The sequence below is a fragment of the Streptomyces sp. NPDC096048 genome (assembly GCF_044763415.1).
Lineage (GTDB): Bacteria > Actinomycetota > Actinomycetes > Streptomycetales > Streptomycetaceae > Streptomyces.
Map to the genome: position 1 here is coordinate 1 of NZ_JBIWGG010000004.1, position 444546 is coordinate 444546.

The 444546-nt window shown below is 72.3% G+C and carries 422 protein-coding genes and 8 pseudogenes (1 of these 430 only partly in view); 234 read left to right on the forward strand and 196 right to left on the reverse strand.

The window, feature by feature from the left end:
• The 5 genes from ACIQ6R_RS11035 to ACIQ6R_RS11055 all read left to right on the forward strand — a co-directional run.
• Positions 1–437: DUF3459 domain-containing protein (locus ACIQ6R_RS11035; protein ID WP_404220335.1), on the forward strand; the 437-nt coding region annotated here is incomplete at its 5' end.
• Entirely contained in the window at positions 434–2152 is a 1719-nt protein-coding gene (treS, locus tag ACIQ6R_RS11040) for a maltose alpha-D-glucosyltransferase (protein ID WP_404220337.1), read from the forward strand. The genes ACIQ6R_RS11035 and treS, both read left to right, overlap by 4 nt.
• Positions 2153–2180: 28 nt before the next feature.
• Positions 2181–3542, forward strand: coding sequence for a maltokinase (locus tag ACIQ6R_RS11045; RefSeq protein ID WP_404185846.1), 1362 nt, complete (start codon positions 2181–2183; stop codon positions 3540–3542).
• Between the two features lie 3 nt (positions 3543–3545).
• Positions 3546–5768, forward strand: a complete 2223-nt coding sequence (glgB, locus tag ACIQ6R_RS11050; RefSeq protein ID WP_404220339.1) for a 1,4-alpha-glucan branching protein GlgB — start codon at positions 3546–3548, stop codon at positions 5766–5768.
• A gap of 112 nt (positions 5769–5880) precedes the next feature.
• Positions 5881–6972, forward strand: coding sequence for a glutamate--cysteine ligase (locus ACIQ6R_RS11055; protein ID WP_404220341.1), 1092 nt, complete (start codon positions 5881–5883; stop codon positions 6970–6972).
• Between the two features lie 34 nt (positions 6973–7006).
• On the opposite strand, the gene ACIQ6R_RS11060 is transcribed toward ACIQ6R_RS11055, so the two are convergent.
• Positions 7007–7240, reverse strand: a complete 234-nt coding sequence (locus ACIQ6R_RS11060; RefSeq protein ID WP_404185840.1) for a DUF6480 family protein — start codon at positions 7238–7240, stop codon at positions 7007–7009.
• 154 nt (positions 7241–7394) lie between these two features.
• Between ACIQ6R_RS11060 and ACIQ6R_RS11065 the strand changes: the two genes are divergently transcribed.
• Entirely contained in the window at positions 7395–9302 is a 1908-nt protein-coding gene (locus ACIQ6R_RS11065) for an AMP-dependent synthetase/ligase (protein ID WP_404220343.1), read from the forward strand.
• Between the two features lie 94 nt (positions 9303–9396).
• Here the strand turns inward: ACIQ6R_RS11065 and ACIQ6R_RS11070 are convergent, their stop codons facing one another.
• Positions 9397–9684, reverse strand: a complete 288-nt coding sequence (locus ACIQ6R_RS11070) for a DUF4190 domain-containing protein (RefSeq protein WP_404185836.1) — start codon at positions 9682–9684, stop codon at positions 9397–9399.
• 257 nt (positions 9685–9941) lie between these two features.
• Here ACIQ6R_RS11070 and ACIQ6R_RS11075 point away from each other — a divergent pair, with 257 nt between their 5' ends.
• Positions 9942–10376, forward strand: coding sequence for an ATP-binding protein (locus ACIQ6R_RS11075; RefSeq protein WP_404185834.1), 435 nt, complete (start codon positions 9942–9944; stop codon positions 10374–10376).
• 9 nt (positions 10377–10385) lie between these two features.
• Here the strand turns inward: ACIQ6R_RS11075 and ACIQ6R_RS11080 are convergent, their stop codons facing one another.
• Together ACIQ6R_RS11080 and ACIQ6R_RS11085 are read right to left on the reverse strand one after the other, a co-directional pair.
• Positions 10386–10838 (reverse strand): ATP-binding protein, encoded by a 453-nt coding sequence (locus tag ACIQ6R_RS11080; protein WP_404220345.1) that lies wholly within the window; start codon positions 10836–10838, stop codon positions 10386–10388.
• A 54-nt stretch (positions 10839–10892) separates the two neighbouring features.
• The gene (locus ACIQ6R_RS11085; RefSeq protein WP_404185830.1) at positions 10893–11258 is read right to left on the reverse strand and encodes a PRC-barrel domain-containing protein; all 366 of its coding nucleotides are present in this window, start codon (positions 11256–11258) and stop codon (positions 10893–10895) included.
• A gap of 384 nt (positions 11259–11642) precedes the next feature.
• On the opposite strand from ACIQ6R_RS11085, the gene ACIQ6R_RS11090 reads away from it, so the two are divergent.
• The 10 genes from ACIQ6R_RS11090 to ACIQ6R_RS11135 all read left to right on the forward strand — a co-directional run bounded on the left by ACIQ6R_RS11090 (position 11643) and on the right by ACIQ6R_RS11135 (position 27604).
• The gene (locus ACIQ6R_RS11090; RefSeq protein ID WP_404220347.1) at positions 11643–15638 is read left to right on the forward strand and encodes a HAMP domain-containing protein; all 3996 of its coding nucleotides are present in this window, start codon (positions 11643–11645) and stop codon (positions 15636–15638) included.
• Positions 15639–15864: 226 nt separating this feature from the next.
• Positions 15865–18243, forward strand: coding sequence for a SpoIIE family protein phosphatase (locus ACIQ6R_RS11095; RefSeq protein WP_404221331.1), 2379 nt, complete (start codon positions 15865–15867; stop codon positions 18241–18243).
• Positions 18244–18360: 117 nt separating this feature from the next.
• A complete protein-coding gene (locus tag ACIQ6R_RS11100; RefSeq protein WP_404185826.1) occupies positions 18361–18753 on the forward strand; it encodes an STAS domain-containing protein in 393 nt (130 codons plus the stop codon).
• A 158-nt stretch (positions 18754–18911) separates the two neighbouring features.
• On the forward strand, positions 18912–19808 hold the full coding sequence (locus ACIQ6R_RS11105; protein ID WP_404185824.1) for an STAS domain-containing protein: 897 nt from the start codon (positions 18912–18914) through the stop codon (positions 19806–19808).
• Positions 19805–20236: an STAS domain-containing protein gene (locus tag ACIQ6R_RS11110; protein ID WP_375917132.1), complete on the forward strand. Its 432-nt coding sequence runs from the start codon at positions 19805–19807 to the stop codon at positions 20234–20236. Before ACIQ6R_RS11105 ends, ACIQ6R_RS11110 begins: the two co-directional genes overlap by 4 nt.
• Complete coding sequence (locus tag ACIQ6R_RS11115; RefSeq protein ID WP_404185822.1) at positions 20236–20676, forward strand: anti-sigma regulatory factor; 441 nt, start codon at positions 20236–20238, stop codon at positions 20674–20676. The genes ACIQ6R_RS11110 and ACIQ6R_RS11115 overlap by 1 nt, the downstream gene beginning before the upstream one ends.
• Positions 20676–21743, forward strand: a complete 1068-nt coding sequence (locus tag ACIQ6R_RS11120; RefSeq protein ID WP_404220349.1) for a SpoIIE family protein phosphatase — start codon at positions 20676–20678, stop codon at positions 21741–21743. Before ACIQ6R_RS11115 ends, ACIQ6R_RS11120 begins: the two co-directional genes overlap by 1 nt.
• A gap of 178 nt (positions 21744–21921) precedes the next feature.
• Positions 21922–23655, forward strand: coding sequence for a PP2C family protein-serine/threonine phosphatase (locus ACIQ6R_RS11125; RefSeq protein WP_404220351.1), 1734 nt, complete (start codon positions 21922–21924; stop codon positions 23653–23655).
• Between the two features lie 225 nt (positions 23656–23880).
• Entirely contained in the window at positions 23881–25257 is a 1377-nt protein-coding gene (locus tag ACIQ6R_RS11130) for an NAD(P)/FAD-dependent oxidoreductase (protein WP_404220353.1), read from the forward strand.
• A 100-nt stretch (positions 25258–25357) separates the two neighbouring features.
• Positions 25358–27604: an FUSC family protein gene (locus tag ACIQ6R_RS11135; protein ID WP_404185814.1), complete on the forward strand. Its 2247-nt coding sequence runs from the start codon at positions 25358–25360 to the stop codon at positions 27602–27604.
• A 3-nt stretch (positions 27605–27607) separates the two neighbouring features.
• On the opposite strand, the gene ACIQ6R_RS11140 is transcribed toward ACIQ6R_RS11135, so the two are convergent.
• From ACIQ6R_RS11140 to ACIQ6R_RS11160, 5 genes are all read right to left on the reverse strand, one after another.
• On the reverse strand, positions 27608–28042 hold the full coding sequence (locus tag ACIQ6R_RS11140; RefSeq protein ID WP_121750679.1) for a hypothetical protein: 435 nt from the start codon (positions 28040–28042) through the stop codon (positions 27608–27610).
• A 28-nt stretch (positions 28043–28070) separates the two neighbouring features.
• Positions 28071–28904: a DUF1206 domain-containing protein gene (locus tag ACIQ6R_RS11145; protein ID WP_404220355.1), complete on the reverse strand. Its 834-nt coding sequence runs from the start codon at positions 28902–28904 to the stop codon at positions 28071–28073.
• 168 nt (positions 28905–29072) lie between these two features.
• Complete coding sequence (locus tag ACIQ6R_RS11150) at positions 29073–29318, reverse strand: DUF5133 domain-containing protein (RefSeq protein ID WP_404220357.1); 246 nt, start codon at positions 29316–29318, stop codon at positions 29073–29075.
• 31 nt (positions 29319–29349) lie between these two features.
• On the reverse strand, positions 29350–30219 hold the full coding sequence (locus ACIQ6R_RS11155) for a SigB/SigF/SigG family RNA polymerase sigma factor (protein WP_404220359.1): 870 nt from the start codon (positions 30217–30219) through the stop codon (positions 29350–29352).
• Between the two features lie 179 nt (positions 30220–30398).
• Positions 30399–30845, reverse strand: a complete 447-nt coding sequence (locus ACIQ6R_RS11160; RefSeq protein ID WP_404185805.1) for an ATP-binding protein — start codon at positions 30843–30845, stop codon at positions 30399–30401.
• Between the two features lie 183 nt (positions 30846–31028).
• On the opposite strand from ACIQ6R_RS11160, the gene ACIQ6R_RS11165 reads away from it, so the two are divergent.
• The 3 genes from ACIQ6R_RS11165 to ACIQ6R_RS11175 all read left to right on the forward strand — a co-directional run bounded on the left by ACIQ6R_RS11165 (position 31029) and on the right by ACIQ6R_RS11175 (position 33556).
• Positions 31029–31244 carry a hypothetical protein gene (locus ACIQ6R_RS11165; protein ID WP_404185803.1) on the forward strand — a complete coding sequence of 72 codons (216 nt, stop codon included), beginning with the start codon at positions 31029–31031 and terminating at the stop codon, positions 31242–31244.
• A gap of 49 nt (positions 31245–31293) precedes the next feature.
• Positions 31294–32772, forward strand: coding sequence for an aminotransferase class I/II-fold pyridoxal phosphate-dependent enzyme (locus ACIQ6R_RS11170; RefSeq protein ID WP_404220362.1), 1479 nt, complete (start codon positions 31294–31296; stop codon positions 32770–32772).
• Positions 32773–33100: 328 nt separating this feature from the next.
• The gene (locus ACIQ6R_RS11175) at positions 33101–33556 is read left to right on the forward strand and encodes a cyclic nucleotide-binding domain-containing protein (protein ID WP_404185799.1); all 456 of its coding nucleotides are present in this window, start codon (positions 33101–33103) and stop codon (positions 33554–33556) included.
• Positions 33557–33563: 7 nt separating this feature from the next.
• Here ACIQ6R_RS11175 and ACIQ6R_RS11180 read toward each other — a convergent pair whose 3' ends face one another.
• Together ACIQ6R_RS11180 and ACIQ6R_RS11185 are read right to left on the reverse strand one after the other, a co-directional pair.
• A complete protein-coding gene (locus ACIQ6R_RS11180) occupies positions 33564–34898 on the reverse strand; it encodes an MFS transporter (protein ID WP_404220364.1) in 1335 nt (444 codons plus the stop codon).
• A gap of 101 nt (positions 34899–34999) precedes the next feature.
• Entirely contained in the window at positions 35000–35614 is a 615-nt protein-coding gene (locus ACIQ6R_RS11185) for a LysE/ArgO family amino acid transporter (protein WP_404220366.1), read from the reverse strand.
• 101 nt (positions 35615–35715) lie between these two features.
• On the opposite strand from ACIQ6R_RS11185, the gene ACIQ6R_RS11190 reads away from it, so the two are divergent.
• The 3 genes and pseudogenes from ACIQ6R_RS11190 to ACIQ6R_RS11200 all read left to right on the forward strand — a co-directional run bounded on the left by ACIQ6R_RS11190 (position 35716) and on the right by ACIQ6R_RS11200 (position 37411).
• Entirely contained in the window at positions 35716–36621 is a 906-nt protein-coding gene (locus ACIQ6R_RS11190; RefSeq protein WP_404220368.1) for a LysR family transcriptional regulator ArgP, read from the forward strand.
• 114 nt (positions 36622–36735) lie between these two features.
• Positions 36736–36987 (forward strand): WhiB family transcriptional regulator, encoded by a 252-nt coding sequence (locus ACIQ6R_RS11195; RefSeq protein ID WP_375917090.1) that lies wholly within the window; start codon positions 36736–36738, stop codon positions 36985–36987.
• 35 nt (positions 36988–37022) lie between these two features.
• Positions 37023–37411: pseudogene (locus ACIQ6R_RS11200) on the forward strand (DUF488 domain-containing protein).
• Positions 37412–37445: 34 nt separating this feature from the next.
• Here the strand turns inward: ACIQ6R_RS11200 and ACIQ6R_RS11205 are convergent.
• Both ACIQ6R_RS11205 and ACIQ6R_RS11210 read right to left on the reverse strand, forming a co-directional pair.
• Positions 37446–39119 carry an FAD-binding dehydrogenase gene (locus tag ACIQ6R_RS11205; RefSeq protein WP_404220370.1) on the reverse strand — a complete coding sequence of 558 codons (1674 nt, stop codon included), beginning with the start codon at positions 39117–39119 and terminating at the stop codon, positions 37446–37448.
• Between the two features lie 35 nt (positions 39120–39154).
• The gene (locus tag ACIQ6R_RS11210) at positions 39155–39778 is read right to left on the reverse strand and encodes a TetR/AcrR family transcriptional regulator (RefSeq protein WP_404220372.1); all 624 of its coding nucleotides are present in this window, start codon (positions 39776–39778) and stop codon (positions 39155–39157) included.
• 105 nt (positions 39779–39883) lie between these two features.
• Between ACIQ6R_RS11210 and ACIQ6R_RS11215 the strand changes: the two genes are divergently transcribed.
• The 3 genes from ACIQ6R_RS11215 (at position 39884) to ACIQ6R_RS11225 (ending at position 42578) form a co-directional block, all read left to right on the forward strand.
• The gene (locus tag ACIQ6R_RS11215; RefSeq protein ID WP_404220374.1) at positions 39884–40513 is read left to right on the forward strand and encodes an alpha-ketoglutarate-dependent dioxygenase AlkB; all 630 of its coding nucleotides are present in this window, start codon (positions 39884–39886) and stop codon (positions 40511–40513) included.
• A gap of 76 nt (positions 40514–40589) precedes the next feature.
• The gene (locus tag ACIQ6R_RS11220) at positions 40590–41336 is read left to right on the forward strand and encodes an MBL fold metallo-hydrolase (RefSeq protein WP_404220376.1); all 747 of its coding nucleotides are present in this window, start codon (positions 40590–40592) and stop codon (positions 41334–41336) included.
• A gap of 9 nt (positions 41337–41345) precedes the next feature.
• A complete protein-coding gene (locus tag ACIQ6R_RS11225) occupies positions 41346–42578 on the forward strand; it encodes a DUF4032 domain-containing protein (RefSeq protein WP_404220378.1) in 1233 nt (410 codons plus the stop codon).
• Between the two features lie 16 nt (positions 42579–42594).
• On the opposite strand, the gene ACIQ6R_RS11230 is transcribed toward ACIQ6R_RS11225, so the two are convergent.
• Positions 42595–43470 carry a universal stress protein gene (locus tag ACIQ6R_RS11230; protein ID WP_404220380.1) on the reverse strand — a complete coding sequence of 292 codons (876 nt, stop codon included), beginning with the start codon at positions 43468–43470 and terminating at the stop codon, positions 42595–42597.
• A gap of 331 nt (positions 43471–43801) precedes the next feature.
• Between ACIQ6R_RS11230 and ACIQ6R_RS11235 the strand changes: the two genes are divergently transcribed.
• From ACIQ6R_RS11235 to ACIQ6R_RS11275, 9 genes are all read left to right on the forward strand, one after another.
• Positions 43802–46789, forward strand: a complete 2988-nt coding sequence (locus ACIQ6R_RS11235; protein ID WP_404220382.1) for an AAA family ATPase — start codon at positions 43802–43804, stop codon at positions 46787–46789.
• 90 nt (positions 46790–46879) lie between these two features.
• Positions 46880–48262 carry a CAP domain-containing protein gene (locus ACIQ6R_RS11240; protein ID WP_404185777.1) on the forward strand — a complete coding sequence of 461 codons (1383 nt, stop codon included), beginning with the start codon at positions 46880–46882 and terminating at the stop codon, positions 48260–48262.
• A gap of 58 nt (positions 48263–48320) precedes the next feature.
• Positions 48321–48998, forward strand: coding sequence for an AIM24 family protein (locus ACIQ6R_RS11245; RefSeq protein ID WP_404220384.1), 678 nt, complete (start codon positions 48321–48323; stop codon positions 48996–48998).
• Positions 48999–49197: 199 nt separating this feature from the next.
• Complete coding sequence (locus ACIQ6R_RS11250) at positions 49198–50379, forward strand: tetratricopeptide repeat protein (RefSeq protein WP_404220386.1); 1182 nt, start codon at positions 49198–49200, stop codon at positions 50377–50379.
• Positions 50376–51422, forward strand: coding sequence for a polyprenyl synthetase family protein (locus tag ACIQ6R_RS11255; protein ID WP_404220388.1), 1047 nt, complete (start codon positions 50376–50378; stop codon positions 51420–51422). The genes ACIQ6R_RS11250 and ACIQ6R_RS11255 overlap by 4 nt, the downstream gene beginning before the upstream one ends.
• Before the next feature lie 118 nt (positions 51423–51540).
• Entirely contained in the window at positions 51541–52500 is a 960-nt protein-coding gene (locus tag ACIQ6R_RS11260) for a threonine/serine dehydratase (RefSeq protein ID WP_404220390.1), read from the forward strand.
• 299 nt (positions 52501–52799) lie between these two features.
• The gene (locus ACIQ6R_RS11265) at positions 52800–54380 is read left to right on the forward strand and encodes a serine/threonine-protein kinase (protein ID WP_404220392.1); all 1581 of its coding nucleotides are present in this window, start codon (positions 52800–52802) and stop codon (positions 54378–54380) included.
• Positions 54381–54436: 56 nt separating this feature from the next.
• On the forward strand, positions 54437–55414 hold the full coding sequence (locus ACIQ6R_RS11270) for an LLM class F420-dependent oxidoreductase (protein WP_404220394.1): 978 nt from the start codon (positions 54437–54439) through the stop codon (positions 55412–55414).
• 108 nt (positions 55415–55522) lie between these two features.
• Positions 55523–55948 (forward strand): SsgA family sporulation/cell division regulator, encoded by a 426-nt coding sequence (locus tag ACIQ6R_RS11275; RefSeq protein WP_404185756.1) that lies wholly within the window; start codon positions 55523–55525, stop codon positions 55946–55948.
• 6 nt (positions 55949–55954) lie between these two features.
• Here ACIQ6R_RS11275 and ACIQ6R_RS11280 read toward each other — a convergent pair whose 3' ends face one another.
• Entirely contained in the window at positions 55955–56380 is a 426-nt protein-coding gene (locus ACIQ6R_RS11280) for a DUF6328 family protein (protein ID WP_404185856.1), read from the reverse strand.
• Positions 56381–56609: 229 nt separating this feature from the next.
• On the opposite strand from ACIQ6R_RS11280, the gene ACIQ6R_RS11285 reads away from it, so the two are divergent.
• Positions 56610–56957 (forward strand): hypothetical protein, encoded by a 348-nt coding sequence (locus ACIQ6R_RS11285; protein ID WP_404220396.1) that lies wholly within the window; start codon positions 56610–56612, stop codon positions 56955–56957.
• A gap of 22 nt (positions 56958–56979) precedes the next feature.
• Here ACIQ6R_RS11285 and ACIQ6R_RS11290 read toward each other — a convergent pair whose 3' ends face one another.
• The 5 genes from ACIQ6R_RS11290 to ACIQ6R_RS11310 all read right to left on the reverse strand — a co-directional run bounded on the left by ACIQ6R_RS11290 (position 56980) and on the right by ACIQ6R_RS11310 (position 61463).
• A complete protein-coding gene (locus ACIQ6R_RS11290) occupies positions 56980–57963 on the reverse strand; it encodes an aldo/keto reductase (protein WP_404185749.1) in 984 nt (327 codons plus the stop codon).
• A gap of 12 nt (positions 57964–57975) precedes the next feature.
• Positions 57976–59241, reverse strand: a complete 1266-nt coding sequence (locus ACIQ6R_RS11295; protein ID WP_404220398.1) for an FAD-dependent monooxygenase — start codon at positions 59239–59241, stop codon at positions 57976–57978.
• A 90-nt stretch (positions 59242–59331) separates the two neighbouring features.
• A complete protein-coding gene (locus tag ACIQ6R_RS11300) occupies positions 59332–60033 on the reverse strand; it encodes a ribonuclease H (protein ID WP_404220400.1) in 702 nt (233 codons plus the stop codon).
• A gap of 30 nt (positions 60034–60063) precedes the next feature.
• Positions 60064–60861: a VOC family protein gene (locus ACIQ6R_RS11305; protein ID WP_404220402.1), complete on the reverse strand. Its 798-nt coding sequence runs from the start codon at positions 60859–60861 to the stop codon at positions 60064–60066.
• A gap of 119 nt (positions 60862–60980) precedes the next feature.
• Positions 60981–61463, reverse strand: coding sequence for a VOC family protein (locus ACIQ6R_RS11310; RefSeq protein WP_404220404.1), 483 nt, complete (start codon positions 61461–61463; stop codon positions 60981–60983).
• Between the two features lie 252 nt (positions 61464–61715).
• Here ACIQ6R_RS11310 and ACIQ6R_RS11315 point away from each other — a divergent pair, with 252 nt between their 5' ends.
• On the forward strand, positions 61716–62369 hold the full coding sequence (locus ACIQ6R_RS11315; protein WP_404185733.1) for an ATP-dependent Clp protease proteolytic subunit: 654 nt from the start codon (positions 61716–61718) through the stop codon (positions 62367–62369).
• 1 nt (position 62370) lies between these two features.
• Positions 62371–62973 (forward strand): ClpP family protease, encoded by a 603-nt coding sequence (locus tag ACIQ6R_RS11320; protein ID WP_404220406.1) that lies wholly within the window; start codon positions 62371–62373, stop codon positions 62971–62973.
• Positions 62974–63025: 52 nt separating this feature from the next.
• Here the strand turns inward: ACIQ6R_RS11320 and ACIQ6R_RS11325 are convergent, their stop codons facing one another.
• Entirely contained in the window at positions 63026–63526 is a 501-nt protein-coding gene (locus ACIQ6R_RS11325) for a helix-turn-helix domain-containing protein (RefSeq protein ID WP_404220408.1), read from the reverse strand.
• 256 nt (positions 63527–63782) lie between these two features.
• Between ACIQ6R_RS11325 and ACIQ6R_RS11330 the strand changes: the two genes are divergently transcribed.
• Positions 63783–64670 carry an RNA polymerase sigma factor SigF gene (locus tag ACIQ6R_RS11330; RefSeq protein WP_404185854.1) on the forward strand — a complete coding sequence of 296 codons (888 nt, stop codon included), beginning with the start codon at positions 63783–63785 and terminating at the stop codon, positions 64668–64670.
• Between the two features lie 60 nt (positions 64671–64730).
• Here the strand turns inward: ACIQ6R_RS11330 and ACIQ6R_RS11335 are convergent, their stop codons facing one another.
• Positions 64731–65186 (reverse strand): ATP-binding protein, encoded by a 456-nt coding sequence (locus tag ACIQ6R_RS11335; RefSeq protein ID WP_404185724.1) that lies wholly within the window; start codon positions 65184–65186, stop codon positions 64731–64733.
• A 145-nt stretch (positions 65187–65331) separates the two neighbouring features.
• Here ACIQ6R_RS11335 and ACIQ6R_RS11340 point away from each other — a divergent pair, with 145 nt between their 5' ends.
• The 3 genes from ACIQ6R_RS11340 (at position 65332) to ACIQ6R_RS11350 (ending at position 67964) form a co-directional block, all read left to right on the forward strand.
• Positions 65332–65916 carry a PRC-barrel domain-containing protein gene (locus tag ACIQ6R_RS11340; RefSeq protein ID WP_404220410.1) on the forward strand — a complete coding sequence of 195 codons (585 nt, stop codon included), beginning with the start codon at positions 65332–65334 and terminating at the stop codon, positions 65914–65916.
• Positions 65913–66329: a PRC-barrel domain-containing protein gene (locus ACIQ6R_RS11345; protein ID WP_404220412.1), complete on the forward strand. Its 417-nt coding sequence runs from the start codon at positions 65913–65915 to the stop codon at positions 66327–66329. The genes ACIQ6R_RS11340 and ACIQ6R_RS11345 overlap by 4 nt, the downstream gene beginning before the upstream one ends.
• Positions 66330–66677: 348 nt before the next feature.
• Positions 66678–67964: a streptophobe family protein gene (locus tag ACIQ6R_RS11350; protein ID WP_404220414.1), complete on the forward strand. Its 1287-nt coding sequence runs from the start codon at positions 66678–66680 to the stop codon at positions 67962–67964.
• Positions 67965–67989: 25 nt separating this feature from the next.
• On the opposite strand, the gene ACIQ6R_RS11355 is transcribed toward ACIQ6R_RS11350, so the two are convergent.
• Entirely contained in the window at positions 67990–68400 is a 411-nt protein-coding gene (locus ACIQ6R_RS11355; protein WP_100046430.1) for a hypothetical protein, read from the reverse strand.
• A gap of 384 nt (positions 68401–68784) precedes the next feature.
• Between ACIQ6R_RS11355 and ACIQ6R_RS11360 the strand changes: the two genes are divergently transcribed.
• A complete protein-coding gene (locus tag ACIQ6R_RS11360) occupies positions 68785–69165 on the forward strand; it encodes a nuclear transport factor 2 family protein (protein WP_404185711.1) in 381 nt (126 codons plus the stop codon).
• A gap of 83 nt (positions 69166–69248) precedes the next feature.
• The gene (locus tag ACIQ6R_RS11365) at positions 69249–69533 is read left to right on the forward strand and encodes a DUF1905 domain-containing protein (RefSeq protein WP_404220417.1); all 285 of its coding nucleotides are present in this window, start codon (positions 69249–69251) and stop codon (positions 69531–69533) included.
• A 15-nt stretch (positions 69534–69548) separates the two neighbouring features.
• On the opposite strand, the gene mgrA is transcribed toward ACIQ6R_RS11365, so the two are convergent.
• Positions 69549–70541: an L-glyceraldehyde 3-phosphate reductase gene (gene mgrA, locus ACIQ6R_RS11370; RefSeq protein ID WP_404220419.1), complete on the reverse strand. Its 993-nt coding sequence runs from the start codon at positions 70539–70541 to the stop codon at positions 69549–69551.
• A 129-nt stretch (positions 70542–70670) separates the two neighbouring features.
• Here mgrA and ACIQ6R_RS11375 point away from each other — a divergent pair, with 129 nt between their 5' ends.
• The gene (locus tag ACIQ6R_RS11375; RefSeq protein ID WP_404185702.1) at positions 70671–71555 is read left to right on the forward strand and encodes a LysR substrate-binding domain-containing protein; all 885 of its coding nucleotides are present in this window, start codon (positions 70671–70673) and stop codon (positions 71553–71555) included.
• A 25-nt stretch (positions 71556–71580) separates the two neighbouring features.
• Complete coding sequence (locus ACIQ6R_RS11380; protein ID WP_404185699.1) at positions 71581–72096, forward strand: DinB family protein; 516 nt, start codon at positions 71581–71583, stop codon at positions 72094–72096.
• Here the strand turns inward: ACIQ6R_RS11380 and ACIQ6R_RS11385 are convergent.
• Positions 72078–73157, reverse strand: coding sequence for an adenosine deaminase (locus ACIQ6R_RS11385; RefSeq protein WP_404220421.1), 1080 nt, complete (start codon positions 73155–73157; stop codon positions 72078–72080). The two genes, ACIQ6R_RS11380 and ACIQ6R_RS11385, sit on opposite strands and share 19 nt — an antisense overlap.
• Before the next feature lie 62 nt (positions 73158–73219).
• A complete protein-coding gene (locus tag ACIQ6R_RS11390; protein WP_404185694.1) occupies positions 73220–73615 on the reverse strand; it encodes a VOC family protein in 396 nt (131 codons plus the stop codon).
• A 124-nt stretch (positions 73616–73739) separates the two neighbouring features.
• Here ACIQ6R_RS11390 and ACIQ6R_RS11395 point away from each other — a divergent pair, with 124 nt between their 5' ends.
• Positions 73740–74195, forward strand: coding sequence for a pyridoxamine 5'-phosphate oxidase family protein (locus tag ACIQ6R_RS11395; protein WP_404220423.1), 456 nt, complete (start codon positions 73740–73742; stop codon positions 74193–74195).
• 168 nt (positions 74196–74363) lie between these two features.
• Here the strand turns inward: ACIQ6R_RS11395 and ACIQ6R_RS11400 are convergent, their stop codons facing one another.
• The 3 genes from ACIQ6R_RS11400 to ACIQ6R_RS11410 form a co-directional block, all read right to left on the reverse strand.
• Positions 74364–75263 (reverse strand): aldo/keto reductase, encoded by a 900-nt coding sequence (locus tag ACIQ6R_RS11400; RefSeq protein ID WP_404220425.1) that lies wholly within the window; start codon positions 75261–75263, stop codon positions 74364–74366.
• 30 nt (positions 75264–75293) lie between these two features.
• Positions 75294–76184: a glycoside hydrolase family 19 protein gene (locus ACIQ6R_RS11405; RefSeq protein ID WP_404185685.1), complete on the reverse strand. Its 891-nt coding sequence runs from the start codon at positions 76182–76184 to the stop codon at positions 75294–75296.
• A 353-nt stretch (positions 76185–76537) separates the two neighbouring features.
• Positions 76538–77860 carry an aldehyde dehydrogenase family protein gene (locus ACIQ6R_RS11410; protein ID WP_404220427.1) on the reverse strand — a complete coding sequence of 441 codons (1323 nt, stop codon included), beginning with the start codon at positions 77858–77860 and terminating at the stop codon, positions 76538–76540.
• 230 nt (positions 77861–78090) lie between these two features.
• Here ACIQ6R_RS11410 and ACIQ6R_RS11415 point away from each other — a divergent pair, with 230 nt between their 5' ends.
• Entirely contained in the window at positions 78091–79149 is a 1059-nt protein-coding gene (locus tag ACIQ6R_RS11415) for an acyl-CoA dehydrogenase family protein (RefSeq protein WP_404220429.1), read from the forward strand.
• Between the two features lie 156 nt (positions 79150–79305).
• Here the strand turns inward: ACIQ6R_RS11415 and ACIQ6R_RS11420 are convergent, their stop codons facing one another.
• Complete coding sequence (locus ACIQ6R_RS11420) at positions 79306–79473, reverse strand: hypothetical protein (protein WP_404220432.1); 168 nt, start codon at positions 79471–79473, stop codon at positions 79306–79308.
• Between the two features lie 192 nt (positions 79474–79665).
• Here ACIQ6R_RS11420 and ACIQ6R_RS11425 point away from each other — a divergent pair, with 192 nt between their 5' ends.
• Together ACIQ6R_RS11425 and ACIQ6R_RS11430 are read left to right on the forward strand one after the other, a co-directional pair.
• Positions 79666–80106: an SPW repeat protein gene (locus ACIQ6R_RS11425; RefSeq protein ID WP_404185673.1), complete on the forward strand. Its 441-nt coding sequence runs from the start codon at positions 79666–79668 to the stop codon at positions 80104–80106.
• A 137-nt stretch (positions 80107–80243) separates the two neighbouring features.
• Entirely contained in the window at positions 80244–80513 is a 270-nt protein-coding gene (locus tag ACIQ6R_RS11430) for a GlsB/YeaQ/YmgE family stress response membrane protein (RefSeq protein ID WP_404185670.1), read from the forward strand.
• Between the two features lie 13 nt (positions 80514–80526).
• Here the strand turns inward: ACIQ6R_RS11430 and ACIQ6R_RS11435 are convergent, their stop codons facing one another.
• Complete coding sequence (locus ACIQ6R_RS11435) at positions 80527–81486, reverse strand: NAD-dependent epimerase/dehydratase family protein (RefSeq protein WP_404220435.1); 960 nt, start codon at positions 81484–81486, stop codon at positions 80527–80529.
• Positions 81487–81643: 157 nt separating this feature from the next.
• Here ACIQ6R_RS11435 and ACIQ6R_RS11440 point away from each other — a divergent pair, with 157 nt between their 5' ends.
• Complete coding sequence (locus ACIQ6R_RS11440) at positions 81644–82135, forward strand: nucleoside deaminase (RefSeq protein WP_404185664.1); 492 nt, start codon at positions 81644–81646, stop codon at positions 82133–82135.
• A gap of 304 nt (positions 82136–82439) precedes the next feature.
• On the opposite strand, the gene ACIQ6R_RS11445 is transcribed toward ACIQ6R_RS11440, so the two are convergent.
• The gene (locus ACIQ6R_RS11445) at positions 82440–83141 is read right to left on the reverse strand and encodes a chaplin (RefSeq protein WP_404220437.1); all 702 of its coding nucleotides are present in this window, start codon (positions 83139–83141) and stop codon (positions 82440–82442) included.
• A 262-nt stretch (positions 83142–83403) separates the two neighbouring features.
• Between ACIQ6R_RS11445 and ACIQ6R_RS11450 the strand changes: the two genes are divergently transcribed.
• From ACIQ6R_RS11450 to ACIQ6R_RS11465, 4 genes are all read left to right on the forward strand, one after another.
• On the forward strand, positions 83404–85008 hold the full coding sequence (locus ACIQ6R_RS11450; protein WP_404220439.1) for an alpha/beta hydrolase: 1605 nt from the start codon (positions 83404–83406) through the stop codon (positions 85006–85008).
• Between the two features lie 71 nt (positions 85009–85079).
• Entirely contained in the window at positions 85080–86174 is a 1095-nt protein-coding gene (locus tag ACIQ6R_RS11455) for a chemotaxis protein (RefSeq protein WP_404185655.1), read from the forward strand.
• A 117-nt stretch (positions 86175–86291) separates the two neighbouring features.
• On the forward strand, positions 86292–87311 hold the full coding sequence (locus ACIQ6R_RS11460; protein ID WP_404185652.1) for a Gfo/Idh/MocA family protein: 1020 nt from the start codon (positions 86292–86294) through the stop codon (positions 87309–87311).
• 284 nt (positions 87312–87595) lie between these two features.
• On the forward strand, positions 87596–88918 hold the full coding sequence (locus ACIQ6R_RS11465; RefSeq protein ID WP_404220441.1) for a PP2C family protein-serine/threonine phosphatase: 1323 nt from the start codon (positions 87596–87598) through the stop codon (positions 88916–88918).
• A 15-nt stretch (positions 88919–88933) separates the two neighbouring features.
• Here ACIQ6R_RS11465 and ACIQ6R_RS11470 read toward each other — a convergent pair whose 3' ends face one another.
• Positions 88934–90448 carry a hypothetical protein gene (locus tag ACIQ6R_RS11470; RefSeq protein ID WP_404185646.1) on the reverse strand — a complete coding sequence of 505 codons (1515 nt, stop codon included), beginning with the start codon at positions 90446–90448 and terminating at the stop codon, positions 88934–88936.
• A 359-nt stretch (positions 90449–90807) separates the two neighbouring features.
• On the opposite strand from ACIQ6R_RS11470, the gene ACIQ6R_RS11475 reads away from it, so the two are divergent.
• The gene (locus ACIQ6R_RS11475; RefSeq protein ID WP_404185643.1) at positions 90808–91950 is read left to right on the forward strand and encodes an aminoglycoside phosphotransferase family protein; all 1143 of its coding nucleotides are present in this window, start codon (positions 90808–90810) and stop codon (positions 91948–91950) included.
• A 279-nt stretch (positions 91951–92229) separates the two neighbouring features.
• Complete coding sequence (locus tag ACIQ6R_RS11480) at positions 92230–94143, forward strand: N-acetylmuramoyl-L-alanine amidase (protein WP_404221334.1); 1914 nt, start codon at positions 92230–92232, stop codon at positions 94141–94143.
• Between the two features lie 8 nt (positions 94144–94151).
• Here the strand turns inward: ACIQ6R_RS11480 and ACIQ6R_RS11485 are convergent, their stop codons facing one another.
• The 6 genes from ACIQ6R_RS11485 to ACIQ6R_RS11510 all read right to left on the reverse strand — a co-directional run bounded on the left by ACIQ6R_RS11485 (position 94152) and on the right by ACIQ6R_RS11510 (position 99474).
• Complete coding sequence (locus tag ACIQ6R_RS11485; protein ID WP_386310957.1) at positions 94152–94649, reverse strand: hypothetical protein; 498 nt, start codon at positions 94647–94649, stop codon at positions 94152–94154.
• A 58-nt stretch (positions 94650–94707) separates the two neighbouring features.
• Complete coding sequence (locus ACIQ6R_RS11490) at positions 94708–95310, reverse strand: CGNR zinc finger domain-containing protein (RefSeq protein ID WP_404185640.1); 603 nt, start codon at positions 95308–95310, stop codon at positions 94708–94710.
• A gap of 311 nt (positions 95311–95621) precedes the next feature.
• Positions 95622–96527: a universal stress protein gene (locus ACIQ6R_RS11495; protein WP_404220444.1), complete on the reverse strand. Its 906-nt coding sequence runs from the start codon at positions 96525–96527 to the stop codon at positions 95622–95624.
• Positions 96528–96691: 164 nt separating this feature from the next.
• Positions 96692–96934: a DUF397 domain-containing protein gene (locus tag ACIQ6R_RS11500; RefSeq protein ID WP_404220446.1), complete on the reverse strand. Its 243-nt coding sequence runs from the start codon at positions 96932–96934 to the stop codon at positions 96692–96694.
• A gap of 142 nt (positions 96935–97076) precedes the next feature.
• Complete coding sequence (locus ACIQ6R_RS11505; protein WP_404220448.1) at positions 97077–97916, reverse strand: alpha/beta fold hydrolase; 840 nt, start codon at positions 97914–97916, stop codon at positions 97077–97079.
• Between the two features lie 52 nt (positions 97917–97968).
• Complete coding sequence (locus tag ACIQ6R_RS11510; protein WP_404220450.1) at positions 97969–99474, reverse strand: acyl-CoA synthetase; 1506 nt, start codon at positions 99472–99474, stop codon at positions 97969–97971.
• Positions 99475–99616: 142 nt separating this feature from the next.
• Between ACIQ6R_RS11510 and ACIQ6R_RS11515 the strand changes: the two genes are divergently transcribed.
• A complete protein-coding gene (locus tag ACIQ6R_RS11515) occupies positions 99617–102037 on the forward strand; it encodes a penicillin acylase family protein (RefSeq protein WP_404220452.1) in 2421 nt (806 codons plus the stop codon).
• A gap of 166 nt (positions 102038–102203) precedes the next feature.
• Positions 102204–103979: a serine hydrolase gene (locus tag ACIQ6R_RS11520; RefSeq protein WP_404220454.1), complete on the forward strand. Its 1776-nt coding sequence runs from the start codon at positions 102204–102206 to the stop codon at positions 103977–103979.
• Between the two features lie 24 nt (positions 103980–104003).
• Here ACIQ6R_RS11520 and ACIQ6R_RS11525 read toward each other — a convergent pair whose 3' ends face one another.
• From ACIQ6R_RS11525 to ACIQ6R_RS11545, 5 genes are all read right to left on the reverse strand, one after another.
• On the reverse strand, positions 104004–104195 hold the full coding sequence (locus ACIQ6R_RS11525; RefSeq protein ID WP_404185625.1) for a DUF2795 domain-containing protein: 192 nt from the start codon (positions 104193–104195) through the stop codon (positions 104004–104006).
• An 82-nt stretch (positions 104196–104277) separates the two neighbouring features.
• On the reverse strand, positions 104278–105855 hold the full coding sequence (locus ACIQ6R_RS11530) for a phytoene desaturase family protein (protein ID WP_404220456.1): 1578 nt from the start codon (positions 105853–105855) through the stop codon (positions 104278–104280).
• Between the two features lie 326 nt (positions 105856–106181).
• Positions 106182–108404: a tetratricopeptide repeat protein gene (locus ACIQ6R_RS11535; RefSeq protein ID WP_404220458.1), complete on the reverse strand. Its 2223-nt coding sequence runs from the start codon at positions 108402–108404 to the stop codon at positions 106182–106184.
• A 61-nt stretch (positions 108405–108465) separates the two neighbouring features.
• A complete protein-coding gene (locus tag ACIQ6R_RS11540; RefSeq protein ID WP_404220461.1) occupies positions 108466–109347 on the reverse strand; it encodes an oxygenase MpaB family protein in 882 nt (293 codons plus the stop codon).
• A 41-nt stretch (positions 109348–109388) separates the two neighbouring features.
• Positions 109389–109766, reverse strand: coding sequence for a four-helix bundle copper-binding protein (locus ACIQ6R_RS11545; RefSeq protein WP_404185616.1), 378 nt, complete (start codon positions 109764–109766; stop codon positions 109389–109391).
• A 153-nt stretch (positions 109767–109919) separates the two neighbouring features.
• Between ACIQ6R_RS11545 and ACIQ6R_RS11550 the strand changes: the two genes are divergently transcribed.
• From ACIQ6R_RS11550 to ACIQ6R_RS11565, 4 genes are read left to right on the forward strand one after another with little or no spacing between them, the layout of a single operon-like run.
• The gene (locus ACIQ6R_RS11550; RefSeq protein WP_404185613.1) at positions 109920–110324 is read left to right on the forward strand and encodes a ChaB family protein; all 405 of its coding nucleotides are present in this window, start codon (positions 109920–109922) and stop codon (positions 110322–110324) included.
• A 37-nt stretch (positions 110325–110361) separates the two neighbouring features.
• Positions 110362–110718, forward strand: coding sequence for a DUF6479 family protein (locus ACIQ6R_RS11555; RefSeq protein WP_404185610.1), 357 nt, complete (start codon positions 110362–110364; stop codon positions 110716–110718).
• 34 nt (positions 110719–110752) lie between these two features.
• Positions 110753–111103 carry a hypothetical protein gene (locus ACIQ6R_RS11560; RefSeq protein WP_404185607.1) on the forward strand — a complete coding sequence of 117 codons (351 nt, stop codon included), beginning with the start codon at positions 110753–110755 and terminating at the stop codon, positions 111101–111103.
• Between the two features lie 55 nt (positions 111104–111158).
• Positions 111159–112781 (forward strand): cytochrome bc complex cytochrome b subunit, encoded by a 1623-nt coding sequence (locus tag ACIQ6R_RS11565; RefSeq protein WP_404220463.1) that lies wholly within the window; start codon positions 111159–111161, stop codon positions 112779–112781.
• On the opposite strand, the gene ACIQ6R_RS11570 is transcribed toward ACIQ6R_RS11565, so the two are convergent.
• The 6 genes from ACIQ6R_RS11570 to ACIQ6R_RS11595 all read right to left on the reverse strand — a co-directional run bounded on the left by ACIQ6R_RS11570 (position 112700) and on the right by ACIQ6R_RS11595 (position 119236).
• Positions 112700–113167, reverse strand: coding sequence for a cytochrome c oxidase subunit 4 (locus tag ACIQ6R_RS11570; protein ID WP_404220465.1), 468 nt, complete (start codon positions 113165–113167; stop codon positions 112700–112702). The genes ACIQ6R_RS11565 and ACIQ6R_RS11570 overlap by 82 nt on opposite strands.
• Positions 113167–114921: a cytochrome c oxidase subunit I gene (gene ctaD / locus ACIQ6R_RS11575; protein ID WP_404220467.1), complete on the reverse strand. Its 1755-nt coding sequence runs from the start codon at positions 114919–114921 to the stop codon at positions 113167–113169. Before ctaD ends, ACIQ6R_RS11570 begins: the two co-directional genes overlap by 1 nt.
• Positions 114922–114934: 13 nt before the next feature.
• Entirely contained in the window at positions 114935–116158 is a 1224-nt protein-coding gene (locus tag ACIQ6R_RS11580; RefSeq protein ID WP_404221336.1) for a CaiB/BaiF CoA transferase family protein, read from the reverse strand.
• Between the two features lie 224 nt (positions 116159–116382).
• On the reverse strand, positions 116383–117042 hold the full coding sequence (locus ACIQ6R_RS11585) for a hypothetical protein (protein ID WP_404220469.1): 660 nt from the start codon (positions 117040–117042) through the stop codon (positions 116383–116385).
• Positions 117039–118550, reverse strand: a complete 1512-nt coding sequence (locus ACIQ6R_RS11590; RefSeq protein ID WP_404220471.1) for an ATP-binding protein — start codon at positions 118548–118550, stop codon at positions 117039–117041. Before ACIQ6R_RS11590 ends, ACIQ6R_RS11585 begins: the two co-directional genes overlap by 4 nt.
• Positions 118547–119236: a response regulator gene (locus ACIQ6R_RS11595; protein WP_404185588.1), complete on the reverse strand. Its 690-nt coding sequence runs from the start codon at positions 119234–119236 to the stop codon at positions 118547–118549. Before ACIQ6R_RS11595 ends, ACIQ6R_RS11590 begins: the two co-directional genes overlap by 4 nt.
• 113 nt (positions 119237–119349) lie before the next feature.
• Here ACIQ6R_RS11595 and ACIQ6R_RS11600 point away from each other — a divergent pair, with 113 nt between their 5' ends.
• A complete protein-coding gene (locus tag ACIQ6R_RS11600; RefSeq protein ID WP_404220473.1) occupies positions 119350–120267 on the forward strand; it encodes a DUF3152 domain-containing protein in 918 nt (305 codons plus the stop codon).
• Positions 120268–120610: 343 nt separating this feature from the next.
• Here the strand turns inward: ACIQ6R_RS11600 and ACIQ6R_RS11605 are convergent, their stop codons facing one another.
• The 5 genes from ACIQ6R_RS11605 to ACIQ6R_RS11625 form a co-directional block, all read right to left on the reverse strand.
• Positions 120611–120820 (reverse strand): hypothetical protein, encoded by a 210-nt coding sequence (locus ACIQ6R_RS11605; RefSeq protein ID WP_404185582.1) that lies wholly within the window; start codon positions 120818–120820, stop codon positions 120611–120613.
• A 97-nt stretch (positions 120821–120917) separates the two neighbouring features.
• A complete protein-coding gene (locus ACIQ6R_RS11610) occupies positions 120918–121940 on the reverse strand; it encodes a TerC family protein (RefSeq protein ID WP_404220475.1) in 1023 nt (340 codons plus the stop codon).
• Between the two features lie 73 nt (positions 121941–122013).
• A complete protein-coding gene (locus ACIQ6R_RS11615; protein ID WP_404220477.1) occupies positions 122014–123060 on the reverse strand; it encodes an SPFH domain-containing protein in 1047 nt (348 codons plus the stop codon).
• A 2-nt stretch (positions 123061–123062) separates the two neighbouring features.
• The gene (locus tag ACIQ6R_RS11620) at positions 123063–123494 is read right to left on the reverse strand and encodes an NfeD family protein (protein WP_404220479.1); all 432 of its coding nucleotides are present in this window, start codon (positions 123492–123494) and stop codon (positions 123063–123065) included.
• Positions 123495–123908: 414 nt separating this feature from the next.
• On the reverse strand, positions 123909–124913 hold the full coding sequence (locus tag ACIQ6R_RS11625; protein WP_404221338.1) for a LacI family DNA-binding transcriptional regulator: 1005 nt from the start codon (positions 124911–124913) through the stop codon (positions 123909–123911).
• Positions 124914–125426: 513 nt separating this feature from the next.
• Here ACIQ6R_RS11625 and ACIQ6R_RS11630 point away from each other — a divergent pair.
• A complete protein-coding gene (locus ACIQ6R_RS11630) occupies positions 125427–125555 on the forward strand; it encodes a hypothetical protein (protein WP_404220482.1) in 129 nt (42 codons plus the stop codon).
• A gap of 140 nt (positions 125556–125695) precedes the next feature.
• Here the strand turns inward: ACIQ6R_RS11630 and ACIQ6R_RS11635 are convergent, their stop codons facing one another.
• The 3 genes from ACIQ6R_RS11635 to ACIQ6R_RS11645 all read right to left on the reverse strand — a co-directional run bounded on the left by ACIQ6R_RS11635 (position 125696) and on the right by ACIQ6R_RS11645 (position 128476).
• Positions 125696–127504, reverse strand: coding sequence for a glycoside hydrolase family 35 protein (locus ACIQ6R_RS11635; RefSeq protein WP_404220484.1), 1809 nt, complete (start codon positions 127502–127504; stop codon positions 125696–125698).
• Positions 127505–127630: 126 nt separating this feature from the next.
• Positions 127631–128029: a fibronectin type III-like domain-contianing protein gene (locus tag ACIQ6R_RS11640; protein WP_404221340.1), complete on the reverse strand. Its 399-nt coding sequence runs from the start codon at positions 128027–128029 to the stop codon at positions 127631–127633.
• Positions 128030–128074: 45 nt separating this feature from the next.
• Positions 128075–128476: a hypothetical protein gene (locus ACIQ6R_RS11645; RefSeq protein WP_404185562.1), complete on the reverse strand. Its 402-nt coding sequence runs from the start codon at positions 128474–128476 to the stop codon at positions 128075–128077.
• A 239-nt stretch (positions 128477–128715) separates the two neighbouring features.
• Here ACIQ6R_RS11645 and dhaK point away from each other — a divergent pair, with 239 nt between their 5' ends.
• The 3 genes from dhaK to ACIQ6R_RS11660 are packed head-to-tail and all read left to right on the forward strand — an operon-like array spanning position 128716 to position 130760.
• Positions 128716–129708, forward strand: a complete 993-nt coding sequence (gene dhaK / locus ACIQ6R_RS11650) for a dihydroxyacetone kinase subunit DhaK (RefSeq protein ID WP_404220486.1) — start codon at positions 128716–128718, stop codon at positions 129706–129708.
• 49 nt (positions 129709–129757) lie between these two features.
• Positions 129758–130357: a dihydroxyacetone kinase subunit DhaL gene (gene dhaL / locus ACIQ6R_RS11655; RefSeq protein ID WP_404184262.1), complete on the forward strand. Its 600-nt coding sequence runs from the start codon at positions 129758–129760 to the stop codon at positions 130355–130357.
• The gene (locus ACIQ6R_RS11660) at positions 130350–130760 is read left to right on the forward strand and encodes a PTS-dependent dihydroxyacetone kinase phosphotransferase subunit DhaM (RefSeq protein WP_404184259.1); all 411 of its coding nucleotides are present in this window, start codon (positions 130350–130352) and stop codon (positions 130758–130760) included. The genes dhaL and ACIQ6R_RS11660 overlap by 8 nt, the downstream gene beginning before the upstream one ends.
• Before the next feature lie 110 nt (positions 130761–130870).
• Here ACIQ6R_RS11660 and ACIQ6R_RS11665 read toward each other — a convergent pair whose 3' ends face one another.
• Positions 130871–131515 (reverse strand): TetR/AcrR family transcriptional regulator, encoded by a 645-nt coding sequence (locus ACIQ6R_RS11665; RefSeq protein WP_404220488.1) that lies wholly within the window; start codon positions 131513–131515, stop codon positions 130871–130873.
• A 133-nt stretch (positions 131516–131648) separates the two neighbouring features.
• Between ACIQ6R_RS11665 and ACIQ6R_RS11670 the strand changes: the two genes are divergently transcribed.
• Positions 131649–132410, forward strand: a complete 762-nt coding sequence (locus ACIQ6R_RS11670; RefSeq protein WP_404184253.1) for an SDR family NAD(P)-dependent oxidoreductase — start codon at positions 131649–131651, stop codon at positions 132408–132410.
• Between the two features lie 27 nt (positions 132411–132437).
• Here ACIQ6R_RS11670 and ACIQ6R_RS11675 read toward each other — a convergent pair whose 3' ends face one another.
• Positions 132438–133298 carry a glycoside hydrolase family 75 protein gene (locus ACIQ6R_RS11675; RefSeq protein WP_404220490.1) on the reverse strand — a complete coding sequence of 287 codons (861 nt, stop codon included), beginning with the start codon at positions 133296–133298 and terminating at the stop codon, positions 132438–132440.
• A 453-nt stretch (positions 133299–133751) separates the two neighbouring features.
• Here ACIQ6R_RS11675 and ACIQ6R_RS11680 point away from each other — a divergent pair, with 453 nt between their 5' ends.
• On the forward strand, positions 133752–134759 hold the full coding sequence (locus tag ACIQ6R_RS11680; RefSeq protein WP_404220492.1) for a fibronectin type III domain-containing protein: 1008 nt from the start codon (positions 133752–133754) through the stop codon (positions 134757–134759).
• A 166-nt stretch (positions 134760–134925) separates the two neighbouring features.
• Complete coding sequence (locus ACIQ6R_RS11685) at positions 134926–135477, forward strand: hypothetical protein (RefSeq protein ID WP_404184244.1); 552 nt, start codon at positions 134926–134928, stop codon at positions 135475–135477.
• 13 nt (positions 135478–135490) lie between these two features.
• Here the strand turns inward: ACIQ6R_RS11685 and ACIQ6R_RS11690 are convergent, their stop codons facing one another.
• From ACIQ6R_RS11690 to ACIQ6R_RS11705, 4 genes are all read right to left on the reverse strand, one after another.
• Positions 135491–136042: a PadR family transcriptional regulator gene (locus tag ACIQ6R_RS11690; protein ID WP_404184241.1), complete on the reverse strand. Its 552-nt coding sequence runs from the start codon at positions 136040–136042 to the stop codon at positions 135491–135493.
• Between the two features lie 45 nt (positions 136043–136087).
• The gene (locus ACIQ6R_RS11695) at positions 136088–138103 is read right to left on the reverse strand and encodes an FAD-dependent oxidoreductase (protein WP_404220494.1); all 2016 of its coding nucleotides are present in this window, start codon (positions 138101–138103) and stop codon (positions 136088–136090) included.
• 113 nt (positions 138104–138216) lie between these two features.
• Positions 138217–138585, reverse strand: coding sequence for a hypothetical protein (locus ACIQ6R_RS11700; protein WP_404184235.1), 369 nt, complete (start codon positions 138583–138585; stop codon positions 138217–138219).
• A 103-nt stretch (positions 138586–138688) separates the two neighbouring features.
• The gene (locus ACIQ6R_RS11705) at positions 138689–139570 is read right to left on the reverse strand and encodes a hypothetical protein (RefSeq protein WP_404220496.1); all 882 of its coding nucleotides are present in this window, start codon (positions 139568–139570) and stop codon (positions 138689–138691) included.
• Positions 139571–139813: 243 nt separating this feature from the next.
• Here ACIQ6R_RS11705 and ACIQ6R_RS11710 point away from each other — a divergent pair, with 243 nt between their 5' ends.
• Positions 139814–141898, forward strand: coding sequence for a SpoIIE family protein phosphatase (locus tag ACIQ6R_RS11710; protein WP_404220498.1), 2085 nt, complete (start codon positions 139814–139816; stop codon positions 141896–141898).
• Between the two features lie 13 nt (positions 141899–141911).
• Here the strand turns inward: ACIQ6R_RS11710 and ACIQ6R_RS11715 are convergent, their stop codons facing one another.
• Entirely contained in the window at positions 141912–142745 is an 834-nt protein-coding gene (locus ACIQ6R_RS11715) for a putative protein N(5)-glutamine methyltransferase (RefSeq protein WP_404220501.1), read from the reverse strand.
• A gap of 172 nt (positions 142746–142917) precedes the next feature.
• Complete coding sequence (locus ACIQ6R_RS11720; RefSeq protein ID WP_404220503.1) at positions 142918–144021, reverse strand: hypothetical protein; 1104 nt, start codon at positions 144019–144021, stop codon at positions 142918–142920.
• Between the two features lie 151 nt (positions 144022–144172).
• Between ACIQ6R_RS11720 and ACIQ6R_RS11725 the strand changes: the two genes are divergently transcribed.
• The 7 genes and pseudogenes from ACIQ6R_RS11725 (at position 144173) to ACIQ6R_RS11755 (ending at position 149514) form a co-directional block, all read left to right on the forward strand.
• Complete coding sequence (locus ACIQ6R_RS11725) at positions 144173–144649, forward strand: MarR family winged helix-turn-helix transcriptional regulator (RefSeq protein WP_404221342.1); 477 nt, start codon at positions 144173–144175, stop codon at positions 144647–144649.
• A 94-nt stretch (positions 144650–144743) separates the two neighbouring features.
• On the forward strand, positions 144744–145349 hold the full coding sequence (locus ACIQ6R_RS11730; RefSeq protein WP_404184221.1) for a sulfite oxidase-like oxidoreductase: 606 nt from the start codon (positions 144744–144746) through the stop codon (positions 145347–145349).
• Positions 145342–146118, forward strand: a complete 777-nt coding sequence (locus ACIQ6R_RS11735; RefSeq protein WP_404220505.1) for a ferredoxin reductase — start codon at positions 145342–145344, stop codon at positions 146116–146118. Before ACIQ6R_RS11730 ends, ACIQ6R_RS11735 begins: the two co-directional genes overlap by 8 nt.
• 233 nt (positions 146119–146351) lie before the next feature.
• A complete protein-coding gene (locus ACIQ6R_RS11740; RefSeq protein WP_404220507.1) occupies positions 146352–146936 on the forward strand; it encodes a hypothetical protein in 585 nt (194 codons plus the stop codon).
• 193 nt (positions 146937–147129) lie between these two features.
• On the forward strand, positions 147130–148098 hold the full coding sequence (locus tag ACIQ6R_RS11745; RefSeq protein ID WP_404184212.1) for an acetylxylan esterase: 969 nt from the start codon (positions 147130–147132) through the stop codon (positions 148096–148098).
• A 174-nt stretch (positions 148099–148272) separates the two neighbouring features.
• Positions 148273–148628, forward strand: a pseudogene (locus ACIQ6R_RS11750) (serine hydrolase); the annotation flags it as partial.
• Positions 148629–148770: 142 nt separating this feature from the next.
• Positions 148771–149514: a GntR family transcriptional regulator gene (locus tag ACIQ6R_RS11755; protein ID WP_404184209.1), complete on the forward strand. Its 744-nt coding sequence runs from the start codon at positions 148771–148773 to the stop codon at positions 149512–149514.
• 18 nt (positions 149515–149532) lie between these two features.
• Here ACIQ6R_RS11755 and ACIQ6R_RS11760 read toward each other — a convergent pair whose 3' ends face one another.
• Positions 149533–150258 (reverse strand): class I SAM-dependent methyltransferase, encoded by a 726-nt coding sequence (locus tag ACIQ6R_RS11760; RefSeq protein WP_404220509.1) that lies wholly within the window; start codon positions 150256–150258, stop codon positions 149533–149535.
• A gap of 410 nt (positions 150259–150668) precedes the next feature.
• Here ACIQ6R_RS11760 and rho point away from each other — a divergent pair, with 410 nt between their 5' ends.
• Together rho and ACIQ6R_RS11770 are read left to right on the forward strand one after the other, a co-directional pair.
• Entirely contained in the window at positions 150669–151808 is a 1140-nt protein-coding gene (gene rho / locus ACIQ6R_RS11765; RefSeq protein ID WP_404220511.1) for a transcription termination factor Rho, read from the forward strand.
• A gap of 116 nt (positions 151809–151924) precedes the next feature.
• On the forward strand, positions 151925–153106 hold the full coding sequence (locus tag ACIQ6R_RS11770) for a D-alanyl-D-alanine carboxypeptidase family protein (protein WP_404184200.1): 1182 nt from the start codon (positions 151925–151927) through the stop codon (positions 153104–153106).
• Between the two features lie 18 nt (positions 153107–153124).
• Here ACIQ6R_RS11770 and ACIQ6R_RS11775 read toward each other — a convergent pair whose 3' ends face one another.
• The 3 genes from ACIQ6R_RS11775 to ACIQ6R_RS11785 all read right to left on the reverse strand — a co-directional run bounded on the left by ACIQ6R_RS11775 (position 153125) and on the right by ACIQ6R_RS11785 (position 155908).
• The gene (locus ACIQ6R_RS11775) at positions 153125–154048 is read right to left on the reverse strand and encodes a glutaminase (RefSeq protein ID WP_404184197.1); all 924 of its coding nucleotides are present in this window, start codon (positions 154046–154048) and stop codon (positions 153125–153127) included.
• A 112-nt stretch (positions 154049–154160) separates the two neighbouring features.
• Positions 154161–155177: an asparaginase gene (locus tag ACIQ6R_RS11780; RefSeq protein WP_404221345.1), complete on the reverse strand. Its 1017-nt coding sequence runs from the start codon at positions 155175–155177 to the stop codon at positions 154161–154163.
• 53 nt (positions 155178–155230) lie between these two features.
• Entirely contained in the window at positions 155231–155908 is a 678-nt protein-coding gene (locus tag ACIQ6R_RS11785) for a FadR/GntR family transcriptional regulator (protein WP_404184655.1), read from the reverse strand.
• Between the two features lie 200 nt (positions 155909–156108).
• On the opposite strand from ACIQ6R_RS11785, the gene ACIQ6R_RS11790 reads away from it, so the two are divergent.
• Complete coding sequence (locus ACIQ6R_RS11790; protein WP_404220513.1) at positions 156109–157167, forward strand: fatty acid desaturase family protein; 1059 nt, start codon at positions 156109–156111, stop codon at positions 157165–157167.
• 54 nt (positions 157168–157221) lie between these two features.
• Here the strand turns inward: ACIQ6R_RS11790 and ACIQ6R_RS11795 are convergent, their stop codons facing one another.
• The 5 genes from ACIQ6R_RS11795 to ACIQ6R_RS11815 all read right to left on the reverse strand — a co-directional run bounded on the left by ACIQ6R_RS11795 (position 157222) and on the right by ACIQ6R_RS11815 (position 159840).
• Entirely contained in the window at positions 157222–158058 is an 837-nt protein-coding gene (locus ACIQ6R_RS11795; RefSeq protein ID WP_404184191.1) for an undecaprenyl-diphosphate phosphatase, read from the reverse strand.
• 101 nt (positions 158059–158159) lie between these two features.
• Positions 158160–158534: a fluoride efflux transporter CrcB gene (crcB, locus tag ACIQ6R_RS11800; RefSeq protein ID WP_404220515.1), complete on the reverse strand. Its 375-nt coding sequence runs from the start codon at positions 158532–158534 to the stop codon at positions 158160–158162.
• Entirely contained in the window at positions 158531–158920 is a 390-nt protein-coding gene (locus ACIQ6R_RS11805; RefSeq protein ID WP_404184185.1) for a DUF190 domain-containing protein, read from the reverse strand. Before ACIQ6R_RS11805 ends, crcB begins: the two co-directional genes overlap by 4 nt.
• Complete coding sequence (locus tag ACIQ6R_RS11810) at positions 158917–159381, reverse strand: fluoride efflux transporter FluC (protein ID WP_404220517.1); 465 nt, start codon at positions 159379–159381, stop codon at positions 158917–158919. Before ACIQ6R_RS11810 ends, ACIQ6R_RS11805 begins: the two co-directional genes overlap by 4 nt.
• Before the next feature lie 171 nt (positions 159382–159552).
• Positions 159553–159840 carry an ArsR family transcriptional regulator gene (locus tag ACIQ6R_RS11815; protein ID WP_404220519.1) on the reverse strand — a complete coding sequence of 96 codons (288 nt, stop codon included), beginning with the start codon at positions 159838–159840 and terminating at the stop codon, positions 159553–159555.
• A gap of 206 nt (positions 159841–160046) precedes the next feature.
• On the opposite strand from ACIQ6R_RS11815, the gene ACIQ6R_RS11820 reads away from it, so the two are divergent.
• Positions 160047–160454, forward strand: a complete 408-nt coding sequence (locus ACIQ6R_RS11820) for a MarR family winged helix-turn-helix transcriptional regulator (protein WP_404184176.1) — start codon at positions 160047–160049, stop codon at positions 160452–160454.
• Here the strand turns inward: ACIQ6R_RS11820 and ACIQ6R_RS11825 are convergent.
• A complete protein-coding gene (locus ACIQ6R_RS11825) occupies positions 160451–160852 on the reverse strand; it encodes an SseB family protein (protein WP_404184173.1) in 402 nt (133 codons plus the stop codon). The genes ACIQ6R_RS11820 and ACIQ6R_RS11825 overlap by 4 nt on opposite strands.
• A 403-nt stretch (positions 160853–161255) precedes the next feature.
• Between ACIQ6R_RS11825 and ACIQ6R_RS11830 the strand changes: the two genes are divergently transcribed.
• From ACIQ6R_RS11830 to ACIQ6R_RS11850, 5 genes are all read left to right on the forward strand, one after another.
• On the forward strand, positions 161256–161861 hold the full coding sequence (locus ACIQ6R_RS11830; RefSeq protein ID WP_404220521.1) for a hypothetical protein: 606 nt from the start codon (positions 161256–161258) through the stop codon (positions 161859–161861).
• 139 nt (positions 161862–162000) lie between these two features.
• The gene (locus ACIQ6R_RS11835) at positions 162001–163446 is read left to right on the forward strand and encodes a glyceraldehyde-3-phosphate dehydrogenase (RefSeq protein WP_404220523.1); all 1446 of its coding nucleotides are present in this window, start codon (positions 162001–162003) and stop codon (positions 163444–163446) included.
• A gap of 62 nt (positions 163447–163508) precedes the next feature.
• On the forward strand, positions 163509–163772 hold the full coding sequence (locus tag ACIQ6R_RS11840; protein WP_404220525.1) for a hypothetical protein: 264 nt from the start codon (positions 163509–163511) through the stop codon (positions 163770–163772).
• A gap of 95 nt (positions 163773–163867) precedes the next feature.
• On the forward strand, positions 163868–166132 hold the full coding sequence (locus ACIQ6R_RS11845) for a hypothetical protein (protein WP_404220528.1): 2265 nt from the start codon (positions 163868–163870) through the stop codon (positions 166130–166132).
• Positions 166133–166161: 29 nt separating this feature from the next.
• On the forward strand, positions 166162–166812 hold the full coding sequence (locus tag ACIQ6R_RS11850; RefSeq protein ID WP_404220530.1) for a DUF6215 domain-containing protein: 651 nt from the start codon (positions 166162–166164) through the stop codon (positions 166810–166812).
• 2 nt (positions 166813–166814) lie between these two features.
• Here ACIQ6R_RS11850 and ACIQ6R_RS11855 read toward each other — a convergent pair whose 3' ends face one another.
• From ACIQ6R_RS11855 to ACIQ6R_RS11870, 4 genes are all read right to left on the reverse strand, one after another.
• Positions 166815–170189, reverse strand: a complete 3375-nt coding sequence (locus tag ACIQ6R_RS11855; RefSeq protein WP_404220533.1) for a CARDB domain-containing protein — start codon at positions 170187–170189, stop codon at positions 166815–166817.
• 370 nt (positions 170190–170559) lie between these two features.
• Entirely contained in the window at positions 170560–172005 is a 1446-nt protein-coding gene (argG, locus tag ACIQ6R_RS11860; RefSeq protein ID WP_386310755.1) for an argininosuccinate synthase, read from the reverse strand.
• A 46-nt stretch (positions 172006–172051) separates the two neighbouring features.
• Positions 172052–173491, reverse strand: a complete 1440-nt coding sequence (locus ACIQ6R_RS11865) for an NAD-dependent succinate-semialdehyde dehydrogenase (RefSeq protein ID WP_404220535.1) — start codon at positions 173489–173491, stop codon at positions 172052–172054.
• Positions 173492–173511: 20 nt separating this feature from the next.
• Positions 173512–174780 (reverse strand): aspartate aminotransferase family protein, encoded by a 1269-nt coding sequence (locus tag ACIQ6R_RS11870; protein WP_404220537.1) that lies wholly within the window; start codon positions 174778–174780, stop codon positions 173512–173514.
• A gap of 221 nt (positions 174781–175001) precedes the next feature.
• On the opposite strand from ACIQ6R_RS11870, the gene ACIQ6R_RS11875 reads away from it, so the two are divergent.
• Together ACIQ6R_RS11875 and ACIQ6R_RS11880 are read left to right on the forward strand one after the other, a co-directional pair.
• Positions 175002–176639 (forward strand): PucR family transcriptional regulator, encoded by a 1638-nt coding sequence (locus ACIQ6R_RS11875; RefSeq protein ID WP_404220539.1) that lies wholly within the window; start codon positions 175002–175004, stop codon positions 176637–176639.
• Positions 176640–176823: 184 nt separating this feature from the next.
• Positions 176824–177504, forward strand: coding sequence for a GPP34 family phosphoprotein (locus ACIQ6R_RS11880; RefSeq protein ID WP_404184143.1), 681 nt, complete (start codon positions 176824–176826; stop codon positions 177502–177504).
• On the opposite strand, the gene ACIQ6R_RS11885 is transcribed toward ACIQ6R_RS11880, so the two are convergent.
• Together ACIQ6R_RS11885 and ACIQ6R_RS11890 are read right to left on the reverse strand one after the other, a co-directional pair.
• The gene (locus tag ACIQ6R_RS11885) at positions 177491–178495 is read right to left on the reverse strand and encodes a hypothetical protein (protein ID WP_404220541.1); all 1005 of its coding nucleotides are present in this window, start codon (positions 178493–178495) and stop codon (positions 177491–177493) included. The two genes, ACIQ6R_RS11880 and ACIQ6R_RS11885, sit on opposite strands and share 14 nt — an antisense overlap.
• A gap of 28 nt (positions 178496–178523) precedes the next feature.
• On the reverse strand, positions 178524–179501 hold the full coding sequence (locus ACIQ6R_RS11890; RefSeq protein ID WP_404184136.1) for an LLM class flavin-dependent oxidoreductase: 978 nt from the start codon (positions 179499–179501) through the stop codon (positions 178524–178526).
• A gap of 64 nt (positions 179502–179565) precedes the next feature.
• Here ACIQ6R_RS11890 and ACIQ6R_RS11895 point away from each other — a divergent pair, with 64 nt between their 5' ends.
• On the forward strand, positions 179566–179838 hold the full coding sequence (locus ACIQ6R_RS11895; protein WP_030697777.1) for a helix-turn-helix transcriptional regulator: 273 nt from the start codon (positions 179566–179568) through the stop codon (positions 179836–179838).
• Positions 179835–180302: a hypothetical protein gene (locus ACIQ6R_RS11900; protein WP_404184133.1), complete on the forward strand. Its 468-nt coding sequence runs from the start codon at positions 179835–179837 to the stop codon at positions 180300–180302. Before ACIQ6R_RS11895 ends, ACIQ6R_RS11900 begins: the two co-directional genes overlap by 4 nt.
• A gap of 100 nt (positions 180303–180402) precedes the next feature.
• Here ACIQ6R_RS11900 and ACIQ6R_RS11905 read toward each other — a convergent pair whose 3' ends face one another.
• The gene (locus ACIQ6R_RS11905; protein WP_202977438.1) at positions 180403–180582 is read right to left on the reverse strand and encodes a hypothetical protein; all 180 of its coding nucleotides are present in this window, start codon (positions 180580–180582) and stop codon (positions 180403–180405) included.
• 197 nt (positions 180583–180779) lie between these two features.
• Between ACIQ6R_RS11905 and ACIQ6R_RS11910 the strand changes: the two genes are divergently transcribed.
• Positions 180780–182102, forward strand: a complete 1323-nt coding sequence (locus tag ACIQ6R_RS11910) for a M16 family metallopeptidase (protein WP_404220544.1) — start codon at positions 180780–180782, stop codon at positions 182100–182102.
• Positions 182099–183436, forward strand: a complete 1338-nt coding sequence (locus ACIQ6R_RS11915; RefSeq protein WP_404220546.1) for a M16 family metallopeptidase — start codon at positions 182099–182101, stop codon at positions 183434–183436. Before ACIQ6R_RS11910 ends, ACIQ6R_RS11915 begins: the two co-directional genes overlap by 4 nt.
• Before the next feature lie 346 nt (positions 183437–183782).
• On the opposite strand, the gene ACIQ6R_RS11920 is transcribed toward ACIQ6R_RS11915, so the two are convergent.
• From ACIQ6R_RS11920 to ACIQ6R_RS11970, 11 genes are all read right to left on the reverse strand, one after another.
• Positions 183783–185087, reverse strand: coding sequence for an ABC transporter permease (locus ACIQ6R_RS11920; protein ID WP_404220548.1), 1305 nt, complete (start codon positions 185085–185087; stop codon positions 183783–183785).
• On the reverse strand, positions 185084–186082 hold the full coding sequence (locus tag ACIQ6R_RS11925; RefSeq protein WP_404184120.1) for an ABC transporter ATP-binding protein: 999 nt from the start codon (positions 186080–186082) through the stop codon (positions 185084–185086). Before ACIQ6R_RS11925 ends, ACIQ6R_RS11920 begins: the two co-directional genes overlap by 4 nt.
• Before the next feature lie 71 nt (positions 186083–186153).
• The gene (locus ACIQ6R_RS11930; protein ID WP_404184117.1) at positions 186154–186945 is read right to left on the reverse strand and encodes a class I SAM-dependent methyltransferase; all 792 of its coding nucleotides are present in this window, start codon (positions 186943–186945) and stop codon (positions 186154–186156) included.
• 18 nt (positions 186946–186963) lie between these two features.
• Positions 186964–187605, reverse strand: a complete 642-nt coding sequence (locus ACIQ6R_RS11935; RefSeq protein WP_404220550.1) for a flavoprotein — start codon at positions 187603–187605, stop codon at positions 186964–186966.
• Positions 187602–189443 carry an ABC transporter ATP-binding protein gene (locus ACIQ6R_RS11940; RefSeq protein ID WP_404220552.1) on the reverse strand — a complete coding sequence of 614 codons (1842 nt, stop codon included), beginning with the start codon at positions 189441–189443 and terminating at the stop codon, positions 187602–187604. Before ACIQ6R_RS11940 ends, ACIQ6R_RS11935 begins: the two co-directional genes overlap by 4 nt.
• Positions 189444–189505: 62 nt before the next feature.
• A complete protein-coding gene (locus ACIQ6R_RS11945; RefSeq protein ID WP_404220554.1) occupies positions 189506–190603 on the reverse strand; it encodes a T3SS effector HopA1 family protein in 1098 nt (365 codons plus the stop codon).
• Positions 190600–191772, reverse strand: coding sequence for a class V lanthionine synthetase subunit LxmK (gene lxmK, locus ACIQ6R_RS11950; RefSeq protein WP_404184105.1), 1173 nt, complete (start codon positions 191770–191772; stop codon positions 190600–190602). The genes ACIQ6R_RS11945 and lxmK overlap by 4 nt, the downstream gene beginning before the upstream one ends.
• A 919-nt stretch (positions 191773–192691) precedes the next feature.
• Positions 192692–195073, reverse strand: a complete 2382-nt coding sequence (locus ACIQ6R_RS11955; RefSeq protein ID WP_404220556.1) for a beta-glucosidase — start codon at positions 195071–195073, stop codon at positions 192692–192694.
• Positions 195070–195888 carry a carbohydrate ABC transporter permease gene (locus ACIQ6R_RS11960; RefSeq protein WP_404180164.1) on the reverse strand — a complete coding sequence of 273 codons (819 nt, stop codon included), beginning with the start codon at positions 195886–195888 and terminating at the stop codon, positions 195070–195072. The genes ACIQ6R_RS11955 and ACIQ6R_RS11960 overlap by 4 nt, the downstream gene beginning before the upstream one ends.
• Positions 195885–196841, reverse strand: a complete 957-nt coding sequence (locus ACIQ6R_RS11965) for a carbohydrate ABC transporter permease (protein WP_404180167.1) — start codon at positions 196839–196841, stop codon at positions 195885–195887. The genes ACIQ6R_RS11960 and ACIQ6R_RS11965 overlap by 4 nt, the downstream gene beginning before the upstream one ends.
• Positions 196842–196851: 10 nt before the next feature.
• Positions 196852–198156 (reverse strand): ABC transporter substrate-binding protein, encoded by a 1305-nt coding sequence (locus ACIQ6R_RS11970; protein WP_404180170.1) that lies wholly within the window; start codon positions 198154–198156, stop codon positions 196852–196854.
• Between the two features lie 137 nt (positions 198157–198293).
• Here ACIQ6R_RS11970 and ACIQ6R_RS11975 point away from each other — a divergent pair, with 137 nt between their 5' ends.
• Entirely contained in the window at positions 198294–199349 is a 1056-nt protein-coding gene (locus ACIQ6R_RS11975) for a LacI family DNA-binding transcriptional regulator (RefSeq protein WP_404180173.1), read from the forward strand.
• A gap of 360 nt (positions 199350–199709) precedes the next feature.
• On the opposite strand, the gene ACIQ6R_RS11980 is transcribed toward ACIQ6R_RS11975, so the two are convergent.
• Entirely contained in the window at positions 199710–200714 is a 1005-nt protein-coding gene (locus tag ACIQ6R_RS11980; RefSeq protein ID WP_404220558.1) for a MerR family transcriptional regulator, read from the reverse strand.
• 6 nt (positions 200715–200720) lie between these two features.
• Positions 200721–201380, reverse strand: a complete 660-nt coding sequence (locus tag ACIQ6R_RS11985; protein WP_404181340.1) for a HEAT repeat domain-containing protein — start codon at positions 201378–201380, stop codon at positions 200721–200723.
• A 527-nt stretch (positions 201381–201907) separates the two neighbouring features.
• Here ACIQ6R_RS11985 and ACIQ6R_RS11990 point away from each other — a divergent pair.
• The 4 genes from ACIQ6R_RS11990 to ACIQ6R_RS12005 all read left to right on the forward strand — a co-directional run bounded on the left by ACIQ6R_RS11990 (position 201908) and on the right by ACIQ6R_RS12005 (position 210091).
• Positions 201908–204103 (forward strand): discoidin domain-containing protein, encoded by a 2196-nt coding sequence (locus ACIQ6R_RS11990; protein WP_404180176.1) that lies wholly within the window; start codon positions 201908–201910, stop codon positions 204101–204103.
• Positions 204104–204316: 213 nt separating this feature from the next.
• Positions 204317–206413, forward strand: coding sequence for a discoidin domain-containing protein (locus ACIQ6R_RS11995; protein ID WP_404221347.1), 2097 nt, complete (start codon positions 204317–204319; stop codon positions 206411–206413).
• A gap of 84 nt (positions 206414–206497) precedes the next feature.
• Positions 206498–207577, forward strand: coding sequence for a DUF1996 domain-containing protein (locus ACIQ6R_RS12000; RefSeq protein WP_404220560.1), 1080 nt, complete (start codon positions 206498–206500; stop codon positions 207575–207577).
• Positions 207578–207658: 81 nt separating this feature from the next.
• Complete coding sequence (locus ACIQ6R_RS12005) at positions 207659–210091, forward strand: glycoside hydrolase family 3 C-terminal domain-containing protein (RefSeq protein ID WP_404220562.1); 2433 nt, start codon at positions 207659–207661, stop codon at positions 210089–210091.
• Between the two features lie 214 nt (positions 210092–210305).
• Here the strand turns inward: ACIQ6R_RS12005 and ACIQ6R_RS12010 are convergent, their stop codons facing one another.
• Positions 210306–211628 carry an ROK family protein gene (locus ACIQ6R_RS12010; protein WP_404220564.1) on the reverse strand — a complete coding sequence of 441 codons (1323 nt, stop codon included), beginning with the start codon at positions 211626–211628 and terminating at the stop codon, positions 210306–210308.
• A 183-nt stretch (positions 211629–211811) separates the two neighbouring features.
• Between ACIQ6R_RS12010 and ACIQ6R_RS12015 the strand changes: the two genes are divergently transcribed.
• From ACIQ6R_RS12015 to ACIQ6R_RS12030, 4 genes are read left to right on the forward strand one after another with little or no spacing between them, the layout of a single operon-like run.
• Positions 211812–213128: an ABC transporter substrate-binding protein gene (locus ACIQ6R_RS12015; RefSeq protein ID WP_404220566.1), complete on the forward strand. Its 1317-nt coding sequence runs from the start codon at positions 211812–211814 to the stop codon at positions 213126–213128.
• 14 nt (positions 213129–213142) lie between these two features.
• The gene (locus tag ACIQ6R_RS12020; RefSeq protein WP_404220568.1) at positions 213143–214138 is read left to right on the forward strand and encodes a carbohydrate ABC transporter permease; all 996 of its coding nucleotides are present in this window, start codon (positions 213143–213145) and stop codon (positions 214136–214138) included.
• A 28-nt stretch (positions 214139–214166) separates the two neighbouring features.
• Positions 214167–215006, forward strand: a complete 840-nt coding sequence (locus ACIQ6R_RS12025) for a carbohydrate ABC transporter permease (RefSeq protein WP_404181345.1) — start codon at positions 214167–214169, stop codon at positions 215004–215006.
• A gap of 56 nt (positions 215007–215062) precedes the next feature.
• Positions 215063–216418 carry a GH1 family beta-glucosidase gene (locus ACIQ6R_RS12030; protein ID WP_404220571.1) on the forward strand — a complete coding sequence of 452 codons (1356 nt, stop codon included), beginning with the start codon at positions 215063–215065 and terminating at the stop codon, positions 216416–216418.
• Positions 216419–216514: 96 nt separating this feature from the next.
• On the opposite strand, the gene ACIQ6R_RS12035 is transcribed toward ACIQ6R_RS12030, so the two are convergent.
• Positions 216515–217534, reverse strand: coding sequence for a LacI family DNA-binding transcriptional regulator (locus ACIQ6R_RS12035; RefSeq protein WP_404220573.1), 1020 nt, complete (start codon positions 217532–217534; stop codon positions 216515–216517).
• 93 nt (positions 217535–217627) lie between these two features.
• On the opposite strand from ACIQ6R_RS12035, the pseudogene ACIQ6R_RS12040 reads away from it, so the two are divergent.
• Positions 217628–217788 (forward strand): annotated as a pseudogene (locus tag ACIQ6R_RS12040) (oxidoreductase); the annotation flags it as partial.
• Positions 217789–217981: 193 nt separating this feature from the next.
• Here the strand turns inward: ACIQ6R_RS12040 and ACIQ6R_RS12045 are convergent.
• The 11 genes from ACIQ6R_RS12045 to ACIQ6R_RS12095 all read right to left on the reverse strand — a co-directional run bounded on the left by ACIQ6R_RS12045 (position 217982) and on the right by ACIQ6R_RS12095 (position 228126).
• Positions 217982–218749 (reverse strand): potassium channel family protein, encoded by a 768-nt coding sequence (locus ACIQ6R_RS12045; protein ID WP_404220575.1) that lies wholly within the window; start codon positions 218747–218749, stop codon positions 217982–217984.
• Positions 218750–218865: 116 nt separating this feature from the next.
• Entirely contained in the window at positions 218866–219156 is a 291-nt protein-coding gene (locus ACIQ6R_RS12050) for a hypothetical protein (RefSeq protein ID WP_404220577.1), read from the reverse strand.
• Positions 219153–219572 carry a DUF1622 domain-containing protein gene (locus ACIQ6R_RS12055; protein ID WP_404181347.1) on the reverse strand — a complete coding sequence of 140 codons (420 nt, stop codon included), beginning with the start codon at positions 219570–219572 and terminating at the stop codon, positions 219153–219155. Before ACIQ6R_RS12055 ends, ACIQ6R_RS12050 begins: the two co-directional genes overlap by 4 nt.
• A gap of 278 nt (positions 219573–219850) precedes the next feature.
• A complete protein-coding gene (locus ACIQ6R_RS12060; protein WP_404220579.1) occupies positions 219851–221257 on the reverse strand; it encodes an NADH-quinone oxidoreductase subunit N in 1407 nt (468 codons plus the stop codon).
• 55 nt (positions 221258–221312) lie between these two features.
• Positions 221313–222797: a NuoM family protein gene (locus ACIQ6R_RS12065; protein ID WP_404220581.1), complete on the reverse strand. Its 1485-nt coding sequence runs from the start codon at positions 222795–222797 to the stop codon at positions 221313–221315.
• Positions 222798–222799: 2 nt separating this feature from the next.
• Positions 222800–224665 (reverse strand): proton-conducting transporter membrane subunit, encoded by a 1866-nt coding sequence (locus ACIQ6R_RS12070; protein ID WP_404220583.1) that lies wholly within the window; start codon positions 224663–224665, stop codon positions 222800–222802.
• Positions 224662–224967 carry an NADH-quinone oxidoreductase subunit NuoK gene (locus ACIQ6R_RS12075; protein WP_404180215.1) on the reverse strand — a complete coding sequence of 102 codons (306 nt, stop codon included), beginning with the start codon at positions 224965–224967 and terminating at the stop codon, positions 224662–224664. Before ACIQ6R_RS12075 ends, ACIQ6R_RS12070 begins: the two co-directional genes overlap by 4 nt.
• Positions 224964–225506: an NADH-quinone oxidoreductase subunit J gene (locus ACIQ6R_RS12080; RefSeq protein ID WP_404220585.1), complete on the reverse strand. Its 543-nt coding sequence runs from the start codon at positions 225504–225506 to the stop codon at positions 224964–224966. Before ACIQ6R_RS12080 ends, ACIQ6R_RS12075 begins: the two co-directional genes overlap by 4 nt.
• Positions 225507–225512: 6 nt before the next feature.
• Positions 225513–226466, reverse strand: a complete 954-nt coding sequence (locus ACIQ6R_RS12085) for an NADH-quinone oxidoreductase subunit H (RefSeq protein ID WP_404220587.1) — start codon at positions 226464–226466, stop codon at positions 225513–225515.
• Complete coding sequence (locus ACIQ6R_RS12090; protein WP_404220589.1) at positions 226463–227785, reverse strand: hypothetical protein; 1323 nt, start codon at positions 227783–227785, stop codon at positions 226463–226465. The genes ACIQ6R_RS12085 and ACIQ6R_RS12090 overlap by 4 nt, the downstream gene beginning before the upstream one ends.
• Positions 227776–228126, reverse strand: a complete 351-nt coding sequence (locus ACIQ6R_RS12095; RefSeq protein ID WP_404220591.1) for an NADH-quinone oxidoreductase subunit A — start codon at positions 228124–228126, stop codon at positions 227776–227778. Before ACIQ6R_RS12095 ends, ACIQ6R_RS12090 begins: the two co-directional genes overlap by 10 nt.
• 681 nt (positions 228127–228807) lie before the next feature.
• Here ACIQ6R_RS12095 and ACIQ6R_RS12100 point away from each other — a divergent pair.
• Together ACIQ6R_RS12100 and ACIQ6R_RS12105 are read left to right on the forward strand one after the other, a co-directional pair.
• Entirely contained in the window at positions 228808–229581 is a 774-nt protein-coding gene (locus ACIQ6R_RS12100) for a DoxX family protein (RefSeq protein ID WP_404220593.1), read from the forward strand.
• 351 nt (positions 229582–229932) lie between these two features.
• A complete protein-coding gene (locus tag ACIQ6R_RS12105; RefSeq protein ID WP_404220595.1) occupies positions 229933–231336 on the forward strand; it encodes an MFS transporter in 1404 nt (467 codons plus the stop codon).
• A gap of 43 nt (positions 231337–231379) precedes the next feature.
• Here the strand turns inward: ACIQ6R_RS12105 and ACIQ6R_RS12110 are convergent, their stop codons facing one another.
• The 6 genes from ACIQ6R_RS12110 to ACIQ6R_RS12135 all read right to left on the reverse strand — a co-directional run bounded on the left by ACIQ6R_RS12110 (position 231380) and on the right by ACIQ6R_RS12135 (position 238310).
• A complete protein-coding gene (locus ACIQ6R_RS12110) occupies positions 231380–233362 on the reverse strand; it encodes a helix-turn-helix domain-containing protein (protein ID WP_404220597.1) in 1983 nt (660 codons plus the stop codon).
• A gap of 100 nt (positions 233363–233462) precedes the next feature.
• The gene (locus tag ACIQ6R_RS12115) at positions 233463–234263 is read right to left on the reverse strand and encodes a 3-hydroxybutyrate dehydrogenase (protein ID WP_404220599.1); all 801 of its coding nucleotides are present in this window, start codon (positions 234261–234263) and stop codon (positions 233463–233465) included.
• Positions 234264–234318: 55 nt separating this feature from the next.
• A complete protein-coding gene (locus ACIQ6R_RS12120; protein WP_404220601.1) occupies positions 234319–234798 on the reverse strand; it encodes an NUDIX hydrolase in 480 nt (159 codons plus the stop codon).
• A gap of 68 nt (positions 234799–234866) precedes the next feature.
• A complete protein-coding gene (lnt, locus tag ACIQ6R_RS12125; RefSeq protein ID WP_404180240.1) occupies positions 234867–236480 on the reverse strand; it encodes an apolipoprotein N-acyltransferase in 1614 nt (537 codons plus the stop codon).
• A gap of 422 nt (positions 236481–236902) precedes the next feature.
• A complete protein-coding gene (locus ACIQ6R_RS12130; RefSeq protein ID WP_404180243.1) occupies positions 236903–237445 on the reverse strand; it encodes a hypothetical protein in 543 nt (180 codons plus the stop codon).
• A gap of 79 nt (positions 237446–237524) precedes the next feature.
• Positions 237525–238310, reverse strand: a complete 786-nt coding sequence (locus ACIQ6R_RS12135) for a glutamate racemase (RefSeq protein WP_404180246.1) — start codon at positions 238308–238310, stop codon at positions 237525–237527.
• A 39-nt stretch (positions 238311–238349) separates the two neighbouring features.
• On the opposite strand from ACIQ6R_RS12135, the gene ACIQ6R_RS12140 reads away from it, so the two are divergent.
• Positions 238350–239558: a glycosyltransferase gene (locus ACIQ6R_RS12140; protein ID WP_404220603.1), complete on the forward strand. Its 1209-nt coding sequence runs from the start codon at positions 238350–238352 to the stop codon at positions 239556–239558.
• Between the two features lie 17 nt (positions 239559–239575).
• Here ACIQ6R_RS12140 and ACIQ6R_RS12145 read toward each other — a convergent pair whose 3' ends face one another.
• Positions 239576–240907 (reverse strand): TerD family protein, encoded by a 1332-nt coding sequence (locus tag ACIQ6R_RS12145; protein WP_404221349.1) that lies wholly within the window; start codon positions 240905–240907, stop codon positions 239576–239578.
• Positions 240908–241203: 296 nt separating this feature from the next.
• Here ACIQ6R_RS12145 and ACIQ6R_RS12150 point away from each other — a divergent pair, with 296 nt between their 5' ends.
• The 4 genes from ACIQ6R_RS12150 (at position 241204) to ACIQ6R_RS12165 (ending at position 245888) form a co-directional block, all read left to right on the forward strand.
• Positions 241204–241644: a DUF6643 family protein gene (locus ACIQ6R_RS12150; RefSeq protein WP_404180252.1), complete on the forward strand. Its 441-nt coding sequence runs from the start codon at positions 241204–241206 to the stop codon at positions 241642–241644.
• Between the two features lie 42 nt (positions 241645–241686).
• Entirely contained in the window at positions 241687–242514 is an 828-nt protein-coding gene (locus tag ACIQ6R_RS12155; RefSeq protein ID WP_404220605.1) for an MOSC domain-containing protein, read from the forward strand.
• Positions 242515–242735: 221 nt separating this feature from the next.
• On the forward strand, positions 242736–243341 hold the full coding sequence (locus ACIQ6R_RS12160; protein ID WP_404221352.1) for a hypothetical protein: 606 nt from the start codon (positions 242736–242738) through the stop codon (positions 243339–243341).
• A gap of 108 nt (positions 243342–243449) precedes the next feature.
• Positions 243450–245888, forward strand: coding sequence for a right-handed parallel beta-helix repeat-containing protein (locus ACIQ6R_RS12165; RefSeq protein WP_404220607.1), 2439 nt, complete (start codon positions 243450–243452; stop codon positions 245886–245888).
• A 52-nt stretch (positions 245889–245940) separates the two neighbouring features.
• Here the strand turns inward: ACIQ6R_RS12165 and ACIQ6R_RS12170 are convergent, their stop codons facing one another.
• On the reverse strand, positions 245941–248190 hold the full coding sequence (locus tag ACIQ6R_RS12170; RefSeq protein ID WP_404221354.1) for a hypothetical protein: 2250 nt from the start codon (positions 248188–248190) through the stop codon (positions 245941–245943).
• A gap of 480 nt (positions 248191–248670) precedes the next feature.
• On the opposite strand from ACIQ6R_RS12170, the gene ACIQ6R_RS12175 reads away from it, so the two are divergent.
• Together ACIQ6R_RS12175 and ACIQ6R_RS12180 are read left to right on the forward strand one after the other, a co-directional pair.
• Positions 248671–249492: a DeoR/GlpR family DNA-binding transcription regulator gene (locus tag ACIQ6R_RS12175; RefSeq protein WP_404180261.1), complete on the forward strand. Its 822-nt coding sequence runs from the start codon at positions 248671–248673 to the stop codon at positions 249490–249492.
• Between the two features lie 118 nt (positions 249493–249610).
• Positions 249611–250084, forward strand: a complete 474-nt coding sequence (locus ACIQ6R_RS12180) for an SRPBCC family protein (protein WP_404220609.1) — start codon at positions 249611–249613, stop codon at positions 250082–250084.
• Between the two features lie 51 nt (positions 250085–250135).
• Here the strand turns inward: ACIQ6R_RS12180 and ACIQ6R_RS12185 are convergent, their stop codons facing one another.
• Positions 250136–251260: a PLP-dependent cysteine synthase family protein gene (locus ACIQ6R_RS12185; protein WP_404220611.1), complete on the reverse strand. Its 1125-nt coding sequence runs from the start codon at positions 251258–251260 to the stop codon at positions 250136–250138.
• Between the two features lie 370 nt (positions 251261–251630).
• Here ACIQ6R_RS12185 and ACIQ6R_RS12190 point away from each other — a divergent pair, with 370 nt between their 5' ends.
• Together ACIQ6R_RS12190 and ACIQ6R_RS12195 are read left to right on the forward strand one after the other, a co-directional pair.
• Complete coding sequence (locus ACIQ6R_RS12190) at positions 251631–251954, forward strand: hypothetical protein (protein ID WP_345627609.1); 324 nt, start codon at positions 251631–251633, stop codon at positions 251952–251954.
• Between the two features lie 184 nt (positions 251955–252138).
• Positions 252139–252687 (forward strand): ATP-binding protein, encoded by a 549-nt coding sequence (locus ACIQ6R_RS12195; RefSeq protein WP_404180271.1) that lies wholly within the window; start codon positions 252139–252141, stop codon positions 252685–252687.
• Positions 252688–252957: 270 nt separating this feature from the next.
• Here the strand turns inward: ACIQ6R_RS12195 and ACIQ6R_RS12200 are convergent, their stop codons facing one another.
• A complete protein-coding gene (locus tag ACIQ6R_RS12200; protein WP_404180274.1) occupies positions 252958–253233 on the reverse strand; it encodes an SHOCT domain-containing protein in 276 nt (91 codons plus the stop codon).
• Between the two features lie 275 nt (positions 253234–253508).
• Here ACIQ6R_RS12200 and ACIQ6R_RS12205 point away from each other — a divergent pair, with 275 nt between their 5' ends.
• The gene (locus ACIQ6R_RS12205) at positions 253509–253907 is read left to right on the forward strand and encodes a VOC family protein (RefSeq protein ID WP_404180277.1); all 399 of its coding nucleotides are present in this window, start codon (positions 253509–253511) and stop codon (positions 253905–253907) included.
• A gap of 23 nt (positions 253908–253930) precedes the next feature.
• Here ACIQ6R_RS12205 and ACIQ6R_RS12210 read toward each other — a convergent pair whose 3' ends face one another.
• On the reverse strand, positions 253931–255169 hold the full coding sequence (locus tag ACIQ6R_RS12210) for an ROK family protein (RefSeq protein ID WP_404220613.1): 1239 nt from the start codon (positions 255167–255169) through the stop codon (positions 253931–253933).
• A 40-nt stretch (positions 255170–255209) separates the two neighbouring features.
• A complete protein-coding gene (locus ACIQ6R_RS12215; RefSeq protein WP_404220615.1) occupies positions 255210–255860 on the reverse strand; it encodes an alpha-ketoglutarate-dependent dioxygenase AlkB family protein in 651 nt (216 codons plus the stop codon).
• 98 nt (positions 255861–255958) lie between these two features.
• On the opposite strand from ACIQ6R_RS12215, the gene ACIQ6R_RS12220 reads away from it, so the two are divergent.
• Positions 255959–257092 carry a methyltransferase gene (locus ACIQ6R_RS12220; protein ID WP_404221357.1) on the forward strand — a complete coding sequence of 378 codons (1134 nt, stop codon included), beginning with the start codon at positions 255959–255961 and terminating at the stop codon, positions 257090–257092.
• Positions 257093–257234: 142 nt separating this feature from the next.
• On the opposite strand, the gene ACIQ6R_RS12225 is transcribed toward ACIQ6R_RS12220, so the two are convergent.
• Together ACIQ6R_RS12225 and ACIQ6R_RS12230 are read right to left on the reverse strand one after the other, a co-directional pair.
• Positions 257235–258095 (reverse strand): ketose-bisphosphate aldolase, encoded by an 861-nt coding sequence (locus ACIQ6R_RS12225; protein ID WP_404220618.1) that lies wholly within the window; start codon positions 258093–258095, stop codon positions 257235–257237.
• A gap of 58 nt (positions 258096–258153) precedes the next feature.
• Positions 258154–259035 carry an SIS domain-containing protein gene (locus ACIQ6R_RS12230; protein ID WP_404220620.1) on the reverse strand — a complete coding sequence of 294 codons (882 nt, stop codon included), beginning with the start codon at positions 259033–259035 and terminating at the stop codon, positions 258154–258156.
• 160 nt (positions 259036–259195) lie between these two features.
• On the opposite strand from ACIQ6R_RS12230, the gene ACIQ6R_RS12235 reads away from it, so the two are divergent.
• A complete protein-coding gene (locus ACIQ6R_RS12235; RefSeq protein ID WP_404180289.1) occupies positions 259196–259975 on the forward strand; it encodes a DeoR/GlpR family DNA-binding transcription regulator in 780 nt (259 codons plus the stop codon).
• Positions 259976–260064: 89 nt separating this feature from the next.
• Here ACIQ6R_RS12235 and ACIQ6R_RS12240 read toward each other — a convergent pair whose 3' ends face one another.
• Entirely contained in the window at positions 260065–261042 is a 978-nt protein-coding gene (locus ACIQ6R_RS12240; RefSeq protein ID WP_404220623.1) for a hypothetical protein, read from the reverse strand.
• A gap of 228 nt (positions 261043–261270) precedes the next feature.
• Here ACIQ6R_RS12240 and ACIQ6R_RS12245 point away from each other — a divergent pair, with 228 nt between their 5' ends.
• The 3 genes from ACIQ6R_RS12245 to ACIQ6R_RS12255 all read left to right on the forward strand — a co-directional run bounded on the left by ACIQ6R_RS12245 (position 261271) and on the right by ACIQ6R_RS12255 (position 264895).
• Complete coding sequence (locus tag ACIQ6R_RS12245) at positions 261271–261516, forward strand: heavy-metal-associated domain-containing protein (protein WP_376672690.1); 246 nt, start codon at positions 261271–261273, stop codon at positions 261514–261516.
• A gap of 73 nt (positions 261517–261589) precedes the next feature.
• Entirely contained in the window at positions 261590–263854 is a 2265-nt protein-coding gene (locus tag ACIQ6R_RS12250; protein ID WP_404220625.1) for a heavy metal translocating P-type ATPase, read from the forward strand.
• A gap of 357 nt (positions 263855–264211) precedes the next feature.
• A complete protein-coding gene (locus ACIQ6R_RS12255) occupies positions 264212–264895 on the forward strand; it encodes a phosphatase PAP2 family protein (RefSeq protein WP_404220627.1) in 684 nt (227 codons plus the stop codon).
• 19 nt (positions 264896–264914) lie between these two features.
• Here ACIQ6R_RS12255 and ACIQ6R_RS12260 read toward each other — a convergent pair whose 3' ends face one another.
• The 4 genes from ACIQ6R_RS12260 to ACIQ6R_RS12275 all read right to left on the reverse strand — a co-directional run bounded on the left by ACIQ6R_RS12260 (position 264915) and on the right by ACIQ6R_RS12275 (position 268484).
• The gene (locus ACIQ6R_RS12260; RefSeq protein ID WP_404220629.1) at positions 264915–265367 is read right to left on the reverse strand and encodes a phospholipase; all 453 of its coding nucleotides are present in this window, start codon (positions 265365–265367) and stop codon (positions 264915–264917) included.
• Positions 265368–265687: 320 nt separating this feature from the next.
• Positions 265688–266449 (reverse strand): cupin, encoded by a 762-nt coding sequence (locus tag ACIQ6R_RS12265; protein ID WP_404220631.1) that lies wholly within the window; start codon positions 266447–266449, stop codon positions 265688–265690.
• On the reverse strand, positions 266443–267372 hold the full coding sequence (locus ACIQ6R_RS12270; RefSeq protein WP_404220633.1) for a PmoA family protein: 930 nt from the start codon (positions 267370–267372) through the stop codon (positions 266443–266445). The genes ACIQ6R_RS12265 and ACIQ6R_RS12270 overlap by 7 nt, the downstream gene beginning before the upstream one ends.
• A complete protein-coding gene (locus ACIQ6R_RS12275; RefSeq protein ID WP_404220635.1) occupies positions 267369–268484 on the reverse strand; it encodes a Gfo/Idh/MocA family protein in 1116 nt (371 codons plus the stop codon). The genes ACIQ6R_RS12270 and ACIQ6R_RS12275 overlap by 4 nt, the downstream gene beginning before the upstream one ends.
• 233 nt (positions 268485–268717) lie before the next feature.
• Here ACIQ6R_RS12275 and ACIQ6R_RS12280 point away from each other — a divergent pair, with 233 nt between their 5' ends.
• From ACIQ6R_RS12280 to ACIQ6R_RS12290, 3 genes are all read left to right on the forward strand, one after another.
• Entirely contained in the window at positions 268718–269287 is a 570-nt protein-coding gene (locus tag ACIQ6R_RS12280) for a Dps family protein (protein ID WP_404181359.1), read from the forward strand.
• Between the two features lie 114 nt (positions 269288–269401).
• The gene (locus tag ACIQ6R_RS12285) at positions 269402–270466 is read left to right on the forward strand and encodes an ABC transporter permease (RefSeq protein ID WP_404220637.1); all 1065 of its coding nucleotides are present in this window, start codon (positions 269402–269404) and stop codon (positions 270464–270466) included.
• 222 nt (positions 270467–270688) lie between these two features.
• Entirely contained in the window at positions 270689–271891 is a 1203-nt protein-coding gene (locus ACIQ6R_RS12290) for a cysteine desulfurase-like protein (protein WP_404220639.1), read from the forward strand.
• A 47-nt stretch (positions 271892–271938) separates the two neighbouring features.
• Here the strand turns inward: ACIQ6R_RS12290 and yicI are convergent, their stop codons facing one another.
• Positions 271939–274209, reverse strand: coding sequence for an alpha-xylosidase (gene yicI / locus ACIQ6R_RS12295; protein ID WP_404220641.1), 2271 nt, complete (start codon positions 274207–274209; stop codon positions 271939–271941).
• Between the two features lie 283 nt (positions 274210–274492).
• Here yicI and ACIQ6R_RS12300 point away from each other — a divergent pair, with 283 nt between their 5' ends.
• Genes ACIQ6R_RS12300 through ACIQ6R_RS12315 form a run of 4 tightly spaced genes read left to right on the forward strand, consistent with a single transcriptional unit; the run spans position 274493 to position 279010 of the window.
• On the forward strand, positions 274493–275779 hold the full coding sequence (locus ACIQ6R_RS12300) for an ABC transporter substrate-binding protein (protein ID WP_404220643.1): 1287 nt from the start codon (positions 274493–274495) through the stop codon (positions 275777–275779).
• 11 nt (positions 275780–275790) lie between these two features.
• The gene (locus ACIQ6R_RS12305; protein WP_404220645.1) at positions 275791–276744 is read left to right on the forward strand and encodes a carbohydrate ABC transporter permease; all 954 of its coding nucleotides are present in this window, start codon (positions 275791–275793) and stop codon (positions 276742–276744) included.
• Positions 276745–276750: 6 nt separating this feature from the next.
• On the forward strand, positions 276751–277578 hold the full coding sequence (locus tag ACIQ6R_RS12310; RefSeq protein ID WP_404180328.1) for a carbohydrate ABC transporter permease: 828 nt from the start codon (positions 276751–276753) through the stop codon (positions 277576–277578).
• Between the two features lie 52 nt (positions 277579–277630).
• A complete protein-coding gene (locus ACIQ6R_RS12315) occupies positions 277631–279010 on the forward strand; it encodes a GH1 family beta-glucosidase (protein WP_404180331.1) in 1380 nt (459 codons plus the stop codon).
• Positions 279011–279121: 111 nt separating this feature from the next.
• Here the strand turns inward: ACIQ6R_RS12315 and ACIQ6R_RS12320 are convergent, their stop codons facing one another.
• Positions 279122–280363 carry an ROK family protein gene (locus tag ACIQ6R_RS12320; RefSeq protein WP_404220647.1) on the reverse strand — a complete coding sequence of 414 codons (1242 nt, stop codon included), beginning with the start codon at positions 280361–280363 and terminating at the stop codon, positions 279122–279124.
• Between the two features lie 137 nt (positions 280364–280500).
• Here ACIQ6R_RS12320 and ACIQ6R_RS12325 point away from each other — a divergent pair, with 137 nt between their 5' ends.
• The 4 genes from ACIQ6R_RS12325 (at position 280501) to ACIQ6R_RS12340 (ending at position 283295) form a co-directional block, all read left to right on the forward strand.
• A complete protein-coding gene (locus ACIQ6R_RS12325) occupies positions 280501–281673 on the forward strand; it encodes an MFS transporter (RefSeq protein ID WP_404221359.1) in 1173 nt (390 codons plus the stop codon).
• A 54-nt stretch (positions 281674–281727) separates the two neighbouring features.
• Positions 281728–282153 carry a VOC family protein gene (locus tag ACIQ6R_RS12330; protein WP_404220649.1) on the forward strand — a complete coding sequence of 142 codons (426 nt, stop codon included), beginning with the start codon at positions 281728–281730 and terminating at the stop codon, positions 282151–282153.
• A 53-nt stretch (positions 282154–282206) separates the two neighbouring features.
• A complete protein-coding gene (locus ACIQ6R_RS12335; protein ID WP_404220651.1) occupies positions 282207–282947 on the forward strand; it encodes a maleylpyruvate isomerase family mycothiol-dependent enzyme in 741 nt (246 codons plus the stop codon).
• A 63-nt stretch (positions 282948–283010) separates the two neighbouring features.
• Entirely contained in the window at positions 283011–283295 is a 285-nt protein-coding gene (locus ACIQ6R_RS12340) for a DUF6332 family protein (protein ID WP_404220654.1), read from the forward strand.
• Here the strand turns inward: ACIQ6R_RS12340 and ACIQ6R_RS12345 are convergent.
• The 4 genes from ACIQ6R_RS12345 to ACIQ6R_RS12360 form a co-directional block, all read right to left on the reverse strand.
• A complete protein-coding gene (locus ACIQ6R_RS12345; RefSeq protein WP_404220657.1) occupies positions 283256–283921 on the reverse strand; it encodes a response regulator in 666 nt (221 codons plus the stop codon). The genes ACIQ6R_RS12340 and ACIQ6R_RS12345 overlap by 40 nt on opposite strands.
• Entirely contained in the window at positions 283918–285237 is a 1320-nt protein-coding gene (locus tag ACIQ6R_RS12350; protein ID WP_404220660.1) for a histidine kinase, read from the reverse strand. The genes ACIQ6R_RS12345 and ACIQ6R_RS12350 overlap by 4 nt, the downstream gene beginning before the upstream one ends.
• A 10-nt stretch (positions 285238–285247) precedes the next feature.
• Positions 285248–285583, reverse strand: a complete 336-nt coding sequence (locus ACIQ6R_RS12355; protein ID WP_404220662.1) for a hypothetical protein — start codon at positions 285581–285583, stop codon at positions 285248–285250.
• A 571-nt stretch (positions 285584–286154) separates the two neighbouring features.
• Entirely contained in the window at positions 286155–286877 is a 723-nt protein-coding gene (locus ACIQ6R_RS12360) for a TetR/AcrR family transcriptional regulator (RefSeq protein ID WP_404220664.1), read from the reverse strand.
• Positions 286878–287053: 176 nt separating this feature from the next.
• On the opposite strand from ACIQ6R_RS12360, the gene ACIQ6R_RS12365 reads away from it, so the two are divergent.
• A complete protein-coding gene (locus tag ACIQ6R_RS12365) occupies positions 287054–287503 on the forward strand; it encodes a nitroreductase family deazaflavin-dependent oxidoreductase (RefSeq protein WP_404180360.1) in 450 nt (149 codons plus the stop codon).
• On the opposite strand, the gene ACIQ6R_RS12370 is transcribed toward ACIQ6R_RS12365, so the two are convergent.
• Positions 287493–288770 carry a geranylgeranyl reductase family protein gene (locus tag ACIQ6R_RS12370; RefSeq protein WP_404180363.1) on the reverse strand — a complete coding sequence of 426 codons (1278 nt, stop codon included), beginning with the start codon at positions 288768–288770 and terminating at the stop codon, positions 287493–287495. The genes ACIQ6R_RS12365 and ACIQ6R_RS12370 overlap by 11 nt on opposite strands.
• A 170-nt stretch (positions 288771–288940) precedes the next feature.
• On the opposite strand from ACIQ6R_RS12370, the gene ACIQ6R_RS12375 reads away from it, so the two are divergent.
• Positions 288941–290296 (forward strand): dipeptidase, encoded by a 1356-nt coding sequence (locus ACIQ6R_RS12375; RefSeq protein ID WP_404220667.1) that lies wholly within the window; start codon positions 288941–288943, stop codon positions 290294–290296.
• Between the two features lie 73 nt (positions 290297–290369).
• A complete protein-coding gene (locus ACIQ6R_RS12380; protein ID WP_404220669.1) occupies positions 290370–291074 on the forward strand; it encodes an MBL fold metallo-hydrolase in 705 nt (234 codons plus the stop codon).
• Between the two features lie 2 nt (positions 291075–291076).
• Here ACIQ6R_RS12380 and ACIQ6R_RS12385 read toward each other — a convergent pair whose 3' ends face one another.
• From ACIQ6R_RS12385 to ACIQ6R_RS12395, 3 genes are all read right to left on the reverse strand, one after another.
• Entirely contained in the window at positions 291077–292120 is a 1044-nt protein-coding gene (locus ACIQ6R_RS12385) for an NUDIX domain-containing protein (RefSeq protein WP_404180371.1), read from the reverse strand.
• Positions 292121–292271: 151 nt separating this feature from the next.
• Positions 292272–292466, reverse strand: a complete 195-nt coding sequence (locus ACIQ6R_RS12390; protein ID WP_404180374.1) for a hypothetical protein — start codon at positions 292464–292466, stop codon at positions 292272–292274.
• A gap of 247 nt (positions 292467–292713) precedes the next feature.
• The gene (locus ACIQ6R_RS12395) at positions 292714–293667 is read right to left on the reverse strand and encodes an ROK family protein (protein ID WP_404220671.1); all 954 of its coding nucleotides are present in this window, start codon (positions 293665–293667) and stop codon (positions 292714–292716) included.
• A 219-nt stretch (positions 293668–293886) separates the two neighbouring features.
• On the opposite strand from ACIQ6R_RS12395, the gene ACIQ6R_RS12400 reads away from it, so the two are divergent.
• Positions 293887–294963, forward strand: a complete 1077-nt coding sequence (locus ACIQ6R_RS12400; RefSeq protein ID WP_404220673.1) for a LacI family DNA-binding transcriptional regulator — start codon at positions 293887–293889, stop codon at positions 294961–294963.
• A gap of 100 nt (positions 294964–295063) precedes the next feature.
• Positions 295064–295840, forward strand: a complete 777-nt coding sequence (locus tag ACIQ6R_RS12405) for a hypothetical protein (protein WP_404221361.1) — start codon at positions 295064–295066, stop codon at positions 295838–295840.
• A 99-nt stretch (positions 295841–295939) separates the two neighbouring features.
• Here the strand turns inward: ACIQ6R_RS12405 and ACIQ6R_RS12410 are convergent, their stop codons facing one another.
• The 5 genes from ACIQ6R_RS12410 to ACIQ6R_RS12430 all read right to left on the reverse strand — a co-directional run bounded on the left by ACIQ6R_RS12410 (position 295940) and on the right by ACIQ6R_RS12430 (position 300464).
• Positions 295940–297238, reverse strand: coding sequence for a DUF6986 family protein (locus ACIQ6R_RS12410; RefSeq protein ID WP_404220675.1), 1299 nt, complete (start codon positions 297236–297238; stop codon positions 295940–295942).
• 158 nt (positions 297239–297396) lie between these two features.
• Positions 297397–298359, reverse strand: coding sequence for an electron transfer flavoprotein subunit alpha/FixB family protein (locus ACIQ6R_RS12415; protein WP_404180385.1), 963 nt, complete (start codon positions 298357–298359; stop codon positions 297397–297399).
• 58 nt (positions 298360–298417) lie between these two features.
• Positions 298418–299206, reverse strand: a complete 789-nt coding sequence (locus ACIQ6R_RS12420) for an electron transfer flavoprotein subunit beta/FixA family protein (protein ID WP_404180388.1) — start codon at positions 299204–299206, stop codon at positions 298418–298420.
• 221 nt (positions 299207–299427) lie between these two features.
• Entirely contained in the window at positions 299428–299937 is a 510-nt protein-coding gene (locus tag ACIQ6R_RS12425) for a flavin reductase family protein (RefSeq protein ID WP_404220677.1), read from the reverse strand.
• Between the two features lie 146 nt (positions 299938–300083).
• Positions 300084–300464, reverse strand: a complete 381-nt coding sequence (locus ACIQ6R_RS12430) for a TlpA family protein disulfide reductase (RefSeq protein WP_404220679.1) — start codon at positions 300462–300464, stop codon at positions 300084–300086.
• A 265-nt stretch (positions 300465–300729) separates the two neighbouring features.
• Between ACIQ6R_RS12430 and ACIQ6R_RS12435 the strand changes: the two genes are divergently transcribed.
• Positions 300730–301458, forward strand: coding sequence for a lysophospholipid acyltransferase family protein (locus ACIQ6R_RS12435; protein WP_337305044.1), 729 nt, complete (start codon positions 300730–300732; stop codon positions 301456–301458).
• Between the two features lie 10 nt (positions 301459–301468).
• Here ACIQ6R_RS12435 and ACIQ6R_RS12440 read toward each other — a convergent pair whose 3' ends face one another.
• The 4 genes from ACIQ6R_RS12440 to ACIQ6R_RS12455 all read right to left on the reverse strand — a co-directional run bounded on the left by ACIQ6R_RS12440 (position 301469) and on the right by ACIQ6R_RS12455 (position 305405).
• Positions 301469–302041 (reverse strand): transglutaminase family protein, encoded by a 573-nt coding sequence (locus tag ACIQ6R_RS12440; RefSeq protein ID WP_404220681.1) that lies wholly within the window; start codon positions 302039–302041, stop codon positions 301469–301471.
• A gap of 84 nt (positions 302042–302125) precedes the next feature.
• Complete coding sequence (locus tag ACIQ6R_RS12445) at positions 302126–303196, reverse strand: threonine aldolase family protein (RefSeq protein ID WP_404180400.1); 1071 nt, start codon at positions 303194–303196, stop codon at positions 302126–302128.
• On the reverse strand, positions 303193–303939 hold the full coding sequence (locus ACIQ6R_RS12450) for an SDR family NAD(P)-dependent oxidoreductase (RefSeq protein ID WP_404180403.1): 747 nt from the start codon (positions 303937–303939) through the stop codon (positions 303193–303195). The genes ACIQ6R_RS12445 and ACIQ6R_RS12450 overlap by 4 nt, the downstream gene beginning before the upstream one ends.
• Positions 303940–304001: 62 nt before the next feature.
• Entirely contained in the window at positions 304002–305405 is a 1404-nt protein-coding gene (locus tag ACIQ6R_RS12455; RefSeq protein WP_404220684.1) for a DUF6421 family protein, read from the reverse strand.
• A 228-nt stretch (positions 305406–305633) separates the two neighbouring features.
• Between ACIQ6R_RS12455 and ACIQ6R_RS12460 the strand changes: the two genes are divergently transcribed.
• Positions 305634–306317, forward strand: coding sequence for a glycerophosphodiester phosphodiesterase (locus ACIQ6R_RS12460; protein ID WP_404180408.1), 684 nt, complete (start codon positions 305634–305636; stop codon positions 306315–306317).
• A 27-nt stretch (positions 306318–306344) separates the two neighbouring features.
• Here the strand turns inward: ACIQ6R_RS12460 and ACIQ6R_RS12465 are convergent, their stop codons facing one another.
• Positions 306345–306884, reverse strand: coding sequence for a GNAT family N-acetyltransferase (locus ACIQ6R_RS12465; protein WP_404180411.1), 540 nt, complete (start codon positions 306882–306884; stop codon positions 306345–306347).
• Between the two features lie 119 nt (positions 306885–307003).
• On the opposite strand from ACIQ6R_RS12465, the gene ACIQ6R_RS12470 reads away from it, so the two are divergent.
• Complete coding sequence (locus ACIQ6R_RS12470) at positions 307004–307396, forward strand: VOC family protein (RefSeq protein ID WP_404220686.1); 393 nt, start codon at positions 307004–307006, stop codon at positions 307394–307396.
• A gap of 100 nt (positions 307397–307496) precedes the next feature.
• Positions 307497–308261 (forward strand): VOC family protein, encoded by a 765-nt coding sequence (locus ACIQ6R_RS12475; RefSeq protein ID WP_404220688.1) that lies wholly within the window; start codon positions 307497–307499, stop codon positions 308259–308261.
• Positions 308262–308308: 47 nt separating this feature from the next.
• On the opposite strand, the gene ACIQ6R_RS12480 is transcribed toward ACIQ6R_RS12475, so the two are convergent.
• Together ACIQ6R_RS12480 and ACIQ6R_RS12485 are read right to left on the reverse strand one after the other, a co-directional pair.
• On the reverse strand, positions 308309–308881 hold the full coding sequence (locus tag ACIQ6R_RS12480) for a MarR family winged helix-turn-helix transcriptional regulator (RefSeq protein WP_404180420.1): 573 nt from the start codon (positions 308879–308881) through the stop codon (positions 308309–308311).
• Entirely contained in the window at positions 308878–310566 is a 1689-nt protein-coding gene (locus tag ACIQ6R_RS12485) for an FUSC family protein (protein WP_404220690.1), read from the reverse strand. Before ACIQ6R_RS12485 ends, ACIQ6R_RS12480 begins: the two co-directional genes overlap by 4 nt.
• A 189-nt stretch (positions 310567–310755) precedes the next feature.
• On the opposite strand from ACIQ6R_RS12485, the gene ACIQ6R_RS12490 reads away from it, so the two are divergent.
• The 5 genes from ACIQ6R_RS12490 to ACIQ6R_RS12510 all read left to right on the forward strand — a co-directional run bounded on the left by ACIQ6R_RS12490 (position 310756) and on the right by ACIQ6R_RS12510 (position 314993).
• Complete coding sequence (locus ACIQ6R_RS12490; protein ID WP_404220692.1) at positions 310756–311304, forward strand: DUF5134 domain-containing protein; 549 nt, start codon at positions 310756–310758, stop codon at positions 311302–311304.
• Between the two features lie 113 nt (positions 311305–311417).
• Positions 311418–312353, forward strand: a complete 936-nt coding sequence (locus ACIQ6R_RS12495) for a M56 family metallopeptidase (RefSeq protein WP_404180428.1) — start codon at positions 311418–311420, stop codon at positions 312351–312353.
• Between the two features lie 64 nt (positions 312354–312417).
• Entirely contained in the window at positions 312418–313089 is a 672-nt protein-coding gene (locus ACIQ6R_RS12500; RefSeq protein ID WP_404220694.1) for a phosphatase PAP2 family protein, read from the forward strand.
• Positions 313090–313378: 289 nt separating this feature from the next.
• On the forward strand, positions 313379–314110 hold the full coding sequence (locus ACIQ6R_RS12505) for an HAD family hydrolase (RefSeq protein WP_404220696.1): 732 nt from the start codon (positions 313379–313381) through the stop codon (positions 314108–314110).
• A 145-nt stretch (positions 314111–314255) separates the two neighbouring features.
• The gene (locus ACIQ6R_RS12510; protein WP_404220697.1) at positions 314256–314993 is read left to right on the forward strand and encodes a TetR/AcrR family transcriptional regulator; all 738 of its coding nucleotides are present in this window, start codon (positions 314256–314258) and stop codon (positions 314991–314993) included.
• On the opposite strand, the gene ACIQ6R_RS12515 is transcribed toward ACIQ6R_RS12510, so the two are convergent.
• Entirely contained in the window at positions 314981–316483 is a 1503-nt protein-coding gene (locus ACIQ6R_RS12515; protein WP_404220700.1) for an LVIVD repeat-containing protein, read from the reverse strand. The genes ACIQ6R_RS12510 and ACIQ6R_RS12515 overlap by 13 nt on opposite strands.
• A 191-nt stretch (positions 316484–316674) precedes the next feature.
• Here ACIQ6R_RS12515 and ACIQ6R_RS12520 point away from each other — a divergent pair, with 191 nt between their 5' ends.
• Positions 316675–317331: a DUF305 domain-containing protein gene (locus ACIQ6R_RS12520; protein ID WP_404220702.1), complete on the forward strand. Its 657-nt coding sequence runs from the start codon at positions 316675–316677 to the stop codon at positions 317329–317331.
• A gap of 18 nt (positions 317332–317349) precedes the next feature.
• Here the strand turns inward: ACIQ6R_RS12520 and ACIQ6R_RS12525 are convergent, their stop codons facing one another.
• On the reverse strand, positions 317350–317805 hold the full coding sequence (locus tag ACIQ6R_RS12525; RefSeq protein WP_404220704.1) for a DUF6214 family protein: 456 nt from the start codon (positions 317803–317805) through the stop codon (positions 317350–317352).
• Between the two features lie 236 nt (positions 317806–318041).
• Here ACIQ6R_RS12525 and ACIQ6R_RS12530 point away from each other — a divergent pair, with 236 nt between their 5' ends.
• Entirely contained in the window at positions 318042–319415 is a 1374-nt protein-coding gene (locus ACIQ6R_RS12530; protein WP_404220706.1) for an FAD-dependent oxidoreductase, read from the forward strand.
• A gap of 16 nt (positions 319416–319431) precedes the next feature.
• Here the strand turns inward: ACIQ6R_RS12530 and ACIQ6R_RS12535 are convergent, their stop codons facing one another.
• Positions 319432–319791: an ArsR/SmtB family transcription factor gene (locus tag ACIQ6R_RS12535; protein ID WP_404220708.1), complete on the reverse strand. Its 360-nt coding sequence runs from the start codon at positions 319789–319791 to the stop codon at positions 319432–319434.
• A gap of 143 nt (positions 319792–319934) precedes the next feature.
• Here ACIQ6R_RS12535 and ACIQ6R_RS12540 point away from each other — a divergent pair, with 143 nt between their 5' ends.
• Both ACIQ6R_RS12540 and ACIQ6R_RS12545 read left to right on the forward strand, forming a co-directional pair.
• Positions 319935–321014: an NADH:flavin oxidoreductase/NADH oxidase gene (locus tag ACIQ6R_RS12540; protein WP_404220710.1), complete on the forward strand. Its 1080-nt coding sequence runs from the start codon at positions 319935–319937 to the stop codon at positions 321012–321014.
• 202 nt (positions 321015–321216) lie between these two features.
• Entirely contained in the window at positions 321217–322020 is an 804-nt protein-coding gene (locus tag ACIQ6R_RS12545; RefSeq protein ID WP_404220712.1) for a pectate lyase, read from the forward strand.
• Here ACIQ6R_RS12545 and ACIQ6R_RS12550 read toward each other — a convergent pair.
• Entirely contained in the window at positions 322011–322814 is an 804-nt protein-coding gene (locus tag ACIQ6R_RS12550) for a PaaX family transcriptional regulator C-terminal domain-containing protein (RefSeq protein ID WP_404220714.1), read from the reverse strand. The two genes, ACIQ6R_RS12545 and ACIQ6R_RS12550, sit on opposite strands and share 10 nt — an antisense overlap.
• Positions 322815–322916: 102 nt before the next feature.
• Here ACIQ6R_RS12550 and ACIQ6R_RS12555 point away from each other — a divergent pair, with 102 nt between their 5' ends.
• From ACIQ6R_RS12555 to ACIQ6R_RS12575, 5 genes are all read left to right on the forward strand, one after another.
• Positions 322917–324599: an acyl-CoA dehydrogenase family protein gene (locus tag ACIQ6R_RS12555; RefSeq protein ID WP_404220716.1), complete on the forward strand. Its 1683-nt coding sequence runs from the start codon at positions 322917–322919 to the stop codon at positions 324597–324599.
• 81 nt (positions 324600–324680) lie between these two features.
• A complete protein-coding gene (locus ACIQ6R_RS12560) occupies positions 324681–325835 on the forward strand; it encodes a WD40/YVTN/BNR-like repeat-containing protein (RefSeq protein WP_404220718.1) in 1155 nt (384 codons plus the stop codon).
• Between the two features lie 69 nt (positions 325836–325904).
• Complete coding sequence (locus ACIQ6R_RS12565) at positions 325905–326582, forward strand: uracil-DNA glycosylase (RefSeq protein WP_404180467.1); 678 nt, start codon at positions 325905–325907, stop codon at positions 326580–326582.
• Positions 326579–327583 (forward strand): N-acetylglucosamine kinase, encoded by a 1005-nt coding sequence (locus tag ACIQ6R_RS12570; protein WP_404220720.1) that lies wholly within the window; start codon positions 326579–326581, stop codon positions 327581–327583. The genes ACIQ6R_RS12565 and ACIQ6R_RS12570 overlap by 4 nt, the downstream gene beginning before the upstream one ends.
• Before the next feature lie 120 nt (positions 327584–327703).
• Positions 327704–328627, forward strand: coding sequence for a sirohydrochlorin chelatase (locus ACIQ6R_RS12575; protein ID WP_404220722.1), 924 nt, complete (start codon positions 327704–327706; stop codon positions 328625–328627).
• Between the two features lie 266 nt (positions 328628–328893).
• Here ACIQ6R_RS12575 and ACIQ6R_RS12580 read toward each other — a convergent pair whose 3' ends face one another.
• Entirely contained in the window at positions 328894–329928 is a 1035-nt protein-coding gene (locus tag ACIQ6R_RS12580; RefSeq protein WP_404220725.1) for a lactonase family protein, read from the reverse strand.
• Between the two features lie 126 nt (positions 329929–330054).
• A complete protein-coding gene (locus ACIQ6R_RS12585) occupies positions 330055–331545 on the reverse strand; it encodes an FUSC family protein (RefSeq protein ID WP_404180479.1) in 1491 nt (496 codons plus the stop codon).
• 237 nt (positions 331546–331782) lie between these two features.
• On the opposite strand from ACIQ6R_RS12585, the gene ACIQ6R_RS12590 reads away from it, so the two are divergent.
• The 4 genes from ACIQ6R_RS12590 to ACIQ6R_RS12605 all read left to right on the forward strand — a co-directional run bounded on the left by ACIQ6R_RS12590 (position 331783) and on the right by ACIQ6R_RS12605 (position 336865).
• On the forward strand, positions 331783–332259 hold the full coding sequence (locus tag ACIQ6R_RS12590; RefSeq protein ID WP_055420586.1) for an Lrp/AsnC family transcriptional regulator: 477 nt from the start codon (positions 331783–331785) through the stop codon (positions 332257–332259).
• Between the two features lie 58 nt (positions 332260–332317).
• On the forward strand, positions 332318–333079 hold the full coding sequence (locus tag ACIQ6R_RS12595; RefSeq protein WP_404220727.1) for an HAD family hydrolase: 762 nt from the start codon (positions 332318–332320) through the stop codon (positions 333077–333079).
• Between the two features lie 82 nt (positions 333080–333161).
• The gene (locus tag ACIQ6R_RS12600; RefSeq protein WP_404220729.1) at positions 333162–336002 is read left to right on the forward strand and encodes a beta-L-arabinofuranosidase domain-containing protein; all 2841 of its coding nucleotides are present in this window, start codon (positions 333162–333164) and stop codon (positions 336000–336002) included.
• A gap of 122 nt (positions 336003–336124) precedes the next feature.
• Positions 336125–336865 carry a DUF4142 domain-containing protein gene (locus ACIQ6R_RS12605; RefSeq protein WP_404180489.1) on the forward strand — a complete coding sequence of 247 codons (741 nt, stop codon included), beginning with the start codon at positions 336125–336127 and terminating at the stop codon, positions 336863–336865.
• A gap of 21 nt (positions 336866–336886) precedes the next feature.
• Here ACIQ6R_RS12605 and ACIQ6R_RS12610 read toward each other — a convergent pair whose 3' ends face one another.
• Positions 336887–337714: a LysR family substrate-binding domain-containing protein gene (locus ACIQ6R_RS12610; RefSeq protein ID WP_404220731.1), complete on the reverse strand. Its 828-nt coding sequence runs from the start codon at positions 337712–337714 to the stop codon at positions 336887–336889.
• Between the two features lie 107 nt (positions 337715–337821).
• Here ACIQ6R_RS12610 and ACIQ6R_RS12615 point away from each other — a divergent pair, with 107 nt between their 5' ends.
• A complete protein-coding gene (locus ACIQ6R_RS12615; protein WP_404180495.1) occupies positions 337822–338229 on the forward strand; it encodes a DUF5997 family protein in 408 nt (135 codons plus the stop codon).
• Between the two features lie 67 nt (positions 338230–338296).
• Here ACIQ6R_RS12615 and ACIQ6R_RS12620 read toward each other — a convergent pair whose 3' ends face one another.
• The 3 genes from ACIQ6R_RS12620 to ACIQ6R_RS12630 all read right to left on the reverse strand — a co-directional run bounded on the left by ACIQ6R_RS12620 (position 338297) and on the right by ACIQ6R_RS12630 (position 340558).
• Entirely contained in the window at positions 338297–338848 is a 552-nt protein-coding gene (locus ACIQ6R_RS12620) for a DUF1360 domain-containing protein (RefSeq protein ID WP_404220733.1), read from the reverse strand.
• 98 nt (positions 338849–338946) lie between these two features.
• Positions 338947–339333 (reverse strand): DUF2267 domain-containing protein, encoded by a 387-nt coding sequence (locus ACIQ6R_RS12625; protein WP_404180500.1) that lies wholly within the window; start codon positions 339331–339333, stop codon positions 338947–338949.
• 109 nt (positions 339334–339442) lie between these two features.
• The gene (locus ACIQ6R_RS12630) at positions 339443–340558 is read right to left on the reverse strand and encodes a galactosyldiacylglycerol synthase (protein ID WP_404221363.1); all 1116 of its coding nucleotides are present in this window, start codon (positions 340556–340558) and stop codon (positions 339443–339445) included.
• Positions 340559–340810: 252 nt separating this feature from the next.
• Here ACIQ6R_RS12630 and ACIQ6R_RS12635 point away from each other — a divergent pair, with 252 nt between their 5' ends.
• The 4 genes from ACIQ6R_RS12635 to ACIQ6R_RS12650 all read left to right on the forward strand — a co-directional run bounded on the left by ACIQ6R_RS12635 (position 340811) and on the right by ACIQ6R_RS12650 (position 345523).
• Positions 340811–341665 (forward strand): SDR family NAD(P)-dependent oxidoreductase, encoded by an 855-nt coding sequence (locus tag ACIQ6R_RS12635; protein WP_404180506.1) that lies wholly within the window; start codon positions 340811–340813, stop codon positions 341663–341665.
• Between the two features lie 27 nt (positions 341666–341692).
• On the forward strand, positions 341693–342619 hold the full coding sequence (locus ACIQ6R_RS12640) for a DMT family transporter (RefSeq protein WP_404220736.1): 927 nt from the start codon (positions 341693–341695) through the stop codon (positions 342617–342619).
• 42 nt (positions 342620–342661) lie between these two features.
• A complete protein-coding gene (locus tag ACIQ6R_RS12645; protein WP_404220739.1) occupies positions 342662–343465 on the forward strand; it encodes a polysaccharide deacetylase family protein in 804 nt (267 codons plus the stop codon).
• 282 nt (positions 343466–343747) lie between these two features.
• The gene (locus tag ACIQ6R_RS12650) at positions 343748–345523 is read left to right on the forward strand and encodes a glycoside hydrolase family 15 protein (RefSeq protein WP_404220741.1); all 1776 of its coding nucleotides are present in this window, start codon (positions 343748–343750) and stop codon (positions 345521–345523) included.
• A gap of 258 nt (positions 345524–345781) precedes the next feature.
• On the opposite strand, the gene ACIQ6R_RS12655 is transcribed toward ACIQ6R_RS12650, so the two are convergent.
• The 4 genes from ACIQ6R_RS12655 to ACIQ6R_RS12670 are packed head-to-tail and all read right to left on the reverse strand — an operon-like array spanning position 345782 to position 350628.
• Positions 345782–346912 (reverse strand): XdhC family protein, encoded by a 1131-nt coding sequence (locus ACIQ6R_RS12655; RefSeq protein WP_404180518.1) that lies wholly within the window; start codon positions 346910–346912, stop codon positions 345782–345784.
• Positions 346905–349043 (reverse strand): xanthine dehydrogenase family protein molybdopterin-binding subunit, encoded by a 2139-nt coding sequence (locus ACIQ6R_RS12660; RefSeq protein WP_404220744.1) that lies wholly within the window; start codon positions 349041–349043, stop codon positions 346905–346907. Before ACIQ6R_RS12660 ends, ACIQ6R_RS12655 begins: the two co-directional genes overlap by 8 nt.
• The gene (locus ACIQ6R_RS12665) at positions 349040–350032 is read right to left on the reverse strand and encodes an FAD binding domain-containing protein (RefSeq protein WP_404180525.1); all 993 of its coding nucleotides are present in this window, start codon (positions 350030–350032) and stop codon (positions 349040–349042) included. Before ACIQ6R_RS12665 ends, ACIQ6R_RS12660 begins: the two co-directional genes overlap by 4 nt.
• On the reverse strand, positions 350029–350628 hold the full coding sequence (locus ACIQ6R_RS12670; RefSeq protein WP_404180528.1) for a 2Fe-2S iron-sulfur cluster-binding protein: 600 nt from the start codon (positions 350626–350628) through the stop codon (positions 350029–350031). Before ACIQ6R_RS12670 ends, ACIQ6R_RS12665 begins: the two co-directional genes overlap by 4 nt.
• A gap of 261 nt (positions 350629–350889) precedes the next feature.
• On the opposite strand from ACIQ6R_RS12670, the gene ACIQ6R_RS12675 reads away from it, so the two are divergent.
• On the forward strand, positions 350890–351480 hold the full coding sequence (locus ACIQ6R_RS12675) for a TetR/AcrR family transcriptional regulator (RefSeq protein ID WP_404180531.1): 591 nt from the start codon (positions 350890–350892) through the stop codon (positions 351478–351480).
• On the opposite strand, the gene ACIQ6R_RS12680 is transcribed toward ACIQ6R_RS12675, so the two are convergent.
• Positions 351443–352267, reverse strand: coding sequence for a response regulator (locus tag ACIQ6R_RS12680; protein ID WP_404220747.1), 825 nt, complete (start codon positions 352265–352267; stop codon positions 351443–351445). The genes ACIQ6R_RS12675 and ACIQ6R_RS12680 overlap by 38 nt on opposite strands.
• A complete protein-coding gene (locus tag ACIQ6R_RS12685) occupies positions 352264–353910 on the reverse strand; it encodes an ATP-binding protein (protein WP_404220750.1) in 1647 nt (548 codons plus the stop codon). Before ACIQ6R_RS12685 ends, ACIQ6R_RS12680 begins: the two co-directional genes overlap by 4 nt.
• Before the next feature lie 289 nt (positions 353911–354199).
• Here ACIQ6R_RS12685 and ACIQ6R_RS12690 point away from each other — a divergent pair, with 289 nt between their 5' ends.
• From ACIQ6R_RS12690 to ACIQ6R_RS12700, 3 genes are read left to right on the forward strand one after another with little or no spacing between them, the layout of a single operon-like run.
• On the forward strand, positions 354200–355186 hold the full coding sequence (locus ACIQ6R_RS12690; protein ID WP_404220753.1) for a Bug family tripartite tricarboxylate transporter substrate binding protein: 987 nt from the start codon (positions 354200–354202) through the stop codon (positions 355184–355186).
• A complete protein-coding gene (locus ACIQ6R_RS12695) occupies positions 355183–355737 on the forward strand; it encodes a tripartite tricarboxylate transporter TctB family protein (RefSeq protein ID WP_404220755.1) in 555 nt (184 codons plus the stop codon). Before ACIQ6R_RS12690 ends, ACIQ6R_RS12695 begins: the two co-directional genes overlap by 4 nt.
• A 1-nt stretch (position 355738) precedes the next feature.
• On the forward strand, positions 355739–357238 hold the full coding sequence (locus ACIQ6R_RS12700) for a tripartite tricarboxylate transporter permease (RefSeq protein WP_404180547.1): 1500 nt from the start codon (positions 355739–355741) through the stop codon (positions 357236–357238).
• Between the two features lie 3 nt (positions 357239–357241).
• Here the strand turns inward: ACIQ6R_RS12700 and ACIQ6R_RS12705 are convergent, their stop codons facing one another.
• Positions 357242–357664 carry a YjbQ family protein gene (locus ACIQ6R_RS12705; RefSeq protein ID WP_404180550.1) on the reverse strand — a complete coding sequence of 141 codons (423 nt, stop codon included), beginning with the start codon at positions 357662–357664 and terminating at the stop codon, positions 357242–357244.
• 118 nt (positions 357665–357782) lie between these two features.
• On the opposite strand from ACIQ6R_RS12705, the gene ACIQ6R_RS12710 reads away from it, so the two are divergent.
• Positions 357783–358862 (forward strand): NAD(P)-binding domain-containing protein, encoded by a 1080-nt coding sequence (locus ACIQ6R_RS12710; RefSeq protein ID WP_404220757.1) that lies wholly within the window; start codon positions 357783–357785, stop codon positions 358860–358862.
• 12 nt (positions 358863–358874) lie between these two features.
• Here ACIQ6R_RS12710 and mltG read toward each other — a convergent pair whose 3' ends face one another.
• Positions 358875–359741: an endolytic transglycosylase MltG gene (gene mltG, locus ACIQ6R_RS12715; protein WP_404220759.1), complete on the reverse strand. Its 867-nt coding sequence runs from the start codon at positions 359739–359741 to the stop codon at positions 358875–358877.
• A gap of 43 nt (positions 359742–359784) precedes the next feature.
• Entirely contained in the window at positions 359785–361587 is a 1803-nt protein-coding gene (locus tag ACIQ6R_RS12720; RefSeq protein ID WP_404220761.1) for an ABC transporter ATP-binding protein, read from the reverse strand.
• A 188-nt stretch (positions 361588–361775) separates the two neighbouring features.
• On the opposite strand from ACIQ6R_RS12720, the gene ACIQ6R_RS12725 reads away from it, so the two are divergent.
• On the forward strand, positions 361776–362237 hold the full coding sequence (locus ACIQ6R_RS12725; protein ID WP_404180562.1) for a MarR family winged helix-turn-helix transcriptional regulator: 462 nt from the start codon (positions 361776–361778) through the stop codon (positions 362235–362237).
• Between the two features lie 103 nt (positions 362238–362340).
• On the opposite strand, the gene ACIQ6R_RS12730 is transcribed toward ACIQ6R_RS12725, so the two are convergent.
• Positions 362341–363093, reverse strand: a complete 753-nt coding sequence (locus ACIQ6R_RS12730; protein ID WP_404220764.1) for a hypothetical protein — start codon at positions 363091–363093, stop codon at positions 362341–362343.
• A 183-nt stretch (positions 363094–363276) separates the two neighbouring features.
• Between ACIQ6R_RS12730 and ACIQ6R_RS12735 the strand changes: the two genes are divergently transcribed.
• From ACIQ6R_RS12735 to ACIQ6R_RS12750, 4 genes are all read left to right on the forward strand, one after another.
• Positions 363277–365172 (forward strand): ABC transporter ATP-binding protein, encoded by a 1896-nt coding sequence (locus ACIQ6R_RS12735; protein WP_404220767.1) that lies wholly within the window; start codon positions 363277–363279, stop codon positions 365170–365172.
• Complete coding sequence (locus ACIQ6R_RS12740) at positions 365169–366950, forward strand: ABC transporter ATP-binding protein (protein WP_404220769.1); 1782 nt, start codon at positions 365169–365171, stop codon at positions 366948–366950. The genes ACIQ6R_RS12735 and ACIQ6R_RS12740 overlap by 4 nt, the downstream gene beginning before the upstream one ends.
• Before the next feature lie 719 nt (positions 366951–367669).
• Positions 367670–368140, forward strand: a complete 471-nt coding sequence (locus tag ACIQ6R_RS12745; RefSeq protein WP_404220771.1) for a DUF5709 domain-containing protein — start codon at positions 367670–367672, stop codon at positions 368138–368140.
• A 63-nt stretch (positions 368141–368203) separates the two neighbouring features.
• Positions 368204–368476 carry a type B 50S ribosomal protein L31 gene (locus ACIQ6R_RS12750; protein WP_404220773.1) on the forward strand — a complete coding sequence of 91 codons (273 nt, stop codon included), beginning with the start codon at positions 368204–368206 and terminating at the stop codon, positions 368474–368476.
• Between the two features lie 35 nt (positions 368477–368511).
• Here ACIQ6R_RS12750 and ACIQ6R_RS12755 read toward each other — a convergent pair whose 3' ends face one another.
• Positions 368512–369306: a metal-dependent hydrolase gene (locus tag ACIQ6R_RS12755; RefSeq protein WP_404220776.1), complete on the reverse strand. Its 795-nt coding sequence runs from the start codon at positions 369304–369306 to the stop codon at positions 368512–368514.
• Positions 369307–369451: 145 nt separating this feature from the next.
• On the opposite strand from ACIQ6R_RS12755, the gene ACIQ6R_RS12760 reads away from it, so the two are divergent.
• Both ACIQ6R_RS12760 and ACIQ6R_RS12765 read left to right on the forward strand, forming a co-directional pair.
• A complete protein-coding gene (locus tag ACIQ6R_RS12760; RefSeq protein ID WP_404180583.1) occupies positions 369452–371965 on the forward strand; it encodes a DEAD/DEAH box helicase in 2514 nt (837 codons plus the stop codon).
• 19 nt (positions 371966–371984) lie between these two features.
• A complete protein-coding gene (locus ACIQ6R_RS12765) occupies positions 371985–372851 on the forward strand; it encodes an acyl-CoA thioesterase (protein WP_404180586.1) in 867 nt (288 codons plus the stop codon).
• Position 372852: 1 nt separating this feature from the next.
• Here the strand turns inward: ACIQ6R_RS12765 and ACIQ6R_RS12770 are convergent, their stop codons facing one another.
• A complete protein-coding gene (locus tag ACIQ6R_RS12770) occupies positions 372853–373800 on the reverse strand; it encodes a DUF6397 family protein (RefSeq protein ID WP_404220778.1) in 948 nt (315 codons plus the stop codon).
• Between the two features lie 137 nt (positions 373801–373937).
• On the reverse strand, positions 373938–374351 hold the full coding sequence (locus tag ACIQ6R_RS12775) for a roadblock/LC7 domain-containing protein (protein WP_055420617.1): 414 nt from the start codon (positions 374349–374351) through the stop codon (positions 373938–373940).
• A gap of 106 nt (positions 374352–374457) precedes the next feature.
• Between ACIQ6R_RS12775 and ACIQ6R_RS12780 the strand changes: the two genes are divergently transcribed.
• Entirely contained in the window at positions 374458–374886 is a 429-nt protein-coding gene (locus ACIQ6R_RS12780; protein WP_404220781.1) for a PPOX class F420-dependent oxidoreductase, read from the forward strand.
• Positions 374887–374962: 76 nt separating this feature from the next.
• On the opposite strand, the pseudogene ACIQ6R_RS12785 reads toward ACIQ6R_RS12780, so the two are convergent.
• Both ACIQ6R_RS12785 and ACIQ6R_RS12790 read right to left on the reverse strand, forming a co-directional pair.
• Positions 374963–375028 (reverse strand): annotated as a pseudogene (locus tag ACIQ6R_RS12785) (ATP-binding protein); the annotation flags it as partial.
• A pseudogene (locus ACIQ6R_RS12790) lies at positions 375028–375258 on the reverse strand (MHYT domain-containing protein); the annotation flags it as partial. The pseudogenes ACIQ6R_RS12785 and ACIQ6R_RS12790, both read right to left, overlap by 1 nt.
• 199 nt (positions 375259–375457) lie before the next feature.
• On the opposite strand from ACIQ6R_RS12790, the gene ACIQ6R_RS12795 reads away from it, so the two are divergent.
• Entirely contained in the window at positions 375458–376057 is a 600-nt protein-coding gene (locus tag ACIQ6R_RS12795; RefSeq protein WP_404220784.1) for a class I SAM-dependent methyltransferase, read from the forward strand.
• 89 nt (positions 376058–376146) lie between these two features.
• Positions 376147–376278: pseudogene (locus ACIQ6R_RS12800) on the forward strand (PadR family transcriptional regulator); the annotation flags it as partial.
• On the opposite strand, the gene ACIQ6R_RS12805 reads toward ACIQ6R_RS12800, so the two are convergent.
• Positions 376264–377160, reverse strand: a complete 897-nt coding sequence (locus ACIQ6R_RS12805) for an oxygenase MpaB family protein (RefSeq protein WP_404180602.1) — start codon at positions 377158–377160, stop codon at positions 376264–376266. The pseudogene ACIQ6R_RS12800 and the gene ACIQ6R_RS12805 overlap by 15 nt on opposite strands.
• Before the next feature lie 67 nt (positions 377161–377227).
• Here ACIQ6R_RS12805 and ACIQ6R_RS12810 point away from each other — a divergent pair, with 67 nt between their 5' ends.
• The 3 genes from ACIQ6R_RS12810 to ACIQ6R_RS12820 all read left to right on the forward strand — a co-directional run bounded on the left by ACIQ6R_RS12810 (position 377228) and on the right by ACIQ6R_RS12820 (position 380356).
• On the forward strand, positions 377228–377563 hold the full coding sequence (locus tag ACIQ6R_RS12810) for a hypothetical protein (protein ID WP_404220787.1): 336 nt from the start codon (positions 377228–377230) through the stop codon (positions 377561–377563).
• A gap of 139 nt (positions 377564–377702) precedes the next feature.
• On the forward strand, positions 377703–378656 hold the full coding sequence (locus ACIQ6R_RS12815; protein WP_404220789.1) for a hypothetical protein: 954 nt from the start codon (positions 377703–377705) through the stop codon (positions 378654–378656).
• 176 nt (positions 378657–378832) lie between these two features.
• Positions 378833–380356, forward strand: coding sequence for a tannase/feruloyl esterase family alpha/beta hydrolase (locus tag ACIQ6R_RS12820; protein ID WP_404220791.1), 1524 nt, complete (start codon positions 378833–378835; stop codon positions 380354–380356).
• On the opposite strand, the gene ACIQ6R_RS12825 is transcribed toward ACIQ6R_RS12820, so the two are convergent.
• Positions 380331–380513 (reverse strand): hypothetical protein, encoded by a 183-nt coding sequence (locus ACIQ6R_RS12825; RefSeq protein ID WP_404220793.1) that lies wholly within the window; start codon positions 380511–380513, stop codon positions 380331–380333. The two genes, ACIQ6R_RS12820 and ACIQ6R_RS12825, sit on opposite strands and share 26 nt — an antisense overlap.
• Positions 380514–380846: 333 nt before the next feature.
• Here ACIQ6R_RS12825 and ACIQ6R_RS12830 point away from each other — a divergent pair, with 333 nt between their 5' ends.
• A complete protein-coding gene (locus tag ACIQ6R_RS12830) occupies positions 380847–383642 on the forward strand; it encodes a DEAD/DEAH box helicase (RefSeq protein WP_404220795.1) in 2796 nt (931 codons plus the stop codon).
• The gene (locus tag ACIQ6R_RS12835) at positions 383639–384907 is read left to right on the forward strand and encodes an SWF or SNF family helicase (protein WP_404220797.1); all 1269 of its coding nucleotides are present in this window, start codon (positions 383639–383641) and stop codon (positions 384905–384907) included. The genes ACIQ6R_RS12830 and ACIQ6R_RS12835 overlap by 4 nt, the downstream gene beginning before the upstream one ends.
• A gap of 184 nt (positions 384908–385091) precedes the next feature.
• Here ACIQ6R_RS12835 and xylA read toward each other — a convergent pair whose 3' ends face one another.
• Complete coding sequence (gene xylA / locus ACIQ6R_RS12840) at positions 385092–386255, reverse strand: xylose isomerase (RefSeq protein WP_310874600.1); 1164 nt, start codon at positions 386253–386255, stop codon at positions 385092–385094.
• Between the two features lie 222 nt (positions 386256–386477).
• Between xylA and xylB the strand changes: the two genes are divergently transcribed.
• From xylB to ACIQ6R_RS12865, 5 genes are all read left to right on the forward strand, one after another.
• On the forward strand, positions 386478–387923 hold the full coding sequence (gene xylB, locus ACIQ6R_RS12845; RefSeq protein ID WP_404220800.1) for a xylulokinase: 1446 nt from the start codon (positions 386478–386480) through the stop codon (positions 387921–387923).
• A 328-nt stretch (positions 387924–388251) separates the two neighbouring features.
• Positions 388252–389463 carry an ROK family protein gene (locus ACIQ6R_RS12850; protein WP_404220803.1) on the forward strand — a complete coding sequence of 404 codons (1212 nt, stop codon included), beginning with the start codon at positions 388252–388254 and terminating at the stop codon, positions 389461–389463.
• Positions 389464–389828: 365 nt separating this feature from the next.
• Positions 389829–390434 carry an N-acetylmuramoyl-L-alanine amidase gene (locus tag ACIQ6R_RS12855; protein WP_404220805.1) on the forward strand — a complete coding sequence of 202 codons (606 nt, stop codon included), beginning with the start codon at positions 389829–389831 and terminating at the stop codon, positions 390432–390434.
• Between the two features lie 144 nt (positions 390435–390578).
• Positions 390579–391838 (forward strand): GAF domain-containing protein, encoded by a 1260-nt coding sequence (locus ACIQ6R_RS12860; protein WP_404220808.1) that lies wholly within the window; start codon positions 390579–390581, stop codon positions 391836–391838.
• 136 nt (positions 391839–391974) lie between these two features.
• Positions 391975–393498 (forward strand): aldehyde dehydrogenase family protein, encoded by a 1524-nt coding sequence (locus ACIQ6R_RS12865; protein ID WP_404220810.1) that lies wholly within the window; start codon positions 391975–391977, stop codon positions 393496–393498.
• A gap of 375 nt (positions 393499–393873) precedes the next feature.
• Here ACIQ6R_RS12865 and ACIQ6R_RS12870 read toward each other — a convergent pair whose 3' ends face one another.
• The 4 genes from ACIQ6R_RS12870 to ACIQ6R_RS12885 all read right to left on the reverse strand — a co-directional run bounded on the left by ACIQ6R_RS12870 (position 393874) and on the right by ACIQ6R_RS12885 (position 400193).
• Positions 393874–394779, reverse strand: coding sequence for a universal stress protein (locus ACIQ6R_RS12870; RefSeq protein WP_404220813.1), 906 nt, complete (start codon positions 394777–394779; stop codon positions 393874–393876).
• A gap of 440 nt (positions 394780–395219) precedes the next feature.
• On the reverse strand, positions 395220–397943 hold the full coding sequence (locus tag ACIQ6R_RS12875) for a cation-translocating P-type ATPase (protein ID WP_404220816.1): 2724 nt from the start codon (positions 397941–397943) through the stop codon (positions 395220–395222).
• Positions 397943–398788, reverse strand: coding sequence for a universal stress protein (locus tag ACIQ6R_RS12880; protein WP_404220819.1), 846 nt, complete (start codon positions 398786–398788; stop codon positions 397943–397945). The genes ACIQ6R_RS12875 and ACIQ6R_RS12880 overlap by 1 nt, the downstream gene beginning before the upstream one ends.
• A gap of 517 nt (positions 398789–399305) precedes the next feature.
• On the reverse strand, positions 399306–400193 hold the full coding sequence (locus ACIQ6R_RS12885; RefSeq protein WP_404220822.1) for a universal stress protein: 888 nt from the start codon (positions 400191–400193) through the stop codon (positions 399306–399308).
• A 952-nt stretch (positions 400194–401145) separates the two neighbouring features.
• Between ACIQ6R_RS12885 and ACIQ6R_RS12890 the strand changes: the two genes are divergently transcribed.
• The 3 genes and pseudogenes from ACIQ6R_RS12890 to ACIQ6R_RS12900 form a co-directional block, all read left to right on the forward strand.
• Positions 401146–401625: a cation:proton antiporter regulatory subunit gene (locus ACIQ6R_RS12890; protein ID WP_404220825.1), complete on the forward strand. Its 480-nt coding sequence runs from the start codon at positions 401146–401148 to the stop codon at positions 401623–401625.
• 4 nt (positions 401626–401629) lie between these two features.
• Entirely contained in the window at positions 401630–402805 is a 1176-nt protein-coding gene (locus ACIQ6R_RS12895) for a cation:proton antiporter (RefSeq protein WP_404220828.1), read from the forward strand.
• Positions 402806–402919: 114 nt separating this feature from the next.
• Positions 402920–403377, forward strand: a pseudogene (locus tag ACIQ6R_RS12900) (transposase); the annotation flags it as partial.
• A gap of 93 nt (positions 403378–403470) precedes the next feature.
• On the opposite strand, the gene ACIQ6R_RS12905 reads toward ACIQ6R_RS12900, so the two are convergent.
• The 4 genes from ACIQ6R_RS12905 to ACIQ6R_RS12920 form a co-directional block, all read right to left on the reverse strand.
• The gene (locus ACIQ6R_RS12905) at positions 403471–405075 is read right to left on the reverse strand and encodes a glycoside hydrolase family 13 protein (protein ID WP_404220831.1); all 1605 of its coding nucleotides are present in this window, start codon (positions 405073–405075) and stop codon (positions 403471–403473) included.
• Between the two features lie 139 nt (positions 405076–405214).
• Positions 405215–406186: a carbohydrate ABC transporter permease gene (locus ACIQ6R_RS12910; protein WP_404220834.1), complete on the reverse strand. Its 972-nt coding sequence runs from the start codon at positions 406184–406186 to the stop codon at positions 405215–405217.
• 22 nt (positions 406187–406208) lie between these two features.
• Positions 406209–407153: a carbohydrate ABC transporter permease gene (locus tag ACIQ6R_RS12915; protein WP_404180643.1), complete on the reverse strand. Its 945-nt coding sequence runs from the start codon at positions 407151–407153 to the stop codon at positions 406209–406211.
• Between the two features lie 87 nt (positions 407154–407240).
• Complete coding sequence (locus tag ACIQ6R_RS12920; protein ID WP_404220837.1) at positions 407241–408575, reverse strand: ABC transporter substrate-binding protein; 1335 nt, start codon at positions 408573–408575, stop codon at positions 407241–407243.
• Positions 408576–408829: 254 nt separating this feature from the next.
• Here ACIQ6R_RS12920 and ACIQ6R_RS12925 point away from each other — a divergent pair, with 254 nt between their 5' ends.
• On the forward strand, positions 408830–409084 hold the full coding sequence (locus ACIQ6R_RS12925) for a hypothetical protein (protein WP_404220840.1): 255 nt from the start codon (positions 408830–408832) through the stop codon (positions 409082–409084).
• Positions 409085–409494: 410 nt separating this feature from the next.
• Here the strand turns inward: ACIQ6R_RS12925 and ACIQ6R_RS12930 are convergent, their stop codons facing one another.
• The 4 genes from ACIQ6R_RS12930 to ACIQ6R_RS12945 all read right to left on the reverse strand — a co-directional run bounded on the left by ACIQ6R_RS12930 (position 409495) and on the right by ACIQ6R_RS12945 (position 414933).
• Complete coding sequence (locus ACIQ6R_RS12930) at positions 409495–411555, reverse strand: beta-galactosidase (protein ID WP_404220842.1); 2061 nt, start codon at positions 411553–411555, stop codon at positions 409495–409497.
• Positions 411556–411609: 54 nt separating this feature from the next.
• Positions 411610–412947 (reverse strand): ABC transporter substrate-binding protein, encoded by a 1338-nt coding sequence (locus ACIQ6R_RS12935; RefSeq protein ID WP_404220845.1) that lies wholly within the window; start codon positions 412945–412947, stop codon positions 411610–411612.
• A gap of 109 nt (positions 412948–413056) precedes the next feature.
• Entirely contained in the window at positions 413057–414001 is a 945-nt protein-coding gene (locus tag ACIQ6R_RS12940) for a carbohydrate ABC transporter permease (RefSeq protein WP_404220847.1), read from the reverse strand.
• 5 nt (positions 414002–414006) lie between these two features.
• On the reverse strand, positions 414007–414933 hold the full coding sequence (locus ACIQ6R_RS12945) for a carbohydrate ABC transporter permease (RefSeq protein WP_404180661.1): 927 nt from the start codon (positions 414931–414933) through the stop codon (positions 414007–414009).
• Between the two features lie 282 nt (positions 414934–415215).
• Here ACIQ6R_RS12945 and ACIQ6R_RS12950 point away from each other — a divergent pair, with 282 nt between their 5' ends.
• Positions 415216–416208 (forward strand): LacI family DNA-binding transcriptional regulator, encoded by a 993-nt coding sequence (locus ACIQ6R_RS12950; RefSeq protein ID WP_404220849.1) that lies wholly within the window; start codon positions 415216–415218, stop codon positions 416206–416208.
• 112 nt (positions 416209–416320) lie between these two features.
• On the opposite strand, the gene ACIQ6R_RS12955 is transcribed toward ACIQ6R_RS12950, so the two are convergent.
• Together ACIQ6R_RS12955 and ACIQ6R_RS12960 are read right to left on the reverse strand one after the other, a co-directional pair.
• Complete coding sequence (locus tag ACIQ6R_RS12955) at positions 416321–416758, reverse strand: SgcJ/EcaC family oxidoreductase (protein ID WP_404220852.1); 438 nt, start codon at positions 416756–416758, stop codon at positions 416321–416323.
• Entirely contained in the window at positions 416755–417546 is a 792-nt protein-coding gene (locus ACIQ6R_RS12960; protein WP_404220855.1) for a YqjF family protein, read from the reverse strand. Before ACIQ6R_RS12960 ends, ACIQ6R_RS12955 begins: the two co-directional genes overlap by 4 nt.
• Before the next feature lie 135 nt (positions 417547–417681).
• Here ACIQ6R_RS12960 and ACIQ6R_RS12965 point away from each other — a divergent pair, with 135 nt between their 5' ends.
• From ACIQ6R_RS12965 to ACIQ6R_RS12985, 5 genes are all read left to right on the forward strand, one after another.
• Positions 417682–418782: a MerR family transcriptional regulator gene (locus ACIQ6R_RS12965; protein WP_404220857.1), complete on the forward strand. Its 1101-nt coding sequence runs from the start codon at positions 417682–417684 to the stop codon at positions 418780–418782.
• A gap of 254 nt (positions 418783–419036) precedes the next feature.
• The gene (locus ACIQ6R_RS12970; RefSeq protein WP_404220859.1) at positions 419037–420074 is read left to right on the forward strand and encodes a LacI family DNA-binding transcriptional regulator; all 1038 of its coding nucleotides are present in this window, start codon (positions 419037–419039) and stop codon (positions 420072–420074) included.
• Between the two features lie 329 nt (positions 420075–420403).
• Positions 420404–421549 (forward strand): cellulose binding domain-containing protein, encoded by a 1146-nt coding sequence (locus ACIQ6R_RS12975; protein ID WP_404220862.1) that lies wholly within the window; start codon positions 420404–420406, stop codon positions 421547–421549.
• Positions 421550–421717: 168 nt separating this feature from the next.
• Entirely contained in the window at positions 421718–422815 is a 1098-nt protein-coding gene (locus tag ACIQ6R_RS12980; RefSeq protein WP_404220864.1) for a lytic polysaccharide monooxygenase, read from the forward strand.
• Positions 422816–422958: 143 nt separating this feature from the next.
• Entirely contained in the window at positions 422959–423351 is a 393-nt protein-coding gene (locus tag ACIQ6R_RS12985; protein WP_404220866.1) for a luciferase family protein, read from the forward strand.
• Between the two features lie 51 nt (positions 423352–423402).
• Here the strand turns inward: ACIQ6R_RS12985 and ACIQ6R_RS12990 are convergent, their stop codons facing one another.
• The gene (locus ACIQ6R_RS12990; protein ID WP_404220869.1) at positions 423403–425013 is read right to left on the reverse strand and encodes an MFS transporter; all 1611 of its coding nucleotides are present in this window, start codon (positions 425011–425013) and stop codon (positions 423403–423405) included.
• A 127-nt stretch (positions 425014–425140) separates the two neighbouring features.
• A complete protein-coding gene (locus tag ACIQ6R_RS12995) occupies positions 425141–425614 on the reverse strand; it encodes a MarR family winged helix-turn-helix transcriptional regulator (RefSeq protein WP_404220872.1) in 474 nt (157 codons plus the stop codon).
• A gap of 86 nt (positions 425615–425700) precedes the next feature.
• On the opposite strand from ACIQ6R_RS12995, the pseudogene ACIQ6R_RS13000 reads away from it, so the two are divergent.
• Positions 425701–425985, forward strand: a pseudogene (locus ACIQ6R_RS13000) (DUF779 domain-containing protein); the annotation flags it as partial.
• 41 nt (positions 425986–426026) lie between these two features.
• On the forward strand, positions 426027–427700 hold the full coding sequence (locus ACIQ6R_RS13005; protein WP_404220874.1) for a recombinase family protein: 1674 nt from the start codon (positions 426027–426029) through the stop codon (positions 427698–427700).
• Here ACIQ6R_RS13005 and ACIQ6R_RS13010 read toward each other — a convergent pair.
• Positions 427591–428142 carry a hypothetical protein gene (locus tag ACIQ6R_RS13010; protein WP_404220877.1) on the reverse strand — a complete coding sequence of 184 codons (552 nt, stop codon included), beginning with the start codon at positions 428140–428142 and terminating at the stop codon, positions 427591–427593. The genes ACIQ6R_RS13005 and ACIQ6R_RS13010 overlap by 110 nt on opposite strands.
• Positions 428143–428157: 15 nt before the next feature.
• Positions 428158–428688, reverse strand: a complete 531-nt coding sequence (locus ACIQ6R_RS13015; protein ID WP_404220879.1) for a helix-turn-helix domain-containing protein — start codon at positions 428686–428688, stop codon at positions 428158–428160.
• Between the two features lie 153 nt (positions 428689–428841).
• On the opposite strand from ACIQ6R_RS13015, the gene ACIQ6R_RS13020 reads away from it, so the two are divergent.
• The 33 genes from ACIQ6R_RS13020 to ACIQ6R_RS13180 all read left to right on the forward strand — a co-directional run.
• A complete protein-coding gene (locus ACIQ6R_RS13020) occupies positions 428842–429084 on the forward strand; it encodes a helix-turn-helix domain-containing protein (RefSeq protein ID WP_404220881.1) in 243 nt (80 codons plus the stop codon).
• Entirely contained in the window at positions 429081–429272 is a 192-nt protein-coding gene (locus ACIQ6R_RS13025; protein WP_404220883.1) for a hypothetical protein, read from the forward strand. The genes ACIQ6R_RS13020 and ACIQ6R_RS13025 overlap by 4 nt, the downstream gene beginning before the upstream one ends.
• A gap of 88 nt (positions 429273–429360) precedes the next feature.
• Positions 429361–429729 carry a hypothetical protein gene (locus tag ACIQ6R_RS13030; protein ID WP_404220885.1) on the forward strand — a complete coding sequence of 123 codons (369 nt, stop codon included), beginning with the start codon at positions 429361–429363 and terminating at the stop codon, positions 429727–429729.
• Entirely contained in the window at positions 429726–430091 is a 366-nt protein-coding gene (locus ACIQ6R_RS13035) for a hypothetical protein (RefSeq protein ID WP_404220887.1), read from the forward strand. Before ACIQ6R_RS13030 ends, ACIQ6R_RS13035 begins: the two co-directional genes overlap by 4 nt.
• Entirely contained in the window at positions 430088–431002 is a 915-nt protein-coding gene (locus ACIQ6R_RS13040) for a hypothetical protein (RefSeq protein WP_404220889.1), read from the forward strand. The genes ACIQ6R_RS13035 and ACIQ6R_RS13040 overlap by 4 nt, the downstream gene beginning before the upstream one ends.
• Complete coding sequence (locus ACIQ6R_RS13045; protein WP_404220892.1) at positions 430999–431121, forward strand: hypothetical protein; 123 nt, start codon at positions 430999–431001, stop codon at positions 431119–431121. Before ACIQ6R_RS13040 ends, ACIQ6R_RS13045 begins: the two co-directional genes overlap by 4 nt.
• Positions 431118–431498 carry a hypothetical protein gene (locus tag ACIQ6R_RS13050; RefSeq protein ID WP_404220894.1) on the forward strand — a complete coding sequence of 127 codons (381 nt, stop codon included), beginning with the start codon at positions 431118–431120 and terminating at the stop codon, positions 431496–431498. The genes ACIQ6R_RS13045 and ACIQ6R_RS13050 overlap by 4 nt, the downstream gene beginning before the upstream one ends.
• Complete coding sequence (locus tag ACIQ6R_RS13055; RefSeq protein WP_404220896.1) at positions 431495–431992, forward strand: hypothetical protein; 498 nt, start codon at positions 431495–431497, stop codon at positions 431990–431992. Before ACIQ6R_RS13050 ends, ACIQ6R_RS13055 begins: the two co-directional genes overlap by 4 nt.
• The gene (locus ACIQ6R_RS13060; RefSeq protein WP_404220898.1) at positions 431985–432227 is read left to right on the forward strand and encodes a hypothetical protein; all 243 of its coding nucleotides are present in this window, start codon (positions 431985–431987) and stop codon (positions 432225–432227) included. Before ACIQ6R_RS13055 ends, ACIQ6R_RS13060 begins: the two co-directional genes overlap by 8 nt.
• Positions 432224–433273, forward strand: coding sequence for a YqaJ viral recombinase family protein (locus tag ACIQ6R_RS13065; protein ID WP_404220900.1), 1050 nt, complete (start codon positions 432224–432226; stop codon positions 433271–433273). The genes ACIQ6R_RS13060 and ACIQ6R_RS13065 overlap by 4 nt, the downstream gene beginning before the upstream one ends.
• Positions 433270–434058 carry an ERF family protein gene (locus ACIQ6R_RS13070; RefSeq protein WP_404220902.1) on the forward strand — a complete coding sequence of 263 codons (789 nt, stop codon included), beginning with the start codon at positions 433270–433272 and terminating at the stop codon, positions 434056–434058. The genes ACIQ6R_RS13065 and ACIQ6R_RS13070 overlap by 4 nt, the downstream gene beginning before the upstream one ends.
• 23 nt (positions 434059–434081) lie before the next feature.
• On the forward strand, positions 434082–434894 hold the full coding sequence (locus tag ACIQ6R_RS13075; RefSeq protein ID WP_404220904.1) for an exonuclease domain-containing protein: 813 nt from the start codon (positions 434082–434084) through the stop codon (positions 434892–434894).
• Positions 434894–435292 (forward strand): hypothetical protein, encoded by a 399-nt coding sequence (locus tag ACIQ6R_RS13080; protein ID WP_404220906.1) that lies wholly within the window; start codon positions 434894–434896, stop codon positions 435290–435292. The genes ACIQ6R_RS13075 and ACIQ6R_RS13080 overlap by 1 nt, the downstream gene beginning before the upstream one ends.
• Positions 435289–435570, forward strand: coding sequence for a hypothetical protein (locus tag ACIQ6R_RS13085; RefSeq protein WP_404220908.1), 282 nt, complete (start codon positions 435289–435291; stop codon positions 435568–435570). Before ACIQ6R_RS13080 ends, ACIQ6R_RS13085 begins: the two co-directional genes overlap by 4 nt.
• Entirely contained in the window at positions 435567–436163 is a 597-nt protein-coding gene (locus ACIQ6R_RS13090) for a hypothetical protein (protein WP_404220910.1), read from the forward strand. The genes ACIQ6R_RS13085 and ACIQ6R_RS13090 overlap by 4 nt, the downstream gene beginning before the upstream one ends.
• Entirely contained in the window at positions 436160–436423 is a 264-nt protein-coding gene (locus tag ACIQ6R_RS13095; protein WP_404220912.1) for a WhiB family transcriptional regulator, read from the forward strand. The genes ACIQ6R_RS13090 and ACIQ6R_RS13095 overlap by 4 nt, the downstream gene beginning before the upstream one ends.
• Positions 436420–436722 (forward strand): hypothetical protein, encoded by a 303-nt coding sequence (locus ACIQ6R_RS13100; RefSeq protein WP_404220915.1) that lies wholly within the window; start codon positions 436420–436422, stop codon positions 436720–436722. Before ACIQ6R_RS13095 ends, ACIQ6R_RS13100 begins: the two co-directional genes overlap by 4 nt.
• The gene (locus tag ACIQ6R_RS13105) at positions 436719–437090 is read left to right on the forward strand and encodes a hypothetical protein (RefSeq protein WP_404220917.1); all 372 of its coding nucleotides are present in this window, start codon (positions 436719–436721) and stop codon (positions 437088–437090) included. The genes ACIQ6R_RS13100 and ACIQ6R_RS13105 overlap by 4 nt, the downstream gene beginning before the upstream one ends.
• 2 nt (positions 437091–437092) lie before the next feature.
• Entirely contained in the window at positions 437093–437905 is an 813-nt protein-coding gene (locus ACIQ6R_RS13110) for a DUF2303 family protein (RefSeq protein WP_404220919.1), read from the forward strand.
• Positions 437902–438216 (forward strand): hypothetical protein, encoded by a 315-nt coding sequence (locus ACIQ6R_RS13115; RefSeq protein WP_404220922.1) that lies wholly within the window; start codon positions 437902–437904, stop codon positions 438214–438216. The genes ACIQ6R_RS13110 and ACIQ6R_RS13115 overlap by 4 nt, the downstream gene beginning before the upstream one ends.
• Before the next feature lie 13 nt (positions 438217–438229).
• Positions 438230–439819, forward strand: a complete 1590-nt coding sequence (locus ACIQ6R_RS13120; RefSeq protein WP_404220924.1) for a DnaB-like helicase N-terminal domain-containing protein — start codon at positions 438230–438232, stop codon at positions 439817–439819.
• Positions 439820–440178: 359 nt separating this feature from the next.
• The gene (locus ACIQ6R_RS13125; protein ID WP_404220926.1) at positions 440179–440376 is read left to right on the forward strand and encodes a hypothetical protein; all 198 of its coding nucleotides are present in this window, start codon (positions 440179–440181) and stop codon (positions 440374–440376) included.
• Between the two features lie 76 nt (positions 440377–440452).
• Positions 440453–440941, forward strand: a complete 489-nt coding sequence (locus tag ACIQ6R_RS13130) for a hypothetical protein (RefSeq protein WP_404220928.1) — start codon at positions 440453–440455, stop codon at positions 440939–440941.
• A gap of 23 nt (positions 440942–440964) precedes the next feature.
• A complete protein-coding gene (locus ACIQ6R_RS13135; RefSeq protein ID WP_404220931.1) occupies positions 440965–441219 on the forward strand; it encodes a hypothetical protein in 255 nt (84 codons plus the stop codon).
• A gap of 77 nt (positions 441220–441296) precedes the next feature.
• Positions 441297–442088, forward strand: a complete 792-nt coding sequence (locus tag ACIQ6R_RS13140) for a hypothetical protein (protein ID WP_404220933.1) — start codon at positions 441297–441299, stop codon at positions 442086–442088.
• A complete protein-coding gene (locus ACIQ6R_RS13145) occupies positions 442085–442246 on the forward strand; it encodes a hypothetical protein (RefSeq protein ID WP_404220935.1) in 162 nt (53 codons plus the stop codon). The genes ACIQ6R_RS13140 and ACIQ6R_RS13145 overlap by 4 nt, the downstream gene beginning before the upstream one ends.
• A gap of 2 nt (positions 442247–442248) precedes the next feature.
• Complete coding sequence (locus tag ACIQ6R_RS13150) at positions 442249–442476, forward strand: hypothetical protein (RefSeq protein ID WP_404220937.1); 228 nt, start codon at positions 442249–442251, stop codon at positions 442474–442476.
• A 117-nt stretch (positions 442477–442593) separates the two neighbouring features.
• Positions 442594–443031, forward strand: coding sequence for a hypothetical protein (locus tag ACIQ6R_RS13155; RefSeq protein WP_404220940.1), 438 nt, complete (start codon positions 442594–442596; stop codon positions 443029–443031).
• Positions 443031–443243, forward strand: a complete 213-nt coding sequence (locus ACIQ6R_RS13160) for a hypothetical protein (RefSeq protein WP_404220943.1) — start codon at positions 443031–443033, stop codon at positions 443241–443243. Before ACIQ6R_RS13155 ends, ACIQ6R_RS13160 begins: the two co-directional genes overlap by 1 nt.
• Entirely contained in the window at positions 443240–443497 is a 258-nt protein-coding gene (locus ACIQ6R_RS13165; protein WP_404220945.1) for a hypothetical protein, read from the forward strand. The genes ACIQ6R_RS13160 and ACIQ6R_RS13165 overlap by 4 nt, the downstream gene beginning before the upstream one ends.
• Positions 443494–443664 carry a hypothetical protein gene (locus ACIQ6R_RS13170; protein ID WP_404220947.1) on the forward strand — a complete coding sequence of 57 codons (171 nt, stop codon included), beginning with the start codon at positions 443494–443496 and terminating at the stop codon, positions 443662–443664. The genes ACIQ6R_RS13165 and ACIQ6R_RS13170 overlap by 4 nt, the downstream gene beginning before the upstream one ends.
• Complete coding sequence (locus ACIQ6R_RS13175; protein WP_404220949.1) at positions 443661–444191, forward strand: hypothetical protein; 531 nt, start codon at positions 443661–443663, stop codon at positions 444189–444191. The genes ACIQ6R_RS13170 and ACIQ6R_RS13175 overlap by 4 nt, the downstream gene beginning before the upstream one ends.
• Before the next feature lie 2 nt (positions 444192–444193).
• A protein-coding gene (locus ACIQ6R_RS13180; RefSeq protein WP_404220951.1) for a hypothetical protein crosses the window boundary here: on the forward strand, positions 444194–444546 show its 5' portion. 88 nt of this gene lie beyond the right edge of the window; 353 of the gene's 441 nt are visible here — the first part of the coding sequence; it begins with the start codon at positions 444194–444196; its stop codon lies beyond the right edge, outside the window.

Here is a 444546-nt window from a genome sequence, read left to right on the forward strand (position 1 = left end):
AGAAATACCAGCTCAAACCCCGCGACTGGGCCACCGCCGCCCGCGAGGGCACCACCATCGCCCCCCTCATCACCCGGCTCAACACCATCCGGCGCCATCACCCCGCGCTGCACCGGCTCAGGAACCTGCGCTTCCACCGGACCGACAACGACGCGCTGATCGCGTACAGCAAGCGCGTGGGGTCCGACGTCGTGCTGGTGGTAGCCAACCTCGATCCTCACCGCACCCAGGAGGCCACGATCTCGCTCGACATGCCGCAGCTCGGCCTGGACTGGCACGAGTCGGTGCCGGTCCACGACGAACTCACGGACGAGACCTACCACTGGGGTCGGACGAACTACGTGCGGCTGGAGCCCGGCCGGGCGCCCGCGCACGTCTTCCACGTCCGGCGACCGTCGGCCGCCGCGCCCCAGAACGGAGGGTCAGGAGCCTCATGACCGTGAACGAGCCCGTGCCGGACACCTTCGAGGACACGCCGGCCAAGGACCGTGACCCGGACTGGTTCAAGCGAGCCGTCTTCTACGAGGTCCTCGTCCGCTCCTTCCAGGACAGCAACGGCGACGGCGTCGGCGACCTCAAGGGCCTCACCGCCAAGCTGGACTACCTGCAATGGCTGGGCGTGGACTGCCTGTGGCTCCCGCCCTTCTTCAAGTCACCGCTGCGCGACGGCGGTTACGACGTCTCCGACTACACCGCCGTACTGCCCGAGTTCGGCGACCTGGCCGACTTCGTCGAGTTCGTGGACGCCGCCCACCAGCGCGGCATGCGCGTGATCATCGACTTCGTCATGAACCACACCAGCGACCAGCACCCGTGGTTCCAGGAGTCGCGCAAGGACCCCGACGGCCCGTACGGCGACTACTACGTCTGGGCGGACGACGACACCCGGTACTCCGACGCCCGCATCATCTTCGTCGACACCGAGGCGTCCAACTGGACCTACGACCCGGTCCGCGGGCAGTACTACTGGCACCGCTTCTTCACCCACCAGCCCGACCTCAACTACGAGAACCCGGCCGTCCAGGAGGAGATGCTGGCGGCGCTGAAGTTCTGGCTGGACCTGGGCGTCGACGGCTACCGCCTCGACGCCGTGCCCTATCTGTACGCCGAAGAGGGCACCAACTGCGAGAACCTGCCCGCCAGCCACGCGTTCCTCAAGCGCGTCCGCAGCGAGATCGACGCGCACTATCCCGACACCGTGCTGCTGGCGGAGGCCAACCAGTGGCCGGAGGACGTGGTCGACTACTTCGGCGACTACGCCGCCGGCGGCGACGAGTGCCACATGGCGTTCCACTTCCCGGTCATGCCACGCATCTTCATGGCGGTCAGAAGGGAGTCCCGCTACCCGGTCTCCGAGATCCTCGCCAAGACCCCGGCCATCCCGTCCGGCTGCCAGTGGGGCATCTTCCTGCGCAACCACGACGAGCTGACCCTCGAAATGGTCACCGACGAAGAGCGCGACTACATGTACGCGGAGTACGCCAAGGACCCGCGCATGCGCGCCAACATCGGCATCCGCCGGCGGCTGGCCACCCTGCTGGACAACGACCGCGACCAGATCGAGCTGTTCACGGCGCTGCTGCTCGCCCTTCCGGGCTCGCCGATCCTGTACTACGGCGACGAGATCGGCATGGGCGACAACATCTGGCTCGGCGACCGCGACGCGGTACGGACCCCGATGCAGTGGACACCGGACCGCAACGCCGGCTTCTCGACCTGCGATCCGGGGCGGCTGTATCTGCCGACGATCATGGACCCGGTCTACGGCTACCAGGTGACGAACGTCGAGGCGTCCATGGCCTCGCCATCCTCGCTCCTGCACTGGACCCGCCGCATGATCGAGATCCGCAAGCAGAACCCCGCTTTCGGTCTGGGCACCTACACCGAGCTGCCCTCCTCCAACCCGGCGGTGCTGGCCTTCCTGCGCGAGTACGAGGACGACCTGGTGCTGTGCGTGAACAACTTCGCGCGGTTCGCGCAGCCCACCGAACTCGACCTGCGCGAGTTCGCCGGACGCCATCCGGTCGAACTATTCGGCGGAGTCCGCTTCCCCGCCATCGGCGAACTGCCGTACCTGCTGACCCTCGGGGGCCACGGCTTCTACTGGTTCCGGCTCACCCGAGTCGCATCCCGCATCGGCCGCCGCGTTTGAGCGTGGGCCGAGGAAAGGACGCGTCACCATGCCGAAGACCGCACCCCTGCGCCCGAGACGCGGGCATCTCGCCGAGACCATGGCCTCGCTCGGCGAGCTGCTGCGGGAGTGGCTGCCGCGCCAGCGTTGGTTCGCGGGCAAGGACCGGCTCGTGGCCGAGCTCGGTCTGCTGTCGATGACCGAGCTGTTCCCGGGCTGTCTGCACCTCCTGGTGCACACCGGGCAGGGCCCCGTGCCCGCCCCGGGCGGCGCTGCCCCGGCCGGCGACTGCTACCAGCTGCTGCTCGGCGTGCGCGAGCAGCCGTCGCCACGCCTGGGCCGGGCGATCATCGGGCAGGTGCAGGACGGCCCGCTGGCCGGCCGGACGGTCTACGACGCGCTGCACGACCCCCGGTCGGCCCAGCTGCTCCTGGAACGGCTCAGGCACCCCGGCAAGGCGGGTCCGCTGCGCTTCGAGTCCGACCCCTCGCGGCCGGTGCCCGGCGGGCTCGTGCCGCGGCTGCTGGACGCCGAGCAGTCCAACTCCTCGCTGATCTACGGCGACGAGTTCATCCTGAAGCTGTTCCGGCGCATCCAGCCCGGCGTCAACCCCGACCTGGAGGTGCCGGACGCACTGGCCAGGCAGGGCTGCGGCCGGGTCCCGGCGCCGGTCGCGTGGATGCGGACGACCCATCCCTACGAGGCGACGCTCGGTGTGCTCCAGCCGTTCCTGCACGACGCTTCCGACGGCTGGACCCTCTCCCTGAACGCGCTGGCCTCCGGGGACGACTTCACCGTGCAGGCCCGCGAACTGGGGCGGGCGATGGCCGACGTGCACCTCGCGCTGGCCTCGGCCTTCCCGGCCGGACCGCCCGGGGAGAACAGCCGGACGGCGGCGGCGATGACCGAGCGGCTGACCGCCGCCGCGCACCGCGTACCGGCACTGCAGCCCTTCGTCCCCGGGTTGCGGGCGGCCTTCGCGGCGCTGTCCACCTGTGACTCCGGACCGCCGGCCCAGCGCATCCACGGCGATCTCCATCTGGGGCAGGTGCTGCGGGCCGGACGGGACTGGTTCGTCATCGACTTCGAGGGCGAGCCGTCCCGCCCGCTGTCCGAACGGCGCAGTGCCCACTCCCCCGTGCGGGACATCGCGGGCATGCTGCGCTCCTTCGACTACGCCGCCCGGCAGCGCCGCCCGTGGCGCCCCGAGTGGGCGCGCCGTTGCCGGGAGGCGTTCTGCGCCGGCTACGCCGCTCGCGCCGGATGGGACCCCCGTAAGAAGCACGGCCTGCTGCGCGCCTACGAGACGGACCGCGCCGTGTATGAGGTGCTGTACGAGGCCCGGCACCGCCCCGACTGGCTTCCCGTACCCATGGCGGCGATCGAACGACTCGCCGTGAGAGGAGACTGACCCGTGGCCCTCCGCGACACCTCGCTCCCCGAGCCGTCCGGCCCCGTCCCGCCCGCATCCGGTGCGTGCGGAACCGCCCCGCCCCTCGACCCGACCGACAGAGGGCGCCTCCTGGCGGGCGCCCACCACGATCCGCACGCCCTGCTCGGCGCCCACCCGGTCCCGGGCGGTGTCGCGTTCCGGGCGCTGCGCCCGTTCGCCCGCGAGGTGAGCGTGGTCGTCGACGGCGAGCGCCACGGTCTCGTGTCGGAGGAGGACGGCCTCTTCTCCGGTGTGCTGCCCCTGGCGGAGATCCCCTCGTACACCCTCGTCGTGACGTACGAGGAGGGCGAGCAGCAGACGCACGACCCGTACCGCTTCCTGCCCGCCCTCGGCGAGCTCGACCTCCATCTGATCGGCGAGGGACGGCACGAGCAGCTGTGGCAGGCGCTCGGCGCGGAGCCGATGACCCACGAGGGCGTCACCGGCACCCGCTTCACGGTGTGGGCGCCGAACGCCCAGGGGGTGCGGGTCGCCACCGACTTCACCCACTGGGACGGCACGGCGTTCCCGATGCGCTCGCTCGGTTCGTCCGGGGTGTGGGAGCTGTTCCTGCCGGGCGTCGGTGAGGGCACCCGGTACAAGTTCGAGATCCACTCGCGGTACGGCCACCGGTTCCTCAAGGCCGACCCGATGGCCCGCGCGGCGGAGGAGCCGCCGAACACCGCGTCCGTGGTGACCGCCTCGGCGTACGAGTGGGGCGACGGCGAGTGGATGCGGACCCGGGCCGACACGCCCGTGCACGAGGCGCCGTTCTCCGTGTACGAGGTGCACCTGCCGTCCTGGCGGCCGGGGCTGACCTACCGCGAGCTGGCGGAGGTGCTGCCCGCGTACGTCACGGACCTGGGCTTCACCCACGTCGAGCTGATGCCGGTCGCCGAGCACCCGTACGGCCCGTCCTGGGGCTACCAGGTCACCGGGTTCTACGCGCCGACCGCGCGCCTCGGTACGCCCGACGACTTCCGGTACCTGGTCGACGCCCTGCACCGGGCCGGGATCGGCGTGATCATGGACTGGGTGCCGGCGCACTTCCCGAAGGACGACTGGGCACTGGGGCGCTTCGACGGGGACCCGCTGTATGAGCCCGGGGACTCCCGGCGCGCGGAGCACCCGGACTGGGGGACGTACACCTTCGACTTCGCGCGCACCGAGGTGCGCAACTTCCTCGTGGCGAACGCGGTGTACTGGTGCGAGGAGTTCCACATCGACGGGCTGCGCGTCGACGCGGTCGCCTCGATGCTCTACCTGGACTACTCGCGCGACTCGGGCCAGTGGGAGCCCAACCAGTACGGCGGCCGGGAGGATCTGGCGGCCATGGCGTTCCTCCAGGAGATGAACGCGACCGTCTACCGGCGCTGCCCCGGCGTGGTGACCATCGCCGAGGAGTCGACCGCGTGGGGCGGGGTGACCCGGCCGACCGACACCGGCGGGCTCGGTTTCGGCCTGAAGTGGAACATGGGCTGGATGCACGACTCGCTGGAGTACGTCGCGCACGAGCCGGTGCACCGCAAGTACCACCACCACGAGATGACGTTCTCGATGGTGTACGCCTACAGCGAGAACTACTGCCTCCCGATCTCGCACGACGAGGTGGTGCACGGCAAGCAGGCGCTGGTGTCGAAGATGCCGGGCGACTGGTGGCAGCGGCGGGCGAACGTCCGGGCCTACCTCGGCTTCATGTGGGCGCATCCGGGCAAGCAACTGCTCTTCATGGGCCAGGAGTTCGCCCAGGGCGCCGAGTGGTCGGAGAAGCAGGGCCCCGAGTGGTGGCTGCTCGACGAGGGATACCACTCGGCGAGCGACCACCGCGGGATCCAGGACCTGGTCCGCGAGCTCAACACCCGCTACGGGCGGACCCCGGCCCTCTGGCAGCGCGACACGGATCCGGCCGGTTTCCGGTGGGTCGCCGTGGACGCGGCCGAGGACAACGTCTTCGCGTTCCTGCGGTTCGACGCGGACGGCACTCCGCTGCTGGCGGTGTCGAACTTCTCCCCGGTCGTCCGGCACGAGTACGGACTCGCCGTCGGCGACGGGGTCACCGCCTGGCAGGAGGTGCTCAACACCGACGCCGAGGAGTACGGGGGCAGCGGCGTGGGCAATCCCGCCCCGGTCAAGCCCGAGGACGGGAGCCTCTGGATCACCCTCCCGCCACTGGCGACGGTGTGGCTGATGCCGTACGCCCTGTGAGCCGCGGCGGCGCGACCAGGTGTCCGACGGCCCTTCCCGGGGCAGTCGGTGGTCCAGCGACCGAGAAAACCTCGTCGTCGCCGCGGCCGGGCCCACAGAAAGGCGGCACCACGTGCGCACCGTCGGAGTGGAGGAGGAACTCCTCCTGGTCGACCCCGAGACCGGCGAGCCACGGGCACTGTCCGCCGCCGTGCTCGCCCGGGCCTCGCTGGACGATGCCGAGCAGGACGTGTTCGAGAAGGAACTGCACGAGCAGATGCTCGAGTTCGCCACCCATCCGCAGTCGGACATGGAGCGGTTGCACGGGGAGATCGTCCGCTGCCGTGAGGAGGCCGGGCGGCATGCCGGGGGGATAGGCTGCGCCGTCGCCGCGCTCGCCGCCTCGCCGCTGCCCGTCACCCCCTCCATCGGCATGAACCGCCGCTACGACTGGATGGCCGACCAGTACGGCGTCGTCGTCCACGAGCAGCTCGTCCTGGGCTGCCACGTGCACGTCTCGGTGGAGTCCGACGAGGAGGGCGTCGCGGTGATCGACCGGGTGCGGCCCTGGCTGCCGGTGCTGGCCGCGCTGAGCGCGAACTCGCCGTTCTGGCAGGGCAGGGACTCCTCGTACAGCAGCTATCGCAGCCGGGTCTGGCAGCGCTGGCCGTCGGCCGGTCCGACGGAGCTGTTCGGCTCGGCCGAGACCTATCACCGGCGGGTCGCGGACATGCTCGCCACCGGCACGATCCTCGACGACGGGATGATCTACTTCGACGTCCGGCTGTCCCAGCGCTACCCGACGGTCGAGTTCCGGGTCGCGGACGTCTGCCTGGACGCCGGGACGGCCGTCGTCGTCGCCGCGCTCGCCCGCGCGCTGGTCGACACGGCCGCGCGGGAGTGGCGGGAGGGCAGGGAACCGGCCCAGCACAGTGTGAGCCTGCTGCGCCTCGCGGCCTGGCGGGCGGCCCGGTCCGGGCTGACGGAGGAGCTGCTGCATCCCGCGACGATGCGGCGGATGCCGGCCGAGACGGTCGTACGGGCGCTGCTGGACCACGTCGGGGAGGCACTGACCGCCGACGGCGACCTCGACCGGGTGCGGGACGGCGTGGGCGAGCTGCTGCGGCACGGCAACGGGGCCCGGGTGCAGCGCGAACTGCTGGAGCGCACCGGCAGCCTGCGGGACGTCGTCACCGAGTGCGTACGCCGTACTCAGGCGGCTTGAGACGCCCCGCCGGGCCGTCGCTCCCCGGACCTCCTCAGAGGATCAGGACCAGGGCGTACCCCAGGAAGCCCGCCGCGACGAGCAGCACTAGGGCGAGAATCACGGTCAGGGGCGCCTTGGCCCAGCCCTTGGAGGGGTTGTCGCCCTCCCACGGGCCCGCCTCGGACATACTGCTCTCCCCCGGCGGGGTCTCGCCGGGCGGCACACCGCCTCCCTGTTCCAGTCCGGTGGTGCGTTCGGGTTCCGGGTCGGGGTTCGTATAGCTCATGCCGTCCGGGTCCCCCGATCCGGCCGAGATCACCAGGCGGGAACACTTCCGCCGTCCCGGCCCCCCGCCGCCTGCTGCTCCGCTAGATTCCGAGCACCGCCGATGACGGTGCTCGTCGGCGGCGTCACCGTCCGTACATGTCAGGAGCCAGCGCATGCGCGACCTCGCTCTCGCTCCCCCGGCCGTCTCGCCCCTGACCGGCGGGCTCGCCGACAGCCTCTTCGAGACGGCTGCGCTGAGTCCGACCTTGCCGATGCTCGCCCGCCGTACCGGGCCGGACTCGACGGTCTGGCACGAGGTGACGGCCGTGGAGTTCCGCGACGAGGTGGCCGACCTGGCCAAGGGACTGATCGCGTGCGGGATCTCGCCGGGCGACCGCGTGGCGATCCTCGCTCACACCCGGTACGAGTGGACGGTCTTCAGCTACGCGCTGTGGACGGTGGGTGCCGAGGTCGTGCCGATCTATCCGACCTCCTCACGCGACCAGGTCGAGTGGATCCTGCGGGACGCCGGCTGTGTGGCCGTGGTGGTCGAGGACGAGCAGAGCGTGATGACCGTCGGCTCGGTGTGCGCGTCGCTGCCGTCACTGCGCCATGTCTGGCAGCTGGACGCGGGCGCGATGGACACGCTCGTGGCACGCGGCGAGTTCCTCCCGTTCGCCACGGTCGACTCCATGCGCCGCATCGTGCTGCCGGACTCCACCGCGGTCGTCGCCTACACCTCGGGCACGTCCGGCCGCGCCATGGGCTGCGCGCTGAGCCACCGCAGCCTGGCCAGTCCGTGCGACACGCTGCTCGAGGGCTGGGGTCACACGGTCGCGCCACCCGGGGAGCAGGGCGCCGTCCTGGCCTTCCTGCCCTTCTCCCACGTGTACGGGCTGATGATCCAGAGCCTGTGCGTCCGGGGCGGGCTGCTCATGGCGCACGAGCCCGCCACGACCGAGGAGGCGCTGGCCTCGGCCCTGCGCTCCTTCCGCCCGACCTACTTCTACGCCGTCCCGTCCGTTCTGGAGAAGCTCTACAAGAACTTCCTGCGCACGGCCCAGACGGCGGGCCGGGGGGCGCTGTTCGAGCGGGCGGCCGAGACGGCGCGGGACTTCGCCGCCGCACTGGAGCGCCGGCGGCTGGGCAGGGGGCCGGGGCCCGGCTTCGACCTCCGCCTCCAGCACGCCCTGTACGAGCGGACGGTGTACCGCCGGCTGCGGAGCGCGCTCGGCGGTCGGGTGCGCCGCGCGACGTCCGGTGGTTCGCCGCTCAGCCGCGAGCTGTCCCTCTTCTTCGAGGGCATCGGCGTCTACGTCCACGACGGCTACGGCCTGACGGAGACCAGCGGCGGGCTGACGATGCAGCCGCTGGGCCGGGAGAAGTCCGGCACCGTCGGGCAGCCGCTGCCCGGGATGGAGATCCGGGTGGCCGACGACGGGGAGATCCTGGTGCGCGGGCCGTCGCTGTTCCAGGGGTACGTCGGTGACGAGGCCGCCACCCTGGAGGTGTTACGCGGCGGTTGGCTGGCCACCGGGGACCTCGGGCATCTGGACGACGAGAACTACCTGGCGATCACGGGCCGCAAGAAGGACATCATCATCACCAGCGGCGGCAAGAGCGTGGCCCCGGCCGCCCTCGAGCAGCGGCTGCGCATGCACCCGCTGGTCCACCAGGCGGTGGTCGTGGGCGACAACCGGCCCTGTGTCGGCGCCCTGATCACGCTCGACCCGGAGTTCCTGTCGCACTGGCGGGCGGGCCTGGCCCTGCAGGGCGACGCCCCGGCCCGTGAGGCGCGCGAGGAGAACGCGCTGCGGGAGGAGGTCGCGCGGGCCGTCGCCGCGGCCAACAGTGCCGTGTCGCCCTCGGAGTCCATCCGGGTCTTCCGCGTCCTGCCCGAACCGTTCGACGTGGCCAACGGGCTGCTCACCCCGTCGATGAAGCTCCGCCGGGACGAGATCGTACGGACCTACGCCTTCGAGATCGACGCGATGTACGAGGCGCGGTCGCACCGTCGGCCGCCGGTGCCGCCGCAGGAGCCGGCCGGGTGGGAGGACTCGGACAGCGTGTTCCTCCGGTGACCGCGGAAGCGCCCCGGTAAGGCGCGGACGTGCGCGGGCGCGCCGGTGGGGTACCGGCGCGCCCGCGCACTCGTGGCCTGGTGGGCCGGCCGGATCAGCCGCCCACGTACCAGCTGAAGCCGCCGCTCGACGCGCTCACCACCATCAGTACGGCGAAGAGCACGAGGGCCAGGATGCCGAGCACGACACCCGCCTTGGCCATGCCCGCGCCTCCCTTGGCCGGGGCCTGCCGCAGCCCGACGGCGCCCAGCACGATCGCCAGTGGTCCGAGGACGACGCTGAGGAAGAACAGGCCGACGATTCCGCAGCAAAGACTCGCGATGGCCAGACCGTTCGTGCGTGACCTGGACGACGCGGCAGAGGAACTGCCGTAACTGGTCATCAGAGATCTCCCGAGTGGGGTAGTCGGACAAAGGCGCCCCCTGGCGGAGCGCTCTGCTGTGTTCCGCCTTCCGGGTTCCCGCGCAATCCGCTCTGTATTCCGGCGAATTCGCCGGCGGTGACGGGGCGGTCACCCCAGGCCACCGCGCCCCGGCCCGTACAGCGAGGCGCGTAGGGTCGGCCGGCACGGGAACTAACAAACGAAGGGAAAGCGATGAAGGGACAACGCCCGGCCGATGCCGGGCCGGGGAAGGCGAAATGGCAGCCGAGTCGCGTTGGGACAGGACACTGGCTTCCGAGGAGATCACGAACCGCACCGCCAGCTTCACCGGGGAGCTGCACAATGTGACCGGTGCGCGCCTGGTCGCGGAGGAATTCCTCTACGACCTGGCCCGTGCGTCACCACCCTCGCAGGCCGAGCACTGGGACGACATCCTCCTCGTCGTCACGGAGCTGGCGGCGAACGCGGTGCAGTACGCCCCGGGGCCGTTCACGCTGCGGCTGCGCCGCACCTTCGACGGAGTGCACGTGGTGATGCACGACACGAGTACGACCGAACCCGCGCCGCGCCCCTTCCATCCGAGCAACGGCGGCGGCGGCATCGGCTGGCACCTGATCCACACCCTGTCCGACCAGGTGAGCGTCGTCACCGGCGAGCGGGGCAAGGACATCCACGTCTTCCTGCCCTGGTGACCGCTCCGCTCACGGGGCGCCCGCGTCCCGCAGGGGTACCAGCACGCTGATCGACTTGCCGCCCCCCGGGTGCCGGTCGACGGCGATGTCGCGGGCCAGGCGGGCGACGAGCGGCCAGCCGTAACCGCTCCCGTGGTGCCTGGTGGGGAACTCGTACGCGGCCCGGGGCACCACCGAGCTGTTGTCGTGAACGGCGATCCACATGCCCTCGCCCATCGGCCGGACCTCGAATCCGGCCAGCCCGTCGCCGTGCCGGATCGCGTTGGTGACCAGCTCCGAGACGACGAGCAGCAGGTCGACGACGTCCTCGTCCCGCACTCCTCGGCCCGACCCCCATTGCGCGCGGGCCACCGACTCCGCGTACGCGCGTGCCGTCGCCGCGCTGGTCACGGTGCCCGGTGCGGGTGCGCCGGACGGCGCGACGCCGGGTGAGGCCGTGGTGGTCCCGTCGGTTGGTTCCATGTCAGTGGTGTCCCTGTGTCCCTGGTCGTCGCCGTGCTGTCGTCCGGCGCCGGGTCAGTCCGCGGAGGTGTCCCGCGGCGGCAGCCGGTGGTAGTAGTCGCCGACGGATGCCAGGTACTCCCGGTCCATCGTCTCGCTGTCGGTCCGGAACCGGGGCGCGGCCTTGACCTGTGCCCTGGTGCAGGCCACCGTGACCGTACGGGCCTCGGAGTCGATGCCCCTGACCATGCCGACCGGCACCAGCACGCTCCGGCCGAAGACCCAGACGCCGGTGTCGACGACCAGGTGACGCATGCCGAAGTGGTCGGCCTGGCGGTCCACGTGACCGATGGTGCCGTCGCTCGCGACGACGGTGCAGCCCGTCAGGTCCTGTTCCTTCGCGTAGCCACTGCCCGCCGCGTACGACCAGATGCTCTCCATCGGCACGCTGTCCTTTCCCTCCCACTGGATGACGACTGCTGGGCCGGGCGGACGCCACGGGCCGGACCGGCTCCACAGCAGCGGATACCCGGCCCGGGCCGCCGCATTCGGGCGCCGTGGGCCGATCGGCGGCGTCGGAACCCGCCGGGGTACCCCCGGCCGGTTCCGCGTGCGCGGCCTGATCCGTCCGGGTCCGCGCTCCACCGGGTGACGTCCCGCTTTGTTCGGACCCGCGACCTGGGTTAGCCTCTGGCGTATTTTTCTCATCGGGCATTCCGTGAACTGCGGAAATGCGAGCACAGCAGACCGGACCGGGCAATCGGTCCGGAGGGGGTTGTCGAGTCCTCGCTCCGAGGGCTCCTGGGGAGCGGAACGAGGGTGCGCATGACCAGCGACAGCGCCGGGACCGTCGACACGGTTCCGGGCGATCAGGAGTTGAGCCGTCTCCTCGCGGGCCTGACGGCCGTGCGGGACGGCGACTTCGGCACCCGTCTTCCGGACGACGCCGATGGCCTGATGGGCGACATCGCCAAGGTCTTCAACGGCATGGTGGACCAGTTGTCCGTGTTCACCTCCGAGGTCACCCGGGTGTCCCGCGAGGTGGGCACGGAGGGGACCCTCGGCGGGCAGGCCAGGGTGCCGGGCGTCTCGGGCACGTGGGCCGACCTGACGGACTCGGTCAACGCCATGGCGGGGAACCTGACCACCCAGGTCCGTGACATCGCCCAGGTCGCCACGGCGGTGGCCAAGGGCGACCTGTCGCAGAAGATCGACGTGGACGCGCGCGGCGAGATCCTTGAGCTGAAGAACACCATCAACACGATGGTCGACCAGCTCTCCGCCTTCGCCGACGAGGTCACCCGCGTCGCCCGCGAGGTCGGCACCGACGGGCGGCTCGGCGGCCAGGCCGACGTCCAGGGCGTCAAGGGCACGTGGCGCGACCTCACCGACTCGGTGAACTTCATGGCGGGCAACCTGACCAACCAGGTCCGCAACGTCGCCCAGGTGGCGACCGCCGTGGCCAAGGGCGATCTCTCCCAGAAGATCACGGTGGACGCCCGCGGCGAGATCCTCGAACTGAAGAACACCATCAACACGATGGTCGACCAGCTCTCCGCCTTCGCCGACGAGGTCACCCGCGTCGCCCGCGAGGTCGGCACCGAGGGCAACCTGGGCGGCCGCGCCCAGGTACGCGGTGTGTCGGGTACCTGGAAGGACCTCACCGACAACGTCAACTCCATGGCCAACAACCTCACCGGCCAGGTCCGCTCCATCACGCAGGTCGCCACCGCCGTGGCGCGCGGCGACCTGTCGCAGCGGATCACCGTGGAGGCCAAGGGCGAGGTCGCGGCGCTGGCCGACGTCATCAACACGATGGTCGACACGCTGTCGGCGTTCGCCGACGAGGTCACCCGCGTCGCCCGCGAGGTCGGCACCGAGGGCCGGCTCGGCGGCCAGGCGCAGGTGCCGAACGTCGCGGGCACCTGGAAGGACCTCACCGACAACGTCAACTCCATGGCCAACAACCTCACCGGCCAGGTGCGCAACATCGCGCTGGTGACGACCGCGGTGGCCCGGGGAGACCTGTCGAAGAAGATCGACGTCGACGCGCGCGGCGAGATTCTGGAGCTCAAGACCACGATCAACACGATGGTCGACCAGCTCTCCGCCTTCGCCGACGAGGTCACCCGCGTCGCCCGCGAGGTCGGCACCGAGGGCCGGCTCGGCGGCCAGGCCGAGGTGGAGGGCGTCTCCGGTACCTGGAAGCGCCTCACGGAGAACGTCAACGAGCTGGCCGGCAACCTCACCCGCCAGGTCCGCGCGATCGCCGAGGTCACCTCCGCCGTCGCCGAGGGCGACCTGACCCGCTCCATCAACGTGGAGGCGTCGGGCGAGGTCGCCGAACTCAAGGACAACATCAACTCCATGGTGGAGTCCCTGCGCGAGACCACCCGGGCCAACCAGGAGCAGGACTGGCTCAAGACCAACCTGGCCCGGATCTCCGGGCTGATGCAGGGGCATCGGGACCTGCCCGTGGTCGCCGAGCTGATCATGGACGAGCTGGTTCCGCTGGTGTCGGCCCAGTACGGCGCGTTCTATCTGGCCGAGGACGGCGACGACGGGCCCGAGCTGCGGCTCGTCGGCTCCTACGGCTACCCCGAGGACGGGAGCAGGCCCACCCGCATCGCCTTCGGCCGCACCCTGGTCGGCCAGGCCGCGCGCAGCCGGCGCACCATCGTGGTGGACGAGCTGCCGGCCGGCTACGTGACGATCTCCTCCGGGCTCGGCGAGGTGGTGCCGACGGCCCTGGTGCTGGTGCCCATCGTGGTCGAGGGGCAGGTCCTCGGCGTGATCGAGCTGGCGTCGGTCGCCGCGTTCACGCAGATCAACCGGGACTTCCTGGAACTGCTGATGGAGACCATCGGTGTCAACGTCAACACGATCGTGGCCAACGCCCGTACCGACGAGCTCCTCTCCGAGTCGCAGCGCCTGACCGCCGAGCTGCAGGCCCGTTCCGCCGAGCTCCAGGTCCAGCAGGAGGAGCTGCAGCGCTCCAACGCCGAGCTGGAGGAGAAGGCGTCTCTGCTGGCGACGCAGAACCGGGACATCGAGGCGAAGAACCTGCAGATCGAGCAGGCCCGGCAGGAGCTGGAGGCCCGTGCCCAGCAGCTGTCGCTGGCCTCGAAGTACAAGTCGGAGTTCCTGGCCAACATGAGCCACGAGCTGCGCACCCCGCTCAACAGCCTGCTCATCCTCGCCCAGCTGCTCGCCCAGAACCCGTCGCGCAACCTCACCCCCAAGCAGGTCGAGTACGCGGGCATCATCCACTCCGCGGGCTCGGACCTGCTCCAGCTGATCAACGACATCCTGGACCTGTCGAAGGTCGAGGCGGGGAAGATGGACGTCACTCCCGAGCGGGTGACGCTGCGGCAGCTCATCGAGTACGTCGAGGCCACCTTCCGGCCCATGACGACGCAGAAGGGCCTGGAGTTCACGGTGTCGACGGCCGCCGGGGCACCGGCGGACCTGCTGACCGACGACTCCCGGCTGCGTCAGGTGCTGCGCAACCTGCTGTCCAACGCGGTGAAGTTCACCGAGCGGGGCGGGGTGGCGCTGGCCGTCGAACCGGCGTCGGACGGCGAGGTACCCGCCGGCGTGCTCCGTGGCGGTGCCGTGGTGGCCTTCCGGGTCAAGGACACCGGTATCGGCATCCCCGAGCAGAACCTGGAGTCGATCTTCGGCGCGTTCCAGCAGGCGGACGGCACGACCAGCCGCAAGTACGGCGGCACGGGACTCGGCCTGTCCATCACCCGGGAGATCGCCCAGCTGCTCGGCGGCGCCGTCACGGTCGACAGCACGCCCGACCGGGGCAGCACGTTCACCCTCTTCCTGCCCGTGGCCCGGCCCGACTTCGAGGAACTGCTCGACCGGGGCCCGGAGCACGCCACGGCCGAGTCACCCTCCGACGTGCTCTCCCGCCCGGCGACGGTGCCCGAGCTCACGGGCGGCCACCGGCAGCGCCCGCGGCGGCTGCTGGTCGTGGAGGAGCGTCCGCGCGGTCTGCTGACCCTCGTCGCGGAGAGCGTGATCGCCGACCTGACGCACGGACGGGACGACGCGGACGACCGGCCTCCGCTCGACGTCATCACGGCCGTGGGGGCGCAGGAGGCCGCCGGCGCGCTCGCGGCCGAGCCGTGCCACTGCGTCGTCCTGGAGCTGGGCATGCCGGACTCGGAGGCGTCCCGCTTCCTGGAGGCGCTGCGCGGCGACTCGGCGCTGGCGAGCGTGCCGGTGCTCGTGCACAGCGGTCACCGCGCGGACGCGGCACTGGAGGAGAGCCTGCGCTCCGGGGCCCGGGGCAGCGCGCTGGAGTTCCTGTCCAGCCTCGACGAGCTGCGGGAGCGCATCGCGCTGCACCTGGCCGCCGAGGAGCCCGGTGACGTCCTCCCCCTGGTCCGGCCCGAGGAGCCGCGGAACCCGGCCCCGGCCGCCGTGGACGACTCGTCGACCGGGCACACCGTCCTCGTCGTCGACGACGACGCGCGCAACCTCTTCGCGCTCAGCGGGATCCTGGAGCTCCACGGCTTCCGGGTCCTGCACGCGGAGAACGGGCGCCGGGGCATCGAGACGCTCGTGGACCACCCGGACGTCGCGCTGGTCCTGATGGACGTGATGATGCCGGAGATGGACGGCTACACGGCGACGGCCGAGATCCGCCGGATCCCCCGGTACGCCGAGCTGCCGATCATCGCGGTCACGGCGAAGGCGATGCCCGGCGACCGGGAGAAGAGCCTCGCCTCGGGCGCCAGCGACTACGTCACCAAGCCCGTCGACACCCAGGACCTCATCGCCTGCGTCCGACGGTGGCTGCCCGCATGAGCGCGCCGGCCCCCGTACCGTGCACCGGTGGGCCGGGCGGTGCGCGGCCCGTCCCGTCGCGCTCCGTGGCGGTCTCCAGCCGAGGAGCGTCCTCATCGTGAACATGTCCGAGCAGCCACGCGGACCGGCCGGCGGCACGCCGCGGGACGCGTCCGCCGCACCGTCCCCGGCGTCCGGGCCTCGGCGGTCCCGCGCGGTCGACGGGCCGGCCGCCGGCTTGCGCGCGATGGCCCCGCTGTCGCCCGTGGGCAGACTGGCGGCCACGGTGGACCGGCTCAGCCGCGAGGTGCGGGCCGCCCAGGCGGAGGCCGAGGGCCGGGCCCTGGTCGAGCTCGCCAAGGGCATCCTGGTCGCCCGGCTCGGGTGCGGACCGGCGCAGGCCGCACGACAGCTCGCCGAGCTGGCCGAGCAGTCCCAGGTGACTCCCCTGGAGTTCGCTGTCGACGTCATCAACCAGGCCGCCCGGGACCGGATGTCGGAGGTGACGGACGCGTTCCTGACGGCCACCGCCACCGTGCGGGCCTCGGACGCCGGGGAGGCCGGGGACGCCGGGGACGCCGGGGAGGCGGTGGCCGAGTCGGCCGCCGTGCGCCTGCGCGCGGCCGAGAGCGGCGCGCTCGCCGCGGACGACACCCAGTCCGTGGCCGACGCCCTGCTGGAGCAGGCGCTGCGCCCGCTCGGCGCGGTCGCCGTGGCCATCTGGGCGGCCGGGTACGACGGGTCGCTCACGTTGGCCGGCAGTGCGGGGTTCTCGACGGCCGAGGCCACCCGCTGGCGTTACGTGCCGCCGGACGTGGCGACGGTGGCCCGCCGCGGGCTGACCGAGCGCGAGGGCCAGTGGATCACCTCGCTGGCCGATACCGGGCTGCCCAGCGTGGGCCGGCACCAGTACCCGGACGGCGGCAGGGTCGCCGTGCCCGCCGGTACCGGGGGGCGCATCCACGGCGTGCTGGAGATCGCCTGGCCGGCGCCGCTCGCTCCGCAGCCGCCCCAGGTGGTCCGTCAGGTGGAGGCCCTGGCGGAGCTGTGCGCGCACACGCTGGAGTCGTACACGCCGCCGCACGGCGCCGGGCAGGAGCCGCGGGTCATGCCGGACGCGGTGGAGCTGATGGACCTGGCGGACGGGCTGTACGACCCCGCCCTGGTCCTGGTGCCGCACCTGGACGCCGCGGGGGAACTGGCGGACTTCCGCATCCAGCACGTGAACAAGAGCTTCCTGGATCCCGCCGGACGGCCGCGTGCCATGGTGGGCGGCGCGCTGCTCCTCGAGGCCTATCCGATGGCCGCCGGGGAGAGCGAGCTGTTCCGGTACGTGGAGCGGGTGTACGCCACGGGCGAGCCGTTCCGGGCCCGGCGTATGAACCTGACCGCACTGGTGGACCAGGTGCCGCTGTCGGCGCTCGCGGACATCAGCGTCAGCCGGCACGGCAACGCCGTCCTGCTCATCTGGCGCATCGAGGACGAGGCGGCGCGGCTGGCCAGCCTGCTCCAGCACGCCCAGCGCCTCGGCCGCATCGGCGGCTTCGAGGAGAACCTGCTGACCGGCGAGATCACCTGGAACGGGCAGCTCTTCGACCTGTACGGGCGTCCGCGGACGAGTACGCCGGTGCCGCTGGAGGAGCTGCCCGCCCACGCCCACCCGGACGACGCCGTCACCATCGGCCGGTTCCTGCGCACGCTCATGCACCACCGGCGGCCGACGTCGGCGGCGTTCCGGCTGCAGCGGCCCGACGGGGTGACCCGGCACGTCCGGGCGGTGGCCGAGCCGGTCCTGGACACCGACGACCGCCTTCTCGTCGTACGGGGCGCGTACCAGGACATCTCGGCGCAGCACTGGACCGAGGTGGCGCTCGCCGCGACGCGCGACCAGCTGGCACACAGTGAGCAGCAGGCCATCGAGCGCAACCGGCTGACCCTGCAGCTGCAGCACGCCATCATGCCGCCGGCCCAGACCCCGCTCAGGGTGCCGGACCTCCAGGTGGCCGTCCGGTACCGGCCCGCGGAGACGGAGCAGCTGGTGGGCGGCGACTGGTACGACGCCGCGATGCTGCCGAGCGGGCGGGTGCTGCTGTGCGTGGGGGACGTGGCCGGGCACGGCATAGAGGCCGCGACCAGCATGGTGGTCCTGCGCAACGCGCTGCGCGGCCTGGCGGTGACCGGTGCCGGGCCGGGCCAGCTGCTGTCGTGGCTCAACATCGTGGCGCACCATCTGACCGGCGGGGTCACCGCCACGGCGGTGTGCGGTCTGTACGACCCGGCCCGGCGCACGCTGCGCTGGGCCAGGGCGGGCCACCTGCCGCCGGTGCTGGTCCGGGGCACGGAGGCCAAGCCGCTGCCGCTGCTCAAGGGCATGCTGCTGGGAGCGGCGGCCGAGGCGGCGTACGAGGAGGACGAGGTGCAGCTGGCCGGCGCGGACACGCTGCTGATGTACACCGACGGCCTGATCGAACGCCGCGACCGCTCGGTGGAGGAGGCGCTGACCCAGCTGCTGAGCACCGTCCGTCCGACGCCGAACACCCTCGACCAGCACCTGGACCGGCTGCTCACCTACAGCAGGTCGGACACCGACGACGACACGTGCCTGGTGGGCATCCGCGTCGGGTGACGGAGAGCACAGGATCCCGGCCCCGACCGGACAGGTGTGACGAACGGATCCGGGGGTAACCGCCGGGCGCGGTGGGACATCACGTCCCACCGCTCGGCCGCATTGTTGGAGGTACACGTGCCCATAGCCCAGAACCCGCTGTCCGTCGAGGTGACGCTGCCCCGGGAGGAGGTCGCGCTGCTCAAGGTGGAGGGCTACCTGGACGTCGACACCGCGACCGAGTTCCAGCACCATCTGGCCAACCAACTGCACCACGGCCGACGGCACTTCCTGCTGGACCTCTCCGAGGTGCCGTTCATGGACTCGTCCGGCATGAACATCATCCTGCGGGTCTATCAGGAGGCGCGCGAGCTGCCGGGCAGTGTGCACATCATCTCGCCCACCCCGGCGGTGCGGCGCGTTCTGGATCTGACGGGGGTGAGCCTCACGGTGCCGGTCTCCGAGAGCCTCGACGAGGCGCTCGCCCGCGTCGACGCCCAGCCGGAGGGACCGAGGATACCGGAGGTCTGAGTTCCGCCTCCTCACTCTGCGCTCATCCGGACCGTTCACGCGGGAGCAGGTGTCGTACGAGGTCGGCGGGTGGTTACAGTTGTCGCCCGGCAGAGTCACGTCGCCGTCACGTCGCCTCCCGGGGCTGTGCGGCGCAACGCGGATGAGGAGTGGAACAGGTGCCGGAACAGGCCGAGGAAACAGCGGGATCGGCGACGAACGAGGTCAGGGACTTTCTGCGGCGCCGCCGTGAGCAGATCGCCCAGCGATGGGCGGACGAGCCGTTGTTCCGGGCCGTGTTCACCGTCTCGCGCGACGAGGCGGTCGAGGCGGGCAAGGCGGTGGTGGACGCGCTGGCCCAAGTCGCCGACGCGGCGCGGGTGGAGGACCCGGACGCCGCCGGATTCACGACGGTGCGCGAGCAGTTGGCGCGGATGGGCGCGGCCCGTTCCCGGGCCGGTCTGAGCACCGCCCAGGTGTCGAGCGAACTGTCCACCCTGCGACAGCCGGTCGAGAACCTGCTTCTGTCCGACCTCCCGGACGCCTCGGCCGAGCACGCCCGGGACTGCGTCACCACGCTGAGCGTGCTGATGGGCACCCTGCGGGTCGTGGTCATGCAGACGGCGCTCAGCGAGGGGCAGGCCCTCATCGACCGCCAGCGGTTGCAGTTGCTGGAGGTGGCCACTCCGGTCATCAAGCTGTGGGACGGCATCGTGGCCGTTCCGCTGATCGGGACACTCGACAGCGCCCGCAGCCAGGTCGTCATGGAGACGCTGCTGGAGTCCATCGTGGAACAGCAGGCGCGCTACGCGATCCTGGACATCACCGGGGTGCCGACCGTCGACTCGCTGGTGGCCCAGCACCTGATGAAGACGGTCGCGGCGGCCCGGCTGATGGGCGCCGAGTGCATCGTCTCGGGCATCCGGCCCGCGATCGCGCAGACCATGGTCCACCTCGGCCTGGACCTGGGCACCGTGGTCACCCGGGCGAGCCTCGCCGACGCGCTGGGCTACGTGCTGCACCAGCTCGGGGTCGGCATCGTGAACCCCGTCGTGAACGGTCCGGTCACGCGGTGAGCGAGGCGTTCCCGGGGCCCCACGCGGGTCCTGTGACAGGTCATGTTCCGGTCCTCCGGCTCGGCGAGGTGCTGCTGGTCACCCTTCAGGGAGACCTGCACGACAGCACGGCGCAGCAGCTCCAGCAGGACCTCGCCGAGACCATCTCCCGCAGCGGGGCCACCGGTGTGATCATCGACATCTCCGGTGTGGAGATCGTCGACTCCTTCCTCGGCAGGGTCCTCGCGGAGATCGCCGGGCAGACCGAGTTGCTGGCCGCGCGCACCGTGCTGGTCGGCATGCGGCCCGCGGTCGCGATCACCCTGGTGGAGCTGGGCCTGACGCTGCCGGGGGTGCACACCGCGCTCAGTACCGAGGTGGCTCTTGACCTGCTGACGCGGCACGCCCCGTCGTCCCGCTACGGCGGCCTGCGCCAGGAGAGTCCGTGATGCACACTGCCGCGGGCGCACAGGCCCGCCTGCCGATCCGTTCGGACATGGATCTGGTGTGGGTACGTCAGCACGTGCGGCAGGCGGCCGCCCAGCTGGGCTTCGGTCTGGTGGACCAGACGAAGCTGGTCACGGCGGCCAGCGAACTGGCCCGCAACACGCTCGTGTACGGCGGCGGTGGAACGATGGAGACCGAGCCTCTCGCCGAGGGTGGCGCCCGGGGCCTGCGGCTGACCTTCAGCGACGAGGGGCCGGGCATCGCGGACCTGGAGCAGGCCCTGAGCGACGGCTTCACCTCGGGGGGCGGGCTGGGCATGGGGCTGGGCGGCGCGCGGCGCCTGGTGCACGAGTTCGCGATCGAGAGCGACCCGGGGGCGGGCACCACCGTGCGGGTGACCTCCTGGGTGGGCCGGGCGCCTCGCCCGCGTGAGGAGTCCTGATGCCGCGCGTGTGGGACGTCCCGGTGCACGACTCGACCCGGGTGCGCGACGCCCGGGTGGCCGCGGAGCACGCCGCGGCCATGGCCGGGCTGGACGATCGGCGCACCGCCACCGCGTCGCTGGTGGCGACGGAGCTGGCCACGAACCTGCTCAAGCACGCCGGGGGCGGCCAGGTGCTCATCGACGTCGTCGCTCCCACCGTCCTCGGGGCCGACCGGGACGGTGAGACCCGGCTCGTGCAGGTCGCCACGGTCGACCACGGCCCCGGGATCGCCGACGTGTCCGCCGCCCTGCGCGACGGCTTCACCACCACGCACTCCCTCGGCGCCGGTCTCGGCACCTGCGCGCGCCTCGCCGACACCTTCGACCTGCACAGCGTCCCGGGCCGGGGCACGGTGGTGGTCGCCCGGGTCGGCGCCGTACCCGACGGCCGTGCCACCGAGCCCGGTCCGGCGGCGGGGGTACGGGCCGGCGCGGTGAACGTCCCCTTCGGCGGGGCCGACTACTCGGGCGACGCCTGGGCGTGGGTCCGGGCCGGGGACCGGGTCACGCTGATGCTGGCCGACGGGCTCGGCCACGGTCCGGAAGCCGCCCGCGCGTCGACCGCCGCCGTCGAGGCGCTGCGCGGTTCGGCCCACCTCGCGCCCGCCGAGGCGCTGCGGCGGCTCGACAGGGCGCTGGGCGGGACCCGCGGCGCGGCCGTCGCGGTGGCCCAGGTCGACACGCGTGCCGCGGTGCTCAGGTTCGTCGGCGTCGGCAACATCGGGGCGCGCCTGTGCGCGGGCGGCACCTGGCGGCACATGGTGTCCCAGCCCGGCATCGTCGGCACCCACCGGCCCACGACCCTGCGCGAGGAGGAGGCGGCCTGGGCGGACGACCGGGTGCTGGTCCTGCACAGCGACGGTCTGCCGAGCCGCTGGACCCCGACGCCCGACACCTGCCGCACGGCCGCCGACCCGGCGGTGACGGCCGCCGTGACGGTCCGCGACGCCAGCAGTTCCGCCCGCCCGGTGCGGGACGACACCGCCGTGGCCGTACTGGCCTCGATCCCACCGGACGCCCGATGACCCGCACCCCGCACACCACCGACGCGGCCCGCCCTCGCCCCACCGCCGCACCCGCGACCCCCGGCGCGCCGCCCCGTGAACACCGGCACCCCGCGGCACCGCCCCACGACAACCCCGCCCACCCCACGCGGAACGACACCGCCGCGACCGGTCCGGCACCGACCCCGGTGGACCACCCATGACCCGCATCTGGCACATCACCGACACCACCGACGCGGCCCAGGCGCGTATCACCACCGCGCGTCTGGCCGCGGCCTACGGTGTGCCGCCCCTTGAGCGGGCACGGCTGGCGGCCACGCTCGGGGCGCAGCTGCGGCTGTGTCTGGCCAAGGGCGGTACCTGGCGGCTCACCCTGGAGGCGGCCACGGCTTCCCGGGCCACGCCGGAGGCCGGAGCGGGCGTGCTGCACGCCGTGCTGACGCCGTCGCGCGACGCCGCGGCCGCCGGGGAGCCTCCGTGGCGGGTCACGGTGCCCTGCCCCGAGGCCGTGCCGGCCGCCGATGTCGACGCGCCGGCGGACGACCCGGCCACGCTGGCCGAGGCCCTGCTGGGGGCCGACGAGGACACGGCGCTGGTGCTGGACAGGCTCACCGAGCAGGAGGCTCTGGTCGACTTCCACCGGGAGGAGCTGCACCAGACGAACCAGGGCGTCGTGGCCCTGCACGCCGAGCTGGACGCCGCCGGGCGGGCCCAGCGGGAGGCGTTCGCCGCCGAGCGCAAGGCGCGTACGGAGGCGGAGAACGCCCGTCGCAGGCTGACGTTCCTGGCGGACGCGAGCGCGGTGCTGACGGCGTCGCTCGATCACCACGAGATCGTGCGCCGCCTGCCGGAGCTGCTGGTACCCGAGTACGCGGCGAGTGTCGACGTCTGGCTCTTCGACCAGGACGGCGACCGGCCCGGGCCCGCGCACGCGGCCGCCGCCGTGATCGCCGCCCGCACCGGCCGGCCGCAGTACGCCGCCCCGCGCCCCGGCTGTCTGCCCGGTGTCGACGACCAGCCGCCCTCGGCGCTGGACCCGGAGCGGGCTCTGCTGTGCATCCCGATGCCGACACGGCAGGCGCCCCTGGGCGTGGTGACCCTCTCCCCGCCCGGGGAGCGCTGGGACCCGGACGACGCCGTGATGCTGATCGAGCTGGCCCGGCGGGCCAGCACCGCGATCGACCACGCCCAGCGCTACCAGCACAACCGGGACATCGCGGAGACGCTCCAGCGGGCCCTGCTGACCGAACTGCCCGCCCCGCCGGGACTCGGCCTGGCCGCGCGCTATCTGCCGGCCACTCACGGGCTGAACATCGGCGGCGACTGGTACGACGCGTTCCGCCAGCCCGACGGCGGCGTCATCGTCGTGGTCGGCGACGTGACCGGGCACGGGCTGCGCGCGGCCGTGATGATGAGTCAGCTGCGCACCGCGCTGCGCGCCTACGCCGTCGACGGCGGCAGCCCCGGCCGGCTGCTCACCCGGCTGCACACGTTCCTCCACCACCTCCAGCCGGACCTCTTCGCCACCGCCGTCATCGCGCGCTTCCACCCCGACGACCCCACCATGACGTGGGCCGCCGCCGGCCATCCGCCGCCGGTGCTGCGGACCCCGGACGGGCGGGTCCAGACCCTCGACGCGAAACCGGGTGCGATGCTCGGCATCCCGCTCAAGCAGGAGATCGCCGACCACACGGTGCGGCTGGCGCCGGGCTCGACGCTCGCGCTGTACACGGACGGTCTGGTGGAGCGCCGCGCCCTCGGCATAGACCCGGGCATCACGCGGCTGGCGGAGGTGCTCGGGTCGTTCGGCTCGGCGGAGCTGGAGGCGGACCTGGAGGGTTCCGCGGACGGGATCCTGCGTCCCCTGCTCAGCGACTCCGAGCGGGACGACGACGTGTGCCTGCTGCTGTGCCACCTGCGCGTACCTCGCTGACCTGCGCCGACACCGTCCGCCCACGGAACAGTCCCAGGCGCTTCACTCCCGCCCGGTGCACCGCGGGCCCGGGCGGGGCATGGTGGTGATCAGGATGTGTCGCCTGGCTGCCGCGTCCGGCTGGCCGAACCGGCGTGGGCGCGGTGGGATCGACGAGGTGCGAAGCAGCGATCCAGGGGCAGGCGAATGGCGTTCGCGGCAGACCGCCTGGAGCCGCAGAAAGGGATGAACACCGTGACACGACCCAGGATCCTGGTGGTCGGCGCAGGTTTCGCCGGCGTGGAGTGCGTCCGTCGTCTGGAGCGGAAACTCTCCCCCAACGAGGCCGACGTCACCCTGGTGACGCCATTCTCCTATCAGCTCTACCTGCCGTTGCTGCCCCAGGTGGCCTCCGGGGTGCTGACGCCCCAGTCGATCGCGCTCTCCCTGCGCCGCAGCAGCAAGTACCGGACCCGGATCATCCCGGGCGGCGCCATCGGCGTGGACCTCAAGTCGAAGGTCTGCGTGGTGCGCACCATCACCGACCAGATCGTCAACGAACCGTACGACTACATCGTGCTGGCCCCCGGGAGCATCACCCGCACCTTCGACATCCCCGGGCTCACCGACAACGCGTTCGGCATGAAGACGCTGGCGGAGGCCGCGTACGTCCGCGACCACGTCATCTCCCAGCTGGACCTCGCCGACGCCAGCCAGGATCCGGTCGAGCGCGCCTCCCGGCTGCAGTTCGTGGTGGTCGGCGGCGGCTACGCGGGCACCGAGACCGCCGCCTGTCTGCAACGGCTGACGCACGCGGCCGTCAAGCGCTACAGCCGGCTCGACCCGAGTCTGATCAAGTGGCATCTGATCGACATCGCCCCGAAGCTGATGCCCGAGCTGGGCGAGAAGCTCGGACGCGACGCGCAGGAGGTCCTGACGCGACGCGGGATCGAGATCTCCCTGGGTGTGTCCATCGAGAAGGCCGGCCCCGAGGAGGTCACCTTCACGGACGGCCGGGTGGTGCCCACCCGCACGCTGATCTGGACCGCCGGAGTGGTGGCGAGCCCGCTCATGTCCACGCTCGGCGCGGAGACGGTCAGGGGCCGGCTCGCGGTCACCGCCGAGATGTGCCTGCCGAACCACGACGGGGTGTTCGCGCTCGGCGACTCCGCCGCCGTGCCCGACCTCGCCAAGGGCCAGGAGGGCGCCGTCTGCCCGCCCACCGCCCAGCACGCCATGCGTCAGGGCCGGCACGTCGCCGAGAACCTCATCGCCACCCTGCGCAACCAGCCGATGAGGCCGTACGTCCACAAGGACCTGGGCCTCGTCGTCGACCTCGGCGGCACCGACGCGGTCTCCAAGCCGCTCGGCGTCGAACTGAAGGGCCTGCCCGCCCAGGCCGTGGCCCGCGGCTACCACTGGTCGGCGCTGCGCACGGGCGTGGCCAAGGCCCGGGTGGCGACCAACTGGGCGCTCAACGCGGTGGCCGGCGACGATTTCGTACGCACCGGATTCCAGGCCCGCAAGGCGGCCAAGCTGAAGGACTTCGAGTACACCGACGCCTATCTGACGCCGGAACAGGTCCGCGAGCAGGTCGAGGGAGCGGGCCGGGCGCGGCAGTGACCCGGCGGCGGTGGTCCGTTCGCGGCATGACATGCTGAGAAGTGGATCTCGGCGTGAACCGGCCGGGAGTCGGGCGTGAATCGGGAGAGTGTACGGCGGCGTGAAGGCAGCGGGGCGCTCGGTGCGGACACGGCTGCGGGACCGCGTCGCCGCGTCCGACCCCGGGCTGCTGCGGTTGACGGCGGGCCTGCGGACGGTGGGCGCCATCGCGCTGGCGCTCGCGGTGCTCGCCGCGTTCGGCGCGGACGTCACCCATCTGGTGGCGGGCGCCATGGCGGCGATGGTCGCGACCTTCGCCATCCGGGAGAAGGAGCCCAAGGGCCAGGCCGTCACCCTGGCGCTGGGGCTGCCCGTCGCCCTGGCGTCGGTGTCGGTCAGCGCGCTGCTCGCCTCGCGGGTCGTCATCGGTGACGCCTTCTTCGTCGTACTGATCTTCTGTGCCGTCTTCGTCCGCCGGTTCGGCGACCGCGGCACCGCGCTCGGGCTGATCGGCTTCCAGGTCTACTTCGTGTCCCTGTTCGTCGGCGCGAACGTGTCGGTGCTGCCGGGGCTGTGGGGTGCCATCGCGGTGGCGTTCGGGTGCAGCGCGGTGGTGCGTTTCGCGGTGGTGCCGGAGACTCCGGCGGGCGTCCTCCAGCGGCTGCGGCAGGCGTTCCGCGCCCGGCTGGCGCAGCTGATCGCCACCCAGAGCGAGCTGCTGGACGCCGGTCCGGACGAGATCGACAAGACGCTCGCACACTTGCGCGACGGCACCGCGCGCCTGCACGAGACGGCCCTGATGATCCAGTCCCGGCTGGAGGAGGGCACCCCCGACGAGTCCACGGCGCGTCTGGTGCAGCGGCGCATCGCGGACGCCGAGATCGCCGCCGAGCGCCTCGGCCTGCTGCTGCTGACCGCGCGCAGCGCCGAGCGGGCGGACACCCTCACCCTGCATCTGCCGGGGGCGCCCGCGCCCTCGGTGGGCCGCTCACCGGCGCCCGGCGAGGCCACGGAGACCCTGCGCCGCGATCTCGGGGCGCTGCGCACGCTGGTGTTGCGGCCGCCCGCCGAGGCGCGCGGTACCGCGCTGTCCCATCTGCGCAACCGGCTCCTCGGCTACCGCGACGAGGAGAACCTGCCCGAGGCGATCGCGGCGGTCCAGGACGTGTTCCGCGGCATCGGTGAGACCGCGCGTGCGGTCATGGGCCTGAGGATCGCCCTCGACGGGCCGCAGGACGAGTCGGACGACACGCCCTCGACGACCCGTTCCCGGGAGGAGCTGGACGCCGAGGACGCCGCCATCGACGCCGGTGAGGAGGGAGCGCCGAAGGAGGAGCCGACCGGGCTGCGGCGGCCCACCACGCGCGCCGCGGTGCAGGTGTCGGTGGGGTCGTCGCTGGCCATCCTGGGCGGGGAGCTGCTGTCCTCCGAGCGCTGGTACTGGGCGGTGCTCGCGTGCTGGATCGTCTTCCTGAACACGGCCTCCACCGGCGAGATCCTCGTCAAGGGCTACCGCCGCGTGCTGGGCACGATGCTGGGGGTGGTGGCCGGCATCGTGCTGGCGGGCCTGGTGGGCGGCCACACCTGGATCGCCTTCGGGCTGGTGCTGCTGTTCATCTTCGCGATGTTCTACACGGCACCGCTGTCCTACACGCTGATGTCGTTCTTCGTCACGGCGATGCTGGGGCTGCTGTACACCCTGCTGCACACCTACAGCCTGTCGGTGCTGCTGCTGCGGGTGGAGGAGACGGCGCTCGGCGCGGCCTGCGGGATCGTGGCGGCGGCGCTGGTGCTGCCGATACGCACGGACCGGCGTACGAACGAACTGCTCGGCACGGTGCTGGAGCGGCTCACCGACGTCACCGAGGGGGCCGTCGACCAGCTCAGTGGCGGGCCGGCGGCCGATCTGCTGGACACGGCGCGGGAGCTGGACCAGGCGCTGGGCGATCTGCGGGCCGCCACGCAGCCGCTCACCCATCCGATCACTCCGCTGCGGGCCCGGCGCAACACCGCCCAGTACGTGGTCGCGCTGCTGGAGACCTGCGCCTATCACGCGCGGTCGCTGGCCGCGACGGCCGAGCTGCTGCCCGCCCACCCCTCGATCGCGGCCGACCCGCGGCTGCGCGGGGCGGTGCGGCGCACGGTGCGCAACATCGAGGCGATCGCCGCCCGCGTCGCCGACGAGGACGCGGAGACGCGGGTAGAGACCGGGCCGAGCATCGCCTCGCTGCTGACACCGGACGCCGCCGGGGTGCCGCGGTACGGCCGGATCACCGGCCGGGTGCTGCGGCACCTGGAGCGCCTGGACGAGGCGGTCATGGGTCTCGCCCGGCCGCTGGGCGTGCCCGTCGTGCCGCCGAAGCGGTGACGCTCAGAAGTCGCTGGGCAGACCGCTCGCCTCGGCGATGCCGCGCAGTTCCTCGTTCTGCACGTGGCGTTCCTTGAGGTAGTCGGCTATCTCCCCGAGGCGTTCGGGGTCGGAGGCGGTGGCCGCGTCGGTGACGACCCGGACCGGGCCGGTCTCGTCGGTGCTGATCTCGACGACCTCGTTGTCCAGTCGGCCCGTGACCGCAGTGGCGATGACCAGGGCGGCCTCGTCCCTGATCGCCTGGGGCAGCGCCTCGGCGTTGTCCCCGTCCAGGGAGAAGTCGATGGTGGGCATCTGGTGCTCGTCGATCGCCTGGAGGACGGGTTCCACCACGCTGAGCAGCAGCTGGTAGTCGTCGGTCTCCATGCGTATGCGCAGGAGGTCGAGGTAGACGTCCACGGGACGTCCGTCCGGCGGAGGAATCTCGTGTTCGTTCATTCGCCCCGTGTTCCCCGTGCGGCGCGGCTCAGACGCGGCGCCATCGGGCGAGAGCGAAGGAGAACCCGCCGAACAGCATCAGACCTGCGGCGACGCAGATCAGGAGCCAGGGTCCCAGCGGGGTTTCGGCGAAGGAGCGCAGGGTGTCGTCCAGTCCCTTCGCCTTGTCGGGTTCGTAGTCGACGGCGGCCCGCACGGCGAAGGCGCCCGCCGCGGCGAAGACCAGCCCGCGTGCCGCGCCGCCCCCGAGGCCGGTGACGTCGACCAGCCGCCGGGCCCGGGGGCCGAGCGCGCCGAGCTTCAGCTTCTTGTGGTAGCTGCGGCGCAGCGCCTGTACGCCGATCACCACTCCGGCGACGACGACCGCGGCGCCGGCCACGCCCACGAGCCATCGTCCGGCGGGCATCTCCATCACCTTGGCCGTGACGTCCCTGGACTGCCGGTCGCTGGAGCCGCTGCCGCCGGTCCCGGCCGCGAAGGCCAGTACGGAGTAGGCGACGAACGCGTAGAACACGCAGCGGGCGGCGGCCGGCAGCCGCTTCTTCGCCGTGTGACCGTCCTTGCCCGTGGCGCCGAACAACGCCTCGGACAGGCGCCACAGCGCCATGCCGACGAGCCCGATGCCGAGCGCCCACAGCAGTACGGCGCCGAAGGGCTTGTCCGACAGCTCGGCCAGGGCGCCTCCCCGGTCCGCCTGCCGGTTTCCGGTGCCGAAGCCGATCTGCAGGGCCAGGATGCCGACCAGCAGGTAGATCACGCCGCGAGCGGTGAGTCCCGCCCGGGCGGCCCCCTCGGCGGCCGAACCGTTCGCCGCCCGCCTGGCCCGACCGCGGCCGGTACGTGCCATGACACGTGCGTTCATGTGGACCTCCCCTCCCGGACTCCGCATGCCCCGGCATCCTCCGCGCACACCGGGCGGCTGGACGCCGACCCGGCGGAACCCGCGCCGCCCCGGTCACCGTGACGCGGGACTGCCCGTACGCCGCCTCACGGCATACGGGCAGTCACCCACCACACGTCCCCCCGTGGTTCACTCCGCCACGCCCGCGGGCTCGGCGCCGGGTACGGGCACCGGGGCCGGGCCGGCCGCGAGCCAGCGGCGGGCGGCCTCCAGGGCCGGCGCCACGTCACGCGTACCGGTCGACACGCACAGCGTGTACGCCAGGTCCCGGGTCCGGGGACCCGGCCCGCCCGTGTCGTCGGCGGGCTCGCACAGCGCGGCCGCCTCGTACTCGTCGACGAGCCCGCGCAGCACCACGGGGTCGGGCATCAGCATCCGTCTCGTCCCTCCTTCGTTCCTCTGTACGTCAGGTGCGCACCGGCCGGCCGGTCCCCCGGCGGCCCGGCCGCTGGCCCAGCGCCTCGTCGCGGACGCGGGCGCAGCTGCGGCTGATGAGGCGCGAGACGTGCATCTGGGAGATGCCCAGGCAGTCGGCTATACGGCTCTGCGTCATGTCCTCGAAGAAGCGCATGTAGAGGATGGCGCGCTCGCGTTCGGGCAGCCTGCGCAGCCCTTCCTTGGCGGACTCGCGGTCGATCACGGTGTCGTACGAGTTGTCCGCCGCGCCGAGGGTGTCCGCGAGGCTGTAGCCGTCGTCGCCGGCCGACAGTTCGGCGTCCAGCGAGAGGGTGCTGAAGCTCTCCAGGGCCTCCAGCCCGGCGCTGACCTCGTCCTCGGTCAGTCCGGTGTGGGCGGCGACGGCGGCCACCGAGGGTTCGGGGCTGCCCGGGCTCTGGGTGAGCTCACGCCGGGCCACTCGCACCTTGTTGCGCAGTTCCTGGACCCGGCGGGGCACCCGCAGGGCCCACATCCGGTCCCGGAAGTGGCGCTTGACCTCGCCGGTGATGGTGGGCACGGCGTAACTCTCGAAGGCCCCGCGTTCCGGGTCGAAGCGGTCGATGGCCTTCACCAGGCCGAGCGCCGCGACCTGGCGCAGGTCCTCGATGGACTCGCCGCGGTCCCGGAACCGCCCGGCGATCCGGTGGGCCATGGGCAGCCAGGCCGTGACGAGTTCGTCGCGCACGGCGTCGCGCTCGGGTCCGTCCTCCAGCCCCGCCAGCCGGCCGAAGAGGGCCATGGTGTCGGGGGCGTCGTCGTGCCGACGACGGGCGGGAGCGGCGGAGGTGGTGGTGGGCTCGGGGGACGCGGGACGGGTGGTGGGCGTTTCGATGAGCATGCGGACTCGCTCCTGAACGGTGGTCTCAGGGGAACTTTCCGCGGGAACGGCGCTGTCCGGGTCACTCACCCGGAGGGCCGAAGCAGCCATACCGCTCCCGCTGCTGCGCCTCCGGTCCGAAGCACGAACTTGCGACTGCCCCCACCCCGGTGGAACAAACTCCGCTTTTCGAAAAGTACTCAGGACAGCGGAACGACGACGGTGATGCACTTGCCTCCCGAGGGAAGGTCTGCCACGCGCACGTCGCGTGCCAGCCGGCAGACGATCGGCCAGCCCCGGCCGCCCACGCGGCGGCGCCCCTGGGGGTCGGTCTGCGGCACGGCCACCGGAAGGTCGTGGCTGCGGTCGCACACCGAGAGCCGGACGCCGGGTCCGACGACGTCGACCTGGAAGTCGGTGACGCCGCCGCCGTGCAGGATCGCGTTGGTGGTCAGTTCGGAGGCGACCAGCACGGCGTCCGACAGGGCGCCCGCGTCGCACGGCGTGCGGCCGTCGGTGCCGCAGCATTCGGTGACGACGCGTTCGACGGTCCGACGTGCCTCGGCGGGTTTGCACGGCCGGTACCGCCGGTGCCGGTCCGCGCCGTACGGTTCGACGACGGGTTCGGTCGTGTGCCTGTCACACATCCGTCAGCTCCCTGGTCGGTGGGATGGGCCGGATCCGGTCGGCCCCACGTCGTGTGTGCGCCGTGCGGCCTCGTTACTTTCGGCTGACCTCTGCCCGTACCCCCAAACCTCCGGCCCTCCTTACGGCCCAGCGGCCATCCAGGCGGCGTACATCCAGGCGGCCTATGGGGGTACGCGGAGTGCATGACGGATGTTGTGGACTCGGACGAACTGCTGCGCCGCATGCATCGCGCGAGGGCCTGCGCGGTGGAACAGGAGCGGACCTGGCGGGCGCGGCGGGAAGAGTTGCGGCCGACCGACCCGGAGGGCTCCCGGGAGGCCGCCGTACGGACGATCGCGTACGAGGCCGTCCTGCGGGTGCTGGACGAGGTGCTGACACCGGGCCGGAACGCGCGGTGAGGAGCCGTGGGGCGGATTGACGGTGGGGCGGTCGGGAAACCGGATCGGCATGACAGCCGACCACACCCGCGCGCCCGTTCTGGAAGCCCTCGTCGACTACCGCCGCGAGGGACGGCTGTCGTTCACCCCGCCGGGGCACAAGCAGGCGCGGGGGGCCGACCCCGCGGTGCGCGAGGTGCTGGGTGACGCCGTCTTCTACGGTGACGTACTGGCGACCGGCGGACTCGACGACCGGCTCACCCGGGGACGGGTGCTGCAGCGCGCCCAGGAGCTGATGGCCGATGCCGTGCACGCCGACCACACGTTCTTCTCGACGTGCGGGTCCTCCCTGTCGGTGAAGGCGGCGATGCTGGCGGTGGCGGGGCCGCACGAGAAGCTGCTGATCGGCCGGGACGCCCACAAGTCCGTCGTCTCGGGCCTGATCCTGTCCGGTATCGAGCCGGTCTGGGTCGAGCCGCGCTGGGACGCCGAACGGCACCTGGCCCATCCGCCGTCCGCCGAGGAGTTCGACAAGGCGTTCGCCGCCCATCCCGACGCCAAGGGCGCCCTCGTCACCAGCCCGACGCCGTACGGCGCGAGCGCCGACCTGCGGGCCGTCGCCGAGGTCTGCCACCGTCGCTCGGCGCCGCTGATCGTCGACGAGGCGTGGGGAGCCCATCTGCCCTTCCACCCCGATCTGCCGTCCTGGGCGATGGACGCGGGCGCCGACATCTGTGTGACCAGCATCCACAAGATGGGCAGCGGTCTGGAGCAGGGCTCCGTGTTCCATCTGCGCGGTGACCTGGTCCCGCCGAAGCTGCTCGGTATGCGGGCGGACCTGCTGGGCACCACCAGCCCCTCGGCGCTGATCTTCGCCGGACTGGACGGCTGGCGCCGCCAGATGGCGCTGCGCGGGCGCGAGCTGATGGGCGGCGCCCTGGAACTTGCGGCCGACGTCCGCGCCGCCGTCGAGGAGATCGACGGCATGCACGTCAACGACCGGGACGACTTCTGCGGCCCGCGACTGGCCCACGGCTTCGATCCACTGCCCGTCGTCATCGACCTCGACGGGCTCGGCGTCTCGGGCTTCCAGGCGGCGGACTGGCTGCGCGAGCACCGGAGCGTGATCGCGCACATCACCGACCATCGCCGCATCGGCACGCAGATCACCCACGGCGACGACCGGGGGACCGCCGGCGAGCTGCGCGCCGCGCTCAAGGATCTGGCGCACGCCGCCCCCGGCCTGGGCCCCGCCCCGCGCGTCGAGGTGCCGTCGCCGTCGGAGCTGCGGATGCCTCAGGTCGTTCTGCCGCGGGACGCGTTCTTCGGCCCCACGCGGGACGTGCCGCTCGACCGGGCGACGGGACGCGTCGCGGCGGAGATGATCACTCCGTACCCGCCCGGCATCCCGGCCGTCCTGCCCGGCGAGCGGCTGAGCGAGCCCGTCCTGCGGTATCTGCGCAGCGGCCTGGACGCCGGGATGTACCTCCCGGACCCGAGCGATCCGGAACTGGAGACGATCAGGGTCGTCGCGGAGGACGCCGGATGAGGCCCGGAGCGGGAGACGACGGCCGGGGTGAGTGAAACGGGTCACGTGCCCCGGTACCGGTTTCACGGAACGCCCAAGATGGTTTAGCGTTCACCCATACGTGGCGACGAAGTCGACCGAAGTGTCCTTCGTACGTCACCGCTTACGGCCCTGGCTGGCTTCCCCCGTCCAGCCAGGGCTTTTTCATACCCCGACGCGGACGTTCCCCGTTCCGGCACGCAATCCGTACGGGATCCGCCGTCCGCCGAGGTGCTCAGGGCACCGAAAGCGACTGAAATGGGCATAGGGAAAGCCCCGGAACCGAATCGCCGGCGAGGAGCCCCGTGCCATGACCAAAGCGATCAAACTCCTGACCGCACTCCCCCAGCCCCAGCGCGAGCGGCTGATGGCGCTCGCCCAGGAGGTCGCCTTCCCGGAGGACGCCCGGATCTTCGAGGCGGGAGACAGGGCCGACCGCTTCTGGGTCATCCGCTCCGGCGCGGTCTCCCTGACCCAGCAGGTGACGTCCCTGCAGCGGGTCACGGTCGCCAGCCTCGGCGCGGGCGACCTGCTCGGCTGGTCCTGGCTGTTCCCGCCCTACGAGTGGGACTTCGGCGCCGAGGCCTTCAGCCCGGTGCGGGCCTACGAGTTCGACGCGGCCTCGGTGCTCGCCCTGTGCGAGGAGGACCCGAAGCTGGGCATCGTGCTGGTGCGGTCGGTCGCCGAGATCCTCGCGCACCGGCTGGAGGCCACCAGGGGCCGGCTCATGGAGCACTACGCGTTGCACGGGCGCGGCTCCCTGTGAGGCGCCGTCAGACGCGATAGCGGCGCAGCGCGGGGACCGCGGCCGCCAGTCCCAGCATCACCACCACGACGAGCAGCCCGCCGCCGGCCACCGCCTCCCGCGCGCCGAAGGCGGAGCCCGCGCCGCCGTGCAGGACGTCGGCCAGGCGCGGGCCGCCCGCGACGACGACCGTGAAGACGCCCTGCATGCGCCCGCGCATGTCGTCGGTCGCGGCGGACAGCAGGATCGCGCCGCGGAACACCATGGAGACCATGTCGGCGACGCCGGCCACGGCGAGGAACGCCACCGCGAGCCACAGGCTTCCGCTCAGTCCGAAGCCGGTGATGGCGGCGCCCCAGACCACGACCGATCCGATCACCATCCAGCCGTGCCGGCGCGCCCGGGAGAAGGTGCCGGAGAACAGTCCGCCGGCCACCGCGCCGATGGGGATCGCCGCGAAGAGCAGGCCGAGGGCGAGTCCCTCGCCGTAGGGGGCGTAGGTCTCGGCGGCGAGTTGCGGGAACAGGGCGCGGGGCATGCCGAGGACCATGGCGACAATGTCGGCCAGGAAGGAGAGCAGCAGCACCTTGTGCCCGGCGATGTAGCGGAAGCCCGCCACGACCTCGCGCACGCCCGCGCGCCGTACCGCCGTGCCCGACAGCGGCGGCAGGGCGGGCAGTCTGTACACCGCCCACACCGTGACGCACAGGGCGAGGGCGTCGATCAGATACAGCTCGGGCAGGCCGACGACCGGGATGAGCACACCGGCGAGCAGCGGCCCGACCACCTGTCCGGTCTGCATCACGGTCGAGCCGAGCGCGTTCGCGGCGGGGAGTTCGTCCTCGGGGACCAGGCGGGCGATGGAGGCGCTGCGGGCCGGGGCGTTCAGGCCCCAGAAGGCCTGCTGCAGCGCGAGCAGCAGCATCAGGGCGGCCACCGACTCGACGCCGGTGACCGCCTGTACCCAGAAGAGCAGCGAGGTCACGGCGATGCCGGTGTTGGTGACCAGCAGCAGCTTGCGGCGGTCCACGGTGTCGGCGACCGCGCCGCCCCACAGCGCGAACACGATCAGCGGCAGCAGACCGGCGAGGCTCGCGGCGCCGACCCAGGCCGAGGAGCCGGTGATGTCGTAGATCTGCTTGGGCACGGCTACGGCGGTGAGCTGGCTGCCGACGGCCGTGACGATGGTCGAGGACCACAGCCTGCGGTAGGCCGGCCGGCGCAGGGGACGGGTGTCCATGGCCCACCGGCGCCACCCGCCCCGCCGGGTCCCGTCCGGGGCGGGGCCTTTCGCCCCGGCCCGGGCACCGCTCTCGCCGCTGCTCTCGCTCGTGTCCACGCGCTTCCTACGTGCTCGATACATCTTTCGACTGCGGGGATCACTATCGCAGCTGCGTTCGAGGACTGGGAGCGCGCGTCCGGGACCGGGCCGGACCGACCGGACTGGGCCGGCCCGGGCCCCGCTCAGGCTCCGGCGACGAGCGTGACGCCGAGGACGATCATCGTGGCGGCGACCAGTCCGTCGAGGACCCGCCAGGCCGCGGGCCGGGCCAGGAAGCGGCCCAGGTAGCGGGCGCCGAACCCGAGCGCGGCGAACCAGCACAGGCTGGCGGCCGCGGCACCCAGGCCGAACGTCCAGCGCAGCGGTCCCTGGTCGGCCGCGACCGAGCCCAGCAGGAACACCGTGTCGAGGTAGACGTGCGGGTTGAGCCAGGTCAGCGCCAGGCAGGTGAGGATCGCCCGCCGCCGCGAGCCCGCGGCGTCGCCTTCCGCCCGCAGCGCGCCGGTCGGCCGGAACACGCGCCGGGCGGCCAGGGCGCCGTAGCAGAGCAGGAAGGCGCCGCCGATCCAGCCGACCGCGGTCAGGGCGCCCGGCCAGGCCACCACCACCGCGCCCACCCCGCCGACGCCCAGGGTGATGAGCAGGGCGTCGGACAGGGCGCAGATGCCGACCACGGCGAGGACCGCGTCGCGGCGGATCCCCTGGCGCAGGACGAAGGCGTTCTGGGCACCGATGGCGACGATGAGCGAGAGGCCGGTGCCGAAGCCCGCGGCCGCGGCGGTGAGTGGGCTGGTCATGCCCTTGACGCTAAGCGGACGATCACGGGAGGTACAGCTAAAGATTCTTACGTATCCTTAGCGATTGTGATGACGGGCACGGGATGACAGGCACGAGAGACATGCTTACGGCCGCCTTCGGGGATCTTCCGCTCGACCAGGTACGGACCCTGCTGGCCGTGGTGGACGAGGGCACGTTCGACGCGGCCGCCGCGGCACTGCACGTGACGCCGTCCGCGGTCAGCCAGCGGGTGAAGGCGCTGGAGCAGCGCACCGGCCGGGTGCTGCTGCTGCGCACCAAGCCGGTGCGGCCGACCGATTCCGGCGCGGTGCTGGTCCGCCTGGCCCGCCAGGTGTCCCGGCTGGAACGGGACGCGTACGCCGAGTTGGGGCTGAGCGGGGCCGGGGAACCGACGCGGGTCTCGGTCGCCGTCAACGCCGACTCGCTCGCGACCTGGTTCCTGGGCGCCCTCACCCGGGTGCCCCGGGAGCCGCAACTCTGTTTCGAACTGCGCCGCGAGGACGAGGACCACACGGCGACCCTGCTGCGGGAGGGCGTGGTGATGGCGGCGGTGACCTCGTCGCCCGACCCCGTTCCCGGCTGCACCGTCCGCTATTTGGGCCGGATGCGGTATCTCCCCTGCGCCCACCCCGGTTTCGCCGAGCGGCATCTGGACGGGCCGCTGCGGGAGTCGCTCGTCGAGGCGCCGGTCGTGGTCTTCGACCGGCGGGACGACTTCCAGGACGGTTTCGCGCGGCGCCTCGGTCTCGACGGCGCGGGTGCCGCCCGGCACCACGTGCCGACGTCGGAGGGCTTCGCCGAGGCGGTCGCCGCCGGCCTGGGCTGGGGCATGGTGCCCGAACCGCAGGCGGAGCCGCTGCTGCGCGGCGGGCAGCTCGTCGAGTTCGCCCCGGATCTGGCGGTGGACGTCCCGCTGTACTGGCAGCAGTGGAAGCTCGACTCCCCGGCGCTGGCGACGGTGGCCGATGCGGTGGTGGCGGCGGCGCGGGAGGAGCTGCGGAGGTAGCACGACGGCACGACCGAAGGCGCGTCGCCGGTTTCACTCCGCTGTCGACAGGTCACCCGCAACGGAGTAAGGCATTCACGAGGGCGCGAACGATACCGATCGCAGGTGACTTTGATGGACAACTGGCGAGAGCACGCCGCGTGCCGCACGGAGGACCCCGACCTGTTCTTCCCGATCGGCACCACCGGCCCGGCCGCTTTGCAGACCGAGCAGGCGAAGACGGTCTGCCGGCGCTGCCCGGTTCAGGAGCAGTGTCTGCGATGGGCACTGGACACGGGGCAGACCATCGGCGTCTGGGGCGGCACCAGTGAACTGGAACGCCGGGCGCTCAAGCGGCGCGAGGCCGTGCGCAGGAGGTCCGGCTGAGCCCGGTGACGGCCCCGCCCCGGGAAGGACCGGCCATGAGCGTACGTGCGCGCCGCGTCCACGAGCCGCCCGAGCCGGACGACGGCGTGCGGGTCCTGGTGGACCGGCTGTGGCCGCGCGGCAGGGCGAAGGACGCCGCGCACGTGGACGAGTGGCCGAGGGGGCTCACCCCGTCGACCGAGCCGCGCCACCGGTACCACGCGGGCGACGGCTCCTACGAAAAGTTCGCCGAGCGGTACGCGGGCGACGGCTCCTACGATTCGCCGAGCGGTACGCGGCCGAGCCGGCCGCCGCGGAGGCGACCGAACTCCTCGACCATGTACGGGAACTGGCACGCGAGGGGGACGTGACCCTGCGCACGGCGTCCAAGTCGCCCGAGGAGAGCCACGCCGCCGTGCTCCTCCGCCTCCTCGACGGGGCGTGAGGAGACGGGGGAGACGGCGAGTCACGCCCTCCGCTCAGCCGGTCTGCCGCGCCGCGGCCCGGCCCGCCGCCCGCCCGGAGAACAGGCAACCGCCGAGGAAGGTGCCCTCCAGCGCGTTGTAGCCGTGCACTCCACCGCCGCCGAAACCCGCCACCTCACCGGCCGCGTACAGGCCCCCCACGGGTGTGCCGTCGGCGCCGAGGGCGCGGGAGTCGAGGTCGGTCTGGATCCCGCCGAGGGTCTTGCGGGTGAGGATGTGCAGCTTGACCCCGATCAGCGGGCCCGCCGCCGGGTCGAGGATGCGGTGCGGGGTGGCGACCCGGCCGAGTCGGTCGCCGATGTAGCGGCGGGCGTTGCGGATGCCCTGGACCTGGGCGTCCTTGGCGTAGGGGTTGGCCATCTGGAGGTCACGGGCCTCGATCTGGCGCCGGATCACGGCGGCGTCCAGGAGCGGCTTGTCGGTCAGCCCGTTCATCCTGTCGACCAGTTGCTCCAGGTTCGGCGCGGACACGAAGTCGGCGCCCTTGCGCAGGAAGGCGTCCACCGGGCCCGGCGCACCCTTGCCGAGGACGCGTTCGCGCAGGAATCCGGCGCGGTCCTTGGCGGTGATGTCGGGGTTCTGCTCGGAGCCGGAGAGCGCGAACTCCTTCTCGATGATCTTCTGGGTGAGGATGAACCAGGAGTGGTCGTGGCCCGCGAGGTCCTGAGCCGTGCGCAGGTGCCTGAGGGTGCCGAGGGTGTCGTAGCCGGGCAGGCAGGGCTCGGGCAGGCGGCGGCCGAGGGCGTCGAACCACATCGAGGACGGTCCGGGCAGGATGCGGATGCCGTGGCCGGGCCAGATCGGGTCCCAGTTGCGCACGCCCTCGGTGTAGTGCCACATCCGGTCCCGGTTGACCAGGCGTGCACCCGCCTCGGCGCTGATGCCGAGCATCCGTCCGTCGACGTAGGCGGGGACGCCGGTGACCATCTCGGCGGGTGCGGTGCCGAGGCGCTCGGGCCAATGGCGGCGGACGATGTCGTGGTCGGCGCCGATGCCTCCGGAGGTGACGATCACGGCCTGGGCGGTGAGTTCGAACTCGCCGGCCTTGTCGCGGTTGGAGGCGACTCCGCGGGGCGAGTGGTCCTCGGCGAGGACCGTGCCCCGCACCCCGCGCGCCGTGCCGTCCTCGACGACCAGGTGGTCGACCCGGTGACGGTGGTGGAAGGTGAGCAGCCCGTCGCGGGCCGCCTGCTTCGCGTACCGGACGAACGGCTCGACGACGCCGGTGCCGGTGCCCCAGGCGATGTGGAATCGCGGCACGGAGTTGCCGTGTCCACCCGCCCTCAGGTCGCCGCGCTCGGCCCAGCCGACGGTGGGCAGGAAGGTGATGCCGTGTCCGGCGAGCCAGGACCGCTTCTCCCCCGCCGCCCACTCGACGTACGCGCGGGCCCAGCGCACCGCCCAGGAGTCCTCGTCCTCGGTCCGGTCGAAGCCCGCGCTGCCCTGCCAGTCGTTCCAGGCCAGGTCGAAGGAGTCCTTGACGCCGAGGCGGCGCTGCTCGGGGGAGTCGACGAGGAAGAGGCCGCCGAAGGACCAGAAGGCCTGTCCGCCGAGGTTGGCCGCGTTCTCCTGGTCGACGAGGGCGACCCTCCTGCCCCGGCTGGTCAGCTCGTGGGCCGCGACCAGGCCCGCCAGGCCCGCTCCGACCACGATGACGTCGGCATCCATGGCGACCGTCCCTTCCTGTTCCGTGTCATGGGGGCTCACGGGGTGCTGCCGCCCCCGGTGAGCAGTGCGGTGAGCAGCTGTCCCAGCCAGGCACGGGCGTGCTCGACGTCCCGGTCCAGGAGCAGTTGGGTGGTGACCCCGTCGTACGCGGCGACCACGGCGTGCGCGGCACCGTCCGCGTCGCCCAGTACGGCGGGCAGAGTGGAGTGCCCGCGCGCGCCGGCGAGCCGGTCGGCGATCGCGCGTCTGAGCCGTGCCCGGTGCTCCAGCAGCGTCCGCGCCACGGCCGGGTCGCGGGCGGCGTGCACCAGGAAGTCCGTCTTCACCAGGAGCCAGTCCCGGTCGAGGAGCAGCACCTCGGTGACGCGGTCCACGGCGGCGGGGACGTCCAGGTCCGGACCGTCCAGCGCGAGGGCGCCGGACACCTGCTCCGCGATCAGGTCGGCCCGTTCGCGGTAGAGGGCGAAGAACAGCTCGTCGAGGCTGTCGAAGTTCGAGTAGAAGGCGCCCCGGCTGTACCCGGCGGCCTCGCAGACCTCCTCGATCGACACCCGGCCGAACCCCTTGGCGCCGAACACCGCGAAGGCCGCGTCCAGGAGGTTCGCGCGGGTGCGCGCTCGACGCCTGGTCACGCGCCCGGTCGTCGCCCTCACCACCATCTCCGGCACCTCCGTTCGGTACGCGAATGTATCGGATACACCGGCGTATCCGAAGGCCCGTGACACACATAGAACACACTTTCGAATGAGGAGTACGCTGGCGCCATGACCACGCACCTCCAGGGATCGCTCTTCGACCAGACGGACGAGGCCCGGCTCGGCTCGCTCGCCGGGCTGCACCGCACCCACCTGGGCTCCGGGGCCTGGATCGACCTGCTCCCCGGGTGGCTGAGCGGCGCCGACACGCTGTTCGGGCGGCTGGCCGCCGACGTCCCGTGGCGCGCGGAGCGGCGTGCCATGTACGACCAGGTGGTCGACGTACCCCGACTGCTCGCGTTCTACGGCGCGGGCGACACGCTGCCGCACCCCCTGCTGGCCGGGGCGCGCGACGCGCTGTCCGCGCACTACGCCCAGGAGCTGGGCGAGCCGTTCACCACCGCCGGCCTGTGCCACTACCGCGACGGGCGGGACAGCGTCGCCTGGCACGGCGACCGGATCGGGAGGGGCGCGCGCCAGGACACGATGGTCGCCATCCTCTCCGTCGGCGCACCCCGGGACCTGCTGCTGCGCCCGGCGGGCGGGGGCGGCGGCACGGTGCGCCGACCGCTGGGCCACGGCGACCTGATCGTGATGGGCGGCTCCTGCCAGCGCACCTGGGAGCACTGCGTCCCCAAGAGCACCCGCGCCGCGGGCCCGCGCATCAGCGTCCAGTTCCGTCCGCACGGCGTCCGCTGAGGGGCGGGCGGCCTTCCGCGTGCCGGGTCTGGTTGGCTGTCCTGTCGGGCAATCACCTGGAACGCGGGAGACCACCATGCGCGTGGACGTGCGGCAAGTCGCCGACGGCACCTATCTGGTGCACGGCGGCAACACCAACTGGGTCCTGCTCACCGACGGCGACGCGGTGACCCTGGTCGACACCGGCTACCCCGGCGACCGGCGGCTCCTGCTCGGCTCCCTGGCCGCCGTGGGGAGCTCCCCCGAGGCGGTCGAGGCCGTGCTGATCACCCACGCGCACAACGACCACCTGGGTTCGGCCGAGTACCTCCGCGCCGCGCACGGCACGCCGGTGCTCCTCCACGAGGCCGAAGTGGCCCACGCCCGGCGGGACTTCCTCCAGCAGGTGTCGGTCGGCACGGTCCTGCGCAACACCTGGCGGCCGGGCGTGCTGCCCTGGGCGGTGCACGTGCTCCGCTCCGGCGGCACCGAGCGGCACCCGGTGACCGCACCGGAGCCCTTCCCGACCGACGGCGCCCTGGACCTTCCCGGTCGGCCCGTGCCGGTGTACACCCCCGGACACACCGACGGGCACTGCGCCTACCACCTCCCCGGCACCGGGGTGGTGATCTCCGGCGACGCGCTGGTCAGCGGGCACGCCACCTCCCGGATCGCGGGACCGCAGCTGTTGCCCGGCATGTTCCACCACGACCCGGCGCGCGCCGCGGCCTCCCTCGACGTCCTGGCGGGGCTGGACGGCGACGTCCTGCTGCCCGGGCACGGCCCCGTCCACCGCGGCCCCGTGAAGGAAGCCGCGCGACAGGCGCGGGAACGGGCGTTCTAGAGTCGGGGCATGGCCTTGCAGATCAGTGCCACCAATCCGGAGCACCCCGCGCTCCTGCTCGAACTGCCGTGGCAGACGCCGCTGGAGGAGTGGCCCGAGGAGTACCTCGTGCCGCTGCCCCGCGGCATCTCCCGCCACGTCGTCCGCTACGCCCGGGCCGGGGACGAGGTGATCGCCGTCAAGGAGCTGGCCGAACGGCCCGCGCTGCGCGAGTACCAGCTGCTGCGCGACCTGGACCGGCTCGCCATCCCGGCGGTGGACGCGCTGGCCGTGGTCACCGGCCGCACCGGCACCGCCGGCGAGGCGCTGGAGCCGGTGCTGGTCACCCGGCACCTCGGCGGCTCGCTGCCGTACCGGTCGATGTTCGAGACGACGCTGCGCCCGGCGACCATGCACCGGCTGATGGACGCCCTGGCCGTGCTGCTGGTCCGGCTGCACCTGGCCGGGTTCGCCTGGGGCGACTGCTCGCTGTCCAACACCCTCTTCCGGCGCGACGCGGGCGCCTACGCCGCGTACCTGGTGGACGCCGAGACCGGGGAGCTGCATCCGCGGCTCAGCCCCGGGCAGCGCGACTACGACCTCGACCTCGCCCGGGTGAACATCAGCGGTGAGCTGCTGGACCTGGAGGCGTCGGGGGCGCTTCACCCCTCCGTCGACCCGATCGACTTCGGCATGGAGATCTGCGCCCGCTACCGGAGCCTGTGGGAGGAGCTGACCCGCACCTCCGTCTATCCGGCGGGCAAGTACCACTACATCGAACGCCGGATCCGGCGGCTCAACGACCTCGGCTTCGACGTGGCCGAGATGCAGATCGAGCACGCCTCCAACGGCGACACGGTCACCTTCGTGCCCAAGGTCGTCGACGCGGGCCACCACCAGCGCCAGCTGTTGCGCCTGACGGGCCTGGACGCCGAGGAGAACCAGGCGAGGCGGCTGCTCAACGACCTGGAGAGCTGGATGGCCACCCAGGACGACTACGCCCCGGGCGACCCCCTCGGTGCCCGCCCGGAGGTCCTCGCCCACCGCTGGGTGCGCGAGGTCTTCCGGCCCACCGTGCGGGCGGTACCGGTGGAGCTGCGGGGCGCGATGGACCCGGCCGAGATCTACCACGAGCTGCTGGAGCACCGCTGGTACCTGTCCGAGCGGGCCCAGCACGACATCGGCCTCGACACGGCCGTCGCCGACTACATCGAGAACATCCTGCCCAAGGCCCGGGAGACCTTGCAGCCCACGGCGGACTGATCGGCGTACCGGTCCGTCAGGTGTGGGGGATCACCGCCACCGGGCAGTCCGCGTGGTGCAGCACGCCGTGCGCCACCGAGCCGATCCGGGCGCCGACGGCCGTACGGCGGGCGCGGCGGCCGACGACCACCAGATGGGCGCCCGCGGCCACCGACAGCAGCACCTGCCCCGCGCTGCCCATCTCCACGTGCTCGATCACCGGAACGTCGGGGAAGCGCTCGCGCCACGGGGCGAGCGCCTCGCCGAGCGCCTTCCTCTCGTACTGCTCCAGACCCCCGGCCTCGTCGGCGAGCCGCATCGAGCCCGGACTGTAGGTGAACACCGTCGGCAGGGCCCAGGCCCGGACGGCACGCACGGTGGCACCGCGGGCGGCGGCCGCCTCGAAGGCGAAGCCGATCACGTCGGCGCTGTCCTCCGGCTCCCCCTGCTGCCCCACGACGACCTCGCGGCCGGCGGCCTCGGTCGCGGCCTCGTCCCCGGCCCGTACGAGGACGACGGGCCGGTTCGCCTCGGCGATCACCTGCTGGCCCACGGAGCCGAGCAGGAAACCGACGACCGCCCCGTGGCCGCGCGAGCCGAGCACCAGCGTCTCGGCGCCGGCCGCGGCGGCGAGCAGTACGGCGACGGCGTCGTCGGCCTCGCGGACCTCGGTGGACACCGTGAGGTCCGGGTGCCGCTCGGTGACCGTCCGGACCGACTCGGCGACCGAGTCCCGCGCCCACCGCTCCTGGGCGTCCCGGTCCCCCGTGCCGGCCGCGTCCAGCTGCTGGGACCGCCAGGCGTGCACGACGTGCAGCGGTGTTCCGCGGCGGTCGGCCTCCCTCGCGGCCCAGGCCAGTGCGGCCAGGCTCTCCTCCGAACCGTCGACCCCTGCCGTGATCGGGCGCGTCATGCGGGTCCCTCCCTGTGTCGCGGTCACGTCCATGGGACCAGTGTTCCCTACGCCGCCCTCATGATCTCGGGGTGGGCGTCTGCGTGCTGGGCCCCGGGGCGGCTTCCGGCTCTCTGGGCGGGGCCCGGCGATCGAACCCGCGGTGGACGGTGGGCCGCCGCGGTGACGGGTCCCTGTTCCGGCGCCTCGGTCGGGCGGACCAGGGACCTGGTCCGGCGGCCCGGTCGGGCGCGGCCGTCCGGTGGGCGGCACCGAGGCGCGATGATGGCGCGATCCGGTGGGGCCGCCCGGCTCCCTCGCCCTCCCGGGGCGGTCGGAGGCGCGTGCCAGGATGGGCATCGTGCAGCAGACCTCTTTCGCCAGCCCGCTCGTCGGCCGCGAGGACGAACTCGCGCGTCTCACCGGCGTACTGGAGCGCGCCCGCTCCGGTGAGGCCCGCGCGGTGCTGATCGCCGGGGACGCCGGGGTCGGCAAGACGCGAACCCTGGACGAGGTCGCCGCGCGGGCCGCCGCGGCCGGGACGATCGTCCTCACCGGGCACTGCGTCGACCTGGGCGACGTGGGCCTGCCGTATCTGCCGTTCACCGAGATCCTCGGTGTGCTGGCCGCCGACGAGCGGTTCACCGCCGTGCTGGCCGCGCATCCGGTCGCCGACCGGCTGCTCGGCGGCGGGCCGGACGACGGGGGCGACGGGGGCGACGGGGGCGCGACCACGCGGTCGCGGCTGCGGCTGTTCGAGGGCGTGGCCGCCCTGCTGACCGAGCTGGCGGACATTGCCCCGCTGCTGCTGGTCCTGGAGGACCTGCACTGGGCCGACCAGTCCTCCCGTGATCTGCTGCGGTTCCTGCTCAGCCGGGGGGTCCTGCAGCGGTCGGCGGGCGGGGCGCCGGGCGGGCGGCTCGCGGTGTTCGCCTCGTACCGGGCGGACGACCTGCACCGCCGCCACCCGCTGCGGCCCCTGCTGGCCGAGCTGGTCCGGCTGCCCGCCGTGGAGCGGCTGGAACTGCGGCCCCTGCCCGACGCCGACGTGGCGCGGCTGGTGCGCTCCCTGGGCGACCGGCCGCTGCCGGACACCACCGTGCACCGGATCGTCGAACGCGCCGAGGGCAACGCCTTCTACGCCGAGGAGCTGGTCGCGGCCACGGACGCGCCCGCCGGGGGTGTGCCCAGCGGACTGGCCGACGTCCTGCTCATCCGCTTCGAGCAGCTGTCCGAGATCGCCCAGCAGGTGCTGCGCACCGCCGCGGTCGCCGGGCGCCGCGTGGGACACGACCTCCTGCGGGACGCGGTCGGGCTGCCCGAGGAGGAGCTGGAGTCGGCGCTGCGCGAGGCGGTGGAGCGGCAGTTGCTCGTCTCCGGCGACGGGGACACCTACTCCTTCCGGCACGCCCTCGCGCGGGAGGCGGTCTACGCCGACCTGCTCCCCGGGGAACGGGCCCGGCTGCACGGCGCGTTCGCCCGGCTGCTCGCCGCGCGGGACCGCCGGTCCGACAGCGCGGCCGAGCGCGCCCACCACTACCGCGAGAGTCACGATCTGCCCGAGGCGCTCGCCGCGTCCCTGGAGGCCGCCGACCACGCGCAGCGCGTCGGCGCGCCCGCCGAGGAGTTGCGGCACGTCGAGACGGCCCTCGACCTGTGGTCGGCGGTCGACGCCGCGGCACGGCCCGCCGGGCCCGACGCCGTGACGCTCACGCTGCGCGCCTCGGCGGCCGCCGCGCACGCCGGGGAGCTGCACCGCGCGGTCTCCCTCACCAGGTCGGCACTGGCCGGCCTCGGTCAGGACGCCGACCTGGAGCTCGCCGCCCGCGTCCGCTACACGCTCGCCGGGAACCTGCTGAGCGTCGACAACCTGTCGGCCGCGTTCGCCCACAGCAGCGAGGCGCTCGGCCTGATCCCCGCCGAGCCGCCGTCGTCCACGTGGGTGTGGGCCGCGGCGACGCACGTCATGGCGGCCCGTCAGGTCGGGGAGAACAAGACGGCGCTGCGGGTGGCACGCCGGGCCCTGCGGGTCGCGGAGGACCTGGGGGTCACCGACGCCCGCGCCGACCTCCTGATCTCCCTCACCAGCCTCGAAGGCGGCAACCGGAGTACTGCGCAGGGCCGGAAGCGGCTGCTGGAGGCGCGGGAGCTGGCGCGGCGGGCGGGGAACGCGCCGGTGGAGATGCGCGCGTTGTTCAACCTGGCCATCGGCTGCTTCGAGTCGGGCGATCTGGAGGACTGCCTGCCCTGGGCGGCGGAGGGACTGGACCGGGCCCGCCGCTCCGGTCTGCTGTCCTCGCCGTATCCGCGGGAGATGCGGTATCTGCGGCTGCTGGTGCAGTACACGCTGGGCCACTGGGACGAGTGCGTGCGCGGGGCCGCGGACAGCGCCGGCGTGCTGCCCGCCGCGGGCGGTCACGCCATCGGGCCCGCCCTGTACGTGGCGCTGGCGCGCGGCGACTTCGGGGCGGCGGAACGGGCCCGCGCGATGCTGGAGGGGCCCTTCGACTGGATGGGCACGCTGGTCGCGGGCATCGTGCTCACCGACGCCGCCGCGCTGCGCGGGGACGCGGAGGAGGCGGTGCGGTGGGCGCGGTCCACCGTGGAGGCGCTCACCGACGAGGCGGTCCCGCGGCCAGCCGTGACCGTCAGGCTCACCGCCCTCGCCCTGTCCGCGGTCGCGGACACCGTCGTCGGGCTGCGCCGAGCCGGCGACGGGGCGGGGGCCGGCCGCTGGACGGACACGGCGGCGGAGCTGCTGGAGTGGGCCCGGTCGTCCGCCGCGTACGGGGAGGACGGCAGACCCCAGGGTCCGGAGGGTCAGGCATGGCTGGCGCGTGCGGAGGCGGAGGGTATCCGGATCGCCGGGTCCGGCCCCGATCCGGCGTCCTGGGAGAAGGCGGTGGCCGGTTTCGCGTACGGCGACGCCTACGAACGCGCGCGGTGCCGACTGCGGCTGGCGGAGGCCCTGTTGGCGGCCGACCGCCGCGAGGAGGCGGCCGCCGAGGCCGACAGCGTACGCCGGGAGGCCGACCGGCTCGGCGCCACGCTGCTGCGCGAGCGGCTGAACGACCTGGTCCGTCGCGGCCGGCTGACGGAGGCGACGCCCACCGGCGACCGCGCGTCGGTGCTCACCGCCCGTGAGCAGGACGTGCTGCGGCTCCTCGCCCTCGGCCGCAGCAACCGCCAGATCGGCGAGGAGCTGTTCATCAGTGCCAAGACGGCGAGCGTCCACGTCTCCAACATCCTGGCCAAACTGGAGGCGGCGAGCCGCACGGAGGCGGTGGCGATCGCCTACCGGCAGGGCCTGATCACCCCGGAACCGACGACTTCGACCTGACCCCCGCCGCGGGAACCCCCGGTGTCCGGCGGACGTTGACCCGGCACCGACACCCCTACCGGAGCGAGAACCACGACACAGGGCGGCACGATGAGCGAATTGGTCCCCGGGGGCAACGTCCCCCTGCCGGGCGGCCCCGTGAGCGTGCGGGTGCCCGGCGCCTTCGACGTGTCGGCGCTCGTGACGGACGACGGCGGCAAGGTGGGCGGTGACGGCGACTTCGTCTTCTACAACCAGCCGGATGCACCCGGCGCCCGGCTGCGGGACGACACGCTCACCGTCGATCCCGCGCGGCTGCGCCCCGGTGCCACCCGGGTGACGGTGGCGGTGAGCCCCTCCGACCCCGGGGCCGCCCTGGGCGAACTCCCCTCCCCCACGCTCCACGTCACCGACGCGCGCGGCCGGGCGCTGACCCGGTTCACGCCGCCGCGCCCCCGGCAGGAGACCGTGCTGCTGCTCGCGGAGTTCTACCGGCGTGGCGAGACCTGGAAGCTGCGCGCGCTGGGGCAGGGGTACGCCGACGGTCTGGCCGGCCTCGCCCGGGACTTCGGGGTGGAGGTCGTGGACGACACCCCAGCGCCCGGCGACCAGGCACCGACCGTGTCCCCCGCGCCTCCCATCACCTCATCACCTCCCATCACCTCGGCACCTCCCATCGCCTCCGCCCCTCCCATCACCTCCATACCACCCCCCGCCGACGGCGACGGCTTCCTCGGCCTGGTCAACTCCGCCCGGGCCGCCGCCGGTTCCGGCGCCGTCTCCGCCGACGCGCGCCTGGCCTCCGCGGCCCGGGCCCATGCCGCCGCCATGGCCGCCGCGGGCACGCTGAGCGTCGAGACCCGGGACGGCGTCTCCGTCCACCAGCGTGTCGTCTCCGCCGGGTACGCGTATCTCACCGTCGGCGAGCACCTGGTCTCCGGCCCGCGCACACCCGCCGAGTTCGTCGCGTACTGCCTGCGGGCCGAGCGGACCCGGCGCACGCTGCACGGTGCCGCCTTCACGCACGCCGGTTGGGCGTACGTCACCGGCGGCCCCTCGGGCGACACGTACTGGACCGCTCTGTGGGCCGTACCGTTCACCCCGGACGGCCTGGTCCGTACGACGGCCGAGGTCGTCGAGCTCACCAACCGGGAGCGGATCCGGGCGGGTCTGCCCGCCCTGGCCGTCGACGCCCGGCTGGCCCGGGCGGCGCAGGCGCACAGCGCGGACATGGTCGCCCGCGACTTCTATTCGCACACCGACCCGGACGGCGGCAAACCGTGGGACCGGGCCGCCGCCGCGGGCGCCACTCGGCGCACGGTCGGCGAGAACATAGCCTGCGGCCAGCGTTCCCCCGCCGACGTGGTGGAGGGCTGGATGAACAGCCCCGGACACCGCGCCAACATCCTCAAGTCCGACTTCACCCACATCGGCGTCGGGCTCGCCGGCGGCGGCCGGGCGGGTACGTACTGGACCCAGCTCTTCGGCGGCTGAACACGGCACCTGGCGCACGATCTTGGCGGAACGGGACGCTCCGGGCCAGGATGCCCGTATGAAGGGTGACCTCTTTTCCAGCGAGCACATGGTGCAGCCCGCCGCGGCGCCGGGCATGACCGTCGAGAACTCCAAGTGCATCCGTTACACGGTGAACGGCGACATGCTGGCCCGGCAGGGCGCGATGGTCGCCTACCGCGGCAACCTCCAGTTCGAGCGCAAGGGCCAGGGCGTGGGCGGCATGCTCAAACGCGCGGTCACCGGGGAGGGGCTGCCCTTGATGGCGGTGCGAGGACAGGGCGAGGCCTGGTTCGCGCACGAGGCGCAGAACTGCTTCATCGTCGAGGTGGAGCCCGGCGACGAGTTCACGGTCAACGGCCGCAACGTCCTGTGCTTCGACTCCTCGTTGTCGTACCGCATCGCCACGGTCAAGGGCGCGGGCATCACCGGCGGCGGGCTGTTCAACAGCGTCTTCACGGGACACGGCAGGCTGGGGCTGGTGTGCGACGGCAGCCCGCTGGTCATCCCGGTCTCGCCCGACTCCCCGGTCTACGTCGACACCGACGCGATCGTCGGCTGGTCCGCCGGGCTGTCGACCTCCCTGCACCGTTCGCAGTCCATCGGCTCGATGCTGCGCGGCGGTTCCGGTGAGGCCGTGCAGCTGCTGCTCCAGGGCCAGGGCTACGTCGTCGTACGGCCCAGTGAGGTGACGCCGCAGAAGACGCAGCAGCACTGAGGCAACCCGGTCCGCTCCGTCGACGTCTTGATCGGCAACAGGTGACGCCGCCCTGGTCGCCCCACGTGGCCAGGGCTTGTTCTCGACGCACTATACACACAGCGTATACACGAGGTGTATATGGGTGCGGCCGAGCACTCGCTGATGGAGCGGGCGCGCCTGCGTACGTGCGTACGGGCACACGGACCGAAAGGAATCCATGTACGGCAAGGCATTCGCCCCGGAGTACCAGGGCGCCCTCACCGCCCTCTCCGTCAACTCGTCACTGACCGACGTCCTGGCCGCCGGCGCGGAGCGGCTGGCGGCGGCCGAGCGCGCGGGACGGCACGGTGAGGCGGCGCGCTCCGGGCTCGCGGTGGCCGAGGCCCAGCGCAGGCTGGGCCGGGTCGGGGAGGCCGACCGGGCGTGGAAGGCGAGTTACCGGGCGGCTCGCACGGCCGGGGACACCGCGGCGATGGCCTGGGCGCTGTGGAGCGGCGGGACCCTGGCCCGGCAGCGCGGTGCCCTCCGGCTGGCCCGGCGGCTGCTCGGGCTGGCGGCCGGCCTCGGTGAACGCGGCGGCGACGTCGTGGTCCGCGGCTACTCGCTGGCGGGCCTGGCCGAGACCGGCCGGATCCAGGGCGACTACGAGGCCGTCGGGCGGCTGCACGAGCAGCTGCTGGCCGAGGCCCGGCGGCGCGGCGAGGCACGGCACACCGTGTGGGCGCTGGAGGGCATCGCGCAGATGCACCGCAACACCGGCGCGTACGACAGCGCGTACGCGCTGTTCGAGGAGGCGGCCCAGATCGCGGCACGGGCCGAGGACCGGCGCGGTCACGCCTGGGCACTGCGCGGACTGGCCGATGTCGTCTCGGTGCGCGACGGCGACACCGGACGGGCGCTGGACCTGCTCACCGAGGCCGAAGCGGGGTGCCGGGCGATGAAACTGTCCGGCGCGCTGGCCTACAACCACAAGATGCGCGGCAACGTCCTGTACCGCGCCGGGCGTTACGCCGAGGCCCGCGACCTCTATGAGCGGGCCCTCGCGGAGTTCCGTGCCATGGGCGAGCCGCGCGGGGAGGCCCTCTCCCGGCTCGGCCTGGCCAAGTCGCAGGCCCGGCTGGGCCGCGACCGTACCGAGACGGCCACCGAACTCGCCGAGCTGGCCGGAGTCCTGGAGGGGATCGGGCTGATGCACGCCCGGAAGATGGTGCAGCGGGCACAGGAGGAGTTCGGCCTGGCGGGCGCGCAGGACGACGGAGGCGCGCAGGACGACGGAGGCGCGCAGGACGACGGAGGCGCGCAGGCCGACACGGGCACGCAGGCCGACACGATCACGACAGCGCAGGCCGAGGCGGACGCGGGCGCACAGGCCGACGCGATGGCGGTGGCCGCCCGGTGACGGCGCCGACCGCGGCCGTGGTGGCGACGGTGGACGCCCCGCAGGTCCTCGGCCGCAGCCGCGCACTGGTGCGGCCCGCGCTGGAGGAGGCTGTGGGGCGGCTGCACCCGTGGGTGGCCGAGATGGCCGCGTACTCCTTCGGCTGGTGCGAGGTGGGCGGGGCGCCGTCCGGCGTCGGCACCTCCGGTGGCAAGGGCGTACGGCAGGCGCTGGCGGTGCTCGGCGCCGAGGCGGCCGGTGCGTCCGGGCGGGCGGGGGTGCCCGCGGCGGTCGCGGTGGAGCTGGTGCACGCCTTCTCGCTGCTGCACGACGACATCATGGACGGCGACCCGGCGCGGCGCCGCCGCCCCGCCGTGTGGAAGGCGTACGGCACGGGGCCCGCCGTCCTCGCGGGCGACGCGTTGTTCGCCCTGGCCGTCGAGACGCTCGCCACCGCCCCGGCGGGCCCCCGGACGGTCCGTCTGCTGTCCACCGCGCTGACCGACCTGGTCCGCGGACAGGCGGACGACCTGCTGTTCACCGAGCGGCCGTGGACGGGTCCGAAGCGGGTGCGGCCGGGCGAGTACCGGGCGATGGCCGAGCACAAGACGGGGTCGCTGCTGGGCTGCGCGGCGGCCATGGGTGCCGTGCTCGGCGGGGCGCCCCGGACGACGGCCGACGCCCTCGGCCGGGCCGGCCGGCACCTCGGCATCGCCTTCCAGGTCGTCGACGACGTGCTGGGCGTCTGGGGCGACCCGGCCGTCACCGGCAAACCCGTCCACGGCGACCTGCGGGAGCGGAAGAAGACCTTGCCGGTGCTGGCGGCGCTCGACGCCCCCCTTCCGGCCGCGCGACGGCTGGCCGCGCTGCTGGCGTCCGACACCGCCGATCCCGAGGAGGCGACCGCCCTGATCGACGAGGCGGGCGGGCGTACGGCGGCACTGGCCGAGGCCCACCGGTGTCTCGGCGCGGCGGAGGCGGCGCTCGCCGAGGCGGCGCCGGGCGTGGAGACGGCCCGGGAGCTGCGGTCGCTGCTGGACTTCCTGGTGCGGCGCGACCTCTGAGGCCACTTGACCTGCGACACCGCTCACCCACCCCCTCGGCAGCGTGTTGACCTTCGGCGCGCCGCGCGAAAGGGTGCCCAGGGTGCGGATCACCGCCCGCGCCGGAAGGATGACTGCCTTGATCGGGATCACGGAGATCGAAGCCGCTGCCGAGCGGATCGCCGGGCACGTCGTGCGCACGCCGACCGTGCCCAGCCCGGGGCTGTCCGGGCTGCTCGGCGTCCCGGTCACCGCGAAGCTGGAGCTGCTCCAGCGCACCGGCTCGTTCAAGGCACGCGGTGCGACGGCGAAACTGCTGTCGCTGACCGAGGCCGAGCGGGCCGCCGGTGTCGTCGCGGTCAGCGGCGGCAACCACGGCATCGCCGTGGCGGTCATGGCCGCCGCCCTCGACGTGAAGGCCACGGTGGTCATGCCGCGTACGGCACCGGCCCGTTCCGTGGAGACCGCCGAGGAGGCGGGCGCGCTGGTGCGGCTCACCGATGGCATGGACAGTGCCTTCGCGCTGGTAGTCCGGCTGCGGGAGGAGGGTCTGACCCTGGTGCACCCCTTCGACGACCCCGTGGTGATCGCGGGACAGGGCACCGTCGGGCTGGAGTTCGCCGAGGACGCCGGGGAGCTCACCGACGTGATCGTGAGCATCGGGGGCGGGGGTCTGATCGCGGGCGTAGCGGCGGCGCTGCGGGCCCTGCGGCCGGACGTGCGGATCTGGGGCGTGGAGACCGAGGGCGCCGAGGCCATGTCGCGGGCGCTGGCGGCGGGCGCGCCGCTCCCCGTACCCCTGTCCTCGATCGTCACCACGCTCAGTGCCCCGTCCGTCTCCCAGCTCACGTACGACCATGTGTCGGCGCTGGTCGGCGAGGTGCTCGTGGTGCCGGACCGGGAGGCCGTCGAGGGTTCGCTGGCTCTCGCCGAGCACGGCAGGGTGTGGACCGAACCGGCCGCCGGCTGCCTGGTGCCGGCGGCCCGCCACGTGGTGGAGCGGGTGGGCGACGGCGCCCGGATCGGACTGGTGGTGTGCGGAGGCAACGCCACGACCGCCGACATGACGGCATGGGCGAACCACTTCGGGCTGCGCTGACGCGGATTTCCCGCGCGCGCTCCGCATTTACCGCGGGTTACTCCCAGGTCGGTCCCGTATTCCGGTGCCACGCGCACCGAGGGCGGAATTACAGGGCCGAACGGGCGTGCTGCGGTGCCCAGTTCAGGGGCCGTGCGCGCCCGCGCGGCCGCTTTTCCGGAATGCGCCGTCGTGCAGGCGTTCGCTTTTTTGAAGAAGGGTCAGAATCAGCTCTTCTCGCGCATTCGTTGAACGCAACGCGGCCCGCAGACCGTACCTCTGGGCAAGCTGAGAGCCAGCGGCGCGAGCGAGGGATGGCCATGGGCAGGGCGCACGTCTCCACACACGAGTTGGTCGCCGGTCGCTACCGCCTGTTCGAGGTCGTCCACCGTGAAACGAACCGGGTCTGCTGGTCCGCGGAGGACACCGGGACGGGCCGCCCGTGCCTGGTCACTCAGGTCGGGCTCCCGGAGGAGGCCGGTGAGGCCGCCCGCAGGGCACCCGGCCGGGTGGTCCGCACCTGCGAGACCATGCACTCGCTGTGCCCCGGGCGGGTCCCCGCCGTGATCGACGCGGTCGTGGCGGACGGCGCCCTGTGGACGGTGACCGAGTGGGTCGGCGGCGTACCGCTCGCCGAACTCCTGGACCGGCAGGGCACGTTCAACTACGTACGGGCGGCGCGCATCGGACTGGAACTGCTCGACGTGCTGAACGCGGCGCACGATCTCGGCGTCACACACGGCGAGCTGAGCCCGGGGCAGGTGTTCGTGGGCGAGGAGGGTTCCGTCGTCGTCACCGGCTTCGGCCTGGCCGGCGCCACCCTCGCGCCACGGCTCACCGCGCCCTCGTACGCCTCGCCCGAGCAGGCCCGCGACGAGCGGATCGGCCCCGCCGCCGACCTGTGGACGCTGGGCGCGATCCTCTACACGATGGTCGAGGGCCGTCCGCCGTTCCGTGACCGGGGCCGGCCCGAGACGACGCTGAAGGGCGTGGACCGGCTGCCGCTGCGCACCCCGGTGCGTGCCGGTCCGCTCACCCAGGCCGTACAGGGACTCCTCCGCAAGAACTCGCGGGAGCGGCTGACCCGACCGGTGGTCCGCGAGGCCCTCGTCCGGGTGCTGACGGACGACCCCGAGGCCGCCGCGCGCCAGGTACCCCAGCCCCGGCTGCGGGGCGCGTGCGCCGCCGCCCGGCACGCGCACGGCGCATGGAGCCGGCGGACGATGCTCGCGGGGACGGCCCTGGCAGTCGTCACGGTCACGGTCGCCGTCCTCGTCGCCACCCAAGGGCTGCCCCGCGCGGGCGGCGGCTCCGCCACCGGCGCCCGGCAGAGCCCCTCCGCCCCCGCCCCGCCGCCCGCGGACGGCACCGCTCCCGCCTCCCCCGCTCCCCCGCCGAGCGCGACTGCCGCACCGTCGAAGCCGGGCGACGCCGTACCGGCCGGGTTCCGCCGCTACGACGCTCCGGAGGGGTTCTCCGTCGCCCTCCCCGAGGGCTGGCGGCGGCTGGACACGTCGCGGGTGCCGGACGTGGCGTACCGGGTCGTCTTCGGCTCGTCCGGCGACCCGCGCACCCTCACGGTCACCTACAGCGAGCGCGCGGGCGCGGACCCCGTGGCGGTCTGGCGCGACGACGTCGAGCCCGGCCTGGAGCGGTCGGGCGACTACCGCAGGATCGGGGGGATCCGCGCGACGACGTACCGGGGACGCGAGGCGGCGGACATGGAATGGGTCGCCCGGGACGACGGCACCCGGGTGCGCACCTTCGGCCGTGGTTTCCTCCTCGGTGGCGGACGCAGCTTCTCACTGCGCTGGACGACCCCGGCCGGCGACTGGGACGCCATGGCGAACGAACAGGCGCTCGCCGCCTTCCTCAAGACGTTCCGGGAGGACTCGGACTGACGCGTGCCCCCCGGATTCCTCCGTTTTCGCTCCGCCTGGCCGGGGACTCGGCCGTTATGGTGCAAATCGGATACACGATGATGACCGAGCAGGCCGGCCCCCGTGAACTCGTCGACCATCTGGTGCGGGCCGAGGAGGTGGGGTTCGACTTCTCGGTGACCTCGGACCACTACTTCCCGTGGCTGCGCTCGCAGGGCCACTCGCCGTACGCGTGGAGCGTGCTGGGCGCCGCGGCCCAGGCGACCTCCCGCATCCCGCTGATGACCTACGTGACGTGTCCGACGTTCCGCTACCACCCGGCGGTGGTGGCGCAGAAGGCGGCGACGATGCAGTTGCTGTCCGAGGGCCGGTTCCGGCTGGGGCTCGGCTCGGGCGAGAACCTCAACGAGCACGTGGTGGGCGGTGGCTGGCCGTCCGTGGACGTGCGGCACGAGATGCTCACGGAGGCCGTGGAGATCATCCGGGCGCTGTTCGAGGGCGGCCATGTGAACCACCGCGGCACGCACTTCGACGTGGAGTCGGCCCGGCTGTGGGATCTGCCGGACAGCGCGCCGCCGATCGGGATCGCCGTCTCCGGGGAGCGTTCCTGCGCACTCGCGGGTGAGCACGCCGACCTGGTGATCGCCACCGAGCCCAAGCCGGGGCTGCTGGAGGCCTTCGACCGGCACGGCGGCGAGGGCAAGCCGCGCGTGGGCCAGCTGCCGGTGTGCTACGACCCGGACCGGGACTCGGCGATCGAGCGCGCCCACGCGCAGTTCCGCTGGTTCGGCAGCGGCTGGAAGGTCAACTCGGAACTTCCGCACCCGGATTCGTTCGATGCCGCCACCCAGTTCGTGACCCCGGACGACGTCGCCGAGTCGATCCCCTGCGGCGACGACCCGGACGCGTTCGTGGAGGCTGTGCGCCCCTACGCCGAGGCCGGGTTCACCGAGGTCGCGCTGGTGCAGATCGGCGGCGAATCGCAACCCGCCTTCCTGGACTGGTCGGAGAAGACCCTGCTGCCCGCGCTCCGGGAGGCGCTGGGCCGGTCCTGAACCCCGTTCGTGAAACGCGGTACGGGCGAATCACCCCTCTGGCTGAGCATCTTGCGGGCGGGCGGGGTACTAGAGGGCTCCACGTCCGTTCCCCTGGAGGCCCTTCTCGTGAATTCCCTCGTGCACAAGACCCTGGTGGTGCAGCTCCAGGCGGGTGACGCCGACCGCTTCCCCGTGCTCGCGCACTTGAGCTACGAGGCCGCGGACCCCTTCGCGCTCACCGTGGTGTTCAGCCATGACGGTCGCGTGCTCGCCCGCTGGACGCTGGACCGGGAGATGGTGGGCGAGGGCCTCACCCGCCCGGTCGGCGTGGGCGACGTCCGGCTGCGCCCCGAGTCCCGGGGCGTGTGGGACGAGCTGCGCATCGAACTGCTGGGCGATGTCCGGCCGGACGGGGAGCGCCACCGCGCCGTGGTGTTCGTGTGGGCCGCGGCGGTGGAGGCGTTCCTGCGCGAGACCCACACCGTGGTCCGGCCGGGCAGCGAGGAGGTCCGCGTCGACGACTTCCTCGCGGAGGTCATGGCCGAGGGCTGACCGGCCTCAGCGCGAGGTGTGGCGGTGCCGGGTCCACAGCGGGATCCCGAACCAGCACACCAGGTACCAGATCACCACGCCGGTGACGAGGTACGGCACGAAGCCGTCGTCGGTCGCGACGCGCAGGATCAGCAGGAGCGAGGCCGTCATCGTGGCGAGCAGCAGCACCAGGCCGAGCAGGGTCAGCCGGGAGGCCCACCGCACGGCCTGTGGTTTCACGCGCCGTCCGGAGACGATGCGGTGCAGGGACACCGGGCCTATCAGGGCGCCGGTGGTCACGGCCCCCAGCACCACCGTCACCAGGTAGATCGTCTGGTTCGCGTCCGAGAGGTCGTCGTACTTCGGGGTGAACACGACGGTCAGCAGGAAGGCGAACAGGATCTGCACACCCATCTGCGCGACGCGGACCTCCTGGATCAGGTCCGTCCACATCCGGTCCGCCCGCTCCTCCTCGGTCTCGTCGCGCCCTCTGCGCCGGTCCGAGTTCGCTGTCGCGTCCTTTTCCGTCACTGTTCCTCCCGGTCACCGCGTCCTGCGTTCCCTTGCCTCTTCCCGGGTTCCCCGCGCTCAGGCGCCGTGTCGGGGCGGCGGCCTCCGGTTTGAGGGATCGGCGGGCGGTTACACGGGCCGGGACCGACGCAGGCCAGGAGGAAGGCGAAGGATGTCCGACACTCAGCTCACCGTGACGCTCAGCGGTGGCGGCATCGACGACGCGCGGGCCGTCGTCCGGGCTCTGGAGGGTGTCTTCGGCGCCCCCGACGGCCTCCCGGCCGACGAACAGGCGACCGTGCGCACCGCGACCTTCGATTCCCCGGCCGCTCCGGATGCCTCCGCGGCACCGCGAGAGGCCGGCGCCCCGCTGTCCGCGCCGGTGACGGTCACGGTTCAGGGCTCGCCGCAGGCCGTCGAGGCGGCGAGCGAGACACTGTCCCGCGCCTTCAGCACACGGAACGAGGGAGCGGCCTCCGGCGACCAGGAGCGGGAGCGGGAGCTGCTCCTGGTGCCGTGAGGACCGCGCGTACCGGTACCGCCTACCAGCGGCCCTCGACCTGCTCCTTGATCCGACGGTCGTAGAGGTCGCGGATCGCGTCGAGCGTGTCCGCGGACAGCTCCGGCAGCCGGGCGGCGTCCGTGTTCGCCCGGGCCTGCTCCGGCGAACGGGCGCCGGGGATCACGGTGGTCACACCGGGCTGCTGGATGATCCAGCGCAGCGCCAGCTGGGCCGGGGTCCAGCCCTCGGGGGCGAGCGCGGCGAACTCGGCCGCGGCCTCCACGCCCGTGGCGAAGTCGACGCCGGAGAAGGTCTCGCCCTGGTCGAAGGCCTCACCGTGCCGGTTGAAGTTGCGGTGGTCGTTCGCGGCGAAGACCGTGTCCCGGGTGTACTTGCCGGACAGCAGGCCGGAGGCCAGCGGCACCCGGGCGATGATGCCGACGCCCGCCTCCCGGGCCGCGGGAAGGACCTCGCGCAGAGGCTTCATGCGGAACGGGTTGAGGATGATCTGCACGCTGGCCACGTTCGGCCGGGCGATCGCGGTCAGCGCCTCCTCACAGGTCTCCACGCTGACGCCGTACGCGGCGACGCGCTCCTCCGCGACCAGGGTGTCCAGGGCGTCGAACACCTCGTCGCTGGAGTAGACGGGGGTCGGCGGGCAGTGCAGCTGCACCAGGTCGACGACGTCGACGCCGAGGTTGCGGCGGGAGCGGTCGTTCCACTCCCGGAAGTTGTCGAGTACGTAGTTCTGCGGGATCTGCTCGACCCGGCGGCCCATCTTGGTGGCGACCAGCACGTGCAGGTCGGGCCTGCCGCGCAGGAACGTGGCGATGGTCTCCTCGCTGCGTCCGTCGCCGTAGACGTCCGCCGTGTCGAAGAAGGTGACCCCCGATTCGGCCGCCGCCTCCAGCACCGCGAGGGCTTCCTTGTCGTCGACGTCTCCCCAGTCGGCGCCGAGTTGCCAGGTGCCGAGGCCGACCACCGAGGCGTGCTGGTTCGACCTGTCGAATGTGCGCTCGTCCATGCCGTCAGTCTGTCATCCGGACTGATCCCGCGCCGCGTCGGGACGGCCCGGCGAGGTCCTTCGGCCGCGCGTGGCCGGCCGGTGCGCCTGGAGCGTCCGCGCGAGCCTGGGCCCCAGCCAGCGCTTGAGCCGGCGCAGTCCCTCCAGTTGCCCGGCCGCCCGGTCGAGCCGGTAGTAGAGCCGGGGCGGGAGGTACGGCAGCAGGGGCGAGTGGCGCTGGCCGAGCAGGGCGAACATGTGCTCCGGTGGCAGGTGGATGTAGCGGGGCAGGTTCTCGTACCACTGGGCGCTGTAGCGGGCCGCGCTCTGCAACGGCAGCAGAGCCGCCCTGCGTTCCCGCTCGTAGCGGGCGAGGGCGTCCTGGAGGCTTCCTCGCTCGCGCAGCGCGGCGGACAGTGCCATGGCGTCCTCCAGGGCGAGCGTGGTACCGGCGCCGATGGAGTAGTGCGTGGTGTGGGCCGCGTCGCCGAGCAGGACCAGGTTGTCCCGGGACCAGGTCCGGTTGGTGAGGGTGCGGAAGGTCGGCCACCAGGCACCGGCGCCGGCCGCGGACCGGCCGGTGAGCGGGTGGCCGTCCAGGACGTCGGCGAAGAGCTTCTCCAGCAGGACCAGTCCTTCGCCCTCGTCGGCCCGGTCCAGGCCCAGACCGGTCCACGTCTCCGGCGCGCACTCGACGACGCAGGTACTGCCCGCGGGGCCGAAGCCGTAGCCGTACGCCCAGATCCAGCCGTGGTCGGTCTCGACGAAGGCGAAGGTGAAGGCGTCGAATACCTTGGTGGTGCCGAGCCAGACGTAGCGGTTGCGCCCGGCCCGGATCTCGGTGCCGAAGTGACCGGCGTGGCGGGTGCGCAGGGCACTGCCCACCCCGTCGGCCGCCACGACGAGTTCGGCGGCGGGCGGGTCGGCGGCGGTGATCTCGCACTCGAACTCCAGACGCACACCGAGGGAGCGGGCGCGGGCGGCGAGGATCTCCAGGAGCCGGTGACGGCCGATGCCGAAGCCCTCGTCGCCCCGGTGGCGGGCCGTTCGGTCGCCCACGTGGGCGACGCCGTCCCGCCAGCGCACGGAGTGCTCCTCGACGGCGCGCGCGGACTCGGGGTCGTGCTCGTGGAGCCGGTCGAGCAGTCCGCGCCAGTAGGTCACGCCCCAGCCGTAGGTGGAGCCCTCGGGATCGCGTTCGTACACGGTGACGTCGTGGGAGGGGTCCTGCCGCTTCAGCAGGATCGACAGATACAGGCCGGCGGGCCCGCCACCGACACAGGCGACCTTCACATGCACCCCTGGAACGCACTCGTAGCGGTCAGATGACTACACAGAGTAGCAGCGGAGGGGGTCGGTGTCGTGAGACCCGCCCGGCGGGGCCCGGCCCTATCCGGCCGCCGCCGTGCGGCACTCCGGGTGGCCCCAGCCCTGGTCGTTCTTGGCGATGGACTCGCCTGCCGCGTAGGAGCGGCCGCACAGGCAGCGTCCGGGGAACTTGGCCTTGATGGTGCGCGCCGAGGCACCGCCGCCCTTGCGGACCGTGCCGGCCCCTCGGCGCGAGGTCTTCTTCGCCGCCGGGACGTCCGGTGCGGGCGGCGGCTCCGGTGAGCCGAGGCCGCTGCCCGCGGGCTCCTGGACGACGGCCGCCTGGCTGGCGGCGCGGTCGGCGAAGTCGTTGAGCCGGTCGCCGTCGACCTGGTGGGCGGGCACGTAGCGGAACTCGACCGAGCGGCCGGCGAGCAGCTCGTCGATGCGTACGACCAGCTCCCGGTTGGCGACCGGCTTGCCGGCGGCCGTCTTCCAGCCGTTGCGCTTCCAGCCGGGCAGCCAGGTGGTGACGGCCTTCATGGCGTACTGCGAGTCCATACGGACCTCGAGCGGTACGTCCGGGTCGGTCGACGCCAGGAGGCGCTCCAACGCCGTGAGTTCGGCGATGTTGTTGGTGGCCTTGCCGAGCGGCCCCGCTTCCCAGCGGACGGGACTCTCCGACGCGTCGGCGACCACCCAGGCCCAGCCGGCCGGACCCGGGTTTCCCTTCGAAGCCCCGTCGCACGCGGCCACAACACGTTCACGCATGCGCTCGATCATGCCATGGCGCGACGGGGTGCCGGGACGGGGTCAGGGGACGTCCGTGATCTTCGGCATCTCTCCCTCGGTCCTCGTGGTGTCGAGTACCGAGAAGTGCGCGCCCTGCGGGTCGCTGAGGGCCGCGAACCGGCCGAAGGGGCTGCTCATCGGCCCGAACCGCAGGATCCCGCCCAGCTCGGTGGCGCGGGCCACGGCCTCGTCGCAGTCGGCGACGGTGAAGTAGACGTTGATGTACGACGGCACCTCGGGCGGGAAGTCGTCCGTCATGGCCATGCGGCCGAGCACGGTGTCCTCGCCCAGGTCGAACAGGCGGAAGTCCACCCCGTCGTCCTCCATCCGCTTCGCCGTGTAGGAGAAGACCGCGGGGAAGAAGGCGTCCGCCTTCCCGGGTTCGCGGGTGAAGACCTCGGCCCAGCAGTACGCGCCGGGCTCGGCCACCGCCTCGAACCCCTCGTGGGTGCCGCCCTGCCAGACGCCGAACACGACGCCGCCCGGATCCCGGGCCAGGCACATGGTGCCGAAGTCGCCGACCCGCATCGGCTCCATCAGCACCTCGCCGCCCGCCTCACGGATCCGCGCGGCGGTCGCCGCGGCGTCGGGGGACGCGAAGTAGAGGCACCACTGCGAGTGGCCCTCCTGGCCGGACATGGGCGGGACCACGGCGGCGACCGCCTTGCCGTCCGCGTAGCACTGGGTGTAGTTGCCGTGCTCCGACGACGACTCGCCGAAGGTCCAGCCGAGGACGCCGCCGTAGAAGCTCTTGGCTCCCTCCAGGTCACCGAACATGGCGTCGGCCCAGCAGGGTGTTCCTTCAGGTTGCACGGCCATGACTGCCGCCTCCCGTACGGATGAGTGGCCGGGTGGGTGGTCGGGATGGTGGTGACGGTGAGGATGGTCTGATTCCTCACGCTAGTCATCCCCTCCCCCACCCGCGCGCCGACGGCTGCCTACTCGCCGGCGTACGCCTTCTCCAGTGCGGCGATGTCGAGCTTGCGCATCGACATCATGGCCTGGTTGGCGCGCCCCGCCTTCACGGGGTCCGGGTCGCGGAACATCTCCTCGAGCCTGCGCGGGACGACCTGCCAGGACACCCCGAACCGGTCCTTGAGCCAGCCGCAGGGGCCCTCCTCGCCGCCGCCCTCGGTGAGCCTGGTCCAGTAGTGGTCGACCTCTTCCTGGTCCTCGCACATGATCTGGAAGGAGATCGCCTCGTTGAACTTGAACTCCGGGCCTCCGTTGAGGGCGACGAACTTCTGGCCGTTGGCCGTGAAGTCGACGGTGAGCACGGTGCCGGTGGGCTGGTGCCCTCCCTCGGGGTAGCGGGTGACGGCGCCGATGCCGGAGTCCTTGAAGAGGGAGACGTAGAAGTGGGCGGCCTCCTCCGCCTGGCCGTCGAACCAGAGACACGTGGTGAATCCGTCGGTGCTCATGAGTACCTCCTGGGCGTGAAGCTCGGTCACCACTGTCGACCGGCGCGGACCGCGGAACTCATCGGTCCTGCGGGAAATCGGGTCAGTCGCGGGAACGACGGACGGCTGAGCGCTCTGCTCGTGGCGAATCTGCCGGGGGCAGAGAAGGCCCCGCCGCGGTCCGGAGCGGGCCGAGAGTGGAGGAACCGCGGCGCGCCATCGGCCGCGTACGACTCCCCCCGCGACTCCCCGACGACTCGACAAGGAGCGCCGATGTCTTCACTCATCACCGGCCCGGCCCCGGCCGCGCCGCCCCGGGCCCAGGAGGGCGACACCCCTCCGACCCGGTTCGACGACCACCTGGCCGCGCAGTTGCTCGCGCAGCGGATCGTGCTGCTGGGCACGCAGGTCGACGAGGTCTCCGCGAACCGGGTCTGCGCCCAGTTGCTGATCCTGTCCGCGGAGGACCCGCGCACCGACATCAGCCTGTACATCAACAGTCCCGGCGGCTCCGTGCACGCGGGGCTCGCCATCTACGACACGATGCGGCTGATCCCCAACGACGTCTCGACGCTCGCCATGGGGTTCGCCGCCAGCATGGGGCAGTTCCTGCTGAGCGTCGGCGCGGCGGGCAAGCGTTACGCCCTGCCGAACGCACGGGTCATGATGCACCAGCCGTCGGCGGGCATCGGCGGCACCACCGCCGACATCGAGATCCAGGCCGACAACCTGGAGTTCACCAAGCGGACCATCGAGCGGATCACCGCCGAGCACACCGGTCAGAGCCCCGAGACCATCTCGCGGGACGGCGACCGCGACCGCTGGTTCACGGCCGAGGAGGCCAGGGAGTACGGAATGGTGGACGAGGTCGTCCAGTCCCTCGCGGACGTGCGCCCGGCCGCCACCAGGCGACGGATGGGGCTGTGACATGGGGAGCTACACGATTCCGAACGTCGTCGAGCAAACCCCGCGGGGCGAGCGGTCCTACGACGTGTTCAGCCGGCTGCTGTCGGAGCGGATCATCTTCCTGGGCACGGAGATCGACGACGGCGTGGCCAACGTCGTCATCGCGCAACTCCTCCATCTGGAGTCGTCGGCTCCGGAGAGCGAGATCGCGATCTACATCAACTCCCCCGGCGGCTCCTTCACGTCACTGATGGCGATCTACGACACGATGACGTTCGTGCAGGCGCCGATCTCGACGTTCTGCGTCGGGCAGGCGGCCTCCACGGCGGCCGTGCTGCTGGCCGGCGGGGACCCCGGACGGCGGTTCGTGCTGGAGCACGCGCGAGTGCTGCTCGGCCAGCCGGCCAGCGGCGGACGGCAGGGCACGGTCTCCGATCTGGCGTTGCAGGCCAAGGAGATGGTGCGCATCCGCTCCCAGGTCGAGGAGGTGCTGGCCCGCCACACGCACCACGACGTCGCGACACTGCGCGCGGACATGGACCGCGACAAGGTGTTCACCGCCGAGGAGGCCGTGGCGTACGGGCTGGCCGACGAGGTGCTCAGCCGGCGCCTGGTACGGGTGTGAGGAGCACGGGCCGGCGGCTCGCGTCCCGCGAGGCGGCGGCCCGTGCGCTCGGTCAGGCGGCCAGGCACATCCCGTCGTATCCGGTACCGGACCTTCCGCGGCCCCGGCCGACGCCGGTCTGCCGGGAGGTGAGGCGCACCAGTTCTCCCTGGGCCCGCGCCAGCAGGTCGCCCAGCCCCAGTCCGAGGGCGCCCGCGGCGGCGGCCAGCACCTCCGACGACGCCTCCTTGCGGCCGCGCTCCACCTCCGACAGGTACGGCATCGAGATCCGGGCGGCCTCCGCCACCTCCTTCAGCGTGCGTTCCTGATCGAGGCGTTCGCGCCTGAGGACGTCGCCGACCAGATCGCGCCACAGGGGCTCTCTGCCGGCGGGCGACCTCCGCTCCGGAGGAACCGGCGAGACGGCGGGGCGGTCTCCCGGGCGCGCGGGCCGCGGGCCCGTCTGCGGACGCGTCTGCGGACGCGTCTCCGGGCGCATCTCCGGGCGCATCTCTGGGCGCGTCCGGGGACGCAGGGGAATGACTCGGGCTTCGTTCGGCACGTGGCTGGTCACCTCCTCAGCCTAGGAGTCCCGCCGCGCGACGGAAGGGGCCGGCGTTCCGCCCAGAGGGAAACCGGAGGGAACCACCGGGGTGCCGGTCACCGCGCACGGGACTACCCTGAGGGAGGACACATCACCCCGCGATGACGCAGCGGCACCGGTTATTCGCCACCCGTGAACACGGGAGGCATGGGCCGCCGCGACCCGGGTACCCGCAAGCGGGAAGAACCTAGGGAGACGTCGAACCGTGACTTTCGTGGGAGAGGTAATGGAGACCGCCGTGATCCGGCCGGAAGCACAGGTTGTCGAAAAGGCCACCGGGAGCAGGACGGGCGACGGATCACTGCCGGGTGTCGTGGACCCCCGCACCGTCGCTCCGCGTGACGCGCGGCAGCTGTCCCGCCAGTTCTTCCAGCGCCTGACGGAACTCGAAGAGGGCACGTACGAGTACCAGTACGCGCGCAACACACTCATCGAGATGAACATGTCGCTCGTGCGGTTCGCCGCCGGCCGCTTCCGCGGTCGCGGGGACGACATGGAGGACGTGGTCCAGACCGGCATGATCGGCCTGATCAAGGCCATCGACCGGTTCGAGCTGGCGCGTGAGGTCGAGTTCACCTCCTTCGCGCTGCCGTACATCGTCGGCGAGATCAAGCGTTTCTTCCGTGACACCACCTGGGCGGTGCACGTACCGCGGCGCCTCCAGGAGCTGCGCGTGGAGCTGGCCAAGGCCCGGGAGGAGCTCTCCTCCCGGCTGGACCGCGAGCCCACCGTCGCCGAACTCGCCACGCTGATGAACATCAGCGAGAACGAGGTCGTCGAGGGCCAGATCGCGTCCAACGGCTACAACTCGTCCTCGCTGGACGCCGCGCTGACCGGGGACGGGCCCGAGAACGGCGAGTCGGTGCTGGCCGACTTCATCGGTGTGGAGGAGGACGGGCTGCGGCTCGTGGAGGACTTCCATTCCCTCGCCCCGCTGATGGCCGAGCTCAGTGAGCGCGACCGGCGGATCATCCACATGCGGTTCGTGGAGGAGGCCACCCAGGCGGAGATCGGCGAACAGCTCGGCTGCTCGCAGATGCACGTGTCCCGCCTGATCAAGCGGATCATCTCCCGGCTGCGCGAAGGCATGCTCGGCGAGTTGGGCTGCGCCTGAGGGATCAGGACGCGCGAAACGTGAACATGTCGCCCCGCACCCAGGTGTGGAGTGGCACGTTCACGCTTCGGTGAGAGGCAGCACGGCACGCACCCGTTTGCCGACCGGCACGCGTTCGACGACGACCGCTTCCGCCAGGGCGTGGACGATCTCCAGACCGTGCCGGCCGACGCGCTCGGGGTCGCGGGGAAAGCGCTGGGGCACCGCTTGGCTGCTGTCGTAGACGGTCACCGCCATCGAGGTGCCCGTGCCCTCCAGCTCCAGGATGTACGGCCCCTTGCTGTGGCGGTCGGCGTTGGTGATCAGCTCGCTCACCACCAGCAGCACCGCGCCGTCGGCGCGCGGGCCGATCGTGGCGCACCACTCGGTCCTCAACTGGTCGAGGAAGAGCGAGGCGAAGGAACGGGCCTCCGCTATACATCCCGGCTCACCGGAGTAGTGTGCCGCCCGCCTCAGCGGTTCAACGGGTACGTCGAAACCAGTCGGTATCACTGCCCCGTCCAGGTACTCGGTCATGCGTTTCTCTCTCGGAAGCCGGACTGGCCGGACGCTGCTGCACCTGTCCTCGTACCCCGAGCCGGGCCGAGCACTCCCCGTGTCTTCGTAGTGCGGGCATCGTCACAGTGGCGCGGGGAACCCGAGGGTGTGGGAAGGGTGTGCGATGAGCGAACTGATGACCGTGCGAAGCCTCACCACCCGGCCGGTGGTCACCCTCGGCGGCGACGCCGTCGCCCACGTCAAGGACACCGTATGCGATGCCGCCCTGAGCCGGATCACCGGTTTCACCCTGACCGGGCGGGGTCTGCTGTCCGGCCCGATGAAGGAGGCTCTGCCCTGGTCGGCCGTGCACGCGCTGGGCCATGACGCGGTGATGATCCGCGACCGGCGGGGACTGGTGAGCGCCGCGGCCATGATGGTGCACCAGCGGGCCCTGCGGGCCCGCATGCTGGGGGCGCGGCTGGTGACGGAGGCGGGGGCCGAGATCGGTACGGTGCTCGACGTCGTCGTGGAGGGCGGTACCGGCGGGCGGGTCGTCGGCTTCCGGGTGGCGGCGAGCAGGGGATTCGTGCCGGGGCCGACTCGGCACCGGCGCCGGGTGTACGTGCCGCGCGGCGAGACGCTCACCGTCGCCGGCCGGGCCCTCGTCCTGCCCGTGGACGCGGTGCGGCATGTCGCGGACGACCTGCCGGGCTTCACCTCCTTGGTCGGCGGCGTGCCCGGGTACGGGAAGGGCTCGCTGCCGTGATGCTCTTCACCGAGGTACGAGGGCTCCCGGTCGTGCCGCCGGCCGAGGCCGGGCCGATCGGCACCGTGACGTCCCTGACCGTCGACATCGCGTCCCGCGCGGTGAGCCATGTGCGGCTTCACGGCGGCCGTTCGCGCAGGGAGACCGTGTTGCCGTGGGACGCGGTGCGCGCGGTCGGCCCGGGCGCCGTCCGGGTCCACTCCATCGCCGCCGCGGACTCGGTCCCGCCCCGCCGCGACCTGCTGGGCCGCCGGGTGCTGACCGAGGCGGGCACCGAGCACGGCACGGTGCTGGACGTGGCGTTCGATCCGGAGACCGGCCGTGTCCTCGCGGTCTTCACCACCCGGGGCGAGGTGGCGGCCGACCGTCTGCTGGGGCTGGGCGACCACGCCCTCGTCGTCCGGGCGGGCTGATCCACGGCCGCCGGCGGGACCGAAGCGTTCCGGTCCCCTCGGGCACCCGCCGAGCCCCTGACCCGACCCCGACGGAGCGGCCCGGCTCCGGCCGAAACACCCTGAGCGCCCCGGCCCCGCCCCCGGCCGAGCGACACCGAGCCACCCGACCCCGACCGAGCGACCGCGCGTCCCGACCGAGCGACCTCGAGCGACCGTACGCACCGACCGACACGCTCCGGCCCCGTCGTGCCCATCGCGCCCCGGCCCCCGGCCCCCGTCGCATCCCCAGCCCCCGTCGTGCGCGCCGGCCGACGCGGACGGCCCTGTCGGCGGGCGCGTCCGGTGGGCGGTGCATAGCGTGGCAGCGTGAGTTCGCGAACCCCCTCCAGTCCTTCAGGCCGGACGGCCGCTCGGCACGGCTGGATCCAGGCCCTGGGCACGGTGCTGGCCGGGCTGGTCGCCATGGGTGTCGTGGCCGCGCTCGGGTTGTGGGCGGCGGGCGCCGCGGACCTGCCCGACAACGCCTTCCCCCGGGTCGTCACGGCGACCGTCGTCACCGCCGTGGGCGGCGCGCTGGAAGTGTCCGGTGAGGCCGGAGGGTTCGCCGACACCGACGCGGGGCTGACCGTGCTCCCGCTGTCCGTCACGCTGACCGGCGCGCTGGTGATCGCCGTGGGCTTTCTGCGGCCGCTGCGCCACCGGGCCGTCGCCGGCGCCCCGGAGCTGGCCGGGTGGGCCGGACGGATCGCCGTGCTGTGGCTGCTCGCCCTGCTCGGGCTGGCCTTCGCCGCCCGCCAGACCTTCCAGGTCTCCCTCGGCGAAGGCGTCCTGAACGACCTCGGAGACCTGTTCGGTGTCACTCCGACGGTCGGCTTCACCACGGACGTGCCGCTGACCGTCCTCTTCGGGCTGCTGTGGCTGGCGGGGGTGCTCGTGCTGGCTCTGCTGGTCTCGCGCGGGGCCCCGTTGCCCGGGCGGCTGCTGCGCCTGCGGACGTCGGTGCGGCCGGCGGCGTACGCGATGGTCGCGTTGCTGCTCGCGTACGTCGTCGCGGGCTTCGTCGTCGGGCTGGTCGTCGCGGGGACGCGAGGCCACCCCGCGGACACCTTCGCCGTACTGCTGCTCGGTCTGCCGAACCTGGCGTGGCTCGCGCTCACGATCGGCCTCGGCGCCACCTGGGACGGGCGCGTGGAGGGACCGTTCGGGTTGCCGATGCCACAGGTGCTCGACGAGGTGCTGCGCGGGCCGGACGTCTCGACGCTGAACGTGGGCACGCTCGCGGAGCACGACGGGCGGATGTGGTGGCTCGTGGTCGTCGCGGCGGTCCTGCTCCTCGCGGCCGGGGTCGTACTCGCGTCCCGCTCCCCGGCGCGGACGCCGGCCTGGCAGCACGCCGTGCGCATGGCCGTGGCGCTGGCGCTGACCGTTCTCATGATCGGGCTCGTCGGCCGGATCTCCGCGCACTACGGCCTGTCGGTGCTCGGCATCGGCGACCTGGGCGGCGGACTGTCCGGGCGGGTGTTCCTGCGGCCGCGTCTGTGGAGTGCGGTCGGTCTCGCACTGCTGTGGGGGCTCGTCGCCGGGTTCCTCGGCGCGTCGCTCGCGCGGTGGGCGGGCCGGCGGGGTGGCGGGACGCCTGCTCGGTCCCGGTGACACCGTCGGCGGGCGCTCGGGAAGCTCAGGCGACGGGGACGACCAGGGGCGGGGAGGCCCGCTGCATGCGCAGCGCGTCCACGGACTCTGCCATAAGTTCGTACTCGGTGGTGTCGTCGCTGGTGGCGATGCGCACCAGGCGCCCCGCGGCCAGTTCGTCGGCGACCCGCTCCTGTTGGACGTCGTCGGCGCACCAGGCGCGCATGACGCGCGGCACGTCGGGTGCGTCGTCGGCGACCGGAGTCAGGGCGCCGCGCGGTAAGTGGGGGGTGTCGGGCTGCGGATCGAGCCGCTCGGCGATCCAGGACGCGCGGTCGCGCAGCCACCACAGGGCGAGGGCGAGGGTGGGAGCCCGGTAGGTCCCCAGGGGTACACCGATGCGCCGGCCGTCACAGACACCGTAGGCGGTGACATGGCACAGGAACTCGTCGTGCACTGCTCCCCTCCCCCGCCGCGCCGCCCAGTCCGTCCTGCCGGTCGGGCGTGGCGTCCGTGCGGCTCGTGTGCTGTGCGTGAGGGCGCTGTCGCATGGTGTGAGACGCCCTAGTGGTGAGTATGTTCACTACTGAACCACTGTCACCATGAATTTCCGGCCACTCTCCTGGCATATTCACGGCACTTGTTGGCCGAAACACCGCGGCGCGCGATCCCGTCTTCATCACCCCTGACGCGCCCGCTGTCCGGTCTCGGATGCGCGCCCGCATGACCCCCGAGGTAATCGACGGCGCGGACGGGTGCGGGCATGGTTGCGGTACCGGGTCGCCGCGACCGGCATCCGGTACCTGACCTGCGCACACCACACCGATGGAGGCTGATCGACATGTCCGCGACCACCCGCCGTTACGAGGATGCCGTCGCCCGCTACTTCGAGGCCTGGAACGCCGGGCCGGACGCCCTGGCGAAGGCGGTCGCCGCGGCCTGGACCAATGACGGCGGCTACACCGACCCCCTGGCCGACGTCCGCGGCCACGAGCGGATCGCGGCCGTGATCACCGCGGCGCACGAGCAGTTCCCGGGCTTCGTCTTCCGGCTGTCCGGCGCCGTGGACGGGCACCACGACACGGCGCGCTTCTCCTGGGAACTGGTGAGCGAGGCCGACGGCTCGGCACCCGTGGCCGGGTCCGACGTGGTCACGCTGGACGGCGAGGACCGGATCCGCTCCGTGTTCGGCTTCCTCGACCGGGTGCCCGCCGGAGCGTGACCGCCGCGGCCGGCGATGAGTTTCGACGCTCCGAGGGGTCTACCGGCCGATTGGACACAGGCACCACTGGGAGCGAGGACATCATGACCGTGCACCGGGATCTCGACGAAGAGTTCACCGCCGAGCTGCGCAAGAGCCCGAACGAGGGTGGCTGGACGTATCTGGTCTGGCCGAAGTCCGCCGAGTTCTTCGGCACCCGTGGACTGGTCAAGGTCCGCGGCACCATCGACGGGCACGCCTTCCGCAGCTCCTTCATGGCGCTCGGCGACGGCACGCACAAGCTGCCGGTGAAGGCCGCCCTCCGCGAGGCCATCGGCAAGGGGGAGGGCGACACGGTCACGGTCCGGCTGGAGGAGCGGCTCGGCTGAGCCCGTCCCGCGCGACTACCGCGTGACGATCTTGTCGATGCGGGCCAGTTCGTCGGCACCGAAGTCCAGGTTCCCGATGGCCGACACGCTGTCCTCCAGCTGCCGCGGGCTGCTCGCGCCGACCAGGGCGGAGGTCACCCGGCCCTCGCGCAGCACCCACGCCAGCGCCATCTGGGCCAGCGACTGGCCGCGGGACTTCGCGATCTCGTCCAGGTCGCGCAGCTTGCCGACCAGTTCCCCGGTGACCGCGTCGGAGTTCAGGAAGGGGCTGTCGCTCGCGGCGCGCGAGTCCTCCGGGATGCCGTCGAGATAGCGGCCGGTCAGCAGGCCCTGCTCCAGCGGGGAGTAGGCGATGGAGCCGACCTGGAGCTCGTCGAGGGCGTCCAGGAGGCCGCTGGTCTCGGGCCGGCGGTCGAGCATGGAGTAGCGCGGCTGGTGGATCAGCAGCGGGGTCCCCAGCTCGGCGAGGATGCGGGCGGCCTCGCGGGTCTGCTCCGGGGAGTAGTTGGAGACACCGACGTACAGCGCCTTGCCCTGCCGCACCGCCGTGTGCAGGGCACCCATCGTCTCCTCCAGGGGAGTCTCCGGGTCGGGGCGGTGCGAGTAGAAGACGTCGACGTAGTCCAGGCCCATGCGGGTCAGGCTCTGGTCGAGGGAGGAGAGGAGGTACTTGCGCGAGCCCCACTCGCCGTACGGGCCGGGCCACATCAGGTAGCCGGCCTTGGTGGAGATGACCAGCTCGTCGCGGTACGGCGCGAAGTCGGCCTTGAGCGCCTCGCCGAGGGCGGACTCGGCGGAGCCGGGCGGCGGGCCGTAGTTGTTGGCGAGGTCGAAGTGGGTGACGCCGAGGTCGAAGGCGCGGCGCAGGATGGCGCGCTGGGTCTCGACGGGGCGGTCCGGGCCGAAGTTGTGCCACAGACCGAGCGAGAGCGCGGGGAGCTTCAGGCCGCTGCGTCCGGTGCGCCGGTAGGGCATGTCCGCGTAGCGGTCGGGGTGTGCGGTGTACAACGCGACTCCAGAGGGGTTGGCACCCGGGGGTACGGGGCTTGGGCGGAACCGTGTCCCACTCTGTCGTGACCTGCGGGCAGTGGTCCAACAGAAGAATCCGATGAGATTGTGCGGTTACGCTTCTCAGTCATGGAACTGCGTCATCTCCAGCACTTCGTCGCGGTCGCCGAGGACCAGCACTTCACCCGCGCGGCGGAACGGCTGCTGGTCTCCCAGTCCGGCCTGTCGGCGTCCATCCGGGCGCTGGAGCGGGAGCTGCGGGCTCCGCTGTTCGTGCGCACGACCCGCCGGGTGACGCTGACGGAGGCCGGGCGGGCCCTGCTGGGTGAGGCGGAGCGGATCCTCGCCCAGGTGCGTTCGGCGCACGAGGCGGTCGCCGCGGTACAGGGGGTGCTGCGCGGCACGCTGTCGCTGGGCGCGGAGCAGTGCATCGCCGGGGTGCCGGTGGCCGGGCTGCTGGCCGCGTTCCGCAGGGAACATCCGGACGTGGAGATCCGGCTGCGGCAGGCGGGTTCCGGCGAGCTGGCGGAGGAGGTCTCGGCCGGGCGGCTCGACCTGGCCTTCGCCTACCGGACGCAGGCGGACACGGACCAGCTGCGCTCGGTCTCGCTGGCCGGCGAGCCGATGACCGTGCTCTGCCACCCCGACCACCGCCTCGCGACGGGCGGCGCGGTGCTGACCCCGCACGATCTCGCCGACGAGGTCTTCGTCGACTTCCACCCGGACTGGGGTCCGCGCCGTGTCACCGACACCGCCTTCGCCGAGGCGGGCGTGCGGCGGACCGTCGCACTGGAGGTGAACGACGTGCACGGTCTGCTGGACCTGCTCGACGAGAACCTCGGCATCGCGGTCGTGCCGCGCCACTTCCGGCACAAGCGGGCCTCCCTCACCTCGCTGCCGCTGAAGGACTCCGACGACACGGCGTACGAGACCATCGCGCTGCTGCCGCCGACGCAGGCCACCAGCCCGGCGGCGCGGGCGCTGATGGGGCTGCTGGAAACGGGGAGCGCGTGACGGCGGACTGCGCGATGGTGGACGTATGCATGCGAAGGACATCCTCATCGAGGGCTACGGCCGCATCCAGGAAGAAGTCCACGCCGCCGTCGAGGGCCTGGACCCCGACGGCCTGAACGCCCGCCCCGCCGACGACGCCAACCACGTCGCCTGGCTCGTCTGGCACCTCACCCGCGTCCAGGACGACCACGTCGCGGACGCCTTCGGGCTCGACCAGGTGTGGCTGAGCGGCGAGTGGGAGAAACGCTTCGGCCTCGGCCTGCCCCGCCACGACACCGGATACGCGCACAGCTCCGCGGAGGTCGCGAAGGTGCGGGTCGACTCGGCCGACCTGCTGACCGGCTACTACGACGCCGTGCACGAGCAGACGCTCGGTGCCCTGCGCTCCCTGACCGCGGGAGACCTGGAGCGCATCGTGGACGAGAACTGGGACCCGCCGGTCACCCTCGGCGCCCGGCTGGTGAGCGTCCTGTCCGACGATCTCCAGCACGTCGGACAGGCCGCCTATGTGCGCGGGCTCGTTCAGAGCGCCGCTTCGTAACCCGGCAGGATCACGTCCTCGATCAGGGCCCTGCGCTCGTCGAAGGGGATGAAGGCGCTCTTCACCGCGTTCACCGTGACCGTGCGCAGGTCCTGGGCCGTCCAGCCCGCCTGCTCGACCAGCAGGGACATCTCGCGGGTCATCGTCGTGCCGGAGACGAGGCGGTTGTCGGTGTTGAGGGTGACGCGGAAGCCGAGGTCCTTGAGCGCGGTGATGGGGTGCTCGGCGATCGAGGTGGCGGCGCCGGTCTGGAGGTTGGAGGTCGGGCACATCTCCAGGGCGATCCGGCGGTCGCGGACCCAACCGGCGAGGCGACCGAGCTTGCCCGCCGCGAGGTCCGGGATGTCCTCGGTGATGCGCACGCCGTGGCCGATGCGCTGGGCACCGCACACCTGGAGCGCCTGGTGGATGCTGGGCAGCCCGTGCGCCTCGCCGGCGTGGATGGTGAAGGGCACGTTCTCCCGGCGCAGGTGCTCGAAGGCGTCGAGGTGGTCGGCGGGCGGGAAGCCGTCCTCGGCGCCCGCGATGTCGAAGCCGACGACACCGGCGTCCCGGAAGGCGACCGCGAGGTCGGCGGTCTCCCGGGTGCGGTCGAACATCCGCATCCCGCAGAGCAGGGTGCCGACGCGGACCGGGGTACCCGCTGCCGCCGCCTTGACCATGCCGGCGGCCAGGCCCTCCTGGACGGTCTCGACGACCTCGGCGAGGGACAGACCGCCGCCCGTCATCAGCTCGGGGGCGTAGCGGACCTCGCCGTAGACGACGCCGTCGGCGGCGAGGTCCAGGACGTACTCCTCGGCGGTGCGCAGCAGGCCCTCGCGGTTCTGCATCACGGCGAGGGTGTGCTCGAAGGTGGCGATGTAGCGCACCAGGTCGCCGGAGTTGGCGGCCTCGTAGTACCAGGCGGCCAGCTCGTCGGGGTCGGTGGTGGGCAGGGTGTGGCCGACGGTCTCCGCCAGCTCCACGACGGTCGCGGGGCGCAGGCCGCCGTCGAGGTGGTCGTGCAGCACCGCCTTGGGGAGGCGGCGGAGGGTCTCGGTGTCTATGCGCGTAGATGACATGTTCGGGCGTTCCTATGCGAGGGGTCGTTGAGCAGGGGTGCTGGGCAGCGGTGCGGGGCAGGTCAGGAGTCGGCGGGCTGGAGCAGGTCCCAGCGATTGCCGTACAGGTCCTGGAAGACGGCGACCGAGCCGTAGGGCTCGTGCCGGGGTTCCTCCAGGAAGGTGACACCCGCTGCCGTCATGCGGGCGTGATCGCGGGCGAAGTCGTCGGTGTACAGGAAGAAGCCGACCCGCCCGCCCGTCTGGTCGCCGATCCGGGAGCGCTGAGCCTCCCCCTTGGCGCGGGCCAGCAGCAGGGCGGTGCCCGGTGCCGCACCGCCGGGTTCGACGACGACCCAGCGAGAGCCGTCGGGCCGGGGCGCGTCCTCGGCGAGGCGGAAGCCGAGGGCCCCGGTGTAGAAGCGGATCGCCTCGTCGTAGTCGTCGACGACGAGGGTGACCAGGGCGATGCGTCTCATCGGAGCCTTTCGGGAGGGGCGATTGACGGGAGAGGTTATACGTAAAACCCACCGCGGCGCCAGTCCCTGGTCCTACGTCCCGGGCCCGAGGCGCGGGCGCGGCCCGTCCACTACCGTCACGGCCATGAAGATCACCGCACCGCCGCGCGAGCCCGGGCAGCGCAAGCAGGACGTGCTGGACCGTCTGGAACGGGAGGTGGACGTCTGGGTGGCCACGGCGGACGCCGCCGGGCTGCCGTGCATGGTCCCGCTGTGGTTCGTGTGGCACGGGGAGTCGGTCTGGCTGTGCACGCGGCTCACCAATCCGACCGGCCGCAACCTGCGGGACGGCGGTCGGGCCCGGCTGGCGTTCGGGCACACCCGGGACGTCGTGCTGATCGACGGCGAGGTGGAGACGTTCGGCCTGCGGGAGGCGCCCTCCGCGGCGGCCGCGTTCCTCGCGAAGACCGGCTGGGATCCGCGCGGGGACAGCGCGTCGTACGCCTGGTTCCGGGTGCGCCCGCTCGCGGTGCAGGCGTGGCACGAGGAGCACGAGCTGAAGCAGCGGCGCATCATGCGGGACGGTGCCTGGACCGTGTAGCGCGCGCAGCCGGTGACGGGCGCCCGACGAGCCGTTCAGGCGCCTCGGTCCGCCCAGGTACCTCAGCAGGTTCGGGCACCTCGGCCGGTCCGGGCACCTCGGCCGGTCCGGGTGCCTCAGCCGGCTCGCCGCCTCGGTCGGCCCGGGCACTCGGCCCGCCCGGGCGCCTCAGCCCGTCCGTACGTCGTCGAGGCGTGTCAGATCCTCCTCGGTGAGGCGGAGGGCGCCGGCCGCGACGTTCTCGGCGAGATGGTCGGGGTTGCCGGTGCCGGGGATGGCCAGGATGCCCGGGCCCTGGTGCAGGGTCCAGGCGATCCGCACCTGCGCCGGGCTCGCGCCGTGCGCCCGGGCCACCGCACGGACCTCGTCCTCGTGGGCGGCGCCGGCGCCCCGCGGTCCGGCCTCGCCGGCGATGGCGTAGAACGGCACGAAGGCGATGCCCTGCTCTCGGCAGCGGGCGAGAAGTTCGTCGGTGACGGGGTCGTGGAAGCCGAGGCCGTAGCGGTTCTGGACCGCGACCACGGGGGCGATGGCCTGGGCCTCGGCGAGGTGCCGAGGCTCCACGTCGGAGATGCCGAGGTGGCGGATCAGGCCCGCCTCGCGCAGTTCGGCGAGGGCGCCGAAGTGCTCGGCGATCGAGTCCTGCCGCATGCGACGCAGGTAGACGACGTCCAGGTGGTCCCGGCCGAGTTGGCGCAGGTTCTCCTCAACGTGGGCCCGCAGGTCCTCGGGCCGGGCGGAGGTGCCCCACTCCCCCGACCAGTCGCGGTACGGGCCGACCTTGGCGGCGATCACCAGGTCGTCGGTGTAGGGCGCCAGCGCGCTGTTGATCAGTTCGTTGGCGGAGCGCAGGGACGAGAAGTAGAAGGCGGCCGTGTCGATGTGGTTGACGCCTAGTTCGACCGCCCGGCGCAGTACGGCCAGGGAACGCCCGCGGTCGCTCGGCGTACCGAGGTGGAAGGCGGCACTGCCCGTCAGCCGCATCGCGCCGAAGCCGACGCGGCGGACGGGCAGGTCGCCGAGGTGCCAGGTGCCCGCGGACTCCGCGGTGATCGCTTCCGAGGTCATCGGCGGAGTTTCGCACACACCGAAGACGGCTCAGCAGTAGAGGTTGCCACCCGGTGAGACGCCGAGGATCTGGCTGAACTGCTGGTACTTGGTGACACGGCTCTGCACCTGCGCGGGGTTCTTGCCGTCGCACTCCAGGGAGCCGTTGATGGAGCGGATCGTCTGGCCGAAGCCGGCGCCGTTCACCATGGCGTTGTGGCCGGTCATGCTGCCGGGCCCGGACTGGGTGTTCCAGTACCACAGGGCGGTCTTCCAGGCGACGGCCGCGTTGTTCTGCACCAGCCAGGGGTTGTTCAGCAGGTCGATGCCGAGCGCGTCGCCCGCGGCCTTGTAGTTGAAGTTCCAGCTGAGCTGGATCGGACCACGCCCGTAGTAGGCGGCCTGGCCTGCCGGGCAGCCGTAGGGCTGGTTCCAGTCGCAATAGTGCGGGTAGTTGGCGGTGTTCTGCTCGACGATGTGCACGAGTCCGCCGGTCTCGTGGCTGACGTTGGCGAGGAAGGCCGCGGCCTCCTGCTTCTTGGTGGTGTCACTGCCGGTGTTGGCGAAGCCGGGGTAGGCGCTGAGCGCGGTGGTCAGACCGCTGTACGTGTAGAAGGAGTTCCTGCCCGGGAACATCTGGTTGAACTGGGCCTCGGACACCACGAAGTTGCCGACCGGAGTCTCCGAGCCACCGTCGCAGGCGTACGGCTCCCAGTACCAGGTGCTGATGAGCGGGTCGTAGCCCGGGTTGGCGTGCTCGGCCCGGTAGGCCTTGCCGTCTGTGTAGCGGACGATGTCGCCGGCGTTGTAGTTCGCGTCGGCCGACCAGGCCGGGTAGCTCGAACACGCGGCGGCGGACGCCTCGGTGGCGGGCAGGAGCACGGGCACGGCTCCCGCGAGGGCGAGTACGGTCACCAGGGCGGATATACGGCGCCTCGACACGGGTCTGCCTCCTTCGGCGGAGCACGGCCGCTCCCGTACAAGGGCAGAAGGAGCGGAGCCTTGTGCGCGCGTGGCCGGCCGACCGGCCACGGCGGGGGGCGGCCGTGGTGGGGGGTGTGGAGGCACACTCAACCGCGTTGGTCTGTACCAGTCAAGGGTGTAGACCAGTCCAACCCGGCCGGTTCCCGGCCGGGTTGGTGGGGACTCTTCGCGCGGTCGGCTCGGCGCCCTCCCCCCGGACCGCGTGCCGGTCGGCTCGGCAGCCTCCCCCGGACCGCGTGCCGGTCGGCTCGGCAGCCTCCCCCGGGCCGCGTGCCGGTCGGCTCGGCGGCTTCTCCGGAATCGCGCGCCGGTCAGCTGAGCGGCTTCTTCAGTACCGCCTTGCGGTGGCTGAACGTCTCGATGGAGTAGCGGCCGTGGTAGTTGCCCATGCCACTCTCCCCCACTCCACCGAACGGCAGGTCGGAGACGGTGAGATGGGCGAGCGGCAGCCCGTGGCCGAGACCGCCGGAGGACGTCTCGGCGGCGAACCGCTCCCGGGTCGAGTCGGACTCGCTGAAGACGTAGAGGGCCAGCGGCTTGTCGCGGTCGTTGACGAAATCGATCGCCTCGTCCAGACCGGGCACGGTGACGATCGGCAGGATCGGGCCGAAGATCTCCTCGCGCATCACCGGAGCCCCGGGGGCGACGTCGGCGAGCACGGTCGGCGCGATGTACTTCTCCGCCCGGTCACTGCCGCCGCCGACGACCACCCGGCCGGAGTCCAGCAGGCCGGTCAGCCGGTCGAAGTGGCGCTCGTTGACGATCCGCGCGTACTCCGCGGACCGGGCCGGGTCGGCCCCGTACAGCCCCTCGACCGCGCGGACCAGCGCCGGCTCCAGAGCGGCGGCGGTCTCCGGGTCGGTCAGGACGTAGTCGGGGGCCACGCAGGTCTGGCCCGCGTTGAGGAACTTGCCGCCGGCCAGCCGGGCGGCGACGACGTCGAGGTCGGCGTCGCGGTCGACGAAGGCCGGCGACTTGCCGCCGAGTTCGAGGGTGACCGGCGTGAGGTGCTCGGCGGCGGCGCGCATGACGATGCGGCCGACGGTGCCGTTGCCGGTGTAGAAGATGTGGTCGAAGCGCTCGGCGAGGAGGGCCGTGGTCTCGGGGACACCGCCCTCGACGACGGCCACGGCTTCGGTGTCCAGGTACCGGGGCAGCAGGCGGGCCAGCGCGGCGGAGGTGGCCGGGGCCAACTCGCTGGGCTTGGCGACCACCGCGTTGCCCGCGGCGAGGGCGCCGACCACCGGGGCGAGCAGGAGCTGGGCCGGGTAGTTCCAAGGCGCGATGACGAGGACGACGCCGAGGGGGTCGTACTGCGTCCAGGCGGTGGCGTCGGCGCCGAGGTGGGCCGGGACGGGGGCGGACTCGGGGCGCAGCCACTCGGCGAGGTGCTCGAGGGTGTGGTCGATCTCGCGCACGGTGAAGCCGATCTCCGTGCGCTGGGCCTCGGCGGCGCTCTTGCCCAGGTCGGCGTGGAGCGCGGCCTCCAACTCGGGGCCGTTCTCCGTGAGGAGCGCGCGCAGCCGGTGCAGCTGTGCGGTGCGCCACTCGACAGGCTTGGTGCGGCCGGTGCGGAACGTGGCGCGCAGCCGGGCCACGACGTCGGCGGGCTGCTCGGGGGCGGGATGGTTCACGGTGTGCCTCGCTGGTGGGGGGAATACGGTGACGGACACCGGCTCGATCGACGGGACGACTGGGCGACGGGACGGCCGGGCGACTGGGCGACTGGGCGACTGAACGACTGGATCGATAACGACTGGATGTAATAGCCAACCTTTCAGGTACCAAAATACATTCCCGGGCCGCGGTGCCTTCTTCGCGTACGTCCTCGTCACAGTCGGGGCCCGATCGCGACAATCACTCCATGACCACCACTCCACTCCACCCGCTCGTCACCGAGGCACGCCGACTCGCGGACGGGCTCCTCGCACCCTCCGCGCGGCGCGTCGACCAGGAAGGTGTGCCCGCCGGCCACATCGAGGCGGTCCGGCGGTCCGGGCTCCTCGGCGTGAGCGCTCCGGAGGAGTACGGCGGGGCCGGTGCCCCGGACCCGGTGGCCCGGGAGGTCGCGGAGATCCTGGCCGGGGCGTGCTGCTCGACGTGGTTCGTGCAGACCCAGCACCACACGCCGGTTCGGCTGCTCACGAAGGCGGAGCCCGGGCTCCCCGCACGCGAACGCCTGCTACGTCCGCTCGCGACCGGCGAGCTGCTGGGCGGCATCGCCTACGCGCACGTCCGCTCCGTGTCCCGGGTCCAGGTGCGCGCCACCGACGAGCGGGGCGGCCTGCGCTTCGACGGCACCGTCCCCTGGTACACCGGCTGGGGTCTGAACGACGTGATGCTGCTCGCGGGCGTGACCGAGGCGGACGAGGTGGTGTTCGCCTTCACCGACGCCCGCGAGCGGCCCGGACTGCGGCCATCACCGCCCATGCGGCTCGCGGCGCTGACGGCGGCACGGACGGTGTCCGTGGAGCTGGACGCCCTGCGGGTGCCGGAGGACGCCGTGGTTCTGCGCACTCCGCGCGAGGAGTTCGCCCGGGTCGACCTGCCCCGCAGCACCAACACCTCCCCGGCCGTCTTCGGCGTCGCGTACGCCGCGCTGGACCTGCTCGGCGACACGGCGGACGAGCGGCGCACGGCCCGCTCGCTGCGCGCCCGGCTCGACGAGGTCAGGGCGCGGGCGTACGCACTGGCCGACCATCCCGTGCCGCACGAGCACGTCGAGGAACGGCTGGCACTGCGGACGCGCGCGTACGACCTGTTGCGGGCGGCCACGACGGCGGCGGTCGTGGCCGGCGGCGGGCGGGCCATGAGTCTGGACAGTCCGGCCGGGCGCCTCGCGCGGGAGGGGATGTTCCTGCTGGTGCAGGGCCAGACGGCACCCGTGCGTCAGGCCCACCTGGCCGCACTGGCGTCGCTCTAGACCGCGAGCGGCAACGGCGCACCGCCGCCTTCCCGCACCCGCACCGCCGCGCACCGCACAGCGGACCCGAATGCCGCACGGGCGGGACGGACAGCGTCGGCCGGGGCGAGGAACGCCCAACCGCCCCTCCCCCGGCACCTGTTCATCCTCGTTCGTTCAGTCCTCGTCGCGGGCCTGGACGACCACCAGGAAGGCGTCCGACTGCAGGTCCATCACGACGGTCGCGGGCTCGCCCTGCGCACGGCGGCGGGCCGCGTACTCCTCCGCCGGCCACGATCCGCGCGGCGACCCCGCCGGAAATCGCTCCAATACCTTCGCGCCCATAGCGGCGGCCACCTCCACTGCCCTGTGTCGTTGTGCTCTCGTGCCTGAGCGTTTGCCCCCGATCCGCATGGACATGTCCCACCTCCCCACGACTACACATAAGGGAGAAATAAGAGCAGAATGGACGTATGCGGCGTTACCGCACACCGCACCAGACGCGGTCAAGGCCCGGTAAGTCAAAGGAGACGACTCATGGCCAACGTCTCGCACACCCGAGGTGACCTCTCCAACCACCCCGACGCCCCGGAAATGCAGGCACGCTACGCCCGCATGCTCGGCGGTCGGGATGTGGCACTCGTGGACGGGCCGGTGTTCCTGCTCGGCCTGTACTGTGCCGTGTCCCCGTGGATAGTCCACTTCACCACGAGCCAACCCTCACTGGTGGCCCACAACCTGATCATAGGAATCGCCATCGGCCTGCTGGCCCTCGGCTTCACCCGAGCCCCGGAACGCATGTACGGCCTCAGCGGGGCGATGTGCGCGATCGGCATCTGGATGATCATCTCGCCGTGGATCGTCGGCACGAACCCGGACGCCGGCGTCATCTGGAACAACATCATCATCGGCGCCCTGACCCTGGCCCTCGGGACGGTGTGCGCCGCTACGGCGGCGAAGACCATGCGCAAGCCCTAGAGACGCGGGAAGGGAACACCACGGGCCGGCCCGCCCTCGCGGGCCGGCCCACGCACGCCCCGGGACCTCGGGCGGAGTGCGCCCGCCCGCAGCGGGCACTCGCAGTATCGCGGGGGTCTTGACAAGAAGGGGCGGAGATGGAGATCGACGGCATCGTCAGTGCCATCGTCATCGGAATCGTCATCGGCGTCCTGGGTCGACTCGTCGTCCCGGGCCGTCAGCGCGTCGGAGTCCTGTGGACGATCCTCGTCGGCATCCTGGCCGCGCTGCTCGGGTCGTGGATCGCGGCGGCGTTCGACGTGGCCGACACCGACGGCGTGGACTGGGTCGAGTGGCTCATCCAGATCGGCCTGGCCGCGGTCGGCGTGGCCGCGCTGGACCGGTCGCGGCCGCGTGGGCGCCGCTGAGGACTCGGGACCGTCACCGGCTGCCGAGCCACTCCTCGTACCAGGTCACGGTGGCCTCCACCGTGTCCGCGAGCTGCTTCGGGGCCACCCCGAAGAAGCGTTCGAACGCGGTGGAGTCCACTATCTGGGGCTCCGTGTGCTGGTAGAACATCTCCGCGTACTCGGCCATGAACCGCTCGTCGAAGGGGCCGACGGGGCGGGGCTCCGCGAGCACCGTGACGTTCAACGGCCGGCCCACGCGCCTCTCGATCATCATGTGTATCTCGCGCGTGCTGACGGCGGGCGCGGTGGGCAGATGCCAGACACGGCCGTCACCCTCCGGCCGCTCACCGAGCGTCGCGAGACCGGCCGCCACGTCCCGGATGTCCGTGTAGCTGTGCGGCAGGTCGATGTCGCCGAACCCCAGGACCTCCCCGCCGGTGAGCGCGCCCGGGAACACGGCGGCGCCCAGGGACGAGTTGAGCACTCCGGGACCGACGAAGTCGGCACTGCGGCCGAGGGCCACCCGAGCCCGGCCGGCCCGGTGTGCGGCGAGGTACCGCTCGTCGAGTTCCGCGCGCATCCGCCCCTTGCGGCTGGTCGCCTGCCAGGGACTGTCCTCGGTCATCACCGCTCCCCCGGTCTCGCCGTACGGGTACAGCGTGTCGAGGACGACCAGCCGGGCCCCGGACGCCTCGACGGCCGCCAGGACGGCTGCCTGCACGCGGGGCATCACCTCCGTCTGGAGGTGATAGTCCACGTTGACGCAGTGGTACACGACAGCGGCGTCACCGACCGCGGCCCGGGCGCCGTCGGCCGTGCTCACGTCGGCGGCGAACCGCTCGACGCCCTCGATCGCGGGACCGGCGGCCTTCCGGTCGACGAGACGGACGCGGTGCCCCCTGCGGACCAGCTCACGAGCGAGCCCGGTACCGGCGGGGCCGGATCCCAGGACGGTGTGCGGGGCGTACGGCTGCGGGGTGGCGTCGGACATGGTGGTCCCCTTCTCTCGCTCCCTCGGCGCTGCCGACGAGGGATCCGCTATGACTGATCGCTCTTGTTAGAGACTCTAACTCGCGCGATTAGCCATAGCAATACGTCGCGGACGTAGGGTGCCGGTGGGGATCACACTGCGAGGAGGGCCGTACGCCATGGTCGTGACGGACGCCGAACTGCGGCACCTGCGCCGATGCGTGGAACTGGCGGCCGAGGCACTGGAGGCCGGCGACGAGCCGTTCGGATCGGTGCTGGTCGGCGCGGACGGCACGGTGCTGGCCGAGGACCACAACCGGGTGGCCTCCGGTGACCGCACCCGCCATCCGGAGTTCGAGCTGGCGCGCTGGTCCGCCGCCCGTCTCACCCCCGAGGAGCGGGCCGCCGCCACGGTGTACACGTCCGGCGAGCACTGCCCGATGTGCGCCGCGGCACACGCCTGGGTGGGCCTGGGACGCATCGTGTACGTCGCCTCGTCGGAACAGCTCGGCGAGTGGCTTGCGGAGCTTGGCGTGCCGGCACCTCCGGTGCGGACGCTGGCGGTGCGGGAGGTGGCGCCCGGTGTCCCCGTGACCGGGCCGGTACCGGAACTGACCGGGGAGATCCGCGCCTTGCACCGCCGCTTCCACGAGGGACGGGCCGGGGCGTAAGAGGTCACGGACGAGGGACGGCCCGGGGCGTAAAACGCCACACCCGAGGGCGGGCCCGGGCGTTGGATGCCACACGTGAGGGATGAGCCGGGGCGTTAGACGCCACATCCGAGGGCGGGCCCGGGCATAAGAGGCCGCGCACGAGGGGCGCACCCCGGCGTAGGACGCCACGCACGAAGTCACCGAGCGGCGTCGGCCGCGCCCCGCGGGGTCGCACGTGTCCCGGCGGCGCGGGCCGTCCCGGTGGCGCGGATCGTCCCGGCGGCGCGTTGTCCGGCGCCCCGGGACGACCGTCCGGTCTCGGTCAGCTCCCGGCCTCGCGCCGGAAGCGCCGGTACAGGACGGCCCCGCCCAGCACGAGCGCCGCGCCGCCCGCGAGAGCGGGCAGGGTCTGGTCCGCCCCGGTGTGGGCGAGGGACGCCGACGTCCGCGGCGGGGCCGCGTGCGGGACCGGCTTCGGCAGGGCGCGCCCCTCTTCGGGCGCGGACGGCTCCGGCTGAGGCTCCACGGGGGGCTGCTCGGACTCGGGGTGGTCGCCGAAGGTGTTCGTCGACTCGTTGCCGACGGCCGGGTTGCCGATGCCGACGACGTTGACGCTGTTGCCGGTGACGTTGACCGGGAGGTGGACCGGCAGCTGCACGCCGTTGCCGGAGAGCACGCCCGGTGAATCCTTTCCGCCGCCCTCGGCGACCGCACCGCCGGACGAGCCGGTGTCGTCGGAGGCGGCCGACCCCTTGTCCGTCGCACCGGCCCCCTCGGTGTTGGCGCAGCTGTTGCCCGCGGCCGGGTTGAGGAGCCCCACCACGTTCACCGTGTTGCCGCAGACGTTGACGGGCACGTCCACCGGGAGCTGGACGGTGTTGCCCGAGATCAGCCCGGGCGATCCGGCCGCGGCACCGTCGGCGGCGGCGCCGTCGGACGCGAACGCCGCGTACGTCGGCATCGTCACGGCCAGCGCACCGGAGGCGGCGACGGCGAACACCGCGTTTCGGGTAACCCTTCTCATGAGGTTCCCTGCCTTCCAGACATGGTCACGGGCGCTCGCCCGCACCGGTTAAAACGCGGGCGCACCATCCGAGTTATGGCTTATAGGTCTTTCACCCCATCGAGTGGCCGTTTCGTCGAACGAGCGGTAAAGCGTCCGTACGCCCGCCGAAGCCCTCGTGCGCCCCGGGAGGCGCCGCCCCGGAGGCGAGGTGAGCGAAGCCCGCTTAAGGTGATCGAGGGCGCCGACCACCGGTCCGCGACGGGGCGTCCGGGAGGCATCGATGCAGGCCAAGCTGTCGACTCGGCCCTCGGTCCGGCGCTGCGCGGTCACCGGAGCGCTGGGGCTGGCCCTGCTGGGTGCGGGGCTGCCCGCCGCGACCGCACGGGACACCGAGCCCGACCTGTCCCCGTTCCACGAGCAGAAGATCAAGTGGTCGGCGTGCGAGGGCATGGAGGTACCGGAGGACCTGCAGTGCGGGAAGGTCACCGTCCCCCTCGACTACGACCGCCCCGAGGCGGGAACGCTCGACCTGGCCCTCGCGCGGTACCGGGCGACGGGTGAGTCGCGCGGCTCGGTGCTGCTGAACTTCGGCGGGCCGGGCGGCTCCGGCGTCAGCGAACTCTCCGCCGGCGGCAAGGACTTCCTGCACCTGACCAACGGCTACGACGTGGTCACCTTCGATCCCCGAGGTGTCGGCCGGTCCTCGCCGGTCACCTGCGGTCCGGCCACGCTGGACATCGTGGAGGCGACGGACGGGGACGCGAAGCTCACCGACCCGCGGGACGTGCTCCGGCGCCTGCGGGAGGCGGCGGCCGAGTGCGCGAAGCACTCCGGCCCGGTGCTGCCCCACATAGGCACGGTGAACGCGGCGCGCGACATGGACGTGATGCGACGGGCGCTCGGCGACGACCGGCTCAACTACCTCGGCTTCTCCTACGGCACCCGGCTGGGCGCGGTCTACGCTGCGCAGTTCCCGGACAAGGTCGGCCGGATGGTGCTGGACGGCGTGGACACGCTGACGGAACCGCTGACCGAACAGGGGCTGACCGGCGCGCGGGGGCAGCAGACCGCGCTGGAGAACTTCCTCGACTGGTGCGTGGAGGACATCGCCTGCCCGTTCGGGCAGGACGCCCGCCAGGCCCGGCGCCATGTCGAACAGGTCATCGCCTCGCTCGACGAGGACCCGGTACCGACGGGCTTCGGCGAGCCGTTCTCCGGACAGGACATGGTGGGCGCCATCGGTCAGGCGCTGTACAGCGAGGAGCTGTGGCCCTCACTGCAGCGGGCGCTCGCACAGCTGCTCGAGGACGGCGACACCCGCGGCCTGGAGGGCTTCGTGTCCGGTGGCGTCACCTTCCCGGTCCGCGCGCGGACTCCCGCGGGCACCGGGGGCGGCCTCACCGACCCGGAGGACGTCCCGATGGACAACCTGCCGGCCGCCCTGATGGCGATCAACTGCGCCGACGACCCCGACCGCCCCAGCGCCGACCAGGTCGCGGGGTCCCTGGGGCGGCTGCGCGCACGGTACGAGGAGGCCTCTCCGGTCTTCGGCCGGTACCGCCTCACGCAGGTGCTGATGTGCTACGGCCGTCCCAAGGGCACCGACTACATCCGTGACGACGTGAAGGACCTCGGCACCCGGAAGATGCTCCTCGTCGGCACCCGGGGCGACCCGGCCACGCCGTACCGCTGGACGGTGGAGACGGCCGAGCGGCTCGGCCCCGCGGCGGTGGTCCTCGACAACAAGGGCGAGGGTCACACCGGATACGCCTCCTCCAAGTGCGTGCACCGCAAGGTCGACGACTTCCTGCTGTACGGCTCCCTGCCGCCCGACGGCAGCTCCTGCGGCTCCGAGGCCTCCCGGACCTCCCAGGACGACGACTGAACCGGACGGCCGAACCGGGCAGATGAATTGCTCCGAATGCCCGATAAGCCCATCAGTCCTATCGTGCTGACATGGAGCACGATCTGAGTCCCGCCACCCTCGCCGAACTGCGGCGCCCCCGCCCGTATCCGGCCGTGTCCGTGCTGACGCCGACGCACCGCCGCGAACCGAACAACGCCCAGGACCCCGTGCGGCTGCGCAACGTGGTCGCCGAGGCCAAGAAACAGCTGGAGGACGATCCGGCGGTCACCCGCGAACGGCGCATGGAGGTGTCCAGGGAACTCGACCGGGCGCTCGCCGAGGTCGATCTGTCGCACGCCGAGGACGGTCTGGCGCTCTTCGCCGCCCCGGGTGAGCACCAGGTCTGGACGCTCGCCCGTTCCGTCCCCGAGCGCGTGGTCCTGTCGGACACCTTCCTGACCCGCAACCTCGTCGCCGCGCAGGCCGCCGAACGGCCGTTCTGGGTACTGTCGGTCGCCGCCGACCGCGTCACGCTGTGGAGCGGCGGCGCGGGCCGGGTCGTCGAGGACCGCACCGGCGACTTCCCTCTGGACCGGCCTCCGGAGAACTTCGACCCCGAACGCCAGGAACGGATCGGCGACGCGCCGAGCACCTTCCGGGACGAGACCACCCGCCGGTTCCTGCGCGAGGCGGACACGGTGATGGGCAGGGTCCTGCGCGCGCGTCCCCGGCCGCTGTACGTCACCGGACCGCAGCCCGCGCTGTCCCTGCTGGAGGAGACCGGGAACACCGTGCGGGACGCGGTCCTCGTGCCGCACGGGGGCCTCGCGCACGGCACGGCGGAGGCCGTGTGGCAGGCGGTGCGGCCGGTCCTCGACGACGAGGCGCGGAACTCCGTCGAGGCGGTGGCCAGGGAACTGGACGCGGCCCGCGGGCGCAAGGACTTCGCGGCCGGCGTCGACGAGTTGTGGGAGAGCGCCCGCGCCGGCCGGGTCCGGCTGCTGGCCGTCGAGGAGAACTTCGAGGTGACGATGCGCGACGACGGCGAGCACCTGCTCCCGGCGGACAGCGGCGACCTCGACGCCCGCGAGGACGTCGTGGACGAGATCGTCGAGCGGTGCCTGGAGACCGGCGCCGACGTCCGCTTCGTGCCGGACGGCGCGCTCGGGGAGGTGGACGGGATAGCGGGGGTGCTGCGGTACTGACGCCCACCGCCGCGTCCCGGAGGCTCCGCCCCTCTTGACGACCATGAAACCCTGTTCGCCGTACCTGTACCCGCCCCTCGGCGGGTGTGCGGCGGACGGGGAAGGAGCCGGCGGAGCGTGAGCGAACTTCTGGGTGTGGCGGTCCTGGGCGCGGGGCACATGGGCGCCGATCACGTACGGCGCCTCGACCGGGTGGTGAACGGCGCCAGGGTCGCCGCGGTGGCGGATCCCGACGCCGAGCGGGCGAAGGAGGCCGTGGGCGGGATCGACGGGGTCGTCGTGCACCCGGACGTCGAGGCCGCGCTGGACGCGCCGGGCGTGGAGGCCGTCCTGGTCGCCTCGCCGGGCGAGGTGCACGAGGATGCGCTGCTGGCCGCCTTCGCGCGGGGACTGCCGGTGCTGTGCGAGAAACCGCTGGCGCCGGACTCCGCGGGAGCGCTGCGCGTGGTGGAGGCGGAGGCGCGGCTGGGCCGGAGGCTGGCGCAGGTCGGGTTCATGCGGCGGTACGACGCCGAGTACCGGCGGCTGAAGTCGCTGCTGGACGGCGGGCGGCTGGGCCGGCCGTTGATGCTGCACTGCGTCCACCGCAACGTGTCCTCTCCGCCGCACTTCACCTCCGCGATGCTGGTCACCAGCTCCGTCTCGCACGAGATCGACGCGGCCCGCTGGCTGCTCGGGCAGGAGCTGACCGCGGTGACCGTGCTCCGGCCGCGCCCGTCGGCGGGCGCGCCCGAGGGCCTGCTCGATCCGCAGTTCGTGCTCTTCGAGACCGACGGGGGCGCGCTGGTCGACGTGGAGGTCTTCGTCAACTGCGGTTTCGGTTACGAGGTGCGCTGCGAGGCCGTCTGCGAGGCGGGCAGCGCCCGGATCGGGGAGGCGCACACCATGGTGGTGACGGCGGCGGGCGGTGCCCGGGAGGAGGTGCCGCAGGACTACCTCGTACGATTCGCCGAAGCCTATGACCGCGAGGTGCAGAGCTGGGTCGACGCCACCCGGCGGGGCAGGGTCACCGGGCCGGGTACCTGGGACGGGTACGCCGCCGCCGCGGTCGCCGAGGCCGGCGTGCGGTCCCTGGAGACGGGAGCCCGCACACCCGTCGACCTAGCACCCCGCCCGGCACCGCTCGACCCGTCGTAGAACCCGCCGCAGAACAAGGGTCCGACGAACACCAGAACGACGACGGCGCCAGGCCCTGACACCCTTCAAGTCCCGTAGGGCTCCTACGACTTGGCGTTCGGCTCGCGTACGCCGTTCACGTGCCGAAGTCACTCCGGGAAGACTGTGGCATATGCCCGGAGCACCACCGTATCGTGTGTCGCCAAATCCCTTACGGGGCGTCGCGGGCTGTGCAACAGTCGTAACGGTCCTTCCGCCAGCCTCGTCCCCGCCTCGGTCGTACCGTCTGCACATCGGAGTGCGTCATGTCGTCCCATCTCTCCGCGGACCACCCGGCCGCCCAGCCACCGGGACACGACTCGGTCGAGGCCCTGATATCGCAGGCCCGGCGACTGCGGGGCGACGTGGACGCGGTACGACGGGACAGCCAGGACGAGGGAACGGGCCCCCACGGACGCTGGCAGCGCGCCCTGTACGATCTGGCGCTGCACCAACTCAGCGACATCGACGCACACTTGGCACAGCTCCGGGACGGCCCGGCACCCGCCCCACGACCCGGTTCGCTGCTCAGCCGGGTCGGCAGCGCGGAGTGGAACCTGCTGACGGACGAGGCCGAGTGGTCCGGTGAGCTCTTCCAGATCCTCGGCCGCGACCCCGCCACCGCCCCGCTGAGCCTCGACGAACTCCCGTCCCTGGTACTCGCCGAGGACCGGCCGAAACTGACCGCGATGGTCACGGACTGCCTGGTCGACGCGCGGCCCATCGACGGCGAGTTCCGCGTCGTGCGCCCCGACGACACCGTGCGTACCGTGCACATGATGGGCGAGCCCGTGCTCGACGCCGACGGCAGCACCGCCTCGATGTGGGCGGTACTGCGGGACGTCAGCGAACTGCGCCGCAGCCAGCGGGCGGTGAGCGAGACCCGTGACTCGCTCCGACGCCGGCCGCTGCCCGCGGACACCGGGCAACGGGCCGCGGTCGAACCGCGGGAAGCCGTGCCGCCGCCCTGGCACGGCCTCCTGCGGTTCCCGCACCAGGGACGGCCGGGCCTGGACCTGGCCGCCGGGTACCTGCCGTCGACGGCCCACTCGGCCGGGTCCGGCGCCTGGTACGACGCGTGCCCGATCGCCGGCGACGAGACCCTGCTCAGCGTCGGCGACCTCGTCGTCCCGGGCGCCGAAGCGGCGCAGGGCCCGGCGACGCTGATCGGTGCCCTGCGCGGCCTGGCGATGGCGGGTGTCCGGCCCGCGCACCTCCAGGACCGACTCGACCGGTTACTCGAGACCACCGCCCTGCCGCCCGTGCGCTCCGCCCTGTACTGCGCCTACCGGCCCCGCACCCGCGCCCTTGCGTGGGCGCACGCCGGACACCCCGTCCCGCTGCTGTTCCGCGAAGGGACGGGGCGCGCACTGGCCGGGCAGGCCGAGACGACCCTCGAACCGGGTGACCTGTTACTCCTGCACACCGGCGAACTCGTACCGGCAGACGTGCGTCGACTCCCCTCCCTCGCCGCACGTCTGGCCGAGGTGGGCTCGGCTCAGGACGGCGTACGGATCGTGACGGAGGAGTTCGACGGGTTCCCGCGCCAGGCGGACGCCTGCGTGCTGGTGGCCCGGGTGGCGCCTTAGTCAACGCGCCGCGCCCTACGCCGGAGCGGTGTCGCTCCCCTTCCCCTTGGGCGACCTGGTGGGCGATTTGCTCTTGGGCAGCGCCAGTTCGATCTCCTCCCGCAACTCCTGGATCTTGGGGTATCCGGCGTACTGGGCGGTGAGCCGGTACATCTGACGCAGTCGGTCCCAGGTCCGCTGGGAGGAGTTGGACCCCATCGACACCAGGGCGAGCCGCGCGTAACGGTCCGCCTGCTCCGGGTCGTCGGCGATGAAACAGGCGGAGGCCATGGACAGATAGTCGAAGATCTTCGACCGCTGACGGCCGTCGACCCGCAGGGCCAGCGCCTTCTCCGCGTAGTACTGCGCGTGCGCGGCGGCACCCGGCTCGAAGTCGGCGAGGGTCCGGTAGGCCAGGGCCTGCATGCCGAGCAGGTCCTCCTCCTTGAACGTCTGCATCCAGTCCGGCGGCGGCACGTCCGCCTTGTCGGAGACGAAGAGGTCCTCGGCCCGTCCCAGGGTGCGGCGCATCGCCTGGCCCTTGCCCATGGAGGCCTGTGCCCAGGCCTCGATGGTGTACAGCATCGCCTGGGTACGCGGCAGCACCTCTTCGCCCGAACCGGACTTGGCGAGCTTCATCAGGTCGAGCGCGTCGTCGGGCCGGCCCAGGTGGACCATCTGGCGGGCCGCCCGGGAGAGCGCCTCGCCGGCCCGGGGCCGGTCGCCACCCTCGCGCGCGGCGTGCGCGGCGATGACGAAGTACTTCTGGGCGGTGGGTTCCAGGCCGACGTCGTGCGACATCCAGCCCGCGAGGACGGCGAGGTTGGCGGCGACGCCCCACAGACGCCGCTGGAGATGGGGTGGGTGGTGGTAGGCGAGCATGCCGCCCACCTCGTTGAGCTGGCCCACCACGGCCTTGCGCTGGAGCCCGCCACCACGGGCGGCGTCCCAGGCGCGGAACACCTCGACCGAGCGCTCGAGTTCCTCCACCTCCTGCGACCCGATGGGGGCGGCCTCGTAGCGGTCGAACCCGGCGGGGTCGGCGTGCAGGGGTTGGCGGAGGTCGGGAGCGTCGGCAGCCAGGGCCGGGTCGGTGTGCAGCCAGTCGTGCATGGCGCTGCTGAGTGCGGATCCCGCGGCGAGCGCGGCGCCCGCGCCCACCAAGCCGCGTCGGTTGAGCATGAGGTCCATTCCCGTGAATTCGGTGAGGACCGCCGCAGTCCGCTCGGGCGCCCACGGCACACCGTCGGGATGCTCCTCGCTCCCGCCGCCCTGCCGTTTCCCCGCACGCCCGTGCCGGACCAGACCGAGGTCCTCCATGGTCACGACACGGCCGAGACGCTCTGTGAAAAGAACCGCCAGCACCCGCGGCACCGGATCACGCGGGATCTCTCCCATGTCGATCCATCTCCGCACCCGCGAGGTGTCGGTCGCCAGCTGGGGGTGGCCCATGGCCGCCGCCTGCCGGTTCACCAGCCTCGCGAGCTCGCCCTTGGACCAGCCGGCCAGGCCGAACAGGTCCGACAGGCGGGTGTTGGGTTCTTTGCTCACGTCAAGCCCCCAGGTTCTCGGCTGAGTTGACAGTAGCCCCGTGCGGGTTGCCGGGCGACTATTCGCCACCGTTCGCCAGGGTGCGCCAGATGGTGTGCCACGGGCGGCCGGGTGTCAGGTAGGAATGCGCCACCCCGACCCGGCCGCCGTGGGGTTACTCCCCAGGGTGGCCCCAGGCGGCCGGGCGGGTAGCGCGACGGCTTTCAGGAGGCGTGGCCTTCCGAACCGGGTCTTCCGGACCGGATTTCCCGGGTCGGATTTCCCGGGTCGGAAGACCCGGATCGGTTCTTCCGGATCGACCGGACGGGCACCGCACTTCAGGCAGGCACAGCAGGCACACGAAGGGATCTGTCTCGCCCATGTACGCAGCATCGTCCTCCGTGTCCGCCCCGCAGCGTTCGCTGCACCCCCGTCCGGCGGCGGGCGGCGGCCCCTATCTCGCCCCCGCGCGGTCGGCGGCCCCGGTGCTCGGGGCCGGCAGGGCGCGGCGCGGCGCGGGCCCCGGCACGCAGCCGCTCAGTGGAAGAATCGACCTGTCCGGCCCTCAGGGCACCCAACTGCGCGCGGCGATCGCCTCCGTGCACCGGATCTGCCCGGAGTTCGCCCCGGTCCAGGTGCTGCGCCGCAGCGGGCGCTCCGTGCTCCTGGTCGGTACGACCGGACGCAGCACGGCGGTGGCCAAGTGTTTACTGGACCACTCCCCCGCGTGGGCGGAGCGGATCCGGCACGAGATAGGGGCATACCGCTCGTTCGTCCGGCACCGCCCTCCAGTGCGGGTGCCGAGGCTGATCGCGGCGGATCCGGACAACTGCACGCTGGTGATCGAGCGGATGCCGGGGCGGGTGGCGGCGCTGCAGCGGCACCCGCTGGAAGCCCCGCCGCGGGCGGACATCAGGGCGGCACTCGGCGCGATCTGCCGGCTCAACGCCTGGCGGCCGCCCGCGGGCACCTTCGACGCCCCGCTGGACTACGCGGCGCGGATCTCCCGGTACCACGAGCTGGGGCTGCTCACCGACCGGGACCTGGGCGACCTGCAGAAGCTGCTGCACGGCATCGCCCATGCGGGCGGACGCCAGGGGATGGGGCAGTTCTGTCACGGCGACGCGCTGCTGTCCAACATCCTCATGTCACCGGCCGGTCCAGTGCTGGTGGACTGGGAGCACGCGGGCTGGTATCTCCCCGGCTACGACCTGGCGACCCTGTGGGCGGTCCTCGGTGACGCCCCGGTGGCCCGCCGTCAGATCAGTCAGATCGCCCAGTCGGCGGGGACGGCCGCGCGTGACGCGTTCCTGGTCAACCTGATGCTCGTGCTGACCCGGGAGATCCGTACGTACGAGACGGCCGTGCAGCGTTCGATGCACGAAACGGTCCCGGCACCACCGGCGGCTGCCCACCCGGGCGCCGCGCCGACCGGCGAGGAACAGCGGCTGCTGCTGCGCCGGCTGCACGACGACTGCCAGCTGGCCCGCCGGGCCGTGCGTGCGGCGGTCGGTACGCGCTGACACCGAAAAGGGAGATCCGCGGTGTGCCCTTCGGGGCGCACCGCGGATTTCGTGTGCCCGGAAACTCCCGTGGCCATTGGTGTACGCCACTGACGCCCCGCAGGCCCGTGCGCCGCCGCCGCGAAACTCGCCCGACCCCCTGCTGACGTGGGAAATCGCCGTGACGACGGCATGATTGACGGATCGTCGGACCGCCGGGTACCACTGACCCACGCCCGGCCCCGCACGCCCCGCCACGCCCCACTGCCACAGGAGGCCGCTTTGCGAGGTTCCCCCGTCGTGCCCGCCCTGGCCACCGCGGCGCTGCTGCTGCCGCTGCTCGGCGCGGCATCGCCGGCCGCCGGCCCCTCCGACGCCCCGCCCGCCCCCGACCACCTGCAGCGGGCGTTCGCCACCGCGGCGGCCGAGTACCAGGTGCCGCAGAGCGTCCTGCTCGGCGTCTCCTACCTCCAGTCCCGCTGGGACTCGCACGGCGGTGCGCCGAGCGTGACCGGCGGCTACGGCCCGCTGCACCTCACCGACGCGCGCACGGCACTGGCCGGGGCGTCGCACCACAGCGAGGGCACCGAGGACCCGCGCGGCGACGACGCCCGCGCCCCGCTGCACCCGACGGCCACCGCCACGCCGCCCGCCGACCTGCCGGCCCGGCTGACCACGCTGCCGAAGGCGGCCGAACTGACCGGGCTGAGCCCCGACGAGCTGCGTGAGGACCCGGCGGCGAACGTGTCCGGCGGTGCCGCGCTGCTCGCCGCGGCCCAGCGGGAACTCGGTGAGCCGCTCAGCACGGACCCGGCGGACTGGTACGGGGCGGTGGCCCGCTTCTCGGGCGCGGAGGACTCCGCGACGGCTGCGGCGTACGCGAACGACGTGTACGAGGTGATCCGCGCGGGCGAGCACCGGACCACGGACGCCGGGCAGCGCGTCACCCTGGCCGCCCGGCCCGACGTGGCCCCCGACGTCTCGCGGCTCGCGGGCGCGGGCCTGCGCACCGCCTCGGCCGCCGGCACCGAGTGCCCGAAGACGGTGTCCTGCGAGTGGATCCCGGCACCGTACGAGGAGTTCGGCGACGGCGACTACGGCAACCACGACCTGGGGAACCGGCCCGCCTCCCAGCGCATCCGGTACATCGTCGTGCACGACACGGAGGGTGCCTGGAACGGGGTCCTCAACATGGTTCAGGACCCGACCTACGTCTCCTGGAACTACACGCTGCGCTCCACCGACGGCCACATCGCCCAGCACGTGAAGGCCAAGGACGTGGCCTGGCACGCGGGCAACTGGTACGTGAACGCGAAGTCGATCGGCCTGGAGCACGAGGGCTTCCTGGCGGACCCGGACGCCTGGTACACGGAGGCGATGTACCGCTCATCGGCGCGGCTGGTGAAGTACCTGGCCAAGAAGTACGACATCCCGCTGGACCGGCAGCACGTCCTCGGCCACGGCAACGTCCCCGGCACCACCACCGCGACGATCCCGGGCATGCACACCGACCCGGGCCCGTACTGGGACTGGCGGCACTACTTCCAGCTGCTCGGCCGCCCCTTCGAGCCCACCGCCGGCAAGAAGTCCGGCCTGGTGACGATCCGCCCCGACTACGCCGCCAACCGACCCGAGTACACCGGCTGCGAGACGAAGGGCGAGCCCTGCGCGCCGCACGGCTCCAGCGAGGTGCGGCTGTACTCCGACCACGACGTGAACGCGCCTCTGATCAGGGACATCGGCCTGGGCACCACCCCGACGACCGGGGTGAACGACCTGTCCTCCCGGGTCTCCACGGGCCAGCAGTACGCGGTGGCCGACCGGTGGGGCGACTGGACGGCCATCTGGTACCTGGGGCAGAAGGCCTGGTTCCACAACCCGGGGAAGAACCCGGCGGCGGTGCCCGCCTCGGGCCGGGTGATCACTCCGAGGGAGGGCCTGGAAAGCGTCCCGGTGTACGGGCGCGCGTATCCGGAGAAGGCCGCCTACCCGGCGGACGTGCCCGCGCAGGCCGTGTCGCCGCTGCCGTACCGGCTGCCGAAGGGGCAGAAGTACGTGGTCGGTGAGAAGGTGCCCGGCGAGTACTACTACGCCGTCACCTTCGACGAGGCCTCCCACCGGGTGGTGACCGGTGAGGAGTACTACGAGATCCAGTACGGCCACCGGGTCGCGTACGTGCGCGCCGCCGACGTCACGCTCGCGACCGCGAGGTAGCCGCCGGGTCAGCCCTGCTGGAAAAGCTCCGCCGGGAGCGGCTTCAGCAGGGCGTACAGGTCGTCGGTGATGGGCCGGTCCCAGGCGGCGATGGTCACCAGGACACCGTCGCTGCGGTCGAACTGCACGCAGGAGATCCGGCCCTCGGAGAGCTTGAGGCGGCGCACGATGAGCAGGTTGTCGCCCTGCATCACCGGTACGTCCTCGGCGCCGACGACGGTGATCTCCTCGTCGTTCTCCAGCGCGAGGAGCAGCTGGGCCACCTCGAACGGGATCTCCCCCTCGGGGACCTCGCGGGCCGGGGAGCCGGTCGGCAGGTTGCCGATGATCATCGCGGGGCCGCGACCGCCGAAGAGGTCGTAGCGCAGGAAGACGCCCTGGCAGCTGCCGTCGGGCGCGGGCAGCAGGCCGGCGCCCAGGTTCCCGGGCCAGTCGCCCGGGTCCATGGCCAGTACGTCGAAGTCGGGCCCGGCGGGCGTGGCGCTGCGGCGGCGGAGGAACGACATGCCGCCATGGTACGTGGCCCGAGCCCGCGAACGGCGTGCGGGCGAGAGCCCCGCCGGGCTACGCGGTCCGCTTGTGCCGTTCGTGGTGGCGGGCCACCCGGGCCCGGTTGCCGCAGGACGGCTTGCACCACTCCTGGCGGGGGTGCTCCTTGAGGAAGTAGCGCACACAGCGCGGTGCGTGGCAGGCCCGCAGCCGCGGCCGGTCGGGCCCCGTGAGGAAGCCGATCACCGCCCGCGCGAGGGCGGCGGCGAGATCGGGCCGACCACGGTGCGCGGGCTCCGCGCGTACGACGGGTCCGGTGCCGTCGGTCCAGACCAGGACGGGAACGGTGGGGGTGCGGGCGGCTGCCTCGTTCAGGCGCCGTACGGCGTCGGGGACGGGGAGCAGCCGGGCGGCGTCGGCGGAGCTGGGCTGGCCGGGGCGCACGGCGCGGGCGAAGAGGGCGCGGGCGGCGGCGCGTACCTCGCGGGCGGCGGCCAGGGCGGGCTCGTCCGCGGTGAAGCCGTCGGCGTCCGGCACGGTGTCGGGGTGCGCCCGCACCCAGGTGGTGAGCCCCGCGAGGTCGCTCAGGTCGTCGGCGACCCCGCCGGTCCCGTCGTGCCGGACGGTCGAAGCGAGGTCGAGGGCGATCCGGGTGTCCCTGCTGAGCGAGTCCTGCATGGGGCCGATGATAGACACGCCCGGTTCCGCCGGAGGCCGGGACGCGTGCGCCTCGGACGCCGGGCGCGTGGGACGCCCCCGCGTGCGCAGGCGGCGGAATCGTTCCCCGGTCACGCGTGGGCCGACGCCCGGTCCCGGCGGTCCCGCCGCAACGCCGACGCGGCGACGGCCGACGGCAAGCGGCCCGCGGCCGGTACACGCGACGGCCGTCCGCAGGCGAGGCCGGACGTCCGAAGGGCGGGGCTCCCGTCCTTCGGACGGAGCCGGGTGCCGCCTCCGGCGTCGGCGTCGGTGCGTACGGGCCCGGGCCCTCACTCCTCCGGCGGAGCCGGTGGCACCACCGCGACCGGGGACACCGCGTGCAGCAGGACGGCGTGGGTGACCGAGCCCATCATGCGGGCCGGGGCCAGCAGGCGCCGGCGATGGCGGCCGACGACGACCAGTTCGGCGTCGCGGGAAGCGGCGACGAGGTGGCCGGCGGCGTCGCCGGGCACGGCGTACGGTTCGGCACGGACGTCGGGGTGGCGTTCCCGGTAAGGGGCGAGGAAACCGTCGGCCAGGACCCGGGTCTCGCTCTCGATGGAGACCTCGTCGATCACCGGTGGCATGATCTGTCCGGCGGCGGCCCAGGTCTGCACCGGCCACGGGTAGGCGGCGACCACCTGGAGGCGGGCGCCGCGCAGCGCGGCCTCGGCGAAGGCGAAGGACAGACTGGCGTCGTCGGGGCTGTCCACGTGCAGGCCGAGGACGACCCGGGGGCCGGATTCGCCCGGTGCCTCGCCGTGGACCTCGCGTCCGGGGCGGGGCACGACGACGACGGGGCACTCGGCGTCGCGGGCTGCGGCCAGGCCGTTGGAGCCGAGCAGCAGGCTCGCGAAGCCCCCGCGGCCCCTCGACCCGAGCACCATCAGCTGGGCGTCGGCACCCAGTTCCGGCAGCACGGCGCCCGGTACGCCCTCCATGCCGACGTACTCCGTCGCCGCCGCGAAGGCCCGCCCCCGCAGGTGCGCGCGGGCCTGGTCGAGCACCGGGTCCTCGCCGGTGTCCGGCGGGCCCGCGACCAGGACGTCGGTCTGCGCCCAGGCGGCGTACTGGCGCACGTGCACCACCCGCAGACGCGCCTCGCGCCGGTGGGCAGCCTCGAGGGCCCAGTCCAGGGCGCGCAGGCTGTCGTCCGAACCGTCGACCGCCGCGATGACCGGCAGGGTGGTGCTCATGGGTTCCTCACCTCCGGAGTACGACCGTTCCCCCTCCTGGCGTCAGCCTCGCTCAGGCGTCGGCCACGAAGGAGCACTCACGGTCGCGTGTCCGGAAAATCGGGCGGAACACTCCCGGATCGGCCGGACGTGTCCCGGCCCGGCCCACCTCCCGGGGAGCGATCTCACGTGAGGTCGAACTCCCCTTCCCGCGCTCCCGACACGAACGCGCCCCATTCCGCGGGGGTGAAGATCAGGGAGGGACCTTCCGGGCTGCCGCTGTTCCGCATGGCGATGAACCCCTCGACAAAGGCGATCTGTACATCCCCCAGGCCTCGGCTGCTGGACTGCCACTGCGCCTTGCTGAGATCCAGCTCCGGCTTGTCCCAGCCCATGAGCGGGCGCTGTTGGGTGGTGCTCTCGGCCACGTCCGTGCTCCTCCCGATTTCGTCGTCCGCGGTCAGCCTAGCGATCGGGTCCGAGCGCCGACAGGCCACGTGACGGGTGCCTTTCGGAAGATCGGCGCCGCGGTTCCCACCCGTCACACGCGCCGGTGGTGCCCCGGTGGCCTCAGCCCTGTGCCAGGAACGCGACGACACGCCGTACGAACCACCGCGGATCGTCCAGCCACGGATAGTGCCCGGCGCCCGGCTGGACGGCCACCTCGGCGTGCGGGAAGACGTCGGCGCAGCGGCGGGCGAGCGCCGGCCGGGGGCCGCCGTCCAGCTCACCGGCGAGGACGAGGACCCGGGCGGCGCAGCGCGCGAGGGCGGCGCGGGTGGCGGGCGGGTCGAAGGCGTCCGGGGCCAGGTGGAGGTCGCCGGCCTCGTCGTTGCTCTCCTGGTCGGCGCGTGCGTCGTGGGCGCGGGCCGCGTCGTCCCAGCGGCCGAAGAAGAAGGGGGCGGACACGGGGTCGAAGTCGCCGGACCCGGCGAGCCACGACCGGAAGGCGTCGAACGCCTCCTCGAACCAGGGCTCGTCCTTCCGCAGCAGAGCCGCGGCCAGCCGGTCCTCGGCCGTCGCGGGCATGCCCAGCGCCCAGGGGGTCGCGGTGATCAGGGCGAGGCGGGTCACGCGTGCCGGGTACCGGGCGGCGTACAGCATGGCGAGGCTGCCGCCCGCGGAGTGCGCGAGTACGTCCACGCGGTCGAGGCCGAGGTGGACGCGGAGGGCCTCGACGTCCTCCACGACCCGGTCGCAGCGGTACGTCGCCGGGTCCGCGGGTACCGCTGAGTCGCCGGTGCCGCGCAGGTCGAGGAGGACCAGCCTGCGGTGGGCCGCCAGGCCACCCAGGTCGCCCAGGTAGGCGGAGGCCCGCATGGGGCCGCCCGGCAGGACGACCAGCGGGGCGCCGTCTCCCCGGACGTGGTAGGCGAGTTCGGTCCCGTCGTACGAGCTGAGCGTCGGCATGGAGCCGATCTTCGGCGCCCGCCGCTTCGGCCGCAACGCCGTTGCCGCCGGGTCAGGAACCGGCGAACCGGTCCCGCAGTTCCCGTTTGAGGATCTTCCCGCTGGCGTTGCGCGGCAGCGCGTCCACGAACCTGACCCGCTTGGGTGCCTTGAACGCGGTGAGCCTCTCGCGGGCGTGGGCGATCAGTTCGTCCTCCGTGACCTCGCCGCGCGGGACGACGACCGCCGTGACGGCCTCGATCCACCGCTCGTCGGGCAGGCCGATCACGGCGGCCTCGGCGACGGCCTCGTGGGTGTAGAGGGCGTCCTCGACCTGGCGGGAGGCGACCAGTACGCCGCCGGAGTTGATGACGTCCTTCACGCGGTCGACGATGGTGAAGTAGCCGTCCGCGTCCCGCACGGCGAGGTCGCCGGAGTGGAACCAGCCGTCGCGGAAGGCCGCTTCGGTCTCCTCGGGTTCGTCCCAGTAGCCGTCGCACAACTGCGGGGAGCGGTAGACGACTTCGCCGGGTGTGCCGTCGGGCACGTCGTTGCCGTCCTCGTCGAGGACGCGTGCGTCGACGAACAGCACGGGCCGGCCGCAGGAGTCCATCCGGCCCTCGTGCTCGTCCGGGCCGAGGACGGTGGCGAGGGGGCCGATCTCGCTCTGTCCGAAGCAGTTGTAGAAGGCCAGGCGCGGGAGGCGTTCACGCAGTCGCTCCAGGACGGGCACCGGCATGATCGACGCCCCGTAGTAGGCCTTGCGCAGGCCGCCGAGGTCGCGGGTGGCGAAGTCGGCGCGGCCCGCGAGGCCGATCCACACGGTGGGCGGCGCGAACAGGCTGTCCACGCGTCCGGCCTCGACCAGGTCGAGGAGCCGGTCGCCGTCGGGTGCGTCCAGGACGATGTTGGTCGCGCCGACGGCGAGGTAGGGCAGCAGGAAGACGTGCATCTGCGCCGAGTGGTAGAGGGGCAGCGCGTGCACGGGGCGGTCGCCCGCGCCGAGGTCGAGGGCGGTGATGGCGCTCAGGTACTCGTGCACCAGCGCCCGGTGGGTCATCATCGCGCCCTTGGGCAGTGCGGTGGTGCCCGAGGTGTAGAGCAGTTGCACCAGGTCCTCGGCGCCCGGCTCGGGGCCGTCGTACGCGGGTGCCGCGGCCATCCGGGCGAGCAGCGAGTCGGCGGCGTCGCGCAGCGGCAGCGTGCGCACACCGCCGGGGAGCCGGCCGGCGAGGTCCGGGTCGGCGAGGACCAGGGTGCTGCCGGACTGGCCGACGATGTAGGCGAGGTCGTCCCCGGTCAGGTTCTGGTTGACCGGGACGTGCACCAGGCCCGCGCGGGCGCAGGCGAGGAAGGCGATCAGGTAGGCGTCGGAGTTGTGTCCGTAGGCGCCGACCCGGTCCCCCGGGGACAGTCCCTGCTCCAGCAGGACGCTCGCCGCGCGGGAGACGGCGCTGTCGAGTTCGTCGTACGTCCAGGAGCGGTCGCGGTACTCCACCGCGACGCGTGCCGGAGTGCGCCGGGCACTGCGCCGCAGCACCCCGTCGACCGTGCTGCCGTGTCCGGGCGTCAGCGTCATGACATGATCCTCGGCCGGTCGGCTGGGCGGGTCAAGACGTGTGCGCGCGGCGCCGGAAGCGACTGGTGTCATGCCACTGACACGTACACATACCCGCTGGTACGCTCAGCCGCCCCTTCCTCCGAAGACGTCGGGAGGCACGATGCGCACACGCCTGAGACGGCTCGCCGTCACGGCCGTCGCCCTGCTCACCGCCGCCACCACGCTGCCGGCCGCCGCGGCCGAACGGTCCGGTGACCGGCACGAGCGCCCGTCCCACGGCGGGTTGTCCGCCGTCATCCGCTACACCGAGTACGGCATCCCGCACATCGTCGCCAAGGATTACGCGAACCTCGGCTTCGGCACGGGCTGGGCCCAGGCCGCGGACCAGGTGTGCACACTGGCCGACGGTTTCGTGACCGTGCGCGGCGAACGCTCCCGGTACTTCGGCGCCGACGCGGGGTCCGACCCCGCGCTCTCGTCGGCCGCCACGAACCTCTCCAGCGACCTGTACTTCCGGGGAGTGCGCCGGGCGGGCACGGTGGAGAAGTTGCTCGCCGAGCCCGCGCCGCGCGGTCCCAGCCGGGACTCGAAGGAGCTGATGCGGGGCTTCGCCGCCGGCTACAACGCCTGGCTCAAGCAGAACCGGATCACCGACCCGGCTTGCCGGGATGCCTCCTGGGTGCGGCCGGTGACCTCGCTGGACGTGGCCGTGCGCGGCTTCGCCCTGGCCGTGCTCGGCGGTCAGGGACGGGCCGTGGACGGCATCACGGCCGCCCGGCCGCCGGCCGGGAACACCGGGGCGACCCCGGAGGGGAAGCCCCGAGCGGACGCGACCGCGCGCGCCGCCCGGGAGCTGTTCGCCGCCGACAACGCCGACATGGGCTCCAACGCCGTCGCCTTCGGCGGACGCACCACCGCGAACGGCCGCGGGCTGCTGCTGGGCAACCCGCACTACCCGTGGCACGGCGGACGCCGCTTCTGGCAGTCGCAGCAGACGATCCCCGGACGGCTCAACGTCGCCGGAGGTTCTCTGCTCGGCACCACGACGGTGTCCATAGGCCACAACGCGCACGTCGCCTGGAGCCACACCGTCGCCACCGGCGTCACCCTCAACCTCCACCAGCTGACGCTGGATCCGGCCGACCCGACGGTCTACCTGGTGGACGGCAGGCGCGAGCGGATGACGAAACGGTCCGTCACCGTCCCGGTGAAGAACGGCGCTCCGGTGACGAAGACCCAGTGGTGGACCCGGTACGGTCCGGTGGTGACGTCGCTCGGCGCCTCGGTGCCCCTGCCGTGGACCACGACGACGGCGTACGCGCTGAACGACCCGAACTCCGTCAACATGCGCGCCTCCGACACCGCGCTCGGCTTCGGCAAGGCCCGCGGCACGGACGACGTACTGGACTCGCTGCGCCGCACACAGGGGCTGCCGTGGACGAACACGATCGCCGCCGACTCACGCGGCCGCACGCTGTTCACCCAGTCACAGGTGCTGCCGCGCATCACCGACGAACTGGCCGAGCGCTGCTCCACACCGCTCGGCAAGGCCACCTACCCGTCGTCGGGGCTCGCGGTGCTGGACGGCTCGCGCGGCGACTGCGCGCTGGGCCGTGACCGGGACGCCGTACAGCCGGGGATCTTCGGCCCGGACCGGATGCCGACGCTCGAGGACGCGCCGTACGCGGAGAACTCCAACGACAGCGCCTGGCTGACCAACGCGGACCGGCCGCTGACCGGCTACGAGCGGGTCTTCGGCACCGTCGGCACCCAGCGGTCGTTGCGGACGCGGGGCGCCGTCGAGGACGTGGCGGCCATGGCGGACCGGGGCGAGCTGACCGTGCGGGACCTGCAGCGGCAGCAGTTCGCCAACCGCGCGCCCGCCGGCGACCTGGTCGCGGCCGACGCGGCACGGGCCTGCGCCGCACTGCCGGACGGCATCGCCACGGACAGCGACGGCACCGCCGTCGACGTCCGGGAGGCCTGCGGTGTGCTCGCCGGATGGGACCGCACCGTCGACACCGACAGCCGCGGCGCGCTGCTCTTCGACCGGTTCTGGCGCGGGCTCACCAAGTCGGTACCGGCGGGGCGGCTGTGGAAGGTGCCGTTCTCGCCCGCTGACCCGGTCACCACCCCGAACACGCTCGACACCGACGTGCCGGGCTTCGCCACCGCCCTCGCGGACGCCGTCACCGAACTACGGGCGGCGGACATACCGCTCGACGCGCCGCTCGGAGAACACCAGTTCGTCGTGCGGGGCGGCAAGCGCCTCCCGGTGGGCGGCGGCACGGAGTCGCTGGGCATCTGGAACAAGATCGAGCCCGTGTGGGACCCGGCCCGCGGCGGCTACACCGAGGTGACCACCGGTTCCAGCTACATCCAGGCCGTGGGCTGGGACGGGAGCCGGTGCCCGGTGGCCCGTACGCTCCTGACCTACTCCCAGTCCTCCAACCCCGCCTCGCGGCACTACACGGACCAGACCCGGCTGTTCTCCGGCGAGAAGTGGGTGACGTCCCGCTTCTGCGAGCGTGACATCTGGACGTCACCCGACCTCCGGGTGGTCCGGGTACGCGAACGCTGAGCCGCACCACACCGCCCCAGGACCCGCCCGGCGCCGTGCCGGGCGGGTCCGACGGTTCGTCAACTCCGCCCGCCCCATTGACACGACCCGTCACTGACAGGAAAGTTTCACTCCGCACGGCGATCCAGGAAAGATACTTTCAGTTTCGACGGCGGGAGGCTCTTCGATGGCCGGACAGGCGACGAGCGGATTCACACGGCGTCGACTGGGCGCCGGCGCACTGGCCCTGGGCGGTGCCCTGGCCATCGCCCCGTTCGCGGCCGGGCCGGCCGAGGCCGTCGCGGACAAGGACCGCCGCCCCACCCTGCGGCGCGGCCCCGCCGAGCGCGCCGGCCTGCTCCCCGGCCATCTGCGCCAGCTCGTCACCGACGCCGAGACGTTTCTCGGTCCCTCCCCCGAGCATCCGTGGTACGCGGGCGCCGTGCTGCTCGCCGGCCGGGGCGGCACGGTGGCGCTGCACGAACCGATCGGCATGGCGGTGCGCTACCGGGCGTACGACGAGGAGACCGACACCGGTGTCGAGTTCCCGGCCGGGCAGCAGATCCCGATGGCCCGGGACACGGTGTTCGACCTCGCCTCGATCTCCAAGCTGTTCACCTCGATCCTCGCCGTGCAGCAGCTGGAACGGGGTGCGCTGGAGCTGGAGGCCCCGGTCGCCTCGTACCTGCCGGGCTTCGGGCGCGCCGGGAAGCAGGACATGACGGTGCGGCAGCTGCTGACGCACACCTCCGGCTTCCGGGCGTGGATCCCGCTCTACAAGGCGCCCACCTACGAGGAGAAGGTCCGACTCGTCTACGACGAGGAGCCGGTGAGCACGCCCGGCACGGCGTACCTCTACTCGGACCTGAACATGATCTCGCTCCAGCTGGTGCTGGAGAAGGTCACCGGCCGCGCCCTGGACGTCCTGCTGCGCGACGAGATCACCGCCCCGCTCGGCCTCGACCGCACCCGCTACAACCCGCCCGCCTCCTGGAGACCCCGGATCGCGGCCACGGAGGACGCCCGGCTGCCCTGGTCCGGCCTCGACCGCGGACTGGTGTGGGGCGAGGTGCACGACGAGAACGCCTTCAGCCTCGGCGGCGTCGCCGGCCACGCCGGGGTCTTCTCCTGCGCGTGGGACCTGGCGGTGCTCGGCCGTACGCTGCTCAACGGCGGCTCCTACGGCCGGGCTCGCATCCTGCGGCCGGAGTCGGTGGAGCTGATGTTCACCGACTTCAACACCGACTTCCCGGGGGACGAGCACGGGCTCGGCTTCGAGCTGTACCAGCACTGGTACATGGGCGCCATGGCCACCCCGCGCACGGCCGGGCACACCGGCTTCACGGGCACCTCGCTGGTGCTCGACCCGACGACCGACTCGTTCCTGGTGGTGCTGGGCAACTCGGTGCACCCGGTGCGTGGTTGGCGCTCGGGATCGGCGCCCAGAGTCGCGGCCGGCACCCACATGGCGCGGGCCGTGCCGGTCCGTCCCGCGCACGGACGTACGGCGTGGTTCTCCGGGACGGCGAGTTCCTCGACCGCCACGCTCACGCTGCCCGCGCTGGACACCTCCGGTGGCGGGGCGCGGCTGCGCTGCTCGCTGTGGTGGGACACCGAGCCGGGGTCGGACGCGCTCGTGCTGGAGGCGACGACCGACGGCGGCACCACCTGGCAGCCGGTCCCGTTCGCCACCACGCGCCGCGGTGAGACGCCGCGGGAGCACCCGGCGGGTTCGGCCACCGGCTGGTCGGGCCGCGTCTGGCACCGGCTGACGGCGGACCTCCCGGCCGCCCGCGGACTCACGCTGCGCTGGCAGTACACGACCGACCAGCTGTACGTGGGCCGCGGGGCGTACGTCGACGGGCTGCGCGCCGAGGCGGCCGGCGACGTCCTGTTCCACGACGCGCGCCCTGCGGACGCGGCGCGGATCAAGGCGGTGGGGTGGACGGCGTCGGCCGACTAGGCGCGCGTTCGCGCCTGGTGTCGGCTAGCCGTTGAAGACGGCTTTCTGCACGTCGTTCGGCCCGTCGAAGCTGTTCTCCTCGAGGCCGTCGAGACGGCTCACGACCTTGTCGTCGGCCTTGTTCTGGCGGGCACGGTCGACGAGCGACTTCTTGTCCGCCGGGTAGTCCACACCGCTGAGGGCCTTCTGCAGGTCGATGGGGCTGAGGTCAGCCATGGCAGGCTCCTTGTCGTACTGATCACTGGGGCGGAATGTCCGCTATGTCGCGGTACCCCTCTCCGTCCGGCGCATGCGCGCGTCAGCGCGCCGTCCGCTCCAGCACCGCCATCGCCGCGTTGTGCCCCGGCACCCCGCTGACCCCTCCCCCGCGCACCGCGCCCGCCCCGCACAGCAGTACGTTCGCCTGCCCGGTCTCCACGCCCCAGTGGCCGGTGCCCTCCTGGGCGTGGGGCCAGGCCAGCTCGCGGTGGAAGATGTTGCCGCCGGGCAGGCGCAGGTCGCGTTCCAGATCGAGCGGCGACCTGGCCTCGACGCAGGGCCGCCCGTCGTCGTCGGTCGCCAGACAGTCGGCGAGGGGCTCGGCCAGGTGGGCGTCGAGTTGGGCGAGGGTCGACTTCAGCAGTTCCTCGCGTACGGCGTCGTTGTCACGGGCGAAGAGGCGGGCGGGCGTGTGCAGGCCGAACAGGGTGAGCGTGTGCATGCCCTTCGCGGCCAGGTCCGGGCCGAGGATCGTGGGGTCGGTGAGCGAGTGGCAGTAGATCTCGGAGGGCGGGGCGGCGGGCAGCTCGCCGGCCGCGGCCCGGGCGTGCGCGGTGGCCAGTTGTTCGTAGCCCTCCGCGATGTGGAAGGTCCCGGCGAACGCCTCGCGCGGGTCGGCCGCGGGGTCGCGCAGCGCCGGGAGCCGCGTCAGGAGCATGTTGACCTTGAGCTGGGCACCCTCGGCGGGCGGGGGCGGCGCCTGTCCCGTGAGCGCCGCCAGTTCCCGCGGGGAGGCGTTCACCAGGACGTGGCGTGCGGCGGCGACACCCTCGCCGTCGGCCGAGCGGTAGGTGACCTCGGCCGTGCGCCCGTCCGTGTCGATCCGCACCGCCTCGTGCCCGGTGGCGAGCACGGCGCCCGCCGCGCGCGCCGCGCCGGCCAGGGCGTCGGTGAGGGCGCCCATGCCGCCGACCGGCACGTTCCAGGCGCCGGTTCCGCCGCCGATCACGTGGTAGAGGAAGCAGCGGTTCTGGCTCAGGGCGGGGTCGTGGGCGTCGGCGAAGGTGCCGATCAGGGCATCGGTGAGGGCCACGCCTCGTACCAGGTCGTCCGCGAAGTGCTCCTCGATCGCGACGCCGATCGGTTCCTCGAACAGTGCCTTCCAGGCGGCATCGTCGTCGACCCTGCGGCGCAGCTCGTGCCGGGTGGGCAGCGGCTCGGTGAGGGTCGGGAAGACCCGCCGGGCGACATGTCCGGTCATCGCGTAGAAGCGCTGCCAGGCGCCGTACTCCCGCTCGGAGCCCGTGAGCCGGGCGAACGACTCCCGGGTCCGCCGCTCGCCCCCGCCGACGAGGAGCCCGGTGTGCCGTCCGTTCCGTTCGACGGGCGTGTACGAGGAGACGGTGCGTCCACGCACCCGGAAGTCCAGGTCCAGGTCCCGCACGATCTTCTTCGGCAGCAGGCTGACCAGGTACGAGTACCGCGACAACCGCGCGTCGACCCCGGCGAACGGCCGGGTGGACACGGCCGCGCCCCCGGTGTGGTCCAGCCGTTCCAGCACCAGCACGGAACGGCCGGCCCGTGCCAGGTAGGCGGCTGCGACCAGGCCGTTGTGACCACCGCCGACGATGACGGCGTCGTAGGCGCGGGATGCTCGGGGCTCGGTGGGCGGCGTCATGGCTCTTGGTAACACGGGGCGGCGGTGGGCTGCCAGAGGTACGGCGGGGCAGGGACCGGGCGGCGCGCGGGTGCCCGCGGGCCTGGACGCGTGCGGCCGGCCGGCTCGGGCGTCGAGGGCGCGCCGGCTGCCCGGACTTACCGGCGCCGCGGGGCGGCGCGGGGCGGCGCACGGCGCGGGGCGGCGCACGGCGCGGGGCGGCGCACGGCTGGTCCCGGATCGACGCCCGGCCGAAGCTCGGCACGGACCGAACGCGACACAGGCCGAACCCGGCGCGAGCACGGACCCGGCACGAGTCGCCTCGGACGTGCCGTGCCCGGTCCGGTTCAGCGTGCCCCCGCGCCGCGCAGTACCGCCACCCTGCGGTACAGCTCCACGGCCTCGGCGCCGCGGCCGAGTTGTTCCAGGCAGTGGGCCTCGTCGTCGCGCCCGGCGAGGGTGTCGGGGTGGTCGGGGCCCAGGACGCGTTCGCGGGCGGCGGCGACCCGGCGGTACTCGGTGAGGGCGGCGGCCCAGCGGCCCAGCCAGCCCAGGCCCACGGCGACCTCGCGGCGGCTGACCAGCGTGTCCGGGTGGTCGGGGCCGAGGACGCGTTCACGGATCGCGCACACTTCGCGGGACTCGGCGAGGGCCTCCTCCCAGCGGCCGAGCCTGCCGAGGTTGACGCCCAGGCCGTGCCGGGCGCGCAGGGTCTCGGGGTGCTCGGGGCCCTGGGCACGGGCGCGGTCGTCGATCAGCTTCTCGTAGAGCGCCAGCGCCTCGGTGCTGCGGCCGAGGCGGCCGAGGCTGATGCCGATCTCGTAGCGGGCGGCGAGGGTGTCGGGATGGTCCGGGCCGAGCGCCCTCTCGCGGGCCTCGGCGACCTCCCGGTAGGTCACCAGGGCCTCCTGCCATCGGTCCAGCCTGCTGAGTTCGTAGGCCACCTCGTAGCGGGTGACCAGGGTGTCCGGATGGTCGGGGCCGAGCACGCGGGCGCGGGCGGCGGCCACCTCGCGGGCCATGCGGTGGGCGTCCTCGGGCCGGCCGAGTCGGCCGAGGTTGAAGGCGAGGTTGTGCCGGCAGCGCAGGGTGTCGGGGTGGTCGGCGCCCATGACGCGCTCGCGGGCCGCGAGGACCGCCGTGTAGACCTGGTGGGCGTCGGCGTGCCGGCCCAGCCGGCCCAGGGCGTACGCCATCTCCTGCCGGACGGCGAGCGTGTCGGCGTGGTCGGTGCCCAGCACCCGGATCCTGGCCTCGGCGACACGTTTGTACGCGCGCAGTGCGTCGGCGGCGCGGCCCGTGCGGCTGAGGGTGAAGGCGACCTCGTAGCGGCTGGCCAGCGTGTCGGGGTGGTCGGGGCCGAGCAGGCGCTCGCGTTCGTCGGCCACCGCACGGTGCACCTCGCCCGCCTCCTCCCAGCGGCCGAGCCGTCCCAGGCTCAGGCCGGCACCGTGCCGGCCGGCCAGCGCGGCGACGTCCTCCGGCGCCGGGGCGGGACGCTCGTCGGGGCCGGGTGCGGCGGCCTCGTCGCCCGCGGGTCGCGGAATCCACTCGCCGGACAGGCCGGCGGCCGGGTCCGGGGGTGTGGAGCGCGGCCCGGTGCCGGTCGCCTTGTGGCCGGTGGTCATGCCGCGGGTCCAGGACGGCAGCGCGGCCCGGCCCCCGACCGGCTGGGGCGTCCGTGTCCGGGCCGCCACCACGGCCGGGACGTACGCCGGTGCCGTGCGGCCGGCGGTGATCCGGCGGCCCAGTTCACGGGCGTCGTCCGGGCGCTGCTCGGGCTTTTTGGCCAGCAGGTCCAGGATGATCCGGTCCAGGTATCCGGGCAGTTCGGCGCGGTGGGTGCGGGGCGGCTCGGGCTCGGTGTCCCGGTGGCCGACGAGGATCGCCCAGGCGTCGTCGAGGTCGAACGGCGGGACGCCGGTGGCGATCTCGTAGAGCACGCAGCCCAGCGAGTACAGGTCGCTGCGCCGGTCGACGTCGTCGCCCCCGATCTGCTCGGGCGACATGTAGTGCGGGGTGCCCATGGCGATGCCGGTGCCGGTCAGCCGGGCGGTGAACCCGACGTCGTGGCCGAGCCGGGCGATGCCGAAGTCGCAGATCTTCACGGTGCCGTCGGCCAGCCGGACGATGTTCGCGGGCTTCAGGTCGCGGTGCACGATGCCCTGTTCGTGGGTGTAGGCGAGCGCGGAGGCGACCTGTTCGGCGATGTCGACGACGTCGGGCACCGGCAGTGGATGGTGTTTGCCGTCCTCCAGGAGCCGGCTCAGGTCACGGCCCTCCAGCAGCTCCATGACGAGGAACAGCACACCGTCCGACTCACCGAAGTCGTGCACGACGGTCACCCCGCGGTGCTGGAGCGCGGCGGCCACCCGGGCCTCGCGCCGGAACCTCTCCCGCAGGACGCGGGTGAAGGAGTGGTCGTGCTGCGTGCCCAGTGGCTTGAGGCACTTGACGGCGACACGACGGCCCAGTGACTCGTCCCGCGCCCGCCACACCTCGCCCATGCCGCCGCGCCCGATCCGCTCCAGCAGCCGGTACCGGCCCTGGATCAGCGTGCTGTCCCCCATCTCGCCGCCCGCCCCCGTAGCAGTCCGCCCCGCCCTCCCCTGGCCGGTCCAGTATGGCGGCTTATGGTGCGAGTTTGTATGGTGCCGGGCGCGCGGCCGGTCCGAGCCGCTGCATGGCGCGCAGAATGTGTTTGGGCGGCAGCTGCCAGCGCAGACGTGCGGGGATGCCGCGCAGCAGAGTGCCCGTCGCGCGCAGTCGCCGGGTGACGGTGGCGGGTGCGGGGGCCGGTCTGCCGTAGAGCTCGTGCGCGTACCGCGGTAGGGAGTCGTACGCCAGATGTGCCACCCGCCGCCACAGCAGCTCGCGTGCCGGGACCAGGAGGGGGTGCGTGGGCGGGCGGAGCAGGAAGTCGTCCACCTCGTGCGCGTCGTCGCCGGCGGCCAGTTCGGGCCGTACCCGCGCGAAGTAGGCGGCCAGCTCGGTCCGGCTCGCGGGCACGGCGTCGGGGTCGAGTCCGACCAGGCGGGCGCTGTGCCGGTGTTCGGCGAGGTAGCGGTCGGCGTGGGCGTCCGTGAGCGGGAGCCCGGAGCGGCGCAGCACGTGCAGGTAGGAGTCGATCTCGGCGCAGTGCACCCACAGCAGCAGCGCGGGTTCGTCGACGCCGTAGCGCTCACCCGTGTCGGGGTCCGTCGCCCCGAGCATGCGGTGGATCCTCCGCACCCGGGCGCCGGCCCGCTCGGCGGCCTCGGTGGTGCCGTACGTCGTCGTGCCGACGAAGCTCGCGGTGCGCAGCAGCCTGCCCCAGGCGTCGCGCCGGAAGTCGCTGTTCTGCAGCACGCCGCGGACGGCGCGCGGGTGCAGGGCCTGGAGGTAGAGGGCGCGGATTCCGGCGATCCACATCATCGGGTCGCCGTGCGCCTGCCAGGTCACCGAGCCGGGGCCGAACAGTCCCGGATCGTCTGCCGGGTCACCGGCCCGGTCACCCGTCGGTATGGCCGTCATACCGGCAGGCTAACGCCCCGCGTCCGGCCGGCCCCAGGGCCTCAGCGCAGGGTGGCCAGGAACTCTCCGCAGGCCCGGGCGCAGGCGCGGCAGGCCTCCGCGCTCTCCTCGGCCCCCGGGTGCTGGTCGAAGACGTGCGCGCTCTCCAGGCACACCTGTCGGCACCACTCCAGCTGGACGCGGATCGCGGCCTCGTCCACCTGGTTCTGTTCGGACAGCACCCGGCAGGTCGCGTCGCACACCTCCGCGCACATGATGCCCTTGCGTCGTACGAGTTCCTGGTTCTCGGTCCCGTCCGGGTCCACGAGGCTGGCCCGCAGCGCGCACGCCCGTGCGCACTCGGTGCACGCCTGTGCACAAGCGAAGCGGTCCTCCAGGAAGCGGACCAGTTCCTGCTGGGAAGTCGTCGTCGAGGTCACACCGCGCGGGTTGCCGCTGCGGAGTGCGCCAAACCGCCGGGCCCGTTGTTCCCAAGGGCCCCGGCCCGTTTTCGGGGTGCGCTGCCGGGCACCCGTGGACTCTTCCGAAGCTGGTGACAGCGATGACGTCGACCGCACACGGAGGTGCACGACATGCCGGGACGACAGGAACTGCCGTCGACCCTGGAACGCTCCCCCCGAGAGGCCCAGCGCACCTGGATCAAGGCCCATGACTCGGCCGTGGAGGAGTACGGCGAGGGCGAGCGCGCCCACCGGGTGGCGTACGGTGCGCTGAAGCACAAATACGAGAAGGTCGGCGACCACTGGGAGCGCAAGGAGGGCGGCCGCGAGGGCCCTTCCGACCCCCAGTCCGGGCGGCCCCGCGGGCAGGGCGGACGCAGCGGCGAGGGCGTCGACGAGAAGGCCTCGAAGGAGCACCTGTACGGCGTCGCCAAGCGACTGGGTGTCGAGGGCCGGTCGCGGATGTCCAAGGCGGATCTGCTGACGGCGATCCGGAAGGCAAACCGTTCGCGGACGCGAGCGGCCCGGTCGAGCTGAGCTGGTTGGTGGCCTGGTCCGGGGGTACCCGCGCCCCATGACCAACGCATGGATGGACCTGGCCGTGAGCTCCAGCGGCATCGGCATCGGCATCGGTGCCGCGGCCGTCGTGGTGGTAGGCCTGCTGATCGGCGCGTTCGCCTTCGGAAGCCGGCAGAAGCGCAAGGAGTCGCCCCCGCCGCGCCCCGAGCAGCAGCCCCGTATGCCCGACGGGGGGCCCGTCCACGAGACGCGGGAGCGGCGGGAGCCCGACGAGATGACCAAGAGCGACGACCGGACGCTGCCGCACGATCTCGGGCACCAGGGCAGCCGTACCGCTTCCGATCAGGAGCGGCCCCGCTGGGACGAGGGCAGCAGCGGTTCGTTCGGCAGCGGCGGACCGGGCGGGCGCTGATCCCGAGCACGTCGTACAGAGGAAGGTGAGAACCATGGCCGACCCCGCTCGCAACACCCTGCCGTTGCCGGACTACGACCAGCTGCCGATCGGCGGGCTGGAGAGCCGGATCCGGTCGCTGGACACGGAGCAGGTGGAGGATCTGCTGGCGTACGAGAGGTCGCACGCCGACCGCCTCCCCGCCACGGAGGTGCTGGCGGCCCGGCTGGAGCAGCTGAAGTCCGGTGCGGAGCCGTCCTCCGGCGATCCGAACGCCGTACGCCCGGAGCAGGGGCAGGGCCGCACGGGCTCCCCCGTATCGCCCGCGACCTCCCCGGAGCCGTTCTCCCCGCCGCCGCACGGCACCCCGGACCAGCCGGGCAAGCCGAAGGGCGACCGTACGTAGTCGGTGTCCGGAGCGGGCGTAGTTTCCGGCACGGGCGTCGGGGAACTCATGCGCCGTGCTGTTGCAGAGGAGAAGGGCCCGCGCGGGTGCGCGGGCCCGCTACGCGGCCGAACACACCGTCAACTGGGCCGACGGGCGACTTCCCGTCTCCGAGGGCGGTGGGCTGCTGCGCAAGGCGTTCCCGGAACACTGGTCCTTCCTGCTGGGCGAGATCGCCCTGTACAGCTTCGTGGTGCTGCTGCTGACCGGGGTGTGGCTGACGCTGTTCTTCAAGCCGTCGATGACGGAGGTCGTCTACGACGGCTCGTACGAGCCGCTGCTCGGGCTGACCATGTCGGAGGCGTACCGGTCGACGATGGACATCAGTTTCGACGTACGCGGCGGGCTGCTGATCCGTCAGCTGCACCACTGGGCGGCCCTGGTGTTCCTGTCGGCCATCGGGGTGCATCTGCTGCGGGTTTTCTTCACCGGGGCGTTCCGCCGGCCGCGTGAGGTGAACTGGCTGATCGGCGTGACGCTGTTCGTGCTGGCGCTCGCCGAGGGCTTCGCCGGCTACTCGCTCCCCGACGACCTGCTGTCCGGGACGGGGCTGCGCATCGCGCAGGGCATCATGCTCTCCATCCCGGTGGTGGGGACGTACATCAGCATGTTCGTGTTCGGCGGCGAGTATCCCGGCGACGACGTGATCCCGCGGCTGTACTCGCTGCACATCCTGCTGCTCCCCGGACTGCTGCTGGCGCTGGTCACGCTCCATCTGATCCTGGTCTTCTACCTGAAGCACACCCAGTGGGCGGGCCGCGGCCGAACCAACCGCAACGCCGTGGGCAAGCCGATGTTCCCGCAGTTCATGACGAACTCGACGGGCTTGTTCTTCATGGTCTTCGGCGTCCTGACGGTGCTCGCGGCGGTGGCGCAGATCAATCCCATCTGGGCGTACGGCCCCTATCGGCCCGACGTCGTCTCCTTCGGCTCGCAACCTGACTGGTACGTCGGCTTCCTGGAGGGGGCGCTGCGGCTGATGCCGCCGTTCGAGACGGCGGTGGCGGGGCACACCGTCATGTGGAACGTGCTGGTCCCCGCGGTCGTGCTGCCGGGCGCCCTGTTCGCGGTGCTGTACGCCTACCCGTTCTTCGAGCGCTGGGTGACGGGCGACCACTCGGAGCACCATCTGTGCGACCGGCCCCGGGACAAGCCCGTGCGGACCGGGCTGGGCGTCGCCGCGATCTGCTTCTACGGGGTTCTCCTCCTCGCGGGCGGCAACGACATCCTCGCCCACGTCTTCGACGTCTCGCTCAACCTGTTGACGTGGGTGTTCCGGATCTCCCTGGTGCTGCTGCCGCCGATCGCCTTCATGGTGACCAAGCGTGTCTGCCTGGCACTGCAGGAGCGGGAGCGCGAGCGGCTGGCCGAGGGCGAGGAGACGGGCGAGCTGACGCAGACCCTGGCGGGCGGCTACGTCGAGAGCCACGCGCCCCTCGACGCCGAGGAGCGGTACGTGCTGCGGTCGCGCGCGGAGCCCGAGCCGCTGGCGCCGACGGCACCCGACGAGAACGCACCGCCGGTGGGGCGGCTGCGGGCGACGCTCAGCGAGTGGTACTACGGCGACCGGGTCGACGTCGAGGAGGAAGAGGAGACGGAGTCCGAGCCGGGATCCTCCTCGGGCGAGTTGGAGCGCTGAGCGCCCCGGCCCGCGTACTGGAACACGAGGCCGAAGACGGCCAGGGCGAGCACGCCGAAGCCGATCAGCGCGAGCCACAGGCCGTAGACGACGCCGAGGGCGAGGACGACGGCGCCGAGCGCGGCGACGATGGGCCAGGGGCTGTGCGGCGGGAAGAAGTCGAGTGGACCCGCCGTCTCCATGACCTCGGCGTCGCCGCGGTCCTGCGCCCGGGGACCGCGCTTGCGGTGCTGCGCGTACAGGAAGAACGCGACGAGCGAGGCCATCAGGAAGGCGAGGGTCAGTGCGGCGGTACCGGCGGGCTCCTCGGAGAACCAGCCGTACCCGGCCGCGGTGACGGCGAAGAAGGCCGCCACGCCGGTGAACAGACGGGCTTCGGTCTTCACTACTGGTTCCTCTGCTCGTTCCTCTGCTCGTTCCTCTGCTGGTGCCTCTGGTCGTGCCGGCCGATGTCGGGGTGGTGCAGGTCGAACGCCGGGGACTCGGAGCGGACCCGGGGCAGCGACGTGAAGTTGTGCCGCGGGGGCGGGCAGCTTGTGGCCCATTCGAGGGAACGTCCGTAGCCCCAGGGGTCGTCGTGCTCCACCCTCGTGCCGTACTGGCGGGTGCGCCACACGTTGTAGAGGAACGGCAGCGTGGAGAGGCCGAGCAGAAAGGCGCCGATGGAGCTGATGGTGTTCAGCGCGGTGAAACCGTCCGCCGCCAGGTAGTCGGCGTAGCGGCGGGGCATGCCCTGCTGGCCGAGCCAGTGCTGGACGAGGAACGTGGTCTGGAAGCCGACGAAGAGCGTCCAGAAGTGGATCTTTCCCAGGCGTTCGTCGAGCAGCTTGCCGGTGAGCTTCGGCCACCAGAAGTAGAAGCCGGCGAACATCGCGAAGACGACCGTTCCGAACAGCACGTAGTGCAGGTGGGCGACGATGAAGTACGAGTCCGTCAGGTGGAAGTCCAGGGGCGGGGAGGCGATGAGGACACCGCTCATGCCCCCCAGCAGGAACGTCATCAGGAAGCCGAACGACCACAGCATGGGCGTCTCGAAGGACAGGGAGCCGCCCATCATCGTGCCGACCCAGTTGAAGAACTTCACTCCCGTCGGCACCGCGATGAGGAACGACATCAGGGAGAAGAACGGCAGCAGCACGGCGCCGGTGGCGAACATGTGGTGAGCCCACACCACGGCGGACAGCATGGTGATGGCGATGGTGGCGCCGACCAGGCTGACGTAGCCGAAGATCGGCTTGCGGCTGAAGACCGGGATGATCTCGGAGACGATGCCGAAGAACGGCAGCGCGACGATGTACACCTCGGGATGCCCGAAGAACCAGAACAGGTGCTGCCACAGCAGCGCCCCGCCGTTCGCCGCGTCGAAGATGTGCGCGCCGAACTTCCGGTCGGCCTCCAGCGCGAGCAGCGCGGCGGTGAGTACGGGGAAGGCCGGCAGCACCAGGATCGACGTGAACAGCACGTTCCAGGTGAAGATCGGCATCCGGAACATGGTCATGCCGGGGGCGCGCAGACACAGGATGGTGGTGATGAAGTTGACCGCGCCGAGCGTGGTGGACACACCGGTCACCACCAGTCCCATGGTCCACAGGTCGCCGCCCGCGCCGGGGCTGAACACCTCGTTGTTGAGCGGCGCGTAGGCGAACCAGCCGAAGGCGGCCGCTCCCCCAGGCGTCAGGAACCCGGCCACCACCATCAGGCCGCCGAACAGGTACAGCCAGTACGAGAGGGCGTTGAGCCGGGGGAACGCCACGTCCGGGGCGCCGATCTGCAAGGGCATGATCGCGTTGGCGAACCCGGCGAAAAGAGGGGTCGCGAACAGCAGCATCATGATCGTGCCGTGGACGGTGAAGAGCTGGTTGTACTGGTGGTTGGTGACGAGCTGGAGTCCCGGGCGGGCCAGTTCACTGCGCATCAGCAGGGCGAGGACGCCGCCGAAGAGGAAGAAGCCGAAGGACGTCGTCATGTAGAGGTTGCCGATCACCTTGTGATCGGTCGTCGTCGCCCACCGGGCCAGCGCCCGCCCGAGCGTACGATTCGTCCGCTGCCGCGCCGGCATCCGGCGCGGCGGCTCGGTCCTCCTGTCCACCGCCATGCGGCGGAGGGTACCCAGGCGCTGCGGGCTCAGTCGTACGGCCACGCCGGACCCGGTGTCAGGCGTCCGGCCCCTCGTCGGCACGGAAGACGTCGTCGGTGTGTTCGCCCAGCTCAGGCGGTGCGAGCCGGTAGCTCGCCGGGGTGGCGCCGAGGCGGATCGGATGGGCCACCTGGCGGGTACCGCCGACGTCCACCACGGCCTCCACGCCCAGCCGTTCGGCATACGCGAAGGCCTCGTCGAGGGCGTTGACCGGGCCGGCCGGCACTCCGGCCGCGGGCAGCACGTCGGCCCAGTGGTCGGCGGTGCGGGTGCGCAACCGGTCCTGGAGGAGCGGGCGGAGTTCACTCCGGTGGGCCACGCGGTCGGGGTTGGTGCGGAACCGGGCGTCGTCGGCGAGTCTCGGTGCGCCGAGCAGCGCGGTGAGCGCGGCGAACTGCCGGTCGTTGCCGACCGCCAGGGCGATCGGCCGGTCCGCCGTGGGGAAGGTCTCGTACGGGGCGATGCTCGGGTGGGCGTTGCCTAGCCGGCCCGGGACTACGCCCGCCGCGACGTAGCCGGAGGCCTGGTTGGCCATCGCCGACAGCAGCGAGCCGAGCAGGCTGACCTCGACGAGCTGGCCCTCGCCGGTGCGTTCCCGGTGACGGAGGGCGGCGAGGATGCCGACCGTGGCGTGCAGTCCGGTGATGACGTCGACGAGGGCCACGCCCGTCTTGGTCGGTTCCCCGTCCGGTGCCGGCTCGCCGGTGACGCTCATCAGCCCGCCGACGGCCTGCACCAGCAGGTCGTAGCCGGGCAGTCCGGCGCCCGCTCCGGTGCCGAACCCGGTGACGGAGCAGTAGACGAGCCGCGGGTCGGCGGAGCGCAGCTCCTCGTGGCCGAGGCCGAGCTTCTCCAGGGTGCCGGGGCGGAAGTTCTCCACCACGACGTCCGAGCCGGCGATCAGCGCGCCGGCCCGGTCCCGGCCCTCGTCGGTGGTCAGGTCGAGGGCGACGGACCGCTTGTTGCGGTTGACGCCCAGGAAGTACGTGGAGGTGCCGGAGGCGTCGGCGGGCGGACGCCAGGCCCGGGTGTCGTCGCCGGTGCCGGGCCGCTCCACCTTGACGACCTCGGCGCCCAGGTCGGCGAGGAGCATCGTCGCGTACGGCCCGGCCAGCACACGGGAGAAGTCCGCGATGCGCACGCCCTGGAGGGCCCCGGCGCCGTGCGTGCTGTCGCTGTCACTGCCGGTGTCGATGTCGGTGTCGGTGTCGGGTGTGCCGTTCTCGGGCGGGGTGTTCATGGGCATGGCGCGGCTCCTCGTGGGGTCCGGTTCGCGGGCTCCGGTCTCCTGATCGGCATGCGCGCTCACCGGTGTCCTCACACGTGACCTGCGCCACGTGTCCCCCGGACTGAACGGGCTGCCTTCCGATCGGTCCACAGGAACGGTGAGCGGGAGGTCCGGCCGTCCGGTCGCCTCGTCGGTGCCGGTGCGGTGGCAGCCGGGCGGCGGTTCGTCTGTGCCGTTCAGTTCCCGCCGGAGCCGGCCGTCCCACTGTTCCGGTCGGCCTCGCGGGCCTCGCCCGTCGGGCAGTCGTCGCTGGACCGGCCCGCCAGCCGGCCGCCGGGCTGCTCCACGGTCACCTGCGCGCTGCCCAGCGCCGGGTCCTGGCGCAGACGGGCGACGGCGACCGTGCAGGCCAGCTGGTCGACGGCCGTGCCGCTGAGACTCCCGGCGCTCCGCGGCAGCTGGACGACGACCGCGGCTCCGTCGGCCCGGATGGTGGGCACCACGGAGGCCGGCGGCAGTTCGGTCGTCAGCCCCCTCTTCCGCTCCCGCTCGTCCGGACCCTTGAGCAGCATGAGTACGGTGCTGCCGAGGTCGGCCGCGCCGGGCGTCGTGCGGGTAACGGCCACCAGGGAGCCGTCCGTGACGAAGTAGAGCGGGACCGTGGTGAGGGGCACGGCCACGGATTCGGTCGGCGACGGGGTGGGGGCCCGGCCCGGTTCCAGGACGCCGGTCGCGGGCTCGCCCGCCTCGACCACACCGGTCGCGGGGATGCCGCAGGCGGAGAGCGGGAGCAACGCCGCCGCGAGCAGGAGGGTGAGCCGGAGCCGGGCGCTGCCGCCGGCCGGTCTCCCGCCCGGGGTCGCCGTGGTGGCGGGTGGTGGCGTCGGCGGGTTCATGGTCGTTCCTCCTTCGCCGCGTGCGGCACCCGGTCCTCCGTCGCGTCCGGCCGCAACGGGAGGACGACCGTGAAGACGGCCCCGCCGTCCGGGTGGTTGGCCGCCCGGACGGTGCCGCCGTGCAGGCGTACGTTCTCCGCGGTGATGGCGAGCCCGAGGCCGCTGCCCTCGCTCCGCGTCCGGGCGCTGTCCGATTTGTAGAAGCGGTCGAAGACATGCGGCAGGACGCTCTCGGGGATGCCGCCCCCGCCGTCGCCGACCACCACGACCGCCTGCCTCCCCGCGTGGGGGTCGTCCTCTCCGTAGAGGTGCAGGCGAACGGGGGGAGCGCCATGGCGAAGCGCGTTGGCGACGAGGTTCGCGACGACGACGTCGACGCGGCGCGGGTCGACCCGGCCGCGCAGCGCGCCCGGTTCCGGGAGGCAGGCCTCCACCGTGTCCAGCCAGCCACGGGAGGCGAGCGTGCGCCGTACGGACTCGGCGAGGTCGATCTCGTCGAGGTGCAGGGCGGCGGCGCCCGCGTCGAACCGGGAGATCTCCATCAGGTCGTCCACCAGGCCGGCCAGTTTCGTGGTCTCCTCGCTGATGAGGCGTACGGCCATCGCGGTGTCGTCGTCGAGGCCGGCCGCGTCCTCGTCCAGCACGTCGGTCACCGCCGACATCGCCGCCAGCGGGGTGCGCAGTTCGTGCGAGACGTCCGCGGCGAAGCGGCGGGCGCCGGCCTCCATGCGCCGCAGTTCCGCCACCGACCCCTCCAGCGCGGCGGCCGTCTCGTTGAACGTGCGGGACAGGTCGGCGAGTTCGTCGGAGCCCTGCACCGCGAGCCGGGTGTCCAGGCGGCCCTCGGCGATGCTGCGGGTAGCCCGGCGCAGTGCCCGCACCGGCCGCAGCACCCCGCGCGCGGCCAGGAGGGCGATCAGCACGGCCAGCGCGAGAGCGGGCACGGTGGCGCGTTCGATGGCGGTGACCAGCGCGTCGACGTAGCCCTGCTCCTCCCGCTGCGGCACGGTCAGGTAGACCTCCAGTCCGGAGGCGCGCCGCTCGGTGGTGTACTCGCCCGCGAACGTGACGGGCATGCCGACGACCAGTGAGGGGTGGCCGTCCCGCGTCACCCGCTGGAACACGGTGGCGCGGCGGGTACGCACGGACTCGCGCATCGCCGGGGACAGTTCCCGGAAGGAGTCGCCGGGGCCGGAGGTGGCGCTCGCGTCCCGGTAGGCGACCAGCACCCGCCAGTTCTGGGACCGCCCGCCGCGCGACACATCGACGGCGAACGACCGCAGGTCGGACTCGTCGGGCGGGAACCGGTAGTTGGGGACCAGGGTGTTGACCCGGTGCCGGAAGTCCTCGATCACCGTGTCCTGGCTCTGCTGCAGGACGCCGGTACGTGCCTCCCGGAAGGTCAGCGCGCCGGTGGTCACCGTGGCCACGACGGCGACCAGCGTGAAGGCCACCACCAACCGCACGCGCAGGCCGCTCAGCGCGCGCGGTACCCCGGGAACTCTCACCGGGTCCCGAACCGATAGCCGAAGCCGCGCACGGTGTGGACGTATCGGGGTCTGCCCGCGGGTTCGCCGATCTTGGCCCGCAGACGCTTGACGCAGGCGTCCACGAGCCGCGCGTCCCCGTGGTAGTTGTGCTCCCACACGGCTTCCAGAAGCTGCTGGCGGCTGAACACCTGCCCGGCGGAGGCGGACAGCGTGAGCAGCAGCCGCAGTTCGGAGGGACCGAGGGCGACGGGCCGCCCCTGGTGGGTGACGGTGAGTCCGGCCCGGTCGATGACCAGATCACCGTGGCGTTCGGTACGGGGCGTGCCGTGCTCGTCCGACGCGCCGCCCACGCGGCGCAGCACCGCGCGGATGCGTGCGTCCAGTACGCGGGCGCGGACCGGCTTGACCACGTAGTCGTCCGCTCCGGCCTCCAGCCCGACGACGATGTCGGTGTCGTCGCCGCGGGCGGTGGCCATGATGATCGGCACCTGGTGGTGGGCGCGTATCCGTCGGCACACCTCCAGGCCGGGCATGCCCGGCAGCATCAGGTCGAGGACCACGGCGTCGGGCCTGAAGAACCGCAGCTGCTCCAGTCCGTCCTCGCCCGTGGCGGCCGCGGCGACCTCGTGTCCCTGGCGGCGCAGGGCGAGGCGCACGCCCTCCCGGACGGCGCGGTCGTCTTCGATGATCAGGACCCGTGGCATGGATCTCAGTATGCGTATGAACGTGCGAACGTCCGCGCGTGGGTGGCGGCTGTTACACAGCGGTCCAAAAGCCGTCCACGGGCGATCACACGGCGAGGGCACGCTTCCTGATCATGAACGAGCACCGATCGACGTCCTCGCCGACCTCCGGCTCGGCCCACCGACGCGGCCGCGGCAGCCGCGCCCGCGTCCGACGGGGCGGGAAGCCGCCGAGGCTGTGGGCGGGTCTCGTGGCCGGCGTCGTGCTGCTGTTCGCCGGCGGTCTGGTCCTCGAGGAGCGCGCGGACACCTCCCCTCGCTCCGTCGACGCGGGCGATGCCGCCGGGCCGTCCTCGGCGTCCGAGCGGCCCGCGTCGCGCAAGGTCGTCGAGACGGAGGAGGGGAAGGAGGACGAGCCCGAGGTCGAGGTCGGGAAGGAGAAGAAGGAGGAGGATACGGACGGGAGCCCGGACGCCGGCTCGATTCCGTCCTCGGGCCCGGGGACGTTCGCCACCGCGAGCGGCGGCGGCGAACGGGTCGGCGGGAGCGAGCGGACGCTGACCTACGTGGTTCAGGTCGAGGACGGCATCGGGATCCCGGCGCGGGACGTCGCGACCGAGGTCGAGCGGATCCTCGCCGACGAGCGGGGCTGGACGGCCGACGGGAAGGTCGGGTTCCGACGGGTGTCCGGCGGCACGTCCGACTTCCGGGTACGGCTCGCCACGGCGGAGACGGTGGACGACATATGCGGCCAGTACGGTCTGGACACCGGCGGCGAGGTCAACTGCAACGTGGGGCAGGACGTCATGGTCAACCTCAAGCGGTGGCTGCTGGCCACGCGGTACTACGCGGACGACGTGACGTCCTACCGGGCCCTGATCATCAACCACGAGGTCGGGCACTTCCTCGGCCACGGCCACGAGGGGTGCCCGGGGGCGGGGCGGCCCGCTCCGGTGATGATGCAGCAGATCAAGGGACTGCACGGGTGCCGGACCAACGTCTGGCCCTTCGACAGCGAGGGCCGGCCCGTGACCGGACCGGCCGTCGGCTGAGAAGACCTGGCGTACGCCTAGGGCGGCCGCCTCGGACGGGCTCCGGCGCTCAGGCGGTGGTGGCCCGCTCCACGGTGTCCGCTCACCGGCGAGCACGTCGGCGCCCGCCACGGTCAGCCGCCTGCGGCGGACGTACTCCGAGAGCGGGATGCCGTTCCAGCACCCCGGACTCCTTCCCTTTCGCTCATCACGTCAGGGAGCCCGCGTCCTTTGGCACCCGACGTCCTGTGCCCGGCGCGGTCGGGTCATGCCAGGTCTCGCGGCGCCGAGGAGCGCACAGCGGCAGCCCGCCGGCGGAGGTCGTCGGCAGGCTGGTGGCCGCGTCGTGGTGCCGAACCGGCGGTTACTGGTGCCGGTCGGGTGCGGAATCGGCGCAGTCGGGGTTCCGGCAGGTGCCCCGGTGCCACTCCGGGACGTAGATCCCGAGGGTCTTGTGCCGTTTGATCTCCGCGGGGACGTGGTGGCCGCAGGACGGGCAGGTGTGCCCGCGCTGTACGTCGGCCTGCCGCGGTTCGGCCTGCGTCGTCTTCGTGTGCTGCGTGTGACTGCCCATGATTCTCACGTCCACGCTAGGAAGAGCCTTTCATAAGCTTTTGCCCCTACTTTACGTTCTCATGCCCGGGGAGAACAGTCCTGTGCCGCGTCGGGCCTCACCGGGGGTCCTGCCGCCCGCCTGGGGGTGGAGCCAGGGACTCCTCCTCGTCCGGGCCGTCCGTGTCCTCGTCGGCACCCTCGGCCGTGTCGGCGGGGCGTCGCAGGCTCAGGATCACCGAAACCGTCAGGACCACGACGATGATCGCCAGGCTCACCGGGGAAGGGATCTCCGGCACGGAGGGGCTGACCATCTTGTGGAGCGCCTGGAGGATGAGCTTGACGCCGATGAAGCCCAGGATGATCGCCAGGCCCTTGCTCAGGTAGTGGAAGCGGTCCAGCAGCCCCGACAGGAGGAAGTACAGGGCCCGCAGGCCGAGAATGGCGAAGGCGTTGCTGGTGTAGACGATGAAGGCGTCGTCGCTGACCGCGAGCACGGCCGGCACGCTGTCCACGGCGAAGATGAGGTCCGCCGCCTCGATCGCGGCGACGACGGCGAGCAGCGGCGTCGCCACCCGCTTGCCCGCCTCTTTCACGAAGAACTTCGGGCCCGCGTAGGTGTCCCGTACGGGGATGATCTTGCGCAGCAGCCGGACGGCGAAGCTCTTGCCCGGGTCGAAGCTCTCCTCCTCGCCCTTGAGGATCTTGTAGACGCTGTAGAAGAGGATGGCCGCGAAGACGAACAGGACGGCGGTGAACCGGCTGACCACGGCCACGCCCGCGGCGAGGAAGATACCGCGGAACACCAGGGCGCCGATGACGCCGAAGAAGAGAACCCGGTGCTGGTAGGCGCGGGGCACCTTGAAGTACGCGAAGATCAGGGCGAAGACGAAGAGGTTGTCGACCGAGAGGCTCTTCTCCAGCAGCCACGCGGTGGTGTACTCCGTGCCCGCCGTTCCGCCGAGGACGAGGAAGACGACCCCGCCGAAGACGAGGGCGAGGCCGACCCACAGCCCGCTCCAGGCCGCCGCCTCCTTGAAGCCGATCACGTGCGTGTCACGGTGGGCCAGCAGGTCGACGACGAGCGACACGACGACGGTCGCGGCGAAGGCTATCCACAGCCAGAACGGCACATCGAACATGCGGGCCTCGCAATGATCCGCAGGGACACGCCCCTACACACGAGTGTGCCCCACGCGTCGGCCGGGGACGATCTCAGCGGTCCTCGGCCAGGGGGGCGGGGCGCAGCGTCTCGGACGGCACGCCGTTGGCCTTGGCCGCGTCTGCGAGGGCCTGGGCGGCGGCCTCCGCGGCCTGCGCCGTGTCGTTCGCCGCCTGGGCCACGCCGTCGTCGGAGCTCTTCTCCCGGGTGGCGGGCGACTGGGGCAGCGCTTCGGTGAAGGCGCGGGACACCCCTTGCAGTGCGGAGGTGACCTCGCTGGGAATCACCCAGAAGGTGCTGCCCGACCCCTGGGCGAGCTGGGGCAGCACCTGGAGGTACTGGTAGGCGAGGAGTTTGGGGTCGGGGTCGTTGCGGTGCACGGCCTGGAAGACCTCGTCGATCGCCCGTGACTGCCCCTCGGCCTTGAGGATCTCGGCGGTGCGGTTGCCCTCCGCACGCAGGACGGCGGCCTGCTTGTCGCCCTCGGCGGTGAGGATCTGCGACTGGCGTTGCCCTTCCGCGCCGAGAATGGCGGCGCGCTTGTCCCGCTCGGCCCGCATCTGCTTCTGCATCGCGTCCTTGATGGACTGCGGGGGGTCGATGGCCTTGATCTCCACCCGGTTCACTCGCAGCCCCCACTTGCCGGTGGCCTCGTCGAGCACACCGCGGAGCTGGCTGTTGATGGTGTCGCGTGACGTGAGGGTCTTCTCCAGATCCATGGAACCCACGACATTGCGCAAAGTGGTGACGGTGAGCTGCTCGACCGCCTGGAGGAAATTGGCGATCTCGTAGAAGGCCGCGCGTGGATCGGTGACCTGGAAATACAGCACGGTGTCGATCTCGACGACCAGGTTGTCCTCGGTAATGACCGGCTGCGGTTTGAAGGAGACGACCTGTTCCCGGAGATCGATCACCGGGTAGACACGATCGATGTACGGAATGACGAGGTTCAGGCCGGGTTTCAGGGTGCGGTGGTAGCGGCCGAGCCGTTCGACATTGCGGGCGCGGGCCTGCGGCACGATGCGTACCGCCCGCACCACGGTGAAAACCGCGAGAAGCGCGACGATCACACCGGCGATGAGGAACGCCGAGACTTCCATGGTCACTCCCGGGGGTAGACGAGTGCGGTGGAACCGCTGATCTCCATGACGTCGACGGTCGCTCCCTGGGGGATCACCAGCGTCTCGTCATAGGAACGGGCCGTCCATTCCTCACCGCCGATACGGACCCTGCCCTCCATGCCCGTCACCTCGGAGACGACGTAGGCGGCTTTCCCGACCAGTGCGTCCACCCCGAATCGCTCTCTCTGGGGCTGGATGACGTGGCGCAGCGCGATGGGGCGCACGAAAAGGACGGTGACCGTGGCGACGACGGTGAAGACCAGGAACTGGAAAGGCGGTGAAAGTCCGGCCGCGGCGGACCCGGCCGTGATCAGCGCGGCCGCGCCCAGCATTCCGAGCGCGGCGGTGAGAGTGAAGATCTCCGCCACGATCAGGACCCCCGCGACGGTCAACCAGATCAGCCATGGATCCATTACGACCCCCTCCTGGACGGTGCGGGTACGCGAATGGCTGGGCGTATACCTCTGTTTTACCTTCTTCCAGGAAAACAGAACCCTTCCGGTGCTGTCACGGCTCCGTCCGTAGAACGTTTCGGACCGGCGTGGGGGTCAAGGCCCTACGAGTGCCTCTCGCGCCGCCTGAGGCCGTGCGGTGGGCTGTCCCCATGAGGAAGAGAAGCCTCGCGGCGCTGACCGCTGCCCCGGTCGTCCCCCCGGCGGCGGACCGCCGCACGGCGGAGCGGGACGACGCCACCTCATTGAGACGCGGGCGCTCCGGCGGGGCGCCGCGCCCGCGTCGGCGCCTGCGTCTGCGTCTGCGTCTGCGTCTGCGTCTGCGTCTGCGTCTGCGTCTGCGTCTGCGTCTGCGGGGATGTCGTACGCCGGCCTTCACGGCTCCCGGCGCGCACGGTCACCGGCCGGCGCGGTACTGCCGCGGACGATCAACGCGGGCTCGACGGACGCGGGTTCCGGCGCCGCCCCCGGGTCCGCGATGTGCCGCAGCAGGTGGCCGACCGCGAGGGCCCCCATCTCGGTGAACGGCTGGGCCACCGTGGTCAGCGAGGGCGAGCAGTACTCCGCCAGCGCGATGTCGTCCACACCGACGACGGAGATGTCCTCGGGCACCCTCCGGCCGAGTTCGTGCAGGGCCCGGATCACCCCGAAGGCCATCTCGTCGCTCGCCACGAACACCGCGGTGACGTCGGGGATCTTGCCCAGGATCAGCCCGTTGCGGTACCCGGAGGCGGGTGTCCAGTCGCCCTCCAGCACCGGGGGCACGGACAGTCCGGCCTCCTCCAGGGTGTCGCGCCAGCCGACGCGGCGGCTGGCGGCGTCGAGCCACTCCTCGGGCCCCGCGACGTGCCAGACGGTCTCGTGGCCCAGCCCGATCAGATGACGTGTCGCCAGACGTGCCGCCAGGGTCTGGTCGACGGCGACGACCTCGGTGGCCGAGGTCCTCGATCCGTCGACGGTGACGGTCGGCACCGAGCGGGTGAGCTGCTCGATCCTCGGACTCACATGGACCAGCGGCACCGAGAGGACGACCCCCTCGACGCCCTGCTCCGCCAGCCGGGACAACGCCCCCTCGATGGCCGCGGTGTCCAGCGACGCGGTGGTCGCGGTGCTGATCGCGTACCCGGCCTCGCGTGCCGCGGTCTCGATGCCGAACGTCAGGTTCGCGCGGGAGTAGAAGTTGGTCTGCAGCGTCACGACGCCGATCGTCCGGCTGCGTCCCGACGACAGCACGCGTGCCGCGTTGTTCTTGCGGTAGCCGAGCTGTTCGACGGCGGCGAGCACCCTGGCGCGGGTCTTCTGCTGGACGTTGGGGTGACCGGCCAGGGTCCGGGACACCGTCTGGGCGGAGACCCCGGCGAGCCGGGCCACGTCCGCCATGCCGGGCTGCCGCGCGACGCCGTCCTCGGCCGTCCGCCTGCTCACGGGCCTCTTGCCGACCGCCGGTGTTTCCGATGACATCGCTCGCCTCTCCGGAGACGACGCGGTCCCGACCGCGTTCGTCGCAGATGGTGGTCCGCACGGAAGTCTAGCCGCGTAGGCCCTATCGGCATCGATAACATCCTCTGTCATGGTTCCCGCCAGCGCACGGGGCCGGACAGATCGGCTCGGCGCGGGGAGCCGTAGCCGACGCCGAGGAGGCGGAATGGCACCAGGGTGGCAGCGATAACATCGCACGCGGCCCGCTGGGCGGCGCTCCGGCCCGGGAGGGCCCCGCGCCCACCCGCCTCGATGTGCTGTCGGAGGGTGTCATCACCAACGCGACCGAGGACTCGCCGCAGAACGACAACACCAACGGGAACACCCGCATGCGGTCGCGCGTCGTCGACGCCGGCGACGGCCGACGCCGGGCGGAGCTGTCGGTCGGCACCGGACGGCGAGGAGTGGACGACCGTGGCCGACGGCACCCTGAAGGGCGTCCTGCGGACGCAACCGATCTCCGTCGACCGGGTGCGCGCCTCCCACGTGAGGTTCACCGCACTGAACGCGCTCAACGGACAGCCGTACGCGGCCGCCGCGTAGATGCGGGTCTACGGCGTGCCGGTGGACCTTCCGACGGGCCGCCCCCCGGGCGAGCGCCCTGCCGCCCCCTCCTGATCCGGCGTGGGTCGGCGGCCCGCCCCCTGCCGGGCGGGCCGCCGGCGCGCGGGGCCGTGAGGAGGTCAGTCGAACGTCTCGACGTACTCCTGCGGCGGCCCGAGATCGGGTCGGTCGTGCAGGGTGATCCGGTCGCCGAAGCCTTCGAGTTCCAGCACGGTCAGGGTGTTGTCGCCAGGGTGCAGCAGCGGGCCGGGCAGGTAGAGCGTGGTCTGCGGTCCGATCTCCCAGTAGCGGCCCAGCAGGGTGCCGTTGACCCAGAGGAAGCCCTTCCCGAAACCGGGCAGGGCCACGAAGGTGTCCGCCGGCTCGTCCACGGACAGCGTGGCGGTGGCGAAGCCGGCCCGGCCGTCCGGTGGGGCCGCCGTGGCGGCGCGGGCCGTGTCCTGGCGCGTCCACTCGTCGAGCGGCAGCGGACGGATCGTCCAGCCGTGCACCAGCCTGCGTTCCACCCGCACCCCGCCGAGGATGCCCTTGCCCTGGCCGAGCAGCGGGCCGTAGTTGATCCGCCCCTGGTTCTCCACCAGCAGCGCCAGCCGGACGCGTACTCCCGTGCCGGGGACGGTGCACGAGGCACTCTCGCGGTCCAGTACGGCGACGGGGGTGCCGTCGACGAACACCTGGGCGCGGTCGTGCAGACCCGTGACGGTCAGTTCGTGGTTCCCCGGCGGCAGCAGCGGCTTGGCCTCGTAGAGGGCCAGGCCCGAGGCCAGGGACAGTTCCTCGAAGCTCAGGGGCAGCGGTGCGGGTACCGGTTCGGCCGCCGCGCGCAGCGCGTCCAGCAGGGCCGCTTGCCGGGTGACCGGGAGTGCACGGGGTGCCAGCAGCGGTGGATCGGCGGGCAGCGGGCGCCTCGCTCCGGCACCGTCGAGCGCGGTCAGTTTCTCCCTCAGGGCGAAGAACTTCGGGGTCAGGGCGCCGTTCTCGGCGATGGGGGCGTCCGAGTCGTAGCTGGTGACGGCCGGCTGGATCCGGCCACCGTCGTGGTTGGCGCCCGCCCACAGTCCGAAGTTGGTCCCGCCGTGCGCCATGTAGAGGCTCACGGAACCGCCCTCGTCGAGGATGCCACCGACGGCCTCGGCGGCGCTCTCGGCCGACCTGACGTGGTGCTTCTCGCCCCAGTGGTCGAACCAGCCGTTCCAGAACTCGGCGCAGAAGAACGGCTCCCCGGGCCGGCGCGAGCGCAGCAGCGCCGCGGCCTGAGCGGGGCGTGAGCCGAAGGTCGCCGCCGCCAGTTCGCCGGGCAGGGCGCCGCCGTCCTGCATCAGCGGGGTCGGTCCGTCGGCCGTGTAGAGCAGTTCGGTGATGCCCCGAGCGACGAGGGCGTCGCGAACGTGGCGGACATAGGCCTGGTCGTCGCCGTAGCTGCCGTACTCGTTCTCGATCTGTACGGCCACGACCGGCCCGCCCCGACCGGTCTGGAGGTCGGCGACGCGCGGGATCAGCTCGTCGAACCAGCGGTCGACCGCCTGCAGGAAGGGGCCGTGGGAGGTGCGCAGCCGCATGCCGGGAGTGCCGGTCAGCCAGGCCGGCAGACCGCCGTTGTCCCACTCGGCGCAGATGTACGGGCCCGGCCGCACGATGACGTCGAGGCCCTCCCCCTGGGCGAGCCGGGCGAACCGGGCCAGGTCGCGCGGGCCGTCGAAGCGGACGTCGCCCTCGCTGCGCTCGTGGAAGTTCCACGGCACGTAGGTGTCCACCGTGTTCAGACCGAGGGCGGCCAGCCGCCCGAGCCGGTCGGCCCACTGCTCGGGACGGACCCGGAAGTAGTGCAGCGAACCCGCCAGGACGCGGTGCGGGCGCCCGCCCCGCAGGAGAACGCCGTCGCCGTAGGTCAGGGTGGCGGCGGCCGGCGGCGGGGTGGAGGTGCTCACTTGACGGCTCCAGCGGTCAGGAGGGGGACGAGGACACCATCGATCGGAAGTTGGAACTATGACAGAGAATGTTATCGATGCCAATCCAAGTGCGGTGTTCGTGCCATTAACATGATCCGCTGCTGCTTACCCCCATGAGAGCGATGCCATCGGTCCGGGAGAACAGCACTCCGGGGCGGCGGGCCAGGTGCCGCCCCGGAGCTGATGGTGGTCCGCTGGTCGGAGCGCGAGCGGTTCGGTGAGGCGGATGTCGGCGAGGGAGCGGGCCACGTGGACGTCATACGTGCCCGCGACGCGGCGCCGGCCGTCGCCGTCCCAGATCTCGAAGGCGCGGTCGGGCGGTTCGACCGTCACCGAGGCGCTCTCGCCGGGGGCGGCCGTCACATGGGCCAGACCGGCGAGCCACCGCGCCGGGCGGTCCGGGCCGGGGCCGGTCGGCGGGACGTACAGGACCCGGATGCGGAGGAACCTGCCCGTAGCGGTGCGGTCAGCGAGCGGATGTCGGGCTGACCGTGGTGCGGCCAGCCGAGCGGCCCCAACACGCCGAGCGAGCCCGCGTGTTCACTCTGGCTACGCGGTCTTGCAGAACTCCGCGAGTCCGATGTTGATGTGCTTCGCCTCGTCCTCGGTCACCTCGTGCGTGCTGCTGGTGAACCGCTGCTGCGCGCTCCACTCCAGCCGCTCGGCTCCGCCGTTGATCGCCGCGCACTGGTTGCGGGCGTTGTCGATGGCGTCGTCCTCGTCGGCGACCAGTGCCGGGTTGACGTCGAACAGAACGGCGAGAACGTTGTCACGGGCCTTGCCGGTCGGCTCCGGGGGGATGCCGGCCTTCTTCTCCGCGGCGGGGTAGTCGACGTTGGGGCTCGCGGCCCTGGTGGTCGGGGCGGCATCGGTGCTGTCGTCGCCGCTGCCGCACGCCGACAGGGCGGCGAGGGCGGCGAGCAGGACGGCGGCGGTTGCGGTGCGCTTCACGGTGTGGTCCCCCCACGGGTACGAGTGTGTCTGGTGTGAGACACGGCTGGGGGGAGGATGGTTGCACCCCGGACGGGGCGCGCCCACGACGTTCCCGCGCGTGACCTTCACCGCCGCAAGGCCGATACTGCCGACAGCAGTCACGGACCACCAAGAACAGGAATGACCCCGAAACCACGTCTGAGCAGTAGAAACGCAGGCCAAGGACTCGCCTGCCGCCCGCTTCCCAGGAGGTACCCATGAAAATGCTCATCAACGTCCCGGAGACCGTGGTCGCGGACGCGCTGCGCGGTATGGCGGCCGCCCATCCCGAGCTGACCGTGGATGTCGAGAACAGGGTGATCGTGCGGCGGGACGCGCCCGTGGCCGGCAAGGTGGCGCTGGTGTCGGGGGGCGGCTCCGGGCACGAGCCGCTGCACGGCGGGTTCGTGGGGCCCGGGATGCTGTCGGCGGCCTGTCCGGGTGAGGTGTTCACCTCGCCGGTGCCGGACCAGATGGTGCGGGCGGCGGCGGCCGTGGACAGCGGGGCCGGGGTGCTGTTCGTCGTCAAGAACTACACCGGCGACGTGCTCAACTTCGACATGGCCGCCGAGCTGGCCGAGGACGAGGGCATCCAGGTCGCCAAGGTGCTGGTCAACGACGACGTGGCGGTGACGGACAGCCTGTACACGGCCGGGCGGCGCGGTACGGGGGCGCCGCTGTTCGTGGAGAAGATCGCCGGAGCCGCGGCGGACGAGGGCCGGCCGCTGGAGCGGGTGGAGGCGATCGCCCGGCAGGTGAACGACAGCTCCCGCAGTTTCGGTGTCGCGCTCAGCGCCTGCACCACGCCGGCCAAGGGCAGCCCCACCTTCGACCTGCCGGGCGGCGAGCTGGAACTGGGCATCGGCATCCACGGGGAGCCCGGCCGGGAGCGGCGCCCGATGATGACCTCGGGGGAGATCGCCGAGGCCGCCGTGGACGCCGTCCTGACGGACCTCACCCCGCGCAACCCCGTCCTGGTCCTGGTCAACGGCATGGGCGCGACGCCGTTGCTGGAGCTGTACGGCTTCAACGCCGAGGTTCAGCGCGTACTCGGCGAGCGCGGTGTCGCCGTGGCCCGCACCCTCGTCGGCAACTACGTCACCTCGCTGGACATGGCGGGAGCCTCGGTCACCCTGTGCGAGATCGACGAGGAACTGCTCGGGCTGTGGGACGCGCCGGTGAAGACGCCGGGTCTGAGGTGGGGCATGTGACGGCGGACGGGGAAGGGATCGCGACGTACCTACCAGGCAAGGAGATCCAGTGCTCGACGCCGACTTCTTCCGCCGTTGGATGACGGCGACCGCCGCGTTGGTCGACCGCGAGGCGGAACGGCTCACCGCCCTCGACTCCCCGATCGGCGATGCCGACCACGGCAGCAACCTCCAGCGCGGGTTCACGGCCGTTACGGCCACGCTGGAGAAGGAGGCGCCCGACACGCCCGGCGCGGTCCTGACGCTCGCCGGGCGGCAGCTCATCTCCACGGTCGGCGGTGCCTCGGGACCGCTGTACGGGACGCTGCTGCGCCGCACCGGCAAGGCGCTCGGCGAGGCCGCCGAGGTGAGTGAGGGGCAGTTCGCCGAAGCGTTGCGGACAGGGGTGGACGCCGTACGGACCCTCGGGGGTGCCGCGCCGGGCGACAAGACCATGATCGACGCCCTGGTGCCCGCCGTGGACGCCCTCGGCGACTCGTTCGCCGCGGCCCGCGCCGCGGCCGAGGAGGGGGCCGAGGCGACCGTGCCGTTGCAGGCTCGCAAGGGCAGGGCGAGCTATCTCGGCGAGCGCAGCATCGGGCACCAGGACCCCGGGGCGACCTCCGCGGCGCTGCTCGTCGCGGCGCTGGAGGAGGCGGCCGGTGAGTGACGACAAGCTGGTCGGGATCGTGCTGGTGTCGCACAGCGCGGAGGTCGCCGCGTCCGTGGCCGAACTGGCGAAGGCCCTGTCGGGCGGTGGCGTGACGGCGCCGATCGCGCCGGCGGGCGGGACCGCGTCCGGCGGGTTCGGGACCAGCTCCGAGCTGGTGTCGGCCGCCGCCGCGTCCGTGGACCGGGGCGCGGGGGTCGCCGTCCTCACCGACCTCGGCAGCGCGGTGCTCACCGTCAAGGCGCTGCTCGCCGAGGGCGACGAACTCCCGGAGAACACCCGCCTGGTGGACGCCCCCTTCGTCGAGGGCGCGGTGGCCGCGGTCGTGACGGCCACGACGGGCGCCGACCTCGCGGCCGTGGAGGCGGCGGCCGCGGAGGCGTACTCCTACCGGAAGGTCTAGCCGCGGACGTCCGGTGCCCGCAGACGTCCGGTGCTGCGGGAGGCGGCGGGGGACCCGCCCCCGCCGCTCCACGGTCTCCCCCACCCCGGCAGCGCCACCCCTCGGGTGCGTCAGGTGAGGCCGTCCGCCGCCGCCCGGACAGCGGTGCGCAGGGTCGCGGCCAGTTCCGCCCGCGCCGTCGCGGCGTCGGCGCGGGCGTCGGCGGTGTGCCAGGCGTGGTGTTCGACCGCCGCGCGCAGCGCCGCGTTGAACATGGCCGCCCAGATCGCCGGCCGCAGATCGTCGGCGGGCAGCCCGGCCCGTTCGGCGAGGGCGCGGGCGAACGCCGGTTCGGCCTCGTCGTAGGTCTGCAGCCAGACCGCGCGCAGGCCTGGTTCGGTGCGGGTCAGCCGTACCAGTGCCCCGACGGTGGCGTGGGCGGGTCCGGCGAGGAGTCGGTCGTCGTCCGCCGCCCGCTGCTCGAAGTCGAAGACCTCGTCGAGGGGCCGACCGGGCCGCCACTGCCGCAGCGAGTCGGCGATCAACTCGACGCCGGCCGCGAGCAGCGGGCGTACACAGCTCTCCTTGGTCGGGAAGTAGCGCCACACCGTGCGCGCCGAGATGCCGGCCGCGCGGCCGATCTGCTCGCCCGTGGTCGCGGCGACTCCCTGGGTGACGAAGAGGTCCACGGCGGCGCGGGCGATCTCCAGCCGGATCTCGGCCTTGCGTTCCTCGGTCAGGGGCGGTCGTCCTGTGCGTCCGCGAACTGCGGCCATCTTCTGGTCCTCCGGCGCCGGTGGTGCTCTTCCGGAATTCTCCACGACTACTTTTTGTCGCTCACCGACAATAAGTCGTAGGCTGGCCCGGCAGCGGGCTCCAGCCGCTGGACCTCAGGAGAAGGAGCACGACATGAACGGCGGACCGGGCGGGCGCGGTGTCATCGTCACCGGAGCGGGATCCGGCATCGGGCGGGCCGCCGCGCTGGCCTTCGCCGCGCAGGGTGACCGCGTCGTGCTGGCGGACCTCAACGCCGAGGGAGCGGACGCGGCGGTCCAGGAGATCGAGGCGGCGGGCGGCACCGCCGTGGCCGTGGCGGGCGACCTGAGCGAGCAGGCCGTCGTCGACCGGGTGACGGCGACCGCGGTCGAGCGGTTCGGCGGGATCGACGTCCTCGTGAACAACGCCGGGATCATGGACCGGATGTCGGCGCTCGCGGATGTGAGCGACGCCGAGTGGGAGCGGGTACTGAGGGTCAATCTCACCGCTCCCTTCCTGCTGACCCGCGCGGTGCTGCCGCACATGCTGGCGGCGGGCCGGGGTGCCGTGGTCAACACCGCCTCCGAGGCGGCCCTGCGCGGCAGCGCGGCGGGCGCCGCCTACACGGCCTCCAAGCACGGCGTGGTGGGGCTGACCAAGTCCCTGGCGGTGATGTACCGGGGACGGGGCATTCGCGCCAACGCCATCTGCCCAGGCGGCACGCAGACCGCCATCACCGTCGACCCCGCCCAGGGCGCCCACGGGCCGGCCACGCTCGGCCCGCACTTCGTCAACCTCGGCCGGGTGTCGCAGCCCGAGGAGCAGGCCGCGGCGATCGTGTTCCTCGCCTCGGAGGCGGCGAGCAACATCAACGGCGCGATCCTGCCCGTCGACGACGGCTGGTCCGCGGTCTGAGGCACGCCGCCCACGAGGCGCCGGGGATCACTCGCCGTCCACGAACTCCCGCGCCAGGCGCTCCCCCGCCTTCTCGGCGGCGTCCTTGTCCTCGATGGGCTCGACCTCGCTGCCCTTGAAGACGATGTACGTCACACCGGACGCGACACCGCCCCCGTGCGGGTCGGCCGGGATGCCGAGCGACTCCGCCGCGGCGTAGGAGGCCTCGCCGATGAGGTCGCGCGGGCCGACGTCGCCGACGACCGCGTAGCGCACCCGGTCCCCGTGGACGAGCGCCGCCACCGATCCGCCGCGGACGTCGGACTCTCGGTGGTCCCAGATGCCGCTCGGCTCGGGCACGACGACGTAGGGCAGGCGCTCGGCGTCCAGGGGCCGGCCGTCCGACCGGGTGTAGGCGGTGGCGGGGGTGAAGTGCGGGTCGGTGCCGCTGTTGCACCGGTCACCGGGGCGTCCGTCGCAGTCGACGTCCAGGTCGGCCTTCCAGTACACGGCGTCCCGCGTTCCGCAGACCGGGATGTCCGCGCTCGCTCCGGCGTCGGAGCGGTAGCGCCCGCGCGAGACGGGGCCGCAGCCCCGCACCTTGGCCAGCAGGTCGGCGGCGCGGACAGGTCCTTCGCGCCGGGTCTCCTTCGACCCGTCACCACCACCGGCACCGGCCTCGGCTCCGGGCCGGATCCCGGACGGCGGAACGAGCCCGGCCCGGGACGGCGGAACCGGTCCGATCCGGGCGCCGGACCTGTCCGCGCGGACCGGCCGGGCCTCGTGCTGGTGACCCGCCCTGAGCTCGGGCTGAGGGCCGGGGCGGGGCGGGAGCGGAGCGCCGGGGAACGTCGTGGGGGCGAGCAGGGCGGCGCTGGCCGCGACCAGTGTCAGCGACTGGACACGCACTATGGGGCCTCTCCTGGGGGACAGGGACGGTGACTCGGCCACATCTGTCCCCGAATCGTGCGCGCGGCCACCTTTTCTGGGCCAGACGGTGCACGTCCGTGCCCCGGCGGGGTCGGGAGCCGGTGCCCTCCCGGGCGCGGGGGCGGTGGCCTCACGAGGGCGCGACCGACGGCCGGGCGAGCCGGGCCCGTACCGACTCCGGTCCGTCCGGCCGCCCGCGCCGGCGCGGCAACAGCGACGACAGCGGTCCGCGCCGCCTGACCTGAACTCCCCTGATACGCCGGGGACTTCGGCCGTGAGGAGATTCAGCATACGTAACCCTTGCGAGAGGTCACCAACGACGCCCTCTTGATGTGATCGCGTCACAGGCGCATATTGGTCCGGACCATTCCTGTCGAGTCGAAGTCGAAGTCGAAGCCGACGCCGAGCCGGAGCCGTCCTGGAGGCAGAGCCGTGCGAGACGCACCCGTTCCCGCTGTTCCCGCCCGCCTCTCCGTACCGCGCCACTGCGCCCTGCTCTGCGGAGCACTCGTCCTGGTCACGTCCTGCGGCTGGGGCATGGGCGACGACGGCGACGGGAGCGGCGCGCCGCCAGGAGCGCCGACGGGCGTCACCGCCGCGGCGGGCAGCGCCACGACCGTGCACGTGATGTGGAACGCGGTCGACGGCGTCGAGACGTACGAGGTCTATCGCGGCGGCACGTTGGTGAAGGAGGTGGAGGCGTCCGACCGTATGGTGGACGTCACCCGGCTGCGCCCCTCGACGGCCTACGCCTTCACCGTGCGGGCGCGCGACGCCGACGGACGACTGGGGCCGCGCAGCCAGGAGGTGCGGGCCACCACCCCCGCCGCCGTCGCCGGCGACGACTCCGCCCCGACGCGCCCGGCGGACGCCAGGGGCCGGGCGGCGGGCAGCCGGGCGGTCCAGCTCAGCTGGTCCGCCGCGACCGACGACCGCGGGGTCGTGTCGTACGACGTCTACCAGGGCGCGACGAAGGTGCACAGCGTCGGCGGCGGCCAGACGGCGGCCGTGGTCACGGGGCTGCGCGCGGGCACCCGGTACTCCTTCACAGTCCGGGCGCGGGACGCCGCCGACAACGTCTCCCCCGCCAGCGCCACCGTCCGGCTCACCACCTCGGGCTCCGACGACGGCCGCGCCACCGCGCCCACCGCCCTGCGTGCGGCCTCCCGCCTCGCCGACGGGGCTTACTACATCGACCTGAGCTGGGTCCCGCCGCGTACCGACGGCCTGGTCACCGAGTACCAGGTCCACCTGGACGGCCGCCCGGCGACGTCGCTCGTCTACGGCGCGGACGCGCCTCGCGACCGGGCGGAGTACAGCTTCTACGCGGGACCGGAGGCCGGGGTCACGCACCGGGTGCGGGTCCGGGCCAGGCTGTCCGACGGCACCTGGGGCGGCTTCTCGGCGGAGCGGAAGGTGACCCTGGGCGGGGGCAGGTGACGTTCCGGCGGTGGCGCCGGGCGGGGCACGCGTCACCTGGGCGGTCGCGCTCGGCATGCGGGCACGGCCGCCGCCCTGTTGGCTGCCCGTGAGGCAGCACGGGCGTTTCCGTTCTCGGCGGCGCAACCGGATGTACCGCCGACCGTGCCGCCGGAGGGCAGTCCACATGCGCATCTCATCGCCGCTTCTCCGCTCCGGCCTGACCGTGGCAGCCGCCGCCGCGCTGCCCGTCGCCCTGGCCGCCGGGCCGGCTTCCGCCGGCCCGGGGATCTCCGTGAGCACCACCGGGACCACCGTGTCGGTCACGACCACCGCCTGTGCCCAGCTCAACGGCAGTTGGGGCACCGCCTCGCTGCTCACCGGCAACCAGCGGGACTTCGCCCAGGGGCGCCAGGTGGCGCTGTCCGGGACGAGTTCCGGACAGTCCGCCTCCTGGGCGGGGATCAGCCCGGGCACGTACACGGTCATCGTCATGTGCTCCAACAACAGCACCGCCGGCACCCAGACCGTCATCGTCTCGGCGGCGCCCTCCCCTTCGCCCAGCCGCTCCGCCTCCCCCTCGCCCTCCGCGTCGCCGCGCGGTGTCATGGGCGGTCTCGGCGGGGCCGTCCAGGACTACGGCACGGCCACCCTCGTGGCGGGCGGCGCGCTGGTCGGCTCCGGCGTCATCGCCGCGGCGTGGTTCCTGCGCCGCCGCCAGAAGCCGTACCGGTTCTGAGCCGTGGACGCGCTCAGGCCCGCTCGTCACCCGGCAGCCCGGCGAACTCGGCCAGCGCGTGCCTGAGCCACTGGGTCCAGAAGGTCTCCAGGTCGATGCCGGCGCGCAGCACCAGGTGCCGCAGCCGGTCCTCGGTACTGTCCCTCTCGGGCGGGAAGTCCCGCTTCTCGATCTCCTCGTACTCGGCCAACTGCCTCTCGTGCAGCTCCAGATGGCGGCGCAGGTCCGTCTCGATACCGGCGGTGCCGACCACGGCCGCCGCACGCAGCCGCAGCAGCATCGTGTCCCGCAGGGGTTTGGGGTCCTGTGCGGCGGCGGCCCAGCGGGCCAGTTCGGCGCGGCCCGCGGGCAGGACCTCGTAGGACTTCTTCTGCCCGCGGGCCGGCTGCTGGCCGGGCAGCGCGCGGATCAGGCCTTCCGCCTCCAGTTTTCCCAGCTCGCGATAGATCTGCTGGTGCGTCGCCGACCAGAAGTAGCCGATCGACCTGTCGAACCGGCGGGTCAGCTCCAGCCCCGACGACGGCTTTTCGACCAGGGCGGTGAGGATCGCGTGCGGGAGTGACATGGGCTCATCCTAGGGACGGCCCCCGCGCCTTCCGGCCCACGCGGCCTACAGCGCCGCCGCCAGCTCGGTCCCCTGCTTGATGGCGCGCTTGGCGTCCAGTTCGGCGGCCACGTCGGCGCCGCCGATGAGATGCGCGCTGCGCCCGGCGGCGACCAGGTCGTCGTACAGACCGCGGCTCGGCTCCTGCCCCGTGCACAGAACGACCGTGTCGACCTCCAGGACGGTGGACTCGTCACCGATGGTGATGTGCAGTCCGGCGTCGTCGATCCGGTCGTAGTTCACGCCCGGGACCATGGTGACGCCGCGGTGCTTCAGCTCGGTGCGGTGGATCCAGCCGGTGGTCTTGCCGAGGCCGGCGCCGACCTTCGAGGTCTTGCGCTGGAGCAGGTGCACGGTGCGCGGCGGTGCGGGGCGCTCGGGCGTGGCGAGGCCGCCGGGTGCGCGGTAGTCCATGTCGACGCCCCAGAGGCGGAAGTACGTCTCGGGGTCCTCGTGCGCCTTGTCGCCGCCGTCGGTGAGGTACTCGGCGACGTCGAAGCCGATGCCGCCCGCGCCGAGGATCGCGACGCGGTCGCCGACGGGGGCGCCGTCGCGGAGCACGTCGAGGTAGCCGACGACGCTCGGGTGGTCGACGCCCGGGATGTCCGGGGTGCGCGGGGTGACGCCGGTGGCGACGACGACCTCGTCGTGGCCGGCGAGGTCGTCGGCCCCGACCCGGGTGTTCAGACGTACGTCGACGCCGTGTTCCGCCAGCCGGGTGCGGAAGTAGCGCAGCGTCTCGTCGAACTCCTGCTTGCCGGGGACCTTGCGGGCGACGTTGAGCTGGCCGCCGGTCTCGCTCGCCGCGTCGAAGAGGGTGACCTCGTGGCCGCGTTCGGCCGCGCTCACCGCACAGGCCAGCCCGGCCGGTCCGGCGCCGACGACCGCGACGCGCTTGCGCCGCCGGGTCAGGGTGAGGACCAGCTCGGTCTCGTGGCAGGCGCGCGGGTTGACCAGGCAGGAGGTGATCTTGCCGCTGAAGGTGTGGTCCAGGCAGGCCTGGTTGCAGCCGATGCAGGTGTTGATGGCCTCGGGCCGGCCGGCCGCGGCCTTGGCGACGAAGTCGGGGTCGGCGAGCATGGGACGGGCCATCGACACCATGTCGGCCGTACCCTCGGCGAGCAACCGCTCGGCCACTTCGGGGGTGTTGATGCGGTTGGTGGTGACGAGGGGTACGGCCACCTCGCCCATCAGGCGCTTGGTCACCCAGGTGTAGGCGCCGCGCGGCACGGAGGTGGCGATGGTGGGGATGCGGGCCTCGTGCCAGCCGATGCCGGTGTTGATGATGGTCGCTCCGGCGGCCTCGACGGCCTTGGCGAGGGTGATCACCTCGTCGAGCGTGGAGCCGCCGGGCACCAGGTCCAGCATGGACAGGCGGTAGACGACGATGAAGTCCTCGCCGACCGCCTCGCGCACCCGGCGGACGATCTCGACGGGCAGGCGCATGCGGTTCTCGTAGGAGCCGCCCCAGCGGTCGGTGCGGTGGTTGGTGCGCGCGGCGATGAACTCGTTGATCAGGTAACCCTCGGAGCCCATGATCTCGACGCCGTCGTACCCGGCCTCGCGGGCGAGGCGGGCGGTGCGGGCGTAGTCGTCGATGGTGCGCTCGACGTCGGCGTCGGTCAGCTCGCGGGGCACGTGGGGGCTGATCGGCGCCTGGAGGGGGCTCGGGGCGACGAGGTCGGCGTGGTAGGCGTAGCGGCCGAAGTGCAGGATCTGCAGAGCGATCCGGCCGCCCTCGCGGTGCACCGCCTCCGTGACGACCCGGTGCCGGTCCGCCTCGGCCGCGGTGGTCAGCTTGGCGCCGCCCTCGTAGGGCCGGCCCTCGTCGTTGGGGGCGATGCCGCCGGTGACGATGAGGCCCACTCCCCCGCGGGCCCGGGCGGCGTAGAAGGCGGCCATGCGCTCGAAACCGCGCTCGGCCTCTTCCAGGCCGACGTGCATGGAGCCCATCAGGACCCGGTTGGGCAGCGTGGTGAAGCCCAGGTCGAGCGGGCTCAGCAGGTGGGGGTAACGGCTCATCGGGCCCTCCGTGCGCGGTGTCGTGCCTCTGTTGTAGAGGACCGCCGCCTCTTTGTGCAACTAGTTGCACAAAGAGGCGGCGTACACCACACCGCCGCGTCGGCGGGCCTCGGTCAGTGACTCTCCAGCCGTACGTGCAGTTCCCGCTCCTGGTCTCCGGAGGCCGTGCTCAGGTCGTGCACGGTGAACAGGGAGTCCAGGGTGGTGCGGAAGCGCTCGATCGCCCAGTAGCCGCCCTGCACGTCGGCCTCCACGGACGCCGTGAGCCGGGCGGGATCGCACTCGCCCCGGGCCTCGGCCACGTCGAAGGTGCCGAGCCACACGGTGGGGCGCACCTCGTGGCAGTCCCGGGGCACCTCGTCCGAGCGCCGGTCGGACGAGAAGCACGTGCCCAGGGCGTCGAACACGGTCCGGGCGTCCTCCTTGCTGCACCCGCTCAGCTCCACCGAGACGGACTCCGGATGCAGTCGCTCACCGTCCATCGTGATCGCTCCTCTCATGGCCCATACCACCAGAAAAGCACCACCTGCGGTCGAGCACTACCGGCACGGTCCGGCCGTGACCGCGCCGGTGGCGGCGGACGGGTCAGCCCCGCGTGAAGCGGTAGGTCTTGCTGTCCGTCAGCACGCAGAAGCCCGGCGACACGACGATCACGCGCAGCGTGCCGGTACGGCGGTCGTAGTCGATGCCCTCCGTCTCGAAGTCGCCGGAGCACGCGCTGCGCAGGGGCAGCTGCCGCAGGGCGGTGACGTGGCCGGTGACGTCCGCGGTGCCGTTCGGCGCTGCGGACAGGTCGACGCGCAGCAGCGGCTTGGTGATGCCGAAGAGGGCGCCCTCCGGGTCGTCGGAGGAGCACAGCAGCGTGGTCGCGTCCAGGAAGTCGCAGCCCTGGACGTCGCGCACGGCGTGGTCCAGGTGGACGGTGGCCGCCTGCGGGAGGTTCGCCGCGGGCGAGGTGCTCGCGTTGACGCCGGGGGTCGGGAAGACCAGCAGCCGGTTCATGGTGCCCCACTCGCCCGCCAGCATCCACTGGCCGTCCGGGGAGATCGCGGACCAGGAGTTGTTCAGCGCCTCGCCGGGGCTCAGCGTGTGCACGTACTCCGACCAGCGTCCGTCCGGCGCCTGCACGCGGAACATCTTGGTGTTCCCGTCGTCCCGCTGGTAGGGCTCGACGTAGTGGCCGTCGTAGGAGGCATCGGGGTCGCCGACGTGGTTCCAGCCGCGGCTGCTGAGCCCCAGGGGGATGGTGCCGATGCCCGTGTAGCGGTTGGGACTGCCGGCCGGGACCTCGACCGAGGCCAGGCCCTGGCTCTCGGTCAGCGGGTCGGCACGGTCGGAGCCCACCTCGGTCCAGGTGTCGGCGGCCGGCGCCGCCGAGGCGGCCGGACCGGCGAGTGCGACGGCCAGGGCGAGGGCGGCGAGTCCGGTCAGGGCGGCGTGACAACGTTGCCGGGCGCGCAGGGGCATGGGCGGGCTCCTCGGTGGGGGGTGGGGCGGTACGCACTCGGCGCACAGTCTGTCCCGCCCGTGCGGTCATGTACAGACCAACCTCGGCCGCGCTCCGTGCGGCGGGGGCCGCCGTGCCGGGTGATGCTGGAAGGAGACGGCAGAGCCTCGGAGAAGCGGCCCTGTGCGCGGTGGAACGCGGTAGAACAAGGGAGTCGGCATCAAAAGGGCGTGCCGCGTGGAACGGCGAAGGCGGGGCGTGGGATGAGTGCAGCCGGGTCTGCCGGGTTCGAGGGCGACGCGTCGCCGCGCGGCCCGGTGCGGCCCAGCGGGCTGCTCGACGTGCTGAACGTGGCCTCGGTCGTGCTGGACACCGAGGGCCGGATCGTGCTGTGGAGCCCGCAGGCCGAGGAGCTGTTCGGGTACACGGCGCGGGAGGCGCTGGGGCAGTACGCCGCCCGCATCATGGTCCACGAACGCCACCTCGACCTGGTCGTGAAGCTGTTCGCCGACGTCATGAGGACCGGCAAGAGCTGGGCCGGGGCCTTCCCCATCCGGCGCAAGGACGGCGGCACCCGGTTGGTGGAGTTCCGCAACATGCGCCTCCTGGACGACCGGGGGGACGTCTACGCGCTGGGACTCGCCGTCGACCGGTCCACCGTGCGCCGGCTGGAGCACGACGTGGCGCTGTCCACGCGGGTGATCCGGCAGTCCCCGATCGGGCTGGCCGTCCTCGACACCGAGCTGCGGTACGTCTCGGTCAATCCGTCCCTGGAGGCCATGAACGGCATGACCGCCGAGGACCACCTCGGCCGGACGGTCCGCGAGGTGCTGCCCCTGGTGGAAGCGGCCCCCCTGGAGGAGGCGGCGCGCCGGGTGCTGGAGACCGGACGGCCGATCGTCGGCCAGCCCGCGACCGGGCGGACCCCCGCCGACCCGGACGAGGACCACACGTGGTCGCTCTCGCTGTACCGGCTGGAGGACGCGGTCGGTGCCGTACTGGGCGTGGCCGTCTCGGTCGTGGACGTCACCGAGCAGCACCGGGCGGGCGTCGAGGCCGAGGCCGCCCGGCGCCGGCTGGCCGCTGTCGCCGACGCCTCCGCGCGGATCGGCACCACGCTGGAGCTGGACCGCACCGCGCACGAGCTGGCCGGCGTGGCCGTACCGGACCTCGCCGACATCGCGGCCGTGGACCTGCTGGAGGCCGTGGTGAAGGGCCGCCGCAGCACCCTGGGCCCTGCCGAGCCCGCGGTGATCCGGGCCCTGGCCGTGCAGGCGAAGGACGCCCCGCAGGCACTGCGGGCGGCCGATCCGCCCGGCCAGGTCGCCCGGTACGGGCCGGACCGCCTGGTCACCGAGTGCGTGCGCACCGGCCGGCCGGTGATGGTGGAGCGGGTGACGGAGGAGGACCTGCCGCGTATCGCCCGTTCACCGGAGGCCACCGAACTGCTGCGCCGGGCGGGTGTGCACTCCTACCTGGCCGTTCCGCTGATCGCGCGGGGCGAGGTGCTGGGCGCCCTGGATCTCAAGCGGATCGGCAACCCGCTGCCGTTCGGCGAGGACGACCTGCTGCTGGCCCGGGAGCTGGCCGTCCGTGCGGCGGTGCAGATCGACAACGCCCGCTGGTACCAGAACGCCCGCGACACCGCCCTCACCCTCCAGCGCAGCCTGCTGCCCAGCCACCCCCCGGTGACGGGCGGGCTGGAGGTCGCCTCCCGCTACCAGCCCGCCGAGGCGACCAGCGAGGTCGGCGGCGACTGGTTCGACGTGATCGAGCTGGAGGACTGCAAGACCGCGCTCGTGGTGGGGGACGTGATGGGCAGCGGCATCGCGGCGGCGGCCTCCATGGGGCGGCTGCGCACCGCGACGAACACCCTGGCCGCCCTCGACCTCGATCCCGCCTTCCTGCTCGGTCACCTCGACCGGACCACGGCCGGCCTGGACCAGGCCATCGCCACCTGCCTCTACGCGGTCCACGACCCGCACCGGCGGCAGTGCCTGATCGCCAACGCCGGGCACCTGCCGCCGGTCCGGCTGCGCGCCGGCCGTCCGCCGGAGCTGCTGGACCTGCCCACCGGGGTGCCGCTCGGAGTGGGCGGCGTCGCCTTCTCGACCACCACGGTCGATCTGGAGCCGGGCGACCGGCTGGTGTTCTACACCGACGGTCTCGTCGAGACGCGCCGGCATCCGCTGGACGAGCGGCTGGACGCGCTCCTCGCCCTGCTGGAGGGCCCGGACCGCCCGCTGGAGGAGGTCTGCGACCTGCTCCTGCGCACACTGCACGAGCCGGAGAACTCCGACGACGTGGCCCTGCTGATCGCCCGGGCCACGGCGCCGGACGGGCCCTAGCGGGGCTGCGCGCCTACTCCCGCACGCCGATCACCACATGTGCGTGCAGCTCCTCGCAGACCGAGAGGCGGGTCGTCAGGCCGGCGCGGGTGAAGGCGTCGACGGCCGCCGGAGCCTGGCGTTCGCTCGTCTCGGCCAGCAGGCAGCCACCGGACGCCAGCCAGCGGGGCGCTTCGGCGGCGACCCTGCGCAGCACCTCCAGACCGTCGGTGCCGCCGTCGAGGGCGACCAGTGGCTCGTGGTCCCGTGCCTCGGCGGGCAGCAGGGCGACCTCGCCGGTGGGCACGTAGGGCACGTTGGCCGCGAGTATGTCCACCCGGCCGCGCAGCGTCGCGGGCAGCGCGTCGAACAGGTCACCGGCGTACACGCGGCCCCCGGCGTCCGCGAGGTTGCCGCGGGCGCAGCGCACGGCGGCCGGGTCGACGTCGGCGGCGTGCACCTCGGGCCGGTCGAGCGCGGCGGCCAGGGCGGCACCGACGGCGCCGGAGCCGCAGCACAGGTCCACGACGACGGCCGCGTCCGGCGCGTGTGCGAGGGCCTCGGCCACCAGGGACTCGGTACGGCGGCGGGGCACGAAGACACCGGGGGTGACGGCGATGCGCAGGCCCCGGAACTCGGCCCAGCCCAGGACGAGTTCGAGGGGCAGGCCGGCGACGCGGCGGCCCACCAGGGCGATGAGTTCCCCGGCGGTGCGGGCGGCGCCCAGGACCAGTTCCGCCTCGTCCTCGGCGAAGACGCAGCCCGCGGCGCGGAGCGCGGCCACGACGGAGTCACGCGAGGGGAACGAGTCGGAGAAGGGGGAGGGAAGGGAAGAGGTGGACGTGGAGGTGGAGAACAGCTGAGGCATGGAAGCCGAGAGCCTTTCGAGAACCGAAGGGCGCTCTCCCGGTCACCCGTCGGCGGGGACCGTACTGCCGTGAGGTGAGAGCACCCGGGCCGACACAGCGGTAATGGGTCTCACCTCCCAGGCGTCCGGCGGCCGGGACTGTCCTCGGCCGCCGGTCACACTACCCCAACGATCAGACGCCGACGGTCTCCTCGGCCTCTTCGTCCGCCGCCTCCTCCGCCCTCTTCTCCGCGTTCTCCACCGCTCGCTCCTCCGCCGCGGGGACCGCCTTCCGGTCGTTCGGCCTCGCGTGCCTGGCGGGGGCGGCCGGTGCCGGTGCCGTGCCGCCCCGCTCCCGTAGGGCGGCGACCGCCGTCACCAGGAGGCCGAGCAGCAGCCAGGCGACCAGCGTCCAGACGCCGCGGCCCAGTCCGTCGCCGTCGAAGTACAGCAGGCCGCGGGCGCCCTCGACGAACCCGGCGCCGTTCCAGAAGGCGTGCAGGGTGCCGAAGAAGCCGTTCTGCAGCTCGGGCCGGAACAAACCGCCGGAGCTGGTGAAGTTGAGCATCACGAACAGCACCATCATGGCGAGCGTGGTCCACCTCTTGAGGAAGGTGTGCAGGCCCACTCCGATGAACAGGATGCCCGCGGCGTAGAGCCAGGCCATGCCCCACAGGCCGGCGAGATCGTGGTGGGCGAGGTGGAACACCGGCCCGGCGAGCAGGGCGCCGATCCCGCTGACGACGACGGAGACGCCGAGGGTGAGCAGGGCCCGCACGCGCATCGGCAGGGCGGCACCGGCGGCACCGAGGGCGGCCACGGAGGCGTAGGAGCCGATGCTGACCGCGATCAGCAGGAAGAACAGGCCCTGGCCGGTGGGGTCGTCGTCGACCGGGGTGGCCACGTCGGTCACCTTCAGCGGGACGCCCTGCCGTTCGGCCAGCGGGGTGAAGACCTTCTCCGCGGCCATGGCGCCCATATCGGACGCGGCGGTGGCCACCACGATCTCGGGCGCCTTTCCGTCGGGCACGTAGGCGCCGGTGATGTCGCGCGCCTTCAGCAGGTCGACGGCGTCGGCACGGGTGGCGACGGTCCGTACGTCGAGGTCGGCGCCGGCCCTGTCCTTGACCGACTGGGCGAGCACCTTCGCCTCGGGTCCGGAACCGACGACGGCGACCGGCAGGTGGTTCGGCTCGGGGGTGACGAAGGCCCCCATGTACGCGAGTCCCATCCCGATGCACATCAGCAGCGGGGTGATCAGGTGCGTGAGCACATGGCGCAGGGCGTGCGACCTCATCGCTCACATCCTCCAATGACTGGTTTCGGCGGTGGCGGCTGGTCGGCCGGGCGGTCCGGACGGACGGCCAGGTAGTTGGCTTATACAACTCTATCTTCAAGTTGTACTATACAACTAGCGATGTGGAGGAGGACCCGTGACGGCAGCCGAGATGCCCGATGAGACCACTGTCACCCCCGGCGGCCGCACGGCGGAGGCCGTGGAGGCCATCCAGCGGGAGATGACGGCCTTCGCCCGCCGCGCCCGCGCCTCGGCGGGCCGCATGCACCCCGAACTGTCGCTGGTGTCGTACACGCTGCTCGGTCACCTGGAGGAGCGGGACGGCTGCCGGGCCACCGACCTGGCCGCCCACTACGCCCTGGACAAGTCCACCGTCAGCCGTCAGGTGTCCGCCCTGGAGCGCACCGAACTCGTCGAGCGGCGCGTCGACCCGGACGACCACCGCGTCCAGGTCCTGCACCTGACGGAGGCCGGACGGCACATCCTGGCCCAGGTCACCGAGAGCCGCCGGGCGGCCTTCCGGGAGCGGCTCGCCGACTGGACCGAGGAGGACCTGGTCCGCTTCGCCGCGTATCTGGAGCGGTACAACGCGTGGCAGGAGGCCGCTCCCGGCGAGGACCAGGGCTGAGGACCGCCCCCGAGAGCACGTACGGTTGACCGCGTACGCACTGATCACGCCCGCCGCGGACATCCCCGCCCGGCGGTCCGAAAGGCCCCACCGCATGAACACCACCCGAGGCTTCACCGGGCGCCCGCGCGGCGCCCGGCCGGGGCTGCCGCCCGGCCAGTACGACGCCGGTGACGACTGGCCCGTGCTGTCCGCCGAGGTCACTCCCGACGTGTCGCCCGCCGACTGGACCTTCCGCGTGAGCGGGCTGGTGGCCGAGCCCCGCACCTGGGACTGGGAAGGGGCGCACCGGCTGCCGTCGTCGGCGTACTCGGGCGACATCCACTGCGTGACCGGCTGGTCGAAGTTCGGCGTGCGGTTCGGGGGCGTGTCCCTGGACGCCTTCCTGGAGGCGGTGCGCCCGCTGCCGTCCGCCACGCACGTCGTCGCCTACGCGCACACCGGCTACACCGCGAACCTGCCGCTCGCGGACCTGACCGGCGGGCGCGCCTGGATCGTGCGGGAGTACGACGGGCAGCCGCTCGCCCCGGAGCACGGCGGCCCGGCGCGGCTGGTGGTGCCGCACCTGTACTTCTGGAAGAGCGTCAAGTGGATCGCGGGTCTGCGGCTCCTCGACCACGACGAGCCCGGCTTCTGGGAGCAGAACGGCTACCACGCGCGCGGCAATCCCTGGGAGGAGCAGAGGTACTCCGGTGACTGAGACGGCGACGCACACGGCAGGGTCCTTCACTCCCCCGACGCGGTTCGCCGTGCCCGGGCGCATCGAGGTGACCGGACCGGCGGCCGGGACGTGGCAGACCGCCACCCTCACGGAGATCCGCCGCGAGACGCACCGCGCGTCGACCTTCCGGTTCGCCGTACCCGGCTGGGCGGGCCATCTGCCCGGCCAGCACCTGATGCTGCGGCTGACCGCCGAGGACGGGTACGTGGCCCAGCGCCACTACTCGCTGGCGTCCGCGCCGGACGACTCCGGGCACATCGAGCTGACCCTCGACCACGTCGAGGACGGCGAGGTGTCCGGCTGGTTCCACACGGTCGCCCGGCCCGGTGACCGGATCGAGGTACGCGGCCCGCTGAGCGGCTTCTTCGCCTGGCCGGGCGACCGGCCGGCCCTGCTGCTGGGCGCGGGCTCCGGCGTGGTACCGCTGATGTCGATGGTGCGGCACCACCGGGCACTGGGGCTGACGGTGCCGCTGCGCCTGCTGGTGTCCGCGCGCGCTCCCGAGGAACTCATCTACGCACGTGAACTCGGCGCGGAGACGACTCCCGTCTTCACTCGCGACGCGCCGGCCGGGACACCCGTGGGCCGGATGACGGCCGCGCACCTGGCGCCGCTCCTGGCCGCAGCGCCCGCCGACGGCTGGGAGGCCTACGTGTGCGGCTCCAACTCCTTCGCGGAGCACGCCTCACGGCTGCTGGTGGCGGCCGGTCAGCCGGTGCACCGGATCAGGATCGAACGCTTCGGCTGACCCACGGCCGGTGCCCCGGTTTCCCCCGGGCACCGCTGGGCACCTGTCCGCGGTGCGGAGCAGTCGTCCGGCGTTCCGGGGTGGGCGACATGGTGAGCGAGGCGCGCCGAACGGGGTACCAGACCTGTGCGGGCACTCGCACGCGTGGCGCGACGCGGAGACAAGGCGGCCCCCGCTCTCACATACGGCCGTCCGCCCGGCCCTCCGGTCGCTGTGATCGCGAGGAGGTCGACATGCGAACCCGGGTGCGCGGCTGGCGCTTGCGGCGCAATCCGCTGCGTCGCCGGTCGGACGTCGTCGAGGCGTGGACCGCATTGGTCGTCGCGGTCCTGCTGATCGTGGGGGCACCGCTGCTCGGATCCGCCACGGCCTGGTGGGCCCACGGCCAGGCCCAGTCGGTCGCGGCGGAGCAGCGCGCGGAGCGGCACCGCGTCAGCGCCGAGGTGGTCGGCCGGACTCCCGACACGCTGCCGTCGGTGCAGGCCGGCGGGCAGCACTCGTACCGTGCGACCGTCCGCTGGAGCACGCCGGACGGCGCCGAACGGAGCACCACGACCCGTGTCCCGACCGGCACCCGGCACGGTGACGCGGTCGACGTGTGGCTGGACTCCCGGGGCAGGAGCGTACCGCCGCCGACGGACGGTTCCGCGGTCTGGCAGCACACCGTCACGATCGGCGTGTGCACCACCGCGGGGGCGGCGCTCACGGTGCTCCTCGCACACTGCGTCGTGCGCAGGGTGGCCCTCCGGCGCCGGCTGGCCGAGTGGGAGCGCGACTGGGCCCTCACCGAGCCCCAGTGGACACACCGCCGGGCCTGACGGGACGCGGGTGATCCGACCACCTGGCCCCAACCCGGGGGCTCCAGCGTGGCGCTTGCCGATGTTCGATCCGTCGAACCGCAGGTCAGGACGGTGGTCTGTCCGCCAACGCTCTGGCGAGACCTCCGATCACTCACGTACGGTGTGAACACTCGTACGGCCCGGCCCTGTCTCCCCGCAAAGGCGGTTCTCGATGGCCCTGTTCGACCTACCGCTCGAAGAACTGCGCGCCTACCGCAGCGTGTCGGCCGAGCCCGAGGACTTCGACGCGTTCTGGAGCAAGACGCTGGAAGAAGCCCGGGCGCACGCCCTGGACGCCCGCTTCGAACCGGTCGACACGCAACTGTCCACGGTGCGGGTGCACGACGTGACGTTCGCCGGGTTCGGCGGTCACCCGGTGAAGGGCTGGCTGATCCTGCCGGCCGCGGCGGAGGAGCCGTTGCCGCTGGTCGTGGAGTTCGTCGGGTACGGCGGCGGGCGCGGGCTGCCGCACGAGCACCTGTTGTGGGCGTCCACGGGCCGGGCCCACTTCGTGATGGACACCCGCGGCCAGGGCAGCGCCTGGGGCGGCGGTGGCGGGACGGCGGACCCCGTCGGCGGCACGCCCGCGTACCCGGGCTTCATGACCCGCGGCCTGGACGCCCCCGAGAACTACTACTACCGCCGCGTCTTCACCGACGCCGTGCGCGCGGTCGAGGCGGCCCGCTCCCACCCGCTGACCGACCCGGCACGCACGGTCGTCCTCGGCGGCAGCCAGGGCGGCGGCATCACGATCGCCGTGGGCGGCCTGGTGCCCGACCTCACGGCCGTCGCGCCGGACGTGCCGTTCCTCTGCGACTTCCCGCGCGCGACCACGCTCACCGACCGGCACCCCTACCGGGAGATCGGCCTGTACCTCAAGACCCACCGCGGCCGCACCGAGGAGGCGCTGCGCACCCTGTCCTACTTCGACGGCGTGCACTTCGCGGCGCGCGGCCGGGCACCCGCCCTGTTCTCGGCGGCCCTGGAGGACCAGACCTGCCCGCCGTCGACCGTCTTCGCGGCGTTCAACGCCTGGGCCCACGACGAGAAGGCGATAGAGGTGTACGACTTCAACGACCACGAGGGCGGCGGGCCCTTCCAGGAGGCGGCCAAACTGCGCTGGCTGCGCACGCACCTCTGAGCCCGCCCGTCCGGCTGCCCGCCCGTCCGCCCGTCCCACCGCCCGTCCGCCCGCCCGCCCGCCCGGTCGCCCGCCCGGTCGCCTCGTCGCGATCCCGCCACGTCCGGGTCGGCGGGCTTTCCGCCCAGTCCGACCAGTCGGTGCGCTCGGCGCGCCGGACCACACCGTCGCGCGGCGCGGGCGGTCGCCGCGCTGTACGGGATCCTCGCGGGCCCGGGCTCGCACGACGGCCCCCGCGCGCTGTCCCGGGAAGCCGCCGAGCGGGTGCGTGAGGGACAGGGCGCCTGCCGCGACCTCGCCCTCGGCGCCGGCTTCGCGCACGAGACCGAAGCGGGGCTGGGGCTGCGGCTCAGCGGCTCCCACGGCCCCGATCCGCTGGCTTTCGGACACGACGGGTTCGGCGGCTCGTGCGGTCCGGCGGACCCGGACGCCGGGGTGTCGCTGGGCTGGGTCATGAACCGCACGGGCCGCACATCGCCGACGACCCGCGGCAGACGGCACTGGTGGACGCGCTGTACGGCGCCGTGTGAAGGGGCGACGGACGGTCGACGCGCGGGGAGGTTTCGGCCGAACCGGCGGACCACCCTTCCCGGTTGGTTTAGACCAATGATAGTTCTGGTGGCGCACCGAGCCCGCACGGCTACCGCACGTCACCAAACAGGAGGGCGCGGCATGGCCCGCACCACCCCGCACGACCACCCCCTCACCGACGCACAGCCCCTCTACCGGCGGGTGGCCGTTCAGCTGCTCGGCGAGCTGCGCGACGGGACCGTCCCACCGGGCGCACGACTACCGGGCGAACGCCGGCTGGCCGACCATTTCGGGGTGAGCCGGGAGACCGTACGGCAGGCCCTGGAGGTGCTGCGCCGGGACGGGCTGCTCGCCACCGACCGGCGGGGCAGTCACGCCGCCCTGCCCGGCCCGCCGGCACAGAGCCCGGCGTCCCTCACCTTCCCGGTCGGCGCCCGGACCGCGGAGCCGTGCACCGGCGACCGCGCCACCGTGACCTGGGAGGCTCCGCCGCCGGAGCATGCCGCGGCGCTGGGGCTGGCGCCGGGCCGGCCGACCCTGATGCACCGCTACCTGTCCGCGACCGCCGACGGAACCGGCCGGCGGACCGCCGTGACCTCGTTCTCCGCCGTGGCGCTCGCCGAGGTCGAGGAGTTGGCCCGGTACCGCGACCGCGCCGACGGCACCGCCTCGGCGGAACTGCGGCGGGCCTACGACTGGATGCGCCGGGCGGGCCTGACCCTGCATCACCGCGACACCATCAGCCGCCTCGCGGACACGCCGTCGGTGCGGGTCGTCCGGCGGGTGCACGACCAGTACGCCCGGCCTTTGGAGATCACGGACCTCCTCGTGGACGCCCGACAGGACGCGCTGGTCTACGAGTTCACCCTCCCGGCGGCCGGCTGACCCCGTCCGTGGCCGCCGTCAGGGCAGCCGCCGGGCCACGACCATCCGGACGCGCGGGCTGCCGTCGGGCCGGCGCCCGAACTCCGGCAGGGCGTGCAGGTCCGTCCGGAAGCCGGCGCGGGCCAGTTCCCGGCCCACGCCCCCGAGCCGGAACGTCCGGTAGTACATGACGAACGGCGGCCGCCACAGCGCGTTGCGCGCGCGCATCACCGCGTCGAAGCCGAGCAGCGTCCAGTAGCCGCGGGAACCGGGCCTCGGTGGCGCGACGACGGGGAAGGCGAAGCAGCCGCCCGGTCGCAGTACGGAGCGCACCTGGGTGAACAGGCCCGGCAGTTCACGGGGCAGGAAGTGCCCGAACGCCCCGAAGCTGACCACGAGGTCGAACTCGGGACCGAACGGCAGGGCACGGGCGTCCGCGCGCACCCAGGAGACCGCCGGCCCCTCGGGCCCGACGCGCCCCCGCGCGACCTCCAGCATGCCCGCACTGAAGTCGACCCCGGTCACGCGCTCCCGGCACAACCGGGCCAGTACGTCCACTCCCGCGCCGGTACCGCAGCACAGGTCGAGTCCGGCGCCGAACGGCCCCATCGGCTCCAGTGCCCTGGCCACGGCGTCGAGCACCCGGTCCGGCGTCCGGTACGGGGTGTGCTCGAACTTCGGGGCGAGCAGGTCGTAGCCGCGCTCGACCGACGACAGTGCCTGGACGGCGAGTTCGCGCAGGGTGGGGCCTTCGGGGCTGAACATCGGGTCAGCCTAGAGGCTGCCCGGCGGGGCCGGTGGGGGCGCGCCGCTCCCGCGGCACCGTGAGCAGCCTCCGGCAGAGCTGCCGCGGCGTGGCGGGCCAGGAGTCGGCGAGCGAGACCGCTGCTTCACCACTTCCCGTGGTACGGTGTGGTCAGCACTTGTGTACGCCCCCTGGGGCGCCGGTGCCAGTTTCCCTTCGGTTCGCCGACCCGCCCGTCCGTCCTTGTACGACCGGCGCGTCCACTTCTCAGCACAACCTCGTCAGCAGGGTCTTTCCCCGCCGTACCCGAGGTGCTGTTCCCGCCGTCCGGAGGCGTGTCGTCCGACCCCTCGCACGGCTTCCCCCCTTCCTTCCTTCCTTCCTTCCTTCCGCATGAGCCATGCCCGTGTCCTCGAAAGGACCGAACACCATGACCACCACACTCGAACGCCCCCCTGTCCAGCAGTCCCCGGCCGAGATCGCGAACGGTGTCCTCGACATCGACGCGGGCGGGAAGGGGCACCTGAGGGGCAGCAGCCTCCGGCCCGAGCCGTCCGACCTCGCCCTCTCCCCCGCGCTGATCCGCCGTCACGGCCTGCGCAAGGGCGACCTGGTCGAGGGCGTGCGCGGTGACCGGCGCACCCTGACCGACGTCGTCCGCGTCAACGGCCGCACTCCCGACCGGCACGGCGGCCGACGGCACTTCCGTGATCTGACGCCACTGCACCCGCACGAGCGCCTGCGCCTCGAACACCCGGCGGCCGGCCTGACCGGGCGGGTCGCCGATCTGATCGCCCCGGTCGGCAAGGGCCAGCGCGGCCTGATCGTGGCCCCGCCGAAGACCGGCAAGACCGTCCTCCTCCAGCAGCTCGCCGCCGCCGTCGCCGGCAACCACCCCGACTCCCGCCTGATGGTGGTGCTGCTCGACGAGCGGCCCGAGGAGGTCACCGACATGCGCCGGTCCGTACGGGGCGAGGTGTACTCCTCGACCTTCGACCAGAGCGCCAAGCAGCACATCGCGCTCGCCGAGCTCGTGATCGAGCGGGCCAAGCGCCTGGTCGAGGCCGGTGAGGACGTCGTCATCCTCCTCGACTCCCTCACGCGGCTGTGCAGGGCGCACAACAACGCCGCCTCCTCCGGCGGCCGTACGCTCAGCGGCGGTGTCGACGCCGGGGCGCTGCTCGGGCCGAAGCGGTTCTTCGGTGCCGCCCGGGCGGCGGAGGAGGGCGGTTCCCTCACCATCCTCGCCACCGCCCTGGTGGAGACCGGCTCGCGTGCCGACGACTTCTACTTCGAGGAGCTCAAGGGCACCGGCAACATGGAGCTGCGGCTGAGCCGGGACCTCGCCTCCCGCCGGGTCTTCCCGGCCGTGGACATGACCGGCTCCGGCACCCGCCGCGAGGAACTCCTGCTGTCCGCCGCCGAGTCGACCGCCGTACGCGGACTGCGGCGCGCCCTGGGGTCCCGGGACGGGCAGTCCGGCCTGGAGACGCTGCTGGAGCGAATGCGCCAGACGCCGGACAACGCCACGTTCCTGCGCCGCGTCCAGCCGACGCTGCCCGCCGACTGACACCGCGCGCCGGCCGACAAGGCCCGCCCGGCCGCCCCTACGGCATCCGGGTGCTTACGAGCGCGACTCGGCCCGGGCAGCGTGGCGGTCCGGGGGTCCGTTCCTACGTTTGCGATATGACTATCGGTTTCTCATCCCGGGCGGCTCGATCCACCTGCGTGCTCTGTGTGGCAGGGCTGCTCACGCTCATGCCCGCCGCCGGGGCCGCCCGTGCGGCGCGGCCGGACCCCGGCCCGCCCGGCGGGCCACGGGCCGCGGCCGAGCAGCCGGCGATGCTGTACCGCTCCGGTACGCAGGTCCGGCCCCGCCCAGGAGCTCCCGGGGTCCCCGATGTCTCCGCGCTGTCCTGGGTGGTCGCCGACGCCGGCACCGGCGACGTGCTGGCGGCACACGACGCGCATCGCAAGCTGCCGCCGGCCAGCACCCTCAAGACCCTGTTCGCTCTCACGGTGCTGCCGGTCCTGCCGGGCGGCATCCGCCACGAGGTGAGCGCGGGCGAGCTGACCGGCATCGGCCCCGGCAGCAGCCTGGTCGGTGTCGTCGAGGGCCACACATACCGGGTCTCCGACCTGTGGAACGGCGTCTTCCTCAACTCCGGCAACGACGCCGTGCACGTCCTCGCCTCGCTCACCGGCGGCTGGAGCGCCACGGCCGCCCGGATGCAGGCCGAGGCCCGCGCCCTCGGCGCCCGCGACACCCACGTGCGCTCACCCGACGGCTACGACGCGCCGGGCCAGGTGTCGTCGGCGTACGACCTGGCGGTCTTCGGCCGGGCGGGGCTGCGCAACCCGGACTTCGCACGGTACTGCGCCAAGGTCGACGCGATGTTCCCCGGCCGGAACGGCGACTCGTACGGGATCATCAACACCAACCGGCTGCTCACCGGAGCGGACGGCGTGGAGCGGTACCCGGGGCTGATCGGCGTCAAGAACGGCTACACCAGCAACGCCGGGCACACCCTGATCGCCGCCGCCCGCCGTGACGGGCGGACCCTGGTGGTGACCGTGATGAACCCGCAGGAAGGCGGCGGCCACGCCGTGTACGAGGAGGCCCGCTCACTGCTCGACTGGGGATTCGAGGCGGCCGGGCACGTCGACCCGGTGGGCTCGCTGGCACCCGCGGGCGCCCGGCCACGGCCGGGCCCGGAGGCCGTGCCCGCGTCGGTCGCGGCGGTGCGGCCGTCGCGGAACGAGCCGGGCTGGCCGGAGACCGGTGCGATCCTGGGCGTCGCCGGGCTCGGCGCCTGGGCCATGGCACTGGCCCTGCGACTCAAACTGGTGCGGGTCCAGGACAGTTGACGTCGTTCGGGCAGCCGCTCAGAAGACCGACAGGCCCGTGAGCGTCGTGAAGCGGTCCAGCGCCGCCACCCCGGCCACCGAGTTGCCCCGCTCGTCCAGGCCCGGGCCCCACACGCACAGCGTGCAGTGGCCCGGCACCACCGCGATGATGCCGCCGCCGACCCCGCTCTTGCCCGGCAGGCCCACCCGGTAGGCGAAGTCGCCGGCCGCGTCGTACGTCCCGCAGGTCAGCATCACCGCGTTGACCTGCTTGGCCTGGCTGCGGCTCAGCAGCCGGGTGCCGTCCGCGCGGATGCCGTGCCGGGCCAGGAACCCGGTCGCCAGGGCGAGGTCCGCGCAGGAGGCGGCGACGGAACACTGACGGAAGTACTGCTCCAACAGGACGGGCACGGGATTGTCGATGTTGCCGTACGACGCCATGAAGTGGCCGAGGGCGGCGTTCCGGTCGCCGTGCGCGGACTCGGAGGCGGCGACCTCCTCGTCGTAGGTCAGGTCCGGGTTGCCGCTCTCCGCGCGCAGGAAGGCGAGCAGTTCGCCCGCCGCGTCCCCGGTACGGGTGTGCAGCCGGTCGGTGACGACGAGGGCGCCCGCGTTGATGAACGGGTTGCGCGGGATGCCGTTCTCGTACTCCAGCTGCACCAGGGAGTTGAACGGGTTGCCGGACGGTTCGCGGCCCACGTGCTCCCAGAGCGCGTCGCCCTCGCGGGACAGATCGAGGGCGAGGGTGAAGACCTTGGTGATGGACTGCGCGGAGAACGGCTCCCGCCAGTCCCCCACCCCGTACACCGTGCCGTCCGGCTCGGCGACGGCCATGCCGAAGCGGCGCGGGTCGCAGGCGGCGAGCGCCGGGATGTAGTCGGCGGGCCGGCCGCTGCCGGGGGTCCGCTCGATCTCCTCGGCGATGCGCTCCAGGACCGGCTGGAAGGTCGTCCGCGTACTCATGCCCGCCATTCTTCCTCCGGTCCGGTCCCGGAGCGCGGTCGGGCGGCGGTGCCGCCGCCCGCCGGGTTCTCCGGCCGCGGCAGGGCGGTGGTCCGCTCGGCCGGGCGGCGCACTACCCGCGCGAGGCGGGCGGAACGGCGTCCAGCGCGGGCACCGGGCGTACGCGTCCCACCGGCTCCCCGCCCCCGAGCAGCGGTTCGCCCGCGAACTCCGTGAGCAGCCGCGGGGCGACACCCGCCCGCGCGAGCGCCCCCGCGGCGACCGGGACGCGGGCCCGGTCGGCGCCGTCGGCTATCTTCACGGCGATCGCACCGCCGTCGGGCAGGGCGACGACCTGGACTCCCTCGAAGCCGTCCTTGGCGAGCAGCCCGGGCACGGCCCGCATCAGCGCGGCGACGTCCCGGCCGGACCCGGAGGCCATCTCGGCGTGCTCGCGCATCGCGTCCGCCACGCGTGCCTCCGGGGTGCCGGGGACGGCGGTGGTGAGGCGGGCGGCGGCGCGGGCGAGACCGTGCAGGGAGATCGCGAACAGCGGCGCGCCGCAGCCGTCGACGGTCACCCGGGCGACGCGCTGCCCGGTGAGGTCCTCGACGATCTCGGCGATCGCCTGCTGGAGCGGGTGGCCGGGGTCGAGGTAGTCGTCCAGGGACCAGCCGTTGAGCACACAGGTGTACAGCATGGCGGCGTGCTTGCCGGAGCAGTTCTGGGCGAGCCGGGACGGGAGGCGGCCCGCCCTGACCCAGGAGTCCCGGACGACCGGGTCGAAGGGCAGGTCGGGGATGTTGCGCAGGTCGCTCTCCGCGAGTCCGGCGAGTTCGAGGACGCGCCGGGCGCCGGCGAGGTGGCGTTCCTCGCCCGAGTGGCTGGCGGCGGCGAGCGAGAGCAGCTCGCCGTCCAGCGGCAGACCGGCGCGGACCATGGCGACGGCCTGGACCGGCTTGAGCGCGGAGCGCGGGTAGCAGGCGGCCTCGATGTCGCCGAGCCGGAGCCGTATCTCTCCGTCCGGGGCGAGGACGACGACGGAGCCGTGGTGGACGCCCTCGACGACGCCGCCGCGTACCAGGTGGGCGACGGGTGCGTGGCGGGGTTCGCGGATGGGGGGTGGGTCCGCGGGGGAATTGCTGTACATCACTGCCTGGGGGTCGGGGGCCGGCGCGGTCGCCCGGGGCGGTCGGTGCTCGCTCACGCCTCGGGTGCGCCTTCCGTGGGGGTGTCCGCGCGGGTGGGGCGCACGATGTCGGTGAGGGTGGTCTCGACGCGGTCGAGATGGTGGGCCATGGCCTCTTCCGCGTCGTGGTCGCTGCCGTCGAGCAGTGCCTCGACGATGGCCCGGTGCTCCCGGTCGGACTGTTCGCGCCGGCCGCCCAGTTCGTTGAGGAAGGCGGACTGGCGGGCCAGCGCGTCGCGGATCTCCTCGATGACCCGGCGGAAGACCGGGTTCTGGGCGGCCTCGGCCACGGTGAGGTGGAAAACGGTGTCCATCGCGACCCACACGGTGGTGTCCGTCTCCCGCTCCATGCGGTCCAGGAGGTGGGCGAGACGGTCGAGGTGCTCCGGGGTGCGGCGGCGGGCCGCGTAGCCGGCCACCGGGATCTCGACGTGGCGGCGCACCTCCAGCAGGTCACCGGCCGTGTAGTCGCCGAAGGTGGGGTCCTCGACGGCACTGGCGACGACGAAGGTGCCCTTGCCGGTCCTGGAGACGGTCAGCCCCATGGTCTGCAGGGCGCGCAGGGCCTCGCGGAGTACCGGCCGGGACACCTCCAGGGTGCGGCACAGCTCCGCCTCGGCGGGGAGCTTGTCGCCGATCGCGTACTCACCGCGCTCGATGGCGCCGCGGAGGTGGCCGAGCACCGCTTCCATGGCACTGACGCGCCGCGGGACCGGACCGCCCGTCGTGCCGGTAGCTGTCTGGCTGTCTGACAGGATCACGTGCCGATCCTGCGGGTCGGCGGGAAGGCTGTCAAGGGAGGACCGCGGGGACGGAGGTGGGGCTAGCCACACCCCGCTTCGGGTGGCAGACGTCATTCTGCGGCCGGGGCACCGTTCACATACTGAGGTACATGGCAATTCCAACGGTGCTCATCGAGAGCCTGCCCACGCGCGAACAGGAAAAGGGACGCGAAAAGGGAAGCGACTTTTCCGAACTCTCACGGCGTATAGCCGCCGAGGGGCTGCTCCGGCGCCGCCCGCTCTATTACACGGTGCGTTTCGGTGCCGTCGCCCTCGCGCTCGCGGGCGGTGTCGCCGCCTTCGTCACGCTGGGGAACAGCTGGAGCCAGCTGTTCGTCGCCGTCGCGCTGGCCGTCGTCTTCGGCCAGCTCGGGCTGGCCGCCCACGACCTCGCGCACCGGCAGGTCTTCTCGCGCCGGCGTCCCAGCGAGATCGGCGGTCTCCTGGTGGCGAACCTGCTGCTGGGCATGAGCTACGGCTGGTGGATGAACAAACACACGCGCCACCACGCCAATCCCAACCACGAGGAAAAGGACCCGGACGTCTCCCCCGACATCCTGGTGTGGTCACGGCGCCAGGCGAGCACGGCCCAGGGGCTTCCCCGCTTCGTCGGGAAACACCAGGCCGCCCTGTTCTTCCCGCTGCTGACGCTGGAAGGCCTCAATCTGAGTTTCAGCAGCTTCAAGGCGCTGCGCACCCCTTCCATGAAGCGGCCGGTGCTGGAGGGCACACTCCTCGTCGCCCACTTCGCCCTGTACTTCGGCGGCCTGTTCACGGTCCTCTCCCCCGGCAAGGCGCTCGCGTTCATCGCCGTGCACCAGGGGCTGTTCGGGATCTACCTCGGGTCGGTCTTCGCTCCCAACCACAAGGGCATGCCGATGATCGAGGAGGGCACGCGGCTCGACTTCCTGCGCCGCCAGGTCCTCACCTCCCGCAATGTGCGGGGCGGCGTGTTCGTCGACGCCTTCATGGGCGGCCTCAACTACCAGATCGAGCACCACCTCTTCCCCAGCATGCCGACACCCGCCCTCGGCAGGGCCCAGGTCATCACCGAGCGGTACTGCGCCGAACTGGGCGTCCCGTACTACCAGACGGGCCTGCTCGCCTCGCACCGCGAGGCGCTGCGGCACCTCAGGAGCGTCGGGGAGCCGCTGCGCGACGCCCACTGAGACGTGGTGCGGGCCGCGTCTCGGCGCACGGCGGTCGACTGCGCGGCGCGGCGGTCAGCTGTGCAGCACGCCCGCGCCGAGCAGCCCGAAGAGCAGGACGCCGACCGCGATCCGGTAGATGACGAAGGCGTTGAAGGAGTGCTTGGCGACGAACTTCAGCAGCCAGGCGATCGAGGCGTAGGCGACCACGAACGAGACGAGGGTGCCGACCGCCAGGGGGGCCGCGCCCGCCCCTGTTCCCAGGGCGTCCTTCAGCTCGTACAGCCCGGCGCCGGTCAGGGCCGGGATGCCGAGGAAGAAGGAGAGCCGCGTGGCGGCCACCCGGTCGAGGTCGAGCAGCAGGGCGGTGGACATGGTGGCCCCGGAGCGGGAGAAGCCCGGGAAGAGCAGGGCGAGGATCTGGGAGCCGCCGACCAGCATCGCGTCCTTGAACGAGGTGTCGTCCTCACCCCTCTTGTGCCGCCCCGTGCGGTCCGCCACCCACATCACGCCGCTGCCGACGATCAGCGAGCCGGCGACCACCCACAGCGAGGCGAGCGGTCCCTTGATCAGCGGCTTGGCGGCCAGGCCCACGAGCACGATCGGGATCGTCGCGAAGATGACCCACCAGGCGAACTTGTAGTCGTGGTGGTAGCGCTCCTCACGGTCGGTCAGCCCGCGCACCCAGGCGGAGAGGATCCGCGCGATGTCCTTGAAGAAGTAGACCAGCACGGCGGCGATGGCACCGACCTGGATGACCGCCGAGAACCCGATGACGGCGTCGTCGTCGACGGGGATGCCCATCAGTCCCTCGACGATCTTGAGGTGACCGGTGGAGGAGACCGGAAGGAACTCGGTGACCCCCTCGACGGCTCCGAGGACGACGGCCTGACCGATGCTGATGACGCTCATGGGTTTCCGTTCTGCTCGGGGCTGCGGACGCGAGGGCGACAGTCGTGGCGGAGCCGGACCTCCGACGGCCAGTCCTACTACACCCGGGTCGGTGCCCCGCGTCAGCCCCAGAGCGCGTCGGCCAGTGTCACCCCCGCGAATGCCGCCCCCAGGCCGGCCGCCGCACTCGCCGCCACGTTCACGGCGGCCAGGAGGCGTGCGCCCGTCTCGGTCAGCCGGAGCGTCTCGTAGGAGAAGGTCGAGTACGTCGTGAGGGCACCGCAGAGCCCGGTCCCGAGCAGGAGCCGCAGGTCGGAGCCCGCGGCTCCGGCGAGTGCCGCGCCGGTCAGCAGGCCCAGCACCAGACAGCCGACGACGTTCACCGTGAAGGTGCCCCAGGGGAAAACCGAAGCGTGCCGGGACTGCACCGCGCGGTCGGTGAGGTAGCGAAACGGGGCACCGACCATGCCGCCCGCCACGACCAGCAGCCAGTTCACGACGACCTCTCACCCTTCGTGTCCGTCGCGTCGTCCGCGGCGGGTGTTCCGTGCCGGCCGACGTACCTGATGACCTCGCAGTCGTCGAGGATGACCAGGCCCTCGGTGACGAGTTCGTCGAGCCGCGGCAGGAAGGCCCGTACCCGCTCCTCCGTGTCGACGATGACGACGGCCACCGGCAGGTTCTCGCTCAGGGACAGCAGCCGCGTGGTGTGGATCAGTGAGGAGGCGCCGAAGCCCTCGACACCGCGGAAGACACTGGCGCCCGCGAGGCCCGCCGCGTGGGCCCGGTGGACGATCTCCGAGTACAGGGGGCGCCGGTGCCAGGTGTCGTTCTCGCCGACGAAGACGGTGACGCGCAGTGCGCTGCCGGTCAGTCTCGTCATGGCTGCCTCCACTTCAGGACGCGGCGGGTCGCCCACGCGGCGAGGCACACCGCCGTGAGTGCCGCGAGCGGGGTCGCGGCGAGGTAGGCCAGGCCCGTACGGACCTGGCCGTCGGCGAACAGGTCCCGGCCGTCGACGGCGTAGGTCGAGAAGGTGGTGAAGCCCCCGAGAACGCCCGTCCCGAAGAAGGGCCGCACCAGACGGTGGGCTGCCCACACGTCGGTGATGACCACCATGAACACGCCGATCACGGCGCAGCCGGCGGCATTGACCCAGAGCGTCGTCCAGGGGAACCCGCCGGTCTGGGCCGGCCACCCCAGCTGGGCCGCGTAGCGGGCGGCGGCGCCGGTACCGCCGCCGAGGGCCACGACCGCGACGACCGGTGCCTGGGCACGCCATCGCGGCCCTCTCGGGGCGACGGCTCGGACACCGTCGAAACTCTCGGTCTTCGGGGCTGTCACGGTCGTGCCTCTCCTACTCGCCGGGCAGGGGGATGCCCCCGATCGCAAGTAGGGACCGTTGGCGGCGTCCGCCGCGGTTCGGGTACGGCGGGCCCCACCGCCGCGCCGCGCGCACCCGGCCACGGCTGACGGTCAGCTTAACGCCGGGTGGTGACCGGGTCACTTCGGGCCCTACCAGCCCTTCTCGAACATCCGCGCCACCTCGGCGATCCGCACCCCGTCGCGTCGGTAGTACGTCCGGCGGCGGACCCTGCTGGTGCGGAGCAGCCCGATGCTCGCCAGCAGGTCGAGGTGGGTCCCGGCCGCCCGGTGGGACACGCCGAGCTTCGCGGCGACGAGGTCCACGCGGACGCCGTGCGCGAGGACGTCGGCGTGGTGCCGCGGGGGGAAGTGGGCGGCCGGATCCTTGAGCCACTCCAGGATGTCGAGACGCGTTCCGTGCACGGGAGTCCTCAGCATCCCGTCCTCCCTCCGTCCGGGCCCGCCCGTGTCGTTCCACTGTCCCGCTGCCGGGGGCCAGCTGTCCGGGAATCCGGCGCGTTGTCCGGTTCCGGGCCGCCTCGTCCGGTGTGAGCGAGCCGGTGGGTGATCTCCTCGGCGCCGTTCCTTGCGCGCGCACTAGTTGCACAGGCATTGAACGTGCGTTTCGGTGTTACCGTGCAGGTATGGCAGTCAAGACGGCCGGTGCGCGGCTCGAGGAGCGGTGGCGGGAGATTCTCTCGGTGCACGCGCGCACGATGTGCGAGATCGACCGTGTGCTGCACCCGCACGGTCTGGGCGCGAGCGACTTCGAGGTGCTCGACATCCTCGCGACCGAGACGCCCGAGGAGGGCGCCCAGTGCCGGGTGCAGAACCTGGTCGGCCGGGTCCATCTGAGCCAGAGCGCGCTGTCCCGGCTCATCGCCCGGCTGGAGAAGGACGGGCTGGTGGAGCGCTCGATGTGCGCGGAGGACCGGCGCGGTGTGTACGTCGCCCTGACGCGCGGCGGCCGGGACCTGCACAGCGAGGTACTGCCGCTGCAGCGGGCCGCGCTGGCCCGCATGCTCGGCGGCGAGGAGGAACCCCGTCCCTAGGGACGGGCCAGCAGGGTGCGCACGCCGTCCGACGTGAGCGTGAGGCGGTGCTCCGAGCCCGCGTCGATGGACAGGGACAGGTCGTCGGCCGGCCATTGCGCGGCGAGGGCGCCCAGCGGCACCATGCGGTAGCGGGAGACGTACGGCAGCAGGCCGGCCATCTCCAGCTCCGAGGTGAACACGGGCACCACCTGGCGGCCGCCCTGCTGTTCCAGCACCGGCAGTGCCAGCATCCCGGGGTCGGCGGCGTCCTGGTCGTTCGCGTCGTCGGGCACCGGGACGAGGACGTCACTGCTCGCGAGCGTGTCGAGTGCCGTCGTGTCCTCGGTGTTCTCGGCAAGTGCGTCCAGCGCCCGCTGGGCGGGCGAGACGGTGTTGTCGTTCGCGGGTGTTTCCATGGCAGATCCCTGGTAGCGGCGGTGGTGGGGCCCGCCCCGATGATCGGCACAGGAGCGGTCCAGCCTCGCGTACCCGATCGGCCAGGGCGCAATCCTGTTCGGCGCCCGGCGCTGCGGCGATCGAATTCGGTCGGATGCGGTCGGGAAGACCCCGTCTCCGACCTCGGCACGTCCCCCACGCAGCGTGCCGAACAGGCCCGCGCGGGTGGCGAACCGGGCCCGTCACGGCATCTGCGTGAGGTTCCCGAGTCGCCGGTGGAGAAGGAACCGAGCCGAGACCGCCGACCACGCGGGAGCCCGGCGTGAGGGCCGGACGGCCTTCTTCCGTCCCGCGACACCGCAACCTTTCGGTCAATCGGCTCGTCTCACCCAATACCGGAACACACATACCCCGGGGGACACCATGCGACGAAGCAAAACAGCCTGGGTGGCGGTCGTGCTCGCGGGCACCGCCTTGGGGACGGCCACGGCCGCGGCCGACGCGGCCCCGGTCACCGACGCACGGAGCACCGTGCGGAACACCGCGCACACCACGGCGTGCCCCACCGGCTGGGGCAGCCGCGACAAGACCCGCGTCGCGGGTACGACGACACCGGTGGAGGACGTCAGGACCGGACGCCACGCGTGCTTCGACCGGATGGTCGTCGACGTGCCCGGCGCGAAGGCCGGCCGCCTCGGCTACTTCGTCCGGTACGTCGACCGACTGCACCAGGACGGCTCCGGCCGCCCGATCACGGTGGGCGGCGGAGCCGTACTGGAGGTCCGGGTCGCCGCACCCGCCTACCGCCCGGCGACCGGCGCCGCCACGTATCCCGGCCGGGTCGGCCGGCCCCTGCCCGACGTCGACCTCACCGGATACCGCACCTTCCGGGACACCAGGTTCGCCGGGAGCTTCGAGGGCGAGACACAGATCGGTCTCGGCGTCCGCTCCCGGCTGCCCTTCCGGGTGCTGGCGCTGGACGGCCGCGTCGTGGTGGACGTCGCCCACTCGTGGAGTGCCACGCGCTGAGACCGAGCGGGCCGCGGTCATGGGCAGCGCCCTCCGGCACTCACCTGATCACTCATCTGATCGGCAAGGGGCCCACTTGATCGATCAGAAGGGCGGTCGGGTTAGCATATGAGCGCCGCCTAGCTCGAAAGATAGAGACGTGACTGCCAACGACGACTCGTTCACCAACTGGAAGAACCGCGAAGAGATCGCGGAATCGATGATCCCGATGATCGGGAAGCTGCACCGGGAGCAGGACGTCACGATCCTGCTGCACAGCCGTTCCCTGGTGAACAAGTCTGTGGTCAGCATCCTCAAGACCCACCGCTTCGCCCGTCAGATCGCGGGCGCTGAGCTGTCGGTCACCGAGACGATGCCTTTCCTGCGGGCCCTCACCACGCTCGACCTCGGTCCCTCGCAGATCGACATCGGCATGCTCGCCGCGACCTACAAGAGCGACGACCGCGGACTGACGGTGGAGGAGTTCACCGCCGACGCCGTCGCCGGGGCCACGGGCGCCAACAAGATCGACCGGCGCGAGGGGCGCGACGTCGTCCTGTACGGCTTCGGGCGCATCGGCCGGCTCGTCGCCCGGCTGCTCATCGAGAAGGCCGGCTCGGGCAACGGCCTGCGGCTGCGCGCCATCGTGGTCCGGGGCGGCGGGGAGCAGGATCTCGTCAAGCGCGCCTCGCTGCTGCGCCGCGACTCCGTGCACGGCCAGTTCCAGGGCACGATCACCGTCGACGAGGACAGCAGCACGATCCTCGCCAACGGCAACGCGATCAAGGTGATATACGCCGACGACCCGACGCAGGTCGACTACACGGCGTACGGCATCAAGAACGCCATCCTCATCGACAATACCGGCAAGTGGCGCGACCGCGAGGGCCTGTCGAAGCACCTGCGCCCCGGCATCGACAAGGTCGTCCTGACCGCGCCGGGCAAGGGCGACGTCCCGAACATCGTGCACGGCGTCAACCACGACACCATCAAGCCGGACGAGCGGATCCTGTCCTGCGCGTCCTGCACCACCAACGCGATCGTCCCGCCGCTGAAGGCGATGGCCGACGAGTACGGCGTGCTGCGCGGCCACGTGGAGACGGTCCACTCGTTCACCAACGACCAGAACCTGCTGGACAACTACCACAAGTCGGACCGCCGCGGCCGGAGTGCGCCGCTGAACATGGTCATCACCGAGACGGGTGCCGCCTCCGCCGTCGCCAAGGCCCTCCCGGACCTCAAGGCGAAGATCACCGGCAGCTCTATCCGCGTACCCGTGCCGGACGTGTCGATCGCGATCCTCAACCTCCAGCTGGCCCGCGAGGCCACCCGCGAGGAGGTCCTCGACCACCTGCGCGACGTGTCGCTGACCTCGCCGCTCAAGCGCCAGATCGACTTCATCAGCGCCCCCGACGCGGTCTCCAGCGACTTCATCGGCTCGCGCCACGCCTCGATCGTCGACGCCGGCGCGCTCAAGGTCGAGGGCGACAACGCGATCCTCTACCTCTGGTACGACAACGAGTTCGGCTACTCCTGCCAGGTCGTGCGCGTCGTACAGCACGTCTCGGGTGTGGAGTACCCGACGTACCCGGCCCCGGCGGTCTGATCCGGAGCAGAGCGGGTGTGCGCGAGGGGCGGTGGGGCCTGGCTTCCCACCGTCCCTCGCGCGTGCCGGGTCAGGGCGCTCGCCCCGGCTGCCGGTTGGCGTCCCGCTGTGCCTCCGCGACCGGGCTGTGCGCCACGGCCCCGCCGCCCGCCACCGACCGCGACGCCGGGCGGGACCGCCTCTTCGCCTGCCACCACCCGGCGCCCGCGGACGACGCGTGCGCCACCGCCTTCCCGGCGACGACGGTCGGTCCCGGCGGGCATCGCCGGCACCGCGTGCGCCCCCAGCGGGAGGTCGCCGTGGAGGCGGCCCCGAGCGGAGACTGACCGGCATCGGCCGACCGGGCCGGGGCATGAGTGTGATGGCGTTCTCCGCTCGGACGCCGTGTCGCACGACGCTCGGCCGGAACGAGAATGGGGCCATGGACGCACTGGTTCGGCGCTCGCCCTGGGTCGAGGTGCTGGTCTGGTGCGTCGCGGTGCTGAGCCTGACCGTCCTGGCCGCGGCCGCGGTCGTGCGCAGCACCGTGCTCGATCCGGAGTTCTACGGCCAGGTGCTGGAGGACGAGCGGGCCTACCAGCGGTTCTACGACGAGGTGCTGGTCGACCCGGGCAGTACGCCACTGGCCAGGGAACTGCTGCACCGGCTGCCCGTTCCGCAGTCGACCATCACCTCGAACCTCAAGGTCGTGATTCCTCCGGAGACGCTGCGGGCCATGGGCGACCGGCAGATCGCCGAGGTGATCCACTACCTGGAGGGGGACCGCGACGGGGTCCGGATCACGGTGGACCTCGAGCCCGTCGTCGCGAACGTCGAACGGCTCAGCCGCGCCTACTTCGGTGATGCCGTCGCCGCCCTGCAGCAACGGTCCGAACCGGACTTCCAGGCCTTCGTGCAGCGCCTGTCCGAACTGGTGGCGCAGGTGGTGGCCGGCGAGGCGCCGCTGGAGGGCCTGCCGTCGCTGCCGCTCTCCCACGGCCAGGCGGTCGCGGCCACGGACGCGCTGATGCGCCTGGTGCCGTCGGACGCGCGCGCCGTCACCCGACCCACGGTACAGACGGCGCTGGACCGGGGTGACGTGACCGCGGCGCTGGCCGCGCTCGCGCCGGTCGCGCTGACGGACCAGGTCCGGGCGGCCGCCGCGGAGCTGCTGCGGGACGCCGGCAGGGGCGCCTGGGTCATCACCGTCGATCTCGACCCCTCGCACGAGGCGCTGGCTCCGATGGACCGCGCGCGTTCCGTCACCCGCCTCTTCCAGGAGGTGGTGGAACCGGCGGCGGCCGTGCTCTGCGCCGCCGCGCTCACCCTGCTGTGGTTCTCCACGCCCTCCCCCGCCAAGCGCCGGCTGATGCCGCTCGGCTGGGTGCCGGCCGCCGCCGCCTCGCTGTTGGCGCTGTCGGTGCTCCTCCTGCGTCTCACACTGGGGGACGCGCTGTTCGACGCCCCGTCGTCGTGGCCGCCGGCGGCGTCGGATCTCCTCGGTGACATCCAGGCCACCGCTGTCGACCAGCTCCTGACCACCGCCATCGTCGTCGCGGTGATCCTGCTCGCCGCCGGCGCCCTGCTGATCACCGTCGGCTGGGTCTGGCAGACCAGGCCCGGCGTGCCGGTCCTCACCGATCCGCGGCACGGCCCCACCCTGACCTTCGCCGTCACGGCGTGCGCGCTGGTGGGCACGATGCTGGCACCGGTGGCGATCACCGGCACCTCACCGCGCATCTGCCAGGGCAGCGCCGAGCTGTGCGACGCCCGCTACGACGAGATCGCCCAGCTCGCGTCGCACAACGCGATGGCCACGACGGCGGACCGGTTCATCGGCCCCCTCCAGGACCCGGACGTCGTCGGCCAGCTCAACGCCGGGGTGCGCGTCCTGCTCCTCGACACCCACCGCTGGGAGCGGCCCGAGGAGGTGGCGGACCGACTGAGCACCTCGGACTTCTCCCCGGCGCTGCGCCGCCGGCTCACCGGGATCCTGGAGCGGGTGAACCCGCCCCATCCCGGTCTGTGGCTGTGCCACTCGGTGTGCGGCGCCGGGGCTCTCGAACTGACGCCCACACTGCGGCAGATCGGCGACTGGCTGCGCGCCAACCCCACGGAGGTCGTCACCCTGATCCTGCAGGACGGCGCCGACTCCGTGGCGAGCCAGAACGCCTTCCTGCGGGCCGGGCTGTCCGACCTGCTGTACGAGCCGGACGCGGACCCGGACCGGCCGTGGCCGAAGCTGGGGAAGATGATCGACAGCGGGCGGCGTCTGGTCGTCTTCGCGGAGAAGGCCGACGGGCCCGCGCCGTGGTACCGGAACCTCTACCGGTACGGCATGGAGACGCCGTTCGCGTTCCGCAGCCCGGACGAGATGTCCTGCCTGCCGAACCGGGGCGGCAGCGACAAGCGGCTGTTCCTGCTCAACCACTTCGTGACGGCCGGCGGCGGGCTGCGGCTGGACGCCGGGCTCGTCAACTCCCGGCAACGGGTGCTGGAACGGGCGCACACGTGCGAGCGGCAGCGCGGCAGACCGGTCAACTTCATCGCGGTGGACTACGCGACGATCGGCGACGCGCTCGGCGCGGTCGACGAGCTGAACGCCGAACGCCTGGAGGACGATTCCCGTTTCCCCGCCGGACGATCACCGGATAGGCTCCGCGACGCGCAAGGAACGCGCACGTCAGACGGGGGGCAGGGGACATGACGGACGATTCCGCGAGACCTGAGAAGGGCATGAGCGCGGCGGCTCAGGCGATCACCGCGGTGGTGGTGGTCGGTGTGCTGGCGGGCGGCATGTGGACCATCGCGCGGGCCGACGCGCCAAGCTCCGGGAAACGGGGGCCGGCCACCTGCTCGGCCACGGACGACGCCCCGCCGTCGAAAACCGTGTCCGGGATGCAGCTGTGTACGGCGCTGAACCGTCCGGACCTGCCGGCGCTGCTGGAAGTGCCCGAGGAGCCGGCGCGGAACGCCTACGGCAACGACGAGCCGACCGAACTCGCCGACGGCCGGAAGGTTCCGGCGCCCGAGGCGACCGTCAGGTTCGAGACCTACACGGTGAAGCTGTCGGCGTCCTACGACGATATCTCGGTCGCCGGGACGGCCGACCTGCTGGGAGAGACCGCGCAGGCGAGGAAGGTCCTGGGACGCGCGGCGGCCCTGTACTCGAACCGGACCATCGCCATTGCCTTCGGCGGCGACCGGGCGGACGCCGGCCCGGGCGGCATCGCCCGCAGCCTGTTGGTGGCCCGGGACGCGAAGGACAGCGGCGGCTCCTACGAGCTCTCCGTCTGGCGCGAGGACGGCATGCCGCCCGACGACGCGATGGTGCTGCGCGTCGCCGAGCGGGTGCTGCCGACGGTCCCGGGCTGGGCCGCCGGCTGATCTCACCGGTTGATCTTGAACTGGGATCCCGGTTCGATCGTCACGTCCTCCTCGGCCGAGTTGGTGATCGTGACGTCGGTCAGGGTGGCGCTGCCGCGGGCGCCGCCCATCGCGAGGATGCCGGAGCCGTTGTTCGACTTGTCGATGCGGACGTCGGATATCTTCACGTCCGGCATCGCGCCGCCTCCCGTCTTGAACTGGATGCCGTCATAGGTCGAGTCGAGGATCTCGGTGTCCCGGATGGTCACGCCGGGGATGTCCTGCCCCTGCGCGAAGAGGGTGATGGCGCCGAACTCCTGGTCCTCGTTCCAGAACGCGCCGCCCGTCCGGTGCAGGGCGTTGCCCGCGATGAGGGTCTGCCCGGAGAAGGGCAGCGGGTCGTGGTCGGTGGCGAGCATGATGCCGGGGTAGTTCATCGTGTCGGAGATGACGTTGTTCTCGATGGTGTTGCCGTAACCGCCGTACACCGCGATGCCGTTGGCCCGCCACGGCAGCTGGATCGTGTTGTTGCGGAAGTGGTTGTCGTGGCCGACGTCCACGGCGGTGTCCTTCACGTACTTGCTGGCCCACACCGCGAGCGAGTCGTCGCCGGTGTTGCGGAAGGAGGAGTTGTACACCGTGGAGTCGCGGGTGCCGTTGGCGAAGTTGATGCCGTCGGCGTAGGTGTTGCGGATACGCATGCCGGTGAAGCGGAGGCCGTCACCGGGTCCCCACAGCTCGGGGATGTTCGCGTAGTCGCGGCCGGCCCAGACGCCGACATTGGCGTGCTCGATCCACACGTTGCTGATCTTGGTGCCCTTGCCGAAGCGGCCGTTGAGGCCGACGCCGCCCTCGTGGTTGCCGTCGCCGCCGCGGATGGTGCCCGAGCCGAAGATGGCGAGGTCGGAGATCTGGGTGTTGTGGTCGATGTCGAAGCCGAAGTTGCCCTCGTGCGGGTGGTTGATGCCGCCGGCCTCGTGCGGCGGGGTCAGGGTGTGGAGCTGGGAGTGCCACATGCCCGCGCCGCGGATGGTGACGTCGCGGATGCCGACCTGGTTGTACTGGCCGCGGTTCTGCGGGTCGTCGGTGAGGATCTTCTGCTCCTGGCGCCACTGCCCGGCCGGGATCCACACGCAGGCGATCTGGCCGTTCTGGTCGGCGGTGACGGCGCGCTGGATGGCGTCGGTGTCGTCGAGCCCGTCGCCGGGGACGGCCCCGTACTCGGTGATGGAGGTGCAGTCGGCGGGCTTGGCCGCGGGCGGGGCGACCTGCTCCAGGTCGATCAGGTCGATGACGTGGAAGGCGGCCGAGTCACTGGCGTCGCGCTGGAGACGGAACTCGGTCCCCTGCGGGAAGGTCCTGGACAGCAGCGCGTGGGACTCGTCGAACAGGCGCCGCGCGTCGCCGCCGGGCCGGTTGGTGAGGCCCTCGGGGTCGTCGGTGTCGCCGTACAGCCAGCTGTGCTTGGACGACAGGTTCAGCTTCTGCACGAAGGTGCCGTCGGCGTAGAGGCTGATCGTGGCGTTCGTTCCCCCGCCGCCCGGGGCGTCCGGGACGGAGTTGCGGACCACGATGGAGTTGGTGGGCGTGGTGGAGGTGAACTCGACGTACTCGCCGGTGGCGTCGAGCCGGACGGACTCGCGGCCCGAGGACTCGGTGCCGAAGTTGGTGTGGCCGAAGGTGCGTTTGGCGTCGGTGGTGAGCAGGGTTCCGTTGTGACGGCCGTCCTCCGCCTCGTACTCGGTGTACGGCACGGCGGCGCCGCGTCCGACGACCAGGGACTTGGCGAGCACGTTGTTGTTCTCGTTGGTCTCGGTGACGACGCCGGTCGCGTCGGCGGTGGCGGAGAGGGTGACGCCGCCTCCGGTCGCCGTCCAGGTGCCGCTGATCGGCACGTTCACCGTGGCACCGGCCGCCACCGCGCCGGTCGTGCCGTTCAGGGTGGTGGTGCCGGCCTGGAGCCGGGTCACCGAGCCGGCCTCGACGGCGCTCGTGCCGCGGTTGTGCACGGCGACGGTGAAGGAGACCTTCGCGCCCACGGCCGGGGCGGCCGGGTCGCTGGTGATGGAGCGCACCTCCAGGTCGGGGCCGGGTGCCCGGTCGACGACGAGCCGGTCGGTGGCGGAGCGGCTGTTGTTGGAGTCGTCCAGTTCGGCGACCGTGTCACGCGGGTCCACCGCGGCGGCGACCGCGTAGCTGCCGGCCGCGTGGGTGCCGGTGGAGACGGCGACCTCGGCGGACTCGCCGGGGTCGAGGGCGGGTACCTCGGCGCTGCCGGCGGCCGTTCCCTCCACGGAGACCTCGGCGGTCGTCGCGGCCGAACGCGCGGTGCCGGCGTTGCGGACCGTGGCGTGCACGGTGACCTCGTCACGTTCGGAGGGATCCGCGGGTGACCAGTCGAGGCCGGTGACGGTCAGGTCGGGCGCGGGCGCGGCGGTGCCGACGACCTGGAACTCGGCGACCTGGCCGCCGGGCGCGCCGGTGTTGGAGAAGAACCTGAGCCGTACGTCGGACACGCGGCCGGCGACCGGGATGGTCACCGTGTTGTCCTTGCCCGGACTGAAGGAGTAGTCGGCGCGGGCGCGCAGCGAGGTGAAGTCGCTCCGGCCCTGCTCACGGCCGAGTACCTGGATGCTCTGGGTGCGGGCGGCCCAGACGGGGTCCGGGTCGAGCTTGACGACCGCGGCGCTGATGTCCGCGTCGGCACCGAGCTTCACGGTGAGGTCGGCGGGGTGGCCGGCCGCTTCCCAGTAGGTGGAGGTGGAGTCGTCGGTGGCGTTGGCCGCGACGTAGGAGTGCGTCGACGAGGTGGCCTCGACGGGCTTGCCGCGGGCCAGGTTGGTGCCGGCGGGGGGCGGCTCGGTGACCACTTCCTCGCCGTAGACCTCCAGTTCGGAGAGCTGTGCGGCGTTCCAGCCGGTGTTGCCGGTGACGTGGACGCGGACGTAGCGCGTGTCGGAGGGGGAGGCGAGGTCGACGGCGACGGTGTTGGCCCGGTCCGGGCTGAACGCCCGTGCGGCCGAGCCGGCGAGCGCGCGGAAGGCGGAGCCGTCGGTGCTGCCCTGGAGGGAGAGGGTCTGGCTGCGGCTCTCCCAGCCTGCGGGCAGTTTGAGGACCACCCGTTCGACGGTGCGGGCCTGGCCGAGGTCGACCTGCACCCACTGGGGGAAGGAGCCGGCCGGGCCCTCCCAGTAGGACGCCTGGGTGCCGTCGGTGGTGTTGCCGGCCGGGTACGCGCCGTGCGAGCCGCCCGCCGTGGCCGGACGGCCGAGGGCGAGGTTGACGTCGGCGGCGGCCGTCGCGGCGTGCGCGAAGGACAGCGGGAGCAGCCCGGCCGTCATCAGCCCGGCCACGACGGCGCCCGTCAGCGGCCGTCGGCCGAGGGGTCTCCATCTCATGGGGGTCCTCTGTTCCGTGGGGAGTCGGGGAGCGCGGCCGGTCGGCGGGGAGGGGAAGCACCGACCATGCGCGCCAATTGAGCAGTACAGTCGATTCTTTGCGGAAAGTGCGTCATCAGGTTTCTAGCGCGTCATCTGTTTGTCAACGGTCCTCGTGGGGGCGGGATTTGGCACGTAAGCAGCTTGCGTCACTTGCGGCCTCCTTGCGTTCACGCTGAACTGGTGGTTAGTCACTGTCGAGGCGAGAGGATGCCGTTCGAACCTCATCGTGCCCGCAAGTCATGCACGGGGACGAGAAACAGAAGGGCCGGCTCTACGCCCGTAGGCGTCGAGCCGGCCCTTGCCGGTGAGAGGGTCCCGGGGGGACGGGTCAGTCCGTGCCGAACTCCATGGCGGCGCGGTCCAGCAGTTCGTCGTCGCCGGAGACCTCGCCGCGGGAGGCGATGGCCTGCGCGCCGCCCTCCGGCATGGCGCCGATCAGCCCGGTCGAGGCGGCCTGGGCGGCACCGATGGCGGGGTTGGCGGTGCCGATCAGGCCGAGCCCGGCGTACTGCTCCAGCTTGGCGCGGGAGTCGGCGATGTCGAGGTTGCGCATGGTGAGCTGGCCGATCCGGTCCACCGGGCCGAACGCGGAGTCCTCGGTGCGCTCCATCGACAGCTTGTCCGGGTGGTAGCTGAACGCCGGGCCGGTGGTGTCGAGGATCGAGTAGTCCTCACCGCGCCGCAGCCGCAGCGTGACCTCACCGGTGACCGCCGAGCCGACCCAGCGCTGGAGCGACTCGCGGATCATCAGCGACTGCGGGTCCAGCCAGCGGCCCTCGTACATGAGCCGGCCGAGCCGCCGTCCCTCGGTGTGGTACTGGGCGAGGGTGTCCTCGTTGTGGATGGCGTTGACGAGGCGCTCGTAGGCCGCGTGCAGCAGGGCCATGCCGGGCGCCTCGTAGATGCCGCGGCTCTTGGCCTCGATGATCCGGTTCTCGATCTGGTCGGACATGCCCATGCCGTGCCGGCCGCCGATGGCGTTGGCCTCCATCACCAGGTCGACCGGGGAGGCGAACTCCTTGCCGTTGACCGTCACCGGGCGGCCCTGGTCGAAGCCGATGGTGACGTCCTCGGCGGCGATCTCGACCGACGGGTCCCAGAACCGCACACCCATGATCGGCTGCACGGTCTCCACGCCGGTGTCGAGGTGCTCCAGCGTCTTGGCCTCGTGGGTGGCGCCCCAGATGTTGGCGTCGGTGGAGTACGCCTTTTCCGTCGAGTCACGGTAGGGGAGGTCGTGGGCGAGGAGCCACTCCGACATCTCCTTGCGGCCGCCCAGCTCGGTCACGAAGTCCGCGTCCAGCCACGGCTTGTAGATCCTGAGCTGCGGGTTGGCGAGCAGGCCGTACCGGTAGAACCGCTCGATGTCGTTGCCCTTGAACGTGGAGCCGTCGCCCCAGATCTGGACGTCGTCCTCGAGCATCGCCCGGACGAGGAGCGTGCCGGTGACGGCACGGCCCAGCGGCGTGGTGTTGAAGTACGCACGCCCGCCCGAGCGAATGTGGAACGCCCCGCAGGTGAGCGCGGCCAGGCCCTCCTCGACCAGCGCCGCGCGGCAGTCGACCAGGCGCGCGATCTCGGCGCCGTAGGTCTTCGCACGGTCGGGCACCGAGGCGATGTCGGGCTCGTCGTACTGGCCGATGTCGGCGGTGTACGTGCAGGGGACGGCGCCCTTGTCACGCATCCACGCGACCGCGACCGAGGTGTCGAGGCCGCCCGAGAAGGCGATACCGACGCGCTCGCCGGTGGGAAGGGAGGTGAGGACCTTGGACATAGGAAGAGTATGCATGACAACGCATGGCCATGCAAAGCGTGGGTGGTCACCGGGCCGGCATCGCGACGTACTGGTACTCCAGGAACTCCTCGATCCCCACCGTGCCGCCCTCCCGGCCGAGCCCGGACTGCTTGACGCCGCCGAAGGGCGCGGCCGGGTTGGAGACGAGCCCGGTGTTGAGGCCGACCATGCCGACCTCCAGGCGTTCGCTGACGCGCAGCGCGCGGTCGAGCCCCTCGGTGAAGACGTAGCCGACGAGCCCCCAGGGGGTGTCGTTGGCGCGGCGCACCACCTCGTCCTCGTCGTCGAAGGTGAGGATCGCCGCGACGGGGCCGAAGATCTCCGTACCCATGAGGCGGCTGTCCGGACTGACGTCGGTGAGCACCGTGGGCGGGTAGAAGCAGCCGGGGCCCTCGGGCGTACGGCCGCCGCAGAGGACCCGCGCGCCGCGCTCCACCGCGTCGGAGACCAGGTCCTCGACCTTGGCCCGCCCGGCGGTGTCGATGAGCGGACCGACGTCCACGCCGTCCCGGGTGCCGGGGCCCACGACCAGCGCCTCCATCCGCAGGGCGAGGCGCCGCGCGAACTCCTCGGCCACCGAGCGGTGGACGAAGAAGCGGTTCGCGGCGGTGCACGCCTCGCCCATGTTGCGCATCTTGGCGATCATCGCGCCGTCCACGGCCACGTCCAGGTCGGCGTCGTCGAGGACGATGAACGGCGCGTTGCCGCCCAGCTCCATCGAGGCGCGCACGACCGTGTCGGCGCACTGGGCGAGCAGGAGTCGGCCGACCTGCGTGGAGCCGGTGAAGGACAGCTTGCGGATCCGTCCGCCGCGCAGGAGCGGTTCGCACACCTCCCCCGCCCGGGAGGTGGTGACGACGTTCAGCACGCCGTCCGGCAGTCCCGCCTCCTTGAGGATCGCGGCGAGGGCCAGGCTGGAGAGCGGGGTCTGCGGGGCGGGCTTGAGCACCATCGTGCAGCCGGCCGCGATCGCCGGGCCGATCTTGCGGGTGCCCATGGCCAGCGGGAAGTTCCACGGCGTGATCAGCAGACAGGGCCCGACCGGGCGCCGGGAGAGCAGCATGCGGTGGCGCCCGTCGGGGAGGATGCCGTGACCGCCTTCGATACGGACGGCCTCCTCGGAGAACCAGCGGAAGAACTCGGCCGCGTAGGCCACCTCTCCCCTGGCCTCCGCCAGCGGCTTGCCCATCTCGGACGTCATCAGGTGGGCCAGCTCGTCCGTGCGGCCGAGGATGATCTCGTACGCGCGGCGCAGGATCTCGCCGCGCGCCCGAGGTGCCGTACGGGCCCACTCCTCCTGCGCCTGGAGCGCCGCGTCCTGGGCCAGCCGGGCGTCCTTGGGGCCCGCGTCGGCGACCTGGCAGAGGATCTCGCCGGTCGCGGGGTCGTCCACGGGCATGACGGCGCCGTCGGCGGCGTCCGTCCAGGCCCCGCCGATGAACAGCCGGGTCGGTGTGCCGGTCATCAGGTCCCTCCTCGCCGTGTTCACCGGTCCGCCGCCGACGACGTGCCCGCCTCGACGGCGGCCGTCCACGCCCGGAGTCCCTCGTCGACGTCCGGCTCGCCGATCACCAGCGCCGGAATCATCCGGACCACCTGGTTCCAGGCCCCGCAGAGCAGCAACAGCAGGCCCTCGTCCACGGCGGCTCGCTGGACCCGGCCGGCGGTCTCGGGGTCCGGGTCGCCGTCCTCGGTGACGAACTCGCTGCCCAGCATCAGCCCCAGCCCGCGTACGTCCCCGATGGCCGGGGTCCGGGCCGCCACCGCCTCCAGCCCCTGGCGCAGCCGCGCCCCCATCGCCTCGGCGTTCTCGACGAGCTTCTCGTCGCGTACGACATCGAGGGTGGCGCAGGCCGCCGCGCACGCCACCGCGTTGGCGCCGTACGTGCCGCCCTGCGAGCCCGGCCACGCCTTGCGCATCAGCTCCTCGGAGGCGGCGATGCCGGACAGTGGGAACCCACTGGCCAGCCCTTTGGCGGTGACCAGGATGTCGGGGGTGGTGCCGAAGTGCTCGTGGCCCCAGAACCGGCCGGTGCGGCCCACGCCGGTCTGCACCTCGTCCAGGATCAGCAGGAAGCCGTGCCGGTCCGCGCGTTCCCGCAGGCCCTCCAAGAAGGCGCGGGTCGCGGGGACGTACCCGCCCTCGCCGAGTACCGGCTCGACGACGACGGCGGCGGTGTCGGCGGGCGAGGAGATGGTCTGGAGGGTGTAGTCGAGCTCCCGGAGGGCGAAGCGGGTGGCGGTCTCCTCGTCCCAGCCGTAGCGGTAGGCCGTCGGGAACGGGGTGACGACCACGCCGCTCATCAGGGGTGAGAAGCCGGACCGGAAGCGGGTGCCGGAGGTGGTCATGGAGGCGGCGGCCACCGTCCGGCCGTGGAAACCGCCGTGGCAGACCAGGACGTTGGGGCGGCCGGTGGCCTGCCGGGCCAGTCGCAGCGCCGCCTCCACCGCCTCGCTGCCGGAATTGGTGAAGAACAGGCTGTCCAACCCCGCCGGCAGCACCTCTCCCAGCTTGTCGACGAGGCGCCGCAGCGGCGGGTGCGTGACGGTCGTGTACTGACCGTGGATCAGCGTGCCCACCTGCTCCTGGGCGGCGGCCACGACCCTGGGGTGGCAGTGCCCGGTGCTGGTGACGCCGATGCCGGCGGTGAAGTCCAGATAGCGGCGGCCGTCCTCACCATGGATGTGGACGCCCTCGCCCCGGACGGCCACCACGGGCGTGGCCTGGCGAAGGTGCGGCGACAGTGCGGTCATGCTCGTCTCCCGGCTCGGTCGTCGGTCGTACCGCGGTGCCCCGAGCATGCCCGCGGTCCGCGGCCGGACAACGCGTGATCTGTCCGGCCGGAGCGCGGTATCCGGACGTTGTGTCAACCCTTGCGGTCCCACCGCGTCCCGCACCCGCGCCACGGGCGCCTCAAGGGCGCCCTTGCGCAGGTCAGCACGGATTGTCAGAGTGGCGGGTGCAGGGAGGCACCGTGAGCGAGAACCAGCGCAGAGCCCCGGTACCGGCAGGCCGTCCGCTCACCGTGGCCGACGTGCTGGCGCTGCCGGTCCTGGCCGACGGAGACCCGCGGGTGGTCACCGGCCTGGACCACATCGACCGCCCGGTCCGCTGGGTGCACATCACCGAACTGACGGACCCGGCCTCCTTCCTCAAGGGCGGCGAACTCGTCCTCACCACCGGCATGCCACTGCCCGACGACCCCGCCGGGGTACGCCGCTACGTGGACGAACTGGCCGCCGTCGGTGCCGCGGCCCTCGTCATCGAACTCGTCCGCCGCTACCACCGGCCGCCCGACGCCCTGGTCCACGCCTGCCGGGCCCGCGGCCTGCCCCTCGTCACCCTCGCCGAGGACGTCAACTTCCTGGAGGTGACCCAGGTCGTCCACACGCTGATCCTCGGCAGCCAGGCGGACGCGATGCGCCGGACCCAGCGCGTCCACGAGGCGTTCACCGCCCTCACCCTGCGCGGCGCGGGCCCCGAGGACGTGCTGCGCGCCGCGGCGGAGATGAGCGGGCACACGGTCGTGCTGGAGAACCTCGTCCACCGGGCGATGGTCTGCGAACCCTCCGGCAGCACGACGGAGGCCGCGCTCACCGACTGGGAACGGCGTTCCCGGGCCGTCCCGCCCGCCGACCGCACCGGCCTCGGCGGCCCCGAGGGCTGGCTCGTGGCTCCGGTGGAGTACCAGGGCGAGTGCTGGGGGCGGGTGGCCATGCTCCCCGGCCCGTCCGACTCGGCCGCGTCCCCGGCCTTCGGCCCCGAGGACGTCACCGTGCTGGAGAGGACCGCCATGGCCCTCACCATCGCCCGTCTCACCCACCCCACGCCCTGGGAACGCACCGCGCACCGCAACGCCCTGCGCGACCTGGCCGAGCAGCGCCACCGCTCCCCCGCGGACGCGTGCGCCCGGGTCGCGGCGCTGGGGCTGCCCACGCAGGACGCCCGCTTCGTCGCCGTACTCGTGGACGTCCCGGCGGAAGAGGACACCGCCAGGACCGAGGTCCGCCTCGCCGAGGAACTCAGCGCCTGGGGGACCCCGGCGCTCGTCGGCCTCCTCGGCCCCACCCGCCTCGGCGTGCTCCTGGCGCTGCGGCCGTCCCGGCCCTGGCGGCAGGCCGTCGAGCGGCTGAGCCGCGCCGCGCTGGGCCCGGCCCCGGGCACGACCGTGAGCGCCGGCTCCCCGGCCGCGGACCTCGCCGACGTCGCCCGCTCGTTCCGCGAGGCGGCCCGGGTGGCCGAGGCGACCGGGCCGGGACAGCCGCTCCCCCCGGACCGCTCCTTCCACGAGCGGTCCGACATCGGTCTGCGCCGCCTGCTGTTCGCGCTCCGCGACGACACCCGGGTCCAGGAGTACGCGGAGCGGCAGTTGGGCCGGCTCCTCGACCACGACGCCCGCCACGGCACCGACCTCCTGGCGACCCTGCGCGGATACCTGGAGGCCGCCGGCAACAAGACCGTCGCCGCCCGCTCCGCCGGTGTGTCCCGGGAGACCGTCTACCAACGACTCCGTACGATCGAACGGTTGATCGGCCGCGACCTGGAATCCGGCGAGCAGCGCACCGAACTGCACGTGGCGCTCCAGGCACTTGACGCCCTGCGGGGGCGCTGACCCGCTCGACGCGCTCCGCGTGCGTTCACCCAGCCGAGCAGGTCCACCGAGCACACGACCGCGCCCCGTCGGCGAAGTGGGGTGGTGCGGGAACGGAAGTACGGGTAGGGGCGTCCCAGGAAACGGAGGCGAGGATCCTCGCCGCCGACGCCCGGCCCCACCCGGACACCGGAGGAACGGACACATGGAAGCCCCCACGGAAACCCCCACCACCCTGGGCGAGCAGCTTCTGCTCATCTCCCTGGACGACGAGTCCGGCACCGCCAAGGAGTCGGCGAAGGTGGCCCCGGCGATCGCGGCGGCCTCGCTGGTGGAACTCGCGCTGGCCGGCCGGATCGACGTGACGGACGACAAGGTCACCGTCGTCGATGCCACGCCCCTGGGCGAGCCCGCCCTGGACGCCGCGCTGGAGGCCGTCGCCGGCAGGGACCGGCCGGGCAGCACCAAGGACTGGATCAACCGGCTCAAGACCGACGCCGTGTCCGGGGCGAACACGGGCCTGATCGAGAAGGGGCTGGTCCGGGAGGAGAAGAAGAAGGTGCTCGGCCTCTTCCCCGTACGCCGCTATCCGGAGGCCGACGGTTCGGTGGAGGCGGCGGTGCGGCAGCGCCTCGACGCGGTCGTCCTGTCGGGCGCGGCGCCGGACGAGCGTACGGCGAGCCTGGTCGCCCTCCTGCACGGAGCGAAGCTGCACCGTCTCGCCTTCCCCGACGCCGACGCGCGCCGGGTCGAGGCGGCCATGGAGTCGGTCTCGCGGGGCCGGTGGTCCGCGGCGGCGGTGCGCCACGTCGTGAAGGCCGCGGAGGACGCGCTGACGGCGATCATCGCGGTGACGGTGACGACGACGGTCGTCACGAGCGGCTGACGTCCCACCGCAGGGCGGGGGCGCCGTCCTCGGTGAGCGTCTCCGCCAGCAGGTCGCAGTAACGGCGCAGGTCCTCGTGCCAGCCGACGAACGAGGCGAAGTCCCGCATGTGGACGGCCAGCCGGAGGGTGGCCGCGCGTGCGGTGCCGGGCGGGAGGGCGCGCGCACCGGCACCGTCGGTGTACCCGGAGAGCAGGGCCCGGGCCGCGGCCGGGTAGTCGACCGGCGGGCCCTGTCCGGCGGCGCCGAGGCCCCGTGCGGCGGCGGCGCGCAGTTCGTGCAGTTCCCCGAGGATCCAGCCGAGATCGAGGGCCGGGTCGCCGCCGGTGACCTCCTCGCCGGTGAGCAGGGCGGCGTGGCCGCCGGCCGGGGAGGGCACCAGCCAGCCGGTGCTGGGCGCGCCGTGCAGCAGGACCGCCGCTCCCCCGCCGGGCGGCTCGTTCGCGGCCTCGGACCAGTCCGTCAGCCGCGCCCACAGCGAGGCGCCGAGCCGGGTGCGGGCCAGCGCGCGCAACCGGGCCGCCTCGGAGCCGGCCTCCTCGCCCGCGAGCCAGGCGCGGAGCCGCCGCAGGCCGGGATGCGGCGGCCGCTCCGGGAACTCCCACGGTTCCCGGTGCAGTCGGCGCAGTGTCCTGCCCGCGTCCGCCAGCGCGCCCACCGACAACCGGAAGGCGGTGTCGTCGCCGGAGGGCAGCAGCCGGGCCACCGAGACCGCGCCCGGCGGGCGGTAGAGCACGCCCGGCCGCGCGGCACGGTCCGGCGCCGGGCCGGCGGCCCGCTCCCCCAGGGCGAGCCGTGCACCGCGCCCGTCCTGCGCCGCGTCACCGGCGGCGGCGTCCACCCGCCGCAGTGCCGCGCCGACCGCCACGGGGGGAAGCCGCTGCGGGCGGGTGTGGGCCGGCCCGGGGGTGCGCAGCCAGCTGAAGCCCGCGTCCCCGTGGTACCGCACGGTGATCCGCAGATAGCGGGTGCCGTACTCGCGCACGGTCACGGGCTCGGCCTCCGAAGCGGTGGACGGCTCAGCCACCGTGCCGCCGCCGGACCGCCTCGATGATCTCCGCGACGTCGTGGAACGCCGCGTCCCGGCCCTCGGTGAAGAGCACCCCGCCGCAGTTGAGGACCACCTCGTCCACCCCGGCGTCCCGGTACTCGTCGAGCCGGGCGGCGATGTGGTCCGCCGAGCCGAACACGTAGGTGCCGCTGTCCACCAGGGAGACGGCACCGGCCCTCGGGTCGGAGGGATCGGCCGGTACACCGGCCCGGCGCAGCATGTCCGTGTAGTGGTCGGCGGCCAGGTGCCCGGCGGCGGCCGTGTGCGCGAGGACGTACGGGTCCCGTCCGCCGCGCTCCACCGCGACATGGACGACGGTCGCGACACGGCAGCGGGCGTCCCTGTCCTTGGCCCCTTCCTCCAGGGCGGGCAGCAGGGTGTCGGCGACGTATCCGGGCGGGGTCATCCAGGTGATCGCGACGTCCGCGACGCCGCCCGCGGTGCGGGCCATGTTGGGGCGCAGCACGCCCACGCCGACTTCCACCCCGGGGTGGTCCATGGGGATCAGCCGTCCACGCAGCGCGTGGTAGTCGCCCGCGTGGTCGACGATCTCCCCGTCGAGCAGGGAGCGGACCGTGCGCAGGTAGTCGGCGGCCATCGTGCGCGGGCTGGCGTAGGGGCGTCCGTTGAGGCTGCGTACGAAGGCCGGTGCGCCGACGCCGTATCCGGCCACCACCGTCCGGCCGGTCATCAGGGCCAGGGAGCGGGCCTGGAGGGCGGCCTCGTACGGATGGCGCAGCGGCATCAGGGTGACGCCGGTGCCGACGGGGACGCGTATCCCGGCGCCCGCGAGATGGGCGAACGCCTGGTGGGTCTCGACCTTGAGCGACTGGCCCGTCCACAACCGGCGCGCGCCGGTGTCCCGCACCAGTTCGGCGTAGGGCCGCAGGGCGTCCGGGGTGTCGGGCATGTTCGGCACGAGCATGCTCGGGAGCACGACGGTCACAGGTAAGCACACCCTTCTGTAGCGGTTTCTTGACGACCTGTTGTGTTACTACTACATTTCTCGCATGAGCCCAGTGAGTCATCGCGAGGGAATGCCGATCTACAACCAGCTGAGAGTGCTGCGCGCGGAGCGCGGTCTCAGCAGGGTCGCGCTGGCGGAACTGGTGGAAGTGCATCCGCAGACCATCGGTGCCATCGAGCGGGGCGACTACTTCCCGAGTCTCGATCTGGCGTTCCGCTTCAGCGACGTGTTCGAACTTCCGGTCGAGGCGATCTTCAGTCGTAAGCCCTTCGTCCCGCTCTCCGCCCAGGTGTACAAGAAGGAGGAACGCTCGTGAGCCGGGAAGGTTCTGACGTGACGGCGGGCCCGGTCCGCAGCCCCATGCGCCCCGTGTCGCTCTCGCTGTGCGCGCTGAGCGTCGCCATGGTGGTGCTGTCACTCGTCTCGGACGGCAACGCGTTCTCCGACTCGTGGTGGCTCGTGGGCTTCGTTCTCTGGCTGCTGCTGTGGGGCGTACTGCGTTCGATGACCCGCGGCGTGGCCGAGCGGCCGGTGGCGGGACTGGACGAACGCGAACGCGGGCTGCGCGACCGGGTCTCCTTCATCGGATACCAGTGCGCGATCGCCTGCGGTATGGCCGTCGTCCTGCTCATGGTCGTCTTCCAGAACGAGCCCGGGATGATCGAGCGGATGCCCGGGCTGCTGACCACGCTGATGCTGACGTCATCGGCGCTGCCCTCCATCATCCTGGGGTTGTCCGACACCGGCGTCGAGGACGCCGAGGCCGGCGCGGACGAGTGACCCGACCGCCGGGAACCGGCGACCGGCTATCGTGCGACAGGGCGGGTGCCCACCGATTGCGGCGGTGGGCACCCGCCCTGTGCTCAACGGGTCACGCGGTTCAGCAGGAGTGGTCGAAGGTGTTGTCGATCGACACCGCCGAGACTGCGGACGCGGCGGAGATGCACGCCTGCGACGAGGTGGTGATGGTGATGGTGGCGCCCGGGGCCTCGACCGCCGGAACGATCTCGTCGGCGGCGGCGTAGGCGGAGTAGCCGCTGATGAGGGACTGGGTGTTCATGATGACTCCCGTCGAGTGTGAGCGGAATCGAATGGCGGCCGGATCGGCGATTTACGCGATCGCGTTCTCCGGCCGTGGTTGAACCATTTCCCGGCGGGTGCCGCGATGGCAATGGAGTTGGCCGCATGCGGACACTGGCCGCAATCGGTCAACGTCTCGCATTGAGTGGGCACTTGACCCGACCTATGCTCGCCCGGATGATCCGAACTCAGCTGCGCCGCCTGGTATTGGACAATGGTCTGCGGGTACTGCTGGCACCGAATCCCGTGGGCGCCTCGGTCGGCGTCGCGGTGCACTACGGCGTCGGTTTCCGGACCGAACCCGAGGGGCGTACGGGCCTCGCGCACCTCTTCGAGCACCTGGTGTTCCAAGGCGGCCGCGATTCCGCACCCGAGGGATACCTGCCCCGGGTGCAGCGCGCCGGCGGATTCGGTGACGCCAGGACCCGCCAGGACGTGACGGTCTACTACGCCGCCGCCCCGGCCTCCGCACTGGAAATGCTGCTCGCGCTCGAAGCGGACCGAATGCGCTCACCCCGTATTTCCGCGCGGACCCTGCGCACGCAGACCGCGGTGATCGACGAGGAGATACGCCTCATGGTCCGCAATCGTCCGTACGGCGCATTCCCCTGGGTGCTGCCGCGGGTGCTGCACTCCCGCGCGGAGAACACCAGGGACGGGTACGGCGAAACCGCCGACCTGGCGGCCTTCGACGTCCCGCTGTGCGAGCGGTTCTTCGCCGACCACTACGGTCCCGGAAATGCCGTACTGACATTGACCGGCGCGTTCGACCCGGCGGCGGCGGAGCGTCTCGTACGCGGGCACTTCGAGCCGCTGCCGGCGCGTCCCTCGGTGGCCGCGCCCGACGCGCACGAGCCGTTGCCGGACCGGGAGCGGCTGCTGACGGTCACCGACCCGCACGCCGGTCCGCACGCCGTGGCGGTGGGCTACCGGATGCCGGACCCGGTGACCGAGCGCGCCGATTACCTCGCCCACCTGGTCCTGGCCGCCCTGCTCGGGCAGGGCAGGCAGGCCCTGCTGCGTCGCGGGCCGGCCGCCGCGGCGGAGGTGTCGAGCCTCTCGGTGGGCTGCGGTCTGTTCGGGCTGCCGCTGGACACGACGGGGCCCGATCTGCTGACCCTGTTCGCGGTGCACGAGAACGAGCACGGCGCGGAGGACGTCCTGGCCTCGCTGGACGGCACGCTGGAGGCGCTGGCCGGGGACGAGGTCGACGCCGGTCTGCTGCGTGCCACGACCGCCCGCTGGGCCGCCGGGGCGCTGCGCGAGCTCGGCGACCCGGGCACCCGGGCCCAGTTGCTCGGACTGCGCGAAGCGCTGTTCGGCGAGGCGGAGTTGACACACGCGTTGCCGGAGCTGGTGCGGACCGGGGTGACCGGCGAACAGGTGAGCCGCGCCGCCGTCCGGCTCGCCTCCTCGCACCGGGCGGTGGTGCGCTTCGTGCCCGCTGGGGCCGCGCCGCGAGGCACCGCGCGTGTCGCGCGGGAGAAGGCTGCGGCATGACCGGGGGCGCGGTGAACAGTCCGGACAGTCCCCTTCGCCACACGGCGGACGAGCGGCTGCCGCTGCCCGACGCCGACGTCTTCCTCGGCAACGGGCTGCGGGTGGTGGTCTGTTCGGCCCCCGTCGTTCCCCTCGTCGAGATCAGGCTCACCGTCCCGTACGCCGCGACGGAACCCGGCGAGGTGACGCGGTGCCAACTGCTGGCCGCCGTCCTGCTGCGAGGCACCGCGCACCGGGACGCGGACGGCTACGACGCGGCACTCGCCGCGCACGGCGCCTTGCTGAACGCCGCCGCGGACGCACACAAGCTCACGGTCGCGGGGCACGCCATGGCCGACGCCCTGCCCGCCGTACTCGCCCTGCTGGCCGAGACCGTCCGCGAACCGCGGTTGACTCAGGACGTCGTCCTTCCGGAGCGTGAGGCGCTGGCCCGCCGGGTACGGCTGGCCGCCCACCAGCCGGCGGCCCTCGCACAGCACGCGCTGCTCCGCAGGCGGTACGGCGACGAGGCCTCCGCCCGTCGGCAGCCGACGCCCGAACAGGCCGCCGCCTGCACACCGGACGACCTGGCCGGGTCGCACGCGCGGCACCTGGGCGCCCGGGGCGCGGTGCTCGTGCTCGTCGGAGACGTGCGGCCGGAGGAAGCCGTCGCCGCGGTGGCGGACGCGTTCGGGTCGTGGGAGGCCGGGTCGGCGGGCGAGGCGCCCGAGACGCCGTCGTGGTTTCCCGGCGGACCGCTGCTCGGGGTGGAGCGACCGGGCGCCGTCCAGAGCGTGATCCGGCTGGCCGCCCCCGCGCTGCCCCGCACGGATCCGGGTTACCCGGCCCTGCATCTGGCTCAGTTGGTCTTCGGCGGGTCCTTCGCCTCCCGGCTGGTCACGCGCCTGCGGGAGGAGAAGGGGTACGCCTACCAGCTCGGGTCGGGCGTGGAGTCGGTGCCGGGCGCCTCGACGCTGATGGTCGAGGCCGACACCGCCGCCGAGCACACGGTGCCGGCCCTCGCGGTGATCAAGGCGGAGCTGGAACGCATGGCGGCCGAACCGCCGTCGACACGGGAGGTCGACGCCGCCCGGAGTTACGCGGCCGGCTCCACGGCGACCGCGATGTCGTCACCGGGCGCGCTGGCGTCCGGCCTGGCGAACCTGCTGCACGTCGGAGTCGGTTCCGACTGGCTGCACCACTGGGGGCCGCTGCTGGCGGACGTGCCGTACGACGCGGTCGTCGAGGCGGCTCGCCGGTTCTTCCGGCCCGAGGGTTTCACGGGTGTGGTCGTGGCCGACGAGGCGGCGGTGGCACCGCTGCGCCTGGGCACCACCGGCGAACTCGTCTTCTGACGGCTCGAAGGGGCTGTGCCGCCGAGTGGTTCGAACTCGGCGGCACAGCCCCTTCCGTGTCGTGAGCGGACCGGGCGGGTCAGCCCCGGCTCTTCCTGATCCCCGCGATCACGGCGACCAGAAGGGCGATGCCGATGGCGATCCAGAGGGCGGTGCTCATGAGGGACTCCTCGTTCGTAGGGCGGCCCGGCGGGCCAGGTGCTGGTGTTGCGGACAGGGGGTGGGGACGGGTGAAGGCTCGGACGGGGACGGGGACGGGGACAAGGACAGGGACGGGGGCGGGGGCGGAGACGGGGACAGGGACAGGGGCGGATGAAGGCTGACGATGGACGGGAGGTCCGGGTTCCTAGCGCAGCCGCAGTGCCTCGGCGAGCGGAACTCTGGAGCCGCCGCGCAGCACGCTGTTGGCGTACATACGGCCGGCGACCCGGGTCATCCCGGCCAGGGCGGCGACCGCCAGCACCAGGGAGAGGGCGATCTGCCAGACGGGAGCGGTGCCGAGCAGTATGCGGGCCGGCATCAGGATCGGGCTGAGCGGCGGCACGAGCGACAGCCACTCGATCAGCGGGTCGTGGGCGTCCTTGCTCAGCAGGGCTATGCCCAGCACGAACGGCGTGGTGATGAGCAGCATCACCGGTTGGAGCACGCCCTGGAGGTCCTCCTGCCGCGAGACCCGCGCGGCCGCCGCGGCCAGCATGGCGGCGAAGAGGAAGAAGCCGAGGAGGAACCAGACGCCCAGCGTCACCAGCGTCCCGCCCACGGCGGACGGCAGGGTGACGGCCCCGGTCCCCTGGGCGAGCGCCACCGCCGCGCCGCCGAGCAGCACGAGCTGGGTCAGGCCGGCCACGGCCACGCCGATCAGTTTCCCGGCGAGGAGTTGCCAGGGGCGGATGGTGGACAGGAGCAACTCCACGACACGGCTGGTCTTCTCCTCCACCACGCCCTGCGCCAGCACGATCCCGTAGAAGACGAAGAAGAAGTACAGCAGGCCGGTGGAGGCGAGGATCAGCGCGAACTGCTCGGCGGCGCTGTTCTCCGAGGGCTCCAGCGCGGCGACCCGCACGGTGGACGATGCCACGCGTTCCCTGAACTCGGCGGGATCCACGCCCGCGCGTTCCAGTTCCCTGGAGGTGCGCTCCTCGGCGGCCGCGGCCCGCACCACGGCGAGCAGGTCCTCGTCCGCCTCGTGCTCCACGGAGAGCGTGAGCTGCCCGTCGGCGCCGCCGAGCACGGCGGAGAGTTCCCCGTCGCGCAGGATCCGGTCGGTGCGGTCGCCGTCGACGGTGACGAATTCGAAGTCGCCCGTCTTCTCGGCCACCGCGGCGAGCGCCGGGCGCAGTGCCGAGGCCTCCCGCTCGACGCCGACCCTGGCCGGGCCGTCCTCGGAGACGCTGATGATCAGGGCGTAGACGCCGAGTCCGAGCAACAGGCCCAGGGTGCTCAGGACGAAGGACTTCGTCCGCATCCTGCTGCTGATCTCCCGCCGGGCGACCAGGCCGACCGCTCGGCGGGCCGACAGCGCGCCGGGGCCGGGCCGCGGGCCCTCGGTGTGCCGGTCCGGAGTCCCGGCCCGTTCTCCGTCCGGTGCGTCCTGGCCGTCCGGTGCGTCCTGGCCGCCCGCTCCGCCCGGTGCTCGTACCACCGTGCTCATCGCTCCCCGCCTCCGGCCCGGTTGTCCGGCGCTCGTCCGACGGCCGCCTTCGGGCCCGCGCCGGCCGTCTCCTCGGAGTCCTCCTCGGGCTCGCCCGTTGTGGTGACCAGGTCGCGGTACAGCTCGGTCAGCGGCGGGTGTTCGGACACGAAGGCGGAGACCGGCCCGGTGGCCAGTGCGGCGTGCAGCACCCGCTGGTCGTCCGCGCCCTTCGCCAGGCGGAGCCACGTACGGGTGCCCTCGCGGCTCACGACCTCCACGCCCGCCAGCCCTTCGGTCCAGTTCTCGCCCGCCTGCGGGGCGTCGACCAGCAGCCGGCGGTCGGCGTTCTCGCTCAGCTCCCGGACCGTGCCGCAGGCGATGAGCCGCCCGCCGCCGACGATGCCCACCCGGTCGCAGACGCGCTCGACGAGCGACAGCTGATGACTGGAGAACATGACGGGCACCCCGTCGGCCGCCCGCTCCGCGAGCACGTCGCGCATGACGTCCACCGCCACCGGATCGAGGCCGGAGAACGGTTCGTCGAGCACCAGCGCCTTCGGCCCGTGGACCAGCGCCGCGGCCAGCTGGACTCGCTGCTGGTTGCCGAGGCTGAGGTTCTGGACCTCCTCCGAGGCGTACGGGGAGAGTTCCAGCCGCTCGATCCACCGGCTCGCGGCAGTCCGCGCGGCGGCCGACGACAGGCCGTGCAGCTCGCCCAGGTATCGCAGTTGTTCGGCGACTCTCATCCGCGGATAGAGTCCGCGCTCCTCGGGCATGTAACCGAACCGCCTGCGGTCGGCGAAGCCGACCGGTCGGCCGAGCCACCGGACCTCGCCCGCGTCGGGCGTGAGGACTCCGAGGACGATCCGCATCGTGGTGGTCTTGCCGGCCCCGTTGCTGCCCACGAAGCCGAACAACTCACCGGCGCGGATGTCGAAGGTCATGTCGTCCACGGCCCGGCGTCTGCCGTAACTCTTCCGTACGCCATCGACCTCCAGCGCCGGCACGGCCATGTCACACACCTCCCGATGCAATGTGTTAACTGACTGGAGTATTGCGTTAACACAACAGTCCGTCAAGTTGGTCAGACGCTTTGGCGCTCCACCACATAGACGTGCTTCTCCGACTGATCCGTGACGGGGCTGCGGTCCCAGTCGGCCCAGCGGCCGGTCACCCGCAGTCCGGCGAGCCGGGCCATCACGTCGAACTCGGCGGGCCAGGCGTACCGGCTGACCTCCGGCACCTTCCGCAGCCGGCCGGATCCCATGACCGTGTGGACGACCAGTACGGACTGGAGCGACTGGTTCACCTGGATCGTGTCGAGCAGCAGCGCGTCCGGAGCCAGGTGCCCGACCCTGGTCGTCGCCTCGGTGAGGCGGTGGTAGATCTGCGGGTTGTACGTCTCGAAGACCGCCGCCCCACCGTCCGCGAGCGCGTCGTGGATGCCGCGCAGGCAGCTGATCTGCTGCTCCTGGGTGGGCAGCATGAAGAAGGTGTTGAGCGCGGTGAGGACGAGGTCGTACCGCTCCTCGACGGCCAGCGCGCTGAAGTCGCCCACCGAGGTGGTGACGTCGCCCGTCGGGTCGTTCTCGTGGAGCTTCGCCAGCATCGCGGGGGACGCGTCCACGCCGTGCACCCGGTAGCCGTGTGCGGCCAGCGGGATCGCCAGCCGGCCGGTGCCGACGCCCAGTTCGAGCAGCGAGGCGGGGGCGGGGCGCAGCTCCTGGAGGAAGGCGACCATGGAGTCGACGGCGGGTCCCGAGGCGGGGTAGAGCGAGTCGTAGATGTCCGCCAGCGACTCCCCGTAGGCGCTGCTGGCGCTGCTGTCGTCGGAGTGCGGCCGCTGCCGGGCCTGCCGGGGTGTTTCGGTGGTCATGGTTGTCTCCGTGAGGTGTCAGACGGGTGCGTGTTCCTGCTCCGGCCCGGGGTGGCCGCCGAGGTCGGGTGCCTCCAGTTCCGCCCGCAACCCGTCGGCCGCGGCCAGCACTTCGGGGAAGGACGCGGGCGCCCACGCCTCGCGCTTCCCGCTGGTCGTACTGCGGCCGGGATGCGGTGGTACGACGACCACGTTGCGGCGCGCGCGGAGCCGGGCGGTGTGTTCCGCGTACGCCACGCTCTCCGCGCCACCGGGTGGCAGCGCGGGTGCCAGCGCGATCGCGGCCCGCGTGCACTGGAGTGCGAGGACGGAGGGCGAGTCGCCCAGTCCGGTGGCCAGTCTCGCCAGGTAGTTCAGCGTCGCCGGCAGCACGACGACCGCGTCGGGCCACTGGGCGAGGTCGACGTGCCGGGCCCTGGGCTCCGGCTCGTCGGGCCAGCGGTCGGTCAGTACGTCGCAGCCGCCGATGGCGGACAGCGCCTCCCGGGTGACGAACCTGGTGGCCGCCCCGGTCAGCACGTACCGGACCTCCGTCCCGGGGTGGCCGGCCTTCAGCCAGCTCGCCCAGAACGGGAGATGGGCGGCGGTCACCGAGCCCGTCCCGATCACCAGCAGGCGGCGTGCCCCGACCGGTTCGACGGTGTTCGCCGCGCCGGTCACCGGGCCACCGCCCCGGCCACCGGGGCGGACGGGGCCGGCCCGCCGGACGGGGTGGCGGCGGGAGCGGTCGGGCCGGTGCCGGCCCCGCGCCGCGCCGGGCCGCGCAGCGACTGTCCGTGCACCAGTTCCTGGTAGAGGGTGGAGCGGGTCAGCAGTTCCTCGTGCGTACCCCGGTCGACGATGTGGCCCTCGTCCACGACGACGATCAGGTCGGCGTCCTGCACCGTGGAGATGCGGTGCGCGACCACGATCACGGCGCGCTCGGCCGCGAGCGTGCGCATCAGGGCCCGCAGCCTCTCCTCGTTCTCGCTGTCGAGCTGCGAGGTCGGTTCGTCGAAGATGACGATGCGCGCGTCCCGCAGCAGGACGCGGGCGGCCGCGAGCCGCTGCCGCTGGCCTCCCGACAGGTCCTCGTCCCGGCCCAGCTCGGTGTCCAGGCCGTCCGGCAGCGCCTCCACGGCGCCGCGCAGTGCCAGCGCCTCCAGCGCCCGCCACAGCTCCGCGTCCGGGACCTCCTGGTCGTCCCGCCCGAGCTGGAGGTTCTGCCGCACCGTGCCCTCCACCAGGGTGAAGCTCTGGTCGACGTAACTGATCTCGCCGCGCAGCTGGTGCAGGGGCCACTCCTCGACCGGGCGCCCGCAGACGGAGATACGGCCCGATTCCGGCAGGAGGAAGCGCTCGGTGAGTGCGAGCAGCGTCGTCTTGCCCGCCCCGGACGGCCCGACGATGGCGGTGAGCCCCCGTGCGGGGGCCGCGAAGTCCGCCTCGTGGATGATGGTGCGTCCGCCGTCCGTGTAGGTGACCGCGTCGAACTCCACCGCGGGCGCGGTCGGTGACGGCTCGACCGGGCAGGTGGCCCCGGAGCTCTCGGGGGCCGCGGTGAGCACGCTGTTGAGCCGTCCGCGCGCGGCCAGGCCGCTCTGCATCCGCGCCACACCCGAGACGAGCATGGTCAAGGGCGCGACGAGTTGCAGCAGATAGACGATGAAGGCGGCGAACTCGCCGATGCCCAGGTCCCCGGAGGCGAGCCGGGCACCGCTGATGACCATCACCGCGATGATCGAGAGCTGCTGGCCGAACTGCATCGTGGGTCCGACCAGGGCGGTCACCCGCGCGACCGATACGGCGGCCCTGCGCGCGTCCTCGACGCTGCGGCCCAACGTGCACGCCACCTGGCGTTCGGCGAGGAACGCCTTGACGGTGGGCAGGGACAGCACGGCCGCCGTCATCTGCTGCGACATGGTCCCGATGGCGTTCTGCTGGCGTTCCACACCGCTGCGGATCGACCGTACGCACAGGAAGATGCCGGCACCGGCGACCGAGAAGGTCGCGAGCACGACGAGCAGCAGGACCCAGTCCAGCACGCCCATGGCGATCAGGGTGCCCACCGCCAGGAAGAGCGACGACGGTATCTGCGCCACACCGACGTCCACCACGGAACGCAGTTGCGTGCTGTCGGAGTTGGCGCGGGCGACCAGGTTGCCGGCCCCTTCGCGGCGCACCCTGCGCAGCGGCAGGGTCAGGATGTGCGAGGCGATGCGGAACCGGGCCTCGGAGACCAGGCCCTCACCGGCACGGGCGAGCAGGTAGGAGGAGAGCGCCGACGCCAGCCCCGCGCCCACCGCGAGGCCCGCCATCATGAGCAGCGGGCCGACTGGGCGCTTGTCCTCCGCGAGAGCCATCACCAGGTCGCGGACCTGGAGCGGGAGGACGAGGGTGGCGGCGGCGGAGAGGAGACTCAGCACCACCGCGGCGGCCACGGTGGCCTTGCGGCCCCTCAGGAGCTGTGTGAAGACCCGCAGTTCGTCGGTGCCGCCGGGGCTTGGTTCTCTGGCCATGGTGAGGGCCTTCCTGCAGTGTGCGGTCGGGTCGGGCCACCGTCGTTCGCACGGCCGACGGTTCAGGTCACGGCACCCTGCGCGGCCGGTGACGCGTCGCCGGGGGCTGGGCGAGGGGTGGCCGGGACGGGGGTGACCGGGTCGCCGGCCGGCGCGGACGTGGACCGGAGGGCCGTGTGCCAGGGCCAGCGGCCCGAGTCGAGGTTCCGGGCGGGGTCGGTGGGGTCGACGTTCGCCGCGACGCACGCCGCCGCCAGCTCGGCGGCCGTCGGACGCTCGCGGTGCTGCTGCGCCGCGGCCACGAACGCCCGCGCGACGACGTGCGCCCGGTGTTCTCCGAAACTCAGTCCGCGCATGCCCGTGCGGTCGTCCTTCGGCTCCCACGCGGCCGTCACGCCGGGTGCGACGACGTGGGCGAACGCGGGGGCGGGCCCCTCGGGCAGGCCGATGGCCAGGGCGCTCTCGGTCACCGCGTCGACCGCGTCCCAGTACCCGGAGCCCAGATAGACGACCATGCCGTCGTTGCGCGGCAGGCTCGACGGATTGGAGATGATCTTCGCGCGATACGTCACGGAGCGGTTCTCCAGGGCGCTCAGTACGCCGTGCCACAGCTCGGGCGCCGCGTCGGCGTCCGCGACCCGCAGATAGAGCCGCAGCAGTTCGCCGCCGCCGGTGCGGCCCGTGCCGCTGTCCACGAGGAAGAAGCCGGGCGAGACGAGCGGGCGGGCCGCCGGAAGGTTCAGCAGCACCACCGGGCGTCCGGTATCGCCCGCCGTGCGCCCGGTCTCCCGGAGCGTCACCGAGTCCGGAACGCCCACGCGCAGGCCGTCGATCTCCACGACCCGCCGGCCGGCGGCCGACCGCCGCTCGGTGAGGAGTCCCGCGGCGACCGTCTCCGGGTGCGGCGTGGCCTTCGCCAGCCGGGCCTCGTAGTCCGGCGCGCGCAGCGTTCCGGGCGCCTCGCGGTCCTTGACCCCGCGCCCGGTGTGCAGCACCTCGTAGAGGGTGCGGGCCAGCGCGAAGCGCATCGCCGACGCGGACTCGGCGGTCACCTCGTCGTCCCGCACCCAGGCCGTCCTGCCGTCCGGCGCGATCCGCACGTCCGCCAGCGCGAGGCGCAGTCCGGCCGCGAGGACGGTCTCTTCGGTGCGCGTGGTCATGCAGCCTCCCCGAGTCCGACCGTGGAGACGAAGCTCCGCGGGTCGAGTAGCGCGGTCCTGCCGATGCCCGCCGCCGCCCGGACGATGGCCGACAGCCGGCCGCTCTCCCTGGTCGAGGCGATCAGCCGGTCGATCAGATGCCATCCGGCGTAGGAGGTGGCACGCACCACGAGCCCGTCGTCGTCGGGGCCGCCGCCCTCGCGGTAGCCGCGGTGGAACGCGGAGACCAACGGCAGCACCCGGGTCAGCTCCTCGCTGCCGCGCGCCACGACCTCCTCATGGCTGAGGACGGCCGAGAACGCGTCGTCCGTCTCCTGCGCGGGAATCCTCAGCACCGCACGGTGCAGCCATTCGCCGACGTACGCCCCGACGTCGCGTGCCGGGTCGCCGAGCCGGAACTCCTCCCAGTCGTTGACGTAGAACTCGGTGTCCGTGAGCAGGAACTGATCCAGCCGCAGGTCGCCGTGGATGGGAACGTGTGCGACTTCCGCCTCGGTCGCCCGCAGCCGCTCCAGCCGCTCGAGCAGCGCGGCGTCGCGCTGCAACAGCCCCCAGGCCTGGACGAAGGCGCCGGTGGCGTGGACGTACATCTCCAACGGCAGCGATCGCAGGTCGTCGACCGGCGGAAACGGGTGGGGGTCCGGCGCGGGGAAGTCCTCGTCCCGGAAAGGGAGTCGGTGCAGCGCGGCCAGTGTCCGGCCGGCCTGCGCCGACATGGACTCGGTGAACTCCTTCTCCGCGGCGAGTTCGCTGCCGGACCTGATGTCGTCCAGCATCCGGAACACCAGCAGCCGCCGGTCCTCGTCTCCCCCGAGGAATTCGGGGCGGGGGAAGGGCCGGACACCGCCCTTCGCGAGGCGCTCGAACGCCACGATCCTCCGGTAACGCTTCAGGGATTCCTCGGGACTCCCTTTGAGCCGTTTCACGAATACCGAATCGCCGGTGTCCGTGATGCCGGACCAGTTCTCGTTCCGACCGGGATAGGAATAGACCTCCGAGGCACTCAGCGAACCCAACCGGAGCTGCCCCAGAAGTTGTTCGACCGATGCACCCACGGGACTGTCGACAGCCGACGCGGAAGGCCGGCCCTGCGGGTATGTGATCTTTTCGCCTGCCACAGACGCTTTGTATCGTGGGGCGACGCCGCCGGACAACGAAGTGACCGGCATCGGCCATCGCCGGCGAGGACGCGCCGGTCGCCGTACAGGACGACCGCCGACGGAGCCGGGGGGCGGCGACGGGTGGCGGTCTCCTCCGCGAACCGTCACCCGTCGCCTTCTCCGCCCTTTCCGGCGTCCTTCCTCAGATAATTCTTCGGCGCACGGCCCACACCACTGCTTCTATCGGTGTTTCCACGTCCACACGGTCACATATCGACCGTATTTTGCGGCGTAGCGTGCGGTCGCTCATCTCCATTCTGCGGGCGACCTGCGACATGGTGCAGCCCTGGGAGACGAGTTGCAGGATTCTCAAGTGATCGTTTCCTAGTCTGAGGTGGGGGTCTCTTAAGGAAGTAATACGATTCACCTATCAACCTCATGGTCGTCCGACGGTGGGGCGTCGAATTCCGATGTACCAAACAGTTGAGGGAAGAGGCTGCTTCGCGGCCGATTCAGAGACAATCCGGATTCCGGACAGGGAGCCGGCCGACGGCGGCAGAGAGAGCCGGAGGGGTCATGACGTTCTGATCCACCTTGCCCAGCATGCACTTCCCCCTCGACTGAGACCTCGTGAACTGCGCGGGGCCCGCGGCGGCCACACCCGGAGGGTGAGCGATGAAGCGGTGGTCAATCCGCGGCACCGGGCGCGCCGCCAGTATATGAACCATCAGATCCACTTGATCAAGTATTTACCCATGTGATCGGCGTCACATCGCGATTGTTTGGGGCGGAACTTGAGGTTCCGAATGTGTCGACCGAGTTCCCCGAGACCTGCTATTCAGCGCCGCGCTCCTCACCATTAACGAACGGCACACCCGACTTCCCGCCGGCCATTCATGCGCGGAACCCGGTGAATGCCAAACGTAATACCACGAGCGGTGCACCCGGCACTGTCGCCGGGTGCACCGCTCGTGGTATTACGGGCCGATCAGACGCCGGCAGGGTTTCCCTGACCGAATACGGCGTGCAGCCGCCGCGTGTGGTCGACATGGCGTACCGGGCCGGTGAGCGTGACCCTCGCCGTCAGGAGCGGCTCGGTGCTGGACGCCGCGAGCCGCAGCTCCAGGTCGCCCGGCTCGACGAGGCGGCGGCCGTCGCGGCCGGTGAAGGAGGCGAGGTCGGCCGGGACCGTGACGCGCACGGCGCGGGCCTCACCGGGGGCCAACCGCACCCGTGTGTAGCCGATGAGTCGCTGAACCGGCTGGACCACGGAGGCGACCGGGTCGTGCAGGTAGAGCTGGACGACCTCGGTGCCGTGCCGTTCGCCGGTGTTGCGGACGGTGAACGCCAACGAGAACTCGCCGTCGGTGGCCGCCTCCCTGGTGTACGTCACGAGGTCGCTCCAGGCGAACGTGGTGTACGTGAGGCCGTGCCCGAAGCCGAAGGCCGGCGTCGGGTCGATGTTGGACACCTCGCTGGCATGGGCGAGCCGCGCCCCGAGATAGGTGGTCGGCTGCGCACCCGCTCCGCGCGGCACGCTGACCGGCAGCCTGCCGGAGGGACTGGTCCGCCCGCTGAGCACCCCGGCGATGGCGGCGGTGCCCTCCGCACCGGGGAAGAACGACTGCACGATCGCGGCGGACTCCTCCACGGCCCGGCCGAGCGCGTAGGGGCGTCCCGCGAGCAGCACCGTCACGACGGGTTTGCGGGTGTCGATCAGTGCGTCGAGGAGTTGCTGCTGGGCTCCGGGCAGGGCCAGCGACTCGGCGTCGCAGCCCTCCCCGCTGGTGCCGCGACCGAAGAGACCGGCGCGGTCGCCCAGGACGACGACGACGACATCGGCGTCCCGGGCCGCCCGGACGGCCTCGGGGATCCCGGAGGCGTCGCCGTCGTCGACGCCCGTGCCGCGGACGACCGTGAACTCGGCCTCGGGGAACTCGGTTGCCAGCGTGTCGCGCAGGGTGGGCAGTTCGATGCCGACCGGGGTCTCGGGGTGGTGCACGCCGATGTGCTGGGGAAAGGAGTAGCAGCCCAGTACGGCGGTGGCCTCGTCGGCGTTGGGTCCGACCAGGGCGATACGGCGCGGCCTCTCCAGCGGCAGGGTGCCGTCGTTGCTCAGCAGCACGACCGCTTCCTCGGCCACCGTGCGGGCCAGCTCGCGGTTGGCGGGGCCGTCCAGATCGATCCTGCCGCGCAGGGCGTCCGGATCGTCCGGGTCGGCGCCGTCGAGCGCGGGCGGCACGGGGTCCCAGTCCGGGTCGAGCAGCCCGAGCATCGCCTTCTGGGTGAGTACCCGGCGCAGGGCGCGGTCGATCACCCCCTCCGGTACCCGCCCGGCGGCGACGGCTTCCACCAGGGGCGCGCCGAACGTCTTGACGGTGGGCAGTTCGACGTCGACGCCCGCCGCCAGCGCGGCGCCGGCGGCGCCGGCCCAGTCGGCGGCGATGCCGTGCAGCGTCTTGAGGAAGGCGATGCCGAAGTAGTCGGCGACGACGGTGCCCTCGAAGCCCCACGTCTCGCGCAGCAGCCCGGTCAGCAGGTCCTCGTCGGCCGCGGCGGGCACACCGTCGACGTCCGTGTAGGCGTGCATCACCGACCGTGCGCCGCCCTCGCGGATCGCCATCTCGAAGGGTGGCAGCAGGACATCGGCGCGTTCGCGCGGGCCCACGGACGAGGGGGCGAGGTTGCGTCCGGCGCGGGAGGCCGAGTAGCCGACGAAGTGCTTGAGGGTGGCGACGATCCCCGCGCCCTCCAGTCCGCGTACGTAGGCGGTGCCGATGGTGCCCACGAGGTACGGATCCTCGCCGATGGTCTCCTCGACCCGGCCCCAACGGGCGTCGCGCACCACGTCCAGGACGGGCGCGAGGCCCTGATGGACGCCGACGGAGCGCATGTCGCGGCCGATGGCGGCGGCCATGCGGTGGATCAGGTCCGGGTCGAAGGTGGCGCCCCAGGACAGCGGGACGGGATAGGCGGTGGCTCCCCAGGCGGCGAAGCCGGCCAGGCACTCCTCGTGCGCGACGGCGGGAATGCCGAAGCGGTTCTGGGAGGCGATGCGGGCCTGGGTGCGCGACAGGGAGAGCGCACCGAGTGCCGGGTCGACGGGAAGGGTGCCGAACGGCCGGGTCAGTTGACCCAGTCCGTCGGGCAGGAGTGCGTCGAGGTCGACGGCCTCCTCCATGTCGTGCTGATGGGGGGCCACGTCGCCGCCCTCGTCGGAGGCGCCGACCCACACGCCGTACAGCTGGGCGATCTTCTCCTCCAGGGTCATCGCGGCGATGAGCGCGGACACCCTGGTGGTGACGGAGTGGGCGGGGTCGTTCCAGAGGGGGACTTCGGGGGTGGTCTCAACGGCCACGTCGGCGATCACTTTCCTCCGACGCCCATCAGGCCCTGGACCAGGGCGCGACGGGCGAACAGGTAGACGAGCAGGATGGGCACCATGGACAGCACCACGGCTCCCAGCAGACCGGGGATGTCGATGCCGTGCGCGGTCTGGAAGTTGTACAGACCCAGGGTGACCACCTTGGTGGAGTCGGACTGGGTCAGGACGAGCGGGAACAGGAAGCCGTTCCACGCCTGGAGCGCGGAGAACACCACGATCGTGGACAGTCCGCCGCGGGACAGCGGCACGACGAGCTGGAAGAACATGCGCCGGGGGCTCGCGCCGTCCATCGCCATGGCCTCGTACAGCTCCGTGGAGATGTCCCGCATCGCGCCGCTGAGGATCAGCGCCGACATCGGCAGGCAGAACGCGGCCGTGGGCAGGATGACGCCGAGGAGGTTGTCGTACAGCCCGGCTTCGCTGATCAGGTAGAACATCGGCACGATCACGGCCTGGGCCGGGATGGCGAGGCCGAGCAGGAACAGCCGGAAGATCGCCGACGTCGCCCGGCCGCGGCTGCGGACGATCGCGTAGGCGAGCGGCGGGACCAGCAGCAGCACGATGCCGATCACGCTGGCGGTGACGACCAGCGTGTTGAGGAAGTACTGGCCGAAGCCCGAGTCGAAGGCACCGGTGAAGTTGTCCAGCGTGAAGCTGTCCGGGACGGAGACCGGGCCGTTCTCGGCGTAGTCCTGGCGGGTGCGCAGGGTCGCGGCGAGCATCACGTACAGCGGCAGACCGACCAGGAGCAGCCAGACGAGTGAGCCGGCGCCGGCCAGGTAGTTCGGTCGGCGCCTCATGACACACCCTCCGTGGAGCCGCGCATCTTGTCGTAGCCGGAGACCCGGACGACGATCAGCGAGATGATCGTGGCCGCGACGACCAGGGCCAGGGCGATGGCGGAGCCGGTGCCGTAGTCGAAGCTCTTGAACGCCTTGTCGTACATGTAGTAGGCGCTGATGGTGGTGTCGGTGCCGGGGCCGCCCTGGGTCAGGATGAGGACCGTCTCGAACGTGGTCAGACCACCGACGATCATCAGGATCATCGAAGTGATCATCGAAGTGCGCAGTTGCGGCAGCGTGATGTGGAAGAACTGCCGGTAGCGGCCCGCCCCGTCGATCTCCGCCGCCTGGTACAGCACCGGCGGGATCGCGCGGGCCGCCCCCTGGTAGATCAGGGTGTGGAACGGGGTGAACTGCCAGGTGCTCACGAAAGCCAGCACCCCGATGGCGGTGGCCTGTTCACCGAACAGGTTGCCGTTGCCGAACAGCCAGGCGGCGTCGGCCGGGATGCCGAAGTTCGGGTCGAGCAGCGCCCGCCACAGCACGGACACGGCCGTCGCGGACAGCAGCAGCGGGATGAAGTAGACGACCGACAGGACGGCGCGGTTGCGCTGGTGACCGGCGGCCCAGACGCCGAGCAGGATGCTCAGCGGGGTCTGGAGCACCACGCCGAGCGCGGTGAGCAGCAGGGTCAGCCAGATGCTCTTGAGCATGACCGGGTCGTCGATGAGGCGCGACCAGTTGTCCGTGCCGACGAACTCGGGCGGGCTGATCCCGTCCCAGCTCATGAAGGACAGCACCGCCACCATGATCAGCGGGACGATCGCGAAGAGGGCGAAGAACACTGCGGCGGGCAGTGCCCAGGCGAAGCCGGGGCGGCCTACCTTCGTTGCGGACGAGGCGGGCGGCCGCCGCCGGAACTCCTTGCGGGGTCCGGCGGCGGGCCGGGCGCTCGTGATCTGTGTGGTCATGAGCCCTTCGTCACTCGGTCGGGAGGGCCTGCATGGCCTTGATGAAGCCGTCCGTGTCGAGCTGTCCGTTGAAGAACTGCTGGACGGCCTTGTGCATGTCCGAGCTCGCCTTCTGCGGGTACGCCTGGTCCCAGGACAACTGGAACGACGGTGCGTCGGCGACCAGGTCGTACTGGAAGCGCGAGTACTCGGGAGTGCCCGAGGTGTCGATGAACTTGTCGGTGTTGGTCGTGGTCGGCAGGTTGCCGATGTCCAACTGCGCCTTGACGAAGTCGTCGGAGTACATGAGCTTCAGGAACTCGGCGACGGCCTCGGGGTGCTTGGTCTTCTTCATCACCGAGTAGTAGTTGTTGGTGTTGCCGGCGACGTTGGCCGGGTCGCCCTTGCCGCCCGCGACGGCCGGGAAGGCGGTGTAGCCGAGGTCACTCTCGGCGAACTCCTTGTGGTCCGTGAGCTGTTGGGAGTAGTACCAGGAGCCCATCAGCTCGAAGCCGGCCTTGCCCGAGGCCACCAGCTGGACCGAGCCGCCGTTGGTGTACTTGACGGAGTCGTAGTTCTTGCCGAAGGCGCCGGTGTCGACGAGCTCCTTGATCATGTCCAGGGCCTTCTTGCTGTCCGCGCTCTCCCAGGCGCTCTTGTCGCCCCCGACGGCCTTCGCGAACAGTTCCGGACCGGCTATGCGGTCGTACAGGTACTGGAACCACATCTGGGTGGGCCAGACGTCGCCGCCGCCGAGCGCGATCGGGGTGACGCCCGCGTCCTTGAGCTTGTCCACCGCGGCGAGCAGCTCGTCCCAGGTCTTCGGCGGCTGGACGCCCGCGTCTTCGAGGACCTTCTTGTTGTGGAACAGCAGGACGGGTTGGGTGCCACGCATCGGGATGCCGTACGGCTTGCCGTCGACGACGGCGCTGTCGAAGACGGACGGCAGGAACTTCTTCTTCAGGTCCGGGTCCTTCTCGATGAAGCCGTCGAGCGGCAGCAGCAGGTCGGCCTTGACGAACGGCTTGATGCTGCCGCCGCCCCAGTTGAAGAAGACGTCCGGGGCCTGCGGGGTGTTGATGATCGTCTGGAGCTTCGTCTGGTAGTCGGCACCGGGGATGGTGTCGAGGACCGCCTTGACGTCGGACGTCTTGTTGAAGGTGTCGACGATCTGCTGTTCGACCTTGTTGCTGGCGTCCCCGTAGACCAGGACATGGATCTTGCCGTCGTCCGACGAGGCCCCGCCGTTCCCGTCGCCGCAGGCCGACAGGCTCAGCGCCAGGGCGAGCGTCGCGCCGGTGGCGACCAGTCTGGGCAAGCGCGCACGTGTCTTCATCGTTCGCCTTTCGAAAGTTTCGGCACCATCACCGAAAGTCCATGCTGACGGACAGTAAAGTCAGACGGGATTTCCGGTCAATGGCCGTGCGGATGCCGACTCAAAACGTTATCGACCGCATGACCTACCCTGCCTGTATGTACGGTGAAGTTGAGGTGGGCGCCCGGGTGACCCTGGCCGAGGTGGCGAAAGAAGCGGGGGTCTCCCTTCCGACAGTTTCGAAGGTCATCAACGGCCGTTCGGATGTCTCCAGCGCCACCCGGGTCAAGGTCGAGCGGCTTCTGGAGGTCCACGGCTACCGCCGCCGGAACGCGAACCCACCGCGCTCCCCGCTCGTCGAACTCGTCTTCCACGAGTTGGACAGCGTCTGGGCGATGGAACTGGTCCGGGGCGTGGAGAGCGTCGCCAAGGCCAACCGGGCGACCGTGGTGCTCACCAGGAGCGGCACACGGCACGCACCCGACCCCGGCTGGATCGAGGGTGTGCTCCGGCGCCGGCCCCTGGGTGTCGTGCTGGTCTTCTCGTCGCTCCCCGCGGAGGTGAAGCACCGGCTCAGATCGCGGGACATCCCCTTCGTCATCGTCGACCCGGCCGGCGACCCCGATCCCGACGTACCCTCCGTGGGCTCCGCCAACTGGGCCGGTGGGCTCGCGGCGACGCGCCATCTCACCGACCACGGACACGAACGCGTCGCGATCATCACCGGGCCCGGGGACATGCTGTGCTCACTGGCCCGTCTCGACGGGTACCGCTCGGCCATGACCATGGCGGGCCTGACGGTCGACCCGCGTCTCGTCCGGTTCGGCGACTTCCAGGTGCGGGGCGGCTTCGAGCACGCCATGGACCTGCTGAGCGGTCCCCACCGGCCGACGGCGGTCTTCGCGGGCAGCGACCTCCAGGCACTCGGCGTCCTGGAGGCGGCCCGGGTCAGCGGGGTGAGCGTGCCGGAGGACCTCTCGGTCGTCGGCTACGACGACGTACCGCTGGCCCAGTGGTCGAGCCCGCCGCTGACCACGGTCCACCAGCCGCTGCGGCACATGGCCGCGGAGGCGGCCCGCATGCTCTTCCGCCGGGACGACCCCGGCAGGGCCGCCCAGCGCATAGAACTGGCGACCCGTCTCGTCGTACGGCAGAGCACGGCGCCACGAGGGCGGTACGGCGTCCCGGCGGAGACCGTCAGCGCGGACGCGTGACGAGGACCCGCCGGTCGGGAGTGGTGGACCGGCTCGTCCAGCGGGTCACGCGGTACGGCGTCGTAGCCCACGGCCGGGCCGGGCGCGTCGGGGCGGGCGGGCCGGGCGGTGCGGCAGCGCCAGTGGGCCACACGATGCCGGCGGCCCGGCGGCGCGGCCACGAGGTCGCGTGTCGGCCGTCCGCTGCGGGTGGCGAACCACCGCTCAGGGCCCAGGGCTTGGTACCCCCGCGCCCGCCTCCCACGGCGGCCACCCGCGGTCCGGCCAGAGGACGGTGAGCCGCGACGACTCGATTGGCACAGCACCTCGCGCAGCACCTCGGGCAGCGCGCGCCCCCGGGAGACACCCGGGAGGCATCCGTCACCGCCCGTCGCGCAGCTTGAGCACGTATGCCGCGGTGAGCGCCACGGCACGGTCCTCGTCGTGTGACAGCTCCGCGAGGGCATGTGCCGCCGTCGTTCCCGGGATGTCCGCGAGCGCCTGTGTCAGCCGTCGACGTGCGGCCGGTCCAACGGTGCCCGGGGCGAGGCGGTCGACGAGCCCCGTGGCGATCCGGTCCGCCAACGCCGGGTCGAGCGCCAGCGCGCCCAGCGCGTCGGCCGCGTCGACGTCGTTCGCCTCCTCGACGACCATGTCGACGAGCGTCGGGACCGAGTCGGCCACCGCACGTGTCCCGAGCGCCACGGCCGCGTACCCGCGGACCACGACGTCGGGGTCGGCGAGTGCCTCCTTGAGCAGCCCGGTCGCCGCACCGTCCGGGATCTCGGCGATGGACTGGACGGCACGTCTGCGCACCTCGGCGTCCGGTGAGCCGAGTCCCTCCGCCAGCAGCGCGAGTCCCGCGTCGCCCGAGCGCGCCAGAGCCCATCGAAGGGCTCCGGCGACGATCGGGTCCGTCTCGCTCAGCGTTGCCTCGACCAGTGCTTCCACCGGCACCGGAGCCTCCTCGACCGAGGACAGGGCCGCGCGCTGGCGTGTCGCGGCGCTCTTCGACCCCAGAGCCTGGAGGAGAGCCACGGTCTGGAGGACGTCCTCCCAGTCGGCGGGCTCCGCGGCACCGATCCGGCCCAGTCGTGTGAGCAGCTCCGTCTCGGCCGCGATGCGTTCCCGCGTCTGCCGGACGAGGTCGCCGACGAGTTGCGAGGGCGTGAAGCCGGGATCGTCCAGCGCGCGCCCGACCTCACGCAGTGACAGCCCCAGCGACCGCAGGCTCTCGACATGGAAGATCCGCCGGATGTCGTCGTCGGAGTAGTCGCGATAGCCGCCCTCGGTGCGACCCGTCGGCCGCACCAGGCCTAGCGAGTCGTAATGCCTGAGCATGCGGGCGCTGACCCCGGACCGTCGCGCCACATCACTGATCAACACTGTCCATCACCCCTGACCGGTGCTGCCCAGGACCACGATGCGCTTCGCCTCCTCGATCGCGAACTCGAACCCGGCATCCGGGTCGCGCGACAGCCGTTCCGTGGCGATCGCGTGCTGACGCACGAGGGAGTCGGGGTCCGTCATCGCGGCACGCAGGGCCGGCGTGATCACTTCGCCGAGCGCGATCAGCGCCCTGCTGAGGCTCAGCCGCGTCTCGCGTTCGCCGCGCCCGAGCTGTGTGGCCAGTGCCGTGGCGAGCCGGGACTCTGCCCCTTCGGGCACGAGCACGACCGCTGCCCGCCAGGCGCTCCGCGCCACCTCGTCGTCGGCGTCGGACAACAGCGCTTGTGTGATCGCCGGCCACGCCTGCCGGTCCCCGATCTTGGACAGCGTGTGCAGGGCCTGGCTCCGTGCCTGCGCACGCTCCGAGCGGAGTTCACGGAGAAGCGCCGGGAGCGTCACGGAGGACGGGTGACGCGTGAGTGCCCAGGTGAGCATGTCGCGCACGTGGAACTCGGGCTCGACCGCGCATCGTTCGACGAGCTTGTCGACGAACCGCGGGTCGGGGCTCGTTCCGGCTCCCAACGCCGCCCGCAGCCGCACCGACGGGCTGATGTCCTCCAGCCTCCGAAGGGCTTGACCGATATCCCTGTCCTGTTTCGGCATGTCTTCGGGACCACCTCCTGGCCACAGTGAAGACCTTGTCACCGTGTCAAGGTCAAACGGCTCCCGCACCATCCCGTCCACGCCTCAGGACGCCTCCAAGATCACCCGTAGTCCGGACGATCCCGGGTCGTTGCGCGGTGCCACGGCGAGGCGGGCAACAACGCCAAGAAGGCAGACGGATCCTACGAGATGCACGCCCCGCTCCATCGGAGCCCGTATGTCAAGATCCAGCAGGGCAAGAAGAAGCCCATCCGCATTCCGTCTGCCGGCGATCCGACCCTGGAGAGAGTGCGGAGGGACCCCATCATGAAGGATCTGCAACCGCGGGCCCCGGCCGACCTCCGTCGGCCGGCGCCCGCGTGCGTCCGGGGAGGGCCCGCGGCTCCGTCCCAGCCCTCAAGGATGCACCGACCACACTTAATGAAAGCCAAAAGAAAAGCCGTGCGAGGAACCTTGACCGCGACCGGCGGGGCGGGCAAGGTTCCGGAGAGCGCTCTCCCACCTTCCCCGTGTCAAGGAGTCTCTCCATGCCCACTGTCGGCACACCCCCGGCGGTGCCGGTGTCGCGCAGACCCGGTCGCCGCGGTCTCGTCGGCGTCCTGGTCACCGCCCTGGCGGCGACCCTGCTCGCCATCGTTCCCGCCACGCAGGCCCAGGCGGCGCCCGTGCTGTTGTCCCAGGGCAAGCCGGTCACCGCCTCCAGCCAGGAGCACTACGGCACCCCGGCGACCGCGGCCGTCGACGGCGACAACGGCACCCGCTGGTCCAGTGCCGCCGCCGACCCGCAGTGGATCCGCGTCGACCTCGGCGCCCCCGCCACCCTCAGCCGGGTGGAGCTGCGCTGGGAGGCCGCCTACGCCAAGTCCTACCGCATCGAGACCTCCCAGAACGGCACGGACTGGTCGACGGCCTACTCCACCACCACCGGCGCCGGCGGCACGGAGACCGTGGACGTCTCCGGCACGGCCCGCTACGTCCGCATGCTCGGCACCGCCCGCGCCACCGGATACGGCTACTCCCTCTGGGAGTTCAAGGTGTTCGGCACCACCGGCGACGACCCGGGGCCGGTCATCCCGGGCGGCGGCGACCTCGGCCCGAACGTGCACGTCTTCGACCCGTCCACGCCCGGCATCCAGGCCAAGCTGGACCAGGTCTTCCAGCAGCAGGAGTCGGCGCAGTTCGGCTCCGGCCGGCACGCCTTCCTCTTCAAGCCGGGCACCTACGAGAACCTCAACGCCCAGATCGGCTTCTACACCCAGATCCTCGGCCTCGGCCTGCGCCCCGACGACACCACGATCAACGGTGACATCACCGTCGACGCCGGCTGGTTCGACGGCAACGCCACCCAGAACTTCTGGCGCGGTGCGGAGAACCTCGCCGTGAAGCCGGTCAACGGCACCAACCGGTGGGCGGTCTCGCAGGCCGCCTCGTTCCGCCGGATGCACGTCAAGGGCGGCCTCAACCTCGCGCCCAACGGCTACGGCTGGGCCAGCGGCGGCTACATCGCCGACAGCAAGATCGACGGCCAGGTCGGCAACTACTCGCAGCAGCAGTGGTACACCCGCGACAGCTCCATCGGCGGCTGGTCCAACAGCGTCTGGAACCAGGTCTTCTCCGGTGTCGAGGGGGCCCCCGCGACCAGCTTCCCCGAGCCCCGCTACACCACGCTCGACACGACGCCGATCTCCCGTGAGAAGCCCTTCCTCTATCTGGACGGCGACGAGTACAAGGTCTTCGCCCCCGCCAAGCGCACCAACGCGCGCGGCACCACGTGGGCGAACGGCACCCCGCAGGGCGAGTCGATCCCGCTGAGCAGGTTCTACGTCGTCAAGCCCGGCGCCACCGCCGCCACCATCAACGCCGCCGTCGACCAGGGGCTGCACCTGCTGTTCACCCCGGGCGTCTACCACGTCGACCGGACGATCGACATCGACCGGGCGAACACCATCGTGCTGGGCCTCGGCCTCGCCACGATCATCCCGGACAACGGGGTGACCGCCATGAAGGTCGCCGACGTCGACGGCGTGCGCCTCGCCGGCTTCCTCATCGACGCCGGACCGGTCAACTCCCCCACCCTGCTGGAGATCGGCCCGCAGGGCGCGTCCGCCGACCACGCGGCCGACCCGACCACCGTGCAGGACGTCTACATCCGCATCGGCGGCGCGGGCGCGGGCAAGGCCACCACCAGCATGGTGGTCAACAGCCACGACACGATCATCGACCACACCTGGGTGTGGCGGGCCGACCACGGCGAGGGCGTCGGCTGGGAGACCAACCGGGCCGACTACGGCGTCCGCGTCAACGGCGACGACGTCCTGGCCACCGGACTGTTCGTCGAACACTTCAACAAGTACGACGTCGAGTGGTACGGCGAACGCGGCCGGACGATCTTCTACCAGAACGAGAAGGCGTACGACGCCCCCAACCAGGCGGCCATCCAGAACGGCACGACGAAGGGCTACGCCGCCTACCGCGTCGACGACTCCGTGGACACCCACGAAGCCTGGGGCCTCGGCAGCTACTGCAACTACAACGTCGACCCGAACATCCGCCAGGACCATGGTTTCAAGACGCCCGTCAAACCGGGGGTGAAGTTCCACAGCCTCCTGGTGGTCTCACTCGGTGGCATGGGCCACTACAACCACGTCATCAACGACACCGGAGCCTCCACGGTCCCGGCCGGCACGTCGACCGTGCCGTCCACCGTCGTGTCCTTCCCCTGACCGCCCCTGACCGGGCCGTCAGTCGCTCACAACTCCCCTCCGGGCCGCGCCGCGTCCCCGCACCGCGGCCCGGAGGGGCCCTCAGGCGGTACCCCGGCCGCCCTCGCCCCGTGGCTTCCCTCCGACCCGCCAGGAGCAGATGTGTCCACAGTCCTCTCGTACCGCAGACCGGTCGGCCGCGCCGGCGTCCCCCTGCTCGCCCTCGGCGCGCTGATGGCGTCGTCGCTCGCCGTCGCCGCCCCGCCCGCGCAGGCCGCGGAAGCCCTGCTCTCCCAGGGCCGGCCCGCCACCGCGTCATCCCAGGAAGGCGACGCGTACGCGGCCTCGGCGGCCGTCGACGGCAATCTCACCGGCACCCGCTGGGCCAGCCAGTGGAGCGACCCGCAGTGGTTCCAGGTGGACCTCGGACAGCGGTCCGACCTCAGCCGCGTCGTACTGACGTGGGAGGGCGCGTACGGCAAGAGCTACCAGATCCAGGCGTCCGACAACGGCACGGACTGGCGGACCCTGAGGACCGTGACCGGCGGTGACGGGGGCACGGACGACGTCGCCGTCTCCGGTGCCGGCCGGTACGTACGCATGCTGGGCACCGAACGGTCCGGCGGCTACGGCTACTCCCTGTGGGAGTTCCAGGTGTACGGGACCACGGACGGCACGCCTCCCGCCGGTGGAGGGGCGGTCGAGGTCGTGGGTCCGCAGGGGAACTGGCAACTGACCGTCGGCGGCCAGCCGTACACGGTCAAGGGCCTGACCTGGGGCCCCGCCATCGCGGACGCCCCGAAGTACATGCCCGACGTGAAGTCCATGGGCGTCAACACGATCCGCACCTGGGGCACCGACGGCGGCACCAAGCCGCTGCTCGACAGCGCCGCCGCGAACGGCGTCCGAGTCGTCAACGGCTTCTGGCTGCAGCCAGGCGGCGGTCCCGGCTCCGGCGGCTGCGTCAACTACGTCACCGACACGACGTACAAGAACAACATGCTCACCGAGTTCGCCAAGTGGGTGGAGGCGTACCGGAGTCACCCGGCGACCCTCATGTGGAACGTCGGCAACGAGTCGGTCCTGGGCCTGCAGAACTGCTACAGCGGGGCCGAGTTGGAGGCCCAGCGCAACGCCTACACAAGCTTCGTCAACGATGTCGCGAAGAAGATCCACAGCATCGATCCCGACCACCCCGTCACCTCCACCGACGCCTGGACCGGGGCGTGGCCGTACTACAAGCGCAACGCGCCCGACCTCGACCTGTACTCGATGAACTCCTACGGCGACGTCTGCGGCGTCCAGGAGGACTGGGAGGAGGGCGGCTACACCAAGCCGTACATCATCACCGAGGGCGGACCCGCGGGTGAGTGGGAGGTGCCCGACGACGCCAACGGCGTCCCCGACGAGCCGACCGACGTGCAGAAGGCCGAGGGCTACACCAAGGCGTGGGACTGCGTCACCGGCCACGACGGAGTCGCCCTCGGCGCCACCCTCTTCCACTACGGCACCGAGCACGACTTCGGCGGCGTCTGGTTCAACCTCGTACCCGACGGGCTGAAGCGACTGTCCTACTACGCCGTCAAGAAGGCGTACAGCGGTTCCACCACCGGCGACAACACCCCGCCCGTCATCACGAACATGGCCGTCGGCCCCGCCTCGTCCGCCCCGGCGGGCGGCGAGTTCACCGTCCGCGCCGACGTGCGCGACCCCGACGGCGACCCGATCACGTACAAGGTCTTCCTCAGCGGCAACTACGCCAACGGCGACAAGCGCCTCGTCGAGGCCGAATGGCGGGCCACCGGCAACGGCACCTTCGCCGTGCAGGCTCCGGAGAAGCTCGGCGTGTGGAAGGTGTACATCCAGGCCGAGGACGGCCGCGGCAACGCGGGCATCGAGACCAAGTCGGTCAAGGTCGTCGCCCCGCCGGTGACCGGCACGAACGTGGCGCTGAACAAGCCCACCACCGCGTCCTCCTTCCAGCCGTCGTACGGCGACTGCCCGTGCGAGCCCGCCAAGGCGACGGACGGCAGGAACGACACGCGCTGGGCCAGCGACTGGAGCGACCCGCAGTGGATCCGGGTCGACCTCGGCACCCCCACGCCCATCCGCGAACTCCAGCTCGTGTGGGATCCCGCCTACGCCAAGTCCTACGAGGTCCAGGTCTCGGACAACGGCACCACCTGGCGCACGGTCCACACCACGACCGCGGGCAACGGTGACATCGACACCATCGCCATGGCGGAGACGGCACGGTACGTACGACTGCACCTGACGGCGCGTGGTACCGGCTGGGGCTACTCGCTGCACGAGTTCGGCATCTACAGCTGACGGCACACACAGCTGACGGCGGAGGGCGTTCGGTGGCGCCCTCCGCACCACCCCCACCAGGCACCTCTGCGGGCAGGAGGCCCCATGAGACCACGTTCGAAACTCCCCGCGCTGCTGCTCGGCACCGCGCTTCTGGCCGGCGTGCTCGGCGTCGGCACCGTCGCCACGGCCGCCGATCCGGGCAGCGCTCCGGCCGTCTCGGCCGGCGCCCACACCGGGCACACGACGGCGGTGTCGACCCAGGCGTCCGCCGACGACCCCGACGGCGACGGGTACATACCGGCCGTTCCCCCGGTCACCGGCGTGACCCCGTCCGGGGCCACCCCGCCGCCGCGCTACCACAAGGAGTTCCAGGCCAACTGCGCCGTCACGCACACCGCGCCGGACGACCCGATCGTGTACCCGGGCCAGCCGGGCAAGTCCCACGACCACACCTTCATGGGCAACACGACGACGAACGCCGGCAGCACGACGTCGAGTCTCTACGGAGGGAACACCACCTGTCTCGCGCCGGCCGACGCCTCCGCGTACTGGATGCCGTCCCTGTACAAGGGGGACAAGAAGATTCTCCCCGTCGGCCCGCAGGTCATCTACTACAAGTCCGGTGTCACCGACTACACCAGTGTGCGGCCCTTCCCCAAGGGACTGCGGTTCGTCGTCGGCAACCCCATGCAGAGCGCCCAGGAGTTCCGCGGCCACAAGGGCTTCGTGGAGGGCTGGGAATGCGGTGACAGCTTCTTCAACGTCGACTTCCCGGCGAGCTGTCCGAGCCGGCCCGACGTCCAGCTCAACATCCGGATGCAGGCGCCCAGTTGCTGGGACGGCACGTACCTCGACACCCCCGACCACACGAGCCACATGGCCTACCCGGTCGTCAAACCCGGCACGAACGACAACATGTGCCCGGCCTCCCACCCGGTCGCCCTGCCGATGATCGAGTTCAAGATGGCCTTCCCGGTCAACGGCGACATGAGCGACGTCCGCCTGGCCAGTGGACGCGGCTACTCCTTCCACTACGACTTCTTCAACGCCTGGGAGGAGCGGACCCTCAAGGCGCTGGTCGACCACTGCATCGTGGGCGGCCTCCAGTGCGACACGCGCGGTTACGACCAGAACCATCCGGAGCGCGGCGCGGTGCTGAACGCAGATCACCGGCTGCCCTGACCCGGTCGGTGTCCAGGGGCCCGGCGGCACCCTCTCGGCGCGGGTGCCGCCGGGCCCTTCCGCGAACGAAGTGGGGCGGGAATGAACGACGAGACACTCGATCGGCTCATCGACAGGCTGAGCCTCGAACAGAAGGTGCGCCTGCTCACCGGCGCGACGACCTGGCGCACCGCCGGCGAACCCGGGATCGGCCTGCGGGAGATGGTGACCTCGGACGGGCCCGCCGGGGTGCGCGGCGAGACATGGGACGAGCGGCGCACCTCGGCCCTGCTGCCCTCCGCCTCCGCCCTGGGCGCGATGTGGGACGAGGAACTGGTCGAGCGGCTCGGCGGCCTGCTCGCCACCGAGGCGGTCCGCAAGGGCGTCGACGTGGTACTGGCCCCCACGCTCAACCTCCACCGCAGCCCGCTGGGCGGCCGGCACTTCGAGTGCTTCTCCGAGGACCCGGAACTGACCGGCCGTACCGGCGCCGCGCTGATCCGGGGCATCCAGGCCCTCGGGGTGGCGGCCACCGCCAAACACTACGTCGGCAACGACTCCGAGACCGACCGGCTGACCGTCGACGTCCGGGCGCCCGACCGCGCTCTGCGAGAGGTGTACCTCGCGCCCTTCGAGGCGGCCGTCGAGGCCGGGGTGTGGCTGGTCATGGCGGGGTACAACGCGGTCGACGGCACCACCATGACGGCCAGCCCGCTCCTGGCGGAACCTCTGAAGGGGGAATGGGGGTTCGACGGGGTCGCCGTCTCCGACTGGGCGGCGGTGCGCTCCACCGAGGCGACGGGCCGCGCCGCCCTCGACCTGGCGATGCCGGGCCCGGACAGTCCCTGGGGGGCGTCCCTGGTACGGGCGGTGAAGGACGGCCGGGTCGCCGAGGCGGCGGTCGACGAGAAGGTGCGGCGGCTGCTCCGGCTCGCCGGCCGCGTGGGTGCGCTGGAACCGCGTCGCTCACGCCGGGTACCGGTGACGGCGTCCCGCGGCACCCGGGCGTTGCTGCGCCGCGCCGTCGGTGCCGGTTCGGTCCTGCTGCGCAACGACGCCGTCCTGCCGCTCGACCCCGCCGAGTTGTCCACCGTCGCGGTCGTCGGCGGGCATGCCGCGTCCCCGCGCGTCCAGGGCGGCGGCAGCGCGGGCGTCTTCTGCTCCGACGTGGTCACCCCGCTGGCCGGCGTCCGCGCCCGTCTGCGGGGCCGGGCGCGGGTGGTGCACGAGCCCGGCCCGGCGCCGGGTGCCCCGCCCGCTCCCCTAGGCCCCGACCGGTGCGGCGACCCGCGCTCGGGCGCCCCCGGCGTGCTCCTACGGGTGCTGGACGCGGCGGGGCGCGAACTGCGCTCGGAGCACCGGCTGTCGGGCCGGCAACTGGAGCCGGACCTGCCCCCGGGCGCCCACACGGTGGAGATCGCCGCCGTGCTGCGGCCCCAGCGGGCGGGAGAGTGGACGTTCGGCGTCGGGGGCTTCGGACGCATGACGCTCACCGTCGACGACCACCTGCTCCTGGACGGGGAGTTCCCCGGTGACACGGACGACCCGGCCGTCGTCCACGTCAACCCGCCCGTGCACACGGCGCGGACGGTACTGACCACCAAGCGGCCCGTGCTCGTGGTGGCACGGCGCGAACTGGTGCCCGGCCGAGGACGCGCCACCGTCGTCGCCGCCGCGCCGCCGGAACCGGACCCGGCGACCGCGCTGGAGGACGCGGTGCGTGCGGCACGCGACGCCGACGCCGCGATCGTGGTCGTCGGCACCACCGAGCACGGCGAGACCGAGGGGTACGACCGCGCCGGACTGTCGCTGGGCGGGCGCCAGGACGAACTGGTCCGCGCGGTCGCCGCCGCGAATCCGCGCACGGTCGTGGTCGTCAACAGCGGCGGGCCCGTCGAGCTGCCCTGGCGCGAAGAGGCGGGCGCCGTGCTGCTCACCTGGTTCCCGGGCCAGGAGGCGGGCGCTGGGCTGGCCGACGTCCTGTTCGGCCTCACCGAGCCCGGTGGCCGGCTCCCCACCACCTGGGCGGCGGCACTGGCGGACGCACCCGTCACCCGCACTCAGCCGGTCGACGGCCGGCTCGACTACGCCGAGGGCCTGCACATCGGCCACCGGGCGTGGCTGCGAGCCGGGCGCGAGCCCGCCTACTGGTTCGGCCACGGACTCGGCTACACGACGTGGGCGTACACGGGAGTGGAGGTCCCCGCTCAGGTCGCCGCGGGTGAGCCGTTCACGGTACGGGTGACGGTTCACAACACCGGTGCCCGCGCCGGGCGCGAGGTCGTACAGGTCTATCTGGCCCGACCCGGTTCGGCGGTGGAGCGTCCCGTCCGCTGGTTCGCCGGCTACGCGGCCGTGCGGGCGGCGGCGGGCCGGACCGCGAGCGCCGAGGTGGTGGTACGCCCCCGCGCCCTGCGGCACTGGTCGGAGGCGGACCACGGCTGGAGCACGGAGGCCGGCCCCTACCGGCTCATGGTGGGCAGGTCGGCGGGGGACATCCGATGGGAGGGGACGGTCACGGTCAGTGGCTCCTGACGGGGGGGCGAACGGCGCGTCCGCCGGGCCCGTGGCGTCATAGCGCCGGTCTCGGCACGCACTGGTCTCGGCGTACGCCGGTCTCAGCACGCGCCGGGCCCGTGGCGTCATAGCGCCGGTCTCCGCACGCACCGGTCTCCGCCACGGCAGCGCGGGGCACGGGCAGCGGCCGGTCCGACTGCCCATGGAGCACGCCACCGGGCCCGCGCGCCGCTCACCGCACCGAGCGCTCCCGCAGGGCCGTCCGCCATGCCGGGTCCGGTTCCACCGGTTCGGCTTCCTCCGGCCGGCCGCCACGAGCGAAGAAGTCGGCGAGCGGCAGGATGGCGGCCCCTACGGTGACGGCGTCCGGCCCCAGGGTGCCGAGGTCGATGCGAACGTGGGCGGCCGGGTAGGTGAGGGCGTAGGCGTTGGCGTGTGATGTCACCGCGTCCAGGAAGCGCCGGCCGAGTTGCAGTCCGGCCCAGCCGCCCACCAGGATGCGTTCGGGCTGGAAGAGGTTGATCAGGTCGGAGAAGCCCGCGCCGAGGTACTCGGCGGTCTCCTCCAGAACGGCCAGCGCCGTGGCATCGGGTTCCGGGACGGCCCCCGACGCGTCCGGCTCCGGGTACGCGGCCGCGAGCATCGCGGTGAGCGCGGTCTCCTCGTCCGCGCCCACGGGTGGCCGCCCGCCCGCCTCCGCCCAGCGCTGGAGCAGTGCCTCCGCGCCCGCGTACGCCTCCAGGCAGCCCTGGGCGCCGCAGCGGCAGCGGCGCCCACGCACCCGTACCGTCAGGTGCCCCCACTCCACGGCCCGGCCCGGCCGCATGTCGTCCCCGACGACGCAGGCGCCGACGCCGGAGCCGAAGAGCACCACCGCCGCGCTCTGCGCACCCCGGCCGGCGCCGAACCACATCTCCGCCTGGCCCAGCGTCTTGGCACCGTTGTCGATGTAGTAGGGAACGGTCTCGGGCAGGATCCGGGACTCGCGCAGCAACCGCTCCAGCGGAACGGCGTCCCAGCCGATCGTCTGGCCGTGCACGACCGCACCGTCCTCGGCGGTCCTGGCGACGATGCCCGGCACGCCGATCCCGATGCCGAGCAGCCGCTCCGCCGCGATGCCGGCCTCGTCCAGGACCTCGGAAATACCCTCGCGCAGATGTGTCATGACGACGCCTACGTCGTAGCGGTCGACGCGGCGCGGACCCTCGGTCTCCAGCGGCCTCTCGACGCGGGCCAGTTCGGTGAGGGCGAGGTCGAAGAGTTCGATCCGCACCCGGGTCTCGCCGATGTCGACGCCGATCATGTAACCGCTCCGCGCGCTGACGCGCAGCAGCGTGCGGGGGCGGCCGCCGGCGGAGTCGACGCTTCCGGCCTCCTCCACCAGTCCTTCGGCGACCAGCTCGGAGACCACGTTGCTGACCGAGCCGGAACTCAACCCGGTGACCGGCCCCAGGGAGAACCTGCTGAGCGGCCCGTCGAAATACAACCGTTGCAATACGGCGGTGCGGTTCTCGCGCCGCAGGTCACGCACTGTACGCCCGTTGCGCACCTTCACCCTCGCCCCCTCGTTCTGAAATCCTCACCGCAACTTACATGTGGCCGGGCCCTTGACGCGACCTTCACTTGAGGTTTAACTCACATCCTAAATTAAGCCGTGGGGGGCTTCAGGGAACGCGGGGCGTTGCTCCGGCCCCCCTCCGCGGGCGACCCCGTCACTTCCCGGAAGGCCTCTGGAGTCATGCGCAGAATCAGAGCCGCAGCCGTCGGCGCCGTCACCCTCTCCTTCGCCCTCACCGCGGCTGCCTGCGGCGGGGGGTCGTCCGGCACGGAGGGTTCCAACGAGCAGCCGAAAACCCTCACCTACTGGGCCTCCAACCAGGGCGCGAACCTGGAGGTCGACAAGAAGGTCCTCCAGCCGGAACTCGACAAGTTCGAGAAGGAGACCGGCATCGAGGTGAAGCTGGAGGTCGTGCCCTGGGCGGACCTCCTCAACCGCATCCTCACCGCCACCACCTCGGGCCAGGGCCCCGACGTCCTGAACATCGGCAACACCTGGAGCGCGTCGCTGCAGTCCAGCGGCGCCCTCCTGCCCTGGGACGCGAAGAACTTCGAGGCCATCGGCGGCAAGGACCGCTTCGTGGAGTCCGCGCTCGGCTCCACCGGCGTACCGGGCCAGGACCCGGCCGCCGTACCGCTGTACTCCATGGCCTACGCGCTCTACTACAACAAGAAGATGTTCGCCGACGCCGGCATCGAGAAGCCGCCGGCGACCTGGGAGGAGCTGGCCGAGACCGGCAAGAAGCTCTCCAAGGACGGCAAGTGGGGGCTCGGCGCGGAGGGTTCGAACCTCTCCAACAACATCCACCAGGTCTTCGTCCTCGCCAAGCAGCACGGCGCGGATTTCTTCACCCCCGAGGGCAAGGCCGACTTCACCTCCGACGGCGCCGTGGCGGCGGTGAAGCAGTACGTCGATCTGATGGCCAAGGACAAAATCGTCGCGCCCGGCAACGCCGAGTACGCGCAGAACCAGTCCCTGAGCGACTTCGCCAAGGACAAGACGGCCATGGTGCTGTGGCAGACCGCCTCGGCCACCTTCAAGTCGCAGGGCATGAGCGAGGACGAGTGGGGCGTCGCGCCCGCACCCGTGCAGTCCGGCGCGCCCGGCCCGGGCAAGGCCACCAACTCCATGGTCGCCGGAATCAACATGGCCGTCTTCAAGAACACCAAGAACATCGACGGCGCCAAGAAGTTCGTGGAGTTCATGACCAGCGACGAGGAGCAGATCGTCCTCAACAAGGCCTACGGCTCCATCCCGCCGGTCAAGGCCGCCCAGCAGGACCCGGCCTTCGACACCCCGTCCCTCACCGTGCTGCGGGAGACCCTCGCGTCCAGTGCCACGGCACTGCCGCAGGTCCCCGAGGAGTCGCAGTTCGAGACCGTCGTCGGCACCGCCGTCAAGGAACTCTTCGCCGACGCCGCCGCCGGCCGTGCGGTGACCGAGGAGTCAGTGCGGGCCAAGCTCGAGAAGGCCCAGCAGCAGATGCCCAAGAAGTGAGCGCGGACACCGCCATGACTACCACCGCTGCCCTCAACGCAGGCGAGCGGACGGCACGGAAGAACGACCCCGGAGCGGCGCCGCGCAAGCGCCGCTCCGGGCGGCTGCGCCGCATCGGCCTGCCGTACCTGCTGCTGTTCCCCGCGATCCTCCTCGAACTACTGGTCCACCTGGTGCCGATGGTGATCGGCATCGTCGTCAGCTTCAAGGAGCTGACCCAGTTCTACATCCGCGACTGGGGTACCGCGCCCTGGGCCGGTTTCGACAACTACGCGATGTCGGTCGACTTCGACGCACCCGTGGGCGAGGCGCTGCTCAACTCGTTCCTCACCACCTGTCTCTTCACCGTGCTCTCCGTCGGCCTGTGCTGGCTGCTGGGCGTGGCCGCCGCGATCTTCATGCAGGAGTCGTTCCGCGGCCGGGGTTTCCTGCGCACGGTCTTCCTCGTCCCGTACGCGCTGCCCGTCTACGCCGCCGTCATCACCTGGTCGTTCATGTTCCAGCGGGACAACGGGCTGGTGAACCACGTGCTGCACGACCAGCTCGGGCTCACCGGCAGTCCCCCGTTCTGGCTGATCGGCGACAACAGCTTCATCGCACTGCTCGTCGTCTCGGTGTGGAAGGGCTGGCCCTTCGCCTTCCTCATCATCATGGCCGGGCTGCAGAACATCCCGAGGGACATCTACGAGGCCGCGGCCCTGGACGGCGCGGGCGTCTGGCAGCAGGTCCGCCGCATCACCCTGCCGGCGCTGCGCCCCGTCAACCAGGTCCTCGTCCTGGTGCTGTTCCTGTGGACGTTCAACGACTTCAACACGCCCTTCGTCCTGTTCGGCAAGGCGGCGCCGGAAGCCGCGGACCTCATCTCCATCCACATCTACCAGTCCTCGTTCCAGACCTGGAACTTCGGGACGGGCTCCGCGATGTCGGTCCTGCTGCTCCTGTTCCTGCTCGTGGTGACGGGCGTCTACCTCTGGCTCACCTCCCGAGGAAGGAAGGCCACCGATGCCTAGCCCCGCCGCCCGCCAACCCCGCTCCCCGATGGCCGCGCCGCGGTCCTTCCTGTGGAGCCGCCGCGTCTTCCTGACCCTCCTCACCGTCTTCGTCCTGCTGCCGGTCTACGTGATGATCTCCAGCTCGCTGAAGCCGCTGGAGGACGTGTCGGGCAAGTTCGAGTGGTTCCCCTCGAATCTCACCGTCCGCCCGTACTTCGACATCTGGGAGACGGTCCCGCTCGCCGACTACTTCATGAACTCGCTGATCGTGGCGGGCGCGGCGACCGTCTGCTCCGTCACCATCGCCGTGTTCGCCGCCTACGCGGTCAGCCGGTACTCCTTCCGCGGCAAGCGCGTCTTCACGGTGACCGTGCTGTCGACCCAGATGTTCCCCGGCATCCTGTTCCTGCTGCCGCTGTTCCTCATCTACGTCAACATCGGCAACGCCACCGGCATCGCGCTCTTCGGCTCCCGGGGCGGCCTGATCCTCACCTATCTCACCTTCTCGCTGCCGTTCTCCATCTGGATGCTGATCGGCTACTTCGACTCCGTGCCCCGGGACCTCGACGAGGCGGCCAAGGTGGACGGCTGCGGACCGCTCGGCGCCCTCTTCCGGGTGATCGTGCCCGCCGCGATCCCCGGCATCGTCGCCGTCGCCGTCTACGCGTTCATGACCGCCTGGGGCGAAGTGCTCTTCGCCTCGGTCATGACCAACGACACCACCCGCACCCTCGCCGTCGGCCTCCAGGGCTACTCCACCCAGAACGACGTGTACTGGAACCAGGTCATGGCCGCCTCACTCGTCGTCAGCCTCCCCGTCGTCGCCGGCTTCCTGCTGCTCCAGCGCTACCTCGTCACCGGCCTCACCGCCGGCGCCGTCAAATAACCGCCCGGGCCGTGACCCCCGCCCCGCTCCGCCCGACCAACCCAGAGAGGCCCTCTGTGTCCGAATCGCCTGACCTCGCCGCCTTCCCCGCCGACTTCACCTGGGGCACTGCCACCTCCGCCTACCAGATCGAGGGCGCCGTCGCCGAGGACGGCCGGGCACCGTCGATCTGGGACACCTTCTCCCACACCCCCGGAAAGATCGACAACGACGACCACGGCGACGTGGCCTGCGACCACTACCACCGGTGGCCCGAGGACATCGCCCTGATGAAGCGGCTCGGCGCCGACGCCTACCGCCTGTCCGTCGCCTGGCCGCGTGTCGTGCCCGGCGGCGACGGGCCGGTCAACGCGGCCGGACTCGACTTCTACGACCGGCTCGTCGACGGCCTCCTCGACGCGGGGATCACCCCCAACATCACCCTCTACCACTGGGACCTGCCCCAGGCGCTCCAGGACCGCGGTGGCTGGACCGTGCGCGAGACAGCGGAACACCTCGCCGACTACGCCTCCGTCGTGGCCGGCCGTCTCGGCGACCGCGTCACCCAGTGGGCCACCCTGAACGAACCCCTGTGCTCCGCCTGGATCGGCCACCTGGAGGGCCGGATGGCACCCGGCCTGACCGATCTGACCGCCGCCGTGCGCGCCTCGTACCACCTGCTCCTCGCGCACGGCCTCGCCACCCGGGCGGTCCGCGCGGCGGTACCGGGCGCACAGGTCGGTCTCGTCACCAACCACTCCACCGTCGAGGCCGCCTCGACCCGCCCCGAGGACATCGCGGCGGCCACCCGCATGGACGGCCACACCAACCGCTGGTGGCTCGACCCGGTCTACGGTCGCGGCTTCCCCGCCGACATGCGCGAGCTGTACGGCGTGGACCTGCCGGAGCGCCCCGGCGACCTGGACGCGATCGCCGCGCCCCTCGACTGGCACGGCCTCAACTACTACTTCCCGGCGACCGTCACCGACGACCCGCAGGGCGCCGTCCCGTACGCCCGTGAGGTCCGGCTGCCCGACGTACCGCGCACCGGCATGGACTGGCAGATCGACGCCGGCGGCCTGGAGGCCCTGCTGCTGCGCCTGACCGACGAGTACGGAGTCCGCAAGCTGTACGTCACCGAGAACGGCTCCGCGTTCGCGGACACCGTCTCGGCCGACGGCGCCGTCCACGACCCCGACCGGGCCGGCTACCTGGAGCAGCACGTGGGCGCCTGCGCCCGGGCGATCCGCAAGGGCGCACCGCTGGCCGGCTATTACGCCTGGTCCCTGCTCGACAACTTCGAATGGGCCTACGGCTACGACAAGCGTTTCGGCCTCGTCCACGTCGATTACGCGACGCAGACCCGGACCGTCAAGACGAGCGGCCTGCGGTACGCGGAGATCATCCGTGCCCACCGGGAGTCCGGCGCCTGACCGCGCCGATACCCGGCACCCCACCGCCGGCCCTGCCGCGAGCGCACGCCCGGCGGCGGGGCCGGGCGGTGTCCGCCCGGCGGAAAGCTCGCCGGGTCAGGCGGACTCGCGTACGACCAGTTCCGGTTCGAAGACGAGGGTGCGGGGTTCGGTACGGGTGCCCTGGACCTGCTCGTCCAGCATCCTGGCCATGGCCGCCGCCATGTCCTCCACCGGCTGGCGCACCGTGGTCAGCGGCGGCCTGCACGTCACGGCGATGCTCGAGTCGTCGAACCCGACGACGGCGACGTCCTCCGGTATGCGCCTGCCCAGTTCCCGCAAGACCTGGCAGGCGCCCTGGGCCATCAAGTCGTTGGCCGCGAACACGCCGTCCACAGCGGGGTGGTCCCGCAGCAGCGTGGCCATGGCCACCGCCCCGCTGTCCGACGTGAAGACACCCTCCGCCGCGGGAGGGCGGTCGTGCCCGGCGCGGGCCAGGGCGTCGTGGAATCCGGCGAGGCGTTCCCGGCCCGCTCTCAGATCCGGCGGAGCGCCGATCACCGCGATACGGCGGCAGCCGCGCGCCAGGAGATGCTCCCCGGCCAGGCGTCCCCCCGCGTAGTGGTTCAGATCGACGCAGCCGACCGGTGTCGCCCGGGTGGGACGCGCGAACAGCACCGTGGGGACGCGGGCGGCCAGGAGCATGTCCGGCAGCGGGTCGTCCGGTTGCACGGAGACCACCAGCGCGCCGTCCGCGCTGCCCTGCCGCACGTAGTCGACCACCTGCGTCCTGGCCGACTCCGACTCGGCGAACAACAGCACCGGTTGCATCATGCGGGCCCGGAGATACCCCACGACCCCGTTGACGACACGGCCGAAGAACGGGTCGGCGAACACGCGTCCCGCGAAGGCGTCGCCCGCGCCGGAGACGATGAGGGCCACCGTCCCGGTACGTCGGGTGACCAGCGCCCTCGCCGCGCGGTTCGGCGTGTATCCCGTCCGTTCGATCGCGCCGCGGACCAGGTCCTGGATGCTGGGGTCGACGTTGCGCACGCCGTTCACGACCCGCGACACGGTGGCCCGGGAGACCCCCGCCTCCCGCGCGACATCCTCCAGCGTCGGGGCCTGCCTGTTCATAGGGGAACTCTAACGCCGGGCCCTCGCACGGCCCCAGAGCGGCAGACCTGCTCCGGCGTGCACCCGACTCCGCGCGCCGGCGTACCCACGGTCGGGGTCCAGCTGATCACGCGGCCCGGCAAGGTCGACACCCCCGGCGGCGGCTACGGCTTCCGCTTCTTCGACTCTTCGACGTCGACGGCCGCACCATCGAGGTCTCGGCCGACGTCGAGGTCAGGCAGCGCCGCGGGATCGAGGAGAAGTGGGCGGGACCGAAGGGACAGATCGTCCTCGGCGGCTTCGCCGGCGCGCGTGAGCCCTTGCGCGGGTTGGGGCGGGTCGGTCGGGGCGGGCGTGGCTTGCAACTTCGGCAAAGGCTGTCAGGCCGGGCGCCGGTTAACGGGGGTAGTGCCCGGTCGGCGGAGGCCGGAGTGTCCGGTCGCAGGAGGGAGAGGCCTCTCGGGCGGGTCAGGACAGTCGCCGCACGCGGTCGGCCGCGTAGGCGTGCAGGATCGTCGTGGCGTCGTCCGTGTCCAGACGGAGGAACTCCCGGTTCAGAACCGTGGTGAGGTCTTCCAGGGCGCGGCCGAGGAGGGCGGCGCCGGTGCGGACCTCGACACTGGGTGAGGTCTGCCCCTGAACGGCCAGGTCAGCGGCGTAATCGACCATCGCGGCCAGCGACATCTCGTCCTCGGCGTCGTGGAAGTAGTAGGCCTCGGCGTGCTGGGTGAGATCCACCCGGACCTGGATCACGTCGGTGGCGAGGCTCGTCAGCAGGCTCGACGTCATGGTGGAGCCGAACCGGTCGGCGGGCCTTCCTGCCCTCCGCAGTGCCGACAGACGCAGTGCGAGGGTCCGGCGGCGGGTGACCGCGGGATACACCTGGGATATCCAGGAGACGACGGCCGTGAGCAGGGCGAAGCCGATGAGCGCTTCGAGAGGTACGGCGATGCGCAACCAGCCGCCGGTCGGAACGATGTCGCCGAACCCCAGGGTGGCCACCGTGACCGCGGACAGGTACAGCGCGTCGAGGAAGTCGGCGCGTTGCGTCGGGTCCAGGTCGCTGGAGTAGGAGAAGCCGCCCGGCAGGTGCGGCCAGTAGATCAGCGCCCAGCCCAGGATCATCGTCAGCGTCCAGAGGGCGGCCACCAGCACCAGCGCCAGCGGGCCGGCCACCGAGACCCCCCGGCCGCCGGTGCCGATCCGGCCGACCAACCACCACAGGCCGGTTGTCACCCACCTGCTGGCTTCTCCCCGCCCCGTAGGGCGCCACAGGGTGTGGAACACGTCTCGCAGGACGGCTACGACCAGTACCGCGCCGGTCAGTGTCACGAGCCAGCCCACCACCCCGCTCACCTGCGTCCCCCCGGATGCGGAACGCCACGCACCGGGGATCCCGCGGTGTGGCGCGCGGTAGCCAGTCCCGCGCTGATGAGCCTGCGCACGGCGACGACGGCAGCCGCGAGCAGAATCCCGTCCCAGGACAGGTCACCGGCGAGACGGACGAGACCGGCGGCGACCAGGAAGTCGAGCAGCACCGCCAGGGCGGAGCCGACGTCGCGCACCATCCGGTAGACCGCCACGGCCGACAGGAGACCACCCGCGGTGATCAGCACAGCGGCGGCGCCCAGCCACTCGCTCACGTCTTACCCCCTTCACCGCCGCACCCGGGCCGAGACCGGGATGTCTCGGCGTCCCTCAGCTCGGCGCGCTCCTGCGCGATCTCCCGGCCCAGGAAGTAGTTCAACGCGGTACGGATGGCCGCGATGGCGGCGAGCTGGCCGATCTCGGCGAAGCTCGGTGCCACTGCCGTGCGCAGCACGTCGCCCGCCAGTTGGAACTCGAGTCCCAGGACCAGGAAGCGTCCCAGTCGCAACCGGATCCGGTTGAACTCCTCGACCTGGCCACCGCCGCGCAGGCCCGAGGACACGAACCGCCAGAACGCCCAGACCGCTCCCACGAAGATGACCAGAGCGCCGGCCGACTCGATCAACCGCACGAGGAAGCCGATCGCGTCACGCAACGCGGACTCGGGCAGCAACTCCAACGACAGGACCATGATCGGCTGAGTACCCGTCCGCACGCACTCGATGCTGGTTGACCGGCCTCACACTTCGCACGCCAGGTGGTGCAGTGCGCGACCTCCGGGAGACGGACATCCTCCGGGAGACCAGTGATCGTGACCTCGTCGAAGTGCTGGTGCGCTTCGGGCACGCGTTGAGCACGTTGCCGTCCACCGCCTCGGCCCTGCGGCACTTGGTCAAGGACGTTCCGAGGACACGGTCGCCGTCGCGCAGGAGCACCGCGAAAGTCAGGTCGCGGGGGTGCGGATCAGACTTATCGGATCAGCCGACCGTCGAGGAGGGAGAGGACCGGGCCTGCTGCCATACCGAGGGCGAGGGTGCCGGTGGCTGCGGCGAGGGCGGTGGCACGGCCCCATGGCTCGGGTGCGGGAGGGGCGGGGCCGGTGGCGACAGCCGGGGCGATCCAGCGAAGGTAGTAGAAGAGGCTGGCGAGGGTGTTGACGGCGGCGATGACGACCAGCCATCCGAAACGGCCGTCCCAGGTGACGGCGAAGACCGTGAGCTTGCCGACGAAGACGGCGGTGGGCGGGGTGCCCACCAAGCCGAGGAGGCAGACGACCAGAGCGGCGGCGAGCCAGGGATGGTGGCGGCCGAGGCCGCGGTAGGACCGCAGGGTGTCCAGGTGGGGGACGGCCGCGAGTACGGCGAAGGCCGCCAGGTTGGTGAGCGCGTACGCGGCGAGGTAGAAGAGGAGGCCGCGCAGAGCGTCGGCGCGGTCGGCGACGACGACTGCCATGAGCAGGTAGCCGACCTGGCTGATGGTGGAGTAGCCGAGCAGTCGCCTCGGATCGGTCTGGCTGAAGGCGGCGAAATTGCCCAGGGTCATGCTCAGCGCGGCGAGGGCCGCGATGAGCAACCGCCAGTCGACACGGTCGCCGGGGATGACGGTGAGCACCCGGTACAGGGCGATGAGCGCGCCGATCTTGGGCACGGTGGTGAGGAAGGCGGCGGCCGGGACGGTGGTGCCGGCGGTGGCGTCGGGGACCCAGAAGTGGACGGGCACCGCTCCGGCCTTGAACAGCAGACCGGCCAGCAGTGCCACCAGACCCACCGCGACCGCGGCGCGCGGTGCGTCACGCAGGCCGTCGGCCAGCGCGTGGTACGTGGTGGCTCCGCCCGTCGCGTACAGCACCGCGATCCCCAGGAGCATCGTGATCCCGGAGAGGGCGCCCATGAGGTAGAGCTTCAGCGTGGCTTCGGCTCCGAGAGGGTCGCGGGCCCAGCCGGCGAGGCCGTAGAGGGGGATGGAGGCGAGCAGGAAGCCGACGGCGAGGACGAGGAGGTCGGAGGAGCCGGCCAGGACGACGCTGCCCAGGCTCGCCAGCAGGACCAGGACGGAGAACTCCGTCTCCCGCCGGGTGCCGCGGACCCGGTCGGTGGCCAGGGCGAGGACGAGCAGTGCGGCGGCGGGGATGACGACGCGCGCGGTGGCGGTCGCGGCGTCCAGGGCGTAAGTGCGGGTGTAGACGGCGCGGGTGTCCCCGGCGGCGAGGATCGCGGCGGCCGTGATAGCCGCGGCGAGTGCCGCGAGCGCGGGCAAGCGGGTGAGCCACTGGCGGTGCCGGGGCAGGAAGGAACCCGCGAGGAGGGTGACCACCGCACCGGTGAGCAGGAGCAGTTCGGGCAGGAGCGCGAGCGGGTCCTTGTGCACGGCGCTCATCGCGTGTCCCTCCTGTGGGTCCTGTGGGTGTGGAACGGTCCGGTGGCCTGAGCGGTCATTTGGCGACCAGGTCGACTGCTGTCCGTGCGGCGGGGTCAACGGTGTCGAGCAGCAGGCGGGGGAAGATGCCGATGGCCAGGGCGGCGGCGAGCAAGGGCGCGGTGGACCAGGCTTCGGCGGGGCGCAGGTCGGCCATGCCGGGGTTCGGGTGGCGCACCGGGCCGAGGAAGAGCCGGTGCAGGGCCCACAGGAAGAGACCGGCGGTCACCAGTACGCCCAGGAGGGCCAGGGCGGTGGCGGCGGGGGCGGAGCCGAGACTGCCGGCGAAGATCTGGAACTCGGCGATGAAGCCGCTGAATCCCGGCAGCCCGAGGCTGGCGAAGGCGGCGACCGCGGTCAGGGCGGCGAACCGGGGGGTGTGGGCGGCCAGGCCGCCGTATCGGTCCATGGCATAGGTGCCACCGCGGTCCCACAGGACGCCGGAGAGCAGGAACAGCGCTCCGGTGATGAGACCGTGACTGACCATCTGGACGAGTGCTCCGCTGACGGCGACCGAGCGCGCTTCGGCGTCCGTGTCGGCGAGGAGCCCGGCCGCGCCCAGGGCGAGGAGGATGTAGCCCATGTGGTTGACGCTGGTGTAGGCGATCATGCGTTTGAAGTCGGTCTGGGCGAGGGCCACCAGGGCGCCGTAGAGGGCGGAGACGACGCCGATGACGACGAAGACGAGGGCGTAGTCGCGCCAGGCGCCGGGGAGCATGGGCATCGCGATGCGTACGAAACCGTAGGTGCCCATCTTGAGCAGGACGGCGGCGAGAACCGCTGAACCGGCGGCGGGCGCGTCGGTGTGGGCCGGGGGCAGCCAGGTGTGGAACGGGAACGTCGGGGTCTTCACCGCCAGGCCGATGGCCAGTGCGAGCAGGACCAGCGCACCGACGGCGCCGCTGCCTTCCAGGGGGGTCTGGCGGGTGAGTTCGACCATGTCGAAGGTGTGCGGGTCGGAGGCGGCGTACAGGCCGATGAAGCCGAGGAGCAGGGCGAGGGAGCCGAGGAAGGTGTAGAGGAAGAATTTCAGGGCCGAGCGGGCGGCGTCGCCATGTCCCCATCCGGCGATGACGAAGTACATGCCGACGATGGAGAGGTCGAAGAAGACGAAGAAGACGATGAGGTCGAGTGCGCAGAACAGCCCGAGACAGGTGGTCTCCAGGGCCATGAAGAGGGCCGCGAAGCGCCGGATGTCCCGCTGCCCGCCCAGTGAGTAGGCGGCGCAGGCCAGGAAGACCGCGGCGGTCAGGGCGAGCATCGGCAGGGAGAGGCCGTCCACGCCGATGTGGTAGCCGGAGCCGGCTCCGGGCAGCCAGGGCTCGTTGGTCTCGTGGTCGATGCCGGGGCCGTCGTAGGTGGTCCACAGGGCGATGACCAGGCCGAGTTCGGCGGCGGAGACCGCGACCCACCCCCACCTGGCCAGGGCCTCGGGTGGCCTTGGCCAGGCGGACAGGACGAGGGCTGCCGCCAGGGGCAGGAAAATGGTCAGGGAGAGCATGCTCACCTCAGCAGCAGGAGCAGGACGACGGCCGCGCTGAGCAGCGCCACAGCCTGGGCGTAGTACTGGTGGAGCTGGCCGGTCTGCGGTCGGCGGGCCAGCTCGCCGAGCCTGCGGGCGCCGGTCGCGACGCCGCGCACCGCGCCGTCCACCACGCCGCGGTCCGCCCGGGCGCACCGGGCGGCGAGTGCGCGTACGCCGTGGGCAGTCGACTCGACCCCCCGGTCGAGCACACGGTCGTCGAAGCGGGCCAGCACTCCGGCCAGGGCGAGTACGGGCCGGACGACGACGGCCTGGGCCGCCGACTCCAGGCCCAGCCACCGTCGGGCCCAGGCGGGGGCCGGCAGGCGTGGTGCCCACCGCACGGCGGCGGCGGTGGCCGCACAGGTCAGCGCCGCCGTCAGGAGGAGGGTGGCGGGGCCCGCTGACGCCTCGCCGGGGGTTCCGACGGTCTGCTTGACCCAGGTGGTCAGCGGCGGCAGGGCGAGGACGCCCGCGCCCGTCGCCGCGACGGCCAGCACCGTCATCGGAGCGGTCTCCACGAGGGGGACACGGGGCGCGTCCTGGCCGGGTTCGCTCACCGCGTGGGGGCGCAGCACCAAGCCCATGGCCTTTCCCGCGTACAGGCAGGACAGGACGGCGGCGGCCAGTGTCACACCGTACAGGGCCGGTGAGTCCACGGCCGCCAGGATCTCGTCCTTGGTCGGCCACAGCGACAGGGGCGGTACGCCGGCCAGGGCGAGGGCTCCGACCACGAAGACGGTGCCCACCGTCCGGTACCGGCGGGCCGCACCTCGCAGTTCGGTGAGGTTCTTGGTGCCCAGGGCACTGAGCCAGGCTCCGGCCGCGAGGAAGAGCAGGGACTTCACGGCGGCGTGGGCGACGAGGTGTGCGGTGCCGCCCGCGATCGCTCCGGTGCCCGCGGCGAGTACGACGAAGCCGAGTTGGGCGCTGGTCGAGGCGGCGAGCAGTTGCTTGAGGTCCCGCTGGGCCAGGGCGACGACACCGAGGGCCAGCGCGGTGAGGGCGCCGGTCCACGCGGCGACATGGGCTGCCCAGCCGGCGGCTTCCAACAGCGGGTGCAGGCGCAGCAGCAGGTAGCCGCCCATGGCCACCATCGCGGCGGAGTGCAGCAGGGCGCTGACGGGGCTGGGACCGAGCATGGCTCTGGACAGCCAGAAGGCGAAAGGCAGTTGCGCGGCCTTGCCCAGCGCGGCCGCGAGCACGCCGGCGGCCGCCAGGTGGAGCCAAGGGCCGTCGAGTGACGCGAGGGCGTCCAGAGACAGGTCACCGGCCGACGTGGCTCCGGCGAGGGCGGCACCGGCCGCCAGATACAGGCCCAGGTCGCCCGCCCGGGTGGTGAGGAATGCGGTGACACCGGCGGCGACCGGCTCGTGCTCGCGCCAGTGGAAGGCGATGAGCGCGTAGGAGGTGGCTCCCATGATCTCCCAGGCGAGGAGCAGACCGGTCAGCGTGGTGGCGGTGGCCGTCAGCAGCACGGCTGCCTCGAACAGCAGCATCAGCCCGAAGAAGCGGGGGCGTCCACGGCGGATGTCACCGACGGCGAAGACCAGAACCAGAAAGGTGACGGCGGCGACCGTCACCAGGACCAGGGCGGTCAGCCCGTCGACGCGTAGGCCCAGAGGTCCGCCGGCCACGAACGCCGCCTCGGCGGTGGGCCGGACCTCGGCGGCGGCGGCAGCGAGCGCGAGAACCACCGCCGACACCGCCACGGCCGCGGCCGGTGCCGAGCGCCCGGTGCCGGCCGAAGCGGCGACAGCCCCTCGCGGCCGTCGGCCACCGCCGAGGGCGAGCAGGGCGCCGGCCACTGCGGGGAGGGCGATCAACGCCCACAGCAGTGTGCTCACTGTTTCAGCTCCGCCGCCATGTCGGTGGTGTCCGCTTCCTTCGCCCGGTACAGCAGCGTGACGACAGCGAAGCCCATCGCCATCTCCACGGTCATGGCGGCGATGACCACGAGCACCAGTACCTGCCCGTCCGGGGCGCTCGGAGCCAGGAAGTACCAGAAGGCGGCAGCCGCCACGATGACGCCGTTGAGCATCAGCTCCAGGCCCATCATCACCATGACCACCGACTGCTGACTGAGCGCACCGAACAGACCGACGGCCAGCAGACCGGCGGCCAGCAGCAGGAACAGCTCCAGCGTCATGACGCACCTCGTGAAGCCGCCTCGGAGTGCGGGGAGCCGTCCCGTTCGTACCGGCTGCGGTGCGCGGCCAGGACTACCGCGGCCACGATCGTGGCGAACAGAACCGCGCCGACCGTCATCATCACCAGCATCTTGGTGCCCATCACCGCCTCCCCCGCGGCGCGGGTGGGATCCTCGGGCGTCGTGCCCCGCCGGACGGGCCAGGGCACGAGAAGGGCGCCCGCGGCGAGCGTGACGAACACCCCGGCGGACAGGACGGCGGCCCCACGCTTGTTGTGCATCATGGACATCGGCATGAGCCCGCCCGGATTCATCATGGACATGACCATGAAGACGGCCATGATGGCCATCTCCATCACCATCATCAGAATGGTCACCACGCCGAGGTAGGCCAGGTCCAGCAGCAGCAGCTCCGCGCCGACGGCGATGAACGACAACGCCAGCGCGTACGTGGCCCGGGCCATCGAATCCACTCGGAAGACGGCTGCGCCCGCGGCCACGGCCACCAACGCCAATGCGCAGAAGAGCACGAGTTGCACGTCGGTTCACCCTTTCATCACGGCGACGATCGACACGGCCAGCACCTGCAGCAGCACGGCGGGCAGCACCACCAGCCACGCCACCGGCGCCAGCCTGTCGGCACGCACCACGGGGACACGCCGCCGGACCGCCACGAGAACGCCGAGCACGACGAGTGTCTTGACCAGCGACCAAAGCCATCCGGGCAGCCACGGGCCCGCCCCGCCCCCCAGGAAGAGGGCCACGGCCATGCCCGAGCCCGCGGCCAGCAACGCGTACCGGCCCGCCAGCAGCAACAACCGGTCCGCGCCCGACGCCTCCGCCAGCACTCCCCCGGCCGCGTCACGTCCGAGTGGATAGCCGAACGGCCCCCAGAGGCTGAAGCCCGCCACGGAGAACAGGAACACGACGAAGGCGACCGGCATCCACACCGCGAACCACAGCCCCTCCTGCGCCGCCACCACATCTGCGACCCGGAGACTGCCCGCCCCGACCGCGGGCGCGGTCAGGGCGAACATGAGCGGCAGCTCATAGCTGAGCGCCTGGGCCAGGAACCGGTAGCCCCCCACCATCGGGTGCACGCTGTTGGGCCCCCAACCGGCCAGCCACACCGCCGCCCACAGCACCACGTCCATGGCGTTGAACCAGACGATGCCCACCGAAAGGTCCGCCGGGGTCCGACCGCCGACGGGAATGACGACCGCCATCAGCAGGGCCGCGACCAGAAGGCCGCCGCTGCCCACTCGGCCCAGCAGCCGGTCCGGGGCGACCGTCTCCCGGTTGCGCTGCCGCAGCAACCGGGCCGTCTCCACGAACGGAAGCAACCATCCACGGCTCGCCGCCGGCTCACGCGTACACGCGCCCGCGGCAGCACGCGGGGTCGCGAGCACCCCGTCGAGGACGGCGCCCAGCAGAGCGACCACCAGCAACAGAGCGGCGGCCGGCACCACCGCCCACATCGGCGCCCCCGTCACAGTCACCGCTTCTCCTCCCGCTCGGGGCGAACGGGCGACGGCGGCACAGCGCACCACTCGTCCGGATCCGGGTCGAAGCTCGCCACCACCAGCCGCGCAGCCGCCAGCTCCAGCCCCGGCAGCAACTCCAGTACCGCGTCCAGCAACGCCTGAGACGGCGGCCCACCACCCCGGAGCGCGCCGCCTCGCGGGCCCTCCTCCGGCACCGGCGCACCCGACAGCAAGGCGTCGGTCTCGACGAGCCACTGCCGCCACCGTGCCGACACATCCCCCGGCGCACCCGCCCGAGCCGCCGGACCACCGACACCCAGGCGCGTCGCACGCTCGGGGCTCAGTACCCCGACGCCGTCCGTCGACCAGCGCAGCAGCGCCGACCTCTCCACCCGGCGCCGCCACCGCGCGAACTCCGTACGCAATCCACCATCGGGTTCAGCCGCGAGAACCTGGTCCCGCAGAGCACGGGCCCGGCGGGCCGCCGCCTGCCAGCCCGCCACGGCGAGCAGTCTCCCCATCGAATCCAGGTAGCAGGCCGCCGTCCGCCGACGTCGCGTGGCCGGCTCCCCGGCGTCGCTCCAGAAGACCGTTCCCGACGCGCGGGATGAAGCCAGTACCCGGCCCCGCGCTTCCTGTACCACGTCCCCCTGAAGCACCGTGTCCAGTACCAGACCCGTGGGCCACTCCGGCAGGACCGGCCCCAGCGCGACATGCAGCACGTCGAGCGTCAGACCGTCCCGGTCGGGCACGGTCTCGGCCATCCCCAGCCCACCCGGCATCCGCATGCCGTGGCCACCGTGACCGCCCGTGCCCCCCTCCTGATGCTCGCCCTCACCGTCGTCCTGCTCCTCCGCGTCGTGAGCACCGGGGCCACCGTTGTGGTGATCCTCCTCGTGGCCCTGGTGCGTCCCGTTACCGCCCCGGTGCGCGGCATGCTCCCCGCTCTGCTCCTGCCTCGCGGACCACTCGTCGTCCCGACCGGCCGCATCCCGAACCTGTTCTGCGCCGGACAACCGGGGGACCAGGCCCTCCAGGACCCCGCCCACCGCCTCGGGCAGGACGGCCCGGCCCCGCACGCGCGGCCCCGGCATCTGCGCCCACAGGGACTCCACCGCTTCGCACAGCTCCCCGGACGGCTCACCGACCACCAACAGGACGTCCGCGTCTGCCGGCGTCGGCGCCAGCGTCCCGCCGAGCCTCGCGACAGCCGCCTCCGCCGCCATACGGGCTCCGGTCCCGCCCGGGCACGGGACGAGCAGTACGTGCGGCCGGCGCGCGGCACACCCCTCCAGGGCTTCCCGCCAGCCGCGGGCCAGGGTTTTCAGGCCCACCGCAGAGCCCCTTCACGCCAGGCGTAGACGACGCCGCACATCAACAGGCCGAGGAAGGCGAACATCTCGACCACCGCGGCGGTGCCCATGTCGGCGACGACCACCGCCCACGGATACATGAACAGCATCTCCACGTCGAAAGCGAGGAAGAGCAGAGTCAGCACGTACCAACGCGCATGGAAGCGGGACCATGCGTGCTCGGCGGGCCGACCGCCACTCAGGAAAGGGCCGACCGTCAGCGGGGAGGCGCGCACCGCCGTCAGTCGGTGCAGCAGACGAAGCGCGGCGACCGCGGCCGCGGCGAGCACCAGCATGACCGCGGCGTCCAGAAACTCACGCATGCTCACCCCTACTACTACGGCCGTATGACTGCGACTGCGTACCCGTCTACCTGTCCGGCATGCCCCGCGTTTCCGACGCGCTGGGCATGTCCGCCGACGTACCCCGATCAGCGCAGCCGCCAGCCGATCAGCCGGCTCCAGCCTGCTTTACCGGCTGCAGCCCGAAGTGCCCAAGGGCTCGCGGGCGAGGGCCGCGGCGTGTCGGCGCGCCCGGGTCATGGCAGCGGCGAGAACTTCGCCGCGGCGTTCGATCAGCGTGCTCGCCCTCCGTCAGTTCGCAGCGGCGCCCGGCAGGTCGACGCGCAGCAGGCCGCCCGCTCAGGGGCGGCGCATGTGAACACACACAGCGGGCGTGGTGACGGCCCCGCGGGTCGGCGGCCGCCAGTGCGTGGAGCCTGCGAGAGGGCCGACCGGCCGTTGATGCCAGTGCCCCACCGTAGAGCGAGGCCGGCACCGACCTGTCGGCGGCGCCGCCCCATCCACACCGTGGATGGGAAGCATCACCAGTTGCGATGGACCAGGGGATTGCTGAGTGGAGGCGCACCGCACAGTGGTGCCTACGTCACCGGCCAGTGGGACCGCGATGGCAGGCGACCGCGTTCGCCGGGGCACAGTCCTGTTGCCGAGCCGCGCGCCTGGCGGTGACCTACGCACCCGTCAACTGTGGGAGAGGAATCCGCCATGCCCGTTTACCGGTCGGACAGCCTGAGGCATGCCGTCGGTGTCGCCCCGGCCCACCGATTCCAGCATGTGGCCCCAGCCGTCGCCCGGCTCACGGCCGGAGCCGTCATGACGGCCCACGGCCTCGTCAAGCTCGTTGACGGACCGGCCGGATTCGGCTCGTTTCTGAGCGGTATGAGTGTGCCCGCGCCGACCGTGACGGCATGGGCCGTCACGGTCGGGGAGTCGGTCGGAGGGATCTTCCTCGTTCTCGGGCTGTTGTCACGATTGACCGCACTCCTGCTGACCGTCCACTTGTGCCTGGCGATGGCGCTGGTCAATGCGGACACCGGGTTCATCACACCCCAGCAAGGGGTCGCGAGCGGGGCTGGGACGGAGTTTCCCCTGATGATGTCGGCGGCGTTCGTCGTCGTACTGCTGGCCGGGCCGGGACCGCTCGCACTCGACCGTGTTCTCGGTGTCGAACCGGCCGCGTCGGGGCGTCGCGGGCCCGCTTCCGACCGGCCCTCCGCGGTGCGCGCGTCGGTCATCTCGGGCGCGATCGGGGGCGGGATCGGCGCGGTGATGAGCGCCTTGGCCAACTATCTGGTCGCCGGTATGCCTTCCAGCGCCGGTGTGAACGCCGCCAACCACGCCGCGTCCGGACTGATCAGCGGCTTCCTCGCCGGCTTTCTCGGGCTGCTGACGCACCAGCGTCGCCACGGCCCCGGGAAGCGGCTCGCGGCCGGCGACACCCCGCCCGGACCTGCCGATCCCGCGCTCACCGAGGTCTGACGGACCGCCCGCCACCTGAGTCGTGCCTCAGCACCCTCGTTGGGAGAGAAACCACCTGCGTGTCACATTTCGCATCGAGTCGCCCAGCGGTCCGCGTCGTCCGACGCGCCCGGCCGCCGCCACCTTCCGAAGACGCTGGGCGCGGCCGCATCACCCTGAAATACGCGTCCCGGACAGCACTCGTTTCGACATCACCGATCCCCTGAACGGCCTTTCGACGAGCTGGCATGGTGGCCCCGCGCATAGCCCACCCTCTAACTATGTTGCCCCACCACATGTGCGCCTGACCTGCGGATTCCTACGGTGTGGCGACACGCAAACGTCCCCGTCACACCCCAGGAAGTGGTGCCGATGTCGTCGCCCGCAACCGCTCCACCAGAACAGAACAAGCTCAAGCGCATCGTCGCCGCGTCCCTCATCGGCACCACCATCGAGTGGTACGACTTCTTCCTCTACGGCTCCGCCGCCGCTCTCGTCTTCAACAAGCTGTTCTTCCCGGACTCCGACCCGCTGGTCGGCACGCTGCTGTCGTTCCTGACGTATGCCGTCGGTTTCGCCGCGCGTCCGCTGGGGGCGCTGGTGTTCGGGCACTACGGTGACCGGCTCGGGCGCAAGAAGCTGCTGGTGCTGAGCCTGTTGATGATGGGCGGGGCGACCTTCGCGATCGGGTTGCTGCCCACGCACGCGACCATCGGCACGGCCGCTCCCGTGCTGCTGACCGTGCTGCGACTCGTCCAGGGCTTCGCGCTCGGCGGAGAGTGGGGCGGGGCCGTGCTGCTGGTGTCGGAGCACGGGGACGCGCGGCGGCGCGGGTTCTGGGCGTCCTGGCCGCAGACCGGGGCGCCGGCGGGGCAGTTGCTGGCGACCGGCGTGCTGTCGCTGCTGACGGCCGTGCTGTCGGACTCCGCGTTCAACAGCTGGGGCTGGCGGATACCGTTCCTGCTCTCCGGAGTGCTGGTCATGGTCGGTTTGTGGATTCGTCTGTCCGTCGATGAATCGCCCGTCTTCAAGCAGGCGTTGGCGCAGGCCGAGACGCGCCGGGCGAAGGCGGAGCCGCTCCCGCTGGTCGCCGTGCTGCGGCACCACTGGCGTGACGTGCTGATCGCGATGGGCGCGCGGATGGCGGAGAACATCAGCTACTACGTCATCACGGCTTTCATCCTCGTCTACGCCACCACCGCCGCCGACGTCTCCAAGCAGAGCGCGCTCAACACGGTACTGATCGCCTCGGCCGTGCACTTCGCGGTCATCCCTGCCTGGGGGGCGCTGTCGGACCGGATCGGCCGGCGTCCGGTGTATCTGCTGGGCGCGGCCGGTGTCGGGCTCTGGATGTTCCCGTTCTTCACGCTGATCGACACCGGTGACTTCGGCAGCCTGCTCCTCGCGGTGACCGTGGGACTGGTGATGCACGGCGCGATGTACGCGCCCCAGGCGGCGTTCTTCTCCGAGATGTTCGCGACCCGGATGCGCTACTCGGGTGCGTCCATCGGCGCGCAGTTCGCCTCCGTGGCGGCCGGCGCCCCGGCGCCGCTGATCGCCACCGCGCTGCTGGACAAGTACGACAGCTCCACCCCGATCTCCCTCTACGTCATCGCCGCGGTCTTCCTGACGCTGATCGCGGTGGGCGTGGCGAAGGAGACCCGACACCGGGACCTCAACGAGGTCATGTCCTCCCCCGAGGACGCGGACAGGGACGGGGCCATGAAGGAGGCCGAGGGCAGCACCTCCGGGGCGCCGGGGGCGCGCACTCTCTGACCCGCCCCTGCCACCGGCCCCCGTACGCCCGCGCGTACGGGGGTCAGTGCTGTGCCGGGGCCGACAACCGATGCAGCCTCAGGGCCAGTTGTATCTCCAGTGCGCGGTCGGGGCTCTGCCAGTCGTCGCCCAGGAGGCGGCCGACGCGTTCGAGGCGCTGGGCGACCGTGTTCACGTGGACGTGCAGGGCGTCCTTGGTGCGGGCGGGGCTCATGCCGCAGGCGAAGTACGCGTCGAGCGTGCGCAGGAGTTCGGTGCCGCGCCGCTCGTCGTAGGCCACGACCTGGCCGATGGTGCGCTCGACGAAGCCGGAGACGTTCTGGTCCCCGGCCAGGAGCAGGCCCAGGAATCCGAAGTCCTCGGCGGCGGCGCCGTCCCCGGAGCGGCCCAGCAGGCGCAGGGCGTCGAGGCAGCGCCGGGCCTCGGTGTAGGCGGCGGCCACGGCGTCGGGGTGGGCGGCGAGCTCCTCCACGGGGGCGGAGGCGCCGACGGTGACGGCCTCGTGGACGGCCGTGCCCAGCTGGCGGGCGGTACGGCGGGCCAGTTCCGTGGCACCGTCCCCCGCGGTCAAGGGCAGCAGCAGTACGGTACCGCCGTCACGGGCGGCGGCCAGGCCGTGCCGGGTCGCCGCGAGGTGGGAGGCGGCGGCCCAAAGACGTCTGCGCGCGTCCGCCTCCTGATCGGCGTCGGACGCGGTGGCGTCGAGACGGGCGGCGAGCACGACGTGGGTGGCGTCCAGGTCGGCGCGCAGCCGTCGGGCGCGGTCGCCCAGCAGGCGCGGGTCTCGGTCGCGGGCGTCGAGCAGGTCGTCCAGCAGCTCGCCGCGGACGCGCTGTTCGGCCTCGGCGGCGGAGCGCCGTGCGAGCAGCAGCAGGGAGGTGACCATCGCGGCGCGTTCCAGGGTGAGCTGGTCGACGGGGTCGAGCCCGGGGTGGCCGCGCAGTACGAGGGCGCCGAGCAACTCGTCGCCGGCGGCGACGGCGGCGATCCAGTCGTCCTCGTGCCGCACCGCGTGCCCCTCGGCGCGGGATGTCTCCAGGGCGCGCGGCGGCGCCGAGGCGGCCTCGGCGAACTCGACGGTGCCGGCCAGGACCTGGGAGACGGCGGCGGCCACGTCATGGACACCACCGCCGCGCAGGACGAGCTCGGCGAGCCGGTCGTGGACGTCCGAGGCGCGCTCGATGACGCCGCTGCGGTCCCGGATGATCTCGTTGGCCCGCTCCAGGCCGGCGAGGGCCGAGCGGGTCTCGGCGAGCAGGTTCGCGGTGTCGATGGCGGCTGCCGCGAGAGCGGCGAAGGAGCCCAGCAGGGCGATCTGCTCGCGTTCGAAGACGCGGGCGCGCCGGTCCGCGGCGAAGAGCACGCCGATGACGTGGTGGCCGAGCATGAGGGGCACGCCGAGGATGGCGACCAGGCCCTCGTCGCGTACGCCCGCGTCGATGGTCCGGGTGTGCTGGAAGCGGGCGTCCTTGAAGTAGTCGTCGGTGACGTAGGGGCGGGCGGTCTGGGCGACGAGGCCGCCGAGCCCCTCTCCCATGCCGAGCCGCAGCTGCTGGAAGCGGGCCGCGACCGAGCCCTCGGTGACGCGCATGTAGGTGTCGCCGCGGGCCGTGTCGTTGAGGCTGAGGTAGGCCACGTCGGTGCCGAGCAGCGAGCGGGCCCGCTGCACGATCGCGCGCAGGACCGCGTCCAGGTCACGCAGACCGGCGAGGTCGTGGGCCGTCTCGAACAGCGCGGACAGCTCGGCCTCACGCCTGCGCCGGCCCTCCAGCTCGGAGCGCACGCGCAGGGCGAGGTTCTTCGCCTGTTCGAGCGCGGTGATCCGCTCGGCCGGTCCTCCCTCGGCGCGGGCGAGCAGCACCGGCTGCTCGTACGCGTCGGCGGACGCGCCCCGGGCCAGCAGCTCCAGGAACGGCGTCTCGACGGCGGCCCGGTCCACGGCGTCACCGGGGTCGTCGGCGTCGCCGAGCGGCGCTCCGGCATCGTGGGCGAAGCGTTCGGCGGACTGCACGTGATCGCGGGACATGCTCACAGGATTCCCCATCGCACGGTCGTCCCGGCAGCCCTGTGGAAAACCCCGGCCGCCGGGGGCACCACCCGGCTCGGTGAGTGGGCCGCCACCCTGGTCAGTGCGCGGTCCAGCCGCCGTCCAGAACGAGTGAGGTGCCGGTGACGAAGGACGCCTGCGGGCCGCACAGGTAGGCCACGGCGTCGGCGACCTCCTCCGGTTCGATGAGCCGGCGCAGGGCGCTGTCCCGCAGCAGTACGTCGGTCAGCACCTGCTCCTCGGGGATGCCGTGGGCCCGGGCCTGGTCGGTGATCTGCTTCTCGACGAGCGGGGTGCGCACGTAGGAGGGGCTCACGCAGTTGGAGGTGACGCCGTGGGCGGCGCCTTCGAGGGCGGCGGTCTTGGACAGACCCTCCAGCCCGTGCTTGGCGGAGACGTAGGCCGCCTTGTAGGGCGAGGCACGCAGACCGTGGACGGAGGAGATGTTGACGATACGGCCCCAGCCCTGCCCGTACATGTGGGGCAGGGCCCCGCGGATGAGGCGGAAGGGGGCCTCCAGCATCACGGTGAGCACGGTGTGGAAGACGTCCGGTGGGAACTCCTCGATGGGCCGTACCAACTGCAGCCCGGCGTTGTTGACGAGGATGTCGGTCCCGGCGGCGACGAGCTCGGCGGCGTCCAGGTCGGTCAGGTCCAGGACGTGGGGTTCGACGCTGCCCGCGAGGCCCCCGCAGCTCTCGGCGAGCGCGTCCAGCCCGGCGGAGTCCCGGTCGACCGCTCTGACCTCGGCCCCGGCGGCGGCCAGCCGCTGCGCACAGGCACGGCCGATGCCGCCGGCGGCGCCGGTGACGAGGGCGGTACGGCCGCCGAGGTCGAGCGAGGAGGCGTGGGGGGCCGGGAGGACACTGGGCGAGGTCATGTCCCCGACCCTAGGCAGCCTCCATCACACCCCCCATGTGGGCACGCCCCATACTTCAGCCGGAACCAGTGGGGTCAAACCATGTGGGTGCGTCGGACAGCGCCTGCTTGACCCGGGCCTGCCCGAACTCCCTGAGGTCCGGCAGGGCGTCCACCGCGAACCAGCCCACGTCCAGCGACTCGTCGTCGTTGACCCGGGCCTCGCCGCCGACGGCCCGGCAGCGGAAGGTGATGTCCATGTACTGGCAGACGTCACCGTTGTCGTAGGTGACCGGGTCCAGCGCCTGCACGAGGACCACCCGCTCGACGACGCACCGTACGGCCGTCTCCTCCTCGACCTCGCGCACGGCGCAGGCCGCGGGCTGCTCTCCCGGTTCCGGGATGCCGCCGATCAGTGACCAGCGCCGGTTGTCGGCACGCCGGTTCAGCAGCACCCTGCCCGCGTCGTCGAAGACAACGGCGGTGACTCCGGGGAGCCACAGCAGCTGGTGTCCGGCCGAGACGCGCAGGTCTCGGATGAAGTCGGGAGTAGCCATGCGCACGACCTTAACGGGCCGGTCGGGCCACTCCGGGAGAGGCCGCAGGGCGTGCGGCGGGCGTACGGCTACACGCCACGGGCGCGCCGGCCGCGCACACCGGCGCCGACGGCCCAGCCGAGCCCGCCGGCCGCGACCAGTACCAGGGCGATCTCGGGCACCACACCCAGCCGGGTGGCGGGCGTCTCGGAGGAACGCAGGGGCACCTCCTGGACCAGGGAGTCCGCCACGAACATGCCGGTCCTCTGGGTGATCCTCCCGTCCGGCATGATGATCGCACTGACACCGCTGGTCACCGGCACGGTGACGGTCCGGCTGTGCTCGACCGCGCGGATGCGGGACATGGCGAGCTGCTGGTAGGTCATCTCGCTGCGGTCGAACGTCGCGTTGTTGCTGGGCACGGAGATCATCTGGGCGCCGTCGGTGACCTCGGAGCGCACCGCCCAGTCGAAGGCGGCCTCGTAGCAGGTGACGAGCCCGACCTCGGTGCCGGCCATGGTGAACACGCCGGGTTCGGTGCCCCGGCTGAAGTCCTGGCTGACCATGGAGGTCCACTCGTCGTTGATCGCCCCGATGAGAGAGCGCAGCGGTAGGTACTCGCCGAACGGCTGGATCTGCCGCTTGTCGTAGGTGTCCACGGGCCCCTTGTCCGGGTCCCACAGGATCTGCTCGTTGAGCAGTTCGCCGTCGCGTTCCACCACGCCGCCGACGGAGATGGGCGCGCCGATCGCCTTGGCGGCCCGGTCGATGACCAGCCGCGCGTCGGCGTTGGCGAACGGGTCGATGTCCGAGGAGTTCTCCGGCCAGAGCACGAAGTCGGGCCGGTCCACCTTGCCGGCCTCGACCTCGGCGGCCAGGCGTTCCGTCTCGCGCGCGTGGTAGTCGAGTACGGCCCGCCGCTGGGCGTTGAAGTCGAGGCCCGCGCGCGGCACGTTGCCCTGGATCACGGCGACGGTCGCGGTGCCGTCCTCCGCCTTGTCGCTGACCAGTGGCCGGGCCGCCACGGCGCCCACGACGGGTACGGCCACGCTGAGGAGGGCCACCGCCGCCGCGCCCCGCCGCACCTCTCGGGTGCGGCGCGCCAGGGTGGCCAGGCGTACGGCCTCGCAGAGGCCGAAGCCGCACAGGACGACCGCGAACCCGAGTACCGGTGTGCCGCCGACCGCGGCGAGCGGCAGGAACACGCCGTCCGCCTGCCCGAAGGCGATCTTGCCCCAGGGGAAGCCCTCGAAGGGCACACGCGCGCGGGCGGCCTCTCCCGCGATCCACAGCGCCGCCCCCCACACGGGCCAGGCCGGCAGCTTCGACACGGCGGCGACGCCCGCGCCGACCAACGCGACGAAGAGCGCCTCGATCGCGACCAGGGCGAGCCAGGGGCCGGGGCCGACCTCCACGCCGGTCCACACCAGCAGCGGCAGCAGGAAGCCGAGGCCGAAGAGGTAGCCGAGGCCGAGCCCCGCCTTCCAGCCGCGGCCGCGCAGCACCCAGCCGAAGACGGCGAAGGCGGGCGGGGCCAGCCACCACAGAGTGCGCGGCGGGAAGCTGACGTAGAGCAGCACTCCGGAGAGCGCGGCGGCGGCGGCCGGGAGGAGGCGCGGGAGCCGCGCGGCGACGCGCGAGGCGCGCGTGGCCTGCGGCCGCGTCCGGTCCGACTCGCCGACGGAGGTTGCGGTGGCTGTCACCCCCCGGAGTGTACGGCGGGCGACCGCGCCGCCGACAGCACGGTCGGAGGTCGCCGCGTGGCCCCGACGGCCGGAAGCCGCGTCGTTCCGGCACATCCGGTGCCGAGCGGTCCGCACTCCGCCGACCTGCCGTTACGGTGTGCCGGAGCCTCAGTCGTCGGCCCGGGCCGGCCGGATGGCCGGGGCCCGTCAGGTCGGGGGCGACAAGGGCGGGGGACGCGGTGGGTTCGAGGGGGAACGCCGTCCGCGGCCGGTCCGGACGCGGACGGCGGCACACGGAGCGGTGCGGACACGGCGAGAGTGGTGATCCTCGGGGCCCGCGCCACCTGGTCTGACCACAGCCGCCGCGCGGGACGGGCTCCCGGAGGGCGTGCTGGAGCCGGAGCCGGTACCGCGCGCGGTTCGGTGGCGCTCCGCGCCCCTCAGTGCGCGGAGCCGGGAGTCTTCGGACGCAGTCGGTCCTTGATGACCTGGACAGCCGCTTCGGCGTCGTCCACGGTGATCGTGAAGGTGTGGCCGTCCCACAGGCGCAGGACCACGCCCTCCCCGCGCCGCACGACGACCGCGGTGCCCTTCTCCGGCCGCCAGCGGTAGCCCCAGCCGCCCCAGTGACGCGGGGTGACGCACGGGGCGAACTCGGCGCCCGCGACGTGCGAGAGGGGGATGCGGCGACGGGGCACGCCGATGTGGCCGCAGCGCACTTCGAGGCACTCCTCGTCGACTCTCAGGGCGACGTGCACGAACGCCAGCGTGCCGAAGAGGACCAACAGTCCCGCCGCGATGCAGCCGACGACCGCCATCGCCAGCGGGGCGACGCCGGACTCCCAGGCCGATTCGACGGCCAGCGCGATGCCGAGCGCCATGCAGGCGGCGCCGATGAGCGCCAGAAGCCACTGGACCCGGTTGGTGGCACGTCCGGTCCAGACGTCCGGCTGGGGGATGGTCTCGCCGTGGCGATGCCTCATGGACAAGAGGTTACTCAGGTTTCGCTGCGCGGGTACCTCGTCGCACGGTGTGACTGGGCCGACCGGGCGCGCCCGCCGGTCAGCGCGCGGGTGTGACCGCTCGCAGGAGCCGGCCCTCGTCGTAGGCCAGCGCGGGCGCGGGCAGCGTGCCCTCGCGTCCGCTCAGCAGCACGGTGAGGGTGCCCTCGGCCGGGGCCCCGGGGTCAGGGCGGGCGCCGATCCGGCGCAGCGCCTGGGCGGCGACCGCACCGGCGGAGCCGTGCAGGACGAGGCGCGGGGCGCCGGGGCGCTGAACGGCGGCGCGGATGCGTTCGGCGACCAGTTCGTAGTGGGTGCAGCCCAGGACGACGGTCGTCACCGCATCGGGTGTCAGGGCGGCCGCGGCGGCGACCGCCGCGGTGATCGCGCTCTCGTCCGCGTACTCGACGGCGTCGGCGAGCCCCGGGCACGGCACCTCGGTGACCGTCGCGTCACCGGCGAACTCCTCGATGAGACCGCGCTGGTAGGGGCTGCCGGTGGTGGCGGGCGTCGCCCAGATCGCCACGGGACCGCCACCGGCCGCGGCGGGCTTGATCGCCGGGACGGTGCCGATGACCGGCAGCGTGGGCTCCAGCCGGGCGCGCAGCGTGGGCAGCGCGTGCACGCTGGCGGTGTTGCAGCCGACGATCAGGGCGTCCGGACGGTACGCGGCGGCGGCCTCGGCGACGGCGAGTGCCCGCGCGGTCAGGTCCTCGGTGGTGCGCGGGCCCCAGGGCATGCCGTCGGGGTCCAGGGAGAGGATGAGATCGGCGTCCGGCCGCAGGCGCCGTACCGCGGCGGTGGCCGCCAGCAGACCGATTCCGGAGTCCATGAGCGCGATCTTCACCCGGCCACCATAGACGATGCGCCGCCGCGGGCCCCTGTCGTGGGGCAGACTGCGCACGTGAGCGCCGATGCGTGGACCTCGCCCGTGACCGTCGTGCCCGCCCTGTCCCTCGCCGCCTGGCTGTGGCTGCTGCTCGCCCGGGGCTTCTTCTGGCGCACGGACGTCAGACTGCCGGCCCTGGAGGAACCCGGCGCCTGGCCCTCCGTGTGCGTCGTCGTACCGGCGCGCGACGAGGCGGCGGTCCTGCCGGCGAGCCTGCCGTCGCTGCTCGCCCAGGACTATCCGGGGCGGGCGGAGGTCTTCCTGATCGACGACGGCAGCACGGACGGCACGGGTGAGCTGGCGTGCGAGCTGGCCCGGCGGCATGAGGGTCTGCCCCTCACCGTGGCCTCGCCCGGGGAACCCCCCGTCGGCTGGACGGGCAAGCTGTGGGCGGTGCGGCACGGCATCGACCTGACACGCGCGCGTGAGCCCGAGTACCTGCTGCTGACCGACGCCGACATCGCCCACGCGCCGGACAGTCTGCGCCGGCTGGTGGCGGCTGCCCGCACGGGCGGTCTCGACGTCGTCTCGCAGATGGCCCGGTTGCGGGTGGCGAGCGTGTGGGAGCGGCTCGTGGTGCCGGCCTTCGTCTACTTCTTCGCGCAGCTGTACCCGTTCCGGTGGATCGGCGGAAAGGGGGGAACGGCGGCAGCGGCGGGCGGCTGCGTGCTGCTGCGCGCCGAGACCGCCGAACGGGCGCGGATCCCGGATGCCATCCGGCATGCCGTCATCGACGACGTGGCCCTGGCCCGGGCGGTCAAGGGCGACGGCGGCCGCGTCTGGCTGGGCCTGGCCGACCGGGTGGACAGTGTGCGTCCGTATCCGCGGTTGGGCGATCTGTGGCGCATGGTCTCGCGCAGCGCGTACGCGCAACTGCGGCACCACCCGCTCGTACTCGCCGCAACGGTCGTCGGCCTGGTGCTGGTGTATCTGGTGCCGCCGGCGTCGGTGGTCGTGGGTGCGGCGACGGGGAGCGCGGCGACGGCCCTCCTCGGCGCCGCCGCCTGGCTGGTGATGGCGGGGACGTACGTGCCGATGGTGCGCTACTACGGGCAGCCGCTGTGGCTCGCTGTGCTGCTGCCGTTCACCGCGTTCCTGTACCTCCTCATGACGGTCGACTCGGCGGTGCGGCACTACAGAGGGCGCGGTGCGGCGTGGAAGGGCCGCACCTACACCCGTCCGGGCGCCGTGCCCGAGGAGGGCTGAGCGCGCCGGCCGGGGGGTCACTTCCGGCCGGGGGTCCAGTTCATGCCCCACCCGTAGGCGTAGTCGACCGTTCGCTGCGGGCTCACGCCGCGTTCGGGCACCAGGTAGCGGGCCTCGCGCTGGACGACCAGGTCGCTGCCTGTGTTGGTGATCAGCGCGAGGGCGCACACCGTCGAGGGCACCGTGCACTCGTCGAGCGAGAAGTCGATCGGGGCGCCGTGCTGCGGCTGGAGGGTGACCGTGGCGTGCAGGTCGGCGAAGGAGCGCGCCCCCTGGTAGATGGTGACGAAGACGAGGACGCGCCGGAAGTACTGCTTGTGGTCGAGGTTGACGGTGAGGTTCTCGCCGCTTGTCACGGCGCCGGTGCGGTCGTCGCCGTCGAGGTGGATGAACGGCGGCTGGTGCAGGGACCCGAAGGCGTTGCCGAGGGCCTGGACGACTCCCTTGCTGCCGTCGGTGAGTTCGTACAGGCAGCAGAGGTCGAGGTCGAGGTCGTCGTGCGTGGCGACGGGGCGGCCGAGCTTGCGGGCCCAGCCCGAGAACTGCTTGCGCACCTGCCAGTTGAGGTTGACGCGCATGGCGCCCGAGGTGCCGCCCTGCTTGGTCAGCGAGACGGAGGGTGCCGCCTTGGTGAGCGTGACCTTGGTCAGGCGGACCGGTTCCGCGGAGGGTGCCGACGGGGGCGGCGGGGCGGCGGGCGGCTGCGTGGCGGCGGGCGGCTGCGGCGCGGGAGGGGCCGGCCGCGTCGCGGGAGGGGCCGGGGGTACCGGCGGCGGCACGGTGACCGCGGGGGTGGGCGGCGCCGGCGGGACGGCCGGGGCCGCCTGCTGCGGCTCGTCCACCGAGATGCCGTAGTCCGTGGCCAGGCCCTCCAGCCCGCTGTCGTAGCCCTGGCCGACGGCACGGAACTTCCAGGCGCCCTGGCGGCGGTAGAACTCGCCGAGCACGAAGGCCGTCTCCACGGTCGCGCCCGGGTTGTCGAAACGTGCCGCCACCGTGTTCTGTACGGCGTCGCGGACCTCGATGTACAGACCGGGGACCTTCCCGAACGATCCACCGTCCGAGGAGGCCGCCACGATCACGGTCTCGATCGCGGGCTCCACGCGCGCGAGGTCGACGAGCAGGCTGTCGGTCACCCGGCCGCCGGCATCCCGCTTGCCCTCGTGACGGACCGCGCCGGAGGAGTGCGCCGACTGGTTGTAGAAGACGAAGTCCGCGTCGGAACGCACCTTCCCAGCCACCAGGAGCAGAGCCGAGGCGTCCGCGTCGGGCACGCCGGGGCCCGATCGCCAGCCCAGTTCGACCCGCAGCGCCGTCGTCGGCACCGGGGTGTTGGAACCTTTCGACATTGACATGTCCGCCCCCATCACGTGTCACCGAACCGGGCTGCGTCCCGGCGGTTCGCCAAGTTTTCCCTGCCCAACCTATTCCCCCCGCCGCCCGCCCCTGACGAGGAGTGCGGCAAGACGCCCGGACAACCGCCGGTAACCCGCCTGGAACTCGGCCTTTACCGCAAGATCACGCCGTGCGATGCCCTATTTTGCCAAGTTCGCTCACATTGGGGATCCCGGGTCACCGCGGACACGGAAAACAACCCTCTTATCGGTCTCCCCAACCAGCACATCGTGGGCTTAACTTATGTGCCATGACCTCCCCCCGCTCCACTTATGGCGGCGGCTATTACTCCGCCTCCTTCCCGGACACTCCGATCTACGACTCACTCGTGGCCGAGCGGGGCACCCCGCAGATCGCCCCGATCCGGGTCCCCGCCGCGTACGACGCGCCGGGCAGCCACCTGCCCGCGCTCCCGTCGGCTCTGCCCGCCCTCCCGGCGGGCCCGTCCCAGCCCTCCTACGGCTACCCGCAGCAGGTGCCGCAGCCCGCCCCGCTGCAGCAGGCCCCCGCCGCGTACATCCCGCACCAGGCGACCGCGCCGCGCGGGTACCCCGGTCCTCAGCAGCCGCAGCAGCACCGCCCGGCCGCGCCCGGCCCCGCGGGATACGAGGCGATGCGCCCCGCGGCCCCCCGGCCGGCCCCGGCGCCGTATCAGGACCCGTACAACCAGCAGCAGTACCGCGGCTACTGAGCCGTCCCCGGCGTTGTCGGTGCCGCCTGGCACGATGACCTCATGGGAAACGCACGGCTGCAGTCGATCCACGTCCATCCGGTCAAGGCGTTCCGGAGCCTGGCGCTCCAGGAGGCCGTCGTGGAGCCCTGGGGGCTGACCGGAGACCGCCGCTGGATGCTGATCGACGACGGGGGAAAGGTCGTCACACAACGCCAGCAGCCGCGCCTCGCCCTGGCCGCCGCCGAGCTACTGCCCGGCGGCGGCGTCCGGCTGTCCGCGCCCGGCCGGGATCCGCTCACGGTGCCGGTCCCTCGCGCGGTGGGCACGGTCGTGGTGCAGATCTTCCGCGACAAGGTCGAGGCGCTCCCGGCGGACGGGGAGGCCGTGCACGCCTGGTGCAGCGCCTTCCTCGGCGCGGACGTACGACTGGTGTACCTGGACGATCCCGCCACGCGCCGGCCCGTGGACCCGCGGTACGCGCTCGCGGGCGAGACCGTCTCCTTCGCCGACGGCTTTCCGCTGCTGCTCGCCGGCACGGCCTCCCTGGACGCCCTCAACTCCCTGATCGCCGAGGGCGAGCACGCCGACGAGGGCCCCCTGCCCATGAACCGCTTCCGGCCGAACGTGGTCGTCTCCGGCACCGACGCGTGGGCCGAGGACGGCTGGTCCCGCGTCTCGGTCGGCGAGGTCGACTTCCGGGTCGCCAAGCCGTGCGGGCGGTGTGTGGTGACGACGACCGACCAGGGCACCGCCGAGCGTGGCAGGGAGCCCCTGCACAGCCTCGGGCGGCACCGCCGCGTCGACGGCAAGCTGGTCTTCGGGCAGAACCTGATCCCGGTCGGCCGCGGCACGATCCGGGTCGGCGACCCGGTGCGGATCGTCGAGTGACATGCCGATTCCCTCCGGGGGGCGGGTTCCGGACACGTCGGGGGCCCTGGGAACCGGGCCCACCGCCCGCCCGTTGGGATGCGTGAGACGTTCATGAGGGACCCGGCCGCGAGCCCCGTCGAGAGGCGATGGCGCGCTCTCCCGGGCCGGCCCGCGCACGGACGGCCCGCGCACGGACGACTCGACCGGGGGCGGCACGGAGCGGGAAGGGGGTGCGGATCGTGCGGGCGGTCAGCGGACTCTGGCGCTGGCGGCACAATCCGCTGTGCCGCGCGACCGACCTGGCCGAGGCGTGGGTGGCGCTGGCGGGACTGCTGCTGATCCTGTCCGTGGCGCCCCTGGCCGGTGCGCGCGTGGGCGGCGCGGCACAGGACGCCATGCAGCGGTCGGTGCGCGAACAGCACGAGTCCCGGCACCGGGTGACGGCCACCGTGGTCCGCGCTCTGGAGCGTCCACCGGTGACCGTCGACCCCGACGGCGCGTCCGCCGGGGGACCGCGCAGCCGTGTCCTCGCCGACTGGACCGCGCCGGACGGCTCGAGGCACGAGGGCCCCCTCACCGCGCGCGTCGACGCCCCGGAGCCCGGCGACCGCTTCGCCATATGGACGGACGGACAGGGCCGGACGGTGGCCCGTCCACTGGACTCCGCGACCGCGACGACGCACGCCGTGCTCGCCGGGCTCGGCGCCGCGGTCGTGGCCGCGGCCCTGGTCGAGGCCGGCCGGCGGGTCGTCGTGTGGCACATGGTCCGCCGCAGGTACGCCCGTTGGGAGCGGGAGTGGGAACGGGCGGGCCCGGACTGGGGCAGGACCGGCGCGGGCAGTTGACGGGCTTCCGCCTCCGGTCAACTCACCACCTGTGCGCACGCTACGGTGGACCGGCCGAACCCAATCGGCGACAACCCGCGTACGACGAGGTGGGGGCACAGCAACGCCATGGCACAGGGCACGGTCCAGGTGACGCACACCGGCACCTCGCGGTGGCGGCGCCGCACAGGTGAGTACGCATCGCTCGCCGCCGCCCTGGAGGCCGCGGCCGACGGTGACGTCCTCACCGTCGCCCCCGGGACCTACCGGGAGAACCTCGTCGTCCAGCGGGCGGTGACCCTGCGCGGGCCCGAGGGCACCCAGGGTTCGGTACGGATCGCGCCGGTCGACGGCGTACCGCTGACCGTGCGCGCCTCGGCGGTGATCCAGGACCTGCACGTGGAGGGCCAGGACGCGGCGGCGCCCGCGGTGCTCGTGGAGGACGGGACGCCGGAGCTGCTGGATCTGCGGGTGGTCACGCGTTCCGCGTCCGGGATAGAGGTGCGCGGCAGCGCGCGGCCGACGGTGCGGCGTTGCACCGTCGACAATCCGGCGGGTGTCGGCATCGCCGTTCTCGACGGCGGGGGCGGGGTGTTCGAGGAGTGCGAGGTCGTCTCGGCCGGTCAGGCGGGCGTCGCGGTGCGCTCCGGCGCGCACCCCCGGCTGGAGCGCTGCCGGGTCCACCACGCCGCGGGTTCCGGACTGACGGCCACGGGCGAGGGGTCCTCGCTGGAGGCCGTGGGCTGCGAGGTCTACGAGGTGCGGGGCAGCGGCGTGCAGGTCACCGGCCGGGCCGCCGCGCACCTGACCGACTGCGACGTGCACCGCACCACCGGCGACGGCGTCACGCTCGACACGGACGCGGTGCTCACGCTCGCCGACTGCCGTATCCACGACATCCCGGAGAACGCGGTCGACCTGCGTTCCCGCTCCGTCCTCACCCTGACCCGCACCACCGTGCGGCAGTTCGGCCGCAACGGCCTGTCGGTGTGGGACCCGGGCACGCGGGTGGACGCCAACCAGTGCGAGATCTTCGACAGTACCGGCGACTATCCGGCGGTCTGGGTCAGTGACGGCGCCACCGCGGTGCTCGACTCCTGCCGGGTGCACGACGTGCCGGACGCGCTGTTCGTCCTGGACCGCGGGTCGCGCGCGGACGTCGTCGACAGCGACCTGTCGCAGGTGCGCAACACGGCGGTGTCGGTGAGCGACGGCGCCACCGCGCAGCTCGACGACTGCCGCATCCGGGACGCGGCCACGGGTGCCTGGTTCCGCGACCACGGCAGCGGCGGCACCCTGAACAACTGCACCCTGGACGGCAACCGCACCGGCGTGATCGTCACCAAGGGCGCCGACCCCACCATCGAGCGCTGCACGGTCGACTCCCCCTCGGAGGCGGGCGTCTACGTGTCGGCCGGCGGCCGCGGCAGCTTCCTGAACTGCCGGGTGACCGGCAGCGCCGGCTACGGCTTCCACGTGATCGACGGCTGCCGTACGACGCTGCGCAAGTGCCGTACGGAGCGGTGCGCGCGCGGCGGGTACGAGTTCGCGGACGGCGGTCCGGACACGGCGTACGACTCCGGTCCGCTCGTCGAGGACTGCACCAGCGACGAGAGCGGCGGTCTGACGCCGCCCCCCGCGCCGGAGCCCGTCGTGCAGACGGTGAGCCAGTCCCCCGGCCTGCTGGGCTCGATCCCCGGGCAGCGCAGCACCGAGCAGGAGCCCCTGATCGCGGGCGCCGCGCCCGAGGAGCCGGCGCGCACCTCCAAGGCCGTCCTCGGCGAACTGGACGCGCTGGTGGGCCTGGACAGCGTCAAGCGCGAGGTCCGGGCGCTGACCGACATGATCGAGGTGGGCCGGCGCCGGCAGCAGGCGGGCCTGAAGGCCGCGTCGGTCAAACGCCACCTGGTCTTCACCGGCTCCCCCGGCACCGGCAAGACGACGGTCGCCCGGCTGTACGGCGAGATCCTCGCCTCCCTGGGCGTACTGGACAAGGGGCACCTGGTCGAGGTGTCCCGGGTCGACCTGGTCGGCGAGCACATCGGCTCCACGGCGATCCGCACCCAGGAGGCCTTCCAGCGGGCGCACGGCGGCGTGCTGTTCATCGACGAGGCGTACGCGCTCTCTCCGGAGGACGCGGGCCGCGACTTCGGCAAGGAGGCCATCGACACGCTGGTGAAGCTGATGGAGGACCAGCGGGACTCGGTCGTGGTGATCGTCGCGGGGTACACGGCGGAGATGGAACGCTTCCTGTCCGTCAACCCCGGGGTCGCCTCCCGCTTCTCGCGGACCATCACCTTCGGCGACTACGGCCCCGAGGAGCTGCTGCGGATCGTGGAGCAGCAGGCCGACGAGCACGAGTACCGGCTGGCGCCGGGCACGGCCGAGGCGCTGACGGAGTACTTCACGGCGATCCCGAAGGGGCCGGCCTTCGGCAACGGCCGTACCGCGCGGCAGACCTTCGAGGCGATGGTGGAGCGGCACGCGAGCCGGGTCGCCCAGGTCTCCGACCCCAGCACGGACGACCTGACCCTGCTGTACGCCGAGGACCTGCCGGAGCTGCCGTGACGGGCCCACCGGAGGCCGCGGCGGAGCCTCCGGTGGGTACGGATCCGACCTCTCAGCAGGCTTCGGGTCCACCGTCCGCGGCCGGGACGGACGCCGCCCGGCCGGTCTGGCGCGGCGCCGGCACCTCCGGGCGCAGCCGGGCCAGCAGCCGCTGCCGCTCCTCGGCGAAGGCCGGGTCGGCCTGGTAGTCGGAGTGGCCGAGGAGCGGCGCGGGCAGCGGGTGGAGTTCGGTGCGGCCGTAGGTGAGCGGGTCCTTGAGGGGTGCGCGGTCGACCGCGGGCCCCGAGTCGCCGGGCAGCCGCATCGGGCCGCCGATGGGGTCGGTGCGCCGGTAGAGGTTGCGCCAGCAGTCGACCTCCTCGTGCAGCGAGGAGAGCTCGGCCGGTCCGAAGTGGGCCGGGAACCAGCGGCCGTACAGCCGCTCCAGCGGCGAGCCGTAGGTGAGCAGGGCGACGCGTTTGCGGGCCGACGGCTCCAGCTGCCAGGCCGCCGCCGCGGCGAGGACGCTGCCCTGCGAGTGCCCGGAGATGACCAGCCGCCCGCCGGTGGCCCGGGTCCAGGTCGCCATGCGCCAGGTCAGGTCGGGCACCGCGCGCTCGGCGTAGCAGGGCGGTGCGAAGGGGTGGGCGGCGCGCGGCCAGAAGGTGCCGACGTCCCACAGGATGCCGATGGTGCGCCGCGCGGAGGCGTCCTTGTAGGCGCGCCTGCCCCAGGTGACGAACAGTATGAAGCCGAGGCCGATGAGCCAGGAACCCAGCGCCTGCGCGGTCTGCGCGGCACCGTGCACGACGGCGTACGTCCCGCGCGTGACGTCACCGGGCACCTGGTCGGTGGTCAGGGCGCCCACCAGTGCTCCGGCGCCCAGCAGCAGGGTGGCGGCGGAGGTGATGGCGACGAGGAGGGGTGCCCGGTCGGTGAGGGTGGCCAGGGCGCGGGTGAGCGCGATGCGCCGGGTGCGTCCCGGGTCCCCGGCCTCCCCGGGGTGGTCGCCCTCCACGGCGTCCCGTTCGGCGCGGGCCATACGCCAGGTGTGCCGGGCGAGTGCGGCGCAGAGCAGCAGGACGACGACGAGCAGCGGCGGGATGACGGACGCCTGCCAGGTCAGCAGGACGGGCGGACCGTCGATGGAGGTGCCGGTACCGTCCAGCCAGTCCGACACGCGCTGGGAGACACCGCCGGACATCACGCCGCCCAGCGCGCAGGCCAGCATGGCGACGGCGGGGCCGCCGAGGCCGCGGATCGCGGCGCGGGCGTCGGAGAGGCCGCGATGGAGGATGTGGGCGACCACGGCGAGGGCGATGACCAGCAGGCCCTGGACCAGGGCGATGCCGCCGAAGGTCATGTCCCCCGGCAGCCGGCCGCCGGACGTCCACTCCGGGCGGGTCCAGCCGCCGTACAGCAGGGCGAGGACGAACAGGACGAGGGCGGCGAGCGGCAGGCGTCGTACGAGGTGCTCGTCGAGTGTCCGGTCGAGGCGGTTCTCGCTGCGGCCCCGGCGGCAGACCACCGCGACCACGGCGACCGCCCCGGCGGCCAGCGCCGCCTCCAGGGCCCAGCCCAGGGTGTCGAGCAGTGCCGGTCCGCCCGGCCGGCGGTCGAAGCGGGCCGCCGGTGCGCCGACCGCCGCGGCGACCGTCAGCAGGGCGGCGGCGGTGTGCGCGGCGCGCAGCCGGGCCACCAGGCGGCGTCCGTACCAGAACCCGGGCCGGCCGAGGGCGCTGCGGGCGGGGTCCTCCTCGGGGTCGGCCTCGCGGTCCATCGGCTGCTGGGACTCGTACGCCCGCCAGGTGCGCAGCGACAGGTACCACAGCAGGCCGGTGAGCGCGGCGGGCACGGCGGCCGCGAGGGCGAGCCTGCGGCCGGGCGTGCTCCACCAGCCGCCGTCCGACATCACCGGCGACAGGAAGCCCAGCCAGGAGTGCCGCTCGGCGCACGCGCGCGTACCCGCGCACTGCCAGGCGACGAGGTCGAGGGCGACCTCGCAGGCGCCGGCGATCAGCAGCACCGTCAAGGTCAGCCCCGCCAACCGCACCAGCAGCCCGTACAGGCGGACCGTCCGGGTCCGGCCGTGCGCGGTGGGCCGCATCCAGTGGGCGAGGTTGACCACCATGAACGGCAGGAGCAGCAGCCACAGGGCGCGGGTGCCGTTGCCGGAGGTGAGGTTGCACCAGACGTAGGCCTCGGGGACCGGTCGGCCCCGGTAGTCCTCGGGCCGGGACTCGGCGTCGGCGTCCTCGGTGCGCCGGAAGACGGCCGCGATGTGGTCGCCGGTGATCCGCACGGTCCGCGGGTCGTCCAGCATCTCGGCGGGTGTCGTGCCGCCCACGCCGTGGACCAGGAGTTCCAGGGCGGTGCCGGTTCTCCCGTCCGTCCCCTCTGTTGCGTCTGTTCCGTCCGTACCGTGTGTTCCGTCCGTACCGTCTCTTCCGTCTGTTCCGTCGCGCGGTCCGGGGGCATGCTGTCCGCCCGTCCCGGCCCGTTCCTGCGCCTGTTCCACTGTCCGCACTCCCCCGTGACGCGCCGTCGGCTCTGTCCGTGCGGGCACAAGGATCTCCGCTGAGCGGGCGGCGTACACCCCTCGGCACCGAATCTCCCCGAACCGTGTGACAGGTGACACCGGGACGGTGCGGAAGTGACATGTGCGCGGCGGTCAGGCGGTGGCGCGGCCCGTGGCGGGGCGTGCGAGGATGGGATGTCCACGCACCGGAGCGGGGGAACTCCTCGTCATAGCAGGTGCGCCGGGCGTGTCGGGCGGTTTCGCGGCGAAAGGACCGAGGCGTACGTGAGTGAGAATCCGAACCTCCTCGCGGAGCAGCGGCGCGCCCTGATCCTCGACGAGGTGCGCCGCCGGGGCGGAGTCCGGGTCAACGAGCTGACCCGCAAGCTCGGCGTGTCGGACATGACGGTCCGCCGCGACCTCGACGCGCTGTCCCGGCAGGGTGTGCTGGAGAAGGTGCACGGCGGCGCGGTCCCGGTGGTCGAGGCGAGCACGCACGAGCCGGGGTTCGAGGCGAAGTCGGGTCTGGAGCCGACCGCCAAGGAGGACATCGCACGGGCCGCGGCGGAACTGGTCGCGCCGGGCGCGGCGATCGCCCTGTCGGGCGGTACGACCACGTACGCGCTGGCACACCGGCTGCTGGAGGTGCCGGACCTGACGGTGGTCACCAACTCGGTGCGGGTGGCGGACGTGTTCCACGTGGCGCAGCGCACCTCGGGGGCGCGGCAGGGTGCGGCCACGGTGGTGCTCACGGGCGGTGTGCGCACACCCTCCGACTCGCTGGTGGGCCCGGTCGCCGACCAGGCGATCGCGACGCTCCACTTCGACGTGCTGTTCCTCGGCGTGCACGGGATATCGGCCGAGGCCGGCCTGTCGACGCCGAACCTCGCGGAGGCCGAGACCAACCGGCGGCTGGTGCAGTCGGCGCGGCGTGTCGTGGTGGTCGCCGACCACACCAAGTGGGGTGTGGTGGGTCTGAGTTCGTTCGCGGCGCTGGAGCAGGTGGACACGCTGGTGACCGACGCCGGCCTGCCGGCGGACGCCCGTGCGGAGATCTCGGAGCACCTGGGACTGGTCGTGGCGGGCGAGCCGGAGACGGCCGACTGATCCCGGCGGACGCCGGCGCGTATCCCTGGACCCGCTGACACCCGGTGCACCTCCGGCTATCGTGGCGCCTCCTGGCCGGTCGTCCGCATCCGCGGCTTCGCTCAAGGGGGTTGCGACCATGGCTCGCCGTCTGCGTCCGGTGGGTCTCGACTTCGTCGAGACGGCTCCGGTACGCCTGGTCTTCGCGCGGGAGATCTCCGCCGCCCCGGACGCGGTGTTCCGTGCGCTCGCCGAGGACGTACCGGGCTGGACCGCCTGGTTCGCGGCGGTGACGTTCGCCCGGCCCATCGGTGAGGGCGCGGGGCGCGAGATCCGGCTCAGGGGCGGTACACGCTTCGTGGAGACGGTGCTGGCGGCCGAGCCGCCCGAGGTGTACGCCTATCGCGTCGACGTCACCAACGCGCCCGGCGCCCGGGCCATGGTCGAGGAGTGGCGGCTGGCGCCGGCCGGGACCGGCACGCGCGTGCGGTGGACGTTCGCCGCGGACGGTACGGCGCCGTTCCGGTTCGTGCTGAACCGGGCACGTCCGGGTCTGGGGCGGGCCTTCCGGGACGCGGTCACCTCGCTGGACCGGCGGCTCACCCGCTCGTAGAACGCGGCCGTACCGCCCGCCGCGCGCGGCCCACGCCCCGTCGCCCCCGGGTCAGGCGGGCCAGGTGCCCGTGTGCAGCAGGGACTCGATCGCCGCCGTGTACGGGCCGATGTCGAGGCCCTGTTCGGCGAGCCAGGCGTCCGAGTAGTACTTGTCGAGGTACCGGTCCCCCGGGTCGCACAGCAGCGTCACCACACTCCCCCGACGCCCCTCGGCCACCATCTCGGCGACGATCTTCAGCGCGCTCCACAGTCCGGTGCCCGTGGAGCCGCCCGCCTTGCGGCCGATGGCCTGTTCCAGGGCCCGGACGGCGGCGACGCTCGCCGCGTCCGGCACCTTCATCATGCGGTCGATCGCGCCGGGCACGAAGCTGGGCTCCATACGGGGCCGGCCGATGCCCTCGATCCGGGAACCGCGGTCGCAGGCGACGTCCGGATCGCCGGTGGTCCAGCCCTCGAAGAAGCAGGAGTTCTCCGGGTCGGCGACGCAGACGCGGGTGTCGTGCTGCATGTAGTGGACGTAGCGCGCGAGGGTCGCCGAGGTCCCGCCGGTGCCGGCCGTGGCGACGATCCACGCCGGTTCGGGGAACCGCTCCAGCCGCAGCTGGCGGAAGATCGACTCGGCGATGTTGTTGTTGCCGCGCCAGTCCGTGGCGCGTTCGGCGTAGGTGAACTGGTCCATGTAGTGGCCGCCGGTCTCGGCCGCGAGGCGTGCGGACTCCTCGTACATCCGGCGGGAGTCGTCCACGAAGTGGCAGCGTCCGCCGTGGAACTCGATCAGACGGATCTTCTCGGCGCTGGTCGTGCGCGGCATGACGGCGATGAAGGGGACGCCGATCAGCTTCGCGAAGTACGCCTCGGACACGGCCGTCGAGCCGCTGGACGCCTCGATCACCGGGCGGCCCGGCCGGATCCAGCCGTTGCACAGGCCGTAGAGGAAGAGTGAGCGGGCAAGACGGTGCTTGAGGCTGCCGGTGGGGTGGGTGGACTCGTCCTTCAGATACAGGTCGATGCCCCACCGCTCGGGCAGCGGGAAGAGGAGCAGGTGGGTGTCGGCCGAGCGGTTGGCGTCGGCCTGGACCTTGCGCACGGCTTCTTTCAGCCAGGCGCGGTAGGCGGTGTCGCTGTGGTCGACGTCGAGGGTGGTGCCGGTGCGGGTCTGCTGGGGGGTGCTCACGACGGGGCTCCTTAGGCTGCGCGCCGACGGCGCGTCGCGCGGCCGACACCTCGATCATAAGCACCTTCCACACGCTTCTCACCTGCATAAACACACCTTTGGGGAGTCCAAAGGCTCCCCTGGGGCCCGGTGTCCGGCTTGGCGTGCGGCCCGGTGTCCGGCCCGGTGGGGGCGCATTCGCGCGAGTGCTCCGGTCGCCGCCGGAAAGGGGCGGTGCGCACTGGTGCTCGGCGCGTGGTGCGGGCAGACTGCCAGCGGGCGGGAGCTGGTTCCCGCCGCGGGCGCACACTGGAACACGACACGAGCCGGCCGGTACCGGGCCCAGCGAGGTGCACGGTCCGGCAACCGATGCGCACGAGGGGGCGACGGCATGGCGGAGCCGGAGTTCAGGGCCACGGGGGTGCGGATCGGCAAGCGGCTGCGTTCACTCACCCGGGCCGGAACGGTCCGGATCAGCGGTGGCCGGGTGGAGTTGCTCACCAGCTACGGCAGTGAGATCGACAGCGCTCCGGTGCAGGCGGTACGCGCCTCCCGGCCCTGGTTCGCCCCGGAGGACCGGGCCCTCGCCGACCTCAACGGCAAGCGGTACCTGCTGACGCTCGGCGAGCGGGACCCCGCGCCGGGCGAGCCGGGTCCGCCCGCGGCTCGCCGCTTCATCGAGGCGGTGCACAGGGCGGCCGGGCACCGCGGTTGAGATGTCCGTAAGTTGCGGTGCCTCACCCCTTGCGTCACGCTGGTCTCACGTCACTCTGGGTTTACCGGCGATAACGCTGCGAACCAGCCCGCCGGTCATGACAGCAGGCGGCGATGCGCCGCGTGCGCCCTGCTGGATCCGAACTCCGTGTTCTTCCGGACCTCTATGTCGGGGAGTCGCAGCCGTGATCAGTCACCCAAGCAGACACTGCACGGTGGAGCTCCAAGCCCTGCCGTCGCGGATCGGCCAGGTCCGCAGAATCGTATCTGCGCAATTGCGCTACTGGCATATGGATTCCCTGATCGACCGGGCCGCGCTCGGCGTGACGGAGTTGCTGACCAACGTCCACCTGCATGCCCGGCCCGACAAGACGTGCACCGTGGAGATAGAGCTGATCCTGGACCGGCTCACCGTCTCGGTGCGCGACCACGATCCGCGTCTGCCCGTGGTGGACGACGCCGAGCCGCTCGCGACCTGCGGACGCGGACTCTCGATGGTGGCCGCGATGAGCGAGAGCTGGGGCGCCCGGCCGGACGGCGAGTCCGGCAAGGTCGTCTGGTTCACGCTCCCGACGGCCGTCACAGCCGTGCCGGTCACCACGCCACCCGTCTCCGCGCGCCCGCCGCGACGCCTGGTCGAGGAGGTGCCGGCCGCCGCGTTCACGGAGGTCGAGCACGCGGTCGACCTGGGCAGACCCCAACCCGCTCCCGCCCGGTCGGCCGTTGCCGGCTGACCGGGCGGTGACCCTTCGCTGCCGCGGGCCGTGCGGTCGGTACGGCCTCGCCGCCGGCACGCGGTCCGGCGGCGGTTTCCGGTCGGCGCCGCATGTCGGGGTCGGCGCCGCATGCCGGTAGGCGTCGCCTGCCGGTGGGTGTCGCCGGGCTCAGCGACACCTACCGGCCATCCTCGACCGCCAGTCGGCCCGACCCAGGGTCAGCCGCGCGATGGACGCGGCCGGCGCCGGATGCCGGCCGTCGTCATCCGGTCACCTGACGCGTCGGGGTCATGCCGCGCCGCCCTTGCCCGTACGGCCGAACCGCTCGTCCAGCACGGACAGCCGGCGCCAGTACTCGTCCTCGTCGATCTCGCCGGAGGCGAAGCGGTGACCGAGGACGCTGATGGGTGAGTTGTCGTCGACGGTGGACGGGCGGCCGGGGCCGCGCCGGCCGGTGCGGCGCAGCAGGGTGACACCGCCGGCGATGACCAGCGCCCAGATCACCGGGAAGAAGAGGATCCACGGGCCGGGCCCGCCGTCGCCGAAGTGTGCCAGGGTCTCCATGTCGTCCAACTCCTCGGTAGCGATGTCCTTGGTGACGTCCGCGGTGATGTCCTGACGTCGTCCTTGTTCGTGCTTCCGAGCGTCCTCCCGGCACGGGGCCGAGTCGTCGTACGGCCAGCGGCAGTGCGCGTACCTCGCGGGGAGTACGCGCACGTTCCGCTCCTGCTCCCGGGAGCCGAGGGGACGGTCGAGCCCAGGGCACGGTCGAGCCGAGGGCATGATCGCTGGGCCACGGGAGTGCCCATCGGGAGCGCCCAGTACGTAGGCTCGGGGCCATGCTGAGACTCGGTATCCCCGTCATCGGCGTCACGGACGTGCCCCGCGCGGTGGCGTTCTGGACGGCTGCTCTGAACCTGGTCGCCTCCGAGGAGTGGAGGAGCGAGACATGGCGCACGCTCGACCACGCCGACGGCTCCGGGCGGGCCCTCGGCCTGCTGCGCAGCGAGTCACCGGCCGAGCCGCGGCCCCGGCTCCACCTCGACCTGTTCACGGACACGGAGGAGGAACAGCAGGCGGAGGTGCGGCGGCTGATCGGGCTCGGTGCGCGGGCCGTCGACTGGGACCTCTACCCGCCCGACCCCGACTTCGTGGTCCTCGCCGACCCGGACGGCAACATCTTCTGCGTCGTCGACCTCAGCCGCGCACCGAGCGGCGGCAACCGGCCGACGTCCTGATCCGGCGACCCGGGCCGGGGGTCTCAGGCCAGGGCTCCCAGCGGGTCGTCGAGGACCGGCTGCCAGGCCAACTCCGCCGCGCCGACCAGGCTGTTGTGGTCCAGGCTGCACGGCAGGATCGGCACGCCTCCGCTCTGGCCCCACAGGCTGCGGTCGGCGACGACCGCGCGCAGACGCTCGGGGTCGGCGTCCAGGAGTGCGCGGTGGAGTCCGCCGAGGATGATGCGGTCCGGGTTGAGGATGTTGACCAGGCCGGCGAGTCCCAGGCCGAGGCGGTCGATGAGGGCCTGGGTCGCGGTGCGGACGGCCGGGTCGGTGTAGTGGCCGCGGATCAGGTCGATGGACTGCTGGAGCAGCGACACCTCGGGGCCGGGCTCGCGGCCGGCCGCGGTGAGGAAGGCCAGCGGGTCGGTCTCCACGTCCAGGCAGCCCTGGCCGCCGCAGTAGCAGGGGCGGCCCTCTGGGTTGACGGTGAGGTGGCCGACCTCCAGGGCGAGACCCGAACTGCCCATGTGCAGGCGGCCGTCGAGGACCAGGGCGCCGCCGACGCCCCGGTGGCCGGTGGCCACGCACAGCAGGTCGCGGGCTCCGCGCCCGGCGCCGTGGCGGTGCTCGGCGAGGGCGGCGAGGTTGACGTCGTTCGCGGCGAACGCGGGCCCCTCGATACCGGCGGCGCGCACCTGCTCCGCGAAGATCCGCCGCACGGGCGCGCCCGCCGGCCAGGCCAGGTGGAGCGGGTTCAGCGCCAGGCCCTCCGGTTCCGCGACGGCCGACGGCACGGCGAGTCCCGCGCCGACGCAGCGTCGCCCGGTCTCCCGGAGCAGTTCCGCGCCCGCCTCGACGACGGAGCCGAGCACCTTCGCCGGGTCGGCGTCGACGACCTCGCAGCCGGGCGCGGTGGCGACGATCCGACCGCCGAGGCCGACCAGCGCCGCGCGGAATCCGTCGGCGTGGACCTGGGCGGCCAGGGCGACGGGCCCGTCCTCGGCGACCGCGAGACGGTGCGAGGGGCGGCCCTGCGAACCGGCCGCGGCGCCGGGGCGGGCGTCCACCCGGATCAGACCGAGCGCCTCCAGCTCGGCGGCGACCGCGCCGGCCGTGGCCCGGGTGACGCCGAGTTCCGCGGTGAGGACGGCCCGGGTGGGGGCGCGTCCGGTGTGCACGAGCTCCAACGCGGGTCCGAGCGCACCGCGCCCCCGGTCCAGCCGCGTCCTCGAGGTGGTCCCTTCCCCCGCCGCCCGGGGGTCCGCCTTGCCGCTCATGAGGGGGAGTCTCCCATGATCCGCAGACAGGTGCAGGTGCCTAGAGGCCGCTGACCCTCAGCGTGATGTTCAGCCGTCCGGTGAGCCCCAACTCGGGCGGGGCGGTGCCCGCGTGCACTCGGGGCACCCCGTGGTGGGCGAGCCGGGACGGTCCGCCGAAGACGAACAGGTCGCCGCTGCGCAGCTCGACGTCGGTGTACGGGCGGCTCCGGGTTTCCGGGTTGCCGAAGCGGAAGACGCAGGTGTCGCCGAGGCTCAGGGAGACCACGGGCGCGTCGGACCTCTCGTCGGCGTCGCGGTGCATGCCCATGCGGGCGTCGGACGCGTAGAAGTTGATCAGTGCGATGTCGTACGGCGTCGCCGCCACCGCGTCGGCGCCGAGCGCGTCGGTCACCGCCCGGCGGGCCAGGTCCCCGAGCCATGCCGGGAAGGGCTTCACCGGCGCGCCGTCGCCGTCGACGACGGCGCGGGCGTAGGCGTACGGGTACCAGTGCCACCCGAGGCAGACCTGTCTCGCGGTGATGGTGCCGCCGCCGGGAGTGCGGACCGTGCGCAGTCCGGCCGGTGGGCGGGCCCACTCGCGGCAGGCGTGCAGCAGCTCACGCTGCCGTCCGGTGTCCAGCCAGTCCGGCACGTGGACGGCGCCGGGCGCGGTCTCGGTACGGGCCCTGGGGAACAGCTCGTCGTCCATGTCTCCCATCCTGCCCGCTGCCTCCCGCACTCCGCCCGGCACGGCCTGAGCTGCGGCTCGGCTAGCCTGGACGCACGATGAACGACCGCAGCGACCGTATGACGACTCCATGGGGCGAGCATGTGCCGGCCCGCTTCCCCGAGGACCCGCGCGACCGGCTCCGCGCCTGGGACGCCTCCGACGAGTATCTGCTCGGGCACCTCGCGGAGCAGGACGTCCCGCTGTCCGGCACGGTCGTGGTCGTCGGCGACCGCTGGGGAGCGCTCGTGACGGCGCTGGCGGCGCACCGGCCGGTGCAGATCACCGACTCGCACCTCACGCGGGAGGCGACGCGCGCCAATCTGGAGCGGGCCGGCGTCGAGCCGGGTTCCGTGCGCCTGCTGACCACGCAGGACCCGCCGCCGGACCGTGTCGACGTGCTGCTGGTGCGGGTGCCGAAGAGCCTGGCGCTGCTGGAGGACCAGTTGCTGCGGCTGGCGCCCGCGCTGCACGAGGGCACGGTCGTCGTCGGCACCGGGATGGTCAAGGAGATCCACACCTCGACGCTCAGGCTGTTCGAGCGGATCGTGGGGCCGACCCGGACCTCGTTGGCCGTGAAGAAGGCACGGCTGGTCTTCGCCACGCCCGACCTCTCGCTGAAGCGGCCCGCCAATCCCTGGCCTCTCACCTACCGGCTCCCCGACGACGTCGGGCCGCTCTCCGGCCGGACGGTCGTCAATCACGCCGGTGTCTTCTGCGCCGACCGGCTCGACATCGGCACCCGGTTCTTCCTCCAGCACCTGCCGGACGCCGGCGGCGCCCGCCGGGTGGTGGACCTGGGCTGTGGCAACGGTGTGGTCGGTACGGCGGTGGCGCTGGCCGACCCGGGGGCCGAGGTGCTGTTCACCGACGAGTCCTTCCAGGCCGTGGCCTCGGCGGAGGCGACGTACAGGGCGAACGGGGCGACGGGGAAGGCCGAGTTCCGGGTCGGTGACGGACTGGCCGGGGTGCCGGACGGCAGTGTCGACCTGGTGCTCAACAACCCGCCCTTCCACTCCCACCAGGCGACGACCGACGCCACGGCGTGGCGGATGTTCACCGGGGCGCGGCGCGTGCTGCGCCCCGGCGGCGAGCTGTGGGTGGTCGGCAACCGGCACCTGGGCTACCACGTCAAGCTGCGACGTCTGTTCGGCAACAGCCACCTGGTGGCGAGCGACCGGAAGTTCGTGGTGCTGAAGGCCGTCATGAAGTAGTCGGGTGACTGCCAGGACGCAGCCCGTGACTGTCAGGGCGTAGCGCCGTTGCTGCCAGGACGTAGACCCGGTGCTGTCAGGACGTAGACCCATTGCTGCCAGGACGTAGACCCGGTGCTGTCAGGGCGTGGTCCCGTGACTGTCAGGTCGCGGTCCTGGCGACCACCTGGATGATCGTGGCCACCGTCCGCACCATGGCCTCCCTTCCCACCGTGAGGTAGCCGCGCGAGTCGACCGCCTCGGGGCGGGCGGCGAGGTACTCCCTGATCGCGCCGGTCATGGCGATGTTGAGCGCGGTGCCGACGTTGACCTTGGAGATGCCGCCCGCGACCGCCGCGGCGAGTTCGCCGTCCGGGACTCCGGAGGAGCCGTGCAGGACGAGCGGCACGTCCAGCGCGCCCGACAGTTCCTTGAGCAGGTCGTGGTCGAGGGCGGCGGTGCGCGTGGTCATGGCGTGGGAGCTGCCGACGGCGACGGCCAGGGCGTCCACTCCGGAGTCGGCGACGAAGGAGCGCGCCTCGGCGGGCTCGGTGCGGGCTCCGGGCGTGTGGGCGTCGAGCGGCGGTGCGCCGTTCTTGCCGCCGACCTCCCCCAACTCGGCCTCGATCCACAGCCCCTGGGCGTGCGCCCAGTCGGCGGCGGCCCGGGTCGCCGCGAGGTTCTCCGCGTACGGCAGCCGGGAGGCGTCGTACATCACCGAACTGAAGCCGGCGTCCGGGGCCTGGCGGAGCAGGCTGTCGTTCTGGACGTGGTCGAGGTGCAGGGCGACGGGCACGGCGGCGCCCTCGGCGGCGGCGACGGCCGCGCGGGCCAGCGGCAGCAGGCGGCCGTAGCGGTACTTCACGGCGTTCTCGCTGACCTGGAGGACGACGGGCGTGTGCACGGACTCGGCGCCCGCGACGACTGCCTCGATGTGCTCCAGGGTGATGACGTTGAAGGCGGCGACGGCGGAGCGCGCGGCGGCGGCACGGCCGACCAGGTCGCCGGTGGTGGCGAGGGGCACGGTCACTCCCTTTCCGCGCGTCGGGGCGCGGGTGTCGGGGGTCGGTGTCGGGCGGACGTCAGGGGGCGAGGATCACCGAGCGGGTGAGGTGGCGGGGCCGGTCCGGGTCGAGGCCGCGGGCGGCGGCCACGGCGACCGCGAGGCGCTGGGCACGGACCAGTTCGGCGAGCGGGTCGAGGCTCCCCGGCACCCACAGAGCGCCGGTGTCGCGGACCTGGTCGGCCAGGCCTTCGGGCGCCTCACCGAACATCCAGGTCGCCGTGGAGGCGGTGCTGATGCTGATCGGGCCGTGTCGGTACTCCATGGCCGGGTAGGCCTCGGTCCAGGACAGGGAGGCCTCACGCATCTTCAGGCCGGCCTCGTTGGCCAGACCGACGGTCCAGCCCCGGCCCAGGAAGGTGAACTGGTTGCACTCGACGAGCCCTTCGGGCAGCTCGGCGGCGAGTGCGGTGCGCCCGTCGGCGACGACCGCGTCCGTGTGCAGGCCCAGGTGGGCGCGGAGCAGGGTGAGGGCGGTCGTCGCGAACCGGGTCTGCACGACCGACCGTTCGTCGGCGAAGTCGAGTACCACCACGTCGTCCGCGGCCGCCATGACCGGTGTCTCCGGGTCGGCGGTGAGCGCGACGGTACGGGTGCGGCCCCGCAACTCCGTGAGCAGTTCCAGTACTTCGGTGGTGGTGCCGGAGCGGGTGAGGGCGACGACACGGTCGTACGCCCGGCCCCGCGGGAACTCGGAGGCGGCGAACGCGTCCGTCTCGCCCTGGCCCGCGTCCTCGCGCAGCGCCGCCGCCGACTGGGCCATGAAGTACGAGGTGCCGCATCCGACGATCGCCACCCGCTCCCCCGGCGCCGGAAGCGCCGCCGTGTGCCGTGCCGCCTGCACGGCAGCGCGTGTCCAGCACTCGGGCTGGCTGTTGAGCTCGTCCTCGACATACGTCATGCCGCACACTCCCCGATCACCGACCCACGATCAGCTGGGCCCGGTCCGATGCTTTCTGATTGTTACTGCAAGATATAGCCAGCTTTCGAGCACAATCAAGCATTTTGGAGAAGAGTGGGGTGCGCTAGGGTCGGCGGAAGATCGAGGAACGGAGGCGCGGATGTCGCGCGACGCCCGCTGGAAGGCGCTGCTGGAGCTGCTCGTCGAGCGCGGCCGGCTGGACGTCGAGGAGGCGGCGACCGAGCTGGAGGTCTCGGCCGCGACGATCCGCCGTGACTTCGACCGGCTCGCCGAGCAGCAGATGCTGGTGCGCACGCGCGGCGGCGCGGTCGTGCACGGGGTGTCGTACGAACTGCCGCTGCGCTACAAGACGGCCCGCCGGGCCTCGGAGAAGCAGCGCGTCGCGCAGGCGGTCGCCGCCCTGGTGGCACCCGGCGAGGCGGTCGGACTGACCGGGGGCACGACGACCACCGAGGTGGCGCGCGCCCTGGCCGTGCGCGCCGACCTGGCCTCCGGCGCCCCCGCGCTGACCGTGGTCACCAACGCGCTCAACATCGCGAACGAGCTGGCCGTCCGGCCGCAGTTCAAGATCGTGGTGACCGGTGGTGTGGCCCGGGCGCAGTCGTACGAGCTGATCGGGCCGCTCGCGGACGGCGTACTGGGTCAGGTGACCCTCGACATCGCGGTGCTCGGCGTCGTCGCCTTCGACGTCGCGCACGGCGCCGCGGCCCACGACGAGGCGGAGGCCGCGATCAACCGGCTGCTGTGCGAGCGCGCCGAGCGCGTGGTGGTGGCCGCCGACTCCAGCAAGCTGGGCAGGCGGGCGTTCGCCCGGATCTGCGCGGCGGAGTCCGTGGACACGCTGGTCACGGACGGGGCGGCCGACCCGGACCTGGTACGGCAGTTCGAGGAGGCGGGGATCCGGGTCGTCACGGCCTAGGACGGGCCGCCCCCCGCCACAGTCACCCTCGCCGCCCGCGGCCCTCAGCGCCCGTGCCGTCAGTGCCCGTGCCGTCAGTGCCCGTGCCGTCAGTGCCCGTGACCGCCACTGTGCTCGGTCGGGGCGGCCGGAGTCGTCGGAGCCGGGTCCTGCGCCGCGGGTGCCGATCCGGCCCGCACGGTGAACGCCACGGTGTGGACCTTGCCCTGGTGCTGGAAGTCCAGGAAGAGGCGGTAGGTGCCGTCGCTGGGCGCGGTGGCCGTGAAGGAGATCTCCGGGCCGGGCTCGGTGGTGCCGTCGCCGGGTTCGCCGTTCGGGTGGACGTGGAGGTAGGCGAGGTCGCCCGAGCGCAGGGCGACCAGGTGGCCGTAGGCGCCGAGGTAGGGCTGGAGGTCGTTGACGGGCTCACCGTCCCGGGAGACCTTCAGCTTCAGCTCACTCGCCTTGCCGGGGAGCAGGGATCCGGCGAGTTCGACCTGATAGCCGTCGGCCCGGGCGGTGTCGTCCGGGGCCGGCAGGTTCACGGGCTCGTAGCGGCCGGATGCGGCCAGGTCGGCGCCGAGGGTGAGGCTCTCCGCGTTCTTCTTCGCCGGGGTGAAGTCGGCGAAGACCCGGTAGCCGCCCGCGCGAGGCAGGTCGACGGGGGTGCTCCAGGTGCCGTCGGCGGCGCGCGTGGGGTGCAGGTGGCGGTAGGTGGCCAGGTCGCGCGAGGCCAGGATGAGGTGGAGTTCCTTGTCGTGCTCGCGCTGGTAGGCGGTCACGGCCTCGCCGCTGCCGTCCCGGACGGTGAAGCGCAGCTCGGTGCGCTGGCCCGCGGTGACGCGCGGGGTGGCGAGGTCGAGGGAGTAGCCGCCCTCGGAGATCTGCAGTCCGCCGGGCATGGCGCTCTCGTGCCCTCCGTGGCCGCCGCCCTCCTTCGGTTCCGGTGATGGCCGGCTGTGCTCGTCGTGGGTCGCGGGCGCCTTCTCCGCGACGACCGGGTCCACTCCCCTGCCGACGCCGTAGGCGGTGCCGAAGGTCGCGGCCAGCGCGGCGGCGAACGCGGTGATCCTCAGGCCGGTGTGCATGGCGGTCGTCTCCTCGGATTCCGGGTCTCCGGCTCGCGCGGAGGCCTCTCCATGCACTTCACCATACCCCGAGGGGGTATCAAGTCAAGGCGAGCGAGGGAGTTGCCCTGCTTACCCCTGGGGGGTATATATGGAACTCGGCAGGGGTACCCCCTCCCCGTACTTCCACGGCATCACGCCATTCGCGACATCACGACATTCACGGCATCACGACTTCACGGAGGAACCATGGCTTCGACCGTCACCACTCCCGTCACCCCGCCCGTCAGCACCACCTACGCCGTCGCGGGGATGAGCTGCGGTCACTGCAAGGCGACGCTCACCCGGGTGATCGGTGAGCTGGACGGCGTCACCGGCGTCGACGTCGAGCTCGACACGGGCCGGGTCACCGTCACCGGAACCGCCGAGCCGGACGACGCCGCGCTCGCCGAAGTCGTCGACGAGGCCGGCTACGAGCTGACCGGCCGCGTCTGACCGACCGCCCCCCGCCGCACCGCCGGGACCCGCTCGCCGGGTCCCGGCCGACGACCCCGCATCAGGAGCAGCCATGACCACGAGTACGACCAGCGCACCGGCCGAGGTGGAACTCGCCATCGGCGGCATGACCTGCGCCTCGTGCGCCGCCCGGATCGAGAAGAAGCTCAACCGGATGGACGGGGTCACCGCCACCGTCAACTACGCGACGGAGAAGGCGAAGGTGCACTACGCCGGTGACGTGTCCGTCCCGGAGCTGATCGCCACCGTCGAGGCGACCGGGTACACCGCCCGCGAGCCCGAGCCGGTACGTGCCGAGCCCGCGCCCGGCGCGGAGAGTGCCGGGCCCGCCGACGAACTGCGGCCGCTGCGGGAGCGGCTGGTCACCGCAGTGGTGCTGGCCGTCCCGGTCATCGCGATGGCGATGGTTCCGGCGTTGCAGTTCGAGTACTGGCAGTGGCTGTCGCTCACCCTGGCGGCGCCCGTGGTGACCTACGCCGCCTGGCCCTTCCACAAGGCCGCCTTCACCAACGCCCGGCACGGCGCGGCCACCATGGACACGCTCATCTCGGTCGGCACGTCGGCGGCGTTCCTGTGGTCGCTGTGGGCGCTGTTCTTCGGCACCGCGGGCACTCCCGGCATGACCCACCCGTTCGAGCTGACCATCGCCCGCACCGACGGCGCCGGGAACATCTATCTGGAGGCCGCCGCCGGGGTGACCGCCTTCATCCTCGCCGGCCGCTACTTCGAGGCCCGCTCCAAGCGCAAGGCCGGCGCCGCGCTGACGGCCCTGCTGGAACTGGGCGCCAAGGACGTCACCGTAGTGGACCCTGGCGGCGGTGAACGAACGGTTCCCACCGCGGAGTTGGCGGTGGGTGACCGCTTCCTGGTCCGCCCCGGCGAGAAGATCGCCACCGACGGCACGGTCGTGGAGGGCACCTCCGCCGTCGACGCCTCCATGCTCACCGGCGAGTCGGTGCCCGTGGAGGTCGGCGTGGGCGACCCGGTCACCGGCGCCACCCTGAACGCGGGCGGCCGTCTGGTGGTCGAGGCGACGCGGGTCGGCGCGGACACGCAGCTGGCCCGGATGGCGAAGCTGGTCGAGGACGCGCAGAACGGCAAGGCCCAGGCGCAACGGCTCGCCGACCGTGTCTCCGGGGTCTTCGTCCCGGTCGTCATCGCCCTGGCGCTGGCCACCCTCGGCTTCTGGATCGGCAACGGCTCCGGCCTGACCGCCGCGTTCACGGCCGCCGTCGCCGTACTGATCATCGCCTGCCCCTGCGCCCTGGGGCTGGCCACGCCGACCGCGCTGATGGTCGGCACCGGACGCGGCGCCCAGCTCGGCATCCTCATCAAGGGCCCCGAGGTCCTGGAGGCCACCCGCGAGGTCGACACCATCGTCCTCGACAAGACCGGCACCGTCACCACCGGCCGTATGACCCTGCTCGCCGTGCACACCGCCGACGGCACCGACGAGACCGAAGTGCTGCGGCTGGCCGGTGCGTTGGAGCACGCGTCGGAGCACCCGATCGCCCGGGCCGTCGCGGACGGAGCCCTGGAGAAGCTGGGTGCGCTGCCCGCCCCCGAGGACTTCGCCAACGTCCCGGGGCTCGGCGTGCAGGGCGTCGTCGACGGCCACGCCGTCCTCGTCGGCCGCGAACAACTGCTCGCCGAGTGGGCCATGGGCCTTCCGGCGGACCTGGGCCGGGCCAAGGCCGAGGCGGAGACGGCCGGTCGCACCGCGATCGCCGTCGCCTGGGACGGTGCGGCGCGCGCGGTCCTGGAGGTCGCCGACGCGGTGAAGGAGACCAGCCCCGAGGCGATCGCGCGGCTGCGCGCCCTGGGGCTGACCCCGGTACTGCTGACCGGTGACAACCGGGCCGTGGCCGCCTCCGTCGCCCGCGAGGTCGGCATCGACGCCGAGCACGTCATCGCCGAGGTCATGCCCGAGGACAAGGTCGACGTCGTCAAGCGCCTCCAGGGCGAGGGCCGTTCGGTGGCGATGGTCGGCGACGGCGTCAACGACGCCGCGGCGCTCGCCCAGGCCGACCTGGGGCTGGCCATGGGCACCGGCACCGACGCCGCCATCGAGGCCGGCGACCTCACCCTCGTCCGCGGCGACCTGCGCGCCGCCGCCGACGCCATCCGGCTGGCCCGCAGGACGCTGGGCACCATCAAGTCCAACCTGTTCTGGGCCTTCGCCTACAACGTCGCAGCACTGCCGCTCGCCGCGGCCGGGCTGCTCAACCCGATGATCGCCGGAGCGGCCATGGCCTTCTCCTCGGTCTTCGTCGTCGGCAACTCCCTGCGCCTGCGCGGCTTCAAGGCCGCGAGCTGACCCACCGCACCGCCGCCGAGCCGCCGGCCGCCCCTCACGGGTCGCCCGGCGGCTCACGCGCGTCCGCGACGGCTCACCGGTTCACACCGGGTGGGTGCCGACGACGGCCCGGGCGGTCGCCCCCCTGCGAGTGGCCGTGCCGCGCGTCCCCCGGACGGGCCCCGCCGGCGTCCCCCGGACGGGCCCCGCCGGCGCGCCGTACGCCCGGAGGCGGACCAGACTGGTACGGCGCCAGACGGGTGCGGCGACGGATCACGTGCGCGGTGTGCCGACGGGCTCACGGCGCCCCGGCGTTCCCGGCGTTCCCGGCGCGCCCGGGCGTCACCCCCGCCCCATCGCCCCGCGGAGCAGGAGCCCATGACCGAACCGACCAACGCCGACGGGGACACCAGCGGGCCGCTCGCGCGGGACCCGGGCCCGGCGCGTCCGCGCGGGCGGGCCCTCACCGCCGTACTCGGTGATCTGCGTGCCGTGGACGGCGCCCTGTACGCGGCGGTGGCCGCCACGTCCACGCCCACGCTCGACCGGGCGCTGCGCCGGCTGTCCCACGCCGCCGACCACTCGAAGGTCTCGCTCGGGATCGCCGCCGTGCTCGCCCTGGGTGGTGGGCGGCCGCGCCGGGCGGCCCTCGTCGGGGTGGGGGCGGTCGCCGTGGCCTCGGTCTCCGCGAACCTGCTGGGCAAGCGGCTGGTGCGCAGGGCGCGGCCCGACCGGGAGGCGGCGCGGGTCACGGTGGACCGGCGGGTGCCGATGCCGGCGTCGGCGTCGTTCCCGTCCGGTCACACGGCCTCGGCGGTCGCGTTCGCCACGGCGGCCGGCGTGGTCCTGCCGGCGGCCGCCGTCCCGCTCGGCGCGCTGGCGAGCGCCGTCGGCTACGCCCGGGTCCACGTCGGCGTGCACTATCCCGGCGATGTGGCCGCGGGCGCCGTCCTGGGCATCGCCAGTGCGGCCGTCGCGCTCGCGGCAGCGGCGGCCGCCCCGGTACCGGGCCTGCGGTCGGTCTGCTCGGCGGCGCCGTCGTCGTCCTCCGCGCCCGTGTAGGGCGCCGCCGCGCGGACCGTCAGCCGAAGGCCCTCACGGCTTGGTAGTACGTCCACGCCGTGCTGTCGCAGGCGGTCTTGGTGGCGCCGCCGTAGCGGGCGCAGACACGCTTGAGGTCCTCGTAGAAGGCGCTGTCGAGGCGGGACTTGTTGGCGCTGAAGGACCCGGCGTCCTTGTAGTTGCGGTAGCCGAAGTCGTGGCGCGCGCAGGAGGTGCTGAAGGGGAAGCCGAACGGGTTGTCCGGCGAGGAGGAGCAGTAGTCGGTGGTCCAGTCGAACCCGTAGGCGGCCCAGGCCGACTGGTTCGCCCGCGCGGCGGTCCAGGCGTTGTAGCTCGACGCGCTGGTCTGGGTCCAACTCGCGAGTACCCGCGGTTTGTCGGCGGGAGCGGCGTCGGCGGTCGCGGCGGTGCCGAGGACGGCGGTCACGGCCAGGGCCGAGGTGGCGAGTCCGGTGACGAGTCTGCGGTGCATTCCACACCTCCATGAGGCTGCGACCCGCCCCTCGGGCCGCAGGTTCATGTCAAGATGATGCGCACTTCGGCCATCCCTTCACACATCCGCCGACCTAATGGCCCATTAACTCTTCTGCCCGGCGGGAGATCGGAACGTGAACGTCCGCCGCCCCGGCCCCCTGCCGCTCAACTCCTTTGCGCACGCCGCACGTCGCACGCGGCCGAAGACGTCGCCGGGGTGGCGAGTACGTGTGCCGCTCTCGCCGCTCGCGCCGTTCACCCCTTCGGTCCGCGGCAGGCCCCCTGGCCCCGCCCCCTGCTGCTTCGCCGCGTGCGCCGCTACTCCCCCCGGTACGGCAGCGTCGTCCCCGGCAGCGCGTACTCGTCGCGGCGGCCGCACATGCCGTATCCGCCGTGCCGGGTGGGCGCGGCCTCGTACGCGGTGGCGTCGGCGAGGTACGCCGGACCGCCGTCGATGAGCGCGTCGAGCTGGGCCCCGGTGCGCTCGGCGGCGGCCGACGCACCGGCCCGCCACAGCTCCCGCCAGCCGGGCACCTTGTCGCGCACCAGGTGGGCGGCGGCCCGCTGGAACTCCCGGTACGGACCGGCGTCCCCGGCGACGAGGGCCTCGCGCAGGACCAGGTAGCCCTCGACGGCGAGGTCCCTGCGGCGCCGGGCGGCCGCCTCCGTCTCCGGCCCGGTGCCGGGCGGCAGGGTGGCCGCGGCGGCGTACGCCTCCGGGTCGGCCAGTACCTCGGGCGGGAAGGTGAAGACGGCGTCCCCGGCCTCGGGCAGACCGCTGTTCTGCATCAGCACCGTGATGCGCAGGTCGCCGCCCTGCACCATCCGGTGCACGGTGCCCGGCGTGAACCAGGCGAGCGAGCCGGTCTCCAGCGGGATGTCCCGGTAGCCGTCGGGGCTCAGCGTCTGCACCGCGCCGCGCCCGCCGGTGACGACGTACGCCTCCGTGCACACCAGGTGCAGATGCGGGCTGCCGCCGCACACGCCGTCGGCGGCCGCCCAGTCGTAGGCGCTCAGGTGGGACAGGCCCACCGCGCCGGGCAGGGGGCGGGGAAGTACGGGCTCGGCGTCGCTCACCACGGCAGCCCTGTCAGGTACGTCCCCACGCGGTCGCCGTCCCAGGCGCCGTCGGCGACCACGATGCGGTAGCGGTAGGCGAAGGACTCGCCCGCCGGCAGTTCGAACTCCTCGAAGAACGCCCAGGAGAACGCCACCGTGGGGATCGGCTCGGCCCGCACGAACCAGTGGGAGGGATGGACCGCGGTCCTCTCGTCGAGGTTCTCGGGCGCGTGCGCGAAGACGAGCGTGGAGTGGGCGTCCACGTCGTCGTGCTCGCTGGTGAAGGCGAGCCACGGGCCCTGGGTGCCCATCAGCCCGGCGGCGTCCGCGTCGGTGTCCGGGGCGAAGGCGGTGCCGCCCGTGAAGTCGCGGGGGCCGCGCCACTGGAGGCCCGTGTAGCCGGCCATGTCGCGGCCGGCGGTGGTCGGGGAGCCGAACGCCAGGGGCTCGGCGCGGGTGTTGGTGAGGCGGATCGACCAGTCCAGGACCCAGGCACCGGCCGCCTCGTCGACCGAGTGGACGGTCAGTCCGCGCTCCTCGCGGGCCCACTCGGCGCCGCCGTTCTCGATCCAGGTGAGGTTCTCGGTGATCGCGAGCCGGTCGTCCTCGACCCCGAAGTCGCCGAAGCCGTCGTGCCGCATCGAGCCGACGCGCTCGGGCAGGGGCAGATAACCCTCGCCGTGGACGTAGCAGTTGCCGCCCCAGAAGTTCTGTCCGGAGAGGTGACTGGCCGTCATCTGCAGGCCCTTGTGCCAGCGGTGGTCGCTGGGGCGGTACCCGGTCACCGGGCGCCCGGCGAGGGTGCGCACCGGATGGGCGTAGGGCTTGCGGGACTCGAAGGCCTCGGGGTCGGGGCGGTAGACATAGCGGAGTATCTCGGTGCCGTTCGCCGCGGTGACCGCGACGTGGTCGCCGTGGGCGTGGCTGACGCTCAGGGTGCTCACGCGCGCTCCTCGGGTGCCCAGTCGGGGTGGTCACCGTGCATGGCCGAGTGGAAGGGGTCGCCGGGCGCGATCTCCCCCGCGGCGACGGGCCGTCCGGTGAACGCCGCCTTGTACAGGGCGGCGGCGAACTCCAGCGTGGCGCGGGCGTCCGGACCGCTGCCCGGTGGCCCGGCGCCCGCGTCCCAGGCGTCCAGCACGGCACCGAGCTGCGCGGTGTGGGAGCTGGGCACGTCCGCCGCCGGGGTGCGCCAGGAGGTGGCGCGTTCCGGGGTGACGTGCCGGGCCGGGGTGTAGGTCCAGTCGTCGTTGCGGTGCCCGTAAAGGTGGGTCAGCTCCACGGTCGCGTCGGCGCAGTCGACGCGCACGCGGCTCACCTCGTCCGGGGAGAGCACGCTGTTGACGACGGTGGCGAGGACGCCGTTCTCGAACCGCACCAGGGCGGTGGAGACGTCCTCGCTCTCGGTGTCGTGGACCAGGCGCGACGCCATGGCACGTATCTCCGCCCAGGGGCCGAGCAGGTGCAGCAGCAGGTCGTACTGGTGGATGCCGTGGCCCATGGTCGGGCCGCCGCCCTCGGTGGACCAGCGGCCGCGCCACGGCACCGCGTAGTAGGCGGCGTCACGGTGCCAGGTGGTCTGGCAGTGGGCGACCAGCGGGGCGCCCAGCTCGCCGCTCGTGATCAGGTGTCGGGCGTGCGCGGCGCCGGAGCCGTGCCGGTGCTGGAAGACCACGGACGCGTACGCGCCGGACGCCTCCTCGGCGGCGGCGATGTCGTCGTACTCGGCGAGCGAGAGGCACAGCGGCTTCTCGCACAGCACCCAGGCGCCCGCCTTGAGCGCGGCCACCGTCTGCTCCCGGTGCAGGGACGGCGGCGTACCGACGAGGACGAGGTCGGGGCGTACGGCGTCCAGCATGGCGCCCGTCGACGTGTACCCGGCGACGTCGCCGCCCGCCTCCGCGCGGAAGGCGTCGAGCCGGGCCGGGTCCACGTCCACGGCGGCCACCAGCTCCGTGCGGTCGGCGTGGGCTCTCAGGGCGGGCAGATGGCTGCCGGTGACGATGGCACCGGTACCGACCACGGCGACCCGGCGGCGGGCGGGACGTGGGGACATGCGGTCCTCCTCGGACACCGGCGCACGATGGGCACGCGCGCCGTTAGAAAGCGCTTGCACTCCGGCAGACCCTAAGTGGAAGGCGAATGTCCGGACAACCCCCCAGCGTTTGCGGGCTCGGGAGACGGCTGGTCGACTGGCGCGGGGGGACCGGAGCCGGTCGCACCGCGCCGGCACACCCTTCCGTCCTCTCCAGAAGGAGTTCAGGCGTGAGCAACCCGAAGTCGTCGTCCATGGAGCACCGGTCCGACGGCAGCCAGCCCTGGCTGCACCAGAAGGGCCGGACCATCCAGGAGTTCGGCACCGTCAAGCAGTTCCCCGTGGCGCTGACCATGGAGACCCGCCTCTACTCCTGTCAGCGGCTCAACAAGGTCCTGGCGGACACCCGGATCCTGCACGACCTGTACAAGAAGTACCACTGGCTCATGCGCGGGGCGACGTTCTACCAACTGCACCTGCTGCTGGACAAGCACGCGGGTGAGCAGCTGGAGCTGATCGACACCATCGCCGAGCGCGTCCAGACGCTCGGCGGCGTCGCGATCGGCGACCCCCGGCACGTCGCCGAGATCACCACCGTGCCGCGTCCGCCGGACGGGGTGGAGGAGGTGCCGTCGATGCTCTCGCGGCTCCTGGAGGCGCACGAGCTGATCCTGGCCGACTGCCACGACGCCGCCGGCCGCACTCAGGAGCTCGGCGACGACGGCACCAACGACCTCCTCGTCTCCGAGGTCGTGCGCACCAACGAACTGCAGGCGTGGTTCGTGGCGGAGCATCTGGTGGACACCCCGCTGGTGCACGCCTGATCCCGTTCCGCGCGACCTCCACGGCCCCGCGAGGGATCGCCGTCACGCTCCGTGCACCCCCGGGCGACGGCGCTCTTGGTGCCCTTTCGCCCCGGCTGTGGAAGCGTCCGGGACATGGCCCCCATGTCCCACGGCGCCCACGCCCAGCCTTCGACGCGCGGGCAGCGATGGTCCACGTTCCGCCAGTCGCCGTTCTGGCCGGCCACCGTACTGGTGCTGATCCTCGCGGCGGCCGCCGGCCTCTTCGCGGGTTCGTACACCTACTCGATGGCCGACCCGACGCCGCACTCGATCCCCACGGCCGTGGTCGGTGCGTACGAGGAGGCCCGCGGCCAGGCCTTCCTGGACGGCCTGGAGAAGGCGCTGAACGCCTCGGTGAAGGTGCACCCCTACGGGAGCGAGGCCGAGGCGCGAGAGGCGATGCAGGACCAGGAGGTCTTCGCGATCTTCGAGCTGCGCGACGACGGCCGGACCGCCGTGCTCGACCTCTCCAGCGCGTCGGGTGCCTCCGTCGCCGAGGTGCTGGCCGACACGGCACCGGTCGTGGGGAGGAAGACCGGCGTCGAGGTCACCGTCCGGGACATCAACCCCCTCCAGGAGGGCGACCCGCGCGGACTGGCGATCTTCTACATCTCCCTGGCCGCGGTGATCATCGGCTTCGTCGGGGCGATCCAGCTGAGCGTGCACGCGCGCTCGCTGACTCCCTTCGAACGCATCCTCTTCACGGCCGCCTACGCGCTGCTGGGCGGGTTCGCCATCGCCGCGACGGTGGACTGGCTGCTGAACGCGCTCGACCTGCCGTTCGTCGAGTCGTGGCTGATCCTGGCGCTCACGATGTTCGCGTCCGGCATGGTCTTCACCATGTTCAACACCCTGTTCGGACGTTGGGCGATGCTGCCGACCTGGGGCCTGATGGTGCTCCTCGGCAATCCCTCCTCCGGCGGCGCGGTGTCCTGGCCGCTGCTGCCGTCTCCCCTGGGAGCGATCGGCCAGTGGCTGCCGCCGGGGGCATCGGTCAACGCCCAGCACACGGCGGTGTACTTCCAGGACCACCAGCACGCGTTCCCGTTCCTGGTACTGGGCGGGTGGGCGCTGCTTTCCTGCGCGGTCTTCTGGATCTGGCGGCACCGCCATCCCGGCGGCCGCGAGAAGCAGCCGGCGCACGCCGCGGACGCCTGAGCCGTACGCACCCCCTTACGCGTCCGTCCGTACGTGCCCTGCCTCCTTACGCACCCGCCCGCACACACCTCCTTACGCACCCGCCCGCACGTGCCCTGCCTCCTTACGCGTCCGTCCGTACGCATCCGTCCGCACTCGTTCCCGTCCGTCACGGGCGCCTGTTCCGATCGCCTCCCTGATGCGATCATGAGGCGGGAGTTTCCGCCTTCGGTTGGAGTGCACATGGCCCTCGACGTCGACGCGATCCGCGCGCAGATACCCGCCCTGAAGTCCGGCTCCGCCCGCTTCGACGCGCCGGGCGGGACCCAGACCCCGCAGCCCGTCATCGACGCCATCGGCGAGGCGCTGGCCAACCCGCTGGCCAACCGGGGCCGGACGACCGAGGGCGAGCGCAACGCGGACGGCATCGTCGCGGACGCCCGGAGCGCACTGGCCGACCTGCTGGGCACCGAGCCGCGGGGCGTCGTCCTCGGCCGCAGCGCCACGCAGCTCGCCTACGACCTGTCCCGGACGCTCGCCAAGACGTGGGGGCCGGGCGACGAGGTGGTCGTCACCCGCCTCGACCACGACTCCAACATCCGGCCCTGGACGCAGGCGGCCGAGGCGGCCGGCGCGAGCGTGCGCTGGGCGGACTTCGACCCGGCCACCGGGGAACTGCTTCCCGAACACATCGAGGCGGTGCTCTCCCCGCGCACCCGGCTGGTCGCGGTGACGGCCGCGTCCAACCTCATCGGCACCATGCCCGACCTGCCGGCCATCGCGTGCCTGGCGCACGGCGTCGGTGCGCTGCTCCACGTCGACGCCGTGCACTACGCCTCGCACGCCCTGGTCGACCCGGCGGCGCTCGGCGCGGACACGCTGGTGTGCTCGCCGTACAAGTTCCTGGGTCCGCACCTCGGGGTGCTGGCGGCCCGGCCCGAGTTCCTGGAGACCCTGCGCCCGGACAAGCTGCTGCCCTCCAGCGACGCCGTCCCCGAGCGCTTCGAGCTGGGGACACTGCCGTACGAGCTGCTGGCCGGCGCCCGTGCCGCGGTGGACTTCCTCGCGGGCCTGGAGCCGGACGCACGGGGCAGCCGCCGGGACCGGCTCGTCGCCTCCTTCGCGGCGCTGGAGGCCCACGAGGACGCGCTGCGCGAGCGGATCGAGCGAGGGCTGGCGGAGGTCGGCGGGATCACCGTGTACTCGCGGGCCGCGCGGCGCACGCCGACCCTGCTGTTCACCGTGGCGGGCCTGCGTCCGGCCGACGTCCACCGGCAGTTGGCCGAGCGGGCGGTGGACGCGCCCGCCGGCTCCTTCTACGCGGTGGAGGCCTCGCGCAGGCTGAGGCTGGGCGACGAGGGCGGCGTACGGGTCGGGCTCGCGCCGTACAGCAGCGCGGACGACGTGGACCGGCTGCTGACGGCGCTGGCCGGCCTCGACCGCTGACGGACACGGGCCGGCCTCGACCACTGACGGACACGGGCCGGCGCGCCTCACCCCAGCGGCACGCTCACCTCCCCGACGCCCTCCGCGCTCGCCCCGCCGGCGACGCGCACGGTGAACGGGCGGTCGGTGCCGCTCGCCGTGACCCGCAGGACGTCCCCGTCGCGCCGCACGCGGAACGTCGCGGCGGGTGTGCCCAGCAGGTCGGGCACGGTGACCTCGGTCGCGTAGTCGGGGTCGGCGGGCGGGTGGACCAGCAGGACCGGGGCGTCCAGCCAGTCGCCGTCGGGGCGGCGGTCGTCGGAGGCCAGCGGCAGGACGGCGCCCTCGCGGACGTACAGCGGAAGGCTGTCGTAGCCGTGCCGTTCGGTGCGCCAGACGGGGCCGGTGACGCGCTCGCCGCTCAGGAGGTGGGTCCAGGTGCCCTCGGGGAGGTAGACCTCGACCTCGCCGTCCTCGGTGAAGACCGGGGCGACCAGGAGGTCGGGGCCGAGCATGTACTGGCGGTCCAGCGGACGGCACCCCGGGTCGTGCGGGTACTCCAGGACCATCGGCCGCATCGTCGGCACGCCGGTGCGGTGGGCCTCGGCGGCGACGCCGTACAGGTAGGGCATCAGGCGGTGCTTGAGGAGGGTGAAGCTCCGGGCGACGTCGACCGCCTCCTCGCCGAACTCCCACGGCACCCGGTACGACGAGGAACCGTGCAGCCGGCTGTGCGAGGAGAGCAGACCGAAGGCCAGCCAGCGCTTGAAGACCGCCGGGTCGGGCGTGCCCTCGAAGCCACCGATGTCGTGGCTCCAGAAGCCGAAGCCGCTCAGGGACAGGGAAAGGCCGCCGCGGAGCGACTCGGCCATCGCCTCGAAGGACGACCAGCAGTCGCCGCCCCAGTGGACGGGGTACTGCTGGCCGCCCGCGGTCGCGGAGCGGGCGAAGAGCACGGCCTCGCCCTGTCCGCGCTCCTTCTCCAGGAGTTCGAAGACGGTGCGGTTGAAGAGGTGCGTGTAGTAGTTGTGCATGCGCTCCGGGTCGGAGCCGTCGTGCCAGACGACGTCGGTGGGGACGCGCTCGCCGAAGTCGGTCTTGAAGCAGTCCACGCCCTGGTCGAGCAGCGGCTTGAGCTTCCCGGCGAACCAGTCGCGGGCCTCGGGACGGGTGAAGTCGACCAGGCCCATGCCCGCCTGCCACAGGTCCCACTGCCAGATGTCGCCGCCCGGCCGGCACACCAGGTGGCCGAGGGCGGCGGCCTCGTCGAAGAGGGGGGACTTCTGGGCGATGTAGGGGTTGATCCAGGCGCTGACCTTCAGCCCCCTGGCCTTGAGCCGGGCGAGCATGCCGTCCGGGTCGGGGAAGACGTCGGGGTCCCACTGGAAGTCGCACCACTGGTACTCGCGCATCCAGAAGCAGTCGAAGTGGAAGACGGACAGCGGGATGCCCCGCTCGGCCATGCCGTCGACGAACCTCGTCACCGTCTCCTCGTCGTAGGAGGTGGTGAAGGACGTGGTGAGCCACAGGCCGAAGGACCAGGCGGGCGGCAGGGCGGGGCGGCCGGTGAGGGCGGTGTAGCGGGTGAGGACGTCCTTCGGGGTGGGGCCGGCGACGACGTAGTACTCCAGCGTCTGGTCCTCGACGCTGAACTGCACCTGGCCGACGGATTCGGAGCCGACCTCGAAGGAGACGGCGCCTGGGTGGTTGACGAAGACGCCGTAGCCGCGTGAGGAGAGGTAGAACGGGATGTTCTTGTAGGCCTGTTCGCTGCTGGTGCCGCCGTCGGCCTGCCACATGTCGACGACCTGGCCGTTCTTCACGAACGGGGTGAAGCGCTCGCCGAGGCCGTAGATCTGCTCACCGACGCCGAGCGCGAGCCGGCTCAGCATGTGGTGGCCGCCGTCGCCGGTGGTGGCGAACGCGGTGCTCTTGGCGTCGGCGCGGGTCAGTTCGCGTCCGTCCGCGTCGTGGAAGGTGAGGCCCCAGGGGCCCTCGCGGTCCAGGCGGAGTGACAGCGGGCCGCTCGTCAGCTCGGTGACCGTGCCGTCCTGGCGTACCGCGCCGGCGCCGTCCGCCGCGCCGGTGAGGGCGAAGTCGGGGCCCGGCCGCCGCTTTCCGGCGTGGTGGGTGACGCGGACGCCGATGACGCCCTCGGCGGGAGAGAAGCACTCGACCGTGAGGAGCGGCGCGTTGAGCGTGTCCCCCCTCCGCGTCACCTTCTTCACGGCGGCATGGGCGGTGAAGCGCTTCGATTCGGGGCGCACATCGCGTACTTCGGTGGCGTACGAGAGATGCACGCCCTCGCGGATGAGCCAGAAGCCGTCGGTGAACTTCATGATCTTCCTTGGGTGGGGCGGGAGCTGCCGGATGGGAGCACGGGAGCCGTCTCACAGCATTTTGATCGTACACAAAACAAATCCGGGCGAGGAGACCTTCGAACCCTTCTCAGCGCACTGAACAGGCATGATTACCCACCAGAACAGTCCACTCACCCCACGAAGTGGCGAGACCGAGGCCACTTTGCTCTAGCGCGACAGCACACCCTTGACGTATTAGTCATCACATCAAACAAAACGGTCCGGCAAGGAAGCCGGACGGTACGACAGCAAGGGCCGCACCATGTCGAAGCGCTTCACCTCGCTCGCCTTGACAGCACACCCTCCGGCTGCAAAGCGCCGCGGGCGAGGACGCTCACGCCGAGCCGTCACCCCGTTCGCCGCCGTCTCCGTCCTGGTCGCCGGGGCGGCACTCACGGGCTGCGGACAGCAGCGCGACGCCGACGTGTACACCGTGATGAACTCATCGACCGACGAGTCGTACCACCGCTGGGACGCGGAGGCGATGGCCCGCTGCGGCGAGCGGCTGGGCATCACCATCGAGCAGCAGAGCGTCCCGGCGGCGCAGGTGATGACGAAGGCACTGCGTATGGCGTCGTCCAAGTCGCTGCCGGACATCGTGCAGTTCGACGCGTCCGAGATGCCGACCTTCGCGGACGCCGGCGGCCTGGTGGACCTGAGGACCCTCGGGCTGAGCACCGAGGACATCCCCAAGGGCATCGTCGACTTCGGCTCGTACGAGGGGACGTACTACGGCGCGGCCCGGTCCGTGAACACGCTCGCGCTCTTCTACAACAAGGACGTCCTCGACAAGGCGGGCATCGAGGTGCCCACCACCTGGGCGCAGTTGCGCGAGAGCGCGGAGAAGCTCACCCAGGGAAAGCGGTACGGGCTGGCGCTCAGCGCGGGCGGCGCGGAGGACGGCGTCTTCCAGTTCATGCCGTTCATGTGGTCCAACGGCGGTGACGAGACCAAGCTGGACAGCCCCCAGGCCGTCGAGGCCCTCGACTACTGGAAGGGCCTGCTGAAGGACGGTTCGCTGTCGAAGTCGACGGTGAACTGGACGCAGGCGGACGTCAACGACCAGTTCATGGCCGGCAACGCGGCGATGATGATCAACGGGCCGTGGCAGGTGGAGACCCTCAACACCGACAAGTCGCTGCACTGGGGCATCGCGCCGATCCCCGTTCCCGAGGCCGGCGACGACTCGGTGGGCCCGCTCGGCGGTGCGGTGCTCACCGTGCCCCACACCGGTGACGAGGCACGGGAGAAGACGGCGGGGAAGATCGTCGCCTGTCTGGCGAGCGAGAAGGAGCAGCTGACCTACGCGCTCAACAGCTGGATGGTCCCGGCCAACGCCGAGGCCGCGGCCGTCTGGCGCGAGCGGGTGCCCGAGCTGGACTCCCTCGCCGACCAGGTGGCCGTCGCCCGGTCCCGGACCGCGAAGCTCGGCGCCGGCTGGTCGAGCGTGTCGCTCGCCCTGCAGAGCGCCTTCCAGTCCGCCCTGACCGGCCAGTCCAGTGAGACCGCCCTGAAGCGCGCCCAGCAGCGGGCCACGAGCGGGAACTGAGGTACGTCCCCATGACCACGTCCACCGTCACCGCCCAGACGCCGGCCGAGGCGTCCACGACGGCCGCCGCGCCGGACCCGGCCCGGCTCAGGCGCCGGCGCAGGCTCGCCCAGTGGGGGTTCGTCGCCCCCGCCGTCGTCTTCATGCTGCTGTTCTTCGGCTACCCGCTCGTCCGCAACGTCGTGATGAGCTTCCAGCACTACACACCGAAGACCTTCTTCACCGGTGAGGCGCCCTTCAACGGGACCGACAACTGGTCCAACGTGTTCCAGGACGCCCTGTTCGGCAAGGCGCTGTGGCACACCCTCGTGTTCACCGCGGGCTCGCTGCTCGGGCAGTTCTGCATCGGTCTGGCACTCGCGGTGTTCTTCAGCCGCCGCTTCCCGCTGAACGGGGTGCTGCGCTCGCTGATCCTGCTGCCCTGGCTGGTACCCATGGTGGTGTCCGGCATCGTCTGGCGACGCATCCTCGACCAGGACACGGGCGTGCTGAACTCCTTCCTGGACACCCTCGGCGTCGGCGGCAGCACACCCTGGCTGACCAGCCCGGAGATGGCCCTCGTGTCGGTCGTCCTGGTCAACATCTGGATCGGCGTCCCGTTCAACATGGTCATCCTGTACGGCGGTCTCCAGGAGATCCCGAGGGAACTGCACGAGGCGGCCGCGCTGGACGGCGCCTCGGCCTGGCGTACCTTCCGCTCCGTCACCCTGCCGTTGCTCAAGCCCGTCGTCACGGTCGTGCTCGTCCTCGGCTTCATGTCGACGGTCAAGATCCTCGACCTGATCCTCGCCCTCACCGACGGCGGGCCCGCCGACGCCACCCAGACGCTCGGCACGCTGACGTACCAGAACTCCTTCGTGCAGCTGGACTTCGGCGCGGGAGCCGTCGTCGGCAACGTACTCATCCTGATCTCCGCCGTGTTCGCGGTGTTCTACCTGCGGGCCAACCGCACCGAGGGGAAGTGACCGACGATGGCAACCCACACGCCCACCGCGTCCCGGCGCCGCTGGGGCTCCACCGTCGCCGGTGTGCTCGTCCTCGCCGTCATGCTGTTCCCGCTGTACTGGATGCTCAACACCGCGCTCCAGCCCGAGTCGGGGCTGCTCCAGGTCGACCCGGTGCCGGACGGCCTGGATCTGTCCGGCTTCTCCAAGGCCATCAGCGACCAGGGCGGGCACCTGATGACCTCGCTGGCCGTCTCGCTCGGCGCGGTCGCCATCTGCCTGGCGATCTCGGCCCCGGCGGCGTACGGCCTCGCGCGGTTCGGGCTGCGCGGCTCGCGCACCATCGTGTTCGGCACGCTGATCACCCAGATGGTGCCGGGCATCGTCATCGCCAACGCGCTCTACAACTCGTACGTCGACCTGGGTCTGGTCAACTCCTACTTCGGCCTGATGCTGGCGGACGCCTCGCTGGGCATCCCGTTCTCCATCGTGCTGATGCGCTCCTTCATGGTGTCGATCCCGGGCGAGGTGATCGAGGCGGCGCAGATCGACGGTGCCGGGCCGGTGCGGACGTTCGTGCGGGTGGTGCTGCCGATGAGCCGCAACTCACTGATCACGTCGGGGCTGTTCGCGTTCCTGTTCTCGTGGAGCGACTTCATGTTCGCGCTCACCCTGAACACGACCGACGACGTCAAACCCATCACCCTGGGTATCTACCAGTACATCGGCGCGCACGTCGGCGACTGGGGCTCGGTGATGGCCGCCTCCGTGCTCTCCGCGGTGCCGGCGGCGATCCTGCTCGTCCTCGCCCAGAAGTACATCGCCGCCGGGATCACCGGCGGATCCGTCAAGTGACCTCCGTACGCACCCCGTACGCACCCCGTTGCATGGAGATGAGCTGCCCAGCATGAGCGACTACCCCAGCTTCCCGCCCGGCTTCGTCCTGGGCGCCGCGACCGCCTCGTACCAGATCGAGGGCGCCGCGCGGGAGGACGGCCGCGGCCCGTCGATCTGGGACACCTACAGTCACACCCCCGGCCTGGTGGCGAACGGCGACACCGGTGACATGGCCTGCGACCACTACCACCGCTACCCCGAGGACGTGGCGCTGCTGCGCGACCTGGGCGTGGACTCGTACCGCTTCTCGATCGCCTGGCCGCGCGTCGTGCCGGAGGGTTCGGGCACGGTGAACCAGAAGGGCCTGGACTTCTACTCCCGCCTGGTCGACGAGCTGCTCGCGGCGGGCATCGAGCCCGCCGCGACCCTCTACCACTGGGACCTCCCGCAGGCCCTGGAGGACCGCGGTGGCTGGCGGGTACGGGAGACGGCGGAGCGGTTCGCCGAGTACACGGCCGTGGTCGCGGAGCACCTGAGCGACCGGGTGCCGCGCTGGATCACGCTCAACGAGCCGTGGTGCAGTTCCTTCCTCGGCTATTCCATCGGCCGACACGCCCCCGGCGCGAAGGAGGGCCGGGGCGCGCTGGCCGCCGCCCACCACCTGCTGGTCGGCCACGGTCTGGCGATGTCGGCACTGCGGGCGGCCGGGGTGCGCGAGGCCGGCATCACGCTCAACCTGGACCGCAACCTGCCGGCCACCGACTCCCCCGCCGACCTGGCGGCCGTGGTCCGCGCGGACACCCAGCACAACCTGGTGTGGACCGAGCCCATCCTGGCGGGCCGCTACCCGGCCACCGAGGAGGAGACCTGGGGCGAGCTGATCACCGGGGAGGACTTCCGGCGGGACGGCGACCTGGAACTGATCTCCCAGCCGCTGGACTTCCTCGGCGTCAACTACTACCGGCCGATCGTGGTCGCCGACGCCCCGCACCGCGAGAGCGACCCGGCGCGGCGGGTGGCGACCGACAACCGCTACGAGGAGGTACGGCTCCCCGGCGTCCGGCACACCGCGATGAACTGGCCGGTCGTCCCGGACAGCTTCACCGACCTGCTCGTCCGGCTGAAGAAGCAGTACGGTGACGCGTTGCCGCCGATCCACATCACGGAGAACGGTTCGGCGGAGGACGACGCGCCCGCCGCCGACGGCACGGTGCACGACGCCGACCGCGTCACCTACCTGCGCGACCACCTCGGCGCGCTGCGGGCGGCGATGGACGCGGGCGTGGACGTACGCGGCTACTACGTGTGGTCGCTGCTGGACAACTTCGAGTGGGCGTACGGCTACGACAAGCGGTTCGGCATCGTCCGGGTCGACTACGACACGCAGGAGCGCACGCCGAAGGACAGCTACCGCTGGTACCGGGAGATGATCGCCGCGAACCGCACCTGACGTGGAACGTGGGGGGGGCTTGCCCGGGCGGCCCCCCCCATCCCGCTCACGTCAACTCCGCTCGCCTCACGTCAACTCCGCTCGCCTCACGTCAACTCCGCTTGCCTCACGTCAACTCCGCTCGCGCTCGGCGCACGCCGCCGGGTCGGCCAGTACCTCGCGGACGATCACGCCGGCCGCGCCGCGGGCCGCGTCACCGAGGGAGGACGACGCGCGCAGCCGCTTCCCGTCCTCGCTCCACAGCCCCGAGACGACGCGGAGCGCGAGCTCGCGGTCGACGGCGGGCGCCAGCCAGTCCATCAGCTCGCGGTAGACACCGCCGAGCATCACGGCGTCGGGGTCGAAGAGGTTCACCGCGCCCGACACCACGACGCCCAGCTGCCGCCCGGCACGCTCGATCGCCGACAGGGCGGCCGGGTCACCCCGCCGGGCACGGCGTTCGAGTTCGGCGACGCCCTGCACGCCCGTGTCCGCGTCGATGCCCGCGGCCCCCAGCAGCGCGGCCTGACCGGCGTACTGCTCCAGGCAGCCGCGCGCCCCGCACCGGCACAGCGGTCCGTCCGGGTCGACGACCATGTGCCCGATCTCCCCGGCGAAGCCGTGCGCGCCGCGCAGCAGTTCGCCGCCCAGCACCAGTGCGCCGCCGATGCCGATCTCGCCGGTGAGGTACAGGAAGCTGCGCACGCCCTCGGTGCCCGACCCGAACCAGAGCTCGGCGAGGGCGGCGGTGTTGGCCTCGTTGTCGGAGCTGACCGGCAGGGGGCGCTGGGCGGGGCGCAGGGCGAGGAGCGCCTGGGCGAAGAGCCCTTCGACGGCGACGCGTTGCCACCCCAGGTTGGGGGCCTGGCGCACGGTGCCGCCGGTCACCAGGCCCGGCAGCGCGACGTGGACGCCGGCCGGTGCGAGGTCCTGTTCGGCCGCCGAGCCGATGGCGCGGGCCGCCAGCCGCGCCGCACGGGCCAGCACCTCGGAGGGCTGGACCCCCCGGTTGTCGACGTGCTCCACGAGCCGGACCCGGTCGGTGCCGGCGAGGTCGACGACGCACACGGTGACGTAGTCGATGTTGATCTCGACGCCGAGGCCCGCCGGGCCCGACCGGGACACCTTCAGGACGGTGCCGGGCCGCCCCGCCTGGCCGCTGCTGGTCTTGCCCCACTCGGAGACGAAGCCGTACTCCAGCAGCTGCTCGACCAGGGAGGACACCGCCGCACGCGTCAGTCCGACATGCGTGGCGATACCGGCCCTGGTCGACTCCCCCGCGTCGTGCACGGCTCTCAGGACCAGGCTGAGGTTGTGCCGTCTGACCGTGGCCTTGTCGGCCTTCGGCTCCAGGGGGGTGAGGTTGTTCTTCATGGTGGTGTCGAGCGTATGCGACGTCGGGGGCGCCGCCCCGCGCCCCCGCGCCCGGCCGGGACGCCCTTGTCCCACCTCCACTCCACCTCTAGCCTGACTTTGTGCCGCAAATAAACAAAGCCCGATCGCACAACGCCGTGCCGGGCCCCAGTGACCACCTCACCCGCCTCCGCATCGCCCTGACCGCCTTCTTCGCGCTCGACGGCTTCGTGTTCGCCGGCTGGGTCGTGCGGATCCCCGCGATCAAGGAGCAGACCGGCGCCTCCGCCAGCGCCCTGGGAATGGCGCTGCTCGGTGTCTCGGCGGGTGCCGTCGTCACCATGACGCTCACCGGACGGCTCGTCCGCCGCTACGGCAGCCACTCCGTCACCGTCGCCTGTGCGGTCCTGCTCTGCCTCAGCGTCGCCCTGCCCCCGCTCACCCACTCCGCGCTCGCCCTCGGCGCCGTACTGCTCGTGTTCGGCAGCGCGTACGGCGGGATCAACGTCGCGTTCAACAGCGCCGCCGTCGACCTGGTGGCCGTACTGCGGCGCCCGATCATGCCCAGTTTCCACGCGGCGTTCAGCCTGGGCGGCATGATCGGCGCCGGGCTCGGCGGACTCGTCGCCGGTTCTCTCTCGCCGGTGCGGCACCTGCTCGGTCTCACCGTGGTCGGCCTGCTCGTCACGCTGGTCGCGGGCCGCGCCCTGCTGCGCTGCGAACCCGCCGTGCCGCCGGACCGTACCGACCGGGCCGACAGCGCCCCGCGCCGGCTCGACCGCCGTACCCGCCGCCTCGTCCTCACCTTCGGCCTGATCGCCCTGTGCACGGCATACGGCGAGGGCGCCATGGCCGACTGGGGTGCCCTGCACCTGGAGCAGGACCTCGAAGCGTCGCCGGGCACGGCGGCGGCGGGCTACTCCTGCTTCGCGCTCGCCATGACCGTCGGCCGGCTGACCGGCACGACTCTGCTGGAGCGCCTCGGCCGGACGACCACCGTGGTGGCCGGCGGCACGACCGCCGTGGCCGGCATGCTGCTCGGCTCGCTCGCCCCCTCGGTATGGGCGGTACTGTTCGGCTTCGCGATCACCGGGCTCGGGCTCGCCAACATCTTCCCGGTCGCGGTCGAACGGGCCGGCGCACTGGGCGGCCCCAGTGGTGTCGCGACCGCGTCCACCCTGGGCTACGGCGGCATGCTGCTCGGGCCGCCCGCCATCGGCTTCATGGCCGACTGGTTCTCCCTGCCCGCCGCGCTCACCAGCGTGGCCGCGCTGGCGGCGGTGGCGGTACTCGTCGCGATCGCGACCCGGCGCGCGGCGGCATCGACTTAACTGGACTGGACTTAACACAACTGGACTGGACTGGACTGGGCTGGAGGACATGACATGACCAGTAAGTTCACCGAGCTGGCGATCGACTGCGCCGATCCGGGCGGTCTCGCCCGTTTCTGGTGCTCGGTACTCGGCTACGAGGTGCAGGACGAAGGGGATGGAGGGGACGGAGAGGATGGAGAGGATGGAGAGGATGAAGTCGTCACGATCGGCTCCCCCGCGGTGCCCGAGGGCAAGAACCGCCTCGGCCCCGTGCCACCGACGCTGACCTTCGCCCGCGTACCCGAAGGCAAGACCGTCAAGAACCGGCTCCACATCGACGTCAACCCCACCGACAGGGAGCAGGACGAAGAGGTCCGTCGCCTGCTCGGCCTGGGCGCTCGACACGTCGACGTCGGCCAGACGGGAGACGAGAGCTGGGTCACACTTGCCGACCCGGAGGGGAACGAGTTCTGCGTCCTGGCGAGCCGCCGGCCCTGACCGACGCTTCGGGCCTTCCCCTCCGGCCCACTCCATCCGGCACACTCCCTGCCATGAAGACTGCCACGTTCGTCGAAATCCTGGACCGCGAGGGCGTGTTGCTCGCCGCGGCCGCCGAGTCGGCGGGTGCCGACGCCAAGGTGCCGACCTGCCCCGGCTGGCAGGTGCGGGACCTGCTGCGACACACGGGGATGGTGCACCGCTGGGCCGCGGACATCGTCGCCGGAGGCCACACCTCCCCCATCCCCGACGGCGGCCTGCCCGACCTCGACGGCTCCGCGCTCCTCACCTGGTTCCGGGAGGGCCACGGGCAGCTCGTCGACACCCTCGCGGACGCCTCGCCCGACGTGCACTGCTGGCACTTCATGCCCGCGCCGTCGCCCTTGGCCTTCTGGGCCCGGCGGCAGGCGCACGAGACGACCGTGCACCGGATCGACGCCGAGTCGGCCAGGGGCGGCGTCCCCACCGGCATCGGCGCGGACTTCGCGGTGGACGGCATCGACGAGTTGCTGTGCGCCTTCCACGCCCGCCCGAAGAGCGCCGTTCGCACCGAGGAACCCCGCACGCTGCGGGTGCGGGCGACGGACGTGCCCGGCGCCGTGTGGACCGTGCGGCTGTCGACACGGCCACCGGAGACTGAGCGCGGCGACGCCGGGGACACCGACTGCGAGCTGACCGGACCCGCCGCCCGGTTGTACCCGGCGCTGTGGAACCGCCTCCCGTTCCCGGAGGTGACCGGCGACGCCTCCCTCGCCGCGTTGTGGCGCGCGAAGTCGGGCGTCACCTGGGACTGAGCCGGAGCGGTCGTGGTCGACGTCGCGCTGCCGGATCGGCGCCGGTCTGGGAGGCTTGCCCGCATGAACACCTACGGGGGACGGCGTACGCAGGGCGAGCGGGACGCGATCACGGTCGAGATCGGATACGCGCTGTGCAGCGCGGTGTTCGCGGCGGCCGTGCTGTTCGGGGCCGTGGCGGGGCCGGCGTACCTCTTCGGCCTGCCGTCCGGCGTGCGGGGCCTGCTCGTCGGCTCGGGTGCGGTGCTGGCCGTGGTGGTGTTCTTCGTCCGTGTGGTGAGCGTGCTGGTCCGCTTCGCGCGCGGCGATCAGCCCAGCCAGCCCGGCCGCACCAACCCCGACTCGTAGGCCAGCACCACGAGTTGGGCCCGGTCGCGGGCGCCCAGCTTCACCATCGTGCGGCTGACGTGGGTCTTGGCGGTGAGGGGACTGACGACCAGACGCCTGGCGATCTCCTCGTTGGACAGGCCGATGCCGACCAGCGCCATCACCTCCCGTTCCCGCTCGGTCAGCCGGGCCAGTTCGCCGGCCGCCGCGGGCTCCTTGGAGCGGGCCGCGAACTCGGCGATCAGGCGGCGCGTCACCCCCGGCGAGAGCAGCGCGTCACCGTCCACCACCGCCCGTACGGCGCGCAGGAGTTCCTCGGGTTCGGTGTCCTTGACCAGGAAGCCGGAGGCACCGGAGCGGATCGCCTCGAAGACGTACTCGTCGAGTTCGAAGGTGGTGAGCATGACGACCTTCACGTCCCGCAGGCCGGCGTCCCCGGTGATCCGGCGGGTCGCGGCCAAGCCGTCGAGGAGGGGCATGCGGATGTCCATCAGGACGACGTCGGGGCGCAGTTCGCGGATCGCGCGCACCGCCTCCTCGCCGTCGGCGGCCTCACCGGCCACCTCGATGTCCGGCTGCGCGTCCAGCAGCGCCCGGAAGCCGGCCCGTACCAGTGACTGGTCGTCGGCGAGCAGTACGCGGATCACCGGTCCTCCTCCTTGAGGTGTCTGACGTGCCTGACAGCCTGGTCGCCCCTGACGGTCTGGTCGTCCCTGACGGCCTGGTCGTCCTTGCCTTCTCCGGCGTGCTTCACGTCGAGCGGCAGGGCGGCGAGCACCCGGAAGCCGCCGTCGGGGCGCGGGCCCGCCTCGATGGTGCCACCCAGCGCCGCCGCCCGCTCCCGCATCCCGGCCAGCCCGTTGCCGCTGCCGCCCGCCTCGGCGCCGGTCGCGGGACCGTCGTCGTCGACGCGCAGCCGCAGCGTGTTGCCGTCCCGGCCGACGTGCACGCGCGCGTGCCGCGAACCCGAGTGCCGTACGACGTTGGTGAGGGCCTCCTGGACGACACGGAACGCGGCCAGGTCGGCACCGGGCGAGAGCCGCGGCGGCTCCCCTTCGACCTCGACCGTGAGACCCGCGCTCGCCGCCTGCTCGACCAGTTCGGGAAGCCGGTCCAGCCCGGGGGCCGGCGCGCGGGGCGCGTCTCCAGGGGTGCGGAGCGTGTCGAGGACCTGGCGCACCTCGCCGAGCGCCTCCTTGCTCTTGGCCTTGATGGTGGTGAGCGCGGTGCGGGCCTGCTCGGGATCGGTGTCGAGGAGGGCGAGACCGACACCGGCCTGCACATTGATGACGGAGATGCTGTGGGCGAGGACGTCGTGCAGTTCGCGGGCGATCCGCAGCCGCTCCTCGTCCGCGCGCCGTCTGGCCGCCTGGGCCCGTTCGGCCCGCTCCCGCGCCCACTGCTCGCGCCGGGTCCGGGTCAGCTCCGACAGGGCCACGATGGCCACCACCCAGGTGGCGATCACGATCTCCTGGCCCCAGGACGCGGCCGAGTCCCCGGCCGGCGGCAGCCACCGGTAGAGCCAGTGCGTCAGCAGGGCCAGCCCGGCCCACATCGTCCCCATCGCCGCCCACGCGGCTCTGCGGTGCCCGGCGACGACGGCGCTGAAGCAGGCCACGGCGACCGCCACGAACACCGGCCCGTACGGGTATCCGACGAAGAGGTAGACGAGGGTGGTGGCCACCGTGCCGAACACCACGGGCACCGGATACCGCCGCCGCCACAGCAGCGCTGCTCCCGTCAGGATCAGCAGCACGCGCGCGAAGGGGCCCAGCGCGGCCCGCTCGCTCTCCTGGGCATGGGCGGCGAAGTTGGAGCCGACCAGGACGAACGCCGTGATCAACGCCGTGGAGCGCCAGGGCCACCGGGCGTGGTGCTCCTCCTCGCCCCGGTGGTTCCACCACGGGGGCCCGTGCCGCCACCACTGCGGCGGCCCGCTCCCGTGCTCGCGCTGTCCGTCCATGACCGCCACGCTAGACGCCGTGTGCCGCGGGCGACGTCACCCGCGCGTGGTGATCACACGTACTTCCGGCGGAGTACGCCTTCCCCGCCCGGGCCGCCCACCCCGCCCTGTCCGGGCCGTCCTCCCCGCCCGGGCCGGGCCGCCCTCCCCGCCCGGGCCGGGCCGGCGCCTCCTTCACCCCGAGGCGGCGCAGCGGTCGCGGCGCCCACCAGTTCGCGCGTCCCGCGAGCCGCATCGTCACCGGCAGCAGCACCACCCGGATGAGGGTGGCATCGACGAGGACCGTCAGGGCCGTGCCGATCCCCAGTTCCATCAGGAACACGACGCCGCTGGCGACGTACGACAAGAAGGGGCGCGAGGATGCCGACCGCGGCGGTGATCAGGGGCGCTGCGCCGGACGCCCTCGCCGACCGCGCGTACGGCCTCCCCGGTGCGCTCGCGCTCCTCCGTGACGCGCGCCGGCAGGAAGACCTCGTAGTCCATGGACAGGCCGTACGCCACGCAGAACATCAGCACCGGGATGCTGGGCTCGGAGGAACCGGTCGAGGTGAAGCCGAGCACCGATCTCGCGCGGAAGTCGTCTCCGGGCTGCGCCGCGCACTCGGCGACGGTACGCAGCCGGCGTGGACCGGGAGCGGCTACCGTCTCGCCGGGGTCCAGGCCGACGACCTGCGGCGGCGTCGGGAACCGGTGGCAAAGGCACTGGCCGCCCGCGACACCGGCGAGCTGCGCCGGGCCACTGAACCGGCCGGGCGGGCGGAGGAGGAGTCGTGGCACGGCGAGTTCACCGAGGGCCTCCAGGCGCCTCGGCGCCCGTGGTTCCGACCAGGGGCGGGGCCGAGGTCGAGAGCGAGGTCGGGGCCGCGGTCGCGGTCGCGGTCGGTTGAGAAACGCCGAGGCCCCCAGACCCCGACCCGCTACGGGAAGACCAGGCCCACCCCGTGGGCGAGCCGTTCCGCCGCGTGGCGGAAGAACGTCTCCCGGTCCTCCACGACCCGGTTGAACTGTCCGAACAGCTCGAACCCGATCAGCCCGAACAGCTCGGCCCAGGCCGCCACGAACGCCGCCACCGTCTCGGGTGGCAGGTCGGGGGCGAAATCCGCCGCCATCCGCTGGGCCTCGGGTCGCAGTTCGGCGGGCAACGGCGGCTTGGCGAGGCCCGGGCCCTGGTGTGCGTCGCGCACGATGCCCATGAACACGTGGGCCACCCGCGCGGCGGCCGGGATGGTGTCGTCGGGCGCGGTGTAACCGGGCACCGGCGAACCGTAGATCAGCGCGTACTCGTGGGGATGCGCCAGCGCCCACGCGCGCACCGCCTCGCACACCACGGTCCAGCGGCGGACGTGTCCGGCGCCGGCCGTCTCGCCAGCCGTCGCGTCGCCAGCCGTCTCGGCTGCCTCGGCTGCCTCGCCGAGCGAGTTGTAGGCGTCGATGATGAGGGCGGTCAGGAGGTCGTCGCGGCTGGGGAAGTAGCGGTAGAGGGCCGAGGACGCCATGCCCAGCTCGCGGGCCACCGCCCGCAGCGAGAGCTTGGCGGCACCTTCCGCAGCCAGCTGTCCGCGCGCCTCGTCCTTGATGGCGGCGGTGACCTCGATCCGGGCGCGGGCGCGGGCTCCCTTGGCGCCTTGTGCGGTGCTCATGCGAGCCAGTGTGCCAAAAGGAGAGCAGTGCACGCAATCACGATCGCCGCTCACAATCGAGAGCGCCGCTCTTGATTTGGAGCGCCGCTCTCATGCAGACTGACGACCAAGCGAGAGCACTGCTCACAAAAGTGATCGACGCTCTGCCTCATCCTTCGAGCAACCCTGGGGGCCCCATGTCCACGCACGTCCAGAAGCCCGGCTGGCTCACCGTCAACGTCCTCAACCGCACCGTGGCCTGGCTGACCCGCCGCGGCCTCAGCGTCTGGGGTTCCCGCGTCCTCGCGGTGCGCGGCCGCAAGAGCGGCCAGTGGCGCACCACGCCGGTGAACCTGCTGACCGTCGCCGGGCGGCAGTACCTGGTGGCCCCGCGCGGCCACGTCCAGTGGACCCACAACATGCGCGCGGCCGGCGGCGGCGAACTGCACCTCGGCAAGCACGTGGACGTGTTCACGGCCACCGAGATCGGCGACGACGACAAGCCGCTGCTCCTGCGCGCCTACCTCAAACGCTGGAAAGCGGAGGTAGGGGTCTTCTTCAACGGCGTCGGCCCCGACTCCCCCGAGGCGGAGCTGCGCCGCATCGCGCCCGACCACCCGGTGTTCCGGATCGAGATCAGGAAGTGACCTCGTCGCCGGCGGGGGCCGCGGCGCCCGGCACTCCTGCGGAGTCCCCCGCGCCCGCGGGCCGGCGGTCGATCGCCGCCAGTGCCCGCTGCGCCAGCGGATGGGCACGGACCAGCTCGCCCAGCGAGGTCGAACCCTGCGTGATGTCCTTGAACGCCTTCCAGGCCGGACGGAATCCGGTCAGCGCCGCGTGGAAAAGCCCCGGGCGCCGCTCGAACACCGCCAGCATCCGCTTGCCGACGCTCATCTCGACGCCGAGCCCGGCCTTGATGGCGAACGCGTAGTTCAAGGCCTGCTTGCGCGCGTCCACGGCGTCGTGCGCCTCGGAGATCCGCACCGCCCACTCCCCCGCGAGCCGCCCCGAGCGCAGCGCGAACGAGATCCCCTCACGCGTCCACGGCTCCAGCAGCCCCGCCGCGTCCCCGCACACCAGGACCCGGCCGCGCGACAGCGGCGAGTCGTCGGCACGGCAGCGCGTCAGGTGGCCGGAGGAGATGCTCGGTTCGAACCCGGCGAGCCCGAGCCGTCCGACGAAGTCCTCCAGGTACCGCTTGGTCGCCGCGCCCTCGCCGCGCGCCGAGATCACACCCACGGTCAGCGTGTCGCCCTTGGGGAAGACCCAGCCGTAACTGCCGGGCATCGGCCCCCAGTCGATGAGGACCCGCCCCTTCCAGTCCTCGGCGACCGTCTCCGGCACCGGGATCTCCGCCTCCAGGCCGAGATCGACCTGGTCGAGCTTGACCCCGACGTGCGCCCCTATCCGGCTGGCGCTGCCGTCCGCGCCGACGACGGCCCGCGCGAGCACCGTCTCTCCGCCCTGGAGGACGACGGCGACCGTGCGCCGGTCCGGCACCGCCGACCCGTGCTGCTCCACCCGTGTCACCGTCGCCCCGGTGCGCAGTTCGGCGCCTGCCTTCTGGGCGTGCTCGACGAGTTGCTGGTCGAACTCGGGCCGGTTGATCAGCCCGAACAGCATCTGCCGGGAGCGCCTGGTCCGGGTGAACCGCCCGTTGTTCGAGAACGTCACCGCGTGCACACGGTCCCGGAAGGGCAGTTCGAAGCCGGGCGGGAGAGTGTCGCGCGAGGGACCGATGATGCCTCCGCCGCACGTTTTGTAGCGGGGCAGGTCCGCCTTCTCCAGCAACAGCACGCGCCGCCCCGCGACCGCCGCCGCGTAGGCGGCCGAGGCCCCCGCGGGTCCCGCGCCCACCACGACCACGTCCCAGACCTGACGCGCGTCGTCCGCCGAAGAGTTCTCGCTGCTCACGATGGTCTACTGCTCCCAACAAACCGCATGCCGCACCTGACCCCCGCATCCTACGGCGGGCAACGCCGCAGGCCACTGTGGGAGGATCGGGCCTACCCATCCCAGTACTCGCCGTACTCCGGTACGCCGGTACTCCTCGGTACAACGTCGCACCCACAAGGAGCGTGCCCATGTCGTCGAATCCGGTCGCCGAGACCGTCTCTTCCCTGATGCCCAGGGCGAAGGAGGAGCTCACCGCGCTGGTGGCCTTCAAATCGGTGGCGGACTTCGACCAGTTCCCGCGCGGTGAGAGCGTGGGCGCGGCCAACTGGATAGCGGCCGCGCTGCGCGCCGAGGGCTTCCAGGACGTGGACCTGCTCGACACACCGGACGGCACCCAGTCGGTGTACGGGTACCTGCCCGGGCCCGAGGGCGCCAAGACGGTGCTGCTCTACGCCCACTACGACGTGCAGCCGCCGCTGGACGAGGCCGGCTGGACCACTCCGCCGTTCGAGCTCACCGAGCGCGGCGGCCGCTGGTACGGGCGCGGCGCGGCCGACTGCAAGGGCGGCGTGCTCATGCACCTGCTCGCGCTGCGCGCGCTGAAGGCGAACGGCGGTGTCCCGGTGCACGTCAAGGTGATCGCCGAGGGTTCGGAGGAGCAGGGCACGGGCGGCCTGGAGCGGTACGCCGAGCAGCACCCCGACCTGCTCGCCGCGGACACCATCGTCATCGGCGACGCGGGCAATTTCCGGGTCGGGCTGCCGACGGTCACCTCGACGCTGCGCGGCATGACCCTCGTCCGCGTGAAGGTCGACACGCTCGAGGGCAACCTGCACTCGGGCCAGTTCGGCGGCGCGGCCCCCGACGCGCTGGCCGCCCTGATCCGCGTACTGGACTCGCTGCGCGCCGAGGACGGTTCGACGACCGTCGACGGTCTGTCGGCGGACAGCCGGTGGGAGGGCCTGACGTACGACGAGGAGCAGTTCCGTCGGGACGCCCGGGTGCTGGACGGCGTGGAGCTGATCGGTTCCGGCTCGGTCGCCGACCGCATCTGGTCGCGCCCGGCCGTCACGGTGCTCGGCATCGACTGCCCGCCGGTCGTCGGCGCCACGCCGTCGGTGCAGGCGAGCGCCCGCGCTCTGATCAGCCTGCGGGTGCCGCCGGGCGTGGACGCCGCCGAGGCCACCAAGCTGCTCCAGGCCCACTTGGAGGCGCGTACGCCGTGGGGCGCCCGGGTGGGCGTCGAGCAGATCGGCCAGGGCCAGGCGTTCCGCGCGGACACCAGCAGCCCGGCGTACCAGGCGATGGCGGACGCGATGGCGGTGGCGTATCCGGGCGAGGAGATGCAGTACGCCGGCCAGGGCGGATCCATCCCGCTGTGCAACACCCTGGCGGCGCTCTACCCGCGGGCGGAGATCCTGCTCATCGGCCTGAGCGAGCCGGAGGCGCAGATCCACGCCGTGAACGAGAGCGTGTCCCCCGAGGAGTTGGAGCGGCTGTCGGTCGCGGAGGCGCTGTTCCTGCGCAACTACGCGGCGAGCTGAACCCGGCAGACTCCGGTTCTGCCGTCGGCAGAGGGGCCTCGCCACCCGGCGGGGCCCTGCCTACGGTCGTCCCATGGACGTCATCGAACTCCTCCCCCGCCTGCACCTGCTGCGCTTCCCGGTCGGCCAGGCCTACCTCTGGCGCGACGGTGACGACCTGACGCTGGTCGACGCCGGGCCGGCCGGGGCGGGCGAGCGCATCGCCGCCTCGGCCGGGACTCTCGGACGCGTACGGCGTGTCGTCCTCACCCACTTCCACGAGGATCACGTGGGCGGGGCTCAGGAGGTCGCCGCGCTCACCGGGGCAGAGGTGGTGGCGCACACGCTGGAGGCGCCGGTCGTACGGGGCGAGGTGCCGGGCCCGCCGCCCGCGTTCGAGGACTGGGAGCGCCCGCTGCACGCGGACGCCGTACGGCTGCTTCCGCAGGGCGGATTCGACCGGCCGGCGCGGGTGACCGAGGTGTCCGACGGCGATGTCCTGGACTTCGGCGGCGGGGCGCGCGTCGTCCACGCCCCGGGCCACACGGACGGCAGCCTCGGGCTGCATCTGCCGCGGCACGGCGTGCTGTTCACGGGGGACGCCGTCGCCGCGTCGCCGGTCGACGGCAGCGTCATGCTCGGTGTGTTCAACGTCGACCGGGACCGGGCCGTCGGTTCCTTCGGGCGGCTGGCCGGCCTCGACACGGAGGTGGCCTGCTTCGGTCACGGCGATCCGGTGACCGGCGGGGCCGGTGAGGCGCTCCGGGCATCGGCGCGGACCTACGGGGCGGTCGGCTGACGTCAGCCGACCGGGGTGCCCGCCTCCAGGTACAGTGCCGCGCCGCGTTCCCGGGCCCGCAGGGCCCAGCGCAGCCGCTCGTAGCGGACCGGGGGCAGCAGGCCGGCGGCCTCGTCCTCGCTGACGAAGCGCCAGTCGCGCAGCTCGGGGCCGGGCAGCAGCACGCGGGCGGCGTCCGCGGAGTCGAGCCGGCCGCCGTCGAAGAGCAGCCGCAACCCGCCGTAGCCGGGGGGTACGGGCGATTCCCAGTCGACGACCAGCAGGGCGGGCACGTCGGCGAGGCGGATCCCGGTCTCCTCGGCGACCTCGCGCATTCCGGCGCGGGCGGGGGCCTCGCCGGGTTCGACGACGCCGCCGGGGAACTCCCAGCCGGGCTTGTAGGTGGGGTCGACGAGCAGCACCCGGTCCCGCTCGTCGAAGAGCAGGACGCCGGCGGCGAGGGTCTCGGCGGTGGGCTCGGGCGTCTGCACGATGTCGCAGGCGGGCATGGCGCCGGTGCCGACGGCCTCGGCGATCCGGGTGGCGGCCTCGTACGGGGAGAGCGCGCCGGTGTCGATCGGGTGGGCGTCGGCGGTCAGCCAGGAGGCGAGTGCGGCGCGGTACGGCTCGATGTGGTCGTAGGACCACTGCCGTACACGTATCTCGCCGTCAGGCAGGTCCGCCGGTATCTCGCGGCCCGCTATACGCTCCCGCAGGATCGTTTCGGCCGGAGCGAGCAGGACGTGCCGGACCGCGATCCGGCGGGCGGCGAGGCCGCCGAAGATCTCGTCGCGGTACTCCTGCCGCAGCAGTGTCATGGGGACCACGAGGGTCCCACCGAGCTCGGCGAGCATCGCGGCCGCCGTGTCGGTCACCAGACGGCGCCAGATCGGCAGGTCCTGGAAGTCGCCGACCTCGGCGAGGCGTTTGGGCGGCAGCAGATGTGCGAGCGCTCCGCCGATGACCTCGGGGTCGAAGAGTGTGCTGTTCGGGATCAGTTCGATCAGTTCCCGGGCGGTGGTGGTCTTCCCCGCACCGAACGCGCCGTTGATCCAGACGACGGTCACAGGTCCCCCTCTTCTGTTGGCCCCCTGTGGCTTGCCCGCTCCACCCTGCCACGGAAACCAGGCCCAGTTGAGGGCCTACGACGGCGGCGCCGGCGTCCCCGGGGAGGGACACCGGCGCCGTGTGGTCCGGGTGGTGCGTGAGGGGCGTGCGTCAGCCCAGCTGCCCGAGGGCGTCGTCGTCCACGTGGAGGCTGTCGACGGCGACGGTGTCCTGGACGGTGCTGACGGTGTCCTCCACGTCGAGGTTGAGCGGGAGGTCGGCCGGGGCGGCGTGGGAGGGGCTGACGGCCGCGACGACGAAACCGGTGGCGAGGGACGCGATGGCGAGCATGCTGCGCTTCTTCATGCCTGCTTCAACTGCGCGACGGCGTCGGGGTCACGGGTACGGGTTCGGGTTCGGGTTCGGGCTCTGGAACGGGAACGGGAACGGGAACGGGACCGGGACCGACGGAGTCAGCCCGGCGCGCCCCGCGCGCACCCGTCCGCCCCGCACGGGCGGGCGCCGGCTCCCCCCAGCCCGATGCCGAGCACAGACACGACCCGACGCTCGGAGCACCACCCCACTCGCGCCCGGAGGATCGCCCGTGCTCGGCTCAGACCCGCACCGGGGTCGCGCCCGCCGTCCTCGTGAGTGCCGCCGCGGCCGCCCCCACCAGCCCCGCGTCCGTGCCCATCTGGGCGGGCACGACGGCCAGGCGCTGCACGAAGGACAGGGTCGCGTAGTCCGTCAGGGCCTTGCGCAGGGGGGCGAAGAGCACGTCGCCCGCCTTGCCGACGCCTCCGCCGACCACGGCGATGTCGATCTCGACGAGGGTCGCGGTGGCGGCGATGCCGGCGGCCAGTGCCTGCGCGGCCCGCTCGAAGGACGCCACGGCGACGGGGTCGCCCAGGCGGGCGGCGGCGGCGACCGCGGCGGCGGAGGTGTCGCCGTCCGGGCCGGGACGCCAGCCTCCGTCGAGGGCGCGCCGCGCGATGTTGGGGCCGCTCGCTATGCGCTCCACGCAGCCGCGCGCACCGCACGGGCACGGATCGCCGTCCAGGTCCACGCTGATGTGGCCGATGTGGCCCGCGTTGCCGGTCGGGCCGGGGTGCAGCCGGCCGCCCAGGACCAGACCGCCACCGACGCCCGTCGAGACCACCATGCACAGCGCGTTGTCGTGGCCGCGGGCGGCGCCCTGCCAGTGTTCGGCCGCCGTGATGGCCACGCCGTCGCCGATCAGCTCGACGGGCAGGCCGCCGGCGGCGTCGCGGACCCGCCGGACGAGCGGGTAGTCGCGCCAGCCGGGCACGTTCACCGGGCTGACCGTGCCGGCGGAGGCGTCCACCGGTCCTGCGCTGCCGATGCCGACGGCCGTCGCCCTCACCCACAGCGGCGACTCGGTCAGCTCCCCGAGCACCGCCTCGACGGCCCGCATCACGGTGTCGCCGTCCTCCCGGGCGGGCGTGGCGCGCTGCGCGCGCGCCTGGATGCGGCCGTGGCCGTCCACCAGCGCCCCGGCGATCTTGGTGCCGCCGATGTCCAGCGCTGCCACGAGGTCGGTGTGCATCAGAGTCGGATCTCCCCGTCGGACCGAAAAAAGCAAAAAATGACGAACCCAAGAGCGCGCAGCGGACCGACCCCGCGGTGGGGACGAGGGCCGGAGAGTGCGATGGACAGTGTCTCCCGCATCTGACAACGTTGTCCAGGCTCTATGCTCGACGCCACATCCTCATACAAACGCATGACCGACACATCCCCCGTGGACGACAGGAGCCGACGCACTCCCGTGGACGACAGGACAGGACACCGCACCGTGCCCGACACGCCCCGCCGCGCAGACCGCCTCCCCGGGAACCGTTACGGCAATCGCCCGACCATGAAGGACGTCGCCGCCCGGGCCGGGGTCGGTCTCAAGACCGTCTCCCGGGTGGTCAACGGGGAGCCGGGCGTCACCCCGGAGACCGAGCGCCGCGTCCAGGAGGCCATCGACGCGCTCGGCTTCCGCCGCAACGACAGCGCGCGAGTGCTCCGCAAGGGCAGCACCGCCAGCATCGGCCTGGTCCTGGAGGATCTGGCCGACCCCTTCTACGGGCCACTCAGCCGCGCCGTGGAGGAGGTGGCCCGCGCCCACGGCGCCCTGCTGATCAACGGGTCCAGCGCGGAGGACCCGGACCGCGAGCAGGAGCTGGTGCTGGCGCTGTGCGCGCGGCGCGTGGACGGGCTGGTGGTGATCCCCGCCGGGGACGACCACCGGTATCTGGAGCCGGAGCTCAAGGCGGGCGTCGCCACGGTGTTCGTGGACCGTCCGGCGGGGCAGATCGACGCGGACGTGGTGGTGTCCGACAACTTCGGCGGCGCCCGCGACGGCGTGGCGCACCTCATCGCGCACGGGCACCGCAGGATCGGTTTCATCGGCGACATGCCCCGCATCCACACCGCCGCCGAGCGGCTGCGCGGCTACCGGGCCGCCATGGAGGACGCCGGCATACCGGTGAAGGACTCCTGGATGTCCCTGGGCGTCACCGATCCCGTGCGGGTGCGCCGGGCGGCCGAGGAGATGCTCACCGACCCGCACCCGGTCACCGCGATCTTCACCGGCAACAACCGGGTGACGGTCACCGTGATCCGGGTCCTGACCGAGCACCCGCGCGGCGTCGCCCTGGTCGGCTTCGACGACATCGAGCTGGCCGACCTGCTCCAGCCGGGCGTCACCGTGGTCGCCCAGGACGCGGCGGCCCTCGGCCGCACCGCCGCCGAGCGGCTCTTCAGGCAACTGGACGGCTCCCTGGTCGCACCCGACCGCATCGAACTGCCGACCAGGCTGGTCACCCGGGGCTCGGGCGAGCTGCCACCGGCGGGCTGAGCGGCCCGTGTCGAAGCCACTGAGCGGGGGCCCTGCCCGGCCGCCCCGGCCCCCGGAGAGCGGCCGCGCGCCGGCGCACCCGACCGGCGAGGACCGGACGTTGCGGGCGCTCGGGCTGGCGGGGGTCCCGCGGGAGGAGCCGCTGCTGTATCCGGGCGCGTGGCCCCGGGAGTCGGGACTGCTGGACGGGGACCGGCTGCTGCCGCTGGACCGGCCGGTCCCCGAGGACGGGGACGGCAGGGTGCCCGTGCTCGCGATCGGCTCCAACGCCAGTCCGGGCCAGCTGCGGCACAAGATGGCCGAGTTCGGGATCGGCTCTCCGATCCCGATGGTCAGGACGCGGGTCACCGGCCTCGACATCGGTGTGTCCGCCCATGTGAGCCGTATGGGCTACGTGTCCGCCTCTCCGGTGGGCGCCCCGGGCGTCGCACGGGAGCTGTTCGTCCTGTGGCTCGACGCCGAGCAGCTGGCCGTGATCGACGCGAGCGAGGGCGTGCCGATGGCGTCCGGCAACTTCGACCGCGCCTGGCTCCCCGCACCGGCCGTACGTGTCGAGCCGCTGGACGGGGACGGCACGGTGCTGCGCGGCGCGTACGCCTACGTCAACCGCCACGGCGTCCTGCACGACGGCACCGGAGCGCCACGCCGGCACCCGGGCGACCAGCGCGTCCTGATCACCGAGCTGCTCCAGGGGTCGGCCCGGCTGCGGGAGCTGTTCGGGGCGACGCCCGAGGAGTTCTGCGCGCGGGCGCGGGCCGACCGGCGGCTGTGCGCGCGGGGGACGCGGCTGTTCGCCGAGGAGAAGCGGGTGACGGAGTCCGGCCTGGAGCGGTACGTGCGCTCCGGCCGGACCGGCGAGCCCCTCCCCCGCTCGTAGGGCCCGCCGTTGGATCAGGCCGGCGTCGCGGGGCGGCTCCGCCGGCAGGCGCCGCCCCGCGCAGCCGACCTGACCCGAACAACAGGCCCCAGTCGCCGCCTACTGCGCCGATGCCGTGAGGTCGCCGCGCCGCGGGGACGAGAAGCCCTCCAGGTCGGCGCGGGTCAGGCCGGTCAGCCGGGCGACCTCGCCGATGTCGAGGGCGCCGCAGTCCAGGCCGCGCAGCAGGTAGCCGCTGAGGGCCTTCGCGGTGGCGGGCTCGTCCATGACGTCGCCGCCGGTGCGGTTGGCGTAGCGGGCGAGGCGGGCGGCGGCCTGCTCGAAGCCCTCCCGGTAGAAGGCGAAGACCGCCGCGTACCGGGTGGGGATGTGGCCGGGGTGCATGTCCCAGCCCTGGTAGTAGGCGCGGGCGAGGGCGCGGCGGGTGAGGCCGAAGTGCAGGCGCCAGGCGTCGTGGACCTTCGCGGTGGGGCCGACCGGCAGGACGTTGGTGGAGCCGTCGGAGACGCGTACGCCGGTGCCGGCGGCGGCGACCTGCATGATCGCCTTGGCGTGGTCGGCGGCCGGGTGGTCGCTGGCCTGGTACGCGGCGGAGACGCCGAGGCAGGCGCTGTAGTCGAAGGTGCCGTAGTGCAGTCCGGTGGCGCGGCCCTCGGCGGCCTGGATCATGCGGGCGACGGCGGCGGTGCCGTCGGCGGCCAGGATCGACTGGCTGGTCTCGATCTGGATCTCGAAGCCGATCCGGCCGGGCTCCAGGCCGCGCGCCTTCTCGAACGCCTCCAGGAGCCGCACCATGGCGGTGACCTGCTCGGCGTAGGTCACCTTCGGCAGGGTGAGGACCAGCCCGTCCGGGAGGCCGCCGGCCTCCATCAGGCCGCTGAGGAAGACGTCGAGCGTACGGATGCCACGGGCGCGCACCGGGGCCTCCATGCACTTCATGCGGATGCCCATGTACGGGGCCGCCGTGCCCTGTTCATACGCCTCGGCGATCAGCCGGGCGGCGCGGGCGGCGGACTCGTCCTCCTCGGCGTCCGTGCGGTTGCCGTAGCCGTCCTCGAAGTCGACGCGGAGGTCCTCGATCGGCTCGCGCTCCAGCTTGGCGCGTACGCGGCCGTACACGGGCTCGGCGAGGTCGTCGGCGAGGCCGAGGACGGCGGCGAAGGAGGCGGCGTCGGGGGCGTGTTCGTCGAGGGCGGCGAGCGCCTGGTCGCCCCAGGAGCGGATCGTGTCGGCGGCGAAGACGTCACCGGGGACGTAGACGGTGTGGACGGGCTGCCGGGTGCCCGGGTCTCCGGGGTAGCGGCGCTCCAGCTCCGCGTCGACCGGCGCGAGGGAGGCACTGATCTCCTCGCCGACGCCGCCCGCGAGACTCGTCGCCACCTTCTCCTGCTGACCCATCCCACACCCTCCTGTTTTCCGCTGAACGGAATCAATAATCCGTAGAGCGAAGTTATCTGCCGGTCTCTCGCCGGTCAACACCATCCTGCGCAGACGCCGAGGCCCCCGCGACCAGGAAGGACGGTCGCGGGGGCCTCGGCCGGTGCTGCGAGTCGATGTCAGCCCTTGCGGGTCTTGACTTCCTCGGTGAGCTGCGGGACGACGTCGAAGAGGTCGCCGACGACGCCGTAGTCGACCAGCTCGAAGATCGGGGCCTCGGCGTCCTTGTTGATCGCCACGATCGTCTTCGAGGTCTGCATGCCCGCACGGTGCTGGATCGCGCCCGAGATGCCGGAGGCGATGTACAGCTGCGGCGAGACGGACTTGCCGGTCTGGCCGACCTGGTTGGTGTGCGGGTACCAGCCCGCGTCCACCGCGGCACGCGAGGCGCCGACGGCCGCGCCGAGCGAGTCGGCGAGCGCCTCGATGATCGCGAAGTTCTCCGCGCCGTTGACGCCACGGCCGCCGGAGACGACGATCGCGGCCTCGGTCAGCTCGGGACGGCCGGTCGACTCGCGCGGCGTGCGCGAGGTGACCTTGGTGCCGGTCGCGGCGGCGGAGAAGGACACCGACAGGGCCTCGACCGCACCGGCGGCCGGGGCCGGCTCGACGGCCGCGCTGTTCGGCTTGACCGTGATGACCGGGGTGCCCTTGGAGACGCGGGACTTGGTGGTGAAGGCGGCGGCGAACACCGACTGCGTGGCCACCGGACCCTCGTCACCGGCCTCCAGGTCGACGGCGTCGGTGATGATGCCGGAGCCCAGGCGCAGCGCCAGGCGGGCGGCGATCTCCTTGCCCTCGGCGGAGGAGGGGACCAGCACGGCGGCCGGGGAGACGGCCTCGACGGCGGCCTGGAGGGCGTCCACCTTGGGAACGACCAGGTAGTCGGCGTACTCGGCGGCCTCGTGGGTCAGGACCTTGACCGCGCCGTGCTCGGCGAGCGCGGCGGCGGTGTCACCGGCACCGGCACCCAGAGCCACGGCGACGGGCTCGCCGACGCGGCGGGCGAGGGTCAGCAGCTCCAGGGTGGGCTTGCGGACGGCACCGTCCACGTGGTCGACGTAGACGAGAACTTCAGCCATGGGACTTCTTCTCTCCTGCTTGCGAGATGTGAGGGGCGGTCAGCGGAACCAGCGGGGCTCAGATGAACTTCTGGCCCGCGAGGAACTCGGCGAGCTGCTTGCCGCCCTCGCCCTCGTCCTTGACGATGGTGCCCGCGGTGCGCGCCGGGCGCTCGGTCGCGGAGTCGACCTTGGTGTAGGCGTTCTCCAGGCCGACCTCGTCCTCGTCGATGTCGAGGTCGGAGAGGTCCCAGGACTCCACCGGCTTCTTCTTGGCCGCCATGATCCCCTTGAAGGAGGGGTAACGCGCCTCGCCCGACTGGTCGGTGACCGACACGACGGCCGGGAGGGAGGCCTCCAGCTGCTCCGTGGCGGCGTCGCCGTCGCGGCGGCCCTTCACGGTGCCGCCCTCGACCGACACCTCGGACAGCAGCGTCACCTGCGGCACGCCAAGGCGCTCCGCGAGCAGCGCCGGTACGACGCCCATGGTGCCGTCGGTGGAGGCCATGCCGGAGACGACCAGGTCGTAGCCGGCCTTCTCGACGGCCTTGGCCAGGACCAGGGAGGTGCCGATGGCGTCGGTGCCGTGCAGGTCGTCGTCCTCGACGTGGATCGCCTTGTCCGCGCCCATGGACAGCGCCTTGCGCAGCGCGTCCTTCGCGTCCTCCGGACCCACCGTCAGGACGGTGATCTCCACGTCGTCGTCGGAGTTCTCCGAGATCTGCAGCGCCTGCTCGACCGCGTACTCGTCCAGCTCGGAGAGCAGACCGTCCACGTCGTCCCGGTCGACGGTCAGGTCATCGGCGAAGTGCCGGTCGCCAGTGGCGTCGGGCACGTACTTCACAGTGACAACGATCCTCAAGCTCACGCCGGCTCTCCTACTGCGTCGACATTTCAGTGCTGCCTCTTGCAGGCAGCATAGGCGCCCCAAGCGGCCGATCCCGGTCGGAGCGACCCGCGCTCCGCCCGGAATATTACTCGTCAGTACATCCAGTTCCTGCCCGCTAAGCAAGCGCTTTGAACTGTGACCTTCGCAACGCAGCGTAACCGGAACCCGACGGCTTCGCGGAAGCGCCCCCCGGTGAGCGGTCAGCCGCGCAGAGCGTTGTAACGCCCCTGGTGGTACAGCAGGGGACTGCCGGCACCCGTGGGGTCACCGAGGAGTACCTCGGCCAGCACGATGCGGTGGTCCCCCGCGGGAACGCGGCCGACGACGCGGCACACGAGCCAGGCGAGGACGCCGTCCAGTACCGGCACGCCCCCGGGGCCCTCGCACCAGACGGTCGGCGCCGCGAAACGGTCGGCGCCGCTGCGGGCGAAGGTGGCCGCCAGGTCCTCCTGGTGGTCGCCGAGCAGGTGGACGCCGACGTACTCGGCCTCGGACACCGCGGGCCAGCTGGAGGAGCCGGTCCCGATGCCGAACGAGAGCAGCGGCGGCTCGGCGGAGACGGAGGTGAGGGAGGTGGCCGTGAAACCGACCGGGCCCGTGTCACCGCGGGCGGTGATCACGGCGACCCCGGCCGCGTGCCGCCGGAAGGCGGACCGCAGCAGGTCGGCGGTGGCGAGCCGCGACGCGGCGACGTCGGGTGTGGCCGTCATACGGAGTGTCCTTCTGCGTTGCGCCTCGGTCCGGGGAGCTGGGAGCGAGGGCCTAGGGGCAGGCTGACGACGGGTGGCACACACAGTCAAATACGTCCTGGGTCGTGGAGGCTGTGGAGAACGCCTCACGGGTGACGTGGCGGTGGTCACACCGCCACGCCCAGTGCGGCGATCACGTCCGCCTTGCGCGGCTGCCCGACGGCGCGCCGCACGACACGGCCGTCGGCGTCGAGAACCAGCACGGTCGGGGTCTTGAGCACGCCGAGTGCGCGGACCAGCTCCAGGCGGGCCTCGGCGTCGATCTCGACGTGGGTGACGCCGGGGACCATGTCGGCCACCTCACCGAGGACCCGCCGGGTGGCCCGGCAGGGGGCGCAGAAGGCGCTGGAGAACTGCACGAGCGTGGCGCGGGCGCCGAGCTCCGCGCCCAGGTCGGCCGCGGCGAGCCGGGGGCCGGAGGTGTCGAGCCGTTCGCCTTCGTCCTGCTCGCGCACCCGTTCGCCCCTGTTCCGCCGCCACCGCGGCACTCCTGGACGCGCGCGACACGCGCGCCACCGGTCCGGTCGTTCCCAGGTACAGCGTTCACGGGGCGCCCGGGATTCCCGGCTCACCGTCGCGTTTCGGCCACGAATCGGCCGACGAAGTGATGAGGATCTCGCCGCGGGCGGGCACCAAGGCTGGTACACCGGCCGTTCTTGGGGCACGATCTGCGACATGCCGTAAACCTACGGCTGCGTAACTTTCGACTGGGAGCCCCCTTCCCAGGCTGACAAGGAAGGGTCCGACCCGCCCATGGCAGAACTCGCCTACCGCCCGGCCATCGGTCTCGCCCGCACCCTGTTCAAGGTGTGGGACCTCAAGATCGACTGTCAGGGTTCGGAGAACATCCCGCGCTCGGGCGGCGCCGTGCTGGTGAGCAACCACATCAGCTACCTGGACTTCATCTTCGACGGCCTGGCGGCGCTGCCCCAGAAGCGGCTGGTGCGCTTCATGGCGAAGGAGTCGGTCTTCCGCCACCGGGTCTCCGGTCCGCTGATGCGCAACATGAAGCACATCCCGGTGGACCGCAAGCAGGGCGAGGCGGCGTACGCGCACGCCCTGGACTCGCTGCGGTCCGGCGAGATCGTCGGCGTCTTCCCGGAGGCCACGATCTCCGAGTCGTTCACGCTGAAGAGCTTCAAGTCGGGCGCCGCGCGCCTGGCGCAGGAGGCGGGCGTCCCGCTGGTCCCGATGGCGCTGTGGGGCACGCAGCGGCTGTGGACCAAGGGCCACCCGCGCAACTTCAAGCGCAGCCACATCCCGATCACGATCCGGGTCGGCGAGGCGATGGAGGCCTCCCGCGAGCAGTACGCGGGCGCCATCACCCGTCGGCTGCGCGGGCGGGTGCAGGAGCTGCTGGAGGCCGCGCAGCGCGCCTACCCGGTGCGGCCCAAGGGGGCGGACGACACCTGGTGGATGCCGGCCCATCTCGGAGGCACCGCCCCGACGCAGGAGCAGCTGCGCACGGCCGAGGCCCGCTGAGCCGAGCGCGTCACAGGGCCGGCGGCAGCGTCGCCCACAGGTGGGCCCGGTCGACGGCCGCCTTCAGCACCTCCAGCACGGTCGGGTGCGGCGCGGCGTACAGGTCCGGGCAGTCCGCCTCACCGGCCGCGGCGTCCGGCGTGAAGGCCAGCTGCTCCCGCTCCAGGGAGAACTGCGCGTTCACGCCGGGTTTGTTGCCGCGCGGGTCCTGCCGGTGCCAGGCACCGTTGAACCGTACGGCGACCAGCCCGTGCACCACGTCGAACCGCTGGTAGCACAGGGCGGTCGGGATGTCCTCGGCCCGCAGCAGCGCGGTCAGCGCGTGGGCCTTGGCATAGCAGATGCCGGTGCGCTGCTCCAGGACGTCGGAGGCGCGCCAGGTGACACGGGGGTCACCTGAGTCCTGTGAGTGCGGGATGGTGTCGCGCACGAACTCGAAGGCCAGCCGCGCATAGGCATACGAGTCCTCCGCGTCTGCGGCAAGCCGCCCGGCCACCTCCCGTACGCGTGGGTGATGGTGGTCGATGACCTCGTCGGCGGCCAAGTAGGCGGACAGGTCAGGGGATTTCTGGATCAGCTCCATGACCGCAGAGCATAGGAAAGCGATCACCCGTCAGTCAATGACTTTTCAGGTGACCGCATACCTATGCACAGAGCGGGAGATCCGTCAGCGTGCCATCTCCTCCTTGAGGGCGGCGACGAACGCGTCGACGTCGTCCTCGGCGGTGTCGAAGGCGCACATCCAGCGCACGTCGCCGGCGGCCTCGTCCCAGAAGTAGAAGCGGAACCGCTTCTGAAGGCGCTCGCTCACCTCGTGCGGCAGGCGGGCGAAGACCGCGTTGGCCTGCACCGGGTAGAGGATCTCCACGCCGTGCACGGCGCGCACGCCCTCGGCCAGGCGCTTGGCCATCTCGTTGGAGTGCCGGGCGTTGCGCAGCCACAGGTCCTTGGCGAGCAGCGCCTCCAGCTGCACCGACACGAAGCGCATCTTGGAGGCGAGCTGCATCGACAGCTTGCGCAGGTGCTTCATGTGGCGCACGGCGTCCTGGTTGAGGACCACGACCGCCTCGCCGAACAGGGCGCCGTTCTTGGTGCCGCCGAGGGAGAGCAGGTCCACGCCGACCGCGTTGGTGAACGTGCGCATGGGCACGTCCAGGGAGGCGGCGGCGTTGGCTATCCGGGAGCCGTCCAGATGCACCCTCATGCCGTGCGCGTGGGCGTGCTCGCAGATGGCGCGGATCTCGTCGGGCGTGTAGAGCGTGCCCAGCTCGGTGCTCTGGGTGATCGAGACGACCTGCGGCATCGCGCGGTGCTCGTCGTCCCAGCCGTACGCCTGCCGGTCGATCAGGTCGGGCGTGAGCTTGCCGTCGGGGGTGGGGACGGTGAGCAGCTTCAGGCCGCCCATGCGCTCGGGGGCGCCGCCCTCGTCGACGTTGATGTGCGCGCTCTCGGCGCAGATCACCGCACCCCAGCGGTCGGTGACCGCCTGGAGTGCGACGACGTTGGCGCCGGTGCCGTTGAAGACCGGGAACGCCTCGGCGCCGGAGCCGAAGTGGCCGCGGATCACGCGCTGGAGATTCTCGGTGTACTCGTCCTCGCCGTACGCGACCTGGTGCCCGCCGTTGGCCAGGGCCAGCGCGGCGAGCACCTCGGGGTGCGCGCCGGCGTAGTTGTCACTGGCGAAACCGCGGACCTCGGGGTCGTGATGGCGACGCGCGTCGGTCTTCGGGGGGTTCACGGCTTCTCGGTCAGCCACAGACGGTTTCCGTTCACTTCCGCGGCGGGCTTCTCCCAGACTCCGGCGACGGCCTCGGCGAGGTCACGCACGTCCGTGAAGCCCGCGAACTTCGCGTTGGGGCGCTCGGCGCGCATCGCGTCGTGCACCAACGCCTTGACCACCAGGATCGCAGCCGCGGACGTCGGCCCGTGCTCGCCCCCCGCCTTGCGGAAGAAGTCCGCCATGGCCAGCGTCCAGGCCTCGGCGGCGGCCTTGGCCGCCGAGTAGGCGGCGTTGCCCGCGGTGGGGTTGCTCGCGCCGGCGGCGCTGATCAGGACGTAGCGGCCGCGGTCGCTGCGCTGGAGCGCCTCGTGGAAGGCGAGGGAGGTGTGCTGCACGGTGCGGATCAGCAGCTTCTCCAGGAGGTCCCAGTCGCCGAGGTCGGTCTTGGTGAAGGTCTGGCTGCCGCGCCAGCCGCCGACGAGGTGGACCACGCCGTCGACCCGGCCGAACTCCTTCTCGATGCGGTCGGCCCAGGCCCGGGTGGAGTCCAGGTCGAGCAGGTCGACCGTCTCGCCGGTGACGGTGGCGCCGCCGTGCGCGTAGCGCGCCGCGTCCACCGCCTCGGCCAGTCGCTCCGGGTCGTTGTCGGAGCCGACGACCGTCGCGCCCGCCTCGGCGAGCCGCAGCAGCGCGGCCCGTCCGGCGGGCCCGCCCGCTCCGGCCACCGCGATCACCGCGCCGTCGAGCGTCCCGTTCCCCATGGTCCTCGCCTCCCGAGCCTGTGCTGCCTGCTGAGCCTGTTCCCGCGTGCCGGTGCCGTCGCTCACGCGGCGGCCCGCTCGGCGCCGTCCGCCGTCGCCGTGATGCCGCGGGTCGAGGCGATCACGTTCTTGAGCTTCTTGGACAGTGCCTCGTAGAACATGCTCAGCGGAAACTCGTCCGGAAGCACGTCATCGACGAGTTTGCGCGGCGGCAGGGTCAGGTCCAGGGCGTCGGGGCCCTTGGCCCACTTCGAGCCCGGGTGCGGGGCGAGGTACGTGGAGACCAGCTCGTACCCGGCGAACCAGTGCACGATCTTGGGGCGGTCGATGCCGTCCCGGTAGAGCTTCTCGATCTCGGCGCACAGCTCATTGGTGACCTGCGGGGCGCGCTGCCAGTCGATGAACAGCTTGTTGTCGGTCCAGCGCACGACGTCGTGCTTGTGCAGGTAGGCGAAGAGGAGCTGGCCGCCCAGACCGTCGTAGTTGCGTACGCGCTCGCCGGTGACCGGGAAGCGGAACATGCGGTCGAAGAGGACCGCGTACTGCACGTCACGGGCCTGCGGCACGCCCTCGTCCGCCAGCTTCACGGCCTCCTTGAAGGCGGTGAGGTCGCAGCGCAGCTCCTCCAGGCCGTACATCCAGAACGGCTGCCGCTGCTTGATCATGAAGGGGTCGAAGGGCAGGTCGCCGTGGCTGTGGGTGCGGTCGTGGACCATGTCCCACAGGACGAAGGCCTCCTCGCAGCGCTTCTGGTCGTGCACCATCGCGGCGACGTCCTCGGGCAGCTCCAGGCCCAGGATGTCGACGGCGGCCTCGGTGACGCGGCGGAAGCGGGCGGCCTCGCGGTCGCAGAAGATGCCGCCCCAGGAGAAGCGCTCGGGCGCCTCGCGCACGGCGATGGTCTCCGGGAAGAGGACGGCGGAGTTGGTGTCGTAGCCGGCCGTGAAGTCCTCGAAGGTGATGCCGCAGAAGAGCGGGTTGTCGTAGCGGGTGCGCTCCAGTTCGGCCAGCCAGTCGGGCCAGACCATGCGCAGCACGACCGCTTCGAGGTTGCGGTCCGGGTTGCCGTTCTGCGTGTACATCGGGAAGACGACCAGGTGCTGGAGGCCGTCCGCGCGGCTCGCGGCGGGCTGGAAGGCCAGCAGCGAGTCGAGGAAGTCGGGCACCTGGAAACCGCCGTCGGCCCAGCGGCCGAGGTCCGTCACCAGGGCCTCGTGGTAGGCACGGTCGTGCGGCAGGAGCGGGGACAGCTCCTCGACGGCGCCGGCGACACGGCGTACGGCGTCCTCGGCGGCGGACCGGTCGGGGGCGCCCTCGGCGTCGAAGTCGATCGACCCGTCCTTGGACTGCCATGGCCGGATCCGCTCCACGGCATCCTTGAGCACGGGCCACGCCGGGTGCTCCACCACCCTGCTCGCCGGAGGAATATTCTCCTCCACACCCACCTGCACAAGAATTTCCGTCATGTCCCATCCTCCACGGGAGAAGCTCGCGTCAGGACACCGTATGCATACGAGGTTTCTCCCAGCAAGGGGCACCTCCGTAAATTATCCTGCCCGACCCTGCCATTCACCGCATTTTTTCCTGCGGGATGCTGGAGTCCGGATACCAGGCGCGGCAGAGGGGAAACGGTCCCGCAGGGCCGTTAGGCTGCCGCCCTGCCATCGCCGACGTCGACGGAAGCGAGTCGAGCCTTGAACTTCCTCACCATCGGTCACCGTGGAGTGATGGGTGTCGAACCAGAGAACACCCTGCGTTCCTTCGTCGCCGCCGAGCGGGCCGGCCTCGACGTCGTCGAACTGGACCTGCACCTGAGCAAGGACGGCGCGCTCGTCGTCATGCACGACGCGGACGTGGACCGCACCACCGACGGCACGGGCGCGATCGCCGAGCAGACCCTCGAGGAGCTGCGCGCGCTGGACGCGGGCCGCGGGGAGCGGGTCCCGGTCTTCGAGGAGGTACTGGACTCCGTTTCGGTGCCGTTGCAGGCCGAGATCAAGGACACGGCGGCCGCGCGGAAGCTCGCCGAGGTGATGCGCCGGCGGGACCTGGTGGACCGGGTGGAGGTGATCTCGTTCCACGACGAGGCCATCGTCGAGATCGCCCGGCTGGTGCCCGGGGTGCGCACCGCCCTGGTCGCGCAGTACTACGGCCCCGAGGTCGTGGACCGTGCCGTCGAGGCCGGCGCCGGCACCCTGTGCCTGGACATCAACCGGATCACGCTGGAGATCGTGGAGCGGGCCCGCAAGGCGGGTCTGCGGGTCTTCTGCTGGACGGTGAACACCCAGGACCACCTGCGGCTGGTGCGCGCTCTCGGCCTGGACGGCGCCACGACCGACTACCCGGAGATCAAACGCACCGGCCGCTTCACCGCGTGAGCGTCACGGCGGACAGCACGGTGGACATCACGCCAGCGGCTTGACCAGCAGCTCGAACTGGAGGTCGGCGCGCTGCGGGATGCCGAAGCGCTCGTCGCCGTACGGGAACGGGGTCATCTCTCCCGTACGGCGGTAGCCGCGGCGTTCGTACCAGGCGATGAGGTCCTCGCGCACCGAGATCACGGTCATGTGCATCTCCGTCACGCCCCACGCCTCGCGGGCCCAGCGCTCCGCCTCCGCGATGACCGTCTTGCCCAGTCCCTCGCCCTGGAGCGCCGGGCTCACGGCGAACATCCCGAAGTAGGCGTGCGCCCCGCGGTGCTCCAGCTGGCAGCAGGCCACGATCCCGCCGTCCCGCTCGACCGTCAGCAGGCGGCTGTCCGGCGACTTGACGACCTCCAGCACACCCTCCGGGTCCGTGCGCTGTCCCTGGAGGATGTCGGCCTCCGTGGTCCACCCGGCGCGGCTGGCATCCCCGCGGTACGCGGACTCTATGAGCGCGACGATCCCCTCCACGTCGGCGTCGGTGGCGTCGCGGTAGATCAGTGGGCTGGCGGCGGTGTCCATGTGGGGCGTCTCCGGTTCGTTCTGGACGGTTCGTTGTCGACGGTCGGGTTCTCGGCGGTTCGCTCTCGGGCGCGGCGCGGGCACCGATGAGAGTAACGCCGCCGGTAGCCTCGGGACGCATGGTGCACGTACTCAGCAGCCGGATCCTGCTCCGCCCCACCGACCCCGACCGCTCCCGCGCCTTCTACGGCGAGCTGCTCGGTCTCGCCGTCCACCGGGAGTTCGGCACCGGGCCCGAGCGGGGCACCGTCTACTTCCTCGGTGGCGGCTTCCTGGAGGTCTCCGGCCGCTCCGAGGCGCCGCTCAGCCCCGCGCTGAAGCTGTGGCTCCAAGTGGCGGACGCGGCGGCGGCCCACGACGAACTGCGCGCGAAGGGCGTCGAGATCGTCCGGCCGCCGGTCCAGGAACCGTGGGGGCTGGTGGAGATGTGGATCGCGGACCCGGACGGCACGCGGATCGTGCTGGTGGAGGTGCCGGCGGACCATCCGCTGCGCTATCGGCCCGGGATCTGAGCCACCGGGCGGTACGTGCCGGATGGCCGAGGTCCGGGCCCGGCCTTAGCGTGCTGGAGGGGGACGGACGGTCCGGCTCTGCGGAAGGACGCCCCACGCGATGAAGCTCCATGAACCGGTGACCGGCGGGCCCTGCTGGGCCGAGCTGGGGACCAGCGATCTGGCAGCGGCCAAGCGGTTCTACACCAAGCTGTTCGGCTGGCGCCCCGAGACGGACTCCCGGCACCAGGCGGGCGGCTACACGATCGCGCGCCTCGGCGACGCGGCGGTCGCCGCCCTGACGCCGCTGTACCAGCCGGCGCAGCCGGTCGCGTGGAGCGTGTCGTTCGCCGTGCGCGACGCGGACGACGCCGTCCGGCAGGTGACCGCGGCCGGCGGAGCGGTCCCGCAGGGCCCCACGGACGTCTTCGACTCGGGCCGCTTCGTGGTGGCCGCCGATCCGACCGGCGCGGTGTTCCAGCTGTGGGAGCCACGCTCCTTCCCGGGGGCCGGGCTGTTCAACGCGCCCGGCTCGTTGGGCTGGGTGGAGCTGCTGACCCGGGAGCCGGACCGGGCCTCCGACTTCTACACCACGGTGTTCGGCTGGAGCGTCACCACCTCGGACCGCTACCCGCAGTGGGGGATCGGCGGGGCGGACTTCGGCGGCATGGTGACGATGGACGAGAAGTTCCCGCACGAGGTGCCGGCGCACTGGCTGCCGTACTTCGCGGTGGCGGACGTGAACACCGCCGCGGTCGACACGACCGACAGCGGCGGCACCGTGCTCATGGAACCCACCTCGCCTCCCGAGGGGCCGCGCATCGCGGTACTGCGCGACCCGCAGGGCGCGATGTTCGGCGTGTACCGGGCGGGCGACGAGCGCTGAGACGGTTTCTGCCCCCGGGCCGCGGTGCCGCCGGGCCGGCCGGAGCCTCAGACCCGCAGCGCGCCCAGGCGGCCCTCCAGCTGGCCCAGCAGAGCCCCGAGAAGGGCCGCCAGTTCGCCCTGCTCCGGGCCGTCCACGCCGGACAGTACGGCGGACTCGTAGGCGAGCTGTTCGGGCAGGATGCCGTCGACGAGGTCGCGTCCGGCGTCCGTCAGGCGGACGTGGGCGACCCGGCGGTCGCGGGTGTCGCCGCGCCGCTCCACCAGGCCGCGCTCGGTGAGCTGCTTGAGGCGCTTGGTGACGGCGGCGCCGGAGGAGAACGTCTCGCGGGCCAGGTCGCCGGGGGTCAGCTCGTGCCCGGTGCGGCGCAGCGCGCCCAGCAGGTCGAACTCGGCGCGGCTGAGGCCCGCCCGGCGCAGGGGGGCGTCCTCGGCCTGCTGCAGGAGGGCGGCACAGCGGTTGATGCGGCCGATGATCTCCATCGGTCCGGTGTCGAGGTCGGGATGGACGGCCCGCCACTGCCGCACGACCGCGGCGACGGTGTCCCCGCCCGGTCCCCTCCTGCCGTCGCCGACTCCCCCGTCGCCCCCGGTCGCCGAGCCCCCGTCGGTTTCGGTCATGGCCGTACGTCCTCCGTTCTCGTGCCCGTTTCGCGGTCCGGACGCGCTGCCTGGCGTCGCACCGTCTGGGCGAGCGTACGGTGTCCGGCCTGTTCGGCGAGCACGACCCTCTCCTGGGGCAGGGCGCGCCCCCACCATTCGCCGGCCGCGGCGTCGACCGTGGCCCGCAGGTCGGTCAGCGCGGCGGCGAGTCCCCGGCGGGCGGCCTCCAGGGCGCCGGGGGCGGGGTCGGGCTCCGCCAGGAGGCGGGCGGCGCGCTCGCGGGCGCGGTCGGCGGCGGTCACCGCCTGTCCGACCCGGCTGCCGGCCCGCCGGTTGGTGACGACGACGGCGGCCAGGAAGCCGACCAGGGCGCCGACGAGGGTGTCCACCACCCGCTCGGTGATCAGGTCACCGGGCGCCTGGTAGCCGGCGAACTCCGTGATGAGCAGCGCCATCGGGGTCACGCAGACACTGCCGAGCCAGTAGTTGCGGGTGATGAGCGCCTCGGCGCCGAAGTTGAGGGCGAGGCAGAGGACGACCAGGAGAGCCTGCCCGAGGTGGGCGAGCGGTGCGATGGCCGCGAACAGCAGCACCCCGGCGACGTTGCCGACCACACGCTGCACGGCGCGGCTCCAGGTCAGGGTCATGTTGACCTGGTAGAGCGCGGCGGCGGTGACCAGGGCCCAGTAGGGGCGGCCGATGCCGAGGGCCAGGGAGGCGTAGCCGGCCAGGGCGCAGCCGAGGGCGGTGCGCAGGGCGATCGGGGTCAGCGGGCCGAGCCGCTGCCACAGGGGCGCGGCAGGGGCGGCGAGCTCGGCGTCGACGCCGAGAAGTTCGTCGGCGGTGGCCGGGGAGCCGCCGGTGCGGGGGATCCGGCCGGTGCCGCGCAGGGCGCGGGCCCAGCCGCGCAGCCGCTCCGGGTCCGTGTCGGCGGGCGCGGCGAGCGCGACCTCGGCGCGGACCACGAGGTGTGCCAGGGCGTGCCGGGTGGTGGCGCGGGTGCCCTTCGCCGGGAGGGACAGCAGCGTCTGCCAGGCGGCCTGTACGGCGGCGTACCCGGCGGCGCGGGCGGTGGCGTGGCCGTCGCCGGTGCCGCCTGTGTCGGCGTACGCGGCGGCGGCGTTCAGGGCCTGGGCGGTGGCCCGGCGCTCGGGGCCGTGCGGGCGGACCAGGGCGGGTGCCATGCCGACGAGCCAGGCCCAGACGCCCGCGGCGGCGGCCAGCGCCAGGTGACCGGGGATCTGGCCGAAGGTCTGCGGGACGAACAGGGCGGCGGAGCTGATGAAGGTCAGGACCACGTTGCCCGGCGGGCCGACGCGCGTGGCGTCGCACAGGGCCTTCTGCACGGCGGCCAGCAGGGCGCCGACGGTGACGAGGACGGCGGCGTCGCGCGTGAGCGAGGCGGTGACCAGGGCGACGGCGACGCCGCCGAGCATGCCGAGCACCACCCAGGCCAGGGTGCGGGCCCGGGCGGCGTAGGGGCGGTGGTGGGCGTAGAGCGCGCACAGCGACCCGGCCATGGTGAACATCGCCAGGTCGAGGCGGCCGAGCGCCAGCAGGATCAGGTTGGGCGGGGCGACGGCGGCGACCGAGCTCAGGGCGGGCTTGAACCAGATCTCGGAGGGCCGACGCGGACGCAGCACGCCCGTCAGGGACAGACGTCGGCCGAGTGAGGTTCCGGAGGTGGGGGTCGCACTGCTCATGAGACCAAGCTTAACAGGTGTTTTACCAGTAAATCATCTCCTGGATGTGACGTCGGCCCCGCCGCCCTCCCGCGACGAGGCACCGCGCTCCCCCGAATACCCCCCGTGTACACCCTTGCGCTCGCGTGCGCGCCGCACGGCCCGGGCAGTTCTTGACCGACCGTCGAGCGTCGAGCGGGGGAGGCACCTGTGCACGGACCGGCGTCGTCCGGCTGGCTGTTGGTCGCGCTGTGCGCGGCGACCGGCGCCTACTGCCTGCTGCGGATGCGCAGCAGCGTCGAGGAGCAGCGCCGCGCCGCGGGTGGCGAAGCCCTCATGGGGTTCGGCATGGCCGCCATGGCCGTGCCCGCGGCGGTGTTCACCCCGCCGGGATGGGCCTGGCCCGGTTATGCGGTGGTGTTCGGTGCCGCGGGGCTGCGCGCGCTGTGGGCGGCCCGCTCGGGGAGCCACCATCTGCACCACCTGGTCGGGGCCGCGGCCATGGTCTACATGGCGGTGGCGATGGCCGGCTCCCCCGCCCACGCCCACGCCCACGGCACCTCCGGCATACCCGTGCTGACCGGGGCGCTGCTGTTCTACTTCACCGGATACGTGCTGCTGACCGGCGTACGTCTGATGCCGGTCGTCGGCGTGGCCGGGGGCGGTGCGGCGGCCGGATGGGGCGACCGGCCGGAGCTGGCGCGAGCCTGCCGGCTCTCCATGGGGATCGCGATGCTGGCCATGCTGCTGACCATGTGACACCCGGTCGCCGCGCCGCCGCATACCCGGCATACGCCGTGCGCAACCGTTGCCTGCGTCACTTCGCGCGGCGGGCCGCACTTCCGACGGCGCGACGCTCATAGGCTGCCCCCATGACTCTCCCCGCGGCACTGTTGCTGCTCGGCGCCCTGACCGCCGTGCTCGCCCCCAGGCTGCTCGCCCGGGCCGACTGGCCGGACCGGGAACCGGTGGTCGCGCTGTGGGTATGGCAGTGCGTGGTGGCGGCCGTGCTCGTGTGCTGCGCGCTGTCGATGACGTTCAGCGCGGCCGCGGCCTGGCACGCGGTGGGCGGGCACGTGTTCGCGACGGCGCCGGGCCCGGTGGTCGAGGCCTACGCGCTCGGCACCTCCGGCCCCTGGGCGGACACGACCGCCGTCACGCTGGCCTGCGGCGGGCTGTGGAGCGCCGCGATGCTGACCCGGGAGGTCGTACGGGCCCGCGCCCGGCGTCGGCGGCGCCGGGCGGAACTCCTGCTGCGTGCTCCGGTGCTGCCCGGCGAGCTGCCCGGTTCGGACCCGCTCGTCGTGCTGGAGGGTGAGCGGCCCGACGCCTGGTGGCTGCCCGGCACTCCCCCGCAACTGGTCGTCACCACCGCCGCGTTGCGCCGTCTCAAGGGCCGGCAGCTGGACGCGGTCCTGGCCCACGAGAAGGGGCACGCGCAGGCGCGGCACGACTGGCTGCTGCACTGCTCGTCCGCGCTGGCGGACGGGTTCCCGCAGGTTCCGGTGTTCGCGGCGTTCCGCGACGAGATGCACCGCCTGGTCGAACTGGCCGCCGACGACGTGGCCTCGCGCCGCTTCGGCCGGCTGACGACCGCCCTGGCCCTGGTCGAACTCAACGAGGGCCGGGGCGTGTTCGGCCCGTGTCCCACCGCAGAGGCCGATGTCCCGCAGCGCGTGCACCGGTTGCTCACGCCGCCGAACCGGCTGTCGGCGGCCCGGCGGCTGCGGCTGACGGCGGCGGCCGCGCTGGTGCCGGTGGTGCCGGTACTGGTGGCTTTCGTGCCGGGTCTTCGGGCGCTGGGGTAGCCCCTCGCCGCACTCCCGCCCCGGGGATTGGCCCCCGACCCCCCGGGTCGGCGAGTATCGCAGCATGCAGACGCCGCCCGTCGACTCCCCACCCAGCCCACCGCGACCCCGCACCGCCCGCCGCGTCACCTCGGCGCTGGCCGTGTGCTCCGCGCTGCTGCTCACCCTGGTGGCCGTGGAGTGGCGCCCGTTGATCAGCCTGGACGACGACATCGCCGGCACGACGCACCGCTGGGCGGTCGACGAACCGGGCATCACGCACGCCATGCGGATCCTCACCGACTGGGTGTGGGACACGTGGACGATGAGACTGCTGTGCGCGGCGGTGGTGTTGTGGCTCTGGTTCCGGCGCGGGGACCGGTGGACGGCCGTGTGGCTGGGGACGGCGTGTCTGCTGGGCAGCCTGTTGCAGCAGGCTCTGAAGGCGGCGGTGGACCGTGCCCGCCCGGTCTGGCCGGACCCCGTGGACTCCGCGCACTACGCGGCCTTCCCCTCGGGCCACGCCATGACCGCCACGTTCGTGTGCGGCCTGCTGGTCTGGCTGCTCCACCACCAGGGCGCCGCCCGCTCCCCGCGCCTGACCGCACTGGCCGTGGCCGTGGTCTCCGTGGCCGGGGTCGGCGTGACGCGGGTGTGGCTCGGCGTCCACTGGGCCACTGACGTGGTCGGCGGCTGGCTCCTGGGCGCCCTGGTCGTGGCCGTCGCGGTACTGATCCACCGGCGCCGGCACCCGTGACCACGCCGACGCACGGCCCCCGGCACGCCTACCGCTACGGGGGACCGCCCGAGCCGCGGACGCCGTCCGGCCCGGCATCGAGGGACACGCGATCCGCTCGCCCGCCGATCTCGACGCCTGGGTGACGCGGCGGGGGCCGGTAGCGGCCGCCGCTCCCCGCACGAAGTCGTCCTCCCGCGCTACGCCTTCCGCGAGGAGTGCTCCGTCGTCCGCGAGGAGGACTTCGTCCGCGTCTTCCGCGGCCGGGATCTTCCCCCCGGAGTGGAACATCGCCTCGTAGGATCCGCCCATGGCTGCCGTCCTGCTCGACTTCTCCGGGACCCTTTTCCGTATCGAGTCCGCCGACGCCTGGCTGCGCGCGGCACTCGCCGGTACCGGACTGACGCTTTCCGCGCCGGAGTCGGCCCGGACGGCCCAGGCACTCGAGGCGTCGGGCGCGCTGCCGGGCGGCGCGCCTCCACTGCGGGTACCGGAGGGACTCGCCGATGCCTGGGAGGCCCGGGACCTGGATCCCGAGCAGCACCGGGCCGCGTACACCGGGCTCTCCCGGCAGGTCCCGCTGCCGGACCCGGGGCTGCACGACGCGCTGTACAACCGGCACATGGCACCGGAGGCGTGGAGCCCGTACCCCGACGCCGCCGAGGTGCTGAGCGCGCTGCGCGGGTACGGGATCGCCGTGGGCGTGGTCAGCAACATCGGCTGGGACCCGCGCCCGCTCTTCCGCGCGCACGGCCTCGACCGGTACGTGGACACGTACGTCCTGTCGTACGAACACGGCGTCCGCAAACCGGACCCCCGGCTGTTCGCCACCGCCTGCGCGGCGCTCGGGGCCGAGCCGGGGCGGACGCTGATGGTCGGTGACGACCGGCGGGCGGACGGCGGTGCGGCGGCCCTCGGGTGCGGGGTGCACTTCGTGGACCCTCTACCGGTGACCGAGCGGCCGGCCGGTCTGCTGCCCGTGCTCGACCTGGTGCGCCGCCCCGGCCCGCGCGGGGAACGCCCGCTCCGGCCGGGCAAGTAGCCCGGGGCAACCAGCCGGCGAACCGCCCGCCTCGGACGATCCCCCGTGTCGCCCGAGGCAGACGGCGACCGGACCTGACCCACTGGGGTCCGTCCGTCTGCGCTGAGTATAGTTGGCTGCCAGCCAGTCAACGCAGGAGTACAGCATGTCCCCGCGCAGCGCCAAGGTCAATGAAGAGTTGCGGAGGCGTTCGAAGGAGCGGCTCCTGCAGGCCGCGGTGGAGCTGGTGGGCGAGCACGGGTACGACACGACCACGCTGGGCGACATCGCCGACCGGGCGGGCTCGGCGCGCGGTCTGGTCTCGTACTACTTCCCCGGCAAGCGGCAGCTGGTGCAGTCCGCCGTGCACCGGCTGATGCACCGCACCCTGGAGGAGGCACTGGAGCGGGAGCCGTGCACCGCCGAGGGGCCGGAGCGGATGGCGCGGGCCATCGACGCGATCCTGGGCCTCGCCCGGGACCGGCCGGTGCTCATGCGCCAGCACATGGCGGGCCTGCTCCAGGCCGAGGTGGGTTTCGTGCCCTGTCCGGAGCAGCGGCGACTGGCGGAGCTGCTGCGGGACACCGTGGCCCGGCACGGCTCACGGGACGTCGACCGCGACTACCCGATGCTGCGCGCGCTGCTGATGGGCGCCGTCTTCGCCGCCCTGGTGCCGGGGGTGCCGATGCCCGTTCCGGTGCTGCGCGCTGAGTTGTTCAAGCGCTATCGGCTGGAGTGGGAACTGGGCGTCCCGCCGGACGCCGAGGCGTCCGACGGGACGGTGTGCGACACGGATCTGTCGCGGTTCTTCTCGACCGGCGTGCCCACTCAGCCGATCCGGGCCGACCGGGCCGGCGGAACGGAGCGGGCCGACCGTTCCGGCCGGACGGCTCAGTCGAAGTAGTCCGGCTGCGTCTGCGTGTTGAGCTCGCGCAGATGGACCCGCTCGGCCGGGTCGGTGCGCCGGTCACTGAGCTTGAGGACGTCGAAGCCCTTGGCCATGTCGTTCGAGTAGATGTAGCCGTTGTAGTAGTACGCCGACCACGAGCCGCCGGTGGAGATGGTCTCCGTGCTCAGCGGGCCACGCTCGAAGTAGGCGATCTCCTTCGGACGCTTGGAGTCGGTGAACTCCCAGACGGAGACGCCACCCTGGTACCAGGCCTGGACCATGATGTCGCGGCCCTTGACCGGAATCAGCGAGCCGTTGTGGGCCACGCAGTTCTCGGTGTCCGCCTGGTGGCGGGGGATCTTGTAGTAGCTGCGGAAGACCAGCTCCCGGTGGTCGCCCCGGCCGACGATGTCGTAGATGCCGTCGGCGCCGCGGTTCGGGCCGATCTCCGCGTTGCAGGTGGCGGCTCCGCCGCCGCCCAGCTCGTCGGTGAACACGACCTTGTTCGCCCTCTGGTTGAAGGTCGCCGAGTGCCAGAACGCGAAGTTGACGTTGTCCTGGACCCGGTCGATGACCTTCGGGCGCTCGGGGTCCTCGATGGAGAACAGGATGCCGTCGCCCATGCAGGCGCCCGCCGCGAGGTCCTTCGAGGGCAGCACGGTGATGTCGTGGCAGCCGGTGGTCTTGGAGACGCCCGGGTTGGTGGGCCCGCCCGGGTTGCCGCCGCCGTCGGGGCCCTCACCGGGGAACAGCACCGGGAAGTTCACGACGGCCGCCCGCTCGGGTGCCTTGCGCGGCACCTTGATGACGGAGATGCCGTCGTGCGGCGGCCGGCAGTCGGGGTAGGCGGCGTTCGGCGAGTACGAGGAGACGTAGACGTAGACGTTCTTGCGCTCGGGCACCAGTGTGTGGGTGTGCGAGCCGCAGGCGGTCTCGACGGCGGCGACGTACTTCGGGTTCCGCTTGTCGCTGATGTCGAAGACCTTCATGCCCTCCCAGGAGGACTTCTCGGTCGCGGGCTGCGTGGTGCTGTTGCAACTGCTGTCGCTGCGCGAGGAGTCGGTCGACAGGAACAGCAGGTCGCCGGAGACGGAGATGTCGTTCTGCGAGCCGGGGCAGAGCACCTGGGCCACGGTCTTCGGCTTCTTCGGGTTCTTGATGTCGAAGATGCGGAAGCCGTCGTAGTTGCCGGCGAAGGCGTACCGGCCCTGGAAGGCCAGGTCAGAATTGGTTCCGGGCAGCGCGTCCTTGGGGATGTTGGCCAGGTGCTCGATGTTGTCCGAGTGGACTATCTCGTCCTGGCCGGGTATCTCGCCGCTCTCGATGGCGTCGCGCACTTCCGCGCGCGCGTTCTTGGACACCTCCTTCGACGCGGCCGGACTGTCCCCGGGGTCGGGGGTCGCCACGGCCGGGCCGGCGGTGAGCAGCGCGGACAGGAGTCCGGCGGCGGCAGCCGCGACTCCCAGGCGTCTGCGCCGCGTTCGCGGGTCGTTGAACAGGGTCACTGTTTCCTCCCTACGTCCGTTCCCTTCGGAACGGTTCACGCACCCCCGCAGTATCGTCTTCACCATGCACATATCAACAGGGGGCAACAAACTTGGAATGAAGTTTTCTGATCAGTGCCGCGCGGAAGCGTGCTAGGACGGTCATCGCACCCACAAGGTGCTCCGCATCCCGCCTGCCACAGGAGGTTGTTGTGCCCTCTCGTCCCACGTTGTCCCGAGCGTCGCTCGTCACGGCCTCGCTGACCTCACTGGCCGTGCTCGGGCTCGGGGCCTGCGACTCCGGGTCGGACACCGGGTCGGCGGCCACGGCCGGGCCTTCGGTGATCGCTCCGGGCGAGCCGGGCGAGGGCAACCGCACCCTGTCCGCCGAGGAGGCCGAGAAGCAGCGCGCCGACGACGACTCCCCCAACTCGGCCGACGTCTCCTACGCGCGGATGATGATCCAGCACCACGCCCAGGCACTGGAGATGACCGAACTCGTGCCGAAGCAGGCCGAGTCGGGCCAGGTCAAGAAGCTCGCCGAACGGATCTCGGCCGCGCAGGGACCGGAGATCACGGCGATGAAGGGCTGGCTGAAGAACCACGGCGAGAAGGAGTCCGGCGGCGGTCACGACCACGCCGCGATGCCGGGGATGGCGACCGAGGCCCAGTTGGAGAAGTTGCGCGCGGCGAAGGGCAAGGCCTTCGACCAGCTCTTCCTCAAGCTGATGATCACTCACCACGAAGGGGCGATCACCATGGCCACGGACGTGAAGTCGCAGGGCAACAACGTGCGGGTCGAGGAGATGGCCGACGACGTGGTCGCCCAGCAGACGAGCGAGATCTCGCGCATGCGCGGGATGCTGTGACGGACCGTCGGCGGCGCTTCAGCGCCGTGCGCGACGCGGGGCCAGAAAGCCCTCGTCGCGCGCCTGGCCGATCAGCCTGAGTGACTTCCGCCGGCTGTACCCGGTCGCGCGCATCACCGCGAGGACCGGGTCGCCGCCCACGTCCCGGGCCGCCCGGTACTCCTGTGCGACGAGCCGGCACCCCTCCCTGCCGCGCGGCCACGCGGGCCGGGCCCGCCGGGGCGCGGCCGGTGCGGCGCCGGCGGAGACCGGCACGCAGGCCTCGAAGAGCGGGCTCTCCAGCCACTCGGCGAGCACGGCCAGGTCGTCGAGGGTCAGCGGTGGTTCGGCCCGTACGCCCTCGACCCGCACGCCCTGACCGGACAGCACGGCGAGCGCCTCGACCCGGGCGCCGTCGGGGAACGACAGCCGGACGTCGAACCACGAGGTGGCGGTGGCGCCCTCGCGCACCACCCAGGTGTGCCGCACGGACATCTCACCGTCGTCCGGACAGCGGTCGGAAAGCTGAAGAGAACGATCAATGAAGGACGCCTCAAGCACATACGCAACGTAACCGCATGATCACATTCCATACGAACGGAACACGCACGAACATGCGCCGTTCACCGGTCGCAGCACCCTGTCAGCGGAGCGCAAGCGGTGGGATGCTGGAAGCACCAGCGACCCCTCCGACTTCCGGACCATCCGCCTCCCGGACAAGGAGTTCCGCCGTGCTGCGTGTCGCCGTCGTCGGCTCGGGACCGAGCGGGTGCTACACCGCCCAGAGCCTCGTCCAGCTCGGCCGCGAGGTGCACGTGGACGTCCTGGACCGTCTGCCGTGCCCGTACGGACTGGTGCGGTACGGCGTGGCGCCGGACCACGAGAAGATCAAGTCGCTGCAGACCACCCTGCGCACGGTCCTGGAGCACGAGCGGGTGCGGTTCCTCGGCGGCGTCCCGGTCGGCCCCGGGGGCGTGCCGACCGCGCGGCTGCGCGAGCTGTACCACGCGGTGGTGTATTGCGTGGGCGCCGCCACCGACCGGCGCCTCGGCGTCCCCGGCGAGGAGCTGCCGGGCAGCTGGTCGGCGACCGAGTTCGTCTCCTGGTACAGCGCCCATCCGGACGCGGTGGACGACGGCTTCCTGCGCGGTGTGCGGTCGGCGGTCGTGATCGGGGTGGGCAACGTCGCCGTCGACGTGGCGCGGATGCTGGTACGCGGCCTCGCCGAGCTGCGAGGCACCGACATGCCGCAGGCGGCGCTGGACACGCTCGCCGCCGGACAGGTGGCCGAGGTGCACATGGTGGGCCGGCGGGGCCCTTCGCAGGGCCGCTTCACCACCAAGGAGCTGCGTGAGCTGGGCACGCTTCCGGGAACGGCCGTCGTGGTGGACCCGGCGGAGCTCGCGCTGGACCCGGCGTACCGGAACCCCTCCGGGCTGCCCGGTCCGCAGCGCCGCAACGTGGAGGTGCTGCGCGCATGGGCCGGGCAGCCCGCTCCGGACGCCGCCCGCCGGATCCGGCCGCGCTTCTTCCTGCGCCCGGTGGAACTGACGGCGGACGGCGACGGCCACGTCCGCGCCGTGCGCTTCGAACGGACGGCACCGGACGGGCGCGGCGGCGTGACGGGCACCGGACGGTACGAGGAGATCGAGGCCCAGCTGGTGCTGCGGTCGGTGGGCTACCGCGGAGTGCCGCTGGAGGGGCTGCCGTTCGACGCGGCGAGCGGCACGGTGCCGCACAGGGCGGGGCGTGTCCTGCGGGAGGGCGCCGTCGCCCCCGGGGAGTACGTGGCCGGCTGGATCAAGCGGGGCCCCACCGGTGTCATCGGCACCAACCGCCCGTGCGCGAAGGAGACGGTGACGTCCCTGCTGGCGGACGCCGCCGCGCTCGCGGCACGGGACCTTTCCGCGGACCCTCTCGCACTCCTGCGCGCCGAGGGGGCCGAGCCGGTCGAGTGGGCCGGGTGGCGGGCCATCGAGCGGGCCGAGGCGGAACTCGGCGCCTCGCTGGGACGGCACGTGGTCAAGCTGCCCGACTGGGAGTCGCTGCTGGCGGCGGCACGGACGACCGCGGCCCGAGGGCGCGGACAGCGAGGGCCCGGGTAGCGGGCTCCCGCCGCGGTCAGTCGGTGCCGAGGTGGTCGGCCTGGCGGGCCGCGGCGGCCAGGAGGGCGTCGAGCAGCCCCGGGAAGAGGGCGTCCAGGTCGTCCCTGCGCAGGCCGTTCAACTTGGCCGTACCCCGGTAGGTCTGGCGGACCAGTCCGCTCTCGCGCAGCACCCGGAAGTGGTGCGTGGTGGTGGACTTGGTGACCGGCAGGTCGAAGTACGAGCAGGAGAAGAGCTCGTCGCTGTCGGCGGCGAGGTCCCGCACGATCCGCAGCCGCACCGGGTCGGAGAGCGCGTGCAGCACCGACTCCAGCCGGATCTCCTCGCGCGCCGGGTGCGGCAGGTCGCGGGTGCCGGCGGCGGTGGCGGGGGTCACGGCGGCTCCAGTTCGTCCGGAAGGGTCCCACCGTTCTGGAGGGGCCTTCATTGTACGAGAACCCTCGTAGTTTGACACACGCCGTACTACGAGGGCTATCGTACGAGCCGTCCCTCCTGCCACGACCAAGGGAGCACCCCCTGATGAGCGCCCTCTTCCAGCCCCTCCAGCTGCGTGACACCACGATCCCGAACCGGGTCTGGATGCCGCCGATGTGCCAGTACTCCGCCGCGCCGGAGGGCCCGTCGATGGGCGTCCCCGGCGACTGGCACTTCGCGCACTACGGCGCACGCGCGGTGGGCGGCACCGGACTGATCGTCGTCGAGGCCACCGGCGTGTCCCCGGAGGGCCGCATCTCCCCGCAGGACCTCGGCCTGTGGAACGACACCCAGGTCGAGGCGTTCCGCCGGATCACGGACTTCCTGCGGTCCCAGGGCACGGTCCCGGCGATCCAGCTGGCCCACGCCGGGCGCAAGGCGTCGACCGCACAGCCCTGGAGGGGCGGGGCGCCGGTGGGCCGGGACGCGCACGGCTGGCAGCCGGTGGCCCCGAGCGCGCTCGCGTTCGACGAGCGGCACCCGGTGCCGACCGAGCTGACGACCACGCGGATCCAGGAGATCGTCGGTCAGTTCGCGGCGGCCGCGCGCCGGGCCCTCGCGGCCGGTTTCGAGATCGCCGAGATCCACGGCGCCCACGGCTACCTGATCCACGAGTTCCTGTCACCCCACTCCAACCACCGCACCGACGCCTACGGCGGCTCGTACGAGAACCGCACCCGGTTCGCCCTCGAGGTCGTCGACGCCGTGCGTGAGGTGTGGCCCGACGACAAGCCGCTGTTCTTCCGCGTCTCGGCGACCGACTGGCTGGAGGAGGGCGGCTGGACGCCCGACGACACCGTCCGCTTCGCCCACGACCTCCGGGCGCACGGCATCGACCTCCTCGACGTCTCCACCGGCGGCAACGTCCCGCGCGTCCGCATCCCGACCGGGCCCGGCTACCAGGTCCCGTTCGCCGCGCGCGTGAAGGCGGACTCCCCCCTGCGGGTCGCCGCCGTGGGCTTGATCACCGACGTCGAGCAGGCCGAGAAGATCCTGGCCAACGGCGAGGCCGACGCGGTGCTGCTGGGGCGCGAGCTGCTGCGCGACCCGTCCTGGGCCCAGCACGCGGCGCGAGAGCTGAGCGAGGACGTCCGTATGCCGGATCAGTACGGCTGGGGCATGTGAGGCGGCGCATCCGCGCGCGCGAAGCGTTGACTAGAAAGCGCTTGCCCTCTACCGTCCGTTCATCAGCATGACCGTCGCGAACGCGGTGGGACCGCCAAGTCCCCACCCGTGCGCCCCCGCATTCGCGACGTCGTCAGCTTGACGGACATCGTTCACGTACATGTTCCGTGCCACCCCCACCCCTTACGGAAGGGACCAGAACATGACTGCTGCGACACGACCCGGCGCGCGGCGACGTGCCGCGACCGGCGCGCTGGCCGCACTGGGCCTCTCGGTTGGCATGCTCATGACCTCGGGAGCCTCCCCGGCGCACGCCGCCACCTGGCCGACCCCCAACGGCAGCGAAGGAGTCTCGTCGACCATCCCGGTCTCCGGCACCAAGGACTACGGGATGAAGCGCCTCTACGGCACCGGCGACCTCGGCTCCGGCGGCCAGGACGAGGACCAGGGCCCGATCCTGGAACTGGCCCCCGGCGCCGTCCTCAAGAACGTGATCATCGGCGCCCCCGCCGCGGACGGCATCCACTGCAAGGGCAGTTGCACCCTGCAGAACGTCTGGTGGGAGGACGTCGGCGAGGACGCGGCCACCTTCCGGGGCTCCTCGTCTTCGAACGTCTACACCGTCTCCGGCGGCGGCGCCAAGGAAGCCAGTGACAAGGTGTTCCAGTTCAACGGCGCGGGCACGCTGAACGTCTCCGGCTTCTCCGTCAAGAACTTCGGCACTTTCATCCGCTCCTGCGGCAACTGCTCGACGCAGTACAAGCGGACGATCAACCTCAACACCGTCGAGGTGAACTGGAAGGGCAGCCGGATCGCCGGCATCAACACCAATTACGGCGACAGCGTGACTCTGCGCAACATCACGATCGTCGGGGACAGCGGCAAGAAGATCGTCCCGTGCCAGAAGTACATCGGCAACGACGACGGCGACGAGCCGGTCTCGAACGGTTCGGGCCCCGACGGCACGCACTGCAAGTACTCGTCGTCCGACATCACCTACAGGTGACGCGGCGAACGAGGGTGGCTTGACGGGTTGATCCCGCCGCCCCAGGTCCGGGTGTTCCGCACCCGGACCTGTCCGGCCTGCTCCCGCTGGTAGCCCGTGTAGGCGTCGCGCAGGGCGGTGCCCGGCCAGTGGACCGGGAGGAGCTGCGGGGGCAGGACCGGATCGGCGAGCAGGTGGCGCACGACGGCCGCGAAGGCGGTGAGCCGGTCGGCCGGCCGCCGGGCCCGGTCGACATGGGCGAGCAGTGCCCGGGCCGTGGCGGACCAGGCGTCCAGCGGCCACAGGCTCGCGGCCAGTTCGGCGGCCGGACGGGCGGGGCGCGAGGCACAGCGCTCGGCCACCAGGTCGAGTTCGGCGGGCAGCGGGCGACGCAGGTTGGCGGGGCGCAGCCAGACGCCCTCGCGGAGTTCGGCGAGCCGCAGGGCGGTCAACCGGGCGCGCAGGTCGGCGCGTTCGGCGGGAGCCCGCCCCGTCGCGGTGATCAGGAGCATCTCCCAGTCGCCCGCCCACGCGCGCGTGTGCGGGCGGACGGCCTCGTCCTGGCGCCGCTGGCGCTCCAGCAGCCGCTCGCTGAGGCGGTAGCCGGTGTCCGTGCGCCGCAGGTCACCGGCGGCGACCATCCGGCTCAATGCCGCGCGCAGCGTGGACCCGCCGACGTCGAAGCCCTCGACGAGCCGCACCAGCTCCCGCACCGGCAGTTCGGGGCGATGGGTGCCGAGCAGCAGACTCAGGACGACCGACCGCGCGGACAGCGGGCGGAGCACGAGCTCGCCGGGGGGCACGGAGTCGTTCATCCGCGTGGGCACATGTCGTCCGTCCGCATGAGCACGTACTGTACGTGCGCCTCGCGTGTTGCACTATTGCTGCGGCCGCAGAAGTGATGCAACATTCAGGTCATGACGACACTCGCGCAGGAGCCGTACGAGGAGTCCGCGGGCCATCACGACGGGTACGCCACGCACGACGTCGTCAATCAGCCCCCGCCCCCGGCCCCCTACGACGCCTCCGACGACACGGCGATGCTGGAAGGGTTGCGGCGGGAGGACGCCGGGTGGGCCGAGGAGGACCTGCGGCGGCTCGGCAGGCGGGCCGGAAGCGCGGAGGCGCAGGACTGGGGCGACCTGGCCAACCGCCACGAGCCGGTGCTGCGCACGCACGACCGGTACGGCAACCGGGTCGACGAGGTCGAGTACCACCCGAGCTGGCACCACCTGATGCGCGTGGCGGTCGGCGAGGGGCTGGCGGGCGCACCCTGGGCCGACGACCGGCCGGGCGCCCATGTCGCGCGGACCGCCGGCGGACTGGTCTGGGGTCACACGGAGGCCGGACACGGCTGTCCGACGTCGATGACCTATGCGGCCGTGCCCGCCCTGCGCGCCCGGCCCGAGCTGGCGAAGGTCTACGAACCGCTGCTGACCGGCCGGGAGTACGAGCCGGGGCTGCGGACGCCCACGGAGAAGCGCGGCCTGCTGGCCGGCATGGGGATGACCGAGAAGCAGGGCGGCTCCGACGTCCGCACGAACACCACGGCGGCCACCCCGACCGCCGAAACCGGCGTCTACACGCTGCGGGGGCACAAGTGGTTCACGTCGGCGCCGATGTGCGACCTGTTCCTGGTGCTCGCGCAGGCGCCCGCGGGCCTGTCGTGCTTCCTGGTGCCGCGTGTGCTGCCCGACGGCAGCCGCAACACCTTCCGCATCCAGCGCCTGAAGGACAAGCTCGGCAACCGGTCCAACGCCTCCTCCGAGCCCGAGTTCGACGGCACGGTCGCCTGGCTGGTCGGGCCCGAGGGGCAGGGCGTCAAGACGATCATCGAGATGGTCAACTGCACCCGGCTGGACTGTGTGATGGCCTCGGCGACGCTGATGCGCAAGACGCTCGTGGAGGCCGGGCATCACGTACGGCATCGCAGCGCTTTCGGTGCCCGGCTGATCGACCAGCCGCTGATGCGCAACGTCCTGGCCGACCTGGCGCTGGAGTCCGAGGCCGCTACGACGCTCACCCTGCGGCTGGCGGGTGCGGCGGACCGGGCGGTGCGCGGGGACACCGGAGAGGCCGCGTTCCGCCGGATCGCCACCGCCGTCGGCAAGTACTGGGTGACCAAGCGGGGCCCGGCGTTCACCGCGGAGGCCCTGGAGTGCCTGGGCGGCAACGGCTACGTGGAGGAGTCGGGCATGCCCCGGCACTACCGCGAGGCTCCCCTGCTGTCGATCTGGGAGGGCTCGGGAAACGTCAACGCGCTCGACGTGCTGCGGGCACTCGGCCGCTCACCCGCCACCGCGCACGCCCTCTTCGACGAACTCGCCCTCGCGCGCGGGGCGGACGCCCGGCTGGACGCCGCCGTGGCCCGGCTGGAGACGGGGCTGACGAAGGCGTCCGAGACCGGTGCCCGCCGCCTGGTGGAGCTGATGGCCCTCACCCTCCAGGCCTCCCTCCTCGTCCGGCACGCCCCGCCCGCCGTCGCCGACGCCTTCTGCGCGACCCGGCTCGGCGGCGACTGGGGGCACGCCTTCGGCACGCTGCCCGCCGGGGCCGACCTGGACGCCATCCTGGCGCGGGCGCTGCCCGGCGAGGGCTGAGCGGCTCGCTCGGGGACCTCGCGCCGGACCCGACGCCACCGCCCTGACCTGCGGCGACACCCTTTCCAGAGGTGACTGTCAGTGCCGGGGTGCAGACTGGCCCGTGTCCGAGACAAAGGCGTCGACGACGACGCCGCGGAGGTGATCGGCATGACCGAGGTACTGCTCGCCGTGGGCACCCGAAAAGGCCTGTTCATCGGGCGCCGACGGGGTGGCACCTGGGAGTTCGACGAGAGTCCCTACTTCAACGCACAGGCCGTCTACTCGGTCGCCCTCGACACCCGCGGCGACACGCCGCGGCTGCTGGCCGGCGGGGACAGCGCGCACTGGGGTCCGTCGGTGTTCCACTCCGACGACCTGGGCCGGACCTGGACGGAACCGGCGCGGCCGGCCGTCAAGTTCCCCAAGGAGACCGGCGCTTCGCTGGAGCGGGTGTGGCAGCTGCACCCGGCCGCCGCGGAACCGGACGTGGTCTACGCGGGCACGGAACCGGCCGCGCTGTACCGCTCGGAGGACCGCGGCGAGAGCTTCGAGCTGGTCCGGCCCCTGTGGGAGCACCCCACGCGGTCCAAGTGGGTGCCGGGCGGCGGCGGCGAGGGGCTGCACACCGTGCTCACCGACCAGCGCGACCCGAAGTCGGTGACGGTCGCCGTCTCGACCGCCGGCGTGTTCCGCACGGTGGACGGCGGCGCGAGCTGGGCGCCGTCCAACTCCGGTGTCTCCGCGGTCTTCCTGCCGGACCCGGACCCGGAGTTCGGCCAGTGCGTGCACAAGGTCGCGCGGGACGCGGCGACCCCGGACCGGCTGTATCTGCAGAACCACTGGGGTGTGTACCGCAGCGACGACGCCGGCGCGCACTGGACGGACATCGGCGAAGGGCTGCCGTCCACGTTCGGTTTCGCCGTGGCGGCCCATCCGCACCGGGGCGACACGGCGTACGTCTTTCCGATCAACGCCGACGCGGACCGGGTCCCGGCGGACCGCCGCTGCCGGGTCTACCGCACGGCGGACGCCGGCAAGAGCTGGGAGCCGCTCACGGCGGGGCTGCCCCAGGAGGACCACTACGGCACCGTGCTGCGCGACGCGCTGTGCACCGACGACGCGGAGCAGGCGGGCGTGTACTTCGGCAACCGCAACGGCGAGGTGTTCGCGTCGGCCGACGACGGCGACAGCTGGCGGCAGTTGGCCTCGCACCTGCCGGACGTGCTGTGCGTGCGGGCCGCGACCGTCGGATGAACCTGACCGGGGGGACGGGTCCTGGCCACCGGTTGATCGGCGTCACCCGTACGGCAGTAGGGTGACGCCGTGGCACCACGACCCTTGCATGAAATCGTCGAAGCGGGCTGGGCACAGGCCCTGGAACCCGTCGCCGGGCGGATCACCTCGATGGGTGAGTTCCTGCGCGCGGAGATCGCCGCCGGACGCACCTATCTCCCGGCCGGATCCAATGTCCTACGGGCCTTCCAGCAGCCCTTCGACGACGTCCGGGTCCTGATCGTCGGACAGGATCCTTATCCGACCCCGGGGCACGCGGTGGGGCTGTCGTTCTCGGTCGCGCCCGAGGTGCGTCCGCTGCCCGGCAGCCTCGTCAACATCTTCCGGGAGCTGAACACCGACCTCGGTCTGCCGCAGCCCTCCAGCGGGGACCTGACCCCGTGGACCCGGCAGGGGGTGCTGCTGCTCAACAGGGCGCTCACCACGGCCCCGCGCAAGCCCGCCGCCCACCGCGGCAAGGGCTGGGAAGAGGTCACCGAGCAGGCGATCCGCGCGCTGGCGGCGCGCGGCAAGCCGATGGTGTCCATCCTGTGGGGCCGCGACGCCCGCAATCTGCGGCCGCTGCTCGGCGACCTGCCGTCCGTGGAGTCCGCGCACCCGTCGCCGATGTCGGCCGACCGGGGTTTCTTCGGCTCCCGTCCGTTCAGCCGGGCCAACGACCTGCTGGTCCGACTCGGAGGTCAGCCGGTCGACTGGCGCCTGCCGTGAGCGGCGGATTCCTGGCCGTGGACTCCGGTGGCTCGGGTCTGCGTGTCGTCGTCGGCACGGCCGGTGGTGACGGACACGGTCCGGACGGGCTCGGGCGGCGTGTGTCGCGGGAGCCCGTCCGCACCGGTGCGCGCGGCATCGACCCCGGGCACCTGATGACGCAACTGGTGCCCATGGCCAGGGCTTTGACGGCCGAGACCGGTGTGACCCGGCTCGGTACCGTAGTCGTCGGGGCCGCCGGCCTGGCCACCTTGGGCGACGCCCTGCGCGCCGAACTGCCGGGCGCGCTGGCCCGGGAGCTGGGTGCGGGGACGGTCGCGCTGGTCGCCGACGCCGTCACCGCGTACGTCGGCGCCATCGGCCCCCGGGCCGGAGCGGTGGTCGCCGCCGGCACCGGCCTGATCGCCACCGGCACGGACCTGACCCGCTGGCACCGGGCGGACGGCTGGGGTCATCTGCTGGGCGACTGCGGCGGCGGCGCCTGGATCGGACGGGCAGGGCTGGAGGCGGCGCTGCGCGCCCACGACGGACGCCGGGGCGGCTCCGCGTCGCTGCTGGCCCGGGCCGAGGAACGGTTCGGGCCGGTGGCGGGGCTGCCCGGCCGGCTGTACCCGCGTACGGACCGTCCCGCCGTCCTCGCCTCCTTCGCGCCCGAGGTGGCCGCCTGCGCGGCCGACGACCGCGTCGCCGCGGACATCCTGCGGGCCGCCGCCCGGCACATGGCCGACTCGGCCGCCGCGGTGTGCCCGACCGTCGGCGAGCCCCGCGTCGCGGTCACCGGTGGCCTGCTGAAGATGGGCGACCCCCTCGTCGTACCGCTGGAGGAGGAGCTGGCGAAGCGGCTGCCGCATGCGCGGCGGACGGCCGCGCAGGGGGATCCCCTGCACGGTTCGGTCCGGATCGCGACCGACCTGGCGACCGGCTCGCTCACTCTGCCGAGTGACGACAGAATGCTGTGGGTGACGACCGTACCGGGCGGCCGACAATCGATCCGCCGGTGAGGTGAATCGTGCCGATGTCGGCCGATCCGTACATCACTCATCAGACAAAACCGGACGGATACCGCTCACCTGCACCCTCCCCGAACAGGGAAACCCAGGAAACCAGTAACATGCGGCGCCATGAGCTCCCCCACTGGGCCCGCGTCCGGCCTGCCAGTACGAATGCCGCGCCCCCGCCAGCCCGGACGGCACCGCCGTCCCGAACCCCTGGTGGCTCCCGAGGGCGCGCCGGCGCTCGTCCTCGCGGTGCCGGGGACGCCCAGTAGCGCCACCCGTGGCCTCGCCGACGAGGTCATCAGCATCGCCCGCTCCGAGCTGCCCGGTCTCGACGCCCGGATCGGCCACCTCGACGGGGACGACGAGGAGTTCCTCTCCCTGTCGTCCGTCCTCGCGCGTGCCGCCGAGGAACGCACCGCCCGCTACGAGCAGGCGCGCGCCGCCGGCCTGGAGGTGAAGGAGCCCGACGGCCCCGTCGCCGTCGTCGTGCCGCTGCTCGCCGGTCCGGACAACGCGCTGCTGCGCCGGATCCGGCAGGCCGTCATGGACAGTCGGATCGCGGCCGAGCTGACCGACGTGCTCGGCCCGCACCCGCTGCTGGCCGAGGCGCTGCACGTGCGGCTCTCCGAGGCCGGTCTGGCCCGCGCCGACCGGGCCCGCCTGTTCACCGTGGCCACCGCCGCGGACGGCATCATCCTGGCCTCCGTGGGCGGTGACGAGGCCGTCCAGGCGGCCGGGATCACCGGCATGCTGCTCGCCGCGCGCCTCGCCGTGCCGGTGATGGCCGCGGCCCTGGACGAGGACGGTTCGATCGCGTCCGTGGCCGAGCAGCTGCGTTCCTCGGGCTCGCAGCAGCTGGCGCTCGCGCCGTACCTGATCGGCCCGGAGATCGAGGCTTCCCTGCTGGAGGAGGCGGCCAAGGAGGTCGGCTGCTCCACCGCCGAGCCGCTCGGCCCGTACCCGGCGATCGGCAAGCTGGCGCTGGCCAAGTACACGACGGCGCTCGGCATCTCGCCGCAGCAGCCGCAGGGCACGCCGGTCCGCTGACACACGGGCGCCCGCGCCCCGGACGCATGGCCGAAAAGGGCCCGCTCACGAGTTGCAGCGGGCCCTTCGTCATGCCGCGCGGGCCGCGGCCCCGCAGGCGGCCGCCGGAGACGAACGAAGGGGTAGCCCACCTGTCCGCGCCGGCACAGGAGCGAGCCCTTCGTCGCGCCGTACGGGCGGGAGCGGGGTGAGCCTTGCGGCACGTACGCGAGCCGAGTGCGTGTGCGAGTCGGCCGTGGCGAGGTGACGCCGGACCGTCGCCTCGGTCAGCCGAAGACCACGCAGGACGCCGCCGGTACCGCGAGTGAACCCGCGAGCCTCGGCGCGCCGGTCTCCTGGTCGAGCGCGAACCAGGTCACGTCACCGGAACGCTCGTTGGCCGCGTACAGGAAGCCGTCCGACTCGGCGATCTCCCTCGGCCAGTGCCCGCCGCAGGGCACGGTCCCGAACAGCCGGAGCCCGTCCGGCTCCACGACGAACACGGACAGGACGTCCTCGCCGCGGGTCGCGGTCCACACGAAGCGGCCGTCGGAGGAGACCACGATGCCGGACGGGAAGGCGTCGCCGGACGGCGCCCCGGACAGCACCGGCACCTCGGTGAGGGGCCGCAGTACGCCGTCGGCGGCGTCCCAGCGGCAGACGGTGACGGTGGGCGCCAGTTCGTTGACCACGTAGGCGCGGGTGCCGTCCGGGTGGAAGGCCAGGTGCCGCGGGCCCGAGCCGGGGCGCAGGGCGATCTCCCGGTGCACGGCGAGGGCACCGCCGGTCAGGGTGCAGACCCGCACCGAGTCGGTGCCGAGATCGACGCTCACGACCCACCGCCCGCTCGGGTCGGGCCGCACCTGGTGGGCGTGGGGCCCCTGCTGGCGCTGGGCGTGCGGGCCCGAGCCGGTGTGCCGGAGGACGCCTGACGCGGCCCGGGCCAGGGCTCCGTCGGGGCGCAGCGGCACGGCGGTGACGCTGCCGGAGCCGTAGTTGGCGGTCAGGACGTGCCCGTCGTACAGGCTGAGGTGGGTGGGCCCGTCGCCTCCCACGGGTACCGGCCGCCCGGCGGGCTCGGGCTTGTCCCCGGCCACGCGGTAGGCGGCCACCGCGCCCTCGGCCGTCTCACTGACGGCGTAGAGCATGTCCCTGTCGGGTGCGAGGGCCAGGTAGGACGGATCGGGCACGCGGTCCGTGCCGCTGAGGACCGTGAGCGCGCCACTGCCGGGTGCGACGGCCGCCGTCAGGATGCCGGGGCCGCCGGCCGCCGTGAACGACCCGATGTATGCCCGCCGCTGCCGCTTGCCCACGTCCGCCACGTTGCTCCCTCTCGTCCCGCGTCGTCCCGCGCCTCGGCGTGTGCCGACTGATCGTCTGCCCCGGGGCGACGGTAGCAGTCGATCATCTGCGGTCTAGACCAAACGAGTGGCGTGGTGCCGGGCGGCTCAGGCGCCGACGAGCGGCGAGCCGGAGGGGGCCCGCAGGGGTGCGGCGAGTTCCGCCAGGGCGCGTTCCAGGCCGTGGAGGTGGGCCAACGCGGGCTCGGTGGCGCGCGGGCCGTCCGCGTGGGCGGGGACGGCCCGCCCGCCGGTGAGCGCCTCGACCGCGGTCTCGACACGCCAGCAGGCGGCGGCCAGCCGGGCGTCGTGCGAGGCCTCCGGGTCGGCGGCGACGGCGACCAGGCCGCGGATCTCCCGGGCGCAGTCGTCGAGCAGGGCGAGCACCCGGCGGGCGCGCCGTTTGCGGCCGTACATCGGGTTCAGGGGGTGCACGAGCGGGGCGACCGACATCCGCACCCGGCCGAGCAGCTGCTCCAGTTCGGCCACGCGCGGCGCCGGGTCGGCGCCCTCGGTGCCGGCGAGCCGGGCGGCGGCCTCGGCGGTGCAGGCGTGGACGCAGCGCAGGGCGCGCTGGATCCAGGCGTCGGTGACGGCGTGCGTGGTGACGGGCAGGACGACGAGCACCGCGAGTACGGCGCCGAGCGCGCCCACGCCGGTCTCGACGAGCCGCAGGGCGAGCAGGCCGGGGCTGAGCAGGTCCAGGAGGCCGTACAGAAGCTCGGCGAGCAGGGTCACGCAGAGCATCATCCAGGTGTAGGAGACCGCGGCGGTGTAGAAGATGCCGAAGACGCAGGCGGCGACGAGCACGGCCGTGGGCACCGCGGATCCGGCCAGCGGGACGGCGATCAGGAAGCCCAGACCGATGCCGACGACGGTGCCGAGGACCCGGCGGAAGCCGCGGACCAGGGTCTCGCCGCGCGAGGTGGTGTTGACGAACACCCACCAGGTGGCCCCGACGGCCCAGTACCAGCGCTCGTCGGACACCAGCTGCCCCACGACCAGGGCGAAGGCGGCGCCGACGGTGGCCTGGACGGCCTGGCGGGTGGTGATCCGGGCGAGTCCGGTGCCGGCCGGCGGTGCGGGGGCGGCGGGCGGGGGCAGGCGGCGTTCGTAGCACCACAGGCCGAAGCGCACCGCCGCGGCGGCGGCCACGGAGAGCAGGACGGCGGCGAACATCTCGGGCAGCCGGTCCGTGGTCGCGTGCAGGAACTGCGCGATGAAGAAGGTCATGAACGCGAACACGCCGAGGCTGTGCCCGCGCGGGCCCCAGCGCCGGGCGTACACGCCCGCGCCGACGACGGCGAGGAAGGTGAGGTCCCTGGCCACGGGAAGGTCGTGCAGGGCGGCCGCGGCGGTCAGCACGGGCAGTCCGACGACCGGCAGCAGCGCGGTGGTGACCGCCTGCCCGCGCACGGTGGCGTCGGTGACGGTGAACAGCGCGAGCAGTGCGGCGAGCCCGCCGATGACGGCGCCCACCAGGGAGGTACCGGCCAGGCCGCAGACGACGACGGCCAACCCGATGCCGAGGACGGCCCGCGCGGCGAACCGCAGCCGGGACCGTCCCGGATCCGGACTCACGAACACCCTCTTCAGCACTGCTTACCGCCCCCTCGCGCACTGGCGCACACTGACCGGAGTCACTGGCACGTCACTGGTCACGTCACTGGCATGAAAAAGGCGCCGCGGGATCCGCAGCGCCATCGACCCTCCTATAGGAGCATCTCTGCCACCACTGGCTCAACAGGCTCATGCTGGAGTGGTCCATTGGTACAGTGATCACGGCATTCCTACGGCCACCGAAGAGCCAATGGCCGACGAGGGGACCCGGGCGCCATGGCCGTCGACGAACTCGACACCCGCATCCTGCGGCTGCTGCTGGAGCAGCCGCGCACCAGCGTGCGCGAGTACGCACGTCTCCTCGGCGTCGCCCGCGGCACGCTCCAGGCCCGGCTCGACCGCCTGGAGCGGGACGGCGTGATCACCGGCACCGCGCCGTCCCTCTCCCCCGCCGCACTGGGCCACCCGGTGCTCGCCTTCGTGCATATCGAGGTCACCCAGGGCCACCTGGACGAGGTGGGCGAGGCGCTGGCGGCCGTCCCGGAGATCGTGGAGGCCTTCTCCATCACGGGCGGCGGGGACCTGCTGACGCGGGTCGTGGCCCGCGACAACGCACACCTGGAGGACGTGGTCCAGAAGCTGATCAGCCTGCCGGGCGTGGTCCGCACCCGCAGCGAGGTGGCGTTGCGGGAGCGCGTCCCGCACCGGCTGCTGCCCCTGGTGGAGTCGATCGGGCGCACAGCGCGAAAGTGATCGCCGGGTCCCCGCATCCCTCCCCGGGTCCTTGTGGGCCGTTGGCATGCTGGACCTCATGAGCACTCTCGGCGGCATCTCGGTCGTCTTCGATCTCGACGGAACGCTCGTGGACAGCGAGCCGAACTACTACGAGGCGGGCCGGCAGACCCTCGCCGAGTACGGCGTACCGGACTTCACCTGGGCGGACCACGAGGGATACGTGGGCATCAGCACCCGGGAGACGGTCGCCGACTGGAAGCGGCGGTACGGGCTGCGCGCCCCCGTGGAGGAACTGCTCGCCGTCAAGAACCGCCACTATCTGGAGCTGGCCCGCACCTCCGCCCGCGCGTACCCGGAGATGCGGAAGTTCGTCGAGCTGCTGGCGGGCGCGGGCGTGCCACTGGCGGTGGCGTCGGGTTCCTCGCCGGAGGCCATCGAGGCGATCCTGTCCCGCACCGGCCTGGACGCGCATCTGCGCACGGTCGTCTCGGCCGACGAGGTCGCGCGGGGCAAGCCCGCACCCGACGTCTTCCTGGAGGCGGCGCGCCGGCTCGGAGCGGACCCGGCCGACTGCGTGGTTCTGGAGGACGCCGCCCCCGGGGCCGCCGCGGCGTACGCGGCCGGGATGCGCTGCATCGCGATCCCGTACGTCGCCGCGCAGGCCGACGCCCCCGAGTTCGCCACCGCCGGGCTGCTGCTGCGCGGCGGGCAGGGCGAGTTCACCGCGCGGGCGGCGTACGCCTGGCTCGTGCGCGCGGCGCGGGTGACCCAGCCGGACGCCCGTGACCGTACCGGACGCCCGTCCGTACCGGACGCCCGTGACCGTACTCGCCGGTAACGTTGACGCTCCCTTACGCGCTGCCTATCTTCTGGACGATCTTCCGAACGCCGTTCGATATCTCGAAAGAATCGAGGAGCACATGGCAGCGCCCCTCTCCCGGCGGACCCTGCTGCTGGCCACGGCGATCGCCGCGGGCACGCCCGCCGTCTCGTCCCCGGTCTCGTACGCGGCGAGCGGCCGGCCCGGCGCCACGCCACAGGCACCGACCGCGTTCGCGGGCCCCGGGGCACCGGCGGCCTGGTCCGTACGGCCCTTCGGGCTGGAGGAGGTGACGCTCGGGCGGGGCGTCTTCGCCGACAAGCGACGGCTGATGCTGGACCACGCCCGCGGCTACGACGTGAACCGGCTGCTCCAGGTCTTCCGCGCCAACGCCGGCCTGTCCACCCTCGGTGCCGTCGCCCCCGGCGGCTGGGAGGGCCTGGACGGCGAGGCCAACGGCAACCTGCGCGGTCACTACACCGGCCACTTCCTGACCACGCTGTCCCAGGCGTACCGCGGCACCGGGGAACAGGTCTTCGCCGAGCGGATCGGCGCCATGGTCGGCGCGCTGACCGAGGTGCGCGAGGCCCTGCGCCACGATCCCGCCGTGCTGAGCACGGAGGGCCGCTTCGGCACCGCCGCCGAGAACGTGCGCGGCTCCCACCAGTACGTCGACCTGCCCGCCGGTGTCCTGGGCGACACCCCGGCGGTCACGCTGGCCGCCTGGGTGAAGCCCACCCACGACGGCGACTGGGCCCGCGTCCTCGACTTCGGGGACGACACCAACCGCTACCTCTACCTGGCCGCCCGCAACGCGGCCGGCGTGCCGCGCTTCGCCCTCACCGACAGCGGTGCCGCGGGCGAGCAGGGCCTCGACGGCACGGCGGCGCTGCCCCTGGACGAGTGGAGCCACCTGGCCGTGACCCTCGCGGACGGCACCGGCACCCTCTACGTCGACGGCGCCGCCGTGGCCCGGAACACGGCCATGACCCTGACCCCGGCGACCCTCGGCCCGCTCGCGCACCACTGGCTGGGCCGCTCGCACTACCCCGCCGATCCCGTCTTCGCGGGCGCCTTCGCGGAGTTCGACGTCTGGTCGCGGGCCCTGAGCGCCGCCGAGATCGCCGCGCTGCGGGACAGCCGCGCCGCCGAGACACCGGCGGGCCGGGGCGACCTGGCGTCGTACGCCTTCGAGGAGACCGCCGGCGGGACCTTCGCGGACGCCTCCGGCCGGCGACTGACGGCCACACTGCGCCGCACCTGGGGCGGGCCCAGCCACCGGGGGTTCCTCGCGGCCTACCCGGAGACGCAGTTCATCGAGCTGGAGTCGATGACCGCCAGCGACTACACCAAGGTCTGGGCGCCGTACTACACCGCGCACAAGATCCTCCGCGGCCTGCTGGACGCCCACCTCGCCACCGGCGACGAACGGGCGCTGGACCTCGCGTCGGGCATGTGCGACTGGATGTACTCCCGCCTGTCGAAGCTGCCCGCGGCCACGTTGCAGCGGATGTGGGGCATCTTCTCCAGCGGGGAGTTCGGCGGCATCGTCGAGGCTGTCTGCGACCTGCACGCGGTCACCGGCGAGGCGGAGCACCTCGCGCTGGCCCGCCTGTTCGACCTCGACCGGCTGATCGACGCCTGCGCCGCGGACACCGACGTCCTCGACGGCCTGCACGCCAACCAGCACATACCGATCTTCACCGGCCTGGTGCGCCTGTACGACGAGACGGGCGAGGAGCGCTACCTCACGGCGGCGAGGAACTTCTGGAGCATGGTCGTGCCGCACCGCATGTACGCCATCGGCGGCACCAGTACGGGCGAGTTCTGGAAGGGCCGGGACGTGGTCGCGGGCACGATCGGGGCCACCACGGCCGAGACCTGCTGCGCGTACAACATGCTGAAGCTGAGCCGGACGCTGTTCTTCCACGAGCAGGAACCGGCGTACATGGACTACTACGAGCGGACCCTGTACAACCAGGTGCTCGGCTCCAAGCAGGACGAGCCGGACGCGGAGAAGCCGCTCGTCACCTACTTCGTCGGACTGACGCCCGGCCACGTGCGCGACTACACCCCCAAGCAGGGCACGACCTGCTGCGAGGGCACCGGGATGGAGAGCGCCACCAAGTACCAGGACTCGGTGTACTTCGCCGCGGCCGACGGCAGCGCCCTGTACGTCAACCTCTACAGCCGCTCCACCCTGACCTGGGCCGAGCGGGGAGTCACCGTCACCCAGAGCACGGACTATCCCCGGGAGCAGGGCAGCACCCTCGTCATCGGCGGCGGCAGCGCCTCCTTCGCGCTGCGGTTGCGGGTGCCGTCGTGGGCCACGGCCGGCTTCCACGTCACCGTCAACGGGCGTACCGTGCCGGGGACTCCGACGCCGGGGAGCTACTTCACCGTGTCCCGGGCCTGGCGCCGGGGCGACACCGTGCGCATCCGGATGCCCTTCCGGCTGCGGGTGGAGAAGACCCTCGACGACCCGTCGCTGCAGGCCCTGTTCTACGGGCCGGTCAACCTGGTCGCCCGCGACCCGGCCACCGATCACCTGGAGTGCGGGCTGTACGGCAACGCGGGTCTCTCCGGCGACCTGCTGCCCACGCTGGCGCCCGTGTCCGGCGAGCCGCTCCACTTCACGCTGGACGGCACCGAGTGGGTGCCGTTCGCCGAGGGGACCGAGGAGCCGACGCACGCCTACTTCCGCCGCTCGGAACCCCGGGTGGTCCTCGGCGGCACCGACTCGGGCGTCGCCAACCCGGCGAAGGGCGACGGCACCACGCTGCTCGACGAGATCTGGGCCGCGGCCCCGTTCCGCGGCAAGGGCGCGCTGGTGGCACACGTGCGGTCCACGGTGGAGGCGTGGGTGGAGGCCGGGCTGCTCGGGGGCGACGAGGGCGAGCGGGTGGTGCGGACCGCGCGGAAGGCGTCGTACGCGGACTGACAGGAACGAGTCGGGAACGAGTCGGGAGCGAGTCGGAGCAAGTTTTACCCGCGGAAGTGATCGGTCGGCCTCCCGTATCCGTACCTCCTGATGTCCGAGCCTGTCTTGCCCCAGGAGGCACGATGCGCATCACGCGCACCACGGCAGGGACCGCCTTCGTGGCCGGTGCCCTGGTCCTCACCCTCACCGCGCTCGCCTACCCGACCATGCTCGGGGTGCGGAACACGGCCAGTACTCAGGACCGTGTCATCACCAACACGGTGTACGGGCCGCTCACCGAGGCGGACCGGGACTTCGTGGTGAAGGTCCGTGCCGCCGGGCTGTGGGAACACCCGCTGGGGCTGATGGCGATGGAGCGGGGCTCGACACCGGAGATGGTGGAGGCCGGCGAGCACCTGGTCGTCGGACATGCCCGGCTCGACGCGACCTGCCGCAGGATCGCGCCCGAGCTGGGCATCACCCTGCCCAACCTGGCCTCCCCGCAGCAACAGCAGTTCGTTTCGACCGTGGACGGATCCACGGGCAAGCAGTTCGACACCACCGCGGTCAACATCATGCGCATCACGCACGGCCAGATCTTCCCGGTCATCGCCAAGATCCGCGCCAACACCAAGAACAGCCTGGTGAGGCAGCTGGCCGATCAGGCCAACGACACGGTGCTGGACCACATCACCGTGCTGGAGAAGACGGGCCTGGTCAACTTCGACCAGGTCAACTTCCAGCAGTCGGCCCCGCCGAGCCTGCCCGAGGTGCAGCTCACGCCGCCGGCGCCGCAGCCGGGCGAGCCGGTGCTCTCCCTCACCGCGCCGCCGGGGCTGGAGGTCAACACCTCGGCGCCGACGCCCAGTCCGACGGTCCGCTGACACGCGGCACCGCCGACCGGGTCAACCGCGGCGGGGTTTGCCGCGCCTGCCGCTCTTGGTGCCGCCAGTCTTGGCGCCCCCGCTCTTGGCGCCCCCGCTCTTGCCGCCGCCCTTGCCTCCGGTCCTGGTGCCGCCGCCGGTGGCGCGCCGGGCGCCGCCGGTCTGCTTTCCGGCCGGCGGTTTGCGCCGCGCGGAGGCCGTTTCGGTGTGCTCGCCCTTCGCCGGCGCCTGGGCCGGCTGTCGGCCCCGGGTGCTGTTGACGGTCCGGCCCCGGACGATTCCGATGAAGTCCTCCACCCGGTCCGTGTGCGCGTCCTCGGGCCAGGACAGCGCCACCCCGGACTCGGGGGCGTCCGTGACCGTCCGGTAGGTGAGGTCCTTGCGATGGTGCAGCCGGGCCAGCGACAGGGGCACGAGCAGTACGCCGATCCCGGCCGCCACCAGCTCGACGGCGTCCGCCGTGGTCGCCGGGCGCTCCAGGGCGGGCCGGCCCGGCGGCCGCTCCCAGCCGAGGACGTCGTCCAGTGGGTGCAGCACGATCTCGTCGGCCAGGTCCTCCACGGTCACCTCGTCGGCCGCGGTGACGAGGTGGTCCTTGGGGATCACCACGACCGTGGTCTCGGTGTAGAGGGGGATCGCGCTGAGGAGGGTGCGGTCGACGGGCAGCCGCACCAGTCCGGCGTCGGCGTCACCGGCCAGCAGCACGCCGTCCGCCTCGGTGGCGGGGACCTGGGTCAGGGACAGCGGGACGCCGGGCAGTCGCTCGTTCCAGATGCGCACCCATTTGTCGGGCGTCACCCCCGGGACGTAAGCGAGCCGGAACGAGGGGGGTTCTTCCGAGCCTGTCACCCGGCCAGGTTACCGGGCGTGGCCGGGCCCGCGGTCACCCGGCGTGGTCGGGCCGCCGTCCCCCGGCCTGGTCAGCGGTCGCGCAGACGCTCGATACCCTTGACCCCATGACGTCGCACCAGAACACCCAGACCATGAAGCCCGCGACCGCGGCGAAGAAGCTGGGTGTGTACCTCGAGGCCACACCCACCGAGTTCCGGGAGGGCGTCGTCACGCGCGCCGAGCTCAACGCGCTCCAGGCCGACCCGCCGGAGTGGCTGCGGGAGCTGCGGCGCGACGGTCCGCACCCGCGGCCGGTGGTCGCCGCCAAGCTGGGTGTCTCCATCGCGGGTCTGCACCGGGGCGGGGTCTCGGAACCGCTCACCACGGAGCAGATCGAGGCGCTGAAGCAGGAGCGCCCCCAGTGGCTGGAGCGGGAGCAGGCCGTCCAGGCCGACGTCCGCAAGGAGACGGCTCGCGTGAAGAAGCTGCACGCCGAGCGGGCGGAGCGGGCCGAGCAGGCGGAGCGCGACTGAACCGTACCGGCGGGCCGAACCGTACCGGCGGGCGCGCCCGACCGCTCGCCGCTCGCCCGCCTCGGGGTCATTCCTCGGCCTTCTGCTCCGTGACACTCCACGCGTACTGCAGCCAGTCCGACACGGCGACGGCGCTCAGCCCCGCGCACAGCAGCCGGGCGGCCCGGGGGGCGACGGCGTAGGTGCCCACGAGTCCGCCGGCCACCCAGGCGGAGGTGCAGAACGGGCAGGACACCAGATCGCCGACGGCGCGGCGCAGGCCCGAGCCGCGCGGCGCGTCCATCACCTCGTTGGCGTTGCTCTCGCGCTCACGCTGGGTGAACGGAGCCCGCAGAAAGCTGGTGACCTTGTCCTTGGTCAGCAGCCGGGACGCCTTGAACGTCGCCGTGCCGAGCAGCGCCACGTCCCAGGCCGGGACGGTCTCGGGCAGGCGCAGCCCGCGGCGCCACGCGGTCACCGCGAACACTCCGACACCCGCCGCGAAGGTCGTCGCGAGCGCCGCGTAGCCGCCGAGAGGGGCGTCCGCCTCCTCGTCGTAACGTACGTCGGCGCGTTCGTCGGCGCGTTCGTCCTGGCGCTCGTCGGCGCGCTCCTCGTGTCGCTGCTCACCGTCCGTCATGCATGGCTCCTTGCCTCCTGTGCGGGTACCGCCTCTTCGGCCGGGACCGGGTGCCCGCTTCCGGCCGTCTGCAACGCGTGCGCGCGGGGCCGCCGCTCTCAGTGCGGCGCGGGTCCGCCGAAGAGGTCGGCGCAGTCCGCGGGCAGGTGGGCCAGGAGACGGTCGACCCGTTCGCCGGGCACCGCCTCGGTGAGGGTGGAGAGCACCGCGCCCGCGTCCCATTCCGCGGTGCGCGGCCGGGCGCCGGTCTGCTGTGCCACGCGCCGCAGGAACTCCTTTCGGCCGAAGGACTCGGGGCGCCCGCGCTCCAGGCGCAGCGCGTCGTCCAACGGCGCGGGCAGGTCGGCGGCCAGACCCGCGGCCTCGTCCGGGTCGACACAGGACGCGATCACCCACAGGACGGCCGTACTGACCTGCTCGGCCTCCTCCTTGCTGTGGTACTCGCCTCGGTCGCGGACCAGGGTCAGGAATTCGTCGAGCCCCACGGCGCCGCCTCCTTCCACCGGTTCACGCTTCGGGCCGGGTGCCCGCCGCCCGGGCCGGGAAAACGGGCGCGGCCTCACCGGCGTGCGAGGGCTCACCGGCGTGCGCGGCTCACCGGCGTGCGCGCTCGGCGTCGGCGAGGGCGCACACCCGGGCCACCGCGTCGTCCGTGAACAGCGCGCGTCCGGCGGCGATCCGTTGCCGCCGGGCCGGGCCCGGGGCGGTGAGCCGCCGCAGTGCGCCGAGCAGCCCGGCCCCGTCCTCGGCGACGTCCGACACGCCCAGCGCGGCCATCCGCCGGGCACCGTCCGCACCGTGGCCGGGTATCGGGCGGTATCCCACGACCGGCAGCCCGGCGGCGAGCGCCTGTACGGCGGTCTGGCCTGCGGCGTTGTCGACCAGGGCGCGGGCGGCGTGCAGCAGGCCGGGCATGTCCGTCACCCAGCCCAGCGCGGCCACGCCCGGGGTACCGGACAGTTCACGGCGCAGCCGTTCGTTGTCCCCGCAGAGCACGACCGGCAGGAAGCCGTGGTCCGCCAGGAGCCGGACGGTGGCGTCCAGGTGCGAGCCCACTCCCCAGGCGCCGGCGGACAGCACCACGGCGGGCCGCCCGGGACCGAGACGGTCGAACAGCCCCCGCCACCCGACCACTCCAGGCGCGTCAGGCGCGTCAGGCGCGTCAGGCGCGTCAGGCGCGTCAGGCGCGTCGGCGAAGAATTCCGGAGCCACGACCGGGCCGCAGGTCCACGCGGGCGTGCCGGTACTCTCCCGCACCTCGCGCGCCGCTTGCTCCGTGAGGCACAGATGGTGGTCGTTGCCGGGGTGGAGCCACTGCCGGTGGACAGCGAAGTCGATCACGAGAACGACGCTGGGCACCGGCAGCAGCCCCCGTGCGCGGAGATGACCGGTCAGCTGGGCGCCGAGATGGAAGACGGGGACGACCACATCCGCGCCGGTGTTCTCGGCCAGCCGGCGCAGCCGGCCCCCGGCGAGCCGGGCCAGGGGCGTGCCGCCGGGGCGGCGACCGGCGCCGGGACGCAGGAACAGGTGGTACAGGGCGGCGTATGCCCAGGGGAAGTGGCGCACCGACCCGCGGTAGAAGTGCCGCAGCGCACCGCCCAGCCCGTACGGCAGCAACGCGAGAACGTCGACGACCAGGGCGTCGTCACCGCGTTCCCGGGCTCGGCGGACGAGTTCGGCGGCGACCGTGTCGTGGCCGGCGCCCATGCTCGCGCTGATCACCAGCAGACGTCTGCCGTCCCCGGGGGCGCGCCTGGCCGCGGGCCGGCGGGGCGTCGATGAGCTGCGAGGATGCACAGCGGTCCAAGTTGCCCTCCCGGCAGGTTCCAAACCGCCACACAAGCGGGTGTTTCGGGCGTGCCGCCAGGGATACTCCGTGACCGCCCGTCCGGTCGAACGCCGGAGCCCGACCGTCCGGTCGGTCTCTCCCCGGTGTCCGCCCCGAGCCAAGGTGGTCTCATGGTCCATGCGTTCTCCCGCCCCCGGTCCACCCCCGGACCGCAGGTCGTCGCGCGCGACGCGGACCACGCCAGGCCCCGGCGTGAGCCCGTCGGCGTCCGGGGCACGCGGACGCGCACGGCACTCGTGACGGGCGCGTCCTCCGGCATCGGCGCGGCCCTGGCCCGACGGCTGAGTGACGAGGGCGGCTGGCGGCTGGTGCTCAGCGGACGCGATCCGTCCCGGCTGCGCGAGGTCGCCGAGGACACCGCGGCCACCGCCTTCGCCGCGGACCTCACCCTGCCCGGCGCCGACCGGCAGCTCGCCGACTTCACGCTGGCCACGGTGGGTCCGGTGGACCTCCTGGTGGCCGGTGCCGGGGTCGGCTGGGCCGGGGAGTTCGTGGACATGCCCCCGCACGCCATCGACGAGGTGCTCGACATCAACGTGCTGGCCACGCTGCGGCTGGTGCGGCTGGTACTGCCGGGCATGGTGGCGGCGGGATCGGGGCGGGTGGTCCTGGTCGGATCGCTGGCGGGGAGTGTGGCGGTGCGCGACGAGGCCGTGTACTCGGCGGCCAAGGCCGCCGTCGGCGCCTTCGCGGACGCCCTGCGCTACGAGTTGCGGGGAACCGGCGTGGGCGTCACGCACGTGGTACCCGGTGTCGTCGACACACCGTTCTTCGAGCGCCGTGGCGCTCCCTACCTCCGGTCCAGGCCGCGGCCGGTGCCCGCCGAGCGCGTCGCCGACGCGGTGCGGACCGCGGTGGTGCGGGGCCGGGACGAGGTCTACGTGCCCGGCTGGCTGCGGCTGCCGTGCCGGGTGCGGGGCGCTGCTCCGGGGCTGTACCGGCGGCTGGCCGCGCGGTTCGGATGAGATCCGGATGAGCGGGAGCGCGCCGCGGTGAGTGTCCTCACCGTCGTCCTGGCCCTGTTCGCGGCGCTGTCCAACGCGGCGGCGTCGGTACTCCAGCGCCGGGCCGCCGCTCAGGACGAGGAACGGGCGGGCGCCGTCCACACGGTGGTGCGCTCGCTGCTGCGGCTGGTGCGCGACCCGTACTGGGTGGGCGGCGCGGCGCTGCTCGCCCTGACGACGGTGTTGCAGGGTGCCGCGCTGGCGGTGGGGAGCCTGGCCGTGGTCCAGCCGCTGATGGCCAGCGAGCTGCTGTTCACCCTGATGGTCGGGAGCGTGGTCTTCCACCGGCGTCCCGACCCGCGGACCTGGCTGGCTTTCATGGCCCTGGCCGTGGGGCTCGCGCTGTTCCTGGGCGCCGCCGCGCCGTCGGCCGGCCATGACACCGCGACCCCGGGCCGGTGGGGCTGGGCAGGTCTGGCGCTGTTCGGCGTGGTGACGGTCCTCGCCTCGATCGGCAGTCTGGTCCGGGGAGCGCCCCGCGCCGCGCTGTTCGGGTCGGCGTCCGCGGTGGCGTTCGGCGGTACGGCGGGGCTGCTGAAGGAGGTCACCGGCCGGTTCCCCCAGGGCGTGGGCGCCGTCCTGACCCAGTGGCCGCTGTACGCCACGGCGGTGGTCGGGGTGATCAGCTTCCTGCTGCTGCAGAGCGCGTTGCGGGCCGGGACCCTCGCGGCGTCGCAACCGGCGCTGACCCTCGGCGACGCGCTGACCAGCGTCGCCCTGGGCTGGGCGCTGTTCGGCGAACAGATCGCCCTCGGGGTGAGGCTGCTGCCGGAACTGATCGGCGTGGCGCTGATCGGGCTCGGCAGTGTCGGACTGGCCCGCGCGCCGTCGGTCCACGGCGCGTGGGACACGGCGCCGGCGGCACGGGACGGGCCGGGGCCGGGCAGGCGGGAAGAGGAACGGCGGGGGTCATGACCGAGCTGCGCGGAACCGCGGAGCGGAGCGGGAGACACACGGATGCATGCAGGGTTCCATGCCGGACCGGCGGCGTGCGCCGTCGCGCCGGTCGTCGTCGCCGCGCTGGCCCACATCGGTCCGGCCGCGACCTGGCTGCCGGAGCTGCGCCGGCGCCGGTTCCCGGGCCTGGCCGGACAGGGCCGCCCCGGCCACATCGCCCTCACCTTCGACGACGGCCCCGATCCGGCGTCCACACCACACTTCCTCGACGTACTGGACGCGCTCGGCGTACGGGCCACGTTCTTCGTCCTGGGCGAGAACGTCGTACGCCACCCGGAGACGGCCCTCGAACTGGCCCGGCGGGGGCACGAACTCGGCGTCCACGGCTGGTCGCACGACCGTCCCTGGCTGCCGTCGCCGGCGCGGGACGCACGCGAGCTGCCGCGTGCCGTCCACGCGGTGGGCGAGGTCGCCGGGCGCCGCCCGCGCTGGTACCGCCCGCCCTACGGCATCCTCACCTCCGGACGCTGGGCCGCCGCCCGCCGGGCCGGGGTGCGGCCGGTGCTGTGGACGGCGTGGGGCAAGGACTGGCGGCGGGACGCCACGCCCGCCTCGGTACGGGCGACCGTCGCGGCGGACCTGCGTGGCGGCGGCACGATCCTGCTCCACGACACCGACCACGTCTCCGCCCCGGGCAGCTGGCGGGCCGCCCTCGGCGCCCTGCCCGGCATCGTGCGCGACTGCCGCGAGGCGGGGTGGGCGGTGGGGCCGCTGGGCGAGCACGGGGTGATCGGGGCGGCGGAGCGGTGCGGCGGGGAGAGCCGGCTCGGGCGGGAACGCGGTGAACGGGCGGGGCGAGGGTGAGGTGCCGTGCGGTGAACGGGCCGGATCATCGGGCGGTCGTGGCCGGTTCCGCCGAGTGCGGGAGTGCGGGGGCGTCGGCAGTACGCTCCCGGCCGTGCCTGGTCGCCTGGCGGGACTCCCGAGCGGGCGCGGCCGCGGGGCGGGCGGCTCGGGCGGACTCGGGCGGACTCGGGCGGACTCGGGCGGGGCGAGGGGCATCACAGGACGTCCCGTCGGCGTGCGTTCCGGTGACGTCGGGTACGTCACCGTTTCGGTCACCTGAGCCGGGATAGCCGTAGCGCCATGAAGGACGGCGACGATCAGCGCGCGGCGGCCCCGGACCCGTCGTGTCCTCCCTGGGCCCTGCGCGAGTACGCGGTGCTCGCCGACGGTGAGCGGGGGGCGGTCCTGGATCCCCGGGGCCGGATCGTGTGGCTGTGCGCCCCGCGGTGGCACGACGACGCGGTGTTCTCGGCGCTCATCGGCGGGGCCGGGCACTTCAACGTGGAGCCGGCCGACCCCTGGCACGTCTGGGGCGGCTCCTACGAGGAGGGCACCCTGATCCGGGTGAGCCGGTGGGTGACCTCCGAGTGCGTCATCGAATGCCGTGAGGCGCTCGCCCTGCCGGCCCGCACCGACCGGCTCGTGCTGTTGCGCCGGATGCGTGTGGAGCGGGGCGAGGCACGGCTGTGCCTGGATCTGGACCCGAGGCCCGGCTTCGGGGACGGCCGGATGCGCGATCCCCGGCAGGAGCACGGGGTGTGGACGGCCGAGGCGGAAGGGCTGCGGATGCGGCTCGCCGGGGCACCGGACGCGGTCTGGCGGGCCGGCGGTGGACTGTGCGGCGAGTTCCGGCTGCGCGAGGGCGAGACCCACGACCTGGTGCTGGAGCTGGCCGAGGGGCGGGAGACCGGGCCGCTCGACGCCGACGCGTTGTGGCGGTCCACGGAACGCGCGTGGCAGCGGGCCGTCCCGGACTGCTCACGGCTGGTCGCGCCACGCGACGCCCGGCACGCGTACGCCGTGCTGTGCGGGCTGACCAGCGTCTCCGGTGGCATGGTGGCCGCCGCGACCACGTCGCTGCCGGAGCGGGCCAACAGCGGGCGGAACTACGACTACCGCTTCGCGTGGCTCCGCGACCAGTGCTACGCCGGTCTCGCGGTCGCCGCACACGGTCCGCATCCGCTGGTCGACGACGCCGTGCGCTTCGTCGCCGAGCGCATCCTCGAGGACGGCGACAAGGTCCGCCCCGCCTACACGGTCGACGGGCAGCCGGTCGGCGGGGAACGCTCGCTGCGGCTTCCCGGCTATCCCGGCGGTACCGACCACGTGGGCAACGACGCGGGCGCCCAGTTCCAGCTGGACACCTTCGGCGAGGCGCTGCAGCTCTTCGCCGCGGCCGCCGCGCACGACCGGCTGACCGAGGACGCGGAACGTGCCGCCGCCGTCGCGGTGGACGTAGTGGAGCGGCAGTGGCTGAAGCCGGAAGCCGGGCTGTGGGAGCTGGAGAACCGGTGGTGGACCCACTCGCGGCTGAGCGTGGTGTGCGGTCTTCGGCGGATGGCGGAGGCGCTGCCCGGAGCGGCGGGCCGGCGCTGCGCCGCACTCGCCGACACCGTACTGCGGGAGACCCGGCGCCGGTGCCTGGACGCCGGCGGTCGCTGGCGGCGGGCCGCCGACGACGACGGGCCCGAGGCCGCGCTGCTGGTGCCGATGGCCCGCGGCTGCGCGTTCGGGGACGACGACGGTGCGGCCACCCGCGCGTACATCGAGTCCCGGCTGGCCGAGGACGGGTACCTGTACCGCTTCGAACACCCCGGAGAGCCGCTCGGTGACGCCGAGGGGGCCTTCCTGCTCTGCGGCTTCACGATGGCGCTCGCCACGCACCGGGTCGGCGACCGGACCGGCGCGTTCCGCTGGTTCGAGCGCTCCCGCGCGGCCTGCGGGCCGCCCGGGCTGTTCGCCGAGGAGTACGACGTGCGCCAGCGGCAGTTGCGCGGCAATCTCCCGCAGGCCTTCGTGCACGCGATGATGCTGGAGTGCGCCGTCCGCCTGGCCGACGAGTCGACGCTGCCCTGACCCTTCGGGCGCCTGCCCGCCCGATCCCTGCGGGGCGGCGATCGCGCGGGCTCAACGCCGGGCGGGCGGCCTCCGCCCGGCTCTCGGACGACCAGACCCACATCGGCCCGCGTCGGGCGACGACCGCATCAGCCCGCGGCGGGCGACGACCAGATCAGCAGGTGCCGGGCGACGACCGCATCGGGCCGCGCCCGGCACCCCACCCCTGCCCGCTCCGGGTCAGGTGGCCGCTCCAGCCAGTCACTCCGGCCGGGCCCGTCAGGCGGCCGCCCCGGTCAGGTCCCGGTGAATCGGCGCCACCCCGCCCGTCAGTGGCAGGCCCGTGCCGCCGCGCCGGGAGGCGACGACCTCCGCCGCGATGGAGAGCGCGGTCTCCTCGGGCGTCCGGGCGCCGAGGTCCAGGCCGATCGGTGAGCGGAGCCGGGACAGCTCGCGCTCGGTCAGGCCCGCCTCGCGCAGCCGCCGGTCGCGGTCCTCGTGGGTGCGGCGCGAGCCCATCGCGCCGACGAACGCGACCGGCATCCGCAGGGCCTCCGTCAGCAGCGGTACGTCGAACCTGGCGTCGTGCGTGAGGACGCACAGCACCGTGCGCCCGTCGGTCGGCGTGCTCCGCAGGTAGCGGTGCGGCCAGTCGACCACGACCTCGTCGGCCTCGGGGAAGCGGGCCGGCGTGGCGAAGACGGGCCGGGCGTCGCACACGGTCACGTGGTGGCCGAGGAACTTGCCGGCCCGCACCAGTGCCGCCGCGAAGTCGACCGCGCCGAAGACGATCATGCGGGGCGGCGGCACGCTCGACTCGACGAGCAGCGTGAGCCCGCCGGGGCAGCGCGAGCCGTCCTCCGAGAGGCCGACCGTGCCGGTGCGGCCGGCGTCCAGCAGGGCCCCGGCCTCGGCCACCGCCGTGCGGTCCAGGTCGGGGTGACCACCGAGGCCGCCCTCGTGCGAGCCGTCGGGGTGTACGAGCAGGGCCCGGCCAAGGAGCCCCGGCGGGCCCTCGACGACCCGGGCGAGGGCAGCGGTACCGCCCCCGGCGGCGGCCGACAGCGCCGCCCGGAACACCTCCCGCGAGGGCGAGTCCGCGCCGACCGGCGTGACCATCACGTCGATCACTCCGCCGCAGGTCAGTCCGACCGCGAAGGCGTCCTCGTCGCTGTAGCCGAACCGTTCGCGCACCGTCTCGCCGCTGCGGAGGGCGTCGGAGCACAGCTCGTACACCGCGCCCTCCACGCAGCCGCCGGAGACCGAGCCGATCACCGTGCCCTCGCTGTCGACGGCGAGGGCGGCGCCGGGCCCGCGCGGTGCGCTGCCGCCGACGGAGACGACGGTGGCGACGGCGAACTCCCGGCCCTCGGCGAGCCAGCGGTTCAGCTGGTCGGCGATGTCAAGCATCCGCCGCTCCTCCGGCCGAGGTCAGTACGCGATCGGGCCGGATCGGCAGGTTCCGGTGACGTACGCCGGTCGCGTGCCAGACGGCGTTGGCGACGGCCGCCGCGGCGCCCACGATGCCGATCTCGCCGACGCCCTTGATGCCGACGGGGTCGTCCGGGTCGGGGTCGTCCACCCAGTCCGCCTCGATGTCGGTGATGTCGGCGTGCGTGGCGACGTGGTAGCCGGCGAGGTCGGGGCCGTAGAGGCCGCCGCTCGCCCGGTCCCGGACCGCCTCCTCGTGCAGGGCCATGGAGATGCCCCAGACCATGCCGCCGACGAGCTGGTTGCGGGCGGTGAGCGGGTTGACGATCCGGCCCGCGGCGAAGATGCCGAGCATGCGGCGCACCCGCACCTCGCCGGTGGCGGTGTCCACGGCGACCTCGGCGAACTGCGCCCCGAAGGAGTGCCGTTCCTTCTGCGCGAGGGCGCCGAGCGCCTCGGTGCTGTCGGACCGTACGGTGATGCCCTCGGGCGGGATGCTCGTGCCCAGCGCGAGCCGCTCCCGCAGTTCGCCGGCCGCGATGGTGATCGCCCAGGCCCAGGAGCGGGTGCCCATCGAGCCGCCCGCGATCATCGCCGGTCCGAAGTCGCTGTCGCCGATGCGGACCCGCACCCGCTCGGGCGTGACCTCCAGCGCGTCGGCGGCGACCAGGGTCAGCGCGGTGCGGGCGCCGGTGCCGATGTCGGCGGCGGAGATCCGCACGGTGAAGGTGCCGTCCGCCTCCGCGGTCACGAGGGCCGTGGAGGGGGCGGCGCCCGCTCCGAAGGAGGCGGCTGCCGTTCCGGTGCCCAGCAGCCAGCGCCCGTCGCGGCGCACCCCGGGGCGCGGGTCGCGCTCGGCCCAGCCGAAGCGGCGGGCGCCCTCGTCGAAGCAGGCGGCCAGGTTGCGGCTGCTGAACGGCAGCCCGGAGACCGGGCCGGCCTCCGGCTCGTTGCGCAGGCGCAGGGCGATCGGGTCGACGCCGCAGCGTTCGGCGAGTTCGTCGAGCGCCGACTCGATCGCGAAGGACCCCGGCGCCTCGCCCGGCGCCCGCATGAACGTCGGGGACGGCACGTCGAGCCGTACGACGTGGTTGGCCGTGCGGTGGGCGTCGGCGTCGTACATCACCCTGGCGACACCGGCGCCGGGCTCGACGAACTCGTAGACGGTCGAGGTCTGGTTGAGCGAGCGGTGCTCCAGGGCGCGCAGCCGGCCGTCGGCGTCGGCGCCGAGCCGGACGCGCTGGGCGGTGGGGCTGCGGTAACCGGCCAGCGAGAACATCTGGCGCCGCGTCATGACCACCCGGACCGGGCGTTGCAACAGGGTCGCGGCCATCACGGCGGAGACCTGGTGGGCGCGCAGGCCCTTGCTGCCGAAGCCGCCGCCGATGTGTTCGGAGCGCACCCGCACCGAGGACTCGTCGAGCGAGAACATCTTCGCCAGTTCGCCCTGGACCCAGGTGGTGCCCTGGTTGGAGTCGACGACCTCCAGACGGCCGCCGTCCCACAGGGCGGTGGCCGCGTGCGGCTCCATCATGCTGTGGTGCTCTTCGGGGGTGGTGTACTCCTCGTCCACCACGACGGCGGACGCGGCGAGGCCGGCCGCCAGGTCGCCCTTCTCCGTCTCGGCGGGCATGTGTCCGTCGCCCGGGTAGGCGTCGGGGTGGTCGGCGGTGAGTGTGACGTCGTGCGGTTCCGCGTCGTACGTGACGACGAGGGCCTCGGCCGCCTCCCTCGCCTGCTCGGGCGTACCGGCGACGACGAGGGCGACCGGCCAGCCCGCGTGCGGCACCCGGTCGTTCTGGAAGACGGCGGCGGTCGGGTCCGGCAGGATGCCCAGCATGCCGACGTAGTCGGTGTCGACACGCGGGGCGTTGCCGTGGTGGAGGACGGCGAGCACGCCTGGCATGCCGAGGACGGCGTCGGTGTCGATCTCGCGGATGCGGCCGCGGGCGACGGTGGACAGCACCAGCCAGCCGTGCGCGAGGTCGGCGAAGGGGATCTCGCCCGCGTAGCGGGCCGCTCCGGTGACCTTGTCGCGGCCCTCCACGCGCGTGTGCGCGGTGCCGACGGCGCCCTTCACCGTCGTACGACCGGTCGTGGCGGTGGTCATCGGGCGGCCTCCTCGGCGAGTTCGGTCAGGACGGCCACCACGAGGTTGCGCATGAGGGTCACCTTGTATCCGTTGTCGGGCAGCGGCCTGGCGGCCGCGAGTTCGGCGTCCGCGGCGGCGGCGAAGCTCTCCCCGTCGGCGGGTCGGCCGATCAGCACGTCCTCGGCCGCGCGGGCCCGCCAGGGCCGGGAGGCGACCGCGCCGAAGGCCAGCCGCGCGTCGCGTACGACGCCGTCCTCGACGTCGAGTGCGGCGGCGACCGAGCCGATCGCGAAGGCGTACGAGGCACGCTCGCGCACCTTGCGGTAGCGGGAGCGGGCGGCGACCGTGGCGGGCGGCAGGGTGATGCCGGTGATCAGCGCGCCGGGCGGGAGGGCGGTCTCGCGGTGCGGTGTGTCGCCCACGGGGAGATAGAAGTCGGCGAGCGCCAACTCGCCCGTCCCGTCGGCGGTTTCGTAGGCGACGGCGGCGTCGAAGGCCGTGAGGGCGACGCCCATGTCCGAGGGGTGCACGGCCACGCAGTGGTCGGAGGCGCCCAGGATGGCGTGGTTGTGGTGCTCACCCGTGATCGCGGGGCAACCGCTGCCGGGGACCCGCTTGTTGCACGGCTTGCTCACGTCGGTGAAGTAGCCGCAACGGGTGCGCTGGAGGAGGTTGCCGCCGACGGTGGCCATGTTGCGCAGCTGACCGGAGGCGCCGGCCAGCACCGCCTGGGTCAGCGCCGGGTAGGAGCGGCGTACCTCGGGGTGCGCGGCGAGGTCGCTGTTGGTGACGGTCGCGCCGATGCGCAGGCCGCCGTCGGCGGTCGGCTCGATGCCGTCCAGCGGCAGTTCGCGGACGTCGACGAGCAGGGCGGGGCGTTCGACACCGGTCTTCATCAGGTCGACGAGGTTGGTGCCGCCGCCGAGGAACCGTGCGTCCGGATCGGCGGCGAGCAGTGCCACCGCACCGGAGACGTCGTCGGCGCGCTCGTAACCGAACTCCCTCATGCCGCCGCCTCCTTCGGGGTCCCGTCCTGCTTCGCGTCGCCCTCGGGGGCCGCCGCTCCGTCGGCCTCGGCCGCGCGGGCGACCGCCTGGACGATGGAGACGTAGGCGCCGCACCGGCACAGGTTCCCGCTCATCCGTTCGCGGATCTCGTCCGGTGTGAGCGGTGGCGGTCCGGCCTCGGGCCGTACGTCCTCGGTGGCGGCGCTGGGCCAGCCGGCCGCGTGTTCCTCGATGACGGCGACGGCCGAGCAGATCTGGCCGGGCGTGCAGTACCCGCACTGGTAGCCGTCGAGGTCGAGGAAGGCCTGCTGCACCGGATGCAGCCGGTCGCCTTCGGCCATGCCCTCGATGGTGGTGATCTCGCGCCCCTCGGCGGCGACGGCGAGGTTGAGGCAGGAGACGGCGCGGCGCCCGTCGACCAGGACGGTGCAGGCGCCGCACTGCCCCTGGTCGCAGCCCTTCTTGGTGCCGGTGAGATCGAGGCGCTCGCGCAGGGCGTCGAGGAGGGTGGTGCGGTGGTCGACGGTCAGCTGGTGCTTCTCGCCGTTGATGTTCAGGACGACGGCGCTGGACGTCGACGAGGGCGCTGGGGCCATGGTCAGCCTTCTTTGGTGTCTGATGACAGTGGTGTCCGGTGACAGTTGACGTCGGGTGACAGTTGATGTCCGGTGACGGTTGATGTCCGGTGACAGTGAGAACGGGCTGTAGGCAGTGGGGTCGAGCACAGTCGGGTCCGCCGACCGGTTCCGCCGCTAGAGTGGGCTATAACCGGACAGCTGTCCGTTCACTGGAAACGTAACGGACACCTGTCCGCTTAGCAAGAACGGGATTCGGCCACGAACCCGGAAGGAGGACGCGTGCCGCAGCCGAAGAGGGACAAGCCGGACACTCCCCTGCGTTCGGACGCCCAGCGCAATCGCGAGCGCATCCTGAAAGTGGCCACGGAGGAGCTGACGCGCTGCGCGGACGCCCCGTTGAGCGGCATCGCCAAGAAGGCGGGCGTCGGACAGGGCACCTTCTACCGCAACTTCCCGCACCGCGAAGCGCTCGTCCTGGAGATCTACCGCTACGAGATGCAGCAGGTGGCGGATACCGCGCCCGAGTTGCTGGCCACGCGGGAGCCCGAGCGGGCCCTGCGTGAGTGGATGGACCGCCTCGCCCGGTTCGCCATGACCAAAGCCGGTCTGGCCGACGCGATCCGGCTGGTCACCAGCGCGCCCGGCGGACCGGAGAAGCCGCGCCCCACCCCCGTCATGGACGCGGCCCAGCTCCTGCTCCGCGCCAACGAGGAGGCCGGAACCATCCGGCCCGGGGTCTCCGCGGACGACTTCTTCCTCGTCATCGGCGGTCTCTGGCTGATCGATCCCGGCGAGGACTGGCAGCCCCGGGCCACCCGGTTCCTCGACTTCGTCATGGACGCGCTGCGGGCGGGAGCGCCAGGCCGGTGACCGCGCCCCGGAAGCGGTACCGGCGTTCGGGGCGGCCCGCCACCCCGTAGCGCAGGGAGACCTCCGCGCCGCCGACGGTGTGGAAGTACTCCAGGTAGCGGCGGGCACTGACCCGGGAGACGCCGGTCAGCGCCGCGCACTCGCTGGCGGACAGGGTGCCGTCGGCCTCACGCAGCGTGCGTTCGACCAGTTCGGCGGTCTCCACGCTCATGCCCTTGGGCAGCGCCGGGACCGGCGCGGCCGGCGCCGCTCCCGCCAGTACGCGGTCGACGTCGGCCTGGCTGCGCACCACTGTGCCGAGCAGTCGGCCCCGCTGGACGGCGTAGCGCTCCAGCCGGACCCGCAGGTCCTCGAACTCGAACGGCTTGAGCAGGTAGTCGACCACCCCCTGCCGGACGGCGCCACGCACCGCCTCGGCCTCCCGGGCCGCGCTGATGACCATGACGTCGCAGTCGTGTCCGGCGGCGCGCAGCCGGGGAATGACGTCGAGGCCGAAGACGTCCGGCAGGTACAGGTCGAGCAGGACGAGGTCGGGGCGCAGTTCCCCGACGGCGGCGAGCGCCTGCTCCCCGGTACCGGCGACCCCCACGACCCGGAACGGCTCGACGCGTTCCACGAAGGCGCGGTGGACCCGGGCCACCATGAAGTCGTCGTCGACCACGAGCACGCCGATCGCGGCGCCGACGGCACGGCCCGTCGCAGTCGCCGCAGCCTCCCCGGTCGTCGCGGTCGCCCCAGCCGCCCCGGTCGTCGCGGTCGCGTCGGTCGGGCCGCTCGTTCCCGTCATGGTGCCGCTCCTTCCGCCACCGCGTCGGTGAGGTGGCTGACGGTCATGCGTGCGGTGAACATGGCCCCCTCGGGGGTGTTGGTCACCGTGATCTCACCTCCGTGACGCTCGCAGACCAGCCTGGTCAGCGCCAGGCCGATGCCGCGCTCGCCCTGCCGGGCGGCCTTGGTGGTGAAGCCGTGGGAGAAGACCTCGCGGGCCAGTTCCGGCGCCACGCCGGGTCCGGAGTCGCGGACCACGATCTCGACGCTGGAGGCGTCCTGTCCCAGCTCGACCTCGACCCAGGCGTCGTGGTCGCCGTCGGGCGCCGCGGCGGCGTCCATGGCGTTGTCGACGAGGTTGCCGACCACGGTCGCCACGTCCGCGGCGTCCTCCGGGGCGAGCCGGTCGAGTGCCGTGCGGTCGGATACCCGCAGGGCCACCCTGCGCTCGGCCGCCAGGGAGGACTTCGCCGTCAGCAGCGCGGCGACGGCGGTGTCGCGGACCCGGCGGCTGAGGGTGACGTCCAGGGACTGGCGGCGCTGGTTGAGCCCGCGGATGTAGCGGACGACCTCGTCCTGCTCGCCGATCTGGATGAGCCCGGAGATGGTGTGCAGTTGGTTGGCGAACTCGTGGGCCTGGGCGCGCAGCAGCTCGGAGGTGCTTCGGAAGGAGCCGATCTCCCGTTCCAGGCGGGCCAGCTCGGTGCGGTCGCGCAGGGTGGTGACCGAGCCGAGCGGGCGGCCGTCCTTGGTGACGGTCATGCGGTTCATCACCAGGACCCGGCCGTGGCGGACCACGACCTCGTCGCGTGGTCCGGCCTCGTCCGCGGCGGCCCCGGCCAGGACGTCGCGCAGCCGTCCGTCGATGCCGAGGGCGTCCAGGCTCTCGCCCACGCAGTCGGCGGGCAGGTCGAGCAGGCGCCGGCCCATCTCGTTGACCAGGGTGAGCCGGTGCTGCGGATCGAGGGCGACCACGCCCTCGGCGATGCCGTACAGCATGGCCTCCCGGTGCTCGGCGAGTCCGGCGATCTCGCGCGGCTCCAGGCCGAGGGTCTGCCGTTTGACGCGCCGGGCGAGGAGCCAGGAGCCGGCCACGCCCAGGCCGCTGGCGATGCCGAGGTAGGCGAGGAGGTAGGACGAGGCGCCGCTGAGGCGCTGCCACACCGTCGGGTCGGCCTCCCCGACCATCACCGTGCCGAGGTGCCGGCCGAGGGTCTCGCGGGTGGCGCCGAGCACCGGGACCCGGGCGACCAACTCACGGCTGCCGTGCACCGTCAGCGGGCCCGACCAGCCGCGTCCCTCGGCGGCGTCCCCGCCGCGCGGCAGCCGGCCGCCGATCAGCGTGGGGTCGGTGGAACTGACGACGCGGCCGTCGGCGTCGGCCACCGTGACCGAGGTGACCCCGGACTGGGTCTGGGTGGAGTTCACCAGCGGGGCGAGGGCCTCCTGCGGCACGGGGCGCAGGAGCTGGCTGCGGACCAGGGGCGTGGCGGCCAGCTGTTCGGCCAGGGCGGTGACCCGGCGGCCCTCGACGCGGTTGAAGGTGGCCTTGGACTGGGCGAGCGAGACGGCGGCGACCGCGAGCAGCACGACCACGACGATGGCGAGCTGGAGGACCAGCATCTCGCCCGCGAGGGTCTGACGGCGGAAGGTGGGGGCCACGGCTGACTCGATCTCGGCTGACGGGGGCGGGCGGGGGTGCCGGCTCGCCATCATGGCGCCCACCTGCGGCGAAGGAAAGGGATGTGCTGTCTTCGCAATGAACCGGGGATGCGTCGGCGACCTACCGGTGATCCACCGGGCGGCCCGGCGGTGACCGCAAAGACCACAACCTCCCTTGGTTCCGCAAGGAAGACAGGCCGCCGGTCCGCAGGCACCATGTGGCCCACGTCACCCTCCCCCACAGGGTTCTCCCCTTACCGCTCTACCCGACCGACAGGTGGTGTCATACGTGCGCCTGCGCACCCCCCTTGCCCTGCTCGGGGCCGCCGTGCTCGTGCTCGCGGGACCGCCGCTGCTCTCCACGGGCAGCGACGCCGAGACCGGCACGCAGATCCCCGGCCTGCGCTTCATGGTTCCCAACACGCCGGGCGGCGGCTACGACATCACCGCCCGCACGGCCGCGAAGAACTCCGAGGACGCCGGGCTCACGCACAACATCGAGGTGTTCAACCTGCCCGGCGCGGGCGGCACCGTGGGCCTGAGCCGGCTGGTGAGCGAACACGGCAACGGCAAGCTCGCCATGTCCATGGGCCTCGGTGTGGTGGGCGCCGCCCGTTCCAACCACGCGCCCAAGACCCTCGCCGACACCACGCCGATCGCGCGGCTCACCGAGGAGCAGGACGTCGTCGTGGTCGGCAAGGACTCGCCGTACAAGACGATCGACGAGCTGATCACCGCCTGGAAGAAGGACCCGGGCAAGATCCCCGTCGGCGGCGGTTCGTCGCCGGGCGGGCCCGACCACCTCGCGCCGATGCTGATGGCGCAGGCCGCCGGGATCTCCCCCAAGTCGGTCAACTACATCCCCTTCGACGGCGGCGGCGAACTGCTCGCCTCGATCCTCGGCAACAAGGTCGGCTTCGGGGTCTCCGGCGTCGGCGAGTACCTGGACCAGATCAAGGCCGGTGAGCTGAGGGTGCTCGCGGTGACCGGCCCCGAGCGGGTCGACGACCTGAAGGACGCGCCGACGCTGAAGGAGTCCGGCTACGACGTGGACTTCACCAACTGGCGCGGCATCGTCGCCCCGCCCGGCCTGTCGGAGGCGGAGCGGAACAAGCTGACCCGCCTGTTCGAGAAGCTGCACGACTCTCCCGAGTGGAAGAAGTCCCTGGACCAGAACGGCTGGGACGACGCCTTCCTCACCGGTGACGAGTTCGGCGCGTTCCTTGAGGCCCAGGACAAGCGTGTGGTGTCGGTACTGAAGGAGCTGGGACTGTGACGACGCGGAGCGACTCCTCCCCGGCGCCCGACCCGGCCCCGGCTCCGGCGGCCGAGCGGCGCTCGTGGCTGCGCGACCACTCCGAACTGGGCGTGTGCGTCCTGCTGCTGGCGCTCGGTGCGCTCGTCCTGACCGACGCGCTCACCATGGACGTCGACATCACCCAGCGCGGGCCGGTGGGCCCCAGGACCGTCCCGATCGTGGTCGGCATCGGGCTGCTGGTGATCGCCGCACTGCTCGCCGTCGACGTCCTGCGCGGCGGCCGGGGCGAGGCGGAGGGCGGCGAGGACATCGACCTGTCCGAACCGGCCGACTGGCGCACGGTGCTGCTGCTCTCCGGGATCTTCCTCGGCGCGGCCGTGCTCATCGAGCCGGCAGGCTTCCCGGTCGCCGGAGCGCTGCTCTTCTGGGGTGCCGCCTTCGCCCTCGGCAGCCGGCGCGTGGACCGCGATCCGCTGATCGCCGCGGTGCTGTCCCTGTTCACCTACGTCGTCTTCGACAAGCTGCTCGGAGTGCCACTGCCCGGCGGTCCGCTGATGGGAGTGCTCTGACATGAACGCCTTGAACTCCCTGATGGACGGCTTCGGTACGGCCCTGACGCCGCTGAACCTCCTGTGGGCCGCCGTCGGTGTGCTGCTCGGCACGGCCATCGGCGTGCTGCCCGGCATCGGCCCCGCGATGGCCGTGGCACTGCTGCTGCCGGTGACGTACGGTCTCGACCCCGTCGCCGCGTTCATCATGTTCGCCGGCATCTACTACGGCGCGATGTTCGGTGGTTCGACCACCTCGATCCTGCTCAACACCCCCGGCGAGAGCGCCGCCGTGGTCGCGGCCATGGAGGGCAACCCCATGGCCAAGGCGGGGCGCGGCGCCCAGGCGCTGGCGGCCGCCGCCATCGGTCACTTCGCGGGCGGCATGATCGGCACGATCCTGCTGGTGGCGCTGGCGCCGACGGTCGCGGACCTGGCGGTGGACATCGGCGCGCCGGACTACTTCGCCATCATGGTGCTGGCGTTCATCGCCGTGACGTCGGTACTCGGTTCGTCGCGGATCAGAGGTCTGGCCTCCCTGCTGATCGGCCTGACGATCGGTCTGGTGGGCCTCGACCAGATGACGGGGCAGCAGCGGCTGACCTTCGGTTCGCTGCAACTCGCGGACGGCGTGGACGTGGTGATCGTCGCGGTCGGCCTGTTCGCGATCGGCGAGGCGCTGTGGGTGGCGGCCCACCTGCGGCGCGGGGCGGCCGAGCCGATCCCGGTGGGCCTTCCCTGGCTCGGCCGTGACGATGTGCGGCGGACCTGGAAGTCCTGGCTGCGCGGCCCGTTCATCGGCTTCCCGTTCGGCGCCATCCCGGCGGGCGGCGCGGAGATCCCCACGTTCCTGTCGTACGTCACGGAGAAGCGCCTGTCCAAGAACAAGGACGAGTGGGGCAAGGGCGCCATCGAGGGCGTGGCCGGCCCGGAGTCGGCGGCGTCGGCCTCGGCCGCGGGCACGCTGGTGTCCATGCTGACCCTGGGCCTGCCGACGACGGCGGTCGCGGCCGTCATGCTGGCCGCCTTCCAGCAGTACGGCATCCAGCCCGGCCCGCTGCTCTTCGAACGCGAACCCGAGCTGGTGTGGGGTCTGATCGCCTCCCTCTTCGTCGGCATGGTGCTGCTGCTCGCGCTCAACCTGCCGCTGGCCCCGGTGTGGGCCAAGCTGCTGCGCATCCCGCGGCCCTACCTCTACGCGGGGATCATGTTCTTCGCGGCGGTCGGCGCGTACGCCGTCGGCGGCGAGGTCGTCGACCTGGTGATCCTGCTGATCATCGGCCTGATCGGCTTCGGCATGCGGCGCTACGGGCTGCCGATCCTGCCGGCCGTCATCGGCGTCATCCTCGGCCCTAACGCCGAGCAGCAGTTGCGCCGCGCCCTGCAGATCAGCGACGGCAGCGTGACGGGCCTGGTCAACACGCCGTTCGCGGTGACGGTGTACGCGGTGATCGCGCTGCTGCTGGCGTGGCCGCTGCTGAAGCGGCTGGTGATCCGGGGACGGGCACGGTCCGACGCCTGATCCTCAGCCCAGGAAGCTCAGCCGGACCTGGCGGTCGGGGTTGTCCTTGTTGGTGTCCACCAGGCACACCGACTGCCAGGTTCCGAGTTCCAGGCGTCCGCCGATCACCGGCAGGGTCGCGTGCGGAGGTACGAAGGCGGGCAGGACGTGGTCGCGGCCGTGGCCGGGGCTGCCGTGGCGGTGCTGCCAGCGGTCGTCGGCGGGGAGCAGGGTGTGCAGGGCGGCCAGCAGGTCGTCGTCACTGCCGGCGCCCGTCTCGATGACCGCGATCCCGGCCGTGGCGTGCGGGACGAAGACGTTGAGCAGGCCGTCGCGACCGGCCGCCGCCTCGCGCAGGAAGGACTCGCAGTCGCCGGTGATGTCGGCGACCCGCTCCGCCGAGCCGGTGGCGAGGTTCAGGACTCGGGTGGTGAAGGCATTCGGCATGCCTCCCATCCTGACGTACGCGGCGGGCCGGACGCGGAACGTGGGGCACGTGATCACTCTGGGGCGGACTGGGGCGGACTGGGGGAAGATCGAGGCCCCCCGCTCCGTTGGTAGAAGCGTGAACAACACACGCGAGATCGAGGTCGTCGTCATCGGTGCCGGTCAGGCGGGGCTCGCCGCGGGGCATCACCTGCGGCGCACCGGGTTCGAGCCGGACCGCGACTTCGTGGTGGTCGACCACTCCCCCGCGCCGGGGGGCGCCTGGCAGTTCCGCTGGCCGTCGCTGACCTACGGCAAGGTGCACGGAATGCACGCGCTGCCGGGTATGGAGCTGACCGGCGCGGATCCGGCGCGGCCGTCCGCCGAGGTGGTCGGTGAGTACTTCGCGGCGTACGAACGGGCCTTCGACCTGCGGGTACGGCGGCCCGTCGACGTCCGTGCGGTGCGCGAGGGGACGGGCGGCCGGCTGCTCGTCGAGACGTCGGCCGGAACCTGGTCGACGCGGGCGCTGATCAACGCGACCGGTACCTGGGACCGGCCCTTCTGGCCGCGCTATCCGGGCCAGGAGACCTTCCGGGGACGGCAACTGCACACGGCGCGGTACGCCGGTCCCGAGGAGTTCGCCGGGCAGCGCGTGGTCGTGGTGGGCGGGGGCGCCTCGGGGACGCAGCACCTGCTGGAGATCGCCCCGCTCGCCGCGGCCACCACGTGGGTCACCAGGCGGCCTCCCGTATTCCGCGAGGGGCCCTTCGACGAGGAGGCGGGCCGGGCCGCGGTGGCGCTGGTGGAGGAGCGGGTCCGGCAGGGGCTGCCGCCGAAGAGCGTGGTGTCGGTGACCGGGCTGCCGCTGAACGACGCGATCCGGGCGGGGCTGGAGTCGGGTGTGCTGGACCGGCAGCCCATGTTCGACCGGATCACGCCCGACGGGGTCGAGTGGAGCGACGGGCGGCACGTGGCCGCGGACGCCATCCTGTGGGCGACCGGTTTCCGGCCCGCCATCGAGCATCTGAGGCCGCTGCGGCTGCGGGAGGCCGGCGGCGGTATCCGCGTCGAGGGGACGCGCGCGGTCGCCGACCCGCGGATCCATCTCGTCGGCTACGGTCCGTCGGCCAGCACCATCGGCGCCAACCGGGCCGGACGCGCGGCCGTACGGGACATCAGGCGGCTGCTGACCGAACAGGCGCCGGTCGCCGCGTGACGCCCCGCCCGGTCAGGTGGCCTCGGCCTCTTTCGAGGCGCTCTCCCGGAGGCGGTTGAACTCGGCGACGTTGCGCTGGTGCTCGGCGTAGTCGGCGGTGAAGCGGGTGTCGCCCGGCTTGACCGTGACGAAGTACAGCCAGTCGCCGGGGGTCGGATTGATCGCGGCACTCATCGCCTCGTCGCCGGGGTTGTCGATGGGGGTGGGCGGCAGTCCCATGCGCTGGTACGAGTTGTAGGGGCTGTCGATCTTGGTGTCCTTGGTGGTGGTGTCCAGGCTGGAACGGCCCAGGGCGTAGTTGATGGTGGAGTCCATCTGCAGCGGCATCCCGCGTTCCAGCCGGTTGAAGACCACTCGGGCCACCTTGCCCATGTCCTCCTCGTCGGCGGCCTCCGCCTGCACGATGCTGGCGATGGTGACCGCCTGGTAGACGTTCAGCGCGTTGCGCTGGGCGCCCGCGGCGATCGGCGCGCCGGTGAACTTCTTGTGCGCCGTGTCGACCATGGCCGTCAGCAGTTTCTCCGGCGTCGGGTTCTCGCCGAGCGGGTAGGTCGCCGGGAAGAGATAGCCCTCGGGGTTGCCCTCGGCGTCGTTCGGCAGCTTGAGGTTGGCCTTGGCCAGGGACTTCTTGGTGGTGCCGGGGGGCAGGGCGAGGGTCTTGTCGACGGCCTCGTAGACCTGGGTCGCGCGCCATCCCTCCGGGATCACCAGGGACGTGGGGCGGGACTCGCCCTCTTCGTCCGTCGTCAGCAGCGGCACCGCCACGGCGGTACCGGCCACGACGGCGCCGGTCACGATCAGGGCGATGCGGCCCCGGCGCGTCAGTCGGATCGTTCTCCTGGTGCCTCTCGTGCTCCGTCGCGGAGTGTTCGTCTGCATGCGGGCACGGTAACCCCCATGCGCACGCAAACCCGGCATATCGTCATCTTGTCGGCTCCAGTCGGGCGTCCCGGCGGACCAGTGCCGCGTAGCGCCCGTCCCGCGCCAGCAGCTCCTCGTGCCCGCCCTGTTCGGCCAGGCGTCCGGAGTCGAGGACCACGATCAGGTCGGCGTCCCGGACGGTGGACAGGCGGTGCGCGATGGTGATCGTGGTGCGGTTGGCGGACAGGGCGTCGATGGCGTCCTGCACGGCGGCCTCGGTACGGGTGTCCAGCGCACTGGTCGCCTCGTCCAGGACCAGGACGGGCGGGTCGCGCAGGATGGTGCGGGCGATGGCCAGCCGCTGCTTCTCACCACCGGAGAAACGGTGTCCGCGCTCGCCGACCACCGTGTCGTAGCCCTCGGGCAGGGCGGCGATGTGCTCGTGGATCTGGGCCGCCCGCGCCGCCGCCTCCAGCTCCGCGTCGGTGGCGTCCGGCTTGGCGAAGCGCAGGTTCTCGGCGACCGAGGCGTGGAAGAGGTAGGTCTCCTGGGAGACGACTCCGACGGCGCGGGCGAGGGTGTCGAAGTCGAGGTCGCGCACGTCGACCCCGTCGAGCGTGACCCGGCCGTCCGTCACGTCGTACAACCGGGGCACCAGGTGGCCCAGCGTGGACTTGCCTGCGCCGGTCGGGCCGACGACGGCGAGGCTGCTGCCGGCGGGGACGGTGATGTCGATGCCGTCGAGGATCGGGCCGCTCTCGCCGTCGTAGCGGAACTCGACGCCCTCGAAGCGGACCTCGCCCTTGACGCGGTCGAGGTGGACGGCGCCGTCCCGCTCGGTGATGTCGATCGGCAGGTCGAGGTACTCGAAGATGCGCTGGAAGAGCGCGAGCGACGCCTGGATCTGGACACCGGTCGACAGCAGGCTCACGGCCGGGCGGAACAGTCCCTGCTGGAGCGAGACGAAGGCGACGATCGTGCCGAGGGAGACGTCCGGGCCACCGAGTTGCAGGGCGATGCCCGCGGTCCAGTAGATGACGGCCGGCATGGCCGCCATGACGATCGTGATGACGGCCATCCGCCAGCGGCCCGCCATGTTCGACCTCACTTCGAGGTCGACCAGGCTCTCGGACTCGTCGGAGAAGGCGCGGGTGAGCGAGTCGGAGCGGCCCATGGTGCGGCCGAGCAGGATGCCGCTGACGGAGAGCGACTCGGTGACCGTGGCGGCCATCGCCGCCATCTGCTTCTGCCGCTGGGTGGTGATCTTCCTGCGTTCCCTGCCGACGCGGCGGCTGATCCACACGAACACGGGGAGCAGGAGCAGCGAGACGACGGTGAGGCGCCAGTCGAGGACGAGCATGGCGACGATCGTGGCGACCACGCTGGTCAGGTTGGAGACCAGGGAGGTCGCCGTGGAGGTGACGGTGGCCTGCATGCCGCCGATGTCGTTGGCGATGCGGGACTGGACCTCGCCGGTGCGGGTGCGGGTGAAGAAGGCGAGGGACATCCGCTGCAGCCGGCCGTAGACGGCGGTGCGCAGGTCGTGCATGACACGCTGGCCGACGGTCGTGGAGATCAGCGTCTGGAGCACCCCGAAGACGCTGGTGAGGACCGCGCCGAGGATCATGCCGAGGGCGAGCAGGCTCAGCAGGCCGGTGCGCCCCTCGGGGATCGCGACGTCGAGGATCTCCTTCAGCAGGAAGGGGGTGGCGACGGAGACGAGCGACGCGGCACCGACGAGCAGTCCGACGATCGCGAGGCGTCCCCGATAGGGCTGGAAGAGTCGCAGGATACGACGCACCTGCCGCGGCTGTCCCTTCGCGTCGACGGGTGCGGTCCAGGCGGTTTCGTGATCGGGATGCATGGGCTCCTACGGGGGGTCGGCCGGGGAGAGGCCGGCGACGACTGCGGGTGAGACGACCGGAGGTGCGACGACCGGAGGTGCGACGACTGCGGGTGGCGCACCGCCTTCGCGAGACGCCGGCGACCTTTTGGATCGTAGCTCATTGTTACCTATACTCACAATGAACGTCATCCTGATATTGTTCCCGTATGACCGCCCCCGATCCCGACGGCCCGCTCGCCGAACAGTTGCTGCGGCTCACCCGCCGGGTGCACCGCATCCAGAAGCGCCATCTCGAGCACCGCGACCTCGGCATCACACCGGCCCAGTCCCGGCTGCTGCGCACCCTGGCGCACTACGGCTCGCCGCCCCGCATGGCCGACCTGGCCGAGCGGCTGGAGGTCGTGCCCCGGGCGGTGACGACGCTGGTCGACGCGCTGGAGGCGGCCGGCAAGGTACGCCGGGCCCCGGACCCGGCCAATCGCCGGGTCATCCGGATCGAGCTCACCCCCGACGGGAGTACGGCCCTGCGGGAACTGCACAGCGCGCGCCGGTCCGCGGCGGAGGAGATCCTCGCCCCGCTGACGGACGAGCAGCGCGCGGTGCTCGGCGGGCTGTTGGACACGCTGATCGACGGGCCCTGTCCCGGGCCGGGCCGTCGGGCGGAGTAGCCGGGAGTCGCGCCGTCAGGCCTGGAGGCGCGTGCCGTCAGGCTTTGAGTCGCGTGCCGTCAGGCTTTGAGGCGCGTGGCCTCAGGCTTTGAGTCGCGTGCCCTCAGGCCTGGAGGTGCGCCCTGTCCCCCATGACCGCCACCGGGTGCCGGTCCGGGTCAAGTGTGCGCAGCAGGTACTCCATCGCCGGCTTGGGCAGGCTGACGCAGGCCGAAGTCCCGCTGCCGTGGTCCATATGCAGCCAGATCCCGCCGCCCTTGGACGCACCCTCGGGACGCGTCGGATCGTTCGGCGGGGTGCCCTTGACCCGGTTGTAGTCGATGGCGATGACGTAGTCGAAGTCGTGCCAGTACGCCTTGTCCCACCACCTCGGTGCCGCGAAGGCGGCGGACCGGGTGTACGGCAGGCCGGTGCCGGGGGCCGGATCCGGGAGGACGCCGCCCGCGTCGCTGAGCGTGAACACGCCGACGGGGCTGCGCTTGTCGTTCTCGTGGTGGTCGGTCGTCCAGCCCTCCGTGCCGTTGTGCGCCGCCCAACTGCGGGCGCGGTGCCAGGCGGAACCCTGCTTCGTGTACAGCACCACCGTCGAATCGGCGGAGTCGCCGCCGTCGCCGTACACCGCGACGACCTGACGGGAGTCCGTGGGGATGCGGCGCTGGAGCCGGTCGCCGACGCCGGGGATCCGTGTCGGGTCGGCCGTGGTCGCACTGCTGCGGCCCGCTCCGTCGTCGGCGGGATCGCTCGCCGGGGCGTCCGAGCCGCGCTCGGACGGGCCACCGCACGCGGACAGCGCCGTCATCAGGGATCCAAGGGCCACCATCGCGACCGCCGTACGCCGTGCACCACCGCTCCGCATCGGTCCATGGTCGCACTCGCACCGCTCCGGTGCCGGAGCGGTGCGGCGGGCGGCAGCCGGATTCGTACCCCGCCGCGGAAAACCGCTTGATTTTCGGCACTGCGCGACGCGAACCTTTCACGGTTTGCAGCCTCTCGATGCCGTATTGCAACGGCACCCCCTGACACGAGCCACTGGGACGTCATGCAGATCCAAGACCTTCCGTTTCCCGACCCGGGGGTGCCGGACGCACGCTCGGGGCCCCGATTCCTGTGGTGGCTGTTCCGCAACCAGCTGGGTGGACAACTCAAGTCACTGGCCTGGGGCCTGCTGCACTTCGCCTCCGTCTCCGCCCTGCCGTTCTGCGTCGGTCTCGCCATCCAGGCCGTCGTCGACCGTTCCGGCACCCAGCTCGCCGTCGCCGGCGGTGTCATGGTGCTGTGCTGCGCCGGCAACGCGATCGGCGACACCTTCCTGCACCGCACCGCCGTCACCAACTGGATCACCGCCGCGGCCCGCGTCCAGCAGTTGCTGGCCCGCAAGACCGCGCTGCTGGGCTCGGCGCTGACCCGGCGCGTCGCGGCCGGTGAGGTCGTGGCCGTCTCCACCGGCGACGTCGAGAAGATCGGCTGGTTCGTGGAGGCCGTCTCCCGCTTCACCGCGGCGGCGCTGACCATCGTGCTGGTCTGTGTGGCCCTGGTCGTCTACGAGCCGGCGCTCGGCGTCGTCGTGATCCTGGGCCTGCCGGTGCTCGCCCTCGCGGTACTGCCCCTGCTGCCCCGGGCCACCCGGCGGGCCGACATCCAGCGCGAGAAGGCCGGCCGCGCCACCGAACTGGCCTCGGACACCGTCGCGGGGCTGCGCGTGCTCCGCGGTATCGGCGGTGAGGAACTCTTCCTCGACCGCTACCGCAGCGCCTCCCAGGAGGTGCGCCACGCTGCCGTGCGCAGCGCCCGCATGTGGTCCCTGATCTCCGCGATCCAGGTAATGCTGCCGGGACTGCTGCTGATCGCGGTGGTGTGGCACGGCGTCCACCTCGCCCGCGAGGGCCGCATCGGCGTCGGTGAACTCGTCACGGTCTACAGCTCGGTCATGATCCTCACCTACCCGCTTCGGCACTTCGAGGAGATCGCCATGGCGTACTCCTTCTCCCGGCCCTCGGCCAAGCGGGCCGCCCGGGTGCTGGCGCTGGAACGGGCCACCGACACCGCGGGGTCGCGCGCTGCCGAGGTCCCGGCCGGGGACCTGTACGACCCCACCACCGGTCTGCTCGCCCCGGCGGGCCGGTTCACCGCCGTGGTGTGCGGCGACCCCGACGAGGCCGGGCGCCTGGCGGAACGGCTCGGTGGGCACCCGTCGGAAGAGGGCACGTCGGCCCTGCTGGGCGGGGTGCCGCTCGACGAGCTGCCGCTGAAGTCCGCGCGCACCGCGGTCCTGGTCCAGGACAAGGACCCGGTGCTGCTCTCCGGCACACTGCGTGAGCTGCTCGACGTGCCCGCTTCCGGCGCGGTCGGCGCCGAGGACGCGCTGGCCGCCGCCCAGTGCGACGACGTACTGGCGGCACTCGCCCAGGGATCACTCGGCGCCGACGACCCGATGGACGCCCGCATCACGGAGCGGGGCCGCTCGCTGTCCGGCGGCCAGCGCCAACGGCTGGCGCTGGCCCGGTCCCTGATCACGGATCCGGAGGCACTCGTCCTCGACGAACCGACCTCCGCCGTGGACTCGCACACCGAGGCACGGATCGCGCAGGGGGTGCGCACCCTGCGCGCCGGACGCACCACGGTGGTGTTCACCTCGTCGCCGCTGCTGCTGGACCGCGCGGACCGGATCGTGTTCCTGCACGACGGCGAGGTGGCGGCGGTCGGCGCGCACCGGGAACTGCTGCACACCGAGCCCCGGTACCGGACGGTGGTGACGCGCGAGACCGACGAGGAGACCGCGGCCCACGGGGACGGGACGCCGGCCGGAGACCAGCCGCAGCCGGCCAAGACCCTGGACAAGGGCCTGGGAAAGGGCCAGGACAAGACCCTGGACGACGACGTCCTCGGCGACGACGACGTACTGCACCGACTGGAAGAGATCGAGGAGACGGCATGATCGGCGTCGCGCCACCGTCGTACGACCCGGCGGCCCCGACGACGGCGAGCACCCTGCCCGTCGGCGGGCCCGCGACCGTACGCGCGTACGCGGGAGAACTGCTGCGCCGGCACCGCCGCGCGTTCCTCTTCCTCGTCGGCGTCAACACCGTCGCCGTGATCGCCTCGATGGCGGGCCCCTACCTGCTGGGCGGGCTCGTGGAGCGGGTGTCGGACGACGCACGCGAGTTGCACCTCGGCCTCACGGCCACGGTGTTCGTGCTCGCGCTCGCCGTCCAGGCCGTGTTCGTGCGGGAGGTGCGGCTGCGCGGGGCCATGCTCGGCGAGCGGATGCTGGCCGATCTGCGCGAGGACTTCCTCGTGCGGTCGGTCGGGCTGCCGCCCGGCGTGCTGGAGAGGGCCGGCACGGGCGACCTGCTCTCCCGGATCACGACCGACATCGACCGGCTCGCCAACGCCATGCGCGAGGCCGTGCCCCAGCTGGCCATCGGCGTGGTGTGGGTGGTGCTGCTGCTCGGCGGGCTGGTGGTCACGGCTCCGCCGCTGGCGCCCGCGGTGCTCGTCGCGGTGCCGTTGCTGGTGATCGGCTGCCGCTGGTACTTCCGGCGAGCGCCCTCCGCCTACCGCTCGGAGGCCGCCGGGTACGCCGCCGTGGCCGCGGCGCTCGCCGAGACCGTGGACGCCGGGCGCACCGTCGAGTCGCACCGCCTGGACACCCGTCGCATCGAACTGTCGGAGCGCCGGATCAAGGAGTGGACGGCCTGGGAGCGGTACACACTCTGGCTGCGGTCGGTGCTCTTCCCGGTCATCAACGTCACCCATGTGACCGTGCTCGCCTCCGTTCTGCTGATCGGCGGTGTGTTCGTCCTGCAAGGCTGGATCGGGGTCGGTCAGCTGACCACCGCGGCACTGATCGCGCAGATGCTCGTCGACCCGGTCGGCATCATCCTGCGCTGGTACGACGAGCTCCAGGTGGCGCAGGTGTCCCTGGCCCGGCTGGTGGGTGTGCGGGACATCGAGCCGGACGCCGGTGACCCTTCTCTGGCTCCCGACGGACGGCACGTGCACGCCGACCGCGTGCACTTCGGCTACCTCGAGGGCGTGGACGTCCTGCGCAAGGTCTCGCTGGAGGTCGCCCCCGGCACGCGGCTCGCCCTGGTCGGCCCCTCGGGCGCCGGCAAGTCCACGCTGGGCAGGCTGCTGGCCGGCATCTACGGTCCCCGCGACGGCCGGATCACCCTGGGCGGCGCGGAGCTGTCCCGGATGTCCGCCGAACGGGTCCGCTCGCACGTCGCCCTCGTCAACCAGGAGCACCACGTCTTCGTGGGCTCCCTGCGCGACAACCTCCGCCTCGCCCGGACCGGTGCCACCGACGCCGAGCTGTGGGCGGCGCTGGGCGCGGTCGACGCGGACGACTGGTCCCGCGCTCTCGACGAGGGCCTGGACACCGAGGTCGGCTCGGGCGGCTACGCGCTCACCCCCGCCCAGGCCCAGCAGATCGCGCTGGCCCGTCTGGTGCTGGCCGACCCGCACACCCTGGTGCTGGACGAGGCGACGTCCCTGCTCGACCCGCGGGCAGCACGCCACCTCGAACGGTCCTTGGCCAGGGTCCTGGACGGCCGCACGGTGGTCGCGATCGCCCACCGTCTGCACACCGCCCACGACGCGGACGTCATCGCCGTCGTCGAGAAGGGCCGGATCAGCGAACTGGGCAGCCACGACGAGCTCGTCGCGGCGGACGGCGCCTACGCGGCGCTGTGGCGGTCGTGGCACGGATGATCACGCTCCACTCGTCGGCGGCCCGGGCGAGGCGATACGCGCCACCGGACCGTGACCGGGGTCGCCGGATGTGGCGGGTGGCGGTTGAACCGCGGTCGGGGGTGCCGGGGCGCTGTCGGTACTCGTCCGGGGCGCTGGTCGTGCTGGGGCACTAGTCGTGCGCAGCCGGGTGCTTGCCGTATTCGGCCGGGGCCCACCGGTGCTCCGGGGGGGTGCTTGGCCGGGGCCCACTGGTCCTCCGGGGGGCGGGCGGTGCTTGGCCGGAAACGGGGAAGTCCGGTCGAAGCCACAGTCGCCCGGACAAAGCCCACCGGCGCCCGGACCACCCCCGCCGGCGCCCGGCCGAAACCGACGGGGACTCGGCAGGGCGCGGCAGGCCCGGTGGCACACGACCGGTACCCGGACGGAGCAGGCCGGAGGTCGGTCGGGCCCGGCCGGGCCCGGCACGGTCCCGCCCGTTGCTCGGCCGGGGCGGGCCTCTGGCCGGCCGGTGAGTCGGGGGTGCCGGGGTGCTGGGAGACGCGGGCGCCGGGGCGCCGCTCGACGGCCGTGGCGTTGCGCGGTCCCGAAAGGGAGTGGAAGTCTGGGAGGAGGCACCGGCTCGGGGTGAGCCCGGGAACCGTGCGGTTCCGAGACGGGTGACGCCTGTGCCCCGTGCAGCGGCGGCCCGCCGCGGTCCACGGCGAGAAGGGGCCCGTCCCCACCCCCTGGAGGTACCCGTGAACAGCGCCGACGGATGGGGAGATGACGTCTACCAGCCCGACGGATCCGAGCAGCGGGAGGACACCGGTCTGCTCGACGGCGAGGACACCCTCGAGTACGACGGTGTCACCGATCCTCTCGACCGGGGCTGGTCCCCGCCCGAGCGCCCCTGGGCAGTGGAGCACACCGGTGTGACGGCCGCCGAACGGCAGCGGGGCGAGACCCTGGAGCAGCGGCTCGCCGAGGAACGGCCGGATGTGCTCGCACCCGACGGCGACGGACTGGGCGACTCCGAGGGCACCGACGGGGAACTGCTGGACAACGAGGTCGGCGCGGACCGTTCCGGCCGGCTCGTGGCACCCGACGAGGGGGCGCACGAGGACGAGGAGCCGGCGCTGGTCGCCCTGGACGTGGGCATCGACGGCGCGGCCGCCTCCGCCGAGGAGGCCGCGATGCACGTCGTCGACGAGGACTCCCTGCCCGGCTGACGCCACCGACGACGGCGTTCGCGTGCCGTCGCCCCGATGATCCACGCCGTACGAGGAGCAACCATGCAGCAGGACAAGCATCCCGACTACCGGCCCGTCGTCTTTCGTGACCGCAGCGCCGGGTACGCCTTCCTCACCCGGTCCACCGCGACCAGCGACCGGACCATCGAGTGGGACGACGGCGAGACCTACCCGGTGGTGGACGTGGAGATCTCCTCGGAGAGCCACCCCTTCTACACGGGCAAGGCGCGCACGGTGGACTCGGAGGGGCGGGTCGCCCGCTTCGAGCGGCGCTACGGCCCAGGCGAGGGCCAGGGTGCCGACGCGGCCGGCTGAGCGGGCCGGATACCCCTCGTGCCTCAGACCGTCCCTCAGATGAAGTTGAGCGCCGCCGCGCCGCCCACTCCCCCGAGCAGCATGAACGCCGGCATCAGCACCTTCAGCTCCACCCAGCTGCCCGCCCGGAACCGCATGGCCTTCGGCGGGCCGATGGGGTACCAGCGCTTGCGGCCCACGGGTATCGGCCAGAGTATGGGGCAGCCCGAGACGGTCAGCGCGTCCCCGATGTCGTGCACCAGCGCGCCGAGCACGATCGGCAGACCCAGCCACAGGTACTCCTGGCCCGGTGCGGTGAACAGCCAGTCCGCGCCCCCCTCCGGCTTGTCCAGTATCCCGGCCAGGATCCACGCGCTGGTCCCGGCCAGCAGCCACACCAGCACGTCGCTGCTGGAGCCGCGGGTCGCGCGCCAGAGCAGGCCCTCGATGGCCAGCACCATGTGCACGAAGAGGATCGCCAGGACCGCCCAGCGACCACCCGTGATGGCCAGGACCGAGGTGCCTCCGCCGATCATGACCGCCCACAGCCAGGTGTGCGTCAGCGTGCGGTGCCCCCCGGAACGGCGCGGGTCGCCCTGTTTCTTCGTGGCCTTGTAGACCGCGTACGACAACTTGTCGACGATTTCGCACAGCCCCCGAGAGACCGGTCCGAAGGCCCGGGAGATGGTGGCCGCCTTGTGGTCGAGATCCGGGGCGAGCGCCGCGCCGGCACAGATCAGGGCTCCGGCGAGCAGCACCGGCCAAGGCATCGAGTGCCCTGCGGCGGCGGTCGCCGCCCCGACGCCGAGCCACGCCGCGGCGCCGGACAGTGAGTGTGCTGGTCCCATCATCGCCGTTGCCCGCCCCATTCCTCGTGTGCCGCTGTGCAGTTGTCCGGGTCCGCTGATGCCTCGTCGGCGACCCAGCGTAGCGTTCGTGATCTTCACACGGACAGCCGATTCCCCCATCACGGCCGAGGCCAGGCAAGATGGGTGCGTGACCCTCATCGATCAGCTGCCGCGGACCGCCGACCCCGATGCCCTGTACGAAGCCTTCGAGGCGTGGGCCCAGGATCGCGGTCTCACGCTCTACCCCCATCAGGAGGAGGCGCTGATCGAGGTGGTCTCCGGGGCGAACGTGATCGTGTCGACGCCCACCGGCTCCGGCAAGAGCATGATCGCGGCGGGCGCCCATTTCGCCGCTCTGGCCCGCGACGAGGTCACCTTCTACACGGCCCCGATCAAGGCGCTGGTGTCGGAGAAGTTCTTCGAACTGTGCAAGATCTTCGGCACCGAGAACGTCGGCATGCTGACCGGCGACGCCTCCGTGAACTCCGACGCCCCCGTCATCTGCTGCACCGCCGAGGTCCTGGCGTCGATCGCGCTGCGTGACGGCAAGCACGCGGACATCGGCCAGGTCGTCATGGACGAGTTCCACTTCTACGCGGAACCGGACCGCGGCTGGGCCTGGCAGATTCCCCTGCTGGAACTGCCGCAGGCCCAGTTCGTCCTGATGTCGGCCACGCTCGGTGACGTCTCCTTCTTCGAGAAGGACCTCGCGCGTCGCACCGGGCGCCCCACGGCTGTGGTCCGCTCGGCCACCCGGCCCGTGCCCCTCTCCTACGAGTTCCGCTACACGCCGCTCACCGAGACGCTCACCGATCTGCTGGCGGCCCGGCAGGCCCCCGTCTACATCGTCCACTTCACGCAGGCGCAGGCCGTGGAGCGGGCGCAGGCGCTGATGAGCATCAACATGTGCACGCGGGAGGAGAAGGAGCGGATCGCCGAGCTGATCGGCAACTTCCGCTTCACCACGAAGTTCGGCCGCAATCTCTCCCGCTACGTCCGGCACGGCATCGGTGTCCACCACGCGGGCATGCTGCCCAAGTACCGGCGGCTGGTGGAGAAGCTCGCGCAGGCCGGTCTGCTGAAGGTGATCTGCGGTACGGACACGCTCGGCGTCGGTGTCAACGTCCCCATTCGAACAGTGCTGTTCACGGCTCTGTCCAAGTACGACGGCACCCGGGTGCGCACGCTGCGGGCCAGGGAGTTCCATCAGATCGCCGGCCGGGCCGGGCGCGCGGGGTTCGACACGGAGGGCTTCGTCGTCGCCCAGGCGCCCGAGCACGTCGTCGAGAACGAGAAGGCACTCGCCAAGGCCGGTGACGACCCGAAGAAGCGACGCAAGGTCGTCCGCAAGAAGGCGCCCGAGGGCTTCGTCGCCTGGTCGGAGAGCACGTTCGACAAGCTCATCACCTCCGAGCCGGAGCCGCTGACCTCCCGCTTCCGGGTCACGCACACGATGCTGCTGTCGGTGATCGCCCGGCCAGGCAACGCCTTCAGGGCGATGCGGCACCTGCTGGAGGACAACCACGAGCCGCGCAAGCAGCAGCTCAGGCACATCCGTCGGGCGATCGCCATCTACCGCTCGCTGCTGGACGGCGGCATCGTCGAGAAGCTCGACCGGCCCGACGCGGAGGGGCGCATCGTCCGTCTCACGGTGGACCTGCAGCAGGACTTCGCACTGAACCAGCCGCTGTCCACGTTCGCCCTGGCCGCGTTCGAGCTGCTGGACCCGGAGTCCCCGTCGTACGCGCTGGACATGGTGTCGGTGGTGGAGTCCACGCTGGACGACCCGCGGCAGATCCTCGCCGCCCAGCAGAACAAGGCGCGCGGTGAGGCCGTGGCCGCGATGAAGGCGGACGGGGTCGAGTACGAGGAGCGCATGGAGCGCCTCCAGGACGTCACGTACCCGAAGCCCCTGGAGGAGCTGCTCTTCCACGCCTACGACACGTACCGCAGGAGCCACCCCTGGGTCGGTGACCATCCGCTGTCCCCGAAGTCGGTCATCCGGGACATGTACGAGCGGGCGCTGACCTTCACGGAGCTGGTCTCCCACTACGAACTGGCCCGCACCGAGGGCATCGTGCTGCGCTACCTGGCGAGCGCCTACAAGGCCCTCGACCACACCGTCCCGGACGACCTGAAGTCCGACGACCTGCAGGACCTGATCGAGTGGCTCGGCGAGATGGTGCGCCAGGTCGACTCCAGCCTGCTGGACGAGTGGGAGCAGCTCGCCAACCCGGCGGAGATGACCGCCGAGGAGGCGCAGGAGAAGGCCGACCAGGTGCGGCCGGTCACCGCCAACGCGCGCGCCTTCCGTGTGCTGGTCCGCAACGCCATGTTCCGCCGTGTCGAGCTCGCCGCTCTCGACCAGGTCGACGCGCTGGGCGAGATGGACGCCGACGCCGGCTGGGACGCCGACGCGTGGGGCGAGGCCATGGACAAGTACTGGGACGAGTACGACGACCTCGGCACCGGTCCCGACGCCCGCGGTCCCAAGCTGCTGGTGATCGAGGAGGAGCCGCAGAACAGCCTGTGGCGCGTGCGGCAGATCTTCGACGACCCGAACGACGACCACGACTGGGGCATCAGCGCGGAGGTCGACCTCACGGCCTCCGACGCTGAGGGCCGGGCGGTCGTCCGCGTCACCGATGTCGGCCAGCTGTGAGCACAGGAGAATCCCACCCATGACGAATCCGGCCGAGAGCCTCGTCGCCCTGCTCGACCTGGAGCAGATCGAGGTCAACATCTTCCGTGGCCGCAGCCCCGAGGAGTCGCTGCAGCGGGTCTTCGGCGGCCAGGTGGCCGGCCAGGCGCTGGTCGCCGCGGGCCGCACCACTGACGGCGACCGCCCGGTGCACTCGCTGCACGCGTACTTCCTGCGCCCGGGACGCCCGGGCGTGCCGATCGTGTACCAGGTCGAACGAGACCGGGACGGGCGGTCGTTCACGACCCGCCGGGTCACCGCCGTGCAGCAGGGCCGCACGATCTTCACGCTCACCGCCTCCTTTCACAAGCCTGAGCAGGGGAGTTTCGAGCACCAGCTGCCTCCGGCCCGCAAGGTCCCGGATCCCGAGTCCCTGCCGACGGTCGCCGACGAGGTGCGGGAGCACCTGGGCGCGCTGCCGGAGCAGTTCGAGCGGATGGCCCGCCGCCAGCCCTTCGACATCCGCTACGTGGACCGGCTGCGCTGGAGCGCCGACGAGGTCGAGAGCGCCGAGCCCCGCAGCGCGGTGTGGATGCGCGCGGTCGGGCCGCTCGGCGACGACCCGCTGGTGCACACCTGCGCTCTGACCTACGCCAGCGACATGACCCTTCTGGACGCCGTGCGCATCCCGGTCGAACCTCTGTGGGGTCCACGGGGCTTCGACATGGCGTCGCTGGACCACGCCATGTGGTTCCACCGGCCGTTCCGTGCGGACGAGTGGTTCCTGTACGACCAGGAGTCACCGATCGCGACCGGTGGACGGGGTCTGGCGCGGGGACGGATCTATGACGCGGAGGGGCGCATGCTGGTGTCCGTCGTCCAGGAAGGGCTGTTCCGGGCCCTGTAGGTCAGGAGTCTCTGCGCCGCAGCCGGCCCAGCAGGCCGCGGAGCCGTCCGGGTTCCTCGGCCGCGTGCGGCGTCGGTTCCCGGCCCGGCGGGGTCGAGAGGGGGCGAGGGGCCGGACGTGGCGCCGGACGCTGCCCGCGCGCGGCTTCCGCCGCGCCCGCCAGGTCCGCGCGGAGCCAGTCGACCTCGTCCGGGTCCACCGCCGTCATGATCTCCTCGGCGAGCTGCGCGGCCGGGGAGCCGGGCGAACCGTGGGCGGGCGTCACCGGGCGGAACCGGTGCAAGTGGGAGCGCTCGTAGGGGTCCCTGACGACCCTGGAGACCTCGACCGGGTCGAGCAATGACGCGACGGCCGCGGCCCGGGCCCACGGGTCGTCGGCCTGACGGAGCAGGAACCCCAGGTGCCGTCCCCTCCAGTTACGGGGACGCAGGTCCAGGCCCTCCGTCAGCTGGTCCCGCAGGCCCTCGGGCGTACGGCCCTTCAGCAGTGCGGCGTTCCTCTCGTCGGACGCGAACTGCCGTAGCTCTTCGGCCAGATACAGCCACACGACGGCCCGATAGCGGTTGACGTAGAACTTCACGGGCACCAAGAGACCCAGGCGTGCGAGGCGGGTGAACCGGGCCCTCGGCACTTCCATGAGGGCAGCGCCTTCCATGGTCCCGACGGCCCGGACACTGTCCCTCAGCGCCTCGGGGAAGCCCTCCCCCGCCCGGATCCGTGCGATCTCCTCGCGCGCGACGCGTCGGCCGCCTCCTCCCTCGTCGGGTACGGTACGGATGCGTCCGAGGTGTACGGCGAGGTCGAGATCACTGCGCCTGAGGCCCAGTTCTCGTGCCGCGCGGTTCGGCGCGAGCGAGGTTTCGTGGGTGGCGCCTCGGGCGCTGGCGCGGGTGGCGCCGATCTGTTCGGCAGTGGTTGTGATCTTGTGCGTGATGGTGTTCCCGGACATGGTCGTCTCCCCCGTGGAGTGTGCGGCCGGCACTGTCCGCGCCCGCCTGACACAAGACCGTAGCCGCTGCCGCGACATCCGTGGCGGGCCTGTGGACAACTCCGCAGCCGCCTCCACGAAAGCAGGGAAACCCCAGGTCAGAGATCCGTGGGGGATATCCGGCCCGGTTGTCGAGCGTCGACGTCGAGGTGCTCACCGACCCGGTTCACGAGCAGGGTCATCTCGTAGGCGATCTGCCCGATGTCGGTCTCCGCGCCGCTGAGCACGCACAGGCAACTGCCCGAGCCCGCCGCGGTCACGAACAGTACGGCGTCGTCGAACTCGACCATCGTCTGCCGTACCTGACCCGCGCCGAAGTGGCGGCCCGAGCCCTTGGCCAGGCTGTGCAGCCCGGACGAGACGGCCGCGAGGTGCTCGGCGTCCTCGCGCCGCAGGCCCGTACTCGCCCCGGTCACCAGCCCGTCGTTGGACAGGACCAACGCATGCCGGACGTGTTCGACGCGCTCGGTCAGGTCGTCCAGCAGCCAGCCAAGTCCCTGGTTCTGCACCATGTCCCGGTCTCCCCGTGTTGTCCCCGTGTGCGTGCTCTCCTCCTGGCCGGAGGATCTGCCCGCCAGCCTTCACCACGCTTGTGCTCCGGGCAAGGAGGATGGGGGCATGGCACAGAAGATGACCGATGAGGAGTGGCGAGCGTTCGTCTCGGACGGCACCCGCACCGGGAAGCTCTCGACCGTTAGGGCGGACGGCAGCCCGCATGTGGCACCGATCTGGTTCCTGCTGGACGGGGACGACGTGGTGTTCAACACCGGCAAGGACACCGTGAAGGGACGCAATCTGGCCCGTGACGGCCGGGTCGCCCTGTGCGTGGACGACGACCGGCCGCCCTTCGATTTCGTCGTGCTGCAGGGGCGCGCACGGATCTCGGAGGACCTCGACGAACTCCGGCACTGGGCCGCCAGGATCGGGGCCCGGTACATGGGCGAGGAGCGCGCCGAGGAGTTCGGGGCCCGCAACGGCGTTCCGGGCGAGCTCCTCGTCCGCGTCACCGTGGACAAGGTCCTGGCTCAGAAGTCCGTGGCGGACTGACGCCGGTCCGTCGGAGGCCCGCGACCGGTTGGTCCGGCGGGGCCCGCGGCCTGACCGGCCGGAAGGGGCCGGCCGGTCAGCGCACGGAGTCGAGCAGCCGGGCGGTGTGCATCCGTCCGGCGTACTCGACGAGCCGGATCAGCGGATGTCGGTGCCGCTGACCCGGAAGCCGAGCATGGCCACGAAGTGCATCGTCCAGATGCCCGTGCCGATCGCCGAGGCCGCGGTGAGCAGCCAGTTGCGGCGCGCGCGCCCGGTGGCGGCGAGGGCGCGCACGGTGCAGCGCAGTCCGAGGGCTGCGCCGGTACAGGACATCGCGTACGACAGCGCGGGGGTCAGCCAACCCAGGGCGACGTGGTCCAGGTGTCCCATGGCCCCGGGACGCTAGTCCCGGCGAGGGCGCACAACGGGGGCGCATTCCGAAAGGTGTTGCTATCTGACCCGGGAAAGCGCTGGAACGATCGCGTCATGCTCGAATGTGTGCGCTGCGGCATCCCCTGTGTCATTGGGGGACCTGTGTCATGGGGACCTGTGTCATAGGGACCTGTGCCGTTGGGGGATCATGCGGAGCATGAGCGACGACCACACGCACGTTCAGGAGTTCTTCGGCGCCCGCGCCGCCGACTGGGACAGCCGGTTCCCCGACGACGGTCCCGCGTACGCGGCCGCGGTCGCCGAGCTAGGCCTGCGGGAGGGTGATCACGTGCTCGACGCGGGCTGCGGAACGGGACGGGCCCTGCCTCCCTTGCGTGCGGCCGTGGGCCCGTCGGGCCTGGTTGTCGGGGCTGATCTGACGCCCGCCATGCTCCAGGCCGCCGCACGGGCCGGGAGGGACCGTGACGGACACCTGCTGCTGACCGACGTCGCCGCGATGCCGCTGCGGTCGCGGACGCTCGACGCCGTGTTCGCGGCGGGCCTCGTGGCTCACCTGCCCGATCCCGCCGGCAACCTGCGGGAGTTGGCGCGCGTCGTGCGTCCCGGCGGGGTGCTCGCGCTGTTCCATCCGATCGGAAGAGCGGCGCTCGCGGCGCGCCAAGGGCGGCGGATCACGCCGGACGACCTGCGGGCCGAGCCCAACCTCCGGCCGCTGCTCGCCGGTTCCGGCTGGCGCATGACGTCGTACGTCGACGAGGACGCCCGCTTCCTGGCCCTGGCCGTGCGTGAGAACTGACGCTTGCGCGAGGGCTGACCGCTCGGACCACTTGTGCGCGTAAGGGCTGACCGCCCGGACCTCTCGCGCGGGTACCGGCCGCATGCGCTGACGCTGACCGGCCGCTGCGCGCCGAAGAGCTGGACGACCCCTTCCTGCGCGGCGTCCTGCCCATCGCGCGAGCCACCTCCAGGACTGAACTCAACCGGCCGCGCGGGACGATCGGTTCACTCGGCGGCTGACGTGTCGATATGGCGGACCGGACAGCCCCGTAGGCCGGGGACCGGGCGGGTGCCCAGTTCGGCCAGCCGGTACCCGTTCGGGTAGCCCTTGATCTCCCGGTTCTGCCGGGCGTGGTGCGGAGCGCGCCTCGGCGGCATCAAGCGGACCGCGCGGCCGCGCAGCCGCACCGCGCGGCGTACCAGCGCACGAGTGGCGGGGCTCGGTGGCGTGTAACGGAAAGCCCGCAGGAGGGGCTCGTCGAGCAGGGCGAGGATCCCGGTACGCAGGACCGGAGCGAGAGGGCTCGGATACCAGGAGACCATGAGGTCGAGTGTCGCGTCGGAGACGCGGCGCGCACCTTCGTCCCAGGCGAAGTGGGCCTCCTCATAGGCGTCGAGGCAGGCTTCGAACTCCTCGTAGGATTCGGGAATGTCCTTGATGCCCATGTGCCGTCCCAGCGTGCGGTAGTGGACGGCGGACGCGACGGTCTCGTGGCGCGACAACCTGCGCCAGCCGTAGGCGTCTATCCAGCGTTTGGGGGTCACGACGAACGTGCACAGGACGTACCGCATGTCGTCGTTCGGGATGTCGTAGCCGCGGTGCATCTGGTTGATGCGCCGGATGGCCGTGTGTCCCTGCTCGCTGCCGAAGCCGTGCTCGACGACGGCGTCCAGAAGCAGCGCCGTGTCGTCGTACCGCTTCTGCGCCCGGTCCGTGAACTCCGCCGTCTCGGCCAGCAGTCGGCCGATGCTCGGGACGGCGTAGGTGCGGTAGAGCGCCAGCTCCAGAGCGCGGCTGAAGTCCCACGGGAACTCGTACGCCGAGGCCAGCCGATAGATCTCCGAAGCGTCCTCGTAAGGGTCCAGCCGCCGGATCTGTGCCAGTCGTTCGAAGCGCTCCACGTGGCCGTCCCCTTCTGCCGTCGAGGCTTCAACTCTACGTTGAGTGGCAGGAGATGCACGATCAGCCATGGCTGCCATGGCTGTCGACAGGGGAGGGGTGATCCGCTTGTTCGGCAGGATCCGCGAGGCCTGGCACAGATCTCGCGCCGCTCGGCGCACGGAGGGAAGAACGGGAGGGGAGCAGCGCTCGCACAATCTGTTCGAGGCCGCCGCCGCGTACGTCTCGGCGTGCGCGGACGACGACCAGGAAGGGATCGACGAGGCAGCGGGCTGGGTGTCGCCGGAGGCCCTTTCGTTCGGGGTGAACGAGTTGGCGTGCCGGGCCGTGATCGCGCTCGCGCGGGAACGCGGTGAGTCGCCGCGGGTCGTGGCCCGTGCCCTCCTCGGACTGCCCGCGGCCTGACCCCGCCCGTCCGTCACAAGCGGGCGATTCGCCCCGTCCAGCCGGAAAACTGCAGCTCGGGTGCGTCTGGGAGTCGTGACAAGGGCTTCCCTGGCGCACTAGGGTGCGCGCCATTGGACGAACCGATGGGGAGGCTGAGATGGCCGGGACGGACGAGGACGCCGTCGCCGCCGAGGACGATGCACTCTATGTGCTCACGGCGGTGCTCCTGACGCCGGCGAAGTTTCCGAGTGTGCTGGGCGACGACTACCCGGAGGCGTGCGCGGCGCTCGGTCTGCCACCGCTGGCGGACGGCTACGGCCTGGTACTCGGCCAGGACGGTGACGGCGCCCGGTGGACCGTCGTCGTAGACGACGTCTCGCTGGTGGCCGTCGCCGTGGCCTCCTGGGACTGCGGCATGGAGTACGACCTGTCGCCGGACGAGCGTACGGTCGTCGCCGCGCTGCCCGGCTGGCCCCTCGCGGTCGCCGTGGCGGCCCCCGACGTGCCCGCGCCGCACGACCCCGACCTCGAGTCCGCCGACCAGCCGGCGCTGTCGCCGCCGGACACCACTGTGTGGGGGCCCGCGCAGCGGCGTATGGGAGCCGACGAGATCGCCGCGCAGTGGGCGCAGTGGCGAGAGCAGATCGACGACGCGGACTTCCCGGTGACGGGCGGCGACGCCGGATCCGTGGACGACGCGCCGGGCGACGACGCGAGCGAGGACTCGGGCGTCGGCGAGGGCACGGAGACCGGTGCCGCAGACGAGTCCGGTACCCGGGATGCCGGTGCCGGCCCCACGGACGCCGGTGGCGGCCCCATGGACGCCGGTGCCGGGTCCTCCGGGCACGGCGGTGTCCGGCGGGTGCTCGCAGAGGCCCGCGCCTACGTCGACACGCCCCCGCCGCTCGGCCGGGTCCGGTCCTCGTTCGCGCCGGGGGACGCTCGGACGCTGCGTGCCGACGGCCCCGGTTGGTCGCTCGTCGCCAGAACCGACGACATCGCCTTCATCCTGCTCGACGAGGAACCCGGTGAGGTCCTGCCCGTGGGGCGGGGCCCGTCGCTGCCCGGACTCCTGGAGGCCCTCGACAAGATGGCCGTAAGGCCGAGCTGACCCGAGGACACCGGGGCCCGTTGCCGCTGGGAGTCGGGCGCCTCGTGTCTCCGACTGTCTTCAACCTCTATGGCCGGCTCTCTTCCGATGTGGCTCCCACCCATGGAAGAGGTCGTAGCGGACCCGCACGATGGGGCGGCCCTCAACTCCACTCCCCGTCGCGCCTGGAGTCCCTGATGCGTCTGCCCCGTGGTGTTCCGATCCTCGCCGCCGTTGTGACGGCTGTCTCGCTCATCGGCCCGTCGCCCGTCGCCGCGGTGACGGGCGGTGAAGGCGGACACTGCGCCCGCCAGGAGCGCGTACGAGTACCGGGTGCCGCCCTCCAGCGCAGGGCCTGCTTGGACGATCTGACCACCACCGGACTGGCGGGCACCGCCTACACCGACATGGCCGACCAGGCCGGGCTGACGGCCGGCGGCACCTGGACGCCGTCCGGAGTGCCCGGCATCCAGGTCGACGGGTATTTCCCGGACTCCTCCGGCTTCAACGACACGCACGGCTGGCGGCACGACGCGCAGTTCGTGATCCGGCTGCCGGACCACTGGAACGGCGGCCTCGTCGTGACGGGGGCACCGGGTACCCGCAAGCAGTACGCCACGGACAAGGCGATCTCCGACCGTGCTCTCGCGCAGGGGTACGCGTACGCCGCGACCGACAAGGGCAACAGCGGAACAGACTTCTACCGGGACGGCGTCCGGCCCGGAGACGCGGTCGCCGAGTGGAACGCACGCACCACCCAGCTCACCCGGGCCGCCCGCCGGGTGGCCGCCCAGCGCTACGGGCACGCGCCGCGCCACACCTACATCGCGGGCATCTCCAACGGCGGCTATCTCACCCGCTGGCAATTGGAGAACCACCCGGAGCTGTACGACGGCGGCGTGGACTGGGAAGGAGCGCTGTGGACCGCGAACGGCCCCAGCCTCCTCACGTCCCTGCCGGTGACGGTGGCCCGGATGTTCGGCGCCGCACGGGACGAGGACATGTACGCGGCGGGCTTCGCGCGCGGCTCCGAGTTTCTGTGGCCATATCACGAGAAGGCCTACTGGGGCTTGACCCAGAAGATCTACCGGGCCGAGTTCGACCCGGCCCACGATCCCGGCTGCCCGGGACCGGCCGCCGGGTCCACCCTGGAGGAGATCCTGGCGCCGTGCCCCTCCGACGCGGCATACGACTACGCGGAACGCCCCGCCTCCGTCCGCCGCGCGGTGGGCCGGGTCGCGCTGACCGGACGTATCGGCAAACCGCTGATCACACTGCACGGCGATCTGGACACGCTGCTGCCCAAGGCCACCGACTCCGACGTGTACGCGCGCATGATCGACAACGGGGGGCGAGGCGAGCTGCACCGCTATTACACGGTCAGGGGCGGCACGCACGTCGACGGGCTGTACGACACGTATCCCGACAGGCTGCGGCCGATCCTGCCCTGCTTCCGATCAGCCTTCGACGCGCTGACCGCATGGGTGGAGCAGGGCACCCCGCCACCCGCGGACCACACGATCGACAGGCCCGCGAGCGGCGACGTGGTCAACTCCTGCGCCCTCACCGAAACGGCCGAGACCACCGAGGCCGCCGAGACCACCGAGGCCGCCGAGACCACCGAGGCCACTGAGACCACCGAGGCCACTGAGATCCCCGAGACCACCGAGGCGTCCGAGGCGCGGCGTCAGCGCCTCAACGGCCGATCTCCTTGCGCGTGACGCGGCGCAGCCTGCGCCGCTGCGCGGGGTCCAGGGTGAGGTAAGCGGCGGCCGGGACTCCCAGCACTATGAGCAGGGCGGCCCACCAGGGCAGCCAGATCAGCAGGACGAGCCCGACCGCCACGCCCCCCGCTGCGACTTTGGCGTTCTTCGACATGATGTCGCCTCCTTCGCGGCCACTGCCGCTCTCTGTCCTGAAAACGGGCCCACGCTCCCGACGGTTCCGTACCGCGACCCTGAGACGTCCCTGAGGCCGGACCCTTACTCACCCCCTAGAACCCGTCGGCGACTCCGTTCCGAGAGAGCACCTTTCCATCTGAATAGTGACCCACGCCACAGTTCGGCCGCACCCTCCAGCCTCGGGAGTCATGTACAGTCGGCGACCGCACCCCGGCTAGTCAAGTTTGAGGAATACACCATCGCTGCGCAGACCACTCTCCCGGCCCCGCCCCCCGACATTGCCGAACTCGCCCACTGCTGTGCTGTTTTCGTGCCCGGGGACCCCGCCCGGACCGGCAGAGTCGCGTTCTGGCGGTCCGACGGCGAGGCCCCGGTGGCCGTCTCTTCGGGGACCACGGACATTCTGACGGTCGCGTTGCCCGACGGTGACGGCGTGAGGCCGGTCGGCGTGCCCGCAGTGCTGTTGCCGGTGCGGACGGCCCTGTCGCTTCTCACGCGCGCGCGTGACTGCGACGACGTCCATCGGGCGACCGCGTTCTGGGGCGCGGTCGCCGTCGAGGCACTGCACCTCGTGGCACGCGGTCTGCTGCTGCCCGGCCTGTCCGCGGCCGACCATGACGCCTGGCGCTCGGGCCCGCTGGGACCGGAGGAGACCGAACGGATCCGCCACCTCGCCGCCGCGATGCCGCCCGAGGCGCACGCCGTCCCCCTCGAAGATGCCGGGACCCTGCGGCTGCCCGACCCGGAGCGGCTGGTGCGTGCCTTCCTGGACGCGGTCACCGACACCCTGCCCCGCTCCCCCGCCGCCGAACTCGTGACGGCCGGGCCCGCCTACGCCTCGCGGGAGCCGCGGCGGACGCCCGAACTGCGCGAGTGGGCGGCCGATGTCGCCGCGGGGCACGACGCGGGAGTACGGCTGTCACTGCGGGTCGAGGTGCGGGGCCTGACGGCCACGGCTTCCCAGGAGGCTCGACCCGCGTTCCGGGCCGTGCTCCAGGTGCACGCCGTGCGCGATCCCGCGCTCGTCGCGGACACCGCCGACGTGTGGGCGGGCACCGTGGGCGACGCGTTCGGCACACGCGCGCGGATGGACGCCCTGCTCGCGCTCCGCCGCGCGGCACGGGCCTGGCCCGCACTCACGCCGCTGCTGTCGGCCGCCGTGCCGGACGCCGTCGAACTCGCCGACGAAGAGGTCACCGAGCTCCTCGGCACGGGATCCCAGGCACTCGCCGGCGCGGGAGTCGAGGTGCACTGGCCTCGGGAGCTGGCCCGTGACCTCACCGCCCGCGCGGAGGTCGGGCCACCCGACGACGAGCCGTCGCCGCGCACGGCCTCGTCGGACACCGGCCCCTCCTTCCTGTCCGCCGACGCGCTGCTCGCCTTCAACTGGTCGTTCGCCCTGGGCGGGCAGCGGCTCACGCGCGAGGAGCTGGATCTGCTCGCCGAGGCCAACCGCCCCGTGGTGCGCCTGCGCGACCAGTGGGTCCTCGTGGACCCCGAGGAGGCCCACCGCGTCCGCGCCCGGCAGGACCACAAGATCACGCCCGTCGACGCGCTCGCCGCGGCCCTGACGGGCTCGACGGAGGTCGACGGGCACCGCTTCGAGGTGCACCCCACGGGATGGCTCGCGACCCTGCGGGAACGGCTCGCCGACCCCGAGGCGCAGGATGCCGTCGCGCAGCCCGCCGCCCTCGACGCCACGCTGCGCGACTACCAGCGGCGGGGGCTCAACTGGCTGGCCCGCATGACGTCGTCGGGCCTGGGCTGCTGTCTCGCGGACGACATGGGGCTCGGCAAGACCATCACACTGATCGCGCTGCACCTGCACCGGCAGGGCGACGAGTCCGCCGCCGGACCCACCCTGGTGGTCTGCCCGACCTCCCTCATGGGCAACTGGCAGCGCGAGATCGAGCGGTTCGCACCCGGCACCCCCGTACGCCGCTTCCACGGCACCCGGCGCGACCTGGAAGGTCTCGTCGACGGCGAGTTCGTGCTCACCACCTACGGCACCATGCGCCTGGACACCGACCGGCTCTCCGCCGTGCCGTGGGGCATGGTCGTGGCGGACGAGGCGCAGCACGTGAAGAACCCCTACTCGGAAACCGCGCGGCGGCTGCGTTCCATCGGCGCACGCGCGCGCGTGGCGCTCACCGGCACCCCGGTGGAGAACAACCTCTCCGAACTGTGGGCCATCCTCGACTGGGCCACGCCGGGGCTGCTGGGCCGGCTCGGTACCTTCCGCAGGCACTACGCACAGGCCGTCGAGGGCGGTCAGGACCCGGCCGCGGCGGAGCGGCTGGCGCGGCTCGTACGGCCGTTCCTGCTGCGACGCCGAAAGTCCGACCCAGGAATCGCGCCGGAGCTGCCGCCGAAGACCGAGACCGACCATCCGGTGTCCCTGACCGCGGAACAGACAGGGCTGTACGAGGCGGTGGTGCGCGAGGCGCTCGCGGAGATCGCCGGGGCCGGCAGCATGGCGCGACGCGGCATGATCGTGAAACTGCTGACGAGCCTCAAGCAGATCTGCAACCACCCGGCGCAGTTCCTCAAGGAGGACCGGCCGAGGATCACGGGCCGTTCGGGGAAGCTGGAGCTGCTGGACGAGCTGCTGGACGCCATCCTCGCCGAGGAGGCCAGTGTGCTGGTCTTCACGCAGTACGTGCAGATGGCACGCCTCCTCGAACAGCACCTGGCCGCCCGCGGCGTCGCCTCGCTCTTCCTGCACGGCGGCACGTCCGTCGCGGGACGGGAGTCGCTGGTGCGGCGGTTCCAGGACGGTGAGGTACCGGTCTTCCTGCTGTCGTTGAAGGCGGCGGGCACGGGACTGAACCTCACGCGCGCGGAGCACGTCGTGCACTACGACCGCTGGTGGAACCCGGCCGTCGAGGCGCAGGCCACCGACCGCGCCTACCGCATCGGTCAGACGCGCCCCGTGCAGGTGCACCGGCTGATCGCCGAGGGGACCATCGAGGACCGCATCGCCGCCCTGCTGAACCGCAAGCGGGAGCTGGCCGACGCGGTGCTGGGAACGGGCGAGGCGGCGCTCACGGAGCTGACGGACGCGGAGCTGGCCGACCTGGTCGAGCTGCGAGGGGGTACGCGATGACCCGGTACGACGACGACACGGAACGGACGTTCGAGGCGATGCCGCCCGCGCACGGCCGGGGTTTCGCCCAGACCTGGTGGGGCCTGGCCTGGCTGAAGGCGCTGGAGGACGCGGCACTGGACACGGCGCAGGTGAAGACGGGCCGTCGGCTCGCGCGCGCGGGAGCGGTCGGCGCGGTGTCGGTACGTCCGGGACGCATCACCGCGGTGGTGCACGACCGGGACCGCACGGCGCATCGGGCCGACGTCCTGCTGGAGGAGTTGTCCGACGCGCAGTGGGACCATTTCGTCGACATGGCGATCGAGCGGTCCGGGCATGTCGCGGCGCTGCTGGACCGCGACATGCCGCCGCACCTCGTGGAGGACGCCGCGACCGCCGGCATCGATCTGCTGCCGGGCCTGGGCGACTTGGAACCCGAGTGCGACTGCGGCGCCTGGGACCACTGCGGGCACACCGCCGCGCTCTGCTACCAGGTCGCCAGGCTGCTGGACCAGGACCCCTTCGTCCTGCTGCTCATGCGGGGGCGGGCGGAGGGCGCCGTGCTCGACGCCCTCCAGAGGCGTGGCGACGCACCCGCGGAGGATGCCGCCTCCCGCCCGGAGGGTGTGGACGCCGCCGAGGCGTACGCGGCGGGGCACGTGCTGCCTCCGCTGCCCGCCCTGCCCGATCTCCGGGAAGGGCCGGGCGTACCGCCGTCGCTGGACACCGAGAGCGCGCCACCTCCGGGCGTCGACCCGGCGGCCCTGGCCTTCTTGGCCTCCCGGGCCGCGGCGGAGGCACACCGTCTGCTCGCCGAGGCGCTGCGGAGCGGACACGGCCGGCAGGCGATGGGCACGGAACCGACCGCCTCGCAGGACGCGGTGCGCCTGGCCGCCGGTGATCCCGGAGCGGACGTGCTGGCGCGCCTCGCAGACGGCTCGGGGCGTACCCGGGAGGCGCTCGCCGTCGCCGTACGCGCGTGGCGGCTCGGGGGCGGAGCCGCGCTGTCGGTGCTCGAGGAGGAGTGGACGGTGGAGGGCGACACGCTCGCACGCGCGCGTGCGGCGCTGGAATCGTCCTGGGACGAGGGCGAGCGGCCGTCACTGCGGGCGCGGGCCAACCGGTGGACCGTCGTCGGCGCACCCCATCAGCTCCGCCTGGACCGCGACGGCCGTTGGTGGCCGTACCGCAAGGAGAGCGGCCGTTGGGCCCCCGTGGGCGGCGCTGCCCAGGACCCGGCGACGGCTCTGGCCACGGCGGTGCTCGCGGCCGGGGACGAGCCCTGACGCCTGTCCCGACGTCGGCGTGGCACCGACGACGCGGACGCCTTCGCCGCATCGGGCCGACCGCGCGGCGGCGAGACCCGCGGTGGGGTTCGTCCGGCTGCCGTACGGGAGCCGAAGGACCGACGGGCTCCGGCTCCGTCCGTGAACCGGAAGGAGCCGGAGCCTTCACCCAGAGGTGGACCGCTCAGCGGGCGCCGAGCAGGTGGTCCATGGCGAGCTGGTCGAGGTGCTCGAAGGCCATGCCGCGAGCGGCGGCCGCGTCCACGTCGAAGGTGTCGTAGGCGGCCGGGTCGGCCAGCAGGGCCGCGAGGCCGTCCTCGGCGGTCGGCTGGGCCAGTTCGTCCAGCCGGGCCGCGGCCAGGGCCTCCTGCACCTGCGGGTCGGCACGGAAGGCGGCCGCCCGGTCCTTGAGGATCAGGTAGTTGCGCATGCAGCCGGCCGCCGACGCCCACACGCCGTCGAGGTCCTCGGTCCGCGGCGGCTTGAAGTCGAAGTGCCGCGGACCGGCGTATCCGGCCCTCTCCAGCAGGTCGACGAGCCAGAACGCGGCCCGCAGGTCGCCCGCCCCGAAGCGCAGGTCCTGGTCGTACTTGATGCCCGACTGGCCGTTGAGGTCGATGTGGAACAGCTTGCCGGCCCACAGCGCCTGCGCGATCCCGTGCGGGAAGTTCAGCCCCGCCATCTGCTCGTGGCCGACCTCCGGGTTCACGCCGTACAGCTCCGGCCGCTCCAGCCGCTCGATGAACGCCAGCGCGTGGCCCACCGTCGGCAGCAGGATGTCACCGCGCGGCTCGTTCGGCTTGGGCTCGATCGCGAACTTGAGGTCGTAGCCCTGCTCGGTGACGTACTCGCCCAGCAGGTCGAAGGCCTCCTTCATCCGGTCCAGCGCGTCCCGCACGTCCTTGGCCGCACCGGACTCCGCACCTTCCCGGCCGCCCCAGGCGACGTACACACTCGCGCCCAGCTCCACCGCGAGATCGATGTTGCGGATGGTCTTGCGCAGCGCGTACCGGCGCACGTCCCGGTCGTTCGCGGTGAACGCGCCGTCCTTGAACACGGGATGCGTGAACAGGTTGGTCGTCGCCATGGGCACCTTCATGCCCGTCGCGTCCAACGCCTGCCGGAACCGCTTGACGTGTGCCTCGCGCTCGGTGTCGCTCGACCCGAACGGGATCAGGTCGTCGTCGTGGAACGTGACGCCGTACGCGCCCAGCTCGGCCAGACGGCGCACCGACTCAGTCGGGTCCAACGCGCGCCGGGTGGCATCGCCGAAGGGATCCCGGCCCTGCCAGCCGACCGTCCACAAACCGAACGTGAACCTGTCCTCGGGAGTGGGCTGGTAGTTCATTCCGCGGCTCCTCACTAGCTGCCGATCAATCGCTGCCGACTATTTCGTCATGGCGCTTTACAAATTAGTATGCACACACGGTCCTGGGAAGGGACAAGGTGTCCCCGAAGGTGTGACGTCCGGGTCACAAGGACCCGAGGTACCACGAAGTCCCTGCTCAGTGCAGGTCCGTCCAGGCAGTCCAGTCAGATCCCGCAGAGCCGCGGAAGAGGGAGAAGCCCGATGTCAGCAGCCGAGGGTCCGCTCGTCGTCGGCGTGGACACGTCCACCCAGTCCACCAAGGCGCTGGTCGTCGACGCGGCCACCGGCCAGGTCGTCGCGAGCGGTCAGGCGCCCCACACCGTGTCCTCCGGGGCCGGGCGCGAGAGCGATCCGCGCCAGTGGTGGGACGCGCTCCACGACGCCCTGCACCAGTGCGGTGACGCCGCGCGGGAGGCCGCCGCGGTGTCCATCGGCGGTCAGCAGCACGGACTCGTCACGCTGGACGCCCAGGGCGACCCGGTGCGCCCCGCCCTGCTGTGGAACGACGTGCGCTCGGCCCCGCAGGCCCGCCGTCTGATCGAGGAGCTGGGCGGTCCCAAGGCCTGGGCGGAGCGCACGGGCAGCGTGCCCAGCGCCTCCTTCACGGTCACCAAGTGGGCCTGGCTGGCAGAGCAGGAACCGCAGGCGGCCCGCGCGGCGAAGGCCGTACGCCTCCCGCACGACTACCTCACCGAGCGGCTCACCGGCGAGGGGACCACCGACCGCGGTGACGCGTCCGGCACCGGCTGGTGGGCGTCCGGCACGGAGGCGTACGACGACGAGATCCTCGCGCGCGTGGGGCTCGATCCGGCGCTGCTGCCCCGGGTGGTCCGGCCCGGCGAGGTGGCCGGCACCGTGCGCGACGGCCACGGCCTGCCGTTCTCCAAGGGCACCCTGGTCGCCGCGGGCACCGGCGACAACGCGGCCGCCGCGCTGGGCCTCGGGCTGCGTCCCGGCGTTCCGGTGATGAGCCTCGGCACGTCCGGCACCGCGTACGCCGTGTCGCGCCGACGGCCCGCCGACCCGACCGGCACGGTGGCGGGCTTCGCCGACGCGCGCGGCGACTGGCTGCCGCTGGCCTGCACCCTCAACTGCACGCTCGCCGTCGACCGGGTCGCGACCCTGCTGGGCCTGGACCGGGAAGCCGTCGAACCCGGCACCGACGTCACGCTCCTGCCCTACCTGGACGGCGAGCGCACGCCGAACCTGCCGCACTCCTCCGGTCTCCTGCACGGACTGCGTCACGACACGACCGCCGGTCAGCTGCTCCAGGCCGCGTACGACGGCGCCGTGCACTCGCTGCTCGGCGCGCTCGACCTGGTCCTCGAAACCGACGCGGACCCGTCCGCGCCGCTGCTGCTGATCGGCGGCGGCGCGCGCGGGACCGCCTGGCAGCAGACGGTACGACGGTTGTCCGGGCGCCCTGTCCAGATCCCCGATGCCAAGGAACTGGTCGCACTCGGCGCCGCGGCGCAGGCCGCCGGGCTGCTGACCGGCGAGGACGCGGCAGCGGTCGCCCGGCGCTGGAACACGGCCGCCGGGCCGGTGCTCGACGCCGTGGAACGGGACGAGGCGACGCTGACCCGGATCACCGAGGTAGTCTCCGACGCGGCACCGCTGCTGGAACGGAGCGCGGACTCACGCTGAGGACGCGTTCACGCGGCAACGCCACGACGGGCACCGTCACGGCAGTTCCTGCGGTACGCCGCCGGCGGGGGGCGTCGCCGGCAGCGCGTCGGCGCGGACCTCGACCGAACAGCACCGTCGGAGGGCCGGTCCATGGAACGCGACGACGCTCGCCGAAGGAGGAGGACGTACGCGTGACACCACGGACACTCCGGGCCCCCGAGGGTCGTCTCCCATGGGCACCCCCGGCCCTGCCTCCGGGGCGCCCTTGGACCCCGCCCGGCACGTGTCTCCAGGCGCGTGAGCACCGACCGGATCGACCGAAGACCGACCAAGGACTGACGGAGGCATGACCGCACCGCCGCCGCACGAAACACAACCGGCCCGCCCCGGGCGCGCGCTGCCGGACACCCAGCAGGGGATGCGCCGCCGCAACCTCGCCCGGGTGATGCACACCGTCAGCGCCGAGGGTCCGCTGTCCCGGGCCGCCGTCGCCTCCCGGATCGGGCTGACCCGTGCGGCGGTGTCGACCCTCGTGGACGAGCTCATCCGCTCGGGTCTGCTGGAGGAACTGGGCCCCGAGCGTCCCGGACGGGTGGGGCGGCCCGGGTCGGCGCTCGCCGTCAGCGCTCACGGCCCGGCCGGCATCGGAGCGGAGGTCGGCGTCGACCACCTCGCGGTCTGCGCGGTGGACCTGCGCGGCCGGGTGCGGTCGCGTGTCGTGCGGTACGGGAGCAACAGGGGCCGGTCGCCGGAGCCGGTGCTCGAGCAGCTCACCGGCCTGGTGCGGCAGGTCGTCGCGGAGGTGGAGGCCGAGGGGCTGTGGCCGGCCGGGCTCGCGGTGGCCGTGCCGGGTCTCGTGGCGCGGGACGCCAGGACCGTCGTGCGTGCCCCGAACCTGGACTGGCACGACGCGGACCTCGGCGCGCTGCTGCCCGGGGACCTGCCGCTGACCGTGGCCAACGAGGCGAACTTCGGCGCACTCGCCGAGCTCTGGCTGGCTGACGGCACCCCACGGGACTTCCTGCACGTCTCGGCCGAGATCGGAATCGGCGCGGCCGTGGTCGTCGACGGGCGGCTGCTGCGCGGCACCCGCGGATTCGCCGGCGAGCTGGGCCATGTGCCGGTCCGTCCCGACGGGCCGGAGTGCGCCTGCGGCGGTCGAGGCTGCCTGGAGCAGTACGCCGGCGAGAAGGCGGTACTGCGCGCGGCGGGTGTGGAGCCGGGCGAGGATCGGGTCGGACTGCTCGCGGGACGCGCCGCGGAGGGCGACGAGGCTGTACGGCATGCCCTGCACGAGGCGGGTACGGCGCTCGGCATCGCGCTGACCGGCGCGGTCAACCTGCTCGACCCCGAGAGTGTGGTGCTGGGTGGTGCGCTGGCCGGACTCGCGCCCTGGTTGCTGCCGTCGCTGCGGGACGAACTGGCCCGGCGCACGGCAGGCCCGGTCTGCCCGGTCTCCGTGTCGGATCTGGGACCGCAGGGTCCCCTTCTCGGCGCCGCGCACTCGGTGACGCGGGCCGTCCTGGACGACCCCACGGTGGTGGCGGAACGGGCCTGAACCCGATCCGGTGACGGACGCGGCAAGGGCTGGGGTGGCATCCGCAGCGACAGCGACCATCACCGTGGCCGCAGCCGCACCGACCCGAGCCGGGCGGCTTCCATTGCCCGGGTTCCACTCTCCCATCACTCGTTCGAGTGAGCGCGGTGTCCACAAGGCGGGGGCTGTCCACGGAACGGCGCGGCGCCCTTCTGCGCAACCCCCGCCGCCCGTACGGTGATTCGCGCGGACGTACCTCGCGCAGCCGGCGCCGGACATCCGCGTCAGGGTTCGTCAGTGTCCCCTTCTCAGCCACGTCGCACAGCTGAGCACCCCCCACAGGGGCCCGAGGGCCCCACCGACGAAAGGGCAGTCCCGTGGATCCCATGGAAAGGGAAAGGACAGTACCGGCTCCGACCAGGCGGCGGCTCCTGAAGGGCGCCGCGCTCGCCACCGTCCCGTTCACGCTGCTTTCCGGCACGCGGGCCGCCGCACGGCCCCGGGCCGTCGATTACCCCTCGGCCGAATGGCAGCCGGCCAGCACGTCCAACTACACCCGGTCGAGCCGCCCCACGGCCTATCCCGTCGACTACGTGGTCGTCCACGTCACGCAGGAGACGTACGCCGACACCCTCGCCATCTTCCGCGACCCCGGGAAGCAGGTGTCCGCGCACTACGTCGTCCGGTCCTCCGACGGACACGTGGCCCAGTGCGTCCGCGAGGCGGACGTCGCCTGGCACGCGGGGAACTGGGACTACAACACCCGCAGCATCGGCATCGAACACGAGGGCTGGGTGGACCGGCCCGAGTACTTCACCAACGCCATGTACGAACAGTCCGCCCGGCTCACCGCGGCGATCTGCACCACGTACGGCATCCCCAAGGACCGCGCACACATCATCGCGCACCACGAGGTTCCGGGCAGCGACCACACGGACCCCGGGCCCCTGTGGGACTGGACCCGCTACATCAGACTGGTCAACTTCGCCTGACTCGCGGTGGACCGGCCGCATCCCGGTGATCCGGCTGGTCTCCGGCCGGTCTCCGGCCGGTCGAAGTGGTTGTCCGTGCGTATCCGCGGAGTGACGATGTCCCCAAGCGCGTCACCGTCAGCAGCACCGTCCGGGGAGGCCGAGTTGACTGATGCATGGCTGGCTCTGGAACCGGGAGCCGATCCCGTCGAGCGTGCCCGGACGCTGCGGCGCGCGCATGAGACGTTCACCGAGGCCGGGACGGTGCCGCGGCCCGTGCGCGACGTGGTGGCGGAGTCGTGGCGCAGGTCGGCCCGGGCGGGTGTCGGCCCCGACGGCACGGCGAGTGTGGAGCTGACGGACGGTGACCTCGGCGCCTACCGGGCCGAGCATCCGCTGGCGCGGGTGATGCCGCTGGTCCGGGAACTTCTGGGCACCTTCGCCGCCGACGGCGAGCACCTGCTCGCGGTGTGCGACGCGCACGGCAGGCTGCTGTGGGTCGAGGGACACCCGGCCACCCGTCGCCGGGCGGGACGGATGAACTTCGTGCCGGGTGCCAGGTGGGCGGAGTCCGCGGTCGGGACGAACGCGCCGGGCACGGCGGTGGCCGTCGGACGGCCGGTCCAGGTCTTCGCGGCCGAGCACTTCATCCGTCGGGTCCAGCCGTGGACCTGTGCGGCGGCTCCGGTGCACGACCCCCGCACCGGGCGCGTACTCGGCGCCGTGGACATCACCGGTGGGGACGGGCTGGCGCATCCGCACAGTCTGGGCTTCGTCCAGGCGGTCGCGCGGGCGGCCGAGTCGCAGCTGGCACTGTGCGCCCCGGAGCGGCCGTCGGCCGATTCGGCCGAGCTGACCGCGTTGGGCCGTGACGAGGCGCTGCTGAGCGCGGACGGCCGCAGAGTCCGGCTGAGCCGGCGGCACAGCGAGATCGTCGTGCTGCTGGCCCACCACCCGGAAGGCCTGACCGGCGACGAGCTGCTGTGCGCGCTGTACGAGGACGAGACGGTGCCGCCGGTGACCCTGCGTGCCGAACTGGCCCGGCTGCGCGGACTCCTGGGACCCGACCGGCTCGCGTCCCGCCCGTACCGGCTCGCGATGCCCGTCGAGTCCGACGCCACCGTTGTCGAGCGTCGTCTGCGGGCCGGAGCGGTCACGGCGGCCGCGGCGGCCTACGCCGGTCCGCTGCTGCCCGGCTCCCAGGCTCCGGCGGTGATACGGCTCAGGCGCCGGCTCGCCGACGGTGTGCGCGCCGCACTGATCTCCTGTCGCGATCCCGACCTGCTGGCCGACTGGGCGCACGCACCGTGGGGCGAGGACGATGTGGACGTGTGGCGCGCACTGGTCGCGGTCCGGCCCACGGCGGCGGCCCTCTCCCGGCTCGCCGCGCTGGAGACCGAACTGGCGGCACCGAACGCGTGGTGACCGCCCGCCCGTGAGTGGCGGCACAGGACCGGGCTCCGGCCGCCCGCACGCGCAACGTCCCTGCAACGTCCCGTTCCCTAGCCTCGCGCGCAGAGCTGTCCAACGGCGGGCAGCGCTCGATGAGGAGGCAGACAGGATGACCCGTTACGCGGCGCCCGGCACCGAGGGCGCGATCGTCTCCTATCAGTCGCGCTACGACCACTTCATCGGCGGCGAGTACGTGCCGCCGTTGCGCGGGCAGTACTTCGAGAACCCGTCACCGGTGAACGGTCAGCCCTTCGCGGAGGTCGCGCGCGGTACGGCGGAGGACGTGGAGCGGGCGCTCGACGCCGCGCACGAGGCCGCCCCGGGCTGGGGCCGCACCTCGGTGACCGAGCGTTCCGCCATTCTGCTGAGGATCGCCGATCGCATGGAGGCGAATCTGGAGCGGCTGGCGGTCGCCGAGAGCTGGGAGAACGGAAAGCCGGTGCGCGAGACGCTGGCGGCCGACATCCCGCTCGCCATCGACCACTTCCGCTACTTCGCGGGCGCGATCCGCGCCCAGGAGGGTTCGCTGGGCGAGGTCGACGACGACACCGTGGCGTACCACTTCCACGAGCCGCTGGGTGTCGTCGCACAGATCATTCCGTGGAACTTCCCGATCCTGATGGCGACCTGGAAGCTCGCCCCGGCACTCGCCGCCGGCAACGCCGTGGTCCTCAAACCCGCCGAGCAGACCCCGGCGTCGATCCACTACTGGCTGAGCCTGGTCGCGGACCTGCTGCCGCCCGGGGTCCTGAACGTCGTCAACGGCTTCGGCGCGGAGGCGGGCAAACCGCTCGCGTCCAGCCCGCGGGTGGCGAAGGTGGCGTTCACCGGGGAGACCACCACCGGGCGGCTGATCATGCAGTACGCCTCGGAGAACATCAAGCCGGTCACGCTGGAGCTCGGCGGCAAGTCACCGAACATCTTCTTCGACGACGTCTGGTCCCAGGACGACGACTTCCGCGACAAGGCGCTCGAAGGCTTCACGATGTTCGCGCTCAACCAGGGCGAGGTCTGCACCTGCCCGTCCCGGGCGCTGGTCCAGCGCGGCACGTACGCCGAGTTCATGGAGGCCGCCGTCGCCCGCACCGAACTGATCAAGTCCGGCCACCCTCTGGACACCGACACGATGATCGGCGCGCAGGCGTCCAACGACCAGCTGGAGAAGATTCTCTCCTACCTGGACATCGGCCGGCAGGAGGGCGCCAAGGTGCTCACCGGTGGCGAACGCATGGAACACGAAGGCGAGTTGAAGGGCGGCTACTACGTCCAGCCGACCATCTTCGAGGGTCACAACCGTATGCGGATCTTCCAGGAGGAGATCTTCGGCCCGGTCGTGTCGGTCACGCCGTTCAACGACTTCGACGACGCGATCAAGACGGCCAACGACACCCTGTACGGCCTCGGCGCCGGGGTGTGGACCCGCGACATGAACACCGCCTACCGCGCGGGCCGCGCGATCCAGGCGGGACGTGTCTGGACGAACTGCTACCACGCGTACCCGGCACACGCCGCCTTCGGCGGCTACAAGCAGTCGGGGATCGGCCGGGAGAACCACAAGATGATGCTGGAGCACTACCAGCAGACGAAGAACCTGTTGGTGTCGTACTCGCCGAAGAGGCTGGGTTTCTTCTAGGGGCACGAAGAATGGCGCCTGAGCTGGGCTTTTGCCCGCCAGGCGCCTTCCTCTCGGCCCACCCGGAGCAGGGACCGACTTACGCCATAACTCCCATTTCCTCCCACCCCTGTCCCGCTCCTCACCAGCTCGCCAACGGGGATGTCCGCAGCCCGCAGCGTCCGGGGCAACGCCGTCCGGACGCCCTCCGGGACGCGCAACGCGCACCCGTGCGTGCGCTTCGTCCGGCCTGCCGAGGTGCAGGTCCTCGCATCGTGCCCATGCCGGCGAACGGTGACGTGGCGACCTCGGCGCGGACTGGATCAGGAGCTCGCCGGAAGCGCTAAGCGACCACGGCCCTCAGGACACGTCGTCCTTCTGTCTGCGACTGGCATGTCAGCCGTGCGTGACGACGGCGACGGGGGCGGCGGCGTGATGCATGACCGCGTGAGCAACGGACCCGATGTGCACGCCCAACCGATTGCGGCGACGACGCCTGCCGACGACGACGAGGGAGGCGTCGCGGGAGGAGTCGACCAGGAGGTTCGCGGCGCTGCCGGGACGGGAGACCTCGGTGACCTCGACGTCCGGGTACTTCTGCCGCCAGGGCCGCAGCGCCTCGGTGAGCGCGGTGGCCTCTGCCCGGGCGAACTCCTCGTGCGACTCGAAGCCCGCTCCCATGGTGTAGACGGCGTAGGGCGACAGGTCCCAGCCGTGCACGACGGTCAGCGGGGCCTGGCGACACCGAGCCTCTTCGAAGGCGAAGTCGAGTACGGTCTCGTCGGGGCGGTCGGCGTCCAGGCCCAGGACCACGGGCCGGAACGCGGTGGCGGCGGACGGGATGCCGCCGGAATCCTTGACGTGTTCGTCTGCGGCCTGCTCCCCGGCGCGCACGAGGACCACGGCCGTCTCGGTGCGGGCGACCACGCTCTGCCCGATGGACCCCACCAGGAAGCCCCCGAGGCCGCTCAGGGCACGGGAGCCGAGGACCAGCAGTTCCGCGTCGCGGGCCGCTTCCACCAGGGCATCGGTACGCGAGCCGGTCAGCTGCTCGGTGCCTACTTCGACACCCGGGTGGCGCAGCCGCAGGCCCTCGGCGGCCTCGCGCGGAATCCGCTCGGTCCAGTGCTGGTGGGTCTCTGCGCCAAGGAGCGGAGCCTGCGCCATGCGTGCGGGTACCGGTTGCCACACGTGGACCAGCTTCACCACCAGCCCGCGCAGCGCCGCCTCGCGGGCGGCCCAGTCCGCGGCGGCCCGGCTCTCCAGCGAGCCATCGAGTCCCACGATGATCGTACCGGGCATGAAGCCCACCTCCTGTGTCGGGTATCTGTTGTGACCTTGCCGTTCAGCGGCTTCCGGAGACAGGGGCCGACGGGCCCGGACGGGGGCCGACCGGCCCCATCGGCGGGTCGGTTCCGGGCGGGAGGACAACTCCGGTGCGCACGGCGGCCCTCGGCGTCCGCGTCCCGAGATGGCTGTACTCGGCGGCGGTGACCGTGTCCTCCCGGCACAGCCCTGGCATGTCCGCCTCGATCAGGTGAGCCGCCTTCGGGTGGCCGGCCCGCAGGGCCCAAGAGCGGGGCCGTCCGGTCGACCGCGGTCTCCGGGCGGCACGACCGTCACGTTCTCACCGACGGGCAGGGGCTCGTTCCCTACGTAGAACGGCGACCGAACCCACAACTGGCCGACCAGATGCCCGTGGTCACCTTCTCGGGGCTCGCGGCGCGGGCAGGTGCGGGGTCTCACGGGGTCGGTCCCCGTGCTGCGCGCCGACCGTGCCGTGCGTGTGCGGCCCGCCAGCCGTGCTCGGTCAGCAGCACGGTGAGAGCGGTGGCGAGGCAGATCGTCCACTGCGTCGGGCTGAGGGCAACGGTGTCGAAGACTCCCTGGGCGGCGGGCGCCTGTACGGCGATGACCTGGAGGGTGAGGACCGCGGCCAGGGCGATCCACAGGGTGCGGTTGTGCAACTGGTGGCGTCCGAAAACAGGGCCGTCCTCACTGCGCGCGGCCAGGGCGTTGCACAGCTGGAAGAGGACGAACGTCGTGAAGGCCATGGTGGCGGCGGTCGCGGTGTCGGAGAGGTGGCGCGCGCCGGCGAAGACCGCCAGGGTGCCGGCGGCCATGACCGCGCCGGAGCGGGTGATGGCGGCCAGGCGGCGGGCGTTCAGGATGCGTTCGCCGGGCGGGCGCGGCGGACGCCGCATCACGTTGTCCCCCGGTGGGTCGACGGCCAGGGCCATGGCGGGTGGCCCGTCCATGATGATGTTGACCCACAGCAGTTGGATCGCGGACATGGGGGCGGGCATCCCGGCCAGGACGGTGGCGAGCAGAGTGAGGATGGCGCCGATGTTCGTGGACAGCTGGAAGCGGACGAAGGTGACGATGTTGTCGTAGATGGAGCGGCCCTCACGGACCGCGCGGACGATGGTGGAGAAGTCGTCGTCGGTCAGGACCATGTCGGCGGCCTCTTTGGCCACATCGGTGCCGGTGACGCCCATCGCGACGCCGATGTGGGCGGCGCGCAGGGCAGCGGCGTCGTTGACACCGTCCCCGGTCATGGCCACGATGTGGCCGCGCCGGGCCAGCGCACGGACGATGGTCACCTTGTGCTCGGGGGCGACGCGGGCGAAGACACCGACGTCCTCGATCCGGTCCGCCAGTTCGTACTCGCTCATCCGGGCCAGTTCGGTGCCGGAGACGACGTCGCCGGTGATGCCGAGTTCGCGGGCGATGGCGGTCGCGGTGTCGGCGTGGTCGCCGGTGATCATCTTGACGGTGACACCGGCCTCCCGGGCCAGGGCGACCGCGGCGCGGGCCTGGGGGCGGGGCGGGTCGGCGATACCGGCGACTGCGGTCAGGGTCAGCCCGCGGACCGCGTCCGGGTGGGCTCGGTCGGCGGTGCCGCCGGCGGCACCCAGGACGCGCAGGCCCTGGCTGCCCATCCGCCGGGCGACGTCGGTTACTTCCCGGCGGCGCTCGGTGTCGAGGAGTGCCGGTCCGTGCTCGGTCAGGACATGGGTGCAGCGGTCCAGCAGGACGTCGACGGCTCCCTTGGCGTGGACGGTGGTTCGGCCGTCGGCGTCACGGTGGAAGGTGGCCATGTACTTGGCTGCCGGATCGAAGGGCACCTCACCCGTACGCGTCGCGTGGGCGCGCGGTTCGGCGTCGAGGCCGGCCTTCGCGGCGAGCACGATCAGGGCGGCCTCGGTGGGGTCGCCGATGACGCCGTCCGCAGTGCGGCGAGCGTCGTTGCACAGCGCGAACGGCAGCACCGCGTCACGCACGTCCGCGCCGCTCCCCCCGTCGGCCGCGAGCACGTTACCGGTGGTGTCGTAACCCTCGCCGGTCACCTCGTGGTCGCGTCCGGCCGTCCACAGGGCGCGGGCGGTCATCTCGTTCATGGTGAGCGTGCCGGTCTTGTCGCTGCACACCACGGTCGCCGAGCCGAGCGCCTCCACGGAGGCCAGGCGCTTGACGATGGCACCGCGGCGGGCCATGCGGTAGACGCCCAGGGCCAGGGTGAGCGCGAGAACGGCGGGCAGCCCCTCGGGAATCGCCGCGACGGCCAGGGCCACCGCCCGCAGCGCGAGATCGGCCGGTTCTTCACCGCGCAGGAGGGCGACGAGCGCATAAGCGGCCACGGCGACGCCGCTGACCCCGGCCAGGCGCCGGCCCAGGCTGTCCATCTGGACCTGGAGCGGGCTGGGCGGTTCCGCGCCGGTGCGCAGCGCCTCGGCGATCGCGCCGACCTCGGTGCGCATGCCGGTAGCGGTGACGATCATCTCGGCGCGACCGCGGGTCAGCGCGGTGTTCATGAAGAGCATGCCCGTGCGCTCGGCGACGGGTACCGGCTCGTCGCCGTCGGCCGCGGTGGGTGCGGTCGACTTGGCGACGGGATGGGACTCGCCGGTCAGCGCGGCCTCGGCGGCCTCGACCGTTTCGGCGACGGCCAGGCGCCCGTCGGCCGGGATACGGTCCCCGGCTTCCAGAAGGACGATGTCCCCGGGCACGAGGGTGCCGGCCGGGACCGTCCTCACCCGGCCGTCGCGGCGCACGCGCGCGGTGGGCACCAGCATCTGGCGCAGCGCTTCCAGGCTGCGTTCGGCCCGGCGTTCCTGCAGGTAGCCGATGGTGGCGTTGATGAGCAGGACGACGGTGATGACCAGGGCGTCCTTGACCTCGCCGATGACTCCCGCGACGACGGCGGCGGCGAGCAGGATGCCGATCAACCAGCTGCGGAACTGGTCCAGCAGGCGCAGCCACTGCGGCCTGCGCGCCGGTTCGGCCAGTTCGTTGGCTCCCGCTTCGGTGGCCCGCCGCTCGGCGTCCGCCGTGGTCAGGCCCATGGCCGGGACCACTGCGAGCGAGTCCGCCACGTCGGCGGCGTCGCGTCGGTAGGCGTCCGGCCGCAGGAGTGTGTGTGCCGGCGCAGTGGGGTCGTCCGCCGTGATCTGCTGGGGCACCATCACTCCTCACCTCGGACGACGGTGACCGGGCAGTGGGCGTGATGCAGCAGGGCCTGGCTGACCGAGCCGAGCAACAGTCCGGTGAACCCGCCGCGCCCCCGGGCGCCGACCACCACCAGTTGAGCGCCTCCGCTGGCATCGATGAGGGCCGGACGGATCCGGGAACGCACCAGGCTCCGCTCCACCACCACCTCGGGGAACTTCTCCTGCCAGGCGGCGACCGACTCGTCCAGCAGGTGCTGCTCGGCCTCACGGAGGTGTTCGGCGTCCACCACCGCGGCGTTCAGCGGGTCGCCGGGGCCTTCGTAAGCGCGCTCGCTCCAGGTGTTCCACACATGTACGGCCACCAGCGGCGCCTTGCGCAGGGCCGCCTCGGTGAAGGCGAACTCCACCGCGCCCGCGCCGGCTTCGGAACCGTCCACCGCCAGCACCACCGGACCGGCCGGGTCGGGGCGGCCTCGCATCACCATCAGGGGGCATTGGCCGTGCCCGGCCAGGTGCACCGCCGTCGAGCCCAGCAACAACCCGGAGAAGCCGCTCAGGCCCCGGCTGCCGACCACGGCCAGCGACGCCGACCGCGACTCGATCTCCAGTACCTGGACAGCCTCCCCGGCCACCACCGACCGGGTGACGGCCACACCCGGCGCGATCGCGCGGGCCCGCTCCTCGGCACGGGCCAGTACTCCCTGGGTCATCGGCTCCAGACCGTGGCCGGCCGACTGGTGCCCGAACGCGTGCACGATTCGCAAAGAGGCGCCGCGCAGATGCGCCTCACGAGCCGCGACCTCGACTGCTTCAAGACTGGAGGCGGAGCCGTCCACTCCTGCGATCACCGGATGAGTCACTGGGTTCTCCTGTTCCCGAGCTCCGCCGATGTGCGGCTGCTCGTCTCCCAGCCTCGGTTCAGCCGCTCCTTGTGCCCAGGGGCCACAGGCCCGTACCGAGGGCCGTTCGGCCCTGCCAAGTGTCTGCAGGCGGTCCGGGCACCGGCCACCGAGCACCGAGCACCGAGCACCGAGCACCGAGCACCGAGCACCGAGCACCGAGCACCGAGCACCGAGCACCGAATGAGCATGTCGACCCGTGGTACGGGAAGCACGAGGGCCACCGGCAGGCACGCCGAGGGCCCTCGGCGGCGTGGTCCGCCACGGGCCATGGTCCGTCACCGGCCGGAGCCGCCGTTCGCCGCCCGCGGCGCCCCACTCGCCGTCACCGACGACCCGCCGCCTCGGCGCGTGGCCGCCTCACGACCCCGCACCGGCCGTTGCGTGACACTCCGCGTATCCGCGGCCCGCCCCCACCCCACCCGGCACGCGATCCGCCCGTCTCCCGGGACGGGGTGGGCGCCCCGCGGCGGGGCGGTCAGCCTCGCGCGCCCACCGCCCGCACTACCGCTACCGGGCAGTGGGCGTGGTGGAGGAGTGCCTGGCTGACCGAGCCGAGCAGCAACCCGGCGAAGCCGCCGCGCCCGCGGGCACCGACGACGAGCAACTGCGCGGACAGGCTGGCGTCGATCAACGCCTCCCGACTCCGGCCGTGCACCGCCCTCTGCTCCACCACCACACCCGGATACCGTGCGCGGTGGCCGGCGAGCGCTTCGGACAGCAGGCGTTCCTCCTGCCCAGCGAGGGCGCCCGGCGGGTTCGCGTACGGAGCCGACGCATCCTGCGGCGCGGGCATCGGGGCGTTCCACGTGGTCCAGGCGTGCACCGCCACCAGCGGCGCCTTCCGCAGCTCCGCCTCGGCGAAGGCGAACTCCACCGCCCGCTCCCCCGCGGCCGAGCCGTCGACGCCCAGCACGACCGGACCCTCCGCACTCGGCTCCTCCCGGACCACCAGCACCGGACACCGGCCGTGCGCCGCCAGGTGCACCGCCGTCGACCCCACCAGCAGCCCTACGAACCCGCCCATGCCCCGCGACCCCACCACCACCAGCTCAGCTGCGCGTGACTCGGCCTCCAGGACCGTCAGGGAATCACCCGTCACCACGGCACGGCTCACGTCGACCTCCGCTGCCGTCGCCCGCGCACGTTCGACCGCCTCGGCGACCAGACGGTCGGCCATCTTCCGGAGCCCGCCCTCTGACGGTCCCAACGGCGACGGGCCCAAGGGCACACGCATCGCGGGCCAGACAAACGCGTGCACCACCCTGAGCCCCGCCCCACGCGCCCGCGCCTCCCGGGCCGCCGCCTCCACCGCGGCGAGACTCGACGCCGACCCGTCCACGCCCACGACCACCAGACCACTCATCGTGCCTCCTCCACTCGAACGCCTTGGTTCTCCTCTCCAGCCCACCCCGGGCACCGGCTCGCTGTCACGGGGTCCACTGGCCACCGGCAGGGCCGACCGGCCCTGTGCCGGCCGACCGGCATGCCGGCCCCTGGACACCACGGGCCGTGCCGTGTCCTGTTCGGCTCTGACGAAGGACGGTGGGGCTCTGGGCACGCGGAGAAGCCCGTGGTGTTCGGCGGTGACGGGGCGGGCCTGTTCGGGACGCGGAGAGGCAGTCGGGAGCTGCGCACCGCGATCGGGGACCGCGAGAAGCGATGGGCCCTTGCAGACGAGGGCTCGGGCGCCGACCGAGGAGCGGGAGCCGCGTCGTCCGCCCCTCACCCGGGCGGTCTTCCACCCGGTTCTCCCGTTGTGTGTCAGCGCTCGCGCAGCGCGGCCAGGGTCTGGCGAGGCCGCCCGCTCGGGGCCGGTTGTGGGGAAGCCCGGCGACCATGGCGGCCAGGCCGAAGGTGCCGGTGAGGGCGGAGAAGAACAGGTCCGCTGCGATGCCCGCCGACAGGAGCTGGAAGGCGGGGTGGAGCACGGGGCCGAGGAGCACGCCGGCGGTGAGACGGACCTGCCGCTCCATTCCCCAGACGGCTCGTGCGGTACTCCGGAGCCGATGCAGGCCGTGGGCGCCGGCCGCCCAGGCGCCGCTCTCTCCTGAACGCGGCAGGGAGCGCCACGCATATGCGTCGGCACGCCGCCCCGGAGTGCGACCCCGCAGTCCGCGCCCGCAGGCCGTCCCGCCATCGGTACGGGGCCGAGCGGCCCTGTACCGACGTGCCCGGTGGCAGGAAGAGTGACCGGCGCGCCGGCGTATGCGGGGCCGACGCTTGAGCCGGCGCCCGCGTATGCCGAATACCGATTGCGCGGCGGCCGAGCAACCGACCGCGCGACAACGACTTCAAGACGGACGGGAAGGGTACGGGTGGACGTCAACGAGGTGCTACTGCCCGGGGTGGGGCTGCGTTACGAGTTCGTCAATCAGGACGGCGACAGGATCGGCGTGGTGGCACGGCGATCGGGCGCCTTCGAGCTGGCGGTCTACGGAGGCGTGGATCCGGACCAGGCGAAGGCGGTCTTCCGGCTCACCGGCGAGGAGGCCGACGTCCTCGCCGAGATCCTGGGCGCTCCGCGCATCGCCGAACGGTTCGCGGATCTGACCAGAGAGGTTCCCGGTCTCAGCGCCGGACAGGTCGAGGTGCTCGCGGACACTCCGTTCGCCGGCCGTCCGCTCGGGGAGTCCAGGGCTCGCACACGGACGGGCGCGTCGGTCGTGGCGATCGTCCGTGGTGATGACGTCATTCCCTCCCCGGGTCCGGAGACCGTGCTGCAGTCCGGCGACGTGCTGGTGGTGATCGGGACCCGCGAGGGGATCACCGCGGTGGAACAACTCGTCCGGGGCTGACGGGATGCGGATCTCGGTCGCCCTGCTACTGGAGCTGGGCATCATCCTCGCCGCCCTGAGCCTGCTCGGAGCGCTGGCGCGACGTTTCGCGCTGTCCCCGGTGCCGTTGTATCTCCTGGCGGGGCTGGCCCTGGGCGAGGGAGGCGTCGCCCCGGTGCCGGCGGCCGGGGAGTTCGTGGCGACCGGCGCGGGGATCGGGGTGGTCCTCCTGCTGCTGGTGCTGGGTCTTGAGTTCACGGTGCCGGAGTTCGTGGTCAGTCTGCACCGCCACCTTCCTTCGGCGGTGGTCGACCTCGTACTGAACGCGGTTCCCGGGGCGGTGGCGGGATGGCTTTTCGGGCTGGACGCCGCAGGGATCCTGGCGCTCGCCGGCGTGACCTACATCTCGTCCTCCGGCATCATCGCCCGACTCCTGGGCGACCTGCGCAGGATGAGCAACCGGGAGACCCCGGCGGTGCTGTCCGTGCTGGTGCTGGAGGACTTCGCGATGGCCGCGTACCTCCCGCTGCTCGCCGTCGTCGCCGCCGGCGGCACCTGGCAGCAGGCCCTGCTGGGAGTACTGCTGGCCCTCGGTGCCGTGGTGGCCGCCCTCAGTCTGTCCTACCGGTGGGGACATCACTTGGGACGGCTGCTGTCGCACCCGGACGCCGAGCAGTTGCTGCTGCGGGTCCTCGGCGCGACGCTGGTCGTGGCCGCTCTGGCCGAGGCGGTCCACATCTCGGCGGCAGTCGGCGCCTTTCTGATCGGGCTGTCGCTCACGGGTGAGGCCGCGGACCGGGCGCGAAAGGTGCTGAGCCCGCTGCGGGACCTGTTCGCCGCGGTCTTCTTTCTGGCCATCGGCCTGTCCATCCGCCCGGACGCTCTGCTTCCGGTACTTCCGGTCGCCCTGCTTCTGGCCGCGGTCACCGCCGTGACGAAACTGGCGTCCGGCTGGTTCGCGGCACGCCGCGAGGGCGCGGGACGCCGGGGACGGCTGCGAGCGGGAACCGCGCTCATCGCCCGGGGCGAGTTCTCCATCGTCATCATCGGGCTGATGGGCACGCGTCATGACCGGCTCGGCGCCCTAGTGGCCGCCTATGTCCTCCTTCTCGCCGTGACCGGCCCCGTCATCACCCGCTTCGCCGGAGCACGCTCACCGGCCGCGGAGCGCTCACCGGAGCGCGGCACTCCGATCGGATGACGGCCCCGTGGCGCCCTTGACGGCGCCCTCCGCATCGCCGGCCTCCATGGCTCGGTGAGCGTCCTGATCGCGGCTCCCAGGCCCGGATCACGCTCAGCCACCGCCCTGCGTCGCCGCCGGTCCACCGAATGGACCAAGGCCCGAGTGTGGGCCAAGCACCACCGCCTGGTCCTCGACGAACTCGGCGCCCGCGGCGACCTGGACTGGTCCCGGTGCGCGAGCGACTCGGTCAACATGCGGGCTCTGAAAAGGACCTGACAGGCCCGAATCCTGTCGACCGGGGCAAGTACGGCTCGAAGGTCCATCTGATCACCGAGCGGACCGGTCTGCCCCTGACCGTCCGCATCTCCGGCGCCAACGCCCACGACAGCCAGGCCCTGATCCCGCTCGTCAAGGGCGTACCCCCGATCCGCTCCCGCCGAGGCCCCCGCCGCCGCAAGCCAGGCAAGCTCCACGGCGACAGGGGGCACGACTACCGTCACCTGCGGCAATGGCTGGCACAGCGAGGCGTCCAGCACCGCATCGCCCGCAAGGGTGTCGAGACATCACAGCGGCTGGGCCGACACCGCTGGACACACGTGACCTGGAGTCCGTGGCGCCGCAACCAGGCGGAGTCGGCACGTTCGGGGCCACGCCGAACCGAGCCGCGCTCGGGTTCCCGCCTGTCAGCCGCGCAGCCAGACCGCCGTGTCCCCCGGCAGCCGTCCTTCCGCGTCGAGCTGCTCACTTGCGAGCAGCACCTCGGTGTGCGCGGGCAGCTCGACAGGGTGGTCCAGAAGGTTCACCACACAGACCAAGCCTTCGGTGCGCGCGAAGGCGAGGACACCGTTGTCGGAGGGGAGCCAGGTCATCGGACCGTCGCCGAACCCGGGGGTGTCGCGGCGGAGCTTCAGCGCCGTGCGGTACAGGGTGAGCATCGAGTCGGGGTCGCCGAGCTGGCGGTCCACCGCGTACTGCGGCCAGTACGGGGGCTGCGGCAGCCAGGGCTCCGTGGCACCGCCGAAACCACTGTGCGGTTCGCCGGCCGTCCACGGCAGCGGGACGCGGCAGCCGTCGCGGCCCGGGTCGGTGCCGTTGGAGCGGAAATGCATCGGGTCCTGGATGCGGTCGAGGGGGATGTCCGCCTCGGGCAGGCCCAGTTCCTCGCCCTGGTAGAGGTAGACCGAGCCGGGCAGCGCGAGCGTGAGCAGTGCGGCGGCGCGGGCGCGGCGGGTGCCGAGCTCCAGGTCGGTGGGTGTGCCGAAGGTCTTCGTGTCGAAGTCGAACGCGGTGTCCTCGCGGCCGTAGCGCGTGACCGTGCGGGTCACGTCGTGGTTGCAGAGCACCCAGGTCGCGGGGGCCTTCACCGGGGCGTGCTCGGCGAGGGTGTCGTCGATGGTGCGGCGCAGACGCTCGGGGTCCCAGGGGCAGGCGAGGAGATTGAAGTTGAAGGCGGTGTGCAGCTCGTCGGGGCGCAGGTAGCGGGCGAAGCGTTCGGGGTCGGGGAGCCAGACCTCGCCGACGAAGATGCCGCCGTACTCGTCGGCGATCGCGCGCCAGGAGCGGTAGATGTCGTGAATCTCGTCCAGGTCGAGGTAGGGGTGCGGGTCGACGCCCTCGGTGAAGTCGGGCAGGTCCGGGTGCTTGGTGAGCAGTGCGGCGGAGTCGATACGGACGCCGGCGACGCCGCGCTCGAACCAGAAGCGCAGTACGTCCTCGTGTTCGCGGCGCACGGCGGGATGGTTCCAGTTGAGGTCGGGCTGTTCGGGGGTGAACAGGTGCAGGTACCACTCCCCGTCGGGCACCCGGGTCCAGGTGTCACCGGCGAACTGCGAGGGCCAGTGGTTCGGCGGGAGTTCGCCGTTCCGGCCGCGGCCGGAGCGGAAGTGGAAGAGCTTGCGCTCGGGGCTACCGGGCCCGGCGGCGAGGGCGGCCTGGAACCAGGCGTGCTGGTCGGAGATGTGGTTGGGCACGATGTCGACGATGACCTTGATGCCGTGCTCGGCGGCCTCGGAGATCAGCTTCTCGGCGTCGTCGAGGGTGCCGAAGGCCGGGTCGATGGTGCGGTAGTCGGCCACGTCGTAGCCGCCGTCGACCAGCGGTGAGAGGTACCACGGGGTGAACCACACGGCGTCCACGCCCAGTTGGGCGAGATACGGCAGATTCGCGCGGACACCCGCGAGGTCCCCCGTACCGTCCCCGTCGCCGTCCGCGAAGCTGCGGGGATAGACCTGGTAGATGACGGCGTCACGCCACCAGTCATGGGTGCGGGAGGGGTGCACGGCTGCCACGGGAGGTCCTTTCGGGCAGGTGGTGACTCCGCCGCCGGTCGGAACGGGGCTTGGAAGTGCCGACCGGCGGCGGAGTGCATGTGGGTGGTGAACCGAAGTGGTGAACCGAAGGGGAGGTGAAGGGCGCGGGGCGCGCGGGTCAGCCCTTGAGGCTGCCGGCGGTGAGGCCCGCCATGATGCTCCGCTGGAAGATGAAGAACACGATGATCATCGGGATGCTCGCCATCACCAGACCCGCCATGATCTGGTTCTGCGTCACCTGTCCCGCGGTCTGGGAAAGACCGACGCTGATCGTCATCCTCTCGCTGTCCGGCAGCACGAGCAGGGGCCAGACGAAATCCTTGAACACCAACACGACGGTGAAGATGGACACCACACCGAGGATGGGCCGCGAGATCGGCAGGATGATCGAGACGAGCACGCGCCACGGCGGCACCCCGTCGATCTCCGCCGCTTCGAGGATCTCGTCGGGAATCGAGTCGAAGAACCGTTTGAGCAGGAAGATGTTGAAGCCGTTGGCCGCCACCGGGAACCAGATCGCCCAGGGCGTGTTGAGCAGATGCCACCCGAAGATCGGCACGTCCGTGACGGTGATGTACGCCGGGATCATGACGACGATCGGCGGGATCATCAGGGTCGCGAGCATCGCCCCGAGAATCACGTTGCCGAACATCGGGCGCAGCTTGGACAGCGCGTACGCGGCCGTCACGTCCACCGCAAGGGCGAACAGCCAGGCGCCGACCGCGTAGAAGAGCGTGTTCTTCAGGAGCAGCCCGACGTCGAAGAGCTCCCACGCGTCCGCGAACACCGAGAAGTCAGGGTCCTTCGGCCACAGCGTCGGCGGCATCTGGGCGATCTCCTCGCCCGACTTCATCGCGCCCGTGACCATCCAGTACAGCGGGAAGACGAACACGAGCGTGAACACGGACATGACGGCGGCGAGCACCGTCCAGTAGATCCGCGTCCCCCAGCGCGACTTGAGCTCCAGGGGCGAGACGATGGTACGGGTGTGGCCGTCGGCCCAGGCGGCGCGGCGCCTCTTGCGCTCGCGGCGCGCGGTCGGCGGCGTCGCCTTACGGGTGTCCACGACGGTTTCCGGGTGGGTTGTCATGTCAACTGTGTTGGCCACGGGACTACCTCTTCTCGTCGCGGGTCAGCCGGAGCTGGACTGCGGCGACCGCAAGGAGAACGATCATGAGCAGCACACCGAGCGCGCTACCGGCGCCGTAGTTGCCGCCGTAGACGAAGGCGTACTGGTACATCAGGAAGGCGACGGTGACCGTCGCGTTCTCCGGTCCGCCGCCGGTGAGCATGTAGGGCTCGATGAACACCTGCATGGTGGCGACGATCTGGAGCATCAGCATGAGCAGCAGGATCAGCCGGGTCTGCGGGACGGTGACGTTCCAGATCCGCTTGAAGATGCCGGCCCCGTCGAGTTCGGCCGCTTCGTAGAGGTCACCGGGGATGTTCTGCAGAGCGGCGAGATAGATCAGGACCCCGGAGCCCATGTTCATCCACGTGGAGACGATCACCAGCGAGATGAGCGCGGTGTCCGTGGAGTCCAGCCAGGCCAGGCCCGGCAGGCCGACGAAGTCGAGCAACTGGTTGAACAGGCCGGGCCCGGGATCGTAGAACCAGCGGAAGAGCAGCACCGAGACGATCGGCGGCAGCATCACCGGCAGGTACACGACGAATCGCAGGTACCCGCGTGCGTGCCGTAGTTCGTTGAGCACGATCGCCACCGCGAACGGGATCACGTAGCCGCACAGCAGGGCGAGGAAGGTGAAGGCGAAGGTGTTCTTCCATGCCTGGCCGAACGCCGGGTCCTCCACCACCGTGCGGAAGTTGTCCAGACCCACCCACTTGGGGTCGTCGACCAGGTTGGTCTCCTGGAAGCTGAGCACGACCTGCCGGATGATCGGCCACCAGGCGAACAGCGCGAAGCAGAACAGGGCCGCGCACAGGAATCCGTAGGCGGTGATGTTGGTGCGAAGAGTCCTTCTCTGACGTGAGGGACGTGCGGGTGGCCGGCGCCGCGGCCCAGGGGGCCGTTTCGCCTGCATGGTGGATGTGTCCATGGTGATCTCCCGTTCCACGCCGCGGGCCGGGGTGCCGCACTCTGCCGCACTCCGTCGGAAGCGGATGCGACACCCGTTCCGCGACGGTCAGCTCTTCGCCAGAATCGCGTTCGCCTTGCCCTCGGCGTCGGCGAGCAGATCGTCGATGTCGGCGTTCTCACGGGTCAGCACCGCGGACATGGCCACATCCAGCACCGCGTACAACTCCTGCGCCTTCTCCGGCTCCAGCTTGAGCTCGACGTTCTTCGACACGTCGACGTAGGGCTGGTAATACTCGACCGGCAGGACCGCGTTCGTCTCGCGGAGTTCGGCGATCTTCTGGCCCGTCGGCGAGTCACCCATGTAGTCGTTGTTCGGAACGCCCACGGCGTCACCGTTGGCCTTGCCGCGCGCGTAGTCGTGACGGCCCTTGCCCGGGGTGTTGAACTGGAAGTCGATCCACTCCAGGCCGGCCTTGGTCTCGGCGGCGCTCGCCTTCGGATTGATCATGTAGGCCTCGCCACCGGTGAGCGACGCCTTGCCCTCGGGAATGGGGGCGATGCCGTACTCCTCCTTGCTGCCCTGGAACTTCTGCACCAGGTCGGTGACGACGTCCGGGGCGCCGAGCATCATGCCCGTCTTGCCGGCTGCCATCTGCTGCATCAGCGCCTCCCAGCCGATCAGCACCTTCTTGCCGACGCTGTCGTCCTCCCAGCGCATGTCGTGGAGTGTCTGCAGAACCGCCTTGCCCTCAGCGCTGTTGAAGGCCGCCTTGCCGTCCACGACCATTTCGCCGCCGCGGCTGAAGATGGACTGCGCGAAGTGCCAGCCGCCGACGTTGCCGCCGCCGTACTCGCCGTATCCGACGTAGCCGTCACCCAGGTCCGCGACCTTCTTGGCCGCGTCGCGAACCTCGTCCCAGGTCTTCGGCGGGGAGTCGGGGTCGAGACCGGCCTGCTCGAAGAGCTTGCGGTTGTAGACCAGCCCGACGGTGTAGCTGACGTTGGGGATGCCGTAGACCTTGCCGTCCTTGGTGAGCATGTCCCGGACGTCCTGCCGAATGTCTCCGAAGTTCTTCACCAGATCCGTGGACGCGGTGATGTCCTTCGCCTGTCCCTTGGCTATGACATCGGCGTAGTTGGTGACGGGGGCCATGAAGACCGTCTCCATCTGGCCGCCGGCCAGCTTCGCGGCGAAGGTCTTCGGGTCGAAGCACGGCTGCTGGTCCGTGCTCTTGACCTTGACGCCCGGGTGCGCCTTCTCGAAGGCCTTGACGTCTTCGTCCCATGCCTTGCGCTGCTCGGGTGCCGTCTTCGCCGGCTGGCACGCCACGGTGATCGTGACATCCCCGTCGGCCCCGGCGTCCGAATCACCACCGCAAGCCGTGACGGACAGGACAAGACCTGAAGAGATCAGAAAGATCGCGAGGATGCGGGGCTTCATTGCGGCTCCTCCGAGGTGGCACCCAGGGCACTGCCCTGATCGAAGCGTCACATTAGGACGCAGAACAGAGCAGCGCAATAATCTGACCCAACATTGCAAGATTAAGACTGCGCCAGCGAGGGTCATGGGCTGACGCACTGCCGGCAGCCCACCGGCCGATGGGGCGCCAGTCTCGCTTCGCACCCGTTGAGCACGGTCAGCTCAGGCACGAGCGGGCTCGCCGACAAGCGCGCTTCCACCAGGTGGACCGCGTCATGGCGACCACCGCGCTTGACCACGGCGAGGGCCCCCGCGGAGCGGACGCCGGCCCGGCGCAGCGGCACGGGCCTGCGGTCCGCGGGCAGCCGTGCGGCGGCATCGCCGTGCGGGAACTCCCCCTGCGGGACGAGCACCGAGCCCGGCCGGTGGACGAGGGCGTACTCGTCCGGCTCGCGAACGTCGACCAGGTTGATCGGCGCGCCCGCGTCGGGCAGTTCGCGCGGGCGTCCATCTCTCCGCTGAGCAGCTGAGGGCAGGAGGGTTCCTCGGCACGGCGGCGCTCGGTCCTCCGCAGTGGGTTGGAATCGGTTCTGGTTCGCGCTCAGGACGGAGCACAATGGCTCGCAATTTCCTGACTGCTGCCGACGGTCCCGGCGCCGTCAGCAGGTCACGCCTGAGCCGGACCCTCGCTTCCGGGGCAGCCGTTGGCACGCGATGTCCTGGTGCGGGACGTACAGAACGTCCCGCAGGCGCAACCGGTCGTCCGCCGGTCTCGGTCCTCGGCGGCGACGGTTCGAGCGCTTCCCGGAAGTCGTCGCCCAGGCTGGTGACGATCGGCGACGACCAACGAGCAGGGCTTCTTCAGGACGCACCGAAGGGCGCCCGACCACGCTTTTCCGGGTCAGGCGCCCTTCACTCAGGTCGCGGACGACCGCCTCTGTCAGGTTGTCGCCTGGCGGACGACCACGACTCCGCGTGGCGGCAGGACGATCAACTCGTCGGTCCTCGTGCCGACGAGTCCGACAAGGACGTCCCCGGTGAAGCCGGGCAGCGTCACCGGCGTGTCGCCGCGGTTGATGAGGAAGACGTAGCGGTTGTCCGTGTCGCGCCGGACGACCAGTTCCACCTGGCCCCGCGCGTCCTCGGGAAGTTCACTGGTGACGCCGGCCGGGGCGAGCAGATCGGGAAGCAGCCCGACAAGGCCCGGAACACCGAGGCGTGTCGAGACGTAGGTGGCGGAGCCCTGGCTCGCCGTCCGGCGGGTCACCGCGGGGCGTGCGGCGTACGGGCCGGTGCGGTAACGGGCGAGAACCTCGACCTCAGGTCCGGTGACGGCGATCCGGTCGGTCCACAGGCTTCCGGCCGTGCCGTTGTCGAGGTCCACCGTGGCGCCGTCGGGAAGTGGCCCGAACTCCTCGATCCGCAGGCCGAGGAGTTCGCGCAGGGCGCCGGGATAGCCGCCGAGCCAGATGTGGTCGTTCTCGTCGACGATGCCGGAGAAGTAGGTGGTGATGAGGTGGCCGCCGCCCTCGACGTACCGGGTGAGCTCCTTGACGAGTTCCTGGGGCATCACGTGCAGGACGGGTGCGATCACGACGTCGTAGGAGGGGAGGTCGCTGTGGTGCACGGGCACGACGTCGGCGCGGACGCCGAGTCGCAGCAGCGCGGAGTACCAGTCGAGGGCCTCTCGGTGGTAATCGAGGTGCGAGGTGGGGTGGGAATCCTGCTCGCTCGCCCACCGCGAGTCCCAGTCGAACAGTACGGCGACGCGTGCCGGTTCGCGCTCCGTCCCGGCAAGCGGCCGCAGCGTCCGCAGGGTCCGGCCCAGGTCCACGACGGAGCGGAAGAGATCGCTGTCGGCGCCGGCGTGCGGAACCATGGCCGAGTGGTACTTCTCGGCACCGGCGGCGGACTGGCGCCACTGGAAGAAGCAGACGGCGTCGGCACCGTGCGCGACGTGCAGCAGCGAGTCCCTCGCCAGCTCTCCCGGCAGTTTGGGCATGTTGACCGGCTGCCAGTTCACGGCGCTGGTGGAGTGCTCCATCAGGAACCACGGCTGATGGCTCGCGATGCCGCTGGTCAGATTGGCGGAGAAGGACAGCTCGTCGCGGTCCTGGGGCCCGGGGATGACGTAGTGGTCGTTCGAGACGAAGTCGACCGCGCCCGCGTTCGTCCAGTCCGCGTAGTCCATCCCCTTGATGCCGCTCATCACCATGAAGTTCGTGGTGACGGGCACATCGGGGGTCAGTTCCCGCAGCACGTCGCGCTCGGCCAGGAGGTGCTCCTTGAGCACGTCGGAGGAGAAGCGCTTGAAGTCGAGTTGCTGCGTGGGGTTGGGGTGCGAGGCCGCGAGGCGCGGCGGCAGGATCTGGTCCCAGTCGCTGTAACGCTGGGACCAGAAGGCGGTTCCCCAGGCGTGGTTGAGTGAGTCGAGCGTGGTGTACCGGTCGCGCAGCCAGTCCCGGAAGGCGCGGGCGGCGTCGTCGGAGTAGTCGTAGACGTTGTGGCACCCGAGTTCGTTGTTGACGTGCCAGGCGACGAGGGCGGGGTGTCCGGCGTAGCGCGACGCCAGTTTCCGTACCAGTCGGAGTGCGTGCGTGCGGAAGACCGGTGAGGTGGGGCGCCAGTGCTGGCGTGCTCCGGGCCACAGGGTCTCACCGGTGGCGGTGACCGGCAGGATCTCGGGGTGCGCGGTGGTGAGCCACGGCGGTGGGGAGGCGGTGGCGGTGGCCAGGTCGACGCCGATGCCCGCCGTGTGCAGCAGGTCCATCGCCTCGTCGAGCCAGGTGAAGTCCCAGGTGTCGGCCGTGGGCTGGATCCTGGCCCAGGAGAAGATCGCCAGAGAGACGATGTTCACGCCGGCCTCCTGCATCAGCCGGACGTCCTCCGCCCACACCTCCCGCGGCCACTGCTCGGGGTTGTAGTCGGCGCCGTAGCCGAGCCGTCGGGTGCCGTCGCTGCCCTTGGGATGGGGGAAACGGGAGGTGAGGGGGGAGTTCATGGAGGTCCTTTCAGGGGCCTGTCGGTTCGGTGGAGGCTGCCGGGGCTCCCCGCGCTAGTCGTCGATGGTGAAGCCCTGGTCGCTGCCGTACTCGAGGGAGGCCTTCTGCCAGTCCGCCAGCCCCTGTGACAGCTTCGTGCCGGAGACGTAGGCCTTGCCGACGGTGTCGTTGAAGATCGAGTTGGCGTACACCTGGTACGGCAGGTACTTCCAGTCCGTGGGTACGCTCTTGGCGGACTCGGCGAAGATCTTGTTGGCCTTCTGGCCGCCGAAATAGGGGAACTCGGTGTTCTGGAACGCCTCGGAGTTCAGGTCCTTGGTGGTCGCCGGGAAGGCACCGTTCTTGATGCGGGTCTGTACGCCCTCCCCGGAGTTGGCGTATTCGACGAAGGCGTAGGCGAGTTCCTTGTTCTTGCCGAGTTCGGGCAGCGCGAGTGAGCTGCCGCCGTTCTCGGAACTGGTGTCGGCTCCCTCGGTCCACTGGGGCATCGGGGCCACGCGCCAGTCGCCCGCGGCGTCCTTGACTCCGGAGGCGAAGTTCGCGGGCATCCACGCGCCGGTGGGCAGTGTGGCGATGGTTCCGTCACCCAGGCCCTTGTACCAGTCGTCGCTCCAGCCCACGACGGGCATGAGGAGCTTCTCGTCGATGAGCTTCTGCCAGGTGTCGGTGTACTTCTTGGCGCCCGCGTCGGTGAAGTCGATGCCGACCTTGGTGCCGTCCACCTTGTAGGGGTGTGATCCCGCCTGCCACAGAAGGCTGGTGGCCAGGCCGGCGTCACCGACGTCGCTCGTGATGTACGCCTTCGGGTCCGCCTTGTGCAGCTTGCGGGCCGCCTCGACGTATGCGTCCCAGGTGGTCGGCACCGCGATCTTGTGCTTGTCGAAGACCTTCTTGTTGTAGAAGAGCGCCATCGGCCCCGAGTCCATCGGCAGGCCGTAGACGCCGTCGCCGGACTTGACGGAGTTCCACGGCCCCGGCGAGTAGGAGTCGGCCAGTTTGTCGGCGCCGTACGCCTTGAGGTCCGTGACGTCCTTGGTCAGGGCGTACTGGCCGAGCGCGTAGTACTCGATCTGCGCGACGTCGGGGACGACCTTCTTGGCGGAGACGGCGTTCTGCAGGGCCTTGTACTGGTCGTTGTTGGTGCCGGCGTTCACGAGATCGATGTCGACGTTCGGGTACTTCTTCTCGAAGTCGGCGGCGACCTGCTTCAGCGTCGGCTCCCATGCCCACACGGTGACGCTGCCGCCCTTCTTCAGGGCGGCCTGGATGTCAGCGGCTCCCACCGCCTTCCGGTCGGAGTTGTCGTCGTCGGAGCCGCAGGCGGCCGCTCCGAGCGCCAGGACGCAGAGGAGACCTAGGCCGCGCAGCAAGCGGCGGGAGTGCTTGGGCATAGTGGTACTTCCAGTTCCTTTGGGTTCGGCTGGGACGTGCGGGCCCAGAAGCGGCCCTGCGGCGGCTCTCCTTGACGCTTGCGGCTGCTCTCCTTGTCGCTTGCGGCGGCTACTCCTTGACGCTTCCGGCGGCGAGTCCGGACTGCCAGTACTTCTGAAGCAGGAGGAACGCCGCGATGAGCGGCGCGATGGTGAGCAGCGAGCCGGTGACGACGAGGTTGAAGACGGCCTCGCCGCCGGCCGTGGCAGCCTGCTTGTTCCAGGCGTCGAGACCGAGCGTCAGGGGGTACCAGTCGGGGTCCTTCAGCATGATCAGCGGCAGGAAGTAGTTGTTCCACGTCGCGACCGTGGTGAAGAGCAGCACCGTGACGGTTCCGGGCGCGAGGAGCGGCAGCGCGACCTGGAAGAAGGTGCGCAGCTCGCTCGCGCCGTCGATCCGGGCGGCCTCCATGAGCTCGGTGGGGACTGCCTCGGCGGCGAACACCCACATCAGGTACAGGCCGAACGGCGAGATCAGGGACGGGAGGATGATGGCCCAGGGAGTGTCGGTCAGACCGATCTTGCTGAACAACAGGAAGGTCGGGACGGCGAGCGCCGTGGTGGGTACGGCGACGGCTCCGATGACGACGGCGAACACCGCGCGTTTGCCGGCGAAGTCGAATTTGGCGAGTGCGTAGCCGCCGAGGACGGCCAGGAGGGTGGCCCCGCCCGCCCCGACCACCACGTACAGGAGGGTGTTGAGCACCCAGCGGCCGAAGACGCCGTCCTGATAGGTGAAGGTCTCGGTGATGTTGCTCCAGAGGGCGAAGTCCCCGTCGAACCAGAGACCGAACGACCGGGCGAGGCCCTGTTGCGTCTTGGTGGCGCTGATCACCAGCCACAGCAGTGGTACGAGGCTGTAGAGCAGGACGACGCCGGTGAGCACGGTGAGCAGGATGCTGCGGCGGGGACGGCCCGGGCGGTGTGGGCGGCGCGCCGCGCGCAGTCGGGGGGCCGCGGCCGGCCTCGGTGCGGCCGTGGGCCGCGGTGCGTCGGTGGTGCTGCTCGTCGTCATCGCGCTCACGCTCCCTTGCGCATGCCGCGCAGCTGGACGACATAGGCGACGATCATGGTGACCAGGCCCATGACGATGGCGACCGTCGCCGAGTAGTTGTGCTGCTGGCCCGAGAAGGACAGCGAGTAGGTGTAGTAGTTCGGGGTGTAGTCGGTGGTGATCGCGTTCGGCGCGAGCTTCTGGAGGATGGCGGGCTCGTTGAAGAGCTGGAAGCTGCCGATGATCGAGAAGATCGTGGCGATGACGAGGGCGCCACGGATCGCGGGGAGTTTGATCGCGGTGATGACGCGCCACTGTCCGGCGCCGTCGATCTCGGCGGCCTCGTAGAGCGAGTGCGGGACGACGCGCAGCGCGGAGTAGAAGATCAGCATGTTGTAACCGACGAATTCCCAGGTCACGATGTTGCCGATCGAGGCCAGGATCAGCTCGGAGGAGAGCGGGTCGGGCAGCCGCACGCCGAAGGCGTCGTTGATGTCGCCGACCAGGCCGAAGCGCGGGCCGTACATGAAGCCCCACATCAGTGTCGCGACGACGGCGGGCACCGCGTACGGCAGGAAGACGGAGATGCGGAAGAAGTCCTTGCCGAACAGACGGCCGCTGTCGATCGCCAGCGCCACGAGCAGGGCGAGGCCCAGCATGACAGGCACCTGGACCAGCAGGAACAGGCCGACGCGCAACACGCCGTCCCAGAACCGGCCGTCCTGCAGGGCCTGCTCGTAGTTGTCGAGGCCTACGAAGGAGGTCCCGCCGATGAGCTTGGTCCGGAAGAGGCTCAGGTAGACCGAATAGGCGAGCGGCGCCAGGAAGACCAGCGCGAACACGAGCGCGAACGGGCCGATGAAGCCCCATCCCGTCCAGGAGCGGCGCGTCCGCCGCACCGGTGGCCTGGCCGGACGGGCCCCTGCGGCCGCCGGTGGTTGCAGCGTCGTCATCTCGCGTCCCTCGTTCGTCCCTGCCGAACCCGAGGTCTACGCAAACGCCGGGTCGCGGAGAGAGGTCAGCCGACCTCCCGACCAGGTACTATGTTTACGTAAACATCTAATGGCGGCATGTCTACACTGCGTCCGTAGGAGCGGTCAAGGGTCGCTCGGAAAGCAGGAGAGGAACCGGTGGACGGAACAGGCAAGGACTCCCCGGCGCCAGGCACAGACTCCCCGGCGCCAGGCACACCGCTGCCCGCGACCCGAACGCCACGCCGTCGGCGCACCGTCTCGATGGCGGACGTCGCCCAGCTCGCGGGCGTCTCCTCGCAGACGGTCTCCCGCGTCTCCAACGGCTTCCCCGGTGTGAACGAACAGACGCGTCAGCAGGTCCTCACGGCCATGAGGGAGCTCGGCTACCGCCCCAACAGTGCGGCGCGCGCTCTCAAGCGCGGTGAATTCCGCACGATCGGCGTGATCACGTTCACGCTCGCGACGACGGGCAACGTGCGCACGCTGGAGGCCATCGCCACATCGGCAGCGCAGGAGGGGTACGCGGTCACACTCCTGCCGGTCGCGGTACCCACCCAGGACGAGGTACGCGGTGCCTTTTCCCGACTGGGCGAGCTGGCGGTCGACGCTGTCATCGTCATCATGGAGGTCCACCTCCTCGACGCCGCCCGGCTGTCTCTGCCGCCGCACGTGAAGGTCGTGGTCGCGGACTCGGACGCCGGGGACCGCTTCACGGTGGTCGACACCGACCAAGCGGGCGGGACGCGGGACGCCGTGCGCCACCTGCTCGAACTGGGACACCGCACGGTCTGGCACCTCGCCGGTCCCGAGGAATCGTTCGCCGCTCAGCGCCGAACGGACGCCTGGCGCGCGGAACTCGAGTCCGCCGGCCGCGAGCGGCCGCCCCTCGTGCGCGGTGACTGGTCGGCGGAGTCGGGCTACCGCGCGGGACTCCACCTGGCGGAACAGCGGGAGTGCACCGCGGTGTTCGTCGCCAACGACCAGATGGCCCTCGGCCTCCTGCGCGCACTCGACGAGCGCGGGCGCAGGGTGCCCGAGGACGTATCCGTCGTGGGGTTCGACGACATCCCCGAGGCCGGTTCGTTCCTGCCCCCGCTGACGACGGTGCACCAGGACTTCGCCGAGGTCGGCCGCCGCTGCGTGGAAGGTGTCCTGCACCAAGTGCGGCAGAGCGATCCGGAACACGGCACACGGCTCGTCCCCACCCAGCTCGTCGTGCGGAAGAGCACCGCGCCGCCGCCCGGCCGGCGTTGACAACCGTCGTGGTCAATACACCCGGTCGGCCCCTGAAGGGTGGACCCGCTCGGCCCTCAACACCCCAGCCGTACAATGGAGATGCCCGGCTCAAGGCCTTCTGCAACACCCTTTAGCCGGCCCGGACCTCGGTGTTCTGGCCGGCGTGCAACAGCCAGCGCCCGTCGTCCTGTTTGGTCATGACGTACAACGGGGCGCCCTCCGTGTCGCCCTCGGCCGAGTGGTAGACCTGCTTGACCTTGACGGCGGCCACGTCGGGCCGCAGAAACTGGATGTGCGCCGCCTCGTAGGTGACGTCACCGTCCCAGACGGCGCCCGGCAGCACGGCTCGGGTGAACTCGGCGATCGCGTCGAAGCCCAGCAGGACCTTGCCGTGGGCGGTCGTCCAGAGGGCCTCGGAGTGGAAGAGGGCGAGGAACCCCTCGGCGTCCCTGGCCCGCTGGGTGCGCTCGACGGTGGCCACGACCTGTTCGATGGCCTTGATGTCTGCGCTGTCGGCGTCTGCGCTGTCGATGTGGGTGGTGTCGATGTGGGTGGTGTCGGTGTTCATGCCGACCACTCTGATACCTCAAGCGAGCTTGAGGTCAAGGGCCCAGTGGCAGAAAGGCCCCGGGCGGGACGGCCGAGCCGGACCTGGACGCCCGGTGAGTACAGGACACTGACCGGGGCGTCGGTGGGGGCCGGGATTCCGGCGCTCGCGATCAGGTCCTCGTCGCAGGTGAGGAGCTCGGCGCGGTACAGGGGCCAGCGGGCATGGTGGTTGGGCAGGTACGCGGCACCGCCGAAGAACATGTGGTGCATGCCCCAGCGGGCGGTGAGGAAGTGCTCCAGGCCGGTCGGCTCGTGGATCCGTTCACCGGGCCGTACGGCGATGCGGCTGTACGCGCCGCGCGGGCCGGGCCGGCGGCGGGAACTGGTGTAGGTCACGGTGTCGCCGACCGTGCGAACGGCCATGCGGGACCACAGGTAGGGCAGCCGGAAGCCCACGCGGCCCATCAGCACCGGAATCAGCCGCGAGGCGTCCATCGACCGGAACGCCACACCGCGCCGCCCGTGCGCGTCCACCGAGTACAGCCGCACGTTGGTCTCCGGGAACGAGCCGAAGTACGGCACCCCGGGCAGTCCCAGCCAGCCGACCCGGTGCATGCGGAAGGCGACGAGCCCGACGAACGTGAGCCCGTCGTGCGTGTCGGGAACGGTGCCGCACGGCATCAGCCCGGCCACGGTGGCGGGCTCGACGGCCCAGTGGACGAAGGCGAGATCGAGCCACTCCTGGGTGAGGAGCGGTATCCGTATCGCCGCGGGGGCGTCGGGAGTGATCGCGGTGGGCTTCTGCACGGCGCAAGAATGGCAGACGGTCGGCTGTGCGCTTCGGTGCGAGGGTGACTCACGGGCGAGGACGCGGCACGGCAGGTACGGCGGTTTGACCCTCGACCTGGTGAAGGGCTCAGGGTTGCGGACGTGGAGAGCGAGATGCGCAGCATTGGGGAGATGGCCCGCGACAGCGGACTGGGCGTGAGCGCCCTGCGGTTCTACGACCGTGCCGGTGTGCTGGTCCCCGCCTGGGTGGATCCGGTGAGCGGCTACCGCTGGTACGCGCCCGATCAGCTCGACGAGGCCCGGCTGCTGGCCCGGCTGCGGAGGGCCGGCATGCCGCTGGCGGACATCCGGCTGGTGCTGGCCGGCTGGTCCAGTGCGGACACGGATCTGGTGCGCGGGCTCCTCCGGGCGCACCTGCGCCGCCTCGAACGCGGGCTGGCCGATGCCCGCAGCGAGTTCTCCACGCTCCGAACAACACTCGATCACCGGGAGAACCCCATGGCCGCCTCGCCGTCCACCGCCACCGTCCGCCTGTCCGTCCCCGCGTCGGAGTTGGCCGCCGCGCTGGACGCGGTCCGTTTCGCGGCCGGCTCCGACCCCGAACTTCCGATGCTCGGCGGAATCCTGTTCGACGTGGAGGGCGACGCGCTCCACCTCGTGGCCACCGACCGGTACCGGATGGCCGTCGCGCGCGCGAGTGCCGCCTCATCCGGCGGGCCGCGGGCACAGGTCATCGTGCCCGCCCCGCTCGCGGACGCGATGCGCGCGCTGCTGAGCGGCGACGAGCCCGTCGGCTTCGCCGTGGACGGTGACCGGGCGACGTTGGAGGCCGGGGACCGTCAGGCGGCCGGGCAGTGCCTCGCCTACGACTTCCCCGACTACCGCCGCCTCGTCCACCTGCCCTCAGGACGGCGTGCCCTCATCGACGTGCCCGCCTTCCGGAAGGCATTGGAGACCGGTCCCGTCCGTGCGAGCGAGGCGCGTGAGGGCGAGGGAGTCGAATCGGGCGGTGCTTCGCACGACCTCAGCGTGCTCCGGGTGGTCGACGACGGCACGGTGGCCGTCTGCGAGGAGGGTGACGACGACCCGGACGACGTCGCCGTCAACCGCCGGTTCCTGCTGGACGCGCTCGCCGCCGGGGGCCGGGACCGGCTGGTCCTGGAGTTCGGCGCCCCCACCGCCCCCCTCGCGATCCGCCGGGCGGACGACGAGACGGCGTTCTCACTGCTGATGCCGGTACGCCTGGACCGCTGACGGCGGGGCGACGTCGCCACCGGCCGTTCGATCCGCGGCGTGGGCGGTGGACGCGCTCCCGGCCGGCCGACGCTCCGTTGTGAGCGGCGTGCGGGCGGCGGCGGGCACCGTCGGGGCGTTCCAGGCCCCGACGGTGCCCGCCGAACCCCGCCGAACCCCGTCGATCTCGCGCCGCCCCCGCGATCTGCCCGCCGAGCCGAGCAGATCGCCGTAGTATCGGACGATCTCACGGGGAGGCGGACGGGGAGGCGGACATGGGCAGGCAGCGTCCCGGTACGCCGACGCTGGAGGAGGTGGCCGCCCGCGCCGGTGTCGGGCGGGGCACCGTCTCGAGGGTCGTCAACAACGCGGTCGGCGTACGGGACTCGACGCGCCGTGCCGTGCAGCAGGCCATCGCCGAACTGGGGTACGTCCCTAATCTGGCGGCACGTTCCCTGGCCGGGCACCGCGCGGACGCCATCGCGCTGGTCATGACGGAGCCGGACTGGCGGCTGTTCGGGGAGCCGTTCTTCACCGAGATCGTCCATGCGGTCGGCGACGCCCTCACCGACACCCCGGTGCAGTTGCTGCTCACCCTCGTCCGCACGGACACCGAGCGGCAGCGCTTCGTGGAGTACGCGCGCGGCGGCCGGGTCGACGGCGTGCTGCTGATGTCCGTGCACGCCGAGGACCCGCTGCCCGACATGCTCGCCAAGGCCGGGCTGCCCACCGTCATGCTGGGGCGGCGTTCCGGCGACGAGAGCGTCACCTACGTCGACGCCGACAACACCGGCGGCGCGCGCGGCGCGGTCACGCACCTGCTGAACGGCGGTCGGAGCGCGATCGGGGCCATCAGCGGTCCGCTCGACATGTACGTCGCCCAGTGCCGGTTGCGCGGATACCGCGAGGCCCTGGAAGAGGCGGGCGTCGAGGTCAGGTCCTCGCTGGTCGTCGAGTGCGGCGACTTCACGGAGGAGAGCGGGCTCCGGGCGGCGACCGATCTGATCGCACGTCACCCGGAGCTGGACGCGGTCTTCGCCGCCTCGGACACCATGGCCGCCGGGGCGCTGCACGCGCTGCGCGCTGCGGGCCGGCGGGTGCCGCAGGACGTCGCGGTGATCGGTTTCGACGACTTCCAGCCGGCCCGGCCCACGGATCCGCCGTTGACGACGGTCCGGCAGCCGTTGGAGGAGATCGGCCGGACGATGGTGCGGCTGCTGCTGGAGGAGATGGAGGACTCGTCGGAGGACTCCCCCGTCGCCTGGCGGCACGTCATCCTCCGCACGGAACTGGTACTCCGGGACTCGGCCTGACCGCCTGGCTGTTTGACTCCTGACCGCCTGACCGCCTGACCGCCTGATCGTTCTGACTGCCTGATCGTCCTGACGGCCCGACGGCCCGACGGCCCGACGGCCCGACGGCCCGACCGGAGTGTCCGTCGGGAGCGCTCCCGGCCTCGCGTCTCCCACCTGGGACTTCGAGATTTCTTCGACAACTCCCGCGCGCACAGCCTTGTCAGAAGCATGAACCGCTTCTACAGTCACCCGCAACCGGCAAGTGGGAGCGCTCCCATCAGTGGGGAGTTGGGAGCGCTCCCGCGCCGGCCCCTCCCTTCCCCCCGCACCCTCCGGAGAGACCCCCCATGAGACCGTCACGGCCCCAAGTGCGCAACCCGCGCGGCCTCTTAGGCGCGCTGCTCGCGACCCTCGCGGTCTTCGCGTCACTCATGACCGCGGCGGCGCCCGCCCAGGCTGCCACCACGATCTGCGAACCGTTCGGGACGACGACGATCCAGGGACGGTACGTCGTCCAGAACAACCGCTGGGGTTCCAGCGCGACCCAGTGCGTCACCGCCACCGACACCGGATTCCGCGTCAGCCAGGCCGACGGCTCAGTGCCGACCAACGGGGCGCCGAAGTCCTACCCGTCGGTCTTCAACGGCTGCCACTACACGAACTGTTCACCGGGCACCAATCTCCCCGCCCGACTCGACACCATCTCCGAGGCGCCCTCCGGCATCTCGTACGGCTTTGTCGGCGACGCCGTCTACAACGCCTCGTACGACATCTGGCTGGACCCGACCCCGCGGACCGACGGAGTGAACCAGACCGAGATCATGATCTGGTTCAACAGGGTGGGCCCGATCCAGCCCATCGGCTCCCAGGTCGGCACGGCCGCGGTGGGCGGACGGACCTGGGAGGTGTGGACCGGCAGCAACGGCTCCAACGACGTACTGTCCTTCGTCGCCCCCTCCGCCGTCACCGACTGGAGCTTCGACGTCATGGACTTCGTCCGGGCGACCGTCGCACGTGGACTCGCCGAGGCGGACTGGTACCTGACGAGCGTTCAGGCCGGTTTCGAGCCGTGGCAGAACGGCGCCGGGCTGGCCGTCAACTCCTTCTCGTCCACCGTCGAGACCGGCGACGCCCCGGGCGACCCCGATCCCGACCCCGGCAACCCCGGCGACCCGGCGGTGTGCGAGGTGACGTACGGCACGAACGTCTGGCAGAACGGCTTCACCGCGGACGTCACCGTCACCAACACCGGCGCGGCCCCCGTCGACGGCTGGCAGCTCGCCTTCACCCTGCCCTCCGGCCAGCGGATCACCAACGCCTGGAACGCCTCCGTCACCCCGTCCACCGGCGCGGTCACGGCGACGGGCGTGGGGCACAACACCCGGATCGCTCCCGGCGGCAGCCAGACGTTCGGCTTCCAGGGCACCTACAACGGCGCGTTCGCCGAGCCGGTCGGGTTTCGCCTGAACGACGCCGCCTGCACCACGGCATAGCGGCCGCGCACGGCCCACCGCTCCCTCGCCCGTCCGGTCGACCCGCACTCCCCGGACGGGCGAGGGCTCCAAGATTGTCATGGCCTGATCAGCACCATGGACTGATCAACAGCAGACGGAAGAACCAGAGGACCCGAAGACCCAGCACCCGGAAACAGGAGACCCCCTATGGCTCGACGCAGCAGATACATCTCTCTCGCGGCGGTACTGGCCACCCTGCTCGGCGCGCTCGGCGTGACCTTCCTGCTCGGGCAGGGACGGGCCGACGCGCACGGCGTGGCGATGATGCCGGGCTCACGCACCTATCTCTGCCAGTTGGACGCCAAGACCGGCACCGGCGCCCTGGACCCGACGAACCCGGCCTGTCAGAACGCCCTCGACCAAAGCGGCGCGACGGCGATGTACAACTGGTTCGCCGTGCTCGACTCCAACGCGGGCGGGCGCGGCGCCGGTTATGTGCCGGACGGCACCCTGTGCAGCGCCGGCGACCGGTCACCGTACGACTTCTCCGCCTACAACGCCGCCCGCGCCGACTGGCCCCGGACGCATCTGACGTCCGGCTCGACGATCCAGGTGAACTACAGCAACTGGGCGGCCCACCCGGGCGACTTCCGGGTCTATCTGACCAAGCCGGGCTGGTCGCCCACGTCCGAGCTGGGCTGGGACGACCTGGAGCTGATCCAGACGGTGACCGACCCGCCCCAGCGCGGCTCCGCGGGTGCGGACGGGGGCCACTACTACTGGGATCTGGCACTGCCCTCGGGCCGCTCGGGAGACGCGCTGATCTTCATGCAGTGGGTGCGTTCGGACAGCCAGGAGAACTTCTTCTCCTGCTCGGACATCGTCTTCGACGGCGGCAACGGCGAGGTGACCGGCATCGGTGACTCGGGCGGCACCCCGACGCCGACCCAGCCTCCGACGACCGAGCCTCCGACGACCCCGCCGCCCACTCACTCCGGTTCCTGCATGGCCGTCTACAACGTGGAGAACTCCTGGAGCGGCGGCTTCCAGGGCTCCGTCGAGGTGATGAACCACAGTTCGGAGCCGCTGAACGGCTGGGCCGTGCAGTGGCGGCCGGGCAGCGGGACCACGCTCGGCGGTGTGTGGAACGGTTCGCTGTCCAGCGGCGCGGACGGATCGGTCACGGTCCGGAACGTGGACCACAACCGCGTCATTCCACCGGACGGCAGCGTGACCTTCGGCTTCACCGCCACATCCACGGGCAACGACTTCCCCGTGGGGACGATCGGCTGCGTGGCGCCGTAGCGCGACCTGGGGAGGCGCCGAGCGACCGGGCGCGGTGCCTCCCCCGGCTCACCGTGCGTGCTCCGGACGGCTCCGACCTCACGTGCCGGTTACAAATCGCTCAACCTCTGGTTGCGAGGCGGTGATCGGGCGACGATGGGGCCATGACTCTGGCCCAGCGCGCCCTTGAGCGGCTGCAAGCCTGGCCCGACCTCATCGCGGGTCCGGCCAGTTGCGGAACCGGACGGGCGTTGCGCTCCGTCCGTGACGAGATCGTCCACTTCCACTCGGACCGGGACGTGGACCTCCACCTCACCCACCGGGCCATCCAGCGTTTCCAGTACGACCTGGGCGGCTCCAGTGCCATCCGCATGGTCCCCGGCTCCCGGTGGGTGACCGTGCACCTGGACTGCGACGCGGACGTCGACCTGCTGCTGAGCCTGGTGAGCATCGCGCTGAAGGCGCATCAGACGCGCCCCCCGACGGACCTGCCCTCGAAGTGCAACTTCCACCGTGTCACGGTGCTCCCCCGCACCACGGCGGCCGGCGAGCTCTGAGCCGCGCCGACGGCGGTGCCCCGCGCCTGAGGGGCACCGCCGCTCACGGCCTCAGTGGTCCGCCGGCTGCTCCGCACCGCGCCGGATACCGGTCGCGGCGAGGACCGCGCCGAGCACGCAGAGGACACCGGTGACGATCACGGCCACGTGGACGCCGTTCATGAAGGCCTGCCCGCTGCCCTCCACCACGGCGGCCCGCAGGCCGGCCGACATGTCGCCGGTGACGGGCGCCACGCCCATCGCCACGGCGTCCTTGGCCTCCCGCAGACCGTTGGCCATGGCCGGGGGCACCCCCGCGCCGGTCAGCTCCCCGGTGAGTGTGGAACCGACTTTGCCGCTGATCAGGGAGACCAGCACGGACGTGCCGAGCGCGCCGCCGATCTGCAGGGTCGTCGCCTGCAGACCCCCGGCCACACCGCCGTCCCGGACGGGGGCGTTGCCGACGATCGCGTCGGAGGAGGCGGACATCACCATGCCGACGCCGAGGCCGAGCGCGATGAACGGCGGCCACATCGTGGCGTAGGAGGAGTCGGTCTGCCAGGTGAGCATGCCGAAGCAGGAGGCCGCCTGGAGCAGCATGCCCAGCGGCATCGTCAGCCGGGGCCCGTAGCGCTGGGTCAGGGCCGCGCCCAGCGGGGAGGCGACCAGTGAGGCGAGGCTGAGCGGAAGCGTCCGCACGCCCGCCTCGACCGGTGTGAAGCCGCGCACGTTCTGCAGGTAGAGCATGACGAAGAAGATCACGCCGAGCATCACGAAGAAGTTCAGGGCGGTGATGATCGCGCCGACGGTCAGCGCTCGGCTGCGGAACAGGCGCATCGGCAGCAGCGGGTGCTCGACGCGGGTCTCGTACCAGCCGAACACGAGCAGGAGCAGCAGACCCGCGGCGACGGAGCCCAGGGTACCGGCGGAGGTCCAGCCCCAGGTCTCGCCCTTGACGACGCCGAAGACCACGGCCGGCAGGCCGAGGGCGAGCAGGACGAGGCCGGGGATGTCGAAGCGTTCCCGTCCGCCGGCGTTGCGGCTCTCCGGGAGGACCAGGATGCCGAAGACGATGGCGAGGACGCCGATGGGGGCGTTGATGTAGAAGACGGACTCCCAGTCGACGTGCTCCACGAGGAGGCCGCCGACGATGGGCCCGAGGGCCGTGGCGACCGCGGAGACCATGGCCCAGATGCCCACGGCCATGCCGAACTTCCTCGGCGGGAACACGGAGCGGAGCAGGCCGAGGGTGTTGGGCATCAGCAGTCCGCCGAAGACGCCCTGGAGGGCGCGGAAGGCGACCACGCCCTCGATCGAGGAGGACAGGCCGATGGCCACCGAGGCGAGGGTGAAACCGGCGACGCCCGCGAGGTAGTAGGTGCGCCGGCCGAAACGGTCACCGAGCTTGCCGCCCAGGATGAGGGTGGCGGCGAGCGCGAGCAGGTAGGAGTTGGTCACCCACTGCAGCTCGGCGGTCGACGCGTGCAGGTCGCTGCCGATCGCGGGGTTGGCGATGGCGACGACGGAGCCGTCGAGCTGGACCATGAACAGTCCGAACGCGACGGCGAGGAGGGTCAGCCACGGATTGGACCGCGCGGACCGCTTGGACCGCGGGCGGCCGGCCGCCGGTGGGGCGGTCTCGGCCGCGGGCGTGGTGGAGTGATCCACGGACGTGGACGGCATGGATGAGCCTTCTCTTCCAGGTTCAGGGGGTGTCGCGAGGGGGCGGTGCGGCTCGCGGGCGCACGGCGGGCCGGCCCGGGCACGACGGTGTGCCCACGGCCGGCGGGGGTGCCTGATACCCGCCCGGTCAGCGGGCGGCGGGGTGAAGGTGCCGCGTCAGCGCGTCGAGGGCGTCCAGGGCAGAGCCGAGCGCGCCCTGCTGGCCCTCGGTGAGGGAGGTCAGGGCCTGGCGGATGAACGCGGTCTCCAGTTCCCGCACCTCGGACACCCGCTCACGGGCCATCGCCGTGAGGTGGAGGTGGGCGACCCGCTTGTCGGCGCTGTCCTGCCTGCGCTCCAGGTCACCCTGCTCGGTGAGCTGGGAGACCAGGGCGCTGACGTTGTTCGGCTTCATCAGCAGGGCCTCGGCCGCCTCGCGCACCGTGGCGCCCTCGTGCTGGGCGACGAACCGCAGCAGCGCGAGCTGGCCCTCCGGGGGCTTGGGATGCGGGTACCGGGCGGCGACCTGTCGGTCCAGCGCCCGGTGCAGCGCGGGAAGGCACGCCGCGAGCCCGGAGGCCACACGGTCGATGTCCCGGCGAGGGGTGCTGGAGTCGGTCACCCGGACACAATAGATATGGCTAGATAGGTATGTCAAAAGAGGTAAAGCCGCCCGCGCAACCTTCCCGCAACCTTCCCCGTGCTGGCATGCACGGTATGCGCGACACAACGCACGACACGTACGAGGAGACTCCCCGCGTCGAGCTCACCCCCGAGGCCGCCGCACTGCTGCGCCGGCTCCGCGAGGCGCACGGCCCGCTGATGTTCCACCAGTCCGGCGGCTGCTGCGACGGCAGCGCCCCCATGTGCTACCCGGCCGGCGAGTTCCGCACCGGGGCCGCAGACGTCCTGCTCGGGGAGCTGTTCGTCGAGGGTGTCACGGAGCCGGTGCCGTTCTGGATGTCCCGCAGCCAGTACGAGGTGTGGAGTCACAATCCTGCTTACGGATGGCACTACTTCGCTAGCATGACCGCATGTCCTACGCGCCCGAATACCTCCACCTGGTCATCCCTGGCGTCGTCTTCGAAGCTCTGCTCTACGGCCGCAACTCGGACGACGCCATGGGCACCGGCAGTTCTGTCGGCGACCAGCTCGCCACCGGGCGCGCACTGTGCGACAGGCACGGCTGGAAGGCCCGCCGCGAGTTCAAAGACACGGACATCTCCGCCAGCCGCCACGGCCGCAAGCCACGCGACGACTTCGAAGCGCTGCTCACCTACATCAGGGAAGAGCCGACTCCCCCAGGGGTGAGACGGATCGCCGTCGCGTTTGAAGCCTCCCGCTACTACCGCGACCTCGAAGCCTACGTGCGGCTGCGCGCCGCCTGCATGGCCACCGACACGCTGCTCTGCTACAACGGCCAGGTCTTCGACCTCAGCAAGAGGGAGGACCGGAAGGCCACCGCGCAGGACGCCATCGCCGCCGAGGATGAAGCCGAAGGGATCCACGCCCGGAACCTGCGAACCGCCAACTCCCAGGCGCAGGCAGGAATGCCCCACGGCAAGGCGATCTACGGGTACACGCGGACGTACGACATGGTCAACGGACGCAAGCGCTGCACTGGGCAGGAGGAAGACACTCGCGGCCCTTACGTGCTGGAGATGCTGCAACGCCTGGACGCCGGCCACACGCTCGGCTCGGTGAAGCGCTGGCTCAAGTCGGACCCGAACGCTGCACGGCTGAACGGAAGTCCGTGGGCGGAAGACCTGATCCGCATGACGGTCCTGAACCGCGCCTACCTCGGCGAGCGCCTCCATCGAGGCGAGTACATCAAGGCAGTCTGGGCCCCGCTCAAAGGGCTGGAGACGCCCCAGGGCCGGGCCATGTTCTTCCGTGTCACGGCAAAGCTCACCGACCCCACCCGTACGATGCACCGCGGCACCGAGGTCCAGCACCTGATGTCGTACCTCGGCCTGTGCGGCGAGTGTGGTGACCACTCGTGGCTGCGCTACCTGACGACGACCGGCCGGCGGAAGAACCCGACGCTGGCCTGCACGGCGAAGTACGACACGTCCATCGTCGAGCACCTCTTGAACGCCTATGTAGAAGAGGCGGTTCTGGAGTGGTTCGGAAACAAGCAGAAGGCCCGCGCCGCCCTCGTCCCAGCGGACGACAAGGTCGAGGAGACGGTGGCCGCCGCACAAAAGCTGATCAACTCTTACGAGGAGCAGCTGGCCGAGGCGCGGAAACTCGCCCAGACCTTCGACGAGAAGACCGGCCGCTTCAAGCTGTCGGCCATGTCCCTGTCGGGGATCGAAGCGCAGGTCGAGCCGAGGCTGGAGGCGGAGCGGAAGAAGCTACAGAGCACCACGGGCACCTCGCCGCTGCTGCTGCGGATGCTGAACGAGGACCCGGAGAGCGTGTGGAACGGCCGCCCGGCGTCGGAGAACCGGCCGGAGGCGCCAGGGCTGACGCTGGAGCAGAAGCGGGAGGTCATCCAGAGCGTGGTGACCGTGCGCCTGTACAAGGCGAAGACGCCCGGCGAACGCAAGTTGAAGCCGGGACGCATTCGTCTGTCGTGGGTGGGCGAGCCGGGGTTCAGGGCCCGCCCACTCCGTGCTCCCGCGACCGCTCCGCTTCCGGGGCCGCGGGCTGCTTCTTCGGGAACGTCAGCAGGTTCCCGCGGACGGGCTGCTGGCGCTTCTTGAAGACGCCGGCGCGTTCCATCTCGGCGCCGGTCTGGAAGGCTTCAGACAGCTCTTTGGCGCGGGTGTTGGCGAACTCGGCCTGGAGCTTCTCGCGTTCGGCCTTCAGGATGGCCCTGTTGCGGGCTCGTTCGGCGGCACGCTCCTGTCGGAGGCGGCCCATCTCGTTCATCTGAGCAGCCTGAGCCGCGATCATGCGGGTTCGCTCGGCCTGGGCTTCGCGCTGGGTGGCAGCCAGGATGCGCCGCTCGTCGCGGGTGTCGCACACCCAGCGCCGAACGAAGATGAGGATGGCCAGGGTAAGGCCGACCATTACGAGGCAGGCCCCGCCGATGGAGCCTGCCGCGTTGTGAGCTGAGGCGCTTCGGATGATCACGGCGAATCCTGAGATCAGGATTCCTGCGGCAGTTGCGACTGCGGCCTTGCTGTTAGCCGTGAGACCCATGCATACCCCCGGGTGTTACGCCTGTGCTGTCGCGTCTCCGGGGTCGCTTTCGTCGGCTTCGTCGGTGGTGAGCTTGTCGACGACGGCGAAGAACGTGAAGCGTCCTACGTCATCGAGGATGCCCCACTGATCGGCGACCTCCTCCGGAGTGAGATTTGAGCCTACCTGTGACCGATCTGTTTCGGACAGTGCTTGTTGAGACTCCAGGTACTCAGGGGGCACGATCTCGGCGGCGACAAGGAGTTCGACGGGGTCCAGTCCCAGCGCCTTGGCCAGGGCGGGAAAGAACTTGACGTGCGGGACCGTCTCCCCGCGTAGGAGCCGCGAGACCGTGGTCTTGTTGATGCCGGTGGCGGCCACGAGTTTCTGCTGCGCGCCGTACGCCGTGTAGCCGGCGCGTTCGAGGGCGGGGAAGACGAGCGCGAAGAACCGCTCCTCGCGCGACGTGGGGGCATCCGTCATGTCCCGGAACTTTACTTCCCTGGAGAGGGAATAGTCGACGCTTCCCTCTCGCGGGAAAGCGGCGATCCGGCCACTGACCTGCATTAACACAGGTCATCCGTTCGTTCGAACGCGCGTGCGAGCGCAATTTCATCCTTCCCGCTCGCGCACATTCCCTTGCCAGAGAGGGAATGTCTGTGGTCTAGTTTCCCTCAACAGGGAAACCACCCCGCTACCTGCGAAGGGAGGGACATCCACGTGTACCGACTCAACGTCGCCCGCATCCTCGAAGCCGCACAGAAGCGCGGCGACCGCACCGCCTACGCCATCGCCAAGCGCGCCGGCGTCAGCGTCTCCTCGGCATATCGATACGTCGACGGGTCTGCGCAACCTGACCTGAACTCGGCGCTTCGCCTCGCCGAGGCATATGACCTGGACATTCGCACCTTCATGGAGCGCGTCGACGACGAGGAAGACGAGCCCGCCGGAGTCGCCGCATGACCCGCGAAGAGCGTCACGCACTCCTCGGCCCCGACGTCCTCGCGGAGATCCGCCAGCGCGTCGCCGAGGCCCCGGAGCCGAGCGACGAGGTCGTGGAGAAGCTCCGCCGGATCATGACGCAGCCCGCTGGCCTCGTGCCGCAGGCCGCGCCCGTGCGGGAGATCCCGCCGGCGGCGAAGGCCGCCTGACCCCCTCAACGCCGAAGGGCCGCTCCGACTGCCAGGCCCGAGCAGCCCCCGACTCGGCGACCATCACCATCCTGAAAGTGAGGCCCCCGTGGCCACAGAGATTACCTTCCGCCCCGGCATCGACGGCATCATGACCGCTCTCGCCGTGGCCGAGCAGGTCGCCGCGACCGCTCCTGCCGTTCCGACGAGCGTCCAGGTCAACGACGGCCACTTCGACTACGTCCCCGGGACGTTCGAGCGGCCGATGGGCGTCCTCTTCTACTTCCACCGCAACGCCGAGAACGTCCAGGCGTTCGCCGAGGCATTCGCCCTCGACGTCCAGAACCGCGACCACGACGGCACCACCACCTATGTCTACGCGGAGGGCGCTCTCAACGGCGTGCCGTTCCGCGCCTGGACGCTTCAGGACGTCGAGACGCCGGCCGCCTCCGAGGAGTCCTCGGCGGTGGCGGCATGAAGAAGCCCGCGAAGACCAACGGCCGACTCGTCATCACTCCGCCCGTCAGCCCCTTCTGGTCCGCCTCGGACTACGCGCACGAGACCGAGATCATGCGCTCCACGGTCTGGCCCGCCGTTCAGAAGCTCCTTGCGGAGAACTGGCCCGGCTTCAGCGCCGCGTTCACGGCCGACGACATCACCCTCTGCACGCACTGCCGCTCGGAGTTCGAGGCGCTGACCGCCGACGAGGCGGCCGACGGCTCGACGAACCAGGACGAGCACAGCGTCGAGGGCGAGCCGGTGTGCCGCTACGCGGCGATCGCTGAGTTCCGTGCCGAGCGCGGTATCCCGGCGCTGGCCGAGACGGGCGGTGTGGCATGAGTGCCCCGCTGGTGGTGAACACCCGCGACGGCGCCTGCTGGACGCGTCGCACGGTGACGCCGGGCGGGATCGCCTTGTACGCGCCGGAGGCCGTGAAGACGTGTCCGGAGTTCGTGATGGCGACGCTGGAGGATCTGGCGGCGCACGGGATCCAGGGCTCGGCGGACGCACTGCCGATGCCGGTGGGCCCGGTCCCCATGGTGTCCGAGGAGGAGCTGGACGCGGCGTTCAATGAGCTGAGGGCGTCCCTCCGTCTGCGGTTGGCGCTGGCGTCGGCGCAGCGTGGCCGTCGGGAGTTGCGGGCCGAGCTGCACACCGCTCAGGCCCACGGCCGGACGTTCCTGGAGCAGCGCAACGCTCACGCGAAGGAGCTGTTGGAGCTGCGGGCCCGGCTGAGCGCCGCTCCGTCCAAGCTCTCCGCAGAACAGCGCGACGCCATCGTTCGGCACCTAGGTGAGGCCAAGCCCGCCACGGACTCGCTGATCGTCGGTCTCGCCAAGACCGTCCAGGACCGGCGCGAGCACGAGCACCCGACGTGGGAGGACTTGTACTGCCTCAACCTCGTGTCTTGGGCGGGCGAGCGGATGGGGCCGGTGCTGCGCCGCCTGCTGGACGCCGAGGCTCGCGTCGCCGAGCTGGAGGCCGCGCAGGGCACCGTCTACCGCGCCTCGCACGACTCGATCCCCATGGGCCTGTACCGCACGGCCGCCGAGGCCCGGAAGCACTGCGAGACGGACGAGCGCCGCTCGTGGCTGACCGGGACCACCCTCTCCTTCGACTGGATCGAGGACGAGGAGGACGGCGTCGCCGAGCTGGTGGCCACCGCCGGACAGAACGAGGAGTCCACCACCAACTACGTGGTGGAGGCCCTGGAGGTCGCCTCCGAGTACGACCCGGAGGCCGACGAGTGAACGTCATCGAGTGGCTCGTCTGGCTGACCGTCGCCGGTCTCGTCTGGGTCGCGTTCTGCGCGAGCGACCTCCCCTCTCTCCTCTCCCACCTGATCCACCGCCACGGGGGTGCCCGTTGAACCGCATCCGTCTCATCCTCCACCGCCTGTTCCGGCGGCCGGCCATCACCGGACCCACCCGGATCTACGTCCGCCGCATCCCCACCGGCGTGATGCTCGACCTGGAGCACTTCCTCACCGACCGGCTCACCGCGATCGCCGACGACCCGGACCTGCTGGCGCTGCTGCTGGAGGTTTCCGACCAGCGCGGCACAGCCAGCGGGTACGACGGGCACGCACCGGAGCAGCTGCTCATGGAGCGGCTCCTCGACGGGGTTGGGTTCGAGGTTCCGGTGTACGGCGACGCGGTGACCGCACTCGCTGAGCGCCTGCGGGCGTCGGCACCGGCTCCGGCCGTGATCATCCCGGGACAGCGTCGGGCGGGTGAGGCGGCATGAGCGCCGACTTCTTCCGCCCCGGCCGCACCTACGCCTACGACTCCACCGGCTTCACCGCGCCGGAACTCATCACCCTCTTCCGGGTCGTGGCCGACACCGCGCACCCGGACACCGGAAAGCGCATGGCGTTCGGCTGGCTGCGCGTCGGCGAGAACCAGGCGTGGTCGCCCTACGCCGAGCCCGCCGACGAGTGGCCCGCCTGCTGGACGGACGTCACCGCGAACTACGGAGGCCAGGAAGATGCGCCGCCGCCCACGCTGGCGGCGGACACCGCTCGCCGAGCCCACCTCCTCGCCGACATGACCAAGGTCGGCGGCCGGTGGAAGTCCGGCACCGTCGCCCACTGGTACGCGAACAACGGCTACACCGGGCTCGGCCTCCGCGCCGCACGCCACGACCTCGCCGTCCTCCGCGACTCCGGCGCCGTGGTGCAGCACGACGAGAAGGGCGTTCGGTACTTCACCGCGGCCCGCCCGGGGGTGCGCCGTGGCTGACCTCCTGACCCGCCGCCAGTACCTCTACGCCGCCGTCCAGCAGCACGGCCGCCCCGTCACCACCGCCCTCGCCGAGCAGCTCATGGCCGACAGCCCCTGGCCCACCGCCCGCCGCAACACGACGCGGAAAGACCTGCGCGGCCTCGCCCGACAGGGGCTCCTCGTCATCGGCCAGGGCCCCGAAGGCCGCACCACCTACCACCCGATCAGCACCACCGGAGAGGACCGCACGTGAGCACGACCGCGCATGCTGGGGCCGCCACGGCCCCGGCCGCCGGCCGACGGGTCACCCCCACCGGCCGCCTCATCCTCCCCGCCGACGCCGACCGCGAGAAGTGGCTCCAGGCCCGCCGCTCCGGCATCGGCTCCTCCGACATTGCCGCCATCCTCGGCATCAGCCGCTACGGCAACGCCCTCTCCGTCTGGCACGACAAGACCGGCGGCCTCCCCCTGGAGTCCGACGACAGCGAACCCGCCCTCTGGGGCCGCGCGTTCGAGGAGACCGTCGCCCGCGAGTGGGCCCGCCGCAACCGCAGCTACGTCCGCCGCGTCGGCCTCGTCCAGAACACCGACCGGCCCTGGCAGATGTGCACTCTCGACCGTCGCGTCCTGGAATGCCCCCTCGCCGACGGCGCCGAGAAGTGCGCGGTCGAGATCAAGTGCCGCGACAAGATGAAGGCCTCCCAGTTCCGCGCCGGAGTCGCCGACGACGTGCTGGTGCAGACCCTGCACCAGGCCGACACCTGCGGCTACGACCACATGCACGCCGCGGTCCTGATCGGCGGCAACGACTACCGGCAGTACGTCATCCGGGTCCGCGACCACGAGCAGCTGGTGGCCGACCTGCGGGCCGCCGGTGAGCGGGCGTGGCAGCAGATTACCGAGCGCCGCCCTCCGGTCCTCGCGCACGACGCCGACCCTGACGTCCTCCTCGACCTGTACGGCCGCCTCCACCCGGAGCGCGCCGGGGTCGTGGACATCACCCGCGACGTCGAGACCCAGGAAGCCGTCGACGAGTACCTCGACGCGCACCAGGACGTGGTGGCCGCCGAGAAGCGGAAGAAGGCCGCGAAGGCCCGGATCCTCGCTGGCCTGGCGGGAGCCGAAGCGGCCACGGTCCTCGACAAGGTCCACGTCTCGCTGGACGAGCGCACCAAGCGCACCCCCGACCTGGCCCGGCTCGCCGAGCGCTGGCCGGACGCGTACGCGGACTGCGTCGAGGACCGCACGCACTACCAGCTGAGCATCCCCCGCTCTGTCCGTGAGGAGCACGCCGCATGACCACGATCGCTGAGCGGGCCGCCGCAGCCGCCGGCCGCACCGCCGAGACCGACGACCTGGCGCTGCCGGACGAGTACGTCGACCAGGTTCCCGAGCAGGCCCCGGCGCCGGACCCGATGGCCGACTACGAGCCCGGCGAAGACGACCCCGACATGGTGCCCGTCCACATCGCCTGGCTCCGCGTCCGTCGCGAGATCCGCTCCATCGCCAAAGGCCAGAAGTACGAGGAAGGCCGCACCAAGTACAACTTCCGCGGCGCCGACGTCGTCGTCCAGCACTTCGGGCCCGTCACCCTCAAGCACGGCGTACACGTCCTGCCGGTGAACGTGGCGACGTCGTACGGCGGCAAGCAGACCAAGAGCGGCAGCATGATGCGCGAGTGCACCGTCACGGTCACCTGGCAGATCATGGGGCCCCTCGGCGACACCCTCACCCTGCAGACGGCGGGCGAGGCGCTGGACACCTCCGACAAGTCCACCACCAAGGCGCAGACGGTGGCCCTGCGGACGCTGCTCCTCACTGCCGGACTCGTCCCCACCGGGGACCGTGACCCGGACGCCGACCGCATCGAACGCGGCATGGACGCCCCCGCCCGGTCGGCCGAGTCGTACCGCGACGAGCTGCTCCACCCGAAGACCAGCCCGGGCCGGATCCAGCAGATCGGCTACGAGGTGTCCAACGCGCGGATGCTCGGCGCCCGCGTGCAGAACGAGACGGGTGAGTGGGAGACGCTCGGCGACCTCGGCCGACGGATCCACGGCGAGCGCACCGGCGGTGAGCAGTGAGCGCCCCTTGGCACGTCCAGCGCATGGCCGCCCTTGATTTCGAGTCCAGCGACAAGGACGCCGACACCGCCCGCATCGTCACCTGCGCCCTCATCCTCGTCAACGGCGGCATCCCCACCGACATCCGCACCTGGCTGCTCAACCCGGGCATCCCCATGGAACCCGAAGCGATCAAGGTGCACGGCATCACCGACGAGCACGCCGCCGAACACGGCATGCCCGCCGAGCAGGGCATCGCCGAAATCGCCAAGGCCATCACCGAGGAAGTCGCCGCTGGCGTGCCGCTCGTCGGCCACAACATCGGCGGCTACGACCTCAACCTCCTCGACCGCGAGTGCCGCCGCCACCTCGGCGACAACCTCGAAGGAATCTGCCGCCAGCCGCTCACCCGGGTAATCGACACGATGGTCCTCGACCGGCAAGCCGCGCCCTTCCGTAAGCGGATCAGCGACACGCAGGGCCCGTACCAGATGCGGACCACCGCCGAGACGTACGGCCTGAAGTGGGACGAGGAGAAGGCACACGGCGCCGAGTACGACGCACTGATGTCCGCCCGGGCCGCGTACCGGATGGGCGCCATCGCGCACACCCCATACCGGCAGCGCCCCGACTGGGTGCTGGCGCTGCGACCGAACCGCTTCAACTCCCTGCGGGACGTGACGGTCGAGGAGCTGCACGAGCGACAGGTCGACTGGTACCGGGAGGACGCCGAGCGCTACCAGGCGTGGCTCCGGAACCCCGAGAAGGCGAAGGAGAAGCACGACCCCGAGGCCGTAATCCCGACCGAGTGGCCGCTCCGCCCGATCCCGGCGCAGCGTGCGGGTGGTGACGCCTGATGTGGTTCATCACCCGCCGCCGCCACAACGCCGAGATCACCGCACTCCGCAGCTACACCGACGCCCTCCGCGAGCGCTGCAAGACCGCCGAAGAGAACGAGCGAGCCGAACGCGCCGCCCGCCGCACCATCACCCGCCAGCACGCCGAACTCGACGCCGCCAACCGGCGCCTGGCCGGACGCAACGAGGAGCTGGGCAAGCGGATCTCCGCCCTGTCGGAGTCCGACCCCGAGTACGCCGCCGACCTGGAGAAGCAGCTCGCCGAGGAAAAGCAGCGCGCCGACCGGCTACAGGCCCGCCTCGACGACGCCCTCGGTCTCAACGACGGCGCCGTCGAAGCAGGCCGCCACTGGCAGCACCGGCGCTCGGACCGCGGCCCCAAGGAAGTGACGCCGTGAGCCAGTTCGCCGCCGCCCTCGGCGGAGCCATCACCGCGGCCGGAGTCGGAGCCGTCATCATCGTCCGCTCCTGGCCGCTCCCGACCGGCCGGCACCGCGCCACCCCCGCGCCCGCCCTGCGCCCGGCGGAGGCCCTCGACCAGACCGCCGCCCTGTGCGCCACCGAGCGCCGCGTCACCCTCCACGCCCGCACCCACATCACGCGGCAGCTGATCTGCATGGACTGCCGCAACCCCAGCCCCGACCCGCTCACCACCACCTTGGAGGGCCCGCAGTGAGCACCCTCTTCGACGTCACCACCGAGGTACCGGCCGCCCCTGCGGCGGCCGGGCCCCGGCCCCGCTACCGAGTCGCGGGGCTCGACATCAGCCTCACCGGCACCGGCATCGCCACCCTCGGCGGCACCACCCGCGTCCCCACCACCGGCCGCCGCCGCGACACCATCACCCAGCGCCGCAACCGCATGCGGCACATCCTCGACGCCGTCCTCACCGAAGTCGGACTCGTCGACCTCGCCTGTGTCGAAGGCCCCTCCCACCACAGCGTGGGCGGCTCCGTCTGGGACCGCGGCGGCCTGTGGTGGCTCATCGTCGACGGTCTCTGCGCCCGCGACATCCCCGTCGCCGTCGTCCCGCCCATGTCCCGCGCGAAGTACGCCACTGGCAAGGGCAACTCCCGCAAGGCCGCCGTCCTCGACGCGGCACAGCGCCGGTACGGGGCGATCCTCCCGACCGACGACGAGGCGGACGCGCTGATCCTCCGCGCCATGGGCATGGAGTGGCTCGGCACCCCGCTCGCCGAGGTCCCGGACGGGCACCGTGCGGCGCTGGCCGGCGTGCAGTGGCCCGACCGCGAGGCGGTGGCCCGATGACCCCCAACCTCGCCTGGCTCGACCGCGCGGCCTGCGTCGGCATGGACGACCGCGTCTTCTACGCCAACGGCAAGCACGCCCGCGAGCAGGTCAAAGCCGCCCGGCAAGTCTGCGCCGGCTGCCCCGTCCGCCGGCAGTGCGCCGCCTTCGCCATCCAGACCGGCGAGAAGTGGGGCGTCTGGGGCGGCATGAGCCAGCAGCAGCTCCGCCAACGGCGCCGCCGCTCCCTCCCCGGCACCCGCGGAAAGACGGCGGCATGAGCGCCCGCACCCCAGAACTCTGCGACATCCCCGCGACCAACCACGACGGAGAGACCCACTTCTACGTCAACGGCTGGAAGTGCGACCGCCACTCGCCCTGGGCCGCCAAGGGACAGCCCAAGCCCCAGCCCGGCCCGGGAGCGCCCGCCGGCGCCTGGACCACCCCGTCCCCGATCAACGACTCCCGGGTCCACGACAACCGGGCCGTCGCCTCCGGCAAGCGCCGCTCCAGCCCCCACACCTACCGCGCCGCCCAGGCCGCGGTCGACACCCAGCAGAAGGGCCCCACTCAGCGATGACCGTCCAGCACGAGACCGGCACCGACACCCACGAAGGCGAGTTCGCCGTCTTCCTCATCCAGCACAGCCGCGGCGAAGCCCACGAGCAGATCAGCAGCGAGTTCCACCAGCTGCTCGCCGCCGTCCAGGAACACGGCCGCAAGGGCTCCCTGACCATCAAGGTCGTCGTCGAGCCGCCCAAGGGCCACGTCGACGGCGCGCCCCTCCTCGTCGGCATCGACTCCGACATCAAGGCCCCCAAGCCCATCGCCCCGCCGTCCATGTACTTCGTCGACGACGACGGCCGGCCCACCCGCAACGACCCCCGCCAACTCCAGGCCTTCGACGTCCGCGACGTCAACACCACCCGCGAGATCAAGGACATCTGACCGTGACCAACACCGACAGCGTGCAGCCCATCGCCGCCCTCGCCCAGCAGGCCCTCGCCCCCAAGGACGTCGAGCCCGGCCGCATCTACCTGGTGGCCACCGCCGACGGCGAGATCGAGACCGTCGACCTCACCGGCCCCGAGTTCACCGGGCGCCTGGAGCGGAAGACCGGCACCACCACCGTCCGCGACGCCGCGAGCTTCCTCACCTACTACGCCAAGCACCACGACGACAGCACCGAGGTCTACTCGGACGTCGAGAAGCTCACCGTCACCGCCGTCCTCGACGCCCACCAGGCCGACGGCGCCCGCTTCGGCGGCCACCGTCTCCACCTGGCCCTGCGCAAGACGAAGGCCTGGGAGGAGTGGACCAGCCTCGACGGAAAGCTCCTCACCCAGGACCAGTTCGCGAACTTCCTGGAGGACCACCTCGCGTACCTGGTCGACCCGGACGCGGCGACCATGCTGGAGATCGCCCAGTCCATCAAGGCCAGCACGAAGGCGGAGTTCCAGAGCAGCAGCCGCCTCCAGTCCGGCGAGCGGAAGTTCTCCTTCGTTGAGGACACCAAGGCCAGCGCGGGCGCCAAGGGCGACATCGCCATCCCGGAAACCTTCAAGATCGCGGTGCCGCCGTTCGAGGGCGCCGACGCCTACTCGATGACCGCCCGCTTCAAGTACCGCATCGACCGCGGGCAGCTGGCGCTCGGCTTCAAGCTGGAGCAGCCCGAGGAGCGCGCCAAGGCCGCCTTCGCGGACGTCCTCGCCGCGATCGCCGAGGGCGTGGACACGCCGATCCTGAACGGCACGCCGGCGTGACCGGGGCCCGGCCGCGGGGCGGAGGCGCCGACTCCCGCCGCTGCCCCGCGTGCCGGGCGCCCCTCCTCGTCCAGTGGGTCGGCACCACCGCAGCCCTCAAGGCCACCGTCGATCTCCCGGCCCCGGACGCGTCCCGCCCGTGGCCGGCGGCGAAGGCCCGCTCCACCGACATGGACCTCGTGTGGTGCCTGCCCCGCCAGCAGTACGGGCCCCTCCGCCTCCGCTGGGCCCACACCCGCCACCCGCCCGACTGCCCCCACCAACACCTCACCAGCCACCGCTGCTCCACCGAACCAACCACGCTCTTCTGAGGAGAACGCCACCGTGGAGGACAACGTCCGCCCCTTCCCGCGCGCCACGGCGGACGAAGACGTCCCGAACCGGACACCCCCGCGGGACAAGGCAGCAGAACACGCCGTACTCGGCAGCATGGTGCTCTCCCACATCGTCATCCCCGACGTCGTGGAACGCCTCGAAGGCCACGAGTTCTACTGGCCCATTCACGAGACGATCTACCTGGCCATCGTCGGCCTCTACACCAGCGGCCAGCCCGTCGACCCCATCACCCTCACCGACGAACTGCGCCGTACCGGGGACCTCACCCGCATCGGCGGACCCGCCTACCTCCACGACCTCCTCAACGCCGTCCCCAGCGCCGCCAACGCCCCCTACTACGCCGAGAAGATCCGCGACGCCTACATCCGCCGCGAAGTCCTCCGCGCAACCGCCGACGCCGAGGACAAGCTCCGCTCCGGCGAGGGCGAACTCGCCGACGTCCTCGACTTCGTCCAGGAGAAGATCAACCGCGCCGTCGAAGGCACCGGCCCCCGCACCAGCAGCGACACCGCCACCGGCTGGACGTTCTCCGACCTCACACCCGTCCTCGACGGCACCCACAAGCCCCAACAGCCCGTCGTCGGCGCCCGCGACGACGGCATCGGCCTCTTCTACCCCGGCCGCGTCAACGGCATCCAAGGCGAGAGCGAAGCCGGAAAGTCCTGGGTAGCCCTCATCTCCTGCCTCGTCGAGATGAACCGCGGCAACCACGTCGCCTACCTCGACTTCGAGGACTCCGAGGCCGGCGTCGTCTCCCGGCTCCTCCTCATCGGCGCCAACCCCGACGACATCGCCGCCCTGTTCCACTACGTCCGCCCCGGCAGCACCCCCACCCCCGCACAGCTGCGGCAGTTCGTCGCCCGCATCAGCGACCTCGGCCCGACCCTGATCATCGTCGACGGCGTCACCGAGGCGATGGTCATGCTCGGCCTGGAACTCACCGACAACTCGGAGGTCGCCAAGTTCGGCCGGATGCTCCTGCGCCCCCTGGCCGACACCGGCGCCGCCGTCGTCCCCCTCGACCACGTCGTCAAGTCCACCGAGTCCCGCGGCCGGTACGCCCTCGGCGGCGTCCACAAGCTCAACGCCGTCGACGGCGTCCAGTACATGCTCGAAGCCGTCCGCCCCTTCGGCATCAACACCGAAGGCCGCTCCCGGCTCCGCATCGCCAAGGACCGGCCCGCCCAGGTCCGCCGCCACGCCCTCCCTGGCGGCCGCAACCCCATGCACTGGTTCGCCGACCTCGTCATCCGCTCCGAAGGCGAGGAGTTCGCCGCCGCCCACCTGTACCCGCCCGTCCAGCACAACGACGACCCGCAGGAGACCGCAGCCGTCAAGGACAAGGCCGCCCAGGAGGAGGCCGACATCAAGGACCGGGAGACGGCAGTCCTCGACGCCCTCGCCAAGGCCACCAAGCCGATGAGCAAGAACGCCCTGGAGGAACTCATCCCGGGCCGGGCCTCCGTCACCCGCCGCGCGCTGACCCGCCTGGTCCACGCCGGCCGTGTCGTGACCGAGCAGGGCCCCCGCAAGGCGACCCTCCACCGGCTGCCGCCGAAGGACGGTGAGAAGGCGTGAGCGACCTCGTCCCCACCTCGTCCCAGGCTGCCGGACGACCTCGTCCCGACCTCGTCCCGATCATGAACCGGCCCGGACGACGTCACACGGAAACCGCAGGTCACAGCCCTAACGACCTCGTCCCGATCTTGAAAGCGACCTCGTCCCGACCTGACGAACCGTCACGGGACGAAGTCACACCCCCTCCCACCTGCACGCCCCTTGATCGCTTGACCTCGTCCCACCTCGTCCCGGACGAAGTCGGGACGACGTGCCAGCGACCTCGTCCCTCGTCCCACTCCTTTAGGTGGGACGAGGACGAGCGTCGCGCCACCACCCACCACACCCCCACCAACAGCACCCACCGAAAGGCCCACCACATGATCTCCGCCGAAAAGGAACGCGAAGCCCGCACCACCGCCATCGCCCAACTCCTCGGCTCCGCAGAAACCACGACCGAGGCGAACGCCCTCACACGCGTCGGAATCCGCGCCGGATTCCTCTGGCGCTGCTCGACCTGCAAAGACCCGAAGTACGCCAACCAGGAGACCTGCTGCGGCAAGCCCCGGCCCGCCTGAGCGCGGACATCCGGTTACAGCCAGCCACGCGCAATCCAGCCAACGATCAATACCCCGCGAACCCAAGGAGCCCACAGTGACCGACCACCCCTACACCGACACCGACCTCCGCGCCGAAGCCGCCCGCCAGCACGCCGTACTCACCGAGGACCCCGACTTCGTGGGCGTCGGGGAGCAGATGGAGGACCGCCACATCCAGTCGACCGTCATCGACGAGGACCCCGACTTCGCGCCGGAAGGCGCCACATGGGCCGGGTCGCTCGACCCTGAGGGTGACGGAACGGACGCCTACGCCGAGGCGCAGCGGAAGATCCACGGTCTCATCCAGGGTGCGGCCGACGTGTCCGAGTGGGCCGTCAACCTCGGCGCCGCCGGACTCACCCGCACCGTCTCCATGGGCTGGTACGTCACCGGGAGCAGCTGGGACCTCGCCGTGCAGATCGCCCACCTCCCGCAGATCAAGCCCGAGGTCCGCGACGAGATCGAGTCCGCCGTCCGCCGCGCTGTGGAGCGGGTGTTCGCCGAGCACGGAGTGAAGCCGCGCGGACTCGACACCACCGCCTGACCACCACCTTCGAGAGGACCGTCATGACCGACAAGACCACCCCCGCCGAACTCCTGCGCCGCGACGGTGCCACCGCCGACGAGGCCGCCGCGATCCCGCCCGGCGCTGAACTCCAGCCCATTCCGCTGCGCTGGGGCCTCAACGACACGATGTGGGGCGACGACGACACGGTGACGGTGCTGCTGTCCGGGCCGGATGGTGAGCCGTACTGGCTGGAGCTGGACGTCGAGCGTGCGGTCGTACTGCGTGCGGACCTTGCCGGGCCCGACGGCTCGTGAACGACAGGCCGGCCGCCCGCAGTCGAGTTGCGGGCGGCCGGTTGCCCCGAGTCCACCACACCCACCAGGAGAAGACCATGACCACTAGCCCGGCCCCTGACCGCGTCACCGCCCTGTACGACGCGATCGACGCCTTCCAGCGCCAGCACCGCACCGTGGGTGGCCTCCAGCACGCGCAGATCCGGGCGTTGCTCGCCGAGCACCTGGACGCCGTGCTGCCCGCGACCACCGACCAGACCGCCGAGCTGATCGCCGAGGAAGCCCGCACCCTCGCCGACGACCTCGGCCTCCAGCTCTACCGCGCACAAGACGCGGTCGCGTTCGTCGGGGAGTGCTGCACGATCGCCGAGCGGGAGCAGCGAGCGATCACCACGGCGGACGTCCGGGAGTGGCTGAAGGGCGCACGGTGCGGGCGCCAGCTGGCCGCCGACGCCGAGCTGCGTCGTGTGGCCGACGAGGTGCAGTCCACCGAGACCGACGAGCAGCGCGCCGACCGCGAGGAGACCGAACGCGACCACGCCCGAGGCGATCACACGCACTGCGGCCTCACGTGCGAGGTCGAGCTGCCGACCGAGCACCTGCGGAACTTCGTGATCGCCAAGGGTTACCCAGGCACCAAGGGCGCCCTCGCCGAGCTGGAGCGCCGCGCCGCCGCCAAGGTCGCGCCCGACGCCGACCTCCCCGCGCGCCTCGAAGCCACCCTGACCGAGCGCTACACCGAACTCGGCAACCCCGGCTCGGAGATGCGGCGCCGTGAGCAGGGCCCGGACGGCTGGCCCGCCTCGTACCCGGTAGGCCCGCGCCACGTGGCCGAGGTGCTGCGCGAGCTGCTCGCCGCCGAGGCGCGGCAGGACGGGGCGCAGCGATGAGCAGCGGAGGACACACCGGCATCAGCCTCGCCGGACGCTGGGAGTGCGGGAACTGCGGCGCCACCGGCGACGGCTGGTACGACGACGAAGACGGCCTCACCCTCCACGACGAGGACGGCACGCCGTTCGCCGCCGACGACCACGACTGCGAGGCGTAGCCGTGATCGCCGAAGCGATCGACACCCTCATCACCCTCGGCTGGGCCTTCCTCGGCTGGCTCATCGTCTTCGCCATCACAGGCACCATCAGCATCTTCGCCGCCCTCGCCACCGGCGCCTGGGCATACAGCACCCTGCGCCGCACCATCGTCGCGCCCGCCTGGGCCCGCAGCCGGCGCGCAGCACGCCGGTACGCCCGACGCGAGCCCGACTACGAGGAAGCCGCCTGATGGCCCGCCTCCTGGGCGTCGCCGTGATCGCCCTCCCGCTCATCAGCCTCGCCCTGCTCGGCCTCGGCCGGGCCGGGCGGGCCCTCACCCACCACCTCACCCAGAAGGACACCTGACATGGGCTGGAACAGCGCCAACCGGATCTTCGACCCCGTCGCCCGCGCCCTACAGGAGACCAACGCCGACGACGCCACCAAGCGCAAGGTGCTCGGCGGCCTGATCGGCGAACTCCAGGACGGCGACTGGGACACCGAGGACGAGTCCCTGGAGGACTTCCTCGACGACCCCGCCATCGTCAAGGCCTTCGCCGACAAGAACGTGCACCTCTCCGACCGCCGCTGCTGCCGCGCCGAGCACGCCAAGGATCCCGCCGCCTACCTGCTGGCGTTGCGGCACGAGGACGTCAGCGAGGACGAGATGGCTCAGGCCATCGACGCGTACGCCCACCACCTCGCCACTCGGATCCGGAGCACCCGGGACGAGACGCGCGGCGCCACGCAGGCGTCGAAGGTCACGGACTACGCGGCCGACCTGATCGACCCGAAGGTGCCGTGATGGCCCGTCGCTGCACCCGCGGGCACTTCATCCCCACCACCGCCCCCACCGACGCCTGCCACTGCCCCCTCACCCGCCGGCCGAAGGGCCACGACCGCCCGCCCAGCGCCTTCGCCATGCGGCAGACCGAACTCCGCGACCTCACCGACCAGCGCGCCAGCCGCAAGGCCCTCCGCCTCGCCGACAACGTCCCGACCGGGAGCTACCTGTGACCCACGCCCAGCGCACCGCCCGCGCCTGCCGCATCACCGCCGCCGTCCTCGCCATCACCGCGGCCCTCCTCGCCTACCAGCACTGGCTGTACGCCCTGCCCTGTGTCATCGGCGCCGGCGCCTTCCTCGGCGTCGCGGCCTCGTACCGCCGGGACGAGCAGCGGCAGCGGGCCCGGCACGCCGCGCTGGACGCTGCGGCCGCCGCCGACGAGCAACTGCTCGGCACCGACCGCGATCAGGCGAGCGCCGCGTGAGCGGCCCGTCGTCGACTCCCCGGGGCGAGCACACGCCCGCCCCGGGCAGCACCTGGCAGACCGAACTCGTCCGCGTCGAGCAGCTGGTGGACGACGAGACGCCCGACCCCCGACCGAACCGGAAGACCCGCCGCGCCCTCGCGCGCGCAGCACGGAGGACCAAGTGACCATCACCCGTTACCGCAAGCGCCCCGTCGAGATCGAAGCCGTGCAGTACGGCCTCGCCGAGTACGCCGATAGCCCTTGGGTGATCCGCAGCGACGAGATCCCCCAGTGGCTGCAGGACGCGGCCCGCGATGGGATCGTCGTCCCCGAGTTCCGCAGCGAGGACTACTGGTACCTGAAGATCCAGACCCTCGAAGGCGACATGTACGCCGCTCCCGACGACTGGATCATTCGGGGCGTGAAGGGCGAGTTGTACCCCTGCAAGCCCGACGTCTTCCGCGCCACCTACGAGGTGGTGACCGGCCCGCCAGCGCCCGAGACGACCGAGCTGAAGACGACCGCTCGCGTGTTCGCCGCCCTCCACCGGTCCGCCGAGGACACCGTCACCCGCGTCATCACCCTCCACGAGCAGTGGGTGAAGGCCGGGCCGCCGCCCCTCGGCACGCCCCTTGCCCGCTGGTGGGACAAGCGGCTCGCCGAACTCCACGACGCCATCGTCCCGCCCGCCGACCAGACCACGGAGAAGTAGCCATGCCCGAGTACTCCACCGAACAGAACCTCCGCCTGGCCCAGCAGATGCTCGACCAGCAGGGGCAGATCACCGACCTCACCAAGGAACGCGACGGCGCGTACCGCGAGCGCGCCCACCTCGTCGCGCTCCTCGCCGCCCTCACCGACGACGCCGTCATCTCCTACGCCCGCGACATCGAGGAGCCCGGCTGGCAGATCGTCTACCTCACCCTCGGCGGCCACCAGGCCAGCTGGCACATCAGCCCCCGCGACGCCGACCTTTTCGCCCACGTCGAGCGCGTGGACGTCGAAGACCCGCGGGCCCGGTGGGACGGCCACACCACCGAGGCCAAGTACGAGCGGATCGCCACCTG

Coding starts and splice junctions, on each gene's coding strand:
- treS (WP_404220337.1), top strand. CDS start 434: ATGACCGTGAACGAGCCCGTGCCGGACACCTTCGAGGACACGCCGGCC.
- ACIQ6R_RS11045 (WP_404185846.1), top strand. CDS start 2,181: ATGCCGAAGACCGCACCCCTGCGCCCGAGACGCGGGCATCTCGCCGAG.
- ACIQ6R_RS11060 (WP_404185840.1), bottom strand. CDS start 7,240: ATGAGCTATACGAACCCCGACCCGGAACCCGAACGCACCACCGGACTG.
- ACIQ6R_RS11065 (WP_404220343.1), top strand. CDS start 7,395: ATGCGCGACCTCGCTCTCGCTCCCCCGGCCGTCTCGCCCCTGACCGGC.
- ACIQ6R_RS11070 (WP_404185836.1), bottom strand. CDS start 9,684: ATGACCAGTTACGGCAGTTCCTCTGCCGCGTCGTCCAGGTCACGCACG.
- ACIQ6R_RS11075 (WP_404185834.1), top strand. CDS start 9,942: ATGGCAGCCGAGTCGCGTTGGGACAGGACACTGGCTTCCGAGGAGATC.
- ACIQ6R_RS11080 (WP_404220345.1), bottom strand. CDS start 10,838: ATGGAACCAACCGACGGGACCACCACGGCCTCACCCGGCGTCGCGCCG.
- ACIQ6R_RS11085 (WP_404185830.1), bottom strand. CDS start 11,258: ATGGAGAGCATCTGGTCGTACGCGGCGGGCAGTGGCTACGCGAAGGAA.
- ACIQ6R_RS11090 (WP_404220347.1), top strand. CDS start 11,643: ATGACCAGCGACAGCGCCGGGACCGTCGACACGGTTCCGGGCGATCAG.
- ACIQ6R_RS11095 (WP_404221331.1), top strand. CDS start 15,865: ATGGCCCCGCTGTCGCCCGTGGGCAGACTGGCGGCCACGGTGGACCGG.
- ACIQ6R_RS11115 (WP_404185822.1), top strand. CDS start 20,236: ATGCACACTGCCGCGGGCGCACAGGCCCGCCTGCCGATCCGTTCGGAC.
- ACIQ6R_RS11120 (WP_404220349.1), top strand. CDS start 20,676: ATGCCGCGCGTGTGGGACGTCCCGGTGCACGACTCGACCCGGGTGCGC.
- ACIQ6R_RS11125 (WP_404220351.1), top strand. CDS start 21,922: ATGACCCGCATCTGGCACATCACCGACACCACCGACGCGGCCCAGGCG.
- ACIQ6R_RS11130 (WP_404220353.1), top strand. CDS start 23,881: ATGAACACCGTGACACGACCCAGGATCCTGGTGGTCGGCGCAGGTTTC.
- ACIQ6R_RS11140 (WP_121750679.1), bottom strand. CDS start 28,042: ATGAACGAACACGAGATTCCTCCGCCGGACGGACGTCCCGTGGACGTC.
- ACIQ6R_RS11145 (WP_404220355.1), bottom strand. CDS start 28,904: ATGAACGCACGTGTCATGGCACGTACCGGCCGCGGTCGGGCCAGGCGG.
- ACIQ6R_RS11150 (WP_404220357.1), bottom strand. CDS start 29,318: ATGCTGATGCCCGACCCCGTGGTGCTGCGCGGGCTCGTCGACGAGTAC.
- ACIQ6R_RS11155 (WP_404220359.1), bottom strand. CDS start 30,219: ATGCTCATCGAAACGCCCACCACCCGTCCCGCGTCCCCCGAGCCCACC.
- ACIQ6R_RS11160 (WP_404185805.1), bottom strand. CDS start 30,845: ATGTGTGACAGGCACACGACCGAACCCGTCGTCGAACCGTACGGCGCG.
- ACIQ6R_RS11165 (WP_404185803.1), top strand. CDS start 31,029: ATGACGGATGTTGTGGACTCGGACGAACTGCTGCGCCGCATGCATCGC.
- ACIQ6R_RS11170 (WP_404220362.1), top strand. CDS start 31,294: ATGACAGCCGACCACACCCGCGCGCCCGTTCTGGAAGCCCTCGTCGAC.
- ACIQ6R_RS11175 (WP_404185799.1), top strand. CDS start 33,101: ATGACCAAAGCGATCAAACTCCTGACCGCACTCCCCCAGCCCCAGCGC.
- ACIQ6R_RS11180 (WP_404220364.1), bottom strand. CDS start 34,898: ATGTATCGAGCACGTAGGAAGCGCGTGGACACGAGCGAGAGCAGCGGC.
- ACIQ6R_RS11185 (WP_404220366.1), bottom strand. CDS start 35,614: ATGACCAGCCCACTCACCGCCGCGGCCGCGGGCTTCGGCACCGGCCTC.
- ACIQ6R_RS11190 (WP_404220368.1), top strand. CDS start 35,716: ATGCTTACGGCCGCCTTCGGGGATCTTCCGCTCGACCAGGTACGGACC.
- ACIQ6R_RS11195 (WP_375917090.1), top strand. CDS start 36,736: ATGGACAACTGGCGAGAGCACGCCGCGTGCCGCACGGAGGACCCCGAC.
- ACIQ6R_RS11205 (WP_404220370.1), bottom strand. CDS start 39,119: ATGGATGCCGACGTCATCGTGGTCGGAGCGGGCCTGGCGGGCCTGGTC.
- ACIQ6R_RS11210 (WP_404220372.1), bottom strand. CDS start 39,778: ATGGTGGTGAGGGCGACGACCGGGCGCGTGACCAGGCGTCGAGCGCGC.
- ACIQ6R_RS11215 (WP_404220374.1), top strand. CDS start 39,884: ATGACCACGCACCTCCAGGGATCGCTCTTCGACCAGACGGACGAGGCC.
- ACIQ6R_RS11220 (WP_404220376.1), top strand. CDS start 40,590: ATGCGCGTGGACGTGCGGCAAGTCGCCGACGGCACCTATCTGGTGCAC.
- ACIQ6R_RS11225 (WP_404220378.1), top strand. CDS start 41,346: ATGGCCTTGCAGATCAGTGCCACCAATCCGGAGCACCCCGCGCTCCTG.
- ACIQ6R_RS11230 (WP_404220380.1), bottom strand. CDS start 43,470: ATGACGCGCCCGATCACGGCAGGGGTCGACGGTTCGGAGGAGAGCCTG.
- ACIQ6R_RS11235 (WP_404220382.1), top strand. CDS start 43,802: ATGGGCATCGTGCAGCAGACCTCTTTCGCCAGCCCGCTCGTCGGCCGC.
- ACIQ6R_RS11240 (WP_404185777.1), top strand. CDS start 46,880: ATGAGCGAATTGGTCCCCGGGGGCAACGTCCCCCTGCCGGGCGGCCCC.
- ACIQ6R_RS11245 (WP_404220384.1), top strand. CDS start 48,321: ATGAAGGGTGACCTCTTTTCCAGCGAGCACATGGTGCAGCCCGCCGCG.
- ACIQ6R_RS11250 (WP_404220386.1), top strand. CDS start 49,198: ATGTACGGCAAGGCATTCGCCCCGGAGTACCAGGGCGCCCTCACCGCC.
- ACIQ6R_RS11265 (WP_404220392.1), top strand. CDS start 52,800: ATGGGCAGGGCGCACGTCTCCACACACGAGTTGGTCGCCGGTCGCTAC.
- ACIQ6R_RS11270 (WP_404220394.1), top strand. CDS start 54,437: ATGGTGCAAATCGGATACACGATGATGACCGAGCAGGCCGGCCCCCGT.
- ACIQ6R_RS11280 (WP_404185856.1), bottom strand. CDS start 56,380: ATGTGGACGGACCTGATCCAGGAGGTCCGCGTCGCGCAGATGGGTGTG.
- ACIQ6R_RS11285 (WP_404220396.1), top strand. CDS start 56,610: ATGTCCGACACTCAGCTCACCGTGACGCTCAGCGGTGGCGGCATCGAC.
- ACIQ6R_RS11290 (WP_404185749.1), bottom strand. CDS start 57,963: ATGGACGAGCGCACATTCGACAGGTCGAACCAGCACGCCTCGGTGGTC.
- ACIQ6R_RS11300 (WP_404220400.1), bottom strand. CDS start 60,033: ATGATCGAGCGCATGCGTGAACGTGTTGTGGCCGCGTGCGACGGGGCT.
- ACIQ6R_RS11305 (WP_404220402.1), bottom strand. CDS start 60,861: ATGGCCGTGCAACCTGAAGGAACACCCTGCTGGGCCGACGCCATGTTC.
- ACIQ6R_RS11310 (WP_404220404.1), bottom strand. CDS start 61,463: ATGAGCACCGACGGATTCACCACGTGTCTCTGGTTCGACGGCCAGGCG.
- ACIQ6R_RS11315 (WP_404185733.1), top strand. CDS start 61,716: ATGTCTTCACTCATCACCGGCCCGGCCCCGGCCGCGCCGCCCCGGGCC.
- ACIQ6R_RS11320 (WP_404220406.1), top strand. CDS start 62,371: ATGGGGAGCTACACGATTCCGAACGTCGTCGAGCAAACCCCGCGGGGC.
- ACIQ6R_RS11330 (WP_404185854.1), top strand. CDS start 63,783: ATGGAGACCGCCGTGATCCGGCCGGAAGCACAGGTTGTCGAAAAGGCC.
- ACIQ6R_RS11335 (WP_404185724.1), bottom strand. CDS start 65,186: ATGACCGAGTACCTGGACGGGGCAGTGATACCGACTGGTTTCGACGTA.
- ACIQ6R_RS11340 (WP_404220410.1), top strand. CDS start 65,332: ATGAGCGAACTGATGACCGTGCGAAGCCTCACCACCCGGCCGGTGGTC.
- ACIQ6R_RS11360 (WP_404185711.1), top strand. CDS start 68,785: ATGTCCGCGACCACCCGCCGTTACGAGGATGCCGTCGCCCGCTACTTC.
- ACIQ6R_RS11365 (WP_404220417.1), top strand. CDS start 69,249: ATGACCGTGCACCGGGATCTCGACGAAGAGTTCACCGCCGAGCTGCGC.
- ACIQ6R_RS11375 (WP_404185702.1), top strand. CDS start 70,671: ATGGAACTGCGTCATCTCCAGCACTTCGTCGCGGTCGCCGAGGACCAG.
- ACIQ6R_RS11380 (WP_404185699.1), top strand. CDS start 71,581: ATGCATGCGAAGGACATCCTCATCGAGGGCTACGGCCGCATCCAGGAA.
- ACIQ6R_RS11385 (WP_404220421.1), bottom strand. CDS start 73,157: ATGTCATCTACGCGCATAGACACCGAGACCCTCCGCCGCCTCCCCAAG.
- ACIQ6R_RS11390 (WP_404185694.1), bottom strand. CDS start 73,615: ATGAGACGCATCGCCCTGGTCACCCTCGTCGTCGACGACTACGACGAG.
- ACIQ6R_RS11395 (WP_404220423.1), top strand. CDS start 73,740: ATGAAGATCACCGCACCGCCGCGCGAGCCCGGGCAGCGCAAGCAGGAC.
- ACIQ6R_RS11400 (WP_404220425.1), bottom strand. CDS start 75,263: ATGACCTCGGAAGCGATCACCGCGGAGTCCGCGGGCACCTGGCACCTC.
- ACIQ6R_RS11415 (WP_404220429.1), top strand. CDS start 78,091: ATGACCACCACTCCACTCCACCCGCTCGTCACCGAGGCACGCCGACTC.
- ACIQ6R_RS11420 (WP_404220432.1), bottom strand. CDS start 79,473: ATGGGCGCGAAGGTATTGGAGCGATTTCCGGCGGGGTCGCCGCGCGGA.
- ACIQ6R_RS11425 (WP_404185673.1), top strand. CDS start 79,666: ATGGCCAACGTCTCGCACACCCGAGGTGACCTCTCCAACCACCCCGAC.
- ACIQ6R_RS11430 (WP_404185670.1), top strand. CDS start 80,244: ATGGAGATCGACGGCATCGTCAGTGCCATCGTCATCGGAATCGTCATC.
- ACIQ6R_RS11435 (WP_404220435.1), bottom strand. CDS start 81,486: ATGTCCGACGCCACCCCGCAGCCGTACGCCCCGCACACCGTCCTGGGA.
- ACIQ6R_RS11440 (WP_404185664.1), top strand. CDS start 81,644: ATGGTCGTGACGGACGCCGAACTGCGGCACCTGCGCCGATGCGTGGAA.
- ACIQ6R_RS11445 (WP_404220437.1), bottom strand. CDS start 83,141: ATGAGAAGGGTTACCCGAAACGCGGTGTTCGCCGTCGCCGCCTCCGGT.
- ACIQ6R_RS11450 (WP_404220439.1), top strand. CDS start 83,404: ATGCAGGCCAAGCTGTCGACTCGGCCCTCGGTCCGGCGCTGCGCGGTC.
- ACIQ6R_RS11455 (WP_404185655.1), top strand. CDS start 85,080: ATGGAGCACGATCTGAGTCCCGCCACCCTCGCCGAACTGCGGCGCCCC.
- ACIQ6R_RS11465 (WP_404220441.1), top strand. CDS start 87,596: ATGTCGTCCCATCTCTCCGCGGACCACCCGGCCGCCCAGCCACCGGGA.
- ACIQ6R_RS11475 (WP_404185643.1), top strand. CDS start 90,808: ATGTACGCAGCATCGTCCTCCGTGTCCGCCCCGCAGCGTTCGCTGCAC.
- ACIQ6R_RS11485 (WP_386310957.1), bottom strand. CDS start 94,649: ATGTCGTTCCTCCGCCGCCGCAGCGCCACGCCCGCCGGGCCCGACTTC.
- ACIQ6R_RS11490 (WP_404185640.1), bottom strand. CDS start 95,310: ATGCAGGACTCGCTCAGCAGGGACACCCGGATCGCCCTCGACCTCGCT.
- ACIQ6R_RS11495 (WP_404220444.1), bottom strand. CDS start 96,527: ATGAGCACCACCCTGCCGGTCATCGCGGCGGTCGACGGTTCGGACGAC.
- ACIQ6R_RS11505 (WP_404220448.1), bottom strand. CDS start 97,916: ATGCCGACGCTCAGCTCGTACGACGGGACCGAACTCGCCTACCACGTC.
- ACIQ6R_RS11510 (WP_404220450.1), bottom strand. CDS start 99,474: ATGACGCTGACGCCCGGACACGGCAGCACGGTCGACGGGGTGCTGCGG.
- ACIQ6R_RS11515 (WP_404220452.1), top strand. CDS start 99,617: ATGCGCACACGCCTGAGACGGCTCGCCGTCACGGCCGTCGCCCTGCTC.
- ACIQ6R_RS11520 (WP_404220454.1), top strand. CDS start 102,204: ATGGCCGGACAGGCGACGAGCGGATTCACACGGCGTCGACTGGGCGCC.
- ACIQ6R_RS11525 (WP_404185625.1), bottom strand. CDS start 104,195: ATGGCTGACCTCAGCCCCATCGACCTGCAGAAGGCCCTCAGCGGTGTG.
- ACIQ6R_RS11530 (WP_404220456.1), bottom strand. CDS start 105,855: ATGACGCCGCCCACCGAGCCCCGAGCATCCCGCGCCTACGACGCCGTC.
- ACIQ6R_RS11535 (WP_404220458.1), bottom strand. CDS start 108,404: ATGGGGGACAGCACGCTGATCCAGGGCCGGTACCGGCTGCTGGAGCGG.
- ACIQ6R_RS11540 (WP_404220461.1), bottom strand. CDS start 109,347: ATGACGGCCATACCGACGGGTGACCGGGCCGGTGACCCGGCAGACGAT.
- ACIQ6R_RS11550 (WP_404185613.1), top strand. CDS start 109,920: ATGCCGGGACGACAGGAACTGCCGTCGACCCTGGAACGCTCCCCCCGA.
- ACIQ6R_RS11555 (WP_404185610.1), top strand. CDS start 110,362: ATGACCAACGCATGGATGGACCTGGCCGTGAGCTCCAGCGGCATCGGC.
- ACIQ6R_RS11560 (WP_404185607.1), top strand. CDS start 110,753: ATGGCCGACCCCGCTCGCAACACCCTGCCGTTGCCGGACTACGACCAG.
- ACIQ6R_RS11580 (WP_404221336.1), bottom strand. CDS start 116,158: ATGAACACCCCGCCCGAGAACGGCACACCCGACACCGACACCGACATC.
- ACIQ6R_RS11585 (WP_404220469.1), bottom strand. CDS start 117,042: ATGAACCCGCCGACGCCACCACCCGCCACCACGGCGACCCCGGGCGGG.
- ACIQ6R_RS11595 (WP_404185588.1), bottom strand. CDS start 119,236: ATGCCACGGGTCCTGATCATCGAAGACGACCGCGCCGTCCGGGAGGGC.
- ACIQ6R_RS11600 (WP_404220473.1), top strand. CDS start 119,350: ATGAACGAGCACCGATCGACGTCCTCGCCGACCTCCGGCTCGGCCCAC.
- ACIQ6R_RS11605 (WP_404185582.1), bottom strand. CDS start 120,820: ATGGGCAGTCACACGCAGCACACGAAGACGACGCAGGCCGAACCGCGG.
- ACIQ6R_RS11610 (WP_404220475.1), bottom strand. CDS start 121,940: ATGTTCGATGTGCCGTTCTGGCTGTGGATAGCCTTCGCCGCGACCGTC.
- ACIQ6R_RS11615 (WP_404220477.1), bottom strand. CDS start 123,060: ATGGAAGTCTCGGCGTTCCTCATCGCCGGTGTGATCGTCGCGCTTCTC.
- ACIQ6R_RS11620 (WP_404220479.1), bottom strand. CDS start 123,494: ATGGATCCATGGCTGATCTGGTTGACCGTCGCGGGGGTCCTGATCGTG.
- ACIQ6R_RS11625 (WP_404221338.1), bottom strand. CDS start 124,913: ATGGCGGACGTGGCCCGGCTCGCCGGGGTCTCCGCCCAGACGGTGTCC.
- dhaK (WP_404220486.1), top strand. CDS start 128,716: ATGAAAATGCTCATCAACGTCCCGGAGACCGTGGTCGCGGACGCGCTG.
- ACIQ6R_RS11665 (WP_404220488.1), bottom strand. CDS start 131,515: ATGGCCGCAGTTCGCGGACGCACAGGACGACCGCCCCTGACCGAGGAA.
- ACIQ6R_RS11670 (WP_404184253.1), top strand. CDS start 131,649: ATGAACGGCGGACCGGGCGGGCGCGGTGTCATCGTCACCGGAGCGGGA.
- ACIQ6R_RS11685 (WP_404184244.1), top strand. CDS start 134,926: ATGCGCATCTCATCGCCGCTTCTCCGCTCCGGCCTGACCGTGGCAGCC.
- ACIQ6R_RS11690 (WP_404184241.1), bottom strand. CDS start 136,042: ATGTCACTCCCGCACGCGATCCTCACCGCCCTGGTCGAAAAGCCGTCG.
- ACIQ6R_RS11695 (WP_404220494.1), bottom strand. CDS start 138,103: ATGAGCCGTTACCCCCACCTGCTGAGCCCGCTCGACCTGGGCTTCACC.
- ACIQ6R_RS11700 (WP_404184235.1), bottom strand. CDS start 138,585: ATGGACGGTGAGCGACTGCATCCGGAGTCCGTCTCGGTGGAGCTGAGC.
- ACIQ6R_RS11705 (WP_404220496.1), bottom strand. CDS start 139,570: ATGCCCCTGCGCGCCCGGCAACGTTGTCACGCCGCCCTGACCGGACTC.
- ACIQ6R_RS11710 (WP_404220498.1), top strand. CDS start 139,814: ATGAGTGCAGCCGGGTCTGCCGGGTTCGAGGGCGACGCGTCGCCGCGC.
- ACIQ6R_RS11715 (WP_404220501.1), bottom strand. CDS start 142,745: ATGCCTCAGCTGTTCTCCACCTCCACGTCCACCTCTTCCCTTCCCTCC.
- ACIQ6R_RS11720 (WP_404220503.1), bottom strand. CDS start 144,021: ATGAGGTCGCACGCCCTGCGCCATGTGCTCACGCACCTGATCACCCCG.
- ACIQ6R_RS11725 (WP_404221342.1), top strand. CDS start 144,173: ATGCCCGATGAGACCACTGTCACCCCCGGCGGCCGCACGGCGGAGGCC.
- ACIQ6R_RS11730 (WP_404184221.1), top strand. CDS start 144,744: ATGAACACCACCCGAGGCTTCACCGGGCGCCCGCGCGGCGCCCGGCCG.
- ACIQ6R_RS11740 (WP_404220507.1), top strand. CDS start 146,352: ATGCGAACCCGGGTGCGCGGCTGGCGCTTGCGGCGCAATCCGCTGCGT.
- ACIQ6R_RS11745 (WP_404184212.1), top strand. CDS start 147,130: ATGGCCCTGTTCGACCTACCGCTCGAAGAACTGCGCGCCTACCGCAGC.
- ACIQ6R_RS11755 (WP_404184209.1), top strand. CDS start 148,771: ATGGCCCGCACCACCCCGCACGACCACCCCCTCACCGACGCACAGCCC.
- ACIQ6R_RS11760 (WP_404220509.1), bottom strand. CDS start 150,258: ATGTTCAGCCCCGAAGGCCCCACCCTGCGCGAACTCGCCGTCCAGGCA.
- rho (WP_404220511.1), top strand. CDS start 150,669: ATGACCACCACACTCGAACGCCCCCCTGTCCAGCAGTCCCCGGCCGAG.
- ACIQ6R_RS11770 (WP_404184200.1), top strand. CDS start 151,925: ATGACTATCGGTTTCTCATCCCGGGCGGCTCGATCCACCTGCGTGCTC.
- ACIQ6R_RS11775 (WP_404184197.1), bottom strand. CDS start 154,048: ATGAGTACGCGGACGACCTTCCAGCCGGTCCTGGAGCGCATCGCCGAG.
- ACIQ6R_RS11780 (WP_404221345.1), bottom strand. CDS start 155,177: ATGTACAGCAATTCCCCCGCGGACCCACCCCCCATCCGCGAACCCCGC.
- ACIQ6R_RS11785 (WP_404184655.1), bottom strand. CDS start 155,908: ATGGAAGCGGTGCTCGGCCACCTCCGCGGCGCCATCGAGCGCGGTGAG.
- ACIQ6R_RS11790 (WP_404220513.1), top strand. CDS start 156,109: ATGGCAATTCCAACGGTGCTCATCGAGAGCCTGCCCACGCGCGAACAG.
- ACIQ6R_RS11795 (WP_404184191.1), bottom strand. CDS start 158,058: ATGAGCGTCATCAGCATCGGTCAGGCCGTCGTCCTCGGAGCCGTCGAG.
- ACIQ6R_RS11805 (WP_404184185.1), bottom strand. CDS start 158,920: ATGACGAGACTGACCGGCAGCGCACTGCGCGTCACCGTCTTCGTCGGC.
- ACIQ6R_RS11815 (WP_404220519.1), bottom strand. CDS start 159,840: ATGCTGAGGACTCCCGTGCACGGAACGCGTCTCGACATCCTGGAGTGG.
- ACIQ6R_RS11820 (WP_404184176.1), top strand. CDS start 160,047: ATGGCAGTCAAGACGGCCGGTGCGCGGCTCGAGGAGCGGTGGCGGGAG.
- ACIQ6R_RS11825 (WP_404184173.1), bottom strand. CDS start 160,852: ATGGAAACACCCGCGAACGACAACACCGTCTCGCCCGCCCAGCGGGCG.
- ACIQ6R_RS11830 (WP_404220521.1), top strand. CDS start 161,256: ATGCGACGAAGCAAAACAGCCTGGGTGGCGGTCGTGCTCGCGGGCACC.
- ACIQ6R_RS11845 (WP_404220528.1), top strand. CDS start 163,868: ATGGACGCACTGGTTCGGCGCTCGCCCTGGGTCGAGGTGCTGGTCTGG.
- ACIQ6R_RS11850 (WP_404220530.1), top strand. CDS start 166,162: ATGAGCGCGGCGGCTCAGGCGATCACCGCGGTGGTGGTGGTCGGTGTG.
- ACIQ6R_RS11855 (WP_404220533.1), bottom strand. CDS start 170,189: ATGAGATGGAGACCCCTCGGCCGACGGCCGCTGACGGGCGCCGTCGTG.
- argG (WP_386310755.1), bottom strand. CDS start 172,005: ATGTCCAAGGTCCTCACCTCCCTTCCCACCGGCGAGCGCGTCGGTATC.
- ACIQ6R_RS11865 (WP_404220535.1), bottom strand. CDS start 173,491: ATGACCGGCACACCGACCCGGCTGTTCATCGGCGGGGCCTGGACGGAC.
- ACIQ6R_RS11870 (WP_404220537.1), bottom strand. CDS start 174,780: ATGACCGCACTGTCGCCGCACCTTCGCCAGGCCACGCCCGTGGTGGCC.
- ACIQ6R_RS11880 (WP_404184143.1), top strand. CDS start 176,824: ATGGAAGCCCCCACGGAAACCCCCACCACCCTGGGCGAGCAGCTTCTG.
- ACIQ6R_RS11895 (WP_030697777.1), top strand. CDS start 179,566: ATGAGCCCAGTGAGTCATCGCGAGGGAATGCCGATCTACAACCAGCTG.
- ACIQ6R_RS11905 (WP_202977438.1), bottom strand. CDS start 180,582: ATGAACACCCAGTCCCTCATCAGCGGCTACTCCGCCTACGCCGCCGCC.
- ACIQ6R_RS11910 (WP_404220544.1), top strand. CDS start 180,780: ATGATCCGAACTCAGCTGCGCCGCCTGGTATTGGACAATGGTCTGCGG.
- ACIQ6R_RS11915 (WP_404220546.1), top strand. CDS start 182,099: ATGACCGGGGGCGCGGTGAACAGTCCGGACAGTCCCCTTCGCCACACG.
- ACIQ6R_RS11920 (WP_404220548.1), bottom strand. CDS start 185,087: ATGAGCACGGTGGTACGAGCACCGGGCGGAGCGGGCGGCCAGGACGCA.
- ACIQ6R_RS11925 (WP_404184120.1), bottom strand. CDS start 186,082: ATGGCCGTGCCGGCGCTGGAGGTCGATGGCGTACGGAAGAGTTACGGC.
- ACIQ6R_RS11930 (WP_404184117.1), bottom strand. CDS start 186,945: ATGACCACCGAAACACCCCGGCAGGCCCGGCAGCGGCCGCACTCCGAC.
- ACIQ6R_RS11940 (WP_404220552.1), bottom strand. CDS start 189,443: ATGGCCAGAGAACCAAGCCCCGGCGGCACCGACGAACTGCGGGTCTTC.
- ACIQ6R_RS11945 (WP_404220554.1), bottom strand. CDS start 190,603: ATGACCACGCGCACCGAAGAGACCGTCCTCGCGGCCGGACTGCGCCTC.
- lxmK (WP_404184105.1), bottom strand. CDS start 191,772: ATGCCGGTCACTTCGTTGTCCGGCGGCGTCGCCCCACGATACAAAGCG.
- ACIQ6R_RS11960 (WP_404180164.1), bottom strand. CDS start 195,888: ATGAGGCGCCGACCGAACTACCTGGCCGGCGCCGGCTCACTCGTCTGG.
- ACIQ6R_RS11965 (WP_404180167.1), bottom strand. CDS start 196,841: ATGACCACACAGATCACGAGCGCCCGGCCCGCCGCCGGACCCCGCAAG.
- ACIQ6R_RS11970 (WP_404180170.1), bottom strand. CDS start 198,156: ATGAAGACACGTGCGCGCTTGCCCAGACTGGTCGCCACCGGCGCGACG.
- ACIQ6R_RS11975 (WP_404180173.1), top strand. CDS start 198,294: ATGTACGGTGAAGTTGAGGTGGGCGCCCGGGTGACCCTGGCCGAGGTG.
- ACIQ6R_RS11985 (WP_404181340.1), bottom strand. CDS start 201,380: ATGCCGAAACAGGACAGGGATATCGGTCAAGCCCTTCGGAGGCTGGAG.
- ACIQ6R_RS11990 (WP_404180176.1), top strand. CDS start 201,908: ATGCCCACTGTCGGCACACCCCCGGCGGTGCCGGTGTCGCGCAGACCC.
- ACIQ6R_RS11995 (WP_404221347.1), top strand. CDS start 204,317: ATGGCGTCGTCGCTCGCCGTCGCCGCCCCGCCCGCGCAGGCCGCGGAA.
- ACIQ6R_RS12000 (WP_404220560.1), top strand. CDS start 206,498: ATGAGACCACGTTCGAAACTCCCCGCGCTGCTGCTCGGCACCGCGCTT.
- ACIQ6R_RS12005 (WP_404220562.1), top strand. CDS start 207,659: ATGAACGACGAGACACTCGATCGGCTCATCGACAGGCTGAGCCTCGAA.
- ACIQ6R_RS12015 (WP_404220566.1), top strand. CDS start 211,812: ATGCGCAGAATCAGAGCCGCAGCCGTCGGCGCCGTCACCCTCTCCTTC.
- ACIQ6R_RS12020 (WP_404220568.1), top strand. CDS start 213,143: ATGACTACCACCGCTGCCCTCAACGCAGGCGAGCGGACGGCACGGAAG.
- ACIQ6R_RS12025 (WP_404181345.1), top strand. CDS start 214,167: ATGGCCGCGCCGCGGTCCTTCCTGTGGAGCCGCCGCGTCTTCCTGACC.
- ACIQ6R_RS12035 (WP_404220573.1), bottom strand. CDS start 217,534: ATGAACAGGCAGGCCCCGACGCTGGAGGATGTCGCGCGGGAGGCGGGG.
- ACIQ6R_RS12055 (WP_404181347.1), bottom strand. CDS start 219,572: ATGGTCCTGTCGTTGGAGTTGCTGCCCGAGTCCGCGTTGCGTGACGCG.
- ACIQ6R_RS12060 (WP_404220579.1), bottom strand. CDS start 221,257: ATGAGCGCCGTGCACAAGGACCCGCTCGCGCTCCTGCCCGAACTGCTC.
- ACIQ6R_RS12065 (WP_404220581.1), bottom strand. CDS start 222,797: ATGCTCTCCCTGACCATTTTCCTGCCCCTGGCGGCAGCCCTCGTCCTG.
- ACIQ6R_RS12075 (WP_404180215.1), bottom strand. CDS start 224,967: ATGACGCTGGAGCTGTTCCTGCTGCTGGCCGCCGGTCTGCTGGCCGTC.
- ACIQ6R_RS12095 (WP_404220591.1), bottom strand. CDS start 228,126: ATGCGTGAGTTTCTGGACGCCGCGGTCATGCTGGTGCTCGCCGCGGCC.
- ACIQ6R_RS12100 (WP_404220593.1), top strand. CDS start 228,808: ATGCCCGTTTACCGGTCGGACAGCCTGAGGCATGCCGTCGGTGTCGCC.
- ACIQ6R_RS12105 (WP_404220595.1), top strand. CDS start 229,933: ATGTCGTCGCCCGCAACCGCTCCACCAGAACAGAACAAGCTCAAGCGC.
- ACIQ6R_RS12110 (WP_404220597.1), bottom strand. CDS start 233,362: ATGTCCCGCGATCACGTGCAGTCCGCCGAACGCTTCGCCCACGATGCC.
- ACIQ6R_RS12115 (WP_404220599.1), bottom strand. CDS start 234,263: ATGACCTCGCCCAGTGTCCTCCCGGCCCCCCACGCCTCCTCGCTCGAC.
- ACIQ6R_RS12120 (WP_404220601.1), bottom strand. CDS start 234,798: ATGGCTACTCCCGACTTCATCCGAGACCTGCGCGTCTCGGCCGGACAC.
- ACIQ6R_RS12130 (WP_404180243.1), bottom strand. CDS start 237,445: ATGAGGCATCGCCACGGCGAGACCATCCCCCAGCCGGACGTCTGGACC.
- ACIQ6R_RS12145 (WP_404221349.1), bottom strand. CDS start 240,907: ATGTCGAAAGGTTCCAACACCCCGGTGCCGACGACGGCGCTGCGGGTC.
- ACIQ6R_RS12150 (WP_404180252.1), top strand. CDS start 241,204: ATGACCTCCCCCCGCTCCACTTATGGCGGCGGCTATTACTCCGCCTCC.
- ACIQ6R_RS12155 (WP_404220605.1), top strand. CDS start 241,687: ATGGGAAACGCACGGCTGCAGTCGATCCACGTCCATCCGGTCAAGGCG.
- ACIQ6R_RS12165 (WP_404220607.1), top strand. CDS start 243,450: ATGGCACAGGGCACGGTCCAGGTGACGCACACCGGCACCTCGCGGTGG.
- ACIQ6R_RS12170 (WP_404221354.1), bottom strand. CDS start 248,190: ATGCTGGACGACCCGCGGACCGTGCGGATCACCGGCGACCACATCGCG.
- ACIQ6R_RS12180 (WP_404220609.1), top strand. CDS start 249,611: ATGGCTCGCCGTCTGCGTCCGGTGGGTCTCGACTTCGTCGAGACGGCT.
- ACIQ6R_RS12190 (WP_345627609.1), top strand. CDS start 251,631: ATGGCGGAGCCGGAGTTCAGGGCCACGGGGGTGCGGATCGGCAAGCGG.
- ACIQ6R_RS12200 (WP_404180274.1), bottom strand. CDS start 253,233: ATGGAGACCCTGGCACACTTCGGCGACGGCGGGCCCGGCCCGTGGATC.
- ACIQ6R_RS12205 (WP_404180277.1), top strand. CDS start 253,509: ATGCTGAGACTCGGTATCCCCGTCATCGGCGTCACGGACGTGCCCCGC.
- ACIQ6R_RS12210 (WP_404220613.1), bottom strand. CDS start 255,169: ATGAGCGGCAAGGCGGACCCCCGGGCGGCGGGGGAAGGGACCACCTCG.
- ACIQ6R_RS12215 (WP_404220615.1), bottom strand. CDS start 255,860: ATGGACGACGAGCTGTTCCCCAGGGCCCGTACCGAGACCGCGCCCGGC.
- ACIQ6R_RS12220 (WP_404221357.1), top strand. CDS start 255,959: ATGACGACTCCATGGGGCGAGCATGTGCCGGCCCGCTTCCCCGAGGAC.
- ACIQ6R_RS12230 (WP_404220620.1), bottom strand. CDS start 259,035: ATGACGTATGTCGAGGACGAGCTCAACAGCCAGCCCGAGTGCTGGACA.
- ACIQ6R_RS12235 (WP_404180289.1), top strand. CDS start 259,196: ATGTCGCGCGACGCCCGCTGGAAGGCGCTGCTGGAGCTGCTCGTCGAG.
- ACIQ6R_RS12240 (WP_404220623.1), bottom strand. CDS start 261,042: ATGCACACCGGCCTGAGGATCACCGCGTTCGCCGCCGCGCTGGCCGCG.
- ACIQ6R_RS12245 (WP_376672690.1), top strand. CDS start 261,271: ATGGCTTCGACCGTCACCACTCCCGTCACCCCGCCCGTCAGCACCACC.
- ACIQ6R_RS12250 (WP_404220625.1), top strand. CDS start 261,590: ATGACCACGAGTACGACCAGCGCACCGGCCGAGGTGGAACTCGCCATC.
- ACIQ6R_RS12255 (WP_404220627.1), top strand. CDS start 264,212: ATGACCGAACCGACCAACGCCGACGGGGACACCAGCGGGCCGCTCGCG.
- ACIQ6R_RS12260 (WP_404220629.1), bottom strand. CDS start 265,367: ATGCACCGCAGACTCGTCACCGGACTCGCCACCTCGGCCCTGGCCGTG.
- ACIQ6R_RS12275 (WP_404220635.1), bottom strand. CDS start 268,484: ATGTCCCCACGTCCCGCCCGCCGCCGGGTCGCCGTGGTCGGTACCGGT.
- ACIQ6R_RS12280 (WP_404181359.1), top strand. CDS start 268,718: ATGGAGCACCGGTCCGACGGCAGCCAGCCCTGGCTGCACCAGAAGGGC.
- ACIQ6R_RS12285 (WP_404220637.1), top strand. CDS start 269,402: ATGGCCCCCATGTCCCACGGCGCCCACGCCCAGCCTTCGACGCGCGGG.
- ACIQ6R_RS12290 (WP_404220639.1), top strand. CDS start 270,689: ATGGCCCTCGACGTCGACGCGATCCGCGCGCAGATACCCGCCCTGAAG.
- yicI (WP_404220641.1), bottom strand. CDS start 274,209: ATGAAGTTCACCGACGGCTTCTGGCTCATCCGCGAGGGCGTGCATCTC.
- ACIQ6R_RS12300 (WP_404220643.1), top strand. CDS start 274,493: ATGTCGAAGCGCTTCACCTCGCTCGCCTTGACAGCACACCCTCCGGCT.
- ACIQ6R_RS12305 (WP_404220645.1), top strand. CDS start 275,791: ATGACCACGTCCACCGTCACCGCCCAGACGCCGGCCGAGGCGTCCACG.
- ACIQ6R_RS12310 (WP_404180328.1), top strand. CDS start 276,751: ATGGCAACCCACACGCCCACCGCGTCCCGGCGCCGCTGGGGCTCCACC.
- ACIQ6R_RS12315 (WP_404180331.1), top strand. CDS start 277,631: ATGAGCGACTACCCCAGCTTCCCGCCCGGCTTCGTCCTGGGCGCCGCG.
- ACIQ6R_RS12320 (WP_404220647.1), bottom strand. CDS start 280,363: ATGAAGAACAACCTCACCCCCCTGGAGCCGAAGGCCGACAAGGCCACG.
- ACIQ6R_RS12330 (WP_404220649.1), top strand. CDS start 281,728: ATGACCAGTAAGTTCACCGAGCTGGCGATCGACTGCGCCGATCCGGGC.
- ACIQ6R_RS12335 (WP_404220651.1), top strand. CDS start 282,207: ATGAAGACTGCCACGTTCGTCGAAATCCTGGACCGCGAGGGCGTGTTG.
- ACIQ6R_RS12340 (WP_404220654.1), top strand. CDS start 283,011: ATGAACACCTACGGGGGACGGCGTACGCAGGGCGAGCGGGACGCGATC.
- ACIQ6R_RS12350 (WP_404220660.1), bottom strand. CDS start 285,237: ATGGACGGACAGCGCGAGCACGGGAGCGGGCCGCCGCAGTGGTGGCGG.
- ACIQ6R_RS12360 (WP_404220664.1), bottom strand. CDS start 286,877: ATGAGCACCGCACAAGGCGCCAAGGGAGCCCGCGCCCGCGCCCGGATC.
- ACIQ6R_RS12365 (WP_404180360.1), top strand. CDS start 287,054: ATGTCCACGCACGTCCAGAAGCCCGGCTGGCTCACCGTCAACGTCCTC.
- ACIQ6R_RS12375 (WP_404220667.1), top strand. CDS start 288,941: ATGTCGTCGAATCCGGTCGCCGAGACCGTCTCTTCCCTGATGCCCAGG.
- ACIQ6R_RS12380 (WP_404220669.1), top strand. CDS start 290,370: ATGGACGTCATCGAACTCCTCCCCCGCCTGCACCTGCTGCGCTTCCCG.
- ACIQ6R_RS12390 (WP_404180374.1), bottom strand. CDS start 292,466: ATGAAGAAGCGCAGCATGCTCGCCATCGCGTCCCTCGCCACCGGTTTC.
- ACIQ6R_RS12395 (WP_404220671.1), bottom strand. CDS start 293,667: ATGCACACCGACCTCGTGGCAGCGCTGGACATCGGCGGCACCAAGATC.
- ACIQ6R_RS12410 (WP_404220675.1), bottom strand. CDS start 297,238: ATGGGTCAGCAGGAGAAGGTGGCGACGAGTCTCGCGGGCGGCGTCGGC.
- ACIQ6R_RS12415 (WP_404180385.1), bottom strand. CDS start 298,359: ATGGCTGAAGTTCTCGTCTACGTCGACCACGTGGACGGTGCCGTCCGC.
- ACIQ6R_RS12425 (WP_404220677.1), bottom strand. CDS start 299,937: ATGACGGCCACACCCGACGTCGCCGCGTCGCGGCTCGCCACCGCCGAC.
- ACIQ6R_RS12435 (WP_337305044.1), top strand. CDS start 300,730: ATGGCAGAACTCGCCTACCGCCCGGCCATCGGTCTCGCCCGCACCCTG.
- ACIQ6R_RS12440 (WP_404220681.1), bottom strand. CDS start 302,041: ATGGAGCTGATCCAGAAATCCCCTGACCTGTCCGCCTACTTGGCCGCC.
- ACIQ6R_RS12450 (WP_404180403.1), bottom strand. CDS start 303,939: ATGGGGAACGGGACGCTCGACGGCGCGGTGATCGCGGTGGCCGGAGCG.
- ACIQ6R_RS12455 (WP_404220684.1), bottom strand. CDS start 305,405: ATGACGGAAATTCTTGTGCAGGTGGGTGTGGAGGAGAATATTCCTCCG.
- ACIQ6R_RS12465 (WP_404180411.1), bottom strand. CDS start 306,884: ATGGACACCGCCGCCAGCCCACTGATCTACCGCGACGCCACCGACGCC.
- ACIQ6R_RS12470 (WP_404220686.1), top strand. CDS start 307,004: ATGGTGCACGTACTCAGCAGCCGGATCCTGCTCCGCCCCACCGACCCC.
- ACIQ6R_RS12475 (WP_404220688.1), top strand. CDS start 307,497: ATGAAGCTCCATGAACCGGTGACCGGCGGGCCCTGCTGGGCCGAGCTG.
- ACIQ6R_RS12480 (WP_404180420.1), bottom strand. CDS start 308,881: ATGACCGAAACCGACGGGGGCTCGGCGACCGGGGGCGACGGGGGAGTC.
- ACIQ6R_RS12485 (WP_404220690.1), bottom strand. CDS start 310,566: ATGAGCAGTGCGACCCCCACCTCCGGAACCTCACTCGGCCGACGTCTG.
- ACIQ6R_RS12495 (WP_404180428.1), top strand. CDS start 311,418: ATGACTCTCCCCGCGGCACTGTTGCTGCTCGGCGCCCTGACCGCCGTG.
- ACIQ6R_RS12500 (WP_404220694.1), top strand. CDS start 312,418: ATGCAGACGCCGCCCGTCGACTCCCCACCCAGCCCACCGCGACCCCGC.
- ACIQ6R_RS12505 (WP_404220696.1), top strand. CDS start 313,379: ATGGCTGCCGTCCTGCTCGACTTCTCCGGGACCCTTTTCCGTATCGAG.
- ACIQ6R_RS12510 (WP_404220697.1), top strand. CDS start 314,256: ATGTCCCCGCGCAGCGCCAAGGTCAATGAAGAGTTGCGGAGGCGTTCG.
- ACIQ6R_RS12525 (WP_404220704.1), bottom strand. CDS start 317,805: ATGTCCGTGCGGCACACCTGGGTGGTGCGCGAGGGCGCCACCGCCACC.
- ACIQ6R_RS12540 (WP_404220710.1), top strand. CDS start 319,935: ATGAGCGCCCTCTTCCAGCCCCTCCAGCTGCGTGACACCACGATCCCG.
- ACIQ6R_RS12545 (WP_404220712.1), top strand. CDS start 321,217: ATGACTGCTGCGACACGACCCGGCGCGCGGCGACGTGCCGCGACCGGC.
- ACIQ6R_RS12550 (WP_404220714.1), bottom strand. CDS start 322,814: ATGAACGACTCCGTGCCCCCCGGCGAGCTCGTGCTCCGCCCGCTGTCC.
- ACIQ6R_RS12555 (WP_404220716.1), top strand. CDS start 322,917: ATGACGACACTCGCGCAGGAGCCGTACGAGGAGTCCGCGGGCCATCAC.
- ACIQ6R_RS12575 (WP_404220722.1), top strand. CDS start 327,704: ATGAGCTCCCCCACTGGGCCCGCGTCCGGCCTGCCAGTACGAATGCCG.
- ACIQ6R_RS12590 (WP_055420586.1), top strand. CDS start 331,783: ATGGCCGTCGACGAACTCGACACCCGCATCCTGCGGCTGCTGCTGGAG.
- ACIQ6R_RS12595 (WP_404220727.1), top strand. CDS start 332,318: ATGAGCACTCTCGGCGGCATCTCGGTCGTCTTCGATCTCGACGGAACG.
- ACIQ6R_RS12600 (WP_404220729.1), top strand. CDS start 333,162: ATGGCAGCGCCCCTCTCCCGGCGGACCCTGCTGCTGGCCACGGCGATC.
- ACIQ6R_RS12605 (WP_404180489.1), top strand. CDS start 336,125: ATGCGCATCACGCGCACCACGGCAGGGACCGCCTTCGTGGCCGGTGCC.
- ACIQ6R_RS12615 (WP_404180495.1), top strand. CDS start 337,822: ATGACGTCGCACCAGAACACCCAGACCATGAAGCCCGCGACCGCGGCG.
- ACIQ6R_RS12620 (WP_404220733.1), bottom strand. CDS start 338,848: ATGACGGACGGTGAGCAGCGACACGAGGAGCGCGCCGACGAGCGCCAG.
- ACIQ6R_RS12630 (WP_404221363.1), bottom strand. CDS start 340,558: ATGGGCGCCGGCCACGACACGGTCGCCGCCGAACTCGTCCGCCGAGCC.
- ACIQ6R_RS12635 (WP_404180506.1), top strand. CDS start 340,811: ATGGTCCATGCGTTCTCCCGCCCCCGGTCCACCCCCGGACCGCAGGTC.
- ACIQ6R_RS12645 (WP_404220739.1), top strand. CDS start 342,662: ATGCATGCAGGGTTCCATGCCGGACCGGCGGCGTGCGCCGTCGCGCCG.
- ACIQ6R_RS12650 (WP_404220741.1), top strand. CDS start 343,748: ATGAAGGACGGCGACGATCAGCGCGCGGCGGCCCCGGACCCGTCGTGT.
- ACIQ6R_RS12655 (WP_404180518.1), bottom strand. CDS start 346,912: ATGCTTGACATCGCCGACCAGCTGAACCGCTGGCTCGCCGAGGGCCGG.
- ACIQ6R_RS12660 (WP_404220744.1), bottom strand. CDS start 349,043: ATGACCACCGCCACGACCGGTCGTACGACGGTGAAGGGCGCCGTCGGC.
- ACIQ6R_RS12665 (WP_404180525.1), bottom strand. CDS start 350,032: ATGAGGGAGTTCGGTTACGAGCGCGCCGACGACGTCTCCGGTGCGGTG.
- ACIQ6R_RS12670 (WP_404180528.1), bottom strand. CDS start 350,628: ATGGCCCCAGCGCCCTCGTCGACGTCCAGCGCCGTCGTCCTGAACATC.
- ACIQ6R_RS12680 (WP_404220747.1), bottom strand. CDS start 352,267: ATGACGGGAACGAGCGGCCCGACCGACGCGACCGCGACGACCGGGGCG.
- ACIQ6R_RS12700 (WP_404180547.1), top strand. CDS start 355,739: ATGAACGCCTTGAACTCCCTGATGGACGGCTTCGGTACGGCCCTGACG.
- ACIQ6R_RS12705 (WP_404180550.1), bottom strand. CDS start 357,664: ATGCCGAATGCCTTCACCACCCGAGTCCTGAACCTCGCCACCGGCTCG.
- mltG (WP_404220759.1), bottom strand. CDS start 359,741: ATGCAGACGAACACTCCGCGACGGAGCACGAGAGGCACCAGGAGAACG.
- ACIQ6R_RS12720 (WP_404220761.1), bottom strand. CDS start 361,587: ATGCATCCCGATCACGAAACCGCCTGGACCGCACCCGTCGACGCGAAG.
- ACIQ6R_RS12725 (WP_404180562.1), top strand. CDS start 361,776: ATGACCGCCCCCGATCCCGACGGCCCGCTCGCCGAACAGTTGCTGCGG.
- ACIQ6R_RS12730 (WP_404220764.1), bottom strand. CDS start 363,093: ATGCGGAGCGGTGGTGCACGGCGTACGGCGGTCGCGATGGTGGCCCTT.
- ACIQ6R_RS12735 (WP_404220767.1), top strand. CDS start 363,277: ATGCAGATCCAAGACCTTCCGTTTCCCGACCCGGGGGTGCCGGACGCA.
- ACIQ6R_RS12740 (WP_404220769.1), top strand. CDS start 365,169: ATGATCGGCGTCGCGCCACCGTCGTACGACCCGGCGGCCCCGACGACG.
- ACIQ6R_RS12750 (WP_404220773.1), top strand. CDS start 368,204: ATGCAGCAGGACAAGCATCCCGACTACCGGCCCGTCGTCTTTCGTGAC.
- ACIQ6R_RS12755 (WP_404220776.1), bottom strand. CDS start 369,306: ATGATGGGACCAGCACACTCACTGTCCGGCGCCGCGGCGTGGCTCGGC.
- ACIQ6R_RS12765 (WP_404180586.1), top strand. CDS start 371,985: ATGACGAATCCGGCCGAGAGCCTCGTCGCCCTGCTCGACCTGGAGCAG.
- ACIQ6R_RS12770 (WP_404220778.1), bottom strand. CDS start 373,800: ATGTCCGGGAACACCATCACGCACAAGATCACAACCACTGCCGAACAG.
- ACIQ6R_RS12775 (WP_055420617.1), bottom strand. CDS start 374,351: ATGGTGCAGAACCAGGGACTTGGCTGGCTGCTGGACGACCTGACCGAG.
- ACIQ6R_RS12780 (WP_404220781.1), top strand. CDS start 374,458: ATGGCACAGAAGATGACCGATGAGGAGTGGCGAGCGTTCGTCTCGGAC.
- ACIQ6R_RS12795 (WP_404220784.1), top strand. CDS start 375,458: ATGAGCGACGACCACACGCACGTTCAGGAGTTCTTCGGCGCCCGCGCC.
- ACIQ6R_RS12810 (WP_404220787.1), top strand. CDS start 377,228: ATGGCTGCCATGGCTGTCGACAGGGGAGGGGTGATCCGCTTGTTCGGC.
- ACIQ6R_RS12815 (WP_404220789.1), top strand. CDS start 377,703: ATGGCCGGGACGGACGAGGACGCCGTCGCCGCCGAGGACGATGCACTC.
- ACIQ6R_RS12820 (WP_404220791.1), top strand. CDS start 378,833: ATGCGTCTGCCCCGTGGTGTTCCGATCCTCGCCGCCGTTGTGACGGCT.
- ACIQ6R_RS12825 (WP_404220793.1), bottom strand. CDS start 380,513: ATGTCGAAGAACGCCAAAGTCGCAGCGGGGGGCGTGGCGGTCGGGCTC.
- ACIQ6R_RS12835 (WP_404220797.1), top strand. CDS start 383,639: ATGACCCGGTACGACGACGACACGGAACGGACGTTCGAGGCGATGCCG.
- xylA (WP_310874600.1), bottom strand. CDS start 386,255: ATGAACTACCAGCCCACTCCCGAGGACAGGTTCACGTTCGGTTTGTGG.
- xylB (WP_404220800.1), top strand. CDS start 386,478: ATGTCAGCAGCCGAGGGTCCGCTCGTCGTCGGCGTGGACACGTCCACC.
- ACIQ6R_RS12850 (WP_404220803.1), top strand. CDS start 388,252: ATGACCGCACCGCCGCCGCACGAAACACAACCGGCCCGCCCCGGGCGC.
- ACIQ6R_RS12855 (WP_404220805.1), top strand. CDS start 389,829: ATGGAAAGGGAAAGGACAGTACCGGCTCCGACCAGGCGGCGGCTCCTG.
- ACIQ6R_RS12865 (WP_404220810.1), top strand. CDS start 391,975: ATGACCCGTTACGCGGCGCCCGGCACCGAGGGCGCGATCGTCTCCTAT.
- ACIQ6R_RS12870 (WP_404220813.1), bottom strand. CDS start 394,779: ATGCCCGGTACGATCATCGTGGGACTCGATGGCTCGCTGGAGAGCCGG.
- ACIQ6R_RS12875 (WP_404220816.1), bottom strand. CDS start 397,943: ATGGTGCCCCAGCAGATCACGGCGGACGACCCCACTGCGCCGGCACAC.
- ACIQ6R_RS12885 (WP_404220822.1), bottom strand. CDS start 400,193: ATGAGTGGTCTGGTGGTCGTGGGCGTGGACGGGTCGGCGTCGAGTCTC.
- ACIQ6R_RS12895 (WP_404220828.1), top strand. CDS start 401,630: ATGCGGATCTCGGTCGCCCTGCTACTGGAGCTGGGCATCATCCTCGCC.
- ACIQ6R_RS12910 (WP_404220834.1), bottom strand. CDS start 406,186: ATGACAACCCACCCGGAAACCGTCGTGGACACCCGTAAGGCGACGCCG.
- ACIQ6R_RS12915 (WP_404180643.1), bottom strand. CDS start 407,153: ATGGACACATCCACCATGCAGGCGAAACGGCCCCCTGGGCCGCGGCGC.
- ACIQ6R_RS12920 (WP_404220837.1), bottom strand. CDS start 408,575: ATGAAGCCCCGCATCCTCGCGATCTTTCTGATCTCTTCAGGTCTTGTC.
- ACIQ6R_RS12925 (WP_404220840.1), top strand. CDS start 408,830: ATGGCGACCACCGCGCTTGACCACGGCGAGGGCCCCCGCGGAGCGGAC.
- ACIQ6R_RS12930 (WP_404220842.1), bottom strand. CDS start 411,555: ATGAACTCCCCCCTCACCTCCCGTTTCCCCCATCCCAAGGGCAGCGAC.
- ACIQ6R_RS12935 (WP_404220845.1), bottom strand. CDS start 412,947: ATGCCCAAGCACTCCCGCCGCTTGCTGCGCGGCCTAGGTCTCCTCTGC.
- ACIQ6R_RS12940 (WP_404220847.1), bottom strand. CDS start 414,001: ATGACGACGAGCAGCACCACCGACGCACCGCGGCCCACGGCCGCACCG.
- ACIQ6R_RS12945 (WP_404180661.1), bottom strand. CDS start 414,933: ATGACGACGCTGCAACCACCGGCGGCCGCAGGGGCCCGTCCGGCCAGG.
- ACIQ6R_RS12950 (WP_404220849.1), top strand. CDS start 415,216: ATGGCGGACGTCGCCCAGCTCGCGGGCGTCTCCTCGCAGACGGTCTCC.
- ACIQ6R_RS12955 (WP_404220852.1), bottom strand. CDS start 416,758: ATGAACACCGACACCACCCACATCGACACCACCCACATCGACAGCGCA.
- ACIQ6R_RS12965 (WP_404220857.1), top strand. CDS start 417,682: ATGCGCAGCATTGGGGAGATGGCCCGCGACAGCGGACTGGGCGTGAGC.
- ACIQ6R_RS12970 (WP_404220859.1), top strand. CDS start 419,037: ATGGGCAGGCAGCGTCCCGGTACGCCGACGCTGGAGGAGGTGGCCGCC.
- ACIQ6R_RS12975 (WP_404220862.1), top strand. CDS start 420,404: ATGAGACCGTCACGGCCCCAAGTGCGCAACCCGCGCGGCCTCTTAGGC.
- ACIQ6R_RS12980 (WP_404220864.1), top strand. CDS start 421,718: ATGGCTCGACGCAGCAGATACATCTCTCTCGCGGCGGTACTGGCCACC.
- ACIQ6R_RS12985 (WP_404220866.1), top strand. CDS start 422,959: ATGACTCTGGCCCAGCGCGCCCTTGAGCGGCTGCAAGCCTGGCCCGAC.
- ACIQ6R_RS12990 (WP_404220869.1), bottom strand. CDS start 425,013: ATGCCGTCCACGTCCGTGGATCACTCCACCACGCCCGCGGCCGAGACC.
- ACIQ6R_RS13005 (WP_404220874.1), top strand. CDS start 426,027: ATGTCCTACGCGCCCGAATACCTCCACCTGGTCATCCCTGGCGTCGTC.
- ACIQ6R_RS13010 (WP_404220877.1), bottom strand. CDS start 428,142: ATGGGTCTCACGGCTAACAGCAAGGCCGCAGTCGCAACTGCCGCAGGA.
- ACIQ6R_RS13015 (WP_404220879.1), bottom strand. CDS start 428,688: ATGCAGGTCAGTGGCCGGATCGCCGCTTTCCCGCGAGAGGGAAGCGTC.
- ACIQ6R_RS13025 (WP_404220883.1), top strand. CDS start 429,081: ATGACCCGCGAAGAGCGTCACGCACTCCTCGGCCCCGACGTCCTCGCG.
- ACIQ6R_RS13035 (WP_404220887.1), top strand. CDS start 429,726: ATGAAGAAGCCCGCGAAGACCAACGGCCGACTCGTCATCACTCCGCCC.
- ACIQ6R_RS13040 (WP_404220889.1), top strand. CDS start 430,088: ATGAGTGCCCCGCTGGTGGTGAACACCCGCGACGGCGCCTGCTGGACG.
- ACIQ6R_RS13055 (WP_404220896.1), top strand. CDS start 431,495: ATGAGCGCCGACTTCTTCCGCCCCGGCCGCACCTACGCCTACGACTCC.
- ACIQ6R_RS13070 (WP_404220902.1), top strand. CDS start 433,270: ATGACCACGATCGCTGAGCGGGCCGCCGCAGCCGCCGGCCGCACCGCC.
- ACIQ6R_RS13075 (WP_404220904.1), top strand. CDS start 434,082: ATGGCCGCCCTTGATTTCGAGTCCAGCGACAAGGACGCCGACACCGCC.
- ACIQ6R_RS13080 (WP_404220906.1), top strand. CDS start 434,894: ATGTGGTTCATCACCCGCCGCCGCCACAACGCCGAGATCACCGCACTC.
- ACIQ6R_RS13095 (WP_404220912.1), top strand. CDS start 436,160: ATGACCCCCAACCTCGCCTGGCTCGACCGCGCGGCCTGCGTCGGCATG.
- ACIQ6R_RS13100 (WP_404220915.1), top strand. CDS start 436,420: ATGAGCGCCCGCACCCCAGAACTCTGCGACATCCCCGCGACCAACCAC.
- ACIQ6R_RS13105 (WP_404220917.1), top strand. CDS start 436,719: ATGACCGTCCAGCACGAGACCGGCACCGACACCCACGAAGGCGAGTTC.
- ACIQ6R_RS13125 (WP_404220926.1), top strand. CDS start 440,179: ATGATCTCCGCCGAAAAGGAACGCGAAGCCCGCACCACCGCCATCGCC.
- ACIQ6R_RS13135 (WP_404220931.1), top strand. CDS start 440,965: ATGACCGACAAGACCACCCCCGCCGAACTCCTGCGCCGCGACGGTGCC.
- ACIQ6R_RS13140 (WP_404220933.1), top strand. CDS start 441,297: ATGACCACTAGCCCGGCCCCTGACCGCGTCACCGCCCTGTACGACGCG.
- ACIQ6R_RS13145 (WP_404220935.1), top strand. CDS start 442,085: ATGAGCAGCGGAGGACACACCGGCATCAGCCTCGCCGGACGCTGGGAG.
- ACIQ6R_RS13155 (WP_404220940.1), top strand. CDS start 442,594: ATGGGCTGGAACAGCGCCAACCGGATCTTCGACCCCGTCGCCCGCGCC.
- ACIQ6R_RS13160 (WP_404220943.1), top strand. CDS start 443,031: ATGGCCCGTCGCTGCACCCGCGGGCACTTCATCCCCACCACCGCCCCC.